The 458,722-nt window shown below is 69.8% G+C and carries 413 protein-coding genes, 6 tRNA genes, 13 pseudogenes and 2 riboswitches (1 of these 434 only partly in view); of the genes and pseudogenes, 296 read left to right on the top strand and 136 right to left on the bottom strand.

Annotated features, from left to right (window positions below):
- From ACQEXA_RS20130 to ACQEXA_RS20115, 4 genes are all read left to right on the top strand, one after another.
- On the top strand, positions 1-91 hold the end of the coding sequence (locus tag ACQEXA_RS20130) for an N-6 DNA methylase (protein ID WP_433130715.1). 1,484 nt of this gene lie to the left of the window's left edge; only the last 91 of its 1,575 coding nucleotides appear in the window; its start codon lies off the left edge, out of view; its stop codon occupies positions 89-91.
- Entirely contained in the window at positions 84-1,310 is a 1,227-nt protein-coding gene (locus ACQEXA_RS20125) for a hypothetical protein (protein WP_433130712.1), read from the top strand. The genes ACQEXA_RS20130 and ACQEXA_RS20125 overlap by 8 nt, the downstream gene beginning before the upstream one ends.
- A 3-nt stretch (positions 1,311-1,313) precedes the next feature.
- Positions 1,314-4,391, top strand: coding sequence for a type I restriction endonuclease subunit R (locus ACQEXA_RS20120; RefSeq protein WP_433130710.1), 3,078 nt, complete (start codon positions 1,314-1,316; stop codon positions 4,389-4,391).
- A 576-nt stretch (positions 4,392-4,967) separates the two neighbouring features.
- Positions 4,968-5,168 carry a hypothetical protein gene (locus ACQEXA_RS20115; RefSeq protein ID WP_433130708.1) on the top strand — a complete coding sequence of 67 codons (201 nt, stop codon included), beginning with the start codon at positions 4,968-4,970 and terminating at the stop codon, positions 5,166-5,168.
- Positions 5,169-5,660: 492 nt separating this feature from the next.
- On the opposite strand, the gene ACQEXA_RS20110 is transcribed toward ACQEXA_RS20115, so the two are convergent.
- Positions 5,661-6,755, bottom strand: coding sequence for a DUF1152 domain-containing protein (locus ACQEXA_RS20110; RefSeq protein WP_432932602.1), 1,095 nt, complete (start codon positions 6,753-6,755; stop codon positions 5,661-5,663).
- Between the two features lie 90 nt (positions 6,756-6,845).
- Between ACQEXA_RS20110 and ACQEXA_RS20105 the strand changes: the two genes are divergently transcribed.
- The 13 genes from ACQEXA_RS20105 to ACQEXA_RS20045 all read left to right on the top strand — a co-directional run bounded on the left by ACQEXA_RS20105 (position 6,846) and on the right by ACQEXA_RS20045 (position 15,547).
- Positions 6,846-7,586, top strand: coding sequence for a GntR family transcriptional regulator (locus ACQEXA_RS20105; protein ID WP_432932603.1), 741 nt, complete (start codon positions 6,846-6,848; stop codon positions 7,584-7,586).
- Positions 7,587-7,864: 278 nt separating this feature from the next.
- Positions 7,865-8,302 carry an ATP-binding protein gene (locus tag ACQEXA_RS20100; protein ID WP_433130706.1) on the top strand — a complete coding sequence of 146 codons (438 nt, stop codon included), beginning with the start codon at positions 7,865-7,867 and terminating at the stop codon, positions 8,300-8,302.
- A gap of 86 nt (positions 8,303-8,388) precedes the next feature.
- The gene (locus ACQEXA_RS20095) at positions 8,389-9,117 is read left to right on the top strand and encodes a GntR family transcriptional regulator (RefSeq protein ID WP_432932607.1); all 729 of its coding nucleotides are present in this window, start codon (positions 8,389-8,391) and stop codon (positions 9,115-9,117) included.
- Positions 9,118-9,243: 126 nt separating this feature from the next.
- Entirely contained in the window at positions 9,244-9,594 is a 351-nt protein-coding gene (locus tag ACQEXA_RS20090) for a hypothetical protein (RefSeq protein WP_384467060.1), read from the top strand.
- Between the two features lie 5 nt (positions 9,595-9,599).
- Entirely contained in the window at positions 9,600-10,973 is a 1,374-nt protein-coding gene (locus tag ACQEXA_RS20085; protein WP_432932609.1) for an FtsK/SpoIIIE domain-containing protein, read from the top strand.
- Positions 10,974-11,056: 83 nt separating this feature from the next.
- Positions 11,057-11,677: a DUF2637 domain-containing protein gene (locus ACQEXA_RS20080; protein WP_432932611.1), complete on the top strand. Its 621-nt coding sequence runs from the start codon at positions 11,057-11,059 to the stop codon at positions 11,675-11,677.
- Between the two features lie 19 nt (positions 11,678-11,696).
- Positions 11,697-11,888 (top strand): hypothetical protein, encoded by a 192-nt coding sequence (locus tag ACQEXA_RS20075; RefSeq protein ID WP_432932613.1) that lies wholly within the window; start codon positions 11,697-11,699, stop codon positions 11,886-11,888.
- Complete coding sequence (locus ACQEXA_RS20070) at positions 11,888-12,079, top strand: mobile element transfer protein (RefSeq protein ID WP_432932615.1); 192 nt, start codon at positions 11,888-11,890, stop codon at positions 12,077-12,079. The genes ACQEXA_RS20075 and ACQEXA_RS20070 overlap by 1 nt, the downstream gene beginning before the upstream one ends.
- Positions 12,080-12,089: 10 nt before the next feature.
- Positions 12,090-12,284, top strand: a complete 195-nt coding sequence (locus ACQEXA_RS20065; protein WP_432932617.1) for a hypothetical protein — start codon at positions 12,090-12,092, stop codon at positions 12,282-12,284.
- Positions 12,285-12,298: 14 nt separating this feature from the next.
- Positions 12,299-12,556, top strand: a complete 258-nt coding sequence (locus ACQEXA_RS20060) for a SpdD protein (protein WP_432932618.1) — start codon at positions 12,299-12,301, stop codon at positions 12,554-12,556.
- Positions 12,557-12,687: 131 nt separating this feature from the next.
- Positions 12,688-14,007, top strand: coding sequence for a replication initiator (locus ACQEXA_RS20055; protein ID WP_432932620.1), 1,320 nt, complete (start codon positions 12,688-12,690; stop codon positions 14,005-14,007).
- Positions 13,983-14,177 carry a helix-turn-helix transcriptional regulator gene (locus ACQEXA_RS20050; protein WP_432932622.1) on the top strand — a complete coding sequence of 65 codons (195 nt, stop codon included), beginning with the start codon at positions 13,983-13,985 and terminating at the stop codon, positions 14,175-14,177. Before ACQEXA_RS20055 ends, ACQEXA_RS20050 begins: the two co-directional genes overlap by 25 nt.
- A complete protein-coding gene (locus ACQEXA_RS20045; RefSeq protein WP_432932624.1) occupies positions 14,174-15,547 on the top strand; it encodes a tyrosine-type recombinase/integrase in 1,374 nt (457 codons plus the stop codon). Before ACQEXA_RS20050 ends, ACQEXA_RS20045 begins: the two co-directional genes overlap by 4 nt.
- 832 nt (positions 15,548-16,379) lie before the next feature.
- On the opposite strand, the gene ACQEXA_RS20040 is transcribed toward ACQEXA_RS20045, so the two are convergent.
- The 3 genes from ACQEXA_RS20040 to ACQEXA_RS20030 form a co-directional block, all read right to left on the bottom strand.
- Positions 16,380-18,482 carry a SpoIIE family protein phosphatase gene (locus tag ACQEXA_RS20040; protein WP_433130704.1) on the bottom strand — a complete coding sequence of 701 codons (2,103 nt, stop codon included), beginning with the start codon at positions 18,480-18,482 and terminating at the stop codon, positions 16,380-16,382.
- A 317-nt stretch (positions 18,483-18,799) separates the two neighbouring features.
- On the bottom strand, positions 18,800-18,931 hold the full coding sequence (locus ACQEXA_RS20035) for a hypothetical protein (RefSeq protein WP_432932628.1): 132 nt from the start codon (positions 18,929-18,931) through the stop codon (positions 18,800-18,802).
- Positions 18,932-19,304: 373 nt separating this feature from the next.
- Positions 19,305-19,376: transfer RNA gene (locus ACQEXA_RS20030), tRNA-Arg, on the bottom strand.
- Positions 19,377-19,612: 236 nt separating this feature from the next.
- On the opposite strand from ACQEXA_RS20030, the gene ACQEXA_RS20025 reads away from it, so the two are divergent.
- The 25 genes from ACQEXA_RS20025 to ACQEXA_RS19905 all read left to right on the top strand — a co-directional run bounded on the left by ACQEXA_RS20025 (position 19,613) and on the right by ACQEXA_RS19905 (position 46,267).
- The gene (locus ACQEXA_RS20025) at positions 19,613-20,107 is read left to right on the top strand and encodes a response regulator (RefSeq protein WP_432932630.1); all 495 of its coding nucleotides are present in this window, start codon (positions 19,613-19,615) and stop codon (positions 20,105-20,107) included.
- 300 nt (positions 20,108-20,407) lie between these two features.
- A complete protein-coding gene (nrtL, locus tag ACQEXA_RS20020; RefSeq protein WP_432932631.1) occupies positions 20,408-21,580 on the top strand; it encodes an ArgS-related anticodon-binding protein NrtL in 1,173 nt (390 codons plus the stop codon).
- An 18-nt stretch (positions 21,581-21,598) separates the two neighbouring features.
- Positions 21,599-22,993, top strand: a complete 1,395-nt coding sequence (gene lysA / locus ACQEXA_RS20015; protein ID WP_432932633.1) for a diaminopimelate decarboxylase — start codon at positions 21,599-21,601, stop codon at positions 22,991-22,993.
- A 166-nt stretch (positions 22,994-23,159) separates the two neighbouring features.
- Entirely contained in the window at positions 23,160-24,506 is a 1,347-nt protein-coding gene (locus ACQEXA_RS20010; protein ID WP_432939558.1) for a homoserine dehydrogenase, read from the top strand.
- 6 nt (positions 24,507-24,512) lie between these two features.
- Entirely contained in the window at positions 24,513-25,571 is a 1,059-nt protein-coding gene (thrC, locus tag ACQEXA_RS20005) for a threonine synthase (protein ID WP_432932635.1), read from the top strand.
- Between the two features lie 262 nt (positions 25,572-25,833).
- Positions 25,834-26,751, top strand: a complete 918-nt coding sequence (gene thrB, locus ACQEXA_RS20000; protein ID WP_432932637.1) for a homoserine kinase — start codon at positions 25,834-25,836, stop codon at positions 26,749-26,751.
- Between the two features lie 406 nt (positions 26,752-27,157).
- On the top strand, positions 27,158-29,098 hold the full coding sequence (gene rho, locus ACQEXA_RS19995; protein WP_432932639.1) for a transcription termination factor Rho: 1,941 nt from the start codon (positions 27,158-27,160) through the stop codon (positions 29,096-29,098).
- 443 nt (positions 29,099-29,541) lie between these two features.
- A complete protein-coding gene (locus ACQEXA_RS19990) occupies positions 29,542-30,681 on the top strand; it encodes an LCP family protein (RefSeq protein ID WP_432932641.1) in 1,140 nt (379 codons plus the stop codon).
- Between the two features lie 227 nt (positions 30,682-30,908).
- A complete protein-coding gene (gene rpmE / locus ACQEXA_RS19985) occupies positions 30,909-31,130 on the top strand; it encodes a 50S ribosomal protein L31 (protein WP_006142443.1) in 222 nt (73 codons plus the stop codon).
- A 146-nt stretch (positions 31,131-31,276) separates the two neighbouring features.
- Positions 31,277-32,344 carry a peptide chain release factor 1 gene (gene prfA / locus ACQEXA_RS19980; RefSeq protein ID WP_359395592.1) on the top strand — a complete coding sequence of 356 codons (1,068 nt, stop codon included), beginning with the start codon at positions 31,277-31,279 and terminating at the stop codon, positions 32,342-32,344.
- A gap of 68 nt (positions 32,345-32,412) precedes the next feature.
- Complete coding sequence (gene prmC, locus ACQEXA_RS19975) at positions 32,413-33,252, top strand: peptide chain release factor N(5)-glutamine methyltransferase (protein WP_432932644.1); 840 nt, start codon at positions 32,413-32,415, stop codon at positions 33,250-33,252.
- Positions 33,253-33,307: 55 nt separating this feature from the next.
- Positions 33,308-33,955, top strand: a complete 648-nt coding sequence (locus ACQEXA_RS19970) for an L-threonylcarbamoyladenylate synthase (protein ID WP_432932646.1) — start codon at positions 33,308-33,310, stop codon at positions 33,953-33,955.
- Positions 33,952-34,629 carry a protein-tyrosine-phosphatase gene (locus tag ACQEXA_RS19965; protein ID WP_432932648.1) on the top strand — a complete coding sequence of 226 codons (678 nt, stop codon included), beginning with the start codon at positions 33,952-33,954 and terminating at the stop codon, positions 34,627-34,629. The genes ACQEXA_RS19970 and ACQEXA_RS19965 overlap by 4 nt, the downstream gene beginning before the upstream one ends.
- A 265-nt stretch (positions 34,630-34,894) precedes the next feature.
- Positions 34,895-36,136 (top strand): serine hydroxymethyltransferase, encoded by a 1,242-nt coding sequence (glyA, locus tag ACQEXA_RS19960; RefSeq protein WP_432932650.1) that lies wholly within the window; start codon positions 34,895-34,897, stop codon positions 36,134-36,136.
- A 127-nt stretch (positions 36,137-36,263) separates the two neighbouring features.
- A complete protein-coding gene (locus ACQEXA_RS19955) occupies positions 36,264-37,604 on the top strand; it encodes an MraY family glycosyltransferase (protein ID WP_432939561.1) in 1,341 nt (446 codons plus the stop codon).
- A gap of 300 nt (positions 37,605-37,904) precedes the next feature.
- Positions 37,905-38,342, top strand: a complete 438-nt coding sequence (locus ACQEXA_RS19950; protein ID WP_432932652.1) for a hypothetical protein — start codon at positions 37,905-37,907, stop codon at positions 38,340-38,342.
- 273 nt (positions 38,343-38,615) lie between these two features.
- Positions 38,616-39,386, top strand: coding sequence for a F0F1 ATP synthase subunit A (atpB, locus tag ACQEXA_RS19945; protein ID WP_432939563.1), 771 nt, complete (start codon positions 38,616-38,618; stop codon positions 39,384-39,386).
- A 73-nt stretch (positions 39,387-39,459) separates the two neighbouring features.
- Positions 39,460-39,699, top strand: coding sequence for an ATP synthase F0 subunit C (atpE, locus tag ACQEXA_RS19940; RefSeq protein WP_432932654.1), 240 nt, complete (start codon positions 39,460-39,462; stop codon positions 39,697-39,699).
- 38 nt (positions 39,700-39,737) lie between these two features.
- Positions 39,738-40,289 (top strand): F0F1 ATP synthase subunit B, encoded by a 552-nt coding sequence (locus tag ACQEXA_RS19935; protein WP_432932656.1) that lies wholly within the window; start codon positions 39,738-39,740, stop codon positions 40,287-40,289.
- Positions 40,286-41,101 carry a F0F1 ATP synthase subunit delta gene (locus ACQEXA_RS19930; protein WP_432932658.1) on the top strand — a complete coding sequence of 272 codons (816 nt, stop codon included), beginning with the start codon at positions 40,286-40,288 and terminating at the stop codon, positions 41,099-41,101. Before ACQEXA_RS19935 ends, ACQEXA_RS19930 begins: the two co-directional genes overlap by 4 nt.
- Before the next feature lie 115 nt (positions 41,102-41,216).
- Complete coding sequence (gene atpA, locus ACQEXA_RS19925) at positions 41,217-42,809, top strand: F0F1 ATP synthase subunit alpha (protein WP_432932660.1); 1,593 nt, start codon at positions 41,217-41,219, stop codon at positions 42,807-42,809.
- 21 nt (positions 42,810-42,830) lie between these two features.
- A complete protein-coding gene (locus tag ACQEXA_RS19920) occupies positions 42,831-43,748 on the top strand; it encodes a F0F1 ATP synthase subunit gamma (protein ID WP_432932662.1) in 918 nt (305 codons plus the stop codon).
- Positions 43,748-45,184 (top strand): F0F1 ATP synthase subunit beta, encoded by a 1,437-nt coding sequence (gene atpD, locus ACQEXA_RS19915; protein WP_432932664.1) that lies wholly within the window; start codon positions 43,748-43,750, stop codon positions 45,182-45,184. The genes ACQEXA_RS19920 and atpD overlap by 1 nt, the downstream gene beginning before the upstream one ends.
- Positions 45,185-45,315: 131 nt before the next feature.
- Positions 45,316-45,690 carry a F0F1 ATP synthase subunit epsilon gene (locus tag ACQEXA_RS19910; protein WP_359395438.1) on the top strand — a complete coding sequence of 125 codons (375 nt, stop codon included), beginning with the start codon at positions 45,316-45,318 and terminating at the stop codon, positions 45,688-45,690.
- A gap of 130 nt (positions 45,691-45,820) precedes the next feature.
- Positions 45,821-46,267 carry a DUF2550 domain-containing protein gene (locus tag ACQEXA_RS19905; protein ID WP_432932667.1) on the top strand — a complete coding sequence of 149 codons (447 nt, stop codon included), beginning with the start codon at positions 45,821-45,823 and terminating at the stop codon, positions 46,265-46,267.
- A 60-nt stretch (positions 46,268-46,327) separates the two neighbouring features.
- Here the strand turns inward: ACQEXA_RS19905 and ACQEXA_RS19900 are convergent, their stop codons facing one another.
- Positions 46,328-48,154, bottom strand: a complete 1,827-nt coding sequence (locus ACQEXA_RS19900; protein WP_433130702.1) for a glycosyl hydrolase family 18 protein — start codon at positions 48,152-48,154, stop codon at positions 46,328-46,330.
- A 201-nt stretch (positions 48,155-48,355) separates the two neighbouring features.
- Here ACQEXA_RS19900 and ACQEXA_RS19895 point away from each other — a divergent pair, with 201 nt between their 5' ends.
- The 4 genes from ACQEXA_RS19895 to ACQEXA_RS19880 are packed head-to-tail and all read left to right on the top strand — an operon-like array spanning position 48,356 to position 51,216.
- Complete coding sequence (locus ACQEXA_RS19895) at positions 48,356-49,075, top strand: response regulator transcription factor (RefSeq protein WP_432932671.1); 720 nt, start codon at positions 48,356-48,358, stop codon at positions 49,073-49,075.
- Positions 49,072-50,535, top strand: coding sequence for a sensor histidine kinase (locus ACQEXA_RS19890; protein WP_432932673.1), 1,464 nt, complete (start codon positions 49,072-49,074; stop codon positions 50,533-50,535). The genes ACQEXA_RS19895 and ACQEXA_RS19890 overlap by 4 nt, the downstream gene beginning before the upstream one ends.
- A gap of 52 nt (positions 50,536-50,587) precedes the next feature.
- Positions 50,588-50,989, top strand: coding sequence for a hypothetical protein (locus tag ACQEXA_RS19885; protein ID WP_432932675.1), 402 nt, complete (start codon positions 50,588-50,590; stop codon positions 50,987-50,989).
- Entirely contained in the window at positions 50,989-51,216 is a 228-nt protein-coding gene (locus ACQEXA_RS19880) for a hypothetical protein (protein ID WP_432932677.1), read from the top strand. The genes ACQEXA_RS19885 and ACQEXA_RS19880 overlap by 1 nt, the downstream gene beginning before the upstream one ends.
- 18 nt (positions 51,217-51,234) lie before the next feature.
- Here ACQEXA_RS19880 and ACQEXA_RS19875 read toward each other — a convergent pair whose 3' ends face one another.
- Positions 51,235-51,807: a cob(I)yrinic acid a,c-diamide adenosyltransferase gene (locus tag ACQEXA_RS19875; protein ID WP_432932679.1), complete on the bottom strand. Its 573-nt coding sequence runs from the start codon at positions 51,805-51,807 to the stop codon at positions 51,235-51,237.
- A 519-nt stretch (positions 51,808-52,326) separates the two neighbouring features.
- On the opposite strand from ACQEXA_RS19875, the gene ACQEXA_RS19870 reads away from it, so the two are divergent.
- From ACQEXA_RS19870 to ACQEXA_RS19860, 3 genes are all read left to right on the top strand, one after another.
- Positions 52,327-53,175 (top strand): 3-hydroxyacyl-CoA dehydrogenase family protein, encoded by an 849-nt coding sequence (locus ACQEXA_RS19870; RefSeq protein WP_359395421.1) that lies wholly within the window; start codon positions 52,327-52,329, stop codon positions 53,173-53,175.
- A 144-nt stretch (positions 53,176-53,319) separates the two neighbouring features.
- Complete coding sequence (locus ACQEXA_RS19865) at positions 53,320-53,643, top strand: STAS domain-containing protein (protein WP_359395419.1); 324 nt, start codon at positions 53,320-53,322, stop codon at positions 53,641-53,643.
- Between the two features lie 251 nt (positions 53,644-53,894).
- On the top strand, positions 53,895-56,465 hold the full coding sequence (locus ACQEXA_RS19860; RefSeq protein WP_432932682.1) for an ATP-binding protein: 2,571 nt from the start codon (positions 53,895-53,897) through the stop codon (positions 56,463-56,465).
- A 78-nt stretch (positions 56,466-56,543) separates the two neighbouring features.
- Here ACQEXA_RS19860 and nucS read toward each other — a convergent pair whose 3' ends face one another.
- Positions 56,544-57,215 carry an endonuclease NucS gene (gene nucS, locus ACQEXA_RS19855; RefSeq protein ID WP_432932685.1) on the bottom strand — a complete coding sequence of 224 codons (672 nt, stop codon included), beginning with the start codon at positions 57,213-57,215 and terminating at the stop codon, positions 56,544-56,546.
- A gap of 510 nt (positions 57,216-57,725) precedes the next feature.
- On the opposite strand from nucS, the gene ACQEXA_RS19850 reads away from it, so the two are divergent.
- A complete protein-coding gene (locus ACQEXA_RS19850) occupies positions 57,726-58,118 on the top strand; it encodes an SCO5389 family protein (RefSeq protein ID WP_359395410.1) in 393 nt (130 codons plus the stop codon).
- Between the two features lie 92 nt (positions 58,119-58,210).
- Here the strand turns inward: ACQEXA_RS19850 and ACQEXA_RS19845 are convergent, their stop codons facing one another.
- A complete protein-coding gene (locus ACQEXA_RS19845; RefSeq protein WP_432932687.1) occupies positions 58,211-59,239 on the bottom strand; it encodes an LLM class flavin-dependent oxidoreductase in 1,029 nt (342 codons plus the stop codon).
- 222 nt (positions 59,240-59,461) lie between these two features.
- Between ACQEXA_RS19845 and ACQEXA_RS19840 the strand changes: the two genes are divergently transcribed.
- On the top strand, positions 59,462-59,791 hold the full coding sequence (locus ACQEXA_RS19840; RefSeq protein WP_432932689.1) for an ATP/GTP-binding protein: 330 nt from the start codon (positions 59,462-59,464) through the stop codon (positions 59,789-59,791).
- Between the two features lie 6 nt (positions 59,792-59,797).
- On the opposite strand, the gene ACQEXA_RS19835 is transcribed toward ACQEXA_RS19840, so the two are convergent.
- From ACQEXA_RS19835 to mce, 7 genes are all read right to left on the bottom strand, one after another.
- Entirely contained in the window at positions 59,798-60,667 is an 870-nt protein-coding gene (locus tag ACQEXA_RS19835; protein ID WP_433130700.1) for an ABC transporter permease, read from the bottom strand.
- Positions 60,664-61,875, bottom strand: a complete 1,212-nt coding sequence (locus ACQEXA_RS19830) for an ABC transporter ATP-binding protein (RefSeq protein ID WP_432932692.1) — start codon at positions 61,873-61,875, stop codon at positions 60,664-60,666. The genes ACQEXA_RS19835 and ACQEXA_RS19830 overlap by 4 nt, the downstream gene beginning before the upstream one ends.
- 171 nt (positions 61,876-62,046) lie before the next feature.
- Positions 62,047-62,817 (bottom strand): ABC transporter permease, encoded by a 771-nt coding sequence (locus ACQEXA_RS19825; protein WP_432932694.1) that lies wholly within the window; start codon positions 62,815-62,817, stop codon positions 62,047-62,049.
- Between the two features lie 3 nt (positions 62,818-62,820).
- Positions 62,821-63,798 (bottom strand): ATP-binding cassette domain-containing protein, encoded by a 978-nt coding sequence (locus ACQEXA_RS19820; RefSeq protein ID WP_432932696.1) that lies wholly within the window; start codon positions 63,796-63,798, stop codon positions 62,821-62,823.
- Between the two features lie 84 nt (positions 63,799-63,882).
- Positions 63,883-64,818: a cellulose-binding protein gene (locus tag ACQEXA_RS19815; protein ID WP_432932698.1), complete on the bottom strand. Its 936-nt coding sequence runs from the start codon at positions 64,816-64,818 to the stop codon at positions 63,883-63,885.
- 184 nt (positions 64,819-65,002) lie between these two features.
- The gene (gene scy, locus ACQEXA_RS19810) at positions 65,003-68,752 is read right to left on the bottom strand and encodes a polarized growth protein Scy (protein WP_432932700.1); all 3,750 of its coding nucleotides are present in this window, start codon (positions 68,750-68,752) and stop codon (positions 65,003-65,005) included.
- Between the two features lie 233 nt (positions 68,753-68,985).
- Positions 68,986-69,426, bottom strand: a complete 441-nt coding sequence (gene mce / locus ACQEXA_RS19805; RefSeq protein ID WP_432932702.1) for a methylmalonyl-CoA epimerase — start codon at positions 69,424-69,426, stop codon at positions 68,986-68,988.
- A 145-nt stretch (positions 69,427-69,571) separates the two neighbouring features.
- Here mce and ACQEXA_RS19800 point away from each other — a divergent pair, with 145 nt between their 5' ends.
- Both ACQEXA_RS19800 and meaB read left to right on the top strand, forming a co-directional pair.
- Positions 69,572-70,774, top strand: coding sequence for an acetyl-CoA C-acetyltransferase (locus tag ACQEXA_RS19800; RefSeq protein ID WP_432932704.1), 1,203 nt, complete (start codon positions 69,572-69,574; stop codon positions 70,772-70,774).
- 45 nt (positions 70,775-70,819) lie between these two features.
- Positions 70,820-71,776, top strand: a complete 957-nt coding sequence (meaB, locus tag ACQEXA_RS19795; RefSeq protein ID WP_359395385.1) for a methylmalonyl Co-A mutase-associated GTPase MeaB — start codon at positions 70,820-70,822, stop codon at positions 71,774-71,776.
- Positions 71,777-72,382: 606 nt separating this feature from the next.
- Here meaB and ACQEXA_RS19790 read toward each other — a convergent pair.
- The 4 genes from ACQEXA_RS19790 to ACQEXA_RS19775 form a co-directional block, all read right to left on the bottom strand.
- On the bottom strand, positions 72,383-72,859 hold the full coding sequence (locus tag ACQEXA_RS19790) for a MarR family winged helix-turn-helix transcriptional regulator (RefSeq protein WP_432932707.1): 477 nt from the start codon (positions 72,857-72,859) through the stop codon (positions 72,383-72,385).
- A gap of 92 nt (positions 72,860-72,951) precedes the next feature.
- Positions 72,952-73,704, bottom strand: coding sequence for an AIM24 family protein (locus ACQEXA_RS19785; RefSeq protein ID WP_432939565.1), 753 nt, complete (start codon positions 73,702-73,704; stop codon positions 72,952-72,954).
- 38 nt (positions 73,705-73,742) lie between these two features.
- Positions 73,743-74,393: an AIM24 family protein gene (locus tag ACQEXA_RS19780; RefSeq protein WP_432932709.1), complete on the bottom strand. Its 651-nt coding sequence runs from the start codon at positions 74,391-74,393 to the stop codon at positions 73,743-73,745.
- A gap of 1 nt (position 74,394) precedes the next feature.
- Positions 74,395-75,027 carry an AIM24 family protein gene (locus ACQEXA_RS19775; protein WP_359395586.1) on the bottom strand — a complete coding sequence of 211 codons (633 nt, stop codon included), beginning with the start codon at positions 75,025-75,027 and terminating at the stop codon, positions 74,395-74,397.
- A gap of 239 nt (positions 75,028-75,266) precedes the next feature.
- Here ACQEXA_RS19775 and ACQEXA_RS19770 point away from each other — a divergent pair, with 239 nt between their 5' ends.
- The 5 genes from ACQEXA_RS19770 (at position 75,267) to ACQEXA_RS19750 (ending at position 78,110) form a co-directional block, all read left to right on the top strand.
- Positions 75,267-75,611 (top strand): DUF3817 domain-containing protein, encoded by a 345-nt coding sequence (locus tag ACQEXA_RS19770; protein WP_432932711.1) that lies wholly within the window; start codon positions 75,267-75,269, stop codon positions 75,609-75,611.
- Positions 75,608-75,904 (top strand): MTH1187 family thiamine-binding protein, encoded by a 297-nt coding sequence (locus tag ACQEXA_RS19765; protein WP_432932713.1) that lies wholly within the window; start codon positions 75,608-75,610, stop codon positions 75,902-75,904. Before ACQEXA_RS19770 ends, ACQEXA_RS19765 begins: the two co-directional genes overlap by 4 nt.
- 147 nt (positions 75,905-76,051) lie before the next feature.
- On the top strand, positions 76,052-76,804 hold the full coding sequence (locus tag ACQEXA_RS19760; RefSeq protein ID WP_432932714.1) for a hypothetical protein: 753 nt from the start codon (positions 76,052-76,054) through the stop codon (positions 76,802-76,804).
- Positions 76,801-77,481, top strand: coding sequence for a DUF4166 domain-containing protein (locus ACQEXA_RS19755; RefSeq protein ID WP_432932716.1), 681 nt, complete (start codon positions 76,801-76,803; stop codon positions 77,479-77,481). Before ACQEXA_RS19760 ends, ACQEXA_RS19755 begins: the two co-directional genes overlap by 4 nt.
- The gene (locus tag ACQEXA_RS19750; RefSeq protein ID WP_359395365.1) at positions 77,478-78,110 is read left to right on the top strand and encodes a TetR/AcrR family transcriptional regulator; all 633 of its coding nucleotides are present in this window, start codon (positions 77,478-77,480) and stop codon (positions 78,108-78,110) included. Before ACQEXA_RS19755 ends, ACQEXA_RS19750 begins: the two co-directional genes overlap by 4 nt.
- Positions 78,111-78,228: 118 nt before the next feature.
- Here the strand turns inward: ACQEXA_RS19750 and ACQEXA_RS19745 are convergent, their stop codons facing one another.
- Positions 78,229-78,660: an SRPBCC family protein gene (locus ACQEXA_RS19745; protein WP_432932718.1), complete on the bottom strand. Its 432-nt coding sequence runs from the start codon at positions 78,658-78,660 to the stop codon at positions 78,229-78,231.
- A gap of 125 nt (positions 78,661-78,785) precedes the next feature.
- Here ACQEXA_RS19745 and ACQEXA_RS19740 point away from each other — a divergent pair, with 125 nt between their 5' ends.
- From ACQEXA_RS19740 to ACQEXA_RS19730, 3 genes are all read left to right on the top strand, one after another.
- The gene (locus ACQEXA_RS19740) at positions 78,786-79,295 is read left to right on the top strand and encodes a MarR family winged helix-turn-helix transcriptional regulator (protein WP_359395360.1); all 510 of its coding nucleotides are present in this window, start codon (positions 78,786-78,788) and stop codon (positions 79,293-79,295) included.
- A 65-nt stretch (positions 79,296-79,360) separates the two neighbouring features.
- Entirely contained in the window at positions 79,361-79,699 is a 339-nt protein-coding gene (locus tag ACQEXA_RS19735) for a DUF3817 domain-containing protein (protein WP_432932720.1), read from the top strand.
- A 126-nt stretch (positions 79,700-79,825) separates the two neighbouring features.
- Positions 79,826-81,526 carry an acyl-CoA mutase large subunit family protein gene (locus ACQEXA_RS19730; protein ID WP_359395355.1) on the top strand — a complete coding sequence of 567 codons (1,701 nt, stop codon included), beginning with the start codon at positions 79,826-79,828 and terminating at the stop codon, positions 81,524-81,526.
- A gap of 72 nt (positions 81,527-81,598) precedes the next feature.
- Here the strand turns inward: ACQEXA_RS19730 and ACQEXA_RS19725 are convergent, their stop codons facing one another.
- Both ACQEXA_RS19725 and ACQEXA_RS19720 read right to left on the bottom strand, forming a co-directional pair.
- A complete protein-coding gene (locus ACQEXA_RS19725; protein ID WP_432932722.1) occupies positions 81,599-82,774 on the bottom strand; it encodes a DUF3103 family protein in 1,176 nt (391 codons plus the stop codon).
- Between the two features lie 239 nt (positions 82,775-83,013).
- Positions 83,014-83,628, bottom strand: a complete 615-nt coding sequence (locus ACQEXA_RS19720; protein WP_432932724.1) for a TetR/AcrR family transcriptional regulator — start codon at positions 83,626-83,628, stop codon at positions 83,014-83,016.
- 294 nt (positions 83,629-83,922) lie between these two features.
- On the opposite strand from ACQEXA_RS19720, the gene ACQEXA_RS19715 reads away from it, so the two are divergent.
- From ACQEXA_RS19715 to ACQEXA_RS19700, 4 genes are all read left to right on the top strand, one after another.
- On the top strand, positions 83,923-84,897 hold the full coding sequence (locus tag ACQEXA_RS19715; protein WP_359395348.1) for a tetratricopeptide repeat protein: 975 nt from the start codon (positions 83,923-83,925) through the stop codon (positions 84,895-84,897).
- A 622-nt stretch (positions 84,898-85,519) separates the two neighbouring features.
- On the top strand, positions 85,520-86,179 hold the full coding sequence (locus ACQEXA_RS19710; protein ID WP_432932726.1) for a DUF6230 family protein: 660 nt from the start codon (positions 85,520-85,522) through the stop codon (positions 86,177-86,179).
- Positions 86,180-86,309: 130 nt separating this feature from the next.
- The gene (locus ACQEXA_RS19705; RefSeq protein ID WP_432932728.1) at positions 86,310-86,843 is read left to right on the top strand and encodes a DUF6114 domain-containing protein; all 534 of its coding nucleotides are present in this window, start codon (positions 86,310-86,312) and stop codon (positions 86,841-86,843) included.
- A complete protein-coding gene (locus ACQEXA_RS19700) occupies positions 86,833-88,101 on the top strand; it encodes a hypothetical protein (RefSeq protein ID WP_432932730.1) in 1,269 nt (422 codons plus the stop codon). The genes ACQEXA_RS19705 and ACQEXA_RS19700 overlap by 11 nt, the downstream gene beginning before the upstream one ends.
- A 327-nt stretch (positions 88,102-88,428) precedes the next feature.
- On the opposite strand, the gene pyk is transcribed toward ACQEXA_RS19700, so the two are convergent.
- The 3 genes from pyk to pta all read right to left on the bottom strand — a co-directional run bounded on the left by pyk (position 88,429) and on the right by pta (position 93,253).
- Positions 88,429-89,859 carry a pyruvate kinase gene (gene pyk / locus ACQEXA_RS19695; RefSeq protein WP_432932732.1) on the bottom strand — a complete coding sequence of 477 codons (1,431 nt, stop codon included), beginning with the start codon at positions 89,857-89,859 and terminating at the stop codon, positions 88,429-88,431.
- A gap of 98 nt (positions 89,860-89,957) precedes the next feature.
- A complete protein-coding gene (locus ACQEXA_RS19690; protein ID WP_432932734.1) occupies positions 89,958-91,166 on the bottom strand; it encodes an acetate kinase in 1,209 nt (402 codons plus the stop codon).
- A complete protein-coding gene (pta, locus tag ACQEXA_RS19685; protein WP_432932736.1) occupies positions 91,163-93,253 on the bottom strand; it encodes a phosphate acetyltransferase in 2,091 nt (696 codons plus the stop codon). The genes ACQEXA_RS19690 and pta overlap by 4 nt, the downstream gene beginning before the upstream one ends.
- Before the next feature lie 334 nt (positions 93,254-93,587).
- Here pta and ACQEXA_RS19680 point away from each other — a divergent pair, with 334 nt between their 5' ends.
- The gene (locus tag ACQEXA_RS19680; protein ID WP_359409086.1) at positions 93,588-94,613 is read left to right on the top strand and encodes an ATP-dependent 6-phosphofructokinase; all 1,026 of its coding nucleotides are present in this window, start codon (positions 93,588-93,590) and stop codon (positions 94,611-94,613) included.
- 138 nt (positions 94,614-94,751) lie between these two features.
- Here ACQEXA_RS19680 and ACQEXA_RS19675 read toward each other — a convergent pair whose 3' ends face one another.
- From ACQEXA_RS19675 to ACQEXA_RS19655, 5 genes are all read right to left on the bottom strand, one after another.
- Positions 94,752-95,591 carry a carbohydrate ABC transporter permease gene (locus tag ACQEXA_RS19675; protein WP_359409088.1) on the bottom strand — a complete coding sequence of 280 codons (840 nt, stop codon included), beginning with the start codon at positions 95,589-95,591 and terminating at the stop codon, positions 94,752-94,754.
- 1 nt (position 95,592) lies between these two features.
- Complete coding sequence (locus tag ACQEXA_RS19670) at positions 95,593-96,459, bottom strand: carbohydrate ABC transporter permease (RefSeq protein ID WP_433130697.1); 867 nt, start codon at positions 96,457-96,459, stop codon at positions 95,593-95,595.
- Complete coding sequence (locus ACQEXA_RS19665; RefSeq protein WP_432932743.1) at positions 96,456-97,850, bottom strand: extracellular solute-binding protein; 1,395 nt, start codon at positions 97,848-97,850, stop codon at positions 96,456-96,458. Before ACQEXA_RS19665 ends, ACQEXA_RS19670 begins: the two co-directional genes overlap by 4 nt.
- Before the next feature lie 110 nt (positions 97,851-97,960).
- Positions 97,961-98,653, bottom strand: a complete 693-nt coding sequence (locus tag ACQEXA_RS19660; protein ID WP_361003980.1) for a response regulator — start codon at positions 98,651-98,653, stop codon at positions 97,961-97,963.
- Positions 98,650-100,311: an ATP-binding protein gene (locus ACQEXA_RS19655; RefSeq protein WP_433130695.1), complete on the bottom strand. Its 1,662-nt coding sequence runs from the start codon at positions 100,309-100,311 to the stop codon at positions 98,650-98,652. Before ACQEXA_RS19655 ends, ACQEXA_RS19660 begins: the two co-directional genes overlap by 4 nt.
- A 210-nt stretch (positions 100,312-100,521) precedes the next feature.
- Between ACQEXA_RS19655 and ACQEXA_RS19650 the strand changes: the two genes are divergently transcribed.
- Positions 100,522-101,895, top strand: coding sequence for a cation:dicarboxylate symporter family transporter (locus tag ACQEXA_RS19650; RefSeq protein ID WP_433130693.1), 1,374 nt, complete (start codon positions 100,522-100,524; stop codon positions 101,893-101,895).
- Positions 101,896-102,033: 138 nt separating this feature from the next.
- On the opposite strand, the gene ACQEXA_RS19645 is transcribed toward ACQEXA_RS19650, so the two are convergent.
- Positions 102,034-102,651 (bottom strand): TetR/AcrR family transcriptional regulator, encoded by a 618-nt coding sequence (locus ACQEXA_RS19645; protein ID WP_432932750.1) that lies wholly within the window; start codon positions 102,649-102,651, stop codon positions 102,034-102,036.
- A 152-nt stretch (positions 102,652-102,803) separates the two neighbouring features.
- Between ACQEXA_RS19645 and ACQEXA_RS19640 the strand changes: the two genes are divergently transcribed.
- The 6 genes from ACQEXA_RS19640 to ACQEXA_RS19615 all read left to right on the top strand — a co-directional run bounded on the left by ACQEXA_RS19640 (position 102,804) and on the right by ACQEXA_RS19615 (position 109,082).
- Positions 102,804-104,480: an MFS transporter gene (locus tag ACQEXA_RS19640; protein WP_433130691.1), complete on the top strand. Its 1,677-nt coding sequence runs from the start codon at positions 102,804-102,806 to the stop codon at positions 104,478-104,480.
- Positions 104,481-104,584: 104 nt separating this feature from the next.
- The gene (locus tag ACQEXA_RS19635; RefSeq protein WP_432932754.1) at positions 104,585-105,394 is read left to right on the top strand and encodes a DUF2127 domain-containing protein; all 810 of its coding nucleotides are present in this window, start codon (positions 104,585-104,587) and stop codon (positions 105,392-105,394) included.
- A gap of 9 nt (positions 105,395-105,403) precedes the next feature.
- Positions 105,404-105,769, top strand: coding sequence for a hypothetical protein (locus ACQEXA_RS19630; protein WP_433130689.1), 366 nt, complete (start codon positions 105,404-105,406; stop codon positions 105,767-105,769).
- Between the two features lie 141 nt (positions 105,770-105,910).
- Positions 105,911-106,339, top strand: a complete 429-nt coding sequence (locus tag ACQEXA_RS19625; protein WP_432939567.1) for a MerR family transcriptional regulator — start codon at positions 105,911-105,913, stop codon at positions 106,337-106,339.
- A complete protein-coding gene (locus ACQEXA_RS19620; RefSeq protein ID WP_432932758.1) occupies positions 106,336-106,668 on the top strand; it encodes a thioredoxin family protein in 333 nt (110 codons plus the stop codon). Before ACQEXA_RS19625 ends, ACQEXA_RS19620 begins: the two co-directional genes overlap by 4 nt.
- Positions 106,669-106,787: 119 nt before the next feature.
- Entirely contained in the window at positions 106,788-109,082 is a 2,295-nt protein-coding gene (locus ACQEXA_RS19615) for a HelD family protein (protein WP_432939570.1), read from the top strand.
- Between the two features lie 63 nt (positions 109,083-109,145).
- Here ACQEXA_RS19615 and glgB read toward each other — a convergent pair whose 3' ends face one another.
- From glgB to ACQEXA_RS19595, 4 genes are all read right to left on the bottom strand, one after another.
- The gene (gene glgB, locus ACQEXA_RS19610; RefSeq protein ID WP_433130687.1) at positions 109,146-111,881 is read right to left on the bottom strand and encodes a 1,4-alpha-glucan branching enzyme; all 2,736 of its coding nucleotides are present in this window, start codon (positions 111,879-111,881) and stop codon (positions 109,146-109,148) included.
- 31 nt (positions 111,882-111,912) lie between these two features.
- Positions 111,913-113,319: a maltokinase N-terminal cap-like domain-containing protein gene (locus ACQEXA_RS19605; protein ID WP_432932762.1), complete on the bottom strand. Its 1,407-nt coding sequence runs from the start codon at positions 113,317-113,319 to the stop codon at positions 111,913-111,915.
- An 88-nt stretch (positions 113,320-113,407) separates the two neighbouring features.
- Complete coding sequence (gene treS, locus ACQEXA_RS19600; protein WP_432932764.1) at positions 113,408-115,108, bottom strand: maltose alpha-D-glucosyltransferase; 1,701 nt, start codon at positions 115,106-115,108, stop codon at positions 113,408-113,410.
- Positions 115,105-117,222: a maltotransferase domain-containing protein gene (locus tag ACQEXA_RS19595; RefSeq protein WP_432932766.1), complete on the bottom strand. Its 2,118-nt coding sequence runs from the start codon at positions 117,220-117,222 to the stop codon at positions 115,105-115,107. Before ACQEXA_RS19595 ends, treS begins: the two co-directional genes overlap by 4 nt.
- 816 nt (positions 117,223-118,038) lie before the next feature.
- On the opposite strand from ACQEXA_RS19595, the gene ACQEXA_RS19590 reads away from it, so the two are divergent.
- Together ACQEXA_RS19590 and ACQEXA_RS19585 are read left to right on the top strand one after the other, a co-directional pair.
- Positions 118,039-120,663 (top strand): glycosyltransferase family 1 protein, encoded by a 2,625-nt coding sequence (locus ACQEXA_RS19590; RefSeq protein WP_432932768.1) that lies wholly within the window; start codon positions 118,039-118,041, stop codon positions 120,661-120,663.
- A 111-nt stretch (positions 120,664-120,774) separates the two neighbouring features.
- The gene (locus ACQEXA_RS19585) at positions 120,775-121,770 is read left to right on the top strand and encodes a GNAT family N-acetyltransferase (protein ID WP_433130685.1); all 996 of its coding nucleotides are present in this window, start codon (positions 120,775-120,777) and stop codon (positions 121,768-121,770) included.
- Positions 121,771-121,802: 32 nt separating this feature from the next.
- On the opposite strand, the gene ACQEXA_RS19580 is transcribed toward ACQEXA_RS19585, so the two are convergent.
- From ACQEXA_RS19580 to ACQEXA_RS19540, 9 genes and pseudogenes are all read right to left on the bottom strand, one after another.
- The gene (locus ACQEXA_RS19580) at positions 121,803-122,321 is read right to left on the bottom strand and encodes a DUF1990 domain-containing protein (RefSeq protein WP_432932772.1); all 519 of its coding nucleotides are present in this window, start codon (positions 122,319-122,321) and stop codon (positions 121,803-121,805) included.
- A gap of 69 nt (positions 122,322-122,390) precedes the next feature.
- Positions 122,391-124,061, bottom strand: a complete 1,671-nt coding sequence (locus tag ACQEXA_RS19575) for a M4 family metallopeptidase (RefSeq protein WP_432932774.1) — start codon at positions 124,059-124,061, stop codon at positions 122,391-122,393.
- Between the two features lie 243 nt (positions 124,062-124,304).
- Positions 124,305-126,347 (bottom strand): M4 family metallopeptidase, encoded by a 2,043-nt coding sequence (locus tag ACQEXA_RS19570; RefSeq protein ID WP_433130683.1) that lies wholly within the window; start codon positions 126,345-126,347, stop codon positions 124,305-124,307.
- Between the two features lie 274 nt (positions 126,348-126,621).
- Positions 126,622-128,406: a helix-turn-helix domain-containing protein gene (locus ACQEXA_RS19565; RefSeq protein WP_432932778.1), complete on the bottom strand. Its 1,785-nt coding sequence runs from the start codon at positions 128,404-128,406 to the stop codon at positions 126,622-126,624.
- Positions 128,407-128,421: 15 nt separating this feature from the next.
- Complete coding sequence (locus ACQEXA_RS19560) at positions 128,422-129,429, bottom strand: branched-chain amino acid ABC transporter permease (RefSeq protein WP_432932780.1); 1,008 nt, start codon at positions 129,427-129,429, stop codon at positions 128,422-128,424.
- Positions 129,426-130,292, bottom strand: coding sequence for a branched-chain amino acid ABC transporter permease (locus ACQEXA_RS19555; RefSeq protein ID WP_432932782.1), 867 nt, complete (start codon positions 130,290-130,292; stop codon positions 129,426-129,428). The genes ACQEXA_RS19560 and ACQEXA_RS19555 overlap by 4 nt, the downstream gene beginning before the upstream one ends.
- Positions 130,289-131,530, bottom strand: a pseudogene (locus ACQEXA_RS19550) (ABC transporter substrate-binding protein). The gene ACQEXA_RS19555 and the pseudogene ACQEXA_RS19550 overlap by 4 nt, the downstream one beginning before the upstream one ends.
- Positions 131,531-131,583: 53 nt before the next feature.
- Complete coding sequence (locus tag ACQEXA_RS19545) at positions 131,584-132,288, bottom strand: ABC transporter ATP-binding protein (protein ID WP_432932786.1); 705 nt, start codon at positions 132,286-132,288, stop codon at positions 131,584-131,586.
- Positions 132,281-133,069: an ABC transporter ATP-binding protein gene (locus ACQEXA_RS19540; RefSeq protein ID WP_433130681.1), complete on the bottom strand. Its 789-nt coding sequence runs from the start codon at positions 133,067-133,069 to the stop codon at positions 132,281-132,283. The genes ACQEXA_RS19545 and ACQEXA_RS19540 overlap by 8 nt, the downstream gene beginning before the upstream one ends.
- Before the next feature lie 159 nt (positions 133,070-133,228).
- Here ACQEXA_RS19540 and ACQEXA_RS19535 point away from each other — a divergent pair, with 159 nt between their 5' ends.
- From ACQEXA_RS19535 to ACQEXA_RS19525, 3 genes are read left to right on the top strand one after another with little or no spacing between them, the layout of a single operon-like run.
- Positions 133,229-133,372, top strand: coding sequence for a hypothetical protein (locus tag ACQEXA_RS19535; protein WP_432932790.1), 144 nt, complete (start codon positions 133,229-133,231; stop codon positions 133,370-133,372).
- Between the two features lie 23 nt (positions 133,373-133,395).
- Positions 133,396-134,850: a long-chain-fatty-acid--CoA ligase gene (locus ACQEXA_RS19530; RefSeq protein WP_433130679.1), complete on the top strand. Its 1,455-nt coding sequence runs from the start codon at positions 133,396-133,398 to the stop codon at positions 134,848-134,850.
- On the top strand, positions 134,847-135,869 hold the full coding sequence (locus ACQEXA_RS19525) for an extracellular catalytic domain type 2 short-chain-length polyhydroxyalkanoate depolymerase (RefSeq protein WP_433130677.1): 1,023 nt from the start codon (positions 134,847-134,849) through the stop codon (positions 135,867-135,869). The genes ACQEXA_RS19530 and ACQEXA_RS19525 overlap by 4 nt, the downstream gene beginning before the upstream one ends.
- Positions 135,870-135,987: 118 nt before the next feature.
- Here the strand turns inward: ACQEXA_RS19525 and ACQEXA_RS19520 are convergent, their stop codons facing one another.
- The 3 genes from ACQEXA_RS19520 to glgX form a co-directional block, all read right to left on the bottom strand.
- On the bottom strand, positions 135,988-137,913 hold the full coding sequence (locus ACQEXA_RS19520) for an ABC transporter ATP-binding protein (protein WP_433130675.1): 1,926 nt from the start codon (positions 137,911-137,913) through the stop codon (positions 135,988-135,990).
- Entirely contained in the window at positions 137,910-139,703 is a 1,794-nt protein-coding gene (locus tag ACQEXA_RS19515) for an ABC transporter ATP-binding protein (RefSeq protein ID WP_433130673.1), read from the bottom strand. Before ACQEXA_RS19515 ends, ACQEXA_RS19520 begins: the two co-directional genes overlap by 4 nt.
- 151 nt (positions 139,704-139,854) lie before the next feature.
- Positions 139,855-142,116, bottom strand: a complete 2,262-nt coding sequence (gene glgX, locus ACQEXA_RS19510) for a glycogen debranching protein GlgX (protein WP_433130671.1) — start codon at positions 142,114-142,116, stop codon at positions 139,855-139,857.
- 279 nt (positions 142,117-142,395) lie between these two features.
- Between glgX and ACQEXA_RS19505 the strand changes: the two genes are divergently transcribed.
- The 6 genes from ACQEXA_RS19505 (at position 142,396) to ACQEXA_RS19480 (ending at position 149,000) form a co-directional block, all read left to right on the top strand.
- Positions 142,396-143,601: an Ig-like domain-containing protein gene (locus tag ACQEXA_RS19505; protein WP_433130669.1), complete on the top strand. Its 1,206-nt coding sequence runs from the start codon at positions 142,396-142,398 to the stop codon at positions 143,599-143,601.
- A gap of 306 nt (positions 143,602-143,907) precedes the next feature.
- Positions 143,908-145,152, top strand: coding sequence for a L,D-transpeptidase (locus tag ACQEXA_RS19500; RefSeq protein WP_432932804.1), 1,245 nt, complete (start codon positions 143,908-143,910; stop codon positions 145,150-145,152).
- Positions 145,153-145,238: 86 nt separating this feature from the next.
- Positions 145,239-146,006, top strand: coding sequence for an enoyl-CoA hydratase/isomerase family protein (locus ACQEXA_RS19495; protein ID WP_432932806.1), 768 nt, complete (start codon positions 145,239-145,241; stop codon positions 146,004-146,006).
- A gap of 337 nt (positions 146,007-146,343) precedes the next feature.
- Positions 146,344-146,847 carry an ATP-binding protein gene (locus tag ACQEXA_RS19490; protein WP_433130667.1) on the top strand — a complete coding sequence of 168 codons (504 nt, stop codon included), beginning with the start codon at positions 146,344-146,346 and terminating at the stop codon, positions 146,845-146,847.
- Positions 146,848-146,991: 144 nt separating this feature from the next.
- A complete protein-coding gene (locus tag ACQEXA_RS19485; protein WP_432932810.1) occupies positions 146,992-147,825 on the top strand; it encodes a polysaccharide deacetylase family protein in 834 nt (277 codons plus the stop codon).
- The gene (locus ACQEXA_RS19480; RefSeq protein ID WP_432932812.1) at positions 147,825-149,000 is read left to right on the top strand and encodes a hypothetical protein; all 1,176 of its coding nucleotides are present in this window, start codon (positions 147,825-147,827) and stop codon (positions 148,998-149,000) included. The genes ACQEXA_RS19485 and ACQEXA_RS19480 overlap by 1 nt, the downstream gene beginning before the upstream one ends.
- A 56-nt stretch (positions 149,001-149,056) precedes the next feature.
- Here the strand turns inward: ACQEXA_RS19480 and ACQEXA_RS19475 are convergent, their stop codons facing one another.
- Positions 149,057-149,692, bottom strand: coding sequence for an N-acetyltransferase family protein (locus ACQEXA_RS19475; RefSeq protein ID WP_433130665.1), 636 nt, complete (start codon positions 149,690-149,692; stop codon positions 149,057-149,059).
- 55 nt (positions 149,693-149,747) lie between these two features.
- On the opposite strand from ACQEXA_RS19475, the gene ACQEXA_RS19470 reads away from it, so the two are divergent.
- From ACQEXA_RS19470 to ACQEXA_RS19455, 4 genes and pseudogenes are all read left to right on the top strand, one after another.
- Complete coding sequence (locus ACQEXA_RS19470; RefSeq protein ID WP_433130663.1) at positions 149,748-150,659, top strand: MerR family transcriptional regulator; 912 nt, start codon at positions 149,748-149,750, stop codon at positions 150,657-150,659.
- Positions 150,660-150,719: 60 nt separating this feature from the next.
- Entirely contained in the window at positions 150,720-150,932 is a 213-nt protein-coding gene (locus tag ACQEXA_RS19465) for an EF-hand domain-containing protein (RefSeq protein ID WP_360997828.1), read from the top strand.
- A 138-nt stretch (positions 150,933-151,070) separates the two neighbouring features.
- Positions 151,071-151,757 (top strand): annotated as a pseudogene (locus ACQEXA_RS19460) (NADPH-dependent F420 reductase); the annotation flags it as partial.
- 111 nt (positions 151,758-151,868) lie between these two features.
- Positions 151,869-153,227, top strand: coding sequence for an IS4 family transposase (locus ACQEXA_RS19455; RefSeq protein WP_433130661.1), 1,359 nt, complete (start codon positions 151,869-151,871; stop codon positions 153,225-153,227).
- A 116-nt stretch (positions 153,228-153,343) separates the two neighbouring features.
- Here the strand turns inward: ACQEXA_RS19455 and ACQEXA_RS19450 are convergent, their stop codons facing one another.
- From ACQEXA_RS19450 to ACQEXA_RS19430, 5 genes are all read right to left on the bottom strand, one after another.
- Positions 153,344-153,901: a glycoside hydrolase family 25 protein gene (locus ACQEXA_RS19450; protein WP_432932818.1), complete on the bottom strand. Its 558-nt coding sequence runs from the start codon at positions 153,899-153,901 to the stop codon at positions 153,344-153,346.
- Positions 153,902-153,987: 86 nt separating this feature from the next.
- Entirely contained in the window at positions 153,988-155,019 is a 1,032-nt protein-coding gene (locus ACQEXA_RS19445) for a phosphatidylinositol-specific phospholipase C domain-containing protein (protein ID WP_433130659.1), read from the bottom strand.
- Positions 155,020-155,196: 177 nt separating this feature from the next.
- Entirely contained in the window at positions 155,197-155,991 is a 795-nt protein-coding gene (locus ACQEXA_RS19440; RefSeq protein WP_432932822.1) for a ferritin-like domain-containing protein, read from the bottom strand.
- A complete protein-coding gene (locus ACQEXA_RS19435; protein WP_433134582.1) occupies positions 155,991-158,300 on the bottom strand; it encodes an HAD-IB family hydrolase in 2,310 nt (769 codons plus the stop codon). The genes ACQEXA_RS19440 and ACQEXA_RS19435 overlap by 1 nt, the downstream gene beginning before the upstream one ends.
- Positions 158,300-159,127 carry a hypothetical protein gene (locus ACQEXA_RS19430; RefSeq protein ID WP_433130657.1) on the bottom strand — a complete coding sequence of 276 codons (828 nt, stop codon included), beginning with the start codon at positions 159,125-159,127 and terminating at the stop codon, positions 158,300-158,302. The genes ACQEXA_RS19435 and ACQEXA_RS19430 overlap by 1 nt, the downstream gene beginning before the upstream one ends.
- A gap of 500 nt (positions 159,128-159,627) precedes the next feature.
- Here ACQEXA_RS19430 and ACQEXA_RS19425 point away from each other — a divergent pair, with 500 nt between their 5' ends.
- From ACQEXA_RS19425 to ACQEXA_RS19415, 3 genes are read left to right on the top strand one after another with little or no spacing between them, the layout of a single operon-like run.
- The gene (locus tag ACQEXA_RS19425; RefSeq protein WP_433134580.1) at positions 159,628-160,419 is read left to right on the top strand and encodes an SDR family NAD(P)-dependent oxidoreductase; all 792 of its coding nucleotides are present in this window, start codon (positions 159,628-159,630) and stop codon (positions 160,417-160,419) included.
- 39 nt (positions 160,420-160,458) lie between these two features.
- Positions 160,459-161,166, top strand: coding sequence for a lysophospholipid acyltransferase family protein (locus ACQEXA_RS19420; protein WP_433130655.1), 708 nt, complete (start codon positions 160,459-160,461; stop codon positions 161,164-161,166).
- Between the two features lie 12 nt (positions 161,167-161,178).
- Complete coding sequence (locus tag ACQEXA_RS19415) at positions 161,179-162,879, top strand: FAD-binding oxidoreductase (RefSeq protein ID WP_433130653.1); 1,701 nt, start codon at positions 161,179-161,181, stop codon at positions 162,877-162,879.
- Positions 162,880-163,071: 192 nt separating this feature from the next.
- Here ACQEXA_RS19415 and ACQEXA_RS19410 read toward each other — a convergent pair whose 3' ends face one another.
- From ACQEXA_RS19410 to gcvT, 4 genes are all read right to left on the bottom strand, one after another.
- Complete coding sequence (locus ACQEXA_RS19410; RefSeq protein WP_432932831.1) at positions 163,072-164,439, bottom strand: L-serine ammonia-lyase; 1,368 nt, start codon at positions 164,437-164,439, stop codon at positions 163,072-163,074.
- An 84-nt stretch (positions 164,440-164,523) separates the two neighbouring features.
- Positions 164,524-165,786, bottom strand: a complete 1,263-nt coding sequence (gene glyA, locus ACQEXA_RS19405) for a serine hydroxymethyltransferase (RefSeq protein ID WP_432932833.1) — start codon at positions 165,784-165,786, stop codon at positions 164,524-164,526.
- Between the two features lie 16 nt (positions 165,787-165,802).
- Positions 165,803-166,180, bottom strand: a complete 378-nt coding sequence (gene gcvH, locus ACQEXA_RS19400) for a glycine cleavage system protein GcvH (protein WP_359395051.1) — start codon at positions 166,178-166,180, stop codon at positions 165,803-165,805.
- A gap of 108 nt (positions 166,181-166,288) precedes the next feature.
- Complete coding sequence (gene gcvT, locus ACQEXA_RS19395; protein WP_432932835.1) at positions 166,289-167,407, bottom strand: glycine cleavage system aminomethyltransferase GcvT; 1,119 nt, start codon at positions 167,405-167,407, stop codon at positions 166,289-166,291.
- A gap of 71 nt (positions 167,408-167,478) precedes the next feature.
- A riboswitch (glycine riboswitch) is annotated at positions 167,479-167,590 on the bottom strand.
- A riboswitch (glycine riboswitch) is annotated at positions 167,591-167,704 on the bottom strand.
- A gap of 166 nt (positions 167,705-167,870) precedes the next feature.
- On the opposite strand from gcvT, the gene ACQEXA_RS19390 reads away from it, so the two are divergent.
- The 10 genes and pseudogenes from ACQEXA_RS19390 (at position 167,871) to ACQEXA_RS19345 (ending at position 179,805) form a co-directional block, all read left to right on the top strand.
- Entirely contained in the window at positions 167,871-168,545 is a 675-nt protein-coding gene (locus ACQEXA_RS19390) for an AAA family ATPase (protein ID WP_433130651.1), read from the top strand.
- A 66-nt stretch (positions 168,546-168,611) separates the two neighbouring features.
- The gene (locus ACQEXA_RS19385; protein WP_432932839.1) at positions 168,612-169,403 is read left to right on the top strand and encodes an enhanced serine sensitivity protein SseB; all 792 of its coding nucleotides are present in this window, start codon (positions 168,612-168,614) and stop codon (positions 169,401-169,403) included.
- A 272-nt stretch (positions 169,404-169,675) separates the two neighbouring features.
- Positions 169,676-170,476, top strand: a complete 801-nt coding sequence (locus tag ACQEXA_RS19380; protein WP_433130649.1) for an enhanced serine sensitivity protein SseB C-terminal domain-containing protein — start codon at positions 169,676-169,678, stop codon at positions 170,474-170,476.
- Between the two features lie 798 nt (positions 170,477-171,274).
- Positions 171,275-172,273, top strand: coding sequence for an ABC transporter permease (locus ACQEXA_RS19375; RefSeq protein WP_432932843.1), 999 nt, complete (start codon positions 171,275-171,277; stop codon positions 172,271-172,273).
- Between the two features lie 27 nt (positions 172,274-172,300).
- The gene (locus ACQEXA_RS19370) at positions 172,301-174,052 is read left to right on the top strand and encodes an ABC transporter substrate-binding protein (protein ID WP_433130647.1); all 1,752 of its coding nucleotides are present in this window, start codon (positions 172,301-172,303) and stop codon (positions 174,050-174,052) included.
- Between the two features lie 88 nt (positions 174,053-174,140).
- On the top strand, positions 174,141-175,151 hold the full coding sequence (locus ACQEXA_RS19365; protein WP_432932847.1) for an ABC transporter permease: 1,011 nt from the start codon (positions 174,141-174,143) through the stop codon (positions 175,149-175,151).
- The gene (locus ACQEXA_RS19360) at positions 175,148-176,230 is read left to right on the top strand and encodes an ABC transporter ATP-binding protein (RefSeq protein ID WP_432932849.1); all 1,083 of its coding nucleotides are present in this window, start codon (positions 175,148-175,150) and stop codon (positions 176,228-176,230) included. Before ACQEXA_RS19365 ends, ACQEXA_RS19360 begins: the two co-directional genes overlap by 4 nt.
- A gap of 14 nt (positions 176,231-176,244) precedes the next feature.
- Complete coding sequence (locus ACQEXA_RS19355; protein ID WP_432932851.1) at positions 176,245-177,591, top strand: ABC transporter ATP-binding protein; 1,347 nt, start codon at positions 176,245-176,247, stop codon at positions 177,589-177,591.
- Between the two features lie 97 nt (positions 177,592-177,688).
- A pseudogene (locus tag ACQEXA_RS19350) lies at positions 177,689-179,080 on the top strand (M1 family metallopeptidase).
- A gap of 68 nt (positions 179,081-179,148) precedes the next feature.
- The gene (locus ACQEXA_RS19345) at positions 179,149-179,805 is read left to right on the top strand and encodes a trimeric intracellular cation channel family protein (RefSeq protein ID WP_432932853.1); all 657 of its coding nucleotides are present in this window, start codon (positions 179,149-179,151) and stop codon (positions 179,803-179,805) included.
- Here the strand turns inward: ACQEXA_RS19345 and ACQEXA_RS19340 are convergent.
- A complete protein-coding gene (locus tag ACQEXA_RS19340; protein ID WP_433130645.1) occupies positions 179,714-180,940 on the bottom strand; it encodes an alpha/beta hydrolase in 1,227 nt (408 codons plus the stop codon). The genes ACQEXA_RS19345 and ACQEXA_RS19340 overlap by 92 nt on opposite strands.
- A 219-nt stretch (positions 180,941-181,159) precedes the next feature.
- Here ACQEXA_RS19340 and ACQEXA_RS19335 point away from each other — a divergent pair, with 219 nt between their 5' ends.
- Positions 181,160-182,038 (top strand): thioesterase family protein, encoded by an 879-nt coding sequence (locus tag ACQEXA_RS19335; protein ID WP_432932857.1) that lies wholly within the window; start codon positions 181,160-181,162, stop codon positions 182,036-182,038.
- Positions 182,039-182,264: 226 nt separating this feature from the next.
- Here ACQEXA_RS19335 and ACQEXA_RS19330 read toward each other — a convergent pair whose 3' ends face one another.
- From ACQEXA_RS19330 to ACQEXA_RS19320, 3 genes are all read right to left on the bottom strand, one after another.
- Positions 182,265-183,671, bottom strand: a complete 1,407-nt coding sequence (locus ACQEXA_RS19330) for an IS4 family transposase (RefSeq protein ID WP_433130643.1) — start codon at positions 183,669-183,671, stop codon at positions 182,265-182,267.
- Between the two features lie 266 nt (positions 183,672-183,937).
- Positions 183,938-185,335 carry an IS1380 family transposase gene (locus ACQEXA_RS19325; protein WP_433130641.1) on the bottom strand — a complete coding sequence of 466 codons (1,398 nt, stop codon included), beginning with the start codon at positions 185,333-185,335 and terminating at the stop codon, positions 183,938-183,940.
- 409 nt (positions 185,336-185,744) lie between these two features.
- Positions 185,745-186,371: a TetR family transcriptional regulator gene (locus ACQEXA_RS19320; RefSeq protein ID WP_359395022.1), complete on the bottom strand. Its 627-nt coding sequence runs from the start codon at positions 186,369-186,371 to the stop codon at positions 185,745-185,747.
- Positions 186,372-186,505: 134 nt separating this feature from the next.
- On the opposite strand from ACQEXA_RS19320, the gene ACQEXA_RS19315 reads away from it, so the two are divergent.
- From ACQEXA_RS19315 to ACQEXA_RS19305, 3 genes are all read left to right on the top strand, one after another.
- On the top strand, positions 186,506-186,673 hold the full coding sequence (locus tag ACQEXA_RS19315; RefSeq protein ID WP_432932859.1) for a hypothetical protein: 168 nt from the start codon (positions 186,506-186,508) through the stop codon (positions 186,671-186,673).
- A 38-nt stretch (positions 186,674-186,711) separates the two neighbouring features.
- Positions 186,712-187,014 (top strand): DUF4190 domain-containing protein, encoded by a 303-nt coding sequence (locus tag ACQEXA_RS19310; RefSeq protein ID WP_433130639.1) that lies wholly within the window; start codon positions 186,712-186,714, stop codon positions 187,012-187,014.
- Positions 187,015-187,167: 153 nt separating this feature from the next.
- Positions 187,168-188,331, top strand: a complete 1,164-nt coding sequence (locus ACQEXA_RS19305; protein WP_432932863.1) for a cysteine desulfurase family protein — start codon at positions 187,168-187,170, stop codon at positions 188,329-188,331.
- 49 nt (positions 188,332-188,380) lie between these two features.
- Here the strand turns inward: ACQEXA_RS19305 and ACQEXA_RS19300 are convergent, their stop codons facing one another.
- A complete protein-coding gene (locus ACQEXA_RS19300) occupies positions 188,381-189,046 on the bottom strand; it encodes an N-acetylmuramoyl-L-alanine amidase (protein WP_432932865.1) in 666 nt (221 codons plus the stop codon).
- Positions 189,047-189,107: 61 nt separating this feature from the next.
- Between ACQEXA_RS19300 and mnmA the strand changes: the two genes are divergently transcribed.
- On the top strand, positions 189,108-190,232 hold the full coding sequence (mnmA, locus tag ACQEXA_RS19295; RefSeq protein ID WP_433130637.1) for a tRNA 2-thiouridine(34) synthase MnmA: 1,125 nt from the start codon (positions 189,108-189,110) through the stop codon (positions 190,230-190,232).
- Positions 190,233-190,242: 10 nt separating this feature from the next.
- Here mnmA and ACQEXA_RS19290 read toward each other — a convergent pair whose 3' ends face one another.
- Together ACQEXA_RS19290 and ACQEXA_RS19285 are read right to left on the bottom strand one after the other, a co-directional pair.
- A complete protein-coding gene (locus ACQEXA_RS19290) occupies positions 190,243-191,022 on the bottom strand; it encodes an alpha/beta fold hydrolase (RefSeq protein WP_432932869.1) in 780 nt (259 codons plus the stop codon).
- A 56-nt stretch (positions 191,023-191,078) separates the two neighbouring features.
- A complete protein-coding gene (locus ACQEXA_RS19285) occupies positions 191,079-191,402 on the bottom strand; it encodes a DUF427 domain-containing protein (RefSeq protein ID WP_359395009.1) in 324 nt (107 codons plus the stop codon).
- 50 nt (positions 191,403-191,452) lie between these two features.
- Here ACQEXA_RS19285 and ACQEXA_RS19280 point away from each other — a divergent pair, with 50 nt between their 5' ends.
- The 15 genes from ACQEXA_RS19280 to ACQEXA_RS19210 all read left to right on the top strand — a co-directional run bounded on the left by ACQEXA_RS19280 (position 191,453) and on the right by ACQEXA_RS19210 (position 211,120).
- Positions 191,453-191,992 (top strand): TIGR00730 family Rossman fold protein, encoded by a 540-nt coding sequence (locus ACQEXA_RS19280; RefSeq protein ID WP_360997783.1) that lies wholly within the window; start codon positions 191,453-191,455, stop codon positions 191,990-191,992.
- A gap of 24 nt (positions 191,993-192,016) precedes the next feature.
- Positions 192,017-192,706: an SDR family oxidoreductase gene (locus ACQEXA_RS19275; protein ID WP_432932871.1), complete on the top strand. Its 690-nt coding sequence runs from the start codon at positions 192,017-192,019 to the stop codon at positions 192,704-192,706.
- 178 nt (positions 192,707-192,884) lie between these two features.
- On the top strand, positions 192,885-193,892 hold the full coding sequence (locus ACQEXA_RS19270) for a methionine synthase (protein ID WP_432932873.1): 1,008 nt from the start codon (positions 192,885-192,887) through the stop codon (positions 193,890-193,892).
- A 15-nt stretch (positions 193,893-193,907) separates the two neighbouring features.
- Entirely contained in the window at positions 193,908-196,103 is a 2,196-nt protein-coding gene (ligA, locus tag ACQEXA_RS19265) for an NAD-dependent DNA ligase LigA (RefSeq protein ID WP_432932875.1), read from the top strand.
- Positions 196,104-196,330: 227 nt separating this feature from the next.
- On the top strand, positions 196,331-198,658 hold the full coding sequence (locus tag ACQEXA_RS19260; RefSeq protein WP_432932877.1) for a putative bifunctional diguanylate cyclase/phosphodiesterase: 2,328 nt from the start codon (positions 196,331-196,333) through the stop codon (positions 198,656-198,658).
- A 595-nt stretch (positions 198,659-199,253) separates the two neighbouring features.
- A complete protein-coding gene (gene gatC / locus ACQEXA_RS19255; RefSeq protein ID WP_359394993.1) occupies positions 199,254-199,550 on the top strand; it encodes an Asp-tRNA(Asn)/Glu-tRNA(Gln) amidotransferase subunit GatC in 297 nt (98 codons plus the stop codon).
- Positions 199,551-199,556: 6 nt separating this feature from the next.
- Complete coding sequence (gatA, locus tag ACQEXA_RS19250) at positions 199,557-201,059, top strand: Asp-tRNA(Asn)/Glu-tRNA(Gln) amidotransferase subunit GatA (protein ID WP_432932880.1); 1,503 nt, start codon at positions 199,557-199,559, stop codon at positions 201,057-201,059.
- Complete coding sequence (locus ACQEXA_RS19245) at positions 201,056-201,298, top strand: hypothetical protein (RefSeq protein ID WP_359394987.1); 243 nt, start codon at positions 201,056-201,058, stop codon at positions 201,296-201,298. Before gatA ends, ACQEXA_RS19245 begins: the two co-directional genes overlap by 4 nt.
- Positions 201,299-201,313: 15 nt before the next feature.
- On the top strand, positions 201,314-202,828 hold the full coding sequence (gene gatB / locus ACQEXA_RS19240; RefSeq protein WP_432932882.1) for an Asp-tRNA(Asn)/Glu-tRNA(Gln) amidotransferase subunit GatB: 1,515 nt from the start codon (positions 201,314-201,316) through the stop codon (positions 202,826-202,828).
- A gap of 290 nt (positions 202,829-203,118) precedes the next feature.
- Complete coding sequence (locus tag ACQEXA_RS19235; protein WP_432932884.1) at positions 203,119-205,359, top strand: MMPL family transporter; 2,241 nt, start codon at positions 203,119-203,121, stop codon at positions 205,357-205,359.
- Positions 205,337-205,912 (top strand): GNAT family N-acetyltransferase, encoded by a 576-nt coding sequence (locus tag ACQEXA_RS19230; protein WP_432932886.1) that lies wholly within the window; start codon positions 205,337-205,339, stop codon positions 205,910-205,912. Before ACQEXA_RS19235 ends, ACQEXA_RS19230 begins: the two co-directional genes overlap by 23 nt.
- Positions 205,913-205,947: 35 nt before the next feature.
- Positions 205,948-206,502, top strand: a complete 555-nt coding sequence (locus tag ACQEXA_RS19225) for a hypothetical protein (protein WP_359394981.1) — start codon at positions 205,948-205,950, stop codon at positions 206,500-206,502.
- A 217-nt stretch (positions 206,503-206,719) separates the two neighbouring features.
- The gene (locus tag ACQEXA_RS19220) at positions 206,720-206,905 is read left to right on the top strand and encodes a hypothetical protein (protein WP_359394978.1); all 186 of its coding nucleotides are present in this window, start codon (positions 206,720-206,722) and stop codon (positions 206,903-206,905) included.
- Between the two features lie 947 nt (positions 206,906-207,852).
- Entirely contained in the window at positions 207,853-210,897 is a 3,045-nt protein-coding gene (locus ACQEXA_RS19215; protein ID WP_432939574.1) for a helix-turn-helix transcriptional regulator, read from the top strand.
- 46 nt (positions 210,898-210,943) lie between these two features.
- Positions 210,944-211,120 (top strand): DUF6191 domain-containing protein, encoded by a 177-nt coding sequence (locus ACQEXA_RS19210; RefSeq protein WP_432939577.1) that lies wholly within the window; start codon positions 210,944-210,946, stop codon positions 211,118-211,120.
- 15 nt (positions 211,121-211,135) lie between these two features.
- Here the strand turns inward: ACQEXA_RS19210 and ACQEXA_RS19205 are convergent, their stop codons facing one another.
- Positions 211,136-212,320 (bottom strand): PQQ-dependent sugar dehydrogenase, encoded by a 1,185-nt coding sequence (locus ACQEXA_RS19205; protein ID WP_433130635.1) that lies wholly within the window; start codon positions 212,318-212,320, stop codon positions 211,136-211,138.
- Positions 212,321-212,435: 115 nt separating this feature from the next.
- The gene (locus tag ACQEXA_RS19200) at positions 212,436-213,434 is read right to left on the bottom strand and encodes an aldo/keto reductase (RefSeq protein WP_432932890.1); all 999 of its coding nucleotides are present in this window, start codon (positions 213,432-213,434) and stop codon (positions 212,436-212,438) included.
- A 75-nt stretch (positions 213,435-213,509) separates the two neighbouring features.
- On the opposite strand from ACQEXA_RS19200, the gene ACQEXA_RS19195 reads away from it, so the two are divergent.
- From ACQEXA_RS19195 to serA, 6 genes are all read left to right on the top strand, one after another.
- Complete coding sequence (locus ACQEXA_RS19195; RefSeq protein ID WP_433130633.1) at positions 213,510-214,451, top strand: 2-hydroxyacid dehydrogenase; 942 nt, start codon at positions 213,510-213,512, stop codon at positions 214,449-214,451.
- A 520-nt stretch (positions 214,452-214,971) separates the two neighbouring features.
- Positions 214,972-217,998, top strand: coding sequence for a putative bifunctional diguanylate cyclase/phosphodiesterase (locus tag ACQEXA_RS19190; protein WP_432932894.1), 3,027 nt, complete (start codon positions 214,972-214,974; stop codon positions 217,996-217,998).
- A gap of 226 nt (positions 217,999-218,224) precedes the next feature.
- Complete coding sequence (locus tag ACQEXA_RS19185; RefSeq protein ID WP_432932896.1) at positions 218,225-220,105, top strand: acetolactate synthase large subunit; 1,881 nt, start codon at positions 218,225-218,227, stop codon at positions 220,103-220,105.
- A gap of 18 nt (positions 220,106-220,123) precedes the next feature.
- Entirely contained in the window at positions 220,124-220,648 is a 525-nt protein-coding gene (ilvN, locus tag ACQEXA_RS19180; protein ID WP_359394964.1) for an acetolactate synthase small subunit, read from the top strand.
- A gap of 142 nt (positions 220,649-220,790) precedes the next feature.
- Positions 220,791-221,789, top strand: a complete 999-nt coding sequence (gene ilvC / locus ACQEXA_RS19175; RefSeq protein ID WP_432932899.1) for a ketol-acid reductoisomerase — start codon at positions 220,791-220,793, stop codon at positions 221,787-221,789.
- Between the two features lie 267 nt (positions 221,790-222,056).
- Positions 222,057-223,658, top strand: coding sequence for a phosphoglycerate dehydrogenase (serA, locus tag ACQEXA_RS19170; RefSeq protein ID WP_432932901.1), 1,602 nt, complete (start codon positions 222,057-222,059; stop codon positions 223,656-223,658).
- 69 nt (positions 223,659-223,727) lie between these two features.
- Here the strand turns inward: serA and ACQEXA_RS19165 are convergent, their stop codons facing one another.
- Positions 223,728-225,266, bottom strand: coding sequence for an MFS transporter (locus ACQEXA_RS19165; RefSeq protein ID WP_432932903.1), 1,539 nt, complete (start codon positions 225,264-225,266; stop codon positions 223,728-223,730).
- A gap of 95 nt (positions 225,267-225,361) precedes the next feature.
- On the opposite strand from ACQEXA_RS19165, the gene ACQEXA_RS19160 reads away from it, so the two are divergent.
- On the top strand, positions 225,362-225,970 hold the full coding sequence (locus ACQEXA_RS19160; RefSeq protein ID WP_432932905.1) for a TetR/AcrR family transcriptional regulator: 609 nt from the start codon (positions 225,362-225,364) through the stop codon (positions 225,968-225,970).
- On the opposite strand, the gene ACQEXA_RS19155 is transcribed toward ACQEXA_RS19160, so the two are convergent.
- Positions 225,967-227,175, bottom strand: a complete 1,209-nt coding sequence (locus tag ACQEXA_RS19155) for a PucR family transcriptional regulator (RefSeq protein WP_432932907.1) — start codon at positions 227,173-227,175, stop codon at positions 225,967-225,969. The two genes, ACQEXA_RS19160 and ACQEXA_RS19155, sit on opposite strands and share 4 nt — an antisense overlap.
- A gap of 161 nt (positions 227,176-227,336) precedes the next feature.
- Here ACQEXA_RS19155 and ACQEXA_RS19150 point away from each other — a divergent pair, with 161 nt between their 5' ends.
- The 13 genes from ACQEXA_RS19150 (at position 227,337) to cimA (ending at position 241,477) form a co-directional block, all read left to right on the top strand.
- Positions 227,337-228,263 carry a proline dehydrogenase family protein gene (locus ACQEXA_RS19150; protein WP_432932909.1) on the top strand — a complete coding sequence of 309 codons (927 nt, stop codon included), beginning with the start codon at positions 227,337-227,339 and terminating at the stop codon, positions 228,261-228,263.
- A 38-nt stretch (positions 228,264-228,301) separates the two neighbouring features.
- Positions 228,302-229,933, top strand: a complete 1,632-nt coding sequence (gene pruA, locus ACQEXA_RS19145; RefSeq protein ID WP_432932911.1) for an L-glutamate gamma-semialdehyde dehydrogenase — start codon at positions 228,302-228,304, stop codon at positions 229,931-229,933.
- A gap of 152 nt (positions 229,934-230,085) precedes the next feature.
- Positions 230,086-230,394: a hypothetical protein gene (locus ACQEXA_RS19140; protein ID WP_432932913.1), complete on the top strand. Its 309-nt coding sequence runs from the start codon at positions 230,086-230,088 to the stop codon at positions 230,392-230,394.
- 244 nt (positions 230,395-230,638) lie between these two features.
- Positions 230,639-230,770 (top strand): hypothetical protein, encoded by a 132-nt coding sequence (locus tag ACQEXA_RS19135; protein WP_359394943.1) that lies wholly within the window; start codon positions 230,639-230,641, stop codon positions 230,768-230,770.
- Positions 230,771-231,036: 266 nt separating this feature from the next.
- Positions 231,037-232,080: a 3-isopropylmalate dehydrogenase gene (locus tag ACQEXA_RS19130; RefSeq protein ID WP_359394940.1), complete on the top strand. Its 1,044-nt coding sequence runs from the start codon at positions 231,037-231,039 to the stop codon at positions 232,078-232,080.
- Between the two features lie 267 nt (positions 232,081-232,347).
- Positions 232,348-233,436 (top strand): branched-chain amino acid aminotransferase, encoded by a 1,089-nt coding sequence (locus tag ACQEXA_RS19125; protein WP_432932916.1) that lies wholly within the window; start codon positions 232,348-232,350, stop codon positions 233,434-233,436.
- A 393-nt stretch (positions 233,437-233,829) separates the two neighbouring features.
- Positions 233,830-234,510: an urease subunit gamma gene (gene ureA, locus ACQEXA_RS19120; RefSeq protein ID WP_432932918.1), complete on the top strand. Its 681-nt coding sequence runs from the start codon at positions 233,830-233,832 to the stop codon at positions 234,508-234,510.
- The gene (locus ACQEXA_RS19115) at positions 234,507-236,189 is read left to right on the top strand and encodes an urease subunit alpha (RefSeq protein WP_432932920.1); all 1,683 of its coding nucleotides are present in this window, start codon (positions 234,507-234,509) and stop codon (positions 236,187-236,189) included. The genes ureA and ACQEXA_RS19115 overlap by 4 nt, the downstream gene beginning before the upstream one ends.
- Before the next feature lie 11 nt (positions 236,190-236,200).
- On the top strand, positions 236,201-237,250 hold the full coding sequence (locus tag ACQEXA_RS19110; RefSeq protein ID WP_432932922.1) for an agmatine deiminase family protein: 1,050 nt from the start codon (positions 236,201-236,203) through the stop codon (positions 237,248-237,250).
- Between the two features lie 9 nt (positions 237,251-237,259).
- Positions 237,260-237,544, top strand: coding sequence for a hypothetical protein (locus ACQEXA_RS19105; protein WP_433130631.1), 285 nt, complete (start codon positions 237,260-237,262; stop codon positions 237,542-237,544).
- Positions 237,541-238,152 carry a TetR/AcrR family transcriptional regulator gene (locus tag ACQEXA_RS19100; protein WP_432932926.1) on the top strand — a complete coding sequence of 204 codons (612 nt, stop codon included), beginning with the start codon at positions 237,541-237,543 and terminating at the stop codon, positions 238,150-238,152. Before ACQEXA_RS19105 ends, ACQEXA_RS19100 begins: the two co-directional genes overlap by 4 nt.
- A 138-nt stretch (positions 238,153-238,290) precedes the next feature.
- Positions 238,291-239,592 carry an MFS transporter gene (locus tag ACQEXA_RS19095; RefSeq protein ID WP_433130629.1) on the top strand — a complete coding sequence of 434 codons (1,302 nt, stop codon included), beginning with the start codon at positions 238,291-238,293 and terminating at the stop codon, positions 239,590-239,592.
- A gap of 280 nt (positions 239,593-239,872) precedes the next feature.
- Entirely contained in the window at positions 239,873-241,477 is a 1,605-nt protein-coding gene (cimA, locus tag ACQEXA_RS19090) for a citramalate synthase (RefSeq protein ID WP_432932930.1), read from the top strand.
- Positions 241,478-241,672: 195 nt separating this feature from the next.
- On the opposite strand, the pseudogene ACQEXA_RS19085 reads toward cimA, so the two are convergent.
- A pseudogene (locus ACQEXA_RS19085) lies at positions 241,673-241,789 on the bottom strand (RICIN domain-containing protein); the annotation flags it as partial.
- A gap of 593 nt (positions 241,790-242,382) precedes the next feature.
- Here ACQEXA_RS19085 and ACQEXA_RS19080 point away from each other — a divergent pair.
- Positions 242,383-243,615 (top strand): zinc ribbon domain-containing protein, encoded by a 1,233-nt coding sequence (locus tag ACQEXA_RS19080; RefSeq protein WP_433130627.1) that lies wholly within the window; start codon positions 242,383-242,385, stop codon positions 243,613-243,615.
- 35 nt (positions 243,616-243,650) lie between these two features.
- Here the strand turns inward: ACQEXA_RS19080 and ACQEXA_RS19075 are convergent.
- Positions 243,651-245,407, bottom strand: a pseudogene (locus ACQEXA_RS19075) (ricin-type beta-trefoil lectin domain protein); the annotation flags it as partial.
- A gap of 249 nt (positions 245,408-245,656) precedes the next feature.
- On the opposite strand from ACQEXA_RS19075, the gene ACQEXA_RS19070 reads away from it, so the two are divergent.
- Together ACQEXA_RS19070 and ACQEXA_RS19065 are read left to right on the top strand one after the other, a co-directional pair.
- A complete protein-coding gene (locus ACQEXA_RS19070) occupies positions 245,657-248,677 on the top strand; it encodes a glycoside hydrolase family 3 protein (RefSeq protein WP_433130625.1) in 3,021 nt (1,006 codons plus the stop codon).
- A 191-nt stretch (positions 248,678-248,868) separates the two neighbouring features.
- Positions 248,869-250,230, top strand: coding sequence for a hypothetical protein (locus ACQEXA_RS19065; protein WP_432932937.1), 1,362 nt, complete (start codon positions 248,869-248,871; stop codon positions 250,228-250,230).
- Between the two features lie 119 nt (positions 250,231-250,349).
- Here the strand turns inward: ACQEXA_RS19065 and ACQEXA_RS19060 are convergent, their stop codons facing one another.
- The gene (locus ACQEXA_RS19060; protein WP_432932939.1) at positions 250,350-250,943 is read right to left on the bottom strand and encodes a YceI family protein; all 594 of its coding nucleotides are present in this window, start codon (positions 250,941-250,943) and stop codon (positions 250,350-250,352) included.
- Between the two features lie 478 nt (positions 250,944-251,421).
- Between ACQEXA_RS19060 and ACQEXA_RS19055 the strand changes: the two genes are divergently transcribed.
- Positions 251,422-253,014 carry an acyl-CoA carboxylase subunit beta gene (locus ACQEXA_RS19055; protein WP_433130623.1) on the top strand — a complete coding sequence of 531 codons (1,593 nt, stop codon included), beginning with the start codon at positions 251,422-251,424 and terminating at the stop codon, positions 253,012-253,014.
- A gap of 57 nt (positions 253,015-253,071) precedes the next feature.
- Complete coding sequence (locus tag ACQEXA_RS19050; protein WP_432932943.1) at positions 253,072-253,269, top strand: acyl-CoA carboxylase subunit epsilon; 198 nt, start codon at positions 253,072-253,074, stop codon at positions 253,267-253,269.
- Positions 253,270-253,468: 199 nt separating this feature from the next.
- Here the strand turns inward: ACQEXA_RS19050 and ACQEXA_RS19045 are convergent, their stop codons facing one another.
- The 8 genes from ACQEXA_RS19045 to ACQEXA_RS19010 form a co-directional block, all read right to left on the bottom strand.
- The gene (locus ACQEXA_RS19045; RefSeq protein WP_361822801.1) at positions 253,469-254,050 is read right to left on the bottom strand and encodes a GTP-binding protein; all 582 of its coding nucleotides are present in this window, start codon (positions 254,048-254,050) and stop codon (positions 253,469-253,471) included.
- Positions 254,031-254,615 carry a DUF742 domain-containing protein gene (locus ACQEXA_RS19040; RefSeq protein ID WP_359411812.1) on the bottom strand — a complete coding sequence of 195 codons (585 nt, stop codon included), beginning with the start codon at positions 254,613-254,615 and terminating at the stop codon, positions 254,031-254,033. The genes ACQEXA_RS19045 and ACQEXA_RS19040 overlap by 20 nt, the downstream gene beginning before the upstream one ends.
- A 96-nt stretch (positions 254,616-254,711) precedes the next feature.
- Complete coding sequence (locus ACQEXA_RS19035) at positions 254,712-255,125, bottom strand: roadblock/LC7 domain-containing protein (protein WP_005479603.1); 414 nt, start codon at positions 255,123-255,125, stop codon at positions 254,712-254,714.
- Positions 255,126-255,135: 10 nt separating this feature from the next.
- On the bottom strand, positions 255,136-258,360 hold the full coding sequence (locus ACQEXA_RS19030; protein WP_432932947.1) for a nitrate- and nitrite sensing domain-containing protein: 3,225 nt from the start codon (positions 258,358-258,360) through the stop codon (positions 255,136-255,138).
- 366 nt (positions 258,361-258,726) lie between these two features.
- Positions 258,727-259,302, bottom strand: a complete 576-nt coding sequence (locus tag ACQEXA_RS19025) for a GTP-binding protein (RefSeq protein ID WP_043444120.1) — start codon at positions 259,300-259,302, stop codon at positions 258,727-258,729.
- Positions 259,283-259,681, bottom strand: a complete 399-nt coding sequence (locus ACQEXA_RS19020) for a DUF742 domain-containing protein (RefSeq protein WP_432932950.1) — start codon at positions 259,679-259,681, stop codon at positions 259,283-259,285. Before ACQEXA_RS19020 ends, ACQEXA_RS19025 begins: the two co-directional genes overlap by 20 nt.
- A 111-nt stretch (positions 259,682-259,792) precedes the next feature.
- Complete coding sequence (locus tag ACQEXA_RS19015) at positions 259,793-260,206, bottom strand: roadblock/LC7 domain-containing protein (RefSeq protein ID WP_037764993.1); 414 nt, start codon at positions 260,204-260,206, stop codon at positions 259,793-259,795.
- A 9-nt stretch (positions 260,207-260,215) separates the two neighbouring features.
- On the bottom strand, positions 260,216-264,013 hold the full coding sequence (locus ACQEXA_RS19010) for a nitrate- and nitrite sensing domain-containing protein (protein WP_433130621.1): 3,798 nt from the start codon (positions 264,011-264,013) through the stop codon (positions 260,216-260,218).
- A 601-nt stretch (positions 264,014-264,614) separates the two neighbouring features.
- Between ACQEXA_RS19010 and ACQEXA_RS19005 the strand changes: the two genes are divergently transcribed.
- The 9 genes from ACQEXA_RS19005 (at position 264,615) to ACQEXA_RS18965 (ending at position 268,824) form a co-directional block, all read left to right on the top strand.
- Positions 264,615-264,803: a hypothetical protein gene (locus ACQEXA_RS19005; protein ID WP_432932954.1), complete on the top strand. Its 189-nt coding sequence runs from the start codon at positions 264,615-264,617 to the stop codon at positions 264,801-264,803.
- A gap of 297 nt (positions 264,804-265,100) precedes the next feature.
- The gene (locus ACQEXA_RS19000) at positions 265,101-265,877 is read left to right on the top strand and encodes a fumarylacetoacetate hydrolase family protein (RefSeq protein ID WP_432932956.1); all 777 of its coding nucleotides are present in this window, start codon (positions 265,101-265,103) and stop codon (positions 265,875-265,877) included.
- On the top strand, positions 265,870-267,345 hold the full coding sequence (gltX, locus tag ACQEXA_RS18995) for a glutamate--tRNA ligase (protein ID WP_433130619.1): 1,476 nt from the start codon (positions 265,870-265,872) through the stop codon (positions 267,343-267,345). Before ACQEXA_RS19000 ends, gltX begins: the two co-directional genes overlap by 8 nt.
- 121 nt (positions 267,346-267,466) lie before the next feature.
- Complete coding sequence (locus ACQEXA_RS18990; RefSeq protein ID WP_433130617.1) at positions 267,467-268,222, top strand: HAD family hydrolase; 756 nt, start codon at positions 267,467-267,469, stop codon at positions 268,220-268,222.
- A gap of 90 nt (positions 268,223-268,312) precedes the next feature.
- Positions 268,313-268,384, top strand: a tRNA-Gln gene (locus tag ACQEXA_RS18985).
- A gap of 39 nt (positions 268,385-268,423) precedes the next feature.
- Positions 268,424-268,496, top strand: a tRNA-Glu gene (locus tag ACQEXA_RS18980).
- A 62-nt stretch (positions 268,497-268,558) separates the two neighbouring features.
- A tRNA-Glu gene (locus tag ACQEXA_RS18975) sits at positions 268,559-268,631 on the top strand.
- Positions 268,632-268,651: 20 nt separating this feature from the next.
- A tRNA-Gln gene (locus tag ACQEXA_RS18970) sits at positions 268,652-268,723 on the top strand.
- Positions 268,724-268,751: 28 nt separating this feature from the next.
- Positions 268,752-268,824: transfer RNA gene (locus ACQEXA_RS18965), tRNA-Glu, on the top strand.
- Positions 268,825-268,895: 71 nt separating this feature from the next.
- Here the strand turns inward: ACQEXA_RS18965 and ACQEXA_RS18960 are convergent.
- Positions 268,896-269,540, bottom strand: a complete 645-nt coding sequence (locus ACQEXA_RS18960) for a MerR family transcriptional regulator (protein WP_360998368.1) — start codon at positions 269,538-269,540, stop codon at positions 268,896-268,898.
- Positions 269,541-269,629: 89 nt separating this feature from the next.
- On the opposite strand from ACQEXA_RS18960, the gene ACQEXA_RS18955 reads away from it, so the two are divergent.
- Entirely contained in the window at positions 269,630-270,163 is a 534-nt protein-coding gene (locus tag ACQEXA_RS18955) for a DUF4188 domain-containing protein (protein WP_433130615.1), read from the top strand.
- Positions 270,164-270,354: 191 nt separating this feature from the next.
- Here the strand turns inward: ACQEXA_RS18955 and ndgR are convergent, their stop codons facing one another.
- A complete protein-coding gene (ndgR, locus tag ACQEXA_RS18950) occupies positions 270,355-271,071 on the bottom strand; it encodes an IclR family transcriptional regulator NdgR (protein WP_039656563.1) in 717 nt (238 codons plus the stop codon).
- 188 nt (positions 271,072-271,259) lie between these two features.
- On the opposite strand from ndgR, the gene leuC reads away from it, so the two are divergent.
- The 4 genes from leuC to ACQEXA_RS18930 all read left to right on the top strand — a co-directional run bounded on the left by leuC (position 271,260) and on the right by ACQEXA_RS18930 (position 274,541).
- A complete protein-coding gene (gene leuC / locus ACQEXA_RS18945; RefSeq protein WP_360998369.1) occupies positions 271,260-272,684 on the top strand; it encodes a 3-isopropylmalate dehydratase large subunit in 1,425 nt (474 codons plus the stop codon).
- A 5-nt stretch (positions 272,685-272,689) separates the two neighbouring features.
- Positions 272,690-273,283: a 3-isopropylmalate dehydratase small subunit gene (gene leuD / locus ACQEXA_RS18940; RefSeq protein WP_432932965.1), complete on the top strand. Its 594-nt coding sequence runs from the start codon at positions 272,690-272,692 to the stop codon at positions 273,281-273,283.
- Positions 273,284-273,548: 265 nt separating this feature from the next.
- Entirely contained in the window at positions 273,549-273,779 is a 231-nt protein-coding gene (locus ACQEXA_RS18935) for a hypothetical protein (RefSeq protein ID WP_359397093.1), read from the top strand.
- Between the two features lie 126 nt (positions 273,780-273,905).
- The gene (locus ACQEXA_RS18930; protein WP_433130613.1) at positions 273,906-274,541 is read left to right on the top strand and encodes an HU family DNA-binding protein; all 636 of its coding nucleotides are present in this window, start codon (positions 273,906-273,908) and stop codon (positions 274,539-274,541) included.
- A 76-nt stretch (positions 274,542-274,617) separates the two neighbouring features.
- Here ACQEXA_RS18930 and ACQEXA_RS18925 read toward each other — a convergent pair whose 3' ends face one another.
- Positions 274,618-274,821 (bottom strand): hypothetical protein, encoded by a 204-nt coding sequence (locus ACQEXA_RS18925; protein WP_360998371.1) that lies wholly within the window; start codon positions 274,819-274,821, stop codon positions 274,618-274,620.
- A gap of 64 nt (positions 274,822-274,885) precedes the next feature.
- A complete protein-coding gene (gene cofC, locus ACQEXA_RS18920; protein WP_433130611.1) occupies positions 274,886-275,533 on the bottom strand; it encodes a 2-phospho-L-lactate guanylyltransferase in 648 nt (215 codons plus the stop codon).
- Between the two features lie 233 nt (positions 275,534-275,766).
- Between cofC and ACQEXA_RS18915 the strand changes: the two genes are divergently transcribed.
- From ACQEXA_RS18915 to ACQEXA_RS18905, 3 genes are read left to right on the top strand one after another with little or no spacing between them, the layout of a single operon-like run.
- Positions 275,767-276,537, top strand: a complete 771-nt coding sequence (locus ACQEXA_RS18915) for a lysophospholipid acyltransferase family protein (RefSeq protein ID WP_432932980.1) — start codon at positions 275,767-275,769, stop codon at positions 276,535-276,537.
- A complete protein-coding gene (locus ACQEXA_RS18910; protein WP_359397105.1) occupies positions 276,534-277,544 on the top strand; it encodes an NAD(P)H-dependent glycerol-3-phosphate dehydrogenase in 1,011 nt (336 codons plus the stop codon). The genes ACQEXA_RS18915 and ACQEXA_RS18910 overlap by 4 nt, the downstream gene beginning before the upstream one ends.
- Positions 277,545-277,603: 59 nt before the next feature.
- Positions 277,604-278,761 (top strand): D-alanine--D-alanine ligase family protein, encoded by a 1,158-nt coding sequence (locus tag ACQEXA_RS18905; RefSeq protein WP_359397108.1) that lies wholly within the window; start codon positions 277,604-277,606, stop codon positions 278,759-278,761.
- Positions 278,762-278,828: 67 nt separating this feature from the next.
- Here ACQEXA_RS18905 and ACQEXA_RS18900 read toward each other — a convergent pair whose 3' ends face one another.
- Together ACQEXA_RS18900 and ACQEXA_RS18895 are read right to left on the bottom strand one after the other, a co-directional pair.
- Positions 278,829-279,311, bottom strand: coding sequence for a DUF3515 domain-containing protein (locus tag ACQEXA_RS18900; protein WP_359397111.1), 483 nt, complete (start codon positions 279,309-279,311; stop codon positions 278,829-278,831).
- Between the two features lie 20 nt (positions 279,312-279,331).
- A complete protein-coding gene (locus ACQEXA_RS18895) occupies positions 279,332-279,565 on the bottom strand; it encodes an Lrp/AsnC family transcriptional regulator (protein ID WP_017947604.1) in 234 nt (77 codons plus the stop codon).
- A gap of 206 nt (positions 279,566-279,771) precedes the next feature.
- Here ACQEXA_RS18895 and ACQEXA_RS18890 point away from each other — a divergent pair, with 206 nt between their 5' ends.
- Complete coding sequence (locus ACQEXA_RS18890) at positions 279,772-280,737, top strand: thiamine-phosphate kinase (RefSeq protein ID WP_432932983.1); 966 nt, start codon at positions 279,772-279,774, stop codon at positions 280,735-280,737.
- 194 nt (positions 280,738-280,931) lie between these two features.
- Here ACQEXA_RS18890 and rpmB read toward each other — a convergent pair whose 3' ends face one another.
- Complete coding sequence (gene rpmB, locus ACQEXA_RS18885; protein ID WP_003993230.1) at positions 280,932-281,117, bottom strand: 50S ribosomal protein L28; 186 nt, start codon at positions 281,115-281,117, stop codon at positions 280,932-280,934.
- 282 nt (positions 281,118-281,399) lie between these two features.
- Between rpmB and ACQEXA_RS18880 the strand changes: the two genes are divergently transcribed.
- Positions 281,400-283,076: a DAK2 domain-containing protein gene (locus ACQEXA_RS18880; RefSeq protein WP_432932985.1), complete on the top strand. Its 1,677-nt coding sequence runs from the start codon at positions 281,400-281,402 to the stop codon at positions 283,074-283,076.
- 84 nt (positions 283,077-283,160) lie between these two features.
- Here ACQEXA_RS18880 and ACQEXA_RS18875 read toward each other — a convergent pair whose 3' ends face one another.
- Both ACQEXA_RS18875 and ACQEXA_RS18870 read right to left on the bottom strand, forming a co-directional pair.
- The gene (locus ACQEXA_RS18875) at positions 283,161-286,058 is read right to left on the bottom strand and encodes a tetratricopeptide repeat protein (protein WP_433130609.1); all 2,898 of its coding nucleotides are present in this window, start codon (positions 286,056-286,058) and stop codon (positions 283,161-283,163) included.
- Positions 286,055-287,902, bottom strand: coding sequence for an HSP90 family protein (locus ACQEXA_RS18870; RefSeq protein ID WP_432939580.1), 1,848 nt, complete (start codon positions 287,900-287,902; stop codon positions 286,055-286,057). The genes ACQEXA_RS18875 and ACQEXA_RS18870 overlap by 4 nt, the downstream gene beginning before the upstream one ends.
- Positions 287,903-288,069: 167 nt before the next feature.
- Between ACQEXA_RS18870 and recG the strand changes: the two genes are divergently transcribed.
- The 8 genes from recG to mutM all read left to right on the top strand — a co-directional run bounded on the left by recG (position 288,070) and on the right by mutM (position 295,534).
- The gene (gene recG / locus ACQEXA_RS18865; RefSeq protein WP_432932989.1) at positions 288,070-290,268 is read left to right on the top strand and encodes an ATP-dependent DNA helicase RecG; all 2,199 of its coding nucleotides are present in this window, start codon (positions 288,070-288,072) and stop codon (positions 290,266-290,268) included.
- A gap of 90 nt (positions 290,269-290,358) precedes the next feature.
- Entirely contained in the window at positions 290,359-290,946 is a 588-nt protein-coding gene (rsmD, locus tag ACQEXA_RS18860) for a 16S rRNA (guanine(966)-N(2))-methyltransferase RsmD (protein ID WP_359397125.1), read from the top strand.
- Between the two features lie 26 nt (positions 290,947-290,972).
- A complete protein-coding gene (coaD, locus tag ACQEXA_RS18855; protein WP_359397239.1) occupies positions 290,973-291,452 on the top strand; it encodes a pantetheine-phosphate adenylyltransferase in 480 nt (159 codons plus the stop codon).
- A gap of 122 nt (positions 291,453-291,574) precedes the next feature.
- On the top strand, positions 291,575-292,651 hold the full coding sequence (locus ACQEXA_RS18850) for a cell division initiation protein (protein ID WP_432932991.1): 1,077 nt from the start codon (positions 291,575-291,577) through the stop codon (positions 292,649-292,651).
- 169 nt (positions 292,652-292,820) lie between these two features.
- On the top strand, positions 292,821-293,465 hold the full coding sequence (locus ACQEXA_RS18845) for a YceD family protein (protein ID WP_432932993.1): 645 nt from the start codon (positions 292,821-292,823) through the stop codon (positions 293,463-293,465).
- Positions 293,466-293,467: 2 nt separating this feature from the next.
- On the top strand, positions 293,468-293,641 hold the full coding sequence (gene rpmF, locus ACQEXA_RS18840) for a 50S ribosomal protein L32 (protein WP_003951102.1): 174 nt from the start codon (positions 293,468-293,470) through the stop codon (positions 293,639-293,641).
- A gap of 19 nt (positions 293,642-293,660) precedes the next feature.
- Positions 293,661-294,476 (top strand): ribonuclease III, encoded by an 816-nt coding sequence (rnc, locus tag ACQEXA_RS18835; protein ID WP_432932995.1) that lies wholly within the window; start codon positions 293,661-293,663, stop codon positions 294,474-294,476.
- 173 nt (positions 294,477-294,649) lie between these two features.
- A complete protein-coding gene (gene mutM, locus ACQEXA_RS18830; RefSeq protein WP_432932997.1) occupies positions 294,650-295,534 on the top strand; it encodes a bifunctional DNA-formamidopyrimidine glycosylase/DNA-(apurinic or apyrimidinic site) lyase in 885 nt (294 codons plus the stop codon).
- Here the strand turns inward: mutM and ACQEXA_RS18825 are convergent.
- Positions 295,531-295,917, bottom strand: a complete 387-nt coding sequence (locus tag ACQEXA_RS18825; protein ID WP_432932999.1) for a winged helix-turn-helix transcriptional regulator — start codon at positions 295,915-295,917, stop codon at positions 295,531-295,533. The genes mutM and ACQEXA_RS18825 overlap by 4 nt on opposite strands.
- Positions 295,918-296,076: 159 nt before the next feature.
- Between ACQEXA_RS18825 and ACQEXA_RS18820 the strand changes: the two genes are divergently transcribed.
- A complete protein-coding gene (locus tag ACQEXA_RS18820) occupies positions 296,077-296,661 on the top strand; it encodes an N-acetyltransferase family protein (RefSeq protein WP_432939584.1) in 585 nt (194 codons plus the stop codon).
- Positions 296,662-296,682: 21 nt separating this feature from the next.
- Here the strand turns inward: ACQEXA_RS18820 and ACQEXA_RS18815 are convergent, their stop codons facing one another.
- Together ACQEXA_RS18815 and ACQEXA_RS18810 are read right to left on the bottom strand one after the other, a co-directional pair.
- On the bottom strand, positions 296,683-296,982 hold the full coding sequence (locus tag ACQEXA_RS18815; protein ID WP_432933001.1) for an antibiotic biosynthesis monooxygenase: 300 nt from the start codon (positions 296,980-296,982) through the stop codon (positions 296,683-296,685).
- Positions 296,983-297,372: 390 nt separating this feature from the next.
- A complete protein-coding gene (locus ACQEXA_RS18810) occupies positions 297,373-298,347 on the bottom strand; it encodes a CAP domain-containing protein (RefSeq protein WP_433130607.1) in 975 nt (324 codons plus the stop codon).
- A 142-nt stretch (positions 298,348-298,489) separates the two neighbouring features.
- Between ACQEXA_RS18810 and ACQEXA_RS18805 the strand changes: the two genes are divergently transcribed.
- The 4 genes from ACQEXA_RS18805 (at position 298,490) to ACQEXA_RS18790 (ending at position 304,995) form a co-directional block, all read left to right on the top strand.
- Complete coding sequence (locus tag ACQEXA_RS18805; protein ID WP_432933005.1) at positions 298,490-298,771, top strand: acylphosphatase; 282 nt, start codon at positions 298,490-298,492, stop codon at positions 298,769-298,771.
- Positions 298,772-299,150: 379 nt separating this feature from the next.
- Positions 299,151-299,354: a hypothetical protein gene (locus tag ACQEXA_RS18800; RefSeq protein WP_043444185.1), complete on the top strand. Its 204-nt coding sequence runs from the start codon at positions 299,151-299,153 to the stop codon at positions 299,352-299,354.
- Between the two features lie 226 nt (positions 299,355-299,580).
- Entirely contained in the window at positions 299,581-303,312 is a 3,732-nt protein-coding gene (locus tag ACQEXA_RS18795; protein ID WP_432933007.1) for an AAA family ATPase, read from the top strand.
- Positions 303,313-303,576: 264 nt separating this feature from the next.
- Positions 303,577-304,995, top strand: a complete 1,419-nt coding sequence (locus tag ACQEXA_RS18790) for a sugar porter family MFS transporter (RefSeq protein ID WP_433130605.1) — start codon at positions 303,577-303,579, stop codon at positions 304,993-304,995.
- A gap of 147 nt (positions 304,996-305,142) precedes the next feature.
- Here the strand turns inward: ACQEXA_RS18790 and ACQEXA_RS18785 are convergent, their stop codons facing one another.
- On the bottom strand, positions 305,143-306,114 hold the full coding sequence (locus ACQEXA_RS18785) for an LLM class flavin-dependent oxidoreductase (protein WP_432933011.1): 972 nt from the start codon (positions 306,112-306,114) through the stop codon (positions 305,143-305,145).
- Positions 306,115-306,252: 138 nt separating this feature from the next.
- On the opposite strand from ACQEXA_RS18785, the gene ftsY reads away from it, so the two are divergent.
- Positions 306,253-307,455: a signal recognition particle-docking protein FtsY gene (gene ftsY, locus ACQEXA_RS18780; protein WP_359397152.1), complete on the top strand. Its 1,203-nt coding sequence runs from the start codon at positions 306,253-306,255 to the stop codon at positions 307,453-307,455.
- A gap of 104 nt (positions 307,456-307,559) precedes the next feature.
- Here the strand turns inward: ftsY and ACQEXA_RS18775 are convergent, their stop codons facing one another.
- On the bottom strand, positions 307,560-308,222 hold the full coding sequence (locus ACQEXA_RS18775) for a bifunctional DNA primase/polymerase (protein ID WP_432933014.1): 663 nt from the start codon (positions 308,220-308,222) through the stop codon (positions 307,560-307,562).
- Positions 308,223-308,671: 449 nt separating this feature from the next.
- On the opposite strand from ACQEXA_RS18775, the gene nsdA reads away from it, so the two are divergent.
- The 6 genes from nsdA to ftsH all read left to right on the top strand — a co-directional run bounded on the left by nsdA (position 308,672) and on the right by ftsH (position 318,432).
- Positions 308,672-310,147 (top strand): transcriptional repressor NsdA, encoded by a 1,476-nt coding sequence (gene nsdA, locus ACQEXA_RS18770; protein ID WP_432933016.1) that lies wholly within the window; start codon positions 308,672-308,674, stop codon positions 310,145-310,147.
- Between the two features lie 424 nt (positions 310,148-310,571).
- Complete coding sequence (locus ACQEXA_RS18765; RefSeq protein ID WP_359397161.1) at positions 310,572-311,909, top strand: ammonium transporter; 1,338 nt, start codon at positions 310,572-310,574, stop codon at positions 311,907-311,909.
- Complete coding sequence (locus ACQEXA_RS18760; protein ID WP_359397163.1) at positions 311,906-312,244, top strand: P-II family nitrogen regulator; 339 nt, start codon at positions 311,906-311,908, stop codon at positions 312,242-312,244. Before ACQEXA_RS18765 ends, ACQEXA_RS18760 begins: the two co-directional genes overlap by 4 nt.
- Positions 312,245-312,269: 25 nt before the next feature.
- Positions 312,270-314,717: a [protein-PII] uridylyltransferase gene (locus tag ACQEXA_RS18755; RefSeq protein WP_432933019.1), complete on the top strand. Its 2,448-nt coding sequence runs from the start codon at positions 312,270-312,272 to the stop codon at positions 314,715-314,717.
- Between the two features lie 134 nt (positions 314,718-314,851).
- On the top strand, positions 314,852-316,399 hold the full coding sequence (gene ffh, locus ACQEXA_RS18750) for a signal recognition particle protein (protein WP_360998383.1): 1,548 nt from the start codon (positions 314,852-314,854) through the stop codon (positions 316,397-316,399).
- A gap of 104 nt (positions 316,400-316,503) precedes the next feature.
- A complete protein-coding gene (gene ftsH / locus ACQEXA_RS18745; RefSeq protein WP_433130603.1) occupies positions 316,504-318,432 on the top strand; it encodes an ATP-dependent zinc metalloprotease FtsH in 1,929 nt (642 codons plus the stop codon).
- Positions 318,433-318,464: 32 nt separating this feature from the next.
- Here the strand turns inward: ftsH and ACQEXA_RS18740 are convergent, their stop codons facing one another.
- Positions 318,465-319,325: an SAM-dependent methyltransferase gene (locus ACQEXA_RS18740; RefSeq protein ID WP_433130601.1), complete on the bottom strand. Its 861-nt coding sequence runs from the start codon at positions 319,323-319,325 to the stop codon at positions 318,465-318,467.
- Positions 319,326-319,551: 226 nt separating this feature from the next.
- Between ACQEXA_RS18740 and proS the strand changes: the two genes are divergently transcribed.
- From proS to ACQEXA_RS18670, 14 genes and pseudogenes are all read left to right on the top strand, one after another.
- Positions 319,552-320,967, top strand: coding sequence for a proline--tRNA ligase (gene proS, locus ACQEXA_RS18735; protein WP_432933025.1), 1,416 nt, complete (start codon positions 319,552-319,554; stop codon positions 320,965-320,967).
- Positions 320,968-321,210: 243 nt separating this feature from the next.
- Entirely contained in the window at positions 321,211-321,807 is a 597-nt protein-coding gene (locus ACQEXA_RS18730; protein WP_360998386.1) for a hypothetical protein, read from the top strand.
- A gap of 341 nt (positions 321,808-322,148) precedes the next feature.
- A complete protein-coding gene (gene rpsP / locus ACQEXA_RS18725) occupies positions 322,149-322,577 on the top strand; it encodes a 30S ribosomal protein S16 (protein ID WP_359397178.1) in 429 nt (142 codons plus the stop codon).
- 2 nt (positions 322,578-322,579) lie between these two features.
- Positions 322,580-322,819: an RNA-binding protein gene (locus ACQEXA_RS18720; protein WP_003973401.1), complete on the top strand. Its 240-nt coding sequence runs from the start codon at positions 322,580-322,582 to the stop codon at positions 322,817-322,819.
- 82 nt (positions 322,820-322,901) lie between these two features.
- Positions 322,902-323,477 (top strand): ribosome maturation factor RimM, encoded by a 576-nt coding sequence (gene rimM, locus ACQEXA_RS18715; RefSeq protein ID WP_432933028.1) that lies wholly within the window; start codon positions 322,902-322,904, stop codon positions 323,475-323,477.
- Positions 323,477-324,310 carry a tRNA (guanosine(37)-N1)-methyltransferase TrmD gene (gene trmD / locus ACQEXA_RS18710; protein ID WP_433130599.1) on the top strand — a complete coding sequence of 278 codons (834 nt, stop codon included), beginning with the start codon at positions 323,477-323,479 and terminating at the stop codon, positions 324,308-324,310. Before rimM ends, trmD begins: the two co-directional genes overlap by 1 nt.
- A gap of 134 nt (positions 324,311-324,444) precedes the next feature.
- Positions 324,445-324,795 (top strand): 50S ribosomal protein L19, encoded by a 351-nt coding sequence (gene rplS / locus ACQEXA_RS18705; RefSeq protein ID WP_128380949.1) that lies wholly within the window; start codon positions 324,445-324,447, stop codon positions 324,793-324,795.
- A 165-nt stretch (positions 324,796-324,960) separates the two neighbouring features.
- Positions 324,961-325,680 (top strand): signal peptidase I, encoded by a 720-nt coding sequence (lepB, locus tag ACQEXA_RS18700; RefSeq protein WP_432933033.1) that lies wholly within the window; start codon positions 324,961-324,963, stop codon positions 325,678-325,680.
- Positions 325,673-326,761 carry a signal peptidase I gene (gene lepB / locus ACQEXA_RS18695; protein ID WP_433130597.1) on the top strand — a complete coding sequence of 363 codons (1,089 nt, stop codon included), beginning with the start codon at positions 325,673-325,675 and terminating at the stop codon, positions 326,759-326,761. The genes lepB (ACQEXA_RS18700) and lepB (ACQEXA_RS18695) overlap by 8 nt, the downstream gene beginning before the upstream one ends.
- On the top strand, positions 326,646-327,605 hold the full coding sequence (gene lepB / locus ACQEXA_RS18690) for a signal peptidase I (RefSeq protein WP_432933037.1): 960 nt from the start codon (positions 326,646-326,648) through the stop codon (positions 327,603-327,605). Before lepB (ACQEXA_RS18695) ends, lepB (ACQEXA_RS18690) begins: the two co-directional genes overlap by 116 nt.
- Before the next feature lie 78 nt (positions 327,606-327,683).
- The gene (gene lepB, locus ACQEXA_RS18685) at positions 327,684-328,427 is read left to right on the top strand and encodes a signal peptidase I (protein WP_433130595.1); all 744 of its coding nucleotides are present in this window, start codon (positions 327,684-327,686) and stop codon (positions 328,425-328,427) included.
- The gene (locus tag ACQEXA_RS18680; protein WP_432933041.1) at positions 328,417-328,926 is read left to right on the top strand and encodes an NUDIX hydrolase; all 510 of its coding nucleotides are present in this window, start codon (positions 328,417-328,419) and stop codon (positions 328,924-328,926) included. Before lepB (ACQEXA_RS18685) ends, ACQEXA_RS18680 begins: the two co-directional genes overlap by 11 nt.
- Positions 328,927-328,982: 56 nt before the next feature.
- Complete coding sequence (locus ACQEXA_RS18675; protein WP_003965949.1) at positions 328,983-329,291, top strand: DUF2469 domain-containing protein; 309 nt, start codon at positions 328,983-328,985, stop codon at positions 329,289-329,291.
- Between the two features lie 241 nt (positions 329,292-329,532).
- Positions 329,533-329,901: pseudogene (locus ACQEXA_RS18670) on the top strand (YraN family protein); the annotation flags it as partial.
- Between the two features lie 195 nt (positions 329,902-330,096).
- On the opposite strand, the gene ACQEXA_RS18665 reads toward ACQEXA_RS18670, so the two are convergent.
- On the bottom strand, positions 330,097-331,320 hold the full coding sequence (locus ACQEXA_RS18665) for an IS110 family transposase (protein ID WP_433128595.1): 1,224 nt from the start codon (positions 331,318-331,320) through the stop codon (positions 330,097-330,099).
- Between the two features lie 274 nt (positions 331,321-331,594).
- Here ACQEXA_RS18665 and ACQEXA_RS18660 point away from each other — a divergent pair.
- Positions 331,595-332,848: pseudogene (locus tag ACQEXA_RS18660) on the top strand (recombinase family protein); the annotation flags it as partial.
- Between the two features lie 922 nt (positions 332,849-333,770).
- Here the strand turns inward: ACQEXA_RS18660 and ACQEXA_RS18655 are convergent.
- From ACQEXA_RS18655 to ACQEXA_RS18645, 3 genes and pseudogenes are all read right to left on the bottom strand, one after another.
- Positions 333,771-334,316: a site-specific integrase gene (locus tag ACQEXA_RS18655; protein ID WP_432933045.1), complete on the bottom strand. Its 546-nt coding sequence runs from the start codon at positions 334,314-334,316 to the stop codon at positions 333,771-333,773.
- A gap of 79 nt (positions 334,317-334,395) precedes the next feature.
- Positions 334,396-334,629, bottom strand: coding sequence for a hypothetical protein (locus tag ACQEXA_RS18650; protein ID WP_433130593.1), 234 nt, complete (start codon positions 334,627-334,629; stop codon positions 334,396-334,398).
- A gap of 241 nt (positions 334,630-334,870) precedes the next feature.
- Positions 334,871-335,237, bottom strand: a pseudogene (locus tag ACQEXA_RS18645) (single-stranded DNA-binding protein); the annotation flags it as partial.
- A 137-nt stretch (positions 335,238-335,374) separates the two neighbouring features.
- Between ACQEXA_RS18645 and ACQEXA_RS18640 the strand changes: the two are divergent.
- From ACQEXA_RS18640 to ACQEXA_RS18630, 3 genes are all read left to right on the top strand, one after another.
- The gene (locus ACQEXA_RS18640) at positions 335,375-335,602 is read left to right on the top strand and encodes a helix-turn-helix domain-containing protein (protein ID WP_432933049.1); all 228 of its coding nucleotides are present in this window, start codon (positions 335,375-335,377) and stop codon (positions 335,600-335,602) included.
- Positions 335,603-335,711: 109 nt separating this feature from the next.
- On the top strand, positions 335,712-336,053 hold the full coding sequence (locus ACQEXA_RS18635; RefSeq protein ID WP_432933051.1) for a hypothetical protein: 342 nt from the start codon (positions 335,712-335,714) through the stop codon (positions 336,051-336,053).
- Positions 336,054-336,132: 79 nt separating this feature from the next.
- Complete coding sequence (locus tag ACQEXA_RS18630; protein ID WP_433130591.1) at positions 336,133-336,609, top strand: hypothetical protein; 477 nt, start codon at positions 336,133-336,135, stop codon at positions 336,607-336,609.
- A 72-nt stretch (positions 336,610-336,681) separates the two neighbouring features.
- Here ACQEXA_RS18630 and mihF read toward each other — a convergent pair whose 3' ends face one another.
- The 3 genes from mihF to ACQEXA_RS18615 form a co-directional block, all read right to left on the bottom strand.
- The gene (gene mihF / locus ACQEXA_RS18625; protein ID WP_432933055.1) at positions 336,682-336,996 is read right to left on the bottom strand and encodes an integration host factor, actinobacterial type; all 315 of its coding nucleotides are present in this window, start codon (positions 336,994-336,996) and stop codon (positions 336,682-336,684) included.
- A gap of 424 nt (positions 336,997-337,420) precedes the next feature.
- Entirely contained in the window at positions 337,421-337,693 is a 273-nt protein-coding gene (locus tag ACQEXA_RS18620) for a hypothetical protein (protein WP_432933057.1), read from the bottom strand.
- On the bottom strand, positions 337,690-338,271 hold the full coding sequence (locus tag ACQEXA_RS18615; RefSeq protein WP_433130589.1) for a hypothetical protein: 582 nt from the start codon (positions 338,269-338,271) through the stop codon (positions 337,690-337,692). The genes ACQEXA_RS18620 and ACQEXA_RS18615 overlap by 4 nt, the downstream gene beginning before the upstream one ends.
- Positions 338,272-338,575: 304 nt before the next feature.
- Between ACQEXA_RS18615 and ACQEXA_RS18610 the strand changes: the two genes are divergently transcribed.
- From ACQEXA_RS18610 to ACQEXA_RS18585, 6 genes are all read left to right on the top strand, one after another.
- On the top strand, positions 338,576-339,643 hold the full coding sequence (locus tag ACQEXA_RS18610) for a tyrosine-type recombinase/integrase (protein ID WP_432933061.1): 1,068 nt from the start codon (positions 338,576-338,578) through the stop codon (positions 339,641-339,643).
- Between the two features lie 315 nt (positions 339,644-339,958).
- On the top strand, positions 339,959-340,162 hold the full coding sequence (locus ACQEXA_RS18605; protein ID WP_359400079.1) for a cold-shock protein: 204 nt from the start codon (positions 339,959-339,961) through the stop codon (positions 340,160-340,162).
- Positions 340,163-340,522: 360 nt separating this feature from the next.
- Positions 340,523-340,753, top strand: coding sequence for a hypothetical protein (locus tag ACQEXA_RS18600; protein ID WP_432933063.1), 231 nt, complete (start codon positions 340,523-340,525; stop codon positions 340,751-340,753).
- A 4-nt stretch (positions 340,754-340,757) separates the two neighbouring features.
- The gene (locus tag ACQEXA_RS18595) at positions 340,758-340,889 is read left to right on the top strand and encodes a hypothetical protein (protein WP_432933065.1); all 132 of its coding nucleotides are present in this window, start codon (positions 340,758-340,760) and stop codon (positions 340,887-340,889) included.
- A gap of 41 nt (positions 340,890-340,930) precedes the next feature.
- On the top strand, positions 340,931-341,197 hold the full coding sequence (locus ACQEXA_RS18590) for a hypothetical protein (RefSeq protein ID WP_432933067.1): 267 nt from the start codon (positions 340,931-340,933) through the stop codon (positions 341,195-341,197).
- Between the two features lie 118 nt (positions 341,198-341,315).
- Positions 341,316-344,372, top strand: coding sequence for a Tn3 family transposase (locus tag ACQEXA_RS18585; protein WP_432933069.1), 3,057 nt, complete (start codon positions 341,316-341,318; stop codon positions 344,370-344,372).
- Positions 344,373-344,443: 71 nt separating this feature from the next.
- Here the strand turns inward: ACQEXA_RS18585 and ACQEXA_RS18580 are convergent, their stop codons facing one another.
- Complete coding sequence (locus ACQEXA_RS18580; RefSeq protein WP_432939586.1) at positions 344,444-345,895, bottom strand: SulP family inorganic anion transporter; 1,452 nt, start codon at positions 345,893-345,895, stop codon at positions 344,444-344,446.
- A 445-nt stretch (positions 345,896-346,340) separates the two neighbouring features.
- Between ACQEXA_RS18580 and ACQEXA_RS18575 the strand changes: the two genes are divergently transcribed.
- A complete protein-coding gene (locus ACQEXA_RS18575) occupies positions 346,341-346,754 on the top strand; it encodes a MerR family transcriptional regulator (protein WP_433130586.1) in 414 nt (137 codons plus the stop codon).
- Between the two features lie 9 nt (positions 346,755-346,763).
- Here the strand turns inward: ACQEXA_RS18575 and ACQEXA_RS18570 are convergent, their stop codons facing one another.
- Positions 346,764-347,738, bottom strand: coding sequence for a tyrosine-type recombinase/integrase (locus ACQEXA_RS18570; RefSeq protein WP_432933073.1), 975 nt, complete (start codon positions 347,736-347,738; stop codon positions 346,764-346,766).
- A gap of 565 nt (positions 347,739-348,303) precedes the next feature.
- Here ACQEXA_RS18570 and ACQEXA_RS18565 point away from each other — a divergent pair.
- Positions 348,304-349,656: an NADH-quinone oxidoreductase subunit D gene (locus ACQEXA_RS18565; protein ID WP_432933075.1), complete on the top strand. Its 1,353-nt coding sequence runs from the start codon at positions 348,304-348,306 to the stop codon at positions 349,654-349,656.
- Between the two features lie 145 nt (positions 349,657-349,801).
- On the opposite strand, the gene ACQEXA_RS18560 is transcribed toward ACQEXA_RS18565, so the two are convergent.
- The gene (locus tag ACQEXA_RS18560; RefSeq protein ID WP_432933077.1) at positions 349,802-350,050 is read right to left on the bottom strand and encodes a hypothetical protein; all 249 of its coding nucleotides are present in this window, start codon (positions 350,048-350,050) and stop codon (positions 349,802-349,804) included.
- Positions 350,051-350,100: 50 nt separating this feature from the next.
- Here ACQEXA_RS18560 and ACQEXA_RS18555 point away from each other — a divergent pair, with 50 nt between their 5' ends.
- From ACQEXA_RS18555 to ACQEXA_RS18515, 9 genes are all read left to right on the top strand, one after another.
- A complete protein-coding gene (locus ACQEXA_RS18555) occupies positions 350,101-350,349 on the top strand; it encodes a helix-turn-helix domain-containing protein (RefSeq protein WP_432939589.1) in 249 nt (82 codons plus the stop codon).
- A 138-nt stretch (positions 350,350-350,487) separates the two neighbouring features.
- A complete protein-coding gene (locus tag ACQEXA_RS18550) occupies positions 350,488-350,943 on the top strand; it encodes a transposase (RefSeq protein ID WP_433130584.1) in 456 nt (151 codons plus the stop codon).
- Positions 350,943-351,761, top strand: coding sequence for an IS701 family transposase (locus ACQEXA_RS18545; RefSeq protein ID WP_433130583.1), 819 nt, complete (start codon positions 350,943-350,945; stop codon positions 351,759-351,761). Before ACQEXA_RS18550 ends, ACQEXA_RS18545 begins: the two co-directional genes overlap by 1 nt.
- Before the next feature lie 535 nt (positions 351,762-352,296).
- Positions 352,297-352,881 (top strand): RNA polymerase sigma factor, encoded by a 585-nt coding sequence (locus ACQEXA_RS18540; RefSeq protein WP_432933081.1) that lies wholly within the window; start codon positions 352,297-352,299, stop codon positions 352,879-352,881.
- Positions 352,881-353,609, top strand: a complete 729-nt coding sequence (locus ACQEXA_RS18535; RefSeq protein WP_432933083.1) for a hypothetical protein — start codon at positions 352,881-352,883, stop codon at positions 353,607-353,609. The genes ACQEXA_RS18540 and ACQEXA_RS18535 overlap by 1 nt, the downstream gene beginning before the upstream one ends.
- Positions 353,606-354,349 (top strand): ABC transporter ATP-binding protein, encoded by a 744-nt coding sequence (locus ACQEXA_RS18530; RefSeq protein ID WP_432933085.1) that lies wholly within the window; start codon positions 353,606-353,608, stop codon positions 354,347-354,349. Before ACQEXA_RS18535 ends, ACQEXA_RS18530 begins: the two co-directional genes overlap by 4 nt.
- A 59-nt stretch (positions 354,350-354,408) precedes the next feature.
- Positions 354,409-355,905, top strand: coding sequence for a hypothetical protein (locus tag ACQEXA_RS18525; protein ID WP_432933087.1), 1,497 nt, complete (start codon positions 354,409-354,411; stop codon positions 355,903-355,905).
- Positions 355,902-356,546, top strand: a complete 645-nt coding sequence (locus tag ACQEXA_RS18520; protein WP_432933089.1) for a hypothetical protein — start codon at positions 355,902-355,904, stop codon at positions 356,544-356,546. Before ACQEXA_RS18525 ends, ACQEXA_RS18520 begins: the two co-directional genes overlap by 4 nt.
- A 96-nt stretch (positions 356,547-356,642) precedes the next feature.
- Entirely contained in the window at positions 356,643-357,983 is a 1,341-nt protein-coding gene (locus ACQEXA_RS18515; protein ID WP_432933091.1) for an IS701 family transposase, read from the top strand.
- A 23-nt stretch (positions 357,984-358,006) separates the two neighbouring features.
- Here ACQEXA_RS18515 and ACQEXA_RS18510 read toward each other — a convergent pair whose 3' ends face one another.
- Positions 358,007-359,368, bottom strand: coding sequence for an IS701 family transposase (locus tag ACQEXA_RS18510; protein WP_432933093.1), 1,362 nt, complete (start codon positions 359,366-359,368; stop codon positions 358,007-358,009).
- Positions 359,369-359,602: 234 nt separating this feature from the next.
- Here ACQEXA_RS18510 and ACQEXA_RS18505 point away from each other — a divergent pair, with 234 nt between their 5' ends.
- The 9 genes and pseudogenes from ACQEXA_RS18505 to ACQEXA_RS18465 form a co-directional block, all read left to right on the top strand.
- Complete coding sequence (locus ACQEXA_RS18505; protein WP_432921201.1) at positions 359,603-360,931, top strand: IS701 family transposase; 1,329 nt, start codon at positions 359,603-359,605, stop codon at positions 360,929-360,931.
- Positions 360,932-361,500: 569 nt separating this feature from the next.
- Positions 361,501-361,947, top strand: a complete 447-nt coding sequence (locus tag ACQEXA_RS18500; RefSeq protein ID WP_433130581.1) for a hypothetical protein — start codon at positions 361,501-361,503, stop codon at positions 361,945-361,947.
- A gap of 393 nt (positions 361,948-362,340) precedes the next feature.
- The gene (locus ACQEXA_RS18495; RefSeq protein ID WP_433130579.1) at positions 362,341-362,556 is read left to right on the top strand and encodes a hypothetical protein; all 216 of its coding nucleotides are present in this window, start codon (positions 362,341-362,343) and stop codon (positions 362,554-362,556) included.
- A 364-nt stretch (positions 362,557-362,920) separates the two neighbouring features.
- Positions 362,921-363,130: a ClpX C4-type zinc finger protein gene (locus ACQEXA_RS18490; RefSeq protein ID WP_432933104.1), complete on the top strand. Its 210-nt coding sequence runs from the start codon at positions 362,921-362,923 to the stop codon at positions 363,128-363,130.
- Complete coding sequence (locus ACQEXA_RS18485; RefSeq protein WP_432933106.1) at positions 363,117-363,611, top strand: protein NO VEIN domain-containing protein; 495 nt, start codon at positions 363,117-363,119, stop codon at positions 363,609-363,611. Before ACQEXA_RS18490 ends, ACQEXA_RS18485 begins: the two co-directional genes overlap by 14 nt.
- 300 nt (positions 363,612-363,911) lie before the next feature.
- Positions 363,912-364,115, top strand: a complete 204-nt coding sequence (locus tag ACQEXA_RS18480) for a cold-shock protein (RefSeq protein ID WP_432933108.1) — start codon at positions 363,912-363,914, stop codon at positions 364,113-364,115.
- A 225-nt stretch (positions 364,116-364,340) separates the two neighbouring features.
- On the top strand, positions 364,341-364,781 hold the full coding sequence (locus ACQEXA_RS18475; protein ID WP_432933110.1) for a hypothetical protein: 441 nt from the start codon (positions 364,341-364,343) through the stop codon (positions 364,779-364,781).
- A gap of 377 nt (positions 364,782-365,158) precedes the next feature.
- Positions 365,159-365,332: a hypothetical protein gene (locus tag ACQEXA_RS18470; RefSeq protein WP_433130577.1), complete on the top strand. Its 174-nt coding sequence runs from the start codon at positions 365,159-365,161 to the stop codon at positions 365,330-365,332.
- Positions 365,333-365,338: 6 nt separating this feature from the next.
- Positions 365,339-366,008: pseudogene (locus ACQEXA_RS18465) on the top strand (DNA-processing protein DprA); the annotation flags it as partial.
- A gap of 102 nt (positions 366,009-366,110) precedes the next feature.
- Here ACQEXA_RS18465 and ACQEXA_RS18460 read toward each other — a convergent pair.
- Positions 366,111-366,338 carry a hypothetical protein gene (locus ACQEXA_RS18460; RefSeq protein WP_432933114.1) on the bottom strand — a complete coding sequence of 76 codons (228 nt, stop codon included), beginning with the start codon at positions 366,336-366,338 and terminating at the stop codon, positions 366,111-366,113.
- Positions 366,335-366,556 carry a hypothetical protein gene (locus tag ACQEXA_RS18455; RefSeq protein WP_432933116.1) on the bottom strand — a complete coding sequence of 74 codons (222 nt, stop codon included), beginning with the start codon at positions 366,554-366,556 and terminating at the stop codon, positions 366,335-366,337. Before ACQEXA_RS18455 ends, ACQEXA_RS18460 begins: the two co-directional genes overlap by 4 nt.
- 130 nt (positions 366,557-366,686) lie before the next feature.
- Here ACQEXA_RS18455 and ACQEXA_RS18450 point away from each other — a divergent pair, with 130 nt between their 5' ends.
- On the top strand, positions 366,687-366,938 hold the full coding sequence (locus tag ACQEXA_RS18450; protein ID WP_432933118.1) for a GntR family transcriptional regulator: 252 nt from the start codon (positions 366,687-366,689) through the stop codon (positions 366,936-366,938).
- Positions 366,939-367,209: 271 nt separating this feature from the next.
- Complete coding sequence (locus ACQEXA_RS18445; RefSeq protein ID WP_432933120.1) at positions 367,210-367,875, top strand: TRADD-N-associated membrane domain-containing protein; 666 nt, start codon at positions 367,210-367,212, stop codon at positions 367,873-367,875.
- A gap of 62 nt (positions 367,876-367,937) precedes the next feature.
- Here the strand turns inward: ACQEXA_RS18445 and ACQEXA_RS18440 are convergent, their stop codons facing one another.
- Positions 367,938-368,219, bottom strand: coding sequence for a hypothetical protein (locus tag ACQEXA_RS18440; RefSeq protein ID WP_432933122.1), 282 nt, complete (start codon positions 368,217-368,219; stop codon positions 367,938-367,940).
- Between the two features lie 146 nt (positions 368,220-368,365).
- Between ACQEXA_RS18440 and ACQEXA_RS18435 the strand changes: the two genes are divergently transcribed.
- From ACQEXA_RS18435 to ACQEXA_RS18415, 5 genes are all read left to right on the top strand, one after another.
- Positions 368,366-369,661 carry an ISAs1 family transposase gene (locus ACQEXA_RS18435; RefSeq protein ID WP_433130575.1) on the top strand — a complete coding sequence of 432 codons (1,296 nt, stop codon included), beginning with the start codon at positions 368,366-368,368 and terminating at the stop codon, positions 369,659-369,661.
- Between the two features lie 185 nt (positions 369,662-369,846).
- On the top strand, positions 369,847-370,077 hold the full coding sequence (locus ACQEXA_RS18430) for a hypothetical protein (RefSeq protein WP_432933126.1): 231 nt from the start codon (positions 369,847-369,849) through the stop codon (positions 370,075-370,077).
- Positions 370,074-372,389 carry a recombinase family protein gene (locus ACQEXA_RS18425; RefSeq protein ID WP_433130573.1) on the top strand — a complete coding sequence of 772 codons (2,316 nt, stop codon included), beginning with the start codon at positions 370,074-370,076 and terminating at the stop codon, positions 372,387-372,389. The genes ACQEXA_RS18430 and ACQEXA_RS18425 overlap by 4 nt, the downstream gene beginning before the upstream one ends.
- A 271-nt stretch (positions 372,390-372,660) precedes the next feature.
- Complete coding sequence (gene whiG / locus ACQEXA_RS18420) at positions 372,661-373,503, top strand: RNA polymerase sigma factor WhiG (protein ID WP_359397202.1); 843 nt, start codon at positions 372,661-372,663, stop codon at positions 373,501-373,503.
- A gap of 177 nt (positions 373,504-373,680) precedes the next feature.
- Positions 373,681-374,238 carry a TetR/AcrR family transcriptional regulator gene (locus tag ACQEXA_RS18415; protein ID WP_432939591.1) on the top strand — a complete coding sequence of 186 codons (558 nt, stop codon included), beginning with the start codon at positions 373,681-373,683 and terminating at the stop codon, positions 374,236-374,238.
- A gap of 219 nt (positions 374,239-374,457) precedes the next feature.
- Here ACQEXA_RS18415 and ACQEXA_RS18410 read toward each other — a convergent pair whose 3' ends face one another.
- Positions 374,458-375,057 carry a peptidoglycan DD-metalloendopeptidase family protein gene (locus ACQEXA_RS18410; protein ID WP_432933130.1) on the bottom strand — a complete coding sequence of 200 codons (600 nt, stop codon included), beginning with the start codon at positions 375,055-375,057 and terminating at the stop codon, positions 374,458-374,460.
- A 273-nt stretch (positions 375,058-375,330) separates the two neighbouring features.
- On the opposite strand from ACQEXA_RS18410, the gene rpsB reads away from it, so the two are divergent.
- From rpsB to ACQEXA_RS18385, 5 genes are all read left to right on the top strand, one after another.
- Positions 375,331-376,299, top strand: coding sequence for a 30S ribosomal protein S2 (rpsB, locus tag ACQEXA_RS18405; RefSeq protein WP_433130571.1), 969 nt, complete (start codon positions 375,331-375,333; stop codon positions 376,297-376,299).
- A 169-nt stretch (positions 376,300-376,468) separates the two neighbouring features.
- The gene (tsf, locus tag ACQEXA_RS18400; protein WP_432933134.1) at positions 376,469-377,305 is read left to right on the top strand and encodes a translation elongation factor Ts; all 837 of its coding nucleotides are present in this window, start codon (positions 376,469-376,471) and stop codon (positions 377,303-377,305) included.
- Between the two features lie 188 nt (positions 377,306-377,493).
- Positions 377,494-378,252, top strand: coding sequence for a UMP kinase (gene pyrH, locus ACQEXA_RS18395; RefSeq protein ID WP_359397211.1), 759 nt, complete (start codon positions 377,494-377,496; stop codon positions 378,250-378,252).
- Between the two features lie 160 nt (positions 378,253-378,412).
- A complete protein-coding gene (frr, locus tag ACQEXA_RS18390) occupies positions 378,413-378,970 on the top strand; it encodes a ribosome recycling factor (RefSeq protein WP_014675285.1) in 558 nt (185 codons plus the stop codon).
- Entirely contained in the window at positions 378,970-380,094 is a 1,125-nt protein-coding gene (locus ACQEXA_RS18385) for a phosphatidate cytidylyltransferase (protein ID WP_432933137.1), read from the top strand. Before frr ends, ACQEXA_RS18385 begins: the two co-directional genes overlap by 1 nt.
- Before the next feature lie 98 nt (positions 380,095-380,192).
- Here the strand turns inward: ACQEXA_RS18385 and ACQEXA_RS18380 are convergent, their stop codons facing one another.
- Positions 380,193-380,399, bottom strand: coding sequence for a hypothetical protein (locus ACQEXA_RS18380; protein WP_432933139.1), 207 nt, complete (start codon positions 380,397-380,399; stop codon positions 380,193-380,195).
- A gap of 47 nt (positions 380,400-380,446) precedes the next feature.
- Positions 380,447-381,319 carry a DNA ligase gene (locus ACQEXA_RS18375; RefSeq protein WP_432933141.1) on the bottom strand — a complete coding sequence of 291 codons (873 nt, stop codon included), beginning with the start codon at positions 381,317-381,319 and terminating at the stop codon, positions 380,447-380,449.
- Between the two features lie 329 nt (positions 381,320-381,648).
- Between ACQEXA_RS18375 and ACQEXA_RS18370 the strand changes: the two genes are divergently transcribed.
- Positions 381,649-383,337, top strand: coding sequence for a SpoIIE family protein phosphatase (locus ACQEXA_RS18370; protein WP_432933143.1), 1,689 nt, complete (start codon positions 381,649-381,651; stop codon positions 383,335-383,337).
- Between the two features lie 154 nt (positions 383,338-383,491).
- Here ACQEXA_RS18370 and ACQEXA_RS18365 read toward each other — a convergent pair whose 3' ends face one another.
- From ACQEXA_RS18365 to ACQEXA_RS18335, 7 genes are all read right to left on the bottom strand, one after another.
- Positions 383,492-383,794, bottom strand: coding sequence for a hypothetical protein (locus ACQEXA_RS18365; protein WP_432933145.1), 303 nt, complete (start codon positions 383,792-383,794; stop codon positions 383,492-383,494).
- Positions 383,795-384,139: 345 nt separating this feature from the next.
- Positions 384,140-384,496 (bottom strand): hypothetical protein, encoded by a 357-nt coding sequence (locus ACQEXA_RS18360; RefSeq protein ID WP_432933147.1) that lies wholly within the window; start codon positions 384,494-384,496, stop codon positions 384,140-384,142.
- A 744-nt stretch (positions 384,497-385,240) separates the two neighbouring features.
- Positions 385,241-386,236 (bottom strand): DUF1259 domain-containing protein, encoded by a 996-nt coding sequence (locus ACQEXA_RS18355; RefSeq protein ID WP_432933149.1) that lies wholly within the window; start codon positions 386,234-386,236, stop codon positions 385,241-385,243.
- 456 nt (positions 386,237-386,692) lie between these two features.
- On the bottom strand, positions 386,693-387,289 hold the full coding sequence (locus ACQEXA_RS18350) for a cadmium resistance transporter (protein WP_432933150.1): 597 nt from the start codon (positions 387,287-387,289) through the stop codon (positions 386,693-386,695).
- A gap of 226 nt (positions 387,290-387,515) precedes the next feature.
- Positions 387,516-388,493 (bottom strand): transposase family protein, encoded by a 978-nt coding sequence (locus ACQEXA_RS18345; RefSeq protein ID WP_432933152.1) that lies wholly within the window; start codon positions 388,491-388,493, stop codon positions 387,516-387,518.
- Positions 388,494-388,530: 37 nt separating this feature from the next.
- A complete protein-coding gene (locus ACQEXA_RS18340) occupies positions 388,531-389,373 on the bottom strand; it encodes a GNAT family N-acetyltransferase (RefSeq protein ID WP_432933153.1) in 843 nt (280 codons plus the stop codon).
- Between the two features lie 132 nt (positions 389,374-389,505).
- Positions 389,506-391,212, bottom strand: coding sequence for an ISAzo13 family transposase (locus ACQEXA_RS18335; protein ID WP_433128026.1), 1,707 nt, complete (start codon positions 391,210-391,212; stop codon positions 389,506-389,508).
- Between the two features lie 481 nt (positions 391,213-391,693).
- Between ACQEXA_RS18335 and ACQEXA_RS18330 the strand changes: the two genes are divergently transcribed.
- Complete coding sequence (locus ACQEXA_RS18330; protein ID WP_432933155.1) at positions 391,694-392,362, top strand: DUF6461 domain-containing protein; 669 nt, start codon at positions 391,694-391,696, stop codon at positions 392,360-392,362.
- 18 nt (positions 392,363-392,380) lie between these two features.
- Complete coding sequence (locus tag ACQEXA_RS18325; protein WP_433130569.1) at positions 392,381-393,343, top strand: IS701 family transposase; 963 nt, start codon at positions 392,381-392,383, stop codon at positions 393,341-393,343.
- Positions 393,344-393,372: 29 nt separating this feature from the next.
- Here ACQEXA_RS18325 and ACQEXA_RS18320 read toward each other — a convergent pair.
- A pseudogene (locus tag ACQEXA_RS18320) lies at positions 393,373-393,978 on the bottom strand (IS701 family transposase); the annotation flags it as partial.
- 234 nt (positions 393,979-394,212) lie between these two features.
- Between ACQEXA_RS18320 and ACQEXA_RS18315 the strand changes: the two are divergent.
- Together ACQEXA_RS18315 and ACQEXA_RS18310 are read left to right on the top strand one after the other, a co-directional pair.
- Positions 394,213-395,541, top strand: coding sequence for an IS701 family transposase (locus tag ACQEXA_RS18315; RefSeq protein WP_433130567.1), 1,329 nt, complete (start codon positions 394,213-394,215; stop codon positions 395,539-395,541).
- Between the two features lie 326 nt (positions 395,542-395,867).
- Positions 395,868-396,338, top strand: coding sequence for a DUF5959 family protein (locus ACQEXA_RS18310; RefSeq protein ID WP_432933159.1), 471 nt, complete (start codon positions 395,868-395,870; stop codon positions 396,336-396,338).
- A gap of 395 nt (positions 396,339-396,733) precedes the next feature.
- Here ACQEXA_RS18310 and ACQEXA_RS18305 read toward each other — a convergent pair whose 3' ends face one another.
- On the bottom strand, positions 396,734-397,288 hold the full coding sequence (locus ACQEXA_RS18305; RefSeq protein ID WP_433130565.1) for an SMI1/KNR4 family protein: 555 nt from the start codon (positions 397,286-397,288) through the stop codon (positions 396,734-396,736).
- Positions 397,289-397,599: 311 nt separating this feature from the next.
- On the opposite strand from ACQEXA_RS18305, the gene ACQEXA_RS18300 reads away from it, so the two are divergent.
- Both ACQEXA_RS18300 and ACQEXA_RS18295 read left to right on the top strand, forming a co-directional pair.
- Positions 397,600-398,019: a hypothetical protein gene (locus tag ACQEXA_RS18300; RefSeq protein ID WP_433130563.1), complete on the top strand. Its 420-nt coding sequence runs from the start codon at positions 397,600-397,602 to the stop codon at positions 398,017-398,019.
- Positions 398,020-398,289: 270 nt separating this feature from the next.
- Positions 398,290-398,919, top strand: a complete 630-nt coding sequence (locus tag ACQEXA_RS18295) for an SMI1/KNR4 family protein (RefSeq protein WP_432933165.1) — start codon at positions 398,290-398,292, stop codon at positions 398,917-398,919.
- Positions 398,920-399,393: 474 nt separating this feature from the next.
- Here the strand turns inward: ACQEXA_RS18295 and ACQEXA_RS18290 are convergent, their stop codons facing one another.
- The 3 genes from ACQEXA_RS18290 to ACQEXA_RS18280 all read right to left on the bottom strand — a co-directional run bounded on the left by ACQEXA_RS18290 (position 399,394) and on the right by ACQEXA_RS18280 (position 403,534).
- The gene (locus ACQEXA_RS18290) at positions 399,394-400,401 is read right to left on the bottom strand and encodes an IS110 family transposase (RefSeq protein WP_432933167.1); all 1,008 of its coding nucleotides are present in this window, start codon (positions 400,399-400,401) and stop codon (positions 399,394-399,396) included.
- 412 nt (positions 400,402-400,813) lie between these two features.
- The gene (locus ACQEXA_RS18285; RefSeq protein WP_432933169.1) at positions 400,814-401,716 is read right to left on the bottom strand and encodes an NmrA family NAD(P)-binding protein; all 903 of its coding nucleotides are present in this window, start codon (positions 401,714-401,716) and stop codon (positions 400,814-400,816) included.
- Positions 401,717-401,956: 240 nt separating this feature from the next.
- Entirely contained in the window at positions 401,957-403,534 is a 1,578-nt protein-coding gene (locus tag ACQEXA_RS18280; protein WP_432939593.1) for an MFS transporter, read from the bottom strand.
- A 244-nt stretch (positions 403,535-403,778) separates the two neighbouring features.
- Between ACQEXA_RS18280 and ACQEXA_RS18275 the strand changes: the two genes are divergently transcribed.
- The 5 genes from ACQEXA_RS18275 to ACQEXA_RS18255 all read left to right on the top strand — a co-directional run bounded on the left by ACQEXA_RS18275 (position 403,779) and on the right by ACQEXA_RS18255 (position 409,798).
- Complete coding sequence (locus ACQEXA_RS18275; RefSeq protein WP_433130561.1) at positions 403,779-404,375, top strand: TetR/AcrR family transcriptional regulator; 597 nt, start codon at positions 403,779-403,781, stop codon at positions 404,373-404,375.
- Between the two features lie 270 nt (positions 404,376-404,645).
- Complete coding sequence (gene rlmN / locus ACQEXA_RS18270; protein ID WP_432933173.1) at positions 404,646-405,752, top strand: 23S rRNA (adenine(2503)-C(2))-methyltransferase RlmN; 1,107 nt, start codon at positions 404,646-404,648, stop codon at positions 405,750-405,752.
- A gap of 265 nt (positions 405,753-406,017) precedes the next feature.
- Positions 406,018-407,064, top strand: coding sequence for a thiamine ABC transporter substrate-binding protein (locus tag ACQEXA_RS18265; protein ID WP_432939595.1), 1,047 nt, complete (start codon positions 406,018-406,020; stop codon positions 407,062-407,064).
- Positions 407,040-408,755: an ABC transporter permease gene (locus tag ACQEXA_RS18260; protein WP_432933175.1), complete on the top strand. Its 1,716-nt coding sequence runs from the start codon at positions 407,040-407,042 to the stop codon at positions 408,753-408,755. Before ACQEXA_RS18265 ends, ACQEXA_RS18260 begins: the two co-directional genes overlap by 25 nt.
- Positions 408,756-408,757: 2 nt before the next feature.
- Positions 408,758-409,798: an ABC transporter ATP-binding protein gene (locus tag ACQEXA_RS18255; RefSeq protein WP_433130559.1), complete on the top strand. Its 1,041-nt coding sequence runs from the start codon at positions 408,758-408,760 to the stop codon at positions 409,796-409,798.
- A 101-nt stretch (positions 409,799-409,899) separates the two neighbouring features.
- On the opposite strand, the gene ACQEXA_RS18250 is transcribed toward ACQEXA_RS18255, so the two are convergent.
- The 6 genes from ACQEXA_RS18250 to ACQEXA_RS18225 form a co-directional block, all read right to left on the bottom strand.
- A complete protein-coding gene (locus tag ACQEXA_RS18250) occupies positions 409,900-410,574 on the bottom strand; it encodes an LAETG motif-containing sortase-dependent surface protein (protein ID WP_432933179.1) in 675 nt (224 codons plus the stop codon).
- 223 nt (positions 410,575-410,797) lie between these two features.
- Positions 410,798-411,205: a VOC family protein gene (locus ACQEXA_RS18245; protein ID WP_432933181.1), complete on the bottom strand. Its 408-nt coding sequence runs from the start codon at positions 411,203-411,205 to the stop codon at positions 410,798-410,800.
- A gap of 303 nt (positions 411,206-411,508) precedes the next feature.
- The gene (locus ACQEXA_RS18240) at positions 411,509-412,756 is read right to left on the bottom strand and encodes a hypothetical protein (protein WP_432933183.1); all 1,248 of its coding nucleotides are present in this window, start codon (positions 412,754-412,756) and stop codon (positions 411,509-411,511) included.
- A complete protein-coding gene (locus tag ACQEXA_RS18235; protein ID WP_432933185.1) occupies positions 412,738-413,472 on the bottom strand; it encodes an ABC transporter ATP-binding protein in 735 nt (244 codons plus the stop codon). The genes ACQEXA_RS18240 and ACQEXA_RS18235 overlap by 19 nt, the downstream gene beginning before the upstream one ends.
- 219 nt (positions 413,473-413,691) lie before the next feature.
- A complete protein-coding gene (locus ACQEXA_RS18230; protein WP_432933187.1) occupies positions 413,692-415,074 on the bottom strand; it encodes an aspartate aminotransferase family protein in 1,383 nt (460 codons plus the stop codon).
- Positions 415,059-415,574, bottom strand: a complete 516-nt coding sequence (locus tag ACQEXA_RS18225; protein WP_359402794.1) for an Lrp/AsnC family transcriptional regulator — start codon at positions 415,572-415,574, stop codon at positions 415,059-415,061. Before ACQEXA_RS18225 ends, ACQEXA_RS18230 begins: the two co-directional genes overlap by 16 nt.
- A gap of 165 nt (positions 415,575-415,739) precedes the next feature.
- Here ACQEXA_RS18225 and ACQEXA_RS18220 point away from each other — a divergent pair, with 165 nt between their 5' ends.
- Positions 415,740-417,179: a gamma-aminobutyraldehyde dehydrogenase gene (locus tag ACQEXA_RS18220; RefSeq protein WP_433130557.1), complete on the top strand. Its 1,440-nt coding sequence runs from the start codon at positions 415,740-415,742 to the stop codon at positions 417,177-417,179.
- A gap of 199 nt (positions 417,180-417,378) precedes the next feature.
- On the opposite strand, the gene ACQEXA_RS18215 is transcribed toward ACQEXA_RS18220, so the two are convergent.
- On the bottom strand, positions 417,379-418,803 hold the full coding sequence (locus ACQEXA_RS18215; protein ID WP_432933191.1) for an MFS transporter: 1,425 nt from the start codon (positions 418,801-418,803) through the stop codon (positions 417,379-417,381).
- Between the two features lie 233 nt (positions 418,804-419,036).
- On the opposite strand from ACQEXA_RS18215, the gene ACQEXA_RS18210 reads away from it, so the two are divergent.
- From ACQEXA_RS18210 to ACQEXA_RS18170, 9 genes are all read left to right on the top strand, one after another.
- Complete coding sequence (locus ACQEXA_RS18210; protein ID WP_432933193.1) at positions 419,037-419,231, top strand: hypothetical protein; 195 nt, start codon at positions 419,037-419,039, stop codon at positions 419,229-419,231.
- A gap of 389 nt (positions 419,232-419,620) precedes the next feature.
- A complete protein-coding gene (locus tag ACQEXA_RS18205; protein WP_432933195.1) occupies positions 419,621-419,986 on the top strand; it encodes a sortase-dependent protein in 366 nt (121 codons plus the stop codon).
- Positions 419,983-420,594, top strand: coding sequence for a class F sortase (locus ACQEXA_RS18200; RefSeq protein WP_432933197.1), 612 nt, complete (start codon positions 419,983-419,985; stop codon positions 420,592-420,594). The genes ACQEXA_RS18205 and ACQEXA_RS18200 overlap by 4 nt, the downstream gene beginning before the upstream one ends.
- Before the next feature lie 161 nt (positions 420,595-420,755).
- Positions 420,756-421,247, top strand: coding sequence for an RNA polymerase sigma factor (locus tag ACQEXA_RS18195; RefSeq protein WP_432933199.1), 492 nt, complete (start codon positions 420,756-420,758; stop codon positions 421,245-421,247).
- Entirely contained in the window at positions 421,231-421,743 is a 513-nt protein-coding gene (locus ACQEXA_RS18190; RefSeq protein WP_432933201.1) for a hypothetical protein, read from the top strand. The genes ACQEXA_RS18195 and ACQEXA_RS18190 overlap by 17 nt, the downstream gene beginning before the upstream one ends.
- 114 nt (positions 421,744-421,857) lie before the next feature.
- On the top strand, positions 421,858-422,139 hold the full coding sequence (locus ACQEXA_RS18185; protein ID WP_432933203.1) for an SHOCT domain-containing protein: 282 nt from the start codon (positions 421,858-421,860) through the stop codon (positions 422,137-422,139).
- A gap of 69 nt (positions 422,140-422,208) precedes the next feature.
- Positions 422,209-422,688: a general stress protein gene (locus ACQEXA_RS18180; RefSeq protein WP_432933205.1), complete on the top strand. Its 480-nt coding sequence runs from the start codon at positions 422,209-422,211 to the stop codon at positions 422,686-422,688.
- 171 nt (positions 422,689-422,859) lie between these two features.
- Positions 422,860-423,879, top strand: a complete 1,020-nt coding sequence (locus ACQEXA_RS18175; RefSeq protein WP_432933207.1) for an alcohol dehydrogenase — start codon at positions 422,860-422,862, stop codon at positions 423,877-423,879.
- A gap of 117 nt (positions 423,880-423,996) precedes the next feature.
- Entirely contained in the window at positions 423,997-425,877 is a 1,881-nt protein-coding gene (locus ACQEXA_RS18170; protein WP_432933209.1) for a Na+/H+ antiporter NhaA, read from the top strand.
- Positions 425,878-425,965: 88 nt separating this feature from the next.
- On the opposite strand, the gene ACQEXA_RS18165 is transcribed toward ACQEXA_RS18170, so the two are convergent.
- Both ACQEXA_RS18165 and ACQEXA_RS18160 read right to left on the bottom strand, forming a co-directional pair.
- Positions 425,966-426,649, bottom strand: coding sequence for a glycerophosphodiester phosphodiesterase (locus tag ACQEXA_RS18165; RefSeq protein WP_433130555.1), 684 nt, complete (start codon positions 426,647-426,649; stop codon positions 425,966-425,968).
- A 63-nt stretch (positions 426,650-426,712) separates the two neighbouring features.
- Positions 426,713-427,895 (bottom strand): annotated as a pseudogene (locus ACQEXA_RS18160) (adenosine deaminase).
- A 33-nt stretch (positions 427,896-427,928) separates the two neighbouring features.
- On the opposite strand from ACQEXA_RS18160, the gene ACQEXA_RS18155 reads away from it, so the two are divergent.
- Positions 427,929-428,909 carry a DUF4190 domain-containing protein gene (locus ACQEXA_RS18155; RefSeq protein ID WP_432933213.1) on the top strand — a complete coding sequence of 327 codons (981 nt, stop codon included), beginning with the start codon at positions 427,929-427,931 and terminating at the stop codon, positions 428,907-428,909.
- 129 nt (positions 428,910-429,038) lie between these two features.
- Here ACQEXA_RS18155 and ACQEXA_RS18150 read toward each other — a convergent pair whose 3' ends face one another.
- On the bottom strand, positions 429,039-429,593 hold the full coding sequence (locus ACQEXA_RS18150) for an NADAR family protein (protein ID WP_432939597.1): 555 nt from the start codon (positions 429,591-429,593) through the stop codon (positions 429,039-429,041).
- Positions 429,594-430,484: 891 nt separating this feature from the next.
- Here ACQEXA_RS18150 and ACQEXA_RS18145 point away from each other — a divergent pair.
- Both ACQEXA_RS18145 and ACQEXA_RS18140 read left to right on the top strand, forming a co-directional pair.
- A complete protein-coding gene (locus ACQEXA_RS18145; protein WP_432933217.1) occupies positions 430,485-431,423 on the top strand; it encodes a hypothetical protein in 939 nt (312 codons plus the stop codon).
- Between the two features lie 98 nt (positions 431,424-431,521).
- A complete protein-coding gene (locus ACQEXA_RS18140; RefSeq protein ID WP_432933219.1) occupies positions 431,522-432,223 on the top strand; it encodes a class F sortase in 702 nt (233 codons plus the stop codon).
- Between the two features lie 1,407 nt (positions 432,224-433,630).
- Here ACQEXA_RS18140 and ACQEXA_RS18135 read toward each other — a convergent pair.
- Both ACQEXA_RS18135 and ACQEXA_RS18130 read right to left on the bottom strand, forming a co-directional pair.
- Positions 433,631-434,194 (bottom strand): GNAT family N-acetyltransferase, encoded by a 564-nt coding sequence (locus tag ACQEXA_RS18135; RefSeq protein ID WP_432933221.1) that lies wholly within the window; start codon positions 434,192-434,194, stop codon positions 433,631-433,633.
- Positions 434,191-434,964 carry a GntR family transcriptional regulator gene (locus ACQEXA_RS18130; protein WP_432933223.1) on the bottom strand — a complete coding sequence of 258 codons (774 nt, stop codon included), beginning with the start codon at positions 434,962-434,964 and terminating at the stop codon, positions 434,191-434,193. The genes ACQEXA_RS18135 and ACQEXA_RS18130 overlap by 4 nt, the downstream gene beginning before the upstream one ends.
- A gap of 161 nt (positions 434,965-435,125) precedes the next feature.
- Here ACQEXA_RS18130 and ACQEXA_RS18125 point away from each other — a divergent pair, with 161 nt between their 5' ends.
- The 22 genes and pseudogenes from ACQEXA_RS18125 (at position 435,126) to ACQEXA_RS18020 (ending at position 452,646) form a co-directional block, all read left to right on the top strand.
- Positions 435,126-435,455: a hypothetical protein gene (locus ACQEXA_RS18125; protein WP_432928769.1), complete on the top strand. Its 330-nt coding sequence runs from the start codon at positions 435,126-435,128 to the stop codon at positions 435,453-435,455.
- Between the two features lie 2 nt (positions 435,456-435,457).
- A complete protein-coding gene (locus ACQEXA_RS18120) occupies positions 435,458-436,789 on the top strand; it encodes an FtsK/SpoIIIE domain-containing protein (RefSeq protein ID WP_433130553.1) in 1,332 nt (443 codons plus the stop codon).
- An 81-nt stretch (positions 436,790-436,870) separates the two neighbouring features.
- Positions 436,871-437,059, top strand: a complete 189-nt coding sequence (locus ACQEXA_RS18115; RefSeq protein WP_432933228.1) for a hypothetical protein — start codon at positions 436,871-436,873, stop codon at positions 437,057-437,059.
- 84 nt (positions 437,060-437,143) lie between these two features.
- On the top strand, positions 437,144-437,797 hold the full coding sequence (locus tag ACQEXA_RS18110; RefSeq protein WP_432933230.1) for a DUF2637 domain-containing protein: 654 nt from the start codon (positions 437,144-437,146) through the stop codon (positions 437,795-437,797).
- A 19-nt stretch (positions 437,798-437,816) separates the two neighbouring features.
- Positions 437,817-438,005, top strand: a complete 189-nt coding sequence (locus tag ACQEXA_RS18105; RefSeq protein WP_359405007.1) for a mobile element transfer protein — start codon at positions 437,817-437,819, stop codon at positions 438,003-438,005.
- A gap of 14 nt (positions 438,006-438,019) precedes the next feature.
- Positions 438,020-438,175, top strand: a complete 156-nt coding sequence (locus ACQEXA_RS18100) for a hypothetical protein (RefSeq protein ID WP_432933232.1) — start codon at positions 438,020-438,022, stop codon at positions 438,173-438,175.
- Positions 438,176-438,200: 25 nt separating this feature from the next.
- Complete coding sequence (locus tag ACQEXA_RS18095; protein ID WP_432933234.1) at positions 438,201-438,506, top strand: SpdD protein; 306 nt, start codon at positions 438,201-438,203, stop codon at positions 438,504-438,506.
- 94 nt (positions 438,507-438,600) lie between these two features.
- Complete coding sequence (locus ACQEXA_RS18090) at positions 438,601-438,783, top strand: hypothetical protein (protein WP_432933236.1); 183 nt, start codon at positions 438,601-438,603, stop codon at positions 438,781-438,783.
- A gap of 4 nt (positions 438,784-438,787) precedes the next feature.
- Complete coding sequence (locus tag ACQEXA_RS18085; RefSeq protein WP_432933238.1) at positions 438,788-439,024, top strand: hypothetical protein; 237 nt, start codon at positions 438,788-438,790, stop codon at positions 439,022-439,024.
- Positions 439,021-439,512 (top strand): annotated as a pseudogene (locus tag ACQEXA_RS18080) (replication initiator); the annotation flags it as partial. The gene ACQEXA_RS18085 and the pseudogene ACQEXA_RS18080, both read left to right, overlap by 4 nt.
- Positions 439,513-439,584: 72 nt before the next feature.
- Complete coding sequence (locus tag ACQEXA_RS18075; RefSeq protein WP_433134835.1) at positions 439,585-439,938, top strand: transposase; 354 nt, start codon at positions 439,585-439,587, stop codon at positions 439,936-439,938.
- A 68-nt stretch (positions 439,939-440,006) separates the two neighbouring features.
- The gene (locus ACQEXA_RS18070; RefSeq protein ID WP_433134834.1) at positions 440,007-440,828 is read left to right on the top strand and encodes an IS3 family transposase; all 822 of its coding nucleotides are present in this window, start codon (positions 440,007-440,009) and stop codon (positions 440,826-440,828) included.
- Positions 440,785-441,774: pseudogene (locus ACQEXA_RS18065) on the top strand (replication initiator); the annotation flags it as partial. The gene ACQEXA_RS18070 and the pseudogene ACQEXA_RS18065, both read left to right, overlap by 44 nt.
- 2 nt (positions 441,775-441,776) lie before the next feature.
- Entirely contained in the window at positions 441,777-441,971 is a 195-nt protein-coding gene (locus tag ACQEXA_RS18060) for a helix-turn-helix domain-containing protein (protein WP_432939599.1), read from the top strand.
- Positions 441,971-443,209: a tyrosine-type recombinase/integrase gene (locus ACQEXA_RS18055; RefSeq protein ID WP_432933242.1), complete on the top strand. Its 1,239-nt coding sequence runs from the start codon at positions 441,971-441,973 to the stop codon at positions 443,207-443,209. Before ACQEXA_RS18060 ends, ACQEXA_RS18055 begins: the two co-directional genes overlap by 1 nt.
- Before the next feature lie 307 nt (positions 443,210-443,516).
- On the top strand, positions 443,517-445,070 hold the full coding sequence (locus ACQEXA_RS18050) for a gamma-aminobutyraldehyde dehydrogenase (protein WP_432939601.1): 1,554 nt from the start codon (positions 443,517-443,519) through the stop codon (positions 445,068-445,070).
- A gap of 54 nt (positions 445,071-445,124) precedes the next feature.
- The gene (locus ACQEXA_RS18045; RefSeq protein ID WP_359402746.1) at positions 445,125-446,372 is read left to right on the top strand and encodes a polyamine ABC transporter substrate-binding protein; all 1,248 of its coding nucleotides are present in this window, start codon (positions 445,125-445,127) and stop codon (positions 446,370-446,372) included.
- Positions 446,373-446,377: 5 nt separating this feature from the next.
- Entirely contained in the window at positions 446,378-447,529 is a 1,152-nt protein-coding gene (locus tag ACQEXA_RS18040; protein ID WP_432933244.1) for an ABC transporter ATP-binding protein, read from the top strand.
- Complete coding sequence (locus tag ACQEXA_RS18035) at positions 447,529-448,458, top strand: ABC transporter permease (protein WP_359402740.1); 930 nt, start codon at positions 447,529-447,531, stop codon at positions 448,456-448,458. Before ACQEXA_RS18040 ends, ACQEXA_RS18035 begins: the two co-directional genes overlap by 1 nt.
- Positions 448,459-449,259, top strand: a complete 801-nt coding sequence (locus tag ACQEXA_RS18030) for an ABC transporter permease (RefSeq protein ID WP_432933246.1) — start codon at positions 448,459-448,461, stop codon at positions 449,257-449,259.
- Between the two features lie 23 nt (positions 449,260-449,282).
- A complete protein-coding gene (locus ACQEXA_RS18025) occupies positions 449,283-450,701 on the top strand; it encodes an NAD(P)/FAD-dependent oxidoreductase (RefSeq protein ID WP_432933248.1) in 1,419 nt (472 codons plus the stop codon).
- Positions 450,702-450,837: 136 nt separating this feature from the next.
- Positions 450,838-452,646, top strand: coding sequence for a chitinase (locus ACQEXA_RS18020; RefSeq protein WP_432933250.1), 1,809 nt, complete (start codon positions 450,838-450,840; stop codon positions 452,644-452,646).
- Here the strand turns inward: ACQEXA_RS18020 and ACQEXA_RS18015 are convergent.
- On the bottom strand, positions 452,585-453,310 hold the full coding sequence (locus ACQEXA_RS18015) for a phosphatase PAP2 family protein (protein ID WP_432933252.1): 726 nt from the start codon (positions 453,308-453,310) through the stop codon (positions 452,585-452,587). The two genes, ACQEXA_RS18020 and ACQEXA_RS18015, sit on opposite strands and share 62 nt — an antisense overlap.
- 19 nt (positions 453,311-453,329) lie before the next feature.
- Here ACQEXA_RS18015 and ACQEXA_RS18010 point away from each other — a divergent pair, with 19 nt between their 5' ends.
- From ACQEXA_RS18010 to ACQEXA_RS17975, 8 genes are all read left to right on the top strand, one after another.
- Positions 453,330-453,476 (top strand): hypothetical protein, encoded by a 147-nt coding sequence (locus ACQEXA_RS18010; RefSeq protein ID WP_432933253.1) that lies wholly within the window; start codon positions 453,330-453,332, stop codon positions 453,474-453,476.
- A gap of 255 nt (positions 453,477-453,731) precedes the next feature.
- Complete coding sequence (locus ACQEXA_RS18005; RefSeq protein ID WP_432933255.1) at positions 453,732-454,115, top strand: DUF6221 family protein; 384 nt, start codon at positions 453,732-453,734, stop codon at positions 454,113-454,115.
- Positions 454,112-454,321, top strand: coding sequence for a hypothetical protein (locus tag ACQEXA_RS18000; RefSeq protein ID WP_432933257.1), 210 nt, complete (start codon positions 454,112-454,114; stop codon positions 454,319-454,321). The genes ACQEXA_RS18005 and ACQEXA_RS18000 overlap by 4 nt, the downstream gene beginning before the upstream one ends.
- A 204-nt stretch (positions 454,322-454,525) precedes the next feature.
- Complete coding sequence (locus ACQEXA_RS17995) at positions 454,526-454,876, top strand: DUF6221 family protein (RefSeq protein ID WP_433130551.1); 351 nt, start codon at positions 454,526-454,528, stop codon at positions 454,874-454,876.
- A complete protein-coding gene (locus ACQEXA_RS17990) occupies positions 454,866-455,078 on the top strand; it encodes a hypothetical protein (protein WP_432933260.1) in 213 nt (70 codons plus the stop codon). Before ACQEXA_RS17995 ends, ACQEXA_RS17990 begins: the two co-directional genes overlap by 11 nt.
- A 269-nt stretch (positions 455,079-455,347) precedes the next feature.
- Entirely contained in the window at positions 455,348-456,238 is an 891-nt protein-coding gene (locus tag ACQEXA_RS17985; protein ID WP_432933262.1) for a hypothetical protein, read from the top strand.
- A gap of 205 nt (positions 456,239-456,443) precedes the next feature.
- Positions 456,444-457,256 (top strand): hypothetical protein, encoded by an 813-nt coding sequence (locus ACQEXA_RS17980; protein ID WP_432933264.1) that lies wholly within the window; start codon positions 456,444-456,446, stop codon positions 457,254-457,256.
- A 232-nt stretch (positions 457,257-457,488) separates the two neighbouring features.
- Positions 457,489-458,622, top strand: a complete 1,134-nt coding sequence (locus ACQEXA_RS17975) for an IS1380 family transposase (protein WP_432933266.1) — start codon at positions 457,489-457,491, stop codon at positions 458,620-458,622.
- The last annotated feature ends 100 nt before the right edge of the window (positions 458,623-458,722 follow it).

The following is a 458,722-nucleotide window of genomic DNA, read 5'->3' as shown; positions in this document are numbered from 1 at the left end:
CTACAACCTCGCCCGCGCCGAACGTCAGAAGGCAGAGGCTCACATGCTTGCTGTGCTCGCCGACGCCGGGATCGAGGGCTTTGATGAGTGACCCGACGAGCAATGCCGCCCGGGTGCAGGACGGTTGGGTCCGGGCGCCTCTGGCACGATTCCTCACGCCGAATGTGGAATCCGTGGACGTGGACCCGGATCAGACGTACCCAACCGTGGGGGTGCTGAACAGGGGGCGAGGGCTGCTCTACCGCGATCCCGTCGCCGGGAGCTCAACCTCCTACAAGAAGCTCAACCGGATCGGCCCAGGCGTGCTTATCTACAGTCGGCTCAAGGCGTTCGAGGGCGCGATCACCGTCACGCCCGACGACCTGCCGGAATCGTTCGCTTCACAGGAGTTCCCCACCTTCGCCTTCGCGTCCGACGTGGACCCCGACTTCTTTCGCATTCTGACCAGAACTCAGCGCATGTGGGATGCCCTTCAGGGGGCCTCCAAGGGGATGGGGGGCAGGCGTGAGCGGGTGAAGCCTGCTGACTTCCTCAACATCGTCATGGACATTCCGCCACTGCCGGTGCAGAAGCGGATCGTCGAGGTCATTAGCGCGGTTGATGACCAGATCACTGCACTCGACACCGAGGCGGATGCGATCCGAGACGTTCTTCGTCGCCTTCGCGCCGACTCGATGACAGACGGTTCCGCCGATGAAGTCCGCGCGGACCAGGCGTTCTGCATCACGATGGGACGCCAGCGCTCACCGCAACGCGCCACCGGTCCGCACATGACTCCCTACCTTCGGTCTGCCAATGTCGGCTACGGAACCCTTGACCTCTCCGACGTACTTGAGATGGACTTCAACCCGACCGAGCGCGAGAACTTCGGGCTCCGTTACGGGGACGTCCTCGTCTCTGAGGGGAGCGCGAGCGAGACCGCAGTCGGAATGCCTGCCATGTGGCGGGAAGAGATCCCCGCCCCGATCTGCTTCCAGAACACTCTGCTTCGCTACCGTGCCGTCGAAGGCGTCAGCATTCCGGCGTTCGTCAAGCACTGGTGCCTTTGGGCGTACGAGTCCGGGCAATTCCGTGAGGTTGCAGGCGGAACCAATATCAAGCACATCGGGTCCAAGCGGGCGGTCTGCATGCAAGTGCGTCTCCCGAGCGTCGTCGACCAGGAGCGCATCACGGCGGAACTCGACACGATGAGCGATGTCGTCGCGGCGACTCGCGTTGAGGCTGACCGTCTCCGCGAGGTCCGGGCTGGGCTGCTGACGGGGCTGCTGGACCACACCATCAAGATTGAGTCCGCCAGGCTGGAGGTCTAACAGATGCCTAAGGGCATCCGGGAGCGCGAGTTCCAGAACCTAATGATCCAGTGGTCTCTCCCAATGGGGTGGCACTTCACGGCGGGGCTGGCGTTGCCGCGTGAGACCACACAGACTGTGATGGTCCCGGCCCTGCGGGAAGGGCTTGTCCGGCTCAACCCGGAGGTGATCGGCGGGTTCGACGTGGACGCAGTGGTCGAGGAGATCGTGGCCACGGTCAACGCCGTCGAAGGTGGGCTGGTGCGGGCCAACGAGCAGGTTCTACACCTGCTGTGCGGACGTAAGGAGTTCCGGGACGCCGACGGCGTGTGGCATGCCCTGAAGGTCATCGACTTCGAGCACCTGACTGCCAACACGCTGGTCGTCTCGGACGAGGTGACCATCACCGTCCCCGGCAAGACGTCCCGCCGATTCGACCTCGTTTACTGGGTCAACGGCCTGCCCCTGGTGGTGGTCGAGGTGAAGTCGCCGACCGCCAAGTCCAGTTGGGCGGATGCCGCCCGCGAGATCAACGACGTGTATGCCACCGAGTACCCGTGGTTCTTCACCCCCAACGTCTTCGCCGTCGCCTCCGATGGGCTGAAACTGCGATTCGGTGCCGCCGGCGCGCCCACGAATCTGTGGCAGCCGTTCCGCTCCACCGCCGACGATGAGAACCTGTCCGGTCAGGCCGACGTGAAGCGCTCCGTCGAGCTGCTACTCAACCCGGCCACGATCCTGGACATGCTCGCCAACTTCGCCCTCTTCGACACCTCCGGGGGTGGGGTGGACAAGAAATACCTGCCTCGCTACCCGCAGATGGAGGCGGCGCACCTGATCCACGAGCGGGTCTTGGCGGGCGGGGCGAAGGGGCTGATCTGGCACCACCAGGGGTCCGGGAAGACGCTGCTGATGGTGTTCGCCGCCTCGCTGCTGCTGGCCGATACCCGCACTGAGTCGCCCACGATCATTCTGCTGTCCGACCGCACCCAGCTCGTCCGGCAGACCTCCGGGGTGTTCACCTCAGCGATGGGGGACGCCTACTTCCACCAGCCAGCCACCAGCGCCGAGCTGCGGGCGCTGCTGGCCGACGACGTGCGCGGCGTCATCTCCACGACCGTCCACAAGTTCGCCGACGCCGGCAAGAACCAGTCGTCCCGTGGCAACATAATCGTGCTGGTCGACGAGGCACATCGCACCCAGTCCGCCAAGTCGAAGTCCCTGGCCGGACAGATGCGCGCAGCGTTGCCGCACGCGAAATTCTTCGGCATGACCGGCACCCCCGTCAGGAACCTCGCCACCGACACCTTCGCCCTCTTCGGTGAGGAGACCGACCCGGGTAGGGTGCTGCACAGGTACTCGGTGTCCCGCTCTCTGTTGGACGAGGCGACCGTCCCGGTCATGCTGGACCCACACCCGGTCGCCTTCGAGATAAACGATCAGGAGTTGCAGGCTGAGTTCGACCAGTTCGCTGACGACTTCGACCTCGACGACCCCGACCGTGAGACCCTGTCCCGCAAGTTCGGGCGCCTCACCTCGGTGTTCGCCAACCCCGACCGCATCCACACGGTCTGCCAGCACATCGTGGACCACTACCTGGCTGGCGCCTACCGCAACGGCCTCAAGGCCCAGGTCGTGGCTTATAACCGTGAGCTGGCCGTGGCGTACACGGACAAGATTAACGAGCTGCTGGTCGGCTTCGAGGCGTCACATGTGCTCGCCGAGGTCGGGAAGCATGACCGGATCACCGCCGAGGTGAACATCTCCGTCTCGGACTCCAAGGACGAAGACCCCGCCATGCGGGCGTTCCGGCTCTCGGAGGCCGAGGAGGAGGAACAGAAGCGGCGGTTCCTCACCCCGTACGACCCGCTGTGCCTCCTTGTGGTGACCGCGAAGCTGATGACTGGGTTCGATGCTCCCAACGAGGGCGTCCTCTACCTGGACAAGCCGCTGAAAGCCCACACCTTGTTCCAGACGATCACCCGTCCGAACCGCACCTGGGTGTCCCCGACCGGGTTCGTGAAGACCTCCGGCGTGATCGTGGACTACATCGGCCTGGCCGAAGAGGTCCAGCGGGCCGTCGTCGACCCCACCTCGGGAAGGGCCAGCAAGGGTGGCGGGTTCGTCACCGACCTGTCCGAGCTGGTCGGCGAGTTCCGCACCACCTTCGCCCGGATCGAAGACCTCCTCGCCGACGTGGACGGCCTGGACCTCACGGTCCACGGATACGAGTCCGTGCGAGCCATTAACGCCTTCCTGGACGCCAACCCTGATGCCGCCGAGGTATTCACCAAGGACTACCGGCTCCTGGCTCGCCTGTACCCGCTCATCAACACCGACAAGCGGGTCGCCAAGTACCAGGATGGCTTCGGGCTGTTCGGGTCCGTGTACACGACCCTGCTCAAGAAGTCCTCCGACGAGGAGAGGAAGGAACGGCTGGGCGAGCTGGGGCCGATGGTCCTGGAGATCATCAATGCCCATGTCCACTCCTTCTCCGTGGTCGCCTCCCAGGAGGAAGCCCTCGTCCTGGACGCCTCGGGCATCGCCATACTCAAGGAGCTGCTGGCCCTCGTCCGCCCCAAGCCCGACAAGGACGACGGTGAGGACAAGACGCCGCCGTCCGCGGCAGAGATCCTGGACCACATCAAGGCCGCCCTCGAAAAGGGCGTCGAACCGGAGTCCGCGAAGTACACCGCCCTCGCGGAGCGGATCAAGCTGCTGCGGGACCGGATCATCCAGAATGCCCAGGACGCTCTGGAGTTCTTGTCCGAAGCACTCCGGGTTGCCCGCGCCATCGTGGACGCAGAGAAGCACCCCGACGAAGCCGTCGTCGTGCTGGACGACGACCACGTGGGCGTCCTGTCGCGGATAATCCACGACCACGCACCGTCCGGCCTTACGGTCACGGAGAAGAACCTGGCCGAGGAAATCGACCAGGTGGTCACCCGCACCCTCGCAGGCTCCTGGGACAATGCAGACGCTCGCAACCGCGGCGTCCGCCGCGCTACCGCCGCGGTCTTCCGCCGGTACTCGTTGAAGCCGGTGGGGGAACCGTATGACTCCACCGTCGCCTACATCGAAGCCCACTACCTCGTTGATTGACGAACGCACGGAGGCCCGGCAACCTGTGGCGGTTGCCGGGCTTCGTCGCGCTGCTCGGGCCCTGATCTCCGGGGCTCAGTTCAGCCACAACTGACACCCAATCGCACTGGCCTGCGGCTGAGGTCGCGACCAACGTGCTGACCTGCGGCCAAGCCGTCACCAGTTGTCAACGCTGGGTCACCAACGAGTGCCCTCCCGCGGCCCCGACACAGCCCGGGGGACGCTCGTGTATGGGTGGAGATCGTCGGGTGGGCCTTTATCACAAACCCAATATGGATGTCGGCTCTATTCGTTGATCCGCTCTGTGGGTGAATCTTGCTGATAACGTACGAGTCGCAGGCCATTCCAGTGCGAGCCGACATGTCGCATTGGAACTGGATGATCCGTGAACCACGACCCGGACTCCTGCCTCCGCCGTCCGTCTGTGGCGCCCATTGGGCACGCCACCTGACAACTCCCTCTTGCACGACCCTGAGTTTTACTGTCGGCGTGGATCTCAGTTCTGACCGTATTAAGTTGCGGTCGAACTGAGTGGATTCACCCGAGTTCGACCGCTGATCAGAAGGTGTCGACCGGGTGGATTCTCAGATCATTGTCTCTTTGCTGGCTGCTTCCGGCGTGGTGACCTTCCTGTTGTTTGTTGTACGGGGATTGCTTGACCAGCTCCCGGATGTGTTTGCGGCATGGCAGCGCGTGAAGAAGGCCTATAGGGCGGATGCGTCGCCAGCAGATGAGGGTCGGGACGTGGAGGGTCGTGAGACGGACATGCGGGAGTGATGAGCACGCGATCAGTCGAGCAGCTTGGGGGCGAGTGATCTTGGAGGCTGCCCCCAGCCACGGCCGGCCCCCTGCTGTCATCCCGTCTGCCGTCGACCCACATGGAGTGATAGCGGGGCAGGCTTCTGGGGCCCAGGTGGAGCGCCCTGCTGGACGAACGACCTGGGCCCCAGAAGCCTGGTCTGCTATGGCTTGCCTGGGTCGACGGCAGACGGGATGACAGCTCCCCACCCGAACTACGAACCGGCCCGCGGTCGCAGAACTGGCCCCGCTCATCCCGGAGCCTGAGCGCCCCCGCCGGAGGCATACGTTCTAAGCGACAGCCGACAGATCAGATCGGGTCCACCCCATCGAGCCCTCAGCCCGTGGCGCGCGGCTGGCGGTCCGGGCTGGAGCGGGGCGGAGACAGGAGCGCAGGCCCGGGGCGACGGGCGCGCGACGCCGCGCCGTGCGCGGCGGAAGCGCCCTTGAACCCGTGAAGAAAGTTGTTACTCAGGTTGAGGCTGGGATGCGCCACAGGGGCGCGTCGTACTGCTCCGGCCGGCTGCTGATGAGGAGTTGCCGCAAGTCATTGCGCTGCAAGCCGCTGAGGTTTAGTGCCTCGGTGATGCGGCGGAACGTCGTGTGGGTGACTCCGCGGGCTCGGGCTTCGCTCTCGAACTGGTCGAGCTGGGCCCAGATCGTGGCCGGGTCCAGCTTGGCCGGCTGCTGCTCCTTCAGCCACAGAGCCTTGTTGCGCTCGTAGTCGATCTCCGAGTAGCCGCAGATTTCGCGGCTGTAGGCCTCGACCTCGTCCAGGTGCGCGGTTGCCATGATGGCTCGGGCCAACTGGTTGCGGCTGAGAGCGTCGTCCAGGTCGACCTCGTGCACCGTCGGGCTCTCGTCCGTGAGCAGTACGGGGAGTCCTGCGTCTCGGATCTCGCACGTGCCTCGCACGCCCTTGGCCGCTGCCGCGAGGAGCCCGGTCGCTTCGGACGGGTGCCACTCCATGACTGAGCTGATCGCCTCTACATCCCTCGCGGTGAAGGTGTGGACGACGGTGCCGAGCGTGTCGGTCAGGTCTCCCGGCAGGAGTTCGCCGTCCAGACCCGGTCCCGCGACGAGCAGTCGCACCGGAGCGTTCACTTGGCAGCACGCGGCCAGTGAGAGGGCGTCGGCGAGTGGGCTCTTCAGTGTCGGCTCATCGCCTCGCGCGAGGATGTCTCCGCCCACGTCCAAGAGGTCGATCGACTCGGGCTGCAAGTGGTTGACGAGGTCTTCGAGTTGGTGGGTGAGGCCTTCGGCTCCCCGGTAGGGGTCGAGCAGAGCGTAGGTGTGCGGGAGCTCTGCTGTGAGCCGGGGGAGTGTGGAGTCGGCGGGTGCGATCGGACGGGCCTGCGCCGGCACTGCCCAGGTGAACGGGGTGAGGCGTTCCAGGCCGGTGAAGTCAGCAGGTCGCCGAGGGCCCGGTAGCGGGTCGATCAAGAGGCGGTCCCAGGCGTAGGTGAGGACCACCGCCTGGTCTTCGTCGCCGTAGAGGGCGGCGTGAAGCATGGCGGCGGCGACTGCGTCGCCTCCTCCTCCTGCTGCGACGATTAACCGCGTCATGCGTTCAGACTACGGGTTTACAGGTTGGCCACTCCGCCTATAGTGGCTAGAGGCCAAAGCCAGTTGCCTGTTCAACTAGGAGGAGGGGAGATGCCTCAGATCGAAGAGGCTCAACCGAAGTATCTCCAGATTGCCCACCACATCCGTGATCAGATTCTCCGGGGCGACCTGCGCCCGGGGGACGAGGTGCCCTCGGAACGGCAGCTCGCCATGGACTGGAAGGTGTCCCGGCCCACGGCCGCGCGGTCATTGGAAGCGCTGAGTCATCAGGGCTTGGTCGAGAAGCGCCAGGGTTCAGGAACCTACGTGCGCAGCCTCGAAGTGAACCGGCGTGCAAGGGAGTTGTACGGGCGTGCTCGGCAGACGGGGAAGATCTACACGCCCGGAGAGTACGCGGTGATCACGTCGGCCGGTTGGCTGGAGGCGCCGGACTACGTGGCTGAGGCCTTGGGTTTGGCGAAGGATCGTCGAGCCGTGCACCGCCGGCGCGTGACGAACAACCAGGACGGTCCGATCACGCTTTCCACCTCGTGGTTCGCTCCAGACGTCGGTCAGCGCGCGCCCAAGCTCATGGACCCTGAGCGGATCCAAGAAGGGACGCTGATGTATGTCGAGAGGATGACAGGGCGTCAAGGGAGCTACGCGGAAGACCGGATGTGCGCTCGGCCTGCCACGGAAGAGGAGGCGGCCGACCTTCGGTTGGAGCCAGGATCGGCGGTCCTCATCGTTCATCACGTGGTCTTCGACCTGCAGGACCGGCCTCTGGAGTTCGCCGAAGCCACCTATCCGCCGCACCGCTGGGCGTTCGAGCAGGGCTATCCGCTCACCTGACGACGCGCCAGTTGCGGCGAACCGCTTGCACTCCTGAAGTGGCTAATGCCACTATCCAGGAAGTGGCTAAGGCCACCTGGGTGAGAAGGAGGCACGACGTGACGAGTCGGCGGCCGGAGCAGGACGCGCGGTTAGCTTGCCGGGGGTGTCGGGGGCGTGGGTGGAAGCGCGTCGACTCCCGAACGGCGCTGGCGCTAGCCACGGCCAATGACCGCAACCGTGCCACGTCGAAGCGGCGCTGCCTCGACTGCGACGGCAGCGGCAAGGAGTGAGCACGCATGACCTACACGATCGATCGATACCCCTGCCAGGACTCGCCGCGGCTCGGAGCGATGACCTTGCACCCTGTACCGGAGTCTGTGCCTCGGGCCCGGCGCTGGTTCCGGAAGTTCATCGTTCCGTACAACCCGGCCTGCTCGGTCGATGACTGTACGTTGATGATCTCGGAGCTGGTGACCAACGCCATCTGCTACGGGAAGTCGGATGACCCCTGGCTGGTGCGAGTCGAGTGGTTCCGTGAGGGAACCTCGCTCCGTGTCGAGGTGCACAACCCGGGTTTTCCGGCGAACGTGCGGCTGCGCCATCCGGAAGCGAACGATGCTCACGGACGGGGGCTGCTCCTCGTTGACTCCATCGCCGACTCATGGCACTCCGGGCCCAGTCACTTCGGCGGAACAGTCGTCTCCTTCGTGGTGGCTGATGCCTGGCCGGCGTGATGGGATAGCCGACCTCTTCTGCCGCCTTGAATCTGCCGGTAGTCTGGTTGACCAGTTGACTTGGCCAATCTCGACAGGCGGCGTTCATGGCGTATGAAGTGGAGCCACCGAAGTACGTGCGCCTCGCGCGGACGCTTCAGCGTCGTATCGAGGATGGCACCTACGCGCCGGGCAGTCGTGTACCGAGTGAAAACCAACTGGTGCAGACCTTCGGGATGTCCCGCCCAACCGTCGTGCGGGCACTGGAGCTGCTGAAGCGGGACGGTTGGTTGGAGTCCCGTCAGGGTTACGGCACGATCGTCCGGGGCCGTCCGGAGGTCGTCGAACGGAAGGATCGGCGGGGGCGTGAGGCGCTGGAGCGCGACGAATCGCAGGGTGTGGGTCGACTGATCGAAGTCGCACACGTGCCTGTGCCTGCTCGAATCGCCTCGGCGCTTGGCCTGCCGAAGAGGACCGAGGTTCTCGTGCGCCGCTTCCTGGTCACAGAGGATGGCGAAGCTGTTGAGCTGGTCTCGTCGTACTTCCCCGCCGGCGTGGTCGAGGGCACTGAGCTGGGGTCCGGTCAACCTTTGAGCGGTAGTACCCGTGAACATCTCGAAGCACGGAAAAAGGTCCGCTTCGACCATGTGATCGAGCGCGTGTCGGCTCGGCTGCCCGAGGCGCGCGAAGCCGAGCTGTTGGAGCTGCCGGACGGCATGCCTGTGCTGAGTGTCCTGGTCGTCGCCTGTGACGCCTCCGGCCGGTCCTTGCAGGTCTCTGAAGTGCTTCTCCCGGCCGACCGGCAGGAACTTGAAGACACCTACCGCTTGAGCTGATGCCACCCTTCGGACGAGTCTCCCACGATCGCGACTTGACAAGTCAACCTGTCATCTCTAGCTTTGAACTTGCTAAGTCAACCTGTCAGGTCGGCAGGTTGATCGATCCCAGAAGGAGCAATCCCTGTGCGTGTGATCCGAGTTGACGCCTCGACCGCCACGATCCTGCTCACCGAGGCCCCGGCGCCGAAGGTGCGCGACCGGCAGACCGGGGAGATCGCCAAGGATGCGGTGACCGGTGAGGCGCTGATGACCGTCGGTGTCGTCTACATCGACGAGGGCGAGTCATCGCTGATTCAGGTCACTGTCCCGGAAAGCGGAGTGACCGAGGGCCTGACGGTCGGTGCTCCGGTGTCGCTTCCGGGTCTGGTGGCGCGGCCGTGGCAGAGCGTGTTCAACGGTCAGGAGCGGCACGGCATCGCCTACCGGGCGACCGCTGTGGCTCCGGGTGCCTTCTCGATGGCTCAGGCGGGCTGATCGCCGTGACGGACCTGGTGACGTTGGCCGAGCTGGGCGGTCCGCTCGCTGCGATGGGTGGCGCCGCCTACGCCCGGCGCGCCTACCCGGCGGCGTACTGGTCCACGGTCGGGCTGCCGCTCTCGGTGGCCCGGCTGCTGGCCTCGTACTCCTCGACCATGGAGGCCTGCGGACTGACCGTGCAGCCGTCCCGGTGGCGAGCGCTGGCCGTTCGGGCGGCCACCCGCCGTGAGGTCCGGCCGGTGCCTCCTCGACGGGGCGTCATCCGACCCACCACGACCGGTCTGCGCATGCGGCTGCGGCTGGCCCCGGGCCAGGAGCCGGCGGACGTGGCGGCCTCCGCCGAACGCCTCCGGCATGCCTGGGGCGTCCACGCCGTCCACGTGCGGGACATCAAGCCCGGCGTCGTCGAGTTGCGGCTTGTCGGCTTCGATGTGCTGCGGAAGGTGCGGATGCCCCGTCGGCTCAACGGTGGCCCGCTTCAGGTCCCGGTGGCGTTACGGGAAGACGCGATCGCGTTCGTGCGGGACTACCGGACTGTTCCGCATGAACTGGTGCTCGGAGCCACGCTCTCGGGCAAGTCCATGTATCTGCGGAACCTGCTGACCGGGCTTGCCGTCCAGCCGGTGGTCCTGGTCGGAATCGACTGCAAGCGCGGGGTTGAGCTGGCACCCTTCGGGCCCCGGCTCTCCGCCCTGGCGACCGACCCGGACCAGGCGGCCGAACTGCTTCCCCTGCTCGTGAAAGAAATGGAGGACCGATACGACCTAATCAAGGCCCGGCAGGGCATCGCCCCCGGCACTTCCGAAGAGCTGATCACCTCGGACATCTGGGGACTTCCCGAGGACGCACGTCCCGCTCCGATCGTCCTCTTCATCGACGAGGTGGCCGAGCTCTTCCTCGTCGCCACGCGGAAGGAGGAGGAACGGCGGGACGAAATGGTCACCCAGCTCATTCGGCTCGCCCAACTCGGCCGGGCCGCCGGGATCTACCTCGAAGTCTGCGGGCAGCGCTTCGGCGCCGAACTCGGCAAGGGCGCGACCATGCTCCGCGCTCAGCTCACCGGCCGTGTCTGCCACCGCGTGAACGACGAAGCCTCGGCAAAGATGGCGCTCGGCGACATCGCCCCTGAGGCCGTCCTCGCAGCTTGCGCCATCGCCCCCGAACTGCCGGGTCTGGCCGTCATCGGCGACACCTCCGGCGGCTGGTCACGCATCCGTACCCCGTACCTCTCCCTCGCCGACGCTGCGGCAACTTGCCGTGCGACGGCTCACCACGCCCCCGACGTACCGGCGCTCGACCCCTTCCGGCCCTACGTCCCGCCGATGCCGGTTGAGGCGTCCGGGCCTGTGGCAACGGCTCGCCCGGTCACCGAGTAACCACACCCGCTCCCACGGCTGGCACGGCCGTCCCGTGCCAAGTCCCTACCCCCTTCATGCCTGGAACCGGAAGGAGTCTCGCCGTGCGTGCCTTACCCGTCCGCGTCGACGCTGTGCTCGTCCAAGCGATGATCGCCGCCGCGCTGTCCTTTGCCCACCTGCACGACCTGGCGTCGGCTGCCGGACAGCACGGATGGAAGGCATGGGCCTACCCGGTCTCCGTCGACCTGCTGTTGGTGGCGGCCTGGCGGCGGCTCCGCTCCGGCGGGATGAAAGCGGCTGGGTGGTGCTGGTTCCTCGTCGCCTTGACCGCATCGCTCGGCGCCAACGTCTCCACGGCTGGGCTCCTCGACCTGGGCGCCGTACCGGCCTGGCTGCGCATTCTCGTCGCCGGATGGCCCGCGGTCGCCTTCTTGGGCGGGACGCTGCTCGCCCACGGAGCAACCGCAGCAGCGGGGCGTGAGTCCGTCCCAGAATCCATGGCCTCGGAAGCCCCTGCCCCTGCACCTGAATTGCCCGCTGCCGAGCCGAAACCGGCTCCACCCTCCACACCCCCGGTTCCGCCGGCGCTCGTCACGCTCGCGCGCAAGGTCGCCGACGAACACCGCGCCAGGACCGGAACGCCCATCGACACCGCGACCCTTCGAGCCCGGCTCGGCGTTCCGCTGCCGCTGGCCGAAGTCATCGCCGCTCGACTCACCTGACACCGGAGGACTTGCAACCGTGCGTCCGTCCACGCTCCGCGTGCTGCAACGCGCCGCCGAGCTGACCCGACAGAACCGCCTCACCGAAGCCGTGCTCATCGCGGAGCCCGTGATCCTCACCGCCGACAGCTATGAGGGCGACGAGATCTTGCGCTGGCTGGCCGAGCACGCCACCGACTTCACCGGCGAAGACCCGAAGGAGACGCGTTGATGCCCGCCAACCGCCGCTTCCGCAACGTCACCCGCATCGGGCCCGTCCAGGTCGCCACCTACTACGACGGCCGGGGCCGCGAGAAGCACACCGCCGCCTGCACGGCTCCGCGCTGCGGCTTCGCCACGGACTACGACAGCCGCGCCGCCGCCGAGCTGGCCGCCCGTACCCACCGCTGCGCCGCCCGCTGAGGGAGCTCCCGTGACCATCTCGTTGCCGCTCGTCTTCGTCCTGGGCGCCATCGCCTGGGCCGCGATCAAGTTCCTCGGCGTCCGGCTCTGGGTCGCCGTCGTGATCGCGCTGTTCGGCTTCTGGCTCTCGCACACCTTCCTCGCCCCCGCCATCGAGTCCGGCACCCGTTCCGGGGTCGGCGTCGTCAACGGCACCCACCAGTGACAAGGAGGTCCGCCGTGCTCCGCCCCAAGCTGCCCGACATCCCCACTCTGCCGACGACAACCCTCACGCCTCAGCAGACACAGACTCCGGCCTCCTTGGCCGGCCGCCCGGTCGCCCCGTACGTGGGCGTCGGTGTCGGCGCGGTCGCCGCCGTGGTCGTCGTCGGAATCGTGCTCACCGCGCTTCTGGCGGCGGTCGCCGTCTCGGCCGTGTCCGTGGCCATCGCCGCCGTGGTCCTGCGCTCCCTCGTCAACAGCGCCAACAAGCGCTGACCGGCCGCCGGGGCGGCAACAAGCCGCCAAGCATCCCGCCGCCCCGGGGCCGTCCCTCCCAACCGTCGCAACAGCCGAAAGGAAGTCCCATCATCACCCGGCAGACTCCGCCCCCGCTGGCGGAACTCTCCATGCTGGCCTCACTCGGCACCATGCCCGAGCTGGCCCACCAACTGTCCGGCCTGGGCGGCTGCACCCACCCCGTCCGCCTCGGCGGCCACCGCACCGAATACGTGGTGGACCAGACGACCGGCGAGATCGGCCGCGTCCTGCACCACCTGGACTCATCGGCCCTGCCCGCCGGTCAGCTCCTCGTCCGCTGCAACAACCGCCGCGCCACCCGGTGCGCGGCCTGCGCCGAGACCTACCGCCGCGACACCTACCACCTGATCACCACCGGACTCCGCGGCGGCAAGGGCACGCCCGAACGGGTCGCCACACACCCGCGCGTCTTCGCCACCTTCACCGCCCCCAGCTTCGGCCCGGTCCACAACCGCCCCTCCGGCGGCCGGAACTGCCGTTGCGGCGTGCGGCACGAGGAAGGCGACGCCGTCCTGGGGACGCCCCTCGACCCCGACACCTACGACTACGAAGCGGCCGTGCTGTGGAACGCGCACGCGGGGGAGCTGTGGCGACGCTTCTCGATCTACCTCCGCCGGGAGGTCGCCAAGCGGGCCGGCCTCACTCAGCGAGCATTCCGGCACCACGCCCGGATCTCCTTCGCCAAGGTGGCCGAGTACCAGAAGCGGGGCGCCGTCCACTTCCACGCCGTGATCCGCCTCGACGGCCCGGAGGGCGGCGACTCCGCTCCTCCAGCCTGGGCCACGGCCGAGCTGCTGACCGATGCCGTACGGGCCGCTGCCCCTGCCGCGCGCGTCGCCGGGCCGGTGATCGACGACCGGGCTCATACCTTCGTCTTCGGTCGTCAGCTCGACGTCCGCACGATCCGCTCCGCCGACTTCGACGACGGCCAGGAGCTGACCGAGCGGGCCGTAGCGGCGTACATCGCCAAGTACGCCACCAAGGGAGCAGAGACCGCGACGGGCACCCTGGACCGTCCGATCCGCTTCCTCGCCGAGTTGGCCCAAGTCCGGATCACCGAACACGCCCGGCGCATGATCCGCACCGCCTGGGTCCTGGGAGCCCGTCCCGAGCTGGCGGACCTCCGCCTGCGGGCCTGGGCCCACATGCTCGGTTTCCGCGGTCACTTCTCCACCAAGTCCCGCCGCTACTCCACCACCCTCGGAGCCCTCCGCGACGCGCGTGCCGACTGGCGCCGGGCTCAAGCTGCCCCGCCCGTACCGCAGGACGGCGAAACCACGCTCGTCCTCGCTCACTGGGTCTTCGCCGGTACCGGCCTGTCCCGCGCCGAAGCCTGGCTTGCCGCATCCCTCGAACCCGCCCCCGGAACGGAAGGAGAGCCGACATGGAAACCCGCCGCGACGAGCTGATGACCGTGCACCAAGTCCTGGACGAACTGGGCGGCGTCTCTCGACGGACGTTCTACCGCTGGCGCGAACTCGGACAGGGGCCAGCCGCATTCAAGCTCCCCAACGGTGAGCTTCGGGTCTGGCGCAGTGATTTCACCTCGTGGCTCCGACAGTTGGAGGAGGCCGCGTGAAGTCTCTCGACGTCAAGGTCTGGGGCGTACGCAAGCGGGACACCAAGACGCCCTCGTACGGCGTCCGCTGGTCCGTCGCCGGTAACGTCTTCTCGGACTCGTTCCGTACCAAGGCGCTCGCTGATCACTACCGAACGAAGCTCATGCGCGCCATGCGGGACGGCGAAGAGTTCGACAAGGAGACTGGTCTTCCAGCTTCGATGGAACAGAAGAAGTCGCCGTTGTCCTGGTACGACTTCGCCCTCAGGTATCTCGCGATGAAGTGGCCCCACGCTGCGCCCAATACGCGAGACGGCATCAATGAATCCCTTACCAGCGTGACCATGGAACTGCTCGGGGAGCGGGCAGGACGGCCGTCCGACGAGGAGATCCGTAAGGCATTACGCAACTGGGCCTTCGTGCTGCCAGGGCCGAGCGACCGGGAAATCCCGGATAACGTCCGTAATATTCTGCACTGGGTGGCAAAGGCTTCCCGGCCGCTTGCGGATCTCACTGAACCGGCAACGGCCCGTGCGGTGCTCGATGGGCTGAAGCTGAAGCTCGACGGCACCGCGGCAGCGGCTGAGACCGTGCGGCGGAAGCGGCGGACCCTCGTCAATGCTGCGAACTACGCGGTCGATCTGGGGGAGCTGCGTGAGAATCCGATCACGGCGGTTCGCTGGCAGAAGCCCAAGGTCTCGAACCAGGTAGATCCGCGCGTTGTCGCCAACCCGGAGCAGGCCCGCAATCTCCTGGCGGCAGTGTCCTACGTGGGCGGCTACCGGCGTGCTCGCGGCCGGCGTCTCGTCGGGCTGTTCGCGGCCATGTACTTCGGTGGCCTCCGTCCTGCCGAGGCGGTGGGCCTGGTGGAGACTGACCTCATCCTCCCCGAGCAGGGCTGGGGGTCTGCGCTGCTCCACCGGACTCGTCCTTCGGTCGGCAAGCAGTGGACCGACTCGGGGGAGACCCACGACGACCGCGGACTCAAGAATCGGCCGACTGAGGACGTTCGGCGTGTGCCCATTCCGCCTCAGCTCGTCGTCGTGCTGCAGGATCATCTCGCCACGTTTGGCACGGCGGAAGACGGGCGGCTCTTCTTCAGCGAGAGGGGCTCGGTCGTCCCGTCCTCGACCTACTACCGGGTGTGGCAGGAGGCTCGGCTTCTGGGGCTCCCGCCGGCCGTCGGGGCCTCGCCGCTCGCGAGTAGGCCTTACGATCTTCGGCACTCGGCGCTGTCGACGTGGCTGAACGCGGGTGTCGACCCGACCGAGGTCGCCGAGCGCGCCGGCAACAGTGTCGAAGTCCTGCTGACCCGCTACGCGAAGTGCCTTGATGGACGGCAGGAGGTCGCCAACCGGCGTATCGAGGACCTGCTTCGCGAGTATGAGTGACAGCCCTTGCCTGTGTCCGAGGCCTCTGGCATCCCGTCCAGGGGCCTCGCCGTTTCTGGGCTGCCCCAGGGTTCGGTATTGGTGAAAGTGGTTGGCAGGTGCGGTCATGAGCCCCAACGGGCGATGACGGCTTCCGCGACGCTAAAGATCGCATCGCATTGCGCGCACTGCGCTTTGCCGAAGACGTAGGTCAACTTATGTGCGACGTCGGGTTGACCGTCAGCGAGCGCGCGGGCGTGGAGCCTTCGGGCCAGCCCCTCCAGAGCTGAGGAGGGCTGCGGCTGCAGCGGTACCTTCCTCGCTCTCGTCTCTTTCATGTACATGCCGTGCGTGGTCGAAAAGAAGCCGTACTCGCCGAAGGCTATGAAGTTCGTTGCACCAGGTCGGACGTCTCCGAGGCGTAAGCGACGTGGGGATCTTGATCGCCGTACGGCTGGTCAGTGCTGGCTACGATGGCGCCTGCCAGGCAGAGCGCCATCTGTCGGTCTGAGGGCGACCACTGGCGCCATGTCTCGGAGGACAGGCAAGGTCGCGTAGCTTGCTGAGTAGACGGTGCCCTGATGGCACAGCCGGGACCAAAGTTCGGTCCAGCCTGCGTCGTGTGGGGCCGGGCTCACTGCGTCGAGCAGGCCGGGAATGTCTTCTGCTCTGCCGTAAGCGTGGTGGAGCTGGGACCAATCCGTCATACCGGTGATCTAAGCAGTCGGGTGCCGCAGCCATCACGGTCGGCCGGATGCGGCCGGGGTTCTGCGGGGCACGACGACCGCGGGCTCGAAAACGAGCCAAGCGAGGACGCCCGGCGCGTGCCCCATCCTGCCGCATCCATCCTGCCTCACGCGCTGGACGATTTGGGTTGGAGAGTCTGCTCGGCCCAGACCGTTTTGCCGTCGGGGGAGTAGCGGACGCCCCAGTTCTGGGCGAGTTGGGCGACGATGAAAAGGCCGCGCCCGCCTTCGTCGACCGTCTTGGCGTGGCGCAGCCGCGGCGCGAGGGGATTGCCGTCGTGGATCTCGCAGGTGAGGGTACGGTCCCTGATGAGCTGCAACCGCAGAGGCGGGGTGCCGTAGCGGACGGCGTTGGTGACCAGTTCGCTGACGATCGTTTCGGTGGTGTAGACGGTTTCCTCATCCACTCCCCAATGGGCGAGCTGGTGTTGGGTGTGGGCGCGCGCCGTGGCGACGGCTTTGGGGTGGTGGTCGATGTCCCACGTGGCGATCTGGTCGGCGGGGAATGCGTGGGTGCGGGCGAGGAGGAGGACGACGTCGCAGTGGCGGGTGTCGTCCTTCAGCCGGTAGAGCACGTCATCGCATAGATCCTGCAGTGGCCGGTCAGGGTGGGCGAGCACCTGTTGGAGGGCGTCAGGGGACGGGGAGGCGTGCAGGAGGGACGCCGTGTAGAAGGCGATGACACTGCCGTCGGCTACGGAGATCGTGGTGGCGGCGAAGGGGGGCCCCTCGACACTGCCCAAGGGAGGTCCGCTCGGCAGATCGAGGACATCGGTCCTCCCGTCAGGATGGGTGATGACGGGTGAGGGGTGGCCGGCCAGGGCGATGCTGCAGGTCCGGGCTAGCGGGTCGTAGACCGCGTACACGCAGCTTCCCGTGAGTGGCTGCCGGCGCAGGGGGTCGCTGGTCGGCAGAGCCGCGCGTTCCTGGGCCAGGTTTATGGCGGTGTCGTTGAGGCGTGCGAGGAGCTCGTCGGGCTCCAGGTCGAGTGCGGCCAGGGAGTGCATGGCGGTCCGTAGCTGACCCATCGCGGTGGCCGCGGGGATGCCCTGGCCGGCGCTTTCGCCGACCACCAGTGCGGTACGGGCGCCGGACAGGGCGAAGGTGTCGTACCAGCCGCCTCCGCCCACTTCGGAGGGCAGGTGCAGGTGCGCGGTTTCAAGGGCGGTCTGCGTCGCAGGGCAGGGAGGCAACAGATGGCGCTGAATTGTCAAGGCGATGCAGTGTTCCCGGGTGTAGCGGCGGGCGTTGTCGATGCACGGCGCGGTGTGAGCGGCGACTGCGTTGGCGAGGGTGACATCGTCCTCGTCGTAGACGTCCGCCTGGCCGGTGCGGTACAGGCTCAACAGGCCGAGCACGGTTCCGCGCAGCGTCAGGGGTGTAGTGATCAGGCTGTGGGCACCGGATGCGCGGATCGCCTCGGCACGCGGCGGGCAGGTTGCCAGCCAGGGCGTGTCAGGCCCCAGGGCGACAAGGCGGGGCTTGAGGTCGGCCAGCGTCTGGGCGTGAGGCGTCGGCATAGGCACAGCGCGCACGTCACCCACCGGATGTGCCTGAATCTGCTCCTCGCCGCCGCGGTGGTCGAAGGCGACACGGCGCAGCGGCACCTCCCGTCCCAGAGGGCTCAGCGGTGGGTCCTCGCCACGTACGACTGCGTCTACCACTTCCGCCACGGCGATGTCGGCGAGGTCCGGCACCACGGCCTGTACCAGTTCCTCGCAGGTGGCCATAACGTCGAGGGTCTGTCCCACGTGCTTGCGCACCGAGCCGAGGACGCGCAGGCGGGCGCGTACCTTTTCGCGTTCGGTGACATCGAGCATCTCCGCCAGCACCCCCAAGATCCTCCCCTGCGAGTCCTGCAGGCGAGATGCCGAGACGGAGAACAGGTACTCCGGCCCCGGCGCGCTCTTCGGACGCACCCCCACCAGTTGCCCCTGTGCGGGCGCGCCGCTCGCCAGCACGCCGCCCAGCATCGCCTCCACCTCACCGGGTGCGGAAAGGTCATACACGTCCGTGAGGTGCCGGCCCAGGATCTGTTCAGGGGGCGCTTCGTGCAGAACCGGCCTGGTGAGGTTGATCCGCAGGATTCGCAGCTCCGTGTCCAAGATCAACAGGCCTTTAGGCGACTGGCGGAACAGAGTTTCCAGTACTGCAGCATCCTCAACGGGTGAGATGGCTCCGTTCTGCGCCACAGCAATCACCTCCACCATCCAGCCTGCCCCCTGGCTCCCACGCGCCGCTCCCTCACTTCGCGAGACGTGTGGGGCGTCGGGGGTCCAGATGTGGGTCTGGGTGGCCGGCCTGCTCGGCTTGGGTCGTCATCTGAGTGTGTCGGAGGTGTGTCGCGAACACCGAGAGACACGAGAGAGTGGGACCCAGTGGGACCGGCCTCCGCCCTCTCGTGTCGGCATCCACCCTGGTCAGCTACCGAATTCGGTACGTGCTCGGGCGAGTGCCCCGGCAGGCCGGGCCGGACTGAAGCCGCGAGGCGTGATCAGTACACCTAGACGGCCCTGGGCGTGCCGCGTCAGTTCGGTGCCAGGGTGGGCAGCGCGATCAGGAGCAGGGTCAGCAGCGCCCAGCCGAGCACCCCGATCTTCTGGCGCTGCGGGTTACGCCCCTGGCGCCATGCGCCGGCCTCGGGCGAAGCGTCTCCCATAGCGGTGCGGCATACGAACGGGCCGCCCTGATCGAGCAGGGACCGGGGTTTGAGACTGGTGGCAGCTGCGATCGGCGGCCCATCCCTTGTGGTGCCCGATCGCAGGTCGGTGCCGGTCTGACTGAGGGATCAAACCGAGCAACTCTGAGGCCAACCGGAGCACCCGGTAGGGAGATTCAGATAGTGCCGTCACTGTCCAGAAGTCTCGCCCGTTTCCGGACTTCACCTGCGGCGATAGACCAAGATCCCGTCCACAGCTCGTCCACAGGCCCCGACATAGGGTCGCTTCCGGCGGCATACGCCTGCACAAGCACGAAGACCCCGGCCTCAGCGTTTCCGCTGGTGACGGGGTCTTTGGGCACCTCATACAGGGTGCCCCCGGCAGGATTCGAACCTGCGCACACGGCTCCGGAGGCCGTTGCTCTATCCCCTGAGCTACGGGGGCGTGTCGACCGTTCTCTGCGGCGACGGGTAGAACCCTACCAGCTCTTTCGGGGTCGTCATGAACAGGTTTCCCGGGCTGTGCGTCGAGCGCGGCTCCCCTGGAGAAGCGCCCTGAACCAGGCTGTGCCGGTCGCTGCTGCCGAATGGCGGAGCCCGCGTTGCGCGCGGCTCGCCCGGACGGGGTGGAAGTCGGGGAAAACCCGGACGCGGCCCCCTGTGTCCACCTACTCTCGAGTTGTGCCAGGCGTGTCCGGCCGGGTGCTTGTTGTAGACGACAACAAGGTCATCCGGCAGCTGATCAGGGTCAACCTCGAGCTGGAGGGTCTCGAGGTCGTGACCGCGGCCGACGGTGCCGAGTGTTTGGACGTCGTCCATCAGGTGCGGCCCGATGTGGTCACCCTGGATGTCGTCATGCCACGGCTGGACGGACTGCGGACCGCCGCCCGCCTTCGTGCCGATCCCCGCACCCGGAACCTCCCCCTCGCCATCATCAGCGCGTGCACTCAGTACGAGGTCGAGAGCGGCCTCGACGTGGGCGTCGACGCGTTTCTCGCCAAGCCCTTCGAGCCGTCCGAACTCATCGAGCTCGTGAAGGAACTGATGAAGCGTCGCGGGCGCGTCGACTCCGGTGCCGAGGTCGCAGGCTCCTTCGGTGGTGTGCTCGGCCCAGAGGACACCCAGCACACCGAGCACGCCGTCCATCCCGATCCCGCGGGGCGCCCAGGAGCCTGAGCAGCTCCCTATTTCGGGGCTAGGGGCAGAGGCCGAAGGTTCGACTGGCAACGGTGGCCCCGCCGGCATCAAATCGCCGCACTCGCCTCAGCGGCCGCTTCGGCTTTCAGTGGTCTCAGCTGCCTCAGCCGCCTCAAGTCCGTCTCTACGAGCCCCCATCGACATCGAGACCGGAGTGGGACCACGGCGCACATAAGCCCCAAGCCCCCGCCGAACCCGCCCGGCGCCCCCGTCCACATCCCGGACGCTCGACCCAAACCAGCTCGCATACCCACCCCCCTCCTCCCATACCCTTGTCCCGTGACCCCCGTCGAGCTCTCCCGTACCGTGCTGCGCGCGGTGCGTTGCGCTGTGGACGACGGGGAACTCAGCGTCGCCGTGCCTGAACGTGCCGTCGTCACAGTGCCCGGTCCCGGAGGCCGTGGCGATTACGCCACCAACATCGCCCTGCAGCTCGCCCGTCCCGCCGGCTGTCCGCCCCTGCAGGTGGCCGAGATCCTCTGTCCTCGGCTCCGTGACGCGGCCGGAGTCGCCGACGTCGAGATCACCGGGCCCGGTTTTCTCAACATCCACCTCGAACCGGACACCGCCACCGCCGCCCTCGTCGGGGAGATCCTCGACCGCGCGCGCCCCGTCGGCGCTGACTGCCCCAACGGCCCCATCCGCCTCAACAGGGCCAGCCGCCCCGACGGCCCCACCGCCACCGGCCACAGCCCCACCGCCACCAGCCACAGCCACGCCGCCGCCGGCCCCAGGCACACGGCCACCACCACCGGCCACAGCCGCCCCACCCCCGACCACACCCCCCCTACCCCCTACGGCCACACCCCCACCCTCGCCCAAACCGTCGTCCCCCTCCGTATCCCCTTCGAAGTACGCGCCGAAGTCGTCGCCGACACCCTTGTGCGTGTCATCGCCACTCAGGGCGGCCGTGCCGAGGTCGATCACGTTCGTCCTGGGGAGACCGTCGATCTGCGGCCCGTGCCGGCGCCCGAGGATCCCGCTCCTCTCGGGCCCGACGCCGCCCGCTGGGCGCTGCTGTATCCCGCCGGCCACGACCGGCCCCGGATCACCGCCGATCATCTGCTGCAGCGTGAGAGCAACCCTCTCTTCCGCGTCCGCTACGCCCACGCGCGCGCCCGTGCGCTCGGGCGTAACGCCGCCCGGCTGGGCTTCACCCCCGTACCCGGTGATGTGACGGACGTGCCGAGCGCCGCCCCTCTCGTCCGTGCCCTCGCGGAGTATCCGAACGCCCTCACCCAGGCGGCCGCCCACCGCGCGCCCGACCGGCTCGCCCGGCATCTCGTGGCCGTCGCCGATGCCCTGCTCGCCTTTCAGCACACGGTGCTCCCGCTCGGCGACGAGAAACCCTCGGCCGCCCACCGGGCCCGGCTCGCTCTCGCCGAAGCAGCCGGGACGGTGCTGGCCGGCGGCCTGTCCCTGCTCGGCATCAGCGCACCCGACTATCTCTGAGAGAGCTCCGATCACACCATGAGCCGTTCCGCACATCCCGCCGGGCCCCGCTACGCCGACGTCCTGCCCGAGGGCCACTACTCCGCCCCGCCCACCGACCTCAACTCCCTGGACCCGAAGGTGTGGGCCCAGACCGTCACCCGGGACGAGCAGGACGGCGTCGTCCGCGTCGGTGGTGTCGATGTGAAGTCCCTCGCCGAGCAGTTCGGCACCCCGGCCTACTTCATGGACGAGGCCGACTTCCGGGCCCGCGCCCGGGCCTGGCGCACCGCCTTCGGTGACGACGCCGATGTCTTCTACGCGGGAAAGGCGTTCCTGTCCCGTGCCGTCGTGCGCTGGCTGAACGAGGAGGGGCTGAACCTCGACGTGTGCTCCGGTGGTGAGCTCACCACCGCGCTCGCCGGGGGCATGCCCGCCGAGCGAATCGCCTTCCACGGCAACAACAAGTCCGTCGAGGAGATCACCCGGGCCGTCGAGGCCGGCGTCGGGCGGATCGTGCTCGACTCCTTCCAGGAGATCGTGCGGGTCGCGCACATCGCCCAGTCCCTCGGCAGGCGGCAGCGCGTCCAGATCCGGATCACCGTCGGCGTCGAGGCGCACACCCACGAGTTCATCGCCACCGCCCACGAGGACCAGAAGTTCGGCATCCCGCTCGCCGACGGGCAGGCCGCCGAGGCCGTGCGACGCGCCCTTCAGCTGGACGGGCTCGAGCTCATCGGCATCCACAGCCACATCGGGTCGCAGATCTTCGACACGTCGGGTTTCGAGGTCGCCGCCCACCGGGTCGTGGGGCTTCTCAAGGTCATCCGGGACGAGCACGGCGTCGAGCTTCCCGAGATCGACCTCGGGGGCGGGCTCGGGATCGCGTACACCAGTGACGACGATCCCCGTGAGCCGCACGAGATCGCCAAGGCGCTGACGGAGATCGTCACGCGTGAATGTGAGGCCGCCCGTCTGCGCACTCCGCGGATCTCCGTCGAGCCCGGGCGCGCCATCGTCGGGCCGACCGCCTTCACGCTGTACGAGGTCGGGACCATCAAGCCGCTGGAGGGCCTGCGTACGTACGTCTCGGTCGACGGCGGCATGTCCGACAACATCCGTACCGCTCTCTACGACGCCGAGTACAGCGTCGCCCTGGTCTCCCGGGCGTCCGACGCCGAGCCCATGCTGGTCCGTGTGGTCGGCAAGCACTGCGAGAGCGGCGACATCGTCGTACGGGACGCCTTCCTGCCCGCCGACCTCGCGCCCGGCGACCTGATCGCCGTGCCCGCCACCGGCGCCTACTGCCGCTCGATGGCCAGCAACTACAACCACGTGCTCCGCCCGCCGGTGGTCGCCGTGAGCGACGGCGAGGCCCGGGTGATCGTCCGGCGGGAGACGGAGGAGGACCTGCTGCGTCTCGACGTCGGCTGACCGCGCGCACGGCCCTCGGGGGCCCCTGGGACCCGGCGGAAGATCTTGCGGTCCTCCGCCGCTGACAAAATGAAATGCTCGTCTCACGATCCGGACAAAGGGCAGAAAGTACCGTCCGGTGAGTGAGACTGGTCGAACCGTGGACCGCATGAGGAAACGAGGTCGGATGATGCGTACGCGTCCGCTGAAGGTGGCGCTGCTGGGCTGTGGGGTTGTCGGCTCAGAGGTGGCGCGCATCATGACGACGCACGCCGCCGACCTCGCCGCCCGCATCGGAGCCCCCGTCGAACTGGCGGGAGTCGCCGTACGGCGGCCTTCCAAGGTGCGGGAGGGCATCGACCCCGGCCTCGTCACCACCGATGCCACCGCCTTGGTCAAACGCGGGGACATCGACGTTGTCGTCGAGGTCATCGGCGGTATCGAGCCTGCCCGCACCCTCATCACCACCGCCTTCGAGTACGGCGCGTCGGTCGTGTCGGCCAACAAGGCCCTGCTCGCCCAGGACGGGGCGGCCCTGCACGCGGCGGCCGAGGAGAACGGCGAGGACCTCTACTACGAGGCGGCCGTCGCCGGGGCCATCCCGCTGATCCGGCCGCTGCGCGAGTCGCTCGCCGGTGACAAGGTCAACCGGGTGCTCGGGATCGTCAACGGCACCACCAATTTCATCCTCGACAAGATGGACTCCACCGGGGCGGGCTACCAGGAGGCCCTGGACGAGGCGACCGCCCTGGGATACGCGGAGGCCGACCCCACTGCCGATGTCGAGGGGTTCGACGCGGCCGCCAAGGCCGCCATCCTCGCCGGGATCGCCTTCCACACGCGGGTGCGCCTCGACGACGTCTACCGCGAGGGCATGACCGAGGTGACCGCCGCCGACTTCGCCTCCGCCAAGAAGATGGGCTGCACCATCAAGCTGCTCGCCATCTGCGAGCGTGCCGCCGACGGGGGCTCGGTCACCGCGCGCGTGCACCCCGCCATGATTCCGCTGACCCACCCGCTCGCCTCGGTGCGCGCCGCGTACAACGCCGTCTTCGTGGAGTCGGACGCCGCCGGTCAGCTGATGTTCTACGGGCCCGGAGCCGGGGGTGCGCCGACCGCCTCCGCCGTGCTCGGCGATCTGGTCGCCGTGTGCCGCAACCGGCTCAACGGTGCCAAGGGGCCCGGCGAGTCCGCGTACGCCGCCCTGCCGGTGTCCCCGATGGGCGATGTCGTCACGCGGTACCACATCAGCCTCGACGTCGCCGACAAACCGGGTGTTCTCGCTCAGGTCGCGACCGTCTTCGCCGAGCACGACGTCTCGATCGATACGGTTCGCCAGCAGGGCAGGAATCAGAGCGGCGGCGACGCGGTGGTCATCGAACAGGGTGGTGAGCGACGGGACGGCGGCGAGGCGTCCCTCGTCGTCGTCACCCACCGTGCGTCCGACGCGTCCCTGGCCGGGACCGTCGAGGCGCTGCGCAGCCTCGACACCGTGCGGGGTGTCGCCAGCATCATGCGGGTTGAAGGAGAGTAGCCAGCAATGACCCACCAGTGGCGCGGAATCATCGAGGAGTACCGGGACCGGCTGCCGGTGTCTGACAGCACGCCGGTTGTCACGCTCCGTGAGGGCGGTACGCCGCTCGTGCCCGCGCAGGTGCTCTCCGAGCGCACCGGGTGTGACGTTCATCTCAAGGTGGAGGGCGCCAACCCCACCGGGTCCTTCAAGGACCGCGGCATGACCATGGCCATTTCCAAGGCCAAGGAGGAGGGCGCGAAGGCCGTCATCTGCGCCTCCACCGGCAATACGTCCGCCTCCGCGGCCGCCTATGCCGTACGCGCCGGCATGGTCTCGGCCGTGCTCGTCCCGCAGGGCAAGATCGCGCTGGGCAAGATGGGCCAGGCGCTGGTGCACGGGGCGAAGATCCTCCAGGTCGACGGCAACTTCGACGACTGCCTCACCCTCGCGCGCGCCCTGTCCGAGAACTACCCGGTGGCGCTGGTCAATTCGGTCAACCCGGTGCGTATCGAGGGCCAGAAGACGGCGTCCTTCGAGATCGTGGACATGCTCGGCGATGCTCCCGACATCCACGTCCTGCCGGTGGGCAACGCGGGCAACATCACCGCCTACTGGAAGGGCTACCAGGACTACGCCGCGGACGGCGTCGCCACGCGGACCCCGCGCATGTGGGGTTTCCAGGCATCTGGTTCCGCCCCGATCGTGCGCGGTGAGGTCGTCAAGGACCCGTCGACCATCGCCACCGCGATCCGCATCGGCAATCCGGCGTCGTGGAAGTTCGCCCTGGCGGCGAGGGATGAATCGGGCGGCTTCATCGATGAGGTGACGGATCGTGAAATCCTGCGTGCCTACCGGCTGTTGGCCGCGCAGGAGGGCGTCTTCGTGGAGCCCGCCTCGGCCGCGTCGGTCGCCGGCCTGCTGAAGGCCGCCGAACAGGGCAAGGTCGACCCGGGGCAGCGGATCGTGTGCACCGTCACCGGCAACGGGCTCAAGGACCCCGACTGGGCCGTCGCGGGCGCCCCGCAGCCGGTCACGGTCCCGGTCGACGCGGCCACGGCGGCCGAGCGGCTCGGGCTGGCGTGACGCGGCGACTCGCGCGACGCGGCCGCCGCCGAGGGATAACCCTGTAGGCATCCGGCTGCGGGGGTACAGGGGGCATACGACACGCATCGTGCGCCTCCTGTGCGCCCTATGTCGCCACAGAACCTTCCTTCGATAAGCTGTACCGAACCCGCCCGCCGCATATGCCGCGGTACACCGCCGTCCCTGCGTCCCGGCCCTCGGGTTTTCCGCACGTATCGCATGTCATTCGACCATCACGCAGCTCAAGGAGAGTCATCGAGCGATGGCCGGTCCAGCCTTCCGCGCCGCCGCCGTCAGGGTGCGCGTCCCCGCCACCAGCGCCAACCTCGGCCCGGGCTTCGACGCCCTCGGCCTCGCGCTGGGGCTGTACGACGACGTGGTCGTCCGGGTGGCCGACTCCGGGCTGCACATCGACATCGCCGGTGAGGGCAGCGAGACGCTCCCGCGCGACGAGAGCCATCTCCTCGTACGGTCCCTGCGTGCCGCCTTCGATTCCCTGGGCGGGCAGCCGCGCGGCCTGGAGATCGTCTGCGCCAACCGCATTCCGCACGGTCGGGGCCTCGGTTCCTCCTCGGCCGCGATCTGCGCCGGCATAGTGGCCGCCCGCGCCGTCACCATAGGCGGCGACAGCCGGCTCGACGACGCCGCGCTGCTGGAGCTCGCCACCGAGATCGAGGGCCACCCGGACAACGTCGCGGCCTGTCTCCTCGGCGGGTTCACGCTCTCCTGGATGGAACGCGGCGGCGCTCGCGCGATCCGCATGGACCCCGCCGATTCCATCGTTCCGGTGGTTTTCGTCCCCGGAAAGCCGGTGCTGACCGAGACGGCGCGCGGACTGCTGCCCCGCTTCGTACCGCACGTCGACGCCGCCGCCAACGCGGGCCGCGCCGCTCTGCTCGTCGAGGCGTTGACGAGGCGTCCCGAGCTGCTGCTGCCCGCCACCGAGGACCGCCTTCACCAGGAGTACCGCGCCCCGGCTATGCCGGAGAGCACTGCGCTGGTGGAGCGGCTGCGGGCCGACGGAATCCCCGCGGTGATCTCCGGCGCCGGACCCACCGTCCTGGCGCTGGCCGACGGCGCGAGCGCCGACAAGGTGGCCGACCTGGCGGGCGAGGGCTGGGCCGCCAATCGGCTGGACCTCGACATGCAGGGAGCGAGCGTGCTGCCGCTTGCGTCCTGACACACGGTTGCCGGATTTGGAGAGGGGGAATGTTTGTTGGATCCGGTAGTGTTAACCTCAAGTCTGCACCGGGCCCAGCCATGGCGAGGTGCTTCGTGTCCCAGTCCGGGACAACCATTCTTCCGGGAGCCTCCCAAACCGCACTGTGTTCCGTATCACGTACGTGAGTACGTCGTACGCGGACACTGAACGGGTTGCAGAGCACGCTCCGGAATCGGCGTGAACGAGCCGCGTGACACAAAACCGGGTGTCACTGCTTCGGGAAGCGCCAATCACCAGATATTTCCTCCGCCGCTTTTGGCGGACCACCGCCCCGGCACGGTCCACACAGCAGGGACTCAAGCCGGACAGCACAACCGGTCGCCGAGCCAGACAGGCCGACGTCCGCTCCAGGGAAGGACCCTTCGTGAGCGACACCACCGATCTGATGGGCGCACGTGTCGAGGAGACCGCTGCCGCGCCCGCCACGGACGCCTCCGCGCCTGCCACCGGTGCCGGCTCCCGGCGGCGCCGCGGTACCGGCCTCGAAGGCATGGTGCTGGCCGAGCTGCAGCAGGTCGCATCGGGCCTCGGCATCAGGGGCACGGCGCGCATGCGCAAGAGCCAGCTGATCGAGGTCATCAAGGAGGCGCAGGCGGGAGGCGGTGCCCCGGCCAAGGCCGAGGACGCCACCGAGACCAAGCCCAAGCGCCGGTCCACCTCCAGGACCCGCACCGGCGACGAGGCCGCAGCGGCCGAGCCCAAGGCCGAGAAGCCGGCCGAGCAGGCCGTGGCCGCGCAGCAGATCGAGATCCCCGGCCAGGGAGCCGGTGACGACACCACGGCCGAGCGCAGCCGCCGCCGCGTCACCGCCGAGGCCGGCAGCCCCGAGACGGTCGCCGCCGAGGCGAAGACCGAGGCGCCGGGCCAGCAGGCGCAGCCGCAGGGCGACGCCGGTGACGGCGACGGCCGCCGCCGCGACCGCCGTGAGCGCGGCCGTGACCGAGACCGCCGGGGCAAGGGCGACGAGCAGCAGGGTGGCCAGGGCGGCCAGCAGCGTCAGCAGCAGGGCCAGCAGCAGGGCCAGCAGCAGGGCGGCGGCCGCCAGGACCGGCAGCAGCAGGACGACGACGACTTCGAGGGCGGACGCCGGGGCCGTCGCGGCCGCTACCGCGACCGCCGTGGCCGCCGTGGGCGCGACGACGTCGCCGAGCCGCAGGTCACCGAGGACGACGTCCTGATCCCCGTCGCGGGCATTCTGGACATCCTCGACAACTACGCGTTCATCCGTACCTCGGGCTACCTGCCGGGGCCGAACGACGTGTACGTCTCCCTCGCCCAGGTCCGCAAGAACGGCCTGCGCAAGGGTGACCACGTCACCGGCGCGGTCCGCCAGCCGAAGGAAGGCGAGCGCCGCGAGAAGTTCAACGCGCTCGTCCGCCTGGACTCCGTCAACGGCATGGCGCCCGAACACGGCCGTGGCCGCCCGGAGTTCAACAAGCTGACGCCGCTGTACCCGCAGGACCGGCTCCGCCTGGAGACCGACCCGGGCGTGCTGACTACCCGCATCATCGACCTGGTGTCGCCGATCGGTAAGGGCCAGCGCGGTCTGATCGTGGCCCCGCCGAAGACCGGCAAGACCATGATCATGCAGGCGGTCGCCAACGCGATCACCCACAACAACCCCGAGTGCCACCTGATGGTCGTCCTCGTCGACGAGCGTCCGGAAGAGGTCACCGACATGCAGCGGTCGGTCAAGGGCGAGGTCATCTCCTCGACCTTCGACCGTCCGGCCGAGGACCACACCACGGTCGCCGAACTCGCCATCGAGCGGGCCAAGCGTCTGGTGGAGCTGGGCCACGACGTGGTCGTCCTGCTCGACTCGATCACGCGTCTGGGCCGTGCGTACAACCTCGCCGCGCCGGCCTCCGGCCGCATCCTGTCCGGTGGTGTCGACTCCACGGCTCTGTACCCGCCGAAGCGCTTCTTCGGTGCCGCCCGCAACATCGAGGACGGCGGTTCGCTGACCATCCTCGCCACCGCCCTGGTGGACACCGGGTCCCGCATGGACGAGGTGATCTTCGAGGAGTTCAAGGGCACCGGCAACATGGAGCTCAAGCTCGACCGGAAGCTCGCCGACAAGCGCATCTTCCCGGCGGTGGACGTCGACGCGTCCGGCACCCGCAAGGAAGAGATCCTGCTCGGCGCCGAGGAGCTCAACGTCGTCTGGAAGCTGCGCCGGGTGCTGCACGCGCTCGACCAGCAGCAGGCGATCGAGCTGCTCCTCGACAAGATGAAGCAGACGAAGTCGAACGTCGAGTTCCTGATGCAGATCCAGAAGACGACGCCGACGCCGAACGGCGACTGAGCGCGTCCGGCACCCTGAGGGCCGCCCCCGTCCGACCGGACGGGGGCGGCCCCTTTTCGCCTTCTCGGGGCAGGGCTTCCGGCCCCGTGCGCCCGATCATGCTGTTTGCCATTGCAAGGCGCCAGGAAGGCCGCGGGAGAGACTTTCGCCACAAGGGTCAAGGTCGGTACCGGTTTGCAGCGGTACGACATTTTCGAGTGAAACCCCAGGTGGGAGGGGGTCTGTCCGGCTCGGCGGTCACGGATTGTGCTTGACTTCCCACACGGTGGGCACCGTGCATTGTGCAACCCTGTCCCGGGTTTCTCCGTCTGACGTACGGAGTGACCATGGAGCGACAGGGGTCCCCCGTCCGGGGGACACCGAGATCGTCCGACAGGGTCACGCTCGACCAGGACTGGCCCTGAAAACAGGGGGTACGCGACCGGACGAGGACTGAGGAGCACATGCCTGCGGACACCACACCGGAGGACGGCATAGCCGACGAGGCGGCACTGTCAGGCCCGCGCAGCCGGGCCAAGGGCCGCCGCCGCAAGCCCCGCGGCAAGGGACGCAGGGCGCTCCTCGTCACTGCCTGGACCGCCGCCGGCATCGTCGTGCTCGGCGGCACCGGTCTCGGCTACGTCTACTTCAAGCTCAACGGCAACATCAAGAGCGTCGACATCAACCAGGCCCTCGGCACCGACCGGCCCACCAAGGTCGACAACGGCTCCGAGAACATCCTGGTCCTCGGTTCGGACAGCCGCTCCGGCAGCAACAAGAAGCTGGGCGGCGGCACCGACGACGGCAGCGCACGCTCCGACACGGCGATGATCGTGCATCTCTACAAGGGCCACAAGCGGGCGAGCGTCGTCTCCGTCCCGCGCGACACGCTCGTCGACCGCCCCCGGTGCACGGGCACCAACGGCACCGCGTACCCCGCGGCCTCGGCCGTGATGTTCAACTCCGCGTACTCGACGGGCGGCGCCGCCTGCGCGGTGAAGACGGTGGAGTCGCTGACCGGCGTCCGTATGGACCACTACGTCGAGGTGGACTTCTCCGGCTTCCAGAAGCTGATCGACGACCTCGGCGGCGTCCAGGTGACCACCACCAAGAACATCGACGACAAGAACAGTCACCTCGATCTGCAGGCGGGCACGCACACCCTCGATGGTCAGCAGGCGCTCGGCCTGGTGCGCACCCGGCACGGCGTGGGCGACGGCTCCGATCTCGGCCGCATCCAGCTCCAGCAGGCCTTCATCAAGGCCCTGGTGGAGCAGGTCGACCACATCGGCGTGCTGAGCAGCCCGACCAAGCTGCTGGACCTGGCCGACACCGCGACGAAGTCCATCACCACCGACTCCGACCTGGCCTCCGTCAAGGCACTGGCGTCCTTCGCCGACGGGCTGAAGGGCATCGGCTCCTCGCACATGGACATGGTGACGACGCCGGTCGAGTACGACCCGTCGGACCCCAACCGGGTCCTGGTGGAGAAGAGCAAGGCCAAGCTGGTGTGGGACGCCTTGAAGAACGACAAGCCGATCCCGGCGAGCGCGACGAAGGGAACGGCGACGGGCGAGGCCAAGGGCGTCGTGGCGTCGTCCTGACCAGGGTCTCCGCACACCGGCCGCCGGCCCGCCCCCGGGCCCCTGGGAGCCTCTGCCGGCGCACCGGGCAGGCACCCCGGGGCTCCGGGCGGTAGTGGGAATAGATCACTTGTGCCCCCGGTTTTGGGGGATGCGGCCAGTCCTGGCAGACTGGTACGTCGGCTCCGGTTCACGCTCCCGTATCCCGCGGCAGCGACCCGGCGCCCTCCATGAACCTAGGAGACACCTTGAAGCGCGACATCCACCCCGAGTACGTCGAGACGCAGGTCAGCTGCACCTGCGGCGCGTCGTTCACCACTCGCAGCACCATCCAGTCCGGCACCATCCGGGCCGAGGTCTGCTCCGAGTGCCACCCGTTCTACACGGGTAAGCAGAAGATCCTCGACACCGGTGGCCGTGTGGCCCGCTTCGAGGCCCGCTTTGGCAAGGCTGCCGCTGCCAAGAAGTAGCGAGCCCACAGCGCCGGTCTCCGGCGCCCCCTTTTCGCACGCCGAAGCGGGGGCGCCGGGACCGGCGCTTTGCGGTGCAGCCACTGTTCGTCGTACGTACGTCCCCATGTCCAGGCCGGACGGGGGACATCCCATGGGAGCTGGAGATGTTCGAGGCGGTCGAGGAACTGGTCGGTGAACACGCCGACCTGGAGAAGAAGCTCGCCGATCCGTCGGTCCACGCCGACCAGGCCAACGCGCGCAAGCTCAACAAGCGCTATGCCGAGCTGAGCCCGATCGTCGCCACGTACCACTCCTGGAAGCAGGTCGGCGACGACATCGAGACCGCGCGCGAACTGGCCGCCGACGACCCGGACTTCGCAGCCGAGGTCCGGGACCTGGAGAAGCAGCGCGAGGGGCTGACCGAGAAGCTGCGCCTCCTGCTCGTCCCGCGGGACCCCAGCGACGACAAGGACGTGATCCTCGAGATCAAGGCGGGCGCGGGCGGCGACGAGTCCGCCCTGTTCGCCGGCGACCTGCTGCGCATGTACCTGCGCTACGCCGAGCGCGTCGGCTGGAAGACCGAGATCATCGACTCCACCGACTCCGAGCTCGGCGGCTACAAGGACGTCCAGGTCGCCGTGAAGACCCGCGGTCAGCTGGAGCCCGGCCAGGGCGTGTGGGCCCGCCTGAAGTACGAGGGCGGGGTGCACCGTGTGCAGCGCGTGCCCGCGACGGAGTCGCAGGGCCGTATCCACACCTCTGCGGCCGGTGTGCTGGTCACGCCGGAGGCGGAGGAGGTCGACGTCGAGATCAACCCGAACGACCTCCGTATCGACGTCTACCGCTCCTCGGGTCCCGGCGGTCAGTCCGTCAACACGACCGACTCCGCGGTGCGCATCACGCACGTTCCCACCGGGGTCGTCGCCTCCTGCCAGAACGAGAAGAGCCAGCTGCAGAACAAGCAGCAGGCGATGCGTATCCTGCGCTCCAGGCTGCTGGCCATGGCGCAGGAGGAAGCGGAGAAGGAGGCCGCGGACGCCCGCCGCAGCCAGGTCCGCACCGTCGACCGCTCCGAGAAGATCCGCACCTACAACTTCCCGGAGAACCGCATCTCGGACCACCGTGTCGGCTTCAAGGCGTACAACCTGGACCAGGTCCTGGACGGCGACCTCGATGCGGTGATCCAGGCTTGCGTCGACGCGGACTCGGCCGCCAAGCTCGCGGCCGCGTAAGGCACGTACACAATCGGAGGACCAGCGTGCAGCAAGATTTTGGGGGGCGACCCTCAAGCCCCCGCAGTGTGCTGCTCGCGGAGGTGGCCCAGGCCACCCAGCGGCTGGCCGACGCCGGCGTGCCCTCGCCGCGCAACGACGCGGAGGAGCTCGCCGCGTTCGTGCACGGCGTCAGGCGGGGCCAGCTGCACACCGTGAAGGACTCGGACTTCGACGCCCGCTACTGGGAGGTCATCGCCCGCCGCGAGGCCCGCGAGCCGCTCCAGCACATCACCGGACGCGCCTACTTCCGGTACCTGGAACTCCAGGTCGGGCCCGGGGTGTTCGTCCCGCGCCCGGAGACCGAGTCGGTCGTCGGCTGGGCCATAGACGCGGTGCGCGCGATGGACGTCGTCGAGCCGCTGATCGTGGACTTGTGCACCGGCTCGGGAGCCATCGCGCTCGCCCTGGCCCAGGAGGTGCCGCGGTCCCGTGTCCACGCCGTGGAGCTGTCCGAGGAAGCCCTCCAGTGGACACGCAAGAACATGGAAGGCTCCCGGGTCGACCTGCGCCAGGGGGACGCCCTTGGGGCCTTCCACGACCTGGACGGCCAGGTCGACCTCGTGATCTCCAACCCGCCGTACATCCCGCTGACCGAATGGGAGTACGTCGCTCCCGAGGCCCGCGACCACGACCCGGAGATGGCCCTCTTCTCCGGCGAGGACGGCCTCGACCTCATCCGCGGCCTGGAGCGCACAGCGCACCGGCTGCTGCGCCCCGGCGGTGTCGTCGTCATCGAGCACGCCGACACCCAGGGCGGCCAGGTGCCGTGGATCTTCACCGAGGAGCGGGGCTGGGCCGACGCGGCCGATCACCCCGACCTCAACAACCGCCCCCGCTTCGCGACCGCCCGCAGGGCGCTGCCGTGAGCACCCCGAAGACTCTCTTTCCGCAGCAGTACGTGTACGAGGAGGCCAGCTGAAGATGGCACGGCGATACGACACCAACGACGCGACCGACCGCACGACCGGTCTGCGCGAAGCCGCGTCCGCCGTCCGCCGTGGCGAACTCGTGGTGCTGCCGACCGACACCGTGTACGGCATCGGCGCCGACGCGTTCTCCTCGGAGGCCGTGAGCGACCTGCTCCAGGCCAAGGGGCGGGGCCGCAACATGCCCACGCCCGTCCTCATCGGCTCCCCGAACACCCTGCACGGCCTCGTCACGGACTTCTCGGAGATGGCCTGGGAGCTGGTCGACGCGTTCTGGCCGGGGGCCCTCACGCTCGTCGCCAGGCACCAGCCGTCCCTGCAGTGGGACCTGGGGGACACCCGTGGCACCGTCGCCGTGCGCATGCCGCTGCACCCGGTCGCCATCGAGCTGCTGACGGAGGTCGGCCCCATGGCCGTCTCCTCCGCGAACCTGACCGGCCATTCCGCGCCGGAGACCTGCGACGCCGCGCAGGAGATGCTCGGCGACTCGGTCTCCGTCTACCTCGACGGCGGCCCGACGCCCGGCAACGTGCCGTCGTCCATCGTCGACGTCACGGGCAAGGTGCCGGTCCTGCTGCGCCAGGGCGCGCTGTCGGCCGAGGAGCTGCGCAAGGTGGTCCCCGACCTCGAGGTGGCGAATTGACAGCCCCTGACGCGGGGCGTGGCATAGGCAACGGGGACGAGACGGGAAGCCCGGTACAGGTGGGGCTTCACCGTGACACCTTCCGCATCCTCCACGTCAGCACCGGCAACGTGTGCCGCTCGCCGATCACCGAGCGGCTGACCCGGCATGCCCTGGCGGACCGGCTCGGCGACCCCTTGTGGGGCGGGCTGATCGTGGAGAGCGCGGGCACCTGGGGCCACGAGGGCGCGCCCATGGAGGCGAACGCGGAGACGGTCCTCGCCGATTTCGGCGCGGACCCCTCCGGCTTCGTCGGCCGGGAACTCCTGGACGAGCACGTGATCCGCGCTGACCTGGTCCTGACCGCGACCCGCGACCATCGCGCCCAGGTCATCTCCATGGGCCACTCGGCGGGCCTGCGCACCTTCACGCTGAAGGAGTTCACCCGCCTCGTACGCGCGATAGACCCTGCCACGCTGCCTCCGCTGGAGGACGGCGTGGTCGCCCGTGCCCGCGCCCTGGTCAGGGCCGCTGCGGCGCTGCGCGGCTGGCTCCTCGCCCCGACGGTCGAGGCGGACGAGGTCTTCGACCCGTATGGGGCACCGCTGCCGTTCTTCCGTTCGATCGGGGACGAGATCCACCAGGCGCTGGACCCGGTGGTGACGGCCCTGACGGGCGTCCGGGCCCGGGTCTGATCAGGGCCCAGGACCGATCCGCGATCCACGGCTTCTTCGCAGGCAACGCCCGTGCCCGTCGGGACGGCCGTGCGCCGCAGCCCCGGTGCGCGTGGGAGGGGGCCCGCCCGTGCCCGGCGGTACGGCCAAGGCGCCGCAGCCCTCTGTGCGTGCGGACGGGGGACCCCGTCAGGGCTCATCGGGGTACCCGCGCGGACGCGGTGACCGGCGGGCCCGGGGTGCCGGGCCTACATTGGACGTACGTTCCCGACGCCCGGAGCCCACCATGGCGGTCATGCACACCCTCGAGGCCGACGTCCTGCAGCGGCAGGACCCCGAGCTGGCCGAGATCCTTCTCGGGGAACTCGACAGGCAGTCGACGACGCTGCAGCTCATCGCGGCGGAGAACTTCACCTCGCCGGCGGTGCTCGCCGCCCTCGGCTCCCCGCTCGCCAACAAGTACGCCGAGGGCTACCCCGGCGCCCGCTACCACGCCGGGTGCGAGATCGTCGACATGGCCGAGCGCATCGCCGTGGAGCGGGCGAAGGCGCTGTTCGGGGCCGAGCACGCCAATGTGCAGTCGCACTCGGGATCGTCCGCGGTGCTCGCCGCGTACGCCGCGCTGCTCAGGCCCGGCGACACCGTGCTCGCCCTGGGGCTGCCGTACGGCGGCCATCTCACGCACGGCTCGCCCGCCAACTTCTCGGGCCGCTGGTTCGACTTCGTCGGCTACGGGGTGGAGGCGGACTCCGGGCTCATCGACCACGAGCAGGTGCGCACCCTCGCCCGTACCCACCGGCCCAAGGCCATCGTCTGCGGGTCCATCGCCTATCCGCGGCACATCGACTACGCGTTCTTCCGGGAGGTCGCCGACGAGGTGGGCGCCTACCTCATCGCCGACGCCGCCCACCCGATCGGCCTGGTCGCCGGTGGCGCGGCGCCCAGTCCGGTGCCGTATGCCGACGTCGTCTGCGCCACCACGCACAAGGTGCTGCGCGGCCCGCGCGGCGGCATGATCCTGTGCGGGAGCGAACTCGCCGAGCGCGTGGACCGGGCCGTCTTCCCCTTCACGCAGGGGGGAGCGCAGATGCACGCCATCGCCGCCAAGGCCGTCGCGTTCCGGGAGGCGGCGACGGAGTCGTTCGCCGTGTACGCGCACCAGGTGGTGATCAACGCCCGTTGTCTCGCGGCGGCCCTCGGTGCCGAGGGGCTGGCGATCATCACCGGCGGCACCGACACTCATCTGCTGACGGTGGACCCGGCCCCGCTGGGCGTGGACGGCCGTACCGCGCGGGGGCGGCTCACGGCGGCCGGCGTGATCCTGGACACGTGTGCGCTTCCTCACGGCGACGCCCGCGGCCTGCGCCTGGGCACCGCCGCTCTGACGACGCAGGGCATGGGCGAGGCCGAGATGACGTACGTCGCGGAATTGTTCGCGGCCGTGCTGCGGGACGAGGCGGACAGCAAGAAGGTGCGTGAAGAAGTGCGGGAGCTCACCGGAAGATTTCCGCCGTATCCCGGCCGGTAGTGGGTAGGCGGAGCGGAGTGCACAGCCACCCGTGCAACCATCGTCGCTACCCGTTAGTCCTCAACCATATGCACGCGAAGCTAGGCTGTGGGGCTGAGGATGTTCAGCGAGATCTGTGGGGATGCCCGTGCGTGAATACCTGCTGACGCTCTGCATCACGGCCGCGGTGACGTATCTGCTGACAGGGCCGGTACGCAAGTTCGCGATCGTGGCCGGAGCCATGCCGGAGATCCGGGCCCGTGACGTGCATCGGGAACCGACCCCCCGGCTCGGCGGTATCGCCATGTTCTTCGGCCTGTGCGCGGGCCTGCTGGTGGCCGACCACCTCAAGGGCCTCAACGAGGTCTTCGCGAAGTCGAACGAGCCGCGGGCGCTGCTGTCGGGCGCCGCGCTCATCTGGCTCATCGGTGTCCTGGACGACAAGTTCGAGATCGACGCCCTGATCAAGCTGGGCGGCCAGATGATCGCCGCGGGCGTGATGGTCATGCAGGGTCTGACGATCCTGTGGCTGCCCGTACCGGGCGTCGGCCTGGTCGCGCTCACGCAGTGGCAGGGCACCCTGCTGACGGTGGCGCTGGTCGTCATCACGATCAACGCGGTCAACTTCGTCGACGGCCTCGACGGCCTCGCCGCCGGCATGGTGTGCATCGCGGCCGCCGCGTTCTTCATGTACGCGTACCGCATCTGGTACGGCTACGGTCTGGAGGCCGCCGCCCCGGCGACGCTGTTCGCGGCTGTCCTGATGGGCATGTGCCTGGGCTTCCTGCCGCACAACATGCACCCGGCGCGGATCTTCATGGGCGACTCGGGCTCGATGCTGATCGGCCTGGTGCTCGCTGCCGGGGCCATCTCGATCACTGGCCAGGTGGACCCGGACGCGATGAACCTCTTCTCCGGTTCCGAGCGGGCGACGGTCCACCAGACCGTCCCGGTCTACATCCCGCTGCTGCTCCCGCTGACGATCATCGCCGTCCCGGCCGCCGACCTCGTCCTCGCGATCGTGCGCCGCACCTGGCGGGGTCAGTCGCCGTTCACGGCCGACCGCGGGCATCTGCACCACCGGCTCCTGGAGATCGGCCACTCGCACAGCCGGGCCGTGCTGATCATGTACTTCTGGTCGGCGCTGATCGCCTTCGGCGCCCTGGGGTACTCCGTGAACTCGGCGTCGCTGTGGATCGTGCTCGGGATCGTGGCGCTGAGCGCGGTCGGCCTGGTCCTGCTTCTGTTGCCGCGGTTCACGCCGCGTGCGCCCCGCTGGGCGGAGGCATTCGTTCCGCCGCGGTACCGCCGCCGGGCCCCCGCCGTCCTGGGTCCCCTGGACGCCGAAGCGTTCGGGGCGGAGGAGCGGACGGAGCGCCAGCAGGAGCACCGTACCCCGGTCGCCGCGAGTGTCTCCGGGCTCAACGGCGCCACCGCCCTCAGTACCCGGACCCGGCTGGAACGGCACGACGCCGAGCCTTCGCGTTGACCGCGTCCAAGGTAAGAATCTGACTAACGCGTTGCCAAAACGTGGGGGTCCAAAGGCTCCCAATATCAGACAAGACGCCCCGGCGCTCGCGCAGACGCGCGGGTTCGCTCTCATGTGTGACCGCATGCACAGCACCTAGGTAAAGACCGCATCAAATAGTTTGTGATACGGTTCACGAGAACCCGGGATAGAGCCGAAGGACCCAAGCAAGGGACCCCTCGGTGTGTGGACCCCACTCGGCCCGGGACTACGCTCGTCCATGACGACACCCCTGCCCCCTGAGTAAGCGGAGTTGCCGCCATGCCGTCCAATGACGCCCGGAACCTTCTGCGGATCGCCGTGCCCACCGCGGCCGTCGGCGTGATCACTGTCGCCGTGAGCGGCGTGGTCGCGGGGGGCGGCGGGGCGCTCGGCGCGGCCGTCGGTACGGCGCTCGCCATCCTGTTCATGGGGCTCGGCCTGTACGTCCTGCAGTGGACGGCAAAAACGCTCCCGCACCTGTTTCAGGCCATGGGGCTGATGCTCTACGTCGCTCAGCTCCTGCTGCTGCTGATCTTCGTCGGCCTGTTCAAGCACACGTCTCTCTTCGACCCGAAGACGTTCGCTCTGTCGCTCGTCGTCGCGACCGTGGTGTGGATGGCCGCGCAGGCTCGTGCGCACCTGAAGACCAAGATGTTCTACGTCGAACCGGACGCCCAGAAGAGCGAGAAGTCCCAGAACGCGGGCTCTCCGTCGTGAGGGGTAGGGCCGGGATAAAGACGTGTGAGAGATCCTGCTATCGTCCGGTGCCAACTGCGGCATCGCGGGCGCGGGCATCCGAGCTGACGCCTGCTTATTCGCGAGGCTCTATGCCCCCCAGCCGCCCCCACATCCGTAACACCAGTCCGGTGCCGATCCGCGGCTGCGCGCCGCGCCGACACAACGAGGTTGCCGTACCCATGCGTCACGCCGAAGGAGCCCGCGGTGAGTGCTGACCAGACCCAGCTCGCCTTTGACTGGAGTTGTCGGATCCTGTCCGACAACGGGTGTGGCTTTCCGGCTCCGGGCCTGAACTCCTTCCTCTTCAAGCCGCTCGCCACGGTCGGCGGGTTCGAGTTCAACAAGGTGATGCTGCTCGCGCTGATCACCACCGCGCTCGTCGTCGCCTTCTTCTGGGCCGCCTTCAGCAAGGCCAAGGTCGTCCCGGGCAAGCTCCAGATGGTGGGCGAGGCCGGCTACGACTTCGTGCGCCGCGGCATCGTCTACGAGACGCTCGGCAAGCGAGAGGGCGAGAAGTTCGTCCCGCTGATGGTCTCGTTGTTCTTCTTCATCTGGATCATGAATATCTGGTCCGTAATCCCGCTCGCGCAGTTCCCGGTGTCGTCGATCATCGCGTACCCGGCGGTGCTCGCGGCCGTCGTCTACGTGACCTGGATGGTGGTGACGTTCAAGCGCCACGGCTTCGCCGGCGGATTCAAGAACCTCACCGGCTACGACAAGTCGCTCGGCCCGGTGCTGCCACTCGTCGTGGTCATCGAGTTCTTCTCGAACGTCCTCGTCCGGCCGTTCACGCACGCGGTCCGACTCTTCGCCAACATGTTCGCCGGTCACCTGCTGCTCGCGATGTTCACCGTCGCCAGCTGGTACCTGCTGAACAGCTACATGATCCCCGGTGCGGGCGTCTCCTTCGTGATGACCGTCGTGATGATCATGTTCGAACTCTTCATCCAGGCCATCCAGGCGTATGTGTTCGTCCTCCTGGCCTGTTCCTACGTTCAGGGCGCTCTCGCCGAGCACCACTGACCGCCACCCGCTCCACCCCCCAGTCGTCCGGTGACCAACCCCCACCGGTCCGTAAAGAGAAGGAAGATTCAGCATGGCTGCCACTGAGACCCTTGCCGCTGTCTCCGGTTCCATCGGTTCCGTTGGTTACGGCCTCGCCGCCATTGGCCCGGGCATCGGCATCGGCATCATCTTCGGCAACGGCACCCAGGCCCTCGCCCGTCAGCCCGAGGCGGCCGGTCTGATCCGCGCCAACCAGATCCTCGGCTTCGCCTTCTGTGAGGCGCTCGCCCTCATCGGCATCGTTATGCCGTTCGTGTTCGGTACCAAGTAACACCTCCGTACCGACGCGAATCGACGAAAGGCACTGATGTGATCGCCACCCTGGTTCAGCTGGCGGCCGAGGAAAAGCCTCAGAATCCCCTCGTCCCGCCGGGTCCCGAGCTGCTCGTCGGCACCATCGCCTTCGCCATTGTGTTCTTCTTCTTCTGGAAGAAGCTGCTTCCGAACATCAACAAGGTTCTGGAAGAGCGCCGCACGGCGATCGAAGGCGGTATCGAAGAGGCCGAGGCCATGAAGGTCGAGGCCCAGAGCGTCCTTGAGCAGTACAAGGCTCAGCTCGCCGAGGCCCGGCACGAGGCCGCGCGTCTGCGCCAGGAGGCGCAGGAGCAGGGTGCCACCCTCATCGCCGAGATGCGTGCCGAGGGCCAGCGGCAGCGTGAAGAGATCGTCACCGCTGGTCACACGCAGATCGAGGCCGACCGTAAGGCCGCCGCTCAGGCACTGCGTCAGGACGTCGGCAGGCTCGCCACCGAGCTGGCCGGCAAGCTGATCGGTGAGTCCCTCGACGACCACGCCCGCCAGAGCCGCGTCATCGACCGGTTCCTCGACGAGCTCGAGGAGAAGGCCGAGGCCGCGCGATGAACGGAGCGAGCCGCGAGGCCCTGGCAGCCGCACGGGAGCGTCTGGACGCGCTGACGGACTCGACGTCCGTGGACGCGGCACAGCTCGCCGACGAGCTGGCGGCCGTCACCGCGCTGCTCGACCGCGAGGCGTCGCTGCGTCGGGTCCTGACCGACCCGGCGCAGCCCGGCGAGGCCAAGGCCGAACTGGTCCGGCGCCTGCTCGGCGCCCAGGTCACCGGGCCGACCCTGGACCTGGTGTCCGGCACGGTGCGCTCGCGTTGGTCGCAGCCGCGCGACCTGGTGGACGCGGTCGAGGAACTGGCGAATGTCGCCGACCTCACCGCCGCCGAGAAGGCGGACGCGCTCGACGACGTCGAGGACGAGCTGTTCCGGTTCAGCCGGATCGTCTCCTCCAACACCGGGCTGCGTGCCGCGCTGACCGACCGGTCCGTTGGCGCCTCGGCCAAGATCGAGCTGCTGCACCGGCTGCTCGGCGGCCGTGCCAACGTGACGACCGAGCGTCTGGTGACGCGCCTTGTGACCGCGCCGCGGGGACGTAGCCTGGAAGCGGGACTCGAGTCCCTGTCCAAGCTCGCGGCCGCGCGCCGTGACCGCATGGTCGCCGTCGTCACCTCGGCGGTGCCGCTGAGCGACGCACAGAAGCGGCGCCTCGGTGCTGCGCTGGCCAAGGTCTACGGCCGCCAGATGCACCTGAACCTCGACGTGGACCCCGAGGTCCTCGGCGGGATCCAGGTGAAGGTCGGTGACGAGATCATCAACGGTTCGATCGCGGACCGGCTCGAGGACGCGCGCCGTCGCATGGCGGGCTAGCAGCAACTCCATACGCAGTACTACGGCCCGAGTTGGGCCGTGCAGAGGATTCCTGGGGGTCGCCCCCAGACCCCCACAGAAACTTCGGGCCCAACAAGGAGAGCAGGGAACCCAGATGGCGGAGCTCACGATCCGGCCGGAGGAGATCCGGGACGCGCTGGAGAATTTCGTCCAGTCGTACAAGCCGGACGCGGCCTCGCGCGAGGAGGTCGGTACGGTCACCCTTGCCGGCGACGGCATCGCGAAGGTTGAGGGTCTGCCCTCGGCCATGGCCAACGAGCTGCTGAAGTTCGAGGACGGCACCCTCGGCCTCGCCCTCAACCTCGAGGAGCGCGAGATCGGTGCCATCGTCCTCGGTGAGTTCAGCGGCATCGAGGAGGGCCAGCCGGTGCAGCGCACCGGTGAGGTGCTCTCGGTCGCGGTCGGCGAGGGCTACCTCGGCCGTGTCGTCGACCCGCTCGGCAACCCGATCGACGGTCTCGGTGAGATCGAGACCGAAGGCCGCCGGGCCCTCGAGCTGCAGGCCCCCACGGTCATGCAGCGTAAGTCGGTGCACGAGCCGATGGAGACCGGCTACAAGGCCGTCGACGCGATGACCCCGGTCGGCCGTGGTCAGCGCCAGCTGATCATCGGTGACCGTCAGACCGGTAAGACCGCCCTGGCCGTCGACACGATCATCAACCAGCGCGACAACTGGCGTACCGGCGACCCGAAGAAGCAGGTCCGCTGCATCTACGTCGCCATCGGCCAGAAGGGCTCCACCATCGCGTCGGTCCGCCGCGCGCTGGAGGAGAACGGCGCGCTGGAGTACACGACCATCGTCGCCGCCCCGGCGTCCGACCCGGCCGGCTTCAAGTACCTGGCGCCGTACACCGGTTCGGCCATCGGTCAGCACTGGATGTACCAGGGCAAGCACGTCCTGATCATCTTCGACGACCTCTCGAAGCAGGCCGATGCCTACCGCGCCGTGTCGCTGCTGCTGCGCCGCCCGCCGGGCCGCGAGGCCTACCCCGGTGACGTCTTCTACCTGCACTCCCGCCTGCTGGAGCGCTGCGCCAAGCTCTCCGACGACATGGGTGCCGGTTCGATGACCGGTCTGCCGATCGTCGAGACCAAGGCCAACGACGTCTCTGCGTTCATCCCGACCAACGTCATCTCCATCACCGACGGCCAGTGCTTCCTGGAGTCCGACCTGTTCAACGCCGGTCAGCGTCCGGCTCTGAACGTCGGTATCTCGGTCTCCCGCGTCGGTGGCTCCGCCCAGCACAAGGCCATGAAGCAGGTCTCCGGCCGTCTGCGCGTCGACCTCGCCCAGTTCCGTGAGCTGGAGGCGTTTGCCGCCTTCGGTTCCGACCTGGACGCCGCGTCGAAGGCCCAGCTGGAGCGCGGTCAGCGCATGGTCGAGCTGCTGAAGCAGAACCAGTACGAGCCGATGGCCACCGAGGACCAGGTCGTCTCGGTCTGGGCCGGCACCAACGGCCGTATGGACGACGTCCCGGTCGCCGACATCCGCCGCTTCGAGCGGGAGCTCCTGGACTTCCTGCACCGCAAGCACCAGGGCCTCATGACCTCCATCAAGGAGGGCGGCAAGATGTCGGACGACACGATCCAGGCGATCGACGACGCCGTCGCGGAGTTCAAGAAGCAGTTCGAGACCTCGGACGGCAAGCTGCTCGGCGAGGACGTTCCTGCCGCTGCCGCCAAGTGACGTAAGGAAGGGACCTGACTCATGGGAGCCCAGCTCCGGGTCTACAAGCGTCGCATCCGATCCGTCAGCGCGACCAAGAAGATCACGAAGGCGATGGAGATGATCGCCGCCTCGCGCGTCGTCAAGGCGCAGCGCAAGGTGGCGGCCTCCACGCCGTACGCGACCGAGCTGACTCGCGCGGTCACGGCGGTCGGCACCGGCTCGAACACCAAGCACCCGCTGACCACCCAGGCCGAGACGGTGACGCGGTCCGCGGTGCTGCTCCTGACGAGCGACCGCGGTCTGGCCGGCGCCTTCAACTCCAACGCGATCAAGGCGGCGGAGCAGCTGACCGCGCGGCTGGAGCGCGAGGGCCAGCAGGTCGACACGTACATCGTCGGCCGTCGCGGTGTCGCCCACTACAACTTCCGTGAGCGCAAGATCGCGGATTCGTGGACGGGCTTCACCGACGACCCGACGTACGCGGACGCCAAGCAGGTCGCGGCTCCGCTCATCGAGGCCATCGAGAAGGAGACGGCGGACGGCGGCGTGGACGAACTCCACATCGTCTACACCGAGTTCGTCTCGATGATGACGCAGACGGCGCTCGGCGACCGGTTGCTGCCGCTCAGCCTCGAGGAAGTGGCCGAAGAGTCGCCCAGCAAGGACGAGATCCTTCCGCTGTACGACTTCGAGCCCTCGGCGGAGGACGTCCTCGACGCCCTGCTGCCGCGCTACGTGGAGAGCCGTATCTACAACGCGCTGCTCCAGTCGGCCGCTTCGAAGCACGCCGCCACGCGGCGCGCGATGAAGTCGGCCACCGACAACGCCGGAGACCTCATCGAGAATCTCACCCGGCTTGCCAACGCGGCCCGCCAGGCCGAAATCACCCAGGAAATCAGCGAGATCGTCGGTGGCGCGAGCGCCCTGGCCGACGCGACCGCGGGGAGTGACTACTAATGACCACCACTGTTGAGACGGCCACGGCGACGGGCCGCGTCGCGCGGGTCATCGGCCCGGTCGTCGACGTGGAGTTCCCCGTCGACGCGATCCCGGACATGTACAACGCCCTCCACGTCGAGGTCCTGGACCCGGCGAAGGAGGGGGAGAAGCGGACGCTGACCCTGGAGGTCGCCCAGCACCTGGGTGACGGCCTGGTACGCACCATCTCCATGCAGCCCACCGACGGTCTGGTCCGCCAGGCCCCGGTGGTCGACACCGGCGACGGCATCACCGTCCCGGTCGGTGACTTCACCAAGGGTAAGGTGTTCAACACCCTCGGTGAGGTGCTGAACGTCGACGAGACGTACGACGGCGAGCGCTGGTCCATCCACCGCAAGGCCCCGAACTTCGACGAGCTCGAGTCGAAGACCGAGATGTTCGAGACCGGCGTCAAGGTCATCGATCTGCTGACCCCGTACGTCAAGGGCGGCAAGATCGGTCTGTTCGGCGGCGCCGGCGTCGGCAAGACGGTGCTCATCCAGGAGATGATCTACCGTGTGGCCAACAACCACGACGGTGTCTCCGTGTTCGCCGGTGTCGGTGAGCGCACTCGTGAGGGCAACGACCTCATCGAGGAAATGAGCGACTCGGGCGTCATCGACAAGACCGCTTTGGTCTTCGGCCAGATGGACGAGCCCCCGGGCACCCGTCTGCGCGTCGCGCTGGCCGGCCTCACCATGGCCGAGTACTTCCGCGACGTCCAGAAGCAGGACGTGCTGTTCTTCATCGACAACATCTTCCGCTTCACGCAGGCCGGTTCCGAGGTCTCCACGCTGCTCGGCCGTATGCCGTCCGCGGTGGGTTACCAGCCGAACCTGGCCGACGAGATGGGCCTCCTCCAGGAGCGCATCACCTCGACCCGCGGTCACTCGATCACCTCGATGCAGGCGATCTACGTCCCGGCCGACGACCTGACCGACCCGGCCCCGGCCACCACGTTCGCCCACCTCGACGCGACGACGGTTCTGTCCCGTCCGATCTCGGAGAAGGGCATCTACCCGGCCGTGGACCCGCTGGACTCCACGTCCCGGATCCTGGACCCGCGGTACATCGCAAAGGACCACTACGACGCCGCCATGCGCGTCAAGACGATCCTGCAGAAGTACAAGGACCTCCAGGACATCATCGCGATCCTCGGTATCGACGAGCTCGGCGAGGAGGACAAGCTCGTCGTCCACCGGGCCCGCCGTGTGGAGCGCTTCCTGTCCCAGAACACCCACGTCGCCAAGCAGTTCACCGGCGTCGACGGGTCGGACGTCCCGCTGGAGGAGTCGATCGCGGCCTTCAACGCGATCATCGACGGCGAGTACGACCACTTCCCGGAGCAGGCGTTCTTCATGTGCGGTGGTATCGAGGACCTGAAGAAGAACGCGAAGGAGCTGGGCGTCTCCTGACGCTGTGCTCGTGACGGAGAGGGACGAGGCCGCGCCCTGCCATGGCCCGCGTCCCGTCCCTCTCTGTACGCCTACTAGAATTCATCCCAACACCCGGCAGACCCGCCGGGTGGTGATCCGAGGAGCCACCCTTGGCTGCTGAGCTGCACGTCGAGCTGGTCGCCGCCGACCGCCAGGTCTGGTCCGGCGAGGCCACCCTGGTCGTCGCGCGCACCACGTCCGGCGACATCGGCGTCATGCCCGGTCACCAGCCGTTGCTCGGTGTGCTGGAGTCGGGCCCGGTGACCATCCGTATGAGTGATGGTGGAACGGTCGTCGCCGCGGTGCACGGCGGTTTCATCTCGTTCGCGGACAACAAGCTGTCGTTGCTGGCCGAGATCGCCGAACTGTCGGACGAGATCGACGTCCAGCGCGCGGAGCGGGCGCTCGAGCGCGCGAAGTCGGAGGCTGACGCCTCCGCGGAGCGCCGTGCGGACGTCCGGCTGCGTGCGGCGGCGGCGAGCTGACCACAGCGCGTATGCAATGACGTGACACTCAGCCGCGGCTGGACCGGAGCAATCCGGAACCAGCCGCGGCTGAGGCAAATGCGGATGTTTTTTCCGTTCCGTTACCTAGGAGACGAGGAGGTCGGTGCCGATGGTCCTCGCTCTGACTGTGTGCGGAATTGTCGTCGCTCTCGTGGTGGTGGGGCTGTTCGTCTTCGGTCTGCGGCGCCGGCTCATCCAGCGCTCGGGCGGCACGTTCGACTGCAGCCTGCGCTGGGACGTGCCGGAGCAGACCGACACCAGCGGCAAGGGCTGGAGCTACGGAGTCGCCCGCTACAACGGCGACCGGGTCGAGTGGTACCGGGTCTTCTCCTACGCCCCGCGCCCCCGCCGTGTCCTGGAGCGTTCGGCGATCGAGGTGGCCGGTCGGCGCAGCCCCGAGGGCGAGGAGGAGCTGGCGCTGCTCTCCGACGCGCTGATCCTCGCCTGTCAGCACCGGGGCATCCGTCTGGAGCTCGCGATGAGCGAGGACGCGCTGACCGGGTTTCTCGCGTGGCTGGAGGCGGCTCCGCCCGGACAGCGGGTCAATGTGGCGTAGACACGCCGACTCCCCCGGCGGACCGAGGGGAGTCGATGTGGTCTCGAGCCGGAAACCGCCCTATGACAGACCGCTGTTGATGGCGCTCACCAGCTCGCCGTTGCTGGTGTCACCGCTGAACTCCCAGAAGAAGGCGCCGCCCAGACCCTGGCTCTTGGCCCACGCCATCTTCGTGCCGATGGTGGCCGGGGTGTCGTACGACCACCAGTTGCTGCCGCAGTGCGCGTACGCCGTGCCCGCGATGGTGCCGGTGACCGGGCAGGACGTCTTGAGCACCTTGTAGTCCTCGATGCCCTGTTCGTAGGTGCCCGGGGCGGGTCCGGTGGCTGTGCCGCCGGGGGCGTCCTGGGTGACACCCGTCCAGCCTCGCCCGTACAAGCCGATGCCGATCAGCAGCTTGTTCGCGGGCATTCCCTGCGCCTTGTACTTGGCGATCGCGTCCGCCGTGGTGAATCCGGCGGTCGGGATGCCGCTGTACGAGGTGAGGGGGGAGTGCGGGGCCGTGGGGCCCTGCGGGGCGAAGGCGCCGAAGAAGTCGTACGTCATCACGTTGTACCAGTTGACGTACTGCGAGGCGCCCGCGTAGTCGGAGGCGTCGATCTTGCCGCCGGAGGAGCCGTCGGCCGTGGTGGCGGCGGTGACCAGGTAGTTCGCGCCGAACTTGGCGCGCAGTGCGGACATCAGGTTCTTGAAGGCCGCCGGCCCGCTGCTGTCGCAGGACAGACCGCAGGCGTTTGGGTACTCCCAGTCCATGTCGATGCCGTCGAACACGTCCGCCCAGCGCGGGTCCTCGACCAGGTCGTAGCAGGACCGGGCGAAGGCGGCCGGGTTCTTCGCGGCCTCGCCGAATCCGCCGGACCAGGTCCAGCCGCCGAAGGACCACAGCACCTTGATGTTCGGGTACTTGGCCTTGAGCTCGCGCAGCTGGTTGAAGTTGCCGCGCAGCGGCTGGTCCCAGGTGTCGGCGACGCCGCTGACGGACTGGTCGGCGGTGAACGCCTTGTCGTAGTCGGCGTAGGAGTCGCCGATCGCGCACTTGCCGCCGGTCACGTTGCCGAAGGCGTAGTTGATGTGCGTGATCTTCGCCGCGGAGCCGGACGTCACCAGGTTCTTGACGTTGTAGTTGCGGCCGTAGATGCCCCACTCGGTGAAGTACCCGAGCCTGACGGCGGATCCGGGGGGCGGCGGGTTCGTGGTGCCGCCGGTGGTGTGCACCTTGACCGCGCCGCTGACGGGCCCGGTCTGGTCGGCGGTGTCACGGGCCTGGACGGTGTACGAGTAGTCGGAGCCGGCGTTCAGACCGGAGTCCGTGTAGGACGTCGTCGTCACCGTGGCGACCTTGGTGCCGTCCCGCAGGACGTCGTAGTTCTTGACGCCCTTGTCGTCGCTCGCCGCGCTCCAGGACAGGTTCACCGAGGTGTCCGTGATGCCGGACGCCGTGGGGGTGCCCGGAGCGGAGGGCGGGTTGTCGCCGGGGACGGTGGTGCCGCCGTCACAACTGCCGCCGTTCAGCGAGCAGTTGCTCGGTGCGCCCGGGCCTGCGCCGTTGAAGCCGAAGGAGACGGAGGCCCCGGGGGCGAGGGTGCCGTTGTAGGACTTGTTCTTGGCGGTCCAGTGGGTGCCGGAGTTCGTCACGTCCGCGTCCCACGCCGAGGTGACGGAGGTACCGGAGGGGAAGTCCCACTCGATCGTCCAGGAACTGAGGGACGTGGTGGCGGTGTTCTTGACGGTCCACTTGCCCTCGAAGCCGGTGCCCCAGTCCTGGGTCTTGGCGTAGGTGGCGGTGGCCGATGTCGCTGCCTGTGCGGGACCGGCGAGGCCGACCAGGCCGGCGAGTGGGAGCAGCAGGGTCGCCAGACCTGCCGCGGCTCGGTGTCTGAAGCGCATGCAGCGCCTCCTCTTGTCGAAATGAGCCGGGGTGTCATGGGCATGACTGAGCCTTCACGCCCACAGTGCCGCGAGAATAGAAAGGTCTGGACCATCGGTCAATAGGTCTGGACCACGGTGCAGTTGGTGAACCGGTCGCCCCAACTCCCGCACCTTCGCCCGGCTGTCACGCGTCCACCGGAGGGACGTACGCTGCCCGGCGTGACAGTGGACCCTGGAGGGCGGACGAGCGGCACCACGCGCCCCGGCGCGGTGCTCGTCGTCGACGACGACGCGGCCATCCGGCGCTCCCTGGAGCGGGGGCTGCGGCTCAGCGGCTTCGCCGTCCGCACCGCGGACAGCGGGCCCGAGGCGCTGAGCGTGATCCGGGACGCCCCGCCCGACGTGCTCGTCCTCGATGTGTCGATGCCCGGCATGAGCGGCATCGAGGTCTGCGCACGGCTCCGGGACGAGGGACAGGACCTGCCCGTCCTCATGCTGTCCGCACTCGACGAGACCGCCGACCGCATAGCCGGGTTCCAGGCGGGCGGCGACGACTACCTGGTCAAACCGTTCGCGCTGCAGGAACTCGTGCTGCGGCTGCGCGCCCTGCTGCGCCGCAGGCCGCCCGACGACCGGCAGGAGCTGCGGGTGGCGGACCTGGTGATCGACCCGGCGGCCCGCACGGTCCACCGCGCCGGCCGGCGCCTGGAACTGACCCGGCGCGAGTTCGAACTCCTGGAGGTGCTGGCCCGCAACGCCGGGCTCGTCCTCACCCGCGACCAGCTCCTGGACCGGGTCTGGGGCTACGACTTCGACGTGCGCACCGACGCCGTCGACACCTTCGTCAGCTATCTGCGGCGCAAGCTGGAAGCGGGCGGCGCCCGACGGCTCGTCCACACCGTGCGCGGCGTGGGCTTCGTGCTGCGGGACGAGCCGTGAGACTGTCGACACGCATCGGGCTCGCGGTGGGCTGCACCGTCCCGCTTCTCGTGCTGGCCTCCGGCTGGCTGCTGCTGAACCTGGTCGCCCGCGATCTGCACAGCGCCGAGGACGACCATCTGCGGGAGCGGGCCGCCGCCGTCGCCCCGGACGCCCGCGCCCTGCTGCATGCCGCCGCGGCCGGCCGGCCCAAGGCGGCCGACACCCGGGAGCGCGCGCTCTACGGCGCGGCGCTCGACGTCGGCATACGCCTCGTCGCACCGGACGCGACCTTTCAGGCCGGCCCGCAGCCCGCCTCCTCGGTACGGCTGCCCGCCCGCGCCGCCGGGCCGGTCACCGTCCGCGCCGGCGGCACAGGCTGGCGGACGCTGTCCCGGCCGGTCCGCACCGCCCGGGCCTCGGGCACCCTCTGGGTCTTCGCGCCGGACACCGCCGACCGCACCCAGCTCCGGCTCGTCCGGCGCCGCGTCCTGGTGACCACCGTGCTGGCGGCCCCCCTGTCGGGCCTGCTGGCCTGGGGCATAGCCGCGGGCGCCGCCGCCCCCCTGCGCCGCCTCACCCGCCGTACCGCCGGACTGGACCCGCGTACCAGCAGTGTCCGGCCGCCCCACGAGGCGACCGGGATCACGGACGTCGACGAACTGGCCGCCACCGTGCGCACGGTGCTCGCCCGCTACGACGAACAGGCCGCCCGCACCGCCCAGGCCCTGGACACCGCACGTTCCTTCTCGGCGGCGGCCGCGCACGAACTGCGCACCCCCATGATGAGCATGGGCACCAACCTCGACATCCTCGCCCAGCACCCCGACCTGCCCGATCCGGACCGGACCGAGGTCCTGGAGGACCTTCGCCACGAGCACGCCCGGCTGCTCGGCCTGCTGGTGATGCTGCGCGAGCTGGGGCGCGGGGATCTGGTGGAGGCGGAGGCGTTCCGCACGGTGGACGTGGCGGAGACCGCGGACGCCGCCGTCGCCGAGGCCCGGCGCCGTGCTCCGGACGCACGGATCGCTCTGAGCGCACAGCCGGGACTGACCGCGCACTGCTGGGAACCGGGGCTGCGGCTGCTGCTCGACAACCTGATCGCCAACGCGCTGGCCCACGGGCGGGATGCGGCGGGGCAGGCGGATGTGGCCGTCGGTGTGCGGGGGACCGACGCCGAGGTCGTGATCACGGTGGACGACCGCGGTCCGGGCATCCCGGCCGAGGCGCGCGGCCGGATCTTCGAGCGGTACCGGCGGGGGCCGCACAGCACGGGCTCGGGTCTCGGCCTGACCCTGGTCGCCCAGCAGGCGGCCCTGCACCGGGGGAGCGTCACGGTGGCGGACGGCGCGGGCGGTGTCGGCACACGCTTCGAGGTGCGGCTGCCCCGGGCCGGCGGGGCCCTGCCCGACCGCCGGGACTGGTTGATCGGGACAGCCAGGTCAAACCGGTCACAAGGTTCCCACAAAGAGGGTTCCTAGCCTCCGGAGGCATCGGACGGACGTCGGGGCCGTTCGGGGAACGGAGGCGAAGATGAACGCACGACGACGACGGCGCACCCTGCTCGCGGGGCTGGCCGCGGCCGCGCTGCTGGCGACCGGGACGGGGGCGGCCGCGGCCGACAGCACCCCGGCGCCCGCGCCGACCGGTGACGGCGCGCACGCGCTGTGCAAGCGGCTGCCGAAGCTCGACCGGCGGATCGACCGGGCCTTGAGGCGGCTGGACGCCGGCGTGGGCACGCGCGGCTCGGTGGCGCGGCTGGAGCGGCGTGTGGAGAACGCGAAGAACGCGGGCCACACCGAGATCGCGACGTACCTCCAGGACCGGCTCACCTTCCGCAAGTCCCTGGTGCCGACGCTTCAGCAGCGGCAGAAGGACCTGGCGGGCGTCAAGACGTGGTGCGCCGCGCACGACAACGGCAAGGCGGCGAGCTGATGCGGGCTCGGCGAGCCGTGCGCTGGGCGGCGCCCGCGGTGGTCCTCCTGGTGGGGCTCACCGCGGGCTGCGCGCGGAACGACGGCGCGGCGGCCACGCCCTCCTCGTCCGTGGCCCCCTCGGCGCAACCCTCCGGTTTCGCCGACGTGCAGAAGGCGCTGTCCGCCGCCGAATCCGCGCTCACGCAGGCGGACCGGGACGCCGCGCAGGACGACAGCGACCGCTGACCGGCCGGGGAGTGCGGCTCAGCGCTCCCCGCCCGGCACCCACAGCACGTCACCGGTCTCCTTGTTGGCGTACCGGGCCAGGATGAACAGGAGGTCGGACAGGCGGTTGAGGTAGGTCGCGGTGAGGGGGTTCATGACCTCGCCGTGGACCTCCAGTGCGGCCCAGGTGGAGCGCTCGGCCCGCCGTACGACCGTGCACGCCTGGTGCAGCAGGGCCGCGCCGGGCGTACCGCCGGGGAGGATGAACGAGCGCAGCTTCTCCAACTCGGCCAGGAAGCGGTCGCAGTCCGCCTCCAGCTTGTCGACGTAGAACTGCTCGACCCGCAGCGGCGGGAACTCCGGGTTCTCCACCACCGGCGTCGACAGGTCCGCACCCACGTCGAACAGGTCGTTCTGGACGCGGGTGAGGACCTTGACGACCTCCTCGTCGAGACCGCCCAGCGCGATCGCCGTGCCGATCACCGCGTTCGCCTCGTTGGCGTCCGCGTAGGCGGCGATCCGCAGGTCGGTTTTCGGCACCCGGCGCATGTCCCCGAGGTGCGTCGTGCCCTTGTCGCCGGTCCGCGTGTAGATGCGCGTCAGATTGACCATGCGACCAGCGTAGTTACGTCAAGGCCGGGCGGAACACCCGAGTGGCCGCCGTCACGGGCCCGGCGCGTCGCAGCGGGGCCCCGTCCGGGTGGGGCGGAGAACGTATTCGGCCGTTCCGGGGCGAACGCCCTCCAGCATCGAGTCCGGGGGAAGCACCGACGGCACGGACGGCGGGTACGAGCGAGTCCGGCGGCGCGACGCACGGCGGCCTTCCGCCGCGTCTGAGCCTCGGTCAGACGGGCCGGATCGCGGCGCTTCACGGCGGTCGCCGGCCGTGCGAACGCCATGGGGCGCAATCCGTGCGAAGCGTCACCGAAGGTGCTGTCACTCCTCGGGGACATGCGGCACCTGTTGGGTGAGAAGGGGCCCAACTGCGCCGCCGGGACGCCGGAATGACACGGGCCGGTGTGATGTCCGTCATTTGAGACGTGACGCGCATTACTTACCGGTCACACAGCCCCCCACGAGCGCTATGGTCCGGCCGAGAGGCATTACGAAGCGCGTCAGGGGAGTCGCACAGTGGCACGGAAGCTTGCCGTCATCGGAGCCGGACTGATGGGTTCCGGTATTGCCCAGGTATCCGCTCAGGCCGGCTGGGACGTCGTCCTGCGGGATGTCACCGAGGAGGCGCTGACGCGTGGCACCGACGCCATCAAGGCCTCGTACGACAAGTTCGTGAGCAAGGGGAAGCTCGAGGCCCACGACGCCGACGCGGCGCTCGCCCGTATCACCTCCACCACCGACCTCGACGCCGTCGCCGACGCGGACGTCGTCGTCGAGGCGGTCTTCGAGAAGCTCGAGGTCAAGCACGAGATCTTCCGTGCGCTCGACAAGCTCGTCCGTGAGGACGCGGTGCTCGCGTCCAACACCTCCGCCATCCCGATCACCAAGATCGCGGCAGCGACCGAGCGGCCGGAGCGGGTCGTCGGCGTGCACTTCTTCTCGCCCGTGCCGATGATGCAACTGGTCGAACTCGTCCGGGGGTACAAGACGAGCGACGAGGCCCTCGCCACCGCCCGCGAGTTCGCCGAGTCGGTCGGCAAGACCTGCATCGTCGTCAACCGCGACGTCGCCGGCTTTGTGACGACCCGTCTGATCTCGGCGCTCGTCGTCGAGGCGACCAAGCTGTACGAGTCGGGTGTGGCCACCGCCGAGGACATCGACCTGGCCTGCAAGCTGGGTTTCGGCCACGCCATGGGGCCGCTGGCCACCGCCGACCTCACCGGCGTCGACATCCTGCTGCACGCCACCAGCAACATCTACACCGAGTCGCAGGACGAGAAGTTCGCTCCGCCGGAGCTGATGCGCCGGATGGTTGACGCCGGTGACTTCGGTCGCAAGAGCGGGCAGGGTTTCTACACGTACTGAAACCGCACGCACCCATGGGGGATCACCCCATTGGGTGAATTCGGTATCGGTTCGCTTACAGACGGCAACCAGACTGTCGCCAGGACAGTCAGAGGTTGCACAACCACATCGCGGAGTACGACGACGCACTCTCGGGGAGCGGATATGCACATCAGGGGCGACCACGCCGGGCTGGTCGTCGGGGGCCGCCTCGACCTGCGCAGCGCGGCGGACGCCCGTACGGTCCTGCATGCGGCCGTCGACGACGGCGTCGGCGACCTCGTACTCGACCTGTCCGAGCTGGACTCCTGGGACGCCACCGGACTCGGGGTGATCATGGGAGCCCACCGCCGGGCGGGGCGGTGCGGTCGGCGGCTGGTGCTGCGTGGTGTACCGACGCAGATGCAGCGCCTGCTGGTGGCCACCCGGCTGCACCGGATCCTGGCCATCGAGGGCGGCATCGGAGTGGAGTCGCTGCCCCGGGTGTGATCGGGGGGTGTGGGGCGCGTCGCGGGAGTGAACGACCGCCAAAGGCGCGTCAGGCGCAATCCTCACGAGACCGTGACGTCTCGGGCGGCGCGGTACCCCGGCTTGCCAAGGACGGTATGCGAAGGTTTAGGGTTCGGCTGCCCGCCGCCCTATGACCCTAGAAGCGGGCACCGGACCAGAAGCGACGCGGCAGTGTGCAGCAAGGCCGGGAGGGGCTCAGGCACGCGACGCTTTTTGGGGGGCTGGGACCTATGGACCCGAACAACACGGGACCCGAGGAGTACGGCCACGACGGCCCCGGCGACCTGCCGCGTCAGCGCGCGCCGCGGGACCCCATCGCCCAGGACTTCGTACAGCCGGCGTCGTCGCCCGCCCGCACCGTCGAGATCGTGTCCGGTGACTACCTGCTCACCGTGAACCCCGTCGACGGCAGCGAGATCGAGCTCTGCCCGCCCGGCGAACGTCCCGCCCCGCCGGTGAAGTACACCGCCGACGAACGGGCCGAGCGCGCCCCCGCCGCCCGGCCGCCCGTCCCGGCCGGTCCCACACCGCCGCAGATGCCGCTGCTGGAGCGCCAGGAGGAGCGCGAGCAGCTGGTGCGGCTCCTGGCCCGTGGCCGCACCGTCCGGCTCACCGGCCCGGCCGGCTCGGGCCGCAGCGCGCTCCTGGACGTCGTCGCCGAGGACTGCTCCGACCTCGCACCCGACGGCGTCGTCCGCCTCTCCGGCTACCGCCGCACCGCGAGCGACCTCCTGTACGTCCTCTTCGCCGCCGTTTACAAAGCTCCGCTGTACCGCCCGGAGCACGAGGAGCTCCTCCGGCACGTCCGCGAGATCGGTGCCGTCGTCGTCCTCGACGACCTGGAGATCGGCGGCAGCGCGCTCGACGAGCTGCTCGACGCCACACCCGAGTGCGCCTTCCTGCTCTCCGTCACGTCCGACGTACCCGCGCCCTCCGCCGACGCGCAGGTCGAAGAGGTCCTCCTCCGCGGGCTCGACCGCGCGGGCGGCCTGGAGCTGCTGGAGAGCGCCGTCGACCGCGACCTCACCGAGGACGAGGTCACCTGGGCAGGCGACCTGTGGTTCGAGTCCGAGGGTCTGCCCCTGCGCTTCGTCCAGGCGGGTGCGCTGCTGCGGCAGCGCGACCGGCGGGCGGCCGACGAGAGCGCCGTCGACGAGTTCGGCGTCTTCGAGAACGCCCCTGTGGAGGCGTCCGTCGACGCCGGGGACGGCCATGAGGTCCCGCTGCCCTCGCTCGCGGAGGCCGCCGCGCCCGCCCCGCTGCTCGCCTCCCGGCTGAGCGTGTCGGCGCGCGAGACCCTCAAGTTCGCGGTCGCGCTCGGCGGCGAGGTGCCCCACCAGACGCATCTGCCGGCCCTGGTCGACGACACCCACGCGGACGCGGCGCTCGCCGAACTCGTCGGCTGCGCGCTGGTCTCCCCGGTCGGCGCCCACTACCGGCTGGCGGCCGGGGTGCTCGCCCAGCTGGAGGCGGCCGGGTACGCGACCGGCGCGGAGGAGTACGCGCTGAAGGCCGCCCAGCACTACGCCTGGTGGGCCGGTCACCCCTCGGTCACGGCGGAACGTGTCTCGGCGGAGGCCGACGCCGTACTGGCCGCGCTGGCCGTTCTGGTGCCGCTCAGCTCCGCCGGGCTCCCGGTCGCCCCCGACGAGGGCGACTCCCCCGAGCAGACGGAGTCCCCGGCGTCCGAGGATCAGGAGAACCTCGCCATACGACTGGCCCGGCAGGCCGCGCCCGCGTTCGCCGGGGGGCTGCACTGGGGCGCCTGGGAGCGAACCCTGCGGTCCGGCGCCGAGGCGTCCCGGCTCTCCGGCGAGGTCGGCGAACAGGCCTACTTCCACCACGAGTTGGGCATCCTCGCGCTCTGCGGCGGACAGCTCGACCGGGCCCGCGCCGAACTGGAGGCCTCCAACGGGCTGCGCGGCGCCCTCGCCGACAAGCGCGGCACGGTCTCCGGGCGGCGCGCCCTCGCCCTGGTCGCCGACCGCTCCGGCACGACGTCGCCCGGCGGGCTCACGGCGGACGAGGAGATGCCGGAGGCGCGGCACGAGGAGCCGGCGACGCCGCCCGGCGGTGTACCCGCCCGCTTCACCCTGTCCGCCCCGGCCGCAGACACGGCCACCCTGATCACACACCGGGCCGCGGCCACGCCCCCGCCCGCGCGTGGGGGCGTGCGCGGCGCGGTGAATGGCACCCGGCGCAATCTGGTGGCCGCGGGCGCCGGTGCGGTGCTGGTCGCCGTGCTCGGCACGGTCGTGGCGCTCGGCATGACCTCGAACAACGACACCAACACCCCGTCCGGGAACGTCCGCGTGGATCCCCCGGCGAGCCAGGGCACGGACGACGGCGGCGTCGGTGCGGACCAGCCGAACAGCGACGGCAGCGGAGGCGGCAAGGGCGCTTCCCACAGTCCTTCGCCGACGTCGACGGACCCGGGGCCCGACGGCACCTACGGCACGTCCGACGACCCCACGCCGCGGAGCACCGGCGGGTATCCGTCGGACGCCCCGACGGGTACGAAGGGCCCGACTCCGTCGAAGTCCCCGTCGAAGTCCCCGACCAAGTCGCCCACGTCGAAGCCGTCGACGCCGGTGACCCCGCCGTCCACGTCGCAGTCGGCTACCTCGTCGCCCTCGCAGACGCAGGACCCCTCGCCGACGGAATCCACGAGTCCGGGCACCACCGACTCGGCCGGCGGCCCCGCGTCCTCCAGCGTCCCGGCCACCTCGATCAGCTCGGCAGGCGCACCGTCGGGCAGCACCGGCTCGGGAACGCCGAGCGGTTCGGGCCCGGTGATCTGAAGTCCCCGCCGCTGCCCGGCAACACAAAAGGCCGGGTCCGCTCTCCGGACCCGGCCCTCGCCGTCGTGGTGACGCCCGTCAGAACAGCCGCAGTTTGTCGTCCTCGATGCCGCGCAGCGCGTCGTAGTCCAGGACCGTGCAGCCGATGCCGCGGTCCGTGGCCAGCACGCGGGCCTGCGGCTTGATCTCCTGTGCCGCGAAGATGCCGCGGACCGGGGCGAGGAGCGGGTCGCGGTTCAGGAGTTCCAGGTAGCGCGTGAGCTGTTCCACACCGTCGATCTCGCCCCGCCGCTTGATCTCCACGGCCACGGTCCCGCCGTCGGCGTCCCGGCACAGGATGTCCACCGGGCCGATCGCCGTCATGTACTCACGCCGGATGAGCGTGTAGCCCTCGCCGAGCGTCTCGATGCGGTCCGCGAGCAACTCTTGAAGGTGCGCCTCGACGCCGTCCTTGATCAGGCCCGGGTCCACGCCGAGTTCGTGCGTGGAGTCGTGGAGGACCTCCTCCATCGTGATGATCAGCTTCTCGCCCGTTTTGTTGACGACCGTCCACACGCCGGCCTCGTCGCCCGCGCCCTCCTTCAGCGTGCAGGGCGGCGACATCCAGTTGAGGGGCTTGTAGGCCCGGTCGTCCGCGTGGATCGAGACGCTGCCGTCCGCCTTCACCAGGATCAGACGGGGCGCGGAGGGGAGATGAGCGGTGAGACGGCCCGCGTAGTCGACGGAGCACCGGGCGATGACGAGACGCATGGTCGGCAACGCTACTCGACCCCGCGGCCCGGGCGCGATTCGCCCTCGTCAGCCGAGCCGGCGGCCCCGGTCGAGCCACCGGTTTTCCCCGTGATCAATCGGCCGTTCCCGCGCACCCTCGCCGACCGCCGTTCCTCGGGCGTCCGTGCGCCCACGGCGGCCGTTCTTCGCGTCCCCGCGCGCAGACCGGTCGCCCGTCTTCCAGCGCTTCCCCAAGCCTCTGCGGCCCCTTCCGCGCGGACTCGGCCGGGCGCCCACGCGGGGCCTCCCGGGGCCCTTTCCGGCGGATTTCCGTGTTCCGCGCTTTCACCCGGGATGCCCCCGTTCGTCAATGGCTTGTTGTGTGCCTAATGGGGCGTCGCTGTGTGCGCATTCTCCTGGTGCGGCCCCCCGCCGTTGCTTAACGTAGTAAACGGGAGGTCGCGCAGTGTGTACTGAGAGTGTTCGACAGTGCGAACTCCCTTCCCTGTCCGTCAACCCCTGTTGTCTTGGGGTGCGAGAGGAGTACCCATGTCGCTCGACGTCTCACCGGCCCTACTGGAACAGGCCGAGCGAGGCGAGGTCAACGAAGCCGATTTCGTCGACTGCGTCCGGACCTCCCTGCCCTATGCGTGGGAGATGATCAGCTCCCTGGTGGCCCAGCTGAAGGTGGACGGCGGAGACTTCGCCGACAACCAGACGCCCCCGCCGGACGAGCAGGCACGTGGACAACTGCTGCGTGCGCTCGCGAGTGACGCGATACGCGGCGCCCTGCAGCGGCACTTCGGAGTGCGCCTGGCCTTCCAGAACTGCCACCGGGTGGCGGTGTTCCCGCTGGACTCCTCGGTGGACGACACACTGGCGCGCTTCACCTCGGTCCGCAGTCAACTGCTCAACCAGTCGCCGGAACTGCGCGACTGCTGAGCCACGCGACGACCATGGCTTGCCGCTCCGTACGCGGGAGGTGCATCAGTACCGGAGCGGCAAGCTCCCGCCGGTGGACGGCACCGGCGGAGTCAGCGGAGGTGGGGGAGTACCTCGGCACCCAGCCTCCGTACGTTCTCCTCCGTCGCCGCGAGGTCTCCGGAGCCTTCGACGAGCAGGGCGAAGCGGCTGACGCCGGTCCGCTCCGCCGTGGCCGCGAGCCGGTCGACGCACAACCGGGGTGTGCCCACCGGATGCAGCGCGCAGAGCAGCTCGGTGTACGCCAGCGGGTCCCGCATCGCGCGGGCCCGGCCGTCGACCGTGACATGCGCGTCGAGGCCTTGTTTCAGCCAGCCCGGCATCGCCTTCGTGAGCGTCTCCACCGCGTCGGTGCGCCGGTCGGCGATCTGGCAGACGCCGGCCGAGACATGACGGGCGCCGGCGATCACATCGCCGTCGACCCCGGCCGCACGTGCGTACTGCCGCCACAGCGCGATCATCTCCGCCTTCTCCTCGTCCCCCACGTGCATGCCCAGAAGCATGGGGAGTCCGCGCTCTGCCGCCAGCCGCACGCTCGCGGACGAGGTGCAGGCGACGACGACCTCGGGCCCCTCGGCGTCGGTGAGCGACTCGGAGGGCCGTGGCACGACCGGGACTTCACGGAAGCTGAATCGTTCCCCCGTGGCTGCGACGGACGGTTCACGCAGCCAGCGCATCAGCAGATCGAGTGAATCGGGGAACCCGGTCTCGTAGGCCTCCAGGCCCGCGCCGAAGACCTCCAGATCCACCCAGGGCCCGCCGCGCCCCACCCCGAGCGAGAAGCGCCCGCCCGAGATCAGGTGCAGCAGAGCGGCCTGCTCGCCGAGTGCCACCGGGTGGACGGTGGGCAGGACGCTCACCGCCGTGCCGACCCGGATCCGGCGGGTGCGGCCCAGCAGATGGGAGGCCAGCGTGATCGCCGACGGGCACGTCCCGTACGGTACGAAGTGGTGCTCTGCCAGCCACACCGTGTCCAGACCCGCCTCTTCGGCGGCTTCGGCCGACCGCACCGCGCGGTGCAGGGCCTCCCCCTGGCCCTGTCCCGGAAACTGGGCCGCCAGTACAAAACTTCCTACGCGCATCGCTCTTCCTGCTTTCCTGGCTCCGACGCGGAGCTCCCCCACCCGGCATAACTCCCTGACATGTGCCGAAGTCACGGCTTGACGGAGAGATTTGCGGATTGTCTGCAGAACAGGGCCGGAGGTAAGGGTTTCTGCCGAAGTTGGTGACGACCGTGTACCCCTGCGTGCGCCGCGTAGGCTGGAAAAGGCCCGTGCTCCCTGTATAGCCCCGTGAGGTGTTCTGTGTCCCCGCGTCGCAACCGACCGAAGGGCTCCGGCTGGTCCGACCCGAGCGCGGACGACGACAGGTCGCGCTACGGCGGCTGGCAGTCCACCGAGAGCTGGCAGGGCGAGGAGTGGAGCGTGCGCCATGTCGCGGGCGCCGGCGCGGAGGGCAAGACGTACCGCTGCCCCGGGTGCGACCAGGTGATCCCCTCCGGTGTCCCGCACCTGGTGGCCTGGCCCGAGCACGCGGGCGTGGACGACCGCCGGCACTGGCACAAGGCCTGCTGGAACGCGAAGGACCGCCGCACCACGCGGGTGCAGCGGTCCCGTAACGCGCCGAAGTACTGAACCGGGCTACACGTCCCGTTTCTCCAGCAGCAGCCAGGCGCCGGCGAACGCGGCGGCGGTCACACCCAGGATGATCCACAGCGGGTCCCATCCCGAAGGACCCGATGTGGTCAGGGAGTTGGAGTAGAAGACGCTGAGCTGGTTCGGGATCGAGTACTCCAGCAGCCCCGTGCGCACCTTGGCGAGGGACTCGGCGAACATGAACAGCGCGATGACCAGTGGGGCGAGCAACGCCCCGATCATGATGGTGATGGCGCCCGCCGAGTGCCGCACGATCGAGCCGACGATGAGTGCGAGCAGCCCGAGCAACGCGATGTAGAGCGAGATGCCGACCGTCGCCTTGAACCACTCGCCGCCGGACGGGGTCCTCGCACCGTGGCCGTCCAACATGGCCACCTGCGCGAAGGCGACGAAGGACGAGGCGACCAGCGACACCGTGAAGGCGACGAGGAAGAAGACGATCGCCTTCGCGGCCAGCACCCGGCTGCGGCTGGGGCAGGCGGTCATCGTGGTGCGGATCATGCCGGTGCCGTACTCCGACGCGGTGGTCAGGACTCCGAGCGTGATGATGCACATGCTGCCGAGGAGCAGCCCGAAGAAGCCGAGGCCGAGCGGGTTCTCGCCCCCGAGCTCCGAGGACGAGTTGGCGACCACCGCACCGGCGGCCACGCCGATGCCGATCACCAGCAGGACGAACACTCCGAGCGTCCACATCGTGGAACGCACCGACCTGATCTTCGTCCACTCGGAGGCGATGGCATGCCCGAGGTGGGTCCGTACCACCGGGATCGGCGAGGTGTACGTGGGGTACGCGGAACCGGGCGCCGCCTGCCAGGCGGGCGCGGCCTGCGGCATCGGGTGCTGGGGCGTGCTCATCGGGCGTCCTCGGACTTGGTCAGGTCGGGTGCGGGGGAGGGGACGGGCTGAGCGGGCGGCTGCTGGGCCGCCGGCTGCGCGTACGGGTTCGGGCCCGTGCCGGGGACGGTAGGCACGGCAGGAGCGCCGTACGGGCCCGCGGGCGGCTGCCCCGGCAGCGCGAAGGGCTGCCCACCGTGCTGGGGCGGCGGCGGGGCGTACCAGCCCGGCTGGCCCTGCCCCGGTACCGGGATCGCGACCGGCGGCTGCATGCCCGGCGGCAGCGGCTGCATCAGCCCCGCCTTCTGGTCGATGGTGGAGCGGTAGTCGACCGCGCCCTGCGTCATCCGCATGTACGCCTCCTCGAGCGAGGCCTGGTGCGGCGACAACTCCCACAGGCGCACATCGGCGTCGTGCGCGATGTCGCTGATGCGGGGCAGCGGCAGCCCCGTGATGCGCAGCGCGCCGTCCTGCTCGGGCAGCACATGGCCGCCCGCCTCGGTGAGCGCGGAGATGAGCTTCTCCCGCTGCTGGGTCTCGGTGTCGGGGGTGCGGACGCGCGCGAAGTCCGCAGAGTTGGCGGAGATGAAGTCCTTCACACTCATGTCGGCCAGCAGCTGACCGCGTCCGATCACGATCAAGTGATCGGCGGTGAGCGCCATCTCGCTCATGAGGTGGGAGGAGACGAAGACCGTGCGGCCCTCCGCCGCGAGGGACTTCATCAGATTGCGCACCCAGAGGATGCCCTCGGGGTCGAGACCGTTGACCGGTTCGTCGAACAGCAGCACCTGGGGGTCGCCGAGGAGGGCAGCGGCGATGCCGAGCCGCTGGCCCATACCGAGCGAGAACCCCTTGGACCGCTTCTTCGCCACCTCCTGGAGGCCCACCACACCGAGCACCTCGTCGACGCGGCGGGCCGGGATGCCGGAGAGCTGGGCGAGGCACAGCAGGTGGCTGCGGGCGGACCGGCCGCCGTGCACGGCCTTGGCGTCGAGCAGTGCGCCGACCTGGCGGGGGGCGTTGGGCAGCTTGCGGTACGGGTAGCCGCCGATCGTCACCTGCCCCGAGGTGGGGTTGTCAAGGCCGAGGATCATCCGCATGGTCGTCGACTTGCCCGAGCCGTTGGGCCCGAGAAAGCCGGTGACGGTACCCGGCCTCACCTGGAAGGAAAGGTTGTACACGGCCGTCTTGTCGCCGTAGCGCTTCGTCAGGCCGACTGCCTCGATCATGCTCCGCACCCATCGAAAGGTTCAGGACGTCGGGGCCGACACTGCCCCCGTAAGGGTAAGGAGGATATCCGGCCGCTGACGGTTCCACTCAAGAGAAAGCAAAGGCCCGCAGGTCACCGGCGTGACAGTGGTCATCCGGGCGGGCCGTAGGGGCCGCCTGACCAGCGGGGTTCAGGCGTCCCGCCGCTTCACCAGGACGTATCCGCCGATCAGGGCCGCGATCACCCACAGCACCATGATGCCCAGGCCGCCCCACGGACCGTACGGGGTGTCGTCCCCGGCCGGTGCCACGACCTGCATGATCCTGCTCCCGGCCTGGTCGGGGAGGAAGCGGCCGATCTTCTTGGTGGCGGAGACGTTCCCCAGGATGTTGGAGATCAGGAAGAAGAACGGCATCAGGACGCCGAGGGACAGCATCGGCGAGCGCAGCATCGCGGCGACCCCCATGGAGAACACCGCGATGAGCGTCATGTAGAGCCCGCCGCCGACGACCGCGCGCAGCACACCGGGGTCGCCGAGGTACGCCCGGTGCGGGCCCAGCATCGCCTGGCCGAGGAAGAAGGCGACGAAGCTGGTGACCATGCCCACCGCGAGGGCGAGCGCGGTGGCGACCGTGATCTTCCCGAACAGGAGGGACCCGCGCCGGGGGACCGCGGCGAGCGAGGTGCGGATCATGCCGGTGCTGTACTCGTTCGACACGACGAGCACCCCGAACACGATCATCGCCAACTGCCCGAGGCTCATCCCGGCGAAGCTGATGAAGGTCGGGTCGAGCGTGACCCGCTCCCGCGTGCTCATGCCGTCGAACTCCCGCCTGGTCAGGGCGGAGATCAGCATGCCGAGCGCGACGGTGACCACGAGCGCGACGGAGAGCGTCCAGACCGTGGACGCCACCGACCGGATCTTGGTCCACTCCGACCTGATGACCTGGGTCGCCGCCATGGCTCAGGCTCCCTTCTTCCAGTCGGCACCCCACTTGAGGCGCCGGGCGGGACGGGCCCAGGCGTCGCCGGGGACGTCGGTGTGCGCGTGGTACTCCACCGACTGTGCGGTCAGTCGCATGAACGCCTCCTCGAGCGAGGCCTGTTGGGTACTGAGCTCGTGCAGCACGATCTGGTGCCGGGCGGCCAGTTCACCGATCAGTTCGGCCTTGCCCCCGTCCACCTCCAGCGCCCCGCTGCCGGACTCGACGACCGTGATGCCCGCCTCGTGCAGCACGTCGAGCAGCCGCTCGCGCTGAGGGGAGCGGATGCGCACGTACGACCGGGAGTTGCGCGCGATGAAGTCGGCCATCGAGGTGTCGGCCAGCAGCCGGCCCTGGCCGATGACCACGAGATGCTCGGCGGTGAGCGCCATCTCGCTCATCAGATGGCTGGAGACGAACACGGTACGGCCCTGCGCGGCGAGGGATCTCATCAGCGTGCGGATCCAGTGGATGCCCTCGGGGTCCAGTCCGTTGACCGGTTCGTCGAACATCAGGATGCGCGGATCGCCGAGGAGCGCGCCGGCGATACCGAGACGCTGGCCCATACCGAGCGAGAAGCCCTTGGCCTTCTTCCGCGCGACGGGGGTCAGACCGACCGTGTCGAGGACCTCGTGGACGCGGGAGGCCGGGATGCCGTTGCTCTGCGCGAGGCACAGCAGGTGGTTGAAGGCGCTGCGGCCGCCGTGCACGGACTTGGCGTCGAGCAGGGCGCCGATGTGCTTCAGCGGGTCCTTGAGCTGGTCGTAGCGCTTGCCGTCGATACGGACGCTGCCGGCGGTGGGGTGGTCGAGCCCGAGGACCATGCGCATCGTGGTGGACTTCCCGGCGCCGTTCGGACCGAGGAAGCCCGTGACGACACCCGGTCTCACGGTGAAGGTGAGGTCGTTGACCGCCAGCTTCTCGTCGTACCGCTTGGTCAGCCCCTCCAGCTCGATCATGCGGCCACGTTAGATGCGCGCGAAGCCCTCCGCCACCGCAGTGACAGAGGGCTTCGCGGATGTTCGGATGCCGTATGCCCCGTGTTATCGGGACTGCTGCGCGGGGACCCCGCGGGAGATCGGCTCGTCCTCGGTCGGCGAGCCCGCGGCGGCGACAGCGGCGCCGGTGAGCGTCGCGAGCATCTCGCGGACGTTCGTCAGCTGGGCGTTGATGGAGTCGCGACGGTTCGTCAGCGCGGCCAGCTCGCGCTCGGATTCCGAGCGGATGCGGTCGGCCTTGGCGTTCGCGTCGGCCACGATGTCCTCGGCCTGGCGCTGGGCCGTCTCCACCGTCTGGCGGGCGCGGCGCTCGGCGTCCGTGCGCAGCTTCTCGGCCTCGAGGCGGAGCTGCTCGGCGCGGTGCTCGATCTCGGCGAGGCGCTTCTCGGCCTTCGCCTGACGCGAGGCCAGGTCGCGCTCGGACTGCTCGCGCCGCTTGGCGAGGTTCGTCTCGAAGTCGGCGGCGGCCTGCGCGGCCTTGGCGCGGGTCTCCTCGAAGAGGGCGTCCGCCTCCTCTCGCTTGGACTGCGCGTCCTTCTGCGCGTCGGCACGCAGCTGGGAGGCGTCGCTCTTGGCCTTCTCGACGATCCGGACGCCCTCGTCCTCGGCCTTGGCCTTGCGCTCGGAAGCGAACGACTCGGCGTCGTTGCGCACCTGCTGGGCGGCCGACTCGGCGAGCTCGCGGTGCTGCTCGGCGGCGCGGCGGGCCTCATCGCGCAGGTCCTTGGCCTCTTCCTCGGCGAGGCGGAGGATCTTCTCGACGCGCGCGCCGAGACCCGCGTACGACGGCTCCGCGTCGTTTACCTGTGCCTGGGCGTTCTGCGTCTCGAGGTGGAGCTCCTCGATGCGCTTTTCCAGGGCGGTGATGCGGGTGAGAGCGCTGTCACGGTCGGAGACGAGCTTGGAGATTCGTTCGTCCACCTGAGCGCGGTCGTACCCACGCCGCACAAGCTCGAAGCCGTAGGGGGAAGTGTCGCTCATGGGGTTCCTGTCGAATGAGACCGGTGAGGTGATAGAGGGAATCCTAGGGCTCGAAGCGGCGTGTCATCGAGCGGATGGGTGTTTGGTCTGGAGGATGACACTCCTTTTGGGTGGCTGACCGCCCGGGGGCTTGCCAGGACCTGTCTGGAACGCCCGTGGCGCAAGCACAGAATCGGCCTTTCGGCTACCCCTCCGACGCCTTGCCACCCGAACGTGGAGCACCCACGGTGGCGCCCGCCTTGACGCCGCCGTCCTTGCCTCCCGACGGGGTCTCGAAGGACTCCAACGCTTCCAGGACGTCCTGGACACGGGAGATCTCCGCGTTGATGTCCTCGCGGCGGCGCACCAGGATCTCCAGCTCGCGCTTGCCTTCATCGACGGCATCCCGGGCCTCGCGGATCGCCTCGGCCTTGATCTTCTCCGCCTCGGCGACCAGCGTGGCCTTCTTCTGCTCGGCCTCCTTGAGTAGCCCCTCGGCCTTCCTGACCGCGGCGATACGGACCTTGCCCGCCTCGGAGTTGGCCTCCGAGACGGTGTCCTTCGCCTGCGTCTTGGCCTTCGCCAGCTGCTCCTCGGCGGCCTTGATGAGCGCGTCGCACCGCTCGCCCGCCGACTTCATCGCCTCGGCCGACTCGCGCCGCGCCCGCTCGTGCAGCTCCTCGACCTCCGCCGTGATGCGCTCGCGCAGCTCCTCCGTCCGTTCCCGGATCGCGGTCGCGTCCTGGCGCGCGCCGACGAGCAGCTCGTCCGCGTCCGCACGGGACCGCTCCACCAGCGAGTTGCCCTCCACCGTCGCTTCCGAGACCAGGCGTTCGGCCTCCGCGCGGGCGGCGCCCACCATGGTGTCGGCCTGCGACTCGGCGTCCGCGGTCGTCTTGTGCGCGCTCTGCTGAGCCTCCGCGAGGAGCTTGTCGGCCTCGGCGGCGGTCTCGGTGATGAGCGTGTCGACCTGCTCGGCCGCTTCGGAGCGCCGCTTGTTGGCGTCCTTGCGGGCCTCGTCCAGGGTGTGCTCGGCCTCCTTGCGGGCGGCCGCGGTCACCCGCTCGGCCTCCGTCCGTGCCTCGGCCCTGATCCGCTCCGCCTCGGCGCGCATCCGCTCGGCGTGCTGCCGCGCGGTCCCGATCGTCTCGGCGGCCTCGGCGCGCAGCCGCTCCGCCTCCGACCCCGCCTCGGTGATGAGGGTGTCCACCTGCGCGGCCGCGTCCGACCGGATCCGGTTGGCGTCCTCGCGGGCCTCCGCACGGGTGCGCGCCGCGTCCTGCTCGGCGGTGGCGATGGAGTCCGAAGCCTCGGTCCGCACCCGCTGGGCGTGTGCGGCGGCGTCCGAACGGAGCTGCTCGGCCTCGGCGATCGCCTCCGAAACCGTCCGCTCGGCGAGGGTCTTGGCAGCCTCCGACTCCTCGGCGGCCTCCCGCCGGATGCGCCCCGCGTCGTCGCCGGCGCGCTCGCGCTCCGCGTAGGCGTCGGCGCGGACCCGGTCCGCCTCCTCCTCCGCCTCGACGCGGGTGCGCTCCGCCGCGTGCTCGGCGGCCGAGCGCAGGCCGGTGATCTCCTCCTGCGCCTGCTCGTGCAGCCCGATGACGGAGTCCCGCACCTGCTGGGCGTGCTGCTCAGCGGCCGAGACCATCTCGGTGGCCCGTCGGTTGGCCTCCTCCACCAGCCGTACGGCCTCGGTCTGGGCCTCCTCGACCCGGGCCCGCGCCACGGCGAGCAGCTCCTCGCTCTGCTCGCGGGCCCGCTCGCGCTCCTGGTCGGCGTCCTGACGCGCGGCGCCGAGGAACTCCTCGGCCTCGCGACGGCGCCGCGATGCCTCCTCCTGCGCGGCGGCGAGCGTCTCGGTGGCCTCGGTGCCCAGCCGCTCGGCGGCGGCCTGGGCCTCGGACCGCACCCGGTCTGCGGTGTCCTGCGCCTCTGTCCTGAGTCGCTCGGCCTCCGTCGCCGCCTCCGTACGCAGACGCACGGCGACGGCCTCGCCCTCCGCCCGGGAGGCGGAGGCGTCGGCAGCGGCCTCGGTGCGCAGCCGGTCCGCCTCGGCGTCGGCCTGCGCCTGGAGCGTACGGATGCGCTCGGCGGCCTCGGAACGCAGCCGCTCGGTCTCCTCGGCGGCCTCGCGGCGGATCCGCTCGGCCTCCGCCCGGGCGTCGGTGAGCGCCTGCTCGGCGGAGACCAGCCGCTGCTCGGTCTCGGTCTGGAGGCGGGTCAGGTCCTCGGCGGCGTCCGCCCGGCGTGCCTCGACCGCCCGCTCGGTCTCCTCGCGCAGGTCGCGCGCGGCCCGCTCGGCCTCTTCCTTGATCGCGTCCGCGAGCTCGACGGCCTCGGCGCGCTGCGTCTCGGCCTCGTTGCGGGTGCGCTCGAGGGTTTCCTCGGCCTGGCGGCGCAGCATCGAGGCCCGCTCGATGGCCTCGGTGCGCACCTTCTCGCTGTCGGTGGCGACGCTCTGGCGCAGGTCGTCCGCGTCGGCCTTCGCCTTGGCGAGCAGTTCCTCGGCGGTCTTGGCCGCCTCCTCGATCTGCTGGACGGCCTCGCGGCGGGCCTCGGAGCGGATCTTCTCGCCCTCGGCGACCGCCTCGGCGCGCAGCTGCTCCGCCTCGCCGCGCAGCCGGCGCGCCTCCTCCTGCAGCTCGACCGTCTTGGCGCGGTACTCCTTGGTGTCGTCCTTCGCCGCGCCCTTGAGCTGCTCGGAGATGTCGTGCGCCTCGGCGCGCAGCCGGTCCGCCTCGGCCTCGGCCTCCCTGCGGATCCGCTCGGCCTCCTCGGCGGCGGCCTTGGTGGTCGCCTTGGCGTCGTCCGACGCCTTGTTGAGGACGTCCTCGGCCGTACGGGCCGTCTTGGCGAGCTGGGAGGCGGTCTCCTCGGCCGTGACACTGCGGGCCTTGTCCGAGGCCTCCGCGAGGATCTTCTCGGCCTCGGCCTTGGCGTCCGCGACCACCTGCTCGGCCTCGGCCTTGGTGGCCTCCGCGTCCGTGGTGGCCTCGCTGACCAGCCGGGCGACCTGCTCCTTGGCCGTGCGGGTGCGCTGCTCGTTGGTCGACTCGGCGCTGGCGAGGGCCTTGGCGGCGGCGTCCTTCGCCTCGGCGACGACCTTGTCGGCCTCGGCGCGCGCCTCGCGCAGCGCCGCCTCCGCCTCCGCCATCCGCTGCTCGGCGGCGCGGCTCAGCTCGGCGGAATGCCGGCGGGCCGTGTCCGACTCGTTCGCGGAGGAGGTGCGCAGCTGCTCGGCGTGGTCGGTGGCCTCCTGGGCCTGGGTGGACGCGGCGTTCAGCAGCCGCTCGGCGTCCGTGCGGGCCCGGCGCAGGATCTGGTCGGCCTCGGCGCGGGCGGCCTCCGCGTCGCTCTGCAGCCGGTGCCGGGCCTCGGCGGTGACCCGCTCGGCCTCGGCGCGGGCGCCGGCGAGCGCCTGCTCCGCCTCGGCGCGCGACTCCTCGACCAGCCGGCGGGCCTGGGACTCGGAACGGGCGCGCAGCTGCTCGGCCCACGCCACGTTCTCGTTGACGTGCGACTCGACGTTCTGCCGGCGCTCGGCCAGCTCCTGGTCGAGCTGCTGGCGGCGGGCGACGGCCTCGGCGTGCAGCTCGGCCTGGAGGCGGGCGGCCTGCTCGGCGTGCTCCTGGAGGATGCGCTGCGTCTGCGCGCGGGCCTGGCTCAGCTCGCGCTCGGCGTCCGCCCGCAGCTGGTCCGCCTGCATCTGGGCAGTGCGAAGCATCTGCTCGGCCTGGTAGCCGATGTCGGCCCCGTCATAGGCGGGACGGGTCATGAGGGTGCGGCGCGCCTCGTGCAGCTTGGCGCGCAGCACCTCGACCTGGTAGCCGAGGTCCTCGGCGTGCTGGATCGCCTTTTCCCGCTCGGTCTTCAGCCGCTCCATCTCGGCCTCGAACCGAGAGAGGTGGTCGACGTCAGCCGCCGGCTCTCGCTCCTGGCGTTCGTAGCCCCGCACTGCGCGGTCCCATCCGTCCCCTGGTCGCAAGCTTCTCCGATCGAGCTCCGTCCATCCGCCGAACGGGGCCCCCGGGGAATGGTGTCAGATCAACAGCGGAGCATGGGCTGCTGCCCCGTCGCTCGTCCCCCGAAACCCGGACCCCGGACTCGTGTCCCACCGCCCAGGCGGGACCCGGTCGCCCTGGTGGAGCGGCGACCGCCCCCAACCCTACCGGCCCATATGTACGGGAGTCAGTGCTCAGCCGACTCAACAGCCGCGGAAGTGACCAGTTCTGTCAGCACACCGTGGCAATCCTTGGGGTGCAGGAAGGTGATCCGCGACCCCATGGAACCGCGCCGTGGCTGCTCATACAGCACGCGTACGCCCTTGTCCTTGATGTCGGCGGCGTCCGCGTCGACATCCGCCGTTCCGAAGGCAATGTGATGAACGCCCTCGCCGTTCTTCGCCAGCCACTTCGCGACGGTGGAGTCCTCGCGGATGGGTTCGAGCAGCTGGAGGTAGGAGGCGCCGCCGTCGTCGGTGTTGTTGATCTTCAACATGGCCTCACGTACACCCTGTTCCTCGTTGACCTCGGTGTGGAACACGGAGAAGCCGTAGGTCGAGGTGTAGAACTCGACGGTCTTCTCGAGGTCGAAACAGGCGATCCCGATGTGGTCGATTCGCGTCAGCATGTTGTTAGTGCAGCGCTCCCGGAGTGGTTACGCAACGTGCGCGCGATCACACTGACGGCTTGATGACGGGGCGGACTACCGCTCAGTACATTCGAAGTAAACCCTCGTTCACTCCTCGGCTCCGGCCGGAAGGGGATCGCAGCTCATGTCTGGAACGAACAGCACGACCTCCGTCATCGTCGCGGGTGCCCGCACCCCTATGGGACGGCTGCTCGGCTCGCTGAAGTCCTTCTCCGGAGCCGACCTCGGCGGCTTCGCGATCAAGGCCGCCCTCGACCGTGCGGGGATCGGTGGCGACCAGGTGCAGTACGTGATCATGGGGCAGGTGCTGCAGGCCGGGGCCGGGCAGATCCCGGCACGTCAGGCCGCGGTCAAGGCCGGCATCCCGATGAGCGTCCCGGCCCTGACGATCAACAAGGTGTGCCTGTCGGGCCTCGACGCGATCGCGCTCGCCGACCAGCTGATCCGTGCGGGTGAATTCGACGTGATCGTCGCGGGCGGCCAGGAGTCCATGACCAACGCTCCCCACCTGCTGCCGAAGTCCCGCGAGGGCTTCAAGTACGGCTCCGTCCAGATGCTCGACGCGATGGCCTACGACGGCCTGACCGACTCCTTCGAGGGCGTCGCCATGGGCGAGTCCACCGAGAAGCACAACACGCGCCTCGGCATCGGCCGCGAGGAGCAGGACGCGATCGCGGCCCTGTCCCACCAGCGCGCCGCCGCCGCCCAGAAGAACGGCCTCTACGAGGCCGAGATCACCCCGGTCGAGGTGCCGCAGCGCAAGGGCGAGCCGGTGGTCTTCAGCAAGGACGAGGGGATCCGCGGCGAGACGACGGTGGAGTCGCTCGCCAAGCTGCGCCCGGCGTTCAGCAAGGACGGCACCATCACGGCCGGCTCCTCCTCGCAGATCTCGGACGGTGCGGCGGCCGTGGTCGTCATGAGCAAGGCCAAGGCTCAGGAGCTGGGCCTGGAGTGGATCGCGGAGATCGGTGCGCACGGGAACGTGGCCGGTCCGGACAACTCCCTGCAGTCGCAGCCCTCGAACGCGATCATGCACGCCCTGAAGAAGGAGGGTCTGGAGGTCTCGGACCTGGACCTGATCGAGATCAACGAGGCGTTCGCCGCCGTCGCGGTGCAGTCAATGAAGGACCTTGGGGTTTCCACCGAAAAGGTGAACGTCAATGGTGGCGCCATCGCCCTGGGGCACCCGATCGGCATGTCCGGTGCCCGGCTCGTACTCCACCTGGCCCTGGAGCTGAAGCGGCGCGGCGGCGGTGTCGGCGCGGCCGCGCTGTGCGGTGGCGGCGGCCAGGGTGACGCGCTCATCGTGCGGGTACCCAAGGCCTGAGCACCCCGTACGCCGTACGTCATCTTGAATCTGAACGGAGCTGTGATGCAGGACGTCCCCTCGCTGGTCGCCCAGGCCAGGGAAGGCAGGCCGCGGGCCGTGGCCCGGCTGATCTCCCTGGTCGAGGGGGCGTCCCCGCAGCTCAGGGAGGTCATGGCCGCCCTGGCCCCGCTGACCGGCGGGGCGTACGTGGTGGGCCTGACCGGTTCGCCGGGGGTCGGCAAGTCGACGACCACCTCGGCGCTGGTGACGGCGTACCGCAAGCAGGGCAAGCGGGTCGGCGTCCTGGCCGTCGATCCCTCCTCGCCCTTCTCCGGCGGCGCGCTGCTGGGCGACCGCGTGCGGATGTCGGAGCACGCCTCGGACCCCGGTGTGTACATCCGCTCGATGGCCACCCGCGGCCATCTGGGCGGCCTCGCCTGGGCGGCCCCGCAGGCCATCCGGGTGCTGGACGCGGCGGGCTGCGAGGTGATCCTGGTGGAGACCGTCGGGGTCGGCCAGTCGGAGGTAGAGATCGCCTCCCAGGCCGACACCTCGGTCGTGCTGCTGGCACCCGGGATGGGTGACGGCATCCAGGCCGCGAAGGCGGGAATCCTGGAGATCGGCGACGTGTACGTCGTCAACAAGGCGGACCGCGACGGCGCGGACGCCACCGCCCGCGAGCTGAACCACATGCTCGGGCTCGGCGAGTCACGAGCCCCGGGCGACTGGCGCCCGCCGATCGTGAAGACCGTCGCCGCCCGAAGCGAGGGCGTCGACGAGGTCGTGGAGGCGCTGGAGAAGCACCGGGCGTGGATGGAGGAGCACGGGGTACTGACGGAACGCCGGCTGGCCCGCGCCTCCCGCGAGGTCGAGACGATCGCGGTGACGGCCCTGCGGGAGCGCATCGGCGACCTGCACGGCGACCGCCGCCTGGGCGCCCTGGCGGAGCGGATCGTGGCCGGCGACCTCGACCCCTACCGGGCGGCCGACGAACTGGTAGCGGGCCTGACGAACAGCTGACGGCCGCGCCGGGGTGCCCGGTGGTGGGCTGACCGGCCGGCTGTCGAGTTGTGCCCGGGTGCTGGTGGTGGGGCCGACGACCAGCCGGTGCGCCGTGCCTGACCGCTGGTTGGCGGATCGTGTCCGGTGACGGTCGTTGCCGTGGCACGGGCCGTGTGCGGCCCGCCCTGGCCCCACCGTCCTGGCGGGGGCCGCGCGGCTTGCGCGGGCCCTGACGGTCAGTAGTCGTGCCCGGCCGCGGCCCTTGTGGGCCTGTCCTCGACCTCGCAGTCCTGAACAGGCCCGCGCGGCCCGTCAGGACCGTTCATCGCTCTGGCCCTCGGCCTTACCTATCCGATCGCGGACCAGTCGCCCCAGGCGCCGGGCCTGCGTCTCCAGGCCCGGCGCCCAGGCCGACACGGCGGTCGGTGCCGATGGTTCGGCCGCTCCACGCCGGTGGGCCGGCGTCTGCCCCTCAGGGCGCGCTCCGGGGTCTCCGGGGCGCCCGGTGGCACGACGGGCACGGTACGCGGCGACCGTCGTGGGTCTCCGCGGGCGTGCCCGGGGCGAGGGACTCGCGTCCGGGGCGGGGCGGGGTGCGCGGTGGCACCCCGCCCCGCCGTGGCGCTACGGCTTGCCCCGCTGGCCCCGCAGATGCTCGGCGATCGGGCCCAGGGACTTGTGCAGGTGCTCCAGGTCGTCGGGGGGCAGCAGATCCATGAAGTGCCGCCGCACCGACGCCACGTGGTAGGGCGCGACCTTCTTCATCGTCTCCAGGCCGTGGTCCGTGAGGACGGCGAACAGCCCCCTTCGGTCGGACTCGCAGTTCTCGCGGCGTACCAGGTCCGCGTTCTCCATACGAGTGATCTGGTGCGAGAGGCGGCTCTTGGACTGGAGGGTGGCGGCGGCGAGGTCGCTCATTCGCATCCGCATATCCTCCGACTCCGAGAGATTCACCAGAATCTCGTAGTCGTTCATCGTCAGGCCGAACGGCTGGAGGTCCCTTTCGAGCTGGTACGTCAACAGCCTGTTGACCTCCAGGTGGGTGCGCCAAGCGCACTGCTCCGCATCGGTCAGCCAGCGCGTGGCCGTCTCGGTCTCCATGAGTGAAGTCTACCTAAAAGGTTGAAAGGCGAACTAGTGAGGGTGGTGTGACTGTGCGCACGCGTTCGACGTCACACTCCGCAGACTACCGCTCACAGCCCGAAGCGACGCTGGACGTCCCCCAGCTGTCCGGGAAGGCGCGGTGTCCCCGGTGCCCCCTGGTGACCGGGTACCCCGCCGCCACCCGGCACCCCGGGCTCGTGCGGGACCGCTCCTGTCGCCTGCTCGGCCATCAGTGTCTCCGAGGACTGGAGCAGGACTGTGCCCGCCCCGACGAACTCGAACTGGTGCTCCTCCCCGGAGGCCCCGCCCAGCCCTGTCATCGCACGTAGACCGCCCCATACGCCCGTCAGATACCCGTGGTCGTAGTGATGGCACGGAGACGGGCAGTCGGCCCAGCCGACCAGGGCCTGCGGGTCCACCCGGATCGGGGGTTCCATGAACACCACCGGACCGTTGGACGCGGCCACGAACTTTCCGGTTCCGATCAGCGTCAGGAAGCCCGGGATGATCGACTGCTTGAGGGACAGAGTTGGCTGAAAAGCGAGCAGGTTGCCCGAGCGAATGGTCAGATTGCCGTCGTCCAAGTCATACGAATTCACGTCGAACGCCCGGTCGGCGAGGAGCATCTTGCCCGAGCCCTCCGCCACGACCCAGTCGCTCGCGTGCAGTGGCGAATGAAAGGACGTACGGACAATACGGTCGAGTCGTCCGTGCCCGATCCCGTTGAACTCGATGGAGCCGTAGTAGGCGATCATCTTGCCCTTCTGCAGGAACCACTGGCTCCCCTTGAGCTCCACGCAGAAGGTGTACTTGTTCACGTTGTCGTCGGCCGGCAGCGTCATCGGGTCGTGGACGACGGGGCCGGCGCCCGGGTAGGTGGTCACAGCTTCTCCTCCGACGCCTGGACGTAGACCACACCGTTGCCGCTCAGCTCCAGCTGGAACGCCTCGCCGGAGCCGCGCCCCACCATGTCGCGCCAGCCGAGCGCGGTGGAGAGCTTGTTGCGTACGTCGCCGTGGTGGGCCACGTACGCCTGGGGGTCGACGTGCACCGGGCGCTGTGGGGTGATCGGCACCTCGAAGACGCCGCCGTGCGCCATCACGGCGACCGCACCGTGCCCCTTGAGCGTGGTGGTGAACAGGCCCTGGCCCGTGACCTGGCCGCGCACCAGGCCCATGACGCCGCCCTGGGAGCCCATGAACATCGTGCCCTGCTGGAGAGTGCCCTCGAAGGCGAGCAGGCGGTCCGCCTCGACGTACAGGGTGTCGCCCGTGAGCTGGATCACCTGGATGTGGTGGCCGCCGTGCCCGAACAGCACCGTGCCGCTGCCCTCGACCGTCATCAGCGGCGTCGCCTCGTTCGCGATGCGACGGCCGATCATCGACATGACCCCGCCCTGGCCGCCCTGGATGTTCGGGGTGAAGGAGACGTCGCCCTTGTAGGCGAGCATCGCGCCGCGCTGGCTGAACAGCCGCTGCCCCGGTACGACCGTCGCCTCGACGACCTTCGAGTTCAGTTCGTGGAAGGCCATGTCAGACGTCCCCCGCGATCGTTTTGCGCTCGCTGGGCTGGACGTACACCAGTCCGTCCCCCTCGAAGCGGATCTGGAAGGCCTCGCCGCCACCCTCGCCGAAGAATGTGCGGAACGTCACGCCCGACTGGAACGACTGACGCAGGTTCCCCTGGTGCGCCACATAGGCGCCGGGGTCGACGGTCAGCGGGTACTGGGCGCTCACCCGCAGTACCACCGCCGGACCGTCTGACATGATCGCCGCCTGGCCGTGGCCCTCGACGGTCGTGGTGAACAGGCCGTTGCCCTGGGAGGCGCCGCGCAGGCCGGTGAACGTCGTGCCGGTGCGCAGACCGGCGTCCGTCGCGAGCAGGTTGCTCGATTCGACGTACAGCTTGTCCCCCTGGAGGGTCACGAGGTTGATCTCGGTGGCCTGGTCCGCGAACCAGCACGTCCCATGCCCCTTCACCTCCATCACGGTCATCTGCTCGCCGGTGAGTCTGCGGGTCACCATTCCCCGGAGCCCCTCACCGCCGCCGGTGAGCTTCTTGAAGGCCATCTGCCCGTCGTACGCCACCATGGAGCCGTTCTTGGCCTTCACGGCGTCCCCGGCCATGTCGACGGCCAGCACCTTGCTTCCTTGAAGTCGGAACATCGCCACGTGGCGAAGGTAGCGGTCGGGCGGGCGGAGCGGACAGAGTCGCGCGGTGGATCCGGACCCTGACGCGTCCCTGAGAGGTCGGGCCCGGCGACGGCACTCCGCGGCAGTCGGGCGCCGACACCCCGCACCCCCGGTTCCGGATCCACCGGTTCCCGGATGTCACAATGGGCGGGCTTGTGCACACGTTCACAAAGCGACTGCGTCGTCAGCGAATCTCCCACCGAAGGTGACCCGTGGACATAAAGACCGCCACCGCACTCCGCCGGCTCCGCCTGGTCTCGGCCCCCGAGGCCGTCTCCTTCCTGCTGCTGCTCGTCTGCTCGGTGCTGAAGCGCACCACCGACTTCAATGCGGTGCCCGTCATGGGCGCGATCCACGGGATCCTGTTCATCCTGTACGTGATCTTCTGGGCGGACGCCTGGAACCGTGCCCGGTGGTCCGCCGGGACCGCCGCCGTCTACTTCGTCCTTTCCGTGCTGCCGACCGGCGGCTTCTTCGCCGAGCGCAAGCTGCGCCGCGAGGCCGAGAACGCCGTCATCGCCGCCCGCGCACGCAAGGAAGGGATCGTGAACGCGTGATCGTCGCCTTCTCCGTGACGCCCCTGGGCGTCGGCGAGGACGTGGGGGAGTACGTCGCCGACGCCGTCCGGGTGGTTCGGGAATCGGGTCTGCCGAACCGTACCGACGCCATGTTCACGTCGATCGAGGGCGGGTGGGACGAGGTGATGGACGTGGTGAAGCGCGCCGTCGCCGCGGTCGAGGAGCGGGCGCCACGGGTCTCCGTGGTGCTGAAGGCGGACATCCGTCCGGGCGTGACCGACGGCCTCACCTCGAAGGTGGAGACGGTGGAGCGGCATCTGTCCGGCAAGTAACTCCCCGCCCGCGAACGGAAAACCCCGGTCCCGAGGGCCGGGGTTTTTCCGAACCCGGGGTTTGAGCGTTCGCTCAAACCTGCTGTAGTGTCAGGCCAGTTGTTTGAGCGGTCGCTCAAACGGGGCCATTGACCTGGGGGATTCGGGATGGGGCTCTACGTAGAGGCGCACATACGCGCCGGCCTCGACGAGCTGTGGGAACGCACGCAGGACCCCGCCCTGCACCAGCGGTGGGACCTGCGGTTCACCGAGATCGACTGTCTGCCGCGCGCGGAGGGCGAGCCGCAGCGCTTCCGGTACGCGACGCGTGTGCTGCCCTTCCTGAAGATCTCCGGGACCGGCGTGTCGGCGGGGGAGAGGACGCGACCGGACGGCACACGCACCTCCGCGCTGCGGTTCTCCTCACCGCATCCGCTGTCGCTGATCGCCGAGGGCAGCGGCTACTGGCGCTACGTGCCCGACGGCGACGGCGTGCGCTTCCTGACCGGGTACGACTACCGGCCACGCTGGGGCGCCTTCGGCTCCCTCGCCGACCGGCTGGTCCTGCGGCCGCTCATGGGCTGGGCGACCGCCTGGTCCTTCGACCGCCTCCGCCTGTGGCTGGAGCGGGGGATCACCCCGGAGCGCGCCCTGGCGAACTGGCTGCTGGAACTGGCCGTCCGCGCCCTGGTCCTCACCGTCTCCTGCACCGGTCTCGGCCTGGATCCGTTCCTGCGCCTGTTCGGCCCGTTCGCCGCGACGATGGCGTATCTGTATCCGCTGCTGCTGGCCGTCGCCATCTGCGTCGCCCTGTTCAAGTCGCCCCTGTCCCGCACCCCGGCCGCCCGCCGGTGTCTGCGCACCCCGCCCACGCGGGTGACCGCGCCGCGGCTGCTCGCCACCCTGGAGCACCCCTCATGACCTCGATCTTCCGTACGGTGATGGGCGCGGACTTCGAGCGGCTGCACCCGGAGCTGCGGCGCCGCTTCTCCGTGGGGCTCGCGAGCGGCGAGGCCTGCACCGGACACGGGGTGATGGACCGTGTCTGGCACGGCAGGGGGTTCGTCAAGCCGTTCCTCGCGCTCGGCGCGACCCGTCACATCCTCGTCCCGCGTCAGGGGCGGAACGTCCCCTTCACCATCGAGAACGTGCCCTACACCGACACCTTCGGCCGCGAGACGGTGACGTTCGTGCGCACCTTCCGGCTTCCCGGGCGCGCTCGCCGCTTCGACGCGCAGATGGTCCTGAGCCCCAAAGGCGACCGGGTCCTGGACTACCTGGGCACGCACCAGCATCTGGCGAGCGATCTGTACTTCCGCGCGGAGCCGGACGGGTCGCTGCTCATCCGCTCCGGCGAACACCGTTTCCGGGAGGGGCCGGTGGACGTGCGGGTGCCGGAGCTCATCGGCGCCGAGGCGGAGGTACGGGAGTCGTTCGACGAGTCGGCGGGACGCTTCCGGATCAGGGTGCGCGTGGTGAACCGGCACTTCGGGCCGCTGTTCGGCTACAAGGGGTCCTTCACCACGACCTACGCGGACGCGCGGGAGCACGGGGTGCGCCCCGGGCTGCGGCCGGTGCGCGAGGAGGCGCGGGCGTGAGCGAGGCGACCAGGGTGAAGCTGCTGGAGGGAGCGCTGCGAACCCTGACCGAGCAGGGGATCGCCAAGACGTCGGCCCGGACGATCGCGGCGACCGCCGGGGTCAATCAGGCACTCGTCTTCTACCACTTCGGCTCGGTGGACGAGTTGCTCGCGGCGGCCTGCCGGTACGGGACGGAGCAGCGGGTGGCCCGCTACCGGGACCGGCTGGACGCGATCGGCACCCTCGGGGAACTGCTCGCGTTCGGGCGCGAGATGCACGAGGAGGAGAAGGCGGCGGGGCATGTCGCGGTGCTCGGCCAGCTGCTGGCCGGCGCGCAGACCCACCCCCGGCTCGCCCCGGCCACGGCGGCGGGGCTCGAACTGTGGATCACCGAGATCGAACGGGTGCTGGCCCGGGTGCTGGCCACGACGCCGCTCGGGGAGTTCGCCGACGCAGGCGGACTCGCGCGCGCGGTGTCGGCTTCCTTCGTCGGGATCGAACTCTACGAGGGAGTGGACGCACCGGGGGCGGGCGCGGCGCTGGCCGCCCTGGACCAGCTGGCGTCCCTGGTGGCGGCACTCGACGACCTGGGCCCGGTGGCGCAGCGAGCGGTGCGGCACGCACTGCGCCGGGCGTCGCGTCCCTAGCGGCGGTCCCCGCGGTTCGCTTCCGGCGCGCGACCTCCTGCCGGACGCCACCGGGATCCTGCCGGCCCGGCGGGCGCCCGGGGACCCGGGGCCATGGTGCCCAGCGGTCTGCTGCCGCTCACTTCTCCGCTTCGACGTACTCCTTGAAGTGCTCCAGGTCGCTGCGGACGAGCCGCTCGATCGCAGTGGCCTGGGCGAAGCCCTTGGGCCCGCCGAACGTCTCATGGACGGTGGCGGGGTCGTATTCGATCCGTATCTGGACCCGGGTGCGGTCCCCTTCGATCGGCTGCAACGAGAAGGAGCCCGCCAGTTCGGGACCTTCCGTGGTGTGCCACTCCATCACGCGTTCCCCGCCGCGGTCGGAGACCTCGGCCTCGAACTCCCGGGACCGGCCGCCCGCCTCGACGTCCAGATGCGCCCGGCCACCCGCCTCCGACCGGGCGTCGCGCACTCCGTCCACGAAGCGCGGATAGTTCTCCACCCGGTGGATGGTGTTCCAGGCCTTGTCGACCGGGACTCCGACGTCGACGTGTTCTTCGAGGGTGCTCATGGCCCACCTCCAGGTTCCCGCTCGTGGCGCTTGGCCTTCCGCTTCCAGTGTGCGCCCGGGCGGCCAGCTGACCGAAAAGCGAGACAGGGCTGACCAGCATATGACCGGCGGGTAAGGTCGATGCCGTGCCGAAGCCCCTCAGCCTCTCCTTCGATCCCATCGCCCGCGCCGACGAGCACTGGCAGCAGCGGTGGGGGAACGTGCCGTCCATGACCGCGATCACCTCGATCATGCGGGCGCAGCAGATTCTGCTGGCCGAGGTCGACGCGGTCGTCAAACCGTACGGACTGACCTTCGCGCGGTACGAGGCGCTGGTGCTGCTCACCTTCTCCAAGGCAGGCGAACTGCCCATGTCGAAGATCGGCGAGCGCCTGATGGTGCACCCGACCTCGGTCACCAACACCGTCGACCGCCTGGTGAAGTCCGGTCTCGTCGCCAAGCGGCCCAATCCCAACGACGGCCGCGGCACCCTCGCCTCCATCACCGACAAGGGCCGTGAGGTGTGCGACGCGGCCACCCGCGACCTGATGGCGATGGACTTCGGGCTCGGTGCGTACGACGCGGAGGAGTGCGGCGAGATCTTCGCGATGCTGCGCCCTCTGCGCGTCGCCGCGGGCGACTTCAAAGCCGACTGACAGGCTCGGGTACCGGCCCGGGGGTGCCCGAAGATCGCCCGAAACCGGCGGTTACCCTCGTCCCCATGAAAAAGAGCGTGCTGACCCGCTACCGCGTGATGGCCTACGTCACCGGTGTGCTGCTGGTCCTGCTGACCCTCGGTGTGATCGCCAAGTACGTGCTGGACGTGAACGGCGCCGCGGACTTCACCCGCGTCGTCGGCATCGCGCACGGCTGGCTGTACGTGGTGTACCTGGTCTTCGCCTTCGACCTGGGCTCCAAGGCGAAGTGGCCGGTCGGCAAGCAGCTGTGGGTCCTGCTGGCGGGAACCATCCCGACGGCCGCGTTCTTCGTCGAGCGCAAGGTCAGCCACGAGCTCGAGGCGAAGCTCGCGGACGGGACGCCGGCGGTCGCCAAGGCCTGAGGCCCGGCTGCCACCGCCGTACGACGGCTTCGTGCGGCGGTTTTCTGCCCGCGTTCATCGGCTTCTCATCAGCACGCCGGCTTGAGCGGTCGACATTTACTTGGACGTCCTAGTAAATTCGACGGTATGGACGCAGACGCCATCGAGGAGGGCCGCCGACGCTGGCAGGCCCGCTATGACGCCGCACGCAAGCGCGAGGCGGACTTCACCACGCTCTCCGGCGATCCCGTCGAGCCGGTGTACGGTCCGCGGCCCCAGGACACGTACGAGGGCTTCGAGCGGATCGGCTGGCCGGGTGAGTATCCGTTCACCCGCGGCCTGTACCCGACCGGCTACCGGGGACGGACGTGGACGATCCGGCAGTTCGCCGGCTTCGGCAACGCCGAGCAGACCAACGAGCGCTACAAGATGATCCTCGAGGCCGGCGGCGGGGGCCTGAGCGTGGCCTTCGACATGCCGACCCTCATGGGCCGCGACTCCGACGACCCCCGTTCCATGGGCGAGGTCGGGCACTGCGGGGTGGCGATCGACTCGGCGGCGGACATGGAGGTCCTGTTCAAGGACATTCCGCTCGGCGATGTCACGACCTCGATGACGATCAGCGGTCCGGCCGTCCCGGTCTTCTGCATGTACCTGGTCGCCGCCGAGCGGCAGGGCGTGGATCCCGCCGTGCTCAACGGCACGCTGCAGACCGACATCTTCAAGGAGTACATCGCCCAGAAGGAGTGGCTCTTCCAGCCCGAGCCGCATCTGCGCCTCATCGGCGACCTGATGGAGCACTGCGCTGCCGGCATCCCCGCCTACAAGCCGCTGTCCGTCTCCGGGTACCACATCCGGGAGGCCGGAGCGACGGCCGCGCAGGAGCTCGCGTACACGCTGGCGGACGGCTTCGGGTACGTGGAACTGGGACTCAGCCGCGGCCTGGACGTGAACGTGTTCGCCCCCGGCCTGTCCTTCTTCTTCGACGCGCACGTCGACTTCTTCGAGGAGATCGCCAAGTTCCGGGCGGCGCGCCGGATCTGGGCGCGGTGGATGCGCGACGTGTACGGGGCGACCAGTGAGAAGGCCCAGTGGCTGCGCTTCCACACGCAGACCGCCGGTGTATCGCTGACCGCGCAGCAGCCGTACAACAACGTGGTGCGGACGGCGGTGGAGGCGCTCGCCGCCGTGCTGGGCGGGACGAACTCGCTGCACACCAACGCCCTGGACGAGACCCTGGCGCTGCCCAGCCAGCAGGCCGCGGAGATCGCGCTGCGCACACAGCAGGTGCTGATGGAGGAGACCGGCGTCGCCAACGTCGCCGACCCGCTGGGCGGTTCCTGGTACGTCGAGCAGCTGACGGACCGGATCGAGGCGGACGCCGAGAAGATCTTCGACCAGATCAAGGAGCGGGGTCTGCGGGCGCATCCCGACGGTCAGCACCCCATCGGGCCGGTGACCTCCGGGATACTGCGGGGCATCGAGGACGGCTGGTTCACGGGCGAGATCGCGGAGTCCGCGTTCCGCTACCAGCAGTCGCTGGAGAAGGGCGAGAAGAGGGTGGTGGGCGTGAACGTCCACACCGGCTCGGTCACCGGCGATCTGGAGATCCTGCGGGTCAGCCACGAGGTGGAGCGCGAGCAGGTCCGGGTCCTGCGCGAGCGCAAGGCCGGGCGGGACGAGAACGCGGTGCGTACCGCACTCGACGGCATGCTGGCCGCCGCGCGGTCCGGGGCCAACATGATCGAGCCGATGCTGGACGCCATCCGGGCGGAGGCCACGCTCGGGGAGATCTGCGGGGCGCTGCGGGACGAGTGGGGCACGTACACCGAGCCCGTGCAGTTCTGAGGGCCGGATGCGAAAGGGCCGACGGGAACCAGGTTCCCGCCGGCCCGTTTGTGTGGTCGACCGCCGGCGTTCTTAGAACTCCTGCACGAAGTACGGCTGTACCGTCATCCAGCCGTTGCCGCGGGCGCCGTAGCGGGTGCCGTTGTCGCTCTGGGCCAGGGTGTACCAGGAGTCGACGTAGTCCGGGTCGTCCGTCCACCAGTCGTTCGGCATGGCGTCCAGGACCGCGTTCACCAGCGGGATGTAGGTGCCCTGGTCGGTGATGGTGAGCAGCGCCGTGGCGATCGCCTTGGCGAGGTCGCGGTAGTTGGTGCTGCCGTCGTCCTCCATCATCACGGCGTCGGCGAGGTTGTACTTGTAGTTCGACCAGTTCACCAGGATCTGGTTGGGGTAGTACGTGGTGTTGTCGTTGTCCAGGTACGGCATGTCGACGGGGTCGACCCGGGCCGTGCCGTCCTGGCCGAAGCCGGTGACGAGGGTGTAGATCTCGGCGTCGCCCTTGATCCAGGGCTCCTCGTCGTCCGCGAGCCGGACCGAGGTGATGCGGGTGGTCCAGAAGCCCCCGGTGGCCGCCTGGGCCCGCGGAGCGGCCGTGGGGGCCTGCTGCGGAGCGGCCGTGGGGGCCTGCTGCGGGGCCGACGCGGCGGAGGCCACGCCGTAGCGGGTGAGTTCCTCGTTCAGGACACCCAGACCGGCGGACAGCGCCTTGGCGCCGTCGATGTCCACGACGTACACCGGGTGCGAGGGCACCTTGCGGGCGTCGATCGTGTGGGCCCGGCCCCGGCTGTCGTAGGCGGTGACGGTGGCGGCGTCGTCGTCCGCGGTGGCGGCGGCCACCCAGGGCGTGACCCCGGCGGCCAGCGCCGCGCGCATGGAGCTGTCCCCGAGCCGCAGCCGGAGCAGCGAACCGACTCCGGAGTGCAGGCCCTTGGCGGCGGCGATACGGCGGTCGGCCGCGGCGAGGGTGGACATGAGGCTGCCGCCTGCCTTGCCGGCGAGGGGGGTGACGGTCACCTCGTCGGACGTGAGCGCCGCGCTCCGGACGCGGGCGCGCCACGCGGAGTCGGTGAGCGAGCCGGCTATCGCCTGTGCGGCGTGGTCCTCGGCCGCGACGACGGCGGAGGCGGGGGCGGGGGCCTTCGGGGCGGCCGTCGCGGGCAGGGCGCTCAGGGTCTGGCCGGCGCAGAGCGCGACCAGGGACGCCGCGACGGCAGCGAGGCCGCGTCGGCGGGGGACACTGGGTCTCACGTGGATCGATCCTCCTGGGGAGAGTGGTCGATGTCTCACTGACGGATGGAGCCGTGTCTCACTGTTCAGTTGGAGCCGTGACAGCGGATCTATGCGGGTAGATTCGCCGCGGACAAGCATGACGATGACATGACAGCCAGGCAAGAGGTGTGCGCCGCACGATGGTGAACATCCGGGCTCGCAGGCCGAAAGACTTCCCTCGGCGTAGGCCTTACCGCCGGTAATCCTGTGGCGCGCCGTCAGTCGGCGTCCGTCGCCAGCCCGCCGAGCAGCACCGAGGTGAAGCGCGACGCCCAGTCGGCGTCGATGGGTTCGCAGGAGACGAGCGTGCGGTGCACGACGGCGCCCGCGATCATGTCGAAGATCAGGTCGACCTGCGGGGCGGGATCGCCGTCGTCGGCGGGGATCTCGCCGCGGCTCTGGGCCCGTCGGCGGCCCTCGATCACCAGCCGCTTCTGCCGGTCGACGATCGCCTCCCGGATCCGCTGCCGCAGCGCCTCGTCATGTGTGGCCTCGGCGACGACCGCCATCAGCGCCGTCTTGGTCGCCGGCTGTTCGAGGAGGGCGGCGAACTGGAGGACGACCCCCTCCACGTCCGCCTGCAGACTGCCGCGGTCGGGGAGCTCCAGCTCGTCGAAGAGCTCCGCCACCGCGTCCACCACGAGTTCCTTCTTGCCCGCCCAGCGGCGGTACAGGGTCGTCTTCGCGACCCCCGCCCGGGTCGCCACGTCCCCCAGGGTCAGCTTCGACCAGCCCAGTTCGACCAGCGCCTGTCGGGTCGCCCGGAGGATCGCGGCGTCCGCGGCGGCGTTGCGCGGGCGTCCGGTGCGGGCGGCGGAGGTGCTGCTTTGCATGCCTGTGACCATATCCGGCCGGGTCCACCGTCATTTCCGGACGTCATGTGAAGTGGTGAGGGAGATCACCGGTGGAGTGGCCCCGGGGACCCCCGGGGACAGTTACGCTACGGTTCGTAGCGAAAGCGTGTGCGTCCCGATGTGACGCGTGCGCGCGAGCGACGACCACCGGCGCCGAGTGGGGACCCGGCGCAGAGCATCACAGGACCGACGTCAACACCGGACCGGCACCGCCGGGCACAGCTTTTCACAGGGCTTTTCACAGCGGCGTTTCGAAGGGGGGAGGATGTACTCATGCAGCCACGGAACATGTCCATGAGCGGAGTCGTCGACCTCGCCGCGGTGAAAGCAGCCCAGGATGCCAAGGCGAAGGCGGAGCAGGCGCGCGCCGAAGCGGCCCGGCAGGGCGGGGGAGGGGCGGTCTCCCCGGCCGACCTCGTCATCGACGTCGATGAGGCGGGGTTCGAGCGCGACGTCCTGCAGCGGTCCACCGAGGTCCCGGTCGTCATCGACTTCTGGGCCGAGTGGTGTCAGCCCTGCAAGCAGCTGAGCCCGGTCCTGGAGCGGCTGGCCCATGAGTACAGCGGCCGGTTCGTGCTCGCCAAGATCGATGTCGACGCCAACCAGATGCTGATGCAGCAGTTCGGCATCCAGGGGATCCCGGCCGTCTTCGCCGTAGTCGCCGGGCAGGCGCTGCCCCTCTTCCAGGGTGCCGCCCCCGAGCAGCAGATCCGCGCGACCCTGGACCAGCTCGTCCAGGTCGCCGAGGAGCGCTTCGGACTGACCGGCCTGACCGTCGACCCCGATGCCGAGCCGGGCGGCGCCGAGACGCCCGTCCAGGCCCCCGCAGGGCCCTATGACGCGTTGCTCGAGGCGGCCGTACAGGCCCTGGACGCGGGCGACTTGGGCGGGGCGGTCCAGGCCTACAGGAACGTCCTGAGTGACGACCCGGGCAACACCGAGGCCAAGCTGGGCCTCGCGCAGGCCGAGTTGCTGCAGCGGGTGCAGGACCTCGACCCGCAGCAGGTGCGCAAGAACGCCGCGGAGAAGCCGGGTGACGTGGCGGCACAGATCGCCGCGTCGGACCTGGATCTGGTGGGCGGTCATGTGGAGGACGCGTTCGGGCGGCTCGTCGAGACGGTGCAGCGCACGGCCGGGGAGGACCGGGACACCGCACGGTTGCGACTGCTGGAACTCTTCGAGGTGGTCGGCGCCGAGGACCCGCGTGTGACCGCGGCGCGCAGGGCGCTCGCGCGGGCGCTGTTCTGACCAGTCGCTAAACGGACGGGCATGTGATGCCCGAGTGAAAGATTCGCCGACGGAGGCACACAGCGGCCGTGTTTTACCAAATCTTGGTAATCGCGGCCGCTGTTACTTGGAGTAAGTCGGGACCCTGGTTCTGTCGGCTTCTGTCCCTTCTTCAACCGTTTCGTCATCTCCCTTTGGGCCACGAAGAGTTGCGGTTTGATGCCGCCGTGTCGCGGCGTGGTTATCCGGCCGTTACTAGCCAGTAACGAACCCCCTTGCGGGGGCGGCGAGAATGCACCACGATCGGCGACGCTCGGTCCATCGCCGTACCCGCCTGCCAGCCGGGTCAACGGGTTTTCGGTGGGTCCCCACCGGGCAGGAGCCGGCGGCAGTGGCGTCGGGTCCTGGACAGGGGGGTCTCCGCTGTTGCGGAGCCTGTCCGGCAGGTTGTGCGTGATGCGTGTCAGGCGCGACCAGTGGTTGTCGCTCGGGGGTGATCGCCGGTGATTCGGGCGCAGTTCGCGCCTCCGAGTGCGGGCGCTCTCCTTCCCGAGGACGTAGCACTTCTCCCATCCCTGCCCGGCTGAGCCGCCGACCGGTAGCGAGCTGGGGTCAGGAGATGTACGTCCGAGAAGGAGGAAACATGGAGTCCCAAGTGCGTGGCGGGACCAGATGGAAGCGGTTCGCTGTGGTCATGGTGCCCAGCGTCGCCGCGACAGCAGCGATAGGCGTGGCCCTCGCGCAGGGCGCACTCGCCGCCTCGTTCAGTGTTTCGGGGCAGGAGTTCAAGGTGAGTGCCGGCCAGCTGGTCGGCACCGGCTTCACGCAGTACGGCGCGGTCGACTCGGGCAAGAGCCTCGACGGCAGCACGGACCAGGCGCACCCGGTGGCGGTCTCGGCGTTCGACCACGCCAGCATCACCAACATGTGCCAGTCCGTGGTCACCCCGATCCCGTTCCTGGGCAAGTCGGTCACTCTCAAGCTGACTGCGGGTGACAAGGGCACGGACGTCCAGGCGGACCAGCTCTTCATCGACGTCTCGAACCTCGACTCAGACCAGGCGGTCTTCAAGGGGATCGACATCGGCGTCGCGGCCGGTAGCGTCACCAAGGGCCCGAAGCCCAAGGCCGACGAGATCCAGCAGAAGAAGACCAACCCCTTCGGGTTCGCTCAGCAGGCCGACTCGGCCACGCTGACCGGCGTGAAGCAGACGGCGTGGGCGACCACCGCCGGCACCTTCAAGCTCGCGAACCTGCACATGGGTCTGCAGTGGGGCAGCGGCCAGGGCGTCGAGTGCTACTAAGCACTCGCTGACGGGCGGGGGAGCCACTGGCCTTCCCCGCCCGTTCCCTCTCTACCCCCATCTTCACTACTTGCACATCACTGCCGCACAACCCCCTCACCTCAGCAATACCGCTCCAGGGAGCTATTCGATGAACGCCGAGTCGCCCGCGCAGAACGAGCACTATCTCCGCGTCTACCGGCGGCGCTTCCGCGACTGGCGGGGCACCCGCCCATTCTGGGCCGGACTCTTCGTCCTGCTCAGCGGCTTTCCGATCATGTACTTCCCGTATGCGCACCTCAAGATCGGTCAGCTCACGGTGGCGATGGCGACCACTGCGGGAGCCGGGTCCCTGATCATCGGCGTGCTCCTCGTCGTCCTGGGCCTGACCCTGTGGTTCCAGCAGCACGTACGGGTCTTCGCGGGTGTCGCGGCGATCCTGCTGGCCCTGGTGTCCCTGCCTGTCTCCAACTTCGGTGGCTTCGTGGTCGGCTTCCTCTTCGCCTTGATCGGCGGTGCCATGGCCGTGTCGTGGGCCCCGGGTGTACCGAAGCCGCAGGCGCAGGAGGCCGGAACGGCTGATGAGGACAGCCCTCTTGAGGCTGCGGACGGGGTGAGCGCGCAGGACGACCTGTCAGGAACGATCCCGCTCAACGGGACGAACGGGAGGCACAGTGCCGGCTGACGAGGTGACCCACGGGACGGACGTGGACGCGTCCCGTGTGAGAACCGGGCCGCGCCACGCGGCACCCAAGAAGCCACTGTTCACCAGGTTCCACATGCCGGCGGGCAAGGCGATAGCCATGGCCGCGATGCCGACCGCCGTCTTCATGGGAGTCGGGCTCAACGCCACGTTCGCCCGTGCCGACGACCACCCGGCCAAGAGCATGTCGGTCGACGAGTACCAGAAGTGCGTGGAGGCGGTGGACGGCTCCAAGGACTCCTCGTCCTCGCCGTCGGCCTCCGCGAGTGCGTCCGAGTCCGCCGGTACGGCTCAGCCGACGCCCTCGGCCTCGCCGGGCAAGACGGACAGCTCGCCGGGCAAGACCTCTTCGTCGGATTCAGGTTCCGACGACAAGGGCACGCCGAAGCCGTCCGCCTCCTCGACGGGCACGTCCGGCAAGCCGTCGGGCGGCGGCACGCCGACGCCGACTCCCTCGGCCTCCCAGGGCGGCGGCCTGCTGGGGACCCTCGGAGACGCGATCGGAGGTGTCCTCACGGGCGGTTCGAGTACGTCCACGAGCGCCACCCCCACGCCCTCCGCCTCCTCGGCGTCCTCGACGAAGGAGACGGCGTCCAGCACCGTCAAGGACACGACCAAGCAGCTCACCGACACGGTCAACAAGACCGTGAAGGACACCACGGACACGGCGACGAAGACGGTCTCCGAGGCCACCAAGGCGGCCGGTGACGCCGTGAAGTCGGTCGAGTCCGCCGTCCCGAGCGTCTCCGCGAGCCCGAGCGTGCCGGACGACTGCGTCGCAGCCACCGACGACGCGGGCGGCGTGGAGAAGATCGTGGCTCTGCCCGACGCCCCCTGGCACCTTCAGGCCAGCTCGCTGACGCTCAGGGGCGCGGACTACCAGGGCGTCGTCAAGGTGCGCACCGCCAACGGCACCGTGAAGAAGGTCCTGAAGTACGTGATCTCCGATGGCACCGACATCGGCGATCTGCACCAGCTCGTCGACGGCGACAACGGCAAGACGTACCACGTCCAGGCAGGCAAGGGCACGACGTCCACCATCCGTGACGGCAAGACGGTGATGTACACCGAGAGCATTTCGGGCAATCTGCTCGGTCTGATCCCGATCACCTTCAGCCCGGACAGCCCGCCGCCGCTGAACATCCCCTTCATCTACTTCACGAACGTGAAGGTCACCCAGGCCGGGCAGTTCGGCGGGACCCTGACGGTGCCCGGCATGCAGCAGTACGTCACCGGTTGAAGCTGACCACCCTCCAGACCATTCAAGAGCCGCACAAAGAGCAGTGGCCCAGTCCCTTTAGGGGACTGGGCCACTGCTCTTTGTGCGGCTCTGGTCGGGAGCCCGGTGCGGTGAGCCAGTGGATCGCTGCGGCGCGGCAGTTCGCCGCCCGCGTCCAGCGGGATCCGGACCGGCTCACCGACGAGCAGTGGCATGCGGTCACGCATCCATGGCCTGGGAGCGAACGGCCGGCGATCTGCCGCAGCCGGCAGGAGACCGTGCGACACGAGGGCGCCCCCTGCCATGGGCAGGGGGCGCCCTCCTCGTCGCGGAGCCGTGGGCACGGCGTCAGCTGCGGTGACCCTCGCCCAGGTGGTGGACGCGGACCATGTTCGTGGTGCCGGGGACCCCGGGCGGGGAGCCGGCGGTGATGACCACGATGTCGCCGTCGTTGAACCGCTTGAGCCGCGTCAGCTCCTGGTCCACCAGCTCGACCATCTCGTCGGTGCTGTTCACGAACGGCACGACGTGCGACTCCACGCCCCAGCTCAGCGCCAGCTGGTTGCGGGTGGACTCGTCCGTGGTGAACGCCAGGATCGGCTGGCAGGCCCGGTAGCGGGACAGCCGGCGGGCGGTGTCACCGGACTTGGTGAAGGCGACCAGGCCCTTGCCGCCCAGGAAGTCGGCGATCTCCGCGGCGGCGCGCGCCATCGAACCGCCCTGTGTGCGCGGCTTCTTACCCGGGACGAGCGGCTGCAGGCCCTTGGACAGCAGCTCCTCCTCGGCCGCCTGGACGATCTTCGACATCGTCTTGACCGTCTCGATCGGGTACGCGCCCACGCTCGACTCGGCGGACAGCATGACCGCGTCGGTGCCGTCCAGGATGGCGTTGGCCACGTCGGAGGCCTCGGCGCGGGTCGGACGGGAGTTGGTGATCATCGACTCCATCATCTGGGTCGCCACGATCACCGGCTTGGCGTTGCGGCGGCACAGCTCGATGAGCCGCTTCTGCACCATCGGGACCTTCTCGAGCGGGTACTCGACGGCCAGGTCGCCGCGGGCGACCATCACGCCGTCGAACGCCATCACGACGTCCTCCATGTTCGCCACCGCCTGCGGCTTCTCCACCTTGGCGATGACCGGGACGCGCCGGCCCTCCTCGTCCATGATGCGGTGGACGTCCTTGACGTCGTTGGCGTCCCGCACGAACGACAGCGCGACCATGTCGCAGCCCATGCGCAGCGCGAACCGCAGGTCGTCGATGTCCTTCTCCGACAGCGCCGGGACGTTCACCGCCGCGCCGGGGAGGTTGATGCCCTTGTGGTCGGAGATGACGCCGCCCTCGATGACGATCGTCTTCACCCGGGGGCCCTCGACGTCCGTGACCTTCAGCTCGACGTTGCCGTCGTTGATGAGGATCGGGTCGCCCTTGGAGACGTCGCCCGGGAGTCCCTTGTACGTCGTACCGCAGATGTGCTTGTCGCCCGGGACGTCCTCGACGGTGACCGTGAACGCGTCACCGCGCACCAGCTCGACCGGACCCTCCGCGAAGGTCTCCAGACGGATCTTCGGGCCCTGCAGGTCGGCGAGGACACCGATGGCCTTGCCCGCCTCGGCGGCGGCGGCGCGCAGGCGTACGTACCGTGCCTCGTGCTCTTCGTGCGAGCCGTGGCTGAAATTGAAGCGGGCCACGTTCATGCCGGCTTCGATCAGCGAGACGAGCATTTCGTGGGAGTCGACCGCTGGGCCGAGAGTGCAGACGATTTTCGAACGGCGCATGGGGCGATCCTATCGGTTTGTTTCGCTGCGGAATATTCCGTCTGGCGGAAAGTACAAACGGGCGGGCCGGTGCTCAGGCGAGAGCCGATCGAAATGGTTCAGTTGCCCTTTCCGACCAGTGCGTAGGTCTGTGTGGCGATCTCCAATTCCTCGTCCGTGGGCACCACGGCGACCGCCACCCGCGCTCCGGCGGGCGAGATCAGCCGCGGCTCGTCGCCGCCTGCGGCGTTCAGGGCGCCGTCCACCGCCAGGCCCATTTCCTCGAGGCCCGCGACGGCAGCCTCCCGCACCGGGGCCGCGTTCTCGCCCACCCCGGCCGTGAAGGCGATCGCGTCCACCCTGCCGAGTACCGCGTAGTAGGCGCCGATGTACTTCTTCAGCCGATGGATGTAGATGTCGAAAGCGAGCCGCGCCTGCGCGTCGCCCTCGTCGATCCTGCGCTGAATTTCCCGCATGTCGTTGTCGCCGCACAGACCGAACAGGCCGCTCCTCTTGTTGAGGAGAGTGTCGATCTCGTCCATGGACATTCCGCCAACACGCTCCAAATGGAAGATGACGGCGGGATCCAGGTCCCCGGAGCGCGTCCCCATCACCAGCCCCTCCAGCGGGGTGAGCCCCATGGAGGTGTCCACGCACCGGCCGCCCCTGACCGCGGAGGCGGACGCGCCGTTGCCCAGATGCAGCACGATGACGTTGACGTCTTCCGGCGCCTGGCCCAGCAGCTTCGCGGTCTTCCGGGACACATACGCGTGCGAGGTCCCGTGGAACCCGTAGCGCCGGACCCGGTGCCGGTCCGCGAGCTTCACGTCGATCGCGTAGCGGGCCGCGTACTCTGGCATCGTCGCGTGGAACGCCGTGTCGAAGACGGCGACCTGGGGCAGGTCGGGGCGCAGTGCCATGGCCGTACGGATGCCGGTGAGATTGGCCGGGTTGTGCAGCGGCGCGACGGGGATCAGCCGCTCGATCTCCGTGAGCACTTCGTCGTCGACGACGGTGGGCTCGGTGAAGAACATGCCGCCGTGCACCACGCGGTGGCCGACGGCCGCCAGCTCGGGCGAGTCGAGCCCGAGGCCGTCCTTGTCCAGCTCCTCGGCGACCGCCTTGAGGGCCGCCTGGTGGTCGGCGATCGGCCCGTTCTGCTCCCGGGTGCCGCCCGTGGCGAGCGCGGTGTGCTTGATCCGCGACGTCTGCTCGCCGATGCGCTCGACGATGCCCACGGCGAGCCGGCTGTTGTCGCGCATGTCCAGCAGCTGGTACTTCACCGACGAGGAGCCGGAGTTGAGGACGAGGACGCGGGTCTTGCTCACAGGGCTGCTGCCTTCTCGGTGGGGATCTGGGCCTGGATCGCCGTGATGGCGACCGTGTTGACGATGTCCTGGACGAGAGCGCCCCGGGAGAGGTCGTTGACGGGCTTGCGCAGGCCCTGCAGAACGGGGCCCACGGCGATCGCACCGGCCGAGCGCTGTACGGCCTTGTAGGTGTTGTTGCCGGTGTTGAGGTCCGGGAAGACGAGCACGGACGCCTGCCCGGCGACCTGCGAGCCCGGGAGCTTGGTCGCCGCGACACTGGGCTCGACCGCGGCGTCGTACTGGATGGGGCCCTCGATCATCAGGTCGCCGTCGCGCAGCCGCACCAGCTCGGTGGCCTCGCGCACCTTGTCGACGTCGGCGCCCGAGCCGGAGGTGCCGGTCGAGTACGACAGCATCGCGATCCGCGGCTCCACCCCGAACTGCCGGGCGGTGGTGGCCGACTGGAGGGCGATGTCGGCGAGCTGCTCGGCGTCGGGGTCGGGGTTCACGGCGCAGTCGCCGTAGACCAGCACCTTGTCGGCGAGGCACATGAAGAAGACCGAGCTGACGATCTTCGCGTCGGGCCTGGTCTTGATGATCTCGAAGGCCGGCCGGATGGTGGCGGCCGTGGAGTGCACGGCCCCGGACACCATGCCGTCGGCGAGGCCCTCCTCGACCATGAGGGTGCCGAAGTAGTTCACGTCGGCGACGATGTCGTACGCCAGCTCCATCGTGACGCCCCTGTGGGCGCGCAGCCGGGCGTACTTCTCGGCGAAGGTCTCGCGCAGCCCTGAGGTGGCCGGGTCGATCAGCTGGGAGTCGCCGAGGTCGATGCCGAGGTCGGCGGCCTTCTTGCGGATCCCGTCCAGGGGACCGAGCAGCGTCAGGTCGCAGACGCCGCGGCGCAGCAGCACTTCGGCGGCGTGAAGCACGCGCTCCTCGGTGCCCTCCGGGAGCACCACCCGGCGCTTGTCGGCGCGGGCCCGCTCCAGCAGCTTGTGCTCGAACATCATCGGCGTGACCCGGTCGCTGCTCGGGGCGGACACCCGGTCCAGCAGGCCGGCGGTGTCGATGTACCGCTCGAAGAGCCCGAGCGCACGCTCCGCCTTGCGCGGAGTGGCCGCGTTCAGCTTCCCCTCCAGGGAGAACAGCCGGGCCGCGGTGGGGAAGCTGTTGCCGGGCACCGAGAGGACCGGGGTGCCCGGGGCGAGGCGGTCGGCGAGGGAGAGGATCTCGGTGCCGGGGACCTCGTTCAGGGTGAGCAGGACACCGGCGATCGGCGGGTTGCCCGCGCTGTGGGCGGCCAGCGAGCCGACGACGAGGTCGGCGCGGTCGCCCGGGGTCACCACCAGGCATCCCGGGGTGAGGGCACCCAGCAGGTTCGGCAGCATGGCGCCGCCGAAGACGAAGTCGAGGGCGTCCCGCGCGAGCCCCGCGTCATCACCGAGGACGACGCGGGCGTCGAGGGCCTGGGCTATCTGCGCGACCGTGGGCGCGGACAGGGCCGGGTCGTCGGGAAGGACGTAACAGGGGACGGGAAGCAGGGAGTCGAGCCGCCCGGCGATCTCGTCCCGGTCCTCGGCCGCGACCCGGTTCGCGACCATGGCGAGCACATCGCAGCCGAGCGTGTGGTAGGCGCGATAGGCATTGCGCACCTCGGCCCGCACGGAATCGTGGGCCTGCTTGCGCCCGCCCACGACCGGGATCACCGACGCCCCGAACTCGTTGGCGAGCCGGGCGTTGAGGGACAGCTCGTCGGGGAGCTGGGTGTCGGCGAAGTCGGAGCCGAGGACGAGGACGACCTCGTAGTCGCGGGCCACCGCGTGGAAGCGGTCGACGAGGGTGGACACCAGCTCGTCGGTGCCGCGCTCGGCCTGGAGCGCGGACGCCTCGTGGTAGTCCATCCCGTGCGCGGTCGCCGGGTCCTGCGACAGCCGGTACCGGGTGTGCAGCAGCTCGAAGAGACGGTCGGGGCCGTCGTGGACGAGGGGGCGGAAGACGCCGACCCGGTCGACCTGCCGGGTCAGGAGCTCCATGACTCCCAGCTCGACGACCTGGCGGCCGTCGCCGCGGTCGATCCCGGTCACGTACACGCTGCGCGTCACGCGTGCTCTCCGTTCCGTCTCTCGGGTGGGGTGGCGGGCAGGGGCTCGGGCGGCCCGCGGGTCGCTCTGCGCCCTCTCGTGCGTCGAGGGATGGCACGGGCGCCTTCGACCGATTCAAGATGTTTTTATGGGGGTTCCGTGGCTCGCGAAATCCCCCCACGAGGGTGAACAGAACCCCCTTGACAATACCTCTGGCGCTGGATAAGGCGCCCGTCAGGCCCCCCAGGGCCGGGGTGGGTCGGCAGGGGGTGGTGCGGGAGCGGCACCCGTCTGTGGGCCGTGAAACAATCGGATTGGCTCACCGGTATCTACAGCGAGCAGGAGACACAGCACGATGCGCATCGGAGTACTCACCGCAGGCGGCGACTGCCCGGGCCTGAACGCAGTGATCCGGTCGGTCGTGCACCGCGCGGTGGCGCAGTACGGCGACGAGGTGATCGGCTTCGAGGACGGCTACCGGGGTCTGCTCGACGGCCACTACCGCACCCTTGACCTGGACGCCGTCAGCGGCATCCTGGCCCTCGGCGGCACCATTCTCGGCTCTTCCCGCCTGGAGCGCGACCGGCTGCGCGAGGCCTGTGAGAACGCCTCGGACATGATCCGCGACTTCGGCATCGACGCCCTGATCCCGATCGGCGGCGAGGGCACGCTGACGGCCGCCCGGATGCTGTCGGACGCGGGCCTGCCCGTGGTCGGCGTCCCCAAGACGATCGACAACGACATCTCCTCCACGGACCGCACCTTCGGCTTCGACACGGCGGTGACGGTGGCCACCGAGGCGATGGACCGCCTGAAGACGACGGCCGAGTCCCATCAGCGCGTGATGGTCGTGGAGGTCATGGGCCGCCACGCCGGCTGGATCGCGCTGGAGTCCGGCATGGCGGCCGGCGCCCACGGCATCTGCCTCCCCGAGCGCCCCTTCGACCCGGCCGACCTGGTCAAGATGGTCGAGGAGCGCTTCGCCCGCGGCAAGAAGTTCGCGGTGGTCTGCGTCGCCGAGGGCGCGCACCCCGCCGAGGGCACCATGGACTACGGCAAGGGAGAGATCGACCAGTACGGCCACGAGCGGTTCCAGGGCATCGGTACGGCGCTGGCGTACGAGCTGGAGCGGCGGCTCGGCAAGGAGGCCAAGCCGGTCATCCTCGGCCACGTCCAGCGCGGCGGCACCCCGACCGCGTACGACCGGGTGCTCGCGACCCGCTTCGGCTGGCACGCGGTCGAGGCGGCGCACCGCGGGGAGTTCGGCAAGATGACGGCGCTGCGGGGCACGGACGTGCTGATGGTGCCGCTGGCCGAGGCGGTCACCGAGCTGAAGACGGTGCCGAAGGACCGGATGGACGAGGCCGAGTCGGTGTTCTGACGGAGCCGCCGGTCCCCGGGCGGCAGCGGCCGCCGGTGGGGGACCGGCCGGCGATCGTCGGCCGCGCGGTGCCTGGGGGAGCGGGGGGCGACCCGCGAGGTGAGCGGGCTCCCTGCGCACCTCGCGGGTCGCCCGCCGTCACCCCTTGACCGCCCCGCCCAGCGCGAACCCGCCACCCAGCCGGCGCGCGACGAGCACATACAGCAGGATCACCGGCGTCGAGTAGATGATCGAGAACGCCGCCAGCTGCCCGTACGCCACCATGCCGCGGTTGCCGAAGAACTCGTTGATGCTCACCGACGCCGGCATCTGGTCCGGGGTGAGCAGCAGCATGAACGGCACGAAGAAGTTGCCCCACATCACCACGAACGAGAACACCGTCACCACCGCGACCCCCGGCCCCATCAGCGGCAGCACGATGCGGACCAGGGACTGGAACCAGTTCGCGCCGTCCGTCCACGCCGCCTCTTCCAACTCCTTCGGGACGCCGTCCATGAAGTTCTTCATCAGCCAGATGGCGAAGGGGAGTTGAGAGGCGGCGAAGAACAGGATCGTGCCCTGCACCGTGTCGATCAGGTTCACCTGAACGAACAGCGCGTACACCGGCACCATGATCGCCGTGATCGGCAGGCTCGTCGCGAACAGGATCGTCAGCAGGAACGGCCGGTTCAGCCGGGACCTGAAGCGCGACAGCGGATACGCGGCGAGCGCCGCGCAGACCACGGTCAGCAGTGTCCCCCCGCCGCACAGGATCAGGCTGTTGAGCAACGGGGTGAATGTGATGTCGGGTTTCAGGACCGCGTCGAAGTTGTCCAGGGTGACGCCGTCCGGGGCCTTCACCCGCAGATCCGCGTGCGGGTCCACCGAGGACAGGACCACCCACACGAGCGGCAGGGCGAACGCCGCGGCCGCCACGAGCAGGCCGGCGTCGGCCGCCAGACGCCGGCCCGTTCGGCGGGAGACGAGCGTGGACGCCACGTCAGACCTCCGTCCGCAGCAGCCGCATGTACACGACCGAGAACACCGAACCGACCAGCAGCAGCAACAGTGCCACCGCCGTCCCGTACCCGATCATGCTGTTCTGGAAGGCCTGTTCGTACATGAACAGGGGCAGGGTCTGGCTCTTGTTCCCCGGCCCGCCCCTCGTCATCACCCAGATCAGCCCGAAGACCGACAGCGTCTGGAGCGTGTTCAGCATCAGGTTCGTGCCGATGGAGCGACGGATCATCGGCAGCGTGATGTGCCACATTCGGCGTGCGCCGCCCGCCCCGTCCACCTGCGCCGCCTCCGTGATCTCCTTCGGGATCTCGTTCAGCGCCGCCGAGTAGACCAGCATGGAGAACGCCGTCCCCCGCCACACGTTCGCGAACGACACGGCCAGGATCGGAAGCGTGTAGAGCCAGTTCTGGGACGGCAGCCGGAGCCAGTCGAGGATCGCGTTCAGCGTGCCTTCCTTGCGGAAGAAGGCGTAGAGCAGAAAGCCCGCCACCACCTCCGGCAGCACCCACGCCGTGACCACGATCCCGCCCGTCAGGGTGCGGACCGGCTTCGAGGCCCGCTGCATGAGCGACGCCAGGGCGAGCCCCAGCGTGTTCTGGCCGACCAGTGAGGACAGCACGGTGAACACGAGTGTCAGCCAGACGGCGTTGAGGAAGGCCTCGTCCCCGAACGCCGTACGGAAGTTGGCGAAGCCGACGAACGACGAGTGGGCCTGGCCCGTGAGTTGCAGGTCCGTGAAGGCGATGTACGCGCAGTAGGCGATCGGGCCCGCCAGGAAGAGCAGCAGCAGGACCACGGCGGGGACCACCGGCAGCGCACGGGCCAGCGAGCGGTGCGGATCGCTCACTTCTGGACCACTTGGTCGTTCGTCGCCGCCTTGAGCGCCTCGTCGTAGCCGCTCGCGGCCTTCTCCACGGATGCGTCACCCGTGGTCACACTCTCCATGGCCTCCTGGATGGCGGTCGACACCTTGGGGTACGCCGGATACGCCGGCCGGTAGTGCGTACTGCTCACCAGGTCGGTGAAGAACTTGATGCCGGGCTGTGCCTTCACGTACGACGGGTCCGACGCCACGTCCTTGCGCACCGCGATGCCGGAGTTGGCGATGTACCACTTCTGCGCGTTCGCCTTGGTCTGCATCGTCTGGATGAACTTGAAGGCCAGGTCCGGGTTGCCCGCCTTGGCGGGGACCGACCAGGTCCAGCCGCCCGACATGCTCACCTTGCCCGGCGCCTGGCCGTGCTGGGTGGGCATGGGGGCGAGGCCCAGCTGCTGCGACCACTCGGGCCATTCGTGACCGCTGCCCGGCAGCCAGTCCTGCGGGAGCCAGGAGCCGTCGAGGTCGATGCCCAGCTTGCCCTTGGGGAGCAACTCACCGCGGACGATGGTCTGGATGTTGGGGTCGAGGGCCTGGGAGACGTCCGTACCCAGCTTCTCCTTGTACACGGTCTCGACGAACCCGAGCGCGTCCTTGAAGGCCTGGCTCCCGGCGATCCACTTCTTGGTGCCCTTGTCGTACAGCGGGTCGGACGTGCCGTCGCCCGTCCCGTACAGGAGCATCTCGAAGCCCTGCATCGTCGCCGCCTCGCCGGCCGGTTTGCCGGTGTAGACGTTGAGGGGCGTGACGTCGGGGACCTTCTGCTTGATCGTGCGGGCGGCGGCGAGGACGTCGTCCCAGGTCTTCGGCTGCCAGTTCGTGGGCAGGCCCGCCTTCTTGAAGATGCCCTTGTCGAACCAGAGGCCCCGGGTGTCGGTGCCGTCCGGGACGCCGTACGTCTTTCCGTCCTCGGCCCGGGCCGCGGCCTTCGCCGTGTCGATGAACTGGTCCCAGTCCTTCCACTTGGCGAGGTAGGGGTCGAGCGGCTTGAGATAGCCGCTGGTGATGTCCGAGTTGATGAGGAAGGTGTCCTCGTAGACCAGGTCGGGGGCGGTCTTGGGGGAGCGGAGCATCTGCTGGAGCTTGGTGTAGTACTCCGAGTCGGGGGCCTTGATGGGGACGAGTTCGACCTTCTTGCCGGGGTTCTCCTTCTCGAACTGCTTCTTGATACCGGCGAGGTAGTCGTCCATGACATGGATCGAGTTGTCGGTCGACTGTTTGAAGGAGACCTTCACCGTGTCCGGGTCGCTGCCGGAGCCGCTGCCGCACGCGGTGAGAGTGGTCGCGGCGAGGGCAAGAGCAACGAGGGCGGTGAGCGGGGCAGTTGAGCGGGGGCGGACGGCGGTGGGGCGCACGGGCACGACCTCCTACGGGCTCACTTCGCTGTGGCCTGGATGACTGCCCGGTGAACGTAAGTGGAGTGGTCTAGTCAGGTCAATGCGTCTGCAAGGGATTGGATACGGAGCTCCGCCTACCGGCCCTTCTCGGCGGTCCGGATCCACCGGTAGACCAACTCCGGCCGCCCCACCTGCCCGTAGAGCGGACTCCGTCCGGCGCGCCCCGCCTCCACGAGGTGCTCGAGGTACCGCCGCGCCGTGATCCTGGAGATCCCCACCGCCTCGGCGGCCCCCGCCGCGGTGAGCCCCTCCTCGCAGTCGCGCAGCGCCCCGGTCACCCGCTGAAGCGTCGGCGCGCTCAGCCCCTTCGGCAGGGCCGGGGGGCCCGGCGCCCGCAGTGTGGCCAGCGCCCGGTCCACCTCCTCCTGGCCGCTCGCCTCACCCGCCGTCTCGCGGAACTCCGCGTAGCGCACCAGACGGTCCCTCAGCGTCGCGAAAGTGAACGGCTTCAGTACATACTGGACGACCCCCAGCGAGACCCCCTCGCGCACCACCGCCAGGTCGCGCGCGGACGTCACGGCTATCACGTCCGCGTGGTAGCCGGCCGCCCGCAGCGTGCGCGCCAGTTGCAGCCCGTGCCCGTCCGGCAGGTGCAGATCGAGGAGCAGCAGATCCACCGGCGTACGGTCCAGCAGGCGCCGCGCCTCCGCGCCCGTGTGCGCCTTGCCCACCGCCGTGAAACCCGGGACCCGGCCGACGTACATGACGTGCGCGTCGGCGGCCACCGGGTCGTCCTCCACGACCAGGACGCGGATGGGTTCGGTCATGCTTCACCTCCGGACAAAGCGGCCTCCGGCGACGCCGGTTCCGCCGGGGCGGCCGCCTTCATGCTGGGCAACGGCACCCGCGCTTCGAACTCCGCCCCGCCCCCGGCCGACTCGGACACCGTCAGGGTGCCCTCGTGGCGGCGCGCCGTCTGGCGGACCAGGGCGAGGCCGAGACCGCGGCCACCGGTGGCCGTCGCGGGTTTGGTCGACCAGCCGCGTTCGAACACCGCCTCGGTGTGGGCAGGGTGAACCCCGGCGCCCGTGTCCGCGACCCGCAGGACCAGGCCCGACTCGTCCGTGTACGCCGTCACCGTCACCCGGGCCCCGGTGGAACCCTGCGCCGCGTCCATCGCGTTGTCGATCAGGTTGCCGAGGATCGTCACCAGGTCCCGGGCGGGCAGCGACGGTGGCAGCAGTCCGTCGTCGATGCGGCTGTCCCGCGACACCACCAGCTCCACACCCCGCTCGTTGGCCTGCGCGGCTTTGCCCAGGAGCAGGGCCGCGAGGACCGGTTCGTTGACCGCCGCGACCACCTGGTCCGTCAGGGCCTGCGCCAGTTCCAGCTCGGCCGTGGCGAAGTCGACGGCCTCCTCGGCGCGGCCGAGTTCGATCAGCGAGACGACCGTGTGCAGCCTGTTCGCCGCCTCGTGCGCCTGCGAGCGCAGTGCCTGGGTGAAACCCCGCTCCGAGTCCAACTCGCCCATCACGGACTGGAGCTCGGTCACATCGCGCAAGGTGACCACCGTGCCGCGGCGTTCGCCGCCGGAGACCGGGGAGGTGTTGACGACCAGGACGCGGGTGCTCGTCAGGTGGACCTCGTCCACCCGCGGTGCGGAGGACAGCAGGGCGCCGGTCAGCGGGGCGGGCAGTCCCAGGTCCGCCACCGAGCGGCCCACCACCTCGTCGGTCGCCCCCAGCAGCTCCCGGCCGCCGTCATTGATCAGCGCCACCCGGAACTGGCCGTCCAGCATCAGCAGGCCCTCGCGCACGGCGTGCAGCGCGGCCTGGTGGTAGTCGTGCATACGGCTCAGCTCGGTCGCGTTCAGGCCGTGGGTGGAGCGGCGCAGCCGGGCGTTGATCACATAGGTGCCGATGGCGCCCAGGACCAGGGCGCCTCCTGCGACCCCGATCAGGGCCGTCGCCTGGTCCTGGACCCGCGCGCTGATCGACTCGACCTTGATGCCCGCGCTGACCAGGCCGATGATGCGGCCGTCGTCCTCGATGGGGGTGACCGCGCGGACGGACGTGCCGAGCGTGCCGGTGTACGTCTCGGTGAAGGGCTGGCCGTGCTGGGCGGGGGCGATGTGGCCGAGGAAGCGTTTTCCGATCTGGTTCCGGTCGGGGTGGGCCCAGCGGATGCCCTGCGGGTTCATGATCGTGATGAAGTCGACCCCGGTGTCGTCCTGGACCTCGAGCGAGTACGGCTCCAGACGGGAGGTCGGATCGGGGGTCCCGATCGCTTCCCGCACCGAAGGCACATCGGCGACCGAGCGTGCGACCGCCATGGCCTGACGGCCGGCCGCCTCACGCGCCTGACTGCGATCGCTGACGTAGGTGAACAGCGCGTACCCGGCGACGAGCACCGCGATCAGCACGGCCTGCATCGCGAAGAGCTGGCCAGCCAGGCTGCGGGGTCTCGGGAGGCGGGGCGTGAACATGCGTTCAGTCTGCCTCGCGGTTCCGGCTCCCCGTATAAGCGTGAACTAAATGAACGGAAGGGTGACGCCCCTCACACGGCGGGAGATAGTCACCGCATCCCGGGACGCACTCCCCGGCTCCCCCGAGCCCGGTGATCCGACCCCGAGCCCCCGAATCCCGGACGTGAGCCGCACGCCGGTGATGCCGACGAAGACGTCAAGGAGGCAGCCGTGACGACGACGGCACCTGCCGCACCCGCCGCGAGGCGGGATCGCACCCACTATCTCTACATAGCCGTGATCATCGCGGTGGCGCTCGGCATCGCCGTGGGCCTGATCTGGCCCGACTTCGGAGTGGAGCTCAAACCCCTCGGCACGGGCTTCGTGAACCTGATCAAGATGATGATCTCGCCGATCATCTTCTGCACGATCGTGCTGGGCATCGGCTCGGTGCGCAAGGCCGCCAAGGTCGGTGCCGTCGGCGGTATCGCACTCGGCTACTTCCTGGTGATGTCCCTGGTCGCGCTGGCCATCGGGCTGGTCGTCGGAAACGTCCTGCACCCCGGTGAGGGCCTCCATCTGACGAACGCGATCAAGGACGTGGGCCACGCCCAGGTGTCACCGGACGCGCTGCCGCCGGTCGACTTCGTGCTCTCGATCATCCCGACGACCTTCGTCTCCGCCTTCACCGAGGGCCAGGTCCTGCAGACCCTTCTCGTCGCACTCCTCGCCGGCTTCGCGCTGCAGGCGATGGGTTCGGCGGGCGTCCCCGTGCTGCGCGGCGTCGAGCACATCCAGCGGCTGGTCTTCCGCATCCTCGCCATGGTGATGTGGGTCGCCCCGATCGGTGCCTTCGGAGCGATCGCCGCCGTCGTGGGCTCGGCCGGCCTGGACGCGCTCAAGAGCCTCGCCGTACTGATGCTCGGCTTCTACGTCACCTGCGTCCTGTTCGTCTTCGTCGTCCTCGGTGCCCTGCTGCGCCTCGTCGCGGGCCTGAACATCTTCACGCTCTGCAAGTACCTGGGCCGTGAGTTCCTGCTGATCCTGTCCACCTCCTCCTCCGAGTCCGCACTGCCGCGGCTGATCGCGAAGATGGAGCACCTCGGTGTCGGCAAGCCGGTCGTCGGCATCACCGTCCCGACCGGCTACTCCTTCAACCTCGACGGCACCATGATCTACATGACCATGGCGTCGCTCTACATCGCCGATGCGCTGGGCACGCCGATGTCCGTCGGTGAGCAGATCCCGCTGCTGCTGTTCCTGCTCATCGCCTCGAAGGGCGCGGCGGGCGTCAGCGGCGCCGGTCTCGCCACGCTGGCCGGTGGTCTGCAGTCGCACAAGCCCGCGCTGGTCGACGGCGTCGGCCTGATCGTCGGCATCGACCGCTTCATGAGCGAGGCCCGCGCCCTGACCAACTTCGCGGGCAACGCCGTGGCCACCGTTTTGATCGGCACCTGGACGAAGGAGATCGACAACGAGCGCGTACAGCAGGTGCTCACGGGCCGGCTGCCCTTCGACGAGACGACGCTGCTCGACGAGGGCCGGACGACTGTCCCGGCCGAGACGCCCGAGCAGGGCGGCGACAAGGAACTGGCCAAGGCCTGAGCCCGCACACCTCGCCATCCGGGCGGCCGGGACGCTCCCCGCGTCTTTCTGCCGCCCGGACCGGACCTCCTCAGCCGTCGAGCGGCCGGGCCCGTACCTCTCGGGCCCGGCCGCTCGGTCGTGTTCCCGGGCGGTCGTTCAGTCGCTCAGCTTGGCCACGAGCTCGGCGGCCCGGGAGGCCGGCACGCCCGCCGCGGTCAGCACGGTGACCGCGGCGGAGCGGCCCGCCTCCCGGGCCGACAGCACGCCCTCGTTCACCGCCTCCATCAGCGCGAACAACATCTGCTCGTGCACGTACGCGAGCGCCCGCGGCGGCAGCGGTGAGGTGAACACACCTTGCTCCAAGCCCTGCGCCAGGACCTTGGCGCACGCCTCGCGCACCGGCGCCAGACGGTCGCGGATGCCCTGCACGCTGACGCTGCGCTGGGCCAGCGCGACCAGGATCCGGTAGCGGTCGGCGACCTCCCACACCGCCAGCGTCGAACGGGCCACCGCCTCCGCCGGGTCCACCACACCCTCGCGGCCGGCCGCGTGCGCCGCCGCGACCGCGTCCACCGCTCCGTCGACGAGTGTGCCGATCAGCGCCTCCCGGCTCGGGAAGTGCCCGTACACCGTGCGCCGTACGACGCCCGCGGCCCGCGCGATCTGGTCCATGGACGCGTCGGGGTCGCGCAGCAGTTCGGCGAGCGCGACCTCCAGGATGCGGCGGCGGTTGGCGTCGGCGCGGCTGGTGTTACCCGTGGTCATGGCTGCCATTCTGCACCGCCGGCCAGTGCCTCCGGGTGCCTCCGGGTGCCTTCACCTTCTTGATTTGCACAGTGCTGTGCAACACCGTACATTGCACACGGCTGTGCAAATACACATCGCTGTGCAAGTCGAGGGCGCTGAGACAGAGGAAGGCCCCAACCATGCGATTCGTCATGAACGAACCGGTCGAGAGGATGGACCGGCCCTACGCCCGGCGCTGGTGGGCGCTGCTCGTGCTCTGCCTGAGCCTGCTGATCATCGTGATGGCGAACACCGCCCTCACCGTCGCCGCCCCGGACATGACCCAGGACCTCGGACTGTCCAGCGCCGACCTGCAGTGGGTCATCGACGGCTACACCGTGCCCTACGCGGCGCTGATGCTCCTGCTCGGCGCGATCGGCGACAAGTACAGCCGGCGCGGCGCGCTCGTCCTCGGGCTGGTGGTCTTCGGCGGCGGGGCCGTCTACGGCTACCTCGCGGACAGCGCCGCCACGGTCATCGCGGCCCGCGCCGTCATGGGCACGGGAGCCGCGCTCATCATGCCCGCCACGCTCTCGCTCCTCGCCGCCACCTTCCCCCGCGCCGAGCGCGCCAAGGCGATCACCCTGTGGACCGCCACCGCCGGTCTGGCCATCGCCGCCGGTCCGCTGGTCGCCGGTGCGCTCCTGGAGGACCACGGCTGGTCGTCCACGTTCCTGATCAACGTGCCGATCGCCGCCGTCGCCCTCGTCGCCGCCCTCGTCCTCGTACCGCCGTCCAGGGCCGCCCACCACGAGCGGATCGACTACGTCGGCGGGCTGCTGTCGGTGGTCTGGGTCGGCTCGCTCGTCTACATGATCATCGAGGGCCCGCACTTCGGCTGGGGCGTCAAGGCGGTCACGGCCGCCGCGATCGCGGGCGCCGGTCTCGTCCTGTTCGTCGTCTGGGAGCTGCGCCACCCGCGCCCCGTCCTCGACGTACGCCGCTTCGCGCACCGTCGCTTCGCGGGGTCCAACCTCGCCGTGGCCCTGTTCTTCCTGGCGGTCTTCGGCGCCTTCTACTACCTCACCCAGCACCTCCAGTTCGTCCTCGGATACGACGCCCTGCAGACCGGTGTCCGGATGCTGCCGCTGGCCGGAGCGGTGTTCGTGGGCTCGGCGCTGACCGGCTACCTCACCCCGCGGATCGGCATGCGGATCACGGTGACCGCGGGCATGGCCGGTGGCACCGCGGCGCTGGCGCTGCTCACCCGGGTCGACTCGGGATCCACCTACGGCGACTTCGTGCTGCCGCTGGTGATCCTGGGCCTCGCGATCGGCCTCGCGCTCTCGCCCTGCACCGACGTGATCATGGGCGCGTTCCCGGAGTCCGAGCTGGGCGTCGGCGGCGCGGTGAACGACACCTCCCTGGAACTGGGCGGCTCGCTCGGCATCGCCATCCTCGGTTCGGTGCTGGCGGGCTCGTACTCCTCGCACCTGGCGGACGCCACGGCGGGCAGCGGGCTGCCGGCGAGCGCGCTGTCCACCGCGCAGGACTCGGTCGGCGCGGGCTACGCGGTGGCTCAGGGCATCGGCGACCGGGCCAGGCACCTCGCCGAGCAGGCGGCGCATGCCCAGAGCGCCCAGCAGGCCGGTCGGCTGAAGGCGCAGGCCGACCAGCTCGCGCACGGCGCACGCCAGATGGCCGACGCGGTCGGCTCGTCCTTCGCGGACGCCGTCGCCCACACCAGCCTGGTCGGCGCGGTGATCCTCGGAGCCGGCACCGTACTGGTCGCGGCGCTGCTGCCGCGCAGGGGGCGCCCGGCCCCGGCCGAGCAGCACAGCGAGGAGCGGGAGCCCGCGACCGCCGGAACCCGCTGACGGCCTCCCGGAACCCCGTCCTGCGCACCCACGTCTCGTAGTACATGCACCATGGTGCCGTGCCGGACCGACCGGCACGGCACTTCGGCGGGAGGCACGGGGGCATGAAGATCGACTGGGACCGGCGCCACTGCGCGCGTCGCGGGCATGTGACCTACGCACCCGACGACCCCCGGCTGCGGACGCGGCTGCACGCCCGGACGGGCGTCGGGGATGCCTGGCGGTGCCTGCGCTGCGGCGACTTCGTGCTGGGCGAGCCGCACGGCTCGGGTCCCGCCGACGAGGCGCCGCTCGTACCGCGCGGCAAGGTGCTGCGCGATCTGTTCATCCTGCGCTTCCTGGCGATCGAACGGGCGGTGCGCGGTGTGTTCATCGCGCTGGTCGCGGTGGCCGTCTGGCGGTTCAGCAACAGCCAGGACGCGGTGCGGCGCCTCTTCAACGAGAACCTGGACGTGTTCCGGCCCGTCTTCCGGCACTTCCACTACGACCTCGACCACTCACCCGTGGTCGGCACCATCCAGAAGTCCTTCGGCTACAAGCACTCCACGCTGCTCCTGGTCGCCGGGCTGCTGCTGGCCTATGCGCTGATCGAGCTGATCGAGGCGGTCGGACTCTGGAACGCCAGGCGCTGGGCGGAGTACCTGACGGTCGTCGCCACCGCGGCCTTCCTCCCGCTGGAGGTCTACGAACTGACCGAGCACATCAGCGCTCTGAAGATCGCCACCTTGGTCCTCAACATCCTCGCGGTCCTCTATATCGCCCTCGCCAAACGGCTGTTCGGCCTGCGCGGCGGCCGTAAGGCGTTCGACGAGGAGCGGCGGAGCGCGTCGCTGCTCGAGGTGGAGGAGTCGGCGGGCTTCCCGGTCACCGTCCGACCCGCGCCTACGTCGGACCCAGCGGGCCCGCGGCCCTGAGTGCGGCTGGTGCCGGCGTACGGGACGCGGTTCCCGCACGCCGGGCTCGGAGTGCTGCTCGCCGGGGTCCTGGCCGCCGTCGCCGTGTACGCCGTCGCCCCGGCCGGCCGCTACGCGTGGGCGCTGCTGCCCGTGCTCGCCGTGTGCGGACTGGGGCAGGGGCTGTTCGCGGTGCCGTTCTTCACCACGGCGCTGTACCGGGTACGCCCGCACGGGACAGGCTCCGCGGCCGGGCTGCTCAACGCCGCGCGGCGGTTCGGCTCGACGCCCGGGTCGCCCAGCTCGGCAGTGTGTTCTTCGCCCGGGGCTCCGGGCCGCGTTCGGTACGGCGGGCCGGGCTGCTGGTGGCCACCGGGATGGCCGGCACCCTCATGACGTCCGGGCGCGGCGCCCGGACGACGGCGCGCGGCCCGGCGGACGCTGCTGCCACCCGGCTGATCGGACCGCCCCGCGCGGCTGCCGCCGCCCGGTCGGCGCGTTGCCCTGACGCCAGGGTCAAGGATTACGGTCGTGCGCATGCGAATCGGCGAGCTGGCGGCGCGGGCCGGGACCACCACACGCACCTTGCGGTACTACGAGTCGCGGGGACTGCTGCCCGCGCGGCGCACGGGCAACGGATACCGCACCTACGACGAGCACGATCTGAAGCTGCTGCGGCAGATCCGCACGCTGCAGGACTTCGGGTTCGACCTGGAGGAGACGCGGCCCTTCGTGGAGTGCCTGCGCGCCGGGCATCCGGAGGGCGACTCCTGCCCGGCGTCGCTCGCGGTCTACCGGCGCAAGCTGGACGAGCTCGACGCGCTGATCGGCGAGTTGCGGGCGGTGCGGGTGAAGGTCGGCGATCAGCTTTCGAGGGCGGAGCAGGCGCAGGCGGCGCTGGCGGCCGAGGCTGCGGTTCCGGGCGGTCCGGAGCCGGTGTGCGAGCTGGGAGGGCAGGAGCGGTGATCAAGGCTGAAGGCGTGACCGAGGTGACGGACGCGGACTTCGAGACGGAGGTGATCGGGGCGCAGCTGCCCGTGCTGGTGGAGTTCACCGCCGACTGGTGCCCGCCGTGCCGGCAGATGGGCCCGGTGCTCAGTGCCCTCGCCGCCGAGGAGAGGGACCGGCTCAAGGTGGTGCAGCTGGATGTGGACACCAATCCGGCGACCACGAACGCGTACAAGGTGCTGTCGATGCCGACGTTCATGGTCTTCCGCGACGGCGAGCCGGTGAAGGCGATGGTCGGGGCGCGGCCCAAGCGGCGGCTGCTGGAGGAACTGTCCGACCTGCTCTGACCGTCGCGGTCACAAAGAAATCCCCCGAGCAATTGCGCTCGGGGGATTTCTTTGCGTATATTCAATGGTTCGCGACTTCAAAAGGGTTGGGCCGCGAAGAAGTTCAGTGGCCTCAGTATATCCGAGCGGGAGCGGAATTGTCAAACACCGAATTTCCGGACGATGAATTGCGTCGGGAGCAGGAATTCATCGACGGGCTGTACGCGCGCGTGGACGCCCTGCGCGGTGACACCGAGGACTCCGTGGCGGACGCGCTGGCACAGGGCGACAAGCCCATGCAGGCCCGGCTGGAGCGGGACATCCTGGTCGCCGAACGCTCGGGGCTGCTGGCGGCGCTGAACGCGGTGGACGGGTCGCTCTGCTTCGGCCGTATCGACCTCACCTCCGGTCGGAGCCACCACATCGGGCGCATCGGGCTGCGCAGCGACGACGCGGAGCGCACCCCGGTCCTCATCGACTGGCGCGCCGACGTCGCCCGGCCCTTCTACCTGGCCACCGGTCACACTCCGATGGGCCTGCGCCGGCGCCGGCACATCGGCACCGAGGGGCGCCGGGTGACCTCCCTGCACGACGAGATCCTGGACCTGAGCGACCGCGAGCGCACCGGCCACGAGGACCCGTCCGGGGACGCCGTGCTGCTCGCCGCGCTCAACGCCGCCCGCACCGGCCGGATGAGCGACATCGTGCAGACCATCCAGGCCGACCAGGACCGCATCATCCGCGCGCCGTACCGCGACGTGCTGGTGGTGGAGGGCGGTCCCGGCACCGGCAAGACGGCCGTCGCCCTGCACCGGGCGGCGTACCTGCTCTACGAGCACCGGGAACTGCTCGCCCGCCGCGCCGTCCTCATCGTCGGCCCGAACCCGGCGTTCCTCGGCTACATCGGCGAGGTGCTGCCCTCGCTGGGCGAGACCGGCGTCCTGCTGGCGACCGTCGGCGAACTCTTCCCCGGCGTGCGGGCGACCGCCACCGACACGCCCGCGGCGGCCGCCGTGAAGGGGCGCGCCGAGATGGCCGACGTCCTCGCCGCCGTGGTACGCGACCGGCAGGCGCTGCCCGACCCGGTGATCGCCATCAAGCACGACCGCGAGGTCCTGATGCTCGACGACGGCCTGGTGAACGTCGCCCGCGAGCGCACCCGTGCGGCGCAACTGCCGCACAACGTGGCCCGCGAGCACTTCGAGGGGCACATCCTCAACACGCTCACCGACATGGTCGCCGAGCGCATCGGCACGGACCCGTACGACGGCAGCAACCTCCTCGACGCCAGCGATGTCACCCAGATCCGCGACGAACTGGCCGAGAACCGCGAAGTTTGGTCCGCCATCGACCAGTTGTGGCCGCGACTGACGCCGCAGCGGCTGGTCGCGGACTTCCTCACGGACCCGGCGGGGTATGTGTCCGACGAGGACGCGGCCGCCATCCGCCGCCGGGTCACGCGTGCCTGGACCACGGCCGACGTACCGCTGCTCGACGAGGCCGCCGAACTGCTCGGCGAGGACGACCGGGTGGCGAGGGCGCGCGCCGAGCGCGAGCGGGAGAGCCAGGTCGCGTACGCGCAGGGCGTGCTGGACGTGTCGTTCGCGTCCCGGACGTACGAGTTCGAGGACAAGGAGGACAGCGACCCCGACGGGTCCGAGGTGCTGTCCGCGCACGACATCATCGACGCGGAGCGGTTCGCCGAGCGGCAGGAGGAGGCGGACCACCGCAGCGCGGCCGAACGCGCTGCGGCCGACCGCACCTGGGCGTTCGGGCACATCATCGTCGACGAGGCGCAGGAGCTGTCGCCGATGGCGTGGCGGCTGCTGATGCGGCGCAGCCCGACCCGTTCGATGACGCTGGTCGGGGACCCGGCGCAGACGGCCGAGGCCGGCGGGGTCGGCTCGTGGTCCGAGATCCTCGCGCCGTATGTCGAGGACCGCTGGGAGCACACCCGGCTCGGCGTGAACTACCGCACCCCGTCCGAGATCATGGACGTGGCGGCGGATGTGGTCCGCGCGGAGAACCCCGGGTTCGAACCGCCGAGTTCGGTACGGTCCACGGGCGTACGGCCCTGGGTGCGGGCCACCGGCGATCTGCCCGCCGCCGTGGCCGAGGCGGTCGGGGAGCTGAACCCCGCCGAGGGCCGGCTCGCGGTGATCGCGCCGCGCGAACTGCACCGGTCGCTCGCAGCACGGCTCGACGGGGTCACGGCGGGCGCGGAACCGGACCTGACCCGGGCCGTCGTGCTGCTCGACCCGCGCCAGTCCAAGGGCCTGGAGTTCGACTCGGTGCTGGTGGTCGAGCCCGCACGCTACGGCACGAGCGATCTCTATGTGGCGCTGACGCGGGCCACACAGCGGCTGGGCGTGCTGCACACCGGGGAGCTGCCGAAGGCGCTGGAGACGGCGCTGGACGTCGCCGCCACCGCCTGAACGGCCTTCTCGTCGAGGGCCGGGGCCGGGGAAGCCGGCCCCGGCCCTCGACGAGGGAAGACCTCAGGCCGGGCGGAGCCAGACCGTCGACAGCGGGGGCAGGGTCAGACGGATGCTCGCCGCACGGCTGTGCCAGGGCGTGGGTTCCGGCTTCAGCGGGTCGGGGTTGTGGACGTCGCTGCCGCCGTACCTGACCAGGTCGGTGTTGAGCACCTCGTACCAGGCCGGGACGTCGTCGGGGACGCCCAGGCGGTACTCGTGGCGCACGACGGGGGAGAAGTGGGAGACGGCCAGCAGTGGTGTGCCCTCGGCGTCGTAGCGCAGGAACGCGAACACGTTGTCGTCGGCGGCGTCGCCCACCACCCACTGGAAGCCGGACGGCTCGGTGTCGCGCTGCCACAGTGCCGGCGTGTGGCGGTAGCCCGAGTTGAGGTCGCGGACCAGGTCACGCACGCCCCGGTGGTCGGCCTCCGCCCCGTACGCCGGGTCCAGCAGCCACCAGTCAGGTCCATGGGCCTCGGACCACTCGGCTCCCTGGGCGAACTCCTGTCCCATGAACAGGAGCTGCTTGCCGGGGTGGGCCCACATGAAGCCCAGATAGGCCCGGTGGTTGGCGCGCTGCTGCCACCAGTCGCCCGGCATCTTCGACACCAGCGACCGCTTGCCGTGCACGACCTCGTCATGGGAGATCGGCAGCACGTAGTTCTCGCTGTAGGCGTACACCATCGAGAACGTCATCTCGTGGTGGTGGTACTTGCGATGGATCGGCTCGTGGCTCATGTACTGGAGCGAGTCGTGCATCCAGCCCATGTTCCATTTCAGGCCGAACCCCAGACCGCCGAAGCCGCTGGGCCCCCTGTGGTCGGTGGCGCGGGTGACGCCGTCCCAGGCGGTGGACTCCTCGGCGATGGTGACCGCGCCGGGGCAGCGGCGGTAGACGGTGGCGTTCATCTCCTGCAGGAAGGCCACGGCGTCCAGGTTCTCGCGGCCGCCGTGCTCGTTGGGCCTCCACTGGCCGGGCTCGCGTGAGTAGTCCAGGTAGAGCATGGAGGCCACCGCGTCCACGCGCAGCCCGTCGATGTGGAACTCCTCGCACCAGTACACCGCGTTGGCGACCAGGAAGTTGCGTACCTCGCGCCGTCCGTAGTCGAACTCCAGGGTGCCCCAGTCCGGGTGCGCCGCGCGCAGCGGGTCCTCGTGCTCGTACAGGGGGCGGCCGTCGAACTCGGCCAGTGCCCAGTCGTCCCGCGGGAAGTGCGCCGGCACCCAGTCCATCAGGACCCCGATGCCCGCCCGGTGCAGGGCGTCCACCAGGTACTTGAAGTCGTCGGGGGAGCCCAGGCGGGCGGTGGGCGCGTAGAAGCCGGTGACCTGGTAGCCCCAGGAGCCGCCGAAGGGGTGCTCGGCGATCGGCATCAGCTCGACATGGGTGAAGCCCAGGTCCTTCACGTAACCGGGCAGTTGCTCGGCCAGCTGCCGGTAGGTCAGGCCCGGCCGCCAGGACCCCAGATGCATCTCGTACACCGAGAACGGCGCCTCGTGCACCGGAGTGTCCGCACGCTGTGCCAGCCACTCCTCGTCCCCCCACACGTAGTGGGAGGCGGTGACGATCGAGGACGTGTTCGGCGGTGCCTCGGTTCGGCGCGCCAGCGGGTCGGCACGCAGGGTCCTGGAGCCGTCCGGGCGGGTGATCTCGAACTTGTACAGTTCGCCCTCGCCGATGCCCGGCACGAACAGTTCCCAGACGCCGCTCGAGCCGAGCGAGCGCATCGGGTGGCCGCTGCCGTCCCAGAAGTTGAAGCTTCCGGCCACGCGCACGCCCCTCGCGTTCGGCGCCCACACCGAGAACCGGGTGCCGGTCACGCCCTCGTGGGTCATCGGGTGCGCGCCGAGCGCCGTCCAGAGCTCCTCGTGGCGCCCCTCGCCGATCAGATGCAGGTCGAACTCGCCGAGGGTGGGCAGGAAGCCGTACGCGTCCTCCGTGTCCTGGACCGCCCCCTCGTAGGCCACGACGAGCCGGTAGGCGGGGACGTCGCTCAGCGGCAGCAGCCCCGAGAAGAACCCGTCGCCGTCGTCGTGCAGCTCGGCCCGCAGCGGCCCGGCGACGACCGTGACGGACAGCGCGTACGGCCGGAAGGCCCGGACGGCGACACCACCGGGCACCCGGTGGGCGCCGAGCACCGAGTGCGGGTCGTGGTGCATGCCGCCGAGCAGCCGCTCGCGGTCACCGGCATCGACGGCCGGGGAGACGGCCACCTCCACCGTCTCGGCGGCGAGCGGTTCCGCGACCGTTCCGGTCGCGGCCGCCTGTGCGGCCACCTCGGCTCCCTCCGCGGCGACTTCGGCCGCCTCCGCGGCGATCTGCTCCGGGACAGTCCCGCGTACGGCCACCTTCTTCGCGGCGGCCTTCCGGGAAACGGGTTCGGCAGCGGTCTTCTGGGCGGCGATGTTCTTCGCCGGAACCTTCTTGGCGGCGGTCTTCTTGGCGGCGGTCTTCTTGGCCGTGGTCTTCTTCGCGGCGGATTTCTTGGCCGGAGCCCTCTTCGCCGCCGTCGTGCCGGCCGTGAGTTCCTCCGCCTCGGCAGCCGCCTTCCCGGCCGCGGCCTTCTTCAGCCCTGCCGTCGCCCTCGGCGTCACGGCCGCCGCTTTCTTCGCCACCGCCTTCTTCTTGCCGGCCGTCGACTTTTCCGCCGCGGTCGCAGTCTTCTTCGCGGCGGTCGCCTTCTTCACACCGGTCTTCTTCGGACCGTCGCCGTTCTTGTTCATGATGTCGTCGTCGGACGGAGGACGGGGGGTCACGGACGGGGCCTCCTCGGCACGGAGTGGTAGGTCATGTGGTTGCGTCGGCGCCGGCGGACAGGCGGCGTATCGCCGCCATCGGCACGGGCAGCCAGTCGGGGCGGTGCCGGGCCTCGTACAGCACCTCGTAGACCGCCTTGTCCGTCTCGTACGCGCGCAGCAGCACGGGGTCGGTGCGCGGGTCGCGTCCGGTGACCTCCGCGTATCCGGAGCAGTACGCGGCCCGGCACGCGGCGGCCCACTGCGGTGCCGGCGGCGCGGCCGAGTGCGCGGCGTAGTCGAAGGAGCGGAACATGCCCGCGACGTCCCGTACCGCCGGCTGCGGCATCCGGCGTTCCGCCAGCGGTTTCGACGGTTCGCCCTCGAAGTCGATCAGCGACCAGTCTCCGGACGGCGAGCGCAGGCACTGGCCCAGGTGAAGATCGCCGTGGATGCGCTGAGCGGTCCAGGTGTGCCCCTCGGCGGCGAGGTCGGCGAGCGCTTCGAACGCGGACCGCAGCCCGGGCACGTACGGCCGCAGCACGGGCACCGCCTGCGCCGCCGCCTCCAGATGCTGGATCATGCCGTCGGCGAGCAGCCGTATCCGCTGATGTCCCAGGGTGACCGTGGGCAGCGCGCGGGCCAGTGCCGTGTGCACCTCCGCCGTCGCCCGGCCGAGCGCCCGCGCCTCCGGTGCGAAGTCCGCGCCCTTGGCCAGCTCGTGCAGCGCCAGTTCCCAGCCGTCCGTCGCACCCCGGACAAACGGCTGCAGCACGCCGAGGACGTACGAGTCGTCGTGGCCGTCGAGGTCGGCCAGCAGCCAGCCGGCGGGCGCGGGCACCCGGGCGCAGCCCTCGTGCGCCAGCGCCAGCGGCAGCTCGAGGTCGGGGTTGGTGCCCGGTACGACACGCCGCAGAACCTTGAGGATGAACGTATCTCCGTAAACGACGGAGGAGTTGGACTGCTCGGCGGTCACCAGCCGCGGGACGAGTCCTTCCCTTATCCGCTGGCGGGCGTCCCCCTCGAAGCGGAGCCGGCCGATGCGGGCCCTGGTGCGGAGCGCCTCCAGGAGGACGGCGGTGGCCCGGGGGTCGTACAGCGCCTCGTACACCGTCCGCCCGGCCAGGGGCCCTTCGCCGGGATGTCCGATCAACGCGGGCGCCAAGCGGGGCGGGAGTGCCTCGCGCACGCCGATGAGCAGCTGGTAGCAGTCGCCGGGGTGGGGTACGGCGCTCTGGGCGGGGACGTCCGGCTGATGGGCCCGTACGAGCAGGTGAAGCAGGCCGAGCGGACCGCCGGAGGGCAGCAGTTCGGTGGCCGCCACCAGGGAGAACCCGGTGACCGGCCGTCCCTTGCCCGCGAACCAGCGCTGCCGTGGCAGCCACTCCCGCAGGAGCGGGTCGAGGGACGCGAGGAGACCGGGCTGGGTAGCGGTGGGGTGGGTGACGGCTTCCGACATGGCGTGCGTCCTTTCCCCGGGGGGCGGTCGGGGTACTACTGCCTGCGTGCCCCGGGCGGGACGGTGAAAACCGCCCCGCCCGGGACCACTACGCGACGTCCTTCCGGAGTCGGAACCAGTAGAAGCCGTGGCCTGCGAGGGTGAGCAGGTAGGGGAGTTCGCCGATGGCGGGGAAGCGGACTCCGCCGATCAGTTCCACGGGATGGCGGCCGTTGAAGCGGCGCAGGTCCAGTTCGGTGGGCTGGGCGAACCGGGAGAAGTTGTGCACGCACAGCACCAGGTCGTCCTTGTACTCCCGCAGGAACGCCAGCACCGCCGGGTTGGAGGAGGGCAACTCCGTGTAGGAGCCCAGCCCGAAGGCCGGGTTCTGCTTGCGGATCTCGATCATCCGCCGGGTCCAGTGCAGCAGCGAGGACGGCGAGGACATCGACGCCTCGACATTGGTGACCTGGTAGCCGTAGACCGGATCCATGATCGTCGGCAGATACAGGCGGCCCGGATCACACGAGGAGAAGCCCGCGTTGCGGTCCGGGGTCCACTGCATCGGCGTACGCACCGCGTCCCGGTCACCGAGCCAGATGTTGTCGCCCATACCGATCTCGTCGCCGTAGTACAGGATCGGCGAACCGGGCAGCGACAGCAGCAGCGCGGTGAACAACTCGATCTGGTTGCGGTCGTTGTCCAGCAGCGGAGCCAGCCGGCGCCGGATCCCGATGTTGGCGCGCATACGGGGGTCCTTGGCGTACTCCGCCCACATGTAGTCGCGTTCCTCGTCGGTGACCATCTCCAAGGTCAGCTCGTCGTGGTTGCGCAGGAAGATCCCCCACTGGCAGTTCGAGGGGATCGCCGGGGTCTTGGCCAGGATCTCCGAGACCGGGTAGCGCGACTCGCGGCGCACCGCCATGAAGATCCGCGGCATCACCGGGAAGTGGAAGGCCATGTGGCACTCGTCGCCGCCGCTTTCGAAGTCGCCGAAGTAGTCGACCACGTCCTCGGGCCACTGGTTGGCCTCCGCCAGCACCACCGTGTCCGGGTACTGCGCGTCGATCTCCTTGCGGACCCGCTTGAGGAACTCGTGCGTGGCGGGAAGGTTCTCGCAGTTGGTGCCCTCCTCCTGGTAGAGGTAGGGCACCGCGTCCAGCCGGAACCCGTCGATGCCCAGATCCAGCCAGAACCGCAGCGCGGAGATCATCTCCTCCTGCACGGCCGGGTTCTCGTAGTTCAGATCCGGCTGGTGGGAGAAGAACCGGTGCCAGTAGTACTGCTTACGGACCGGGTCGAAGGTCCAGTTGGAGGCCTCGGTGTCGACGAAGATGATCCGCGCGTCCTGGAACTGCTTGTCGTCATCGGCCCACACGTAGTAGTCCCCGTAGGGGCCCTCCGGATGCGCGCGGGACTCCTGGAACCACGGATGCTGGTCGCTGGTGTGGTTCATCACGAAATCGATGATCACCCGCATGCCCCGCTGATGCGCGGCGTCCACGAACTCCACGAAGTCCGCCAGATCCCCGAACTCCGGCAGCACCGCCGTGTAGTCGGACACGTCATAGCCGCCATCGCGCAGCGGGGACTTGAAGAACGGCGGCAGCCACAGGCAGTCCACCCCCAGCCACTGCAGATAGTCCAGCTTCGCGGTCAGCCCCTTCAGATCACCCACACCGTCGCCGTTGCTGTCCTGGAAGGAGCGGACCAGGACCTCGTAGAAGACGGCACGCTTGAACCACTGCGGATCACGCTCGGCGGCCGGAGTGTCCTCGAAAGTGTCCGGGACGGGCTCGTTGACGATCATCGTGTGGGTGACCCCCCGATCTGCGGTGAGGACGGTCGCAGAACACTGAGCACATGCGCCGGACTCTCACCCGGCACAAGCCGCACATAATTGGTCCTGCCCCAGTGGTAGGTGGCACCGGTGAGCTCATCACGCACCGGCACGCTCTCGTGCCAGTCCAGGCCGAGTCGCGGCATGTCCAACGAAACCGTCGCCTCCTGGGTGTGGTGCGGATCCAGGTTGACCACCACCACAACCGTGTTCGAACCCGCACGCTTCGAGTAGACGATCACCTCGTCCTTGTCCGCATGATGAAAGTGCAGGTCGCGCAGCTGCCGCAGCGCCGGATGAGCCCGCCTCACCCGGTTCAGCCGCGTGATCAGCGGCGTGATGGTGCGGCCCTCGCGCTCGGCCGCCTCCCAGTCCCTGGGCCGCAACTGGTACTTCTCCGAGTCCAGATACTCCTCGCTGCCCTCGCGCAGCGGCACGTTCTCACACAGCTCGAACCCCGAGTACATCCCCCACGTCGGCGACAGGGTCGCCGCCAGCACCGCCCGCACCTCGAACGCCGGCCGCCCCCCGTGCTGCAGATACGCGTGCAGAATGTCCGGAGTGTTCACGAACAGGTTCGGCCGCATGTACGCCGCCGCCTCACCCGACAACTCGCTCAGATACTCCGTCAGTTCCTGCTTCGTGTTCCGCCAGGTGAAATACGTGTACGACTGCTGGAAACCGGCCCTGGCCAGCGTGTGCATCATCGCCGGCCGCGTGAACGCCTCCGCCAGGAAGATCACATCCGGATCCGTGCCGTTGACCTCCCCGATCACCCGCTCCCAGAACACCACCGGCTTGGTATGCGGATTGTCCACCCGGAAGATCCGCACCCCCAGCCCCATCCAGAACCGCAGGACCCGCAGCGTCTCCGCCACCAGACCTTCAAGATCCCCATCGAAATAGACCGGATAGATGTCCTGATACTTCTTCGGCGGGTTCTCCGCATACGCGATCGACCCGTCCACCCGCTGCCGGAACCACTCCGGATGCTTGCCCACCCACGGATGATCCGGCGAACACTGCAACGCGAAATCCAGCGCCACCTCAAGCCCCAGGGACCGCGCCCGCTCAACGAACCACGCGAAGTCCTCCACCGTCCCCAGCTCCGGGTGCACCGCATCGTGCCCGCCCTCCGGCAACCCGATCGCCCACGGCACCCCCACATCCTCCGCACCCGCCGACAACGTGTTGTTCGGCCCCTTGCGAAACGTCGTCCCGATCGGATGCACCGGCGGCAGATACACCACGTCGAAGCCCATGTCCGCGATCACCGGCAACCGCCGCGCCGCCGACCGGAACGTGCCGTGCGCACACTCCGCCGTCCCCTCCGACCGCGGGAAGAACTCGTACCACGACCCGAACAACGCCCGCTCCCGCTCCACCACCAACGGCAACGCCTCCGAGGACGTCACCAACTCCCGCAACGGAAGCCGGCCCAACACCCCCTCGACCTCAGGCGTCAACGCCGCCGCCAGACGGGACGAGGCAGGACGTCCGGTGTCGCGCAGGGCGTCCACCGCGGCGAGGAGCACGTCCCGCCCGGCCTCGCCGTCCGGGACGCCGGCGGCCGCGCGCTCGTAGTGCCGTGCGCCTTCCTCCAGGACCAGTTCGGTGTCGATCCCGGCCGGGATCTTGATCTCCGCGTGGTGCCGCCAGGTGGCGACCGGATCGCCCCATCCCTCCACGGCGTAGGCCCAACGCCCCTCGCTCGCCACGGAGACGGTGGCGCCCCAGCGGTCGGTGCCGGGGGCGAGCTCACGCATCGGCGTCCAGGGACCGGGGCGCCCCTGCGGGTCCGTGAGCACGACATTGGCGGCGACGGCGTCGTGGCCCTCGCGGAAGACCGTCGCGGAGATCTCGAACTCCTCGCCCACCACCGCCTTCGCCGGGCGGCGGCCCTGGAGGACGAGGGGGCGTACGTCCAGCACGGGGATCCGTCCCACAGCGGGACCGGCTTGCGGGGTCGGGGTGGGACTCGGGCCCGCGGAGGGTGTCCGCGGAGCGGGGGGCACGGTGTCGGTCTGCTGTGTCGAGGATGAGCCGGTTGCCGGGGCTGCCGGCGAGTGGTGCGTCGGGGGCATGACCGCTCCTGTCCGCGTCAACGTCGGTGGCGGATGAGGGTGTCGGAAGGCGAGGTACCGGAGGAGCCTTCCACCCTGCGGGGGTGGGCATTCCGGCACTTTCTTAACTACTCACGCGTATGTCTACCTTCAAGACCGGCCGCATCCGTAACAGCGAGAAAATGTCCGGTCCCGCCTGCTGGAGGGGCGAGGCCGGCAACGTTACGCGTGTCCGGTTAATTCTTGTTTACGCGTGCCCGGTCGGTCGCGGTCAAGGATTGTCCACTTGCGTCGGCCTGTTCGGTGATCGGGCGCCTGTGCCCTTGACCGTGCCGGAGACCGCACGTTCACGAGCGCCCGGCTCACCAGCGCCGGGGGAACCCGGTGGCGGCCGGCGGGACGGAGCGCGAAGGCGCCCGCGACGTGCGCAGTCGCCATCGACGACTCGGCACCGGCGGGCAGAAGTTCACCCGGATCGGGGCTTCCCGCCGCGGCCGGTACGCCCGTGGGAGGGCTTTCGTGTGAGGTGAGACCGCCCGTCGACCGGGAGGGCGGAACCGGTCATATCAGCCCTCCTCGGCATGTAAAGGTTGCGTTGTTTTTTTGGACTGCTCGCGCAGGAGCCGGCGAGGGGGAGCGGCCGGGCGATCGCGGCCCGTCCGGCGCGTGAGGACCGGGCCGTTCGGGCCCGAGCGGGGCTCCGGAGCGCCGCTTCCGGGGTCCGTTCACCGCGACCGCGGCTGCCTGCGAACCCCTCGGGAAGCGAAACGCGCCCTTGCCGCGCGGCGTACCGTCGGGGGTGACACTCCGCGTACGTCCCCCGTGAAGGTGGAACTCGTGAAGGCCATCCGCAGGTTCACCGTACGTCCCGTCCTCCCCGAAGCCCTTCACCCGCTGAGCGATCTGGCGCGCAATCTGCGCTGGTCGTGGCATGCGGAGACCCGTGACCTCTTCCAGTCCGTCGACCCCGAGCGATGGGCGTCCTCCGGCGGCGACCCGGTGCGGCTGCTGGGGAGCGTGCCTCCCGCCCGGCTCGCGGTGCTCGCCGAGGACCGTCGCTTCCTGCGCCGTCTCGCCGCGGCCACCGACGATCTGGCCGACTATGTGACCGGCGACCGCTGGTACCAGACCCGCGCGTCCGGCTCCGATCTCCCCGCCGCCGTCGCCTACTTCTCGCCCGAGTTCGGCATCACGGCGGCGCTGCCCCAGTACTCCGGCGGCCTCGGCATCCTCGCCGGCGACCATCTGAAGGCGGCCAGCGACCTCGGCGTCCCGCTGATCGGCGTCGGACTGCTGTACCGGCACGGCTACTTCCGGCAGACCCTCTCGCGGGACGGCTGGCAGCAGGAGCACTATCCGGTGCTCGACCCGAACGAACTGCCCGTGGTGCCCCTGCGCGAGCCGGACGGCACCCCCGCCCAGGTCTCCCTCGGCCTGCCCGGCGGCCGACGGCTGCAGGCCCGTATCTGGCTCGCACAGGTGGGCCGGGTACCGCTGCTGATGCTCGACTCGGACGTGGAGGAGAACGCCCTCGGCGAGCGGGGCGTCACCGACCGGCTGTACGGCGGCGGCAGCGAGCACCGGCTGCTCCAGGAGATGCTGCTGGGCATCGGCGGGGTACGCGCGGTGCGCACGTACTGCCGGCTGACCGGGCACCCCGAGCCCGAGGTGTTCCACACCAACGAGGGCCACGCCGGCTTCCTCGGCCTGGAGCGGATCGCCGAGCTGTCCGACGCCGGCCTCGACTTCGACTCGGCCCTGGAGGCGGTGCGGGCAGGAACGGTCTTCACCACCCACACACCCGTCCCGGCCGGCATCGACCGCTTCGACCGGGAACTGGTCGCCCGGCACTTCGGACCCGGCGCGGAACTCGAGCGGATCGAGGTGGGGCGGATCCTGCGGCTCGGGATGGAGACGTACCCGGGCGGCGAGCCGAACCTGTTCAACATGGCCGTGATGGGCCTGAGGCTGGGCCAGCGCGCCAACGGCGTCTCCCTGCTACACGGCAATGTCAGCCGGCAGATGTTCTCGGGCCTCTGGCCGGGATTCGACGCGGACGAGGTGCCGATCACGTCCGTGACCAACGGTGTGCACGCGCCGACCTGGGTGGCGCCGGAGGTGTTCCGGCTCGGGGCGCGGCAGATCGGCGCCGAACGCACCGAGGACGCCATGACGGTGGGCGGTTCCGAACGCTGGGACGCGATCGCGGAGATCGCCGGCCAGGAGATCTGGGACCTGCGCCGGGTGCTGCGCGAGCAGCTGGTGCTGGAAGTGCGGGAGCGGCTGTACGCCTCCTGGCGGCAGCGCGGCGCCGGGACGGCCGAACTCGGCTGGATCGACGGAGTCCTGGACCCCGACGTGCTGACGATCGGCTTCGCCCGCCGGGTGCCGTCGTACAAGCGCCTGACACTGATGCTGCGCGACCGGGACCGGCTGATGGAGCTGCTGCTGCATCCGGAGCGCCCTGTCCAGATCGTGGTGGCCGGCAAGGCGCACCCGGCGGACGACGGCGGGAAGCGGCTGATCCAGGAGCTGGTCCGGTTCGCGGACGACCCCCGTGTGCGCCACCGCATCGTCTTCCTGCCCGACTACGGTATGGCGATGGCGCAGAAGCTCTACCCCGGCTGCGACGTCTGGCTGAACAACCCTCTGCGCCCGCTGGAGGCGTGCGGGACGAGCGGTATGAAGGCGGCGCTCAACGGCTGCCTCAACCTCTCCGTCCTGGACGGCTGGTGGGACGAGTGGTACCAGCCGGACTTCGGCTGGGCGATCCCCACCGCGGACGGCGTGGGGACGGACGAGGACCGGCGCGACGACCTGGAGGCGGCGGCGCTATACGACCTGCTGGAGCAGCGGGTGGCGCCGCGCTTCTACGAGCGGGGCCGGGGCGGGCTGCCGGACCGCTGGATCGAGATGGTCCGCCAGACCCTCATGAACCTGGGGCCGAAGGTGCTCGCCGGGCGGATGGTGCGCGAGTACGTGGAGCGCCTGTACACCCCGGCGGCCCATGCGCACCGGGCGATGACGGCGGACGCGGCCCGGGAGCTGGCGGGCTGGAAGGCGCGGGTCCGGGCGGCCTGGCCGGGTGTGACGGTCGACCATGTGGAGACGTCGGCCGCGACGGCGACGGCGGAACTGGGCACGACGCTCTCGCTGCGGGTCCGGGTCGGTCTCGGCGACCTGGGGCCCGACGACGTGGAGGTCCAGGCGGTATCGGGGCGCGTCGACACGGACGACCGCCTCGAGGACGCGACGGCGACGGCGCTGAAACCGGCGGACGCCCCGGACGCGGACGGCCGCTGGGTGTACGAGGGCCCGCTGTCACTGGATCGGACGGGTCCATTCGGCTGTACGGTCCGGATCCTTCCGGCCCACCGGTTGCTCGCGTCGGGCGCGGAGCTGGGCCTGGTGGCGGTACCGGCAGAGGAGCTGGCCGAGGCCGCAGGGGTTCTGATGCGGTGAGGACGCGTGCCGGCCGCCGCCTGTAAATGGCGTGGACAAGTCCCCCAACTCCTCATACGGAACAGATAAGTTGTGTCCAAAATCCACAGTGGACAACATGGGGGCGTGGGCATGAGCACGGCAGTGGCCGGCAGCACCGAGATCGTGCGGGCGCGGGAGGAGCATCTTGAGGAGATCCTCGCGTTGGCCGAGTCCTGGCGTCTGGACGCTACCGACCCCGGACGCGTAGGACGCGACGGCTTCCTGGTGTCCCGCTACACCATCGATGACTATCGGAACCGGCTCACCACGGCCGAGCACTTCTGGGTGGCCGTGAAGGGCGGCCAAGTGCTCGGTTTCGTGCTGGCCTACAGCGACGAGCGCATCGAGCCCGACGAATGGCTCAACCACCGGATCAAATGCACGCTCGGTGCGTTCCTCGTCATCAAGCAGGTGTGCGTCGCCCGCTCCGTGGCCCGCTCTGGCATCGCCTCCGGGCTCTACCACCATGTACTGGAGCAGTGGACGACGAGCCCGGTGATCGCGGCGGTCGTCTGTGTGCCCTGCAACGAGGCGTCCGTCGGATTCCACCGCAAACTCGGTTTCGACGAGCTGACCCGGCTCACCCCGCCCGACGGCATTCAGCGGATGGTGTGGGTGGCGCGCAAGCCGAAGGAGGCACTGCTGCAGGCCCAGTACGCGGTCGCCGTGGACTTGTACAAACACGAGGACAACACCAACTGGCAGAAGCTGAACAACTTCTTCTACATCACCGCCGGTCTCGCCGCGGCGCTCGGGTTCACGTTCGGCGCCGACAAAGACTCCGGATTGGCGCAGGACGTACGAAGCCTCGCGGTGGTCATCTGCGTCATCGGCCTCGGCTCCGCAATCGCCTTCGCGCAGATGCTGCGATTCGGCCGACGCTACCTCAGCGCCCGCAAGCACTCCGCGATGGAGCTGGAGGAGGTGCTGGCTTGGCACGGGGGGCAGCGGATCGTAGGAAGGGAAGCCGAGGCCGCGGGCAACGAGTGGCTCAAACAGTCGCCGACCGGGTTGGTGATGGTTCTGCTGCCGGCTCTGGTCGCGGCGTCCTGGACGGCGATGCTCATCGTGACGCTCCTGCACTGAGCGCTTCGGTGAAACGGGCGGTGCAGGATGCCTCAGACGGGGGAGTGCGGCTCGCACAGTCGGCGCATTGCCGCTCCGCAGCGTCGCGCGTATGCCTGCTGGAATCCGCGGGCCGCCGGGCCGCCTGCCTTCGCGTACCACTTGGCCGGGCGGCTGAAGCCCATGACCGTCAGCCAGACCGTGCCGTCTCCGGTGCGGTCCACGACGAACGCCTCCTCGCCGCACTCGGGGTGGCCCGGCAGGGTGCCGTAGGCCCAGCCCGTGCGGCGGTGTTCCTCCACCGTCCAGACCACCCGGCACGGGGCCTTGATCACACCGGCCAGGGTGACGGTGACGTCCACGCCCGGGGCCGCCCGCTCCGCGTCGACCTGGACGCCGACGCCCAGCGCCCGGTGCATCTCCCAGCCGAGGAGCGCCTCGGACGCCCGGTCGAAGACCTCCTGGCCCTCCCCGATCCGCGTGCGGACGTGCAGGGCGCGGAAGCCGTCGGGGCAGTGACCGGGCTCGCGGGTCGCGCCGACATCCTCATAGGTGAAGTCCGCCAGTGACATGAGACCCCAGCGTAGGGCGGCCCCCTGCGCTGCCTTCGCGCCGGGGGCCGCTGTGTCGCTCTGTGCGTACTAGCTCACGTTGACCGCGGACCAGGCCGCCGCCACCGCGTTGTACTCCGCGCTGCCGGAGCCGTAGAGGGCGGCCGCCGCGGAGAGGGTGCCCGTGCGGGCGGACTTGTAGTTGGTCGTCGACGTGAAGTACGTCGTCAGTGCCTTGTACCAGATCTGCAGCGCCTTGGCGCGGCCGATGCCGGTGACGGTGGAGCCGTTGGACGTCGGGGAGTTGTAGCTGACCCCGTTGATGGTCTTCGCGCCGCTGCCCTCCGAGAGGAGGTAGAAGAAGTGGTTCGCGACACCGGACGAGTAGTGCACGTCGAGGTTGCCGACGGACGAGGACCAGTAGTCGGCGGAGCCGCCGTCCTTGCTGGGCTTGTCCATGTAGCGCAGCGGGGTGCCGTTCCCGTTGATGTTGATCTTCTCGCCGATGAGGTAGTCACCGGGGTCGGAGGCGTTGTTGGCGTAGAACTCCACGCCGGTGCCGAAGATGTCCGAGGTGGCCTCGTTCAGGCCGCCGGACTCGCCGGAGTAGTTCAGGCCCGCGGTGTTGGAGGTGACACCGTGGCTCATCTCGTGGCCGGCCACGTCCAGCGAGGTCAGCGGGTGCGTGTTCCCGGACCCGTCGCCGTAGGTCATGCAGAAGCAGCTGTCGTCCCAGAACGCGTTGACGTACTGGTTGCCGTAGTGCACCCGGGAGTACGCGGCCTTGCCGTCGTTCTTGATGCCGCTGCGGCCGAAGGTGTTCTTGTAGAAGTCCCAGGTCACCTGGGCGCCGTAGGCGGCGTCGACGGCCGCGGTCTGGTCGGTGGTGGAGCTGGAGGCCGAACCGGTGCCCCAGGTGTCGTCGGCGTCGGTGAACAGGGTGCCCGGGGAGGAGCTGGTGCTGTGCGCCTTGTTGTACGTCTTGTGGCCGCCGCGCGTGGTGTCGTTCAGCTGGTAGGACGAGCCCGACAGGGTGGTGTTCAGGGTGACCGTGCCCGAGTACAGGCTCTTGCCGGTGCCGGTCTCGATGCCCTGGTACTCGAACAGCTTCTTGCCGGTGGCGGCGTCCGTGATGACGTGCAGCTGGTTCGGGGTGCCGTCGTCCTGCAGTCCGCCGACGACCGTCTCGTACGCGAGGACCGGAGTGCCCGAGCCGGCCCAGACGACCTTGCGCGGCGCGGTGTCGGCGGCCGTCCTCGCCGAGCCCACCGACCGCGCGGCCGTCACGGCCTGCTTCTCGGCCCTGGCCGCGGTGATCTGCGGTTTGAGCGAGGCCACCTTGATGGCCGCCTTGTTCGCCCGGGTCACACCCTCGGTCCTGCCGGACCCGGACTCGTGGACGACGAGGTCGCCGCCGAGCACCGGCAGACCCGCGTAGGTGCGCTCGTAGCGGGTGTGGACGGTTCCGTCGGCGTCCTTCACGACGTCCTTGACGACCAGCTGCTCCTTGACGCCCAGGCCTATCTTCCGGGCCGTCTCGGACGCGCCGGCCTGGGCCTCCTTGATGAGGGAGGTACGCGCGGCCGCGGACAGCGCCAGCGGGGCGGCGGCGAGCGGCTTGGCGCTTGTGCCGGCCGGGGAGGCGGGGACCTGGGCGGAGGCGGCACCCGTGCTCAGACCGGTGGTGAGCAGGGCCCCGGCGGCGACGGCGGTGGCGACGGCGAGAGTGGTGCGCTTGTGACGCGCGTAGAGGGGAGTCACGCAAGCTCCTTCTGTGGGGGCGCCCATGCGGCGTGGGGTGGCCGTACGGACGGAATGAAGTTGCGGTGCGGGTGAGCCGTGCGGTGGAAGAGTGACACTCAAGTCGCGTACATGTCAGAACTCCGACATGATGTTGGCTGAAAAAAGACAGCCGAGTGAACATTGCGGGAACGTGAACGGGCGCCGCCCCTGGGTGTCGTGACCCCGGGACGGCGCCCTGTCCATGTCGCTTCCCCGTGCGGTCTACGGGAAGGTGAGCTTCCAGCTGTTCAGCTTGCCGGTGTCCAGCCTGGCCTGGTCCTGGACCTTCAACTTCCAGGTCCCGTTGGCCGTTTCGGACGAGGCGTTGACGGTGTAGGTGGCGTTCACGTTGTCCGCCGAGTCGGAGGAGCTGAAGTTCTTCAGGCGGTACGAGGCGCCCGAGGGACCCACCAGATCGATCACCAGGTCACCCCGCCAGGTGTGGGTGATGTCCACGGTCACCTGGAGGTTGCTCGGCGCGTTTCCGGTCCTGCCGGACACGGCGATCGACGAGGTGACCGCGGGCCCGTTGTCCGGAATGGACAGCGGGGTCGTGTTCTCGTACGAGGTCCCGCCACCGCTGCCCCCGCCGGAGCGGGAGCCGACCGCGACGGCCGCCCACGCGTCCTGCACCGCCTTGTACTCGGCGCTGGTGGTGCCGTACAGCTCGCCCGCCGCCGCAAGCGTGCCGGTGCGCGCCGCCGCGTAGTTGGTGGTCGAGGTGAACTTGGTGGTGAGCGCCCGGTACCAGATCTGCAGCGCCTTGTCGCGGCCGATACCGGTGACCGGGAGGCCGTCCGCCGTCGGCGAGTTGTAGCTGACGCCGTTGATGACCTTGGCGCCGCTGCCCTCGCTGAGCAGGTAGAAGAAGTGGTTCGCGGGGCCCGACGAGTAGTGGACGTCGATCGACCCGATCCCCGAGTACCAGCTGTCCTTGGACGCGCCGTCCTTGCTGGGCTTGTCCATGTAGCGCAGCGGGGTGCCGTTCCCGTTGATGTCGATCTTCTCGCCGATGAGGTAGTCACCGGGGTCGGAGGCGTTGTTGGCGTAGAACTCCACGCCGGTGCCGAAGATGTCCGAGGTGGCCTCGTTCAGGCCGCCGGACTCGCCGGAGTAGTTCAGGCCCGCGGTGTTGGAGGTTACGCCGTGGCTCATCTCGTGGCCCGCCACGTCCAGTGCCGTCAGCGGGTCCGCGTTGGCCGAGCCGTCGCCGTAGGTCATGCAGAAGCAACTGTCGTCCCAGAACGCGTTCACGTACGAGTTGCCGTAGTGGACGCGGGAGTACGCGGCCTTGCCGTCGTTCCTGATGCCGCTGCGGCCGAAGGTGCTCTTGTAGAAGTCCCAGGTGGTCGCGGCACCGTAGTGCGCGTCTGCGCCCGTGGTCGCGGCGTTCGACGTGGTGCCGTTGCCCCAGGTGTCGTTCGACTGCGAGAACAGCGTGCCGGTGCCGGACGTGCCGCGGTTGAGGTTGTACGTCTTGTGGCCGCCGCGCGAGCCGTCGTTCAGCGTGTACGTCGAACCCGACTGCGTGGTGGTCAGGGTGACCTGGCCGCTGTACTGGGTGTTGCCGATGCCGTTCTTGATCCCCTGGTACCGGAAGAGCTCCTTGCCGGTGGCCGCGTCGCTGATGACGTGCAGTTCGTTCGGGCTCCCGTCGTCCTGGAACCCGCCGATCACCGTCTCGTACGCCAGGACCGGCTTGCCGCTCGCCGCCCAGATCACCTTGCGGGGCGCGTGGTCGGCCTCCGTCTTCGCCGAGCCCGCCGCCCGTGCGGCGGACAGCGCCTGCTTCTCGGCCTTGGCGACGCTGACGGCCGGCGTGAGCGAGGCGACCTTGATGGTGGCCGTCGTGGCCTTGACGACCCGCTCGGTCGCGCCGGACTTGGCCGTGTCCACGACCAGGTCGCCGCCGAGGACCGCAAGGCCCGCGTAGGTGCGCTCGTAGCGCGTGTGCAGGGTGCCGTCGCCGTCCTTGACCACGTCACGGACGGTCAGCTTCTCCTGCGCCCCGAGGCCTATCGCCCGGGCGGTGTCCGTCTTCGCCGCGTCGGCGTCGCGGATCAGCTCGGCGCGCTGCGAGGGGGAGAGCTTCAGGGCCACGTGCGCGGGGTCGGCCTTGCCGGCGGCGGGGCCGGTCGGGGCGGCGTGCGCGGCGCCCGACTGGACGGCGGCGGCCAGCAGGGCGGACACGCCGACGAGGGCGACGGCTGCGGCGCGCCGCGCGGGGGTGTGGGAGGTGCGTCTGCGAGAGGAACTGCTGCTCACACTGACTCCTTCTGCATGGCCGCGGATCGCGCGGCCAGGGGAGACCGGACGGAAGTCAGCCGTCCGGGCAGAACAGGCGGAACGCGGAACCAGGTGCATGAAGGTGACGGGCCACCGCACAGCGGGAGAACTGTGGGGTTGCTGTGAAGCGGCCGTGGGAAGCGTGCCAGAGGACGCAGCTTCCTGTCAGGATCGCGTCAAGAACTTGTCCGGAATCGTTCGTTGGCCGGGAGGTCGTGTTCGGTATACGAACTGTTCGTGTTGCAGGGCCGGTTCAGGCGGAGGCCAGGTGGGTCTTCAGGGCCAGATGCACCTGCAGGGCCCGGTCGCCGTGGCGCCATTGCGGGCCGAGCAGTGCCGAGATCCGGTCGATGCGCTGGTAGAGGGTGTTGACGTGGATGTAGAGCGCCGTGGCGGTACGGGCGAGGCTGCCGTCGCAGGCGAAGTATGTGAGCCCGGTGCGCACCAGGTCGCTGCCGCGGGTTTCGTCGTGGTCGAGCAGCGGGCCGATGGTGCGGCGGACGAAACGGGCGAGTTCCTCACGCCCCGCCTGACCGAGCAGGATGCCGTGGATGCCGAGGTCGTCGCGGCATGCTCCCTCGCCGGCCCGGTCGAGGGCGAGCAGGACGTCGACGCAGCGGACCGCGTCGCGGTGCGCCTCGACGATCGCCGCCGCCCCGGGCGCCGCGGACTCCCCGCCCACGGTGACCGGACGCCCGGACCCGGCGGCCAGAGCCCCCGCCAGGGCGCGGGCGGCGCCACCCGGCTCCCCGGCGCCGGGCAGGACGACGACGGTGCTGCCGCCGTACTCGCCCGCGACGCCACCGAGCCGGGTGGCGTAGGCACCGGCCGCGTCCGTGACCCGGCGCCGCCCGCCGCGGTCCTCGCCGCGGGCCACCAGGACCACGTGCTCGCGCTCCAGATCCAGTCCCACCAGCAAGGCCCGGCGGCGCAGTCCCTCCAGGTCGCGGTGCGGCGCGCCCAGCAGGTCGTCGAGGATCTCCCCGCGCAGCCGCTGTTCGGCTTCGGCGACGGTGCGTTCACCGAGCAGCATCAGCGCGGCGGCCTGGGCGGCGCGTTCCATCGCGTGCACGTCGGAGGCGTCGAGCCCGCCGCGTACGAGGAGGAGCGAGCCCAGGTGCTCGTCGGCGGCGACGATCGGGGTGACGCAGGACGTGCCGCGCACGGCGGAGGCGCGGCGCGCCCGCGCCTCCGCCATCTCCCGTACCAGGCCCGCGGGTTCGGGCGGGTTGTCGCCTGCGGCGGCCAGCGGCCGGTCGGCCGCGTCGAGGACGCTGACACTGCCGCGCAGGATCTCGGCGAGCGCCTCGGCCAGTCCGGTCGTGCCGCCGCCCTCCAGGGCGACGGCGGTGAGGCGTTCGTGGACGGCGGCGGCCTTGTGGACCTCCTCGAAGAGGGTCGCGTTCTCGATGGCGAGGGCGGCGTGGTTGGCGAGCGAGATCAGCAGGTCGACCTCGTCGGCCGAGAAGGGCCGCAGCCGGCGGTTGGCGGCGAAGAGGACGCCGTACACCTGGTCGCCGAACTTCAGCGGCACGCCCTGGATGGCGACCAGGCCCTCGGCGCGGATGACGCCGTCGACGTAGTCGGAGTGCGCGAAGCGGGTGTCGTTGGGGTAGTCGGCGGTGTGGTACGGCTGCGCGGTCTTCGCCACCAGTCCGCCGAGGCCGGTGCCCACGGCGAGCCGTCCGGTCTTGAACGGCTCGGTGGTGATGCCGTCGGTGACCCTCACATAGGTGTCGCCCTGCTCGGGGTCGTAGAGCAGCAGATAGGCGACGTCGGTGCCGACCAGGGCGCGGGCGCGGCGGACGATGGCCTGCAGCACCTCCTCCAGATCGCGCAGGGAGGCGAGGTCACCCGCCGTCTCGTAGAGCGCGCCGAGCGCGGCCTCGCGCCGCCGGTGGGCGGCCAGCCGGGCGCGTATCTCCAACGCGTCCTCGACCAGGGTCCGGTCGGCGCCGACGGCGTGGAAGGCCGCTTCCTCCGCCTCCTCTCTCAGGAGCCGGAGCAGGTCACCGGTGGCCGTGTGCGTCGTCGTCACACGGCCAGAGATACCTCACGCCCGCAGCCTCCTGGGTATGGATGTGTCATCCACCACTTCCGCCTGCGGGGTGGAGGTCTTCTCCATGACCCTGCGCATCAGGGCGGCTGCCGTGCCCCACAGACCGCGCCGGACCAGCAGGACGGCGGCGATGAAGACCGCTCCCGTCACCACCTGGGTCTGCTCGAAGCCCGCCGTGGCCAGCCAGTCCTCCAGCCGGACCAGTGCCGCCGCGCCGACCACCGCGCCCCACAAGGTGCCGATCCCGCCGAGCAGCACCATCACCACCGCCTTGCCCGAAGTCGTCCAGTAGACCTCCTGGAGCGAGGCGAAGCCGTGGTTGACCGCGTAGAGGCCGCCGGCCACACCGGTGAGGAACGCGGAGCCGGTGAAGGCGGCGAGCCGGTAGCGGTCGGCGGAATAGCCGAGCGCACGGGTGCGGTCGGGGTTGTCGCGCACCGCGGTGACGACCCGGCCGAACGGGGAGCGCACCGTGCGCCAGGCGGCGAACAGGGCGGCCAGCACGAGGGGCAGCGCGGCGTAGTAGAAGGTGAACGCGTCGTCCAGGTCGAGACCGGGCAGTTTCCGGGGGATGGCCTGGAGGCCGTTCTCGCCGCCGGTCACGTCCTTCCACTGGTTGGCCGTGAAGTACACGAGCTGGGCGAAGGCGAGGGTGACCATGGCGAAGTAGATGCCGCTACGGCGTACCGCGAGGAAGCCGATCGGCAGCGCCAGTACGGCCGCGAGCGCCGCGCCGCCGAGCACCGCGATGGGGAAGGGCAGCCCGGTGTGGATCGCGATGAGCCCGGTGGCGTAGGCGGAGGAGCCCCAGAAGGCGGCGTGCCCGAAGGACAGCAGGCCGGCGTATCCGATGAGCAGATCGAGCGCGACCGCGAACAGCGCCCAGCACAGGATGTCGGTCGCGACCGGCGGATAGAGCAGCCACGGAAGGGCGAGGGCGAAGCCGAGCGCGAGCACCAGCAGCGGGGCGCCGCCCGCCCCCATGAGCCGTTTGACGATCATGCTTGCCCTTCCTTGCCGAGGAGCCCGGCCGGGCGCACCAGCAGGACGACGGCCATGAGCAGGAAAACCGAGGTCTGGGAGAGCACAGGGACGTAGAGGTTGCCCAGCGCCTGGAGCATGCCGATGGCGAAGCCGGCGACCACGGCGCCCGGCACGGAGCCGAGGCCGCCGATCACGACCACCGCGAAGACGGTGATGATCAGGTCGGCGCCCATCTGCGAGTTCACCGCCCGCATGGGGGCCGCGAGCACCCCGGCGAAGGCGGCGAGGCCCACCCCGAAGCCGAAGACCGGGGTGACCCAGCGGCCGGTGTCGATGCCCAGCGCCCGGGTCAGCTCCGGGCGTTCGGTGGCGGCCCGGACGATCGTGCCGACCGGGGTACGGGCCAGCAGCAGCCATACGGCGGAGCAGGTTACGGCCGACACGGCGAGCGCGAACACCTGGTAGGCCGGGAAGGTGAACAGGCCGAGGTCCAGGGAGCCGGGGAAGGGGCCGTGCTCATAGGGCTGGGACTGGGACCCGTACGCGGTCCGCAGCAGGTCCTGGCAGACCAGCGCGATGCCGAAGGTCAGCAGGAAGCCGTGGAGGGGGTCGAGTTCCGCGATCCGCCGCACCAGCAGCCGCTCCACCACGATTCCCGCGAGGCCCAGCGCGACCGGGACGAGCAGCAGCGCCCACCAGAAGCCCAGGCCCGCCCGGTCGGCGAGCAGGACCGCGCCGAAGGCGCCGAGGGTGTAGACGGCGCCATGGGCGAAGTTGATCACGCGCAGCATGCCGAAGATGACGGCGAGGCCGAGGGCCAGCAGGGCGTAGAAGCCGCCGCTGACCAGCCCGTTGAACGCCTGCTGAAGGAACCCGGTCACGACAGCTTGCACGCCGGGTCGGCGGGACCGAAGGCTTCCGCGGCCGGGATCTTCCGGACCAGCTCGGTGGTGTCGGCCGGGTCGGCACCGGGCGCCTTCACCCGGGCCAGGTACGCGTCGTGGGTGACGCGGTGGTCGGCGGCGCGGACGGTCGCGGAGCGCGCGAAGACGTCGTCGAACCTCCTGCCGTCGAGTTCCTTGCGCACGGCGGCGGGGTCGTCGGTGCCGGCGCGCTGGATCGCCTCCAGGTACTGGGTGGCGGCGGAGTAGTTGCCCGCGTGGTCGAAGCTGGGGATCTTGCCGGTGCCCTCCTTGAACCTCATTGACCAGACCTTTGCCTTGTTGTCCATGTTTCACCACCAGGCGCTGGTGAACTGGGCGCCGGCCAGCTTGTCCGCGCCGATCGCCTGGATGTCGCTGTCGGAGATCAGCCCGACCGCGAGCCCGATGCCCTTTTGCCTCAGCTTGAACTGGTTGTACTGCTTGACCACATTGACCAGGTCGCCGCCCGCCTGCAGGACCCCGAGGATCTGCGGCTTGGGCTTGAGGGTGGGCGCCTTGAGTAGGAAGGTGGAGAAGTTGTCGTTGGGGAAGGGGGTCGGGTCCTTCTTCACGACCGTGCCGCCCGCCGCCTTGACCGACGCCTCGAAGCCCGCGCTCATTGCCTCGCCGAAGGCGTAGTCCGGGTAGAGCAGGTACCAGTTCTTGCCGCCCTCGGCGGTGACGGTCGCGCCGGTGCCGTGGGCGAGCATGTAGGCGTCGTACGCCCAGGCGTAGGTGTACGGATTGCAGGTCTTGCCGACCAGTTCGGGGGTGGCGGCGCCGACGTTGAAGTACATCTTTTTCGACTGGCCCGCGACCGTCTCGACGGCGAGCGCGGCGGACGACGTCGGGACGTCGAACAGGGCGTCCGCGCCCTTGCGCTCGTACAGCTCGCGCGCCTTCGTCGCGGCCGTCTCCGGCTTGTTCTGGTGGTCGGCGGACAGGACCTCGATGTCCTTGGCGACGGCCTTGTCCCCGTACTTCTTCTTGTAGTCGTCGACCGCCATCTTCACCGCCTCGACCGCGCCCTGCCCGGTCAGCGAGGCGTACACCCCGGACAGGTCGGTGACCACGCCGAGGGTCACCTTCCCGCCGCTGATCTTTCCGCCGGAAGCGGACGGGCCGCCGCCCCCGCAACCGGTGAGGGCGGTGAGCAGGGCCGAGACCGTGGCCGTGGCCAGCACGGTACGCCGCATGTGGTTCATCGGGATCTCCAAAGGATGAGCTGCAGATGAGGTGCGAGGGGGAGCTACAGGCCCAGGCGGTCGAGGAGTTCACGCTCCCTGTCCCGTACGGCCGAGTTGTCCAGACATTCCACGACCCGCCCGCGGTCGAGGAGGTAGTGCCGGTCCGCGACGGTGGCCGCGAAGCGGAGGTTCTGCTCGACGAGGAGGACCGCGACGCCGTGCCGTTTGGCCTGCCGCAGTACCTCGCCGACGCGCTGGACCATCACCGGGGCGAGGCCCTCGGTGGGCTCGTCGCAGAGCATCACGCGGGAGCCCATCCGCAGCACCCGGGCCAGGGCCAGGAGTTGCTGCTCGCCGCCGGAGAGCTTGGCGGCCGGGGTACGGCGGCGGTCGGCGAGCGCGGGGAAGGTGTCGTGGATCCGCTCCGGTGTCCAGCCGTTCGCCCGGTCGTGGTGCGGGAACGCCAGGTGCTCGGCGACGCTCAGCCCGGCGTAGATCCCCCGGTCGTCGGGGACATGGCCGATGCCGAGGCGGGCCCGGCGGTGTGCGGGCAGCGTGCCGATGTCACGCCCGGCCAGGGTGACCTCGCCCGCCGTCGCGGTGTGCAGGCCCATGACGCAGCGCAGCAGGGTGGTCTTGCCCGCGCCGTTGCGGCCGACGAGGGTGGCGATCTCCCCCGGGGTGACGTGCAGGGACACCCGGCGCAGTGCCTGGGCCCCGCCGTAGTGGGCGTCCAGGTCCCGGACCCGTAGCAGTGGCTCAGCCATGGCCCGTCCCCAGATAGGCCTCGACGACCCGTTCGTCGGCGCGGACTTCGTCGTACGGCCCCTCGGCGAGGATCCGTCCGCGCTGCAGAACGGTGACCCGGTCGGCGAGGGAGGCGACGACCGACATGTTGTGCTCGACGAGGACGACGGTCCGGCCGTGCCGTATCCGCCGGATCAACTCGATCGTGCGCTCCACGTCCTCGACCCCCATGCCGGCGGTCGGCTCGTCGAGCAGCAGCAGCTTCGGGTCGAGAGCGAGGGCCAGGGCGAGTTCGAGCGCGCGGCCCCGCCCGTACGGCAGCCGGCCGGCGGGCTCGTCCGCCCAGTCGGCCAGTCCCACCCGGTCCAGCAGTTGCAGGGCGTGTGACCGGTGGCGGGCCACATGCCGGTCGGAGCGCCAGAAGGCGCGGCCGAGCGAACTGCCCGACATCAGCGCCAACTCGACGTGCTCGACCGCACTGACGGTCTGGAACAGGCTGGTGACCTGGAAGGAGCGCGCGACGCCGAGGCGGGCGATGCGCTCGGGCGGACGGCCGGTGACATCCCGCCCGGCCAGGGCGATCCGGCCCGCGGTGGGCCGCAGATAACCGGTGAGCAGGTGAAAGAGGGTCGTCTTGCCGGCACCGTTGGGGCCCACCAGGGCGTGCACGGTGCCCTCGGCGACGCGCAGGTCCACCGGGCCGAGCGCGGTGAACCCGCCGAAGGACTTGATGAGCGAGTCGGTCGTGAGCAGGGGGCTCGGTGTCCCGGGCGGCCCGTTGGCCGGCGTGCTGCTGGTCATGGCTGCAGACCGTAAGGACCGGTCACCGTTCGCCGCGATGGAGAGAAGGTCCGCTCCTCGCGTCGCGACGACGTGGATCGGCTCCATGGCCGGATCGAGCCGGGCAGCGAACCATGGCGGATGTTACCCACCCGTCAATCCCATGCTCCGGGAGGTCCCGTGCGGCCCTACCGCGGAACGCGCCGGCCCGCCGTGGTGTTCGCGCTGCCGGCCTCCGCCGTGACCGCGACCGACGCGCCGTCCGCCGGGGGCGACCGGGGCACGGACTGGCCGGGGGCGCCCGGCGCCGCGTACCTCCGCTGAACCCCACGCCAAGGAGTCCACTCGTGAATCTCGCCCGACTGCTGTCGGACACCGCCGTCCGCCATCCGGAGCGCCCCGCTCTACGTCTCGATGGCGACGTCGTGACCTTCGCCCGGCTGGAGCGGGACTGCGCGCGCGCCGCCGCGTATCTGCGCTCGCTCGGTGTGCAGCCCGGCGACCGGGTGGGCCTGTGCCTGCCCAACGTGCCCGAGTTCGCGGTCCTCTACTACGGCATCCTGCGCGCGGGCGGCGTCGTCGTGCCCATGAACCCGCTGCTCAAGGAGCGCGAGGTCGAGCACTGCATGGCGGACTCGGGAGCGCGGCTGCTGGTGGGCGCCGGGACGGCCGTGGACGGGTACGAGCCGCTCGCGGAGATCACCGAACGCGATCCCGGGGACACCGCCGTCATCATCTACACCTCCGGCACGACCGGCCGTCCCAAGGGCGCCGAACTCACCCACCGCAATCTGCTGCGCAATGTCGAGGCGACCAACTCGACGCTGCTGCGGCTGACTCCGGACGACGTCGTCTTCGGCGGGCTTCCGCTTTTCCACTCCTTCGGCCAGACCTGCGCCCTCAACTGCGCGGTGGCGGCCGGGGCCTGCCTGACCCTGCTGCCGCGCTTCGACGCGGGCCGGGCGCTCGAGATGCTGCTGCGGGACGGTGTGACGGTCTTCGAGGGCGTGCCCACCATGTTCGGGGCGCTGCTGGCCCACCCGGCATTGACCGACGGGCACCGGGGGACGCTGCGGCTCGCCACGTCCGGCGGCGCGGCGCTGCCCGTGGAGATCCTGCACGCCTTCGAGGAGGCCTTCGGCTGCCCGCTGCTGGAGGGCTACGGCCTGTCCGAGACCTCCCTGGTCGCCTGCTTCAACCGACCGGAGGGCCCGCGCCGCCCCGGAACCGTCGGTCTGCCGATCGACGGCGTGCAGGCCCGTGTGCAGGACGACGAGTGGCGGGAGCTGCCGGGCGGGACGGCCGGCGAGATCGCCGTCAGCGGCCACAACGTCATGAAGGGCTACTGGCAGCGGCCCGAGGCGACCGAGGACGCCCTGCGGGACGGCTGGTTCCGCACCGGTGACCTCGGGGTGCGCGACCTGGACGGGCTGCTGCGGATCGTCGGCCGCAAGAAGGAACTGATCATCCGCGGCGGCTTCAACGTCTACCCGCGCGAGATCGAGGAGGTGCTGTACGAGCACCCGGCGGTCGCCGAGGCCGCCGTGCTCGGCACTCCCCATCCGGACCTGGGCGAGGAGGTCACGGCCGTGGTCGTCCTCAGGTCCGGCCACGAGGGCGCCGTGGGTCCGGGCGAGCTGCGGGAGTTCGTCCGGGCCAGGGTCGCCCCGTACAAGTACCCGCGTCTGGTGCGGATCACCGACGCGCTGCCCAAGGGGCCCACCGGCAAGATCCTCAAGCGCGAGATCACGCCGCCGGCCCTGCGGGAGATTCCCCCACCAGTGAAGGAGAGCGCACAATGAGGTTCCGCTCCCTGAGAGCCGCCGCCGTCACTCTGGCAGTCGCCCTGGCCGCCGCACTCGGCGTCACCTCGCCCGCCCAGGCCTGGGGCGAGCCGGGCCTGCCCAGCCTCAACATCAGCGGCACCTATGTCACCGGGATATCGTCGGGCGGCTTCATGGCCTCCCAGCTGCAGGTGGCCTACTCCGGTACGTTCAAGGGCTCGGGCATCGTCGCCGCGGGTCCGTACTACTGCGGCAAGGGCGGCATCGTGACCGGCCTGATCGCCTGCGGGACCGGGCTGATCTCCACCGACCCGGAGGACATCGAGCAGATCGCCCGCCGCTGGTCGGCCGAGGGGAAGATCGACCCCGTGTCCAACCTCGCGGGCAAGCCCGTGTGGACGTACCACGGCACCAAGGACCCGCTGGTGCAGGACCGGGTCAGCGACGAAGGGGTCCAGTTCTACCGGGACTTCGGGGCGCGGACCGCGTACCACAACACCGACCCGGCGGGGCACGGCTGGCCCACACCCGACGCCCCGCTCCCGTGCGGGTGGACCTTCTACCCGTTCCTCATCAACTGCGGGGACGACCCGCAGGGCGAGATGCTCCGGCACTGGCTCGGCGACCGCAACGTCAACCCGCCCGCCGCCACCCAGACCGGCACGCTCAGCGAGTACGACCAGGACCGCTACACCCCCGGCGGCTGGGCCCAGTGGTACAGCCTGGCGAGCTCGGGCTACCTCTACACGCCCGCCTCCTGCGCGGCGGGCGAGGCGTGCAAGCTGGTCGTCGCCCTGCACGGCTGCCTCAGCGACAACACGTTCGTCGGCGACCGCTTCGCCCGTGAGTCCCACCTCAACGAGTACGCGGACACCAACCACCTGGTGATCCTCTACCCGCAGACCGACATCAGCCTGCTGCGCCTCAACCCCCAGGGCTGCTGGGACTGGTGGGGATACACCGGCGGTGACTACGCCCAGAAGTCGGCACCGCAGATGCGCACGATCATGAACGAGGTCCACGCCCTCGGCGGCTGACCGGGCCCGCGGTGAGCGAAGCGAAGACCGAGGACCCGCCCGTGCTCCGTACCGCCCCATGCCGGACGGTACGGAGCACGTCTGCACGGCCCTGTCCGCACGACCGCACCGCGTCCGCTCAGGCCAGACTGTCCCGCCACGCCCGGTGCAGATCCGCGAACCGGCCGGTGCCCGCGATCAGTTCGGCCGGGCTGCCGTCCTCGACGATGCGGCCGCCCTCCATGACCAGGACGCGGTCCGCGATCTCCACCGTCGAGAGCCGGTGGGCGATCACGACGGCCGTGCGGCCGCGCAGCACCGTCTCCATCGCCCGCTGCACGGCCCGTTCCCCGGGGATGTCCAGGGAGCTGGTCGCCTCGTCGAGGATCAGGACGGCCGGGTCCGCGAGCAATGCCCGGGCGAACGCGACGAGTTGCCGCTGTCCCGCCGAGATCCGGCCGCCGCGCTTGCGTACGTCGGTGTCGTAGCCCTCGGGCAGCGCGCTGATGAAATCGTGCGCGCCGATCGCCTTCGCCGCCTGCTCGATCTCCTCGCGGCTCGCGTCGGGACGGCCGATCGCGATGTTGTCGGCGACCGTGCCGGAGAACAGGAACGCCTCCTGGGTCACCATCACGACACCGCGCCGCAGCTCGGACAGGGCGAGGTCGCGCAGGTCCACTCCGTCCAGCAGGACCCGGCCGTCGGTGGGGTCGTAGAAGCGGGCGAGCAGTTTGGCGAGCGTCGACTTGCCGGCGCCCGTCGCGCCGACCACCGCGACCGTCTGCCCGGCGGGCAGGGTCAGCGAGAACCTCGGCAGCACCTCGCCACCCGTGCGGTACGCGAAGCGGACGTCCTCGAAGACGACCGTGCGGCCCGGGTGCTCGCCCTCCCGTGCGGGCAGCCGCACCGGGGTGGACGGCTCGGGCACCGAAGGGGTCTGCGCCAGCAGCCCCGCGATCTTCTCCAGTGAGGCCGCCGCCGACTGATAGGCGTTGAGGAACATCCCGAGCCGGTCGATCGGGTCGTACAGGCGCCGCAGGTAGAGCATCGCGGCCGCCAGCACGCCCAGCGCCAGCGAGCCCTCCGCCACCCGGTACGCGCCCCACAGCACGATTCCGGCCACCGCGGTGTTGGCCACCAGCCGGGAGCCGACGACATACCGGGCCATCTCCAGGAGCGCGTCGCCGTTGGTCCGCGCGTGCCGCTCGTTGAGGACGGCGAAGTCGGCTTCGTTGGCCGCCTCGCGGCGGAACGCGCGCACCGGCCGGATGCCGTTCATCGTCTCCGCGAACTTCACGATGACCGCGGCGATCGCGGTGGACCGGCGACGGAAGATGCGGCCCGACCGGCGCTGGTAGATCCGCACCAGCTCGTACAGCGGCACGAAAGACGCCACCGCGACCGCTCCGAGGCCGAGGTCCAGCCACAGCAGCATCGCCGAGATGTAGACGAACGACAGGATCACCGTGACCAGTTCCTGCAGGCCCTCGGCGAGCAGTTCGCGCAGCGACTCGACGTCCGTCGTGGAGCGGGAGATCAGCCGGCCCGAGGTGTAGCGCTCGTGGAAGTCGACGCTCAGTGCCTGGGCGTGCTTGAAGATCCGGCCGCGCAGCTCGAGCAGCACATCCTGGTTGACGCGGGCGGAGGCGCGGATGAACACGTACTGGAGCCCGCCGCCGGCCAGGGCGGACAGCAGATAGGCCACGGCCACCGCGATGAGCGGGCCGTGATCGTGGTTCCGGAAGGCCGGTACGGCGCGGTCGATGGCGTACGCCACCAGCAGCGGGCCCACCTGCACCGCGGCCTGCTGGAGCAGGAGCAGCAGGCAGGTCACCACGACCCGGGCCCTCAGCGGGGCGAGCAGCGAGCGCAGCAGCGCGGCCGTGGCGCCGGGGAGCGTGGGCAGGGCGTCCCGGTCGAAGGGGTCGTCGGAGACCGAGGGCGGCAGGTCGGGCCGTTTGCCGGTCGCGTCCTCGCTGTCCCCGTTCTCCTCGCCGTTCGGCGCGGTCGACCGGGGTCTCCGCTGCTCGGACGAAGGTGAGAGCTTGGGGAAGGGCGCCGTCATCTGGCCTCCTCGCTGTTCCCGGAGTCTCCGGACATCAGATGGGCGTACTCGGCGTTCGTGCGGAGCAGTTCCTGGTGGGTGCCGACGGCGGCGATGCGGCCGCCGGAGAGCAGGGCGACGCGGTCGGCGAGCAGGACCGTGGACGGGCGGTGCGCCACGACGAGGGCGGTCGTCCCGCTCAGCACCTGGCGCAGAGCCGCCTCCACCGCGGCCTCCGTGTGCACGTCCAGGGCGGACAGGGGGTCGTCGAGGACCAGGAAGCGGGGGCTGCCGACGACCGCGCGGGCGAGCGCGAGACGCTGCCGCTGGCCGCCGGAGAGGCTGAGGCCCTGCTCGCCGACCTGGGTGCGGGCGCCCAGCGGAAGGGCGTACGCGAAGTCGGCCTGGGCGATGCCGAGGGCACGCTCGAGCTCCTGCTCGCCGGCCGTGCCCGGGGCGCCCATGAGAACGTTGTCGCCGACGGTGGCGGAGAAGAGCGTGGGCTCCTCGAAGGCGACGGCCACTCTCGTCCGCAGGTCGTCGCGGGACATGGCCGTGATGTCCTCGCCGTCCAGCGTGATACGGCCCGAGGTCAGCTCGTGCAGCCGGGGGATGAGCGCGGTGAGCGTGGTCTTCCCGCTGCCGGTGGCACCGACGAGTGCCATGGTCTCGCCGGGGCGGATGTGGAGGTCGATGCGGTCGAGAACGGGGAGCGAGTCGGCGGCGGCGTCGGGGTACCGGAACCGGACGCCGTGGAACCGGAGCCCGCTGTCCCCGGATTCCGGCGGCAGGCTGTCCTGGGCCGCGGGCCGTGCCGACTCGGGCGTCTCGTCCATGACTTCGAAGAACCGTTCCGTCGCCGTCGCCGCCTCCTGGCTCATCGCCAGCAGGAACCCGATCGAGTCGACGGGCCAGCGCAGCGCGAGCGCCGTGGACAGGAACGCCACCAAGGTCCCCGCGGAGAGCGCGTCGTTGGCCACCTGGATGATGCCCAGCACCAGCGCGGCCCCGATCGCCACCTCCGGCAGGGTGACGATGACCGCCCAGATCGAGGCGAGCAGCCGCGCCTTCTCCAGCTCCGTGCCGCGCAGGGTCCGCGACAGTTCACCGAACGCCCGCGCCTGGCTGCGGTGGCGGCCGAACCCCTTGATGATCCGGATGCCGAGCACGCTCTCCTCGACGACCGTCGTCAGATCGCCCACCTGGTCCTGCGCCCGCCGCGCCACCAGCGCGTACCGCCGCTCGAAGATCGCGCACATGACCACGACCGGGATGCCCGGTCCCAGGATGACCAGTCCGAGCGTCCAGTCCTGGACCAGCATGATGATCACGCCGATCAGGATCGTCACCCCGTTGACCAGCAAGAAGGTCAGCGGGAAGGCAAGGAACATACGCACCAGCATCAGATCCGTCGTGCCCCGCGACAGGAGCTGGCCCGAGGCCCAGCGATCGTGGAAGGCGACCGGGAGCCGCTGCAGATGCCGGTACAGATCCGCCCGCATGTCCGCCTCGACCCGGGACAGCGGCCGCGCCACCAGCCACCGCCGTATCCCGAACAGCACCGCCTCGGCGATCCCGAGCAGCAGCAGGTACAGCGCCCCGAGCCATACGCCCGCGGGGTCCCGGTCGGCCACCGGTCCGTCCACGAGCCACTTCAGGACGAGGGGGATCACCAGGCCGACGCAGGACGCGACGATCGCGATGAACGCGGCCGTGAAGAGCCGCGTCCGCACCGGCCGCACGTACGGCCACAGGCGGAGCAGCGTCCGTACGGCGGAACGGTCCTTGGGTGTTACACGTTGTGTGGGCATCAGGGGCGAGCCTACGGTTCGGCACTGACAGTGCCCACCGAGTTTTGGCCGGACCCTGGTCCGCCTGAGGACCTACGACCTGGGCCTTCGACGGGCCGTAAGGCCGTGGCCGCCTGCCGGCCGGTGCTCCTGCGCATGCGTCCCCCTCCGCTCAGTCCACCACCCGGAGCAGCAGGACCGCCCGCGCCGGCACCGTCACCGTGGCGCCCGCCCGGTGCACCGTCCCCGGCGCCTGCGTCTGCTCCTCGCGGGAGGTGTCCACCACCAGTTCGTACCGCCGTGCCCACGGCGGACCGGGCAGCACGAAACTCGCCTGGCGGTCCCCGGCGTGCAGGACGGCGAGGAAGCTGTCGTCCACCACCGGCGCGCCCCGCGCGTCGCGGCCCGGAATGTCACGGCCGGAGAGATACATGCCCAGCGTCGCCGCGGGCGCATACCAGTCGCGTTCCGTCATCTCGGCCCCGCGTTCCGTGAACCACGCCAGGTCCCGCAGGCCGTCCGCCGAATGGGCCCGCCCGGAGAAGAACGCCCGGCGGCGCAGCACGGGATGGCGGTGGCGCAGTTCGATCAGCCGTGAGGTGAGCTCGAACAGCGCGCGCCAGCCGGGCTCCTCCTTCAGGCTCCAGTCCACCCAGCCGATCTCGTTGTCCTGGCAGTAGGCGTTGTTGTTCCCGCGCTGGGTGCGGCCCATCTCGTCGCCCGCCACCAGCATCGGCACCCCTGTCGACAGCAGCAGCGTGGTCAGCAGGTTGCGCAACTGCCGTCGTCTGAGGGCCCGTACGCGCTCGTCGTCCGTCTCGCCCTCGGTGCCGCAGTTCCAGGAGCGGTTGTCGTCGGAGCCGTCCCGGTTGCCCTCGCCGTTGGCCTCGTTGTGCTTGCGCTCGTACGACACCAGGTCGCGCAGTGTGAAACCGTCGTGCGCCGTGACGAAGTTGACCGACGCGTAGGGCCGCCGGCCGCCCCACGCGTACAGGTCGCTCGACCCCGACAGGCGGTACCCGAGGTCCCGTACGTCCGGCAGCGCACCGCGCCAGAAGTCCCGCACGGCGTTGCGGTAGCGGTCGTTCCACTCCGTCCACAGTGGTGGGAAGGCCCCGACCTGGTAACCGCCCGAGCCCACGTCCCACGGTTCCGCGATCAACTTCACCCGGTGCAGCACCGGGTCCTGGGCGATGACCGCCAGGAACGGGGACAGCATGTCGACGTCGTGCATCGACCGCGCCAGCGCCGCCGCCAGGTCGAAGCGGAAGCCGTCCACGCCCATCTCGGTCACCCAGTAGCGCAGGGAGTCCGTGATCAGCCGCAGGACGTGCGGCTGCACCACGTGCAGCGTGTTGCCGCAGCCGGTGTAGTCCGCGTACCGGCGGGCGTCGGACTGCAGCCGGTAGTAGCCGCGGTTGTCGATGCCCTTCAGGGACAGCATCGGGCCCAGTTCGCCCGCCTCCGCCGTGTGGTTGTAGACCACGTCGAGGATGACCTCGATGCCGGCCGAGTGCAGCGCCCGCACCATCCGCTTGAACTCGCCGACCTGCTGGCCCGTAGTGCCGGAGGCCGCGTACGCCGCGTGCGGGGCGAAGTAGCCGATCGAGTTGTAGCCCCAGTAGTTCTTCAGGCCCCTTCTCAGCAGATGGTCCTCGTGCGCGAACTGGTGCACAGGCAGCAGCTCCACGGCCGTCACGCCCAGCTTCACCAGATGGTCGACGGCCGCCGGGTGCGCCAGACCGGCGTAGGTGCCGCGCAGCTCCTCGGGGATGTCCGGGTGCAGCCGGGTGAAACCGCGGACGTGCAGCTCGTAGATGACCGAGTCCGACCACGGGGTCTTCGGGCGCCGGTCGTCCGCCCAGTCGTCGTCATCGTGCACGACCACGCCCTTGGGGACGTGCGGCGCCGAGTCCCGTTCGTCGCGCACGGTGTCCGCGACGTTCTGCTGCGGCCAGTCCCGCACATGGCCGTACACCTCCGGCGGCAGGCCGAAGTCGCCGTCCACCGCGCGCGCGTACGGGTCGAGGAGCAGTTTCGCCGGGTTCCAGCGCGCTCCGGTCCACGGGTCCCAGCGTCCGTGCACCCGGTAGCCGTACCGCTGCCCGGGCATCACTCCGGGCACGAAACCGTGCCAGATCTCGTGCGTCAGCTCGGTGAGCCGCACCCGGGTCTCCCGGCTGTCGGCGCCCCGGCCGTCGAACAGGCACAGCTCCACCGCCTCGGCACCGCCCGCCCACAGCGCGAAGTTGGTGCCCACGACCCCGTCCGGGCCCGCGCGGAAGCGCGCCCCGAGAGGTGTGGGCGCGCCCGGCCACAACGGCACGGCCGGCACCTTCTGCCGACTGCCGTCGAGCACGGCGGCCGGGCGCGCGGACCGTTCCTCTTCCGCCCGCTCCCCCTGCACTGCCTCCTGCTCGGCTGCGCTGGACACCTCTCAGCCTCCCGCGGCTCGGTGGGGCGACACGGAAAGAGGGCGCACGGTGCCCCGCCCTCTTCCTGGCTTGCTCGCCTCCGGGGCGCCGGAGCCGGTGCCGGGAGGCCGGCTGTGCTCAGCCCCATGGGCGTTCGCACGCTCGGCCTCTCGGTTCCGGCACGCCCCTGCGGCTCACGGGCGCGGCTCCCCATCACGTCGTCCTCCCCACTGTTCTGCCCAGAGCGTGGCTCGCACTCACGTTTCCCCAGCAGGGGCTGGGTCGTTGGGATCGTCGTGATGCACGTACAGACGCGCGCGCGGCGCGCAGGGGCCGCACTGGCCGCGGCACTGATCTGGGCTGCTCTCCTGACGGGCTGCACTTCGCACGGGGTCGACGACCTGCTCGGGAAGGCGCACGCTCCCGACGAGGTCATCCGCGTCTCTCCCGACAACGGCAGCAAGGACGTTCGTGCCGGCCGGCGGCTGCGGGTCCGGGTGCCGAGCGGCCGCCTGGAGTCGGTGACCGTCGTCAGGTCCCTGGACGGTCAGGACACACCGGTGCCCGGCCATCTCTCCGGTGACGGCCTCGTCTGGGAGCCGGACGACCCCCGACTCACCCTCGCCGCCAAATACACGGTCGACGCGGTGGCCCACGACGGCGACGGTCATCGTGCCGCCCGCCACGCCACCTTCACCACCTTCGTCCCCGACGAGCGCTTCATCGGGTACCTGATGCCGGAGAACCGAGCCGTCGTGGGGACCGGAATGATCGTTTCCGTGCAGTTCAACCGGAAGATCGAGAACCGTGCCGCCGTCGAGCGCGCGATCCGGGTGACCTCAAGACCCGCTGTCGAGATCCGCCCGCACTGGTTCGGCGAGGACCGCGTCGACTTCCGGCCCGCGACGTACTGGACCCCCGGCACCCGGGTCACGGTCGCTCTGCGGCTGCGCGACGTCGAGGGTGCGCCCGGCGTGTACGGACGGCAGTACAAGGACGTCCACTTCACCATCGGCCGCAGCCAGGTCTCGCTCGTCGATGCGGCGGCGCACACCATGCAGGTCCGACGCGGCGGCGTGCTGGTGGCCACCGTGCCGATCAGCGCGGGTGCCCCCGAGAGCACCACGTATAACGGGAAGATGGTGGTCATGGAGATGCTCGAGGTCACGCGCATGGACGGCCGCACGGTCGGCTTCGGCGGCGAGTACGACATCCCCGACGTCCCGTACGCCCTGCGCCTGACCGACTCCGGCACCTTCGTGCACGGCAACTACTGGGCCCCGAACGCCCCTGGGCACATCAACGTCAGCCATGGCTGCGTCGGTCTGAAGGACGTCAAGGGCGGCGGTGCCGAGACCCCCGCGCGCTGGTTCTTCGACCGCAGTCTCGTCGGCGACGTCATCGAGGTCGTGCACAGCGATGACAAGAAGGTCGCTCCCGACAACGGGCTGGGCGGATGGAACATGACCTGGAGCGAGTGGACGTCGGGCAGCGCGATCCGGTAGCCGGGCCGGGGGCGCGCGGGGGGTGCGCACCCATTGGCCCCAATGCGCCTGAGCACGCCGCTGATTTGGGACTGAACAGTGACAATCGCGGGGAGTCATCGGGGCAGGGGGTGTGATTAATTTGCGCAGTGCACGCGGGTGTCGCGAGCTGTAGCCGCAGGGACGCGCCGGTGCCGGAAGACCAAGCGAGCAGAGAGCCCCGAGGGCCGAGCACGATCGGTGTTGCGGCACCGGCTCGGCCGGTTCTGGGGCGGGGAAAACTGGCGGGGTGCGGGCCTGAACAGGCCGTGCGAGGGGAGAAAGAACGTGAACGGGCGACCGATATCGGGGGCGTCGGTTGGTACGCGGATGCGTACGGGACGGAAAGGACTGTCGGCGCTGATATTCGGCGCCCTTCTGGTCACCGCCACCGCGTGCGGCGGGGGCGGGCACTCGGGAGCGACCACCGCCGACGGCAAGGGCCATGAGTCGGCCAAGGCCGCGAGCAAGCAGTCGCAGGCCGTGGTCACGATAGCCCCGAAGGACAGGGCCAAGGCCGTGGACACGAGCGGTGCCCTGAAGGTGACGGCGGCCAAGGGCAAGCTGACCGAGGTCAAGGTCGAGGACTCCAAGGGCCACGAGGTCACCGGGGCGATATCCGGCGGGGGTGCGACCTGGACGCCCTCCACGCACCTCGCAGCGGCCACCACGTACAAGGTGCACGCGGTGGCCAAGGACTCCGCGGGACTGACCTCCGCCGAGGAGTCCTCCTTCACCACGCTGACTCCGCAGAACACCTTCATCGGCAACTTCACCCCCGAGGACGGTTCCACGGTCGGTGTCGGGATGCCGTTCTCGATCCGGTTCACCCGGGGCATCACCCACCCGGACGACGTGGAGAAGGCCATCTCCATCAAGACCGAGCCGGCCGTCGACGTCCGCGGCCACTGGTTCGGCAACGACCGGCTCGACTTCCGGCCCGAGAAGTACTGGAAGGCCGGCACCAAGGTCACCGTCAGCCTCAACCTCGACGGCGTCGAGGGCCGGCCCGGTGTCTACGGCAAGCAGGCCAAGACGATGCACTTCACCATCGGCCGCAGCCAGGTCTCCACCGTCGACGCCAAGACCCACAAGATGGTCGTCAAGCGCGACGGCAAGGTCTTCAAGACCCTCTCCGTGACCACCGGCAAGCCGGGCTACGACACCTGGAACGGCCAGATGGTCATCAGCGAGCGCCTGGTCGTGACCCGGATGAACGGCGAGACCGTCGGCTACGGCGGCGAGTACGACATCAAGGACGTACCGCACGCCCAGCGCCTGACCGACTCCGGCACCTTCATCCACGGCAACTACTGGGGCGGCGGAGCCTTCGGCAACTACAACGCGAGCCACGGCTGCGTCGGTCTGCGCGATGTGCGCGGCGGCTACGACAAGTCGGTGCCGGCCGCCTGGTTCTACAACAACTCGATGATCGGTGACGTCGTGGTCGTGCAGCACTCCAACGACAGGACGGTCTCCCCGGACAACGGGCTCAACGGCTGGAACATGCCCTGGAGCGAGTGGATCAAGTAGGCCCGATCCGGTGACCCCGGGCCCGGTGTGCCGCTGTGAGCGAGCACACCGGGCCCGGGGTCGTTAGTGCCCGTTAACCTTCCTGCATGACTGTGCATCTGGAAGTCGCCGAGGGCGTGGGCACCATCCGTTTGGACCGCCCGCCCATGAACGCGCTGGACGTCGCCACCCAGGACCGGCTCAGGGAACTCGCCGAGGAGGTCACGCGCCGCGAGGACGTGCGCGCCGTGGTCATCCACGGCGGGGAGAAGGTGTTCGCGGCGGGCGCGGACATCAAGGAGATGCAGGGCATGGACCACGCCGCGATGGTCCTGCGCTCCCGCGCTCTGCAGGAATCCTTCACCGCCATCGCCCGTATCCCCAAGCCGGTCGTCGCCGCCGTCACGGGCTACGCCCTGGGCGGAGGCTGCGAGCTGGCGCTGTGCGCCGACTACCGCATCGCCGCCGAGAACGCGAAGCTGGGGCAGCCGGAGATCCTGCTCGGCCTGATCCCCGGTGCGGGCGGCACTCAGCGCCTTGCGCGGCTCATCGGCCCGTCCAAGGCCAAGGACCTGATCTTCACGGGCCGGATGGTGAAGGCGGACGAGGCGTTGACGCTGGGTCTGGTCGACCGGGTGGTGCCGGCCGGGGAGGTGTACACCGAGGCGCACGCCTGGGCCGCCAGACTCGCCCAGGGCCCGGCGATCGCCCTGCGCGCCGCCAAGGAGGCCGTCGACACGGGTCTGGAGACGGACATCGAAACGGGCCTCGCGGTGGAACGGACCTGGTTCGCGGGCCTGTTCGCCACCGAGGATCGTGAGCGCGGTATGCGCAGCTTCGTGGAAGAGGGGCCGGGCAAGGCGAAGTTCGTCTGAGCGATCGGTCACCGACCGTGCCTGGCAGCCGACTTCACAACTGGACATGAGAAATGTTCAGGAAGTCGCCCTGACCATCTTGCAGTTGACGCGACGTCTCACTCGGTGTCCCTCGATGGAGCGGTTTATCGCAGCCTTAAGACAACCTTAAGGCTGTCAACCCGAAGACGCTTGGCGATTGCCTCCCACTGGCCTGTTCGCGCAGGTCAGTGGGGGTGTTCGCGACCCACCGTTGCACCTGGCATATGCCGAACGAATGGTGTGGAAAGTGTGCTTGCAGGGGTCGCGTTGCGCCGTAACGCCTCCGAACAGCCCCTTGGGCCGCCATCATGGGTGCATGGCGGGGCTGGAGGGCATTGAACAGCCGCGGCGGCACGGAAGTGCGACCGCGGCGCGCTGGTCGCCTGCGGTCGAGGACGAACGGGCGCTCAAGGCACTGGAGTTGTTCGGCAATCCCACGGAGGCGGAGGTATCGCTGCCGTCCCGGCCCGAATCCGCGGCCACCGCCCGCCGGCTCGCCCAGGTCGTGATTCTGCGTCACTGGGGGCTGGCCTCGAGGATGACCGAGGACGCGGTCCTGCTCGTCTCCGAGCTCGTGGGCAACGCCGTTCGGCACACCGGGGCGCGCTCCTTCGGGTTACGGATGCGCCGGCGCCGGGGGTGGATCCGTATCGAGGTCCGCGATCCCTCCCGCGGCCTGCCCTGTCTGATACCGGTTCAGGAACTGGACGTGAGCGGCCGCGGACTCTTCCTCGTGGACAAGCTCGCCGACCGGTGGGGCGTCGACCTGCTGCCGCGCGGCAAGACGACCTGGTTCGAGATGCGGGTCGCCGACCGCTGACGGCGGCCGCGCCGCCCGGCGCGCCCGCGGTACCCGTCCGCGTACCGCTCCGGACGCCACGATCGACGGGCCGTCAGGACCCCCTGCGACCCGCCCGACCTTCCTTGGGTCAAATCGCCCGATTTTCCGTCACCTTGTCCTTAAATGGGGAGAGTGACTACGCCCGTCCCTCCCACCCCACCGGACCGTGAGACGGGCACCGCGCGCACGGTGCCCGGCCGCCGGTCGGCACTGCGCGCGGGCGCGGGGCTCGCCGCAGGTACGTTCGCCACAGCCTGTTCCCCCGGTGGCCACATCCTCCACCGGCCCGTCGAGTCTCCCGCCTCCGCCGCTCCGCGCTCCCCGACCCCAGCACCCGAGCCCCGCGCCTATGCGCAGCAGCCCGGCCAGATCGACCACGGCCCGCGGGACCGCCCCCGGGTCGCCCTCACCTTCCACGGCCAGGGCGATCCCCGTTTCGCCAGGTCCATCCTGGACACGGCGGAGAAGGCGGGCGCGAAGATCACCGTGCTCGCGGTCGGCACCTGGCTCGACCAGCATCCCGAGGCCGCCCGCCGCATCCTCGACGGCGGTCACGACCTCGGCAACCACACCCTGCGCCACCTCGGCATCAACACCATGTCCGAGACGGACGCGTACGCCGAGATCCAGGGGTGTGCGCAGCGGCTGCGGCGGCTGACCGGATCCATCGGCACCTGGTTCCGGCCCTCCCGCGCCCCGCGTGCCACCCCGCTCGTCGAACGCCTGGCCCGTCTCTCCGGCTATCCGCACGTCCTGTCGTATGACGTCGACTCGCTCGACTACACCTCGCCGGGCGCCTCCGCCATCACCCGCAAGGTGGTCGGCGAGGTGCGCAACGGGTCCGTGGTGAGCCTGCATTTCGGGTACGCGGACACGGTCGCCGCTTTTCCCGCCCTGCTGAAAGAACTCGAACGCCGCGGCCTCACCGCGGTGACCACCACGGAGCTGCTGAGCTGATGCCCTCCACGACCGTCACGCGTGTACTGATCGCCGGCGCCGCCCTCGCCGTGCTCGCCGGATGCAGCAGCGGATCCGCCCACAAGGACAAGGGCCTCCCGTCCAAGAGCCCGGGCAGGACCGCACAGCGGCAGATGACCGTCCAGACCCTGCCGGGCATGCCGCCCGTGCTCGACCCGAAGGACGTCTACGCGGCCGACCGCCCGAACCAGCTGTCCCCGGTGGTCAAGGGCTTCCCGTCCCGCATCTACGTCCCCAACACCAACTCCAACACCGTGTCCGTCATCGACCCCGGCACCTACAAGGTCATCGACACGCTCCGGGTCGGCCGCCAGCCGCAGCACGTCGTGCCGTCCTGGGACCTGAAGACGCTGTGGGTCAACAACGACCTGGGCAACTCCCTCACCCCCATCGACCCGAGGACCGGCCACGCCGGCAAGCCGGTCGACGTGCACGATCCGTACAACCTGTACTTCACGCCGAACGGCAAGTACGCGGTGGTCATGGCATCCAGGGACCGCCGGCTGGTCTTCCGCGACGCGCACACCATGAAGGTGGCGAAGTCCGTGCCCGTGGACTGCGCCGGCGTCAACCACGCCGACTTCTCGCTCGACGGCCGCTACTTCATCGTCTCCTGCGAGTTCAGCGGCGAACTGCTCAAGGTCGACACCGAGAAGATGGAGGTGCTCGACCGGCAGAAGCTGCCGGTCCGCGGTTCCATGCCGCAGGACGTCAAGGTCGCGCCGGACGGCAGGACGTTCTACGTCGCCGACATGGTGGCCGACGGAATGTGGATCCTCGACGGCGACACCTTCGGCAAGCCGACCTTCCTGTACACCGGGAAGGGCGCACACGGCCTGTACGTCAGCCGCGACTCCCGCGAGATGTACATCTCCAACCGGGGCGAGGGCACCATCTCCGTCTTCGACTTCACGACGAACCGCCTGACCAAGAAGTGGCGTCTGCCCGGCGGCGGCAGCCCGGACATGGGCGGCGTCTCGACGGACGGCACGGTGCTGTGGCTCTCCGGCCGCTACAACTCCGAGGTCTACGCGATCGACACCCGCACCGGCCGGCAGCTCGCCCGGATCAAGGTGGGCAGCGGCCCGCACGGCCTCGCGGTCTACCCGCAGCCCGGCCGCTACTCGCTGGGGCACACGGGTGTCTACCGATGAGGCGCACACGGCCGTGACGGCGGCTCCGGACCGCCCTGGCAACGGCGAGTCCCGCCTCACGCGATGAGCAATGCCTCCGACGCCACCGGACGGTAACCGGCCGCCTGGAACGCCCGCAGACTGCGGGCGTTCCCCGCCGAGACCTGGGCCCACACCGGCTCGCCTCCGGCCAGCTGCCGCGCCGCCGAGACGAGCGCCCGCCCCAGTCCCCGGTGCCGTACGTCCGCGTCCACCTCGACGGCGACCTCCAGGCGCCCCGCGACCCCGCGTCCCAGCACGAGGACACCGCCCTGCGTGGACCACACCCGCACCTCGTCCCGCCGTCTGAGGGAACTGACGACCCGAGGATGGGCGGGATCGTCGATCTCCTTCAGCGTGAGCGGCGGCTCGCCGGGCAGCGGGGAGCCGACCATGAGCACGTCGATCGTGTCGCTCCGGCGCCCCGTCCGTTCCATGAACGCCGCCAGGAACCGTGCGTTCATCGTGGCGGCCAGCGCGTCGCAGTCCGTGCGCTCCAGCGTCTCGCGCACCCACTGCGGATCCCCGTCCGTGAACACGACGGAGTGCGCGGTGAAGGCGATGACCCCCGCGTCCCGGGGGGAGTGCTGGCGTACGACGCTGGTGGCGCCGTCCGCCGGAGGGAAGACGCCCCGTGCCGCCGCCTCCAGAATGTCCCGCAGACTCTCGGACATGGGTCCGTCCCTCCGGCTTGAGTCTCCACCCACTGGAAGGCCCAGACTCGCAGACATGATCGAAAACGGCACCGGCCTGTTCACCATCGGCGAACTGGCCCGGGCCACCGGACTGACCGTCCGCACCATCCGCTACTGGTCGGACGAGGGCGCCCTGCCCCCGGTGGCCCGGTCCCAGGGGGGCTACCGCCTGTACGACGCGGCGTCCGTGGCCCGCCTCGAACTGATCCGCACCCTGCGCGAACTGGGCCTCGGCCTGGACGACGTCCGCCGGGTGCTGGGCGGCGAGACGACCGTCGCCGAGGTGGCGGCGACGCATGTGGCGGCCCTGGACGCGCAGATCCGCGCCCTCAGGGTGACCCGGGCGGTGCTGTCGACCGTGGCGCGACGTGGCTCGAGTACGGAGGAGATGACCCTGATGAACAAACTTGCACGGCTTTCGGCGGCCGAGCGGAAACGGATCATGGAGGAGTTCGTGGAGGAGATGCTCCACGGGCTCGACACCGTCGACCCGGAGATCCGGGAGCGGATGCGGAACACCGCGGCGGACCTGCCGGAGGACCCGACGCCCGAGCAGGTCGACGCCTGGGTCGAGCTGGCCGAGATGATGCAGGACCCCGGGTTCCGGGCCCGGATGCGCAAGGCGGCCGAGTTCAACGCGGCCGACCGGGGGCCCGACGTGCCCGCCGGGGCGTCGATGTGGTTCGCGAGGCGCCTCGTCGACCTGGTGGGGCCGGCGTGCGAGCGCGGGGTGGCGCCCGAGGCGCCCGAGGCCGACGCGGTGCTGCGCGAGCTGCTGGGGGACGCCGACCGGACCGGCGTGCTCGAGCGCATGGAGACGGCCTTCGACGAGCGGGCCGCCCGCTACCGCGAACTGCTGTCCGTCGTGAAAGGACAGCCGGCACCGCCGCACAGGGAGGAGTTCGCCTGGGTGGTCGCGGCACTGAGGGCCCGGGCGGGCGGCTAATCTGACCTCCGTCAGTAGGACGGCCGTACGACGGCCAATGCACCAAGAAGGGGCGGATCGGTGGCGGACATCGAGGAAGCACGCATGCAGTTCGAGCGGATCGATGCGGACGGTGACGGGTTCATCACCGCCGCCGAGTTCAAGTCCGCCCTGGCCCAGGGCGGCGACTGGAACGTCACCGACACGGTGGCCGAGAGCATCATCAAGACCCGTGACCTCAACGGTGACAAGGTGCTGTCGTTCGACGAGTTCTGGACGTATCTGAGCAAGTGAGCAGGAGCCGAGGGGGCGCCCGCCCGGCAGGGAATGGGCGCCCCCTCGGCGTGCCGCCGTCAGCCGTTCGGCGTATATCCGGAATAGGCCGTCCGGCCCGGGGGTTGGTGCTGCCCGCACACACCGTACGAGCACACGACCCCCGGAAGGACGAGGCCAGTCATGAAGATCGGCATCATCGGCGCGGGAAACATCGGCGGCAATCTCACCCGGCGGCTCACCGCCCTCGGCCATGAGGTCTTCGTCGCCAACTCCCGCGGTCCGCACACGCTCACCGCGCTCGCCGAGGAGACGGGCGCGACCCCCGTCCCGGTCGAGGAGGCCGCCCGCGGTGCCGAGGTCGTCGTGATCACGGTCCCGGTGAAGGCGGTCCCGCACCTGCCGTCCGGAGTGCTGGACGGGGCGGCGGAGGGCGTCGCCGTGATCGACACCGGCAATTACTACCCCAGGGAGCGGGACGGACGGATCCCGGGCATCGAGGACGAGGGCGTCACCGAGAGCCGCTGGACCGAACAGCAGATCGGCCATCCCGTCGTCAAGGCCTTCAACGGCACCTACGCCCAGGACATCCTGGATGGCCCCCGCCCCGCCGGCGACCCCGACCGCATGGCGCTCCCGGTCGCGGGCGACGACGCGGCGGCCAAGCGCCGGGTGCGGGACCTCATCGACGAACTCGGCTTCGACACGGTCGACGCCGGCGGTATCGACGACTCCTGGCGTCAGCAGCCGGGCACCCCGGTCTACGGCCTGCGGGCCGGGACCGACGGGGTCACCAAGGCACTGACGGAGGCGGCGCCCGAACGCACGCCGGAGTTCCGCGGCTAGATCCAATCCCGTGTAGATAGCGCGTGGGGCCTGTGTGCCAAGTGGCCTGAAACGGGACGGAGCTCCTGCTAGAACCGTGTCGACCAAGATCACTGTTCGGCGGGAGCTCCGTTGGGTACCCAGTCTGTCATTTCTCGTGAAGTTGTTGTTGCCGCCGGGGCGTTCACGCCCGGCCATCTGGGCGAGTTGACCCGGATCATCCCGTTCGAGATGGTCGACGAGGCGTTGACGCAGACGGGCAGGGTGCAGGAGCGGGTGCGGGACCTGCCGTCCCGGGTGGTGGTGTATCTGCTGCTGGCAGGGTGCCTGTTCCCCGGGCTGGGCTGGCGGCAGGTGTGGCAGCGGTTGACGGCGGGACTGGAAGGGCTGACGGTCGCGGACCCGACCGGTGGTGCGCTGGCACAGGCCCGCAGGCGGGTGGGGGCCGAGCCGCTGCGATGGCTGTTCGACCTGCTGCGTGGACCGGCCGCCGGCATCGCCACCACCGGCGTGTGGTGGCGCGGGCTGCTGGTCTGCGCGATCGACGGCACCACCATGGCGGTGCCCGACAGCCCGGCGAATCTGACCGAATACACCAAACACCGCTGCAACAACGGTGGTGCGGGATATCCAGCGTTGCGACTCCTGGTGCTGGTGTCCTGCGGCACCCGCACGGTCATCGACGCGGTGTTCGGACCAACCACTGACGGCGAGACGACGTACGCGCCGCGCCTGCTCCGCAGCCTGCGCAAGGGCATGATCGTGCTGCTGGACCGGAACTTCGCCGCCCAAGCGCTGGTGACCGCCATGGCCAGAACCGGCGCGCACGTGCTGACCCGTGTGAAGAACGGCCGTCGGCTGCCCGTCCTGGGCCGCTGCGGTGACGGCTCCTACCTTTCGGCAATCGGCGCCGTCCCCGTGCGGGTCATCGACTGCGAGATCACCATCACCACGGCCACGGGACGCAGCACCGGCCTCTACCGCCTCGTCACCACACTGACCGACCACAGGACCCACCCCGCCGCCGAACTGATCACCCTGTACCACCAGCGCTGGGAGATCGAGACCGCGTATCTGGAGATCAAGTCCACCACCCTGGGCGGCCGTGTCCTGCGCGCCCGCACCCCGGACGGTGTCTCCCAAGAGCTCTACGCCCTGCTGGTCACCTACCAGGCCCTGCGCCTGGCCATGGCCGACGCCACCGCCGCCCGGCCCGGCATCGACCCCGACCGGGCCAGCTTCACCACCGCCCTGAACACCGCCCGCGACCTGGTCATCCAGGCCGCGGGCGTCATCGCCGACACGGTCGTCGACCTCGTCGGGGCCATCGGCCGCCGCGTCCTGGCCGACCTCATGCCCGACCGACGCATCCGCACCCGGCCCCGCGTCGTCAAACGCGCGATCTCCAAGTACAACGCCAAAGGCACCATCGACCGGACCAGCTACAAGGCCACCATCAGCATCGACATCCTGACCGCACCAGGACCTTGACACCCAGCCCAGCCGCCTATCTACACGGCATTGCGGCTAGATCCGGACCGCCTCGGGGGACCGGTGCGGCCCGTCCGGCAGCCGCACGCGCCGCACCGGCCCCGCGACACGTGCGCTCAGGCGCTCCCGGCCCACTCGCGCAGCGCCGCCTTGGTGGTGAAGTTGGCGACGTCCTTGTCGATGGGGTCGGAGGAGTACTGGTGGAAACGCCATGCCGCCTGGATGCGAGGCTTGCCCGCGGTGACGTAGTCGGCGATCCACAGGCCGTCGCCCGCGTACGACGTGGTGTCGACGGTCAGCCAGAAGTTCCGGCTCGTGTACAGGACGACCCGGTTGTCCGGCCGGAGCTGTTTGACCTTGCGGATGAACAGGTCCTTCTCGGCGTTGCTCGCGTGCGTGCCGTCGCCGGTCGTCTCCCAGTCGACGGCCAGCAGGTCGCCGGCCTTCTCCGGGGTCTTGCCGACGAAGTACTCCGCCTGGGCCGTGAGGTTGCCGGGCCACAGGAAGTGGTAGAAGCCGACGACGCAACCGGCGTCCCGGGCGGTCTTCGTCTGGGCGGTGAGTTTCGGGTTCACGTACGAACGCCCCTCCGTCGCCTTGATGAAGACGAAGGAGAGGCCGCTCGTGTCGTATGAGGATGACTGGTATGCGCTGACGTCGACGCCTCGCAGCATGGGGGCTCCCTGAGTGTGCTGGTGGGGGTACAGGGATGGTTGCCTGTTTCACCTGGCACGGGTGATATGCCCCAAAAGCACGAAGGTCAGCCCCGATCGGCCACCGAACCGAGGACGGAGGGCGATGCGGCGGCCCAGTCGGAGGTGATCACGCTGGCGTGGTCGGACGCCAGCAGCCCGAGCCGTGCCGCCACTTCGGCGTCCGTGGGGTTCGTGGACGAGATCGCGGGGGACACGTTCGCCGCGTCCGTCATGATCAGGAAATAGTGCCTGGTGTCGTACCAGGAGGTGTCGTAGCCGTTGTTGACGTACGTCGAGGCGTCCCCGTCGAAGAACACGAACCACGGGCGGATGGACGCGTCGTAGCGGCTGGTGCGCGGGTCGCCCGAGGCGGCGCCGAGCACGGCGGGGAAGGCCTGGGCCTTCGAGATGTTCCCCGCGGCGTACAGGTCGCGCAGGTAGTCGCCGTACTCCCGGTCCGTCCAGTAGTGGTCGAACGGGTTGTTCATCTCGACCGTGCCGGGGATGAGTTCGAAGAGGACCTTGCCCTTGAGGTCGTCCCGGGAGGGCCAGGCGTTCGCCTTCGCGGCCGCGTCGAGCGTCGAGTACGTGGAGCCCAGCAGGTCGGACGGCTTGTAGACGATGCCGCCGAGCTTGGCGGACACCAGTGCGTCGAACTCGTCGGGTCCGAGGCCGCCGTTGTTGTTGAAGCCGTTCTTCATCTCCACCTTGAAGACGATCGGCCGGTGGTCGGGGTGCAGCTGATGCCAGGCGGCGATGTTGTCCAGGCAGCCGCCGAGGTCCTGGTTGCGGCTCTTGCTGTACAGCTCGCCCGGCGTCTTCGCCGCCTCGCAGTTGTTGTCGTTGCCGAACGGATTGCTGTGGCTGACCCGCCAGCGCTTGGTGATGCTGTCGGTGTAGACGTCGAGTTCGAGCAGCGAGGCACCGGAGTCGAGGGCCTGGGCGAAGTAGGTGTACTTGGCCTTGTCGTAGGCGTTGTGCGTTCCGATGGTGGTCGCGTCGGAGAACTTGGGGGCGGCCGCCTGGGCGTTGCCCCCTGCTGTCATCAGCATCGCGGCGGCACCCAGCAGCACCGCCAGCCGTCTTGTCGTCCGCACGTGTCAACTCCCCTTCGAAGGCGCCGAGTTGACGGCAGCCTAGGGAGAGCGGATTACCGTGCGGTAGCCCCGGGGGGAACATCGGCCTCGGGGGTCGCGGCGACCTGCGACCACCCCGGAGTCATGGGTGTGGGAGCCTGCGCGGCCGGATGCCGATCGTGCGGACGCACAGCTGCATCAGGAGGCGATGCCGCGCTTGTCCATGGAGTCCTCGACTATGCGCAGCCCTTCCATGCCCGGCAGCTTCGCGATGTGCGAGTCGATGTCCCGGATGAGTCTGCGGCCCTCGGGGCCTGCGAAGAGGTGGGTCATGACGTGCGTGACCTCGCTCTCGGACATGACGCCCGAGCCGACCGGGCCCCAGGCCTTCTCGAGCGCGAACCGGGCGAACACACGGGCCTTCTTGCTCGCCGCGAGCCGTTCACGCGCCTGCGACGCGTAGAACGCGACGTGCTTCGTCTCCTGCTGCGCGATCCGCTTCAGCAGCGGCACCAGCACCGGGTGGCTCTCCAGCGCGGCAAGCCGGTGGTACGCCGCGGTCGCCGACCACTCGTTCGCCGCACCCCATGCCATGTGCACGGCGACGAAGTCATGTCCGACGATCCGGCTCATCGCCGTCTGCTTCACCGTCCCCAAGCGGTCCCTCCAACCGAGCTTCAGACGCGTCGCCTTGAGCTCGTCGAAGTCGATCCGGACGTCGTGGCGCTCGAGCACGGCCGCGAGCGCTTCGCCATGCCAGAACTCCTCGCGGTTCCACATCGTCATGAAGGCGCCCACCGCGGGCTCGTTGTGGGACGGGGTCGTCAGCAGATCCCGCATGTAGCAGACCGTGTGGTATTCGATGTCGCACATGTAGCGCAGCGTGCGCAGCGTCCCCTCGGGCAGCGGGTTGCGCTCGAACTCGTCGAAGTCGAGGTCGGCCCACTGCACCCCGGTGGAGTTCTTCGTGTACTTGTCTATGTCGAAAGCCATCAGTCACTCCTCTCGTCGGTGCGCGCCGGAGTCGTCACCCGTGCAGCGATGACCTCGCTGCGTACGCCCGAACCGCCCCTCTTCCAGCGGTGGATGTCCCAGTTCCTCTGGTGCGACTCGCGCGCCAGTTCGGCGTCGGGGTTGATCGCCGAGGGCTTGCCCAGCAGCGACAGCCACGGCAGGTCGGAGTGGCTGTCGCCGTAGCCGTAGGAGGCCGCGAGGTCGTAGCCGCCCTCCTCGGCGTACCGCCGAAGCCACGCGGCCCTCGCCTCGTCGACGAGCGGCGGCTTGGCGAGGTAGCCGGTGAGCACACCGTCCTTCACATGCATGGAGCTCCCGACGACCTCGTCGAACAGGCTGGCGAGCGGAGCGGCGAGCAGGCCGATGGAGCCGGTGACCAGGACGGTGCGGTGACCCGCCGCACGGTGCGCGCGGATGCGCGCCAGGGCCTCCGCGCTCGTGTGCCGCAGCATCGTGTCGGCGTAGCCGCGCCGCACGACCTCCTCGAGACGAGCGACGGGCATGCCGTGGTAGCGGCGCAGGAACGCACGGATGAACTCGCCTCGGTCCCGCTTCTCGGCGCGGAGGTAGCCGGGCAGCGACGTGAGCAGGTCCGCGACCTCCTTCGGCCAAGCCGCCTTGCGGAAGCCCGAGGTACGTACCCAGAGGTACTGCTCGACGATGTTGGAGTCGACGACGGTTCGTTCGAGGTCGAAGACGGCGAGCACGTCGGTACGCTGCGGCAGCTCGGGTTTCGGGCGGTTCGCCGGCCGGACGGCCGTGGCCTTCCGGCGACGGTGGGCCGCTGTCAGCTCGCTCATCGCGGGGAGGTGCACCTTCTGCAGGTACTCCTCCCAGTCGATCCGCTCCACATCGAAGCCACGGTCCTCGCGCGCCTCTGCCGGAAGGGCGTTGTTCAGCGCGCGGGCGTTGCGGTCGTCGAAGATGATCTCGGTCCGCACATACGCGCGGTAGAGGTCGGTGAAGTTGCTGAGGGTGGCGATGCCGGCGCGCAGCTTGGCGTTCTCGGCCGCGAGAGCGCGCTTGCGCTCGTCGTTCGGCATCAGCCGCAGACCGGCGTCCCACAGGTCGGCCTTCTTCTTCGCCAGCAGAAGCCGTCGGTTGAACTTGCGCTCGCCCGCGAACTTCCAGGTCGGTACCTTGACGAAACCGTCGTCCTTGGGCAGCGGGTACTGCGTGTAGTAGTCGCGTACGTTCTCGTACATGCGGTGGAACGGCAGCGGATTCGACGCGCCCGAGGCGATGTGGAAGTACTCCGGCTCGTCGACAGGGGCCCGGTTGGCCGCCGCGGCGAGGATGGCGTTGACGACGAAGTCGACGGGGATGACATCGAGGATCGAGTCGGGCAGCCCCGGGAAGTCCGGCAGCTGGCCGCGGCCGTAGGCGAAGATCAGCGGATCGGCGACCTTGAAGCCGTCGATCCAGCCGGGGAACGGATGCTGGAGGGCGCTCTCGATGATCGAGGGCCGGACCACCGAAAGCCGGTGCCCGGCCTCGCCCCAGAGGTCTTCCGCGGCACGTTCCGCGAGTGCCTTCGTCAGTGTGTAGACGTCGGTCCATCCCAGGCTCTGGGCGCGCCGCCGACCGGCGTCGACGAGATGGGAACGCACCCACTCGCGCCGCGCGTTCTCGCTCGCGCGGGCCACCGCGATCGGGCCCTCCTTGCCGTGGTTGCCGCGGGCGCGGGACATGAACCGCTCGAGCTGCGCCGGTTCCCGCGAGGTGAGCTCGGTGCGCTCGTGGGCCTGTGTCGCCGAGGTCCACTCGGCGCGCCAGTCGACGTCGTGCTCGAGCTTGGCCTCGGGCACCACACCGCGACGGAGTCCCCCGACGTAGCAGGTCGACACGTGGACGACGTGCGGGTCCGATCCGGAGGCGAGCAGGGCCTGGTAGAGGCTTACGGCGCCGTTGACGTTCGTGTCGAACGCCTCGTGGATGGGCGGGTCGAACGAGACGGTCGACGCCGAGTGGATGACGACGTCAAGGTGGGAGGGCAGCTCAGGAATGCCGGTCATGCTGCCGTCGAGCACCGTGATCCGCTCACGGACGATGCGCTCGGCCTCCTCGGCCCCCACAGCATCCCGCCAGCGCTCGAACACGGGTTTGCGTAGAAGCCTCCGGAGCCGGTCCTGCCCGGTCTGTCTGCCCTTCCCGCGCACGAGGAGCGAGATGTGGGTGGCGGGGTGATCGGTGAGCAGCCGCTCGAGCACGGCCTGCCCGACGAAGCCGGTCGCGCCGGTGAGCAGGACATGCGCGCTGCCGAGTTCGGTCTTCGCACTGTGCGGCATCACGGAAGGAGCCTCGATTCCACGGTGGATGCGACACCGGGACCGATGCCGGGGAGCGCGGCGACCATCGCGCGGATACGGCCCGCCTCGGCCCGTCCGCTCTGGTCGCCGAAGACATGGCGTTCGAAGAAGGTGCGCTCGTGCTTGGAGCGATCGACCGAGCCGAGCGGCCAGGCGGAGTGCCGGAGGGCGCGGCGGGTGATGCGCTGGGCGCGGACCGAGTGCCCGAGCCGCCGCTGCGACTCCTCGGCGAGGAAACGGATGTGGCGCTGCTTGATCTCCACCACGGGGTTGATGATCGACGCCACGTCGGGGGACACCCCGGCCAGACGCCGGTAGGCCGCCTGTGTGATCCATTCGTCCACGAGGCTCGTCGTCACGTGTGCGGCGACGATCTGCGTACCGGTGACGGTGGCGATGAGGGAGCGACGGATCGGGCCACGGCGCTCGCGGCGCTCCGCCAGTACCCACCGTGCCGGGCCGACGCTCGAAGGGAGGCCGCGGGCGGCGGGAGAAGCATCCAGGACGGCATCGAGGGCGTCGGCGATCCAGAATCTCTCGAACATCCACGTGGTGAGGAACGCGGTGACCCGGGCGTCCTTGTGTGTCGCCGTCACGAGGAGGTCGCGCACGCGGTGCAGCGTCGCACGTTCCATGTCACGCAGCGCGCGAACGAGCCGGACGGATTCGGCGTCGAGCGGCTCTTCGTCGAGCGACCCGAGGTCGAGCGTTCCGCGGTGGCTGCCGTGTGCCGTACGGGCGAACTCACGCACGTCGAAGCCCGCTGTATCGGGCGGCGCGGTCGTTGCTTCGTCGTTTGAGTTCATGCACGGACTTTCTGGGGCCGGAGCCGGGGTGGGCAACTCTGCGGAGGCCCCGGAACGTGCGAAAAGCCGTCGGGGCTGTCACGTGAGACCGGGCAACCGGCGCATGTGTGACACGCGGCCTGGTTTTGCATTCGGCACAGCGCGCGATGAGGGCCTGTGGTCATAGGCCGGTTCCTGAGTCCGCATGAGCATGTGCGGAAGCTCGTGTCACAGGTTCGATGCGTGCCCGGTCTAAGGGGACGAGCCGAGAAAAGAAGGGTGTGTCATGCGCGAGGAGTCAGCCATCGGCCGCTGTACGACCGTAGCAATTCACCTGGGTCGGCTCGCCGGACATCGACCACGGAAGCTTTCTGGGATCTTCACGTTCCCGCGCAGAAGCGGGCTGTCAACCAGGTGGCTCGGAAGGGCGGTGTCGGGCTCGACGGCGTGGACCCGCTCGTCACCCCATGTAATAGCTAAGAGCGGGGAGTTCGGATGTCGAGCAGATGCCGTATGAAACTATGCTGAGCCGTCCGGGAGTCGCAGTTGTCACCGGTGCTACGTCGGGTATCGGAGCAGCGTTCGCGCACGCTCTGGCAGACCATGGATGGGACCTTGTCCTGGTGGCGCGCGACAGGGAGCGGCTCGGCCGGACGGCGGTCGAGCTGGAAGCCCGGGGCCGTGCCGTCGAGGTACTGCCCGCCGACCTGTCCGATCGCGCCGATGTCGAGCGTGTCGCCGCCCGGCTGGAGGACCCCGCCCGTCCGGTGGACATGCTCGTGAACAACGCCGGTTTCGGCGTGCACGCACCGATCACCTCGGCCGACACCGCTCCGCATGACCGGGCGATCGAGGTCATGGGGCGCGCGGTGCTGGTGCTTGCCGGCGCCGCTGGGCGGGCCATGCGCGAACGCGGGCACGGCGCGATCGTCAATGTGTCGAGCACGGCTGGGTTCGTCACGATGGGGAGCTATTCGGCCGTCAAGGCGTTCGTCACCTCGCTTACCGAGGGACTGGCGAACGAGCTGCATGGAACGGGCGTCACCGTGACGGCACTTTGTCCGGGCTGGGTCCGTACGGAATTCCACGAGCGGGCCGGAATTCGGTCGTCGAGCATTCCGAACTTCCTCTGGCTCGACCCCGAGCGACTCGTCGAAACGAGTCTGCGCGACGTGCGGCGCGGACGGGTGATCTCCATGCCGAGCTTCCGGTACCGGTTGCTCATCTGGTTCACGCGGCACCTTCCGCGCCACACGGTGCGGTGGATCTCGCGACGGATCTCGGCCGGCCGTAACGACAGTCTCACTCACTGAAAGAATCAGTGCGGGCAAGCCCGCACCGGAAGGAAGCGGATGCCTGCGACGACGCGTGACCGTTTCACCTCACGGTCTAACGCCGCGGCGCGTTTCGTCGCGCAGCGGGGGCTACTGAAGCCCATTGTCTGGAGCGTGACCAGCGTCACGGTACTTGGGCGCGAGCGCTTGGAGAACGTCGAGCAGGCGTATGTCCTCGTCGCCAATCACACCTCGCACCTCGACACGCCCCTCATCATGGGCGCGCTGCCCCGCCGATTGGCGCGTTACCTCGCGGTGGGAGCCGCCGCCGACTACTTCTTCGACGTGTGGCGGCGGCGCGGCCTCACGGCTCTCTTCTTCAACGCCTTCCCGGTCGACCGCACCGGAGTGAACGCGCGCAGAGTGAGCGCCAAGGCTTTGCTGAACCGAGGAGTGCCGCTCCTGGTCTTTCCCGAAGGAACCCGCTCGCGCGACGGATCACTCGGGGAGTTCAAGCCGGGGGCGGCGGCGCTCGCCTCGTCAGCCCAGGTGCCGGTGCTCCCCGTCGCGGTCATAGGCGCGCATGCGGCGCATCCTCACGGATCGAATTGGCCCAAACCGGGCCGCCTGCCAGTCGGGGTTGTCTTCGGCGAACCACTCACTGCCTTTCCCGGAGAGCTGGTGAGCGAGTTCACCGAACGTATCCGCTCGGCGATCGTCGCTCTGGCCGAGGAGAACTCCGACCGCATCCTCGGCGCGCATGCCACCTCACGTCGTCATACCTGAAGGAGACCGTCCGTGACCGAACCCACCAGCCGCACCGACGCGATGCGCACCGGTGATGTGAAACACATGAAGTGGTGGGGCTGGGGCGTGGAAGGCGTCGGCTTCCATCACGAGGACAAGCCCGGTTTCGCGCAGTTCGTCCAGAAGGCCGTCGGTCTCGATCTCTGGGGGATCGAGCCCACCGAACGGCCCGACTTCTCGGAGTTGAAAGTTCCTGCTTCGACAGCATCGGAGGAGTTCGTCAGGGTCCTGAGCGGCATCGTCGGAGCCGGGAACATCGTCGTCGACGACCTGTCCCGGGTCGTCCACACGTACGGCAAGAGCCTGCGTGACCTGGTCCGCATACGATCCGGCGAGATCGCGCGCAGTCCCGATGTGATCGTCTACCCGGCCGACGAGGCGGAGGTGCAAAGCGTCGTCGAGGCGGCCGTCGAGGCGGACGCCGTGATCATCCCCTTTGGGGGCGGCAGCAATATCGCGGGCAGCCTCGAGCCGCACCCGGACGAGTCGCGGGTGGTCGTTTCACTCGACCTCGGCCGCCTGGGCCGGGTGCTGGAGATCGACACCGACGCCGGACTGGCGCGCATCCAGGCCGGGGCGCTGGGCCCTGATCTTGAGGCTCAACTCAACCGGGACGGCTGGACGATGGGGCACTTCCCCGACTCGTTCACCCACTCGACGCTCGGCGGATGGGTCGCCACGCGCTCGTCCGGCATGCAGTCGGACAAGTACGGCGACATCGCGGACATCGTCAAGGGGCTGCGTGTCGTGCGGGCCGGCGGCGTCCTCGTGATCCGTGCTGTTCCGAGCGCGTCGACCGGGCCGAGCGTGCGGGAGATGGTGGTGGGCTCGGAGGGGCGGCTCGGCGTCATCACCGAGGTCACGGTGCAGGTGCACCGGCTCCCCGAGAGGCGTGGCATCTACGCCTACTTCTTCAAGAACCTCGACCACGGCCTCGCCGCGATGCAGGAGCTCGCCGAGAGCGACGTATCGCCCTCGGTCACCCGTGTTTCGGACGCGCACGAGACGGGCTTCTCCCTGGCGACGAGCAAGGAGTCGAAGGGCATCCAGAAGATGGCACAGGCCGGCCTCATGGCGTATCTCAAGAGGCGTGGCTGGGACCTCGACGAGATGTGCCTCTCCTTCATCGGTTTCGAGGGCGGCGAGGCGTACGCGAAGCGGCAGAAGTCGCTCGCCGACCGGATCGTGCGCAAGCATCACGGCATCGGCGTCGGCAAGGGACCCGGTGCGCTCTACGACCAGAAGAAGTTCGACACGCCCTACATCCGCGACTTCCTGCTCGACCGCGGTGCCGCAGGCGACGTGAGCGAGACCGCCGGTCCGTGGTCGAAGCTGCGTGGCATCCACGCGGCGGTCTACGAGGCGGCCGACCGCGCCTACGAGAAGATCGGCCGCAAAGGCTGGACGATGTCGCACATGTCGCACTCGTACCACTCTGGAGCCTGTCTCTACTTCACTTTCGCCTTCGTGTTCGGTGACGACCCTCTCGGCGAGTACGACACGGTCAAGCGCGCGATCCAGCAGGCGTTCGTCGATGCCGGCGGCACCATCTCGCACCACCACGGGGTGGGCCTGGAGCACGTGCCGTGGCTGGAGGAGGACATCTCGCCTCAGGGCGTCGCGGTCATGTCGGGCCTCTTCGGTGCCGCCGACCCGGGCGGCAACTTCAACCCGCGCAAGATCGTGGTCTGAGCGCGGCGTTCCATGGCCCGCGCGCATGGGCGGTGCGCGGGCATCGGCGCGGGCACGCCGCGACCGCGGCGCCGAGATACTCGTCCTCCTCGCGGATGGGGACGGTCTCGGGCGTCGGCGGACCACTGAGTGGCGCCGTAGAGGCCCGGTCGAACCGCCGCCCGGGAGGCCGCCGAATCAGGGCCCGTCCCCTCAGCACTCGATGATGTTGACCGCCAGCCCCCCGCGCGCCGTCTCCTTGTACTTCACGCTCATGTCCGCGCCGGTCTCCTTCATGGTCTTGATGACCTTGTCCAGGGAGACCTTGTGGGTGCCATCGCCGCGCATCGCCATACGGGCCGCCGTGACGGCCTTGACCGCCGCCATGCCGTTGCGTTCGATGCACGGGATCTGGACCAGACCGCCGACCGGGTCGCAGGTCAGGCCGAGGTTGTGCTCCATGCCGATCTCGGCCGCGTTCTCCACCTGCTCGGGGGTGCCGCCCAGCACCTCCGCCAGCGCGCCCGCCGCCATCGAGCAGGCCGAGCCGACCTCGCCCTGGCAGCCGACCTCCGCGCCCGAGATCGAGGCGTTCTCCTTGAAGAGCATGCCGATGGCGCCGGCCGCGAGCAGGAAGCGCACGACCCCCTCCTCGTCGGCGCCCGGCACGAAGTTGATGTAGTAGTGCAGGACCGCCGGGATGATCCCCGCCGCGCCGTTCGTCGGGGCGGTCACGACCCTTCCGCCGGCCGCGTTCTCCTCGTTCACCGCCATCGCGTAGAGGGTGATCCACTCCATCGCGCGGGACACCGGGTCGCCCTCGGCGCGCAGCTGGCGCGCGGTGACGGCGGCGCGGCGGCGCACCCTGAGGCCGCCGGGCAGGATGCCCTCGCGGGACATGCCGCGCGACACGCACGCCTGCATGACCCGCCAGATGTCGAGCAGCCCCGACCGGATCTCCTCCTCGGTGCGCCAGGCCCGCTCGTTCTCCAGCATCAGCGAGGAGATGGACAGGCCCGTCTCCTTGGTCAGGCGCAGCAGCTCGTCGCCGGTGCGGAAGGGGTACTTCAGCACCGTGTCGTCCAGCTTGATGCGGTCCGCGCCCACCGCGTCCTCGTCGACGACGAAGCCGCCGCCCACCGAGTAGTACGTCTTCGCCAGCAGCTCGGCCCCGGAGGCGTCGTACGCCCACAGCGTCATGCCGTTCGCGTGGTACGGGAGCGTCTCGCGCCGGTGCAGGATCAGGTCGTCGTCGAAGGAGAACGCGATCTCGTGCTCGCCGAGCAGCCGGATCCGGCCGGAGGTCTTGATGTCCTCCACCCGCTGGTCGGCGGTCTCCACGTCCACGGTGCGCGGCGAGGCGTCCTCCAGGCCGAGCAACACCGCCTTCGGCGTGCCGTGGCCGTGGCCGGTGGCGCCGAGGGAGCCGTACAGCTCCGCGCGTATGGACGCGGCCGAGTCCAGGAGGTCCTCATTGCGCAGCCGGTGGGCGAACATGCGCGCCGCGCGCATCGGACCGACCGTGTGGGAGCTCGACGGGCCGATGCCGATCGAAAACAGGTCGAAGACCGAGATGGCCACGGTGTCTCCTCAGTACGGGGGTGGTGCGGGGGCCGGCCGGGCACCAGGCACACTCCAGTGTGCGCGGTGCCCGACCGAAGTGACTTACTTGGTGAGACCCGGGTACAGCGGGTGCTGTTCGGCCAGGGCCTTCACCCGGGCCTTGAGCGCCTCGGCGTCGTAGGACGGCTTCAGCGTCTCGGCGATGACATCAGCGACCTCGGCGAAGTCCTCGGCCGTGAAGCCGCGGGTCGCCAGGGCGGGCGTGCCGATGCGCAGACCCGAGGTGACCATCGGCGGGCGCGGGTCGTTCGGGACCGCGTTGCGGTTGACCGTGATGCCGACCTCGTGGAGACGGTCCTCGGCCTGCTGCCCGTCCAGCTCGGAGTCGCGCAGATCGACCAGGACGAGATGCACGTCCGTGCCGCCGGACAGAACGGAGACACCGTGCTCCCGGACGTCGTCCCTGACCAGGCGCTCAGCGAGGATCCGCGCGCCGTCGAGGGTGCGCCGCTGCCGCTCCTTGAAGTCCTCGGAGGCCGCGACCTTGAAGGCGACCGCCTTGGCCGCGACGACGTGCTCCAGCGGACCGCCCTGCTGACCCGGGAAGACCGCGGAGTTGATCTTCTTGGCGAGCTCGGCCGTCGACAGGATCACGCCACCGCGCGGACCGCCCAGCGTCTTGTGGGTCGTGGTGGTGACCACATGGGCGTGCGGCACCGGGTTCGGGTGCAGCCCCGCCGCCACCAGACCGGCGAAGTGCGCCATGTCGACCATGAGGTACGCGCCGACCTCGTCCGCGATCCGCCGGAACGCGGCGAAGTCCAGCTGACGCGGGTAGGCGGACCAGCCCGCCACGATCAGCTTCGGCCGGGTCTCCTTGGCCAGCCGCTCCACCTCGTCCATGTCGACGAGACCGTCGGCGCCGACGTGGTAGGGGACCACGTTGTAGAGCTTGCCGGAGAAGTTGATCTTCATTCCGTGGGTCAGGTGCCCGCCGTGCGCGAGGTTCAGACCCATGATCGTGTCGCCGGGCTGCAGCAGCGCGAACATCGCGGCCGCGTTGGCCTGCGCGCCCGAGTGCGGCTGCACATTGGCGTGCTCGGCGCCGAAGAGTTCCTTGACGCGGTCGATGGCGATCTGCTCGACCACGTCGACGTGCTCACAGCCGCCGTAGTAGCGGCGGCCCGGGTAGCCCTCGGCGTACTTGTTGGTGAGGACCGAGCCCTGCGCCTCCATGACCGCCACCGGGGCGAAGTTCTCGGAGGCGATCATCTCGAGGGTGGACTGCTGGCGGTGCAGTTCGGCGTCGACGGCGGCCGCGACGTCCGGGTCGAGCTCGTGCAGCGGGGTGTTCAGAACAGACATGTGTGCGGGTGACTCCTCAGCCGGCGATGTGGGTGTCGTACTCATCGGCGGAGAGCAGGTCGGCCGGCTCCTCCGTGACGCGCACCTTGAACAGCCAGCCGCCCTCGAAGGGGGCGGAGTTCACCAGCGACGGGTCGTTCACCACGTCCTCGTTGACCTCCGTCACCTCGCCGCTGACCGGCGAGTAGAGGTCGCTCACCGACTTGGTCGACTCCAGCTCACCGCAGGTGTCACCCGCGGTCACCGAGTCTCCGACCTCCGGGAGCTGGACGAACACGACATCGCCGAGCGCGTTGGCGGCATGCTCCGTGATGCCGATCGTCGAGACGCCGTCCTCGGCGGCCGACAGCCACTCGTGCTCCTTGCTGTAACGCAGCTGCTGGGGGTTGCTCATGGCCTGAATTCTCCTGTACGCGGGGAGTGGTGGTGAAAGGGGGACTGCTGGAGACGTGTGTGACCAGGGTCTACGGGTGGGATGCCACGCCCGCCCCCGGCCCAGTCTCTACTTCTGGCGCTTGTAGAACGGCAGCGCCACGACCTCGTACGGTTCATGGCTGCCCCGGATGTCCACCCCGACCCCGGGCGTGCCCGGCGCGGAGTGCGCGGCGTCGACGTAGGCGATCGCGATCGGCTTGCCCAGCGTGGGGGAGGGCGCGCCGGAGGTGACCTCACCGATCACCTCGCCGCCGGAGACGACCGCGTACCCGGCGCGCGGGACGCGACGGCCCTCGGCGACCAGCCCGACGAGGACCCGCGGCGGGTTCTGCTCCGCGCGCTCCGCGGCCTCGAGCAGCGCGGCGCGCCCCACGAAGTCGCCCTCCTTCTCGAACTTCACCACGCGGCCGAGACCGGCGTCGAAGGGGGTCAGGGAGGTGGTCAGCTCGTGCCCGTACAGCGGCATGCCCGCCTCCAGGCGCAGCGTGTCCCGGCAGGACAGCCCGCAGGGGATGAGGCCTACGGACGCGCCCGCCTCGGTCAGCGCCTGCCACAACTTCTCGGCGTGTTCGGGGGCGACGAACAGCTCGAAGCCGTCCTCGCCGGTGTAGCCGGTGCGCGCGATCAGCGCCGGGACGCCGGCGACCGTGCCGGGCAGACCCGCGTAGTACTTGAGGCCGTCGAGGTCGGCGTCGGTGAGGGACTTCAGGATGCCGGGCGACTCGGGGCCCTGGACGGCGAGCAGCGCGTAGGCGTCGCGGTCGTCGCGCACCTCGGCGTCGAAGCCGGCGGCGCGCTCCACGAGCGCGTCCAGCACCACCTGGGCGTTGGAGGCGTTGGCGACGACCATGTACTCCTGCTCACCGAGCCGGTACACGATCAGGTCGTCGAGGATGCCGCCGTTCTCCTGGCAGATCATCGTGTAGCGGGCCCGGCCGACGCCGACGGAGGAGATGTTGCCGACCAGGGCGTGGTCGAGGAGCCGGTTGGCCTGGGGCCCGGTCACGGTGATCTCGCCCATGTGCGAGAGGTCGAAGAGGCCCGCCTTCGTCCGGACGGCGATGTGCTCGTCGCGCTCGGATCCGTACCGCAGGGGCATGTCCCAGCCGGCGAAGTCGGTCATCGTCGCGCCGAGCTCACGATGCCGGGCATCGAGGGCGGTGCGGCGCAGGGGGCTGCTGCTCATCGGTTGTGCTCCCAAAGCGATGGGGGTCCCCCGGCGCGAGCGAAGCCGAGCGTGGGGGAGGGCGAGGTCGTTCCTCCCCATCTGTCATCGGAACCTGAGAGGTTCGCCATGACTCCCGCGGCGGGTCGTCACGGCTTGCACCTTGGGTGGAGCCGTCCGAAGCGGCTCGCTTTCCAGATGTGCCTCGCCCGCGCGGTATCGGGGCCTGAGAGATTCAAGGGAGGGACTTGCTCCTTCGGCGCCCGGACGGACGTACGGCGGACGTACGCGTACCCGGGACTCTCCCGCGCGGATTCAAGCGGCCGGTATGCAGTTGGCGCGCACATCATTGCACGCATCGCCCGATGGTGGCAGGGCCGCATCCGGAACCGGCCTGTGGCGGTACGCGAACGAAATCGCGAGACGCGCACATTACCTTCTCTTTACACTCGGTGGGGAGTGACTTCCTGACCAAGGGAGGGCGATGACAGTGGACAGGACCACGGCGTATGCCGCGACCTCGGGCATCGCGGTGCCCGGGCAGCCCGGCACCCCGGCGCGGGAGGCCCGCGGACCCCGGCGGAAGGCCGTGATCCGGGATCTGCGCGCCCGCGCGGGGCGCAGCCCGCACGGGCTCACCTTCTCGGCGGGCGACCTCGTCGCCGTCACCGGTCTGCCCGGCAGCGGCAAGTCCACGCTGATGCGGCGCGCCGTGCGGGGTGTGCGTGTGGACTCCCAGGACACCCGCGACCGCTGGGACACGCGCGTGGCCCGCTTCCTGCCGTACGGGGTCTACCGTCCCCTGGTCCGTCTCGCCCACTACGCGGGTCTGCGCCGCGCCCTGCGCGCGGGCACCGGGGTCGTCGTGCACGACTGCGGCACCCAGGCCTGGGTGCGCGGCTGGCTGGCCCGGGAGGCCCGGCGCCGCGGCGGCACACTCCATCTGCTCCTGCTCGACGTCCCCCCGGACACGGCCCTTGCGGGACAGTACGAGCGCGGCCGAAGTGTCTCGCGGTACGCGTTCGTCAAGCACCGCCGGGCCACCCGCCGCCTGCTGCGCGCCGTCGAGCAGGGCCGGCTGCCCGAGGGCTGCGGCTCGGTGGTGCTGCTCGACCGGGACGCGGCGGACGTCCTGCGCCGCATCGACTTCGCGGCCTGACCGCCCCCGTAGCCCTGACGCTAGCCTTTGGGGCCACAGCAGTGGTTCTGAGCAGGCGGTAGGCAGATGGACTTCCCGGCGGATCTTCCCGCGGACTTTCCCCCACAGGCGCACCCCCATCCGCACGGCGGATGGCCGGGCAACGAACTGGAGGAGGTGCTCTCCGCCGCGCTCGGCGTCCCCTCGGCAGGCGCCCGGATCGTCGAGGTCCTCGCCCGCAGTTTCGTCTGGGTGCCGCTGCCGGGCGGCGGCGGCCCGCACAGCGGCCCCCTCGACCTGCCCACGATGGAGATCGCGGGCCAGGTGTACGTACCGGTGTTCAGCTCGGAGGAGCAGTTCCGCCAGGTCGTCGGCAACCACATGTCGTACACGATCGCGCCCGCCGTCGAGTTCGCGCGCGGGCTGCCCCCGCAGGCCGGCATCGCGATCAACCCGGACGGTGTGGTCGGCGTGCCGCTGCCGCCGGAGGCCGTGGCCGAGCTGTGCCGCGTCGGGCGCACGGAGCTGGACGGGCCCGTGAGCGGTGGTCGTGTCCGTCTCTTCGAGCCCGACTGGCAGGACGACCCGGTGGACTTCCTCGCCGCCGCCTCGGCCGAGTTCGCGGCGACCGGCGTGGTGCTCAGCGCGCGCCGCTGCCTGGCCGCGATCGAGACCGCCGAGCCGGTGATGTTCATAGGCGTCGAGCTCGCCTCCTGGGAGGCCGACGCGCGCACTCTTCCGCTGGACGCGCTCGGCCGGGCCCTCGGCAAGTCGCCGGTGACGATGCCCGTGAACATGGTGTTCCTGGATGTGGCCCAGGACCCGGTGGGGGAATGGCTGCGGGAGCGGGTGCGGCCCTTCTACCAGCACGGTTACTGAACCGCCCGCCGGTGCGGCCCGCGACGCCGGGGTGATGTGGGGTGGCGCGCGTCAAGTTGCTGTCAGGATGGCGCCTTAACCTGGTTTCATGGGCCGGAGCGGGACAACCTCGCGTCCGGCCGGGGGCCCGGACCGCGGCGAAGCCGCGAGGGGACACGGTGTCTCCGGACAGGGGAGAATGGCTCGGTCGGGGTGGTGCGGCTGGAATCCGCCCGCAACGCACCGGAGACATCCGTCGGGTTGTCAGGTTCGTCGTGAAGGGGCGGTAGAGGGTGAGCGCGTCGGGCACGGCCGCGACCGGGCAGGTCGAGCACATGCTGCGCCAGGTGACGCCCGGGCGTTACGACGCCTACGAGGTGCTCCTTCGCGCGCTCGCGACCCCGTCGTCCGGCCAGGTCTGGATGCTCCTGTGGCACGGCCAGGCCGGCTCGCCCGACGCCCAGTACGGAAACATGGAGGTGGGCGGCTACGGCTACGCGCCGTGTGTCACCTCCGCCCAGGAACTGTCGGCCAGCGGCTGGAACCGTTCGTACGAGGTGGTCGACGGTCTCGACGTCGCCCGCACCCTCTACCCGGACCGTTACGGCCTGTGGCTGAACCCGCATGCGCCGGGCGGCGGCGTCGGCATCCCCTGGCTCGACCTGCGCCGCATCGCGACCGGACTCGAGCGGCAGCCCGCCGGACCGCTGCGGCTGTCGGAACCGGCCATCGAGATCCCGCAGTTCTACGCCCTCCTCACCCAGAACGCGCACCGTACGCCCGCCGTGCGCTCGCTGCGCAGGGCCTGGGTGCAGCCCGCCCTCGGTGCGCCGTACCTCGCGATTGGTCTGGACGTATACGACACCTCGCCGCCCGCCGTCGACTCGGTGCGCGCGATGATGCAGCAGTCCATCGGCGCCGTGCCCGAGGGGCTGCCCGTGTCGACCGTCGCGATGTCCGACGAGTACGACCCGGTCGCGATGTGGCTCCGCGCTCAGGCGCGCCCCTTCTACGACCGCGAGGCCCACGCGGCCCCGGCCCAGGCCCCCGCCGTCGGCGGCTACGGCTATCCACCGGTCCCGGGCGGATACTGATTTTCCATAATACCGAGAATGACGGGCCGGGTCCGCTCCGGGAAATAGGGAGCGGGCCCGGTTTTCCATTTACGGCCGGCGATCGAGGTGAATTCCCCGGCATACCCTCTCCCGTCACAGGGGGAGCGCGACAGGTGCGGTGCGGCGGGTCAGCGTCGCGTCAACTCGGCATGTCAGAAGGGGTGTTGACCGCCGACGGCGCTCGCCGGGCCCCCGGTCGTGCGCCTGTGCCGGCGGGGTATACGCCCATTCCTCAAGCAAAGCTCAAATCGCTGTACCGCGCGGGCTTGCCCTGCTACTTGATTGTGGCGATTGTCCATCCTGTGAAGCCCGAAGAACCGGGATTTATTGCCATGACCCGGACGTCTCGGTTCGGGGGGTGGGGGCCGTGTCGGAGGGGTGCTTCCGAGGGGGGCGACGTCCGGCGGTGACCGGCGCGACGGGCGTATGAGACCCGGTCTTCGCGCGTAGATGTCGGGTGGTTGGTCCGCAACCGCGACCAAATGCCCCAACTGACCCGCGTCCGCACCCCGTCACCGCCCGTCCGGATAACGGAACCCCCCAGCCCGCATCACGTTTACGCATCCTTTCCTCGTCACATCTGGCGGGTGATCGTGACGGCGTTGAAGACTCGCCTCCCAGACGCGAGGCCATCGATCCTGTGATTGATCCAATCGAGGATCAGTGGCCCGTTGGGCCGTAACCATCTGCGGCCGCCGCGCAGCAGATTAGTGAACCAAGCCGCCCACCGCGGCGGACAAAGGCCGGTCACCACCGGCGAGAGGGGTCAGGTCAACTGTGACCGCACCGATCGAGACCACCGGGGCGGAGGCCGGAGCGCCGCCCGAGTCCGTACTCGCCGGGGTCAAGAAAAGTCAGATCGAAGGGCGTTCACTCACGCAGATCGCCTGGACCCGGTTCAAGCGGGACAAGGTGGCCGTGGCGGGTGGCGTCGTCGTCATCCTGCTCGTTCTGATGGCGGTGCTCGCCAAGCCGATCGAGTGGATCTTCGGGCTCGACCCCGACAAGTTCAACCAGAACCTCATCGACCCGGCGCTGCTGGCGCCCAAGGGCGGCTGGGGCGGCATAAGTTGGGCGCACCCGCTCGGCATCGAGCCGCAGTACGGCCGCGACATGCTCGCCCGCATCATCGACGGCTCCTGGGTGTCGCTCCTGGTCGCCGGCGGTGCCACCCTCCTCTCGGTGGTGATCGGCACCGTGCTGGGCGTCGTCGCGGGCTACTACGGCGGCTGGGTCGACAGCATCATCAGCAGGCTCATGGACACGTTCCTTGCGTTCCCGCTGCTGCTGTTCGCCATCGCCATCTCGGCCTCGGTACAGGACGGCTTCTTCGGGCTCAACGGCCTGTCACTGCGCATCTGCGTGCTGATCTTCGTGATCGGCTTCTTCAGCTGGCCCTATATCGGCCGTATCGTGCGTGCCCAGACGATGAGCCTGCGGCGGCGCGAGTTCGTGGAGGCGGCCCACAGCCTGGGTGCCCGCGGACCGTACGTCCTGTTCCGGGAGCTGCTCCCCAACCTCGTCGCGCCGGTCATCGTCTACTCGACGCTGATCATCCCGACGAACATCCTCTTCGAGGCCGCGCTGAGCTTCCTCGGGGTCGGTATCGCACCGCCGCAGGCTTCCTGGGGCGGAATGCTCAGCAACGCCGTGGATCTCTACACCGCAGATCCGCAGTTCATGTTCGTGCCCGGTCTGGCGATCTTCATCACCGTCCTGGCATTCAACCTGCTGGGTGACGGGCTGCGTGATGCGCTCGACCCTCGCAGCAAGTGATCCATCGATAGAGGGGGCTTTCCTCAGGTGAAGACGAGAAGGGTTACCGCCGCCGCGGCGACGGTCCTGGCGCTCTCGCTCGGCGCAGCTGCGTGCAGCGGCGGCGGTGGCGGTTCCAGCAACAACAACGGTGGCGGCAACGCCAAGAAGGACGCGGCGCTGGACTCCATCGTCAACGCGTCCTCCAAGAAGGGGGGGACGGTTAACCTCGAGGACTCCGACGTTCCGGACTCCCTGGACCCTGGTAACACGTACTACGGCTTCGTGCAGAACTTCTCGCGTCTCTACGCGCGTACGCTCGTCACGTTCAAGCCGGCCGCCGGCCACGACGGCCTCACCGTCGTTCCGGACCTCGCGGACTCCCTCGGCAAGTCGAGCCCCGACGCCAAGACCTGGACGTACCACCTGCGCTCCGGTCTGAAGTTCGAGGACGGCACGCCGATCACGTCCAAGGACGTCAAGTACGCGATCGAGCGCTCCAACTTCGCGCCCGAGGCCCTGTCCAACGGCCCCACGTACTTCAAGGCGTACCTGCAGGGCGGCGACAAGTACCAGGGCCCGTACAAGGACAAGAACGGCCTGGCCTCCATCGAGACGCCGGACGACCAGACGATCGTCTTCAAGCTGGCCCAGCCCTTCGCGGACTTCGACTACCTGGCGACCTTCTCCCAGACGGCCCCCGTACCGCAGGCGAAGGACGACGGCGCCAAGTACGTCCAGCACATGGTGTCCTCCGGCCCCTACAAGTTCGCCTCGTACGAGGAGGGCGCCAGCGCCACCCTCGTCCGCAACCCGAACTGGGACCCGAAGACGGACCCGATCCGCAAGGCGCTGCCGGACAAGATCAACGTCAAGTTCAAGGTCAACCCGGTCTCGATCGACAACGACCTGCTCGCTGACAAGATCACGGCCGACATCACCGGCGCCGGTGTGCAGCCGCAGACCCAGCCGCGCATCCTGTCGGGCAAGTACGCCAAGCAGACGGACGACTCGTACGCGGGTGCCACGTCCTACATGGCGCTGAACGTGCACGTCGCGCCGTTCGACAACGAGCACTGCCGCAAGGCCGTCCAGTGGGCCGTCGACAAGCAGTCCGTCCTCGACGCCATCGGTGGTGCGCCGAAGGGTGACGTGGCCAGCACGCTGCTGCCGCCGTCGGTCAACGGCTACACCAAGTTCGACACCTACGCGACCCCGGGCAGCAAGGGCGACGCGGCCAAGGCCAAGGAAGAGCTGAAGGCGTGCGGCAAGCCGAACGGCTTCTCCACCACGCTGACGGCCCGCTCCGACCGCCCCGCCGAGATCGCGGCCGCCACGGCCATCCAGAACTCGCTGAAGGCCGCCGGTATCACCGTCGACATCAAGCAGTTCCCCTCCGGCAAGTACTTCGCCAACTTCGCCGGTGTCCCGAGCTACGTCCACCAGCACAAGCTCGGCATGATGATGATGGCGTGGGGCGCCGACTGGCCGACCGGCTACGGCTTCCTGGACCAGATCATCGACGGTTCGGCCATCAAGCCCTCGGGTGGCAACAACCTGATGGAGCTGAACGACCCGAAGATCAACAAGGCCCTCGCGGACGCCATCGCCAACACCGACGCCGCGGCACGCACCACGGCCTGGGGCGACATCGACAAGATGGTCATGGACAACGGCTCGGTCGTCCCGCTCGTCTACCGCAAGAACCTGCTGATCAGGCCTGACTCCGCGACCAACGTCACGGTGACGCAGGCGTACCTCGGCATGTACGACTACACGCTGCTGGGCTCCTCGAAGTAACAGCAGGCCGGATACCCTGAAAGGCAGGTGAAGGCACCGGGGGGCCGGGACGGACACACTCCGTCCCGGCCCCCGGAGCCGCACAGCTGTGGCTGCGTACATCATCCGACGCGTCTTCGGCGCCGTGGTACTGCTGCTGGTGGTCAGCGCAGTCACCTTCGCAATCTTCTTCCTGGTCCCCCGCTTGGGCGGCCAGACAGCCACTCAGCTGGCCACCCAGTACGTCGGCAAGGACGCCAACCCCGAGTCCGTCGCCGCGATCAAGCGAAACCTGGGTTTCGACCAGCCCATCTACATTCAGTACTGGGACTACATCAAGGGCCTGTTCGTAGGCGCCGACTACAAGTTCGGCCCTGATGCGTCGCACTGCAGCGCCCCCTGCTTCGGGTACTCGTTCAAGAGTCACGTCGAGGTGTGGCCGCAGCTGACGAAGCGCATCCCGGTCTCCTTCTCGCTGGCCGTCGGTGCCGCGGTGATCTGGGTGATCTTCGGTGTCACCACCGGTGTCATCTCGGCGCTGCGCAAGGGCAAGCCCGTCGACCGCATCTCGATGTTCATCGCGCTCGCCGGCGTCTCGCTCCCGATCTTCTTCACCGGCCAGGTGATCAACGCGCTGTTCGTCTACCAGTGGCCCATCTGGGACAGCACGGACTACGTGCCGTTCACCCAGAACCCGGCCGACTGGGCCTGGCACCTGCTGCTGCCCTGGATCAGCCTCGCGTTCCTCTTCTCCGCCACCTATGCCCGGCTCACCCGGGCGAGCATGCTGGAGACGATGAGCGAGGACTACATCAGGACCGCCAGGGCCAAGGGCCTCAAGGAGAGCACGGTCGTGGCGAAGCACGGTCTGCGTGCCAGCCTGACCCCGATCGTCACCATCTTCGGCATGGACTTCGGCACCCTCGTCGGTACCGCGGTGCTCACCGAGACGGTCTTCTCCCTGCAAGGCATCGGCGCCTACTCGATCCAGGCCATCAAGGACAACGACCTGCCCATTGTGATGGCCGTGACCCTGGTCGCCGCGTTCTTCATCGTCTTCTGCAATCTGGTCGTCGACCTGGTGTACGCAGCCATCGACCCCCGCGTGAGGTACTCGTGAGCAAGCTCGAAAAGGCGGCGCTGGGCGAACCGGCCACCGTCGCCCCCTCCGACGCCGACGACGCGTTCCTCACCGTTCGCGATCTGCGCATCCACTTCAACACCGACGACGGTCTGGTCAAGTCCGTGGACGGCCTCAGCTTCGACGTCCGGCGCGGTCAGACGCTGGGCATCGTGGGTGAGTCGGGTTCCGGCAAGTCCGTGACGTCGCTCGGCGTGATGGGTCTGCACCGGTCGGCGAACGCCAAGGTCTCCGGCGAGGTGTGGCTGGATGGCCAGGAACTGATCGGCGCCGACCCGAACGAGGTGCGCCGGCTGCGCGGCCGGAAGATGGCGATGATCTTCCAGGACCCGCTGTCGGCCATGCACCCCTACTACACGGTCGGGGCGCAGATCGTCGAGGCGTACCGCGTCCACCACAAGGTGAACAAGAAGGTCGCCAAGCAGCGCGCGATCGAGATGCTGGACCGGGTGGGCATCCCCGAGCCGGCCAAGCGTGCCGACAGCTACCCGCACGAGTTCTCCGGCGGTATGCGCCAGCGCGCGATGATCGCGATGGCGCTGGTGAACAACCCCGAGCTGCTCATCGCGGACGAGCCGACCACCGCCCTGGACGTCACCGTCCAGGCGCAGATCCTCGACCTGATCCGGGATCTGCAGAAGGAGTTCGGCTCCGCGGTCATCATGATCACGCACGACCTCGGCGTCGTCGCCGAGATGGCCGACGACCTGCTGGTCATGTACGGCGGTCGCTGCGTGGAGCGCGGACCGGCCGAGAGCGTGTTCTCCGAGCCCCGCCACCCCTACACCTGGGGTCTGCTCGGCTCGATGCCGCGCCTCGACCGCGAGGACACCGACCGGCTCATCCCGATCAAGGGCTCCCCGCCCTCCCTGATCAACGTCCCGTCCGGCTGCGCCTTCAACCCGCGCTGCCCGTACGCGGACATCCCGAAGGACAACGTCACCCGCACGGTCCGCCCCGAGCTGGCCGAGGTCGGCAGTCGGCACTGGGCCGCCTGCCACATGACGCAGGAGCAGCGGGAGCGTATCTGGACCGAAGAGATTGCGCCGAAGCTGTGAGCGACGAAAAAGCAGTGAGCATCCCTGCTCAGAGTGACGGACCCACCCTCACCAAGGACGCCTCCGCAGGCGAGACCCTGTTGAAGGTGACCGGGCTCCAGAAGCACTTCCCGATCCGCAAGGGCCTGCTCTCGCGGCAGACGGGTGCGGTGCGTGCCGTCGACGGCATCGACTTCGAGGTGCGCAAGGGCGAGACCCTGGGCGTCGTGGGCGAGTCGGGCTGCGGCAAGTCGACGATGGGCCGGCTGATCACGCGGCTGCTGGAACCGACCGCGGGCAAGGTCGAGTTCGAGGGCAAGGACATCACACACCTCGGCGTCGGCGGGATGCGTCCCCTGCGCCGCGATGTGCAGATGATCTTCCAGGACCCGTACTCCTCGCTGAACCCGCGCCACACCATCGGCACCATCGTCGGCGCTCCCTTCAAGCTCCAGGGCGTCACGCCCGAGGGCGGCATCAAGAAGGAAGTCCAGCGGCTGCTGTCGGTCGTGGGTCTCAACCCCGAGCACTACAACCGCTACCCGCACGAGTTCTCCGGCGGTCAGCGCCAGCGCATCGGCATCGCCCGCGCGCTCGCGCTCAACCCGAAGCTGGTCGTGGCGGACGAGCCGGTCTCCGCGCTGGACGTGTCGATCCAGGCGCAGGTCGTGAACCTGCTGGACGACCTCCAGGAGGAGCTCGGCCTGACGTACGTGATCATCGCGCACGACCTCTCGGTCGTCCGGCACGTCTCGGACCGGATCGCGGTGATGTACCTCGGCAAGATCGTGGAGCTGGCCGACCGCGACTCGCTGTACAAGGCGCCGATGCACCCGTACACCAAGGCGCTGATGTCGGCGGTGCCGATCCCGGACCCGAAGCGCAAGGCGACGAAGAGCGAGCGCATCCTGCTCAAGGGCGATGTCCCCTCGCCGATCGCGCCGCCGAGCGGCTGCCGCTTCCACACGCGGTGCTGGAAGGCGACGGAGATCTGCCGGACGACCGAGCCGCCGCTGCTCCAGCTGAAGCCGGGACAGCAGGTGGCCTGCCACCACCCGGAGAACTTCGAGGACCAGGCCCCGCAGGACACCGTGCTTCTGTCCGTCGCCAAGGCGGCGGCCGAGCTGGTGCCGGACGCGGTGCTGGAGGAGTCGGCGGAGACCTCGGCGGCGGTTGCCGCCGAGGTGGCGGCCGAGAACTCCGCGCAGGAACCGGCTTCGACCGAGGAGTCCGCCGAGGAAGCGGCTTCGGCCGAGAAGTCGTCCGAGGAGGCGGCTTCCACGGAGGAGTCCGCCGAGGAGCCCACGGCCACCGAGGCCTCCTCGGAGACGGCCGCTTCGGAGGAGGCGGCAGCCGACCGTCAGGAGTCAACTGACAAGTAACACATGACAAGTTGGCAAAGTCATGTGCATGCCCGAACGGGAGAGCGCAGAGTTTGGCGTGTCCGTCTGATCGACAGCACGCTCGAAGGGACGACTCATGGCACTCTCCCGTTCGGCACGCTTAGGGATCCTCGTCACCGCGGCGGCCTCCTTCTTCTCCGTCGCCGCCTCCTCCGCCCCGTCGCCCGGCGCCCCCGGCATCGGTGACTCCTACTTCCCGCAGCTCGGCAACGGCGGCATCGACGCCCGTCACTACGCGCTCGACGTGGCGTACAACCCGGACACAGCGCGCCTCGACGGCCGTACGACGCTCACGGCCCGCGCAACCCAGAGCCTGACCTCCTTCGACCTCGACCTGCAGAAACTCGAGGTCGCGAAGATCGAAGTCAACGGCAGACGCGCCTCGTTCGCGCGTGAGGGCGACGAGATCCGCATCAACCCGCGCGGCGTCCTGCCCAAGGGCAAGGACTTCACGGTCACGGTCACCTACGGCGGCATCCCCGAACCCCTCGGCGGCCCCATCGTCTTCGGCTCCAAGTACGGGTGGATGAAGACCGCCGACGGAGTGTTCGTCGCCTGCGAGCCCAACGCGGCCTCCACCTGGTTCCCGTCCAGCGACCACCCCTCGGACAAGGCTACCTACGACATACGGATCAAGGCCCCCAAGGGCCTGACCGCCGTCTCCAACGGCCGCCTGATCTCGACGTACGACAAGGGCGGCTAGACCGTGACCCACTGGCGTGAGTCCAGGCCGATGGCGACCTACCTGGCGACGGCGACCATCGGCAAGTTCGACGTGAAGACCGGGAAGACCCCGTCGGGGATACCGATCTACGTCGCCATCGACCCGGTGCTGGCGAACAGCAACAGCGTCGACGTGTACGCGGTGACCGCCGAGGCCACCGACTACTGGTCGAAGCTCTTCGGGCCGTATCCCTTCGAGGAGACCGGCGCCATCGTCGACGACATGCCGGAGGCCGGCTTCTCGCTCGAGGTCCAGTCGAAGCCCGCGTACTCGGCCGTCCGCAACGAGTCGACCATCGTGCACGAGCTGGCGCACCAGTGGTTCGGCGACTCGGTCTCGGTGGAGCGCTGGAAGGACATCTGGCTCAACGAGGGCTTCGCGACCTACGCCCAGTGGCTGTGGGCCGAGCACAGGGGCACCGCCTCGGCGCACGACTCCTTCATGGCGGGGTACAACGCCCGCCCCGCCGACAGTGCGTTCTGGCAGGTCAAGGTGGCCGACCCGCAGCGCGACACCATGTTCGCCTCCGCGGTCTACCAGCGAGGCGCGATGACGCTCCAGGCGCTGCGCGAGCGCATCGGCGACACCGCGTTCTTCAACCTCCTGCTGGCCTGGGCCAAGCTCCACCGGTACGGCAACGCGAACACCGCCGATTTCATGCGGCTCGCGGAGAAGATCTCGGGGCAGCGGCTCGACGACCTGTTCCAGAAGTGGCTCTTCACGACCGGGAAGCCCGCCCTGTAACCTCGGCGTTTTGACGTCTGGACCTTGCTTTGTAAGGCGCACCCTGTTCTGTGGGTAAGAATATAAGGGTGTTCCAGCAATTGTTCAGCCCTTCGGTCCAGCACACGCTGGACCTCGTCGGCATCTTCGTCTTCGCGATCTCCGGCGCGCTGCTGGCCGTCCGCAAGAACTTCGACGTCTTCGGTATCGCGGTGCTCGCCGAGGTCACCGCGCTGGGCGGAGGGCTGTTCCGTGACCTGATCATCGGGGCCGTGCCGCCGGCCGCGTTCACGGACCGGGGGTACTTCCTGACCCCGCTGCTCGCCGCCCTGCTGGTCTTCTTCCTCCACCCTCAGGTGGAGCGGATCCAGGTGGCCGTCAACGTCTTCGACGCGGCCGGTCTCGGTCTGTTCTGCGTGGCCGGGACGACGAAGGCGTACGAGTACGGGCTCGGCGTCACCTCGTCGGCCGCCCTGGGCCTGGCCACCGCCGTGGGCGGCGGCGTCCTGCGTGACGTCCTCGCCAACGAGGTGCCCTCGCTGCTGCGCTGGGACCGCGACCTGTACGCGGTGCCCGCGATCGTCGGCGCCACGATGGCCGCGCTGTGCATCCGCTACGACGCCCTGACGCCCTTGACCACCGGGCTCGCGGTGGTCACCGCTTTCGCACTACGCCTGCTGGCGATGCGGTTCCACTGGCGAGCGCCGCGCGCCTGGAACCGGCGCTCCACGGTTGCCGAGGAGTAGCCGCGCCATCGGCCCCGCCGGTCATCTGCTGGGTCAGCCAGGTGAACGCGTACGGGATCTGCGGCCGCCACAGGGCCATGCTGTGGCCGCCCGCGCTGCGCGGGATCAGCACCGCGCGGACCGTGGTCGGCGGTTTGGCGATCTGCTGCAGCGCCGCGGCCGCCTGGTAGCCGTCGCCCAGCTGGCCGGACAGGTACAGGGAGACGCGAGGCGGGATGCGGTTGTCCTTGAGCAGGTAGTAGGGGTTGTTCTGGCGGCGCAGCTCGAGGCTCTGGGCGGCGAGCGAGCGGCGTTCGCCGATCGGGTCGTTGTAGCCGGACAGGCTGATCGCCGCCCGGTAGCGGTCCGGGTGTGCCACCACGAGTTTCGTCGCGCAGTGCGCACCGGCCGAGTAGCCGGCGGCCGCCCAGCCGTTCGGCGCGGACCGGGCGCGGAAGTTGTCCGTGACCATCTTGGGCACGTCGATGCTCAGCCATGTGTCGGCGTTGACGGTGCCCGGGATGTTCGCGCAGCCGGTGTCGACCTTGGCGATGAGGTTGGTGCGCGGGGCCACGAGGATGAACGGCGCCACCTGACCGCTGCGCATCAGCGGCAGCAGCTGCTCGTGCACCTTCAGCGATCCGAACCAGGCCTTCGCCGAGCCCGGGTAGCCCGAGAGCAGCTCCACGACGGGGAACTTCTTGTTCCGGTAGGCGGGCTCGTAGTACTGCGGCGGCAGCCATACATAGACCTCGGCGTCGACGCCGGACACCCGGCCCTTGAGCTGGGTGACGCGCACGCCGCCGGCCGCGTGCATGGCGGGTCCGTCGGCCCGGGTGAAGGTCTGGCGGACTCTCGGCAGGGCCTTGATCTGGATGCCTCCGGTGCCGTCCTTGCCGAGGTCGGCGGCCTGTTGCACGTGGTTTCCGGTGCCGAGCAGGTCGGCCCAGTTGTCGTACAGGTTGTTGGCGTTGTTCACCAGTACGAAGACCAGGGTGACCGCTGTGGCCTGGGCGAACAGCAGCATCAGCATCCGGGCGGCATGGCGCAGCACCACCGGGCCGCGGATCCGGGACCACAGGAGAAGGGGCAGGATGATGGCGACGGCCACGAGGGCGATCGACGTGAAGAGGAACGGCGTCCCGGTCAGGCTCATCGGCGTATCCGGCTCTTCCTGTGAACGGGCGGAACTGGCTGTACGTCTTCTCAGAGGGAAGCCGGGGGGTGCCGGTCACGGACGAGTGTGGATACTTACCTAAAAATTGCCAAAACCACACCCGTGGGTGGCTGGGTCCATGCGGGGGTTCAGGCGATCGTCATGTGACGACAACAACCAAAGCTACTGCTTAGTAATTTCCTGTTGTACCGTTCAGGTATGTCAGAAGCAGCCACCGCACAGGCCGTGCGAGCCACGATCGGCGACAGCGAGTTCGACCGCGACACCGCCGTCACCCTCCGGGAACCCGGCGTCTACGACATCGACCTCTCCGCCGGCTGGACGATCATCAAGGCCGTCAACGGCGGCTATCTGCTGGCCGTCCTGGGCCGGGCCCTCGCGGACGCCCTTCCGCACCGGGACCCGTTCACGATCTCCGCGCACTACCTCACCGCGTCCACCCCCGGTCCCGCGGTGATCCGCACGGAGGCCGTTCGTACCGGCCGCACCCTCTCCACCGGTCAGGCGTCCCTCTTCCAGTACGACGGCGAGGGCCGCGAGGTCGAGCGGATCCGCGTCCTCGCCTCCTACGGCGACCTCGACTCCTTGCCCGACGACGTCCGGACGAGCGCCGAGCCGCCCGCCATTCCGCCCATGGCCCAGTGCTTCGGCCCCGAGGACGGTCCCGCACCGGTCTCCGGCAGCTCGGCCATCACCGAGCGGCTGATGCTCAAGCTCGACCCCGCCACGCTGGGCTGGGCCCTCGGCTCGCCCTCCGGCAAGGGCGAGATGAGGGCGTGGTTCGGGCTGGCCGACGGCCGCGACCAGGATCCGCTCTCGCTGCTGCTCGCGGTGGACGCGCTGCCGCCCACCGCCTTCGAGCTCGGGATCTCCGGCTGGGTGCCGACCGTCGAGCTGACCGTGCACGTGCGGTCCCGCCCGGCGCCGGGACCGCTGCGTGTCTCGATCACCACGCGCAACCTCGCCGGCGGCTTCCTGGAGGAGGACGCCGAGGTCTGGGACAGCAAGGACCGTCTGGTCGCCCAGTCCCGGCAGCTGGCACGGGTCAGGCTCACCAGTTGGATTAGCGAAGCGTAGTGAACCTGTGGCAGAGTGCTACGTGCACGCCCGGCGCCCAGGCGACGTCGGGCACCCTCCTCGGTCGGGTCTTGTGGCCCGGTCGACCAGCGTCCGGAGGGACGTGCCACGCGGGCTGGCGGCTCCTGTCGTTCAGTACCAGGGCACGAAGGCGATTGGCTCCCAAGGCTGAGCAACGCTCAGGCTCGCTAAGCCTCGATCCACCGACATGGTCAACACTGTTGCGTTAGCGCTGTGAGCGGCTATTGAGGCCGTGGTCGAAGAACGCGATTGTGGTGCGAACGGTGTAGTTCTGGGCCTTCTGAGGGTGCTGTCCGGCGTTCGGTCCGTACTTGCTGGTGGGGTTCTTCCGGGTACGGGCCTTCACTCGTTGCCGTCGATGGGCGGGCAGGAGATTGCCCAGGGCGGCGTGGCCGATCGTGCCGACCAGGTCGACGAGGGTGCCGGGGAAGATTCCATGGCCGGCGGTGACTGTGTCGGTTGCGGCGGCCAGCAGGACGGTGAAACTGATCCGTTCCATGGGTACTTCCGGCCGTCCGGTCAGGGCGTCGTCGCCGGCGCGGATCAGAGCCTGGTAGACGGTGAGCAAAGCGTAGACCTCCTGATCGAGGCCATCGATGCTGCGGGAGCGTAGGACGCGGCCGTCGAGCATCGTGGCCTTGATCGAAAAATACGTGGTTTCCGCCTGCCACCTGCGGTGATAGAGCTCAACGAGCTCGATGGCCGGATAACGGACGGGGTCCAGCAGGTTTGTGATCAGCCGCCATTGCTCGGTGCGGACGGTGCCATCGGCCAAGGTGACGGTGAGGGTCGCCTCGATCACACGTACCGGCAGCAGTACCCGCAGGACGCCGTAGCCGATGCGGGCGATGTAGGAGCCGTCGCCCAGGTGCTCGGCGGGGGTGGGGACGCGGCGGGCCCCGGAGCGCACCAGGAACCGCGCCCCGCTCTGATGGACCGCGTCAAGGAACTCGTTGCCGTCGAAGGCCGCGTCGGCCAGCAGGAGCATCGTCTTGTCCAGGGCGGTCAGAAGCCGCTTGGCATAGGGGAGTTCACCCTCGGACTCTGGTCCGAAGGCGGCTGCTATGAGCGCGCGGGTGCCGCACTCGACCAGGGCCAGCAGCCGCAGGAGCGGATAGCCGAACTCCAGCCCCTCCCCGGCCCGCTTGGGGAAGCGCCAGGTGAGCGTCTCGTCGTCGGGAGTGTGCAGCAGGGTCCCGTCGACGGCCACGGTGCGCAGGCCCCGGTAGAAGGACCCGGCCTGCCCGCGGCGGGCGACGGGCCCGGCAAGCGTCTCGAACAGACGCCGCACAGGTGCAGCCCCCACCCTGCGCCTGGCCCGCGTCAGGGAGGAGACCGCAGGACGCACCAGGGCCAGCGGAGTCAGGGCCGCGGTCAGCTTGGACCACACCGTGCGGTAAGAGCAGTGCTCGAACAACGCGAGAGCGAGCACGAAATACACCGCCACCCGCGAAGGCAGCAGTCGCAGACGCTTCTCGCGCCGGCCGGTCTCCTCCAGCACCGCGTCCACCAGCGCGAAGTCCACGACCTGGGTCAACTCCCCCAGATGACCAGGCGCGAATACACCCCGGGCTGTCTCGATCGTAGACGTGATGACAGACTTCTCCTGCAACGGGACCCCTGACCTTGATCGACTTTCTTCGCCGATCGTTGATCTATCAGGTGGTCCCGTTGCGCTGTTCAGCAGGACTTGACGTACAGCGCAGGGGCCAAACGCAACGGTGTTGCCGACATGGTTGATGGGTGATCTTCTGAGTGGTGTGTGAGCCGGATTCGGAGCGGTGGTCGTGGTTGGGTAGGCGGTAGCCGCTGGTTTGCCCAGCTTTTCCACGTTTCGGTTCCGGTCGTGCCCTGGCGGGCGGGGGTGGTCAGAGGCTGTCAAGCGGGTTCGGGCGGCGCGTGGACGGTGTCGAACAGCTGCGTCCAGGCATGCCGCCAGGGCCAGTTGCGGGGCAGGTGCAGGGTGAGGCGCCGGGCGGAGCGGGCGATCCTGGCGGGGACGTGGACGAGGTGGGCGCGCAGGGTGGCGGTGGTGGCTTTGGCGTGGAAGGCGGAGGTCAGGGCGCCGGTGGCCCGCAGCAGGTTGTAGGCCATCGCCCACAGGGTGAGCCAGGCGGCGTTGGCGTGGAAGTGCCCGGACGGCAGGTGGGCCAGGGCGGAGTTCTTGCTGTCCGCGATGACCTGCTCGATGACGGCGTGGTGGCGGTGTTCCCGCTCGGCCTGGAGGGTGGGGGCGGGGTTGTCGGTGAAGAACGGGTGGTAGCGCCAGGCGGGGAAGAGTTCGCCCTGCTCGCCGATGGTGTTGGGTTTGGCCAGGTCACGGACCCGGCGCACGATCAGCCGGGCGGTGACCCGGTCTGCTTTCTTCCGGCTGGCGAACGCGGTGTAGGCGGGTATCTCGGCGACTTCGGCGTCCGAGATGAGCTCGCCGGTGTCGGGGTCGGGCACGGCGGTGGGGTAGGTGATCTGCTGCCAGGCGGTGTCGTCGATGGCGGCGATGGCCCGTTTGATGGAGGGGTTCATGCCGCAGGTGAGGGAGAAGCGGGCGCCGGCCCGGCGGCAGGCGGCGATGACGCCGGCGTTGTAGAACTGCGAGTCGGCGCGCAGGATGCGCAGGCCTGTGCAGCCGGCCTCACGGGCGGTGGCCAGTGCCTCGCTGACGAGTTTCGGGGCGCCGCGGGAGTCGGCCGCTTTGCCGCGGCGCATCCGCACGGTGGCGATCACCGGCCGGGAGGTGGGGGTGCAGATCGTGGCGAGCAGGGGGTGCAGAGTGCGGATCCCCTTGAACCGGCCGTACTCGCCACCCTGCTTGGTGCGGCCGTAGACGCGTTTGTGAGTGGAGTCGACATCGATGAACGCCTTCTCGCCCGCGCTGGGCAGCAGCGGGGTGTTCGCGGCCAGCGCGATCAGGAACTGGCGGTGCACCGCGTGGAGTTGGAGGGCATGACCGTGGGTGAACGCGCGCAGGAACGTGCCGAGCGTGGAGGGGGCGCGGATCCCGCCGAACAGGGCCGGCATCGCACCGTGCCGCAGGACGTCCAGGTCGTCGATGCTGTCCGCACCCGCCGCCATCCCGGCCACGATGCTTGCGACCTTGGCGTCCGCTGCGGCGCCCGCGCTGTTCTTCGCCCCGCTCAGCTTCACCTTCTGCGCCGTCAGACGGGCGAGCCCGCATCGCTCAGCCAACCGCATCACCGGGACCAGCCCGGCATGCGCGATCAGATTCGCGTCGTCGAACGCAGCGGAGACCGCCGCCGGCGTATGGGAAACTTGCATCTCGGAAGTGCCTTGCTGATTGTGCGTGCTGGAAGCCTCAAGAACTCCCATCATCGCAGGTCACAAGGCACTTCCTCGTTTTCTTGAGACTTGTCCACAGGTACTACGTCGGTGGATCAAGGCTAAGCCAATCAGAGACGCTGGCCTGAGCCGCGCCGAGGACCCCCTGGGCGCGCCTTCCTGCGCCCCGACGCGGCTCGGCCGGCAGGAGGCCGGCCGGGGTGCCTCCCGGGCTGCTCGGAGGTGCCGTCCGGCGGTCCTGGCGGTGGCCAGGGCGGCTGCGGTGGTGTGAGGGGCGGCCCGGCGGCCGCCTGTAGGGACGCCACGGGCACACGCGCTGGTATGTCGGCGGCGCACCCGGTGAACGGGTGCGCCGCCGAAGGCCGTTATAGGCGCGGTGCCCGTCGGGTCATGACTTCCAGTGGTGGCGCCCGATGCTGATGAGCCGCAGCCGCTGCACCGCCACCCGGGACACCCGGTCCCGCTCCTCGGCGGGACCCTCCATCGCCTCGAGGAACTGCGAGGCCGTCATCAGCATCTGGTCGACGTAGAGACCGGCGAGCATCAGCAGATCCGCGTCACTCCACCCGGCGGACTCGGAGTGTTCGGCCAGGGCGACCTTCACCTCCTCGGCGAACCGCGCCAGTTGCCGCCGGATCGCCTCCCGCACGGGCTGGACGCCGCCGTGCCGTTCGCGTGCGATGAAGCGGACGTGCGCCGGATACGCGTCGACATGGCGCGCGATCAGGGCGACGGCGCGGACGATGCGTTCGTCGCTGTCACCGGACGTGGCGACCGTGGACTCGATCATCGGGTGCAGGCTGCCGAGCGCCTCCTCGACCAGCTCCACGCCGAGGTCCGCGGTCGAGCGGAAGTGCCGGTAGAAGGCGGTCGGGGCGACGCCGACCGCGCGGGTGACCTCGCGCAGGCCCAGGCTGCTCAGGCTCTGCTCCTCCAGCAGCACGAGCGCCGCGTCCAGGAGCGCCTGCCGTGTCTTCTGCTTCTGGGCCTGCCGGATTCCGAGGGTGTGACTCATGCCATGCAGTTAACAACTGTTCTCTGGAATTGCAAAGCCGCCGGACGCGTTAGACTTGGAAGTCAGTGAACAACTGTTACCACAACCGTTCACCGAAATGTAACGAGAGGTATCTCGGAGGGGGATCTCATCCCATGCTGTTCCTCGTCGCCGCGCTTCTGCTGCTGGGCGCCGCCCTCGGCACCGTGGCCCACGCCCCGCTCCCCGTCACCCTTGTCGTCGCGGCCGTGATCGCCGTATGGCTCGTGATCTTCGCCATCCGTGAGCGGCACGGGCGCCGGCGGCAGACATCCGTCCACTGATCCGCGTACCCGAACCCACTGCCGGGAGCTGACGCAGCATGCAACTGACCGCCGCACGAACCGAACGACCCGCACGAGCCGAGGCCGGCACCGCGCCGGCCCGTACCGGTGGGCGCGACGCGGACGGCATGGCCGTCGCGTCCTTCATCCTGGGCCTGCTCGGCCTCCTCGTCCTGAACGTCTTCCTGGGTCCCGTCGCCATCGTCCTGGCGGCCGTGGCCATGTGGCGCGGCACTCGCCGCCGGGGCCGTGCACTTCTGGGGCTCGGCCTCGGCGTCGCGGACCTGGTGGTTCTGGTGACGCTCATCCAGCTGGACCACACGGTGTCCTGGAACCTGTGACGCGAGCGGCGAGCCGCACGCACCTCGTGAGCCGCGAGCCGTGAACCGGGGGCCGGCGACGGGCCCATGGACGACGGGCCGACCGCCGGTGCCGCCGCCAGGGCCCGCCTGGGCGGAGGCCGTACACCTACGGCCCGTAGAATCGGGCACACCATGGCTTACCTCGACCACGCCGCGACCACCCCGATGCTTCCCGAGGCGGCAGAGGCACTGACCGCGCAACTCGGCATCACCGGAAACGCCTCCGCGCTGCACGCATCGGGTCGCCGTGCCAGGCGCACCGTGGAAGAGGCCCGCGAGACCCTCGCCGAGGCGCTGGGCGCCCGCCCCAGCGAGGTCGTCTTCACCGCCGGCGGTACCGAGGCCGACAACCTCGCGGTGAAGGGCCTGTACTGGGCCCGCCGCGACGCCGACCCCGCCCGCACCCGCGTCCTCTCCAGCCCCGTCGAACACCACGCCGTGCTCGACGCCGTCCACTGGCTCGGCGAACACGAGGGCGCCACGGTCGAGTACCTGCCGGTCGACTCCTACGGCCGCGTCCACCCGGAGACCCTGCGCGAGGCCATCGCCCGCAACCCCGACGACGTGGCCCTCGCCACCGTCATGTGGGCCAACAACGAGATCGGCACGGTCCTGCCGGTCCGTGAACTGGCCGATGTGGCGGCGGAGTTCGACGTTCCGCTGCACTCCGACGCGGTGCAGGCCTTCGGCCAGGTCCCGGTCGACTTCGAGGCATCGGGACTCGCCGCGATGACGGTCTCCGGCCACAAGATCGGCGGACCGTACGGCATCGGCGCACTGATCCTCGGCCGCCAGTACAGCCCCGTCCCGGTACTGCACGGCGGCGGGCAGGAACGCCACGTACGCTCCGGCACCCTCGACGTACCGGCCGTCGCCTCCTTCGCCGTGGCCGGACAGCTGGCCGCCGAGCAGCGCGAGTGGTTCGCGCCCGAGATCGGCGCGCTGCGCGACGACCTGATCGCCGCCGTCCGTGCGGCCGTGCCGGACGCGATCCTCGGCGGGGACCCGGTGAACCGGCTCCCCGCCAACGCGCACTTCACGTTCCCCGGCTGCGAGGGCGACTCCCTGCTCCTGCTGCTGGACGCGCAGGGCATCGAGTGCTCCACGGGCTCCGCCTGCACCGCCGGTGTGGCCCAGCCGAGCCATGTCCTGCTCGCCACGGGCGCCGATCCGGACCTCGCCCGCGGCACCCTCCGCTTCTCCCTGGGCCACACGTCCACGGAGGCCGACGTGGAGGCGGTCGCCAAGGCCATCGGCCCCGCGGTGGAGCGTGCTCGCAGCGCAGGGCTGACCTGACCGACGGCCGCTCTCGCCGCCCGGCCGTCGGCGCCCATGCGGGCGGTCGTCATGCCCGGGTCCGGGCCGCCCGCCGTACGAGGCCCACGTAACGGCCCCAGTTCCAGTACGGGCCCGGGTCCGTGTGGTCCGTACCCGGCACCTGGACGTGCCCGATGATGTGCTCGCGGTCCACGGGGATGCCGTACCGCCCGCATATCGCTGCCGCGAGCCGCGCCGACGCCTCGTACATCGCGTCCGTGAACGTGGAGGCGTACTCGACGAAGCCCTCGTGCTCGATGCCGACGCTGCGCTCGTTGTACTCCCGGTTGCCCGCGTGGAACGCCACGTCCAGTTCGCGGACCATCTGTGTGATGCGGCCGTCCCTGCGCACGATGTAGTGCGCCGCCGCAGCGTGCTCCGGGTCCTGGAACGCCTTGACCGCGCTGCGGTAGCCGCCCTGGGTGACATGGATGATCACGCGGTCGATGCCGTAGTCGTCGGGGCGGTCCGCGTGCCGCAGATTCGCCGGCGAGGCCGCCACCCACCGTGCGCCCCGGAAGTCGACCGCGCCCGGGACCCGTGGCTTCTCCACGCCGGGCAGCCGCCACCACAGGCGCGCCAGCTCGTCCCGTGCGAGCGCGACCGTGCCCACGGCGGCCGCCGTGCCTCCGACGAGCAACGCCCGCCGCCCGAGCCGCCGGTCACCGTCGTTCGTGGCCCCACCGTCCCCCATGTGATCGACAACGGATACTCACGGGCCCCGGTTCCCGTCCGCCCCGTACTCTTGAAGGGCTATGACTGACACCCCGCGCCGCCCCCTCCGCGTCCTCGCCGCCATGTCCGGCGGGGTCGACTCCGCAGTCGCCGCCGCCCGCGCCGCCGAAGCCGGCCACGACGTGACCGGCGTCCACCTCGCGCTGTCCGCGAACCCGCAGTCCTTCCGTACGGGCGCGCGCGGCTGCTGCACCATCGAGGACTCACGGGACGCCCGCCGCGCCGCGGACGTCATCGGCATCCCCTTCTACGTCTGGGACCTCGCCGAGCGGTTCCGCGAGGACGTGGTCGAGGACTTCATCGCCGAGTACGAGGCCGGGCGCACCCCCAACCCGTGCCTGCGCTGCAACGAGAAGATCAAGTTCGCGGCGCTGCTGGACAAGGCCCTCGCCCTCGGTTTCGACGCGGTCTGCACGGGCCACTACGCCAAGGTCGTCACCCTCGAGGACGGCACGCGCGAGCTGCACCGCGCCTCCGACATGGCGAAGGACCAGTCGTACGTCCTCGGGGTCCTCGACGAGAGGCAGCTGGCGCACGCGATGTTCCCGCTCGGGGACACGGTCACCACCAAGGACGAGATCCGGCAGGAGGCCGAGCGCCGGGGCCTCGCGGTCGCCAAGAAGCCCGACTCGCACGACATCTGCTTCATCGCGGACGGGGACACCCAGGGCTTCCTCGCCCGGCGTCTCGGCCGTACGGAGGGCGACATCGTCGACGAGTCCGGCACCAGGCTGGGCACGCACGACGGCGCCTACGGCTTCACGATCGGCCAGCGCAAGGGCCTGCGGATCGGCACCCCGGCGCCCGACGGCAAGCCGCGCTACGTGCTCGACATCTCGCCGGTGGACAACACGGTGACGGTCGGCCCGGCGGCCTCTCTGGACGTGAGCGGGCTGACGGCGATCACGCCGCGCTGGTGCGGTGCCGTCCCGACCGCCCCCGGCACCTACACGGCCCAGCTGCGCGCCCATGGCGGCGAGTGCGAGGTCACCGCGGAACCCGTCGACGGCGAGCTCCGGGTGACCTTCACCGAGCCGGTCCGCGGCGTCGCCCCCGGCCAGGCGATCGTGCTGTACGACGGCACGCGCGTGCTGGGCTCCGCGACGATCGCGACGACCACGCGCGCGACGACCGCCGTGGCGTGACCGCCCGACGCTAACCGGCGAAGAAGTCCGCGAGCAACGGCGCCAGCACCTCGGGGTCCACGACGTGGGTCTGGTCCTCCAGTGCGCGGTACGTGCCCTCCTGTGCCGCGTCCGCCACCGCCCTGGTCGCCCTGCGCATCCACTCGGGGCTCGCGGCACCCGCCACGGCCAGGACGGGCACTCCGATCGCGGCCAGCCGCTCCCGGGGCACCAGCCCACCGTCCATCACCGCGTCGTCGTACGCGAGGGTCGGCGCGATCGCCTCCATGTCGGCCCACATGGGGGACTGGCGGGCGCTCGCGATCACCTCGGGGGCCAGGCCGGTGAGCCGGAGGAACAGCTCCACCGCGTCCCCGGGGCGGCCCTGCCCGAGCGCTTCGCCGAGCCGGGCGGTGTACTCGGCACGTTCCCGTACGCCGCCCCCGAAGTCGGCGTACGGCGGCTCGTAGAGGGCGACCCGGGGGACGGGCAGCCCGCTCTCGGCCGCGTGCAGCACCAGCGCGCCGCCCGACGAGATGCCGTACAGCGCCGCCTCGCCGCCCGCCGCCTCGATGAGCGCGGCGAGGTCCTCGACCTCGCGTGCCACCGAGTACGGCTGGGTGTCGCCGCTGGCGCCGCGGCCCCGGCGGTCGTACACGATGACACTGAAGCGGCCGGAGAGGTGCGCGGCCAGGGGCGTCACCGTGGCGCCCGTGGACATCGCGCCGCTCACCAGGACGACCGCCGGGCCCTGTCCGGTGCGTTCGTACGCGATGGGGGTCCCGTCGCGCGAGATCGTCTGCTTGTCCATGTCTGTGAGACTGCCGCAGAGCGACGGCGTTAATCGCTCACGACACTGCTACTCGGTCATGACACTTCCACGTCGTAGAAGCAGAGGTGGTCCTTGATCCGGGCGACGTCCTCCTTGGGTTCCGGATACGCCCAGACGAGGTCCGGGGCGCCCGGCAGGGACCAGTACGACGCCGTCCCCTTGAAGGGGCAGACGGTGTGGGTCTCCGAGGGCGTCAGTAGGTCGAGGCGCACGTCCTCGGCCGGGATGTAGTAGCGCGTGGGTGAACCGGTCTCGTGCAGCACGAGGGGCCGGTCGCTCTCCGCCAGTACCTGTCCGTCGTGCACCACGCGGACATGCTGGTCGGCTTGCTCGATGGTGATCGTGTGTCCTTGGGTCATATCCGAAAAGCGTTTGCGGGCCGCCGCTTCTTCCCGCCTACGGTTGCCGCATGAACATCTGTGTCTTTCTCTCGGCCGCCGACCTCGCCGACACCTACACCCGTCCTGCCCGTCAGTTCGCCGAACTGCTCGGCAAGGGCGGTCACACCTTGGTGTGGGGCGGCTCCGACGTGGGCCTCATGAAGGTCGTCGCCGACGGTGTGCAGGAGACGGGCGGCAGACTGGTGGGGGTCTCCGTCGGGTTCCTGGCGGCCAAGGCGCGGGCGGGAGCCGACGAGATGGTGATCGCGAAGGATCTCGCGGAGCGCAAGAGGCTGCTGCTGGAGAAGGCCGACGCGATCGTGATCATGGTCGGTGGGACCGGGACGCTCGACGAGGCGACGGAGATCCTGGAGCTGAAGAAGCACAGGCACACCGACAAGCCGGTGGTCCTGCTGAACACGGCCGGCTTCTACGACGGCCTGAAGGAGCAGTTCCGCCGCATGGACGACGAGGGGTTCCTGCCGCGGCCGCTCACCGACCTGGTGTTCTTCGCCGAGGAGCCGGTGGGGGCGCTCGCCTATCTCGAGGAGTCGCTCGGCGTTCGCTAGCACCGTGGTGCGAGCATGGCGGACATGGCAACTCATGTGATCACCGGAGCTGGCTCCGGCATCGGTGCGGCCGTGGCGCACCGCCTGCACGCGCGCGGGGACGACCTCGTGCTGCACGCGCGGGACGCCGGGCGGGCCAAGGAACTGGCGGCCGAATTCCCCGGGGCGCGCACCCTGGTCGGCGACCTGTCCGATCCCGACAGGCTGTCCTGGGCGTTCTCCCACCAGACCCTCCCGGACCAGGTGGACTCCCTCCTGCACATCGCGGGGGTGGTCGACCTCGGCCGGGTGGGCGAGCTGACCCCGAAGTCCTGGCGCCACCAGCTCAACGTCAACCTGATCGCCCCCGCCGAGCTGACCCGCCACTTCCTGCCCCAGCTGCGCACGTCCCGCGGCCATGTCGTCTTCGTCAACTCGGGCGCGGGGCTGAACGCCCACGCGGAATGGTCGGCGTACGCGGCCTCCAAGCACGGACTCAAGGCCCTCGCGGACTCCCTGCGCCACGAGGAGCACGGGAACGGCATCCGGGTCACCTCGGTCTACCCCGGCCGCACGGCGAGCCCCATGCAGGCCAAGGTCCACCAGCAGGAGGGCAGGACGTACGACCCGTCCCAGTGGACCGCCCCCGAGTCGGTGGCGACGACGATCCTGATGTGCCTGGACCTGCCGCGGGACGCGGAGGTCAACGACCTGACGGTCCGGCCGGGCGCATAGCAGCGCGACCGGAGCACCATCGGGACGGGGCGGTACGGGGGTGTCCGAATCCAGGCCCGGCCGGCCCGGCATGGCGACGGGGTCCCGGGCCGAACCACCGGACGGCGTCCCCGCCTCCGGCACCGTCCCGAGGACGGCCCCGGGCAGGCCGCGCCGGCGGAGGGCCTACGCTGCCGGGGTGAGCGAAAACAGCCAGTTCAGGTTCGGTGGCGCCACCGGGGTGGGATCCATGCCCGGACAGGACGCGCGGGAGGCCGCCAAGACCGTCACGGGAAGCTTCGAGGACTTCCCGTTCCTCGCCGAACTGCCCACCCGGGGACCCGGCGCGGACATGATCGGGCGCAGTGCCGGGATGCTCGTGGACCTGTACGCGCGCGTGGAGCCCAGCGGCTGGCGGTTCGGTGACCGGCCGGGCCGGGACACCAGGCGGGCCCGCTCCTGGCTCGGTGAGGACCTCGACGCCCTGGAGGAGTTCACGCAAGGCTACGAGGGGCCGCTGAAGGTGCAGGCGGCAGGCCCCTGGACCCTCGCTGCCGCCCTGGAGCTGAAGAACGGTGAGGCGGCGCTCTCCGACGCCGGCGCCTGCCGCGATCTCGCTGGTTCCCTCGCCGAGGGCCTGCGCCTCCACCTCGAGGAGGTCCGGCGGCGGGTGCCGGGCGCCCGGCTCGTGCTCCAACTCGACGAGCCGTCGCTGACCGCGGTCCTGCGCGGCCAGGTGAAGACCGCCAGCGGCTACCGGACCCACCGGGCCGCGGACCGGCAGATCGTCGAGGCCACGCTGCGGGACGTCGCCGGGGTGCACACGGACGGCCCGGTCGTGGTCCACTCGTGCGCGCCGGACGTCCCGTTCGCCCTCCTGCGCAGGGCGGGCGCGGCAGCGGTCTCCTTCGACTTCTCGCTGCTCACCGAGCGTGACGACGACGCGATCGGGGAGGCGGTGGAGGCCGGGACCCGGCTCTTCGCCGGGATCGTCCCGGGGACGGACGGCCCCTTGTCAGACCCTGCCGGTAGCGTCATGGGTGTCAGGACGCTGTGGCGCAGGCTGGGGCTGCATCCGGGGCTTCTCGCGGAGGCGGTCACCCTCACGCCGACCTGCGGCCTCGCGGGCGCCTCCCCGGACTACGCCCGCAGGGCACTGGCCCACTGCGTCCGGGCGGCGAGATCCCTCGCGGACAACCCTGAGTAACGGGAGGACAACACGGTGGCCGGCGACAAGCAAGCGGAGACGACGGTACCCGCCGAGGCGCGGGAGCAGCATGCGCAGCTCGCTGAGCAGATCGAGGAGCACCGCTTCCGGTACTACGTGAAGGACGCTCCCGTCGTCAGCGACGCGGAGTTCGACCGGCTCCTGCGCTCCCTGGAGGCGCTGGAGGAGGAATATCCGGAGCTGCGCACACCCGACTCGCCGACTCAGAAGGTGTCGGGGGCCTACGAGACGGAGTTCACGGCCGTCGAGCACCGCGAGCGCATGCTCTCCCTCGACAACGCGTTCGACGACGAGGAACTCGCCGCCTGGGCCGACCGCGTCGCCAAGGAGGTCGGCACCTCCGCGTACCACTTCCTGTGCGAGCTGAAGGTCGACGGCCTCGCGGTCAACCTGACCTATGAGAACGGCCGCCTCACGCGCGCGGCAACCCGGGGCGACGGCCGCATGGGCGAGGACATCACTCCCAATGTCCGTACGATCGCGGAGATTCCGGACCGCCTCAAGGGCGACCGCGTACCCGATCTCGTGGAGATCCGGGGCGAGGTCTACTTCCCGATGGAGAAGTTCCTGGAGCTGAACGCCCGCCTGGTGGAAGGCGGCGACAAGCCCTTCGCCAACCCCCGTAACGCGGCGGCGGGTTCCCTGCGCCAGAAGGACCCGCGCATCACCGCCGGCCGCCCCCTGCACATGGTGGTCCACGGCATCGGCGCTCTGGAGGGCTTCGAGGGCGGCCTCGCCCGGCTGTCCGAGGCCTACGACATGCTGCACACCTGGGGACTGCCCACCGCGAAGTACAACAAAGTGGTCGACGACCTCGACGGCGTACGTGAGTTCATCGCGTACTTCGGGGAGAACCGCCACTCGGTGGAGCACGAGATCGACGGTGTCGTGGTCAAACTCGACGAGATCCGCCTCCAGGGACGTCTCGGTTCCACGGCGCGTGCGCCGCGTTGGGCGATCGCCTACAAGTACGCCCCGGAAGAGGTCAACACCAAGCTCATCGACATCAAGGTGGGTGTCGGGCGCACCGGTCGCGTCACACCGTACGCGCAGGTCGAGCCGGTCACGGTGGCCGGTTCAGAGGTCGAGTTCGCCACCCTGCACAACCAGGAGGTGGTCAAGGCCAAGGGCGTCCTGATCGGCGACACGGTGGTGCTCCGCAAGGCCGGCGACGTGATCCCGGAGATCCTCGGACCGGTCGTGGACCTGCGGGACGGCACCGAGCGCGAGTTCGTGATGCCGGCCGAGTGCCCGGAGTGCGGCACGCTCCTGCGGGCCATGAAGGAAGGCGACATCGACCTGCGCTGCCCCAACGGCCGAACCTGCCCGGCGCAGTTGAGGGAGCGCGTCTCCTACCTGGCCGGCCGGGAGTGCCTCGACATCGAGCACTTCGGCGATGTGGCGGCGGCGGCGCTCACCCGCCCGCTGGAGCCGGCCGATCCGCCGCTCGCGGACGAGGGCGACCTCTTCGACCTGACCGTGGAGAGGCTGCTGCCCATCACGGCGTACGTCCTCGACCCGGACAGCGGCCTGCCCAAACGCGACCCCAAGACGGGCCAGGAGAAGATCGTCACGGTCTTCGCCAATCAGAAGGGCGAACCGAAGAAGAACACCCTGGCTCTCCTCCAGAACATCGAGGAGGCCAAGAGCCGCCCGCTCGCCCGTTTCATCAACGGTCTTTCCATCCGGCACGTCGGGCCGGTGGCGGCACAGGCACTCGCCCGTGAATTCCGCTCCATCGACCGCATCGAGCAGGCCACCGAGGCGGAGCTGGCGAGCACGGACGGCGTGGGCCCGATCATCGCCGCCTCGCTCAAGCAGTGGTTCACCGAGGACTGGCACCGCGAAATCATCCGGAAGTGGAAAGCGGCGGGCGTCCGACTGGAGGAGGAGGGCTCCGCGGAGGACGAGGGGCCGCGCCCGCTGGAAGGTCTCACGGTCGTCGTCACCGGCACCCTCGAACGCTTCACCCGCGACGGCGCCAAGGACGCGCTGCAGAGCCGGGGCGCGAAAGTGACCGGTTCGGTTTCCAAGAAGACCTCTTTCGTGGTCGTGGGCGAGAATCCTGGATCGAAGTACGACAAGGCCATGCAGTTGAAGGTCCCTGTTCTCAATGAGGACGGTTTCTCCGTCCTGTTGGAGCAAGGACCGGAAGCGGCCGCAGAAGTCGCGCTTCCGACCGGGGAGTAGCGGTTGAAGGTCACCCGTTTGGCGCATACCAGATGCATACGGGTGGCCGGGGCGCATTCGGGCAACCGCCGACGACCGCTGCCCGTGGAAGGCTTCTGCGGCCTACTGTTGAGGTGTGCGCCTGCCGTGCCCGGTCGCGTGGCGGGTATTCAGACGCGGTGGCGTTGACGGTTCGTCGGGCAGCGGGCCGCGTGGCGTGGGCACTGCCGGCTGTGAGAGGGACGGGAATGGAACCGACCGAGAGCGCCGCCCCGGACTCACGGCTACCGCTGCGCCGAATATCCGGCGCCTGGCGATTGTGCCGCCGGACAGCACGGCCGTCGGACCGTACGCGCGTGGAGGTGCACGGCGCCGTACCGGGGTTGCTGCCCGGAGCGGCTTCCGCACCGGGAGCTTCCTTCGGCGCCGGATTCCCTCCAAATGGTGCGCCGGGCCTGTCCGCCATAGTGGCGCCCGCCGCCGCCGGTCCGCTCGCGGTCCGGCGGGCGCTCGTACTGCCCGGCCGGGACGGCGAGCGGCACATGCCCCGGCCTGTGTTGCCCATGGCGGTCGTCACGGCCGCCGCGTTCGTCCTCGGGGCCGGCTTCGTCCGGGCGTTCGGCGAACACCACGCACTGTTCCCCTCCGGCACCGTCGGCTGGTCCCTGGCCGTGCTCACCGGCGTCATCGTCGGTCATCTGGTCGCACTCGGCCGGGTGCGCTGGTGGGGCGGCACGGGCTCGGGCGCCGCCCTGACTCTCGCCGTGCTGCTGCTGTACGGCTGGGTACCGGCCGGGATGGTCAGCCTCATCGTGGTCGTCCTGGTCGGCGCGGCCCGGCTCGGCCACTGGCGGCAGGGCGTCCTGCACGGCGCGGTCGACATCCTCGGCATCGGTGCCGCGGCGCTCGTCCTGGCGCTCTTCGGCAGCGTCCCGACCGTCGAATCGCCCTGGGACCCGCAGAGCTGGACCGTCTACACCGCGCCCGAGGTCGTCCTGGTCGCCACCGCCTATCTGGCGGTGACCCGGCTGCTGCTGTGGTACCTGGGCGCGCCGGGCGCCGACGGGGTGCCCACCGTCGCCCGTTCCGCGCTGGTCAGGCATGGACTCGTCGCGGTCGCCCTGATCGGCATCGCACCGCTGGTCTGCGTGGTGGCCGTCGCGCAGCCGCTCCTGCTGCCCCTGTTCTCCATCCCGCTCATCGCCCTCGACTCCACGCTGTGGATAGCCCGCGCCCGGGCCGAGGAGCAGTTGCGCGACCCGCTGACCGGGCTGCCGAACCGGCAGTGGCTGCTGGAACGCACCTGGACGGCACTGGACGACGCCGAGCGGATCGGGGCACGGGCCGCTCTGATGTTGATAGACCTCGACCGTTTCCGGTCGGTGAACGACACACTCGGCCATCTCGCAGGCGACCGGCTGCTCCTGCAGATAGCGGAGCGGCTGCGGCTCGCACTGCCGCGCGGGGCGGAGGCCGCGCGGCTCGGAGGCGACGAGTTCGCGGTGCTGCTCCCGGTTGCGGACTCCACGACGTCGGCGTCGAGGACGGCCCGCAATCTCGTCGCGGCGCTCGGCTCGCCGCTCGATCTGGACGGGCTCACGCTCGTCCTGGAGGCCAGCGCCGGGGTCGCCGTCTTCCCCGACCACGCAGTGGACGCGGAGGGCCTGCTGCGCCGGGCCGACGTCGCGATGTACCAGGCGAAGCGGGACCGTACGGGAGTGGAGGTGTACGAGTCCAAGCGGGACTCGAACACCCCGGACCGGCTCGGACTGCTCGGCGATCTGCGGCGTGCGCTGGACGCACACGAGGTGGCGCTGCACTACCAGCCGAAGGTCCGCTTCGACGGGCAGGTCGCCGGCCTGGAGGCGCTCGTACGGTGGGTGCATCCCGAGCGCGGGAACGTGCCGCCGGACGAGTTCATAGCGATCGCGGAGTCCTCCGGGCTGATGCCCCACCTGACCGAGTACGTCCTGGAGACCGCGCTCGGCCAGGTGGCGCGGTGGCGCAGGCAGGGCCTGCGGGTGCCGGTGGCGGTGAACGTGTCGCCGCGGGACGTCCACACCCCGGGCTTCGCCGGGTCGGTGGCCGCCCGGCTGGCGCGGCACGGGGTGCCCGCCGGGGCGCTGCAGCTGGAGATCACGGAGCATGTGCTCCTGGAGGACCCCCAGCGGGCCGCGGACACACTGGCGGCGCTCTCCGGGCACGGGGTGAAGATGTCGCTGGACGACTTCGGCACCGGATACTCCTCGCTCGTGCATCTGCGGCGGCTGCCGGTGAGCGAGCTGAAGATCGACCGGTCGTTCGTGGTGCGGCTGGCGGTGGACGCGGAGGACGCGGAGATCGTGCGCTGCACGGTGGACCTCGCGCACTCGCTGGGCCTGCTCGTCGTCGCGGAGGGCGTCGAGGACGACAAGACCTGGGAGCGGCTGCGGGACCTGGGCTGCGACGCGGTGCAGGGCTGGCTGGTCGCCGCCGCGATGCCCGCCGAGGAGATCACGGCCTGGCTGCGCGCCCGGGGGCCTCAGGGCTGGCGCCGCCCCCGCGCGGCACTGCCTGCGGCGGCGACGGACGAGTAGCCCGCGGGCCGCTCGTCGGTCCGTGGGTTCGAGCGCCCGCTCGTCGTCCGCTGCCCGTAGGCCTCTGGGCTTGTGGGCCCGTCGTCCATCTGTCTGTGGGCCCTGTGTGCTCGTAGGGCCGTCTGTCTGTCTGTGTGCCTGCGGGCACGAGGTGCCGTCCGTCTGTGGGCCCGTGCGTGGGTTTGGCCGTCTGTCTGTGTGCCTGCGGGCACGTGGTGCCGTCTGTCTGTGTGTCTGTAGGACCGTGAGGCCGTCTGTCCCCGTGCCCGCGGGCACGGGGACAGACGGCCTCACGGTCCGAGGTACCGAACGGCCCCCGAACACAAGCCCGCCCGCTCACCCCGTCCACAGGCCCGCAAGCCCGCCCTTCAGCCCCGGCCACAGGCCTGCAAGCCCGCGCAGCCACCGCGCCCACAGGCCCACACGCCCGCACCGTCACCCCGGCTGGCGGCCGTGTGCCCGAGGGTTCACCGGCCCGTACGTCCACTCGCCCGGCCGTGGGGTGCCGGGCCCGGGCAAACCCATGCGCGGGCATCGGGGCTCGCGCCATAGGATTGGGCCCAAACCACACACACTCACCCCAGAGGATCGCTGCATGCCTGGCATCACGCGCGAGGAGGTCGCCCACCTCGCACGGCTGGCGCGTCTGGAGCTGAAGCCCGAAGAGCTCGACCACTTCGCAGGCCAGCTCGGCGACATCATCGGCGCGGTCGCCCGCGTCGCCGAGGTCGCCGACCAAGACGTACCGCCGACCTCCCACCCGCTGCCGCTGACCAATGTCATGCGAGCGGACGAGGTCCGTCCGTCGCTCACCCCCGAGCAGGCGCTGTCCGGTGCCCCGGCCCAGGAACAGCAGCGTTTCAAGGTGCCGCAGATCCTGGGGGAGGAGTAGCCCGTCATGACGGACAAGAACAGCATCATCCGGCTCACAGCCGCCGAGACCGCCGAGAAGATCGCCTCCGGTGAGCTCACCGCCGTAGAGGTCACCGAGGCCCACCTGGCCCGTATCGACGCCGTGGACGAGAAGGTGCACGCCTTCCTGTACGTCGACCGCGAGGGCGCGCTGGCGCAGGCCCGCGCCGTCGACGAGAAGCGGGAGCGCGGTGAGAAGCTCGGCCCGCTCGCGGGTGTGCCGCTCGCGCTCAAGGACATCTTCACCACCAAGGGCGTGCCCACCACCGTCGGGTCCAAGATCCTCGAGGGCTGGATCCCGCCGTACGACGCGACGCTCACCAAGCGCCTCAAGGACGCCGACGTCGTCATCCTCGGCAAGACCAACATGGACGAGTTCGCCATGGGGTCGTCGACGGAGAACAGCGCTTACGGGCCCACCGGCAACCCCTGGGACCTCACGCGTATCCCCGGCGGCTCCGGCGGTGGGTCGAGCGCCGCGCTCGCCTCCTTCCAGGCCCCGCTCGCCATCGGCACGGACACCGGCGGCTCGATCCGCCAGCCTGCCTCCGTCACCGGCACGGTCGGCGTCAAGCCGACCTACGGCGGGGTGTCCCGTTACGGCATGGTCGCTTTCTCCAGCTCCCTCGACCAGGGCGGGCCCTGCGCCCGTACGGTCCTGGACGCGGCGCTGCTGCACGAGGTGATCGCCGGGCACGACCCGCTCGACTCCACGTCGATCGACGCGCCCGTCCCGCCGGTGGTCGAGGCCGCCCGCAACGGCAGCGTCGCCGGCATGCGCGTCGGCGTCGTCAAGCAGTTCCGCGGCGAGGGCTACCAGGCCGGTGTCATCCAGCGGTTCGACGAGTCCGTCGAGCTGCTGAAGGAGCTGGGCGCCGAGATCGTCGAGCTGGACTGCCCGTCCTTCGACCTTGCGCTGTCGGCGTACTACCTGATCGCGCCGTCCGAGTGCTCGTCCAACCTCGCCCGCTTCGACGGCCTGCGCTACGGCCTGCGGACCGGCGACGACGGCACGCGCTCCGCCGAGGACGTCACCTCCCTCACCCGTGAGGCGGGCTTCGGCGCCGAGGTGAAGCGCCGCGTCATGCTCGGCACGTACGCCCTGTCGAGCGGCTACTACGACGCGTACTACGGCTCCGCCCAGAAGGTCCGCACGCTCATCACCCGGGACTTCGAGAAGGCTTTCGAGCAGGTCGACGTGATCGTCTCCCCGACGACCCCGACGACCGCCTTCGCGATCGGCGAGCGCGCCGACGACCCGATGGCGATGTACCTGGCGGACCTGTGCACCATCCCGACCAACCTGGCGGGCAACGCCGCCATGTCGCTGCCCTGCGGTCTCGCGCCGGAGGACAACCTCCCGGTGGGCCTGCAGATCATCGCCCCGGCGATGAAGGACGAACGCCTCTACAAGGTCGGCGCCGCCGTCGAGGCCGCCTTCGTGGAAAAGTGGGGGCACCCGCTTCTCGAGGAGGCTCCGTCGCTGTGAGTAAGGCACTGTCCAAGGCCAAGGGCTTCAAGAAGTCCAAGTCCGGTATGTACCTGTCCATGGCCACCACCGCGTTCGGCGCGTTCGGTGTCGCGAAGCAGGCCAAGAAGGCCCGCCTCGAGCACGACACGCTGCGCCTGATCGACGCGGCCGTGTCCGCCGCCGCCATCGTCACCGGCCTCGCGATCCTCTACCGCGAGCTGAAGCGGCTGGGCGACGACGACGTCCTGCTGGGCTGAGAGGGAAGTTTCACCGTGACCACCACGATCGACCTGGTGTCGTACGAGGACGCGCTGGCGTCGTACGACCCCGTCATGGGCCTCGAGGTCCATGTCGAACTCGGCACCAAGACCAAGATGTTCTGCGGCTGCTCCACGGCGCTCGGCGCCGAGCCGAACTCGCAGACCTGCCCCACCTGCCTCGGCCTGCCCGGCGCGCTCCCCGTCGTCAACACGATCGGCGTGGAGTCCGCGATCCGGATCGGTCTCGCGCTGAAATGCGAGATCGCCGAGTGGTGCCGCTTCGCCCGGAAGAACTACTTCTATCCGGACATGCCCAAGAACTTCCAGACCTCCCAGTACGACGAGCCCATCGCCTTCAACGGCTACCTCGACGTGCAGCTGGAGGACGGCGAGACCTTCCGCGTGGAGATCGAGCGCGCCCACATGGAGGAGGACACCGGCAAGTCGACGCACGTCGGCGGTGCCACCGGCCGCATCCACGGCGCGTCCCACTCCCTGCTGGACTACAACCGGGCCGGCATCCCGCTGATCGAGATCGTCACCAAGCCGATCGTCGGCGCCGGCGAGCGCGCCCCCGAGGTGGCGAAGGCGTACGTCCGCGAGCTGCGCGAACTCATCCGGGCGCTCGGCGTGTCCGAGGCCCGTATGGAGATGGGCCAGATGCGCTGCGACGTGAACCTGTCGCTGATGCCCAAGGACGCCGACAAGTTCGGCACCCGCTCGGAGACGAAGAACGTCAACTCGCTGCGATCCGTGGAGCGCGCGGCCCGCTTCGAGATCCAGCGCCACGCCGCCGTCCTCAACAGTGGCGGCACGGTGATCCAGGAGACCCGCCACTTCCACGAGGACACCGGTTCGACGACCTCGGGCCGCACCAAGGAAGAGGCCGAGGACTACCGCTACTTCCCCGAGCCGGATCTGGTGCCCGTCGCACCTCCGCGCGAGTGGGTGGAGGAGCTGCGCGCCGCGCTGCCGGAGCTGCCGCTGGTGCGCCGCACCCGGCTGCTCGAGGAGTGGGGGATCTCCGCCACCGACATGCAGGCGATCCTGAACGCGGGTGCGCTGGACCCGATCGTCGCCACCATCGAGGCGGGCGCCGACTCGGCCTCCGCCCGCAAGTGGTGGATGGGCGAGCTCGCCCGGCACGCCAACGAGTCGGGCAAGGGCCTGGATGAGCTGTCCATCACACCGGAGCAGGTGGCCCGCGTCACCAAGCTCGTCTCCTCCGGTGACCTCAACGACAAGCTGGCCCGCCAGGTCATCGAGGGCGTCCTCGCGGGCGAGGGCACGCCGGACGAGGTCGTCGACAAGCGCGGTCTGAAGGTCGTCTCCGACGAGGGCGCCCTGACCACCGCCGTCGAGGAGGCCATCGCGGGCAACCCGGCCATCGCGGACAAGATCCGCGGCGGCAAGGTGGCCGCGGCCGGTGCGCTGGTCGGCGCGGTGATGAAGGCCACCCGTGGCCAGGCCGACGCCGCTCGCGTCAAGGAGCTGATCCTCGAGAAGCTGGGTGTCAGCGAGGGCTGAGAAACAGCCGCAGAACAATTGTCAGGGGCGGTCCATCGGGAGATGGGCCGCCTTTGTGCTGTTCAGCGAAATGAGCCGTTTAGCAAAACCTTATATAGCAACAGAATGGAAGAGTTTGTTCCTGTGAATTGGGTCGCACTCATGTGACTAAACCCACGAAACCGGCAAACGATCTTTTCCGGCTGCGACAGTGGGGTTGTTGGTCATTCGTTCTTTGCGGGCTGTTCAGTTCCCTTAGCGGCTGTTCCCGATCAAAGATCCACGAAACACCCCTCTCAGGGAGCTTGTCTGTGGCAGCCCTTGCCCGCTGGTGTGTGCGCAACCGTCTCGTCACCGTTCTGCTCTGGCTGATCGCCTTCTGCGGTGTCACCGCGGCCGCCGCCGCCACGGGTTCCGCGTACTCGAACGACTACGGCGTCCCCGGCACGGAGTCCAATCGCGCCGCCCGGCTGCTCGACCAGGGCTTCCCCGGTCTCAGCGGCGACAGCGACACCGTGGTCTGGCAGACCGGACCCGGCGGCGTACGCGCCGCCGACGTCGAGCAGACGATGACCCGCACCCTGGACAAGATCGCCGGCCTCCCCGGAGTCGTGGCCGTGACCAGCCCCTACCAGGGCGGCCACGACGGCCAGATCAGCCGCGACGGCCGCATCGCCTACGCCGGCATCACCTTCGACAAGGCGGCCGAGGACATCGGCAAGGGCGAGGCCAAGGCCGTGGTGGACACGGCGCAATCCGCCGAGACCGACGGCCTGAAGGTCGTGCTCGGCGGCACCGCCGTCGGGTCCGCCGAGTCGCAGGGCGGGCACCTCGCCGAGATCGTCGGCGTGGCAGTCGCCGCCGTGGTCCTGTTCCTCGCCTTCGGTTCGCTGGCCGCGTCCCTGCTGCCCATCGCGACCGCGCTGATCGGCGTCGGTACCGCGTACTCCGGCATCGGACTGCTCGGGCACGCGATGACCGTCGCCGACTTCGCGCCCATGCTCGGCATGCTCATCGGGCTCGGTGTCGGCATCGACTACGCGCTGTTCATCGTCACCCGGCACCGCCGCAGCCTGAAACGCGGCATCCCGGTGGCCGAGGCCGCCGAGGGTGCCGTCGCCACCACCGGACGGGCAGTGGTCTTCGCGGGCGCGACCGTGTGCATCGCGCTGCTCGGCATGCTGATCCTGCGGCTCGGCTTCCTCAACGGTGTCGCCGTCGCCGCCTGTCTGACCGTCCTGCTCACCGTGGCCGCATCGGTCACCCTGCTGCCCGCCCTGCTCTCCTTCATCGGCCCGCGCGCACTCAGCAGGCGCGAGCGGCGCAGGCTGTCCGAGCACGGGCCGGAACCCGAGGTGCCGACCGGGCTCTCCGCCCGTTGGTCCGCGTTCGTCGAACGCCACCCCAAGAAGCTCGGTGCCATCGCCCTGGCCGTGATGGCCCTGCTCGCGATACCCACGCTCTCCCTCCACCTGGGCACCTCCGACCAGGGCAACGACCCGAAGACGTCGACCACCCGGCAGGCGTACGACCTCATGGCCGAGGGCTTCGGGCCCGGCGTCAACGGTCCGCTCACCCTGGTGACCCACGTGAACGGCGGCGAGGACAAACTCGCGCTCGACAACCTCGGCAGCACGCTCGCCTCCACCCGCGGCGTCGCCTCGGTGACCCCGGTGACCTACAACACCGGCGGGGACACGGCCTACCTCACCGTCGTACCGGACTCCGCCCCGCAGTCGCAGCAGACCAGTGACCTGGTGGAGCGGCTCCGCTCCGACGTGCTGCCGCGTGCGGAGCAGGGCACGACGCTCGATGTGCACGTCGGCGGGATCACGGCCGCCTACGACGACTTCGCGAACGTGATCGTCGGCAAGCTGCCGCTGTTCGTGGGAGTGGTGATCGGCTTGGGCTGCGTGCTGCTCCTGCTGGCCTTCCGCTCCTTCGCCATCCCGCTGAAGGCCGCCGCGATGAACCTGGCCGCCGTCGCCGCCGCGTTCGGCGTGGTCGTCGCGATGTTCCAGTGGGGCTGGGGGAGCGAACTGATCGGCCTCGGCCGGGCCGGCCCGATCGAGCCCTTCCTTCCCGTGATCATGGTCTCCGTGCTCTTCGGGCTCTCCATGGACTACCAGGTGTTCCTGGTCAGCCGTATGCATGAGGAGTGGCTGGAGACCGGCGACAACCGGCGGGCGGTGCGCGTCGGCCTCGCCGAGACCAGCCGGGTGATCAACTCGGCGGCCGTCATCATGATCTCCGTCTTCCTCGCCTTCGTGCTCAGCGGCGACCGTGTGATCGCGATGTTCGGCATCGCGCTCGCCTCTGCCGTCGCCCTCGACGCCTTCGTCCTGCGCACGCTCCTCGTCCCCGCCCTGATGCACCTCCTGGGCAGCGCCAACTGGTGGCTGCCGTCCTGGCTGGAGCGCAGGCTGCCGCGCATCTGCATCGAGCCGGCTCAGTGCCGTGAAACGATCCCGGGGCAGCGTGGCGACGAGGACGCACTGGTGGACGTACTGGTGAAGGAGCGGCAGCGGGATGTACGCGATATCCCTGGATGACGACGGGACCGAACTGCGCCCGCTGGAGCCGTGGCACGCCGAGGAGTTCCTGGCGCATCTGGACCGGGGGCGGGACTTCATCACCGCGCACATCCCGTTCGGGGCGAACGCCACGGACGTCGGCTCCGCCCGGGAGATCCTGCAGACGTACGCCGACAAGCGCGCCGCGGACAACGGAAGCCTGCACGGGCTGTGGCTGGACGGAAAGCTGGTCGGCGGCGTGCTCTTCCGCGTCTTCGACGCGGCGGGCGGGAACTGCGAGATCGGCTGCTGGCTGGAGCCCGCCGGGACCGGGCGGGGACTGATCACGCGCGCGGTGCGGGTGCTCATCGACTGGGCGGTTGACGAGCGCGGCATCCACCGTGTGGAGTGGTACGCGTCGTCCGCCAACACACCGAGCATCAATGTGGCGCGGCGGCTGGGCATGAGCCGCGACGGCGTGCTGCGGGAGAGCTACCTCTACCGCGGCGTACGTCAGGACACCGAGCTGTGGTCGGTGCTCGCGCCCGAGTGGCGGGCGGCACGCGCGAGCGGCGCCCGCGACGATCATTAAGAGACCTCTCAGACAGCGTCCGTACGGTGCGAGGCATGGGAACCAAGACAGTTGACGAGGCCGGGGCCGTAAGCGGCGCCGAGGCGACGAAGGACGAGGAAAAGGTGCAGGTCACCGAGGCAGGCGAGACGGCCGGGGAGACGGTCGAGGAGCCCCAGGCCGAGCAGACGTCCGGCGGGAGCGCACCGCAGGCAGCCACCGGCGCGGGCCAGGGAGCGGGCGCGGTGGTCTCCGTCGCACTCGGCATAGTCTCCCTCACCGGCAGCTGGGTCGGCACCGTGGCGGCAGCCCGCGAGACCCTCGTGGGCCAGCTCGGGACGTCGTCCCAGGCGACCGTCGCCAAGCAGATCAAGGAGGTGTACGGCGACGCCTGGCACGCCACCGCTCTGTGGGGCGGCCTGTTCGCGCTCGTCGCGCTCCTCGTGGGCGTCGCCGTCCTGGCCCGCCCGGCGTTCGGAGTGCCGGGGAAGCCGCAGGCCGTCTGGATCAAGTCGGTCGCCTGGGGCGGCGTCGCCCTCGGCGTCATCGGGCTGCTCCTGGCCGTCCTCAAGTACACCGATCTTCTTTTCGGACTGCCGTCCGCCGGCTGAGCCGGCCGCAGTTCTTCGGGGTCCTAGGCCTTCCGTCCGATCCTTACGGAGGGCCTGGGACCCCCTCCCGTTTCTAAGGCCCCGCGCTTACCGCTTCTGAGGCCCCACGAGTGCGGAAGATGCGGCAGCCTCCCGATGTGGCGATCTCCCCTGTGACAGCAAGGTTGAGGTGTCGCGGCGATCGACGCCGCACACCGGTATCTCCAGGGGAAAGCTCATGTTCGAGTACGAGATCCACAAGATGCGCTCCGCCCAGCTGATCCGTCAGGCGGCCGACCACCGGCTCGGCCTCGAGGCCCGGCGCGCGCGCCGGGCCGCCCGCCGAGTTCACCGGGAACAGGCGCGGGAGGGTCAGAACCACAGTCAGGACCAGCGCCGGTCCCGCATGACCTTCGCCGCGTGAGCGCGCGGCAGCGGGGGCACGGCGACGCGCTCCCTGAGGACGGCCGCACGGGGGTCGGCCGACCACAGCCGAGCCCGGCGACGACGAAGGCCACCGTCCCGGCGGCCGCCCCGCGACGAGCCGGAGCGGCCACGCCCGCGCGGTCCGCGGCGCCCCACGCCTCCGATGAGCCGACCGACCCCGCCCGGGCCCAGAGCCCAGCGGGGTCGGCCGTCTTCCGGCCTGCGGTGGAGGGGCCGGTGGGGTCTGCGGACCCGATGCCGCAGACGAACGGCCTCCGGCCTCCCGTGCAGCGACTGGTCGGGCCCGCGGCATCGCGGACGGCCGGGATCGGGTCCGCGGCGTCGGCGTCGGCGTCGCAGGCGACCGACTTCCGGCCTCCGGCGCAGCGGCCCGTCGGGCCTGCGGCTCCGGCGCCGCAGGCGAATGGCCTCCAGCCTCCGATGCAGCGGCCGGTCGGGCCCGCGGCGTCGCGGACGGCCGGCTTCGGGCCTGCGGTGCAGCGGCCCGTCGGGCCTGATGCCCCGGCATCGCAGTCGGCCGGGATCGGGTCCGCGGGGCAGCGGCCGGTCGCGTCCGTGGCCTCGGCGTCGCAGTCGGCCGACTTCCGGCCTCCGGCGCAGCCGCCCGTCGGGCCTGTGGCCTCGGCGTCGCGGGCGGCCGACTTCCGGCCTCCGGTGCAGCGGCCCGTCGGGTCCGACGCCTCGGCGTCGCGGGCGGCCGACTTCCGGCCTCCGGTGCAGCGGCCCGTCGGGTCCGACGCCCCGGCGTCGCGGGCGGCCGGCATCCGGCCTCCGGTGCAGCCGCCCGGCGGCCCCGACGCCGCGTCCGGCGCCGCGCACGCGCGCCGAGGTCCGGAGAGCGCCGGCAGCGTTCCGGTGTCGCGCTCCGGCGTGCACGATTCACAACCCGCGATAATCGGTGCCGCGTTGTCACCGGCCCGTGTCATCCTCGGGAGCGTGGAGACCAGGTCCGTCAGCCCCGTGTTCGTCGGCCGCGCCGACGAGTTGGGGATATTGCACGACGCGCTCGCCCGCGCGGCCGCCGGCGAGCCGAAGGCGCTGCTCGTCGCCGGCGAGGCAGGCGTCGGAAAGACCAGGCTGATAGAAGAGTTCGCGGCCGCGGCGATCCGCGCGGACGCGGTGGTGGCGCTCGGCGGCTGCGTAGAGATCGGTGCCGAAGGTCTGCCCTTCGCCCCGTTCTCCACCGCCCTGCGCTCCCTGCGGCGGCAGCTGCCCGAGGAACTCGCTGCGGCGGTCCATGGGCAGGAGGAGGAACTGGCCCGGCTGCTGCCCGAGTTGGGCGAGGCGCGTCGTGCGTCCCGGGACGACGAGGAGGGCATGGCCCGCCTCTTCGAGCTCACCGCGCGCCTTCTCGAGCGGGTCGCCGCCCGCCGTACGGTCGTGCTCGCGCTCGAGGACCTGCACTGGGCCGACGCCTCCACCCGCCACCTGCTCGCCTATCTGGTCCGGACCCTGCGCAGCGGCCGTCTGGTCGTCGTCGCCAGCTACCGCTCCGACGACATCCACCGCCGCCACCCCCTGCGCCCCCTCCTCGCCGAACTCGACCGCCTGCGCACGGTCCGCCGTATCGAGCTCGGCCGCTTCAACCGCGCCGAGGTCGAACGCCAGATCGCCGGCATCCTGGCCGCCGAGCCCGACCCCGGCCAGGTCGACGAGATCTTCGCCCGCTCCGACGGCAACGCCTTCTTCGTGGAGGAACTGGCGGTGGCCGCCTGCGAGGGCTGCTGCACCGGCCTGACCGACTCCCTGCGCGACCTCCTCCTCGTCCGCGTCGAGAAGCTGCCCGAGGCCGCGCAGCGCGTGGCCCGGATCGTCGCCGAAGGCGGCTCCACCGTGGAGTACCGCCTCCTCGCGGCCGTCGCCCGGCTCGCCGAGGACGACCTCATCGAAGCCCTGCGCGCCGCCGTCGGCGCCAACATCCTGCTCGCCACGCCGGACGGCGACGGCTACCGCTTCCGCCACTCCCTGGTCCGCGAGGCCGTCAGCGACGACCTGCTGCCCGGCGAGCGCTCCCGGCTCAACCGGCGGTACGCCGAGGCCCTCGAGGCCGACCCCACGCTCGTACCGGCCGACCAGCGCGCCCCCCGCCTGGCCAGCTACTGGTACCACGCGCACGACGCGGCCAAGGCCCTGCCCGCCGTCCTCGACGCGGCCGTCGTGGCCCGCCGCAGGCACGCGAACGCCGAGCAACTGGGGCTGCTGGAGCGCGCGATGGAGCTGTGGGACATGGCTCCCGACGCCGTACGGGCCGCTCTGCGCCCCCTCGACCACGCCGAGGTCTACCCACCTTGCGGCTGCGACCCGGCGACCACGCCACTGCGCTATCTCGATCTGATGGCCGAGGCGGCCGTCGCGGGCCGGCTGTGCGGGGAGCGCGAGCGCGCACTGAAGATCACCAGGCGGGCGCTGCGACTGCTGGAGCCGGAGAAGGACCCCCTTCGCACCGCGTGGTTCTGGGTGCAGCGCTCACGGCTGGTACAGAACACGGCCCGGGGCGACGGCCGGGAGGAACTGGCCACCGCCCAGGAACTGGTGCGCGGACTGCCCCCGTCGGAGGTGCACGCCGAGGTGCTCGCCGCGGTGGCCAACTGGTCGATGGTGCACGTCCCCGGCGCGGAGGCGCTCTCGGCCGCCGAACGGGCCGTCGAGTACGCGCACATGGTGGGCGCCCGCGACATCGAGCTGGGCGCCCGCCTCACCCTTGGCGGCCTCCTCGTCGACGCGGGTGACATCGACGCCGGACTCGCGCAGATGTACGAGGTCAAGGAGCAGGTCGCGGACCTCGGCAACACCTCCCTTGCGGGTCGTGTCCATGTGAACCTGCCCTCCCACCTGGAGGGCATCGGCCGCTCCCGGGAGGCCGTCGAGATCCTGCGCGAAGGGCTGGACCTCACCCGGAAGCTGGGACTGACCGATTCCGAGGCCTGGGCGTGGGCCAACCTCGGTGAGTCCCTCTACTCCGTGGGCCGCTGGGACGAGGCCGCCGAAGCCGCCCTCGCCTCGGAGCGCATCGGCCAGAGCGCGATACCCCGCGGCTTCCGCGCCGCCATCCACACGCATCTCGCGGTCGCCCGGGGCGACCTGGCCGAGGCGGAACGCCAACTGTCCGCGGCCCGCGCGTCCTTCGGCAACCGCGACAGACTGCCGCAGCACGAACTGCCGCTGCTGCGCGCCGCCATCGGGATCGCCGCCGGTGAGGGCCGCCTCGACGAAGCCCGTGCCGTACTCGACGACGCCCTGAGAGCCGGCTTCCCTCCGGGCACCCAGCGCCATGCCTGGCCGCTGCTGCTCGCCGCCGCCACCGCCGAGGCCGACGCCCTCGGGCTGCCCTCGGCCGAACCGGGCCGCGCCGCCGTCCTGGCGCGGATCCGCGGCGCCGCCAAGGCGCTCACCACGAACGTGCCGCTGTGGCGTGCCCACGAACGCTGGGTCCGCGCCGAGCTGTTGCGTGCCGAGAGCCGCGCCGAGCCGCATGACTGGTCCGAGGCGGTGACCGCGTTCGAGGCCCTGGGCCGCCCGTACGAACTGGCCCGTGTCCGGCACCGCCTCGCGGAGTCCCTGCTGGCCTCGGGCGACGGCGAGGACGGGCGTGCGCGGGCCGCCGAGCTGCTGCGGCTGGCCGGCGCGGTGGCCGAGCACCTCGGTGCCCGTCCGCTCGCCGAGGAGGTCGCCCTGCTCAGCCGGCGCGCCCGCCTGACCCTGACGGGCGCCGACCGGCCCGCCGCGCTCGATCCGGCCGAGTCCCTGGGGCTCACGAACCGGGAGCGTGATGTGCTCCGGCTGGTCGCGGCCGGCCGCAGCAACCGCCAGATAGCCGAGCAGTTGTTCATCTCTCCGAAGACGGCCAGCGTCCACGTCTCGAACATCCTGGCCAAACTGGGCGTCTCGGGCCGGGGCGAGGCGGCGGCGGTGGCCCACCGGCTGCGGCTGTTCCCGCCCGAGACATCCGCTGTCCAGGCGGCAGGCTGAGGTCTACGCTGTCCGGGACCGGGCCGAGGGAGGCGCCGTGTTCAACATGTTCGAGGAACTGTTCGCGCCGAGCCGCAAGCACACCCACGACGAGCGCCAGCGCCTGGAACTGACCAGGGTGGATGTCACGGACGGCGATCCGGGCCGGGGCCCGATCGATCTGGCGTCGGGCCGGGTGGTCATACGCCTGAGACGCGCCTCCGCGGACGAGGAGACCGACTGAGCGGCGCCGCCCGCCCTACGACACCTCCAGCTCGAGGATCCGGTCGTCGGTCTTCGGGGGCTTCCCGCGGCCGTCCGTGTTGCTCGTCGTCAGCCACAGTTTGTTGCCGCCGGCCGAGACCACCGTGCGCAGGCGGCCGTAGCTGCCCTTCAGGAAGGCCTGCGGCGGCGCGGAGGCCTCCGTGCCCTTCAGCGGGATGCGCCACAGCCGTTGCCCGCGCAGGCCCGCCATCCAGAGCGAGCCCTCGGCGTAGGCGATCCCGCTCGGGGAGGCCTCGTCGGTGTGCCACTGGGCGATCGGGTTGTGGAACCTGGTGTCGGAGGACTTGCCCTCGGCGACCGGCCAGCCGTAGTTGTCGCTCGGCTTGATCGCGTTCACCTCGTCCCAGGTGTCCTGACCGAACTCGGAGGCGAACAGCCGCTGCTTGTCGTCCCAGGCGAGCCCCTGGACGTTGCGGTGGCCGTAGGAGTAGACGACCGAGTTCCCGAAGGGGTTGCCGGGTGCCGGTTCGCCTTCCGGCGTCATGCGCAGGATCTTGCCGCCCAGCGACTTCCGGTCCTGGGACAGGCCCCGGTCGCCCGACTCGCCCGTGCCCGCGTACAGCATCCTGTCCGGGCCGAACGCGATCCGCCCGCCGTTGTGGATCATCCCCTTCGGGATGCCCTTGAAGACCGTGTTCGGCGCCCCCAGTTGCTCACCGGCCGGCTTCTTCGTGTCGTACAGCATGCGTGCGATGCGGTTGTCCGAGTCCGTCGTGAAGTACGCGTAGACCAGGTGGTCGGAGGCGTAGTCGGGGGAGAGGGCGATGCCCAGCAGCCCGCCCTCGCCCGCGGCCGAGACACCGGGCACCGTGCCCAGCAGCGTCTTCCGTCCGGACTTGTCGTCGATCCGCGTGATCGTCCCGCCGTCCCGGTCGGAGACCAGCAGTCCGCCGTCGGGCAGAGGGGCCAGGCCCCAGGGGGACTTGAGGTCCGCGGCCACCGTACGCACGACCCGGACCGATCCGGTGGCCGGCGGGGTCTGCTCGGCTCCTTGCCCCGACGCCGAGGACCCGGGCGCCGAAGCCCCGGGCGCCGAACCGCTCGAGGAGACGCTGTTCCCGCTGCGCGGGGTGTTCCCGCCCCCGGCGGAGCAACCGGCCGCCAGCAGCAGCGCGGACACGGCCGACACGGCCGTCACAGCTCGACGTCGCACGATCAAGGTCCCTTCGACGCGGTGCCCTCGTCCCTTTCCTACACCGCTCGCTCCCGAACGGTTCCCGGTACCGATCGAGAATCCACCGGTCGGTCGCATCCGGGCCGCCTTGGGCTCGGGCTCAGTCCCACGATCCCTGGGCCGGCGGCAGCCCCGCCAGCTCGGTCAGGTCCTCCGTGGTCAGGGTCAGCCCGGGCGCGGCCGCGTTCTGCGCGACCCAGCGCTCCTGCTTGGCGCCGGGCACCGGGACCACATGGCGGCCCTGCGCCAGCACCCAGGCCAGCGCCACCTGTGCGGGGGTGACCTCCTCGCCGTGCCGGTGGGCCACCCGCCTCAGGCCGGCCACGATCGGCTGGTTCTCCGCCATCATCTCGGCCGTGAAACGCGGGTGCCAGGCCCGCAGATCGTCAGATTCGAAGCCCTCGCCCGGCGTCAGCGTGCCGGTCAGGAAGCCGTTGCCGAGGGGCATGGCGGCCAGGAAGCCGACCCCTCGTGTCGCGCACCACGGCAGCAGGGCGTCCAGCGCCTCCGTCGACCACACCGACAGCTCCGCCTCCACCGCGCTCACCGGGAACACCTGCTGCATCCGCTCCAGCTGGCGGACGGTGCCGTCGTACAGCCGCGACCCGCTCTGCCGCCCGCCCCGCACGCCCACCGCACACAGTCCGAGCGCCCGCACCTTGCCCGCCCCCACCAACTCGGCCATGGCGCCCCAGGTCTCCTCGACGGGGACCTCGGGGTCCGCACGGTGCAGCTGGTAGAGGTCGATCACGTCCGTCTGCAACCGCCGCAGCGAGGCGTCGCAGGCACGCTTCACATAGCCCGGGCGGCCGTCGGCGACGATGTGCTGCTCGCCCACCAGCAGGCCCACCTTGGTCGACACGAACGCGTCCGTGCGCCGCTCCTTCAGAACCCGGCCCACCAGCAGCTCGTTGGTGAACGGGCCGTACATGTCGGCCGTGTCGAGCAGCGTCATGCCCAGGTCGAGTGCCCGGTGCACCGTCCGCAGAGACTCCTCGCTGCGTCTGTGCGAGCCGGAGTACGCCCAGCTCATCGGCATGCACCCGAGTCCCACGGCCCCCACTTCGAGCGTTGCCGCGCCGATCGTCCTGCGCTCCACCTGCCCGCGCCCTCCCTTTCCCGCCACCCCAAACTAACCAATGCGGCAAGGGATCCTTCGCATAGCCTCCTGACCATGACTGCCGACGTTTGGCTTCCGTTCCGCACCGAAGAGATAGAGGGGCTCCCCGAGGGCCTCACCTACCGGTTCTGGGACGGCGATCCGGAGTTTCCCTCAGACCCCGCCGAGTGCGCCTTCTACGCCGTGCCCTATATGAAGGGCAGCGAGGTCGCCGTGCGGCCCATGGCGGCGATGAAATCCGTCCGCGTGGTGCAGACGCTGTCCGCAGGCGTCGACCACGTCGAGCCGGGACTCTCCCTGCTGCCCGGGGGAGTGCGGCTGTGCAACGCCCGCGGGGTGCACGACGCCAGTACCGCCGAGCTCGCGCTGACCCTGATCCTCGCCTCGCTGCGCGGGATCCCCGACTTCGTCCGGGGTCAGGACCGGGAGGAGTGGCGTGCCGGGTTCCGCCCGGCGCTCGCCGACAAGTCGGTCCTCATCGTCGGGTACGGGGCCGTGGGTGCCGCCATCGAGGAGCGGCTCGTGCCGTTCGAGGTGGCGCGGGTGGCGCGCGTCGCGCGCCGTGAGCGCACAACGGCGCGCGGCCTCGTGCATCCCTTCACCCGATTGTCGGACCTTCTGCCCGAGGCGGATGTCGTGGTGATCGCCACGCCTCTCACGGAAGAGACGAGACGCCTGGTCGACGCGGACTTCCTGGCCCGGATGAAGGACGGGGCGCTGCTCGTGAACGTGGCGCGCGGAGGCGTGGTCGACACCGAGGACCTGCTTGCCGAGCTGGAGGCCGGCCGCATCACGGCGGCCCTCGATGTCACGGACCCGGAACCGCTGCCGAAGGGGCATCCCCTCTGGCACGCGCCCGGTGTGCTCATCAGCCCTCATGTCGGCGGTCCCACTTCGGCGTTCTGGCCCCGCGTCAAGCGGCTCCTCAGTTCCCAGCTGAACCGTTTCGCACAGGGGGAACCCCTGGAGAACGTCGTCCTGACGACCGGCGCGTAGCGACGCGGGAGGGCGGGCGACGGGGTGGTTCGAGCCGTGCGCGCGGCCCGAACGGCGCATGATTCGAGCCAACTCCGGCGCCCGCGCGCGCGGCGACCAGGGGTCGCACGACCGGCGCACACGTCGCTCTCCGTTCGCTCCCCGTCTGCTTCCGGCACACTCCGCAGTTCTCCGTGCACGCAACGTGCGGTTATTTTCCCTGGTCGTCACGGAGCGTAGAGGCGCTATGTCCCTGAGTGACGATGCTGGTGTATCGTCCCGACAGGGGCAGCGCCGCGCACCGCACGGCGCCGGGGACGGAACTTTCAGACATGCGAGGGGGGCGACAGACGATGCACGGCCTATGGACGAACGATCCGACGCGGCGGGGCCGCGGGCGGCGACCCTGGCGAGCGACGACGCGCAGACGGGGTCACGGTGGTCATCACCACCCGCGCAGGCACGGTGGCCGCAAAAGGCACTCCCATCCAACGCACCGGGCCCAGCGGGATCCGGCGGCGCCCCGGACCTGGAGGACCCGGTGAGCTCCCCCGGAGCACTGCTGGCCCGCCGTCCGGTGTCCGAAGGCCGGACGCGCGTGGTTCCGCAACTCGTCCTGGCCCTGGTCTGCGCGGGATACGCCGTCGGTGCCACGGTCGGCTGGGGCTCCCGGAGCGTCGCACTGTTCATGGGCGACTTCGGGCTGAGCGCCGCGGCCGGCGGCGCGTCGGTCTCCTGCCTCCTCTACGCCCGCCGCAGCCGCAGCAGATTCCGCCCGGCCTGGCTGCTGTTCGCACTCTCCTCCCTCATGGCGGCGCTCGGCAACGGGGTCTGGGGCTGGTACGAGGTCGTCCTCGGCCGTCCCGTCCCCTCGCCGAGCTACGCCGACCTGTTCTTCCTCTGCTTCGCTCCGCCCGCCATCGTTGGACTGCTCGTGCTCGCCAAACGGCCCGTCACCAAGGCGGGTTGGGTATGCCTCGCGCTCGACGCGTGGCTCATCGGCGGCTCGCTGCTCACACTGGCCTGGAGCCTCGCGCTCGCCCAGGCGGCGAAGTTCGACGGGCCGAGCGTCGCGCACACCGCGCTGTCGCTCGCCTACCCGCTGCTGGACATCGCCCTGATCAGCATGGTGGTCGCGCTCCACCTCCGGCGGTCGGCGGTCAACCGCTCCGCGGTCAACACCGCCATCGGCGCACTCGCGCTGACCGTGATGTGCGACGCGCTGTTCACCTCACCGCTGCTGCACAACAGCTACCACTCCGGCCAGCTGCTGGACGCGGGCTGGTTCTCCGGCTCGCTGCTGCTCGCGTACGCGCCCTGGGTCGGTGCCCGGCCCGGACAGCCCGAGGAAGACGGCCACGCGCGCGACGCGCACGAGCACGTACCGCAGCAGCGGCAGCCGGAACAGGCGAGAACGCCCCGCCGGGCGGAGTACACGTACGGGGTCACCGAGGAGCGCCGCCCCTCACTCCCGCAGGACCCCGGGCCCGGCGGGCACCCGGCCGGGCCTCCGCAGGATCCCGACCGCTACCCGGCCACGCGCCCGATCTCCGGATCACTGGCCGCGCTCATGCCGTACCTGGCCGCCGCCGTCTGCACGCTGGGGATCCTCTACAACATCCTCAACGGCCACCGGGTCGACCGCGTGGTGCTCGTCACCGCGGGCGCCGTCGTCCTCGCGCTCGTCGTCCGCCAGGGCATCATGCTGCTGGACAACATCACCCTCGCCCAGGAACTCGCGCAGAAAGAGAACCACTTCCGCTCCCTGGTGCAGGGTTCCAGCGACGTCATCATGATCGCCGCGCCCAGCGGCATCCTCAGGTACGTCTCCCCGGCCGCTGCCGGCGTCTACGGCCGGTCCGCAGACGACCTCGTCGGCACCGAGCTCGCCGCCCTCATCCACCCCGAGGACCTGGGCTGCGTGGTGCACGAAGTGCGCCGCTTCCTCGCCGCCAGCCACATCGAGGAGCCCACCACCCGCATCGAGTGCCGCTTCAGGTCCGGCACCGGCGGCTGGCTCAACGTCGAGTCCACCGTCAACCGCCACGAGGGCGGACTGATCTTCAACAGCCGGGACGTGACCGAGCGAGTCCGCCTCCAGGCGCAGCTGCAGCACAACGCCGAGCACGACCCGCTCACCGACCTGCCCAACCGCGCCCTGTTCACCAAGCGCGTCCAGCAGGCACTGTCCGGCCGCCGCGCCTCCGACCGCGGCCCCGCCCTCCGCAATACGGCGGTTCTCTTCATCGACCTCGACGGCTTCAAGGCCGTCAACGACACGATCGGGCACCAGGCCGGGGACGAGCTGCTCGTCCAGGCCGCCCGCAGGCTCCAGGACGCGGTACGGCAGGGCGACACCGCCGCCCGGCTGGGCGGCGACGAGTTCGCGGCCCTGATTGTCGGCGACGGCAGCCGGGACCGCGCCGCGCGTGAACGCCACATCGTCGAGCTCGCCGACCGGCTCCGGGTCACCCTCTCGCAGCCGTACGACATCGACGGCAACGATGTCCGGGTGGCCGCGTCCATCGGTGTGGCCTTCGCCGAACCAGGCCTCGGCGCGGGCGAGCTGCTGCGCAACGCCGACCTCGCCATGTACCGGGCCAAGGCCGCGGGCAAGGGCCGTGTGCAGCTCTACGCGCCCCAGATGCAGCAGGACGTCGTACGCAAGGCCGAGCTGGCCACCCGGCTGCGGGCCGCGCTGCACGGCGGCGAGTTCACTCTGCTGCACCAGCCGGTGGTGTCGCTCGAGCATGGCCGGATCGCGACGGTCAGTGCCCAGGCACGCTGGCGCTCCTCTCAGGGCGTGCTCTTCACCCCGATGGAGTTCCTGCGGGTCCCCGAGGACAGCGACAAGACCGCCGAGCTGGGCCGCTGGGTGCTGGAGGAGGCCGTCGAGCAGGCCGCCGAGCGCACCGCGGCGGGCCTGGCCGTGCCCGTAGCCGTCCGGGTGAACGCCCGCCGGCTCCTCGACCGCCCGCTGCCACTCGGCTCCGTCGAGGCTCTGCTCACCCGGCACGGACTGGCCTCGGGCTCCCTGGTGATCGAGCTGTCCGACCCCGATCCCCGGGTCTGCCTGGACGAGCTGGAACGCAGACTCGGTGCGCTGCGAAGAATCGGCGTCCGTATCGCCCTCGACGGCTTCGGCAACGGCTACGCGGCCATCACGGCGCTGCGCAGGCTCCCCGTGGACGTACTGAAACTCGACCGCAGCCTGGTCGAGGGGGTCGTCGAGTCCGCGCGGCTGCACAAGATCACCAGCGGGCTGCTGCGCATCGCCACCGACCTGGGTCTGCAGTCGATCGCCGACGGCGTGGACCTGCCCGAGCAGGTCGTCGCGCTGCGCGCGATGGGCTGCACACACGGTCAGGGCATGGCGTTTTCCGGACCGCTGGACGAGTACCGGCTGCGCCGGGCGCTGACTTCCGGCCGCTATCCGGTTCCGCATGGCCCCGCGGAGCCGGCCTTCGCCGGAGGGGCCCCCGAGGTGTACACCAGTGGTGTGCCTGCCGTTTTCGGAGGCGGGACGGGCCTACGCTCACATAATGAGACTCCTGTCCCACCCACTTGACAGTGACGGTGTGCCGGGGGGAGGGTCAGTGCCATGCGCTCCCGAATTCTCGTACTTGGACAGCGCGTCGGCTGAGCTGGGACCCACCGGAAATGAACCGGAACACCCAGCGACCACACCCGGCGCGCTCCCCTCGCTTGCCCAACGGCACGAGGGGTTTTTTGTTGCACACGCACCAGTCGAACAACGCCCAAACCTCGCAAAAACCCTCAGCATCGAGAAGAGAATGCCGATGACCGAGCAGGCCACCGGGGCCCATCACCCGCAGCCCCGGCCCCGATCCGGAGGCCATCCGTCTGCCCCCGAGCACGTCACGGGTGCGCAGTCCCTCATCCGCTCGCTCGAGGAGGTCGGCGCCGAGACGGTATTCGGCATTCCCGGCGGTGCGATCCTTCCGGCGTACGACCCGCTGATGGACTCCAAGCGGGTGCGGCACGTGCTGGTGCGGCACGAGCAGGGCGCCGGCCACGCGGCCACGGGTTACGCGCAGGCCACCGGCAGGGTCGGCGTCTGCATGGCGACCTCGGGACCCGGCGCCACCAACCTGGTCACCCCGATCGCGGACGCGCACATGGACTCGGTGCCGCTGGTCGCGATCACCGGGCAGGTCGCCTCCAAGGCGATCGGCACGGACGCGTTCCAGGAGGCCGACATCGTCGGCATCACGATGCCGATCACCAAGCACAACTTCCTGGTGACCAAGGCCGAGGAGATTCCCCGGACCATCGCGGAGGCCTTCCACATCGCCTCCACCGGCCGCCCGGGACCGGTCCTGGTCGACATCGCCAAGGACGCCCTGCAGGCGCAGACCACCTTCAGCTGGCCGCCCGTCATGGACCTGCCCGGCTACCGCCCGGTCACCAAGCCGCACGCCAAGCAGATCCGCGAGGCCGCCAAGCTGATCACCTCCGCGAAGCGCCCCGTCCTCTACGTCGGCGGCGGCGTCCTCAAAGCCGGGGCCACCGCCGAACTGAAGGTCCTCGCTGAGCTCACCGGAGCGCCCGTCACCACCACCCTGATGGCGCTCGGCGCATTCCCCGACAGCCACCCGCTGCACGTGGGGATGCCGGGCATGCACGGTGCGGTCACCGCCGTCACCGCGCTGCAGAAGGCCGACCTGATCGTCGCCCTCGGAGCCCGTTTCGACGACCGCGTCACCGGCAAGCTGGACAGCTTCGCCCCGCACGCCAAGATCGTCCACGCCGATATCGACCCCGCCGAGATCGGCAAGAACCGTGCCGCGGACGTGCCGATCGTCGGTGACGCCCGCGAGGTCATCGCGGACCTGATCCAGGCCGTGCAGCGGGAGCACAGCGAGGGCCACAAGGGCGACTTCACCGCATGGTGGACCGACCTGGACCGCTGGCGCCGCACGTACCCGCTCGGCTACGACCTGCCCGAGGACGGCTCGCTGTCCCCGCAGCAGGTCATCGAGCGCATCGGACAGCTCGCGCCCGAGGGCACGATCTTCGCGGCGGGCGTCGGCCAGCACCAGATGTGGGCCGCGCACTTCATCCAGTACGAGAAGCCCGCCACCTGGCTGAACTCCGGCGGCGCCGGAACGATGGGCTACGCGGTGCCGGCCGCGATGGGCGCGAAGGCCGGCGCCCCGGGCCGCGCGGTCTGGGCGATCGACGGCGACGGCTGCTTCCAGATGACCAACCAGGAGCTGACCACCTGCGCCCTGAACAACATCCCGATCAAGGTCGCCATCATCAACAACGGCGCCCTCGGGATGGTCCGCCAGTGGCAGACCCTCTTCTACAACCAGCGGTACTCCAACACGGTGCTGCACTCGGGCCCGGCCGGCCTGAACGGCAGCTCCGCCGAGGGCCCTGCCAAGCAGCCGAGCGCGGGCACCCGCGTCCCCGACTTCGTGAAGCTGTCGGAGGCCATGGGCTGCTACGCGATCCGCTGCGAGTCCCCGGCGGACCTCGACAAGGTCATCGAAGAGGCGAACTCCGTCAACGACCGTCCGGTCGTCGTCGACTTCATCGTCCACGAGGACGCGATGGTCTGGCCGATGGTCGCGGCCGGCACCTCCAACGACGAGATCATGGCCGCGCGGGACGTCCGTCCCGACTTCGGCGACAACGAGGACGACTGAGAGAGCTGAGTGAGAACCATGTCCAAGCACACCCTCTCGGTCCTGGTCGAGAACACGCCCGGCATCCTCGCCCGGATCGCCGCCCTGTTCTCCCGTCGCGGCTTCAACATCGACTCGCTCGCGGTCGGCGTGACCGAGCACCCCGACATCTCCCGCATCACCATCGTCGTGAACGTCGAGGACCTGCCGCTCGAACAGGTCACCAAGCAGCTCAACAAGCTCGTCAACGTACTGAAGATCGTCGAACTGGAGCCGACGCAGGCCGTCCAGCGTGAACTCGTTCTGGTGAAGGTGCGCGCCGACAACGAGACACGCTCCCAGATCGTCGAGATCGTCCAGCTGTTCCGCGCCAAGACCGTGGACGTCTCCCCGGAGGCCGTCACCATCGAGGCCACCGGCAGCAGCGACAAGCTGTCCGCCATGCTCAAGATGCTGGAGCCGTACGGCATCAAGGAGCTGGTCCAGTCCGGCACGATCGCGATCGGCCGCGGCGCGCGCTCGATCACGGACCGTTCCCTGCGCGCCCTCGACCGGTCGGCCTAGCGGTCGCGGAGGATTCCCGTACGACCGGATACGGGCGAGCCGGCGACCCGCCGCCCGCCCGTATTCCGAGACCCCGAAACGTCACTTCCCCCCACCGGCATACGGTGGACGCAACACCTGCACACCAAGGAGAGAACCCAAAGTGGCCGAGCTGTTCTACGACGCTGACGCCGACCTGTCCATCATCCAGGGCCGCAAGGTCGCGGTCATCGGCTACGGCAGCCAGGGCCACGCCCACGCGCTGTCGCTGCGTGACTCGGGCGTCGACGTGCGCGTCGGTCTGCACGAGGGCTCCAAGTCCAAGGAGAAGGCCGAGGAGCAGGGCCTGCGCGTGGTGACCCCGTCGGAGGCCGCCGCCGAGGCCGACGTCATCATGATCCTGGTGCCGGACCCGATCCAGGCCCAGGTCTACGAGGAGTCCATCGCCCCGAACCTGAAGGACGACGACGCGCTGTTCTTCGGCCACGGCTTCAACATCCGCTTCGGCTTCATCAAGCCCCCGGCCGGCGTGGACGTGTGCATGGTCGCCCCGAAGGGCCCGGGCCACCTGGTGCGCCGCCAGTACGAGGAGGGCCGCGGCGTGCCCTGCATCGTCGCCGTCGAGCAGGACGCCTCGGGCAACGCCTTCGCGCTGGCCCTGTCGTACGCCAAGGGCATCGGCGGCACCCGTGCCGGCGTCATCAAGACGACCTTCACCGAGGAGACCGAGACCGACCTCTTCGGCGAGCAGGCCGTGCTGTGCGGTGGCACCACCGCGCTGGTCAAGGCGGGCTTCGAGACGCTGACCGAGGCGGGCTACCAGCCGGAGATCGCGTACTTCGAGTGCCTGCACGAGCTGAAGCTGATCGTCGACCTCATGTACGAGGGCGGCCTGGAGAAGATGCGCTGGTCGATCTCCGAGACCGCCGAGTGGGGCGACTACGTCACCGGTCCGCGCATCATCACCGACGCCACCAAGGCCGAGATGAAGAAGGTCCTCGCGGAGATCCAGGACGGCTCGTTCGCCCAGAACTGGATGGACGAGTACCACGGCGGTCTGAAGAAGTACAACGAGTACAAGCAGCAGGACTCCGAGCACCTGCTGGAGACCACCGGCAAGCAGCTGCGCAAGCTGATGAGCTGGGTCGACGAGGAGGCCTGAGCCTCGTGCCCGAGGGGCCGGAGCCGTTCGCTCCGGCCCCTTCGGCGAACCAGGGGTAATCTCTGGAACCAGACGTTGTCCAGCCCGTCCAGCCACGGACGAGTGATCCTTCCGCAGCGGCGCAATATGTCACACCCAGCGCCACTAGACTGCTGCACAACAATCGCGTTCAGGCCCACAGCGTCGTGCGTCTTCCACGCGGCTAGCACCCCTCCACCGCCTGCGGCCGTCGGGACGGCCGTCCGCATTGGACTTGTGAGGACTCACGTGAGCTCGTACCCCAGTCGAAAAGCCACGGTACTCATCGCTGAAGAGCTGTCGCCTGCGACCGTCGATGCCCTTGGCCCTGACTTCGAGATCCGTCACTGCAACGGGGCGGACCGCGCCGAGCTGCTGTCGGCGATCGCCGACGTCGACGCCATCCTGATCCGCTCCGCGACGAAGGTCGATGCCGAGGCCATCGCCGCCGCCGGCAAGCTGAAGGCCGTCGCACGAGCCGGCGTCGGCCTCGACAACGTGGACGTCTCCGCCGCCACCAAGGCCGGCGTGATGGTCGTCAACGCCCCCACCTCGAACATCGTGACCGCCGCGGAACTCGCCTGCGGTCTGATCCTCTCCAGCGCCCGCAACATCCCGCAGGCCAACGCCGCGCTGAAGAACGGCGAGTGGAAGCGCAGCAAGTACACGGGCGTCGAGCTGGCCGAGAAGACGCTGGGCGTGGTCGGCCTCGGCCGGATCGGCGCGCTGGTCGCGCAGCGCATGTCCGCGTTCGGCATGAAGGTCGTCGCCTACGACCCCTACGTCCAGCCGGCCCGGGCCGCGCAGATGGGCGTGAAGGTGCTGTCCCTGGACGAGCTGCTCGAGGTCTCCGACTTCATCACCGTCCACCTGCCGAAGACCCCCGAGACCCTCGGTCTGATCGGCGACGAGGCGCTGCACAAGGTCAAGCCGTCCGTCCGTATCGTCAACGCCGCCCGCGGCGGGATCGTGGACGAGGAGGCGCTGTACTCGGCGCTGAAGGAGGGCCGGGTCGCCGGCGCGGGCCTCGACGTGTACGCGAAGGAGCCGTGCACGGACTCGCCGCTGTTCGAGCTCGACCAGGTCGTCTGCACCCCGCACCTGGGGGCGTCCACCGACGAGGCGCAGGAGAAGGCCGGTATCGCGGTCGCCAAGTCGGTGCGCCTCGCGCTCGCCGGCGAGCTGGTGCCCGACGCGGTGAACGTGCAGGGCGGTGTCATCGCCGAGGACGTCAAGCCGGGTCTGCCGCTCGCCGAGAAGCTCGGCCGTATCTTCACCGCGCTCGCGGGCGAGGTGGCCGTCCGGCTCGACATCGAGGTCTACGGCGAGATCACCCAGCACGATGTGAAGGTGCTCGAACTGTCCGCGATCAAGGGTGTGTTCGAGGACGTGGTGGCCGAGACGGTCTCGTACGTCAACGCGCCGCTGTTCGCCCAGGAGCGCGGTGTCGAGGTGCGCCTGACCACCAGCTCGGAGGCCACCGACCACCGCAACGTGGTGACTGTGCGCGGCACGCTCGCCGACGGCGAGGAGGTCGCGGTGTCCGGCACGCTGACCGGCCCGAAGAACCACCAGAAGATCGTGGCGGTGGGCGACTACGACGTGGACCTGGCGCTCGCGGACCACATGGTCGTGCTCCGCTACTCCGACCGCCCCGGCGTGGTCGGCACCCTGGGCCGCATCCTCGGCGAGGCCGGTATCAACATCGCCGGCATGCAGGTGGCTCGTGACATCGCCGGCGGCGAGGCACTGGCGGTCCTCACGGTCGACTCCGCGGTTCCGCAGAACGTCCTGACGGAGGTCGCGGACGAGATCGGCGCCACGTCGGCGCGCTCGGTGAACCTCGTCTGACGCCCACGCGATCAGCGACGGGGCCCGGGCCACCTGAGGTGGCCCGGGCCCCGTCGTGTCGTCCGTCGTCTACTCCTGGGTGTCCTGCACCCGGATGCCCCGCAGGGTCGCCGTGGCCAGTGCTGCCGCGGCCAGCAGCAGGACGGCTCCGGTGATCGCCGCCGACTGCATACCGCTGGTGAACGCCTCACGCGCCGTGGCCAGCAGTTCGGCTCCCGCCCGGCCCGGCATCGAGCGGGCCGCCGCGAGCGCTCCGCCCAGCGTCTCGTGGGCGGGGGAGGGGGCCGAAGCCGGGATGCGGTGGCGGTAGACCGCGGTGCCGATGGAACCGAGGACCGCCATGCCCAGTGCACCGCCGAACTCGGCGCCCGTCTCCATCAGGGAGGACGCGGCGCCCGCCCGCTCCGCCGGTGCGGCGCCCATGGCCAGGTCCATCATCTGCGAGATCACGGTGACGATTCCGGCGGCCAGCACGCCCGCCCCGGCCAGCACCAGCCACATCGAGTCGGTGCCGGCGAGCGCCAGCATCCCGTAGCCGCAGGCCGCGACGGCGAACCCGGCCGTGACGACATGGGCCCTGTCCACGCCCTTCTGCACCAGCTGGGTGGTCACGGGGGCCGCGAAGCCGATCAGCACGGACGGGAGCAGCGCCCACAGCGCGGCCTCCAGGGCGCTCTTGCCGAGGACCGACTGCAGGTACTGGGTGGTGAAGTACGCCGAGCCCAGCATGGCGAAGGACGAGATCAGGTTGAGGGCGAGGGCGGGAGCGAAGCCGCGCGAGCGGAAGAGGACCGGAGGGACGAGCGGGGACGCCGACGTACGCTGGCGGTGCACGAACAGCGCCGCGAACAGCAGGCCCACCGTCAGCGACAGCACGTACTGGACGTGCCATCCGTTGGCCGGGATCTCTTTGAGGCCGTAGATCAAGGGCAGCACCGCGGCCATCGACAGCGGCACACCGAGCAGGTCGAAGCGGCCGGGCCGGGGGTCCTTCGACTCGGGGAGCAGGACGGGGCCGAGGACCAGGAGCAGGGCCATCGCGGGCAGGTTGACCAGGAAGACCGAACCCCACCAGAAGTACTGGACGAGCACTCCGCTCATCACCGAGCCGAGCGCGATACCGGCCGTCATCACGCCGGACCACAGGCCGATCGCCTTGGCGCGCTGACCGGGGTCGGTGAACATCGTGCGGATCAGCGCCATCGTGGACGGCATCAGGGTGGCGCCGCCGATGCCGAGGACCGCGCGGGCCGCGATCAGGGTCTCGGCGCTGTTCGCGTACGCCGCCACCAGTGAGGCGGTGCCGAAGGCCGCCGCGCCGATCAGCAGCAGCCGGCGCCGGCCGATGCGGTCGCCCAGGGACCCCATCGTCATCAGCAGTCCGGCGAGGACGAAGGCGTAGATGTCGAAGATCCACAGCTGCTGCGTGCTGCTCGGTTCCAGGTCCGCGGTGATCGCCGGGATCGCGAAGTAGAGGACGGAGACGTCCATCGAGACCAGCAGCAGCGGAAGCATCAGGACGCCGAGCGCGGTCCATTCGCGGCGGCCGGCCCGGGCCGGGGCGCTCGGGGCGCGGAGGTTGTTGCTCGTGCTCGTCGAGTTCGTCATGTCGAGGACTGTACGGACGTCTTAAACGCTTGTCTAGTACGAGCGTATAATTCGCTCGTCTAGGACGGTTGTCTGAATCGGAGTAGGGTGACCGCATGGGACACCGTGAGGATCTGCTCGAGGGCGCCAAGCGCTGCCTGCTGGAGAAGGGCTTCATGCGCACGACGGCGCGCGACATCGTCAAGGAGTCGGGGACCAACCTGGCGTCCATCGGCTACCACTACGGCTCCAAGGACGCGCTGCTGGTGAAGGCGTACGTCTCGCTGGTCGAGGGGATGGGCGACCGATTCGACCCCGGCTGGGGCGCGGGCGGCGAGACGAGGACGTCGCCGGGTTCGCTGGAGCGCTTCCAGGAGGTGTGGAGCAACATCATCCGGTCGCTGCCCGAGTCGCGGGCCGTCCTGCTGCTAAGCCTGGAACTCATCCTTCAGGGCGACCGGCTGCCGGAGGTGCGCAAACTGCTGGCCGAGGCGCAGGAGGAAGGCCGCTCAGGACTGCTGCCCCTGTTCCACGACCTGCCCGAGGCGGAGTTCGGCAAGGAGACCGTCGACACCGAGGGCCGGTTCTACCAGACCCTCCTCCAGGGGCTCATGGTGCAGTGGATCTTCGACCCGGACACGGCGACCAGTGGCGATCAGCTCGCCGAGGGCCTGCGCCGGGTGGTCGAGTCGGCCACCGGGGACCGCACGCCCGAAGGCGCCTAGAGCCGCGCCCCCTTCAGCGCCATGTGCAGCAGCAGACGGTCCTCGCCGTCGTCCAGGTCCAGGCCGGTGAGCTGCTCGACGCGGGACAGCCGGTAGTACAGCGTCTGGCGGTGGATGCCCAGTTCGGCGGCGGTGCGTCCGGCCTGGCCCGCACAGTCCAGGAACACCTCGGCCGTGCGGGCGAGTTCGCGGTGGGCGGGGGTGAGCAACGCGCGTACCGCAGGGTCGTGGGCCGTCTCGGGCGGGAGCGCGGTCAGCAGGCGGTAGGGGCCGATGGCCGGCCACTGTGCGACCGGGCCGAGCCGGGACTCCGCCAGTGCCGCGCGGGCCGCCCCCGACGCCTCCTGCCAGGTGGTGCCCAACTCGCCGAGGCCGTGCCGGACTCCGGCGACCCCCGCAGCCGCCCGCCCGGCGCCCGCGCCCTGCGCGTCCCGCAGCAGCCGGGCCGCGGCCGTCAGCGCCGGCGTGAGCACATCGGCCGAACGCAACCGCACCAGCAGGGCCAGACTCTGGCCCGAGTTGCCCCACGGCACCGTGCACAGCGCGGTCGCGGCCGGGATCGTACGGGCCGACGGGGCGTCGTCCGGGTCGGCAGAGGGCCAGGGGGCGACACAGACCAGCGTGTGCAGTCCCTCCGCCCGCGCTCCCAGCGCCGCACGCAGTTCGGCCACCGCCGCCTCCTGCTGCCAGCCGCGCTCCGCGGTGAGCACCGCGCGCAGTTCCCGCGTCAGATCCGCGCCCGCCTGCGCCTCGTCGGCGAGGAGACCCCCGATACGGGCGGCGACCTCCATCGCCGCCGACAGCTGCGCCTCGGACGGGCCCGGTTCGTCGGCGAGCAGCCACACATAGCCGAGGACGACACCCCGATGGCGTACCGGCAGACAGATCCTTCCGCGGTAGACGCCCGCCTCCGGGGTCGGCGGAATGCGGACAGGTCCGGTGGCGTGGGCGATTCCGAAGCCCTCGAACCACCGGCGCACGGCAGCCGTGGAGCGGCGCGTGAGGATCGAGCGGGTGCGGACCGGGTCGAGGGACGCCTCGTCGAACTCGCCGTCGCTGTCGTACGCGGCGAAGGCGATCAGCTCGAAGTCACGGTTCTCCAGGGTCGCGGGGGCACCGAGCAGCGCCGAGATCTCGTCGACGAGCTCCTGGTAGTCGCCACGGCCAGCCTTGAAGACATCCGCCACACGGGTATTCTCCCGCATTTTCCAAGCCGTCTCATACAAACGTCTGAGATCCAGGGCACGGATGCGTGACAGCTGTCGATGGCCGACGATCGGAGGAATCCTTAGGTTTCACGGTGGTTCTCCGTGCCGTACCCGAGTCGTCGGGATTCGGCCTCCTGTTGCCCCTGTGGAGGTGCCCCGTGCTGGGTCCCGTGATTCTCGCCGCGTCGCGCAGCGACCGGATGCGCCGTCTGATCTCGGCGGCCCCGGTGACCAAGCAGGTCGTCGACCGCTTCATTCCCGGCGAGACCGTGGACCAGATCGTCCCCGTCATCGAGGAGCTCACCGGCAGGGGCCTGGAGCTCACCATGGACGTCGTCGGCGAGGACATCACGTCCCCGGCGCAGGCCACGGCCGCGCGGGACGCCTACCTGCGGCTGATCGACCGGCTGAGGGACCTGGAGCTTGGTACGAAGGCCGAGATGTCCGTCAAGCTCTCCATGTTCGGCCAGGCGCTGCCCGGCGGTCACGAGCTGGCCCTGGCCAACGTGCGCCCCGTCGTGGAGGCCGCCGCGGCGATCGGCACCACCGTCACCCTGGACGCCGAGGACCACACCACCCTCGACTCGATGTTCGCCATCCACGAGGAGCTGCGGAAGGATTTCCCGCAGACCGGCTGTGTGATCCAGGCCTACCTCTTCCGCACCGAGGAGGACGCCCGCCGCCTCGCCGCGAGCGGCAGCCGGGTGCGTATCGTGAAGGGGGCGTACAAGGAGCCCGCGTCGGTCGCGTACCAGCAGAAGCACGAGATCGACAAGGCGTACGTCCGCATCCTGAAGACGCTGATGGACGGCGAGGGATACCCGATGATCGGCTCCCACGACCCGCGGATCATCTCCATCGCGCAGGAACTCGCCCGGCGCGCCGGGCGCAAGCTGGACGAGTACGAGTTCCAGATGCTGTACGGCATCCGCAGCGAGGAGCACCTGCGCCTGGCCGCCGAGGGTCACCGTATGCGCGTCTACACCGCGTACGGCACCGACTGGTACGGCTACTTCATGCGCCGTCTCGCCGAGAAGCCCGCGAACCTGCGCTTCTTCGTCCGCTCGATGGTCAGCAAGGGCTGAGCCCGAACACCCGCTCACGTCAAGGAGTTACGGAACCCATGGACGCTGTGACCCAGGTCCCCACCCCCGTCAACGAGCCGGTGCACGGCTACGCCCCCGGCTCTCCCGAGCGCGCCCGGCTGGAGGCCAAGCTCAAGGAGCTGGCCGAGAACCCGGTCGACCTGCCGATGACGATCGGCGGCGAGAAGCGGATGGGCGGCGGCGAGCCGTTCCAGGTCGTGCAGCCGCACAACCACAAGGCGGTCCTCGGCACGCTCCGCAACGCCACCCAGCAGGACGCCAAGGACGCCATCGACGCGGCCCTGGCCGCCGCGCCCGCCTGGCGCGCGATGGCCTTCGACGACCGCGCGGCGATCATCCTGCGTGCCGCCGAGCTGCTCGCCGGCCCCTGGCGCGAGACCATCGCCGCCTCCACCATGCTCGGCCAGTCCAAGACCGCCCAGCAGGCCGAGATCGACAGCCCGTGCGAGCTGGTCGACTTCTGGCGCTTCAACGTCCACTACGCCCGCCAGATCCTGGCCGAGCAGCCCCCGGCCAACTCCCCGGGCGTGTGGAACCGTCTCGACCACCGCCCGCTGGAGGGCTTCGTCTACGCGATTACGCCGTTCAACTTCTCGGCGATCGCGGGCAACCTGCCCACCGCGCCCGCGCTCATGGGCAACGTCGTGGTCTGGAAGCCGTCCCCGACCCAGACCCACGCCGCCGTGCTGCTGATGCAGCTGCTGGAGGAGGCGGGTCTGCCCAAGGGCGTCATCAACCTCGTCACCGGCGACGGCATCGCGGTCTCCGAGGTCGCGCTCGAGCACCGGGACCTGGCGGGCATCCACTTCACCGGCTCGACCAAGACCTTCCAGTACCTGTGGAAGACGATCGGCAACAACATCGAGAAGTACCGTTCGTACCCGCGTCTGGTCGGCGAGACCGGCGGCAAGGACTTCCTGGTCGCGCACCCGAGCGCCGACCGCGCGGTCCTGAAGACGGCGCTGACCCGCGGTTCCTTCGAGTACCAGGGCCAGAAGTGCTCGGCGACCTCCCGCGCGTACGTTCCGGCGTCCATCTGGAACTCCGGCTTCAAGGAGGAGTTCGCGGCCGAGGTCGACCACCTGACCATGGGTGACGTCACCGACCTGTCGAACTTCATCGGCGCCGTGATCGACGAGCGTGCGTTCGCCAAGAACAAGGCCGCCATCGACCGGGCGAAGGAAGACCCGACCTGCACGATCGTCGCGGGCGGCAGCTACGACGACTCGGTCGGCTACTTCGTGCGCCCGACCGTCATCGAGTGCACCGACCCGGAGAACGAGGTCTTCCGCACCGAGTACTTCGGCCCGGTCCTCGCCGTGCACGTCTACGAGGACGAGAAGTACGACGAGATGCTCGCCCAGATGGAGTCGGTCTCCGACTACGCGCTGACGGGTTCGGTCGTCGCCAACGACCGTGCCGCGGCTGCGTACACGATGGAGAAGCTGCGCTACGCGGCCGGCAACTTCTACATCAACGACAAGTCGACCGGCGCCGTCGTCGGCCAGCAGCCCTTCGGCGGCGGCCGCGCCTCCGGCACCAACGACAAGGCCGGCGCCCCGCAGAACCTGCTGCGCTGGACCCTGACCCGCGCCATCAAGGAGGCGTTGGTCCCGCCGACCGACTACACCTACCCGCACATGGGCTGATTGCCCCACTGATCACCGCCCCCGCCCCGGTTGCGAAGAACCCGGGACGGGGGCGGTTCTCATGGCGCGAACGGTCATCCTGGTCCAGTGGCCACCCGATCCCGCACGGCCCACACCGCGGACCTCGCCTCCGGGGCCCCGTCGGAGCCGTCATGGCCGGGCCCGAGCGGATCATCGACGCCGCCTACGACCTCGGGGGGCTCTCCACGAGGGGCGAGGGCACCGGCTTGTACGCGGCCCAGGGCCGGCCGCTCTGGGCCGGCCGCCTCTGCGGCCTCGGCCCCCGCGGCGTGGTGCGGCTGCGCAGCGAGGAGGGCTGCACCTTCGTGCGCCCCGCGGCCGCGGGGCGCACTCGACCGGGAGCACAAGCTGGTCTTCGACCGGCGGGACGGCCACGTGCTCTGACGTCCGTCGCCGGACGGAGGCTGGGCCAGGCAGGGGACCGGCATCCGGGTGGCTGACAGACGTGCAGGTCAGGGGCGTGTGACCCGAGTGGCGTCTCAGATAGTAGGAAGTCCGAGTAATTGTGGAGACAGGCGCGCGCTCCTCGCTTAGCTTTGTAGGAGCCGAACGTCTCGCTCGATCAAGCGAATGGCGGTCGTGAGCCGGGCCCCGTGCAGGCAACCCCTGCGGCACCGCTCCCCGCCCCTCCGGCGTCTCGTTACCCCTTTCCGCACTCCCGGATGTCGAAGGAGTCGATTTCCCATGGCCGAGACGACCGCCCGCCGCCGAGTCCGTCACCTTTCCCGTACGAGCGAGTCCGACCGCAAGAAGGCCGCCGCCGCGCTTCAGCGTGCGCTCGACCGCCGGGACAACGGCGGCGAGACCGGCCACTGAGTCGCGGCCCTCACCCCGAGGACCGCTGATCCCCGGTCGGGCCGGGAGATCACCCACCTGCCGGGAGCCGCACCCGCACGAGGTGCGGCGCGGCCGGGCGCTCCGCGTCATGTGTCGCGCCGCACCTCGAGGTGTTCGCTCCGCATCCGCACGTCACACCGCGCGCGGGTGCCGGCACCAGGAGCAGTGAGCCGCGAGTGGCCGGTACCGTGTCCGTATCCCGGACGCTCCGTGTCATTCCATGGGACAAGGAGTACGGTGCCGTCATGTCTCGCAGCATCAATCTCGCAGTGATTCCCGGTGACGGTATCGGCCAGGAGGTCGTGGCCCAAGGGCTGAGAGTCCTCTCCGCCGTCCTTCCGCAGGATGTGAAGCTGGAGACCAAGGAGTACGACTTCGGCGCCCGGCGCTACCACGCCACCGGTGAGACCCTCACCGACGCCGACCTGGAGCAGCTCAAGCAGCACGACGCGATCCTGCTCGGCGCGATCGGCGACCCGTCGGTGCCGTCCGGGGTCCTGGAGCGCGGCTTCCTGCTCAAGCTCCGCTTCGCCTTCGACCACCACGTCAACCTGCGGCCCTCCAAGCTGCTCCCGGGTGTCGCCACGCCGCTCGCGGGCCAGCCCGAGATCGACTTCGTCGTGGTCCGCGAGGGCACCGAGGGCCCGTACACGGGCAACGGCGGCACGATCCGCACCGGCACCCCGCACGCGGTCGCCACCGAGGTCTCGCTGAACACCGCCTTCGGTATCGAGCGCGTCGTGCGCGACGCCTACGCCCGCGCGCAGGCCCGCCCCCGCAAGAAGCTGGCCCTCGTCCACAAGAACAACGTGCTGGTGCACGCCGGTCATCTGTGGACGGACATCTTCACCCGGGTGGGTGAGGAGTTCCCCGAGGTCACCACCGAGTACATGCACGTGGACGCGGCGACGATCTACCTCGTCACGCAGCCCGAGCGCTTCGACGTGATCGTCACCGACAATCTCTTCGGCGACATCATCACCGACCTGGCCGCCGCCATCTCCGGCGGTATCGGAGTCGCCGCCTCCGGCAACATCAACCCGTCCGGCGAGTTCCCGTCGATGTTCGAGCCCGTGCACGGCTCGGCGCCCGACATCGCGGGCCAGGGCAAGGCAGACCCGTCTGCCACCGTCCTGTCGGTCGCCCTCCTGCTGCGTCACCTCGGCTACGAGTCCGAGGCGGCCCGCATCGAGGAGGCCGTCTCCGCCGACCTCGCGGAGCGCGCGGGCCGGCCCGCCCGCAGCACCGACGAGATCGGCGACGCGCTCGCCGTACGAGTAGCCGGCTGACCCGCCGCGCTTCTCACACCTCTGAGAAAGGCCGTCGGGTCGCCTTTGCGCCCGGCGGCTTTCCCATGCCGTCGCCGGGTGTCACCATCGACGCACCCATGGGCTACCCCTTGGGCCGCATTCACACCGTTTCGGCGGCGACTCTTCGCTTGCGATAATCGAACCAGGAGCCGCGGAATGAGGGAATGCTCGGACGTCCTACGACCGCCAACGGCGGGACGGGCGTGAGCGCGGCCCGTCAACACAACCGGTGAAGGACAACCACACATGACGACGCCCACGATCGAGCTCAAGCCCTCCGCCAGTCCGCTCTCCGACGCGGAGCGGGAGGCGATGCTGGCCAACCCCGGGTTCGGCCGCCACTTCACCGACCACATGGTGACGATCAAGTGGACCGAGGGTCGGGGCTGGCACGACGGTCAGCTCGTCCCGTACGCCCCGATCTCCCTCGACCCCGCCACCAACGTCCTGCACTACGCGCAGGAGATCTTCGAGGGCCTCAAGGCGTACCGCCGGCCCGACGGCTCGGTGGCCACCTTCCGCCCGGAGATGAACGCCCGGCGCTTCCAGCGCTCCGCCCGGCGCCTGGCCATGCCCGAGCTGCCGGTCGAGACGTTCATCGGGGCCTGCGACGCGCTCGTCCAGCAGGACAAGGCGTGGGTGCCCGCGCACGGCGGCGAGGAGTCGCTCTACCTGCGCCCGTTCATGATCGCCACCGAGGTCGGGCTGGGCGTGAAGCCCGCCAACGAGTACCTGTTCCTCGTGATCGCCTCCCCGGCCGGCGCCTACTTCGCCGGCGGCGTCAAGCCGGTCTCCATCTGGGTCTCCGAGGACCGGGTCCGCGCCGTCCCCGGCGGCATGGGTGACGCCAAGACGGGCGGCAACTACGCGGCCTCCCTGCTCGCCCAGGCCGAGGCCGCGGCCAAGGGCTGCGACCAGGTCTGCTACCTCGACGCCGTGGAGCACAAGTGGGTCGAGGAGCTCGGCGGCATGAACCTGTACTTCGTGTACGGGGACAGGATCGTCACCCCCTCGCTGACCGGCTCGATCCTCGAGGGTGTCACCCGCGACTCCCTTCTCACCGTCGCCCGGGACCTCGGCTACGAGGCCGAGGAGGGCCGCGTCTCCATCGACCAGTGGCAGGCCGACTCCGAGAACGGCACCCTCACCGAGGTCTTCGCCTGCGGCACCGCGGCGGTGATCACCCCGGTGGGTACGGTCAAGCGCGCGAGTGCCGAATGGAAGCAGCAGGACGGCGAGCCGGGCAAGGTCACCCTCGCCCTCCGCGATGCCCTGCTGGACCTCCAGCGCGGCACCCGCGAGGACACACACGGCTGGATGCACCAGCTGGGCTGAGCGTCTAAAGAACCGCCGGGCCGCCCATTACATTGCGTCTGGGCGGCCCGGCGGTTCGTTCGAGGCGTAACGGCCTCACCGCGTCACACGCGCCGCGTCGGCCGCAGAGCCTCACGGTGCTCGCGCTGCTCGCCGCATTTAGTCCTCTGCTGCTGTTCGCCACGTCCGCCATGACCCCCCCCGCGTCTCCGGCCTTGCCCGCACCGTGCGCCGTCCGGTGATGTCGCAGGACGAACACGGTGACCCCCGGCTGCGCGTGACTTAGAGCACTGCTCAAAGCTGTGTGATCCGTGTCGGCCATCGCAGCAGTTCCGTTCCCTGATACCAGCGTTTAGAGTGAGGACGCGTTTAGAGCAGCGCTCTAAAATCTGGGAAGCAAGGAGGTGCCGACGCGTGAGACTCACCCCCACGGAACGTGACCGGCTGCTGCTGTTCGGGGCCGCCGAACTCGCTCGTGCGCGGCGGACCCGGGGTCTGAGGCTGAACGTGCCGGAGGCCACCGCGCTGATCGCCGACACCGTCTGCGAGGCCGCCCGGGACGGGAAGCGGCTCGCCGAGGCCATCGAGGCGGCGCGGTCCGTACTCGGTCCGGACGATGTGCTGCCGGGCGTCGCGGACATCGTCACCGAGGTGCACGTCGAGGCGGTCTTCGACGACGGGTCACGGCTCGCCGTGGTCTCCGACCCCATCGGACAAGGGCTTGGGGAACAGGCCCCCGGAGCGCTGCTCCCCGGGCCCGTGCACGCCGAGCCGGAGGCAGTCGTGCGGATGCCCGTGACCAACACCGCCACGGTCCCGGTCTCCGTCACCTCCCACTTCCACTTCTTCGAGGCCAACCCGCGGCTCGACTTCGCCCGTGCCGACGCCTACGGCATGCGGCTCGCCGTGCCCGCCGGGTCGTCCGTCCGGTTCGGGCCGGGGGAGACCGTCGAGGTCGGGCTCGTGCCGATCGGCGGCGGCCGGGTCGCGATCGGTTTCGCGGGTCTCGTCGACGGCCCGCTGGACGCGCCCGGAGCGAAGGAAGAGGCCCTGCGACGGGCCGCCGCCTGCGGATATCTGGGAGCCGGCCGATGAACCCCTACGCCTACGCGGCCACCCACGGCCCCCGGGCCGGCGACCGTGTCCGTCTCGGCGACTCCGGTCTGGTGGTCCGCGTCGAGTCCGACGCGCAGAAGTACGGCGACGAGTTCCTCGCCGGCTTCGGCAAGACCGCCCGCGACGGGCTGCACCTCAAGGCCACGGCCGTACGCGACACCTGTGACATCGTCATCAGCAACGTGCTGGTGATCGACGCGGCGCAGGGGATCCGGAAGGTCTCCATAGGCATCCGGGAGGGCCGGATCCATGCGATCGGGCGGGCCGGGAATCCCGACACTCTCGACGGGGTCGACGTCGTGGTCGGCACGGGTACCTCGATCGTCTCCGGCGAGGGGCTGATCGCCACCGCCGGGGCCATCGACACGCACGTCCACCTGCTGTCGCCGCGCATCATGGAGGCCTCGTTGGCCTCAGGCGTGACCACGATCATCGGGCAGGAGTTCGGCCCGGTGTGGGGCGTCGGCGTCAACTCGCCGTGGGCACTGCGGCACGCGTTCAACGCCTTCGACGCCTGGCCGGTCAACATCGGCTTCCTCGGCCGGGGCTCGTCGTCCGACCCCGCGCCCCTGACCGAGGCGCTGGCCGAGGGCGGCGCCTGCGGTTTCAAGGTGCACGAGGACATGGGCGCCCACACCCGCGCCCTGGACACCGCGCTGCGCGTGGCCGAGGAACACGACGTCCAGGTCGCCCTGCACAGCGACGGCCTCAACGAATGCCTGTCCGTCGAGGACACGCTCAAGGTCCTCGAGGGGCGGACCATCCACGCCTTCCACATAGAGGGCTGCGGCGGCGGTCATGTGCCCAACGTCCTGAAGATGGCGGGTGTCGCGAACGTCATCGGCTCCTCGACCAACCCGACGCTGCCCTTCGGGCGGGACGCCGTCGCCGAGCACTACGGCATGATCGTCTCCGTCCACGACCTCAAGACCGACCTGCCCGGCGACGCGGCCATGGCCCGCGACCGCATCCGTGCCGGAACCATGGGCGCGGAGGACGTGCTGCACGACCTGGGTGCGATCGGCATCACCTCGTCCGACGCGCAGGGCATGGGCCGCGCCGGCGAGACCGTGCGCCGCACCTTCGCCATGGCCGGGAAGATGAAGGCCGAGCTGGGTCCCCTGGAGGGCGACGGCCCGGACGACGACAACGCCCGCGTGCTGCGCTACATCGCGAAGCTGACGATCAACCCCGCGATCGCGCACGGCCTTTCGCACGAGGTGGGCTCGATCGAGGTGGGCAAGCTGGCCGACATCGTGCTGTGGCGACCGGAATACTTCGGGGCCAAACCGCAGCTCGTGCTGAAGGCCGGCTTCCCGGCGTACGGAGTGGTCGGCGACCCCAACGCGGCCACCGACACCTGCGAACCCCTCGTGCTGGGACCCCAGTTCGGGGCGCACGGAGCGACCCCCGCCGACCTCTCCGTGGCCTTCGTCGCCCGGGCGGCCGCCGAGCAGGAGGGCGACCGGATGCCGACCCGAAGGCGGCGGGTCGCCGTCCGGGGCACCCGCGGGATCGGCCCCGCCGACCTGCGCCTCAACGCCCGTACCGGAACGGTCGACGTCGACCAGCGCTCCGGCCTGGTGACCCTCGACGGCGATCCCCTGCACTCCGAGCCCGCCGAGTCCGTCTCCCTCAACCGCCTGTACTTCCTGTGAGGACGTCAGACATGACCACCCCCGCCTCCGACGGCTTCCGCATGCCCGCCGAGTGGACCCCGCACGAGCGCACCTGGATGGCGTGGCCGGGCCCCAACCCGACCTTCGACGACCCCGAGGACCTGGCGGCATCCGAGAGCGCCTGGGCGGCGGTGGCCCGCGCCGTAGGCCGCTTCGAGCCGGTCACCGTGGTCTGCGGTCCGGGCCGCTCGGCCCAGGCCCGTACCCTCCTCAGCCCGGGGATCGACACCGTCGAACGCGACCTCGACGACGCCTGGATGCGTGACATCGGCCCGACCTTCCTCACCGACGGGAAGGGCGGACTGGCCGCGGTGGACTGGACGTTCAACGGCTGGGGCGCCCAGAGCTGGGCCCGCTGGGAGCACGACGCCAAGATCGCCGCGTATGTGTCGGACCTCGCGGGCGCCCGGACGTACGCCTCGAAGCTGGTCAACGAGGGCGGCGCGATCCACGTCGACGGCGAGGGGACGGTCCTGCTCACCGAGACGGTCCAGCTCGGCCCCGAACGCAACCCGCACTGGACGAAGGAACAGGTGGAGGCGGAGATCCACACCCATCTCGGCACCCGCAAGGCGATCTGGCTGCCACGCGGCCTGACCGCCGACTACCCTCCGCACGGCTTCGGCACCCTCGGCCATGTCGACATCGTCGCCGCGTTCGCCCGCCCCGGCGTGGTCGTCGCCCACCACCAGCCGGACCCGGCGCACCCCGACCACGAGGTGACGAAAGAGGTGATCGGGATCCTGAGGTCCGCCACCGACGCCCGGGGCCGCCGTCTGGAGGTCGTCGAGGTCCCCGCCCCCACCGTCCTGGAGGCCGACGGCCACTGGAGCGACTACTCCTACATCAACCACTACCTCTGCAACGGCGGAGTGGTGCTGTGCGGCTTCGACGACCCTCGGGACGAGATCGCCGCCGGGATCTTCCGCCGGCTGTTCCCCGAGCGGACGGTGACGCTCGTCGACGCCCGGACGATCTTCGCGGCCGGGGGCGGCATCCACTGCATCACCCAGCAGCAGCCGAAGACGGCCCTCGGGTAGAACGTTCCGGTGAATGTGATGCTCCGCGCCACCCGCGGAAGACGGCTGACCGCGCCGGTTCGCCGGCCCGACGAGATGCCGGGGCGCCCCGAACGGCCGGGGATCGACGACCTCGACGTCTCCCGCCTCGGCGGCTGCCGCGCCGCCGGCTCCGATCATGGAGTCACCGGCGTCTGTTCCTGCGGGGCAGAGGCCGTAGTCGCGGCCTCCGGCTGCTTGGGCGGGCACGAGACCCGGCTCGTCCCCGACGCCGTCCGCGTGCACGCGGTGCAGGACGTGGAGGCGACCGGATGACCCGCAGCCGGCAGTCCGCCCCGCCCCGCGAGGACGTCCTCGCCGCCGCCATGGAGATGATCGCCGAGCGCGGTCTGGAGAAGCTCACCATGGCCGCGCTCGGGCGCGAGGTCGGGATGAGCAGCGGCCATCTGCTCTACTACTTCCGCTCCAAGGACGAACTGCTGCTGCAGGCCCTCGAGTGGAGCGAGGGCCGGCTCGGCGCCGAGCGCGGACGGCTGCTCAGCCGTGGGGTGACCGCCCGTGAGCGCCTCGACGCCTACGTCGACCTCTACGTCCCGGACGGCCACCGGGACCCGCACTGGACCCTCTGGCTGGAGGTGTGGAACCGCTCGCAGAACGCCGACGACGACGCGCGCGACCGGCAGGCCGCCATCGAGCGCGCCTGGCACCGCGACCTGGTCGCCCTGATCGCGGAGGGCGTCTCGCGCGGCGAGTTCCGGCCCGTCGACGCCGACCGCTTCGCCGCCCGGCTGCGCGCCCTGCTCGACGGCTTCTCCATCCACGTGGCGATCGGCCTGCGCGGCACCGACCGGGAGCAGACCCTCGGCCATGTACGGGAGTTCCTGGACGAGTCCCTGGGGCGGCCGGGAAATCCGGACACCTGAGACGAGTCCCTGGGGCGGCCGGGAAATCCGGACACCTGATCGGCCGCCGGAGGCCGGCACCCCCCGGTGGCGTGAACGCGATGGACACGACCCGGGGCGCTCTTGTCGCATTCGCAAACGACGGGCACGTTACGGACCATGGGACGAGAGCACTGGAAGAGGATCTGGATCGGCTCGGCCGGCAACATGGTGGAGTGGTACGACTGGTTCGTCTACGCGAGCTTCGCCACCTACTTCGCCGGGGCCTTCTTCCCGGACGGGAACCCCACCGCCCAGCTGATGAACACGGCGGGCATCTTCGCGGTCGGTTTCTTCATGCGCCCGGTCGGCGGCTGGCTGCTCGGCCGGGTCGGTGACCGCAGAGGGCGCAAGGCCGCCCTGACTCTCACGGTCACGCTGATGTCCGCCTCGGCGATCCTCATCGCCGTCGCGCCGACCTACGCCGTCGCGGGGTACGGCGGCGCGCTCGTGCTGCTCGTCGCCCGCCTGCTGCAGGGCCTGTCGGTGGGCGGCGAGTACGCGGCCAGCGCCACCTACCTCACCGAGGCGTCCGACCCGGCGCGGCGCGGGTTCGCCTCCAGCTTCCAGTACGTGTCGATGACCGCGGGCCAGATCGTCGGTCTCGGCCTCCAGATCGTCCTCCAGCGCACGATGTCCGACGACGCACTGCACAGCTACGGCTGGCGCATCCCGTTCGTGGTGGGTGCGCTGGGCGCGGCGGTCGTCTTCTATCTGCGCCGGAACATGCTGGAGACCGAGGTCTACCAGGCCGACGAGACCGGCGGCGCGGAGCGCGGCTCGCTGCGCGCGCTGTGGCGGCACCGGCACGAGGCCCTGCTGGTGATCGCTCTGACCATGGGCGGCACGGTCGCGTACTACACGTACACCACTTACCTGACCAAGTACCTGTCCAACTCCGCGGGTCTGTCCAAGGAGGCGGCGACTCTCGTCTCCTTCACCGCGCTGATCGTCTTCGCCTGCCTCCAGCCGCCGGCCGGCCGACTCGCCGACCGGATCGGCCGCCGTCCGCTACTGATCACCTTCGCGGTCGGCTCCACCTTCCTGACGGTCCCGATCATGACGCTGCTGAAGCGCGCGAGCAGCTTCTGGCCGGCGCTGGGTCTGTCCCTGCTCGCCCTGGTCGTGGTCACCGGATACACCTCGATCAACGCCTGTGTGAAGGCGGAACTGTTCCCCACGGGCGTCCGGGCCCTGGGCGTCGCCCTGCCGTACGCCCTCGCCAACGCGCTCTTCGGAGGGACGGCGGAATACGTGGCGCTGTGGTTCAAGGACGCGGGCGCGGAGTCCGGCTTCTCCTGGTACGTGGCGGGCTGTACGGCGGTGTCCCTTGTGGTCTACGTCACCATGAGGGAGACGCGGGACCTGGATCTGACCCGGGTGAGCACCTCCGAGCCGTCCACGTTGACGACCGCATCCTGAGACGGCGGTGAGCGCGAGGGCGGATTGTGCCAAACTGCCCCCGTGCTCTCGTTCGCCATGATTATTGGCAGCAGGCGCGCCGGTCCGCAGTGACCGCTACGTACGACCAGGTACGGGCGGCCACCGTCGTCCTCGACCCGCGCGCAGACCTCTCGCACCCGCGAGAGGTTTTTCGTTTTCCTGGCCCACCTTCAGCCGGGAGGCACGCGCGAGGGACCATGGGGGGACGGTGGAACCGGTCATTCCGGTAGACCGAGATCAAATCAGGAGCCTTGAGACCATGACGGAAACCAGCGAGCTCGACGACTCGTTCCACGTCTTCGACACGACGCTGCGCGACGGTGCGCAACGCGAGGGCATCAACCTCACCGTCGCGGACAAGCTGGCCATCGCACGGCACCTGGACGACTTCGGCGTGGGCTTCATCGAGGGCGGCTGGCCCGGCGCCAACCCGCGGGACACGGAGTTCTTCGCGCGGGCCCAGGAGGAGATCGACTTCCGGCACGCCCAGCTCGTCGCCTTCGGCGCGACGCGCCGGGCCGGCGGCAAGGCGGCACAGGACCCGCAGGTCAAGGCACTGCTGGACTCGGGTGCGCAGGTGATCACCCTGGTCGCGAAGTCCCATGACCGCCATGTCGAACTGGCCCTGCGCACGACGCTCAACGAGAACCTGGAGATGATCCGCGACACGGTCTCCCATCTACGGGCCGAGGGCCGCCGGGTCTTCGTCGACTGCGAGCACTTCTTCGACGGCTACCGGGCCAACCCGGAGTACGCGAAGTCAGTGGTCCGCGCAGCGTCGGAGGCGGGCGCGGACGTGGTGATCCTCTGCGACACCAACGGCGGGATGCTGCCGGCCCAGGTCCAGGCGGTGGTGTCGACGGTCCTCACGGACACGGGCGCCCGGCTCGGCATCCACGCGCAGGACGACACGGGGTGCGCCGTCGCGAACACCCTGGCGGCGGTGGACGCGGGCGCCACGCATGTGCAGTGCACGGCCAACGGCTACGGCGAGCGGGTGGGCAACGCGAACCTCTTCCCGGTGGTGGCGGCCCTGGAACTGAAGTACGGCAAGAAGGTGCTGCCCGAGGGCAGGCTGCGCGAGATGACCCGCATCTCGCACGCGATCGCCGAGGTGGTCAACCTCACGCCGTCCACGCACCAGCCCTATGTGGGTGTCTCCGCCTTCGCCCACAAGGCCGGACTACACGCGTCCGCGATCAAGGTGGACCCCGACCTGTATCAGCACATCGACCCCGAGCTCGTGGGCAACACCATGCGCATGCTGGTCTCCGACATGGCGGGCCGCGCGTCGGTGGAGCTCAAGGGCAAGGAGCTGGGGGTCGACCTGGGCGGCGACCGGGAACTGGTCGGCCGGGTCGTGGAGCGGGTGAAGGAGCGGGAGCTCAAGGGCTACTCGTACGAGGCGGCGGACGCCTCGTTCGAGCTGCTGCTGCGCGAGGAGGTGGCGGGCGCGCCCCTGCGCTACTTCCGCACCGAGTCCTGGCGGGCCATCGTCGAGGACCGCCCCGACGGCACCCACGCCAACGAGGGCACGGTCAAGCTCTGGGCGAAGGGCGAGCGCATCGTCGCGACGGCGGAGGGCAACGGCCCGGTCAACGCACTCGACCGCGCCCTGCGGGTCGCCCTGGAGAAGATCTACCCCCAGCTCGCCGCGTTCGAGCTGGTCGACTACAAGGTCCGCATCCTGGAGGGCAAGCACGGCACGCAGTCCACGACCCGTGTGCTGATCTCCACCTCGGACGGCAAGGGCGAGTGGTCCACGGTCGGCGTCGCGGACAACGTGATCGCGGCCTCCTGGCAGGCTCTGGAGGACGCCTACACCTACGGCCTGCTGCGGGCCGGTGTGGAGCCGGCAGAGTAGCGGCCCGGCGGGCCTCAGCAGAAGTCCGCGGCCAGCTTCTCGAACTCGCCGCGGCTCATGACACGGCCGCCGGCCCAGACCTGACCGGCCCGCGACCGATCGAGACCGGCCCGAAGGAAGGTGACGGCGCCGGACCGTCCGCCGTATGCGCGCCGCCCCCGTCCACGAGGGGCGGCGCGCACCGTCACCCCTCGGCTACTGCAGTCGCCACTTCTGGTTGGCCGCACCCGTGCACGACCAGATCTGCGCCCGGGCCCCGTTCGCCGACGAGTCGTCCGTCACGTCGAGGCACTTGTTCGCCGCCGAATTGACCTTCCTCTTGAGCGCAAGCCCGGGCGTTTACGCCCGGGTTAGCTCATCCTCAGCCCGGAGCCGCGTAGCGGCGGACCACGCTCCACTGCTGCCGCACGGTTGATTGTCAGTCGTATGCCCTAGTCTTCAACTGGCTTGTCAGAAGGGGCAGTCTGCAGGCCGTGGTGTCGGTTGCACCGTGTACGGATGCCGGGACTGTGGGGGGCGGGAATTGATGAGGGGGTGTGGCAATGTCTGGGAACGTAGAGGTTGAGAATAAGGTTGTGTCGCCGGCGGTTGCCGCACGCCTCGCGTCGTTGAAGGCCCGAAAAGACGCGGGTCTCGTCGGCCGTACAGCCATTGTTCCCGTCTGGTTGAACCGCGCGGACCATGTGCGTGCTCACGATGCATGCCACGCAGCGGCGGACCTATGGAATCAGGCCGTTGCATGGCTGCGTGGTCGGTGGGATGCGGGTGAGACTCCAAACAAGGAGGATGTTCGCCGGTACGTCACCTCGCTTCCTGTCGAGGCCCGTCCCTTCCACGCGCACACCGCGCAAGCCATCGCTTACGACTTGTGGGACGCGGTGGCGACCTCAAGAGCCAATCGCGCGTTGGGTTTGAAGGCGCGGGCTCCCTGGCGGGAGAAGAAGTACCGGCCGCTGTCGTTCTCCGCGAAGTTCGGCTGGCGGATCACCCCCGAAGGCCGGCTTGCCCTGTCTCTTGGGCGCGGCCGCGGACGGGTCGTGCTTCCGCTGCCGGAGGTAATCTCACGCGACGGCCAACCGGTTTCACCGAAGGACTGGGGCGAGATACGCCTGTGTTGGGACCGGAACGACAGGTCGTGGTCCCTGCACATCTCCTACACCGCACCGAGCAAGGCCCTTCCAGGGCGGGCTGAGGGCCGGCCGATGGTGACGGTGGCGATCGACGAGGGTGTCATCAACCCGATGACGCTCGCCGCGCCCATGCCGGACGGCGGCATGAAGGTCCTGGTCGTCAACGGCCGCCAGGGCCGTTCCGCGAAGAGGTACCGGAACAAGGTTGTCGCCCGGCTGACCTCTCGCATGTCCAGGTGTAAGAACGGTTCCAGGAAGCATCGGCGTCTCGTGGCGGCGAAGAAGCAGGTCGAAGCAAAGACCGAACGACGTCTGCACGACTTCGACCATCAGGTCTGCGCGAAGGCCGAACAGTTCACGCGTGAGGTCCACGAGACGTGGACCGAGCACCACCAGGAGATATCCGGGCCGGCCACCGTCGTAGGCGTCCGCCTGGTCGCGGGTGACGTGCGTGGGATCGAGCAGAACACGAACAAGAAGCGCCGTGCCTCACGCTCGACGCGGCAGCAGCTGTCGCAGTGGTCTCGCGGCCGGCAGGAAGACTTCCTCCAGTACAAGACCGGCCTGAGGCTCGAGCACATCAGCGAGGCACACTCCTCCCAGACGTGCCCGAGGTGCAACACGCGGACCAAGGTCCGCGGGCGTGAGTACGTCTGCAAGAACGAGAGTTGCGGGTTCCGGTGCCACCGGGACGCCGTGGGCGGCGTCAATATCCACACGCTTGCCGTCAACGACGGGACCTTCGTCCCGGACCCAGACCTAGACATTGAGGTCACGTATCGCCGGTCCCAGACCGGCTGGAGCTCGCTCCAGCGGTCACTGCACGCCTACCATCAGAACGTCGTCGGACGTGCGGGTGCGGCGTGCAGGGAAGAACGGCGTAGCGCCCAGAACCGGGCCACCCGCACAGGCACCACTGCGGCGGGTGTAGCTGTCGACAGTGCTGTCATCTCAGACGACACCACCGCCCATCCGGGTGCTGGTAGGGAACTCGCCCGCGTCGCCTGAAGCGCAAAGGCAGAAGCCCCGGCCAGGCCGGGGAGGTTCACCACATCACCCGTCGACGAGTTGTACGACCACCGCTGGGCTCCGGTTCCATTGCAGTCGTACAACTGCACCTTGGCCCCGTTGGCCGTCGAACCGCCGGACACATCAAGGCACTTCCCGAGCGCCTGGATCGACCCGTCGGCCTTCACCGTCCACTGCTGGGCGCTCGTCCCGTTGCAGTCGTACAGCTGAACGGCCGTGTCATTGGCGCTCGACGCGCCCGCCACGTCCAGGCACTTGCCGGCCAGGCCCACGAACGCCCCCGACTGCTCGCCGCTGCCCGACTGCGTCCCCGACCAGGTGAACGTCGCCGACGTCTTGCCCGGCAGGGAGTACGTCGCGTGCTGCCCACCCCAGTTGATCGTCACCGTCTTCGCCGAGGCGGCGTCATTGTACGCGATCAGCGCCTTGGAACCGTCGGGGTTGCGCCAGGCCACGTTCGGCACCGCCGAGCTCGCCGTCGAGGCGATGCGCTGCGCGCCCGGCCGTACGAACTTCGTCAGGTGGCCCATCGTGTAGTACTCGACCGTGTAGTCGACCGTCCCGCTCGCACCGTCCCCGTTGTGGATCGTGATCAGGCCGGTGCAGGTGCCGCAACCACCGTTGTGCGGGCCCATGTTCGGTCCACCGCGAGCGACCACTTCGTCACCGACTTCGCCCAGTTGCGCGTGTAGTCGACGATGTTGAGCATGTCCTCGCGCTGCTGGTTGGCGATCCAGGTGCCGCCCGAGTGCTCCGTGCCGAACGCGTCCAGCTGCGGGTACTGGTTGTGGACGGTCGTCTGCTTCGTGACGTCACCGCCGTACCCGTGCCAGGCGATGCCGCCGAAGTTCGGGTGCGAGCGGACCGCCGCGTCGTCCACCGTCTGCGCGGCGTACGAGTCGTACACGTCCCAGTTCCAGTCGTGCGCCAGCACCCTCGTGGACAGGCCCGCTGCCTGCAGTTTGGGCAGCAGTTCGCTCTTCGTGAAGTACGCGAGCCCGGACGCGTTCCAGCTCATCGATGGATAGCCCGAGCAGCACGTCGGCTCGTTCTGGGCTGTGACGTAGGAGACGGGAACGCCCTGGTCGCGGTAGGCCTGGAGGTACTTCACGAAGTACGAGGCGTAGGCTCCGTAGTCCTCCGCCTTCAGCCAGCCCCCGTTGAGCTGTCCGCTGTCCTTCATCCAGGCGGGCGCCGTCCACGGCGTGGCCATGACCGTCAGCGAGGGGTTGAGCTGGAGCGCCTGCTTCGTCAGCGGAATCACGTCCGCCAGGTCGTGCGCGATCGAGAACTTGGTGAGGTTCGGGTCCGTCTGCCCGGCCGGCACGTCGTCGTAGGTGTAGCCGAAGCGTGCCAGGTCGGAGGCGCCCATCGGATTGCGCAGGAAGGACAGCCCGATGCCGTCCGTCGGCGAGAACAGCTTCCGCATCGTGGCGTCCCGCGTCGCCTGCGAGAGCGCCTCGCTGCTGTTCATGAGCCAGGCGGCGGTGTCCGTGAAGGACGCCCCGCCGCCGGTGAACGTCTGGTAGCGGGTGTTCTCGTCGACCGTGATGTTCTCGCCGTCGCCACCGGCACCCGACTGGAAGGCGAACGGGGTCTGCGCCTGGAGCCCGCGCACCACATGGCGTCCGCCGGAGTCGTCGGTCGTGGTCAGCCAGGCCGTGATCTGTTCCCCGGCGGCATGCGCGGGGGCGGTGCCCGCCGCGGACAGGCCCGCGGTGGTGAGGAGTCCGGCGAGGAGCAGATGAACCGCGCGCAGCGGTGGTCTCATGGTGCGCCGCCCTTTCGGTGTGGGGGACTGGGGGGCGTGCGAGGCGTGAGTAAATGACGGCGCCGCGGCCGCGTCAAGGGGGTGCGGGTTCAGTTTCCGAAGGAACAACGTCCCTGATTCGGCCGGGACTTAGGTCTGTACCTGTTCTGGCGTGAAGTCTTGACGGTTTCCCGGTGCACCAGTTAACTCACGCCCTGATCTAAGTCGTAAGCTCACGCCTGCGGACTACCAGAGCCAAGGGGAAGGTCCATGCGAAGAACCGCCCTGATCGCCTCCGCCACCCTGCTCACCGCCCTGTTCCCGCTCACCACCGCCGGGCCGGCGTCCGGCGCCGACGACCCGGCCCCCGTTCCCGTCGACCGCTTCGAGGGCGAGGTGCCCTTCGCGAGCCAGCCCGCCGACGGCATCTTCACCTGGGGCAGCGACGCCGACGATCCGCCGGCGCTGCAGTTCGCCGGCCGTACGGACGCCCCCGAGGGCGCCAAGGTCCTCGCCGGCACCTACGACATCAGCGGCTACGGCGGCTTCACCCACGACTTCGCGGCCGATCAACCGGCCCACGACTGGTCCGCCCACAAGGGCATACGCTTCTGGTGGGACGGCCAGAACAACGGCAAGAAGATCGCCTTCGAGATCAAGGACGGCGGTGCGAACGGCGAGGCCTCGGAGCTGTGGACCACCTCGTTCAACGATGACTTCACCGGCTGGAAACAGATCGAGATCCCCTTCACCGCCTTCACTTATCGCACGGACTACCAGCCGGTGGGCGGCATCGACCACGTCCTCGGGCTCACCCAGATGTGGGGCTACGCCCTCACGCTCCCGGTAGGCGTCAAGGGGCAGTTCGCCATGGACGACGTCGAGCTGTACGGCAAGGCCGACCAGTCCTTGCGGGCCTCCGTCACCACGGACTCCGCCGTCTACCCGGTCAGGGCGGGCGGCACGGCACGGGTGACGGTCTCCGTCGGCACCACCGGTACCGCGCCCCTCGACGAGCCCGTCACCGTCGCGTACGAGACGGCCGGTGGGTCCGCCGCGCCGGGCACCGACTACACCCCTGTCGCGGGCACCGTGACCTTCCCGGCCGGGACGGTCTCCGGGACCTCGCGCACCATCGAGGTCGCCACCCGCAAGGACAAGAGCGCCGCGGCCGCCAAGACGATCACGCTCGAGCTGACCGTCACGGGTGCCAAGGCCCCCACCGAGACCCCCCAGGTCGTCATCGACGCCCACGGCCTGCCGTACCTGGACAGCAGGCTGCCGGTGCGCAAGCGGGTCGCGGACCTGGTCTCGCGTATGTCCCTGGAGGAGAAGGCCGGCCAGATGACCCAGGCTGAGCGCGCCGGTCTCACCTCACAGGGCGACATCGCCGCGTACGCCCTGGGCTCGCTGCTGTCCGGCGGCGGCTCGACCCCGACGCCCAACACCCCCGAGGCGTGGGCGAAGATGATCGACTCCTTCCAGCTGAGGGCGCAGGCGACCCGGTTCCAGATCCCGCTGATCTACGGGGTCGACGCGGTCCACGGCCACAACAACCTGGCCGGCGCCACGATCATGCCGCACAACATCGGCATCGGAGCCACGAGGGACCCGAAACTGGCCGAGAAGGCCGGTGCGGTGACGGCCAGTGAGGTACGTGCCACCGGTATCCCCTGGGACTTCGCGCCCTGCCTGTGCGTCACGCGCGACGAGCGCTGGGGCCGCTCCTACGAGTCCTTCGGCGAGGACCCGGCCCTCGTGGAGTCCATGGAGACGGTCATCCAGGGCCTCCAGGGGCGCGCCGACGGCAAGGACCTGAGCCGCGACGACAAGGTCCTGGCCACCGCCAAGCACTTCGTCGGCGACGGCGGCACCGAGTACGGCTCCTCGACGACGGGGTCGTACAAGATCGACCAGGGTGTCACCAAGGTCACCCGCCGGCAGCTGGAGGACATCCACCTGGCGCCCTACCAGACGGCGGTCGACCGCGGCATCGGCTCGGTCATGCCGTCGTACTCCTCGCTGGACATCCTCGGCGACGGCCAGGGCCCGGTGAAGATGCACGCCCGCGGCGACATGATCAACGGCGTGCTCAAGGACCGGATGGGCTTCGACGGCTTCGTCATCAGCGACTGGAACGCCATCGACCAGCTCCCCGGCGACTACGGGTCCCACGTCCGCACCGCGGTCAACGCGGGCGTCGACATGATGATGGTGCCGTACACGTACAAGGACTTCCGTACGGCGCTGATCAGCGAGGTGCAGGCGGGCCGTGTCAGTGAGAAGCGGATCGACGACGCCGTCTCGCGCATCCTGACGCAGAAGTTCAAGCTGGGCCTGTTCGAGCACCCGTACGCCGACACGAGCGGCGCCGCACGGATCGGTTCCGCCGAGCACCGGGCCGTGGCCCGGCAGGCGGCCGCCGAGTCGCAGGTGCTGCTCAAGAACGCGAACGGCGTGCTGCCGCTGAAGCAGAGCCAGAAGGTGTACGTCGCCGGCTCCAACGCCGACGACCTCGGCAACCAGACCGGCGGCTGGACCATCACCTGGCAGGGCGCCTCCGGCAACCACACCCAGGGCACGACCATCCTGCAGGCGATGCGCAAGGCCGGGGGAGACGTCACCTACTCCAAGGACGCCTCGGCACCGCTGAACGGCTACGACGTCGGCGTGGTCGTCGTCGGTGAGACCCCGTACGCCGAGGGCGTCGGCGACGTCGGCAACGGACACTCCCTGCAGCTGTCCGCCGCCGACAAGGCCGCCGTGGACAAGGTGTGCGGCGCCATGAAGTGCGCGGTGCTGGTCGTCTCCGGACGGCCGCAGCTGATCGGCGACCAGCTTGGCAAGATCGACGCGCTGGTGGCCTCCTGGCTGCCGGGCACCGAGGGCGACGGCGTCGCCGACGTGCTCTACGGCAAGCGCCCGTTCACCGGCCGGCTCCCGGTCACCTGGCCGAAGTCCGAGGCACAGCTGCCGATCAACGTCGGCGACTCCTCGTACGACCCGCAGTTCCCCTACGGCTGGGGGCTGACCACGCTCACCAAGGCCCCGGCGGGCGGTACGGCGACTCTGAAGGCGCTGGAACACGCCGCCGCCGTGGCCGAGAAGTCGGGGTCCGCGCGGGCGGGCCAGGAGATCGTGGCCAAGGCGCGGCTGCTCGTCCAGCAGAAGGTCGGATCCGGGATCACGGCGGCGGTCTCCGGGCCGTTCGCGGACGCGGACCATCTGCTGCTGACGGGCAAGTACCGGGCCGCGGTCGCGAAGCTGACGGAGGCATACCGGGCGGCGTGACGGCCCGGTGGCTCCCCCGGCGGGCGGCACAGCGCGCATGTGCCGCCCGCCGGGCACACCGGTCTCCGGGGCCGACGGCGCCGGCCTCCCCGCCACGGGCCGCCGGCCACCGGCTCGCCCCGCACGTGCCGCACCGGGGCACACCCCGGGCCCGGCGTCCGGTTCCGGGTGCCGTCGGGTAGCGTCGAAGTATGAAGACCGCGCTGGTCCGAGGACTCTTCGTCCCCCTGGTCGCCCTGGTCATGGCCGCCCTGACGGTCCTGTCCACCGGAGCCGCCCATGCGTACGCGGCCACCGACATCTCGGCCATCGCCGCCTCGCTGCGCCACGGCCCGGTGTATGTCGATCCGGCGGCCTCCAGGCAGCTGTCCACCGCCGACGCCGACGCGCTCGCGAAGAAGATCGAGGACGCCGGCAAGCCCGTCTTCGTCGTGGTCCTGCCGGCCGGCTACCCCACCCAGAACCTCTTCTCCGATCTGCGCACGGCCACCGGCATCACCGGTGTGTACGCGATCCGGCTCGGCGACCGCTTCGACGCCCGGGCCGACTCCTCGGTGCTGCCCCGCACCGCCGTGCAGAACCTGGTCACCAGCGTCCAGGGCGAGAGTGCCAAGGCCCAGCTGACCGACTTCACCGACCGGGCCCTGGTCAGCGTCCGGGGCCACGCACCGTCGTCCTGGGGCACCTCGAGCGGCCGGAGCGGGGTCTCGTCCACCGCGCTGATCACCGTCGGCGCGGTGCTGGTGGCCGGTGGCGTGGGCGCCTACGCGCTCGTACGGCGCAGCCGGCGCCGCCGGGAGGAGGAGCAGCGGGCCGCGCTGGAGAAGCTGCGGGTCGTGGTCGACGAGGACATCACCGCCTTCGGTGAGGAACTGGACCGTCTCGACTTCCACCCGGCACAGCCCGGCGCGGACGACGCGATGCGCGCCGACTACGAGCGGGCGCTGGACGCCTACGAGCAGGCGAAGTCGTTCATGGCCGCGGCCCAGCGCCCGGAGGACGTGAAGCCGGTGACCGAGGCCCTGGCGGACGGCCGCTTCTCGCTGGCGCTGCTCGCCGCCCGGCGGACCGGCCGTCCCCTGCCCGAGCGCAGGCCGCCGTGCTTCTTCGACCCGCGCCACGGCCCGTCCGTCGCCGACGCGACCTGGACACCCGCCGGCGGCGCACCCCGCGAGGTTCCGGTCTGCGCCGCGGACCAGGCCCGGCTGGCCGACGGCCGCGACCCCGCGGTCCGCGAGGTGGACACCGAGTACGGTCGCCGTCCGTACTGGGACGCGGGCCCCGCCTACGGCCCCTGGGCGGGCGGCTACTTCGGCGGCGGCATCCTGCCGGGGCTGCTGGTGGGCACCCTGCTCGGCAACATGATGGCCACTCCCTCGTACGCGGCCGACTACGGCGCCGGATACGGCGACTTCGGTGGCTACGACGGCGGTTACGAGGGCGGCGACATGTCGGGCGCGAACTTCGACCCCGGCGACTTCGGCGGCGGCTCCGGCGACGGCGGGGGAGGGGACTTCGGCGGGGGCGGCGGCGACTTCGGCGGAGGCTTCTGAACCGGCCGGCCTACCCGTCCCCTCGAACCGCAACATACGGCGCGCCCGCTTTCCACAGACGGGGAGTGGAAGGCGGGCGCGCCGTATGTGCCCGAGTGGGCGCTCGATGGACCTGCGGGTCAGGCCTGCTTGATCGCCGAGAGGTCGAAGACCAGCTTGATCTTGTCGGAGATCAGCACACCGCCCGTCTCCAGGGCCGCGTTCCAGGTCAGGCCCCACTCCGAGCGCAGGATCTCCGCCTTGCCCTCGAAGCCGACGCGCTCGTTGCCGAACGGGTCCTTGGCGGCGCCGTTGAACTCGAGGTCGATGGTGATCTGCTTGGTGGTGCCGAGGATGCTGAGGTCGCCGGTGATCCGGTAGTCGTCGCCACCCAGCGCTTCCGCCTTGGTGGAGCGGAACGTCATCTGCGGGTGGTCTTCGATCTTGAAGAAGTCCGCGCTCTTCAGGTGGTTGTCGCGGTCGGCGGAGCCCGTCTCGATGCTGTCCATCTTGACGTCGATCGAGGCGGTGGACTTCGACGGGTCCGAGCCGTCCAGGTGCAGCGTGCCCTCGAAGTCCTGGAAGCCGCCCTTGACGTTCGTGACCATGGCGTGGCGGGCCACGAAGCCGATCGTGGAGTGGGACGGGTCCAGGGTGTAGGCGCCGGTCAGCGCGGCGAGGTCGGCGTTGCTCTCGGCGGGGGTGGCGGTGCTCTTACGGCCGAAGATGCCCATGACGTGTTGCTCCTTTGGGGGACGGTTCGCGGCTTTGGACGGCCGCGAAGCCAAAGCTGTTTAACGTTCAACGATGCGAACAGACTCGACCGTAGACTTATTCCGTTCAATTTTCAACGTCATCGGTACATGTCGCCGATGACGTTCGTCGTCGGGGGTGGCGGCGCGGCGTACTCCCGGCGGCCGGGTACGGTGGACCGGCCGACGGTCGTGTGCGGCCGCTCCGGCGGTCGGGACGGGTGGTCCCAGGGCGGCCGTTCGGGGTCCCGTGTCACTCCGAGGATGGCATGCGGAAGCCCGCGATGTGAGGTTGCTCTCGGTCGAGCACGTTGTGCGACCCCTACAACGCTCACGCCCTCTGAGCAGTCGGATGGGCTGCATCCGATGGGGATTCTGTTCAGTGCTACCAGGAAAACGGGCCGGAGACTGTACAGAGTGGACGGCTCGCTTTGCTTGGTGGACTTCATAAGGTCGCTACATGACCGTTTTGGAAGAGGCTGTAGGTTCCGGGAGCGAGCCCACGGATGCGCGCGGCCGGGTCGCCGAGCTGCACGACATCCGTGCGCAGGCCGTGGCCGGGCCCAGCGAGAAGGCGACCGAGGCGCAGCACGCCAAGGGCAAGCTGACCGCCCGGGAGCGGATCGAACTGCTCCTGGACGCAGGGTCCTTCCAGGAGGTCGAGCAGCTGCGCCGGCACCGGGCGTCCGGGTTCGGCCTGGAGGCCAAGAAGCCGTACACCGACGGTGTGATCACCGGTTGGGGCACGGTGGAGGGCCGGACGGTGTTCGTCTACGCCCATGACTTCCGTATCTTCGGCGGCGCGCTGGGCGAGGCCCACGCCACGAAGATCCACAAAATCATGGACATGGCCATCGCGGCCGGTGCGCCGCTGGTCTCGCTGAACGACGGCGCGGGCGCCCGTATCCAGGAGGGTGTCAGCGCGCTCGCGGGCTACGGCGGCATCTTCCAGCGCAACACCAAGGCGTCCGGCGTCATCCCGCAGATCTCCGTGATGCTGGGCCCGTGCGCGGGCGGCGCGGCCTACAGCCCCGCCCTGACGGACTTCGTCTTCATGGTCCGTGAGACCTCGCAGATGTTCATCACGGGCCCGGACGTGGTCAAGGCCGTGACCGGCGAGGAGATCTCCCAGAACGGCCTGGGCGGCGCCGACGTGCACGCCGAGACCTCCGGCGTGTGCCACTTCGCCTACGACGACGAGGAGACGTGCATCGCCGAGGTGCGCTACCTCCTGTCGCTGCTGCCGCAGAACAACCGGGAGAACCCGCCGCGGGTGGAGTCCACCGACGCGGTGGAGCGCCGCAGCGACGTCCTGCTGGACCTGGTGCCCGCGGACGGGAACCGGCCGTACGACATGGCGAAGGTCATCGAGGAGATCGTCGACGACGGCGAGTATCTGGAGGTCCACGAGCGGTGGGCGCGCAACATCATCTGCGCGCTGGCCCGGCTGGACGGCCAAGTGGTGGGCATCATCGCCAACCAGCCGCAGAGCCTCGCCGGGGTCCTGGACATCGAGGCATCGGAGAAGGCCGCGCGCTTTGTCCAGATGTGTGACGCCTTCAACATCCCGCTGGTGACCCTGCTGGACGTTCCGGGATTCCTGCCCGGTGTCGACCAGGAGCACGGCGGGATCATCCGCCATGGCGCGAAGCTGCTGTACGCCTACTGCAACGCGACCGTGCCCCGGATCTCGCTGATCCTGCGCAAGGCCTACGGAGGCGCCTACATCGTGATGGACAGCCAGTCCATCGGGGCGGACCTCACCTACGCCTGGCCGACCAACGAGATCGCCGTGATGGGCGCGGAGGGCGCGGCCAATGTGATCTTCCGTCGCCAGATCGCGGGCGCCGAGGACCCGGAGGCCATGCGGGCGCGGATGGTCAAGGAGTACAAGTCCGAGCTGATGCACCCGTACTACGCGGCCGAGCGCGGGCTGGTGGACGACGTCATCGACCCCGCGGAGACGCGCGAGGTCCTCATCAAGTCGCTGGCGATGCTGCAGTCCAAGCACGCGGACCTGCCCTCCCGCAAGCACGGCAACCCCCCGCAGTAACCGAGCGGACCCTCCGCGGCAACCCCGCGGACCTCTCTCTCACGGAGACTGACATCCATGAACACCCCTGACATCCGCGTCGAGAAGGGCTATGCCGAGCCCGAGGAAGTGGCCGCCATCACGGCCATCCTGCTGGCCCGTGCAGCCGCCCAGCCGTCCATGACGACCCCGGCCCACCGCGGCCGCGCGAAGGCCGGCTGGCGCCGCCTGGAGCGCGAGCCCGGCTTCCGGGCGCCGCACAGCTGGCACGGCTAGGCCTTCCCCTCAGCAGTCCGAGAAGGGCCCCTCCGCCACGGAGGGGCCCTTCTTGGTGCACGGCGCACACGGAGGTGCACAGGAAAAAGAAATCCCCGCGCCCCATGAAAGGGGGCGCGGGGATTTAACGCGATCAGCCACGGACAGTCCGCAGGCGTCCTGCGATCCGCCGGGCCGGCCCGGCGGATGCGATCTGCGCCTAGCGCAACCGAGCCATCAGCGCGTGCTCCACGAGAGTGATCAGGGCACTCTTGGCATCCGCGCGATGGCGGGCGTCCGTCGTGATGATCGGGGCGTCCGGGCCGATCTGCAGCGCCTCGCGGACTTCCTCGGGCGCATAGGGCTGATGCCCGTCGAAGCCGTTGAGGGCGACGACGAAGGGCAGGCCCGAGTTCTCGAAGTAGTCGACGGCGGGGAAGCAGTCGGCGAGGCGGCGGGTGTCGACCAGGACGACGGCGCCGATGGCGCCGCGGACCAGGTCGTCCCACATGAACCAGAAGCGGTCCTGGCCGGGTGTACCGAAGAGGTACAGGATCAGGTCCTGGTCCAGGGTGATACGGCCGAAGTCCATGGCCACCGTGGTGGTGGTCTTGTCCCCGGTGTGGGTGAGGTCGTCGATGCCTGCCGAAGCGGACGTCATGACGGCCTCGGTGCGCAGCGGGTTGATCTCCGAGACGGCGCCGACGAACGTGGTCTTGCCCACGCCGAAGCCGCCCGCCACCACGATCTTCGCGGACGTGGTGGAGCGGGAAGGACCGCCGCTAGAGCTTGCGAAGTCCACTGAGCACCCTTTCGAGCAGTGTCACGTCTGGCTGGCCGCCGGCGTTCTCGTCGCCGCCGGGCTGATGAATGGCGACCAGTCCCGCCTCCGCCAAGTCGGCGACGAGAATTCTGGCCACGCCGAGAGGAATCGTCAGGAGCGCCGACACCTCGGCCACCGACTTGATCTCCCGGCACAGGTTGCAGATCCGCTGATGCTCGGGCAGCTGGCCCTGCATCTGGTGCGGAGATGCGGTGGTGTGCACCAGCGCCTCGATGGCGAGCTGGTAGCGCGGCCTGGTACGACCGCCCGTCATGGCGTACGGGCGCACCAGAGGGTTGTTCGACGACCCGGCGGGCGCGGGCTCCGGCGAGCGGCGCTGCGGCTGCACGGGCTGGATGCGCGGTGCCGGCGGCTGGTCGTACGGCGACGGCCCGGGACCCTGTGGGCCCTGGGGCGCGTACGGCTGACGCCGCTGGCTCGGCGCGGAGGGGAAGTTGTACCGATTGTGCTCACCCTGGCCCGGACCCTGACCAGGGCCGTAGGACCAATTGCCCGAGGACGAACCGCCTGGGGGTGTTGCCACTTTCTCTCCTCCTCCGACTGCGCTGTGCACCCATCCTGTGGAAGCCGCGTCCCGAAACCTTACGGCCACGGGACGCGAATACGCACCGTCCGTCTGTTAGTTGAGAAGGCTTCCCTGAAGCTCCGCACGAAGGTCCGGAGTGAGAACCGTGCCGGCACGGTCCACCAGAAGCGCCATCTCGTACCCAATGAGGCCGATGTCCGCCTCCGGGTGTGCAAGAACCGCGAGCGACGAACCGTCGGAGACGGACATGATGAAGAGGAATCCCCGCTCCATCTCCACAACTGTCTGGTTCACACTGCCGCCCTCGAAGATGCGGGAGGCGCCCGCGGTCAGCGAGGTCAGACCGGAAGCGACGGCCGCCAACTGGTCGGCGCGGTCGCGCGGAAAGCCTTCGGACATCGCCAGAAGGAGTCCGTCGGCGGAGACCACCACGGTGTGGGACACCCCAGGGGTGTTGTCCACGAAGTTGGTGATCAACCAGTTCAGGTTCTGTGCCGCCTGGCTCATCGGGCTCACACTAACGCTCCTGGTTGTAGGTGCTGTCAGGACCGAAGCCCTGGCCGTTCGTTTCACTGCCTGCGTTGCGTCCCCGCTGGACGCCTCGACGCAGGTTGCTCAGCCTGCCCCGCACGTCCTCGGGGGCACGGGAGACCTGTGGGCCTCCCTGCGGGGTCGTCTCCGCGGCGCCCTCGATCAGGTTCGCCTTGGGCACCCGTCGGGGCAGACCGGAAGAGGTGACCCCGCCCGCCTTGGGTTTCCGGAGCTGCGTCGCCTGCTGCCACCGCTCGTCGTTCGCGGAGCGCCAGTCGTCGCCCGGCTCCATGGCCGACGGCTCCTGCGTCACGGGCTGCTGTCGGCCGACGGCGCCGTTCGGGGTGGAGCCGCGACGGGGCAGTCCGGCGTCGGTGAGCTCGTGAGCGGCGGAGGAGGCCGGTCCGGGACGGTCGAAGCCTACGCGGTCCCGCTCACTCACGTCAGCGGCCTGCATGGATTCCGTTTCCGGAGCGTAATCAGCGCGGTAGGCGCTCTGGTACCCGTCCTGCTTCGGCCAGTCGTCCCGGTAGCGCGACTCGTCGAAGGCCGAGAACGTCTCCGAAGCGGTGCCCTGGGTCGCCGAGCGGTTGTCCTGCACCGGCTCCGCATAGGCGGGCTCCGGGTAGCCGCCGGTGGACGGGAAGCCGTCACCCTGCGGCAGGCCGCCGGCCGGCTGGTAGTACGTCTCGTCGTACGCAGGCTGCTGCGGATCGCCGTACGCCGTCTGCTGGTCGTAGCCCGGCTGCTGCTCGTCGTACGGGTGCTGTCCGTTGTCGTACGCGCCCTGCAGTGGCTGGAAACCGTCCTGGTAGGCCTCGGCGGGCTCCTGCGCCTCCTCGGGGCGGCCGTGGCCCTGCGCCTGAGCTTCCAGGGCCGCACGGCGCTCCTCGCGCATCAGCGAGCGGCCGACGGGGTCCAGGTCCCTGATGTCGTCGGGGACCTCGGTGTAGCGGCTGTCGTCGAAGCCGAGATCCGCGGCGGTCAGCATCGGCTGTGCGGACCCGAAGTTCTCGCCCCGGAACTGCTGCTCCGGGATGATCTGCGAGACGGTGAACTCGTCGCGGCCCATCGGCTGCTCGCCACCGCCACCGTGGGTGATGGCGTCCGGGAGCATGACCAGCGAGGTGGTGCCGGCCTGCTCGCCCGAGGGGCGCAGCTGGACCCGGATGCCGTGCCGGTCGGACAGCCGGCCGACCACGAAGAGGCCCATGCGCTGGGAGATCGCGGCGTCCACGGTCGGCGGGTTGGCCAGCTTGTGGTTGATGTCCGCGAAGTCCTCGGCCGTGAGGCCGATGCCCTTGTCGTGGATCTCGACCATGATCCGGCCGTCCGGCAGCCGTGTGGCGGTGACCCGGACCTTGGTCTGCGGGGAGGAGAACGTCGTCGCGTTCTCCAGCAGCTCGGCGAGCAGGTGCACGAGGTCGGTCACGGCGCGGCCGTGGATCTCGGCCTCCGGGACGCCGGAGAGCTCGATGCGCTCGTACTGCTCCACCTCGGAGGAGGCGGCGCGCAGCACGTCGACCAGCGGGACCGGCTGGTCCCAGCGTCGGCCGGGCTCCTCGCCCGCGAGGACGAGGAGGTTCTCGCCGTTGCGGCGCATACGGGTCGCGAGGTGGTCCAGGCGGAAGAGGTTCTCCAGCTGGTCCGGTTCGGCCTCGTTGTTCTCCAGGTCGGTGATCAGGGTCAGCTGGCCCTCGATCAGCGACTGGTTGCGGCGCGAGAGGTTGGTGAAGATCGCGTTGATGTTGCCCCGCAGCAGGGCCTGCTCGGCGGCGAGCCGGACGGCCTCGCGGTGGACCTGGTCGAAGGCGCGGGCGACCTCGCCGATCTCGTCCGTGGAGGTGATCGGGATGGGTGCCACACGGGTGTCCACGCGACCGGGGTCCGTGCGCGAGAGCTGGTCGACCAGCATCGGCAGACGCTGCTCGGCGACACCGAAGGCGGCGTTGCGCAGCTGGCGCATGGAGCGGCTCATCTGGCGGGCCATGAGGCTGGCGATGATGAACGCGGCGAGCAGGGCGACGATGACGATGGCACCGGTGATGAACGCGGACTGCTTGGCGTCGTCGGCGATGTTCGAGGCGTCCGCCACGGCCTTGTCGGCGAGGTCCGATTCGATCTGACGGTAGGCGTTGTACTTGAGGGTGTTCACCGCCAACCAGTTCTCGGGGGTGACGCCCTGCTTGGCGAGCGCTGCGACGGCCGTCTGGTTCGGGGCCGACAGGGTGGCGAGCGCGGAGACCATGTTCGTTGCGGGGTCGGACGTGGGTTTGGACGGCGGTGGCACGTACGTCTGGCCCTTGGCCTGCGCGTCCGCGGCCGCCTTCTGGGCCAGAGCCTTGCCGTCCGCCTCCACCTTCGTCTTGGCCTCGTCCAGCTTCCTGGCGTCCGCCGCGGTGCCACCGCCGAGGTACTCCTCGACAGCGATGCCCTCGAGGTAGGCGTACGAGGAGAGGGCGACGCGCTGCTTGGCGAAGCTTTCGGCGTCGGGGCCGGGCTGGATCAGCAGGTGCAGACCGATCGAGCGCTCCAGCGAGAGCGCGGCCTTGGTGAGCGAGATGGCGTAGACGGAACGGCCGTAGCTGGTGATGTTGCCGGTGCCGAGACCGAGCTCGTTGGCGAACTCCATCAGCGGGTGCGCGACCCCGACGTAGTCCTCTTCGGTCTGAACGCCCTTGAGCTTGGTGTACGCACCATCGCGCAGGTCCGGCAGCTTCTTCTCGGCCGTACGGAAGATGCCGAGCCGGCGCTCCAGGCCGGATTTGTGTGGCATGTTCAGGGCGGCCCGGTCGAAGGCGTCGGCAGCCTTGTCGGTGGCGAGCCTGACCTGGACGACGGTCGGGTCCTTCGCGCCCTTGCCTGTCAGCAGGGGTGCCGCGGACGCGTCGCGCTCCTGGTAGAGCGCGTCGGCGTAGCTCAGTGACGCCTGCACCAGCCGGGCGGTGTTCTCGGCGTCCTTGGCCTGGTTCCAGGTGTCGATCGAGCTCTTCACCTGGAAGCCGCCCATGACCAGGCCGACCAGCACGGGTATGAGAAGGATCGCGTTCAGCCTGGTCGGCACACGCCAGTTGCGCGGCGAGATACGACTGCCGCTGGGCGGGAGAGCCGACGGCTCCGGGCCGGACGCTTGTGCGGGTGCCGCTCCGCGCGGCGGCGGGGTGAAGTTGCCCCGTGCCGACGGCTCGGGACCGTTCTTGCTTCGCCTCACTCGACCAACAACCTCTCGGCGACGGCACCTTCGTCGTGCCGCGGTGTCTCCAAGCCCTGTCTCCGACCTGTACGTCTTTGACCAATGGGCAGTTCAGGCATTCCAGCACGTCGGCCTGTGCGATTCCAAACACTCGGAAGCGAGCATTCCACCTGCCGAAAGCACCAGATAAAACGGTCATAAAGAGCGAGCCCCGCCAAAAGGCGGGGCTTTTGTGAGCGCAGTGACACCGGCCGAACGCGACGCGTGGCGATACCACTGGATATCTCTGTCGAAACGTTATGAACACAGAGGCCGGCCGTGTCAAACGCCACAGCCGGCTCCTGTATGTCTACGACAACTGCCGTATTGCACCGATGGCTTGCACTACCGCAGACGTGCCATGAGCGCATGCTCGACCAGCGTGATCAGGGCACTCTTGGCATCCGCGCGATGGCGGGCGTCCGTCGTGATGATCGGGGCGTCCGGGCCGATCTGCAGCGCCTCGCGGACTTCCTCGGGCGCATAGGGCTGATGCCCGTCGAAGCCGTTGAGGGCGACGACGAAGGGCAGGCCCGAGTTCTCGAAGTAGTCGACGGCGGGGAAGCAGTCGGCGAGGCGGCGGGTGTCGACCAGGACGACGGCGCCGATGGCGCCGCGGACCAGGTCGTCCCACATGAACCAGAAGCGGTCCTGGCCGGGTGTACCGAAGAGGTACAGGATCAGGTCCTGGTCCAGGGTGATACGGCCGAAGTCCATGGCCACCGTGGTGGTGGTCTTGTCCCCGGTGTGGGTGAGGTCGTCGATGCCTGCCGAAGCGGACGTCATGACGGCCTCGGTGCGCAGCGGGTTGATCTCCGAGACGGCGCCGACGAACGTGGTCTTGCCCACGCCGAAGCCGCCCGCCACCACGATCTTGGCGGAGGTGGTCGCCCGACCACCGTCAGAGCTTGCGAAGTCCACTGAGCACCCTTTCGAGCAGTGTCACGTCCGGCGCGCCGCCGTTGTTCTCGTCGCCACCCGGCTGGTGAACGGCGACGAGACCGGCCTCCGCGAGGTCCGCGACGAGGATCCGTGCCACACCGAGCGGCATGGCCAGCAGCGCCGACACCTCGGCCACCGACTTGACCTCACGGCACAGGTGGCAGATCCGCTGGTGCTCCGGCAGCAGCCCCATCAGCTGCGCCGGGTCGGCCGTTGTACTGATCAGTGCCTCGATGGCGAGCTGATAGCGCGGCCGGGTCCGGCCGCCAGTCATCGCGTACGGACGGACCAGCGGCTGGTCGCCCTCGTCCCCGTACGGCTCTGCGTACGGATCGTGAGAGGCGGTGGGCGGGGTCATGAATCCTCCGGGCGGGACAGCAAGTCGGTCAGTCGTGCCGTCTGACGGGGCCGGTGGGGGGATTGTGGCGGCCGGACGGTGATTTGGTGAGACGAGTGGTGCCGGGGCCGATCAGTGAAGCAGACTGCCCTGGAGTTCGGCGCGCAGGTCCGGGGTGAGCACCGCACCCGCGCGGTCGACCAGGAGTGCCATCTCGTAGCCGACGAGGCCGATGTCGCACTCGGGGTGTGAGAGTACGGCGAGCGACGAACCGTCCGAGATGGACATGAGGAAGAGAAAGCCGCGTTCCATCTCGACGACCGTCTGCGCCACGGTGCCGCCCTCGAAGATGCGAGAGGCGCCGGCGGTCAGCGAGGTGAGCCCGGAGGCCACGGCCGCGAGCTGGTCCGCGCGATCGCGCGGGAAGCCTTCCGACAGCGCCAGAAGGAGTCCGTCGGCGGACACGACGACGGTGTGGGACACCCCGGGGGTGTTGTCCACGAAGTTGGTGATCAACCAGTTGAGGTTCTGTGCCGCCTGGCTCATCGGGCTCAACTAACGCTCCTGCTGGTGAGTGGGGCTTGGGTAGCTGCCGGTCTGGTGGGGACCGGTGCCGGCCTGGCGACCCTGAGCGATGCCCCGTCGGAGATTGGTCAGCCGGCCGCGTACGTCATCGGGCGCACGCGAGACCTGCGGACCGGTGTGGTGCTGTTGCTGTTGGGCTGTGCCCGGCACGAGGTTCGCGCGCGGGACCCGGCGCGGCAGGCCGGAGGTGGTCACGCCGCCCGCGGCGGGCTGGCGTACTCGCTCGGCCTGGCGGACGAGCTCGTCGTTGGGCGAAGTGCGCCAGGCCGGGGTGGCGGCCGGACGCTGAGGCGGGGCGGCGGGGGGCTGCTGCGGAGCCTGCGGCGCGTAGCCGTTGCTCTGCGGCTGCTGTCCCTGTCCGCCGCGGAACCAGTTGGTCTCGAGCGTGTCGTACAGCGGCGTACGTCCGTCGCCGGGGCCCGGCGCCGGAGGGAGGGCCTCCGGCTCCTGACGGCGCGGCGGCTGCTGCGGCTGCTGGGGACGCTGCGGAGCCGGCGGCCGGGAGGCCCCGTAGCCGTTGGCGCCGGCCTGCGGCCGCTCGAACTGGCCGGTGGAGGACGGGTCCTGCGGATTTCCGTGGCCCGGGGCGGCGAACTGGCCCGTGCCGGCGGCGTCGTAGCCCGGGGCGCTGAACTGGCCCGTGTTGGAGCCGTCGTAGCCCGGGGCGCTGAACTGGCCCGTGTTGGAGCCGTCGTAGCCCGGGGCGCTGAACTGGCCCGTGTTGGAGCCGTCGTAGCCCGGAGCGGCGAACTGACCCGTGCTGGAGCCGTCGTAGCCCTGATTGGCGAACTGGCCGGTGGAGGAGGGACCCTGGGCCCGGCCGGGCGCCTGGTACTGGCCCGTGGGGCTGCCCTGGTCGCGGGTGCCGTAGACGTCCGAGCGGACGAACTGCCCGCCGTTGTTCGGCGAACCCGCCCCGGGACGCGGGGCGTTGAAGTCCGGCCGCGGGAACTCGGAGGTGGAAGCGGGGCCCTGGCGGTCGTCGATGCGGGGCATGGGCGAGGTGGAGGACAGGGCGTCCGGCTCCTCGTGACCGCGCGGGGTGTCCAGCGAGGCCCGCGGCACCGGCGGCTGCGCGTTCTCGTCGCTCCAGCTCGGGGTGCGCTGCTGGTTGCCACCGGGCAGCTCGGCACGCGGACCGCCGCGGCCGGGCAGCTGCGGACGGCGGCGCGGACCGCGTTCCTTGGGCTGCTTCTGCTGCTTCTGCTGCTTCTGCTGGGGCTGCTGAGGCTCGGCAGCCGGGGCGCCGTTGCCGAAGCCGCCCTGGCGCGAGCTCGTGTCCTGCGCGCCCTGGGCCGCCTGGGGACCGCCCTGGCCCTGACCGAAGGCGCCGGCACCCGCGCCCGCCGGGGCGGGCCGGCCCTGCTGCGGGGAGGCGGGGGCCTGCGGGCCGTCGGGACGTCCGCCCGGGGCGCTGCCGGGCAGTGCGGCGCGCGGGCCCTGCCCGGCGCCCACCTGACCGCGCTGCGGGGCGGCACCGAGACCCGCTCCGCCGGAGCCGCCGGTACCGAACGAGGAGCCGCTCTGCTGGGCCTGCCGGCGGGCCGCGGCCACACCGGCGGCGGCCTGCGCGGCGGCCGGGCCGCCGCTCTGCGGGGCGCCCTGGCCCGGCTTGCCGGCCGGCTTCTTGCCGCCCTGGGCGACGTCGACCGGGAGCATGACCAGCGCGGTCGTACCGCCGGAGTCGGAGGGACGCAGCTGGATGCGGATGCCGTGGCGCTGCGACAGACGACCGACCACGAACAGACCCATGCGCCGGGACACCGACACGTCCACGGTGGGCGGCGCGGCGAGCCGCTCGTTGATCTGGGCGAGGTCCTCGGGGGACAGGCCGATACCCGTGTCGTGGATCTCGATCAGCACCCGGCCGTCGGGCAGGGCGTGACCGGTGACCTTGACCTTGGTCTGCGGCGACGAGAACGAGGTCGCGTTCTCGAGCAGCTCGGCGAGCAGGTGCACGAGGTCGTTGACGACCCGGCCGGCGACCTCGGTGGCCGGGACCGCGGCGAGCTCGATGCGCTCGTACTGCTCCACCTCGGACGCGGCGGCACGGAGCACGTCGACCAGCGGGACCGGGCGGGTCCAGCGCCGGCCGGGCTCTTCACCGGCGAGGACGAGGAGGTTCTCACCGTTACGGCGCATACGCGTCGCGAGGTGGTCGAGCTTGAAGAGCGAGGACAGCTGGTCCGGATCGGCCTCGCGGGACTCCAGTTCGGAGATCAGCGACAGCTGCCGCTGGATCAGACCCTGGGAGCGGCGCGAGAGGTTGGTGAACATCGCGTTGACGTTGCCCCGCAGCAGGGCCTGCTCGGCGGCGAGGCGGACCGCCTCGCGGTGCACGTCGTCGAAGGCCGCGGCCACCTGGCCGATCTCGTCCCGGGAGTGCACACCGACCGACTCGACGGAGGTGTCGACGTCCTGCGGGTCGGACTCGGACAGCTGCTTGACCAGCTCGGGCAGTCGGTCCTGGGCGACCTTGGTCGCGGTGTCCTGCAGACGGCGCAGCGAGCGGATCATGGACCGGGCCACGACGAAGGCGCCGACGAGGGAGACACCGAGGACGATGAGGATCAGCGCACCGGAGATCAGCGCCTCGCGCTCGGAGGCGCTGCGCAGCTCGCGGGCCTTCTGCTCCATCTCCTCGAGGAGCGTGCCCTCGATCTTCTTCATCTGCTCGATCTTGGCCGTGTCGTCGTCGATCCAGTCCTTGTACGAGCGCTTGTCCTGGTTGCTCATGCCGGAGGCGCTCTGCAGGACGCGGGTGGCGTAGGTGTCGGCCGACTCGATCGTCGGGCTGCCCTGGTCGATCGGCTTCGTCAGGTCCTCGGCGCCGTCGCCGTAGATGCTGTGGAAGCTGTCCAGCTCGGATTTCTGGCTCTCCAGGGCCGAGAGGGCGTACTGGCGGTCGTTCTCGGAGATGTTGCCGAACGTGGTGGGAATCGCCGGCAGGGCCGCGGCGATGACCGCGCGCTGCTCCGAGGCGTACTCCTTGGCGGTCGAGAAGGCCGCCAGGGCGCGGGTGCGCTGGATCATCTCCGGGTTGCTGGTCGCCTCCGCCATGTCCTGGGACAGACTGAGCAGCTGGGTGATCAGGCGGTGGTACGCCTCGACCGTCTGCGTGGAGTTCTTCGGGTCCTTGTAGGCGGCGGACCGGATGGAGCTGAGGTTGTTCAGCTGACTCGCGATGCCGACGACGCTCTCGCGGACGCCGACGAGCTTGCCGCTGTCGGAGGCGTCGCCGATCTCCTGGGTGCCCTCCAGGAAGGAGGCGCGAGCGCGGTTCGTCTTGTCTTGGGCGCCTTTGACCTGGAAGTCGTCGTTCGCCGTCGCGCCGTGGGCGAGGGGGCCGGCGGACTGGTCGCGCTCCTCCTGGAGCGCGGCGGCCAGCTGTGTCGCCTGCTTGGTCATGTCCGTCAGCAGCTTCATGTTGTCCAGCTGCTGGATCTGGTCCAGGTTGTCGTTGATGCGCAGGGCACCGAGCGACGTGGCGGCGACCACGGGGAGCGCGAGCAGCGAGACCAGACGCGTGGAGATGCGCCAGTTGCGCAGGGCTATGCGCGGGCCGGGGTCGGTCGAGTTGGTGATCTTGGGTGTGGCGGGCGGTATGGGGGCTGCGGTCACGCCGGTGCGCCCAGGCCGCTCGGAGCCGCCGCCGGACGGTGCCGGTCCCGGGTTCTGGGCGTGCTGGGGCGAGGAACCACGGTCGGTCCCGCCGTGCGGCTCCGGCTCCGCCGAAGCGCTGCCATCCCTCTTGAAACGTCCCTGCACTAGCGTCGCAACCTCTGGACCAGGCGCCCCTCCGCGCGAGCGGCGGGGCGGTGTCGGCGTCGTGAGGGGGCGTCCTGAATACGCCCCCCTGGTGGTCGTGAGTGACCGGCGCTGGCTCCCCCTGCCCGCCGCTGCTCGGCGCTGCGTTGCGCCCCCTGAGCGCCGGTGCGATCCCGCGGCGGTCCGTGGAATTCCAGCACAGTGGCGGATCTCCAACAAGGCCAATGGTCCAGCCCGTGACCGCCGTGACGGCTTGTGAGCGCGCTGTCACAAGCCGTAGAAAGTTATCTCCCTCATAAGGGACTTAAGGCTGCGAACCGCTGGTCCATGCCCGGTGTCCCAGTCGCCATGATCAGGAGCGGAATGCGGGCTTCAATGGGTCAATGTCCGTTTCGAGGGGGCGGAATCGCGGCCCATATTGCCCCTTTTGTTCGTCAGGCAGTGAGCAAACTCACACTAAGCTCATGCCCTCTTCCGGCTTCCGGTGGGAATTGCATGTTTAGCCTGACGCTTTACAGGGACGGCGAATCCGACAACCCGCGCCCCGTGGAAGGCCTCAGAGGCCCGCCGGGCGCCCGCAAGGACAAGGTCAACGACAACAGTGAAGACCACGATGATGTTCCGCACGATAGCCAACCCGCGGCGCACGACGTTGGCGCACCTCGCCGACGCCGAAGAGCTGCAGGCACCGGCGACGCCGGAACGGTCCGTCGACCTTCCCGCTCAGACCGCCAACCCCAGGCGCACCGTTCTTATGGAGGTCCCGGTCCAGGCTTCTGCCGCCGAGTAGTACGCGCCGCAGGCGCCGCCCGCTCAACCGCGATTCCGCGGGAGGGGAGCGTGTCGGCCGCGCCGCGGCGCTCATGCGCACCGCGACGCGAGCGATCACGTGGCCCGGGCGATGGCGGCTGACCGATCGCACGGCGGCTCCTGCGACCGGTGGGTGATCGATCGCACGACTCCGGCGACCGCGGGCCAGCGGCCGGCGGGGTCCGGCGGTCCGCCGTAATGCGCGAGGTCCCCGCCCCTTGCCGCGTTAGCCTGGAGCGTCAGACTCCAGCCGGCTCAGTTAGGGGCGCAGGATCCCGTGCGCATCGCCAGATTCTCCATTGACGGGAATGTCGCCTTCGGCGCGGTCGAGGGCGACAAGCCGGACGAACTCGTCCTCGACATCATCAAGGGCATCCCGTTCGCGGACTTCGAGCTCTCCGGCACCAAGGTGCCGCTGAGCAAGGTCAGGTTGCTGCCGCCGGTGCTGCCCAACAAGGTCGTGGCCTTCGGCCGCAACTACGCGGAGCACGCGCGCGAACTGGGGAACGAGGTCCCCGACGCTCCGTTCGCCTTTTTCAAGCCGTCCACCTCCGTGATCGGCCCCGGCGACGAGATCGCCTACCCGCCCTTCTCCGAGGAACTGCACCACGAGGCCGAGCTGGCCGTGGTGATCGGCCGTCTGTGCCGCGAGGTCCCCCGTGAGCGCGTGAAGGACGTGATCCTCGGTTACACCTGCGCCAACGACGTCACCGCCCGCGACGTCCAGCGGCGCGAGAAGCAGTGGGCGCGGGCCAAGGGCTTCGACACCTCCTGCCCGCTGGGCCCCTGGGTGGAGACCGACCTCGATCCCAGCGATCTGACCATCCAGCTCACGGTCAACGGGCAGCAACGCCAGCTCGGCCGTACCAGCGAGATGATCCACTCGATCGAGGATCTGATCGTGAACATCACCGAGGCCATGACGCTGCTCCCCGGCGACGTGATCCTCACGGGCACCCCCGCGGGGGTCGGCCCCCTCAGTGTCGGCGACGAGGTCGCCGTCACCATCGAAGGCATCGGCACTCTCACCAACAAGGTGATCAAGCGTGGCTAACGCGAACGTCCGCGTACGTTTCTGTCCGTCCCCGACCGGCAACCCCCATGTGGGCCTGGTCCGCACCGCCCTGTTCAACTGGGCGTTCGCCCGCCACACCGGCGGCACGTTCGTCTTCCGCATCGAGGACACGGACGCTGCCCGCGACTCCGAGGAGTCGTACGTCCAGCTCCTGGACTCGCTGCGCTGGCTGGGCTTCGACTGGGACGAGGGCCCGGAGATCGGCGGCCCCCACGCGCCGTACCGCCAGTCGGAGCGGATGGACATCTACAAGGACGTCGCGCACAAGCTCCTGGACGGCGGATACGCCTACCACTGCTACTGCACGACGGAGGAGCTGGACGCCCGCCGCGACGCCGCCCGCGCCGCCGGCAAGCCGTCCGGGTACGACGGGCACTGCCGCGATCTGTCCGCCGAGCAGGTGGCGGCGTACGAGGCCGAGGGCCGCACCCCCATCGTCCGCTTCCGGATGCCCGACGAGACGATCACCTTCAGGGACCTGGTCCGCGGCGAGCTGACGTTCACGCCGGAGAACGTGCCCGACTACGGCATCGTGCGGGCGAACGGGATGCCCCTCTACACGCTCGTGAACCCGGTCGACGACGCGCTGATGGACGTCACCCACGTGCTGCGCGGCGAGGACCTGCTCTCCTCCACCCCCCGCCAGATCGCGCTCTACAAGGCACTGATCGAGCTGGGCGTCGCGAAGGCCGTGCCCGATTTCGGTCACCTTCCGTATGTGATGGGCGAGGGCAACAAGAAGCTCTCCAAGCGCGACCCGGAGTCGTCGCTGAACCTCTACCGCGAGCGCGGCTTCCTGCCGGAGGGCCTGCTCAACTACCTCTCCCTGCTGGGCTGGTCGCTCGCGCCGGACCGCGACATCTTCTCGGTCGAGGAGATGGTCGCCGCCTTCGACATCTCGGAGGTGAACCCCAACCCGGCCCGCTTCGACCTGAAGAAGGCCGAGTCGATCAACGCCGACCACATCCGCCTGCTGGATGTGAAGGACTTCACGGAGCGCTGCCGGCCGTGGCTGAAGGCCCCGTTCGCGCCCTGGGCGCCGGAGGACTTCGACGAGGCGAAGTGGCACGCGATCGCCCCGCACGCGCAGACCCGCCTCAAGGTGCTGTCCGAGATCACGGAGAACGTCGACTTCCTGTTCCTGGCGCAGCCGGTGTCCGACGAGGCGTCCTGGGCGAAGGCGATGAAGGAGGGCAGCGACGCGCTGCTGAGCACGGCCCGCGAGAAGCTGGAGAGCGCCGACTGGACCTCCGCCGAGTCGCTGAAGGAGGCCGTCCTGGCCGCCGGTGAGGTCCACGGCCTCAAGCTCGGCAAGGCACAGGCCCCGGTCCGCGTCGCGGTCACCGGCCGCACGGTGGGCCTGCCGCTCTTCGAGTCCCTGGAGGTCCTGGGCAAGGAGAAGACGCTGGGGCGCATCGACGCGGCGCTGGCCAGGCTGGCCGCCTGACCCTTCCGTACCTGAGGGGCGGCACCCGAACGGGTGCCGCCCCTTCTGTGTTTCCGCGGTGGTCCGCCGGGCCGGTGGAAAGGGACGGACAAGGCCGCCGGCCCCGGGATACCGTCGGAGCATGAGCATCAGCGCCGTCGTCTGGGACGTCGACGACACTCTCTTCGACTACACGACGGCCGATCGCGTCGGCATGCGGGGGCACCTGGCCAGCGAGGGGCTGCTCGGCGGGTTCGGGACCGTGGAGGACGCGCTCGTACGGTGGCGGAAGATCACCGACGAGCAGTGGGCGCGGTTCGCGGCGGGGGAGACCTCCTTCGAGAACCAGCGCAGGGACCGGGTCCGGGTCTTCGTGGGCGAGGAACTGACCGACGCGGCGGCCGACGCCTGGTTCGCGCGCTATCTGGGTCACTACGAGGCCGCCTGGGCTCTCTTTCCGGACGTCCTGCCCGTCCTGGACGCCCTCGCCGCGAGTCACCGGCACGCGGTGCTGTCCAACTCGAGCCTGCACGTGCAGGAGCGCAAGCTGCGCACGCTCGGGGTCCGCGACCGCTTCGAGTCCGTTCTGTGCGCCGCCGAGCTGGGCGTGTCCAAACCGGACGCCCGTGCCTTCCGCGCGGCCTGCGACGCCCTGGGCCTCGCTCCGCACCACGTGGCGTACGTCGGGGACCACCCGGAGATCGACGGCCGCGGCGCGGCCGAGGCCGGGCTCATGTCCGTGTGGATCGATCGCAGCGCGGTGAGCGCCGTCCCGGACGGGCGTACCCCGCCGCAGGCGGAAGGGGCCGCCGGCCCGCACCGGATCGCCTCCCTCGCCGAACTCCCCGCGGTCCTCGGCGCGGATACCCGTTTTGGAGCGCCGTCCACCTTCGGGTAATGTTCTTCCTGCGCCGCCGGGGAGCGGGCCGAAAGGCCGGAACCGAGGGCGCAAGCTAGAACAAAACCCCTTTCGGGGCTTGCGTTCCAGTGGCCTATGGTGTAATTGGCAGCACGACTGATTCTGGTTCAGTTAGTCTTGGTTCGAGTCCAGGTAGGCCAGCTCGCAGAGCTCATCTGCACCCGCGGATCTCATTCGCGAGCCCCCGTTGTGTAGCGGCCTAGCACGCTGCCCTCTCAAGGCAGTAGCGCCGGTTCGAATCCGGTCGGGGGTACAGATCCTTCCCGTCGAGGACAGCTGGGTCGCTCCCGCTGGTTTCGATGCAGGATCGCCAGGGCCCCCGTTGTGTAGCGGCCTAGCACGCCGCCCTCTCAAGGCGGTAGCGCCGGTTCGAATCCGGTCGGGGGTACGAACTGGTCTAAACCACATTGGTCTATGGTGTAATTGGCAGCACGACTGATTCTGGTTCAGTTAGTCTTGGTTCGAGTCCAGGTAGACCAGCTCGGATCTGCGGAAACGCAAGATCCTCGCCCCCGTTGTGTAGCGGCCTAGCACGCCGCCCTCTCAAGGCGGTAGCGCCGGTTCGAATCCGGTCGGGGGTACGTGGACGTAGGGCCCTCACTTCGGTGGGGGTCCTACGGCATTTCCCGGTGCCTCTCGGACGTCGGGCGCCTCACTCCAGACCGTAGCGCCGCGCCGACTCCTCCTCCTGTGCCAGTCGGTGCAGCGCACGCAGCACCGGCTCGAAGAGCACGGCCGCCGCGACCGCCGTCTCGACCTTCTCCTCTTCCGAGGTGTGCGTCTCCATGAAGTCGAGGTCGCGCTGTGCGACCTGCCGCATCAACTCCGCGTATGGCGCCATGAGTTCGGCGTCCCAGCGATAACCGAGCCGGATCAGCGTGGCCACCGCCACCACCAGCGAGCGGTGCACGGGCGACAGGGGCGCGAGTTCGCGCGCGGTCTCCCAGCCGAGCCCCCGCAGCAACGTGTCGACCTCCCGGCGGGCGGCCGCCACCGCGGGGTCCTCCTCGTCCGGCTCCGGCCCCTGCGGCAGTGCCCACAGGGCCGCGCCCAGCCGGATCGTACGGCCGAGCGATTCGTCGCCGACGTGCGAGAGGACCTCCTTGGCGGTTGCCACCGGCACCCGGCCCACCTGGATCAGCGCGCGTACCAGTCGCAGTCGGCGCAGATGGCTCTCGTCGTATTCGGCCGTCGTCGTGTTGACCTGGCGGCCCGGTGCCAACAGCCCTTCACGCAGGTAGTACTTGATCGTCGCGGTGGACACACCGCTGCGCTCGCTCAACTCCGACAGCCGCATCCCTTGCGCCTCTCCTCGGGTGGCGCCACTATCCAAGCACGAGACACTCGGATAGTGCTGCTAGCCAATGTCGGGTCGAGGAGGGCGTCATGTTCGGGAAGCCCATGGCCGCGGGCCGCACCACCGCGGCGGCCGAAGGGGACGTCGTCGTCCTGCTGATCGGCATGAGGATCAACCACTTCTGGGCGGTGCACCACTGGCTGCCGGCGTTCCTCGCGATGCCGCGCATGCTGCGCGAGCTGGGGAATGATCCCGTCCGGGGGCTGCTCGGCCATGTCCTGCTGACGGCATCCCCGCGGACCTACTACGTCGTCCAGTACTGGGAGTCCAAGGAGAAGCTCTACGCGTACGCCTCGGCGTCCGACATGTTCCACCACCGGGCGTGGGCGATGATCAACGGCAAGGAGAAGGCAGGGAAGGTCCAAGGCCACGTCGGGATCTGGCACGAGACCTATGTGGTGCCGGAGGGCTCGTACGAGTCGATCTACGCGGACATGCCGGCGTTCGGCCTCGCGGCCGCGCACGGGCAGGTGCCGTTGGAACGGCGGGGACGCCGGGCGGTGGACCGCTTCGCGTACCGGTCCGGGACGAAGCCCGGCCGGGCACCGTCGTCTTCGGCGTAGTGCCCGGCCCGCGACCGGTCTTGATCTCTCTCGCCGCGCCGGCCTGCCGGGCGGCGGGTGTGGATCATGTGTACGTGCGCAGTTGATGGCGTCCATGGTGCGCGCGAGCCGCGCCCCCTTGTGTGACTCGTCCTGGAAGTGGGCCTGCCGCGGCGTTGAGGCCGGCCCACTGCCGGTGACGTGGCGATCGCTCAGCCGGAGCGGCGCAGGGCCTCGGAGAGGCGGGCGGCCGCGTCGATGACGGCCTGGGCGTGCATACGGCCCGGGTGGCGCGTCAGGCGCTCGATGGGGCCGGAGACGGACACCGCGGCCACCACGCGATTCGAGGGGCCGCGTACGGGAGCGGACACGGACGCCACGCCCGGCTCGCGCTCTCCGATGGACTGGGCCCAGCCGCGGCGCCGTACGCCCGACAGGGCCGTCGCCGTGAAGCGGGCGCCTTGCAGGCCCCGGTGCAGGCGCTCCGGCTCCTCCCAGGCGAGCAGGATCTGCGCGGACGAACCCGCCTTCATGGTGAGGGTGGAGCCGACCGGGACGGTGTCCCGAAGGCCGGACAGACGTTCCGCGGCGGCGACGCAGATACGCATGTCTCCCTGGCGGCGGTAGAGCTGGGCGCTCTCGCCCGTGATGTCGCGCAGGTGGGTCAGCACCGGCCCCGCCGTCGCCAGCAGCCGGTCCTCACCCGCCGCCGCGGCCAGCTCGGCCAGCCGGGGGCCGAGAATGAAACGGCCCTGCATGTCACGCGCCACCATGCGGTGGTGCTCCAGTGCCACGGCCAGGCGGTGGGCCGTGGGTCGTGCCAGTCCGGTGGCGCCGACCAGGCCCGCGAGGGTGGCCGGACCGGACTCCAGAGCGCTCAGGACGAGGGCCGCCTTGTCCAGAACGCCGACGCCGCTACTGTTGTCCATGCAACGATACTCGCGTCTCACTCTGTGAAACGCAAGTTCAATTTTCCGTGGAAGGCGCCACCCTGGAAGGCACGGCGGCCCGCGGACCGACGGGCCCGGAGGCACACGCCCGCGAACCAGAGGCTCGGGCGCCGCCACCCCAAGATCTCTAGTTGGGTCGGCCCACCACGCCGGCCGAAGGGAAAGCGATGGGTAGGACACTCGCGGAGAAGGTCTGGGACGACCATGTCGTCCGGCGCGCCGAGGGCGAGCCCGACCTCCTCTACATCGATCTGCACCTGCTGCACGAGGTGACCAGCCCGCAGGCCTTCGACGGCCTGCGCAAGAGCGGCCGCCAGGTGCGCAGGCTCGACCTCACCATCGCGACCGAGGACCACAACACCCCCACCCTCGACATCGACAAGCCCATCGCGGACCCGGTCTCCCGCGCCCAGCTGGAGACGCTGCGCAAGAACTGCGCCGAGTTCGGTGTGCGCCTGCACCCGCTGGGAGACGTCGAGCAGGGCGTCGTACACGTCGTCGGCCCGCAGCTGGGCCTGACCCAGCCGGGCACGACCGTGGTCTGCGGCGACTCGCACACCTCCACGCACGGCGCCTTCGGCGCGCTCGCGTTCGGTATCGGCACCTCCCAGGTCGAGCACGTGCTGGCGACCCAGACGCTGCCGATGGCCCGTCCGAAGACCATGGCCATCACGGTCGACGGCGAGCTGCCCGAAGGGGTCACCGCCAAGGACCTGATCCTGGCGATTATCGCGAAGATCGGTACCGGCGGCGGTCAGGGCTACATCCTGGAGTACCGCGGCTCCGCCATCGAGAAGCTCTCGATGGAGGCCCGGATGACCATCTGCAACATGTCCATCGAGGCCGGCGCCCGTGCGGGCATGATCGCTCCGGACGAGACGACCTTCGCGTACCTCAAGGGCCGTCCGCACGCCCCCGAGGGCGCCGACTGGGACGCCGCGGTGGAGTACTGGAAGACCCTGCGGTCCGACGACGACGCGGAATTCGACGCCGAGGTCCGCATCGACGCCGCCGCCCTCTCGCCGTTCGTCACCTGGGGCACCAACCCGGGCCAGGGCGCGCCGCTTTCGGCGTCCGTCCCCGACCCTGCTTCGTACGAGGACGCTTCGGAGCGCCTGGCCGCGGAAAAGGCCCTGGAGTACATGGGGTTGACGGCCGGACAGCCGCTGAGCTCCATCGACGTGGACACCGTCTTCGTAGGCTCCTGCACCAACGGCCGCATCGAGGACCTGCGCGCCGCGGCCTCCATCCTCAAGGACCGCAAAGTCGCCGACGGCGTACGGATGCTGGTCGTCCCGGGCTCCGCGCGGGTGGGTCTGCAGGCTGTGTCCGAGGGCCTGGACGTGGTCTTCAAGGAGGCCGGCGCCGAATGGCGGCACGCCGGCTGTTCGATGTGCCTCGGCATGAACCCGGACCAGCTGGCCCCGGGCGAGCGCTCCGCGTCCACCTCCAACCGCAACTTCGAGGGCAGGCAGGGCAAGGGCGGCCGTACCCACCTGGTATCGCCGCAGGTCGCCGCCGCCACCGCGGTCCTCGGCCACCTGGCCTCCCCGGCCGACCTGTCCGACGTCCCCGTGCCCGCTGGAGTCTGAGAACCATGGAAGCCTTCACCACCCACACCGGCCGGGCCGTCCCGCTGCGCCGCAGCAATGTCGACACCGACCAGATCATCCCCGCCCACTGGCTCAAGAAGGTGACCCGGGACGGGTTCGAGGACGGGCTGTTCGAGGCCTGGCGCAAGGACCCGGAGTTCGTGCTCAACCGACCGGAGCGCCAGGGCGCCACGGTGCTGGTCGCGGGCCCCGACTTCGGCACCGGCTCCTCCCGCGAGCACGCCGTCTGGGCCCTGCAGAACTACGGCTTCAAGGCCGTGATCTCCTCCCGCTACGCCGACATCTTCCGTGGCAACTCGCTCAAGAACGGCCTGCTCACGGTGGTCCTGGAGCAGAAGATCGTGGACGCCCTGTGGGAGCTCACGGAGAAGGACCCGACGGCTGAGGTCACTGTGGACCTTGAGGCGCGTGAGGTGCGGGCCGAGGGCATCACCGCCCCCTTCGAGCTGGACGAGAACTCCCGCTGGCGGCTGCTGAACGGCCTGGACGACATCTCCATCACGCTGCAGGAGGAGGCCGGCATCGCCGCCTACGAGGCCCGGCGCCCCTCGTACAAGCCGCGGACGCTCCAGGCCTGACGCCCGGCCCCGCAAGGGCTGGTTTCGGCCACCGCAACACCACTCTGTACCCCCAATCGTGGACGGTTGGGGGTACAGCCGTGTCTGCCCCCGAACAGGCCCGGCGCGCCGCCTCGCTCAGCAGTAACTGCCCTGGTTACAAGGGTGATTGCCGGGGTACGCGAACCCCGGAGCGGTGCCGCGCCAGGGCGCTCGAAAAGACTGGCGGAGCCGACAGTTGCCCCCAGCGCGGGCGACAACTCGCCCCAGATGGCACAATCTGTGCATGGACGACGACGGCCAACTCGAGCTCTATACGGCGGTCGCCACCCAACTCAAGGAAGCGCACGCCAGGGTGCGCGCACTGCAAGTCCCGGAGGGCGTACGGATGGCGCTGACCCGGAAGCTGCTGGTCATTACGGCTGCGGCCAAGCACGATCCCGCCGAAGCGACCAGGCGTCTCGAGCGGTTCATGACCGACCTCGACGAGGAGCGAATCCCCGAAGAGGAACTCTGAGACGCCGAGTCTGTTGCGGCACGAGGGTGATTAGCCCGTTTCGTGTTTGATTTGCGGTATATATCTGCCTAACGTGCGAAAAAGCTTGAACACTTTCGTTCTGGCGATGTCTCCGAAGGGGAAGACGTGAACAAGGCGCAGCTCGTAGAAGCGATTGCCGACAAGATGGGCGGCCGCCAGCAGGCCGCCGAGGCTGTCGACGCGGTCCTGGACGCCATCGTCCGCGCGGTTGTCGGAGGCGACCGGGTCTCCGTCACCGGCTTCGGTTCGTTCGAGAAGGTTGAGCGGCCGGCCCGTTACGCCCGCAATCCCCAGACGGGTGAGCGGGTTCGGGTCAGGAAGACCTCTGTGCCGCGCTTCCGCGCGGGTCAGGGCTTCAAGGACCTGGTCAGCGGCACCAAGAAGCTGCCGCGCGGTGGTGAGGTCGCGGTCAAGAAGGCGCCCAAGGGCAGCCTCCAGGCCGGCGGTGCCGCCGCCACGGTCAAGAAGGCCGCTGCCAAGAAGGCCGCTGCCAAGAAGGCGGCGCCCACGAAGAAGGCCGTCGCCAAGAAGGCTCCTGCCAAGAAGACGACTGCCGCCGCGAAGAAGACGGCTGCCAAGAAGACGACCGCGAAGAAGACCAGCGCGGCCGCCAAGAAGACCACTGCGAAGAAGACCACTGCCAAGAAGGCTGCTGCGAAGAAGGCCCCGGCGAAGAAAGCCCCGGCCAAGAAGGTGACGGGACGCAAGACCACCGCCAAGAAGACCACGGCCCGCAGCTGAACGGGCCGCACGGACACTCACGCGACGGGCCGGACTCCCCTGGGGAGCCCGGCCCGCGGTCTGCCCAGGACTGTGCTTAGAACGTGTACAGGGTCACCAGCGTGACGTGCCGGGCCTCGCCCTCGCCCTCGGTCTCGATCCGCACCCGCTGTCCCGGGCGCAGCAGCCTGAGCCCGCCCGCCTCGAAGGCCCGTGCGTCGAAGGGGACGGGAGTGCCGTCGTCGAGCAGCACCTGACCGGTGTGCGTCTCGGGGTCGTAGGTGTACGCCGTCGCCTGCATGACCGCAGCCTATCGACCGCCCCGCGGGCCCACCCCGGCCGCGTCCGCGGCGGGCCCTGCCGCATCACGCGCCGTGCTGCCCGGGGATCAGCAGCCGTGCCGCCGCCGCTGCCGTGCGCGGTCCGACGCCGAGCGCCAGCGCCGCGCGCAGATCGTCGCCGGTGTCCACGTCCTGGCGCACCGAATCCACCGACTCGAGCGCCAGTTCCACCGCGCCCGAGGCCCGGTGCCGTACACGGGAATCCGTGCCGAATGCGGGCAGCAATTCCAGGCCCGGGGCCGCGCTCAACAGCGTCGTACCGATTCCGGCGGCGTCGGGCAGAAATGCGCGGGAGAATTCGGCAGCGGCATCGAGTACCCGGGTCAATTCCACGGTGCGCAGGGCGGGGAGATCGGCGTTGAGGGCCGCCACGGGGCCGCCGGGGCGCAGCTCCCGTACGACGGCCGCCGCGTGGGCGAGCGCGGGGTTCAGACCGCCCGCCGGCTCGTCCCGGACGATGCGGGCGCCGAGGGCGGCCAGTTCCCGCCCGGCCAGCGGATCGTCAGTGACGACCGCCACATCGAGCACCGCGGCACTGGAGAGCGCCGCGGCCACCGTGTCCTGCGCGAACGCGAGCGCGAGCCCCGGACGAAGTCCGTCCCCGGCGGTGTCCGAGAGCCTGCTCTTGGCCCGCGCCAAGGCCTTCAGGGGTACGACCACAGTCCACTGCACGAGCGCTCCGTCCCTGTTTTGTCGGTCCATTCTCACCCCGTCCGACCGGTGACGGGCGACGCCGATTCGGGCGGCGGCACATCGGGAAGGTGTACGAAGCCACATCCATGCGCCGTGGTGGGTGACAGGCGGGCGTACCGTGTTCTCGACAGACGGGCGGCCTGGGGCGACACTTGTGCGGCCCACAGCCCCAGCCCCGGGCCTTCGCCCGGTCCCTAGAGGAAGGTGTCCGCGTGCCCCGCCGCAGAATCGGCTTCTGGTACCGCTTCGCAGCGGTACTCGGCAAACCGCCGCTGTTGGTTCTGCTCAAGCGGGACTGGCGCGGAATGGAGAACATTCCGGCCGACGGTGGCTTTATCACCGTGGTGAACCACAATTCACATGTGGATCCGTTCGCCTACGGACACTTTCAGTACAACACCGGGCGCGTTCCTCGTTTCCTTGCGAAGAGCGGTCTTTTCAAGAAGGGATTCGTCGGCGCCGTGATGCGCGGCACCGGACAGATCCCCGTCTACCGCGAGAGCACGGACGCCCTCAGCGCCTTCCGGGCCGCGATCGACGCCGTCGAGCGGGGCGAGTGCGTCGCCTTCTACCCCGAGGGCACCATCACCCGCGATCCGGACCAGTGGCCGATGACCGGCAAGACCGGTGCCGCCCGCGTCGCGCTCCAGACCAAGTGCCCCGTGATCCCCATCGCCCAGTGGGGCGCGAACGAGCTCCTGCCGCCGTACGCCAAGAAGCCCCAGGTCCTGCCGCGCAAGACCCACCACGTCCTCGCCGGTCCGCCCGTGGACCTCGCGCGCTTCTACGACAAGGACATGTCCCCCGAGCTGCTGAAGGAGGCGACGGAGGTCATCATGGCCGCCATCACCCGCCAGCTGGAGAAGGTCCGCGGCGAGAAGGCGCCCGAGAAGCCGTACGACCCGCGCGACGTGCGCATCGAGCAGCGCCGTCGGAATGCCGAACAGGACAAGGCGCGGCAGAAGGAGGGGCAGGGCCAGTGAGCAAGCCGGTCAAGGCGGCCGTGTTCGGAACGGGATCGTGGGGAACCGCCTTCGGCATGGTGCTCGCCGACGCGGGGTGCGACGTCACCCTGTGGGCACGCCGCGCCGAACTGGTCGAGGCGGTCAACTCCACCCGTACGAACCCGGACTACCTGCCGGGCGTCGAACTCCCCGAGAACCTGCGGGCCACCACGGACCCCGCCGAGGCCGCGCGCGACGCCGATTTCACGATACTCGCGGTCCCGTCGCAGACGCTGCGCGGAAACCTCGCCGAATGGTCGCCGCTGCTCGCGCGCGGCACCGTCCTCGTCTCCCTGATGAAGGGCGTCGAACTCGGCTCCGCCATGCGGATGAGCGAGGTCGTCGAGGACGTCGCCAAGGTCGTACCGGAACGCGTCGCGGTCGTCACGGGCCCCAACCTGGCCCGGGAGATCGCTGCCCGCATGCCGGCCGCCGCCGTGGTCGCCTGCTCCGACGAGGCCGTCGCGCAGCGGCTCCAGGCCGTCTGCCACACCCCGTACTTCCGGCCGTACACGAACACCGACGTCGTCGGCTGCGAACTCGGCGGTGCGGTCAAGAACGTCATCGGGCTGGCCGTCGGCATCGCGGACGGCATGGGGCTCGGCGACAACGCCAAGGGCTCGCTCATCACGCGCGGGCTCGCCGAGACCACCCGGCTCGGACTCGTCATGGGCGCCGACCCGCTGACCTTCTCCGGGCTCGCCGGCCTGGGCGACCTGGTGGCCACCTGCTCCTCGCCGCTGTCCCGCAACCACACCTTCGGCACCAACCTGGGCAAGGGCATGACGCTCGAGGAGACCATCGCGGTCACCAGCCAGACCGCCGAGGGCGTCAAGTCCTGTCAGTCGGTGCTGGATCTGGCCCGCCGGCACGGCGTCGACATGCCGATCACCGAGACGGTCGTCGGCATCGTCCACGAGGGCAAGCCGCCGGTGGTGGCGCTCAAGGAGCTGATGTCGCGCAGCGCGAAGCCCGAGCGACGCTGAGCGAACGCGCCGGGCGGACGCTGTCTCAGGGCCCTACGGGCAGGTAGTCTCATCGCGATATGAGCACCGAGAACCTCCCCCAGAGCCCTGAGCAGCCGTCCCGCAAACCGCGCGTTGCCGTTGTCTTCGGCGGCCGCAGCTCCGAACACGGGATCTCCGTGGTCACCGCCGGTGCCGTGCTGCGCGCCATCGACCGGACGAAGTACGACGTGCTGCCGATCGGCATCACCCGGGACGGCCGTTGGGCGCTCACCGCCGACGAACCCGAGCGGATGGCGATCACCGACCGCCGTACGCCGAGCGTCGAGGAGCTCGCGGAGTCCCACGAGGGTGGCGTCGTGCTGCCCGTCGACCCCGCGAACCGCGAAGTCGTCTACAGCGAGCCCGGTTCGGTGCCCAAGGCGCTCGGCGAGGTCGACGTGGTCTTCCCGGTGCTGCACGGCCCCTACGGCGAGGACGGCACCCTTCAGGGCCTGCTGGAGCTCTCCGGTGTCCCGTACGTGGGCGCGGGCGTGCTCGCCTCCGCCGTCGGCCAGGACAAGGAGTACATGAAGCGGGTGTTCACCTCGTTCGGGCTCAAGGTCGGCCCGTACGTGGTGATCCGGCCGCGCGAGTGGGAGCGCGACGAGGCCGCCGCCCGCAAGAAGATCATCGACTTCGCGGGCGAGCACGGCTGGCCGCTGTTCGTGAAGCCCGCCCGCGCCGGTTCGTCGATCGGCATCACCAAGGTCGAGGACCTCGCGGGTCTTGACGAGGCGATCGCCGAGGCCCAGCGGCACGACCCGAAGATCCTGGTGGAGGCCGCGGTGCGCGGCCGTGAGATCGAGTGCGGTGTCCTGGAGTTCGAGGACGGCCCGCGCGCCTCGGTGCCGGCCGAGATCCCGCCGCCGGACGCGCACGCCTACTACGACTTCGAGGCCAAGTACATCGACTCGACGCCCGGCATCGTGCCCGCGCCGCTGACCGACGAGCAGACCGCCGAGGTCCAGCGGCTCGCGGTGGACGCGTTCGAGGCCGCCTCCTGCGAGGGCCTGGTGCGCGCGGACTTCTTCCTCGCCGAGGACGGGGAGTTCGTGATCAACGAGATCAACACGCTGCCCGGCTTCACCCCGATCTCCATGTACCCGCAGATGTGGCAGGCGAGCGGGATCAGCTACGGCGAGCTGGTGGACCGTCTGATCCAGGCGGCCCTGCGCCGTTCCACCGGACTGCGCTAGAGGGCGTCCGGCCTTTCACGCCGCCCGGCGGGAAGGACCGGACACGCCCGGGCGTCCGGCAGCGAGTTCACGAGGCGATCCCCTTGGGGATCGCCTTTGTGACGGCCGGGGCCAGATCGGCGAGCGGTCCGACACCGTCGCCGGTCCGGTCCTTGGGGAGGCTCACCTCGACATACGCCTGGCGCAGCGTCGTGGTGAAGAGGAACGAACCGTCGTCGCGCTTGTGCAGCAGCCAGCCGACGCCGTTCGCCTCCAGCCCGTCCGCCTCCGGATCGTTCATCTCGGCGGGCCTCTCGACACCGCAGCGCAGTATGATCGCCGGGCTTCCCCAGCCCGCCGTCAGCGCGGACCGGGGCTCGGGATCGTTCCGCTCGAGGCCGTCCACCTTCCGCGGCAGCGCCTGGTCCAGGTTCTGGCACAGCTTCGTGACCTTCGCGTCCGGGCTGGGAACCGCGGCCGAGGGGCTGTCGTCGCTTGAGGAACAGCCCGCCGTGGCGATCAGCAGGGCGAGGGCGGGCAGACCGAGTCGCCGGTGACGGAAGAAATCCACCGGCCAAGCGTAGACGGGGGCTAGAGGTGCACGACCGGGCAGGTCAGGGTGCGGGTGATGCCGTCCACTTGTTGGACCTTCGCGACCACCATCCGGCCGAGTTCGTCGACGGTGTCCGCCTGGGCGCGCACGATGACGTCGTAGGGACCCGTCACGTCCTCGGCCTGGATGACCCCAGGGATCTTGCTGATCGTATCGGCGACGGTCGACGCTTTGCCGACCTCCGTCTGGATCAGGATGTACGCCTGTACCACGGAACCTCCAGGGCGGCCACGAGGATCATGTGGGGAGAAGGGACGCCACGGTATCGCGTCGCCGCTCGTCGCGGGGAGACCCGCGGAGGCTGTGGCGTGAGCGCCGGGGAACTCCGGCGACACAAGTTGACGGTCGACTCGACGGTATCGAGGACCACGAGGGCTCGCGACCGGGCGCAGCAGGGAACAGAAGGGGACGAACGACGATGAAGGGCACCGTGGGCGAGCTGGGCGAGTTCGGGCTCATCAGGGAGCTCACCTCCCGGCTCACCACCACCCCGGCGGTCCGGATCGGCCCCGGCGACGACGCAGCGGTGGTCTCCGCGCCCGACCGCAGGGTGGTGGCGAGCACCGACATCCTCCTGGAGGGGCGGCACTTCCGCCGCGACTGGTCGACGGCCTATGACGTCGGCCGCAAGGCGGCCGCGCAGAACCTCGCGGACATCGCCGCGATGGGCGCCGTGCCGACCGCGCTGCTGCTCGGCCTCGTCGTCCCCGCCGAACTGCCCGTCACCTGGCCCACCGAGCTGATGGACGGCCTGCGCGACGAGTGCCAGGTGGCGGGAGCGGCGGTGGTCGGCGGTGACGTCGTCCGCGGCGACACGATCATGATCTCGATCACCGCGCTCGGCGATCTGCGCAACTACGAGCCGGTCACCCGGGGCGGCGCCCAGCCCGGTGACGTCGTCGCCGTCACCGGCTGGCTCGGCTGGTCCGCGGCCGGCTACGCGGTGCTCTCCCGCGGCTTCCGCTCGCCGCGCGCGTTCGTCGAGGCGCACCGGCGCCCCGAGCCCCCGTACCACGCGGGCCCGGCCGCCGCCGGGCTCGGTGCGACCGCGATGTGCGACGTCAGCGACGGGCTGATCGCCGACCTCGGGCACATCGCGGAGGCGAGCAAGGTACGGATCGACATCCGCTCCGGGACCATCGACATCCCGTCCCAGATGAACGACATCGGGCAGGCCCTGGGCGTCGACCCGATCCAGTGGGTGCTCACGGGCGGCGAGGACCACGCGCTCGTCGCGACCTTCCCGTCGGACGTGAAGCTGCCGGCGCGCTGGAAGGTGATCGGCGAGGTCCTCAACCCGTCGGCACTGCCCCAGGTGACGGTCGACGGTGCGCCGTGGACCAGCAAGGGCGGCTGGGACCACTTCGGGGGCATCGAGTCGTAGGGCGAAGGGCGAAGGACAGACGCAGACGCCGACGACGGCCGCTTCGGCGTCCGTCCGCCCGTCACGGCACCGTTCCCGGGCGCGCCTCGCCGCTCAGGCGCTCCCGTGGGCGTGCGGGCACAGCAAAAAGCCGGTCCACATTCGTGGACCGGCTCCGTGCAGCGAACCAGCTGTGGCCGCGCGCTTAACTGGCGTCAGCGCGAGACCTTGCCGGCCTTGATGCACGAGGTGCAAGCGTTCACGCGCTTCGGCGTCCCGCCCACCACGGTACGTACACGCTGGATGTTCGGGTTCCAGCGGCGGGACGTACGGCGGTGCGAGTGCGAGATGTTGTTGCCGAAGCCCGGCCCCTTGCCGCAGACGTCGCAGTTGGCAGCCACGGGTCACTCCAAAGACTTCAGATGCACTTACGGTTGATCCCGGCATGCCGGGATCAAGATCATAGGATCTGAGTGGCGCTGCCAGGGGGAAGGCCCGATCGGGATCGGGCAACCAGAGCAGCATACAACGCCTGCTCCCGTAGAGCGAAACTACCACGGCTGCCGCGGCCCTGAGGCGCTCGCCCATGGGCCCGGAGCCCGGGATCCGCACAGCCCTCTTCCGGACCCCGACCACTCTGGGTCTACGCTGCGTCCCACGTCCAGCAGCTCAAGGAGGCGCAGGTGGCGCAGGTGCCGCAGCCATTGGATGCTCTCGCGGTGCGCACCTGGTGCGGGCTCGCGCTCCAGGAGCTGGGGCGGACGCGCGAGGAGATCGACGCGATCAACGTCTATCCAGTGGCCGACGGGGACACCGGCACGAACCTCTATCTCACCGTGGAATCGGCCGCCGCCGCCGTCGAGGCGGTCTTCGCCGGATACGAGGCGGGCGGCACGCAGCGCCCGACGCTCGCCAACGCCGTTCGGGCCATGGCGCACGGAGCGCTCATCGGGGCCCGCGGCAACTCCGGGACGATCCTGGCCCAGCTGCTCCGGGGCATGGCCCAGGTGCTGGCCGACGGTGAGACTGCTCACACCGATGCGCAGGGACTGCGGCTCGCGCTCCGACGGGCGGCCGACTCCGCCCGTCAGGCCGTCGCCCACCCGGTGGAGGGCACCGTCCTGACCGTCGCCTTGGCCGCCGCGGACGCGGTGACCGGCACCGAGGGCGACTGCGCGGGCGTCGCACGGGCGGCGTACGAGGGGGCGCGGGCGGCGCTGGCGGCCACGCCCGGGCAGCTGGCGGTCCTGGAGCGCGCCGGTGTGGTCGACGCCGGCGGCCGGGGCTTGGTGGCGGTGCTCGCGGCCCTGGTGGAGACGTTCACCGGCGAGGCGCCGCGGCTGCCGGACAGCACCGGCCGGATCGTCCACGCGCGCGTCGGCGGCGTCACGCCCCTCGTTCCCGGGGAGTGCCCGGACGTCCCGGCCGACGGAGGCGGGCCCGCGTACGAGGTGATCTATCTCCTGGAGGCCGAGGACGCGGCCGTGGCGCGGCTGAGGCGCCGGCTCGACGCCCTCGGGAACTCCCTCGTCGTGGTCGGCGGGGACGGGTTGTGGAACGTCCATGTGCACGCCGACGACGCGGGAGCCGCCGTGGAGGCGGGGGTCGAGGCCGGGCGCCCGTACCGGATCCGGATCACGCACTTCGCCGAGGGCGACGTGCACACCGGGGGCGCCGGACGGCCGCCGCGCGAGCGGGTGCAGCGCGCGGTGGTGGCGGTCGTGCCGGGGGAGGGCCTGGCCGGGCTGTACCAGGAGGCCGGGGCGACCACCGTGCTCGCCCGGGCCGGGGAACCGCCCGCGAGCGGTGAACTGGTGGAGGCGGTGCGCCGGGCGCACGCGCGCGAGGTGGTGCTTCTTCCGAACGACGCGGACCTGCGCCACACCGCGGCCGCCGCGGCCGAGCAGGCGCGCACCGAAGGCGTACGTGTGGCGCTGATCCCGACCCGGTCCGCGGTCCAGGGCATCGCCGCGCTGGCCGTGCACGAACCGGAACGGCGGTTCGACGAGGACGTCGTGGCGATGACGTCGGCGGCGGGGGCGACACGGTACGCCGAAGTCGTGGTCGCGGAGCTGCAGTCCTGGACGACGGCCGGGATCTGCCAGGCCGGCGACGTCCTCGGCCTGATCGACGGAGACGTCGCGGTCATCGGCTCGGACGTCACGGCGACGGCCGAGTCGGTCCTGGACCGGATGCTCGCGGCGGGCGGGGAGCTGGTCACGCTGGTTCTGGGCGACGAGGTCCCGGAGTCGATCTCGGAGCGTCTGGAGTCGCGGGTGCGGGAGTCGTACCTCGCGGTCGACACGGTGGTCTACCGGGGCGGGCGCCAGGGGGCACTGCTGCTGATCGGCGTGGAGTGACGGGGCCCTGCGTGCCGGTGGTGAGGGACACCGTGGCGTGAGCCGCCGGGTGCCCGCCGAAGTCGCGGGCACCCGGCGCGCTCCTCACCGTTCCCGGGGTGCCTGAAGCAGCTCCAGCAGCCGTTCCGCCTCGGCCCGCCGCGTTCCGGCCGCCTCGGACGCGCCGTCCGCTTCCTCGTACGCCGACAGCACCGCACGCGCGCGTGCCGCTGCCGCGTCCTGGCGGCCGAGGTCGGCCTCCAGGCGGGCCGCCGTCAACTCCGCGCCGGTGCGGACGTCGAGGGCGTCCGCGCCGAGGGACGTGAACGTCTCGATCGCCTCCGTGAGGTGCGTCAGCGCCTCCTCGAAGGCAGTGCGCATCGCCTCGTCCTCGTCGTCGGCCGACCGGGCGATCAGTTCGCCGAACTGACGGTGCGAGTGGCCGAGTTCCATGGTCAGCCCGGCCCGCGCCTCGGCGTCCTCGGCGGCCGCCGCGGCGGACCCGCACTCCCGTGCCGCCTGTGCCATCAGCTCCCGGGCCGCCTCCAGGCCGGCGTCGCCGCCGGCCGCCAGCCACGCGCGGGCGCGCAGCGCGCGCACCAGCCCGTGCGTGTTGCCCAGCTCGCGCCACAGGTCGGCGGCACGGGCGTACGCCCGGTCCGCCTCCGCGGGCAGTTCGGCGTGTCCGAGCGCCTCGGCGGCCAGATGGGCCAGCATCGCGTGGTCCCGCTGCTCCGGCCAGTGCCGGGCGATCTCCGCTGCCCGCAGCCACCGTTCCGCCGCGGCGCGGTGCTCGCCGAGTTCGGTGTGGCAGTCGCCGAGCCACCACAGCGTCTGCACGATCGCCCCGTCACCGTGCGTCTCGGCGGTCAGATCGGGCAGCGCGGACTCCAGCACCTCGGCCGCCTCGGCGCAGCGGCCCTGGCGCAGCAGGAATCCGCCCAGCTGGTGCCTCGCCCACGCGCCCAGCGTCGCGGCCTCGTCCGCCTCGTCCGCCCAGTGCGCCGCCTCCAGGGCGTGCTCGGCGGCCTCGGTGAACTGCCCCGAGGCTCCCAGCGCATCCGCCAGCTGAAGGTGCAGCTGCGCCTGGACGACCGGTTCGAGAAGCTCCCGGCCGTGCTCCAGCGCGTCGCGCGCGGCCCGCTGAGCCGTCTCCGCGTCGCCGAGCTGCCGGGCTGTCTGGGAGAGCCGCACCTCGTGCTCGACCGCGAACCACGGCAGGTCCGCCGCTATGTACTCCTCGGCCGCCTGCGCCAGCAGCTCCACCGCGGCCCTGCCGTCCCCGGCGTGCGCCGCGAGCTCCCCGAGCATGGCCTTCGCCTCTGCGGCCCGGTACGCGAGACGCACCTGAGAGGTGTGCGGTCCGGCGAACGCCAGCAGCTCCCGTACGGCCTCTTCCGCGGCCTCGGGCGAGCCCTCGCCCTCGTGCAGCCGGTGCATCAGGATGCGCGCCCGTCCGACCAGCACGGACGCCGCCTGCCGTACACCCGTGCCACCCTCCTCGAAGAGGGCGAGAGCCTGTTCGCACAGCCCGGTGACGGTCTCCAGCGCCTCGTCAGCGTGACCGGTCAGGGCGCGTACGTACGCCCCGCGCGCCCGTGCCGCCAGCGCCTCACCGGGGTCGCCCGCCTCGGCGTACAGACCGGCAGCCCGCTCGAAGGACTCGGCACCCTCCGGACCCCGGCCCAGCGCCTCGTGGTCGACGAGGTCCGCGCGGTCCCTTGCGTCCAGTTCCAGGCCCTCCGCGGCGAGCGCCACCGCCGCCCACGCCTCCACGGCGTCCGGGTGCAGGCGCTCCGACAGCCGCCGGGCCTCGGCCAGCAGATCCGGAAACTCCCGCTCCGTCCGGGCCGGGGCGGCCGGCGGCGTAGCCGCCACGGGTGCCGGCCGGGTCGTGCGCACGCCCAGCGGCAGCCGGTCCACCAGCGGGCGCCGGTCCATCCGCTCCCGGGTGCGCTCGCTGACGTACGAGGTGCCGTTGCGCGCGTCGAAGCGCGCGGCGAGCGCCAGCGCCTCCCCGCGCGCGTGGGCGGCGAGTTCCCGTGCGGTGAACTCCCGGCCCGCCGGTCCCGGCACCGCCTGGTCGCCGAATCCCCGCTCGACCAGCCGGTCCATCAGCAGCGTCACCACGGCCAGGAAGTCCAGTTTGCTGCGCGGCTCCCCGGAGTCCGTGAAGTAGGCGGGCCGCTCGGCCAGCAGTTCCAGACCGCGCGCCTCGTTCCCGGTCAGCGCGCAGAACTCCACGTGGTCCGCGTACGAACCGCGCATGCTCTCCATGGCCCGTACCAGCCGGAAGCCGCGCAGATGGTGCGCCCGCGCCTCGTCCAGGCGGCCCAGACGCACCAGCGACAGCAAGGAGGAGGCGAGCACGGCGTGCGGCTCGTGCGCGCACACGTACTCGCCCTCGAGGACCGGCCGCCACAGCTCCAGCGCACGCTCGTCCTCGCCCTTGCGCGCCTGCCACCACCCCTGGTCGTGCAGCTCGCACGCGTGGCAGTCGGCCATCTCGTCGCGGTCGGCGGCCAGCCATGCCGCGTACGCCCGCTCGGCCCGCTCCAGGTCCCCGGTGTGCGCGGCGACGCTGAACTCGGCGCTGCGCACGGCCCGTTCGGAGTGACCGGCCAGCCGGTAGCGGTGCTCCATCTCGCCGAGCCACTTCTCCATGGAGGCGAGCGGGATGTGCGGCTGGCCCAGCATGCCCGCCGACATCCACTTGAAGACCCAGTACAGCGAGTGGGTCTCGTACGCGTCGAAGTCCTCGGGGCGTTCGTCCCACATGCGCAGCAGACGCGCGAAGGGGACGAACATCTTGTCCTTCTCGGAGCTGTAGTTGTAGACCTTCAGCTGGTGGCCGAGCGCCTCGATCACGGCCAGCGGGATGTCGAGCTTCTCCGCCTCCACCAGCAGCTGCTCCGCACGCGCGTTGCGCGCCGGGCCCTCCGGCTGCTCGTGGTTGTCCGCCATCGCCCGGCGCAGCGAGTCGAAATCCATGACCTCGCTCATCGGGAGCCGTCCTTGGGTGAGTTGGTGTGGGTGGCCCATTCGAGGAGGCCGATGAACGCGCGGTTGAGGAGTGCGGAGTCGGCGGGCCGCAGCGGGCGCTGGGCCATCAGCAGGGCCTGGCCGTAGAGGGACTCGGTGGCGGTGCCGATCAGCTCCGGGTCGTCCACCGAGCTGATCCTGCGGATCAGCGGGTTGAGGTGGTTGAGGACCAGACGCGCGCGGGGCGCGCTGCCCCGCAACGACCCGAGGATCCCCGCCCACAGGTCGTCGGCCTGTTCCTCCTCCTCTGCGCGCGCCTGCTCATGGCGCGCGGCCCGGTCGTCCAGGTGCAGCGCGGGCACGGAGAGCGGGTGGAATGCACGCAGGACCACGTCGCAGCCCAGCGGGTCGAGGGTGGCGCGCGCGGCGGAGAGGAACGCCGACAGGGCCAGCTCCTCGGCCGGGTCCACCGCGTCCAGATGCGCGGTCACGGTCTCCGCGTCCAGCTCCGCGACCACCGTCCCCGGGCGCACCGACGGCAGTGCCTCCACCAGCTCGGCGTCGTAGGTGTAGCCGCCGTTGACCACGCCGACGCCCTGTGCGGACGCGATCGGCGCGACCTGCCGGTACTCCTCCACGGTCCGGGTGAAGTGCACGACGGGGTGCCGCTGCGCGAACTCCTCCAGGGACAGCCGTCCGTCCGTGGTCTCGAAGGGGAGCCACGGCAGCATCGTGCGCAGCATCTCCTTGTCGTGCCGCGCCAGCGACTTCACGCCCAGGTAGTGCACGGACAGGAAGGCCGCCAGGCGCTCGGGGTCGCCGGCCGCCAGGCCCGTCAGCCAGGACCGGATGCGCTCCCCGAGGGCCTCCCGCACGGCCGCGAGGGTCTCGTCCTCGTAGAGGGACTCGCGTGAGGCCGTGGGCCGCAGACTGTCCGTGTCGAGCACACAGCGCACGAAGAACGCCCAGTCGGGCAGCAGCTGTTCGGCCCGCTCGGTGAGCAGCATGCCCTTCAGGTGTACGCGGTGGCTCGCCCGCTGCGCGGGGCTGACCGCGGTCGGCAGCACATAGGCCACACCCCGGATCCCGGCCAGCGGGACGTCCAGGTCGATCGAGTCCAGCGGGGTGAACCCGAACAGGTCGTGGCAGTGGCGCGCCAGGGCCACCCTGCGGGTGGTGGGTGAGGGGTATGCGCGGTCCCAGGGCGCCGGCAGATCCGTGATCGCCTCGTCGCCGACCCGGACGTCGTAGGGCAGCAGCGACCCGAAGTCCCGTGCCAGGAGCCGCACCCGGTCCGCGGAGAGCCACTCGGCGGCGCCGGGACGGGCGACCAGGTGCACGGTGGTGCCGGGTTCGGGCCGGGCGTCCGGCGGCAACGTCCGCACGACATAGGACCCGTCGTCCGTGGCCGTCCACTCCACGGGCGGCGCGTCCGGCGTACGGGCGCTGCGGCTCACCACCCGGATGCGCTCGGCGACCACGAAACAGGCGAGCAATCCGATGCCGAACTGGCCCAGGAAGCCGGACCGCGCCTCCTGGAGCCCCTCGGCCCGCTTGGAGCTGCGCCCGATGGTGGCGAGGAGGTCGTGCACGTCCGACTCGGTGAGCCCGATGCCGGAGTCCTCGACGCGCAGGCTGGCGCCGTCGGCGTACAGCCGGACCCGGGCCGGTGCGTCCGGCTGTTCGGATCGGCGGGCCGTGATCGCGTCGACCGCGTTCTGCATCAGCTCGCGCAGATAGACCTTGGGGCTCGAATAGAGGTGATGGGAGAGCAGGTCCACCAGACCGCGCAGGTCGACCTGGAACGTATGAGGTGGTTGAGGTGACTGAGGTGCCTGGGATGACTGTGAGGTCTGGGAGTCCATCGTCACGGCGCCGTGGGTGGGGGCAGGTCGACGGCGCGGGGGTCGGGCGGTCCCGGTGGGGCGGTGACCGCGGAACGAGCCGGGGCGCGCCATCCTAGGACGGGAGCCACCCCGCTGACCAGCGGATTTGCGAGACGTATACGGCATTGTCAGTCCGGTGGTGTGCAATGGATCTCGTGCCCGCACTGGAAGACCCGCTGAAGAAGGTGCTCGGCCCCGCCACCGCGAAGGTGATGGCCGAGCACCTCGGCCTGCACACCGTCGGAGACCTGCTCCACCACTACCCGCGCAGATACGAGGAGCGCGGTCAGCTCACCCATCTCGCCGACCTCCCCATGGACGAGCACGTCACGGTGGTCGCCCAGGTCGCCGACGCCCGGCTGCACACCTTCGCCTCGGCCAAGGCCCCGCGCGGCAAGGGCCAGCGCCTGGAGGTCACGATCACCGACGGCAGCGGCCGCCTCCAACTGGTCTTCTTCGGCAACGGCGTGCACAAACCCCACAAGGAGCTCCTGCCCGGCACCCGCGCACTGTTCGCGGGCAAGGTCTCGGTCTTCAACCGCAGGATGCAACTGGCACATCCCGCGTACGAGTTGCTGCGCGGCGACGACGTGTCGGAGACGGTCGACAGCTGGGCGGGCGCCCTGATCCCGATGTACCCGGCCACGGCCAAGCTGGAGTCCTGGAAGATCGCCAAGGCGGTGCAGACGGTGCTGCCCGGCGCCCAGGAGGCCCTCGACCCGCTGCCGGACTCCCTGCGCGACGGCAGGAGCCTGGTCTCCCTGCCCGAAGCCCTGCTGAAGATCCACCGCCCGCACACCAAGGCGGACATCGCCGACGCACGCTCCCGGCTGAAGTGGGACGAGGCCTTCGTCCTCCAGGTCGCCCTGGCCCGCCGCCGGCACGCGGACGCCCAACTCCCGGCGGTGGCCCGCGTCCCCGCCCCCGACGGCCTGCTGGCGGCCTTCGACGCCGAGCTCCCCTTCACCCTCACCGAGGGCCAGCGGAAGGTCTCCAAGGAGATCTTCGGCGATCTGGCCACGGAACACCCGATGCACCGGCTGCTCCAGGGAGAGGTCGGTTCCGGAAAGACCCTGGTCGCGCTGCGCGCCATGCTCGCCGTTGTGGACGCGGGCGGTCAGGCCGCCATGCTCGCGCCCACCGAGGTGCTCGCCCAGCAGCACCATCGCTCCGTCGTCGAGATGATGGGGGAGCTGGCCGAGGGCGGCATGCTGGGGGGCGCCGAGCAGGGCACCAAGGTGGTGCTGCTGACCGGGTCCATGGGAGCCGCCGCGCGGCGGCAGGCGCTGCTCGATCTCGTCACCGGGGAAGCCGGAATCGTGATCGGCACCCATGCGCTGATCGAGGACAAGGTGCAGTTCCACGACCTCGGTCTGGTCGTGGTGGACGAACAGCACCGGTTCGGGGTGGAGCAGCGGGACGCGCTGCGCGGCAAGGGCAAGCAGCCGCCGCATCTCCTCGTGATGACCGCGACGCCGATTCCCAGGACCGTCGCCATGACCGTCTTCGGCGATCTGGAGACCTCCGTCCTGGACCAGCTCCCGGCCGGGCGCTCCCCGATCGCCAGCCATGTCGTGCCGGCAGCCGACAAGCCGCACTTCCTGGCGCGCGCCTGGGAGCGGGTGCGCGAGGAGGTGGCCGGCGGTCATCAGGGGTATGTCGTCTGCCCCCGGATCGGGGACGAGGAAGACGCCCCGAAGAAGAAGTCCCCTGAGGACGAGGCCGAGAAGCGGCCGCCGCTCGCCGTGCTCGACATCGCCGGGCGACTGGCCGAAGGGCCGCTCCATGGCCTGAAGGTCGAGGTGCTGCACGGGCGGATGCCGCCCGACGACAAGGACGCGGTGATGCGGCGGTTCGCCGCCGGTGAGACGGACGTGCTGGTCGCGACGACGGTCATCGAGGTCGGCGTCAACGTCCCGAACGCCACCGCGATGGTGATCATGGACGCCGACCGCTTCGGGGTCTCGCAGCTCCACCAGCTGCGTGGCCGCGTCGGCCGCGGCTCGGCGCCCGGGCTCTGCCTGCTGGTCACCGAGATGCCCGAGGCGAGCGCGGCACGTCAGCGGCTGAGCGCCGTGGCGTCCACCCTCGACGGCTTCGAACTCTCGCGCATCGACCTCGAACAGCGGCGCGAGGGCGACGTCCTCGGACAGGCCCAGTCCGGGGCGCGGTCCTCGCTGCGCATGCTGGCGGTCATCGAGGACGAGGAGATCATCGCCCAGGCCCGCGAGGAGGCCGTCGCGGTGGTCGCCGCCGACCCGGACCTCGACCGGCTGCCCGGCCTGCGCACGGCCCTGGAGGCCCTGCTGGACGAGGAGCGGGAGCAGTACCTCGACAAGGGGTGACCGAGCGCGCACGGCGCGCGGCCTGCGAAACTGGAGGAGCACACCCGCCCTGTGGAACCGGGCACCCCGCACACCGACAAGGACCCGAAGATGACCCGCGTGATCGCCGGCCGGGCCGGCGGACGCCGTCTGGCCGTCCCGCCCGGGAACGGCACCCGGCCCACGTCCGACCGGGCGCGCGAGGGCCTCTTCTCCACCTGGCAGGCGCTTCTCGGCGGCCCGCTGCACGGCGAGCGCGTCCTCGACCTGTACGCCGGATCAGGCGCCGTGGGCCTGGAGGCGCTGTCCCGGGGGGCCGGTCACACCCTCCTCGTCGAGGCCGACGCCCGGGCCGTGCGCATCGTCCGCGAGAACGTCAGGACACTCGGCCTCCCCGGAGCCGAGGTCAGGGCAGGTAAAGCGGAACAGATCATCAGGACACCGGCGCCTGAACAGTCGTACGACATCGTGTTCCTGGACCCGCCGTACGCCGTCTCGGACGACGATCTTCGCGAGATTCTGCTCACACTCCGCACCGGGGGCTGGCTCACGGCCGAAGCCCTCGTCACCGTGGAGCGCAGCACCAGAGGCGGAGAATTCCGGTGGCCACAGGGCTTCGACGCGATCCGGTCCCGTCGTTACGGCGAGGGGACGTTTTGGTACGGTCGCGCCGCCTCTACGTGCGAAGACGCACGATGACCGGACCGGAGAGCGAGGGATCACAAGTGCGCCGCGCCGTCTGCCCCGGGTCGTTCGACCCGATCACCAACGGACACCTCGACATCATTGCCCGCGCGTCGAAGCTGTACGACGAGGTCTATGTCGCAGTGATGGTGAACCAGTCCAAGAAGGGCCTCTTCGACGTCGACGAGCGGATCGAGCTGATCCGCGAGGTGACGGCGGAGTTCGAGAACGTCGTCGTGGAGTCCCACCACGGCCTGCTCGTGGACTTCTGCAAGCAGCGCGACATCCCCGCCATCGTCAAGGGGCTGCGCGCCGTCAGCGACTTCGACTACGAGCTGCAGATGGCCCAGATGAACAACGGCCTCTCCGGTGTGGAGACCCTCTTCGTCCCCACCAACCCCACCTACAGTTTCCTGTCCTCCTCGCTGGTCAAGGAGGTCGCGGCCTGGGGCGGTGACGTCTCCCACCTGGTGCCCCCGCAGGTCCTGGAGGCCCTGGGCAAGCGCCTCGGGCAGGGCTGAGCGATCTCCCGGCGGGTTCCTCGGAATCTGACACCTCGTCACCTGGTGTCGGGCGGGGCAGCAGTGGTCGTAGAGTCGAACCGTCCGTCTCCAATACAGCTGTAGAGAGTGGCGAGCACACGGTGGACGTGCAGAACAAGCTCGACGAGATCGTCGCGATGGTCACCAACGCCCGGTCGATGCCCATGTCGGCCTCGTGCGTGGTCAACCGCGCCGAGCTGCTCTCGATGCTGGAAGAGGTGCGCGCGGCGCTGCCCGACTCTCTGGCCCAGGCCCAGGAGCTCATCGGCGGCCGCGAGGAGATGGTCGAGCGGGCCCGCCAGGAGGCCGAGCGGATCATCGAGACCGCGCACGCCGAGCGGGGCTCGCTGATCTCCGACACCGAGGTCGCCCGCCGCTCCCAGAACGAGGCCGACCGCATCCTCGCGGAGGCCCGCCTGGAGGCCGAGGAGCTCCGGGCCGAGGCCGACGACTACGTCGACTCCAAGCTCGCCAACTTCGAGGTCGTCCTCACCAAGACGCTCGGCTCCGTCGGCCGCGGCCGGGAGAAGCTCCTCGGCACCGGCCCGGAATTCGACGAGCAGGGGTACGTGGACCCCGAGGAAGACGACGCCCCCGAGCGCAGCCACGACCCCGAGACGCTGCGCCGCGACGCCGACGCCTACGTGGACGCCAAGCTCGGAGCCTTCGAGGCGGTCCTCGCCAAGACCCTCGATGCCGTCGGCAAGGGCCGCCAGAAGCTGCACGGCCGGATCGCCAGCGACGACCTCGGCGCCCTCGCCGCGGACCCGACGACCGTCCGGCACTCCAGCGACGCCGACTATCTGGCCGATCTCGCGGCCCTGGCCGACAGCCCCGCCGAGGCCCCCGCGGTCCCGGCCCAGAGCCCCCAGATCCCGGCCCAGCAGGCCGAGCCGGTCTACGCCCAGCAGCAGGACCCGTACGGTTATCAGCAGGTCGACCAGTACGGCTACCAGCAGACGTACGCGCAGCAGGACGCCTACGGCTACCAGCAGGCCGACCCGTACGCCGCCTACCCGCAGCAGACGTACGACCAGCAGGGCGTCTACGACCAGGGGCACGGGCAGGCGCACGGATACACCCAGGGCAACGCCCTCGACGAGACCAGCCTCTTCGACACCAGCATGATCAGTGCCGAGCAGCTCCGCGCCTACGAGCAGGGACGCGGCGGTCACTGAGGGCTGCGGACCCAGGGTGCGAGCGCACCGGATTGGGCCGTGAGCGGAAGGTCCAGTATCCTGGCACTTCGGTCGCGCGTAGCCTCCGCGATCGGCGCTGCCCGGAATGCCACGGGACGGCGTCCCTTCCGAGTCTTGAAGACCCAGGACTCGAAGACCGAAAGCAGGAATGGCCCTGAACGCCCGCCTCGACCACCGCAACCCCCTCGTGTTCGACACGCACGAGCTGGGGCGGCGTCCTGGTGCGCTGCAGCGCCTGACCCGCACGGTCGACGCCCCGAAGGACCTGGGTATCCAGGGTGTCATCGGGATGCCCGAAGGGGCCTCGGTGGAGCTCGAACTCCGGCTCGAGTCGGTCATGGAGGGGGTGCTCGTCACAGGCACCGCCCGTGCATCGGCCGAGGGGGAGTGCGTAAGGTGTCTGGAGCCGCTGGAGCTGGAGCTCGAAGCGGAATTCCAGGAGCTGTTCTCGTACCCTGACGCCGACGACCGGGGCCGTGTGATCACGGAACCGGGCGACGACGCCGAGGACGACGAGGACAGGTTCTTCCTCGAGGACGGACTTTTCGACCTCGAACCTCTGCTGCGCGATGCGGTGGTGCTCGCACTGCCGATGCAGCCGGTGTGCCGGGAAGACTGCCCGGGTCTGTGCTCCGAGTGCGGAGCACGGCTCGCGGACGACCCGGACCACCACCACGACGCCGTCGACATCCGTTGGGCGGCACTGCAGGGACTCGCCGGCACCATGAAGGACGGCGAGAAGGACGAGATGAGCGGCGCCGAAGCGGGCGTCGACGAGAAGCAGGAGAAGTAGCCGTGGCTGTTCCGAAGCGGAAGATGTCGCGCAGCAACACGCGCCACCGCCGGTCGCAGTGGAAGGCTGCGGTCCCCACTCTGGTTGCGTGCGAGCGCTGCCACGAGCCCAAGCAGCAGCACATTGCGTGCCCCTCGTGCGGCACCTACAACAAGCGCCAGGTCCTCGAGGTCTGAGCGGCTGGTGAGAGGTCTGATGTCTGACGCCAAGGCGGATCCAAACGCCAGGAAGAAGGCGGACAACACAGCCTCGTCCCACACGCTTCTGGAAGGGCGGCTCGGCTACAAGCTCGAGTCCGCCCTTCTGGTGCGTGCGCTCACCCACCGTTCCTACGCGTACGAGAACGGCGGTCTGCCGACGAACGAGCGCCTGGAGTTCCTCGGGGACTCCGTCCTCGGCCTCGTCGTCACCGACACGCTGTACCGCACCCACCCCGACCTGCCCGAGGGCCAGCTGGCCAAGCTGCGGGCCGCGGTGGTCAACTCGCGTGCGCTGGCGGAGGTGGGCCGCGGGCTCGACCTGGGCTCCTTCATCCGGCTCGGCCGGGGCGAGGAAGGCACGGGCGGCCGGGACAAGGCGTCCATCCTTGCCGACACCCTTGAAGCGGTGATCGGCGCTGTCTATCTCGACCAGGGCCTGGACTCGGCGGCGGAGCTGGTGCACCGCCTGTTCGACCCGCTGATCGAGAAGTCCTCGAATCTCGGCGCCGGCCTGGACTGGAAGACCAGCCTCCAGGAGCTGACCGCGACCGAGGGACTCGGCGTGCCCGAGTACCTGGTCACGGAGACCGGCCCGGACCACGAGAAGACCTTTACTGCTGCCGCCCGCGTCGGAGGCGTCTCGTACGGCACCGGCACCGGCCGCAGCAAGAAGGAGGCGGAACAGCAGGCCGCGGAGTCGGCCTGGCGCTCCATCCGTGCCGCCGCCGACGAACGCGCGAAGGCGGCGGCCGAGGCGGAGTCGTCCCCCGACGGGGGCACCGACACGGCTTCCGCCCAGGCGACGGCCTGAATCCTTCATCACGGAACGCGCCCCGGCACACATGCCGGGGCGCGTTCCGCATCCTGAGGCCCTGCCGAGGCCGCACCGCGTCCGTCTGGGCCCGCCTCAGGAGCCCTCCGGGGGGCCTTGATCACGAGGTACTCTGCGGACGTCGCCCCTGTTCACCCTTTCGGAGGAGCCCCGTGCCCGAGCTGCCCGAGGTCGAAGTCGTGCGGCGTGGGCTGGAGCGCTGGGTCGCCCACCGGACCGTCGCCGACGTCGAGGTGCTGCACCCGCGTGCCGTCCGCCGGCACACCGCGGGCGGCGAGGACTTCGCGCACCGGCTGAAGGGTCAGCTCCTCGGCACGCCCAGCCGTCGCGGCAAGTACCTCTGGGTTCCGGTGGAGACCACCGGCTCGGCGATCCTGGCCCACCTGGGCATGAGCGGCCAGCTCCTCGTCCAGCCGCACGAGGCCCCGGAAGAGAAGCACCTCCGCATCCGGCTCCGGTTCGACGACGCCCTCGGTACCGAACTGCGCTTCGTCGACCAGCGCACCTTCGGCGGTCTCTCGCTGCACGACACCACCGCCGACGGGCTGCCCGACGTCATCGCGCACATCGCCCGCGACCCCCTCGATCCGCTCTTCGACGACGAGGCCTTCCACCAGGCGCTGCGCCGCAAGCGCACGACCATCAAACGGGCCCTGCTCGACCAGTCGCTGATCAGCGGCGTCGGCAACATCTACGCGGACGAGGCCCTGTGGCGCGCCAGCGTCCACTACGAACGCCCCACGGCGAACTTCACCCGGCCCCGCACCGCCGAACTCCTCGGCCACGTAAGGGACGTCATGAACGCCGCGCTCGCCGTGGGCGGCACGAGCTTCGACAGCCTCTACGTCAACGTCAACGGGGAGTCGGGCTACTTCGACCGGTCGCTGGACGCGTACGGCCGCGAGGGGCTGCCCTGCCGGCGCTGCGCCATGCCGATGCGCCGCCGCCCCTGGATGAACCGGTCCAGCTACTTCTGCCCGAAGTGCCAGCGCGCTCCGCGCCTGCCGGCCGCGCCGACGCGGGGCGAGAACGGCTAACCGGCTCGTGTCTCGTCGTACCGGCGGCGGGCCTCGAGCACCTCGTCCATGCGCCCCTCCACGCAGTGGATGAGGCTCAGCAGCTGCTCGGCGACCTCACGGCCCAGCGGGGTCAGTTCGTAGTCCACCCGCGGCGGGTTCGTGGGCTGGGCCTCGCGGTGCACAAGACCGTCGCGCTCCAGTGCGTGCAGGGTCTGGGACAGCATCTTCTCGCTGACGCCGGCGACCCGGCGACGCAGCTCGTTGAACCGGAACGAGCCCTCGTACAGCGCCCCGAGCGTGAGCGCCCCCCAGCGTCCCGTGACGTGCTCAAGCGTGCCGCGAGAGGGGCACGCCTTGGAGAACACGTCGTACGGGAGGTCCTGCTCCGGCGCGGTGGTCATGCCGGAAGCGTACGCGACCACAGCGCTGGCCGACAGGTTGCACTAACCAAGGGAAAGCGCCTCCTGCGTGCGCGGGAGACGTCGCGGCGAAATGCGCGAATGTGGGTCAGTAAGGTGCTCGGCTGACCTCTGGATAGGCTCCTGGCTGTGAATATGCCCATGATCAGCGGTGGAAGGGCCGAGCCGGCCGTCTTGGACGCGACGGAGCTGACCTCCGACCCGGAGCTCGAGGCGCGCTTCGCGGAGTCTGCCCACCGGATCCTTGCGGACCTGGTCGGCCGGGGCGCCGCGCTCGGCTGGGTCGAACCACCCCCACTCCTCGAGGTGGCGGAACTCCTGGACCACGTCGTGAGTGCAGCAAAGACCGGGGACGGGTCCCTGCGTGCCGCATACCTCGACCGTCGGCTGGTCGGACTGGGGTACTGGCTGCGCTATGCCCGACCGACCCACCGGCCCCACGCCGATCTGGAGAAGATCGCGGTGGATGCCGCCGCCCATGGGCGCGGGGTCGGCCGGGCGCTGACCGCCGCCTTGATCGCTGACGCCCGGCGGGCGGATATCGAAGTCCTCACCCTGGACGCCCGTGGCGACAACAGCAATGCCCTGCGCCTCTACCGGTCGCTGGGCTTCACCGAATACGGCCGTCTGCCCGATTTCGTCGCCGTCGGCGAGCGCCGCTACGACAAGGTCTTCTACATGCTGGACCTCCGCCGGGGACGGACTGTCCCGGGCGGAGACTCATAGGGAGCTGACCTGCGGCGTCGGTTAGCCGAGCGGTTCGGCGAGCAGATCGTCGATCACATGGCAGCGAATCTCAGGGAAGGACTCCGCGATCGCCTCACGCATCGATGAAAGGGCTTCTGGATCGACGCCCTGGCACCGCTCGCGGGCTGAGGCGTCCGGCCAGCGTGCGTACGCGACCCAGGTACCGTCATAGGCCTGGTGCAGGCGGGATCCATAGCTGCCGCACTGGTTGTGGATTTCCTCTGTCATCCGGTGCCAACTCGATGCGAACTGCTGCTCTTTGCCTTGACGTAGGCGCCACCGGTAGATGACCGCAAACATGACGCGACCTCTTCTTTCATCCGCCCAGTGATCATTTCCTTGATCGGACCAGCACCGTACCGCGGGCGTTGGCGCCTCTGGCCGGTGGCCTGCCCAGGATGGGATGAACCGAGGTCGGCGGGGCGAAGCGATGACGGGTGCTTGACGATCGGCAGCGGCGTCCTGCACTCCGCGCTGCTGCTGTGGCGACAGGCGGGACAACGGAATGCACGCGCTACGGCACTGTTGCGCGTCCGTACTCCTGGACGCGGGGGAGAGCATCACCTGATGCCGTCCAGCGTGACGTGTACGCGGGCCGCCGTCGATGCCGTCTTCGGTGACGAGAGAGCCACCGATGACGGCCCCGAGGCGGCCCAGGGGACTTCAGAGGGCGCTGACCCTGCGGAGTTCTCAGTACCCGAAGTCCTGTGTCCACCAGGGTCCGCCGGCCCCGTAGTGGACGCCGACGCCCAGGGTCTGGAAGTCGCAGTTCAGTATGTTCGCCCGGTGGCCGGGGCTGTTCATCCAGGCGTCCATCACCTCTTGGGCGGTCGCCTGGCCACGGGCTATGTTCTCGCCGCCGAGGTCGGTTATGCCGAGCGCGGCCGCACGGTCCCAGGGGTCCTGGCCGCTGGGATCGGTGTGGTCGAAGAAGTTCCGCGCGGCCATGTCCTCGCTGAACGTCTGTGCGAGCTTGCGCAGGGTGCCGTTCGGGGTCACGGGGCTGCAGCCCACCTTGGCCCGCTCCTGGTTGACCAGCTTGAGCACTTCGGTCTCGGCCGCGGACTCGGGGGTTGTCGCATGCCCGGGCGGGGTGGCCTTGGGCTCCTTCGTCTTCTCCTTCTGCGCCGGCGGGGCAGCCGGGGCCGTCTGCGTCGCCGTCGGGGACGGAGACTGCGAGGGCTCCTGCGCGGGCGCCGACGCCGCCGGGGAGGCGGGGGCCGAAGGGGCCGTGGTCGGCGTGGTCGTCCGGTCGGCGTCACGGCTCGTGGAGGTGGACTCGCGGCCGCCGTCCGCGGTGCCGTTCGTCCCGCCCTGCTCGGTCGCGAAGCCCGACGGGCTGGTGCCCCCGGCCTGTACGTCGCCGGAGTCCCCGCTCACGGTGAAGTGGTTGCTGCCCGGCAGTACCCCGGCGGCGATCGCCACGGTGCCGAGCGCGACGGCCGCGGAGACGCCGAGGAGGCCCGTACGGACCGGCGTCGCGGCCCTCTTCTTGCGGTGCGATCGGGTCGCAAGTCGCTCCGCCTCCAGAACCGCGGCGAAACCGTAGAGGTTCTCCGGGCCGTACCCCTCCGCGGGGGGCTGGGGCTGGTGCTTCTGCGTGACTTCGGTGGCGCGGCCCCCCGTGGCGGCGCGTCCGGCGGCGGAGCGTCGGTGGCGTCCCATCTGCTGGCCTTCCTGGTCTTCCGGTCAGCGCAACTCACACGATCGAGTGAGTTTCACATGAGATTCATATGAGTGGGGACGCTACCGCATGGCGCAAGGGGAGGAAGTGCCTGGTGTGACATTGGCCGGTTAGCGTGCACCCATGAACGACGAAGCACGGCTCGTCGCGTGGGTGCGCGGACGTGTCCAAGGTGTGGGTTTCCGCTGGTTCACCCGGGCCAAGGCGCTGGAGATCGGCGGCCTGAGCGGTTTCGCCGTCAATCTGGACGACGGTCGGGTCCAAGTGGTCGTCGAGGGTGCGCGGGAAGGCTGCGAGGGTCTGCTGGACTGGCTGCGGGGCGACGACACACCCGGACGTGTGGACGGAGTCACTGAGATTTGGGACACGCCTCGCGGGTGCTACGAGGGCTTCTCCGTCCGCTGAGTCCGGACCCCGGGTCGGGCCCGCGGAAGCGGAAGGGCACGCCCTTGGCACCCACTGTGAGCAGAAAGGGCCTGGTGGTTGCCAAGAATCGCTTGCCGTGGCAGGCTCCGCCGGTAAGGATGATCTCCACGCCCTCAGGGGCCCGCAGGAGCCGCAGCGCAGCCCGTCCAGGGCCGCGCGCCCCCGGGTCGCCCTCCAATGCAGGGCGTGATCGTGTTGACCGTCAAACTTTTTGGTGAGACGCTGAAAGCCCCGCGCACCTTAGCTGTTTGGCATGTAAGAACGGCGCAAAACTCAAGAGTGCCAAGCACCGCGGGTGCGAATTCCCTCACGACCCACACCGCATCGGTCGGTCACTCAGTGTGGAGGACCATCCATCATGGCAAAGGCGCTTCTCGGTTACGTCGGCGGCTCCGACCCTCGACTCCTCGCCGAGATGCGACGGCTCCAGCAGCGCGTCCAGGAGCTCGAGTCCGAGCTCGTACGAATCCAGGCGGAGAACGACGCGCTGACGGCTGCCGCTTCTCACGACAGGATCATGGAGAGCATCGACGCACACCAGGCGGAGCCTGCGCTCACCTGATCACTGCACCGCTCCACCCGACAGCACACGCAGTGGTTCGGCTGCCCGTATCAACCGCTCAGTTGTCAGAGTTGCAAGGGACGCCTCGGCGTCCCTTCTTTCTTTTCTTTCTTTGCCCCCGCGCATCCTTTCCGCTCTCTTTAACGGATGGTGTGCCCTGCACGTTCAGGGGTGAAACCGCGGGTTCATGCAGTGAGACACCGGGCGGAAGGTAGAGTCCAGCGGCGTGCACCTCAAGGCCCTGACCCTCCGTGGGTTCAAGTCGTTCGCCTCGGCGACCACGCTCCGGTTCGAGCCCGGTATCACGTGTGTCGTGGGCCCCAACGGCTCGGGCAAGTCCAATGTCGTGGACGCACTCAGCTGGGTGATGGGCGAGCAGGGGGCCAAGTCGCTGCGCGGCGGCAAGATGGAGGACGTCATCTTCGCCGGCACCACCGGGCGCCCGCCGCTCGGCCGCGCCGAGGTGTCCCTGACCATCGACAACTCCGACGGGGCCCTCCCCATCGAGTACGCCGAGGTCACCATTACGCGGATCATGTTCCGCAACGGCGGCAGCGAGTACCAGATCAACGGCGACACCTGCCGGCTGCTCGACATCCAGGACCTCCTCTCCGACTCCGGCATCGGCCGCGAGATGCACGTGATCGTCGGCCAGGGGCAGCTCGACTCCGTCCTGCACGCCGACCCCATGGGCCGCCGCGCCTTCATCGAAGAGGCGGCAGGCGTCCTCAAGCACCGCAAGCGCAAGGAGAAGGCCCTCAGGAAGCTGGACGCCATGCAGGCGAACCTCGCCCGCGTCCAGGACCTGACCGACGAGCTGCGCCGTCAGCTCAAGCCGCTCGGTCGGCAGGCTGCGGTGGCCCGACGGGCGGCCGTGATACAGGCCGACCTCAGAGACGCCCGGCTGCGCCTGCTCGCCGACGACCTCGTCCGGCTGCGAGAGGCGCTCAAGGCCGAGATCGCCGACGAGGCCGCGCTCAAGGAGCGCAAGGAGGCCGCCGAGGGCGAACTGAAGAAGGCGCTGCAGCGCGAGGGACTCCTGGAGGACGAGGTACGGCGGCTGACGCCCCGTCTGCAGCGCGCCCAGCAGACCTGGTACGAGCTGTCGCAGCTCGCCGAGCGAGTGCGCGGCACGATCTCTCTGGCCGACGCCCGGGTCAAGAGCGCGACCTCCGCGCCGCCGGAGGAGCGGCGGGGCCGCGACCCCGAGGACATGGAACGCGAGGCCGCGCGTATCCGCGAGCAGGAGGCCGAGCTCGAGGCGGCCCTCGATGCGGCGCAGCGCGCGCTGGACGACACCGTCGCGCACCGCGCCGAACTGGAACGCGAACTGGCGATCGAGGAGCGGCGTCTGAAGGACGCGGCCCGCGCCATCGCCGACCGCCGCGAGGGCCTGGCCCGGCTCAACGGCCAGGTCAACGCGGCCCGTTCCCGCGCCGCCTCCGCCCAGGCCGAGATCGACCGTCTGGCCGCCGCCCGCGACGAGGCGCAGGAGCGTGCCGTCGCCGCCCAGGAGGAGTACGAAGCCCTCAAGGCCGAGGTCGACGGTCTCGACGCCGGAGACGCGGACCTGGCCGAGCAGCACGAGGCGGCGAAGAGGACCCTCGCCGAGGCGGAGGCGGCCCTGTCGGCGGCCCGCGAGGCGGCCACCACCGCCGAGCGTCGGCGCGCCGCGGTCGCCGCCCGCCACGAGGCACTCGCGCTGGGCCTGCGCCGCAAGGACGGCTCGGGCGCCCTGCTCGGCGCGAAGGACCGCCTTTCCGGACTTCTCGGACCGGCGGCCGAACTGCTGACGGTGACCCCGGGATACGAGGTGCCGCTCGCGGCCGCCTTCGGTGCCGCCGCTGACGCGATCGCCGTGACGAGCCCGGCCGGGGCGGCCGAGGCGATCAGGATGCTGCGCAAGCAGGACGCGGGGCGGGCGGCGCTGCTGCTGGCGGGTGCACCCGAGGAGCCCCCGTACGAGGCCCAGGGCCCGGGTGCGGGCGCCGCGGAGAACCCGCGGGGGACCGGAGAGACCGACAGGCCGGGCGGCGCCCCCTCGCCGGCGGCCGGTGCCGGATCGTTTGGGCAGCCCACCGTCGGCACCCATGACGACGAGGTTCCCGCAGCGGGGGGCGCCCTGGGCGGCGTGCCCGGGTTCTCCTCCCCGGACGGGCCGCCCTTCGCGGCCGACCTCGTCCGGGGGCCCGCCGCTCTGATGCCCGCCGTGCGGCGGCTGCTGCGTGGCATCGTCGTGGTCGGCACCCTCGAGGACGCCGAGGAACTCGTCTACGCGCGGCCCGGACTGACCGCCGTCACCGCCGAGGGCGACCTGCTCGGGGCGCATTTCGCACAGGGCGGATCGGCCGGGGCGCCGAGCCTGCTGGAGGTGCAGGCCTCCGTCGACGAGGCCGCCGCCGAGCTCGCGGAACTCGCCGTCAGGTGCGAGGAGCTGACCGAGGAGCAGCGGCTCGCGGGGGAGCGCCGCAAGGAGTGCGCCGCCGGTGTGGAGGAGCTGGGGGAGCGGCGGCGTGCGGCCGAGCGCGAGAAGTCGTCCGTCGCCCAGCAGCTGGGACGGCTGGCCGGGCAGGCGCGGGGCGCCGCCGGAGAGGCCGAGCGTTCCACCGCCGCCGCGGCCCGGGCGCAGGAGGCCCTGGAGAGGGCTCTGGGCGAAGTGGAGGAACTCGCCGAGCGGCTCGCCGTCGCCGAGGAGATGCCAGTCGAGGAGGAGCCCGACACCTTTGTACGCGACCGGCTCGCCGCGGACGGGGCGAACGCGCGCCAGACCGAGATGGAGGCCCGGCTCCAGGTCCGTACGCACGAGGAGCGGGTCAAGGGCCTGGCCGGACGGGCTGACTCCCTGGACCGGGGCGCCCGTGCCGAACGCGAGGCACGCGCGCGTGCCGAGCAGCGGCGGGCCCGGCTGCGGCACGAGGCCGCCGTCGCGGAGGCCGTCGCCTTCGGTGCCCGGCAGCTCCTCGCCCATGTCGAGGTGTCCCTCGGCCGGGCCCAGGCCGAGCGCGTCGCCGCGGAGGCCGCGAAAGCCCGCCGCGAGCAGGAGCTCGCCGCGGCGCGCTCCGAGGGCCGCGACCTCAAGGCCGAGCTCGACAAGCTCACGGACTCCGTCCACCGGGGTGAGGTGCTCGGTGCCGAGAAACGGCTGCGTATCGAGCAGCTGGAGGGCAAGGCGCTGGAGGAACTCGGTGTCGAACCGGCGGGTCTGATCGCCGAGTACGGCCCCGACAAACTGGTTCCGCCCTCGCCGCCCGCCGAGGGCGAGGAGCTGCCCGAGGACCCCGAGCACCCGCGCAATCAGCCCCGCCGGTTCGTCCGCGCCGAGCAGGAGAAGCGGCTCAAGGCCGCCGAGCGGGCGTACCAGCAGCTCGGCAAGGTCAACCCGCTGGCCCTGGAGGAGTTCGCGGCGCTGGAGGAGCGTCACAAGTTCCTCAGCGAGCAGCTGGAGGACCTCAAGAAGACCCGGGCCGACCTGCTTCAGGTGGTGAAGGAGGTCGACGAGCGCGTCGAGCAGGTCTTCACCGAGGCGTATCGGGACACTGCACGGGAGTTCGAGGGCGTCTTCAGTCGGCTCTTCCCGGGCGGCGACGGGCGGCTTGTGCTGACCGACCCGGACAACATGCTCACCACGGGCGTCGACGTCGAGGCGCGGCCCCCGGGCAAGAAGGTCAAGCGCCTGTCCCTGCTCTCGGGCGGCGAGCGGTCGCTGACCGCCGTGGCCCTGCTGGTGTCCATCTTCAAGGCGCGGCCGAGCCCGTTCTACGTGATGGACGAGGTCGAGGCTGCCCTCGACGACACCAACCTGCAGCGGCTGATCCGCATCATGCAGGAGCTGCAGGAGGCCTCGCAGCTGATCGTGATCACGCACCAGAAGCGCACGATGGAGGTCGCCGACGCGCTCTACGGCGTCTCCATGCAGGGCGACGGTGTGTCGAAGGTCATCTCCCAGCGGCTGCGATAGATAGATGCGACGTACACCGTTCTGACCTGCATCTTCTCAAGACTTCAACATCTGAACGCAAGTGCAGATCGTTTTCGGGCCTAGCCACAGACTCACCGGCTTTTGACTTCGAAACTTGAACGCATAGTCTCTGCGGCGTTGCTTTTACCTTCAGGTGTGAGCGGCGTGGACAGGTGCTCCCTGGGTACTTGGATGCCACCCATGCCCTGAAAGGGCTCGCCCCCACCCCCGGCGGCGTTGCCGGTGGCCCGAGGAGTTACACACGTGACCAGCACAGCGCAGGCACCTCAGACAGAAGCCAGGACGGCTCACCCCGAACATCTCGGGCACGTCATCTTCATCGCGGCGGCGGCCGCGATGGGCGGCTTTCTCTTCGGCTACGACAGTTCCGTGATCAACGGCGCCGTCGAGGCCATCCGGGGCCGCTACGACATCGGCTCCGCAGCGCTGGCCCAGGTCATCGCCGTCGCCCTGATCGGCTGCGCCATCGGCGCCGCCACCGCGGGCCGGATAGCCGACCGCATCGGCCGCATCCGGTGCATGCAGATCGCCGCGGTCCTCTTCACCATCAGCGCCGTCGGCTCCGCGCTGCCCTTCGCCCTGTGGGACCTCGCCTTCTGGCGCATCATCGGCGGCTTCGCCATCGGCATGGCCTCCGTGATCGGCCCCGCCTACATCGCCGAGGTCGCCCCGCCCGCCTACCGCGGCCGGCTGGGCTCCTTCCAGCAGGCCGCGATCGTCGTCGGTATCGCCATCTCGCAGCTGGTCAACTGGGGCCTGCTGAACGCGGCGGGCGGCGACCAGCGCGGCCGGCTGATGGGTCTCGAGGCCTGGCAGGTCATGCTCGGCGTGATGGTGATCCCGGCGGTCCTCTACGGCATGCTCTCCTTCGCCATCCCCGAGTCCCCGCGCTTCCTGCTCTCCGTCGGCAAGCATGAGCGCGCCCGGGAGATCCTCGCCGAGGTCGAGAGCAAGGACGCCGACCTGGACGCGCGCGTCGCCGAGATCGAGCACGCCATGAAGAGCGAGCACAAGTCCACCTTCAAGGACCTGCTCGGCGGCGGTTTCTTCTTCAAGCCGATCGTCTGGGTCGGCATCGGCCTGTCGGTCTTCCAGCAGTTCGTCGGCATCAACGTCGCGTTCTACTACTCCTCGACGCTGTGGCAGTCGGTCGGCGTCGACCCGAAGGACTCGTTCTTCTACTCGTTCACGACGTCGATCATCAACATCGTCGGCACCGTGATCGCGATGATCTTCGTGGACCGCATCGGCCGCCGGCCCCTCGCCATCATCGGTTCGGTCGGCATGGTGGTCGGCCTCGCCCTGGAGGCCTGGGCGTTCTCGCACCACCTGGTCGACGGAAAGCTGCCGGCCACCCAGGGCTGGGTCGCCCTGATCGCCGCCCATGTGTTCGTGCTCTTCTTCGCCCTGTCCTGGGGTGTGGTCGTCTGGGTCATGCTCGGCGAGATGTTCCCGAACAAGATCCGTGCCGCCGCCCTGGGTGTGGCCGCCGCCGCGCAGTGGATCGCCAACTGGGCCATCACCGCGAGCTTCCCGTCGCTGGCCGACTGGAACCTGTCCGCGACCTACGTGATCTACACGGTCTTCGCCGCGCTCTCCATTCCGTTCGTTCTCAAGTTCGTGAAGGAGACGAAGGGCAAGGCGCTGGAGGAGATGGGCTGACCCGTCGCTTCGAGCTCGAGGAGAAGGGTCAAGTCCCCGCTGCCCCTCTCCTCGGACCCACCGCCGCCCGGCTCGGTCGCCCGAGCCGGGCGGCGGTGTCGGGTGCGGCTCCGCTCGCCCCTGCCCGTCAGCGGTGGCGAACGAGGATCAGTCCGCCAGCCGGGGCAGTACCTGCTCGCAGAACAGATGCAGACTGCGCCAGCCCTCGTCGAGGGGCATCCCGGCGACCAGGGGGTGCAGGACGTGGTTGTCCAGGCCCAGCGCGACGCAGTCGTCGGGCGTCAGGATCCGGTAGACGCCCTCCGCGCGCAGTTCGTCCACCGTCGTGGCGGCCGACTTCACCGCCGAGCGGACGTCTCCGGACTGCCAGGAGGCGTAGGTACGCGCCTCGTGCAGGAAGTGCTCGCCGTAGTGCGCCCACGCCAGCTCCGGGTCCTCGGCGATGTGCAGCAGGGGAGTCTCGGCGGCGGGCATCATGGTCCAGCCCTCGGTGCCGTACTCCACGAGCCGCTCCTTGTAATACGCCTCCAGCTCCGGCAGGTGAGCGCTGGGGAAGAACGGCAGGCCGAGCCGCGCGGCACGGCGCGCCGCCGCCTTCGAGGAGCCGCCGACCAGCAGCAGGGGGTGCGGATTGGTGTACGGGCGCGGGGTGACGCGCACGGTACGGCCGCGGTAGGTGAACTCCTCGCCGGTCCAGGCCCTGAGCAGGGTCTCCAGCAGCTCGTCCTGGAGCTGCCCGCGCCGCGTCCAGTCGACGTCGAAGAGGGCGTACTCCTCGGGCCGGTAGCCGATCCCGGCGACGGTGACCAGCCGGCCGCCGCTGAGCAGATCGAGTACGGCGATGTCCTCGGCCAGCCGCAGCGGATCGTGCAGCGGACCGATGAAGGCGGAGACGGTGACCGCGACACGCCGGGTCGCGCCGAAGACGGCGCCCGCGAAGGCGAGGGGCGAGGGCAGCCAGTTGTTCGCCACCCCGTGGTGTTCCTCCGTCTGCACCGTGGTGATCCCGCGCTCGTCGGCGTACGCGGCCATCTCCACGGCCGCCCGGTAGCGGGCGCCGAGCGAGGCGCGGGTCGCACCGGGCTCGACCAGGTTGAAACGTACGACCGTGACGGGCATGCGAGGAGCCCCCTTCGCGTTCGCCGGGCGGGTGTGCAGGGAGGACCGTATCTGACGAGGCATCAGATAACCAGGTGTGCGCACCCCGGAGCCGCCGCCGAACGGCCCGGTGGCCGGTCGCGCATACTGGGACGCGTTATGGACATCGTCATCCTTGCTGTAGTCATCGCCGTGGTCGTGATCGGCGCGCTCGGCGGGCTCCTCGTCGGCACCCGGCGCAGAAAGCCGCTGCCTCCGGCGCCCCCCAAGACGCCCGACATCACCGCCCCTCCGGCCGAGCCGCACGTCGGCGAAGAGGCCGAGACACCGCGCGACGAGGAGCGCCGGACGATCGAGGAGGTGGACCTTCCGCAAGGTCCGGCTCCCGTGGTCGTCGAGGAGCCGCCCACCGTCGAAGCGCCCCCGATCGAGATCCCCGAGCCCACAGCCGGCCGTCTGGTCCGGCTGCGCGCCCGGCTGTCCCGCTCGCAGAACGCGCTCGGCAAGGGGCTGCTCACGCTCCTGTCCCGGGAGCACCTCGACGACGAGACCTGGGAGGAGATCGAGGACACCCTGCTCACCGCCGACGTCGGTGTGCAGCCCACCCAGGAGCTCGTCGAGCGGCTGCGTGAGCGGGTGCGGGTGCTCGGCACCCGTACGCCCAACGAGCTGCGCGGGCTGCTGCGGGAGGAGCTGCTCACGCTGATCCGCACCGACATGGACCGCACCGTCCGCACCGAGCCCGAGGCCAGCAAGCCCGGCATCGTGATGGTCGTCGGCGTCAACGGCACCGGCAAGACCACCACCACCGGCAAGCTCGCCCGTGTCCTCGTGGCCGACGGCCGCACCGTGGTCCTGGGTGCCGCCGACACCTTCCGCGCCGCCGCCGCCGACCAGTTGCAGACCTGGGGCGAGCGGGTCGGCGCGTACACCGTGCGCGGGCCCGAGGGCGGCGACCCCGCCTCCGTCGCCTTTGACGCGGTCAAGGAAGGCAAGGAGATGGGCTACGACGTCGTGCTCATCGACACCGCGGGCCGCCTGCACACCAAGACCGGCCTCATGGACGAGCTCGGCAAGGTCAAGCGCGTCGTGGAGAAGCACGCCCCGCTCGACGAGGTGCTGCTCGTCCTCGACGCCACGACCGGGCAGAACGGTCTTGTCCAGGCCCGTGTCTTCGGCGAGGTCGTGGACATCACCGGCATCGTGCTCACCAAACTCGACGGCACGGCCAAGGGCGGCATCGTGGTCGCGGTCCAGCGCGAGCTGGGCGTCCCGGTGAAGCTGATCGGCCTCGGCGAGGGTGCCGACGACCTGGCGCCCTTCGACCCGGAAGCGTTCGTGGATGCGCTTATCGGCGACTGACGGTTCCCGCGAGGCGTACGGCCGTCACGAACCCGTGCGCGACGAGGGCCCCACTCCATCGTGCGGATGGAGTGGGGCCCTTCTGTTGTGCCGAGGCCACCGGGTCAGACGCGGGAGCGGTGCGCCAGGTAGGCGAGCGTGCCGATCAGCAGGCGCGCGGCCGGCGGTCGGGTGGCCGAGTCCAGGGCGGGGGAGCGCAGCCAGCGGACCGGCCCGAGGCCGCCGCGGTCCGAGGGCGGAGCGGTGATGTGGGCGCCGGGGCCCAGGGCGTGCAGATCCAGGGCCGTGTCGTCCCACGCCATCCGGTAGAGCAGTTCGGGGAGCTCTGCCGCGGAGCCCGGGGCGACGAAGAAATGGGCCCGGCCGTCGGGAGTGGCCGTCACCGGGCCGAGCGGGAGTCCCATGCGCTCCAGCCGGATGAGCGCACGCCGCCCCGCCGGCTCGGCGACCTCGATCACGTCGAACGCCCGGCCGACGGGCAGCATCACCGCGGCACCGGGCACCTCAGCCCAGGCCTCGGTCGCCTCGTCGAGCGTGGCGCCCGCCCGCACCGCCGGCGCGAAGTCCAGCGGATGCGCGCCGGGCGCGTCGCAGTCCCGCTTGCCGCATGAGCACATTCCCGCGGCCGCCCGGGCGCCGGGCACCACGTCCCAGCCCCACAGGCCCGTGTACTCGGCCACGGCAGTGCACTCCGACGAGCGGCCCCGGCGCCGAGCGCCGGGCCTGATGTCGCGGATCGCCCGCGTGCCGCCGATCGTGAAGCCCATGCCCCCTCCAACGGGTCCGACGCACCGGCGGTTACGTGGTGGAACCAAATCGTGACTCTGTGTCCCGGGTTCGCCGGTGATCGCCGCGTGGTCCGGGCGGCGTCCCGTTGCGTCCCGGGTGGTGCGCCGGGCGGCGCGCGCCCGTGAGTGCACCGCCCCATCCGCTTCCGCCCGTCATGTGTCAAGTGAATCGCGCACAGGCCACGTTGAGTTCATTCGAAGGGGTGGCGAATGGTGGCGATTCTGGAATCGCCATGGCTGGGCGCGTGATCGTAGGATTACTTTGAGTGCACGATTCCTGGAGATGCACGCACTCGTGGGTATGCCGGAGGCAATCCGGTTCCCGTTCGAGAGGTGAGAACTGTCGGACGCGGGGCCGTATTCACCGGCATTCTGGTAGGGCTTTGCGCACACAGCGCACAAGTGGATTGACAGATGGGGGTGTTCCAGTGGGCGACAACGGCGGAAGCGGTGCGAACGCTGACAAGCGCCCCAACGAGCTGCTCGGCTCCTGGTTCGCGCGCAGCGGCTGGTCCAAGGGCGAGCTCGCACGCCAAGTGAACCGCCGGGCCCGCCAGTTGGGTGCCAGTCACATCTCGACGGACACCTCGCGGGTGCGCCGCTGGCTCGACGGGGAGAATCCGCGCGAGCCGATTCCGCGGATCCTGTCGGAGCTGTTCTCGGAGCGCTTCGGCTGTGTGGTCGCGGTCGAGGACCTCGGGCTGCTCACCGCCCACCAGTCACCCTCCGTGTCCGGCATCGACCTGCCCTGGACGGGCCCGCAGACAGTGGCGCTGATCAGCGAGTTCTCGCGCAGCGACCTGATGCTGGCGCGGCGCGGCTTCCTCGGGAGCTCGCTCGCCCTGTCGGCGGGCCCGGCCCTCATCGAGCCCATGCAGCGCTGGCTGGTCCCCGGGCCCACCGCCCCGCGCGAGGAGCCCGAGCCCGTTCCGTCCGCGCGGGGCCGGAGCCGGCTGTCCAAGCCCGAGCTCGACCTCCTCGAGACCACCACGGTGATGTTCCGCAAGTGGGACGCCCAGTGCGGCGGCGGTCTGCGCCGCAAGGCCGTCGTCGGCCAGCTCCACGAGGTGACCGACCTCCTCCAGGAACCCCAGACCGAGGCCACCGCCAGGCGCCTGTTCAAGGTCGCCGCCGAGCTGGCCGAGCTGGCCGGCTGGATGAGCTACGACGTTGGGCTGCAGCCCACGGCGCAAAAGTACTTCGTCCTCGCACTGCACGCCGCCAAGGAAGCGGGCGACAAGCCACTCGGCTCGTACGTCCTCTCCAGCATGAGCCGTCAGATGATCCACCTCGGCCGGCCCGACGACGCTCTGGAGCTCATCCACCTCGCCCAGTACGGGAGCCGGGACTGCGCGAGCCCGCGCACCCAGGCGATGCTGTATGCGATGGAGGCCCGCGCGTACGCGAACATGGGCCAGCCCGGCAAGTGCAAGCGGGCCGTCCGGATGGCCGAGGACACCTTCGCCGACGCGGTCGAGTTCGACGAGCCCGAGCCCGACTGGATCCGTTTCTTCTCCGAGGCCGAGCTCTACGCCGAGAACTCCCACTCGTTCCGCGACCTCGCCCATGTCGCGGGCCGCAGCCCCGCCTACGCCTCCCTCGCCGAGCCCCTGATGCGCAAGGCCGTCGACCTCTTCGCCGATGACTCCGAGCACCAGCGGTCGTACGCACTCAACCTCATCGGCATGGCGACCGTGCACCTCCTGCAGCGCGAGCCCGCGCAGAGCGCGGTGCTGGCAAAGCGGTCGATGGAAATCGCCAAGAACGTGCGGTCCGAACGTGTCAACACGCGGATCCGAAAGACCGTCGACACGGCTGTACGCGATTTCGGTGATCTTTCCGAGATCGTCGAATTGACCGACCACCTCGCCACCCACCTGCCCGAGACCGCCGAGGCGGTCTGACCCCTTCCGGCCCCGTCACTCGAAGGGCCCCATGCGACCCCGGCCGCGGCCGCCATCCCGAACTGCCCGACTCGGCTCCCCCTGCCAGGTCATCGGATGGCTGTCGCGGCCGGCCTGCATTCCGTGATCTACCCGGGCGGAATCACGCGAATGATCAGCCGACGTGCGGCGACGCCGGCGCATGAACCCGGGCGGATGCCATTCCCAGCAGGTTGCGTCACGATAACGATCAACGCGGTCGGCATCCTGCAGTTCATCAACGCGTAACACTCCCGGCGCCTTCGTCACTGCGGTGAAACATCGAGGGGCTTCGACGGAAACGGCGCTGCGCCAATCTCATGGCGCATAACCGGCCCACCCCTCACTGACCGGACCGCTCAGGCTTCGCCCGCACGGGGCCGTACCAACCGACGAGGAGACGCCGATGGCACCAGCCATCATGCTTGCGGCGGACGCACCCAAGCTGTCGTCCGCCAATACAGGCTTCATGCTCATCTGCTCCGCCCTGGTGATGCTCATGACCCCGGGCCTGGCCTTCTTCTACGGAGGCATGGTCCGCGTCAAGAGCACTCTGAACATGCTCATGATGAGCTTCATCAGCCTCGGGATCGTCACCATCCTGTGGGTGCTCTACGGCTTCTCCATGGCCTTCGGTACCGACAGGGGCTCGGTCGTCGGCTGGACCTCCGACTTCGTCGGCTTCAGCGGCATCGGCAAGATGGACCTCTGGCCCGGCTACACCATCCCGGTCTTCGTCTTCGCCGTCTTCCAGCTGATGTTCGCCATCATCACGCCCGCACTGATAAGCGGCGCCCTGGCGGACCGCGTGAAGTTCTCGGCCTGGGCGATCTTCCTGGTGCTGTGGGTCACGATCGTGTACTTCCCGGTCGCCCACTGGGTCTGGGGCACCGGCGGCTGGGCCTTCGACCTCGGCGTGATCGACTTCGCCGGCGGTACGGCGGTCCACATCAACGCCGGTGCGGCGGCGCTCGGCGTGATCCTCGTCATCGGCAAGCGCGTCGGCTTCAAGAAGGACCCGATGCGTCCGCACAGCCTCCCGCTGGTCATGCTCGGCGCCGGTCTCCTGTGGTTCGGCTGGTTCGGCTTCAACGCCGGCTCGTGGCTCGGCAACGACGACGGCGTCGGACCGCTGATGTTCGTCAACACGCAGATCGCCACCGCGGCCGCCATGCTGGCCTGGCTCGCCTACGAGAAGATCCGCCACGGTGCGTTCACCACGCTGGGTGCCGCCTCCGGCGCGGTCGCCGGTCTGGTCGCCATCACCCCGTCCGGCGGTGCGGTCTCCCCGCTCGGCGCGATCGCCGTCGGCGCCATCGCCGGTGTCGCCTGCGCCGCGGCCGTCGGCCTGAAGTTCAAGTTCGGCTTCGACGACTCGCTCGATGTGGTCGGCGTCCACATGGTCGGCGGAATCATCGGGTCCCTGCTCATCGGCTTCTTCGCCAGCGGCAAGGGCCAGTCCGCGGTCAAGGGCCTCTTCTACGGCGGCGGCCTCGACCAGTTCTGGAAGCAGTGCGCCGGCGTCTTCGCGGTCCTCGCCTACTCCCTCGTCGCCTCCGCGATCCTGGCCTTCCTCCTCGACAAGACCATCGGGATGCGGGTCCCCGAGGACGAAGAGGTCTCCGGTATCGACCAGGCCGAGCACGCCGAGACCGCATACGACTTCAGCGGCGCCGGTGGCGGTGTCCTCGGGAGCGTCGCCTCGGCCCTCACCGCCGCGCAGACCAAGAAGGTGGACGCATGAAGCTCATCACCGCCGTCGTGAAGCCGCACCGGCTCGACGAGATCAAAGAGGCCCTCCAGGCCTTCGGAGTACATGGTCTGACGGTCACCGAGGCGAGCGGCTACGGTCGGCAGCGGGGACACACCGAGGTCTACCGGGGTGCCGAGTACACGGTCGACCTTGTCCCCAAGATCCGTATCGAGGTACTGGCCGAGGACGACGACGCCGAACCGCTCATCGATGTCATCGTCAAGGCGGCTCGTACCGGCAAGATCGGAGACGGCAAGGTCTGGTCCCTCCCGGTCGAGACGGCCGTCCGGGTCCGGACCGGCGAGCGCGGCCCCGACGCGCTGTAAGGCACCGAGGAACAGGAGTCGCCGGGTGACGAGTACGGACGTGCGTACGGATGCAGAGGGCTCGGGACCCAGAGGCTACGCGGCGGCCCGGCTGCGCCTCCTCCAGGAGGGGGCGCAGTCCGGGCCGCCGCGCCGTGCGGCCCTGGCCGCACTGACCGACGGCTGGCTGGCCGAGCTGTTCACCGCGGGTGCCGAGGGCCTGCGCGGTGTCTCCCTGGTCGCCGTCGGGGGATACGGCCGCGGCGAACTGTCGCCGCGCAGCGACCTCGATCTGCTTCTGCTGCACGACGGCGGCGACAGCAAGGCGGTCGCCGCCCTCGCGGACCGCATCTGGTACCCCGTCTGGGATCTGGGCCTCGACCTCGACCACTCCGTACGCACCCCGTCCGAGGCCCGCAGGACGGCGGGCGAGGACCTCAAGGTGCAGCTCGGCCTGCTGGACGCACGGCACCTGGCGGGCGACCTCGGGCTGACCGCGGCCCTGCGGACGGCCGTCCTCGCCGACTGGCGCAACCAGGCCCCCAAGCGCCTGCCTGAGCTGCAGGAACTGTGCGCCGAACGGGCCCGGCGCCAGGGTGAGCTGCAATATCTGCTGGAGCCGGACCTCAAGGAGGCCCGGGGCGGGCTGCGCGATGCCACCGCCCTGCGCGCGGTCGCCGCCTCCTGGGTCGCGGACGCCCCGCGCGAGGGTCTGGCGGACGCCCGGCGCCGGCTGCTGGACGTACGGGACGCGCTGCACCTGACCACCGGGCGCGCCACCGACCGGCTGGCGCTGCAGGAGCAGGACCAGGTCGCCGCCGAGCTCGGCCTGCTGGACGCCGACACGCTGCTGCGCCAGGTGTACGAGGCGGCGCGGGTCATCTCGTACGCGAGCGATGTGACATGGCGTGAGGTGAGCCGTGTCCTGCGGTCACGCGCTGTGCGGCCTCGGCTGCGGGCCATGCTGGGCGGTGGCAAGCCCGTCGCGGAGCGGTCCCCGCTGGCCGAAGGCGTGGTGGAACAGGACGGCGAAGTGGTGCTCGCCCGGGCCGCGCGCCCTGAGCGGGATCCCGTGCTGCCCCTGCGCGCCGCCGCTGCCGCCGCTCAGGCCGGCCTCCCGCTCTCCCTGCACGCCGTACGCCGTATGGCCGCCACCGGGCGCCCGCTGCCGACGCCCTGGCCCGCCGAGGCCCGGGAACAGCTCGTCACCCTGCTGGGCTCCGGCCGCCCGACCGTCGAGGTCTGGGAGGCACTGGAGGCCGAGGGGCTGATCAGCCGCCTGCTGCCCGACTGGGAGCGCGTGCGCTGCCGCCCCCAGCGCAACGCCGTGCACATCTGGACCGTCGACCGGCATCTGATCGAGACCGCCGTACGCGCCTCCGAGCTGACGCGCCGGGTCGGCCGCCCCGACCTCCTCCTGATCGCCGCGCTTCTGCACGACATCGGCAAGGGCTGGCCCGGCGACCACTCCGTGGCGGGCGAGATCATCGCGCGGGACGTGGCGACGCGCATCGGCTTCGACCGCGACGACGTCGCCGTGCTCGCCGCGCTCGTACGCCACCACCTGCTGCTCGTCGACACGGCCACCCGGCGCGACCTGGAGGATCCGGCCACGGTGCGCTCGGTCGCCGAGGCAGTCGGCTCGCAGAGCACGCTGGAACTGCTGCATGCGCTGACCGAGGCGGACGCCCTGGCCACCGGGCCCGCCGCCTGGTCGTCCTGGCGGGGCGCGCTCGTGAACGACCTGGTCAAGCGGGTCTCGGCGGTGCTGGCCGGCGACGACCCCGCCGCTCCGGAGGCGGCCGTGCCCACTGTCGAGCAGGAGCGGCTCGCTATCGAGGCGTTCCGTACGGGCGGACCTGTGCTCGCCCTGCGCGCACAGCCCGAGCCGCCGTCCGAGGAGCGCTCCGGCGAACCGGAACCTCTCGGCGTGGAGCTTCTGATCGCCGTACCGGACCAGCCCGGGGTGCTGCCCGCGGTGTCGGGTGTGCTGGCGATGCACCGACTCACCGTCCGCACGGCGGAGCTGCGCGCCCTGGACCTGCCGGACGGTGTCCACGAGGGCTCGGTCCTGCTGCTCGACTGGCGGGTCGCGGCGGAGTACGGCTCGCTGCCGCAGTCCGCCCGGCTGCGCGCCGACCTCGTACGGGCCCTGGACGGTTCCCTGGACATCGGCGCACGCCTCGCCGAGCGGGACGCGGCCTACCCCCGCCGCCGGGGCGTGCTGGCGCCGCCGCCCCGGGTCACGATCGCCCCCACGGCCTCCCGGCACGCCACGGTGATCGAGGTACGCGCCCAGGACGCACCGGGGCTGCTGTTCCGGATCGGGCGGGCGCTGGAGAAGTCGGGTGTACGGGTGCGCAGCGCCCATGTCAGCACCCTGGGCGCGAACGCCGTGGACGCCTTCTATGTGACGACTGCCACGGGTACGCCGCTGCCGGGGGAGGACGCGGCCACGGTGGCGCGGATGCTGGAGGAGACGCTGCGGGCCTGAGGCCTGGCCGGTTCCACCGGCCCGGGAGCGGGCCCCCCGGCCTGCTCTTCCGTCGGCGGGGATGATTTGCCCGCCGGTCCGGATACCCTGGAGGGCAGCCCAAAACGCCCCCGACTCCGAGGACCGACGCCGCCGTGTTCGACACCCTCTCCGACCGCCTCAGCGCGACTTTCAAAAACCTCCGCGGGAAAGGCAGGCTCTCCGAGGCGGACATCGACGCCACAGCGCGCGAGATCCGCATCGCGCTCCTCGAAGCGGACGTGGCGCTGCCGGTCGTCCGGACCTTCATCAAGAACGTCAAGGAGCGCGCCCTCGGCGCCGAGGTCTCCCGGGCCCTGAACCCCGCCCAGCAGGTCCTCAAGATCGTCAACGACGAGCTGGTCACCATCCTCGGCGGGGAGACCCGCCGCCTCCGGTTCGCCAAGCAGCCCCCGACAGTGATCATGCTGGCGGGTCTGCAGGGTGCCGGTAAGACGACCCTCGCGGGCAAGCTCGCCAAGTGGCTCGAGGAGCAGGGCCACTCCCCGCTGCTGGTCGCGGCCGACCTCCAGCGCCCGAACGCCGTGAACCAGCTCAGCGTCGTCGCCGAGCGCGCGGGCGTGGCCGTCTTCGCGCCGGAGCCGGGCAACGGTGTCGGCGACCCGGTCAAGGTCGCCAGGGACTCCATCGACTTCGCCAGGACCAAGGTCCACGACATCGTGATCGTGGACACCGCCGGCCGCCTCGGCATCGACCAGGAGATGATGCAGCAGGCCGCGGACATCCGGGACGCGGTCTCGCCCGACGAGATCCTCTTCGTCGTCGACGCGATGATCGGCCAGGACGCCGTCAACACGGCCGAGGCCTTCCGGGACGGCGTCGGCTTCGATGGTGTGGTGCTCTCCAAGCTCGACGGCGACGCCCGCGGTGGTGCGGCTCTGTCGATCCGCCAGATCACCGGCAAGCCGATCATGTTCGCGTCGAACGGTGAGAAGCTCGAGGACTTCGACGCCTTCCACCCGGACCGGATGGCCTCCCGCATCCTCGACATGGGTGACCTGCTCACCCTGATCGAGCAGGCGGAGAAGACGTTCAGCCAGGAAGAGGCCGAGAAGATGGCCTCCAAGCTGGCGTCCAAGAAGGGCCAGGACTTCACCCTGGACGACTTCCTGGCCCAGATGGAGCAGGTCAGGAAGATGGGCTCCATCTCCAAGCTGCTCGGCATGCTCCCGGGCATGGGCCAGATCAAGGACCAGATCAACAACCTCGACGAGCGGGACGTCGACCGCACGGCCGCGATCATCAAGTCGATGACTCCGGGCGAGCGCCAGGAGCCGACGATCATCAACGGCTCCCGCCGTGCCCGCATCGCCAAGGGTTCGGGTGTCGAGGTCAGCGCGGTCAAGAACCTGGTCGAGCGCTTCTTCGAGGCGCGCAAGATGATGGCGCGCATGGCCCAGGGCGGCGGCATGCCCGGTATGCCGGGGATCCCGGGCATGGGCGGCGGCCCCGGCCGCAGCAAGAAGCAGCCGAAGAAGGCCAAGGGCAAGCAGCGCTCCGGCAACCCGATGAAGCGCAAGCAGCAGGAGCAGGAGGAGGCCGCGCGTCGCGCCGCCGCGGCCGAGGGCGGCGCCTTCGGCCTGCCGCAGCAGAGCGATCAGGAGTTCGAGCTGCCGGACGAGTTCAAGAAGTTCATGGGCTGACTTCCACGGCGGTCCACGGGGCCGTACGAGGCTGAGGGCGCCCCTGTCCGCAGGGGCGCCCTCAGCGCGTGCCGGGGCCTTCTGGGTGCCGTACCGTCCGATATATGACGAATGCCGCGCCACCACGCAAGACCCCGGACAAGCCGTGGCGCACCGAAGGCACTCCGGAGGAGTCATCCCGGCGATCCGGCGGCAGAAGACCCCCGGGCGGCTGGTGGAGTCTGGCCGCCGCCGCAGTGATCGTCTTCGTCGTCGCCTACGCCGCCCTCACCTACTTCACCGCGGCCAATCAGCCGACGATCTCGTACACGGAGTTCAGCAGGCAGCTCGGCAACGGCAACGTCTCCAAGGTCTACTCCAAGGGCGACGCGATCCAGGGACAGCTGAAGACCGCGCAGCCGAACCCGGGCGGCGGGAAGTACACCAAGTTCAAGACGCAGCGCCCCGCCTTCGCCGACGACAAGCTCTGGCAGAACCTGACCAAGCACCATGTCACGGTGACCGCCCAGCCGGTCGTGCAGGAGCGCAGTTTTCTGTCCAACCTGCTCATCTCACTGCTGCCGCTGCTGATCCTGGTGGCGGTGTGGGTCTTCATCGCGCGGCGGGTGCGGACCGGGCTGGGCGGCCCGGGCGGCATGCTGGGCCGCAGGGCGCCCCCCAAGCCCGTCGAACTGCAACCGGGCAAGCTACGCACCACGTTCGCCGACGTGGCCGGGATCGACGAGGTCAAAGGCGAGCTGAGCGATGTCGTCGACTTCCTCAAGAACCCGGACGCCTACCGCAGGATGGGCGCCAAGATGCCGCGCGGCGTGCTGCTGACGGGCCCGCCGGGCACCGGCAAGACTCTGCTGGCACGGGCGGTGGCCGGCGAGGCGGGCGTGCCGTTCTTCTCCGCCTCGGCCTCCGAGTTCATCGAGATGATCGTGGGCGTCGGCGCCTCCCGGGTCCGCGAGCTGTTCGCCGAGGCCCGCAAGGCGGCCCCGTCGATCATCTTCATTGACGAGATCGACACGATCGGGCGGGTGCGAGGCGGCGGGGCGTCGCTGGGCGGCCATGACGAGCGCGAGCAGACGCTGAACCAGATCCTCACGGAGATGGACGGTTTCACCGGTTCGGAAGGCGTGATCGTCATCGCGGCCACGAACCGGGCCGACGTCCTGGACCCGGCACTGACCCGGCCCGGCCGCTTCGACCGGGTGGTCACCGTCTCACCGCCGGACCGCGGCGGCCGCGAGGCGATCCTGGGGATCCACACACGCGAGATGCCTCTGGCCCCGGACGTGGACCTGCCCCAGGTGGCCCGGATGACCCCGGGCATGACGGGTGCCGAACTGGCCAACCTCGCCAACGAGGCGGCGCTGCTGGCGGTCAAGCGGGGCCAGCAGCAGATCATGCAGCAGGATTTCCTGGAAGCCCTGGAGAAGGTGCAGCTCGGTGCCGAACGCGCGCTCCTGCTGCCCGAGGAGGACCGCCGGCGCACCGCGTACCACGAGAGCGGACACGCCCTGCTGGGCATGCTGCAGCCCGGCGCGGACCCGGTGCGCAAGGTCACGATCGTGCCGCGCGGCCGGGCGCTCGGGGTGACGCTGTCGACCCCCGAGGTGGAGAAGTACGCGTACTCCGAGGAGTACCTGCGGGGCCGCATCATCGGCGCCCTCGGCGGCATGGCGGCGGAGGAGGTGGTCTACGGAGTCATCACCACGGGATCCGAGAGCGACCTGGAACAGGTCACCAACATCGCCCGCGGCATGGTCGCCCGCTGGGGCATGAGCGAACGGGTGGGCCGCTTCTCGGCTCTGCCCAGCGACGCCCAGCAGGCGTACGGCCTCTCCGCGGCGCCGCACACGCTGGATGTGATCGAGAGCGAGATGCGCAGCATCGTGGACCAGTGCTACGCCGAAGCGTGCCGCAAGCTCGAGGAGCACAGGGGCCAGCTGGACGCTCTCGCGGAAGCCCTCCTGGCCAACGAGACCCTGGACGAGGCGGAGGCGTACCGCATCGCCGGGGTCCTGCGCCTGGGCAAGGACGACTGAGCGCCCGCGGAGCCGGCAGGGCGCGCGCTCGTCTAGGGGACGCGCACGATCAGGTAGCGGAACACATTCGGCATCCACACCGTGCCGTCGGCCCGCAGGTGCGGGTGCAGCGCCTCGGCCAGCTCCTTGTCCGCCTGTTCCCGGTCCGTGGCGGCGATCGCCGCGTCGAAGAGCCCCGTCGACAGCATCCCGCGTACCGCGCTGTCCAGGTCGGCGTACCCGAAGGGGCAGGCGACCCGCCCCGATCCGTCCGGCCGCAGCCCGCAGCGCTGCGCCGTCTCCTCCAGGTCGTCGCGCCGGGCCGGGTGCCGGCCGCCCGCGCCGTGCTCGGGATCGGCCAGTTTCCTCGCCAGGCCGAGCACCGGCGACGTGCTGCACCGCTCCGGCGGGCCCCAGCCGGTGAGCACCATGGCCGCACCGTGCTCGGCGAGCGGCTTCGCGTCCGCGAGCCGGTCCGCGAGGACCGCACCGTCACCGGCGGCGGCTCCGATCGGCTCGAAGGCGGTCAGCAGGTTGTACGCCGGCGCTCCGGGGGCGGGCGCCGCGTCCCGCGGGGAGCCGTCGACGATCCGGGTGCCGGCACGCGCGCGCGTGCCCGGCGTCCCCGGGAGCAGCCGCTCCCGGGCGAGTGCCAGGCGTTCGCGGGCGCCGCAGTCGACACCGGTGACCGAGGCGCCCCGGGAGGCGGCCATCAGCAGGGCGAGACCGGCACCGCACCCGAGCCCGAGCAGCCGTGTCCCGGAGTCCACTTCGAGCCGTTCGTACACGGCTTCGTAGAGCGGCACCAGCATCCGCTCCTGGATCTCCGCCCAGTCACGCGCGCGTGCACTCCGGTCCACGCGGGGAGTCGCTCCCGCGTGGGGGATGTGCTGTCGCACGAGAGTAGGTGTCATCGAAAGCGCCTCATTCCGCCGAGAGTTGTCGCTGCGTCCGTGTCCTTCAGCCCCCGTGATGCGCGCTTGTGCTCCCCCCGAGTCCCCCCGTATGCCAGGTAACTCCGCGCCCGTCGTGGCGTCCAGGGGGTGCGGAGGACTCCTTGTGAGCCGTCCGTGCGCCCCCCTCCACCCCGGGTGACAAATTCATTCACGGCGCGCGGAGGTGTCCCCGTACCATCGCGCCATGGCAAAGGCACCCGTTCTCACGCCCCGGGCGGACGACTTCCCGCGCTGGTACCAGGACCTGATCAACAAGGCCGAACTGGCCGACAACGGGCCGGTGCGCGGCACCATGGTCATCCGACCGTACGGGTACGGACTGTGGGAGCGGATGCAGGGCGAGATGGACGCCCGCATCAAGGAGACGGGCACCCAGAACGCGTACTTCCCGCTGCTGATCCCGCAGTCGTACCTCACCAGGGAGGCAGACCACGTCGAGGGGTTCGCGCCCGAACTCGCGGTGGTCACCCACGGCGGCGGCAAGGACCTCGAAGAGCCCGCCGTGGTCAGGCCCACCTCCGAGACCATCATCAACGACTACTTCGCCAAGTGGATCCAGAGCTACCGCGACCTGCCGCTGCTGATCAACCAGTGGGCCAACGTGGTGCGTTGGGAGCTGCGGCCTCGCCTGTTCCTGCGCACCTCGGAGTTCCTGTGGCAGGAGGGCCACACCGCGCACGCCACCTATGAGGAGGCCCGCGACTTCGCCGCCCACATCCAGCGGAACGTCTACGGGGACTTCCTGGAGAATGTCCTCGCGATCGACTTCGTGTCCGGCCGCAAGACGGTCAGGGAGCGCTTCGCCGGCGCGATCAACACCTTGACGCTGGAAAGCATGATGGGCGACGGCAAGGCCCTCCAGATGGTCACCAGCCATGAGCTGGGCCAGAACTTCGCCAAGGCGTTCCACACCCGCTACCTGTCGAAGGACGGCACGCAGGAGTACGTCTGGCAGACCTCCTGGGGCTCCACCACCCGCATGATCGGCGCGCTGGTCATGACACACGGCGACGACGACGGACTCCGCGTCCCGCCGCGCCTGGCGCAGATTCAGGCCGTTGTCCTCGCGATCAAGGGCGACGACGCGGTTCTGGCCAAGGTCCGCGAGCTCGGCCACCGGCTCAAGGAGGCCGGGATCCGTGTCCAGGTCGACGACCGCACCGACACCCCCTTCGGTCGCCGCGCCGTCGACTGGGAGCTCAAGGGCGTGCCCGTCCGCATCGAGATCGGCCCCCGCGACCTGGAGAACGGCACAGCGATGCTGGCCCGTCGTATCCCCGGGGGCAAGGAGCCGGTGGCGCTCGAGTCGATTCCGGGGCTGCTTCCGGGGATCCTCGAGGAGGACCAGGCGCTGCTCCTGGCGCAGTCGCGGGAGCGCCGCCTGTCCCGTACGGCGGAGGTCTCGACGATCGACGAGGCCGTCGAGGCGGCGGTCGCCGGCGGCTGGGCCCGCATTCCGTGGTCCGTGCTCGGCGAGGACGGCGAGGCCAAGCTGACCGAACATGCCGTGACCGTACGCTGTCTGGTCACCGAGGACGGGGCGGTTCCCGACGCGGACGACGCACCGGGTAACGTCGCGGTCGTCGCGCGCGCTTATTGAGGTAAGAGACCGAAACACCTCTTGCGCATCGGCAGACCCCAGCTGCTCCGGCGTGCGCGGTTCACCTACGCGTCGGTGCGTAGCGGTCGCTACGCACCGGCTTGGTATGAGCTGTGAGACTTCTCCGCAGATCAGCGCACCCGCCCTCCTCCGGACGCATCAGTGCCAACTGACGGGTAAGTGCAAATTATTTGGGATGCCCCGGAATAGGAACACGGGAGCACTCAGGCTCGTTGTCATTACGTGAGCACGACACCACCTGTTCTCGCCGCAGAGCTGGCGCAGGCGTGGGCCGACATTCAGCGGTACCACCCCGAGCTGCCCGATCTTGCCGCGCCCGAGTCACTGATCGGAGAGTCCTCGTCCGCATGCGGGCACGAACTCTCTTTCGAGCGACTGCTCCATGAGGCAGTCCATGGCATCGCCGCTGCCCGCGGTGTACGCGACACCTCCCGTGCCGGCCGATACCACAACCGCAGATTTCTCGCCATCGCCGAGGAGCTGGGCCTGGACCACCCCGAGGAACCGCACCCGAGCAGCGGTTTCTCCCTGGTCACGCTCAACCCCGAGGCGAAGCGCCGCTACCGGCCGACGATCGAGCGGCTCCAGCGCGCGCTGAAGGCCCACACGGCAGCCACCGCCGCGGACACGGCCCGCTCGTTCCGGGGCCCGGCCGCCCGCCACGGCTCCTCCGGCGGCGGCGTCCGCGTCAAGGCGGTCTGCGACTGCGGCCGCAACGTCCGCGTCGTCCCGTCGGTCCTGGCACAGGCCCCGATCGTGTGCGGCGGCTGCGGAAAGCCCTTCCGCATCCCCGAGCCGGTGGGGGCCGCGGCGAGCTGATCAGACGGCTGCTCGTGGCGGCCGTACGTCAGCTTCGTACGCGGTCGTGATCGGCTGCGGGCCCATGCGGCACGCCGCATGGGCAGGCGTGACAGCACCCAGTGAGCGCCGGGTGGCGCGGCGACGCGCGGGAGTCCCCGGCGCCGGGTGTGTCTCTGTCATGCCCAGGTGCCACGGCCGTGGCCCCCGGCAGTGTGTGGCACAATGGCTAGCTGTACTCGACAGCCGCACAGGACCCCTCTCTCCTCCGGCTGACGCGTCCATCGGGCACTCGGGTACCGCAACCCCACGCGGCAATCTCGCCGTGCCCAACCACGTCAAATCCAGGAGAACCCACTCCCGTGGCAGTCAAGATCAAGCTGAAGCGTCTGGGCAAGATCCGTTCGCCTCACTACCGCATCGTCGTCGCCGACTCCCGTACCCGCCGTGACGGCCGGGCGATCGAGGAGATCGGCAAGTACCACCCGACGTACAACCCGTCGGTGATCGAGGTCGACGCCGAGCGCGCGGCGTACTGGCTCGGTGTCGGCGCCCAGCCGACCGAGCCCGTGCTCGCCATCCTGAAGAAGACCGGCGACTGGCAGAAGTTCAAGGGCGAGCCCGCCCCGGCGCCGCTGCTGGTGGCCGAGCCCAAGGCCACGCGTCCGACGTTCGAGGCTCTCGCCGGTGACGACGAGGGCAAGGGTGAGGCGATCACCCAGAAGAAGAAGGCCGAGAAGAAGGACGAGGCCGCTGCCGAGTCCGCTTCTTCTGAGTCGACCGAGGCCTGAGCATGCTCGAGGAGGCTCTCGAGCACCTCGTGAAGGGCATCGTCGACAACCCTGACGATGTGCAGGTGGCCTCGCGCAACCTGCGCCGCGGACGTGTGCTCGAGGTCAGGGTTCACCCCGACGACCTCGGGAAGGTGATCGGTCGCAACGGCCGCACCGCACGCGCCCTGCGCACCGTCGTGGGTGCCATCGGCGGCCGCGGCGTCCGTGTCGACCTCGTCGACGTGGACCACGTCCGCTGACGCTTTCGCAACCGGCTCGGGCCGGGGAGGGCCAACTGGGCCGTCCCCGGCCCGCGGTCGTTACGACAGGAGATCTTCACAAGTGCAGCTGGTAGTCGCACGGGTCGGCCGCGCCCACGGCATCAAGGGCGAGGTCACCGTGGAAGTACGCACCGACGAGCCCGAGCTCAGGCTCGCACCCGGCGCCGTACTGGCCACCGATCCCGCGTCCGCGGGCCCGCTCACCATCGAAACCGGCCGGGTGCACAGCGGCCGGCTGCTCCTGCGCTTCGCGGGCGTCCAGGACCGGAACGCCGCCGAAGCCCTCCGCAACACCCTGTTGATCGCGGAGGTGGACCCGGACGAGCTGCCCGAGGGCGAGGACGAGTACTACGACCACCAGCTGATCGACCTCGACGTCGTGACGCGGGACGGCGTGGAGGTCGGCCGGATCACCGAGATCTCGCACCTGCCCTCCCAGGACCTGTTCGTGGTGGAGTGCCCGGACGGGAGCGAGGTGCTGATCCCCTTTGTCGAGGAGATCGTCACCGAGATCGATCTCGAGGAGCAGCGTGCCGTCATCGACCCGCCGCCGGGCCTGATCGACGACCGCGCGGAGATCGCGTCCGCCAGGGAGTCCGAGGGCCAGACGGGGGAGTCGTCCGGAGAAGAGGCGTAATGCGGCTCGACGTCGTCACGATCTTCCCCGAGTACCTGGAACCGCTGAACGTCTCCCTGGTCGGCAAGGCACGCGCGCGCGGGCAGCTGAACCTCCAGGTGCACGATCTGCGCTCGTGGACGTACGACCGCCACAACACCGTCGACGACACGCCGTACGGCGGCGGCCCGGGCATGGTCATGAAGACCGAACCCTGGGGTGACGCCCTCGACGACATCCTGGCCGACGGATACGAGACGGGTGCCTCGGCCCCCGCGCTGATCGTCCCCACACCCAGCGGCCGTCCCTTCACCCAGGAACTCGCCGTGGAGCTCTCCGAGCGCCCGTGGCTGGTCTTCACGCCCGCCCGCTACGAGGGCATCGACCGCCGTGTCATCGACGAGTACGCGACCCGGATACCGGTGTACGAGGTGTCCATCGGCGACTACGTCCTGGCCGGCGGCGAGGCTGCGGTCCTGGTCATCACCGAAGCGGTGGCCCGGCTCCTGCCGGGAGTGCTCGGCAACGCCGAGTCGCACCGGGACGACTCCTTCGCGCCCGGCGCGATGGCGAACCTCCTGGAGGGTCCCGTCTACACCAAGCCGCCCGCCTGGCGCGGCCGGGGCATCCCCGAGGTGCTGCTCAGCGGTCATCACGGCAGGATCGCCCGCTGGCGCCGGGACGAGGCACTGAAGCGCACGACGGCCAACCGGCCCGATCTGATCGAACGCTGCGATCCGGCGGCCTTCGACAAGAAGGACCGCGAGATGCTCTCCATCCTGGGCTGGGCGCCCGATCCCGACGGCGCACCGCACGGCCGATTTTGGCGCAGGCCGCAGCACGTGGAAGAATAGGCGGCTGCTGTCCGCGTCCGGCGTGCGCCCCTGCCACAGGGGGACACGACGTCCGCCCCGACCCGGACGGCGATTCTTATCGAGAACCTACGTACCGCCGATGACCTGTGGCATCGGTGAAGAAAGCAGACGAAATGTCTCACCTGCTCGACTCCGTCGACTCCGCTTCGCTGCGCAGCGACGTCCCGGCCTTCCGTCCGGGTGACACGGTCAACGTCCACGTCCGCGTCATCGAGGGCAACCGCTCCCGTGTGCAGCAGTTCAAGGGCGTGGTGATTCGCCGGCAGGGCTCCGGCGTGCGCGAGACCTTCACGGTCCGCAAGGTCTCCTTCTCCGTCGGCGTCGAGCGCACCTTCCCGGTGCACACCCCGATCGTGGAGAAGATCGAGCTCGTCACCCGCGGTGACGTGCGCCGCGCCAAGCTGTACTACCTGCGCGACCTGCGCGGCAAGGCGGCGAAGATCAAGGAGAAGCGCGAGAACTGAGCGCTTCGGCGAGCGAACCGCAGGAGCGCCCCGGCGTCGGGCACGAACGCAGACAGGCCCGCAGGGCTGAGCACGTTCGGCCTCCCGGCACCGGCTTCAGCGCCCCTGAGGTGAGTGAGCCACCACATGGGGGTCCACAGCGAGGCCGGATAGCATCTGGCCCCGATGGACACCCGAGCACAGCACACGGAGCGCGACCGCTCCTCCAGCCCCGCCGGTTCCGAGGCGAACTCGGACACAGCGGGCCAGGAGGGACGGTCGCGCTTCGCGTTGCCGTCGCAGGTGATCGACCGGGTGCCAGGCGGCCGGGTCACCCTGACCGTGCTGATCTGCCTGCTGTTCCTCCTCGCGCTCAGCGCGTTCGTGACCCAGCCGTTCGACATCCCCAGCAGTTCGATGGAGCGCGGATTGAGGGTTGGGGACCGCGTGCTCGTAAATAAGTTGGCGTACCGTTTCGGATCGAAGCCGCAGCGGGGTGACGTCGTCGTCTTCGACGGCACCGGGTATTTCGGGAGCGCCGACTACGTCAAGCGGGTAGTAGGTGTGGGGGGAGACCACGTGGTCTGCTGCGACAAGGAGGGGAGACTCGAGGTGAACGGTCGGCCGGTCGACGAGTCGTCGTTTCTGTACCCCGGCAACAGCCCGTCCGACGTCCCCTTCGACGTCGTGGTGCCGGACGGCACACTCTTCGTGCTGGGTGACCACCGCAGCGACTCCAGTGACTCCCGCGACCACCTGGGCTCGCCCGGCGGCGGAATGGTCCCCGTCGGCGCCGTGATAGGCAGGGCCGACTGGGTCGTGTGGCCCTCCGCGCACTTCAGGCACATCACCCGTCCCGGCGCCTACGCGCGTGTACCGTCCCCGGCGGACGGTGCCCATGGGTAACCGCGGCAAGCCGCGCGGCGTGCCGGCCGACACCGGCCTGCAGAACCTCCTGCCCACCGGTTCACGGCGCGCCTCGGCAGGCACCCCCACCGGGCGCAGCCGGGCCGAGCGGCGCAAGCTCCAGCGCAAGGTCAAGCGCAAGAGGAGGCACTCCGCCGTCAAGGAGATACCTCTCCTGGCCGGTGTCGCCGTCCTCATAGCGCTCGTCCTGAAGACCTTCCTCGTGCAGGCCTTCGTGATCCCGTCCGGATCCATGGAGAACACGATCCAGATCGGCGACCGCGTCCTCGTCGACAAACTGACTCCGTGGTTCGGCTCCAAGCCGCAACGCGGCGACGTGGTGGTCTTCCGTGACCCCGGCGACTGGCTCGCGGGCGAGCAGACGGCCAAGAAGAACGACCCGGTGGGCATCAAGCAGTTCAAGGAGGGGCTCACCTGGATAGGTCTGCTTCCCTCCGACAACGACAAAGATCTGATCAAGCGGGTCGTCGCCGTCGGCGGGGACACGGTCAAGTGCTGTGACGCCCTGGGGCATGTCACCGTCAACGGCGTGCCGCTGAATGAGCCGTACATTCACCCGGGGAACAAACCTTCCGACTTCTCGTTCTCGGTGACCGTTCCCCCGGGTCGGCTGTGGGTCATGGGCGATCACCGCGCCAACTCGGCCGACTCGCGTTACCACCGCACCGAGGCGTTCAGCGGTACTGTTTCGGAGAAGTCCGTCGTCGGCCGCGCCATGGTCATCGCCTGGCCGATCGGGCACTGGACACGCCTGAAAGAGCCGGACACTTACGCGTCGGTCCCGGGCGGGTCGAACACCGCGCTCGGTCTGTCGCATAGGGTGGCCTCCGCGGATCGATACGGATTGATCCCCCTCCCGAGCCCTGCGGAACTCCCGCTCGTTATGGGAGTGGTGGGCCTGCGTCGACTGGGGCGCCGGCGGCGATACGGACTGAGGAGTGGATGTGGGGGATTTGGCGGTCGGCGCACGGTCCGGGCACGAGGGCCCCGAAGAGCGGCCGGAGCGACCCGACGAGACGGCCCCCCCGGCGGCGGAGGACCGCATCGGCTCCGGGAGTGAGTCCTATGACGGCGGCGATACACGGGAGGGCGACGGGCAGCCCCCTCAGCAGCCGAAGAAGCAGCGCTCCTTCTGGAAGGAGCTCCCGCTGCTCATCGGCATCGCGCTGGTTCTCGCGCTGCTGATCAAGACGTTCCTGGTGCAGGCGTTCTCCATCCCCTCCGACTCGATGCAGAACACGCTCCAGCAGGGCGACCGCGTCCTCGTGGACAAGCTGACCCCCTGGTTCGGCTCCCAGCCCTCCCGCGGCGAGGTCGTCGTCTTCCACGACCCGGACAACTGGCTGGCGGGCGAGCCCACCACCAATCCGAACGCCCTGCAGACGGCCCTGAGCTGGATCGGCCTGATGCCGTCGGCGGAGGAGAAGGACCTCATCAAGCGGGTCGTCGGCGTCGCCGGCGACACCATCGAGTGCAAGGGCACCGGCCCGCTGCTGGTCAACGGCAAGGCGCTGAACGAGCCGTATGTGTACCCCGGCAACACCCCGTGCAGCGTCGACGACCAGGGCGGCCAGTTCAAGGTCATGGTTCCGCCGGGCAAAATCTGGGTCATGGGTGACCACCGGCAGAACTCGCTGGACTCCCGCTACCACCAGCAGGACCAGTACCAGGGCTTCGTGCCCGTCGGGAACGTCGTGGGCCGGGCCATCGTGGTCGCCTGGCCGCCCACCCGCTGGGACACGCTGCCGATCCCGGACACCTTCGACCAGGGTCTGAGCGTGGCGGCCCCGGGGGCGCTCGGGCTGACGGGCGCGGTGCCGCTGGTGCTCTGGCGCAGGCGCCGGATCACCGCGAGCCTTACCGCCGGAAACCCCAGGGTTTCTGGCAGCGGTACCGGCCGGTAGGGTGCCGTCCCAGATCGCCGATCTTCCGTGGCCCGGTGCGGGCCACGGGATCGAATCTCCGACTTGGGGAGCACTGGGATGAGCGGGACTGGTCGTACGGAAGAAGGCCGCGGACGGCTCGGCAACACACTGTCGGGGCTGGCCGTGGCCCTCGGCTGTGTGCTCTTCCTCGGCGGATTCGTCTGGGGCGCGTTCGTCTACAAGCCCTACACGGTGCCGACCAACTCCATGACGCCCACCATCGCCGCCGGTGACAGGGTGCTCGCCCAGCGCGTCGACGGGGCCGACGTCAAGCGCGGCGACGTCGTCGTCTTCAAGCAGAAGAGCTGGGGCAACATGCCGTTGGTCAAGCGGGTCGTGGCGATCGGCGGCGACACGGTCGCCTGCTGCACCGACGGCAAGCTGACCGTCAACGGCAAGGAGATCCAGGAGCCGTACCTCCCCAAGGGCTCCGCCGCCGAGTACAAGACCATCCCGTCCATCACGGTCCCCAAGGACCGGCTGTTCCTCCTCGGTGACGAGCGCAGCGGGTCCCTGGACTCCACGGCGCACCTCACGGAGGCCTTCAACGGCACGGTGGCGCGCAGCGGCGTGGACACCCGTGTGGACGCCGTGGTGTGGCCGATGAACGGCATGCTGGTGCGCCCGACCGGCTTCCAGGCACTGGGCCCGATCTCGTCGCCCGGACCGCTGCGGCTGATCGTCGGAGCGATCGTGGCGGGCGCGGTGCTGGTGATGGTGGGTGCCGCCTACGGCCCGATCGCGAAGCTCGCGAGCCGCGGGCGCAGCACCCCCCGGAGGGAGCTGGCCGGTGTCCGCTGAGCCGGCCGCGGGCGGGCTGCGCAAGGTGGCCCGAGTGGTGCTGCTCGATCCCCTGGACCACATTCTGCTGCTGCACGGGCACGAGCCGGACGACCCGGCCGACGACTGGTGGTTCACGCCCGGCGGCGGCCTGGAGGGCGACGAGACGCGCGAGCAGGCTGCCCTGCGTGAGCTGGCCGAGGAGACCGGTATCACGGACGTCGAGCTGGGCCCGGTGCTGTGGCAGCGGATGTGCTCGTTCCCTTTCGCCGGCCGCCGCTGGGACCAGGACGAGTGGTACTACCTCGCCCGTACAACCCGGACGGCCCTGGTCACGGCCGCGACGGGCCTGACGGAGCTGGAAAAGCGCAGTGTGGCCGGTGCACGGTGGTGGTCGTGCGGGGAACTGGCCGAAGCGCATGAGACGGTGTATCCGAAGAGACTCGCCGAGCTGCTGCGCACGCTGCTCGACGAGGGTCCCCCGGCCAGGCCCGAGATCCTCGACACAGAAATCGTCTAGAGGCGCACGGGACTGGCGCACAATGGTGGGATCGCACGGTTGAAGGGGAACATGCCATGAGCGCCGAGGACCTCGAGAAGTACGAGACCGAGATGGAGCTGAAGCTCTACCGGGAGTACCGCGATGTCGTCGGTCTGTTCAAATACGTGATCGAGACCGAGCGGCGCTTCTACCTCACCAATGACTACGAGATGCAGGTGCACTCCGTACAGGGCGAGGTGTTCTTCGAGGTGTCCATGGCGGACGCCTGGGTCTGGGACATGTACCGGCCTGCTCGCTTCGTGAAGCAGGTTCGGGTCCTCACGTTCAAGGACGTGAACATCGAAGAGCTGAACAAGAGCGATCTGGAGCTCCCGGGCGGCTGAAGGCAGCGGTCGCCGTCGGCATAAGGGGGGCCTTCTGTCGCCGTGAGGGTGGGGATCTTGTCCACGGCTGTCACGGTGGCGGTGAAGGCTGCCCCCGCGAGGTGACGAAGTTGCACCCGCGAGGTGACGGAGATGTCGCACCCGCGAGGGTGACGGAGTTTTCCACAACCTGTGACTCGTCCACCAAGATCCACTTCGTGGCGACGGATGCGGCACGGTTGGCGCCGGAGGTGGTGCCGACATGAACACGCATCAGTCACGCAGTGCACTCGGCAGGTACGGCGAGGAGCTCGCCGCCCGGCGGCTGACGGCGGCCGGGATGACGGTCCTGGAGCGCAACTGGCGCAGCGGCAGGAGCGGCGAGATCGACATCGTGGCCAGTGACGGCGACGTCCTGGTCGTGTGCGAGGTCAAGACGCGCAGGGGCGGCCGCTTCGCGCATCCGATGGCCGCCGTCACACCGGTGAAGGCCGAGCGGCTGCGCGACCTCGCCGAGCGCTGGATCCAGACGCACGGAGGGGCACCGCCTGGCGGGGTGCGGATCGACGTGGTCGGTGTCGTTCTGCCCGAGCGTGGCGCCCCCCTGGTCGAGCACGTGCGGGGGGGTGCCCCTATCTGTTTCGTCAACCCCGGTGGGGTCGGTTCGCAGGGGTTGATCCTGGTTTTCGGGAACGTCCCGCGAAGCGGGATCGGGACGTTCCCGGTGGATCGGGTGGCTGATGGGCAGCCCGGTGGCCGGCGGAGCCGGAGTGGCCATGCCGGTGCGCGGGCGTGATGGGGCCTGGAGGGCGGGGCGGTGGGGTCGTCAGGCGGCGAGGCCGACGTCGCCCGGGGTGCGTGCTTCGTAGAGGGCGCCGGTGCGGATCATCGCGTGGATGACGTTCACGCGCTGGCGGGCCAGGCGGAGGATCGCCTGGGTGTGGGTCTTGCCGCGTGCGCGTTGACGGTCGTAGTAGATCCGGGAGGACGGGTCGGACTTGCAGCCGATCGCGGCGAACGCGGCCTGGAACAGGGCGCGTTTGAGGAGTCGGTTGCCGCGGTGGGGTGCGTGCTCGCCGCGGATGGAGGTGCCCGAGGACTTCGTGGCCGGGGCGAGTCCGGCGTAGGAGGCGAGGTGTCCGGCGGTGGGGAAGGAAGTGCCGTCACCGATCGCGACGATCACGGCGGCTGTGGTCCTGACGCCCAGGCCGGGCAGGGACGTCAGGAGGTGGAAAAGAGGGAGGGCCTCCAGCAGGGCGGCGATCTCCTGCTCGGCCTGGCGGCGCTGGGTGTGGGCGGCGGCGAGCTGGGCGGCGAGTCCCGGCACGATCACGGCGCTGGCCTCGGTGCCCGGAACGACAAGGGTCTGCTCGGCGAGCGCGTCGAAGATCTCTGCGGTCAGGTGGTGGGCCTTGCGTGAGCCGTGGGCCTTGAGCAGGGCCTCGCAGCGGGCACGGCCCAGCTTCTTCAGCCTGGACGGGGATCCGTGCCGTTGAAGGAGAACCTGGATGTAGGGGTAGGCCAGGCGGGGGCCGAGGACGCGTTCAAGGGAAGGATGGATCTGGGAGAGCAGGCCGCGCAGCCGGTTCGTGGTGCGGTTGACCTCGCCGGCCAGGTCGTTGTCGTAGCCGGTGAGCATGGTCAGCTCGGCCAGCGCCTCGTCGTCACGGTCCACCGCGCGCAGGGTGTGCGGCATGCTCCGGGCGGTCTCAGCGATCACGTAGGCGTCACGGGCGTCGGTCTTGGCCTCGCCCGGATGCAGATCGGCGGCCCGGCGCATCGACAAGCCGGGCAGGTAGGCGACCCGGCAGCCTGCCGCGCGGGCCACCGTCAGCGGCAACGCGCCAATGTTGGCGACCTGGTCCACGATCACCAGGACGGTGCCGAACTTCGTCACCAGCCGGCTGAACAGCTCCAGCAGCCTCGGTTCGGTGTTCGGCAGTCTCTTGTCGTGGACGGTCTTCCCTTCGCACGTCAGACCGTGGGCGTGGTGGAACTCCTTGCCCAGGTCCAGGCCGAGGAAGAGATCTATCCCGGCGGTGTCGACCATGTACGCGTGCCCCTCGTCACTCGTGCTCCCCCCGGCCGTCCCTGCGGCACCACACGCCGGCAACCACGTTACGCAGACATCCCCGCCCACAAGCGGTCCGGCGTTGCACCGGGCCAGGCGGTCGTCAGGCCCCTCATCAGCGGTCAAGCGGTGCCCCAAAGCCCGGCGGCAACACCCCCCAGGTCATCACCTCGACAGGGGGCAAACAGCCATACCGGGCCCGGGGGCCAGGCGCCCCATTGCGGGGCCACGGAAAAGGTAACGGGGTGACGTGATGGGCTTCGCGCGTGCGTGCTCCGTGGCCCTGGTCGGCGTGGAGGGCGTGGTGGTCGAGGTCCAGGCCGACCTGGAACCCGGCGTGGCCGCGTTCACCCTGGTCGGTCTGCCCGACAAGAGCCTGACGGAGAGCCGGGACCGGGTGCGGGCCGCGGGCAGCAACTCCGGAGGCGAGTGGCCGCAGAAGAAGCTCACGGTCGGGCTCAGCCCCGCCTCCGTACCGAAGGCGGGCAGCGGTTTCGACCTGTCAAGTGCTGTGGCGGGACGCTTTTATACGGCTACTCTGACCGCTATGAAGACCGAGCCTGCCAGCGGTGTCCGACGCCGCGTCGTGATCTACACCCGCATCTCAGACGACCGCGAAGGCCGCCGGTACGGCGTAAGACGCCAGGAACGCGACTGCCGGAAGCTGGCCGCAGAACTCGGTGTCGACGTCGTCGAGGTCCTCGTGGAAAACGACATCTCTGCCTACTCCGGCAAGCCACGACCAAAGTACGACCGCATGCTCAAGATGCTCCGCAACGGCGAGGCTGACGGTGTCCTGACGCTGACGTCCCGGCGCCTCCAGCGCCGCTACCGCGAGGCGTTCGACTTCCTGGACCTGGTGGAGGAGAAGAACCTGCTCGTCGCCACCGTGAAGGGCGGCACCTACGACCTCACCACGGCGGATGGCCGGCGGGAGGCCCGCCGGAAGGCCGTGGACGACCAGCACGAGGCGGAGGAAATTGCCGAGCGCGTTCGAGACGCCAAGAAGGACAACCTTCGGGAAGGCACTTACCGAGGCGGTCCGCGCCCGTTCGGCTATGAAAGTGACGGCATCACTCCCCGTTCGCTGAAGTGCCCGCAGTGCCCCGCCGCGGAGGGGTTCACCATCGAACGGGAGGACGATGGCGGCGCAGACGACTTCACCGTCACGGCCGCCTGCGGCGAGTGCGGAGCAGAGGCACAGATCGCCGAAGGCTCCGAGGCCTGGTACGTCGGCAGGGCCATCGACGCCATCATCGCGGGCGACTCCCTGCGAGCAATCTGCCGCGAGTGGGCAGAGAAGGGCGTGCGCACGGTGCCCCGCCGCAAGCGGCTGGAAGACGGCAGCCGCACGGAACCGGTGGCGCGCGACTGGCAGGCAACCGAGCTGCGCCGCACACTGCTGCGGCCACGGAACGCCGGCCTGATCGACCACCGCGGCGAGATCATCGGCAAGGCGTCGTGGCCGCCCCTGACAGCCGAGGAAAAGTGGCGCGCCGCCAAGAGCATCCTGGAACAGCCGGAGCGCCGTACGACGCCCGGCAACGCCCGTAAGTGGGTCGGGTCGGGCCTTTACCGCTGCGGGGCCCTCGTGACGCGCTACAGGGCAGCAGACGGGCGTGAATACGTGCACTCCGGCCAGTACACGGACGATGACGAGGCCTGGCCGCTGTACGCCGCTGTGGAGGCTCCCGAGGGGCAACAGTGGGCGCCCCGAGACCTGGAAGACGCCTTCGGGAAGCTGAAGGCGGTCAAGGTCGAACCTGTCCCCGAGGATCGCCGGGGCTGCCGGGACACCATGCGCTGCTCGACTTCAGGGACCGGGGCCAACCGGAAGCACGTCATCGCCTACAGGTGCCGCTCCGCCGTTCACGTCACCCGCACCGCCGAACTGCTCGACGAGTACGTCGAAGCGGTCGCCGTAGAGCGTCTGAGCCGTCCGAATGCCGTGAGCCTGTTTGTCCCGAGCCCGGAGAAAGGCGAGTCGACGGAGCAACTGGCCATGAGGGCCAACATGTTGCGCGTGAAGCTCGACCAGTACGCCGCCGACTACGACGACGACTTGATCACCCGAAAGCAGATGCTTGACGGCACGGCACGCACCCGCGCCAAGCTCGCCGAGATCGAGGCGGAGATGACGCGCCGGGCCACGGTGCCCGTGCTCGCCCGGCTGCCGCTTGGGACTCCAGAGATACGGAAGGCATGGAAGGGATACACCCTCGAGCGCAAGCGGGCGATCATCGACGCCCTCATGGAGGTGACGGTCTTGCCCTCCCGGCGTGGCCGGCCGAAGGGCTTCAAGCCGGGAACCGGTCAGGTGTACTTCGATCCCAGCGCCGTGCGCATCGAGTGGAAGCAGCGGGGGTGACCTGGGGAGCAACCGAGAGCGGCCCGGCCGGGCGACTGTCCCACACCGGGCCGCTGCTGTTTCAGAGGTCGATGCCTCGCATGGGGTTGTCACGACACTTGTCGACGGGACGGATGTACTCCATCACCTGCGGGCTGGTCTTGGACCAGCGGCCGTGATCGGCGATGAACGAGACGGGGTGCCCGGCTTTCGCGGCCTCTGTGGGGCCGCTGGCCCGGAGACCGTGCGCGGTGAAGTCCGGAGCGTTCGGCGGCCCGGCGGCCAACGCGAGGTGGCGCACCCGGTCGTTGATAGCCGCGCCGGACATGCCGCCCGGCTGCAGCTGGTCCCACCGGTTGATTTGACGGAGCAGCGGTCCGGACGTCGAACCGTGCCGGGCGAGGGCTTGCAGCCACGCGCGTACGACACGGACGGGGTCGGTGTCGGGGTGGACTCCGTGCGGGACACGGACTTCGGCGCCCTCTGCGGTCTGGTCGGTCTTGCTCTTGCGGACGAGCGCGGTGAGGCCGTCGTCACCGAAGCGGACGTCCTCGAGCTGGAGCGCGGCTGGCTCGGAGCGGCGCGCCATCATCGCGAAGCCGAGGACGACCAGCGCCCTGTCCCGCAAGCCTGCGAGAGTCTCCGGGGACCGGCCGAGATGCGGCCGAAAAGGGATAGCAGGACCCCTGTCGGCTGCGGCGAGAGCGTCAGTGGCCGTGGCTGGAGAAGATCTCTCGGACCTCGCGGACCGCGTAGTAGACGAGGACGTAGCCGGCCAGCGGGTCGGCCCACCACCAGCCCAGCGCGGCGTTGAGGACCAGGCCGAGCAGGACGGCGGCGGCCAGGAGCCCGTCGATCAGGGTGACCCGGCCCTCCGTCTTGAGCACCGGGTTGTCCAGTGCCCTGCCGGTGCGGGCCTTGCCTGCGGCCAGCGCGAACATCACTGCTGCGGCTGGACGAGGTCCCGCTGCCGCCGAGTGTCCCGGCCGCCTGGCCGCGCTCGTAGCCGTCAGTCCGTACCCCCGCGAGCCGAACCCCGGCACGTGGTCTGGGAGTTCCGGAGTGTGCCGCAATCGTGGCGTGGCGTCTGCGGCGATCAGAACGGGTGGGTCTCGGCGGGGGCCGCCGCCTGAGCCTGACTGCTGTCTGTGGCGGAGCGAGGCGCGGGGGCAGCGCCGTCGGGGCGGTGGGTCTTGGTGACGGACGCCTTGGCGTATGTCAGGGAGGCGGCGACCTCCTCGGCGTCGATCTCGACGACGGTGCGGCGGATGCCTTCCTTGTCGTCGAAGGTGCGCTGCTTGAGACGGCCGGTGACGATGACCCGGGCGCCCTTGACCAGCGACTGGGCGGCGTTCTCGGCGGCCTGGCGCCAGATCGAGCAGCGCAGGAACAGCGGCTCGCCGTCGACGAATTCGTTGCGCTCGCGGTCGAAGGTCCGGGGCGTGGACGCGATGGTGAACCCGGTGACGGGCAGGCCGGAGGCGGTGTGCCGTAGTTCCGGGTCGGCGGTCAGGTTGCCCACCACCGTCACCAGCGTCTCGCCCGCCATGTCCGCCGCCCTCTCCGTGGTCCTGTGCCCACCGTACCGGCCGGGATGGGGCGGGATCGGACGAACCCGTACCGTCGCCGTGCGCCTCACGCGATCATGTCGGGGTCTGCTTGTCCTGCGAGAAGGGGAGCCCGTTGATGTCGAGGAAGAAGCCGGCCCGCAAGCTGATGCCCGGTCCGGAGCGCGACAAGGTCGCCGCAGAGCTCAAGGCCCAGTACGAGGCGGGGGTTTCCATCCGCGCTCTCGCCGAGTCCACCGGCCGCTCCTACGGCGGGGTCCACGGTCTCCTCGCCGATGCCGGCGTGGAGTTCCGCTCGCGCGGCGGGGCTGTGCGGGAGGTTGCTGCTTCGCCGGACGCGGAGTGAGCGGCAGCGATACCGAGCTGGGGCGTGTTCTGGAGAAGCCCAGTTCCCCTGTCCCGGCGCTGGATACCGTGGCGCCCGTTCTCGATGAGCACGACGAAGGGCTGGGGCTATGGCGAAGCGGTGGGTGCGGTACGTGATGCCGGTGATGGTCGAGGTCGACTGTGACGACGACACGGTGACCCGGGTGGTCACACTGCCGGAAGAGGTTCGTGAGGACCGCGATGACATGGGCCACTTCCTCACGTACGACGAGAAGTTCGTGCGCAGGGACAGCGACGAACAGCCGCAGCTTCACGCCTTCACCGTGGGTGAGCCTCGCTGGGAGTCCCAGTTCCGGGCCGGCGGGCCGGTGAACTGGCTGAAGACGGATGAGTGGGAAGAGGGCTTCGACCTGACCGAGGCCGACGACCGGTACGGGGAGAGCAACCCGTATGACCTGCGCGAGCGGTAGCCAGGGCCCGTCGCCCGTACGTGTCGGCCGTGGCGGGTTCCGTGCTCTGGAGGGCTGCGGGTCGCGTACGTTCACCGTCATGGTGTCGTACGCGCAGGACGAGCGGTGTATCGCGCTGGCGAAGGTGCTGGTACCGCTCCTGGAACGCAGCGGTCCCGAGGGGGCCGGCGGTTACGGCGGCACCTTCCAGGTGCGCCTGTCGAGCGAGGAGGCCGCGCAGCTGGGCGGCGTGGACTTGATCCGGGCCACGCTGCGCAAGGCCGCGCGCGAGTTGGGCTGGACATCCCGTACGTACGGCTTCGGGGGCGGCCCGCAGGACGCGACGGCGATGATCGGAATCCACGACACGCGTGAGGCCCCGGAGCCGTACGCGCAGGTGGTGGAGCAACGGATGCAGCAGCAGATGCGGGCCACGGTCGAGCGGGTCTCCATGAGGCTGACGGGGCTGCTGGGCGAGGACAGGCCGGCGCCGGGTACTCCGCCGCTGCGCGGGACTCCGGCCGTGCAAGCGAAGGAGTTCATGGCGGCCCTGGCCCACCACGGCATCCTGGGATGAGCCGCTGCCGCCGCGTGGGCTCCGGCGCCCGAGGCCGGAGCCCTTCCCGCCGTGCATCGCGATCGCTTGGCGTCAGCTGTGCGAGCCGAAGCGCGCGAGGAGAAGGTCCTTCTGGTTGCTGCCGAGACCACGGACGCGACGGCTCTCGGAGATCCCGAGTTCCTTCATGACCTGAAGCGAGCGGATCTTGCCGATACCGGGAAGAGCGGCGAGGAGCGAGTGGACCGGCATCTTGCCGACCGACTCGGAGGGAGCGGCCAACACCTCGGACAGCGACAGCGTGCCGTGCTTGAGGGCGTCCTTCACCTCGGCTCGCTCCTTGCGTGCGACGGCGGCCTTGTCGAGCGCGGCCCGTCGCTGCGCCGGGGAAAGCGGGGGAAGTGCCATGGGAACCATGTCCTCTCGTTGGTACGTCGGGTCGAACAGGCCCATCATGTCCCCGCCTGCGGGGCGGTGACCAGCAGGTTTACGGATTCTCCCCGAACGTCTGTGCCGGATCGGGTTCCGCAGGCCCGGGGGTGTCGGTCCGCCGGCTCGGGTCGGTGGTCGTGCTCGCCTCGTGTCCGCCGTACGGTCCGAAGGCCCATACGTTCCCGGGGAGTTGGCGCCGAGCTGCGGGCCGCCACCCTTGGTCCGGTGCATTCCACGATCACGCGCTCTCCTCGGTGTCGGCGTCGGCCAGGACGCGGTAGACGGTGGCCACCGACGGGTTCTCGCCCTTGTTCTTGCCGGTGGAGATGACGAGCGGGGCCAGCCGAGATGCGGCCGGAAGGGGATAGCAGGGTTTGAGGAGCCGTGACCGTACGGGCGGTCAGGCTGCCTGTAAGCGGCGCTGTGCGGGCAGTTGGATCTTGCGCGGCAAGACGTCGGTGTCCGAGAGCGCGGCCAGGTCGGCGGTCACGCTCAGCTCGGTCCCGGGGAGTTCGCTGCGGCTCAGTCCGGTGGCGGCGGTGATCTCGTCGGTGGCGACGCTCACCGTTATCTGGCCGTGAATCCAGGCCCGGATGGACAGCTGGGAGGTGAGAGGGCCTGCGCGGACGACGAGGGCGCGGGTTCGTTGGCGAGCGGGGTTGGCTCCGGTCACGGGGCGGTGCCCTCGGTGGGGGTCCGGCTGCTGAGGGCGGCGGTGATGGTGGAGCGGGCGTATCCGGTGCGGGTGGCGATCTCGGCGAGGCCGAGTCCGGCTTTCTCCGCCAGGGGCAGGGCCTTGCGCAGGGAGGCGTTCGCGGTGTCGGTGGCGGTGCGGGCGGCCTTGCGGTCCTTGGCTGCGGTGGCCAGGGCCCGGTGGGCGGCGGCGGTGTGCTCGTCGAGGCTGTTCATCACGCCGGGGCGCCAGACGATCTGGCTGTCGGGGAAGCGGCGGGTGAGTTCGGTGTGCAGGCCGACGGCGCCGGCGGGGTTGTCGGTCGGGTACGCGGCCGGATCGATCGGCTTCTCGCCCATCCCGTCGTCGGTGAGGTCGAGCAGGGTGCCGTCGGCGGCGCGGGCTTCGATGCACCACTGGCCGAGGGTGTCGATGCCGAAGTCGACCCGCTGCGGGCGGTTGATGCCGGACGTGTCGATGCCGACCGTGCCGGGCGGGAGGCCGGGGCCATCCGGGCTGTGCACGATGCTGGTGTAGTCGATACCGCCGCCGGCTGTGGCCTGGTCGTGCTCGCTCACTGCTGGTCTCCCCTCCGTCGTGAGGCAGTCAGCCTACGGCGGCATCGGGCGGGCCCGGACCGGAATCGCGTCAGCCGCCACTGTGGGGGTGGTAGCGGCCCGCTGCTGTCGGTACCGGCCGCCTGTGTTCGCCACCGGTCGCGGGCTGTTCGCCACCGTCGTGTGGTGGGCGGGGCTGTCCGCAGTAAATGCCGGATTTACTGCGGAACCTCTACCGTGATCACTGCGACCTGCGGCGGGTTCTCCGGCCGCCGCAGGCGAGGTGTACGCATTTACTGCGGCGGGCGGGAATGGGGTGGGCCGGGTGTCGGTCGAACTGGCGAGCGTGCTGGACGGCGGGGGCGTACTCCCCTCGCCGCGCGCCCGGGTGGTGCCCCTGTCCGCCCCACCCGCCACATACACCGCGGCGGTCGAGCGGTACCTCACCGGCGCCGGGATCGCGAAGTCCTCCGCCCGCATCTACCGGATCTCGCTGACGACGTGGGGGTGGATGGTCGCTGGCGAGCCCGCGCCGACCGGGCCGGCCCGCCGAGGCGCCAAGCCACCCGCCGTGCCGGTCACCGTCATCGACGACCCCGGCCTGCCGGAGGTGCTGGCGGAGCTCGCCGCGGCGCGGGCGGACGAGATGGACGCCGACACCGTCAACCGGGAGCTGTCGATCGCCCGGAAGGCGATCGGCTGGTGGCAGCGCCAGGGCTGGATCACCACCGATCCGACGATCGGCATCGAGCGGCGCCCGGCTCCGCCGGACCGCACCAAGGCCCTCGCCGAGAACCAGGTTGCCGCCCTGTGGCGGCTGGAGGCCGCCCTGAGGGAGAAGACGTTCTGGAAGCTCCTCTACGAAAGCGCGGCTCGGGCGGATGAGGTGCTGTGCCTGAACGTGGAGGACCTCTACCCGCAGGACAAGCGCGGCAAGATCACATCCAAGGGCGGTGCCACGGAGTGGATCCACTGGCAGTCCGGCACCGCCCAGCTGCTGCCCCGCCTGATCGCCGGCCGCACCCGCGGCCCGCTGTTCCTCACCGGCCGCCAGGCCCCGGCCGGGACCGCGACGCTGGACGTGTGCGAGGAGACCGGGAGGGCCCGCCTGTCCTACCGCCGGGCGGAGGAGATGTTCGAGACCTCCACCCGGCTGCTGGCCAACCCGCTCGCCCGTGAGGCGGACATCGCCGATCTGGAGGGCTTCACGCTGCACCGGCTCCGCCACAGTGCTCTGACGCACGACGCCGAGCGCGGCACCTCCACCCCGATGCTGCTGGCCCGCTCCCGCCATGCCTCCGTCCGCTCCTTGGAGCGGTACGCCCGCCCCGGTGTCGATGCGGTCGCAGCCCACGTCGCAGCGTCTGACCCGGCCGCCCGCCGACGGGGCTGACCGCGGTCTACTTCGGCAAGTCCTTGACGGCCTGCCCCCACGAGCCGCGGCTCAGAACGGGGCGTCGCTACGGGCGTCGCCCTCAGCGGGTCACGGCAGTGCCTGCACCGGCGCACGACGGGGCTGGCGGGGTTTCGGCCTGGCGGTGCCCCAGCGAAGGGACTAGCGTGATCCACAGAGCAGTCGTGGTTCCGAAGTCGTTCGCCCGTGGGTCACCTTGCCCGCGGGCGCTTTGCTGTACAGCCCTCTCCGGACCAGGGCGATTACCTCCGGACCCGCACCGCGCGGGCCCGAACCCCCTCGAAGGAGATAGCCATGGCCAAGGGCACTGTGAAGTGGTTCAACGCGGACAAGGGCTTCGGCTTCATCGAGCAGGAGGGCGGCGGCCCCGACGTCTTCGCCCACCACTCCAACATCGCCGCTCAGGGCTACCGCGAACTGCGGGAGGGCCAGCACGTGGAGTTCGACATCACCCAAGGCCAGAAGGGCCCCCAGGCGGAGAACATCCGCGTCGTCTGACCCCAGCGCCCGAACAGGCCCGGCACCGCGGAGGCGTGGAGGGTGCCGGGCCTCCGTGCCTGGCCGCGCCCTTACTCATGTGCGCCGGCTGCCGCTCCCCCCAACACACACAGGTGCCCTTCGCAGGCTGGCCCACACCAGGCCGCCGCAGGGCATCGGCCCAGAGCAGAGGAGCCTCGGGCTCAGCGTTGCTTTCGGCGAGCATGGGAACCCTTGGAGGGCTTCGATGCTGCACCGGCTGCGGCCTCAAATCCCCACTGTTTGGTGACATCATGAGTAATGAATTCCGCATCATGACGGTCGTCCGACCGGGCGACACCTGAGCCTATTCCTGCCTGTCAGTACGGGAAGGCGGCGCTAATGAGCGACACCGGGAAGGAGCCCACTGCGGCCGAAGGGACAGAGGCGGAGACCACCCCCGAGGAGTCACCGGCCACTGCTGAGGCCAGCCCTGCGGAGGGCGAAGAGTCAGCCCCCGAGGCGGCGGAGACGGGAGCTGAAGAACCCGCCCCCACCGCAGCCGAGGAGACCGAGGCTGAAGAGCCCGCGGCCGAGGAGACCGGGGCTGAAGAACCCGCCACGGAGGAGTAGAAAGTTGCTGTGCGCGACGACCGTCGCGCACAGCAGCGACGGCAGCCTCGAAAGCGGGCTCGGGAAGCTCGTCAAGCGGACTCGCTGGCGTCCAGTTCGCTGCCCGTACGCACTGGCCGCGCACCCCGCCGCGTGAGGGACGGAAGTCCGGACGCCTGCAGCACGGCTGGCGCCACTGTGGACGGATCCCCGCTGGCCCCGCTCTGGGCGCCCGAGGGCGAGCTGCTGGCGGACCTGACCGTCATCACCCGTCTCACCCTCGACCAGGGCACGACCGTCATCCTGCTCGGCGGCTGCCTGACCCTTGGCGTCCTCAGCGCCGCCAAATGCCTGCTCAACGGCGAACGCGGCCGACGCAACACCGCCTACCTCAACGATCTGGCGCCGGGCGGCGACCTCATCGCCGTCACCGCCACCCGCAAGATCGGCGGTATCGGGGGCTGAGGAACATCCGTGTCAGATCGTGCGCTAAGCCCTCTTCGGGCTGATTGGCGCTTTGACCTGGGGTGATCTGTCGTCGAAGCCTTCGAGGGTCGTTGTTGTCGACCTTCGGAGAGCTGTTGTGGCGGTTGAGTTCCTGTCGGATGAGCAGGCAGCCCGGTATGGGGTGTTTCACGGGGCTCCGTCTCGTGCGGAGTTGGAGCGGTACTTCTTCCTGGACGATGCAGACAGGGAGGCAGTGCAGGCCAAGCGGCGTTCGCACAATCGGCTTGGGTACGCGGTCCAGCTGTCGAGTGTGCGGTACTTGGGCCGGTTCATGTCGGATCCGCGGCAGGTGCCAGCGGAGGTGGCCGAGTATCTGGCTGAGCAGTTGGAGATCGAGGACCCGTCGTGCCTGAAGCTGTACGGCGAGCGGGACGGTACGGCCCGCTCCCACGCGGGGGAGATCCAGGAGGCCGGGGGCTGGCGGGACTTTGCGGAGGTGCGGGACGAGCTGAGTTCGTGGCTGGACGCGCGGGCCTGGACGACCGGTGACGGGCCGAAGGCGCTGTTCGACGCGGCAGCGGGGTGGCTGCGGGAGCGCCGGGTGCTGCTGCCGCGGGCGAGCCGCCTGGCCCGGCTGGTGGGCAGTGTGCGGGAGGCGGCGAACCAGCGGTTGTGGGACACCCTGTATGGGCTGCTGAATGTCGGTCAGCGGGCGGTGCTGGACTCGCTGCTGACCGTGCCGCCCGGCGAGCGGGTGTCCGAGCTGGACCGGCTGCGGCGCGGGCCGGTACGGGTGTCGGGCCCGCAGATGAAGTGGTCGCTTCAGCGGGCGGAGGAGATCGCCGACCTGGGCATGGCCGACTTGGACGTCTCGGGGATACCGCCGCGGCGGCTGGCGGAGCTGTCCCGGTACGGCGTGGATGGCAAGGCATCGCTGCTGCGCCGGCACGGCGATTCCCGCCGTCTGGCGACGCTGCTGGCCACCACCGTGTACCTGACGACTCGGGCGGTGGACGACGCGCTGGATCTGCTGGAGGTGCTGATCGCGACGAAGCTGCTGGCCAAAGCGGAGCGGGAGACGGTCATGGAGAAGATCAAGACCCTGCCGAGGGTCGAGCGGGCCTCGGCGAGGCTGGCGACCGCGTTCCAGGTCGTGTTCGACACCACGAGCGAGCAGGTCGACACCGACACCGGCGAGGTCAGCGGGCCGAAGGTGGAGTCGTTCGAGGCGATGTGGGAGCGGATCGAGGCGGTGGTGCCGCGCCAGGAGCTGGCCGCCGCGATCGCCGCGCTGTTCGAGCTGACGCCGCCGCTGGACTCGGATGCGGATGAGGCATGGCGGTCCATCCTGGTCACCCGGTTCGGCACCGTACGCCCGTTCCTCAAGCTCCTGGTGAAGGTCGTCGACTTCGGTGCCACCCCGGAAGGGCTGCCGGTGCTGACTGCGCTGAAGTCGCTCCCGGACCTCATGGGGCGCAAGAAGGTCGGCCCGGCCGAGATCGACACCGGCCTGCTGGTGGGTTCGTGGAGGCGCCTGGTGCTCTCGGCCCCGCATCTGGAGCCGGGCACGGTGGACTGGAAGGCGTACGTGTTCTGCGTACTGGAACAGTTCCACCGGATGCTGCGCCGGCGGGAGGTGTTCGCGAAGAACTCCTCCAAGTGGGGCGGCCCTCGGGCGAAGCTGCTGGCCGGGGAGGCATGGGAGCAGGCCAAGCCCACCGTCCTGGCCTCCCTCGGGCTTCCCGCGGGGGCGGGTGAGCACCTGGCGGCGCGGGCCGCGCTGCTTCACGGCACGTATCGCGAGGTCGCCGAGCGGCTGCCGGCGAACTCGCAGATCGTCTTCGACGACGACGGGCGGCTGCACTTCGCCGCGCTGGAGCCGGAACCGGAACCGGCCTCCCTGCTCGACCTGCGGGCGGCGGTGAACGCGATGCTGCCCCGCGTCGACCTCCCGGAGGTGCTGCTGGAGGTGTTCTCCTGGACCGGCGCCGACCAGGCGTTCACCTCGGTCACCGGCGGAGAGGCGAGGCTGAAGGACCTGCACGTGACGATCGCCGCCCTGCTGGTCGCGCACGGCTGCAATGTCGGCTACACCCCGGTCATCGGTGGGATCGACGCGCTGAAGTACGGGCGGCTGAGTCACGTCGACCAGACGTATCTGCGCCTCGCGACGTACTGGGCGGCGAACGCGACACTGATCAACACGCAGGCGTCCATCCTGCTCGCCCAGGCGTGGGGCGGCGGGCTGGTCGCCTCCGTGGACGGGATGCGGTTCGTGGTGCCGGCGCCGAGCGTGTACGCGCGGCCGAACCCCAAGTACTTCGGGCGCCGGGGCGGCGCCACCTGGCTCAACATGATCAACGACCAGGCGGCGGGCCTGGGCGGGAAGGTGGTGGCCGGCACCCCGCGCGACTCCCTGTACGTGCTGGATGTGCTCTACGACCGCGACGGCGGCAAGCGCCCGGAGATGATCGTCACGGATACCGCTTCGTACTCCGACATAGTGTTCGGCCTGCTTACCCTCGCCGGGTTCGCCTACGCGCCGCAGCTGGCGGACCTGCCGGACCAGAAGATGTGGCGTATCGACCGCGCGGCCGACTACGGGGCCTTCCAAGATGCGGCCCGCGGCCGGGTCGGCCTGGTGCGGATCGAGCGGCACTGGGAGGACATCCTGCGGATCATCGGCTCCATCCACACCGGCGCGGTCCGCGCCTACGACGTCATCCGGATGCTGTCCCGCGACGGCCGCCCGACCCCGCTGGGCGACGCCATCGCGCACTACGGGCGGATCGCGAAGACCTTGCACATCCTGCGCCTGGCCGACGAGCCCGGCTACCGCAGGCAGATCAAGGTGCAGGCCAACCTCCAGGAGGGCCGCCACGCGCTGGCCCGGAAGATCTTCCACGGGAAGCAGGGGCAGCTGTACCAGCGCTACCAGGACGGCATGGAGGATCAGATCGGCGCCCTCGGCCTGGTCCTCAACGCGCTCGTGCTCTTCAACACCCGCTACATGGACGCCGCCGTCACCCAGCTCCGCAGCGAGGGGTTCGACGTCCGCGACGAGGATGTGGCCCGCCTCTCCCCGTTCGTCCGGCATCACATCAACATGCTGGGCCGGTACTCCTTCCAGCTCCCGGACCTGCCGGGCGGCCTGCGGCCGTTGCGCGACAAGGACACCACCGACGAGGAGTAAGCCCGCACCCGGGACGCGGCGGCGGCCGCCCCGATTTGCCGGGGCAGCCGCCGTTTGGGTGCGGGGGCGGGTCAGTGGCTGCCGACGAGTTCGCCGCTGAGCTTGCCGTGGAGGTGGGCGCTGGGGTCGTTCAAGCCGGTGATCTCGACGCTCTTGCCGCGCTGGGCGTACTTGGTCTCGATGGCGTCGAGGGCTGCGACGGACGAGGCGTCCCAGATGTGCGCCGCCGTCAGGTCGATGACGACCTTGTCGGGGTCGCCCGCGTAGTCGAACTGGCTGACCAGGTCGTTGGAGGAGGCGAAGAACAGCTCGCCCGTCACGGAGTAGACGACGCTGGTGCCGTCGGGGTCGGTGACGGTGGCGAGGTGGGCGACGCGGCGAGCGAAGATCACCATGGTGGTGACCGTGCCGACGACGACGCCGATGGACAGGTTGCCGGTGGCCACCACCACGATGACGGTGATCACCATGACGGTGGTCTCGCCGAGCGGCATGCGCTTGAGGGTCTTGGGCGCGATGGAGTGCCAGTCGAAGGTGCCCACCGAGACCAGGACCATGACGGCGACCAGCGCGGCCATCGGGATCTTCGAGACGACCGGGCCCAGGGCGATGCACAGGATCAGCAGGAAGAACCCGGCGAGGAAGGTGGACAGGCGGGTCCGGGCGTCGCTCTTGATGTTGATCATTGTCTGGCCGATCATTCCGCAGCCGCCCATGCCGCCGAAGATGCCGGTGACGATGTTGGCGATGCCCTGGCCGATCGACTCCCGGGTCTTGTCGGAGTGGGTGTCGGTGAGGTCGTCCACGAGTTTGGCGGTCATCATCGACTCCATGAGCCCCACCAGCGCCATCGCCAGCGCGTAGGGGGCGATGAGGGTGAGGGTGTGCCAGGTGAAGGGCACGTCCGGCAGGCCGGGGAGGGGCAGGGAGGAGGGCAGCTTGCCCTTGTCGCCCACCGTGGGGACGGCGATCCCGGCAGCCACGGTGATCGCGGTCAGGATCACGATCGACACCAGCGGTGCGGGCACTGCCTTGGTGACCTTGGGGAAGAGCACCATCAGCGTCAGGCCGGCGGCGACCAGCGGGTAGACCGGCCAGGGCACGTCGCGCAGATTGGGGATCTGGGCGGTGAACAGCAAGATGCCCAGCGCGTTGACGAAGCCGACCATGACCGAGCGCGGCACGAACCGCATCAGCTTGGCGACCCCGAGTGAGCCCAGGACGATCTGGAAGACGCCGGCCAGGATGACGGTGGCGATCAGGTAGCCGAGCCCGTGCTGGCGGGCGATGGGGGCGACGACCAGGGCGACCGCGCCGGTGGCGGCGGAGATCATGGCGGGTCGGCCGCCGACGAAGGCGATCGTCATCGCCATCGTGCAGGCGGCGAACAGTCCGACCTTGGGGTCGACACCGGCGATCACGGAGAACGAGATCGCCTCAGGGATCAGGGCCAGACCGACGACCAGGCCGGCCAGGGCCTCGGTGCGGAAGACCTTCGGGGACAGCCAGGAGGGGCGGCCCATGCGCAGGCGCGAGGCCGCAAGCGGTGCTGAGGAAGGCAAGGAAGCAGGTACCTGTCGTGCTCGGGCACACCCTCATCGGAAGGCAAGGGGTGTGCGTGATGGGCGCGGGCGGGCCAGGAGCGGCGCCCACGGATGGCCCGGGTGCGGGCCGAAAGTCGAATGGGGACGAAAGCAGGGGCTGCGCGAAGGCGCGGCCGGGCTCACGTCCCGGGGCGAAGCGTCACGGCGGGCAGGCGGCGGCGCCGGGCGTCATGGGCTCGCGCACGCTTGTCTCCTGCAGGAATCGGATCTTCGCCGGGGGCACCGTCGGCCTCGACGCGGCAGTGGTGGCGCCGACCAGGAGCCGACTTCCACCATCAGAAACCCTGCCCTAACGTTAGAGTAGGAATCGGTGGTGGTCGCACGGGACGCGGCAGCACCGGGGAGACGAAGGGCCAGGAACGGCGTGGACGACAGGCACATGCAGATCGGCGAGGTCGCCGCGCGGACCGAGCTGTCCCTGCGCACCATCCGGCATTACGAGGAGACCGGCCTGGTCGTCCCCTCCGCCCGCTCCCAGGGCGGCTTCCGCCTCTACACCGAGGCCGACGTCGCCCGCCTGATGGTCATCCGGCGCATGAAGCCGCTCGGCTTCACCCTGGAGCAGATGCGCGACCTGCTGGAGGCGACCGACCGGCTCGACGCGGCCGAGGACACCGCTGGCGGCGAAGAGCGGGAGCAGCTGATGGAGCGCGTGCGCGGTTACGAACGGGCCGCGGCCGAGAAGATCGAGGACCTGCGGGTGCAGCTCTCCCGTGCCGAGGAGTTCGCGGCCGCCCTCCGCACCCGCCTGGACCACACGGCCCCCGCGCGGGCCTGAGCCACCCCCTCAGCGCCTGCTGTCGCCCGGCGCGAGCAGGCTCGTCAGTTCGGCGATCGCCTCGGGGGACGGCTTGAAGTAGCGGCGAACGTTCTCCGGCTTCTTGTGCCGCGACTTCGCCATGAGCATCAGCAGACTGGCCCCGGCCTCGCCGAGGTGCGTGAGGGAGGAGTGCCGGTACTCGTGCAGGTCCCAGCCGGTGCCCGGCCCACGCACCGCGGTGTGCTCGTCCAGCAGTGCGCGGGCCTGCCCATAGGAGAGGCGGGCAAAGCCGGTGTCCGGACAGACATCGCGGGAGCTGACGACCTTGCCCGGCCCCGGGCGGCGGTGGGTGACGAACACCGGACCGCGCGTGCGCCCCTTCAGCAGCCGCGGCAGCAGCCGGGCGGTGCCGGCGTCCCAGTAGACGGTCTCCAGCACGAAGTCCTCGCGGACCTGGCCGCGGCGACGGGCCTTGGTCCGGGCACCCTTGGCCTTGACCGGGCAGCGGCGCCCGGCGAAGTCGAGGTCCTCGATGTTCACGCCCAGGATCTCCTCCGCCCGTCCGGCGGTCTCGTACAGCATCCGCCACAGCGTCTTCTCCCGCAGGTGGACCTCACGCCGGACGATCAACCGGTCAATCGCCATCTTCGAGCGGGCCAGGGTCTCGGAGTCCGGCACCGCCAGCCGCTTCGCCCACGCCGGGACCGCCGGGCCGTCGTACCCGCGCTCACAGCACCAGCCCAGCCACGACATCACCGCCGCCCGGCGGGCGTTCCATGTGTTCACCGCCGCGGTGCCCCACAGCAGTTCCAGGGCCTCGCCGATCTCTTCGTCCGCGACCATCGCGATCGGCCGGCCCTCGCCGAGCCGTTCGGCGGTCTTGCCCACCCCGATCCCGTAGTTGCGGACCGTGTTCGGATTGCCGAGTGAGTCGAGAAAGGCATCGGCCGCCGTCCGGACGGTCAGCGCCTTGCCGGTCGGCAGCTGCACGACGGTGGGCACCGCTTCCCCCTTACCACAGATAACAGGGCCGCTTCACGCAGCGGCCGGAGAACATCACCGCAGGTGACGAATCAAGTTACCGCAGATATTAGGGCATTATCCGTGGCGGATCGTCACGGAGCGTACAGGCCCGCGGGGAGGATCGGAACGGTTCATGAACTCGTCCTCCGCCAAGGGGGCGATCGGCTACCCGGGCGGTTACCCCCTCGCAGGCGGAGAACCCGTCCCGGCGTGGGGCAAATCCCGCCGCCCCATGAAGACCCGACTACGGACCCCACGCAGGAAGCAGCGATGAGAACCCACGCCCCTTACGAACTGGTCTTCTCCCCGGACGGCGGTCCTGGTGCATGTCGTCTGGGTGCCCGATCGGAACTCAGGGACCTGGCGGCCCCCCGGTCCACGGCGACGAAAGCGGGAACCTCCAGGCGGAGACCGGTGGTCCGGCCAGGCAGGCGCATGACTGTCCGTTCCTGCCAGAAGGGCGCAATCCTGGATTTAGTGCCCGATTGCGTCGCAGGCGGCACACGCGGACGCGATCGGCGACCACACGGAGGTCCTACAGCCGATGACCAGTCCCGAGCACGGAACAGCAGGCGCCCGCGACACCACCGAGGGCCATATCTACACGATCACCGGCGGCGACTGGGACGAACTTCTGGCCGCGGCGGAGAAGGCGGACGACGAACGGATCATCGTGAACATGGGTCCGCAGCACCCGTCCACGCACGGCGTGCTGCGCCTGGTCCTGGAGATCGACGGCGAGACGGTGCGCGAGGCCCGCTGCGGCATCGGCTACCTGCACACCGGCATCGAGAAGAACATGGAGTTCCGCACGTGGGTGCAGGGCACGACGTTCGTGACCCGCATGGACTACCTGATGCCGCTGTTCAACGAGACGGCCTACTGCCTGGCGGTGGAGAAGCTGCTCGGGATCACCGCCGACGTGCCGGAGCGGGCGAGCGTCATCCGCGTGATGATGATGGAGCTCAACCGGATCTCCTCGCATCTGGTGGCCGTCGCCGCGGGCGGGATGGAGATCGGCTCCACCACGCTGATGGTCTACGGCTTTCGCGACCGGGAGGTCATCCTCGACATCTTCGAGCTGGTCACCGGCCTGCGCATGAACCACGGCTACGTCCGCCCCGGCGGGCTCGCGGAAGATCTTCCCCCGGGCGCGCTGGACCAGATCCGCGAGGGCGTGAGGCTGCTGCGCCAGCGGATGCCCGAGTACGACAAACTGGCGACCGACAACCCGGCCTTCAAGGCCCGCCTGGTCGACGTCGGCTACCTGGACCTTTCCGGCTGCATGGCGCTCGGCGCGACCGGTCCGATCCTGCGGGCCACCGGCCTGCCGCACGACCTGCGCAAAACGCAGCCCTACTGCGGCTACGAGAGTTACGACTTCGAGGTCGAGACCGCCGACACCTGCGACTCCTACGGCCGGTTTCTGATCCGGCTGCACGAGATGGAGCAGTCGCTGCGGATCGTGGAGCAGTGCCTGGAGCAGCTCAAGGGCGACGGGCCGACCGGCGTCGGCGGCAGCGTGATGGTCGCGGACAAGAAGATCGCGTGGCCGGCGCAGCTCTCACTTGGCGCGGACGGGCTGGGCAACTCCCTGGATTACATCCGCAAGATCATGGGGGAGTCCATGGAGGCGCTGATCTACCACTTCAAGCTGGTGACGGAGGGCTTCCACGTCCCGCCGGGGCAGGCCTACGCGGCGGTCGAATCGCCGCGAGGCGAGCTGGGCGTGCACGTCGTCTCCGACGGCGGCACCCGGCCGTACCGGGTGCACTTCCGCGACCCCAGCTTCACCAACCTGCAGGCGATGGCCGCGATGTGCGAGGGCGGGCAGGTCGCGGACGTCATCGTCGCGGTGGCGAGCATCGACCCGGTGATGGGAGGCGTGGACCGGTGAGAGCCACGCAAGTGTGGTCGTCTTGTGCGCGGTTCCCGGCCGTGAGCCGGTAGCCCGGTACAGCAGCTCATCGATCCAGACCCACCGGTCGGCCGAACTGCCCAGCCCGGGCGCGAACCGAGACTTACGACGTGGCGGTGCACCTTCAGCACTGCGAGGGCGGCGGCTGTCTCGGGCTGGCCCTTGTAACCGGCGGTGCGGTGCGGTGGGCGGTGCGGATGGCGGCGATGGCCTGCTCGATGATGGACGGCGCCTTGGCGAGGTCGGCAAGGAGCGACACGTACTCGGCGAGGGGCTGCGCGGTTGCGGGCAGTGGAGTGCGGTCGTGCTCGGCGCACCAGGCGATGAAGTCGCGCCCCTGTCGCTCGTAGGCCCGGCAGGTGTTGGCCGGCATCGAGCGCTGTACGGGAGCGGTGCACTCCTCCCTCGGGATTCGGCGAGGCGCTGCGGCTGGCGCGAGAGCACGCTGGCCTGTCTCAGGGGGAAGTGGCGGCGGCCGTCGGCGTACGGGCCGACTACGTCTCGAAGTTGGAACGAGGTCTCCGCTGCCCGTCAGCGAGAGTCGCGAGCGCCCTGGCACGCGTGTTGCGTCCCAAGGCGCAGGCTGCCGAGCTGCTCGCAGCGGTGGCCGTGAATAACGCCGGCCGAGATCACCGCGCACGTCGTGGTGAAATTCCTTGCGCTGCCGCCTGAATCCCAGAGAGCGGACGAATAGAGGCTGCACGGGCTCAAGTTGACGCCAAGTGCTACTGCTCTTGATCAATCCCTTCAGCTGTAGATCATGGTCGGGGTCGTAGTTCGTCGATCTCGTAGGGCGGGTAACTGGCGTGTATGCAGGTCGAGTTGCTGGACGTTGTGGGCGCGGTGTCGGACCGGGAGTGGGCGGAGGAGTGGGCTGGGCAGTTGGATGACCTGCTGTTGGAGGTCGGCCGGTTCTTCCCCCGGGTGGGCGTGCGGTGTCGGGCTGCGGCGTGTGTGCGGGGCTTGTTGGGGCCGGTCTCGCGGAAGAACGGCTGGCAGTTGGCGGAGTACGCCGGCGACGGTGCGCCGTGGAATCAGCAGCATCTGCTGGACCGTGCGCGTTGGGACGTGGAGGGGATGCGGGACTTTACGCGGCGTCACGTGGTCGCGGCGCTGGCGGATGATGGGGAGGGCGCGGGGCCGGGCGGGGCGGGAGTGCTGGTGGTGGACGAGACCGGGTTCGCCAAGCGCGGCACGGCTTCGGCGGGGGTGGCCAGGCAGTATTCCGGGGCGCTGGGGGTGTCTTCCCCTGCCAGGTCGGGGTGATGGCCGCGTGGGCGACCGGAGCCGGTCAGGCGTTGATCGACCGGGAGTTGTACCTGCCGAAGGAGTGGACAGGCGACCCGGCGCGCTGCCGGGCCGCGCACGTGCCCGAGGACCGCGCTTTCATGACCAAGCCGCGGCTGGCCGAGGCGATGATCGAGCGGGCGCTGCCCGACCTGCCCCAGGGCGAAGGAGCAGTGTGGGTAGCGGCGGACGAGGTCTACGGGCGAGAAAAGGCCTTCCGCTCCTTCCTCGAGGAACATCACTTGCCCTACGTGGTAGCGGTCCAGGCGAACACGCCGGTACTGGCACGCCCGGGATGGAGGCATGCGGGACGGCTGGTGGAGCGCGTCGCCCAGGAGGAGGACTGGGTTCAGCTACCAGCCGGGCCCTCCCAGCTGGACACCCGCGTCTGGCAGTGGTGGGCACGCCGGATCATCGACCCGGGCGAGCCGGTCGGCGACGAGGCCTGGGCACGATGGATCATCGCGCGCCGCCGCCCCGAGGAACCAGCCAAGCGCGACTACTACCTGGGCTGGGGACCACCCGGGACAGCGATGGAAGACCTGGTGCTGGTCCCGGGAGCACGCTGGCGGGTGGAAGAAGCGATCAAGCTGGCGAAATCCGCCTGCGGACTGGCCGACTACGAGGTCCGCTCCTACCACGGCTGGTACCGGCACATCACCCTCGCCCAGCTCGCCGCCGCCTTCCTGGCCGGCTGCGACGCCCAAGCCGCCCGGGAACAGGGCCCACTGGCCTCCACCCGCTTCGGCCAAGACCAGCCCACACTGACCGGCGACCAGAGAGGGGGACCACGATGACCCCACCGGCACCCCGGCCCCCGTCCGCTTCACGGCCTTCGAGATCCAACGCCTGATCATCCTGCTCGCCCCGCAACCCGACCGGGCCGAGCGTATCCGGCACGGCCTGGCCTGGTCCGCCTACCGCCGCCTGCACCAGACCATCGCCCGCGCCTGCCACCGCCGCACCCGCGCACGACGACACATGGACCGGTCCGCATCTCACGCGACGTCAGAAGTACCACAAGGACCATGATCTACAACTGAAGGGTCAATCACGGCAGCTGTAGTTCGTGATCACGTGGCTGCGGTGACCTCGTTCCAGCGGCGGTGACAGGCTGCGGCCCAGTGCTGGTGTCGGCGTCTCCATCTGGACCATCGCAGGATGTACTCGGGGTCGGCTGCGGGCTTTGGCAGGACGAAGGCCCGTAGGAGTCGCAGGAAGTCGGGGCAGCGGCGGGGTCGGGGCTCGATGCTCCGGCCCCGCCGCCGCCGTTTTCCCGAAGGCCCGCGATTCTGGTGAACCGAACCCCGGTTCGCGGCAATAGAGGGAGTGATGGACGACGACGAGCTGATCGCCCGCCTGGCCGGTGGCGACGAGAGTGCGCTCCGCGAGCTGTTCGGCCGGCATGCTCCGTGGCTGGCGGCCCGGCTGCGCACGGCGCTGCCGGCCCAGGACGTCGAGGACGTGCTGCAGGAGACGTTCCTGGCGGTGTGGCGCAGCGCCAAGGGCTACCGCCCTCAGGGATCGGCGGGCGGCTGGCTCTGGGTGATTGCCCGTCGGCAGGCCGCCGGGTGGCTGCGCCGCCACGGTCACGACGCCGGCCCGGTCGACACCGCCGTACTGGACGACGCGGCGTGGGACGACGCACTGGCGTCGGCGGGACGGGCCTGCGCCCGGGACCCGGCGGAGGCCGTGGTGGCTCGGGCCGACCTGGCCGCAGCCCTGGCGGCGCTCGGCCCAGAGGGCAGCCCCGAGCGGCAGGTCTGGCGGCTGCTGTATGTGGAGGATCAGCCGGTCGTTCGGGTGGCGCAGCTGATGGGTGTGCCCCAGGGCACGGTCAAGAGCCGGGCGCACCGGGTGCGGCGGTTGATGCGGACGGCGCTGACCGGGCGTGCGAGGCAGGAGGAGGGACTGTGATGGAGGTGCCACGTGATGCGGACGGTCCGGGCCTGGACGGCGTGGGCCTGCACGACGTGGACCTGGACCGGGTCTGGTTGGGCGTGGCCGCCCGGGTGTGGCGGCGTGAGCCCGGCCGGATGGAGCGTCTGGCCGCCCGGCTGCTGTGCTCGCCCGGCCTGGCCCGGGCGCTGCTGACTACCCCGTCGCTGCTGCTGCCCTGGCTGCTCGCCACGGTCGTGGTGCTCGGTGCCGGGGCCGTGGCCACCGCCGGGACCGGACAGCCGATGGTGGCGCTGGCCGCTCCCGGGCTGGCCGGGGCCGCGGTGGCCTACTCCTACGGACCCGGACTCGACCCGGCCTGGGAGCTGTCGCGCAGCATGGCGGTCAGCGACCGGATGGTGCTGCTGGCCCGGGTCCTCGCGGTGTTCGCCGTCAACTCCCTGCTGGCCCTGGCCGCCTCGGCGGTGTCGCCCACCGTGGCGGGCCTCGCCTTCGGCTGGCTGGTGCCGATGGCGGCGGTGTCCGCGCTCGCCCTGGCCGTGGCCACCGTCTCGGAGTCGGCGAACACCGGAGTGGGCGCGGCGCTGGCCGTCTGGACCATCACCGTGATCGGGGGCCAGTCCGCGACCGGGCAGCTTGCTGCCGCCGTTACCCGGTCCGCCCTCGTCCTCCCCTATCTGGCCGTCGCTGTCTGCAGCGTCGCCGTCGTGCTGCACACCACCAGGACCACGAAGGGAACCCCGTGAACATCGAGATCAGCGAACTCACCAGGCGGTTCGGCCGCACCCGGGCGGTGGACGGCGTGGACCTGAGCACCGGAACCGGCGTGTTCGGCCTGCTGGGCCCCAACGGCGCGGGGAAGACCTCACTGCTGCGGATGCTGGCCACGGTCATCCCGCCGAGCTCAGGCAGCATGCGGCTGCTGGACCGGGACCCCTCCGGACACGGACCGCGCCGGGAGATCCGGCGCAAGCTCGGCTACCTGCCGCAGAACCTGGGCTACTACCCGGGGTTCACCGTGGTGGAGTTCGTCGAGTACTTCGCGCTGCTCAAGGAGATGCCGCCGGGCCGGGTGCCCCGGGCGGTGGCCGGCGCCGTGGAGCGGGTCGGCCTGGGCGACCAGGCCAAGGCGAAGCTGCGCACCCTGTCCGGCGGGATGCTGCGCCGGGCCGGGATCGCCCAGGCGATCGTCAACGAACCCGAGCTGCTGCTCTTCGACGAGCCCACGGCCGGTCTCGACCCTGAGCAGCGGGTCGAGTTCCGCTCCCTGATCCGGGAGTTGGGGCAGCGCTCCACCGTCGTGGTCAGCACCCACCTGGTCGAGGACGTCGGCGCCGCCTGCGCCGACGTCGCCCTGATGCACCAGGGCAGGATTGCCTTCCAGGGCACCCCCGACGAACTCACCGCCCGCGGCGTCGGCCACGGCACCGGCGACGCACCCCTGGAGCGCGGCTACAGCGCGGTCCTCGCGGCGACACGGGCATGAGCGCCGTCACGCTCCCGGCGCGGAGCCCCAGGGGGCCGCGGAGCCCGAGGATCCCGACTGTGCTCAGACTCTCCGCCGGCCGGCTGCTGCGGCTGGAATTGCGTCGCAGCACGATGATGTGGATGGTGCCGCTGGCCCTGGTGGCCTTCTGGCTGGACACCTACCGCAGCAGCATGGCGCTTCCGGCCCTGTGGGGTTCGCGCACGCTGATCCTGCGTCAGGGCATGGCCGTGGACGACTTCGCCCCCTTCGTGGTGGGCGCGGCGGCCTGGGTCGGCGGCCGCGACCGCCGACGCGGCGTCGGCGAGCAGGTGGACATCACCCCGCTGCCGCGCTGGGCGGCACGGTCGGCCACCTGGGCCGCCACCGCCGGCTGGACGCTGGGGACCTATCTGGCCTGCGTGGGATTCCTCTACGGGATGACCGCCTGGCAGGGGGCCGCAGGCAGTCCGCTGTGGTGGCCGGTCGCGGTCGGCGCCGTGGCGCTGGCGGCGTTCAGCGCCCTGGGCTTCGCCCTCGGGGTGCTGGTCCCCAGCCGGTTCACCGCACCGCTGGCGGCGATCGTCACCGCCCTGGTGTTGCGGCAGACGCTGCGCAGCGGCGGCCGGTACGTCCTGCTCTCGCCGATGGCCTCACCCGCGTACTCGCTGGCCCCGCCCAAGGCCGACGCGGGGGTCTTCTATGCGTACCTGCCGGACCTGTCCATCACCCAACTGCTATTCCTCGGCGGTCTGACCGTCGCTGCGCTCGGCCTGCTGGGGGTGCAGGGCGTGTGCGGGGGACGCGTACTGCGTCGGGTGGCCGCGGCCGTCGTCGCGGTCGGGCTGGCCGCGTCCGGGACCGCAATCGCGCTGGTCGGGACCGCGCGGGTGGAGGCGAACGGCGTGGTCGTACCGGCTCTGCATGACGCGGCTGACGACCGGCCCATCGCCTACACCCCGGTGTGCGAGGGGTCCACGCTCCCGGTGTGCCTCAACCCGGTCTACCGGGCCTACCTGCCGACGCTGACCGTGGCCCTGGATCCGTTGGTGCGCGAGGTGGCCGGACTACCGGGGGCGCCGGTGCGGTTCACCCAGGTCAGCCTGTCGAGCCAGCACGCCGCACTCGCGAGGGCGATCGTCGCCGGATCGCCGCCCGTGGTCCAGCTGGCCCTGAACATCGGCTATGGCGGCGCGATGTGGATCGGGTCCGGTCCGCCGCGAGGGCAGGGGCTCTGCTGCACCTCGCAGCAGATGTGGTCCAGTGCCTCCCGGCTCACTGCGGAGGTGCTGCCCCCGGTCGCCGGGACGGTCGTAGACAGTCTGGTCGGCCACGCGGACCAGGCGCAGCAGGCGGTCTCGGTGGGGCTGCTGCGGGCGGTCGGGGTGCCGCTGGACAGCATGGCGGTCTTCGCCCAGCTCGACGGGACCACAGGGGTCGTACCGCAGCCCGGCACTCCGGCCTATGTCGCGGGCGCCCGCTTCGCCGCACTCTCTGCGGCCTACCGGCACGCCTGGCTGACCGACCACCTCGCCGAGCTGCGGGCCGGCCGCATCACGCTGGAGCAGCTGCCGTGACCGCCGTGACGCACCCGGTGGACCTGGCCGGGAGGCCGCGACCGGCCGGCCCCAGGCTGCTCCGGCTTCATCTGGTAAGCCGTCAGGTGCCGAGTGCGCTGGCTGCGTTGACCGCCTGCGCGGTGCTGCTGCGGGTCGCCCTGCAACTGCGCTGGATCCAGGGCGACAGTGCCACAGCCCAGCAGTTGCTGCTGCTGATCGAGTGCGGGGCCGCCTCGGTCGTCGCCGTCTCCGCACGGAACCCGTTCGGCGAGAGCGAGCGGACCACCGGCCACTGGCTGCCGCTGCTGCGTCTCGGCGCGGCCCTGCTGCTGAGTGGAGCCGCGGTCGGCGCCGTGATGCTCGGAGCCGTGGCCGCGCCGTTGCCGGGCGGCGGGCTGGAGGTGCTGCGCAATGTCGCCGGCCTAGCGGGTGTCGGGCTGCTCACCGCCGCGGCGCTCGGCGGCGCACTCGCCTGGGCCGGGCCACTGGCCTACACCGTGGTGGCCGAGTTCGCACTGTTCGAGGGCTGGCGGACCCCGTGGATGTGGGCCGGCCGACCGGCGCACGACACGGGTGGGTGGCTGTGCGCCGGTCTGGTCTTCGCCGCCGGGACGGCGGTGGTCGCGGTCCGCGGGCCACGCGACACCGGAGTCGAGTAGCCGGTGTCGTCGCTGTCGCTACCGCTGCTGGTGGCCCTCAGCGGCCCAGAGGGCTGGTTGCGGGCATGGGTGCGGCCACCGTGATCATGATCTTTTGTGACGACGAATCAGAGCGCGGTGGCCGTGCAGGTCACGGTCGCGCAGGCGGTGTGGCACGAAGGCGTCGGGGCGTTCACGGGGCTGGTGGCGGGATGCTTCCCGCGTCGTGAGACACGGCAGACGCTGCGGGAGGTGACCGAGGCGGTGCTGATGGGGCTGGAGCGGATCAACTGCTGGACGCTGGCCGAGGCGCTGGGGCACTGCGGACCGCACCGGCTGCAGCACTTCCTGTCCAGGGCGGTGTGGGACCACGAGGCCGTCCGCGATCAACTCGCCGTCTTCACGGTGGGCCACCTCGCCGACGACCAGGCAGTGCTGGTGGTGGACGAGACCGGCGACGAGAAGTCGTCCACCGACGCGGTGGGTGCCGCACGGCAGTACTCCGGCGCGCTGGGCAGGATCGGCCTGGCCCAGGTCGCCGGCCACCTCGCCTACGCCGGCCGGACCGGGCACGCGCTGATCGACCGCGCCCTGTACCTGACGAAGGACTGGGCCGCCGACGAGGAGCGGCGCGAGCTGACCGGCGTGCCCGAGGACCTGGCCTTCGCCACCAAGCCCCAACTGGCCGCCGACCTGCTGTCCCGTGTCCGCGCGGCCGGGCTGCCGGCCCGCTGGGTGGCCGCCGACGAGGTCTACGGCGGACACGCCCTGCGACAGCGGATACGCGAGCTCGGCTTCGACTACGCCCTCGCGGTCCCCGCCAGCCACCGCGTCACCACTCCCATCGGCCGCCTGCGCACCGCCGATGTACTGGCCAAGGTGCCCAAGCGGGCCTGGCAGAGGCTGCGGACCGGGCACGGCACCAAGGGCGACCGGCACTACGACTGGGCGGTGATCGAGATCACCGGCGACGACACCCCACCCGGCCACCAGGCCGGACACAGCCTCCTGCTCGTGCGCCGCCACCGCTACACCCGTGAACTGTCCTTCTACCGCTGCCACTCCAGCACCCCCGTCGCGCTGGCCGACCTCGTCCCGGTAGTGTGCTGCCGGTGGCGCGTCAAGGAGGACTTCCAGACCGCGAAGTCCCTGACCGGGCTGGACCAGGGGCAGGTGACCTGCTGGAACTCCTGGCACCGCTGGAGCCTGATCAGCATCATCGCCGCAGCCCTGCTGGCCGTGGGCCTCGCCCTGCACAGCGCCACGCCCTCCAGCGACGACAATCACGACCCCGACAATGAGCCCATGATCGCGCTCACCCGCCCCGAACTCCTGCGACTCCTACGGGCCTTCGTCCTGCCAAAGCCCGCGGCCGACCCCGAGAACATCCTGCGATGGTCCAGGTGGAGACGCCGACACCAGCACCGGGCCGCAGCCTGTCACCCACGGCAGCTGTAGATAGCTGCTGCTGAGCTTTCCGATCATGGTGTGGTGTCGGCGTACGCGTGCCAACGGCGGTGGCAGAGGCGGGCGCGGTGTTGATGGCGGCGGCGCCAGGTGGACCACCACAGCAGGTGTTCGGGGTCTCGTCGGGATGGCGGAAGGATCAAGGCCCGTAGCAGGCGGAGAAGTTCGTGGCTGCTGAGGGGGACGAGGTCGGCCTCGGCAGGATCGTTCCGGCCGGTCTGGGCGGCACGTTCGAGGGCAGCGGCGACGGCCAGGAAGGCGTAGGCGACCAGGGCGATCACGCTCCAGCGGTGCCAGGAGTTCCAGCAGGTGACCTGGCCTTTGTCGAGGTGGCAGACCTCCTTCGCATCCTGGAAGTCGTCCTCTACCCGCCACCTGCGGCACACCAGTGACACCAGTCTTGCCAGCGTCACCGGCCCGGGGGCGAAGCAGCGGTAGTAGGACACGGTGCGGGTATAGCGGTGCCGGCGGACCAGCAATACGGACGTCCCCGCGTCGCGGTCGTGTCCGTCGGGGGTGTCGTCGGCAGTGACCTCGATCATCGCCCAGTCGTAGTCGCGTATGCCCTTCTGCCCCGCGCCGGTCCGCATCCGCTGCCAGGCCCGCTTCGGCAGCCGGCTAGCGGCCTGGGTCACGCTCAGCTTCGCGGCCGGGGTGGTGACCTGGTGGTTGGAGCGCACTGCCACGACGTAGCCCAGGCCCAGCTCGCGGCAGGTGGTACGCAGCTCCCGCCCTCCGTAGACCTCGTCACCCAGGAAGAAGGATGCAGATATGCCCTGCTGACCGGCGGCGCGGAGCATGTGGGCCGCGAGTTGCGGCTTGCTTGCAAAGCACAGCTCGTCGGGAACACCGGTCAGTTCACGACGCTCCTCGTCGCCGGCCCACTCCCTGGTGAAGTACAGGCGCCGGTCGATCAGGCAGTGCCCGGCGGCCGTGGCGAAGGTGAGGTGCACCGCGACCTGGCACAGAGCCACGCCGCCGACCGAGCCGGAGTACTGGCGGGCCGCGGCCACCGCGTCGGTCGAGGACTTCGCGTCCCCCGTCTCATCCGCGATCAGGACCCCGTCGCCGTCGTCGAGCAGGTCCACGGCCCAGTCCGCCGTCCGCTCGAGCACCGCTTGTTCGTCCCATACCGCGCGGGACAGCAGATGGTGCAGGCGGTGCGGGCCCCGCTCACCGATCGCTTCGGCCAGGCTCCAGCAGTTGACGTCCTCGAGCTCCATCAGCATGCCCCTAGTCATCCGCGCGAACGTCTCCCTGCTCTCGGAGCGGGCGAAGCAGTCGGACAACGAGGCCAACAAGGCCCCGAACGCGGCCTCGTGGCCCTCATGGTCTACCGTGGTCGAAGCGGCCGTCTCGTCCTGATGTTGCGTCACACCACGTCATGATCGAGGCGGCCGTCCTCACGCCCACACCCACGCCTGTCACCCCGCTGACCAGCCGCGATGAATACCAGGCAGAGCTATCTACAGCTGCCGTGTCACCGCCGCTGGAACGAGGTCACCGCAGCCACATGATCACGAACTACAGCTGCCGTGACTGCCCCTTCAGTTGGAGATCAGCGGCCCCGCTGTAGTTCCTCGGTCATCGTGTGGGGGTAACTGCCTTGTATGAAGGCGGAGTTACTGGACATTATGCCGGAGATCACCGATCGGGAGCGGGCCGAGGAGTTCTCCGATCAGTTGGAGAACCTGCTGGTGGAGGTTGGCGGGATCTTCCCGCGGGCGGATCTGCGGATGCGGGCCGCGCGGTGCATCCGCGGCCTGCTCTCCCCGGTGTCACGCAAGAATGGCTGGCAGCTTGCCGAGTACGGCGGCGACGCCGAGCCGTGGGGGCAGCAGCATCTGCTGGACCGCTCGGTCTGGGACGTCGATGCGCTGCGGGACTTCACCCGACGCTACGTCATCGATGGCCTGGACGACGGCGGGAGGGGAGCTGGGCCCGGCGGAGCGGGGGTTTTGGTGGTCGACGAGACCGGCTTCGCCAAGAAGGGCCGGGCCTCGGTCGGGGTGGCCAGGCAGTACTCCGGCACGCTCGGCGGGGTCTTCCCGTGCCAGATCGGGGTGATGGCCGCCTGGGCCACCGGACGCGGGCAGGCACTGATCGACCGGGAGATCTACCAGCCCCGGGAATGGACCGAGGACCGGGCCCGCTGCCGCGCCGCACACGTCCCCGACACCGTCGGTTTCGCCACCAAGCCCCGCCTGGCCGAGCAGATGATCGCCCGTACGCTGCCCAACCTTCCCGAGGACCGGGTGTGGGTGGCCGCCGATGAGGTCTATGGACGCGACGGCGCCTTCCGCGTCTTCCTGGAGGAGCACCATCTGCCCTACGCGGTGAACGTGCAGGCCAACCACACGGTGCTGCCCCGTCCCGGCTGGCGGCACGCCGCGAGGCTGGTGGAGCGGCACGCCGCCGAGGACGACTGGGTCACCCTGCCGGCCGGCCCCTCCCAGCTCGACTCCCGCGTCTGGCAGTGGTGGGTACGCCGTATCCCCGACCCTGAGGCGGAGACCGGCGACGGGGCGTGGGCGCGGTGGTTCATCGCCCGGCGACGGCCGCAGACCCCCACCGGGCGCGACTACTACCTGGCCTGGGGCCCGCCCGAGACCACCGTGGAAGAGCTGGTCTGTGTACCCGGGGCCCGCTGGCGAGTGGAGGAAGCGATCAAGCTCGCGAAGTCGGCCGCCGGGATGGCCGATTACGAGGTGCGTTCCTTCCACGGCTGGTACCGGCACATCACCCTGGCCCAGCTGGCCGCGGCCTTCCTGGCTGTCCAGGCCGCGGCCGCCACCCGCGACGAGGAGCCCGCCCCCGGCCCCGACCGCGTCGCGGAGATCCTGCACGCCAGCTTGGACACGCCTCCCGGCCACACAGGGGGACCTCGCCGATCCCACCAGCCCTACCGGCACCGCCGCTATCGCGTTCACGGCGTATGAAATCGCCCGACTGCTGTGGGTGATGGCACCCCAGCCCACCCCGGCCGAGCGGATCCGCCACGGCCTGCACTGGTCCTGGTGGCGACGCTGCCACCAGGCCGTCGCCCGCGCCTGTCACAGGCGGCGCAACCATGCCCGCGAAGCCGAACACCCCACGGCACGGCCGCCACCCACCGGTCCTCAAACTACAGCGGGGCCACTGATCTCCAACTGAAGGGACTGCGCGACTTCATCGAGCAACAGATGCTCCGGCTCGGCATGAGGAACCTGCAGGCGTACTCGCCGTACAAGCGCTGAGGCGGCCTCGGAGCGCTGCGGAACGAGGGGACGGACGCGCTCGTGTTGGCACGTCCCTATTGCTTGGCCAGTTCAGACTTATGGGGCCTTGCGGGTTGCCCCGGAGGACCGCGCTTGCCGTGCCCGGCCGTCACCTTGGTGGCCGGGTGCAGCAGGCCGCGGCTGTGGAGGTACGGTGTCCCGTCTTCACGGTTCGGTCACAACGATGCAGCCTCTCGTGCGCGGCTGCCTCTGTGGTCGCACGCACCTACAGCACTGCCTAGGGGGGCCTCGTGCGCCGCTACATCCTGCCCATCGCCGCCATCCTGCTGGCCGCCGCCTGCGGGACTAGCACCAATCAGGCTGGGCCGGCGCCTTCACACGGCTCGTCCCGGCCGGTCGCGAAGGCGAAGCATTCCGCTGCTCCGGTCGCCAAGCCGAAGCCGAGTTCGGCCAAGCCGAAGCCGAAGTCGTCCCGGTCGCCCAAGACATGCTCGCCCACTCGGGACATCATCGTGTGGACGAAGACACCCGGCGTGCCCGACAGCGCGCAGGAACTGGGGAATTACAACCTGGCGACCTGCGAGTCCACGTTCCAGTGGCTGCAGAAGACGTCACCGACCGAGGCCGGGAACTGCACTGAGGCGGCGTGGGCGTCCGACAACCCGGGCTACAACACGGACGCCGAGCCCGCTCCGCGTCCCAAGAAGGTTCAGGTGAGCATCGGTCCCGCCTGCTGAGGCGGAGATCCAGGGAACGAGCGTCTACGCTGCCGCTGTCCCGCCGTCAGCGTGCTAGGGACCGCCGGGGCCTCCAATGGGCCTCGGCTCCTTCACGTTCTGGCCAACAACGTCGCCGGCCCCCTGCGCTGCTGCCACGCTGTGGGCACGCGTCTACCGCACTACCAGGGGGGAATCGTGCGCCGTACCGCCTCCGCCGCCGTCCTGCTTGCTGTCTGCCTGCCGCTCGCCGCCTGCTCCAGCGGCCGATCCGTGTCCCGGCCGCAGCCGGCAGGGCATGCATCGGCCTCCTCAAGCGCCATGCCGAGCGCCGCCAGCCTGAATGAGGACTCCACGTGCGCGGACTATCTCCACGCCAGTGAAGCCGCACGTGCGAGCCTCATCGAGCACGAGATGCAGATACATCAGCCGCAGACGAACGCACCCATCACCCTGCCGTCCGAGTTCGCCCCGAGCGGCAAGCCGACGACCGTTAACGGCAACACGATCGCGAACAGGATGGGCGCCTCCTTCCTCCTTCCCATCCTCGACAGCGACTGCCCTCACAAGCCTTCCGCCAAGGTGGTCAGCCTGATGGCCCCGGCTTGGACGTCCAGCCCGAGCCCGTGACAGCCCTGTTTCAGGCTCCGTTGGGGTCTAGAAGGCTCATCTCTCGCTTGAGTGCCGCCATCTGCTCGCCGGTGGGGTACTGCGTGCCCGTCCCGCTCTGGGTGCTCGGGACTGTCGGGCCGTCGGGTAGGACCTCAGATCCGCTAGTTTGCTGCTGCTTTCAGACCGGCAAGGGAAGTAGGCCATGACGACTGACGTACTGCCGTTCTCCGGGTGCCTGCACGCCACACCCGGTCAGAAGACCTGGCCCGTGGCAGAGCGCTGCAGCCGCCGACGCACGAACGGAGCGCAGTGCAAGGCGAAGAGGACGATTTGGCCTACTGCTCACATCGCGGCGTCTGACCCTCAGTCGTGCTGGAAGCACATGAGCGAGCAGGAGCAGCGGGACTGCAACCGCGGCCGTGCGCAATGCCTTGGGGTAGAACCCCAGTGCGTGATCTGCGGCAAGGGCTGGGAGCGGATGACACGGCTGATTGTGATGCGGGGCGGCGCACTCATCTGCGATGAGTGCTTCGAGATTGCCACCGAGGAACTCCAAGCTGGCGAGCAGGCGGTGAGTCGTGAACGAGACTGAGCGCGCCGCCGTCGAGTTGGCGATCCGCTACGAACGGTCACAAGGCCGCCAGGTCACCTACGTCGGCGATGCCTGGCCCCCGGGGCTCTACGAAGAAGTCCGCGAGTGGGCCCAGGGGCGCCACCCGGGCGCCCGTAGCTTCACGTGCGACTTGGTGTCGCGCGATCCGGACGGCGACATCGCCCGATTGACCGAGGTGAAGGGCAAGGGAACGTGCCGCTCATCGGTTCCGATCCTCGACCGGCAGCGTGAGGCGATGCTCGACCTCGGGTCGGACTGGTGGTTGTACGTCGTGCTGGACTGCCAGACGGCCCCGGCCCTGGTCGTGGTCCGGGAGCCGCGCCGGCTGCCCTGGAAATTGATCACTCCTGCTCGGGACCTTCCAGAGGGGAAATACCGCGGAGTGCGAGACGAAGGCATATGGCACACGACGCCCACGGACGTGCTCGCCTTGGGGGAGCAGGTCGATGTCCCATCGTGATGCTGCGGTGCCCCCTAACCGCATAGGGGATGCGGTTGCCAGCCACTGAACTGGGCCTTTGTGAGGCGTTGGCACGCATGCGGCACGTCGGGGCAACACGCCGCGATGAGCGGAAGCGTGTGGCCGAGCCTCACCAGCCGGTGTAGCGTCGTGACCAGCAGTCGTGGTTCCGAAGTCTCGTTCGCCCGTGATCGCAATCGCGGGCGTTTTTGCTGTTCAACGCCTCTCCGGACCAGGGCGATCACCTCCGGATCCCGCACGATGCGAGACCCGATACGAGTCCCTTCGAAGGAGACAGGCATGACCAAGGGCACTGTGAAGTGGTTCAACGCGGAAAAGGGCTTCGGCTTCATCGAGCAGGAAGGCGGCGGCCCCGACGTCTTCGTCCACTACTCCGCGATCAACGCGAACGGCTTCCGCTCCCTCGAAGAGAACCAGCAGGTGAGCTTCGACGTGACCCAGGGCCCGAAGGGTCCGCAGGCGGAGAACGTCCAGCCCGCATAACAGCGCATGAGGGAGCCCCGGCTGGTGGATCCACCGGCCGGGTATGCGTCGGCTATCGCCCCGCCCCAGGCCTGTACGGTCCGGACGGCGGGGCGATGTGCATCGCGTAGCAGCCTGTGGCCACCGAGGCACCCGACCCATCCTCACGGTCCGGCAACAACCGCACGCGCTGTGTATACAACTGCCACCGTGGCCGCACGCAACTCCGCACCGCCAAGGGGCCCCGTGCGCCGCACCGTCCTGCCCATCGTCGCCATCCTGCTCACCGCCGCCTGCGGGGCCAGCGCCAATCACACCGGACCGGCGCCTTCACACAGCTCGTCCGGGCCGGCCGCGAAGAAGAAGCATTCCGCTGCTGCGCCCGCAAAGCACAAGCCGAGCTCGGCCAAGCCGAAGCCGTCCCAGTCGTCGAAGACGTGCTCGCCCACCCGCGACATCATCGTCTGGACGAAGACTCCCGGGCTCCCCGATAGCGCGCAGGAGCTGGGGAACTACAACCTGGAGACCTGCGAGTCCACGTTCCAGTGGCTGAAGCACGCGTCACCGACCGGCCCCGGGTATTGCACCGAAGCTGCGTGGGCGAGCGACAACCCGAACTACAACGTCGATGCCGAGCCTGCCAAGCGCCTCAAGAAGGTTCAGGTGACCATCGGCCCTGCCTGTTGAGGCCGTCTGCTTCGCGTCGAGAGAATCGGGGGAGAGCTGATGCGCATAGGTACGAAAATCGGGCCGATCGGCCTGGGCGTACGTGTGGGTGGCCTCCGCAGACGCGGGCGAGTCCCCGGACCGATCGGGGTCGTACTGATCCTGGCGTTCTTGTGGCTCGTGGGCACGGTGCTGAACCACATCTGACCGGACCGATACGGCACGACCGGGGCGCACAACCTAGCTGGCGAGCGTCCCCCGTTCGGCCGACAGCAGTCGCCGCTGGCGGTCAGTCGCGGTGTGCTGACACTGCGCCCGCACTCAAAGCGGATGCGCGGCGGGTGTCGCGACCAGACGGGCGAACCCGCGCTAGTCAGCCTCGGAAGGTGGACACAGCAATGCAGTTCAACAAGGGTGATCGCGTCGAGTACAAGGGCCAGGACGACCAGAAGCACACGGGTGAGATCCGGGGTATCCAGGGCCAGCCGCCCCAGGCGAGGTACACCGTCCGCGACGAGAACACCAACGTGGAAGAGCAGGTCGAAGAGCGGAAGATTGAGCGGCAGCTGTAATACTCGGCGCGGGCCGAGCGGGCGGAGCTGTTGCGGGACTGGGTCGCGGCCCGGGAGGCGGGGGTGAGATTCGTGCACCAGGGAGCGCCCGAGTGGCCCGCCCAGCTCGACGACCTCGGGGACGCCCGGCCGGTCGGGCTCTGGGTGCGTGGACTGCCCAGTCTGCGGATATGGGCCCTGCGGTCCGTCGCCGTCGTGGGTGCCCGGGCCTGCACGGAGTACGGGGCGCACATGGCGGCCGCCCTCGGCGCGGGGCTCGCGGAGCGCGGCTGGGTGGTCGTCTCCGGCTGGCGGAAGAACGTACGGCGTGGACGGGGCTGCTCACCGGGGCACCCTCGCGGCCGGCGGCGCCACCGTCGCGGTGCTGGCCTGCGGAGTGGACCGGCCCTATCCGCGCGGACACACCGAGTTGATCAGCAGGATCGCTCAGCAGGGGCTGGTCATCGGCGAGTTGCCACCCGGGGAGCATCCGACGCCGAGCAGGTTCCTCCTCAGGAACCGCGTGATGGTGCTCACCCGGGGCACCGTGGTGGTCGAGGCGGCCTACCGCAGCGGGGCGCTGGTCACGGCACGGGCGGCGCAGCGGCTCGGCCGGTACACCATGGGCGTGCCCAGCCCTATTGCGGCGGGTACCGCTTCTTCCTCGATCCCCTTCCGCCTGCTGGTGGCCGCCTGACGCACGAGAGGCCCGGGAGTGCCCTCCGTGGGGTCTTCCCGGGCCTCTCGTGTGTCCGCCGGGGCCAGCGACGGCCGCTGCTCTCTCGGCCCTCCCGTGGCCTCACCAGCACAGGGGGAGGAGATCGCCGCCCGCGCAGTCGGGGCACTGCACCTGGCCGGTGTCGTGGCAGATCGCGCACCCTCCGAACCCCCAGCAGGCCGGGCACCAGATTGCGCGGTGGTCGGCGCACATGCCGCACACCTTCGAGATCTGGTGCAGCACCTCAAGCAGGGACGGCGCGCCAGGGTCGAACGGTCGGCGCCCTGCACGAGGCTTGGGGGTGGTCACTTGCGCACCTGGGGGCGCACGAGCAGCACGTCACCAGCGGGGAACCGGGCCTGGCCGCCCTCCTCCCAGGTGACCACGATGGCCAGCCCGCCCATCGGCCCTCGGGCGGTGGTGGTCTCCTTGACCGTTCTCCACTGGTTCTCGTAGCCGATCACGTCGCCGCTGGTGACCAGGGCTGCACACTTGGTCGGGGTTAACGGTTCTTGGTGGTTCAACATCCTGTGACCCCCTGCAGGCCCCTGAACTGGGGTTATCGCGGTTATTGCGCTACACGCAGTACACCACGATAACGAGTGCACGCACTATGATGCGGTAGCGCAGCAGACCGCGTGCTCATACGGTCGGAGGATGGGTGATCTTGAACTCGACCGGAGCCGAGCGATCTGGAAGCAGATCGCGGAGGAGATCAGCCGCCGCATCGCCAGCGGCGCGTACCCCCAGGGCGAACGTCTGCCGGGGCTGGTCGACCTGGCCAGCGAGTTCGGCGTCGCCGTGTCCACGATCCAGAAGGTGTTCGCTCACCTGAAGACGAACGGCGAAGTCCGCACCGAGCTTGGGTTGGGAACCTGGCCGGTCTCGCCCGAGGAACGCCAGGGCTAAGCCTCTTCGTGCGGGCAAACGCCCCCGTCAAGCTGCTTGCCGTCGTCTATCGCCTCGAGCCGGGTCCGGTGTCACTACCCGGCGCTACTCTGAACAGAGTTGGCGGGGCGTTAGCTGGGGAGTGTGGGGGGCCATGGTGGCGACGACATCAGGCGAGGACGACGACGCCACGAAGCCGGACCATGAAGACGACGCCGCCCCGAAGCGGGGCAAAATCCAACCGCCATACAGATTCCGCGACTTCGCGTCGATGTCGGCAGACGACGTGGCTATGGTTCTCGCGCAGGACGAGAAGCTGGCGAGGTGGAGGGATCGCGTAGGGGAGCTGATCCCCCCGGTCGACCACCTGGTTGGTCGTGACCAGATCGTCAACGTCCACGTCGGGACCCACGTTGAGGCCCCGACCAGCGTCGCGCCCCAGCCCGAGATTGCCCCGGCGACCCCTTCCAGCACCCTGGCCGAGCAGCGACAGAAGTTCCACTTCGACTTCCTGAACCACACCATGAAGCAGTCCGAGTGGACGTTCCGTCTGAGCGTGTACTTCATGACCGGCGGGGCGGTGGTCATCCTGGTGGCGGCCGTCCTGGCCCTGGTACACGCGGGCAGCGCCAACCACGGTTACCTGCCGCTCGTGACGGGCCTGTCGGGTGTGCTGATCACTACCGGCGGCGGCGCGCTGGCCCTGCACTCGAAGCGCACCATGACCAACCTGACCAAGGCGGCTGAGGACAACGAGGCCAAGGTCGACCTCGACCAGAAGCTCGAAGTCGCGACGACCTTCATCGACCGTATTCAGGACAAGGACACCAAGGACCGCCTGAACTCGGCCGCTGCGCTCCGGGCTCTCGGCATGCAGCCGAGCCCCGAGACGATGGTCAACCGGCTGCTCCCCGGCCAGCCCACCAAGGAGATCGATCCGGGCGACCCCGCCGAGTGAGGTCACGGCCCCCAGTACACGGGGCGGGGGCGTGGTCGGTTCGTGCCAGGCGTCCTACTGGACTACTGGGGGAGTTCCCGCTTCGTACCCTGGGTCACGCGGCTGACAGCGGGTTCAAAGATCGCCGTCGCACGCATGACCTTGACCAGCTCCTCATAAGCCTCGTCGGCCTTGGCGGAGAGCTTCTCGACGTTCGGCCACCACTTGGCTGTGTTGCGTACGGCGTCGGCGCGTACCTCCTCAGGGTTGCCGGGACCGGTGAGCTTCTGCGATGTCTGCCACTTGAAGAACTCCACGAACCAATCCCGGAACGCCTCGAATGCTGCTTGGTGGGCGTCCTGCATGGCAGCGGTTCCGTACAAGGGCCCCGGCGTTTGCCCGGCTCGTCCGACCTTGGGTCGGTTGACGTCGGCGGCGGGCCCCGGAAGCAGGCGAACACGGCCCCTGTGGATCATGGAGTTCTCTACGCTTCAAGATCCACGAAGGTGCCGTGTTCGTCCCACCATCATCCCCCATCCCTGCTCCTGTCTGCCCCGCACCCCGCCTGCAAGATCTGCGTGAGGGTGCCGCCCGGGATCAAGTCGGCAGCCTGGTCGCGGAGTTCGAGTCACTCACCGATCCGCGCGGAGCCAGCGGTGTGCGTTACCGGCTCTCCTCCCTGCTGGCCCTGGTGGTCTGCGCGATGACGCCCGCGGGCCACGACTCGATCACTGCGGCAGCGGAGTGGTGCCGGCGTGCGGCCCCCGAGGAACTGGCCGCCTTCGGCCTGCCCTACCACCCGCTCCTGGGCCGTTACCGGGTGCCGAGCGAGAAGACCCTGCGCAGCGTGCTGGGGCGCCTTGATCCGGCCGAACTCAGCGCGGCCGGGTTCGCCTACCTGACGTCCCTGCTCTCCGACGAGCGCGCGCATCCCGCGCTGCTGATGCCGGACGGCGGCCCGGAACGCGAACAGCGCCGGGCCCACCAGGCTGCCGCCCAGACCGATCCGGTGCGTCAAAGGCGCCGGGCGATCGCGGTGGACGGCAAATGCCTGCGCGGTGCACGACGCCCTGACGGCAGCCGGGTCTTCGTGCTCTCCGCGGTCCGCCACGGCGACGGCATCACCCTGGCCTCCCGCGAGATCGGCGCGAAGACGAACGAAATCCCCGAGTTCGCACCCCTGCTCGACCAGATCGACGACGTGGAACTCGCCGGCGCGGTCATCACCGCCGATGCTCTCCACGCCCAGCACGCCCACGCCGCCTACCTGCACGAACGCGGCGTCCACTACCTCCTCACGATCAAGAACAACCAGCGCGGTCAGGCCCGCCAACTCCACCGGCTGCCCTGGAAAGAGGTCCCCGTGATCCACCGTGACGACACCCGCGGCCACGGCCGCCACGAGCAGCGCCACGTACAGGTCGTCACCGTCGACGGCCTGCTCTTCCCCAACGCCCGTCAAGTCCTGCGCATTCAGCGCAGGCGCCGCCTCTACGGAGCGAAGAAGTGGTCCAGCGAGACCGTCTACGCCATCACCGATCTGCCCGCTGAGCAGGCATCTGCCGCCGAGATCGCCGCCTGGGCTCGCGGGCACTGGACCGTGGAGAACACCGTCCACTGGGTGCGTGATGTCGTCTTCAGTGAGGACAAGTCCCAGGTCAGGACCCGCAATACGCCAGCCGTGCTCGCCGCCGTCCGCGACCTGATCCGCAGTGCACTCAAACTCGCCGGGTACGTCAACACCGCCGCCGGACGCCGAGCCCACACCGAACGCCACCGCGTCCTCGCCCTCTACGGCATCACATGATCAACCAGACATCCGAGGCAAACGCCGGGGCCCTGACGCTAACCCCACCTACCTGGCGTTCCGGAAGGTGCTGACCGCCAGCGACGCCGACCTCGCCGAGGTTATCGCCCAGGCCTGAAAACGAGCAGGCCCGGTCGGGGACACCACCCCAACCGGGCCTTTTCGCTGAACGAGAGGACCCACCAATGGCTGAATACGCGACGCTCCGAGTCCACGCGACGTCTCGAAAGAGCGTGCAGCAGGCCGCTTACCAACTGACCGGCAATTCCGGCACCAACGTCACGCTGTCCGAGGCGCTCGACGCGCTGTGTCGGCTGGCCGCTGACAACCCCAAGGCCGCCCAGGACGCCCTCCGACTGGTCCGAGCCGACGTCAGCGACCTTGCCGGCTCGGAAAGCCTGGAGGGTCCGCGATGAGGGCGGCTGTACTCAACCCGGAGGAGACGCTCCGGGTAGCGGTGATGGAACGGGTCTCCACTGCCGAGCAGCTCCAGGGCTACGGCCTGGAGGTCCAAGACGAGGCTTGCCGGGAGTACGTCGACCGCAAGGGTTGGCGGCTGCACGACGTTTATAAGGACGAGGGCGAATCAGGGTCGCTGACCAGCCGACCGGGCTTCGACCGGCTGATGGTCGACGCACGTGCCGGTCTGGTTGACGTGGTCGTTGTGCACAAGTGGGACCGGGTAGGCCGTACCGGGCGCGCCTTCTGGCGCTGGATCTGGGAACTCGAAGACCTGGGCGTCGAGATCGTCAGCGTGTCGCAGCAGATCGACACGACGACCACCCAGGGCAAGCTGATGCTTCAGCAGTACGCCGCCTTCGCCGAGTTCGAGTACAACCTGATCCGCGAGAGGACCCAGGCGGGGTTGCAGGCCAAGGCGGTGCGGGGCGGGTGGCCAGGTGGCGAGCTTCCGTACGGGTACCGGATCGAGGGCAAGGGGAAGAAGGGCTCGTACCTCGTCCCGGATGAGCACGAGGTCAAGGTGTTGTGGTTGCTGTGGACGATGGCCGTTGAGGACGGCCTGAACACTCGGGAGATGGCCGCCCGGCTGAACGCCGAGCAGCTCTACACCAGGTCGGGCAAACCTTGGTCGGCGCCCAACGTGCGCGGCAAGCTGCTGTCCGACTCGACCCTCAAGGCCACCACGACCTTCCGTAACCCCGACCGGGCGCACGCCGGTCACGGGGTGAAGCTCACCCGGGACGGCAGCACCAAGCACGGTGAAACGGTCACAATCCGGCTGACCCCGATCTTCACGCCCGAGGAGGCCGCGAGCCTGGGCAGGGCAATGGGGAGGCTCGCAAACGGCAAGCCGAAGTCGAAGCCGCAGGGCTACCCGCTGTCGAAGCGGCTGGTCAACGAGCACAGCGGCTGCGGCCAGCATCACGTCGGGATGAAGCGGACCGGCCGTAACGGTCGCTGGTACCGCTGCACGGGGAAGGCGCAGAAGTACCCGGGCGATCCGATGTGCTCATGCGAGATGGTCGACGCCGACGCGGTTGAGCGCGCGGTCTGGGCCGAAGTGGTGCAGCTCCTGGAGGACCCACAGCGGCTCCAGGCGATGGCCGCCGAGTGGGTCGGGGTCGCCGCCGGGGAAGAGACCAACTTTGAAGACCGGCTTGCCGACCTCGACCGGCAGATCAGTGAGCGGGAGACCGCCCTGACCAGGACTGTCACCGAGTACGCGAAGCTGAACCTTCCGGCGGTCGCCCTCGAAGCGGCCACCCGGGCGCTGACCGAGGAGCTGGGCCAGCTGCGGTCGATGCGGGGCGAGGCCGCCGCGTGGCTCCAGGAGACGGAGGCCGCCGAGCAGCGCGCAAGCGACCTCACCGCCCTGGCCAGCGTCGCCCGTGAGCGGCTGGCCGACATGACCCCGGCTGAGCAGGCCGAGGTTCTGGCGCTGCTGGACGTGAAGGTGACGATCACAGGGCCGGTCCCGAAGCCGAGGCTTGGGCTGGCCTGCTCGCTGGCCGCGTGGTTCAAGGAGAACGGGCGGCTGGTGCCGGACGCGCTGTCCGACGAGGCGTGGGCGCTGGTCGAGCCGATCGTTAAGGCGTGGGAGCCGCCGAATCACCGCCCGCGCCCCGGTCGGGTGATGCTCGAAGCGATGTTCTACAAGGCGCGCACTGGCGTTCTGTGGGAGGAGCTGCCGGAGCGCTTCGGCAAGTGGAAGGGCATCCACAGCCGCTATAAGACGTGGCGCAGCTGCGGGGTGTGGGACGAGATCATGGCCGCCCTGCCCGACGCTGGCCAGCCGGTCTGGTCGCCTCCGCTGGTTCCGTCGCTGAGGGTTGAGGGTCGGGTTGACCCCCGCATGATGGCCCAGGAAGAAGTGGCACCCCTAGAAATGGGCGTGCCCGGACCGGTCACCAGCGCACTCTCGGCCGGTGTCCATGAACTTCTGCGCGCGGACGCCGAGCTCGTCTCCGACGCCGCCGACGTGGTCGAACTGGTCGGCGACATGGGCGAACTGGCACCGGACCGGCGCGGGCCCATACTCCCTCGTGACCTGCTGGAACCTGCCGCCCGGCGGGTTCTGGCGGCGCTACCCGTACGCAGGGCGACATCGGCGTCCGAAATTGCGCGCGACGCACAAACGACCGAGGACGACGCGGTCGCGAGACTGTACGAACTCCGATCACTTGGTTTCGTCGAACGACACGACGACGGCTGGAAGTTGACACGCCAGGCCGTTGAAACCTCCCGACAAGATCGCGGCCGGTGCTGACCGTGCGTGTTCGGCCGTCCGGGCGACCCCCGACAGCCTTGGCAGTTCCCGTAGTTGACCCTTTCCAGCGATCACGCAGGGCGATGCGCTCGGTCGCGGAAGGCACCCCTCCGCGCCCGTTCGCGCACGGGTGATCCCCCATCCTTCGCACACTGCGACGCCGCAGTCACGCTACGCTCACGAGGATCCCGACTCAGACAGGCATCTCGACATCAGACCGACAGCTCACCCAGGCAACCCCAGTTCACTGCAGAACGGCACAAGGCGACGAATGCCCCAGCACACCTCCGGGTCCGACCGGGCGGCGCTTCCCCCAGCCGCCCGTGACGGCGGCAGCGTGCGCCCGCCCGCTCCCTCGACGCTCGACGAGTTGTGGCGGTCGTACAAGGAGACGGGGGACGAGCGGCTGCGGGAGCAGCTGATCCTGCACTACTCGCCGCTGGTCAAGTACGTGGCGGGCCGGGTGAGCGTGGGGCTGCCGGCCAATGTGGAACAGGCTGACTTCGTCTCCTCCGGGGTCTTCGGGCTGATCGACGCGATCGAGAAGTTCGACATCGACAGGGAGATCAAGTTCGAGACGTACGCGATCACGCGGATCCGCGGCGCGATGATCGACGAGCTGCGGGCGCTGGACTGGATCCCGCGGTCGGTGCGGCAGAAGGCGCGCAGCGTGGAGCGGGCGTACGCGACGCTGGAGGCCCGGTTGCGGCGGACGCCGTCCGAGGTCGAGGTGGCCGAGGAGATGGGGATCGGTGTGGAGGAGCTCCATGCCGTCTTCAGCCAGTTGTCGCTGGCGAACGTGGTGGCCCTGGAGGAGTTGCTGCACGTCGGGGCCGAGGGGGGCGAGCGGCTGAGCCTGATGGACACCCTCGAGGACACCGCCGCCGACAACCCGGTGGAGGTGGCCGAGGACCGGGAGCTGCGCCGGTTCCTGGCGCGGGCGATCAACACCCTGCCCGACCGGGAGAAGACTGTGGTCACGCTCTACTACTACGAAGGGCTCACCCTCGCCGAGATCGGCAATGTCCTCGGGGTGACGGAGAGCCGGGTGAGCCAGATCCACACGAAATCGGTGCTGCAGCTGCGGGCCAAGCTGGCGAGCTTCGGGCGCTGAGGCAGCACCCCTCGGCGCGGTGTCCTCCGCGGAGACAGCCCGCCCATGACCTGCGGAATCAGTCCGCGACCGGCCCTGGCAGGCAGAGCCCGGGAGCGGGGTACATGGCGGGTGTGCTCCCGTCGGCGGCGGTCCGTCCGTACAGTGGTTGACGTGCCAAGGATTCGAGCGGCCTCCGTGGCCGAGCACCGGTCGATGCAGCGAGCCGCCCTGCTGGACGCGGCACGGTCCCTGCTGTCCGAGGGGGGTACGGAGGCGCTGACCTTCCCGGCCCTCGCCGAGCGGACGGGCCTGGCGCGGTCCTCGGTCTACGAGTACTTCGGCTCCCGCGCGGCCGTCGTCGAGGAGCTGTGCGCGGTCGACTTCCCCGTCTGGGCGGCCGAGGTCGAGGCGGCGATGGCTGCTGCCGGCGGGCCCGAGGCGAAGATCGAGGCGTATGTGCGGCGGCAGCTGGCGCTCGTGGGGGACCGGCGGCACCGCGCAGTGGTGGCCATCTCCGCGAGCGAACTGGACGCCGGGGCGCGCGACAAGATCCGGGCGGCGCACGGCGGGCTCGTCACGATGATCGGCGACGCACTCGGCGAGATGGGACACCGTGAACCCCGGCTGGTGGCGATGCTGCTCCAGGGCGTGGTCGACGCGGCGGTGCGGCGTATCGAGCTGGGCGCCGCCGAGGATCCGGCCGCCATCACGGAAGCGGCGGTCGCGATGGCCCTGCGGGGCGTCCGGGGCTGAGCGCGGCGCCGCGCACGGCGTCGGCAGCCAGGAGAGCGAACCCGCGGCTACGGGACGGCACCCGAAGGGGTGTGCCCCCGGCTGCGGCACCGACTGCCAGGAGGGCGTGCTCCCGGCTACGAAACAGCACCCGAACGGACGTGCGCCTGGCTGTGGCACCGACTGCCAGGCGAGCGTGTCCGCGGCCACGGAACGGCACCCGAACGGGCGTGCCCCCTGCTAAGGCACCGGCACCTCGTCCACCCGTAGCAGGCGGGACGGTCCGGTCCGCAGTAGCCATGGCGGCAGCAGGGCCAGGGGGTTGAGGTAGGCCTCCCCTCTGCGTAGGCCCCGGTGCAGGCAGGGTCCCGCGCAGTGGGCGGTCGGCGGTTCCAGTACGCCCAGTACCTCACCCGGCTCCACCTCGTCGCCCTCGTGCACCGATGCGCGTACGGGCTCGTAGGTCGTCCGCAGCGGCGGGTGGCCGGTCCCTGCCAGGTCGACGGAGACGACGCCCCGCCCGGCCACCCGCCCGGCGAAGGCGACCCGGCCGCCCGCCACCGCCCGTACCGGATCTCCCGCGGCCGCCGCCAGGTCGACGCCCCGGTGGCCAGGGCCGTACGGATTCGCCGGTGGGTCCCAGCCCCGCAGGACCACGGGGTGGATGCCCACCGGCCAGACCCGGGCGACGGCCGGCACCGGCGCGCCGGGGTCCGGTGCGGGTGCGGTGGCCGGATACCGCGGGCCCGGCTCGTCCGCCCGCGCGGCCGGCGGCCCAGCACACACCGTCATCATCAGCAGTACCGCAGACCAGGTCCGCAGGCATCGTTCCGCTCGCATGCGAATACCGTCCCGCGCACCGCGTGATCATGGCCGAATCTGTGGACAACCGCCCGGTTGGGGACAGCGGCGTCACCCGCCGCTCCGCCGGTCCCTTACACTTCTTGTGGCGATCCGGGTCACCGGGTCGACTTCGCACGCCCCGACACCGGGCCCTCATGCGGCCGGTGTCAGCGCTCCTCGGTCCTTTGCGGCACGGCGCATCGCGGGCGTCAGGCGCGAGTGCCATCCCGGCGCCCGCGGCACAACCGAGATAACTCAAGGAGAACGGTCATGGCCGTCGTCACGATGCGGGAGCTGCTGGAGAGCGGCGTCCACTTCGGTCACCAGACCCGTCGCTGGAACCCGAAGATGAAGCGCTTCATCTTCACCGAGCGCAACGGCATCTACATCATCGACCTGCTCCAGTCGCTGTCGTACATCGACCGCGCCTACGAGTTCGTCAAGGAGACCGTCGCCCACGGCGGCACCGTCATGTTCGTCGGTACGAAGAAGCAGGCGCAGGAGGCCATCGCCGAGCAGGCCACCCGCGTCGGCATGCCGTACGTCAACCAGCGCTGGCTGGGCGGCATGCTCACCAACTTCTCGACCGTCTACAAGCGTCTGCAGCGCCTCAAGGAGCTGGAGCAGATCGACTTCGAGGACGTCGCCTCCTCCGGTCTGACCAAGAAGGAGCTCCTGGTCCTCTCGCGTGAGAAGGCCAAGCTGGAGAAGACCCTGGGCGGTATCCGCGAGATGCAGAAGGTGCCGAGCGCCGTCTGGATCGTGGACACCAAGAAGGAGCACATCGCGGTCGGTGAGGCCCGCAAGCTCAACATCCCGGTCGTCGCCATCCTCGACACCAACTGCGACCCCGACGAGGTCGACTACAAGATCCCGGGCAACGATGACGCGATCCGCTCCGTCACCCTGCTCACCCGTGTGATCGCCGACGCCGTCGCCGAGGGCCTCATCGCCCGCTCCGGTGTCGCCGCCGAGGGCAAGGGTGAGAAGGCCGCGGGCGAGCCGCTCGCCGAGTGGGAGCGCGACCTGCTCGAGGGCGAGAAGAAGGCTGAGACCGAGGAGGCCGCTCCGGCCGCCGAGGCCGCCGAGGCTCCGGCCACCGAGGCGCCCGCCGCCGAGGCTCCGGCCACCGAGGCGCCCGCCGCCGAGGCTCCGGCCACCGAGGCGCCCGCCGCCGAGGCTCCGGCCACCGAGGCGCCCGCCGCCGAGGCTCCGGCCGCCGAGGGCGAGCAGGCCTGACCTCAGGTCCGTTCGGCTGATGTGAGGGCGGGTGGCGCCGACCGCGCCACCCGCCGTTCACCCGCAGCCCTTAGATCTTCGTAGCCCGTAGATCTTTGGCGGCCGCCCGTACGATCCGTGGCGGCCGCCGACTTCGAGACTTCGAACTCCGAGAAGAGATTCACAGATCATGGCGAACTACACCGCCGCCGACGTCAAGAAGCTCCGTGAGCTCACCGGCGCCGGCATGATGGACTGCAAGAAGGCGCTGGACGAGGCCGAGGGCAACGTCGAGAAGGCTGTCGAGGCGCTCCGCATCAAGGGCCAGAAGGGCGTCGCCAAGCGCGAGGGCCGCTCCGCCGAGAACGGCGCCGTGGTCTCCATCATCGCCGACGACAACTCCTCCGGTGTCCTCGTCGAGCTGAAGTGCGAGACGGACTTCGTTGCCAAGGGTGACAAGTTCCAGGCCGTCGCCCAGGCGATCGCCGAGTACGTCGCCAAGACCTCCCCGGCCGACCTCGAGGCCCTGCTCGCCTCCGAGATCGAGCCCGGCAAGACGGTCCAGGCGTTCGTGGACGAGGCCAACGCCAACCTCGGCGAGAAGATCGTCCTGGACCGCTTCGCGCAGTTCGCCGACGGCTTCGTGACCGCGTACATGCACCGCACCATGCCTGACCTGCCGCCGCAGATCGGTGTCCTCGTCGAGCTGGACAAGCCGAACGCCGAGGTCGCCAAGGGCATCGCGCAGCACATCGCCGCCTTCGCGCCGAAGTACCTCTCCAAGGAGGACGTCCCGGCCGAGGTCGTCGAGTCCGAGCGTCGTATCGCCGAGGAGACCACCCGCGCCGAGGGCAAGCCCGAGGCCGCGATCGCCAAGATCGTCGAGGGTCGCCTCAACGGCTTCTTCAAGGACGCCACGCTGCTCGGCCAGCCGTACGCGCTCGACAACAAGAAGTCCGTCCAGAAGGTTCTGGACGAGGCGGGTGTCACCCTGAAGCGCTTCACGCGCATCAAGGTCGGCATCTGAGTCCGTACCGCGATCGACGCGCGACCCCGATAGGGTCGTAAGCAGTCGTCCATGCTGTGCGCATTTGCGGTCCGCGCACCAGTGCGGCGGACGACAGCAGATCTGACGAGGAGGCCATTGCCGCGTATGGGATGCCAAACACCCATCGGCAATGGCCTTCTTCGTATGTGCACCACGAGGAGATCTCCATGACCACCAAGGCCGAGAAGCGCGACGACGGCAAAGTAAGCGGCCGGTTTCTGCTGAAGCTGTCCGGAGAGGCGTTCTCAGGCGGTACCGGACTCGGCGTCGATCCGGACGTGGTGCACGCCATCGCCCGTGAGATCGCGGCCGTGGTGCGCGACGGATCCCAGATCGCCGTCGTCATCGGCGGCGGCAACTTCTTCCGCGGCGCCGAGTTGCAGCAGCGCGGCATGGACCGCGCCCGTTCCGACTACATGGGCATGCTCGGCACGGTCATGAACTGCCTTGCCCTACAGGACTTCCTGGAGAAGGAGGGCATCGACTCGCGCGTGCAGACCGCCATCACCATGGGCCAGGTCGCCGAGCCGTACATCCCGCTCCGTGCCGTGCGACACATGGAGAAGGGCCGCGTGGTCATCTTCGGCGCCGGTATGGGCATGCCGTACTTCTCCACCGACACGACCGCCGCCCAGCGCGCCCTCGAGATCGACGCCGAGGCGCTGCTGATGGGCAAGAACGGTGTCGACGGGGTCTACGACTCGGACCCGAAGACCAACCCCGAGGCCGTCAAGTTCGACTCGCTCAGCTATGGCGAGGTCATCACCCGCGACCTCAAGGTCGCCGACATGACCGCGATCACCCTGTGCCGGGACAACAAGCTGCCCATCCTGGTCTTCGAGCTCCGGGCCGAGGGCAATATCGCGCGGGCCGTCAAGGGTGAGAAGATCGGCACACTCGTGGGTGACCAAGGCGGCCGGGACTGACCAGAGGCAGACCCGTCCGGGGTGAGCCCCGTCCGGGCGACGGACCTGACCGGGGGATGGACAATGTCCTACCGGTCCGGAACCGTGCAGGAAGAAGACGCGACGCAGCCGGCGGCCGCCCACGGATGCCGGGCCTACTCAAGACACGCAGGAGCAAGTGGTGATCGAAGAGACCCTCCTCGAGGCCGAGGAGAAGATGGAGAAGGCCGTCGTGGTCGCCAAGGAGGACTTCGCCGCGATCCGCACCGGCCGTGCGCACCCGGCGATGTTCAACAAGATCGTGGCCGACTACTACGGCGCACCGACGCCGATCAACCAGCTGGCCTCGTTCTCGGTGCCGGAGCCGCGCATGGCCGTGGTGACCCCGTTCGACAAGAGCGCGCTGCGCAACATCGAGCAGGCGATCCGCGATTCCGACCTGGGCGTCAACCCGAGCAATGACGGCAACATCATCCGCGTGGTGTTCCCCGAGCTCACCGAGGAGCGCCGCCGCGAGTACATCAAGGTGGCCAAGGGCAAGGGCGAGGACGCCAAGGTCTCGATCCGCTCCGTGCGCCGCAAGGCGAAGGACGCCATCGACAAGCTGATCAAGGACGGCGAGGTCGGCGAGGACGAGGGCCGCCGTGCGGAGAAGGAGCTCGACGACACCACCGCGAAGTACGTGGCGCAGGTGGACGAGCTTCTGAAGCACAAGGAAGCGGAGCTGCTCGAGGTCTGATGAACGACTCTTCCTGGGGGGCGCCGCCACAGACCGGGTACTGGGGGCCCGCCGACCAGGGGCCGGCCCACGGCCCCGGCCCGGCGGGTCCCGCGTACGATGCGCATGACGCCCAGCAGACTCGCCCCATGCCCATCGTGCCCGAGGTACCCGCACCCGGCGGAGACCAGGATGACGATCCGGGGGTCGCTCGGGTGAGCGGCCCCTTGTTCCGCGACGAGACGCCGCAGGCGCCGGCCCGCTGGGCGGTACCTGAGAATCCGGAGCCCATGCCCGACGCCCCGCAACCGGCGCCCGCACCGCAGAAGAAGAGCGCGGGCCGTGACCTGGGCGCGGCCATAGGGGTCGGCATCGGGCTCGGTGTCGTGATCGTCGCGTCGTTGTTCATCGTCAAGGCCGTCTTCGTCGGCGTTGTCGCGGTCGCCGTCGTGGTGGGCCTGTGGGAGCTGACCAAGAGGCTGGAGGAGCGCAAGGGCATCAAGGCGCCCCTCGTGCCGCTGGCGGTCGGCGGCGCGGCCATGGTCGTCTCGGGGTATGTGCGGGGCGCCGAGGGCGCCTGGGTGGCGGTGGCGCTCACGGCGCTCGCTGTCCTGGTCTGGCGTATGACGGAACCGCCGGACGGCTATCTCAGGGACGTCACGGCAGGTGTCTTCGCCGCCTTCTACGTGCCGTTCCTGGCCACGTTCGTCTCGATGATGCTGACCGCCGAGGACGGTCCGCGACGGGTGCTGACGTTCCTGGTGCTGACGGTCGTCAGCGACACGGGCGCGTACGCGGTCGGCTGGCGCTTCGGCAGTCACAAGCTCGCTCCGCGCATCAGCCCCGGCAAGACGCGAGAAGGTCTGGTCGGCGCGGTCACCTTCGCAATGGCGGCCGGTGCGCTGTGCATGCAGTTCCTGATCGACAACGGCTCGTGGTGGCAGGGCCTTCTGCTCGGCCTCGCGGTCGCGGCCAGCGCCACCCTCGGCGACCTCGGCGAGTCCATGATCAAGCGCGACCTCGGCATCAAGGACATGGGCACCCTGCTGCCAGGACACGGCGGCATCATGGACCGCCTGGACTCGCTCCTGCCCACGGCGCCGGTGGTGTGGCTGCTGCTCGTGCTGTTCGTCGGGAACGGCTGAGGGATCGTTCCGCGCGTCGCCGGTCTTCACTTCTCCGTCGAGGGGCTCGTCGTCCACAGGACACGAGCCCCTCGACGCATACCGCGGTACCGGCTTCGTCATTCAGGCCACACGTCAGGCCCGCCCCCGCGCCACTCGATCAGGTCCGACGTCGAGGCGTCGACGTCCTCGAGTCCTGCCCGCCGCAGGAACTCTTCGACGTCCCGCGGGCCATGTGCCAGACCGAGCGTCGCCGCGTCCGCCGTCACCTTGCGACCGCCGCGCGGCGACGGCGGATGCACCACCACAGGTCGTTCTTTGGACATGCCCACAGAATCGTCCGCCCCTCCCCGGCATGCGTCCTGGCATCGTGTCACCGCAGCCTCGTCACCGTGAAGCCCGTGTGCCGCACCGTCTCCGCCAGGACCTCCACGACCAGCCCGGGCATCGTGACGGTGTAGGACTCACCGGCGTCCGTACGGCCGTACGCGCATCCGGGCGGTGTGGCGACGCATGCCCCGACCTGCCCGGCCAGGGGAGTCGCGAGCGTCTGCGAGAGCACGGCGCGCCCGTCCGGCAGGCGCACAGCGAGCGCGCACGGCCGCTGCGCCGGACCGGTGTAGCCGAGCACCTCGGCGTCGAAGGTCTGGGTGTGCTGGATCTTCCTCCACGACGAGGAGCCGCCCGCCTGGTACGTCGATGCCGCCTGCTTGGCGACGACGCACTCGACTCCGGCGTCCTGGAGCGAGTCGTACCAGGCCTGTGCCACATCCGGGTCGTCCGAGGCCGGCACCGCCCGGATCCGCGACGGCGACGGCAGGCCTTCCAGGACCTCGAGCATGGCCAGGCGCCGCTCCTCATAGGGGTGGTCCCGCATGTCCGTACCCGGCAGGGCCAGGACGTCCCACACGAGGAAGCGCGCCGGATGCGCCTGCGTCACCGTCCGCACCCCTGGCGGTGCGGAGGCCGTACGGGACTGAGCCGCCTCGAGGGAGAAGCGCCCGTCGACCGCGACGACGGCCTGGCCGTCGAGGACGACGCCCCGCGGCAGGTCCATCCCGGCCAGGGCGAGGTCCGTCCACGACGCGGTCACATCCTGCCCGGACCGTGACTGGAGGCGCACTGCGTCCGCCGTGCGCCACATGACCGTCCGGTGGCCGTCCGGCTTGATCTCGTACCACCAGCCCGGCCCGGTCGGCAGCGTCGGCACCGGCCGGGCGAGCGCCACCTGTACCGGAAACTCCACGCGATCATCCTCCGACTGCGGCGGAAGGGCCGCCCGCACACCACGAGCAATCGTTCATGCGTTCGATTCTAGGCCTGCGTGGGCACGAGCACCACGGGCCCCGGCGGCCGAGGCCGCGTGCCCTGTCGCACGACGTGGTCGCCGAGGCGCCGGAGCGGGCACTCAGGGTCCGTGGCAGGCACAGCCCCTCGTGTCCGATGTGGCCGATCGATGGGGTCGACCACCTCCGTGAGCAGGAAGGCGGCTGGTGTGACCGGGGCATCACTCGCTCTCGACGGGGAACACGGAAAACGGCGGACGAGGCGTTTCTCCGGTGAGGGGAGGCGGCCATGACTACTGCAGGCGGTTCTCAGGAGACGGTGGCCAAGGCCCTTGAGACCCTCGGCACGGGTGCCTACCTGACGGACGCGCGTGGCTGCATCGTCGGCGTCAACAGGCGCTGCGAACAACTCCTGGCACGTCCCGCCTCCGGTCTGCTCGGCCATGACGCACACGACCTGCTGCACCGCAGCAGCGGCGGGGAATCCGTGCCGAGGGCCCAGTGCAGGATCTGGGAGTGCATCCTCGCCGGACGCACGGCGCAGGGCGCCGACGAGTGGCTCGAGCGCGGTGACGGCACGCTGCTGCCGGTGTCGTGGCTGGCCACCCCTTGCGACATCGGCGTCCGGCCGTCGATCACCCTCGTCCTCTTCCACTCGGCAGGCCGGGCCGAGGTGCCCGCCCAGCGGCCACCGGCCACCGGGCGGCTCTCCGATCTGCAACGGCTGACGTTGCTCGCCGAGACGACCACCCTGCTCACCTCCACCCTGGACATCGACGAGGCGCTGCACCGCCTGATCGGCCTCGTCGTGCCCCGCCTCGCCGACTGGGCCGTCATCGACCTGATCAGCGAGGAGGACGAGGTGGTCCGCTTCGCTGTCGCCCATGCCGAGAGCGGCACCGTGGAGTTCCGGGAGGATCTCCAGGGCCCCATGCCGCCGGTACCCCAGGACTCCTCGATGCCCCTGTCCCGTGCCCTGCGTGGCATCGCGTCGACCCTCGTCAGCCCCGAGACCTACCAGGGCCAGCCCGATTCCGGCATCGCGGTCGAGCAGCGGCGCCTGTTCGAGGTGACCGGCATGCACTCGGCCGTCGTCGTCCCCATCCGCAGCCTGCGCGACGTACTGGGTGCCCTCACCCTCGGCCGGGCCGACCAGCCCGAGCAGTTCACCTCGACCGACATCGTTTTGCTGGAGGACATCGCCCGCCGCGCCAGCCTCGCCCTCGACAACGCCCGTCTCTACCAGCGCCAGCGCAAGGTCGCGGAGACCATGCAGCGCCATCTGCTGCCGCATCTGCCGCGTGGGCCGGGCCTCGGCATGACCGCCCGCTATCTGCCCGCGCCGGACGCCTCGCAGGTCGGCGGCGACTGGTACGACGCGTTCACACTGACGGACGGCGCCACCGCGCTTGCCATCGGCGACGTCGTCGGCCACGACCTGGACGCGGCGGCCGGCATGGCCCAGTTGCGCAACATGCTCCGCGCGTACGCCCTGTCCCAGCTGGAGCCGCCGAGCAAGATCGTGGAATGGCTGGACAACGCGACCCTGCACATCGCGGAGGTCTCCATGGCCACGCTGGTCTTCGCCCGCATGACGGTGAACGACGCCGGCCAGTGCGAGCTGTCCTGGACCAACGCGGGGCATCCACCGCCGCTGCTGGTGACCCACGAGGGCCTGGCCCACTATCTGACCGACGGCCACGGGATCCTGCTGGGCATCGCGCCCGACCAGGTCCGTCCCGATGCCACGGTGCAACTGCCGCCCGGGGCGACCCTTCTCCTCTACACCGACGGCCTGATCGAGTCCCCGGGGCAGATTCTGGACGAGGGCCTGAACCGCCTGCGCAGACATGCGGCGTCCTTGGCCCACCGTCCCCTGGAGTCCTTCGCGGACCAGGTGCTGGCACGGGCGCGCCCGCCGGACAACGAGGACGACGTGGCCCTGCTGGCGGTGCGGGTGCCCAGCTCGTGCCGTTGAGTCAGCGTCGCCGGGCCGTCTGCCGCGGAGCCAGGGCCTTGACCTGCAAAGACGCCACCTCGGTCCATAGCGGGCCGGGGCCGTCCGAGGAGGACCCGCGCCGGCCGGGAGAAGCACCCGATCCACGGCGTTCCTCACGGGCGGCCGGACTCGGTCAGCCGCCCAGCAGTGTGCCCAGGAACGCGATGATGACGCAGAGCGCCGCACCCAGAAGCAGGATGATCCCTGCCTGACCGAGTCGGAGCCCGGCGCGGCCGACGAGGCCGGCGCGGAGTTCGGGCCGGCCAGTGGAGTTCGCCCGGGAGGCGAGTCCGGCCCCCGCAAAGACGAACAGGGCCATGCCGAACAGCGTCAACGCCGCGTACCCCTCGGCGCGGGCCGGGCTGATCCGCATGTAGGAGTCAGCGCCGACCCGGTCCAGGCGGGTGATCTGCCCTGAGGCCAAGGACGGGTTCACGGTGAAGCGTGCCGCTGGGTCCGTGGAGCGGCCGTCGTCCGACCGGAAGGTGCCGGTGCACCAGATCTCGGGCTTCGGCTGACCGACCCGTGCGCTGGATGCGACCGTGAACGTGCCGGGCTCGCCCAGCAGGCCACGCCGTCGGCCTGCTGGGCGAGCCCGGCACGTTCACGGTCGACCCAGGCAGAGCCGAGCAGACGCGGCCCATGGCGTCCAGGTCGTTCGTACAGTGGCGCGCTCCACCTGGACGCCATGAACCACGCCCGCTCCACGGTGTGTGGGTCGACGGCGGACGGGATGGGAGCTTGGGGTAGGTGGTGGCTTAGGAATGTCTCTTTGGTGGGCCTACGGACGCCACTCGGGCTTGTCCGGCCGATCATGCGCGGAGCCAGATGACCACACGCTGGATACACGCAGCATCCCGCGCACGTCCTCATAGCGGTCCACGAACGCTCGGATCTCCTGTTCGGTGCCACCGGTGAAGATCACCCATGGCCCGTCCACCACCACAGGGTCCCCCCACCACACCTCGACGTCGGGTTCGGAGGGCGGTGGTGGTGTCCAGTCGAAATCCAGCGCGGCAATGGCGGCGAACAGCCGCTCATCGGCAAGACCGTTGAGCAACATGCCTTTGCCGCCAGGCTGGCGGAACACGGTGCCCTCACCCCATACGAACCACGAATTGGCCTCGTCGTCCGACATCCCGTCCCGTTCCTCGTGTCGTTCTGCCTCTATCCGCTCGTTCGAACAGTAGAGGTTGACACCAGCGAGCGTCCCGCCCGTAGTTCGCATCAAGGGGGCGGTAGAGAGACACGCGTGCCCCCTGCGTGCCCGTGACGGGGGGACACGGCGGGGAACCGCAAGGAACGTCGGGCCCAGCCATGCGCCATCCCAGGTCAGGAACTCGGCAGGTCAGCCCCGATCCGCATACGCGATCCTCCAAACTGGTGCTCCAGGTCGGAGAGAAAAGCCTCTTGCCAAGGCTGCGTGCGGTGGCTGACACCAGCGGCTGACACCAACAAGCGCGAACAGCACCGGTCGACGCCGGACCTCCGTGGACGATCGGCCGAGACACAGAGCCGGTTGGCCGACATGGACCGGTTGCGGCACGGCGTGATGGACCGCCTGTTCACCGCTGTGCGGGCCCCCTTCACCCTGGGCAGCGTCCTGCGCGCCTTCACCCACGGACACGTGAAGCCTCGACCTGGCGCTGCCGATCGTTGTGCCACGCCCCCGTACTTCGGCGGACGCTGACCGATCGAACGCGAAGACACGATGACGGTCTTCCAGATCCTCACCGACCAGCTTCACTTGCGGTTGGCGGCCCGGAGCTTCGGACACGATGGCGCAAGTCGGGAGACGGCCAGGCGGACGCGGATAGGCCGGTTGCGGAGCGCGCGCCTGTTGGGTGCCGCGTGGGGTCGTTGCTCCCCCACGGAGCGTCCTTCAGCCTGCCCCCTGGATGGGGACGACGTTTGTGGCGTCCACAGCGGGGCGGAGTCTGCGGGCGAGAGTAACCGCGTCGCCGATGGCCCAGAAGTGGGTGAAGAAGAGGCGGGGCTCGTCGCGGAGTCCATGATTGTGGAGTTCAACGAGTTCGACTCCGGCGTGGCGCAGGGCTTTGAGAACATTCTGGACCTCTGAGGCGACCATTACGCAGTCGCCGCTGATCGCGGCCCGGCCGTGGCCCAGGGGCTGGAAGTTGATGTTGGTGGTCGATCCCAGTGCTGGCGGCAGGACCATGCCGCCTTCGGTGACCGTCTCACGGCGGGCGAAGAAGTTGCGGTAGACACCGTCATAGACGCTGCCTTTGACACCCAGCGCGGTGTCGATCCCGGAGGTGTCCAGATCCAATGGCCGCTGGCGAGCCGGGGGGCGTGCGGGAGGAGTACCGGTGCGGTCGAACGCCGTACGCAGGCCACGGGCGATGGCGACCGGGTCGTCGCCGTGCGCATGGACGTGGATCCCCCAGACGGCGGGGGTCTGTGAAGGCAAATGCTTGTGAATCGCGGTCAGCTCGATCCCGTGTTCCTGCAGCACGTCGATGAACTGCTGAAGCTCTTGCTCGGTGACGACCACATCACCCATGAGGAGCGAACCGCCATCCGAGTAGCGGACGAAGCCGATATGCGAGCTGAGAGCGAGCGCAGGCCTCACGGTGACACCACGCGAGACCACGGTCAGGTCACTCCGCGGGAGAGGTGTGTAGTAGGCCACATTATGTTTCAGCTGCCCCCCGCGGCCCAGCGCCCCGGCCACGCCCGTCCAGTCACTCAGACCAGTCCGCACCGGTCTGATCATTTCGTCTTTGGCTTGCCCAGCTCGCCCCTCTTCGGTGGGCGCGCCGCACGCGGATACCAGTGTCCCGGCGAGCACGGACAGACCGGTCATGGACAGCACACGTCGGCGGACAGGGGCCTGCCATCGGTTCTCAACGGTCATTTTTGCCTCCTGAGCAGATGGAAGCATGGCGGCCCCGTGCAGGCGCGCCCATTGGCCACTGCTTCGGGGCCACATGGTCTAACCTCGCGCTTTCACGAGGCAGTGCGTCCGGTGGGTGATCAGAAAAAGGGCGCAAGCTCGCTGATGCCTCTTACCTACACGCGCACCCAGGTGAGCGCTGGGGGTGGCCCGCAGGGCAGCGGGCGGTGCGCGTTCCGCGGTGAGCCAGCAGGGTGACGACGCCGGCGTGCCGCGAAGCCCCGCGGGAAGTGGTCTCAGTTTTGGTCTCATTCATCTCTGCCCAGAGCCGTTCACGGGCGTACAAGCCTGGCGAGTGGAGCGCGGTGGTGAACGAGCGTGGACAAGGCCGAACGCTGCCCTGACGAGCAGGAACAGAACTCGAAAGCGAGTGCGTCACCTGCCTGAACCGTGCCCCAGCCATACAGCAGCCGTCCATTACAGGCCGAAGGCGCCGCCTTCGATGAGGATCAGCAGGCCGATGGCGATCAGGACGACGGGGAGCAGGATGTGACCCCACCGGCTGAGTGCCTTGGCGACCAGCGGGCGGGTGGCGAAGAACCGGCCCGCGAAGCACCACACGGCCACCAGGATCAGGAAGACCACCGCGTACACGCTCATGCCGCCCAAGCCGGCCGTGGCGAAGACCGGGACGTAGACACCGATGTTGTCGCCACCGTTCGCGAAGGTCACCGCAGCGACCTCCAGCGCCCTCGGGCCGCCTTCCTTCGCCTCCTGTTCGCCGTCCTCGTCACCGCGGTGCTTCCATGCCTGCCAGGCCGCTTTCAGGCCGAGGGCGAGCGGAAGCAGGCCGAGGTAGGGGATCGCCGATTCAGGGAGGAAGGTGGCGCCGAAGGCGGCGGCGACCGAAACGGCAAGGATGGCGGCAAAGCCGAGGTACTGGCCGACGATGATCCGCCGACCGGAACCGGGGTGTCCGGCGCCCTGGGCAAAGAACAACGACAAGATCAGAATGTCATCGATGTTGGTGACGGCGAACAGACCGGCCGCCTGACCGACGATGCCCAGGTTCACGCTGGTTAGCCCCTCCCGACCGGTTGCCCCGCGACATTACACATGGCGCGCCAGTCGAGCGCGAGCCGGCCACAAGCAGTGCTTCAGTCGCTGCCGAAGGCGTACAGCAACGAAGTACAGCAACCACAGCAACCGGCCCCGTCCGACAGCGTCCCTGTACAGCCTTACGACTTGGTCCGCGATTGACGTCGGGATGTGCTGACCTGACCGTTCGGCTGGTGGTTGATCAGCAGGTCGCCTGACGGACAAACACGAGTTCAGTACTCGAATTGAGGCGGGTCGCCCTGCTGGCGCAGCGGTCCGAGACGAGCGAGGCGATTGCGCGGTGGGTCTCGGCATAGTCGTCACGTCGACCGATGTACCGCTGGAGCGGGCGCCACTGCCGGAGTTCGGCGTTGGCATGCTCGACGCAGATCCGGGCCGAGGACTGCCGGCGGCGCATCTCCCTCCAGGCGTGCTGCTCGCCCAGTGGGGCGCCGTCCTTCGGCTTCTTCGGCGGGGCGCTGACCTGCTGAGGGAACTCGTTAGCCAGGCCCCGATAGCCCTCGTCGACCTCGGCGCGCACTTTCGGGCGGTTCCGGAACTGCTCGGCGATGCCCTCGGTGCGCATCGCCGTCTGGTCGTGCATGCGGCCTGGCCGGTCCGCACCGGACCACAGCAGACGGCCCTGACCGTCGCTGATGGTGGTGGTCTTGATGGTGTTCTGTTTCTTCTTCCCGGAGACGAAGGCCCGCCGTCCAGGCCGAAGGGCCTTGGGTCGGCGGACCTGGGTCTCGGCTCCATCGATCCGAAGGGTGATTCCTTCGGTTTCGGCGTAGGCGAACACGTCCGCCAGCGTGCGCAGTCGAACGCCGAGATGGTCAGGGACCGCGAAGCCGCGCGTGGCCAGCAGCGGGCGGATCTCGCCGATGGCGCGGGAGACCGTGGAGCGGGCCGTGCCGTACAGCTTGGCCAGTGCGGCGTGCGGGAGGCCGGTGCGCAGGTGCACCAGGGTGACCAGCAATCGGTCAGTGAAGACCAGGTCGTGCTTTGGACCGGCGCCAGCCTCCCGCCGTCGCGCGCCGCCACGCCGCTCGCGCAGAGACGACTCGCACCGAGCCAGCCATGGGTCTGCCAGCTCCTCGATCAAGTCGCCGAGATGTACGCGGGAGAGACCGCAGAAGGCTCGATGGGTCAAGGCCGCACGGGCCCACGCCGATGTCACACCCAGCCCAACCCGCGGCGAACCCTTCGCATCACGGCTATTCGGCGGGCTCGGCAATCAGGGCGGTGCCCACCCGGCGAAAGCCGAGCCGGGAGTAGATCCGAGCGACGTCGTCGTCGCTCGCGGACAAGAACACGGTCCCGACTCCGCGAGAGCGTGCATCGGCCACCAAAGACGCAGTGACCGCGAGCGCAAGGCCACGCCGGCGTGCAGTCGGCAAGGTCCCCATCCCGACAATCTCACTGACCGTTCCGACGGGTTGGTGTCGACCGGCACACAGGGCTCTTCCACCCTCGACCGCCGCGGCAACGCGCGTCAGGCCATCCCGGATGCGGGACGCCATGCGTTCCACGGATCCGTCAGCGGCCCGGCTCTCCACGGCCTCGTCCAGTTCCGCCACGCCAGCCGATCCAACGCGAGTGCCTGGTTCACCGAAAGCCAAGTAGAGCAGGGCCAGCGCGCTAGGCAAAGCGGGATCGTCCGGTCCGAGGGAGCGCGAAACAACGCCGTCGGACCGCTCCGGCAAAGCCGGGATCGGTTCGTGCCTGCTCAGCACCATCAAAGGGTGCTCGTGCACAACGAGGCCCGTCTGCTCGACGGCCGTCCGCAGCCCAGGCGTGGTCTCAGCGACCCATTCGAAACTCTCCGGGAGGCCCAACTCCCGCTGCCGGGCGCGCACACCCGCCACCTCCGCGGCGCTCACCGCTCCGGACCAACCCACAGACGGGCGCGCATAGAAGGGAAAACCGTCTCCGTTGCGGACGAACAGGGTCAGCGGTCCCAAGTCCTCGACGCGAGCGGCAGACCGGGGTACCGCGTCGTAATAGTGCTCAAGGCCGTCCAGCAGCTCACGGCGATCATCAAGATCCACAGCAGTCACGGCGGACATCCAAGCAGTAGCCCGCGCATCGTTGCTACCGAATTGCGGCACCCATATCGAACTCCCGGGCAGTCATCCTGCTCAGCCACGACCTGAGCTATCGCGGACCGAGTCGTTAGGGCGCGCAGAGAATCAACATGCTGGTTTGATCTTCGTTGGTGGCTGGTTGCCGTACCTGTCGAGGTGGGTAGCCAGGTCCGTTGGGGTGCGGAATCTGGCTGTCGACGGCGGGATCGTGTGGCCGGCCTCGGCCAGGAGGGGTCGCACTTCCTGGACAGCGCGGGTGAGGGTGCTTCTGGTGACGCCGAAGAGCTGGGCAAGCAAGTCATGGGTGCCGATCTTGCGCTGGTAGAGCACGGTGGCCAGGATCCGGTCGGCGTCGGAGAGCTTGTCCTTGGCCCCTGCGCCGCGTGTTCGGTGTCGTTCGCCGCCCCGTCGCTCGTGGCGGAGCCGCTCGCGCTGTTCGGCCAGGGCAGGGATCAGATCGTTGAGCAGGGTGTCCAGTTCGACGAAGGTCATGCCGGTCAGCTCAGGGTCCCAGAGCATGGAGCCGTCGATGCGAGCCGGTGCTGCAGCCGGCCGGGCGACGGTCGCGGGATCCGTCCTCGGGCCGGGAGTGGGCGGGGCATCGGCGGGGTGGAGCGTGTAGTTCCAGTCTCCGTGGAAGCGGTGCCTGCTCATCGCCAGGGCGTCGATCTCGGCGTCGGTGACTTTGATGCCGGTGTCGTAGGTGTTGGTGTCGAGTGCGGCCTCGACCCGGAGCCCGGTGCCGGTGGTGGTGGCTGCGATGGTATTCACGATGACGTCGTGGCTGGTCAGCGGTCTGCCGCGCCAGTTCATGGAGATGTGGGAGAACAGCCGGTGCTCCACTCTGTTCCATTTCGATGTGCCGGGCGGCATGTGGCAGACCGTGATCTGCAGGCCGGTCTCGGCCGCGAGGGCTGCGAGTTCGGTCTTCCATGCGCGGGTGCGGTAGCCATTGGAGCCGCCGGCGTCCGCGGTGATCAGCAGCCGTGCGGCATGCGGGTAGTCGTGCCGGCCACGGGCATGCCACCAGCGGCCAATCGAAGCGACCGCGAAGGCCGCGGTGTCGTGGTCGCACCCGACGTTGACCCAGCCGGTGTTCGCCGTGATGTCGTAGATCCCGTAGGGGATCGCCTTGCCCGGCCCCTGCCGGTCGAGGAAGTCGTGCGTCTTGACCTGCACCGGCTCGCCCTGAGGCTGCCACTCACGCCCAGCGTTCTTGTACTCGCCGACCAGCTCTTTCTTCTTCGTGTCCACGCTGATCACCGGATCCCCGGCGTCTCGGTGATCGCGGGCCTGTTCGTTGATGTAGCGGAACTGCGCGTCGCGGTCGGGATGCTGGCTGCCCTCGATCGTCTTGGCGTTGGCCTGCAGACTGAAGCCCTCCTCGCGCAGCAGGTCACCGACGGTGTCCGCCGAAACGCGATGGCCCTGCCGAGTGAGTTCACCGGCGAGTTTGCGCGTCGACTTCGTCGTCCAGCGCAGCGGCGACATCGGATCCCCACGCATATCCGGCTCGACCAGCGCCAACAGCGCAGGACGCAACCCCTCGTCCACCTCGGCCGCCCTCTTACGCCCGCCGCCGGGGCGGCGGACCCGTCCCGAAGGCTCCGCACCCGCCTCCAGCTCGTCGACGCCCTTGCGGACGGTGGTCTCGCTGACCCCGGCCGCCTGCGCGACCGCCCGGATCCCGCCGTGTCCCAGGATCCGGGCCTCGGTTCCCATCAGCAGACGGCGCTGACGCTCGTCCAGGTGCGGAACCAACACCGCTAATCTCACAAAGAGTTGATCACGAGTCTCCTGCGATATGGCCATATCACATCAACGAGCCAGATCCACGGAAGCAACGCCTTGATTCTCTGCGCGCCCTTAGCCCGACCGGTATGACCTCCAGTGACCGGTCCACATAGAGCTACGGATCAGAAGGTGCCCGTGCCCCACGCCATCCCTGGCCATCGGCCCCTGACGGCAGTCTGACGGCAACGACAACGGACGTCAGCGTACGCAGCGGTATGTCACGAGGTGCCGACGTCTGTCGTTCTCGGGCCGGATCATGATCCTGGCCGCACAATCAACTCGCCTGAAAAGCAGAGGGTCGGCTGTGCCCCCGTGCCCGTTGCGTGCCCGTTCGGAGGGGACGCAGCGGGGACTCACGGGGAACGACGGCGCCAACCTCGCTCCGGACCAGGTCAAGGAGTCGCCAGGTCAGCGGTCACCCGTATACGGCGTCTTCCAAACTAGTGCTCCAAGCCTCGGTCAAAGTCGCTACGCCGATCGCTCTGTAGGGTGCGGCACCATGACTCCTGACGTGCCTCGGGGCCCGGAGCGCAGCGACGCTGCGAGGTGGGAAGACCTCGTCGCCCGATACGCGTGGGCCGATGCCGACGAGCTCGATGCGTACACCTTCTCCGTGATTGCAGGAAAAACGGAGACCGAGGTGATCCGGGCGTTCGGTGGCGATCCTGGAGCGTCGCGGCTGATGACCTTCGCCGAGACCGTCGACGAACAGGCATCCCACCTCTATGAGGACTACGGGCTGCTCCGTGTGGTCAGTGCCGATCGGCATGTCATTGCTATCGAGTGGGGCTTCCGCGGCAGCATCGCTGAGATCGCCCGGCGAGCGTCCGCTGACGGAGGCGAGTTCTTCAGCGTCTACCGGAGTGTGAATGCCAGGTACCAGGTCATGCACGCCCTTGATGGCCACGTAGACGGCATGTTCGACCCCTTCGAGCTCGAGGACGCGGCCTGGATGGACCCGGAACCGGAGGTCCCCGCCTGGGCAGAAGGGGTCGCCTTCCACATGGGGACCCTGTGCGCCGAGTCCTTCGCGCTCATGGAACGCACCATGGGCGTGGCCATCGATCCCGGGTGGATGGACACGGCGTTTCGCACCGTGCTGCTCGCCTCACCCTCTGACCCTTCAGCTGTAGATCATGGTCGGGGTCGTAGTTCGTCGATCTCGTAGGGCGGGTAACTGGCGTGTATGCAGGTCGAGTTGCTGGACGTTGTGGGCGCGGTGTCGGACCGGGAGTGGGCGGAGGAGTGGGCTGGGCAGTTGGATGACCTGCTGTTGGAGGTCGGCCGGTTCTTCCCCCGGGTGGGCGTGCGGTGTCGGGCTGCGGCGTGTGTGCGGGGCTTGTTGGGGCCGGTCTCGCGGAAGAACGGCTGGCAGTTGGCGGAGTACGCCGGCGACGGTGCGCCGTGGAATCAGCAGCATCTGCTGGACCGTGCGCGTTGGGACGTGGAGGGGATGCGGGACTTTACGCGGCGTCACGTGGTCGCGGCGCTGGCGGATGATGGGGAGGGCGCGGGGCCGGGCGGGGCGGGAGTGCTGGTGGTGGACGAGACCGGGTTCGCCAAGCGCGGCACGGCCTCGGCCGGGGTGGCCAGGCAGTATTCCGGGGCGCTGGGGGGTGTCTTCCCCTGCCAGGTCGGGGTGATGGCCGCGTGGGCGACCGGAGCCGGTCAGGCGTTGATCGACCGGGAGTTGTACCTGCCGAAGGAGTGGACAGGCGACCCGGCGCGCTGCCGGGCCGCGCACGTGCCCGAGGACCGCGCTTTCATGACCAAGCCGCGGCTGGCCGAGGCGATGATCGAGCGGGCGCTGCCCGACCTGCCCCAGGGCGAAGGAGCAGTGTGGGTAGCGGCGGACGAGGTCTACGGGCGAGAAAAGGCCTTCCGCTCCTTCCTCGAGGAACATCACTTGCCCTACGTGGTAGCGGTCCAGGCGAACACGCCGGTACTGGCACGCCCGGGATGGAGGCATGCGGGACGGCTGGTGGAGCGCGTCGCCCAGGAGGAGGACTGGGTTCAGCTACCAGCCGGGCCCTCCCAGCTGGACACCCGCGTCTGGCAGTGGTGGGCACGCCGGATCATCGACCCGGGCGAGCCGGTCGGGGACGAGGCCTGGGCACGATGGATCATCGCGCGCCGCCGCCCTCCGTAGACCTCGTCACCCAGGAAGAAGGATGCAGATATGCCCTGCTGACCGGCGGCGCGGAGCATGTGGGCCGCGAGTTGCGGCTTGCTTGCAAAGCACAGCTCGTCGGGAACACCGGTCAGTTCACGACGCTCCTCGTCGCCGGCCCACTCCCTGGTGAAGTACAGGCGCCGGTCGATCAGGCAGTGCCCGGCGGCCGTGGCGAAGGTGAGGTGCACCGCGACCTGGCACAGAGCCACGCCGCCGACCGAGCCGGAGTACTGGCGGGCCGCGGCCACCGCGTCGGTCGAGGACTTCGCGTCCCCCGTCTCATCCGCGATCAGGACCCCGTCGCCGTCGTCGAGCAGGTCCACGGCCCAGTCCGCCGTCCGCTCGAGCACCGCTTGTTCGTCCCATACCGCGCGGGACAGCAGATGGTGCAGGCGGTGCGGGCCCCGCTCACCGATCGCTTCGGCCAGGCTCCAGCAGTTGACGTCCTCGAGCTCCATCAGCATGCCCCTAGTCATCCGCGCGAACGTCTCCCTGCTCTCGGAGCGGGCGAAGCAGTCGGACAACGAGGCCAACAAGGCCCCGAACGCGGCCTCGTGGCCCTCATGGTCTACCGTGGTCGAAGCGGCCGTCTCGTCCTGATGTTGCGTCACACCACGTCATGATCGAGGCGGCCGTCCTCACGCCCACACCCACGCCTGTCACCCCGCTGACCAGCCGCGATGAATACCAGGCAGAGCTATCTACAGCTGCCGTGTCACCGCCGCTGGAACGAGGTCACCGCAGCCACATGATCACGAACTACAGCTGCCGTGACTGCCCCTTCAGTTGGAGATCAGCGGCCCCGCTGTAGTTCCTCGGTCATCGTGTGGGGGTAACTGCCTTGTATGAAGGCGGAGTTACTGGACATTATGCCGGAGATCACCGATCGGGAGCGGGCCGAGGAGTTCTCCGATCAGTTGGAGAACCTGCTGGTGGAGGTTGGCGGGATCTTCCCGCGGGCGGATCTGCGGATGCGGGCCGCGCGGTGCATCCGCGGCCTGCTCTCCCCGGTGTCACGCAAGAATGGCTGGCAGCTTGCCGAGTACGGCGGCGACGCCGAGCCGTGGGGGCAGCAGCATCTGCTGGACCGCTCGGTCTGGGACGTCGATGCGCTGCGGGACTTCACCCGACGCTACGTCATCGATGGCCTGGACGACGGCGGGAGGGGAGCTGGGCCCGGCGGAGCGGGGGTTTTGGTGGTCGACGAGACCGGCTTCGCCAAGAAGGGCCGGGCCTCGGTCGGGGTGGCCAGGCAGTACTCCGGCACGCTCGGCGGGGTCTTCCCGTGCCAGATCGGGGTGATGGCCGCCTGGGCCACCGGACGCGGGCAGGCACTGATCGACCGGGAGATCTACCAGCCCCGGGAATGGACCGAGGACCGGGCCCGCTGCCGCGCCGCACACGTCCCCGACACCGTCGGTTTCGCCACCAAGCCCCGCCTGGCCGAGCAGATGATCGCCCGTACGCTGCCCAACCTTCCCGAGGACCGGGTGTGGGTGGCCGCCGATGAGGTCTATGGACGCGACGGCGCCTTCCGCGTCTTCCTGGAGGAGCACCATCTGCCCTACGCGGTGAACGTGCAGGCCAACCACACGGTGCTGCCCCGTCCCGGCTGGCGGCACGCCGCGAGGCTGGTGGAGCGGCACGCCGCCGAGGACGACTGGGTCACCCTGCCGGCCGGCCCCTGCCAGCTCGACTCCCGCGTCTGGCAGTGGTGGGTACGCCGTATCCCCGACCCTGAGGCGGAGACCGGCGACGGGGCGTGGGCGCGGTGGTTCATCGCCCGGCGACGGCCGCAGACCCCCACCGGGCGCGACTACTACCTGGCCTGGGGCCCGCCCGAGACCACCGTGGAAGAGCTGGTCTGTGTACCCGGGGCCCGCTGGCGAGTGGAGGAAGCGATCAAGCTCGCGAAGTCGGCCGCCGGGATGGCCGATTACGAGGTGCGTTCCTTCCACGGCTGGTACCGGCACATCACCCTGGCCCAGCTGGCCGCGGCCTTCCTGGCTGTCCAGGCCGCGGCCGCCACCCGCGACGAGGAGCCCGCCCCCGGCCCCGACCGCGTCGCGGAGATCCTGCACGCCAGCTTGGACACGCCTCCCGGCCACACAGGGGGACCTCGCCGATCCCACCAGCCCTACCGGCACCGCCGCTATCGCGTTCACGGCGTATGAAATCGCCCGACTGCTGTGGGTGATGGCACCCCAGCCCACCCCGGCCGAGCGGATCCGCCACGGCCTGCACTGGTCCTGGTGGCGACGCTGCCACCAGGCCGTCGCCCGCGCCTGTCACAGGCGGCGCAACCATGCCCGCGAAGCCGAACACCCCACGGCACGGCCGCCACCCACCGGTCCTCAAACTACAGCGGGGCCGCTGATCTCCAACTGAAGGGTCTGAGCTCTTCGGGCAGTCGGAGGCAGCGTGGCTCCCATGAGTACATCGCGCGTCCTCCTGAGAGGATGCACGCTACTCGTAACGCCAGTTCGAGCGGAGGCGCACTGTGGGAGAGCCGGAACCAGTCGACCTGATTCACCTGGCAGACGCAGACGGCGACCGGTGCATCGTTCGCGTCACTGGGCGTTATCAGCCGGGCATTCTGACCGGCCATGACACCCTGCGTGCCGATGTCTTGGTGTTCACCAGCTTCCTCGACGCACGCCTCGAGCTCTACCTCTCGCAGCGGGATCTCTCCGCCTGGGAACACGAGCTTGAAGGGCTGGAGACCAGTGGGAACGCAGGAATCGGCGGCGGCCGGGGTCTGGAGCTTGGCATTCGTCTCAACGAGGATCAGTCCGTATGTGTGACGATCCACGACCCCGACCGAGTCTCCACATTCTTCTGGATCCGGCCACAAGGCGACTGGATCCAGGATCACCGAGTCCAACTGGACCGACTTCGACAGGTCTGGCCAAGCGAGGTCATCGAGACCGCCCCCATGGTCTACGAGTGGAGTCCAGACCGTAAGAACTGAACATCTTCAGGCACGGCCAGGGGGTTCGTCACCAACCGGTGACAGCCCGGCCTCAGAACGCAACGGAAGAGCCGCCCCGGACCGTTCGCGCTGATCAGCAAAGCCACACCACGCAGCAACGAGCGCCACCCGCAGCCGACTACGCCCATCGGAGGAGCGGCCTCGCCCCGTGCCCAGTCATGCCCGCTGCGTGCCCGATCCGGCGGGACGCAGCAGGGACTCACGGGGAACAGCGGTGCCGATCGCGCTCCGACCCAGGTCAGGGAGTTGCCAGGTCAGCCGTCATCCGCATACGGCGTCTTCCAAACTAGTGCTCCAAGCCCCAGGCTGGGGCGCTTGACTGGGTCATCGAGGACCCCGCCGAGGTTGCCGCGAGACCCATCGTGGCAGTGGGCTCAGTGGCCGCCGGTCTCAGGCCAGTACCAAGACTCGTCGTCCTCCAGCGCGAGGTCGCCCGGGATGCCGTGCTCAAGCTTCCCTTCGAGCCACATGCTCAGCCATTCACGGAGCGTCAGGTCGCACTTGTGCCGCTCTCCCTGGTCCCACCACCACATCTGCCCCTCCGGGCGTCGGCAGTCGAGCAGGGACCACATGGCACAGCCGTGGTCACAAAACAACAGCACCCCGTGAGGCGGAGAAGGTGGCGCTTGCTCTTCTGGATACGGATCGGGCTCGTCGCACTGGAGACACATCTCCAGCATGCTTGGCCCCTCGCTTGTGTATCCGTCGCGGAGGCCTTCGATGCCGCCGAAGGGACCGAATCCGCCGTTTGCCACCTCCATGTAGAGGCGGCGGAGCAGTGGCGGGAGTGGGTAACCGATGATGCGCTCTGCCTCCGCAAACGCCTCCGCAGATGCGGGTGCCGGCGTGAGCAGACTGTCGCGCAGGTCCGTTGGGCGCCCGGCCTGAACGCGGGCCTCGACCGCCGCCAGCACCTCGTCATCGGTCACGCTGATGATGATCGCAGATGCCTGTGCGGTGCAGCAGCGAAGTACAGCAACCATGTCGACCGGGGCCAACCGCACATGCCCCCAGTAGCCCGTCTGACCAGCCCGCCAGACCTCAGCGGCCCCGCACCCACGGACCATGGCAGCTCCCGCCCAAAGTCCATGCCGACCTTCGCTGCCAGGCGCACGGACCGTAATCGCGAAGCGCACCCCGGCCCCATTGACACCAGGATTTGAACACGTTCAAGATGATGTTGGCCGCTTCCTTGAGGCGTCGCTACCGGGCATGTGCGAGACGCGAGAGGCAGGGCCATATGGCTGGCAACCAGCATCAGCGGATACGACGTGCATTCATGGGCGCTGCGTTGGGATGTGCGGTGACATTCCTGTTGGCCTCCTGTTCCGACTACCCAGTCGAGGTCAACACCGCTGATCAGCTGACGGGCGTGTGGTCGGACTGGACCGGGGCGACAGTTGAGTTCAAGGACGACGGCACCTTCACGGCCAAAGGCTTGGACAAGGTCTCGGACGTCGTCGACTCTGGGTGCTCCGGGTTCACCGAACGGCTACATGGATCCTGGTCTCCCACGTATGGCACGGTCACCTTCGACGGCGTGGACTGCAAGGACATGAAATTGGCCTTCTACGGCTCCCCGGATTCCTTCGTCGCCTGCTTCACTCGGGACATGACTTCCGGGGGGTGCGCGAACGAATTCAACCGGAAGGAAGGCTGATCCGAGTGGTCCTGGCCGCGCACCGACTACGTGATCGCCACGCCTCGGAAGAAGCGCAAGATTCGCAAGAAGCGCTAGCTCCAGCTGACATCCACGGGTGACATCAACAGCGCCGGACGCGGGCGCCCATGCACGGCCTGGCGCGTCCGCCCCAACCATGCGCTGACGCCGCCGGGCTGGGCTTGGACCGAACTCCTAAAGCGGATGTCAGCCCACCTGGATGACAGTGACCGTGCGAGGCCTGCCGCCACCTGCCTCTAATCTGCTGCTGTGAGCGACATACGCCAAAACGGTGAGCAGTCCTACGCGTGGCGGGAGTTGCTACAGCGCTGGAGTGATGAGTGGCTCGATTCGGTGTTGCACGAGCAGGAACGGGCCGAGCCGTTTTCCGAGAATGTGCGCCGGGCCCGTTGGCTGGGTCGGGCGGGTGCCAGCGTCGAGGACGTCGGCGCGCTGGAGGACCGTCTGGGCACCGTACTGCCGGCGAGTTACCGGCAGTTCTTGCTGACGAGCGATGGCTGGCTCAACACGACCTCCGACATCGAGCGGATCCTGTCGGCCCATGAAGTCGGATGGACCCGGGACCTTGACCCCGACCTCGTGACGGTCTGGATCGAGGCGTACGGGGCTGCTGGCGCACGGGTAGCTGACGAGGAGTACTTCATTTACGGCGAGGCCCAGGACCCCGTCTCGATACGCCCCGAGTACGTGCCGCATACCCTGAAGATCAGCCACACGCCAGAGGCCACCGAGGTCTACCTCCTCAACCCGTGCGTGGTCACGGCAGAAGGCGAGTGGGAAGCCTGGTTCGTTGCCCATTGGCTGCCCGGCGCAGTCCGATACCAGTCCTTCTGGGACCTGATGAACGACGAGTATCGGCGTTTCCGAGGCGACTGGTGACGCCCATGGTGCTGCAAGGCAGGTAGGCCAGGGCGCTCGTCGAATGCGTGTCGACGTTCCCAGCGGCACCATGCCAACCACACTCTTTGCCCACCCATGAGGGCCGGGCTTGTCAAGCGTAGAAGTGCCCCCGACCTGCGGCTTTTTGTTGTTCGCCGAGGTGCTTTCCTTTGTGGGTCTTCCTCGTGCTCGTCTGGCAGGGCTGCCGTGCAGGGCCCTGGACCGGGAGCGAGGAAGCGTCACCAATGTTCAGGGGTTTGGTCGTTGACGTCCCCGATGCGCTGATGGCCTTGGCGGAGTGAGCTCACATCCACCCATTCGGCGTCTGGCCGGGCGGGCCGGCGCCATGACCGTAGTTCGGGGGATCCGGGCTGCTCAGTCAGGTCATCGAGCACGGGCGACAGCCCGTCTCATGGGCAAATGCGAGCTCACCCGGGGTCTGCGACCGCCCCTGGCGGTTGTCGTCGGCTGGTGTCATCGAGTCCTCTGCCGGTCGGGTGGGGCCTGGACTGCGCGCAGCAGATGGTAGGCGCGGGCCAACAGGCGGCGGGCGATCGCGGTAGTGGCGATCTTCTTGCCCCGGCGCCGGGCGAGGCGCTGGTAGGAGGCGGCGAACTCCGGAGACCGCTTGGCGGTCTGGGCGGCTTCACACAAGATCCACCGCAGCCAGTCCGAACCCTGTTTGGAGATGTGGCCGTGCCGGACAGTCATGTCCGAGCCGCGGACCGTCGGGGTGAGCCCCGCCCACGCGGTGAGCTTGCGGGCGGAGGGGAAACGGCTGATGTCACCGATCTCGGCAACGATGATCAGGGCGGTGAGCGTACCCACCCCCGGCAGCTGGGTGAGGGATTTGACCCGCGGATCACCACGGGCGTGCGCGACCAGCTGCTGGTCCAGGGCGTCGATCGGCTCTTTGAGCGCGTCCATCAGGACCAGAAGATCGTCGACCACGCGGTGCGAGGCGTCCGGCAGGTCCAAGCCGTCGAGCCAGACCCGTCCCGGAGCGGTGAAGTAGCCGCCCGGCCGGTCGCAGCCGTAGTCCGCCAGGACGGCATGGACACGGTTGCGTAGCAGCGTGCGCAGACGCACCAGCTGGCAGCGGTGACGCAGCAGAGCCCGTTGCTGGCGCACATCCAGCGGGGCGATCCACGCCTCCGGCAGCAGATCCGCACGGAGCAGTTGGGCAAGGGTCGCCGCGTCGACCTTGTCGTTCTTCAGCCGCGCGGAGGCGATGGCCTTGCACCGCAGCGGGTGCACCAGGTGCGGCTCGAAGCCGTAGTCCTCCAGCAGTTCCACCAGCCAGCCCCAGCCGTAAGCGGCCTCGAAGGCCACCGGGGCTCCGATCGGAAGATCACCGATCACCGAGAGCACCGTCTCGACCCCGTTGGGCACGTTCCGATTCACCTGCACCGCGCCATCGTGATCAACGACCGCGATCTGTGAGCGCTTGCGGTGCACGTCGATGCCGACGTAGACCGACATTGAGGGCCTCCTTCCCGAGCACGTATGGGACCCGGAACCAGAATCCACCGGGCTGTGCAGGGAAGGGGGCCCGGCCCTCATAGAGTCAGGTCAGGGGCCGATTACCCGTCGAGGAACTCAGCGCCTTCTAAACGCTCGGTCGCTCGAAACGTGCCACAGTCGTGCCACATCGTGCGGTCAATCACGGTCAACGGCGGTTCGCCACAGTGGAGATGTGTGAGTGACCTGGGCTGCTGTTAGAGCTCGTATGACCTGGGCGCCAGGGCCACCGTACCCCCGCCCTTACAAGGCGGCGGTCACGAGCGTCCCAGAAACCCGTCGGCTGATCGGCCATGTCGTCGCCCCGCCACAGTAGCAACGATCACCATCTGAACTGGAGACGACATGGCCGAGAGGGCTGGGTCGGGGCGGTTCAGCCCAGGTAGAAGTCCTTTCGGGCGGTTACAAACGCCTCGATGGACTGGGCGGGGATGCCGGTCACGCGCTCGACGCCGTCGGCGGTGCGGTTGTAACGGTCGTTCCGGTGCAGCTGGGCCATGGTGGCGACGTGCTGTTCGAGGTGCTGGGGCATCCCCAGCTTCGGGAGGTGGGCCTCCCACCGCTTCGGGGGCATGTCCACATAGGACACCGGCCTGCCCAGCGCCCGAGAGAATTCCGCGGCCAGCTCCGTCATGTCGACCGAGCGCGGCCCGGTCAGCTCGTAGACCTGCCCGCTGTGGGGAGCCGGGTCGCGGAGCACGGTGGCGATGACGCGGGCGACGTCGTCCACGGCGACCGGCGAGGTGCGTCCGGTGCCGAACGGAACCGCGATCGTGCCGTTCTCCTGAATCGACCGCGCCGCCATCGTGGTGAACAGCGGAGTGTCCAGGAACGCCGTCGGCCGGACGTGCACCACCGGCAGACCCGACCAGTCGAACACCTGCTCCGCCAGCCAGTGCAGCCGCTGCTGGTGCGACTCCTCCGTGCTGGTGGCGGTCATCTGCGACACCGTCATCTGCGACAGGTCGACCAGGGCCTCCAGCTTCCCGTACTCCTTCGCAACGGAAGCCACCACGGTCGCCGCCAGCAGATGGTCCGGCGACACGCGCATCCCGAAGTACATCCGCGCCACGCCCTGCAGCGCGGCCGCTACCGTCTCAGGCCGGGTCAGGTCACCGATGACGACCTCTGCGCCCAGTGCCCGCAGCTCAGAGGCCCGCTCGTCATCGCGGCGGACCATGAAACGCACCGGCACATCCTGAGCACGCAAGTGCTCGAAGACCGTGCGGCCCACGCCGCCGGCACCGGGGATAAGAACAAGGTTGTTGGCAACCATCGGGCGATCTCCTTCGAAATTAATGGAAAATATCTGATTTGAGCTGTGATCAGAGCGTCAGCGGAACCGTCAGCAAGGCGTTGGCCCCGCGATGTCACCGCGGGTCCGTGTGGCGATTTCACACGTCGTGACGGCCTCTTCGAGCAGCCGCAGTACGGTCTCGAAGACGGCGGATTCGGCGACGACACTGCGGGGACGTCTCCGGTGTCTCGCGGGGATGGTTCGTGATCACCGTCGGGCTCAGAGAGTCTGGCGTTGGGACTTAGCACCGCTGGCGGCCGCGGCGGCGGCCTTGCCCGGCAGGAAGACCAGCACGACGACCGCGCCGACCAGAGCGACGGCCGCGGACCCCACCGCGGTGATGTGCATGGCGTGGATGAAGGCGTCGTGCGCGGGCTGCACCAGGGCCCTGCCGGCCGGTCCCAGCTTCTCGGCGACGGTCAGGGTCGCCTGGACGGATTCACCTGCGGCGTGCCGGTCGGAGGCAGGCAGTACGTCCAGGTGGCCATCGATGCCGCTGCGGTAGGTGGTGGACAGCAGCGACCCCAGCACGGCGACGCCCATGGCCCCGCCGACCTGCCGGAAGGTGTTGTTGACCGCGGATCCGGAGCCGGCCTTCTCCCGCGGCAGCGACGACATGATCATGACGGTGGCGGGCGGCATCACATGGGCCATCCCCGTGCCCATCAGGAAGAACAGCACCTCCAGCACCCAGATGGGGGTGTCCTGGCCGAGCAGCAGGAAGCCGGCGAAGGCCACGGCGGTCAGGACGAGGCCGGCGGCGCACACGGCCCGGGCGCCGAAGCGGTTCACGACCAGCCGGGCCCGCGGGGCGAAGAACATCTGGGAGGCGGCCAGCGGCAGCACGAGCAGACCGGACTGCAGGACGCTATAACCGCGCACGCTCTGGTTGTAGAAGACGCTGAAGAACGTGACGCCCATGAGGGCGAAGAAGACCAGGCCGATGGCGGCGACGGAGGCGGAGAACCGCCGGTTGCGGAAGTAGGTGACGTCGAGGGCCGGATGGTCGCTGCGGGCCTCGTACACCACGAAACCGGCAAGGACCGCCAGGCCGCCCAGGATCGTCGCCCACGCCTCGGGCCGGGTGAAGTCGCCCAGCTGGCCGCCCTTGATGATGCCGTAGACCAGCACCGCCAGACCGACGATCGACAGCAGTACGCCGATGGGGTCGAGCCTGCCGGGCCTGGGGTCCTTGGAGTCGGGGACGATCGCCACCATCGCGACCATCGCAGCTACCACGATCGGCACATTGACCAGGAAGACCGAGCCCCACCAGAAGTGCTGCAGCAGGATGCCGCCGGTGATGGGACCGGCGGCGATGGCGAAACCGACCACACCGGTCCAGATGCCGATGGCCTTGGGCTGCTCCTCGGGCTCGAAGACGTTCATGATGATCGCGAGGGTGGCGGGCAGGATGAAGGCCCCGCCGAAGCCCATCACGGCGCGGAAGGTGATGAGCTGCCCGGAGGAGTCCGACAGCGCGGACAGCACGGATCCCGCACCGAACACGGCCATGCCGAAGAGCAGCACCTTCTTGCGGCCGAGCCGGTCACCCAGCAGACCCGCGGTGAAGAGCAATCCGGCGAAGACCAGCGTGTAGGAGTTGACCGCCCACTCCAGCTGGCTCTGGGTGGAGCCGAGTCCGGTGGGAGCAGGCTGGGCGATGGTCTTCATCGCCACGTTGAGGATCGAATTGTCCAGCATCACCACCAGGAGGCTGAACGCGAGCACGGTCAGGATGGCCCAGCGCCGACGGTGGACCACCTCGGAAACCCTTCGCCGCTGGGCGGGCGGCACGGGTGGCGTGGACGGCGCGGGCGTCGAGGACTCGGCGGGAGTGGGTGGTGATGCCACGGGGGTCTCCAGTGCTGTCGATGGTTCTGCGATTGCCGGGCGGAGGTCGTCGGCCTCGGACGGCGGGAGGCAGCGCAAGGCCCTGCCTGACCTGCGGGTGGCCTCGCCGACAAAATAGATGTCGCAATCAGACTAAACGCGGGCTAGAATAGATTGCAAGCAACAGTTATTTGAGGAGAGTGATCCCGTGGGCCGCGTGTCCAAGGCGCAAGCGCAGGAGAACCGGCAGTACGTCGTGGCCACTGCCTCCCGGCTGTTCCGTGAGAAGGGCACCGCGGTCAGCATCGCCGACCTGATGAAGGCCTCCGGGCTCACGCACGGCGCGTTCTACAAGCAGTTCGCCTCCAAGGAGGACCTGGTCGACAAGGCCATCGCCCACGCCTTCGAGGATCCGGCGGCACACGCGCCGGCTGGGCTAGAGGAGCCCGCCGGGGACCACGAGGTCGCCCGCCGGACGCTGATCGAGCAATATCTCTCGGTCTGGCACCGCGATCACGCCGGGGACGGCTGCCCTGTCTCCGGATTCGCCGCCGACCTGGGGCGCGAACCCGACCAGGCCGCCCGCTCCCAGGACGTCTACATCAACGGGGTACGGAACCGGGCCGCCCAGCTGGCCACTGGCGACGACGACGGCATGGTCCAGCTCTGCACCATGGTCGGTGCCCTCGTCCTTGCCCGCGCCACCCGGGGCAATCCGATCTCCGAAGAACTGCTGCAGGCCGCGCGCACGGCTCTCACCAAGAGCGGCACTGGACAGTCCGAACCGCAGCAACGCACGGACTGACTGGCGGTCGGCTGACGGTGTCGGCCGCCGCCCGGACTCGCAAGTCGGCTTCAGGCCGGACCCGGGTAGGAGACCCGCCTTGACCACCTCGGCGTGGAGGTCGAGTCCACGGAGCAGGTCAACGCAGCCACTGACGGGGTAGTGATCGTTCCTGGGCCGTCTCTGGGCCGTCCGACGCCACTCAGTGACGACTCGTGACGACTACTAACGACAGCCGTAGCAAGCGAGAGCTGCAGGTCACCCGATTGGATCTGCGACACTGATAAAGCCATGCCTAAGCCCGGAGAACTCACTTTCGTCGCGCCGCGCGGAGCCAAGACGCCGCCGCGGCACCTTGCCGATCTCACGCCCGCCGAGCGCAAGGAGGCGGTCGCCGCGATCGGTGAGAAGCCGTTCCGTGCCAAGCAGCTCTCACAGCACTACTTCACCCGGTATGCGCACGACCCGGAGCAGTGGACCGACATCCCCGCCTCCTCCCGCGCCCGGCTCCAGGAGGCGCTGCTCCCGGAGCTGATGACGGTCGTACGGCATCTGTCGACCGACGAGGACACGACCCGCAAGACGCTGTGGCGGCTGTTCGACGGGACCCTCGTCGAGTCCGTGCTCATGCGGTATCCCGACCGGGTCACCATGTGCATCAGCTCCCAGGCGGGCTGCGGCATGAACTGCCCCTTCTGCGCCACCGGCCAGGCGGGCCTCGACCGCAACCTGTCCACCGCCGAGATCGTGCACCAGATCGTCGACGGTATGCGGGCGCTGCGCGACGGCGAGATCCCCGGCGGCCCGACACGGCTGTCGAACATCGTCTTCATGGGCATGGGCGAGCCCCTCGCCAACTACAAGCGTGTCATGACGGCCATCCGCGCCCTCACGGACCCCGCTCCGGACGGGCTCGGGCTCTCTCAGCGCGGCATCACCGTGTCGACCGTCGGACTCGTGCCGGCCATCCACCGCTTCGCCGACGAGGGCTTCAAGTGCCGCCTTGCCGTCTCGCTGCACGCGCCGGACGACGAGCTGCGCGACACCCTCGTCCCCGTCAACACCCGGTGGAAGGTCCGTGAGGTCCTCGACGCCGGTTTCGAGTACGTCGAGAAGTCGGGGCGCCGGCTCTCCATCGAGTACGCCCTCATCCGGGACATCAACGACCAGGCGTGGCGCGGTGATCTGCTGGGCCGGCTGCTCAAGGGCAAGCCCGTGCACGTGAACCTGATCCCACTCAACCCGACCCCCGGCTCCAAGTGGACCGCGTCGCGGCCCGAGGACGAGAAGGCGTTCGTCGAGGCGATCGCCGCCCACGGAGTGCCGGTGACGATCCGGGACACCCGTGGCCAGGAGATCGACGGGGCGTGCGGGCAGCTGGCGGCCAGCGAACGTTAGGGCTGTAGTCTGAGCCCGGTCATTACATCTTCATATTCCGACAGGGGAGCGCCACAGCGCTGAGAGTGCGGGAGAGCCCGCAGACCCTCTGAACCTCGCCCAGGTCATTCTGGGTAGGGAGTTCGGTCTTCACTCGAGCTGTTGCGCCCTGCCCGGGAACCCTTCGAGGCTCCCGGGCAGGGCCGCGTCTCTTCCTGGTCACCCCAGGAGGAATTCAGTGAGCATCACCGGCAAGCGGTTCGCGGCCGTGGTCGTCGGGCTGGGCATGGTCACGCTGTCCGCGTGCGGATCGTCCGGCTCGGCGAACGGGAGCGGCGGCGACTCCAAGACCGTGACCCTCGTCAGCCATGACTCGTGGGCCGCCTCGAAGAGCGTCGTCTCGGCCTTCGAGAAGGAGTCCGGATACACCGTCAAGGTCCTCAAGGACGGCGACGCCGGCCAGGCCGTCAACAAGGCGATCCTGACCAAGGACAACCCGCAGGGCGACGTCTTCTTCGGCGTCGACAACACGCTGCTGTCCCGGGCCGTCGACAACGGGCTGTTCCAGCCCTACGAGGCCAAGGGTCTCGACCAGGTCGGCGCGCAGTACCAGCTCGACAAGGGCGAGCACCGGGTCACGCCGATCGACTACGGCGACATCTGCGTCAACTACGACAAGAAGTACTTCGCCGACCACCGGCTCTCGCCGCCGGCCACCTTCGACGACCTCACCAAGCCCGCGTACAAGAACCTGCTCGTCACCGAGAACGCCGCCACGTCCTCGCCGGGGCTCGGCTTCCTGCTCGGCACCGCCGCGAAATACGGCGATGGGGACACCGCCGGCTGGCAGGGCTACTGGAAGAAGCTCAAGGACAACGGAGTGAAGGTGGTCGACGGCTGGGAGCAGGCGTACGACCAGGAGTTCTCCGGTTCCGCCGGAGGCCGCAAGGCGGGCGGCGACCGGCCGCTCGTCGTCTCGTACGCATCGTCGCCGCCCGCCGAGGTCGTCTACGCCCAGCCGCGGCCCAAGACCGCGCCGACCGGTGTCGCGACGGGCACCTGCTTCCGTCAGATCGAGTTCGCGGGCCTGCTGAGCAACGCGCACAACACCAAGGGCGCGAAGGCGTTCATCGACTTCCTGATCAGCAGGCGGTTCCAGGAGGACATGCCGCTCAACATGTTCGTCTACCCGGTGGTCCAGGGCGCGAAGGTGCCCGCCGAGTTCACCGAGTACGGCCCCGCGGCCAAGAGCGCCGAGACCATGGCCCCGGGCAGGATCGCCGCCAACCGCGACCAGTGGGTCAAGTCGTGGACCTCGCTCATACTGAAGTAGCCCGGGAGGCTGACGCGGAAGCAGGCGCGTCGGCCGCAGGGGCTCGGCGGAGGCGCGGGAGGCGGGGGAGCGTGGCGCGGCTCGGGCTGATGGCCCTGCCCGTCGCGTTCTTCGCGGTCTTCTTCGCCTACCCCGTCGCCGCGATCGTCGCCCGCGGTCTGCGCGTCGACGGGGTGTGGCAGCTGGGACGCCTCGTGGACGTGCTCGCCCAGCCCGACATCCGGCACGTCCTGTGGTTCACGACCTGGCAGGCGCTCGCCTCCACCGCCCTCACGCTGCTGGTCGCGCTCCCCGGCGCATATGTCTTCGCGCGCTACGACTTCCCGGGCAAGCAGGTGCTGCGCGCGGTCGTCACCGTCCCGTTCGTGCTGCCGACCGTCGTCGTCGGTACGGCCTTCCTGGCGCTCGTCGGCCGCGGCGGTCTGCTCGACGATCTGTGGGGGCTGCGGTTCGACACGACCGTGTGGGCCATCCTGCTCGCCCACGTCTTCTTCAACTACGCGGTGGTGGTCCGGACCGTCGGCGCGCTGTGGGCACAGCTGGACCCGCGGCAGGAGGAGGCGGCGCGCATGCTCGGCGCCTCCCGTCTCGCGGCGTGGCGAAAGGTGACACTGCCCGCGCTGGGCCCGGCCGTCGCGGCCGCCGCACTGATGGTGTTCCTGTTCACCTTCACCTCGTTCGGCGTGGTGCAGATCCTCGGCGGCCCCACGTTCTCCACGCTGGAGGTCGAGATCTACCGGCAGACCTCGGAGATCTTCGATCTGTCGACGGCCGCCGTGCTGACGCTCGTCCAGTTCCTGGCGGTGGGGGCGATCCTCGTCCTGCATGCCTGGACCGTGCGCCGCCGGGAGAGCGCGCTGCGCCTGGTCGACGCGTCCGGCACGGCGCGCAGACCGCGCGGGGCAGGGGAGTGGGCGCTGCTCGGCTCGGTCCTCGCCACGGTCGCCGTCCTGCTCGTGCTGCCGCTCGCCGTCCTCGTCGGGCGGTCCCTGGACGCGCCGGGGTTCGCGTACTACGAGGCGCTGACCCACGACGACGGCGGCACCTTCCTGGTGGCGCCGATCCACGCGATCGGCACCTCGCTCCAGTACGCCGTCGCGGCCACCGGCATCGCCGTGCTGATCGGCTCACTCGCCGCCGCGGCCCTCGCCCGCAGGGACGCCGGCCGGCTCGTACGGGGATTCGACGCGCTGCTGATGCTGCCGCTCGGCGTGTCCGCCGTGACCGTCGGCTTCGGTTTCCTGATAGCCCTGGACAAGCCACCGCTGGACCTGCGCGGTTCCTGGATCCTCGTGCCGCTCGCCCAGGCGCTGGTGGGTGCCCCCTTCGTCGTGCGGACCATGCTGCCGGTGCTGCGGGCCGTGGACGCACGGCTGCGAGAGGCGGCCGCCGTGCTCGGGGCGTCGCCGTGGCGGGTGTGGCGGGAGGTCGACCTGCCGATCGTGCGGCGCGCACTGCTGGTCGCGGCCGGGTTCGCGTTCGCCGTGTCGCTGGGCGAGTTCGGGGCGACGGTGTTCATCGCCCGGCCGGACAACCCGACGCTGCCGGTCGCGGTGGCGCGGCTGCTAGGACGGCCCGGCGACCTCAACTACGGCCAGGCAATGGCTCTTTCGACGATTCTGATGGTGGTGTGCGCGGTGGCGCTGCTGGTCCTGGAGAGGCTGCGGACCGATCGGACGGGGGAGTTCTGACCATGCTCAGACTCGAGACGGCGACCGTGCGCTTCGCGGGACGCGCCGCGCTCGACGCGGTAGGCCTGGATGTCGCCGAGCACGAGATCGTGTGCGTGCTCGGGCCGAGCGGCAGCGGCAAGTCGACGCTGCTGCGGACCGTGGCGGGTCTGCAGCCCCTCGACTCCGGACGGGTGTTCCTCGACGGCCGGAATCTGGACGGGGTTCCCGCTCACCGGCGCGGCGTCGGCCTGATGTTCCAGGACCACCAGCTCTTCCCGCAGCGGGACGTCGGCGGCAACGTCGCCTTCGGGCTCCGGATGCACGGGGCGGCACGCTCCGAACAGCAGGCCCGCGTACGGGAGCTGCTCGATCTCGTCGGACTGCCCGGGGCCGCGCGCCGAGCCGTCGGCTCGCTCTCCGGCGGCGAGCAGCAGCGTGTCGCGCTCGCCCGGGCGCTCGCCCCTCGGCCCCGGCTGCTGATGCTGGACGAACCGCTGGGCCAGCTCGACCGGTCGCTGCGCGAGCGCCTGGTCGTGGAACTCCGTGAGCTGTTCGGCCGGTTGGGCACGACCGTGCTCGCCGTCACCCACGACCAGGGGGAGGCCTTCGCGCTCGCCGACCGGGTCGTCGTGATGCGCGACGGAAGGATCGCCCAGTCGGGTACGCCACTTGAGGTGTGGCAGCGGCCCGCGGACGAGTTCGTGGCACGTTTCCTCGGCTTCGACAACGTGGTGGAGGCGACGGTCGCCCAGGACGCCGCGGACACTCCCTGGGGCAAGGTGCCCGTCCCGAAGGGCTCCCCGCAGGGGCGCGGCACTCTGCTCGTGCGGCCCGCGGGCGTACGGCTCGTGGACGTGTCCGAAGGCCTGCGCTGCACCGTGGCCGCACGCACCTTCCGCGGCACCCATGTTGCGGTGCGACTACGGCCCACGGAGGGCCCCGCGCTGGAGGCGGCGTGCCCGCTGCGGGCGGCGCCGGACCCCGGGGACGAGGTCGGGGTCGTGTTCGACGCCGCCGAGGTCGTGGTGCTGGGCGGCGCTTCCGGCGCACAGCCGGGCTGAAATCCCGCCCCGGTGGGCGCGACGGCTCGCCCCGCTACGCACGACGGCCCGCCCCGGGAAGGGGCGGGCCGTCCTGCTTACGGGTTACGGGCCTGAAGGCGTCAGCCGGCCTTCGACGCGCCGCGACGGCGCATGCCGAAGAACACCGCGCCACCGCCTATGACGACCAGGCCGCCGGCGATACCGGCGATCATGGGCGTGCTGGAGCTGGCGCCGGTCTCGGCGAGGTTCGACGTGCCGGCCGCGGGCGAGGGCGAGTTGTCCCCGGTGGTGGTGGGGGCCGTGCTCTCCGACGCCGACGCCGACGGGCTGTCGGACGGGGACGGAGTGGTGGAGGGCTGCGGGGTCTCCGAGGCCGGCGGCGTCGTCTCGGAGGTCTTGCAGGCGGTGGACGGGGTGGTCAGGTTCGGCTTGATGTCCTCGTCGACCAGGTTCTTCCCGGCGGTGACGTGGATGCGGTAGGTGGCGTTCGGCTTCCAGTCCTCGGCGAAGGCGATGGTGGTGCCTTCGCGGGAGCCCTTGACCTCCTGCGAGCCGACCTGGTGGTCGTCGGCGCCGTTGTTCTCGAGGAACACGGTCACGGTCGCCGGGGTGCCGGAGAAGTCCTTGTCGGTGACGACGATGACGCCCTTGTCGCCGTCGCACTTCGCATCGGCGGAGAACTCACTGATGTTGCAGGCGAGCGCGTTGCCGGCTGCGCCGAGCGCGAGCACAGCGGTTGCGGAGGCGACGCCAAGAATGCGCACCGTACGCGCGGTGCGGGAGGATTTGGACACGATTGCCCTTCACGAGATGCGCAACTGCGGGGGGTTTGAGGGGCGTTGCAGCAACAACAACGCCCCCAAGAGGCTCACCTGTTTATAAGCGGCGACTAAGTGCTGTCAACGGCGATGTCCGGCATGCCGGTCGACTTTGCCGGGTCGTTAACCATTGGCGTGTTTGAAACCCGCTCAGAGAGCTCAACCCCCCGCCGCGGCGACCCCGTTCAGGGGTGGCGGTTCAGCCCTGAACGGCCGCCGGGTCCATCCACATGACCTCCCAGGTGTGGCCGTCCGGGTCGTCGAAGGCACGGCCGTACATGTAGCCGTGGTCGATCGCCTCCCGGCTGCCCGTGCCACCGGCCGCGAGGGCCCGGTCGACGAGCTCGTCGACCTTCTCGCGGCTTTCGGCGCTCAGACAGAGCAGCACCTCGCTGGTCTTGGTGGCGTCCGCGATCTCCTTCTCGGTGAAGTCGGCGTAGCGCTGCCGGCCCAGCAGCATCGCGATGATGGTGTCGCTGATGACGACGCAGGCGCAGTCGTCCGTGGTGAACCGCGGATTGATCGTGTAGCCGAGCTCCGTGAAGAACTTCTTCGACGCGTCGACGTCGGCGACGGGCAGGTTCACGAAGATCATCTGCTGGTACATGAGCGGCGTCTCCCGGCGGTGAGGTGGTCCGTATGCAGAGATGGACTGCGGACCGAGGAAGAACTCATCGGTGGCACAGGAGGAACTTCACGGCTTTTTCCAAGCGGCCGGCGGCCGCCCCTCGAGGGTCCCGCGCCGGTCTTCCGAGCGGCGCGTATTTCCCGAGCGGACCGGCGCCCGTCTCGCGAGCGGGTCGGGGCGTATTTCCCAGGCGAGCCGAGGTCGCAGCTCCCAGGCGGCGACCTTCCAGCAGGGTCCGCGGCGTCCTTCTCAGCAGGCCGGCGGCGTCCTTCTCATCAGCTCTCAGCGCGCCAGCGGCATCGCCGCGATCTCCGCCACCGCCCAGGTCACCGGCACGAACACCGCGACCAGAGTGCCCGTGCGCAGTAGTGCCGCGGTGCGCAGCACCCTGGCCGGAGCGCCCAGCCGCACCAGCGCCGCGACCGTGTCGGCGCGATCCTGCTTGGCCTGCATCGCGGCCATCGCCAGCGTCGCGAGCGCGCAGCCGACCACGAGCACGGCGCCCAGCGTGGTGAGCGGCCCGAACGCGGGGCGTGCGCCGGCGTACATCGCCACCATCGCGTACGCCCCTGATGCCACCGCGCACACCACCCCGAGCGGCCGCCCGATCCGACGGGCCTCCTCCTGCAGACCGCGCCCGGCGAGCAGCCGCATGGCACCAGGGCGCGCGGACTGCAGCATCCAGCCGCAGAGATGAGCGAGGGCAGGCCCGGCCAGGGCCAGCCCCAGCGCCGTCAGCGCCCAGCCGGCCAGCACCCCGGCGGGCCCGTCCGCGAGACCGCCGGGCAGGTGGAGCCCCGGTGCAGGGTCGGTGCCGCCGGCGCGGGTCTCCACGGCGAGTCCCGCGGCGAGCGCGGCCACCCCCCAGGGGAGGCCGCCCGGGGCGGGCCGGGGAGGGGGCGGCAATACGGGCGCGGCTGCCTCGTCAGGAAGGCCGGGTGACTGCGTGTCCGGAGTGTTCTCGGCCTCGTCGGCGCTCGGTGTGCCGCGGCCCGCCCGCTTCTTGCGCTGCGGCCGTCCGCCCCGAGGGCGCAGGGCGAGTGCGCTCGCCAGGGACGCTGTGATCGGGACCACCGAGAGGAGCGTGAGCACAGCGGGCACCGGCAGGGACTGATCGGCGGCGAGGAACCCGGAGGCCGTGCCGTCGAACGGCATCCCCGTCAGATCGCCGCGCAGATGCAGGAAGACCAGCAGTGCCAGCAGCGAGCCGAACACGGTCGACAGTGCCGTGGTCGCCATGGAGAGGCCCATCAGCCGCACCGGTCCCAGGCCGATGGCGGCGAGACCCGAGCGCGGCTGGGTCCCCGGGTCCGTGCGGGCGACGGCGACCGCGAAGTACGCCGTGGCGGCCATCGGCACGAGGCACCAGATGAGCCGCAGCACGGAAACGGCCGACGCCTCCGGGTGCCCCATGGCGTACCCCAGCGTGCACAGCAGCAGGAAGCCGGTGCCCGCCGACGCCGCCGCGACCAGGAACCGGCGCAGCAGGATCAGCGGGTGCGTCCCGCGGGCTAGACGGAGAGTGAGCACGGCGCCCGGCCTTCCTCGGGCACAGGGGGCAGATGAACGGTTTTCACTTGCCGTCCGTCCAGCAGGGGCACTGTGCGGTCGGCGACGACCGCGGCGTCCGCCGGGTGCGCGGCAAGGATGATCGTGATGCCGTGCGAGCGGGCCGCGGCGGTGAGCGTGCGCAGGACCTGGACGCCGTCGGCCTGGTGCAGGGAGGCGGTCGGTTCGTCCGCGAAGAGCACCGTCGGGCACGCGGCGAGCGCCCGTGCGACGGCGATCCGCTGCCGCTCGGCCTGGACCAGCTCGCACGGGCGCTTACGGGCGCAGTCCCCGACGTCGAGGCGCTCCAGCCACTCCAGGGCGGTGGTCTTGGCCCGGCGACGGCTGGTGCCGCGGAGCATCAGGGGGAGGGCCGCGTTCTCCCATGCGTTCAGTTCGGGCAGCAGCAGCGGCGCCGGATCGATCCAGCCGAACCGGTCGCGGCGCAGCCGTTCCCGCTTCATCGCTCGCATGGTGTGCACAGGTGTGCTGTTGAACCACACCTCGCCCCGCTGGACGGGGAGCAACCCCGCCAGGCACTGGAGCAGGGTCGTCTTGCCGCTGCCGCGCGGGCCCGTGACGGCGAGGACCTCGCCCTCGCGTACGCCCAGGGAGACACCGCAGAGCGCGGGTGAGCCGTTGTGCTGGAAGTACAGGGATTGTGCCCAGAGCACGTCGTTGTCCGGCGGGGCCACCATCGCGTACACCTCGGTTCAGATCCGTTGTCCCGTGCCGATCCCCGTCCGGGGGACCCGTTCGGGGGAACGAAGGCAGAAGCGATCGGTCACATCGCACGCTAGGCAGACTGCGCCGGGAGCTGCGGACAGCAACGGCCCCGGACCGCCGTTTCTCACTCCAACGGGCGGCACGGGGCCGTTGTTTGATCATCCAGAAGGATGATCGGAATCTCGGGCGACTCAGAGCTTGGTCCACGCCTCCGACAGCGTCGCACGCAGGATCTGCTCGATCTCGTCGAACGTCTCCTGGTTGGAGATCAGCGGCGGGGCGAGCTGGACGACCGGGTCACCGCGGTCGTCGGCACGGCAGTACAGACCGTTGTCGAACAGCGCCTTGGAGAGGAAGCCGTACAGGACGCGCTCGGTCTCCTCCTCGTTGAAGGACTCCTTGGTCGCCTTGTCCTTGACCAGTTCGATGCCGTAGAAGAAGCCGTTGCCGCGGACGTCGCCGACGATCGGCAGGTCGTGCAGCTTCTGCAGGGTCGACAGGAACGCGGACTCGTTGTCGAGCACGTGCTGGTTGAGGCCCTCGCGCTCGAACAGGTCGAGGTTGGCGAGGCCCACGGCCGCGGAGACCGGGTGGCCGCCGAAGGTGTAGCCGTGCAGGAAGGTGTTGTCGCCCTTGTAGAACGGCTCGGCCAGGCGGTCGGAGATGATGCAGGCGCCTATCGGGGAGTAGCCCGAGGTCATGCCCTTGGCGCAGGTGATCATGTCCGGGACGTAGTCGAACTTGTCGCAGGCGAACATCGTGCCGAGGCGGCCGAAGGCGCAGATGACCTCGTCCGACACGAGCAGCACGTCGTACTGGTCGCAGATCTCGCGGACCCGCTGGAAGTACCCGGGCGGCGGCGGGAAGCAGCCGCCGGCGTTCTGCACCGGCTCCAGGAAGACCGCGGCGACCGTGTCCGGGCCCTCGAAGAGGATCTGCTGCTCGATCTGGTCGGCGGCCCAGCGGCCGAAGGCCTCGGGGTCGTCACCGAAGATCGGGGCGCGGTAGATGTTGGTGTTCGGGACCTTGTGCGCGCCGGGGACCAGCGGCTCGAAGGGGGCCTTCAGGCCCGGCAGACCGGTGATGGACAGGGCGCCCTGCGGGGTGCCGTGGTAGGCGACCGCGCGCGAGATGACCTTGTACTTGGTGGGCTTGCCGACCAGCTTGAAGTACTGCTTGGCGAGCTTCCAGGCGGTCTCGACGGCCTCGCCGCCGCCGGTGGTGAAGAAGACCTTGTTCAGGTCCCCGGGCGCGTGGTCGGCGAGACGTTCCGCCAGCTCCACGGCTTTCGGGTGGGCGTACGACCACACGGGGAAGAACGCCAGTTCCTGCGCCTGCTTGAACGCCGTCTCCGCCAGCTCGGTGCGACCGTGGCCCGCCTGGACCACGAACAGACCGGCGAGACCGTCGAGGTAACGCTTGCCCTTGTCGTCGTAGATGTAGGTGCCCTCACCCCGGACGATGGTGGGGACGGGCGCGTTCTCGTACGAGGACATGCGGGTGAAGTGCATCCACAGGTGGTCGTACGCGGTCTTGCTGAGGTCCTTGCTGCTCACGGCTATCGGGTTCCCCACATGTAGGTCTGCTTCTTGAGCTTGAGGTAGACGAAGCTCTCGGTGGAGCGCACTCCGGGGAGAGCCCGGATGCGTTTGTTGATGACGTTCAGAAGGTGGTCGTCGTCCTCGCAGACGACCTCCACCATCAGGTCGAAGGAGCCTGCCGTCATCACGACGTACTCGCATTCGGACATGGCGGTCAGCGCATCGGCGACGGACTCCAAGTCGCCCTCGACGTTGATCCCGACCATCGCCTGCCGCCGGAAGCCCACGGTGAGCGGGTCCGTGACAGCGACGATCTGCATCACGCCCTGGTCGAGCAGCTTCTGGACGCGCTGGCGTACGGCCGCCTCGGACAGGCCGACGGCCTTGCCGATCGCGGCGTACGGCCGGCGGCCGTCCTCCTGCAGCTGCTCGATGATGGCGAGGGAGACGGCATCCAGCTGGGTGCCGCCGTTCCTGGACTCGCGGGAGTCCCTCTGGTCTGCGCTTCGACTGGCCACGACTTCACTGTGCACGACGTCTCGATAGTTCCGCAAGGCTGGATCGATGAAATTCGTTGTTTCCGTGATGGAACCCTGCGGATTTCGCAGCCACGGCGGGATCGGGGCTGTTGAAAACGTGGGTGCACGGACTAGGGTGGGTGTCTCAGCGATTGGACACCCGAACTTGGAGGGCCGGCAGTGAGCACCGAGCTGCGTCGTCTGCGCAATTACATCGACGGCGAATTCCGTGACGCCGCCGACGGACGGACCACCGAGGTGGTCAATCCTGCGACCGGCGAGGCGTACGCGACCGCCCCGCTGTCGGGTCAGGCGGACGTCGACGCCGCGATGGCGGCCGCCGCCGCTGCCTTCCCGGCCTGGCGCGACACGACCCCAGCGGAGCGCCAGAAGGCCCTGCTCAAGATCGCCGACGCGTTCGAGGAGCGCGCCGAGGAGCTGATCGCGGCGGAGGTGGAGAACACGGGCAAGCCGATCGGCCTGACCCGCTCCGAGGAGATCCCGCCGATGGTCGACCAGATCCGCTTCTTCGCGGGTGCCGCCCGCATGCTCGAGGGCCGCTCGGCCGGCGAGTACATGGAGGGGATGACCTCGATCGTGCGCCGCGAGCCGGTCGGTGTCTGCGCCCAGGTGGCGCCGTGGAACTACCCGATGATGATGGCCGTGTGGAAGTTCGCCCCGGCGATCGCGGCGGGCAACACGGTCGTCCTGAAGCCGTCGGACACCACCCCGGCCTCCACGGTGCTGATCGCCGACATCATCGGCTCGGTCCTGCCCAAGGGCGTCTTCAACGTCATCACCGGCGACCGCGAGACCGGCCGCATGATGGTCGAGCACCCGACCCCGGCGATGGCGTCCATCACCGGCTCGGTCCGCGCGGGCATGCAGGTCGCCGAGTCCGCCTCCAAGGACGTCAAGCGCGTCCACCTCGAGCTCGGCGGCAAGGCGCCGGTCGTCGTCTTCGAGGACACCGACATCGCCAAGGCCGTCGAGGACATCTCGGTGGCCGGCTTCTTCAACGCCGGCCAGGACTGCACGGCCGCCACCCGCGTCCTCGTCCACGAGTCCATCCACGACGAGTTCGTGGCCGCGCTCGCCAAGGCCGCGTCCGAGACGAAGACGGGCCGGCCGGACGACGAGGACGTGCTGTACGGGCCGCTGAACAACCCGAACCAGCTCAAGCAGGTCTCCGGCTTCATCGAGCGCCTGCCCGCGCACGCCAAGGTCCAGGCCGGTGGCCACCGGGTCGGCGACCAGGGCTACTTCTACGCGCCGACCGTCGTCTCGGGCCTTCAGCAGGACGACGAGATCATCCAGAACGAGGTCTTCGGCCCGGTCATCACCGTCCAGTCCTTCACGGACGAGGACCAGGCGATCGAGTACGCAAACGGCGTCGAGTACGCCCTCGCGTCCTCGGTGTGGACCAAGGACCACGCGCGCGCCATGCGTATGTCCAAGGCCCTCGACTTCGGCTGCGTGTGGATCAACACGCACATCCCGCTGGTCGCCGAGATGCCGCACGGCGGCTTCAAGAAGTCCGGTTACGGCAAGGACCTGTCGGCCTACGGCTTCGACGACTACACGCGGATCAAGCACGTGATGACGTCGCTGGACGCGTAACAGGCGACGCCGACCGAGCGGCCCCGGACGGGAGTTGTCCCGTCCGGGGCCGCGGCGTTTCTCCGGCCGCGGGACAACTGGCCTCCCGAGCCAGCCGATTGACGTCCGGTTCCGCGAAGGCGGCTCCCGGCGGCCACGGGCCCTCGAGGAACGCCTCCTCCCGTCGGAGGCGAAGACCGCTCGAACCTGCTCGACTGTCTCAAGCGCCCTGCGGATGACCGGACTTCGCCGGCACGCACCGCCACGCGAGGCCCCCGGCAGTCAGATAGGCGAGCGCGCCGATGGCCATGCTGATGCGCAGTCCCGCGCCATAGTCGGCGCCCGTGGCTAGCAGGCTGCCCCCGAGGGCCACACCGGTGGCGCTGCCGATCTGGCGGGTGGTGTTGAACAGGCCCGAGGCGGCCCCCGAGTACGCCGCGGGCGCCGCACCCATCACGGTGGTGGTCGAGCCGGTGAGGGCGAAGGAGGTACCGAACCCCACGGCCATCATCGGAGCCACCAGCAGCGGATAGGCGGGAGTGGCTCCCGCCGCGACCCAGCCGGCGAGTCCCAGGGCGGCGAGCAGCATGCCGCAGACCACCAGCGGACGGTCACCGGTACGGCGGGCGAGCCGCCCGGACAGGACCGATGCGAACATGGTCATCGCCACCGCCGGGAACAGTGCGGCCCCCGTTTCGAGGGCGCTGAAACCGCGCCGGCGCTGGAAGTCGAGGCTGGCGGTGAACACCATGCCGTAGAAGCCGAAGTTGAACAGCAGGCCGATGACGGCTCCGCCGCTCATCGCACGCGAGCGCAGCAGGCCCGGCGGCAGGGCGGGAGCCCTGGCCAGCCGCTCGCGCACCGCGAATGCCGCGGCGGCCGCGACGGCCAGGCCCAGCCCGGCGAGAACGGCGGGATCGGTCCAGCCGCGCCGCCCGGCCTCGTTGAGCGCGGCGGTCAGCAGCGCCACCGCCGCCACGACCGCGCACTGCGCGGGCCAGTCCGGAGCCCGGGTGGTGCGCCGGGGCGAGGGCGTCACATGGCGCAGCGTCAGCAGCAGACACGCGACGCCGACAGGCAAGTTGATGAGGAAGACCCACCGCCAGCCCACGGTGGAGACAAGCAGCCCGCCCAGCAGCGGCCCGGCAGAGGCCGCGATGCCCGCCATCGACCCCCACAGTCCGAAGGCGCGCGAGCGTGCGGCCGGGGCGGGGTAGGCCTGCTGGAGCAGGGCCAGGGAACCGGGCACGATCAGCGCGGCGCCGAGCCCCTCCACCAGCCGGGCCCCTACCAGGAAGGAAGCGCTCGGCGCGAACGCGCACGCGGCCGAGGCGACGGTGAACACCACCACGCCCCAGCAGAAGACCCGACGGTTGCCGAGCCGGTCGCCCAGCGCACCACCGGTCATCAGCAATCCGGCGAAGACCATGGTGTACCCGTCCGTGATCCACTGGATGCCGGTGAGCGAGGCCGACAGTTCCCGGCCGACCACCGGAACGGCGACGTTGATGATCGTCACGTCGAGGATCACCATGAAGTAGCCGGCGCACACCGCCAGCAGCGGTGCCAGGGACCGTTGTCCGGACTCCGGGGCCGACTTGGGAAGGGCCAGGGGCTCGCCGCCGGCCGACTCCGCGAACGCCACGTCCCCCACCCCATCCCGTCCGCGCAGGACTCTACGCAAAAGCCACAGTAAGGAACATATGGTTCATGTCGTGGCACGGAGTTGATTCACGCCGCCGCCGCGGAGGGCCGAAAGTGTTCGAGCGGCAGCCGTAAGAGCCTTCACACTTTCGTGGCACGGCCGTTGATGGTCGGTGGGGTACCCCATTCGGCGGTATTGCGGTGACGGGTGGTGCGCTGGACCGTTGAACCAGTATGAGCAGAAGTCGCAGGTTGCGGGATCTGTCGGGGGAGTTGGCATTCGACCAGTTGAGGGCCGAGTTGGCCAGAGCGGCCATGTCGGTGACCGGGCCGAAGTCGCCGCGGAAGAAGGCTGAGGAAACGCTTCGCCTGATGAGCGCGGAGCCGGACGACGGCCTCGGTGAGGCGGCGCCGCCCGGCTCGGACTGAAGTCGTTCACCGGCCTTCTCGGGTTTTCCTCGGCGCTCGTCGGCGTTGTCTCGGCGACGGCCGGCCCGCCGTCGTCGGCGGGCGGCTGGACGACCACGGGTGGCTGCTCCATGCCGCACACCCGGCCGTCGGCCGTCTCGGCGCGGACGGTGCCGGCGCAGGCGTATGAGCGCAGGCGTATGGGCGCATGCGTGCGCACGAGGTGTGCGCGGTAGGCGAGTTGGGCTTCCCGGCGTCCCTGCCGCAGCCGATCGTCGTGGTGAGCACGCGAGTGACGCTCCGGGCTTTGCCATCCCTTTACAACCCGCTCCGTCGCTGCCTCGTCTCTTCGCTCGACCCGTGACCCAGCCCACCGAGTACCGGGCGGGCCGACGAAAGAGAGCGATTCCATGCGCCGAACTGTCCTCAGCTCCATGGCACTTGCGTGCACCGCAGTGCTGGCGGGCACCGTGCCCGCGTTCGCCGACGGGGCGACCGCGACCCCCAGCCCCGTCCCGACCCGGGCGTCGAGCGCCGCCCCCAGCGCCGAACCCACCCGGGCCCCCAGCGCCGTACCCAGCCGCGCGTCGAGCCCGGCACCGGCCCGAGGCCAGGTCTCCGTCGTGCCGTCGGGCGCACCCGACACCGGCGTGGTGGCCGACTCCTCGCCGTCCGGGGCCACGGACGGCCTGATCGGCGGCGGCGCTGCCGCGGTGCTCGTCGCCGGGGGTGCGGCGGTCTTCGTCGTACGCCGCCGGCGGGCGTCCGGGGCATGACCCCGCTCTCCAGGCGCGCATTCGCCACTGCGGCGCTGGCCTCGCTGCTCATGGGCTGCGGTGGCCACCCGGCTCACCAGGCCACGGCCGCACGCCCCGGAAGCAGGCCGCCGTCCTCGCCGGCATCCGCGAAAGCCGTGCAGCCCCTGGGCCGTTCGGTCCCGGTCAGGCTGCGGATCCCGGCCATCGGGGTCGACTCCTCCGTCATGCCCCTGGGGCTGGCGCCGGACGGCACCGTGCAGGTGCCCCCCGTCACGGCACACGACCGGGCGGGCTGGTACCAGCACTCGCCGACGCCGGGTGAGGTGGGACCGTCGGTCATCCTCGGCCATGTCACGGTCGGCGCCTACGGGGACGGGGTCTTCCGCCGGCTCGCGCGGCTGCGCCGGGACGACCGGATCGTGGTGCGCCTGGAGAACGGCACGGCGGCGGTGTTCACCGTCAGTGCCGTACGGACGGTCGCCAAGGCGGACTTCCCGGCGAACGACGTCTACGGGGACGTGGACCGTCCGGAGCTGCGGCTGATCACGTGCGGCGGACCCCGCACCGGCGACGGATACCTAGACAACGTGATCGTCTTCGCCGCGCTGACCTCCTCGACCCCCTGACCCTCCCGGCGCCCTCCGGGCTCATCCCTCACCCTCGGCTTCGCTCGAGCGGAGGGACCCCATGAGCAGGCAGGACCGCCATCCGGGATGCCGGGCCCACGGAACGTACGCCGACGGCCCGGCATCCTTCTCTACGAGTGCCCTCACGACCATGGAGAGCGTTGAAACGGTCCCGTGACAAGGCGGCGTCCGAGCTGTTCGCCGTCCTCTATCCACGCCTCGCCGGCTGGTGCCGCCGTCTCGTCGACGACGACGAGACGGCCCACGAGATCGCCTCGGAGGCGTTCACCCGGCTCTGGGCCCGCTGGACGTCCGTGGAGGAGCCCCGCGGTTTCCTCTACGTCACTGCGGCCAACCTCGTCCGGGACCACTGGCGCAAAATGGAGCGCGAGCGCAGAGCCATGCGCCGCGCCACCTCGGAAGCCGCCGTCCGCCCTCACAGCGAACAGGCGGACCCTTCGGTGCGGCTGCTCGTGCAGTCGCTGCCCGAACGACTGCGGGTCCCGATCCTGCTGCACTACTACGCCGACATGCCGATCCGGGAGGTGTCCGTGCTGACCGGGCGCAAGGAAGGAACCGTCAAGGCCGATCTCCACGCGGCCCGCGAACTGCTCCGCGTCCACCTGAGGAGAAGCCTTGACCACACGCTTTGACGACGGCCCGGAGCGCGGATCCGAGGACCCCCTCGCGGTGATCCTGCGCCCCGCTCCCGAGCACCTCGGCCCGCCCCCCGGCCGGTACGAGGCGATCCGCCGCGCCGCAGCGCGCCGGCGACTGTTCCGCGCCGCGGCCGGGGCGGGCGCGTCCGTGGTCGTCGCCGTCCTCGTCGCGCTGCCGCTCCGCCTGACGGCATCCGAGGCACCCGCGTCCCCGACGGTGCCCCTGGCCCCGCCGCCCGCGAGCGGCCCCGCGCAGCGTCACACCCCGTCGGAGCCGCCCGCCACGTCGGCGAACCCCACTCCGTCGGCGTCGCCCCCGCGCGTCAGCCCCACTCCGACCGGCGGGCCGCAGGACGGCGGCTCCCGCCACCCGAGCAGCTCGGCGGTCCCGACCCGCGAGCCGTCGGCGACGCGGACGTCGGTGCGATCCGAGCCGTCGGGGGGAAGGACCGGTGCCCCCGCCTCCCCCGACGGCCGTACCCCGCGGTAGGCGGCGGGCCGTGCCCGGTGCCGCGGGTGCCATCACCGGCCTGCCTCGCCGCGCCTGAATCGCTGTATCTGGGTACGGTTTGACCACAGGGTCCGGATGAGGGAGTGAACATCCGTGGTGTTCTGGTATGGCCACAACCTCGGCGGATGGGGCTGGTTCGCCATCTCGGCGGCCGCGATCCTCTTCTGGGCGCTGATCACCAGCGCCGGTGCCCTGTTCTTCCGGGCCCTGCTGCGATCCGAGGGCAGCGGGGCGCCGGATGCCACCGCGCCGGACGGGCCCGCTCCCGAGCGGCTGCTCGCCGAGCGCTTCGCGCGCGGAGAGATCGGCGAGGACGAGTACCGCCGCGGTCTGGACGTTCTGCGCAACGACGGACGACCGCTCGATCAGAGGTGACCCGGGCGCTGCGGCGGCTACCGGTCGCAGCGGACCGCCGACCGGGACGGCGACGAAGGAGGTCCTTCGATGGCGCAGCAACCGCCCATGGCACCGGTCGACCGGCCGGTGGTCGCCTCGTATCCGACCTATCAGCAGGCCCAGCGCGCGGTCGACTTCCTCTCCGACAGCAAGTTTCCGGTGGAGCACACCGCGATCATCGGTTCGGACCTGCGGATGGTGGAGACGGTGCTCGGCCGTCTCACCCGCGGCCGGGCGGCTCTGGCGGGCGCGGGCTCGGGTGCCTGGTTCGGACTGCTCATCGGTCTGCTTCTGTCGCTGTTCGCCGCGGGCCACCATGACGTACTGCTGCTGATGGTGAGCGGATTGTTCTGGGGCGCGATCTTCGGCGCCCTCTTCGGTTTCGTCGGCCACGCCTTGACCGGAGGCCGCCACGACTTCGCCTCCCGCAGCCAGATCGTGGCCGCTCGCTATGGCGTGGTCGCCGAGGCGGCCGTCGTGGAGGAGGCGAAGAACCTGCTCATCAAGCTGGGCTGGCGCGAAGGCTGAGCCAAAGGAGCGGCCGCGTCGAGCGGACCGCTGTCGCGGGCACGACCGGACCGGGTGCCTGCTTCCGGGGCGGTCACCGTGCCGCGCGTCTGCTGAGCCGCCCGGTGCGACAACGGAATGATTCATCAGCGAATGTCTGGTTCGCGCCCTACAGCAAGGAGCCGAGAAGCCATGTCCGTGATGCGAGTCGCCCAGGTGGCCGAGCCCCGGGGGAGTTTCGAGATCGTCGAGCGGGAACTGCCGGAGCCGGGGCCGGGGCACGTGCGTATCGCCGTGGAGGCCGTCGGTGTCTGCCACACGGATGCGGTGTTCGTGCAGACCCCCTCTCCGGCCATTCACTTCCCGCTCGTGCCCGGGCACGAGGTGGCGGGCAGGATCGACGCGGTGGGTGAGCGGGTGGTCGGCTGGGGAGTCGGCGCCCGGGTGGAGGTGGGCTGGTTCGGCGGTCAGTGCGGCCACTGCCGCCCCTGCCGCCAGGGCGACTTCATCAGCTGCGTCAATCTGAAGGTGCCGGGCTTGTCCTACGACGGCGGATATGCCACCCACATCGTGGTGCCCGTCGAGGCGCTGGCGCGCATCCCCGAGGGTCTCTCCGCGGTCGACGCCGCCCCACTCGGGTGCGCGGGCGTCACCTCCTTCATGGGGCTGCGCAGCAGCGTGGCCCGTGCCGGGGACCTCGTCGCCGTCCTCGGCGTGGGCGGCCTCGGGCATCTGGGCATCCAGTACGCCACCAGGATGGGCTTCGAGACCGTGGCGATCGCCCGCGGCCGGGACAAGGAGGATCTGGCCCGGCATCTGGGCGCGGACCACTACATCGACAGCTTGGCCTCCGATCCCGCCCAGGCGCTGAAGGACCTCGGGGGCGCCAAGGTCGTCCTCGGCACCGCGGCGAACTCCGACGCCATGTCGGCGACGATCGACGGGCTCGCCCCGCGCGGGCAACTGGTCGTGATCGGGGTGACGAACGAGTTGCTCAAGGTGACGCCGACGCAGCTCATCGGGGGCAGCAAGTCCCTGAGCGGGCATCCGTCGGGCACGGCGCAGGAGGTCGAGGAGACCATGGCCTTCAGTGCGCGCACCGGGGTACGGCCGATGGTCGAGACGATGCCGCTCGAGGAGGTCAACGACGCCTTCGCACGCATGCTGTCCGGGGCTGCGCGCTTCCGCGTGGTGCTGACCACCGGTGGATGACGATGCCACCGCGCGGTCTCACGAGAGGCGGGGTGGTCACCCCGGCCGTCCGGTGCGGCCGGGGGAGGTCTCGGATCCGTCCGTGCCCGGTGCCGACGGTCGAGTGAGTGTCCGAGTATGTCCTTCCAAGCCGGCGACTACACGTTGCAGAGCGCCTGTGGCAAGAACCAGCACTCTCCGCTGCGCGACTTCCTGCACACCGAGACCGGCAGCGCGGCCGTCCTGGTGGCGGCGGCGCTCGCGGCACTTGTCTGGGCCAATGCGGCCTTCCCGGACTACGAGGAGTTCTGGCGGACTCATCTGTCCCTCCGAGTGGGCCCGTTCGGGGTGTCGCTTCCGCTGCGCGAGTGGGTGAACAGCGGACTGATGGCGCTGTTCTTCTTCGTCGTCGGCCTGGAGGCGCGCCGCGAGTTCGACATGGGCGAGCTGCGTGACCGCACACGTCTGGCGCTGTCGCTCGCGGCGGGCGTGGGCGGCATGCTCGTACCGATCGGTGTCTACCTCGCGTTCAACGCCGGCCACGCGACGGCGCAGGGCTGGGGCACCGCGATGTCCACCGACACCGCCTTCGCCCTCGGCATGCTCGCCGTCGTCGGTCGCCACATGCCCCCCGGGCTGCGGGTCTTCATCTTGACCCTCACCGTGGTCGACGACTTCCTGGCCCTCGGTGTCATCGTCATCGCCTACAGCGGTCGCCTCAACATGCCGTCGCTGCTGGTGGCCGCCGGCACCTTCGCCGTCGTTCTGCTCGTCCGGTGGCTCGGCGTCCGCCACTTCGCCGTGTACGCGCTGCTGGCGCTGATCGCATGGGTCGCCCTGCTGGAGTCGGGCGTGGACCCCGTGGTCATCGGACTGGCCATGGGCCTGCTGACATACGCGTACCCGGCGGCGCGCACCGAACTGGAACGCATCACCGGGCTGTTCCGGCTGTTCCGCGAGCAGCCGACGCCGGAACTGGAACGCACCGTGCGCGCCGGTATCGCCGCGGCCATCTCCCCGAACGAGCGGCTTCAGCGCATGTTCCACCCATGGACCAGCTACGTCGTCGTACCGCTCTTCGCCCTGGCCAACGTCGGCATGCCGATCGGTCTCGACCAGCTGGGACGGGCGTTCACCTCACCGGTCACCCTGGGCATCCTCCTCGGCTACCTCCTCGGCAAACCGATCGGCATCGTGGGGGCCGCGGCGCTGGTGACGGCGGTGAGCCGCGGACGGATCCGGGTTCCGGTCGGCTGGGGCGCCGTCCTCACGGGCGGGACCCTGGCGGGAGTGGGGTTCACCGTCTCCCTGCTCATCGCCACCCGCGCCTTCGCCGGCCTGCGACTCGAAGACGCGAAGATCGGCATCCTGAGCGTCGTCCTCGGCTCCTTCGTGGTCAGCCGGCTCGTCACCGCAGCCGTACAGATGCTGCCGCGCCCCCTTCGGATGCGGGCGCTGCTCGGGAAGTCGGAGACGATCGTCGATCTGGCGGTGCCCGTCGACCCCTACCGCGACCACGTCCGTGGCCCGCGCGACGCGCCGGTGACCGTTGTCGAGTACGGCGACTACGAGTGCCCGTACTGCGGGCAGGCGGAAAGCGTGGTGCGCGAGCTGCTCGGGGACTTCGGGGACGTGCGGTACGTGTGGCGGCACCTCCCGCTGACCGACGTCCACGGGCACGCCCAGCTCGCCTCAGAGGCCGCTGAAGTGGCCGCTCTGCAGGGGCGGTTCTGGGAGATGAACGATCTGCTGCTCGCTCATCAGGGGGCCCTGGACTTCGACGACCTGTCGCGCTACGCCACGGACATCGGGCTCGACGCGGTCCGCTTCGAACGGGACATGCGTGCTCACGCAGGCGCGGTACGTGTGGCCGAGGACGTCGAGTCGGCGGACCTCAGCGATGTGGCGGGGACGCCCACCTTCTTCGTCAACGGGCGCAGACACCAGGGCGCGTACGACATCGCCAGTCTGTCCGAGGCCGTACGCGTGGCTCGTGAGCGCGCTGCCCTGGCCGCCTGACGCCGCACCGAGGTACTTCTTCCGTACGAACGGCGCGCCGGGCCATCCCGGCGGCTCGCCCGGCGTCAGTCGTGATCCGGTGTGCGCCTCAGAGCCCGCGCAGTGCGCACAGCTCGTCGACGCGGTTCGTGGTGATCGAGTCGACGCCCAGGTCGAGCAGGCGCCGCATCGAGCGACGGGTGTCGGGAGTCCACACGGACAGCAGATGGCCGCCCCGGTGGACTCGGGCCGCGAGAGCGCGATCGATCAGGCTGAAGCGGTAGTTGAGCCAGCGCGGACGCACCGCGTCGAGCAGGCCGGGACGCGGCGGAGCCAGGGTCGTCCAGGTCAGCGCGATCTCCGCGGAGGGGTCGGCGGCACGGACCGCGAGCATGGTCTGCGCTCCCGCGGAGTAGTACACCCGCTCCTCGGCGCCGCACTGCCGGACGACGTCCACGATCCGGTGCACCTCCCTCAGCGAGGGGTGGCCCGGCACATCGATCATGACCCGGGTGCCGTCGGTGGCCGCCAGCGCGTCCGCCAGTGTCGGCACCCCGCCCGCCGTCAGTCCCCGGACCTCGTCCGAGGAGAGCGCGGCGAGCGGGCGGTCCTGCTCCCACAGCCGTTTCAGTGTTCCGTCGTGCAGCAGCACCGGGACGCCGTCCCGGGTCAGCCGTACATCGATCTCCACCGCGTCCGCGCCCCGCCGGATGGCGGAGCGCAGCGATGCCAGCGTGTTCTCGCGATGACGGTAGGGGTCGCCGCGGTGGGCGACGGCAGTCACGGTGCGCATGGGGCCATTGTGAAGGTGGAGAGCCGCGAGCCGGGTTCCCGGGGGTCCGGACGGCTGGTGGTGTCAGGGGGCGAGCCACGCCGTGGTGTAGGCGTCGATCTCGGCGGCCAGCTTCGCCTTGCCGGCTTCGTCCAGGAAGGACGCCTCCACCGCGTTCTGGGCGATGCCGGCCAGACCCCGCTCGTCGAGGTCCAGCAGCCGCGCGGCGACCGCGTACTCGTTGTTGAGGTCGGTACCGAACATCGGCGGGTCGTCCGAGTTGACGGTGACGAGGACACCCGCGTTCATGAACTCCTTTATGGGGTGCTCGTCCAGCGTGCGGACCGCCCGCGTCGCGATGTTGGAGGTCGGGCAGACCTCCAGCGCGATGCGGTGCTCGGCGAGGTGGGCGAGCAGTTTCGGGTCGCGGGCGGAACTCGTGCCGTGTCCGATCCGCTCGGCACGCAGCTCGTTCAGCGCGTCCCAGACCGTCTCGGGGCCGGTCGTCTCGCCCGCGTGCGGCACGGACCGCAGTCCGGCGGCGATGGCCCGGTCGAAGTACGGCTTGAACTGCGGCCGCGGGACACCGATCTCGGGTCCGCCGAGCCCGAAGGAGACCAGCCCCTCGGGACGCAGCCGGTCGTCGGTGGCGAGTCGGGCCGTCTCCTCCGCGGATTCCAGTCCCGCCTCGCCGGGGATGTCGAAACACCAGCGCAGCACGGTGCCGAACTCGGCCTCCGCCGCCTTGCGGGCGTCCTCGATCGCCTCCATGAAGGCGCGCTCGTCGATGCCGCGGCGGGTGGACGAGAAGGGGGTGATGGTGAGCTCCGCGTAGCGCACCTGCTGCCGGGCCATGTCGCGGGCGACCTCGTACGTCAGCAGGCGGACGTCCTCGGGGGTCCGGATCAGGTCGACGACGGACAGATAGACCTCGATGAAGTGCGCGAAGTCGGTGAAGGTGAAGTAGTCGGCGAGGGCCTCGGGGTCCGTGGGCACCTTGGAGTCGGGGTGGCGGGCCGCCAGTTCCGAGACGATGCGGGGGGAGGCGGAGCCGACGTGGTGCACATGCAGTTCGGCCTTCGGCAGTCCGGCGATGAAGGCGTGCAGATCCCGCACGGCGGGCGCGTCGTGGTAGGCGCTCAAGGGTTCCTCCCCGGGAACGGCGTCCCGGCCACGGGCTCGGGCGGGACGCGGATGATCGGCTGATCGATGACTCAGGGATCATCGTAGGGCGCGGGTCACGCCGGGCAGGCGCGGGCCGTAGCATGACGGAACGTACGACAGAGGGGGGACCTCACGCATGTCCGACGACGCGCAGGCGCCGGGAACGCCGCAGGACGCCGTCCCGGGTCCATGGGATCGGCCGGGCGACGGGACGGACGGGTCACCGGGCACGCCGGCCGCCGGGGGCGTCCCGGCCGCGCAGGCGCCCGGCGCCGAGTCCGGCGGGCGAATACCGCCGGGTGCCGCCGCCGTCCAGGCGCCCAAGGTCCCGCTCGACAAGCCCGCCGCAGGCCCGGAGTCCGGACCCTGGACGTCGCCCGCCGACCGGGCGCCCTTCGCGAGCCCCGCCGATCCGGCCGCCGGAACCCCCGCCGCCCCCCGGGACACCGTTGTCTCCGGCGGCCCCTCTGTGCACAACCAGCCCACGGTCGTCTCCCCTCCCGGCTCCGGAACACCGGGCGCTCCCGCTCACCCGGCCTGGAGCAACCCGTTCGCCCCGCCGAGCCCCGGCCCCACGCCTGCGGCCCCGTCCGCGGGCAACCCGTTCGCTCCTCCGTCTCCCGGTGCCGCCGGAAACCCCTTCGCGCCGCCCGCCGCCCAGGCCGTGCCGCCACCGCCCATGGGACCCGAGGGACCCGGGCAGCTGTCGTACGGCTACCCCCAGTACCCCGGCTACCCGGGGTACGGCATGCCGTACGGACCCCAGGGCCCCGGCTACGGCTGGCCCGGACTGGTGCCCGTACCGAGCAACGGCATGGGCACCGCCTCGCTCGTGCTGGGCATCATCTCGGTGGTCGTGTTCTGCCTCGGACCGGTGGCCGCCGTCATCGGTGTGCTCGCCGTGATCTTCGGCATCGTCGGCCGCCGCAAGGCACGCCGCGGGGAGGCGACGAACGGTGGGATGTCCCTTGCCGGGCTCATCTGCGGAGCGGTCGGAGTCGTCCTCGGCATCCTGATGCTCATCGTCTACATCACCGCTCCGGACAGCGGCGACGACCCCTGGAGCAGCACGGACGACGGCTACTCGACGTCCTTCGTGACGCACGGGCTTCCGTAGCGGCACCGACGGCCGTACCCGGCTCCATCCCCGCCCATATTTGGGTGGATCGGACGAATCATATCCGGACGGCGTCCCCGCCCGGGCGTCCCGGAGTCGACGGCCCGTGGACCCGGCGGCCCGGCGCCGTCAGGACGCGCCGAGCCGCTCCCGGGCCTCCATCAGCGCGAAACCCAGCAGATTGAGTCCCCGCCAGCGCTCCGGGTCCGCCGCCCGTTCGTCGTCCGCCGCGAGTCCGATGCCCCAGATCCGGTCCACCGGACTCGCCTCGACGAGCACCCGGTTGCCCGTGCCCAGCAGAAAGGCCCGTAGACCGGCGTCCGTGGCGAACTTGTGGACGCTGCCCTCGACCACGATCCCGAACCGCTCGCGCTCCCAAGTCGTCCCGTCGAAGCCGCGCACCAGCCGCCCCGCCTTCTTGGCGAGCGCCGGGTTCCGTGCCTCGACGGCCATCCGCTCGGCCTCCGCGTCACCGAACAGCCGCGCCTTCGACGCCATCATCCAGTGCTCTGCCGTCGCGTACCGCACGCCGTCCACGGTGAACGGGGACGGCCACCACTGGCTCAGGCAGCCGGCCCCGAGCTGTCCGTCGGGGCGCGGGCGATGACCCCAGAAGTGCAGGTACTGATCAGCCGACCGGCTGACCAGCGAGGCAGAACAGGCCCACGGCTCTGACCAGTTCAGGTGCTGTGGGCTTCTGTCATTGTTGGTGGACCTCGGGCACCCTCGCACGGCCCAGCGACGGCCCAGCGATCGCGGCATGCGGCCAAGCGCTTAGAAGTTGCGGGCACGCCTTGATGGGACGGCCCGCCGGCACTCTGCCGCTACCGTGCCGGGCTGCCCAGCGCCGCTGCCGTCCGCTGTCGTTGCCGTCAACGTTGCCGTCACTGCCACCGGTACCGTGGTGGCAAAGAGGTGACCGGACAGCCGTGGCGCCAGTACGGCTACCTCTTGCAGCGCTGGCAGGCTGTGAGCCCCTGTTTCCTTGGCCTGGGCCTCGGACATCGACTCCTGCCCCATGTAGGTGTCTTGCTTGCCGTTCAGCGACGGACAGTCCGCGTCCGTGTGGTACTTGGTCCGGTGCTCTCCGATGCGTACGTGGACAGTGCTCATGGGACCTCTCGGGACGAAGCGGTTGCTCCGTTAGGGTGCTCCGCATGACCAGCGGCGTCCCGGCTTGTCCCGCGGCCAGCTTTTGAAGCCTGGTGGCTTCGTCCTCTCCAGCTTGGGCAGGCTGTTGACCCTGGGCCAGTGCTCATCTGACCTGCTGTGATTGATCAAGCCGACTCCCCGGTTGAGCGACGGCGGGCGCGTCATCCAGCCCGGCTCAAGGCGCCTGCCAGGCTGCCGGAGAACGGCGGGGCGGCCTGTCGGCCTGGCGGCGGCCGGAGAGGTGAGCCGTCGCGCTGTTGCACGTCCGTGACGGTTCCCGCATCAATCATGGTTATGTGATCAGTCACACTGAGCGCATCGCACACCGCGAGGGCCGAAACCGGGGGGCCGGACGGAAAACCGCGCGGCGCGATCTCCTTGCTACACCACTCTTGTCATCCCTGGGGGATCACCATGTCTGCCGTGCTCGCGCGCCACCGCCTCACCCTCCGCGCCGCCGTCGCCACCGCCGCCCTCGCCGGCGCCCTGCTCACGCCGGCCGTCGCCTTTGCCGCCGACGGCCCGTCCGGCGCCGACACGCACTGCACCGCGACGCAGACCATCCCCTCCGCCTTCGGCGGCTGGACGGTCGACCTGACCAATAGCCTCTCGGCCGGCCCCAAGGCCGTGCTGAAGGACGACAAGGGCAAGACGGTGTCCACCGTGGACCGCGCCCACCCCGAGGACCTCGCCAACGGCCTCAAGATCAAGAACGCGGACACCACCTCCCCGCTCTTCCTCGACCGCTCCCAGGGCGACCCGGCGCCGTGGCGCACGACGCCTTTCCCTGCCCTGCCGAAGGACTGCCTGAACACGGGCACGGGCAGCGGTTCCGGTACGGGGTCCGGGTCGGGCGCCGGTACCGGCACCGTCACCGTCATCGGCAAGTGCACCGTGCTGCAGACCATCCCCTCCCGCTTCGGCGGCTGGACGGTCGACCTGACCAACAGCCTCCGTAAGGGCCCGAAGGCCGTGCTGAGGGACGGCAAGGGCAAGGCGGTGTCCACCGTGGACCGCAACCACCCGGAGGACACCGTCAACGGCCTGAAGATCGAGAAGGCATACAGCACCGCCCCGCTCTTCCTCGACAACAACCAGGGCGGCGACTCCCCCTGGCGCACGACGCCCTTCCCGAAGCTCCCCAAGGGCTGCCTGAACACGGGCAGCGGCACGGGTACCTCGAAGCACACCGGCACCGTCACCACCCAGACCAAGGTCGTTCCCACCGGCGCTGTCGCCGCGGGCGCCGAAGGCACCGGCAGCTCGCAGAACACCGCGCTCCTGGCGGGCGGCGCGGCCCTGGCCGCGGGCGGTGCGATCGGCCTCGGTTACGTGGTGCGCCGCCGCCGCGCGGGCGTCTGAACCCCCGACACCACCGCACCTGGCGGGCCACCGGTCGTCACCGGCGGCCCGCCTTCCGCGTCTCCCGCAGCGCGCCCAGGAAGCCCCGAGGAACCCCGATGAAGGCGCCCCCAGCCCAGGACACCCCGCCCCCGTCCCCGCCCTCCCACAGCCGCCTGCGCTGGATCGCGGCTACGGCGGCGGCAGCACTGGCCGTCGGCGGCTGGATGACGGTCATCGCCCTACACGCCGGCACCCCGGCACCCGCCGCACACGGCCCGGCAGCGAACATCACTACCTCCGCCCCACCGCCGTCGCCCGCATCCGCGTCCTCGCCCGCGTCCCCACCGGCTCCGCTGCCCGCATCCGTGCCCGTGCGGGTCCGCATCCCGGCCGCCGGCGTCGACACCTCCCCCGTCCTCCAACTCGGCCTGGCAGCCGACGGAACCGTCCAGGTGCCCTCCGTCGCCCAGGCCGACCGCATCGGCTGGTACCGGGAGGGCGTCACCCCCGGCCAGACGGGCCCGGCCGTACTCATCGGCCACTTCGACACCGTCAACGGGCCCGCCGTCCTGCGGAACGTGGCACGCGTGCGTCCGGGCGACACCATCACCGTCGACCGCGCCGACGGCTCCACCGCCGTCTTCGCCGTACGCACCCTGCAGCAGGTGGACAAGAAACACTTCCCCACCCAGCGGGTGTACGGCGACACCCCCCGCCCCGAACTGCGCGTCATCACCTGCGGCGGCGACCTGCGTGCGGGCCACCGTCCGGACAACATCATCCTGTACGCCGACCTGGTACGAACCTCCGCGAGCTGATCCTCACGGTGTGCGGAGCCGGTGATACGAACACGTCAGAGGCCCCGGATCTCTCGGGGGCATCTGATCTGAGCGCACTCGGCAGGATTCGAACCTGCAGCCTTCTGATCCGTAGCTCTACAGAGATCGGGCATCAACGGTCATACAGGCCGCCTGACGGGTGCTGATGGGCACTGCCGGCTGCAGGCGGTTGCTGTACTTCGCTGCTGTACGACCGGGGTCCGGTGGGGACTACGCAGGACGCCGATCGCGCGCCACGCTCGTGCAGCCACCCCGTGAGCCGCCTCTTACTCCCACCAGTTCGGCATCCGCCTCGGGCGCCCCCGGGGCACCTGTTGTCGGGACCACTCGACTCTACGGGGCATCGCGATCGACGAGCCTCATCTTTATCAGGTCGATCACGGCGCCTTCGGAAGCCTGCATATCGCCGATAGAGCGACTCGACACCGGCCCGCTGAAGTGCTTCGGAATCCGTCCGTGTTCGCGGCTGTTGGTGTCAGCCACTGGTGTCAGACATCGGTGGCCCACTCGACGGTTGCCCTGGCCGGGGAGTACAGGCGCCGCTCATTTTGCGTCGCCAGCATGACGAGCCTTGGCGAACACTTCAGCCTGGAGCTGAAGCACCGCACCGAGCACGATGATCCCCAGGGCAATGGTGGAAACAACCATCCCCGCTCCGGAAGAGAAGTCGAGAAGTCTAGCTCCGCCGTCCAGGACGAAGCCGCCACCCATCGCTATCCGACCCCAACCAGCCCTAGGCGACCGCGCGTACTCTGCGATTCCCCGGCTGCCGGTCAAGGTCAACACGCCCAGGACTACGACAAAGCAGCCGGAACCCAACATGATCCACGCAGACATGGCACCCCTCCGCGGGAAGGCTATTGCACGGGCAGGGCCTGCAGCCTTGCGGTGCGGTAAAACACACCGGTACAGGGCGTGCCAAGCCGCACCCGCTTCCCTCCTCGACCCACCGTCCGCCCCAGCTCCCATCCCGTCCGCCGTCGACCCACACACCGTGGAGCGGGCGTGGTTCATGGCGTCCAGGTGGAGCGCGCCACTGTACGAACGACCTGGACGCCATGGGCCGCGTCTGCTCGGCTCTGCCTGGGTCGATGGCGGACGGGATGGGAGCACCCCACGCACACCACTACGTGCCCGCGGTCGGCGACGGCGCCCCTCCATCCCGGTGCCGGCCGATCCCCCGCCGGAGGCATCGTCTTGACCGTGGGCCGTGCTCTGCGGTGATCGACTCATGGCTACCGGCCCTATCCACATGTGGGCGCGCGTCGGCGCAGCGCGGGCGGAGCGGGCCGGAGGCAGGAGCGGCGCCCGCAGCGGAGCCGGGAAGCGCGCCCGGCGGAGCGGAGCGCAGCCGGGGCTTGATGAGGTAGGGAAACCTGTAACAGCTCAGGCGCGCAGCGGTTGAGGGCCCGGCACCTCGTCGGTGAATCGGTGCTGCGCCAGTCGGGTAGGACGTTGGGCAAGCCAGCCTGAGACTCGTGGTCCGCCGTTGACGGCAGTGCCTTCGAGTACCGTCCTCACGTACTGGAACCCTTGCTCGAGGTAGTACCGCTGGAGCCGTTCATTCGTGGTCCATGCATCGAGTCGTAGCCACTTGGCTGACGCTCGGTACGCTCGATCGCCGGCCCAATCCAAAAGCCTGCCTCCGAGGTTCTGCCCGGCGTAGTCGCGGGAGACGGTCAGCTTGTTGATGAACATCGACGGCTCGGCGAGTTCCTCATCCGACCACAACCCCTCCTCTGCCTCCGAGGTAAGGGTGATCGTGGCAGCGGTCCGCTCTCCGTCTCTCAGCATGAAGACCGTTCCTGCTTCGATGGTGGCCAACAGGCGGTCCGCGGGGTAAGGCCGGCGCCACTGGTCGTTGCCTAGCTTGCCGATCCACGTCGCTGCTTCCTTCCGGAAGTCCAGCAGCCGATCGAGGTCAGCAGGGGTCGCGGTCGTGATGTTCACTTGGCTTCGTTCTCATTCCGGGCGGATAGGTTGCCGATCTCGTAGTTCATGCGGTTCAGGTCGCCTCGGAAGGTCGTGATCGTGCAGCGCACGGGGCGGTCCGTGGTGTAGCCCGTACGTGTCCAGAGAAGGACGGGGACTCCCGGGCCGATCTCCAAGAGACGTGCCTCTTCCGGCGTGGGCATCCGGGTAGCGATCTCATCGGCGTACCCCACCTGCTCGATCCCCAGACTGGTGAGGTATCGAGTGGTTCCTTCATCGATGTCGCCGGGCTCGGCAAGCCGGGGTGCTTCTTGGAGCAGCCAATCCGGGTAATGCGTCGCCTGCGTGGACCATGGCACGTCATCGACGAAGCGGTGGCAAAACCGCAGTACAGACCGGGAGCCTGGCTCCACCCGCAACCGCTGGGCGATGTCTTCAGAGGTGGTCGTCAGCTCCACCCGGAATCTCTGGTGCGGTCGCCGGCCTGCGTTCGTGACGTCGGTCGAGTACGCGTCGCCGTTCTGAGGGAAGTTCAGGTTCTCGAAGCGGGAGGCGTTCAGCTCGAAGATCTCGTGCTTCCGCACCTCGTAACCCAGGCCTTGGCTCGACGTGATCAGCCCCTGGCTGACCAGCAAGCTCAGCCCTGAACGGATGGTGTTCCGCGAAGCATCGAAGCGGGCTGCTAGATCGGCCTCCGAGGGGAGCCGTGCGCCAGGCCCGTAGGTGCCGTTGTCGATCTCGCGACGCAGCGCGTCGGCCACCTGCTGATACTTCGGCTGCTTGCTCATGCACCCCATCATGACGCACTCGCTCAACTTGTTGGTACATGTACGCCAGAAGTGCTTGACGACTCACGCTGAGTGCTGCAACCTTCTAGGTACGAGCTTGTACCAACAAGTTGCGCAAGAGGTCCAAGGGGCCTAACTCTGATCTGTTCAAGGAGATGGCTATGCCGTCGTTCAAGATCGACCTTTCGACCGCTGTGGTGTTCGTGGCGACCGCGCCGACGCCGAAGCTGGCCAACGCGAAAACCGGTGAGCGGGCGATGGATCGGGAGACCGGTGCCGCGCTGTCGACCGTGGGTCTGCTGGTCTCGGATGAGGGGGAGGGGAGCCTGTACCAGGTGACCATCCCGGAGACGGGCTACCAGGAGGGTCTGGTCCCGGGTATGCCGGTCAAGGTCATCGGGCTGAAGGCCCGTGACTGGGAGAACGAGTTCAACGGGCAGAAGCGGCACGGGATCTCGTTCCGCGCGGTCGCGATCACTCCGGCGGCCTGACCATGGACCTGTCGATGTGGCTGGAGGCCACGGGAGCCTTAGCGGGGGCTGGCGGGCTCGGCTACGCGAAGATACGCGCTCCGCGCGTGTATTGGTCGTTGGTCGGACTGCCGGTCACCTGGGGCCGCTTCACCGTGACCTATCGCTCCACGATGGACGTGTGCGGACTGACGGTGCAGCCGTCCCGCCTGCGGGCGTTCATGGCGCGCAACGTCGCCCGCCGCGAGGTCCAGCCGGTTCCGCCGAAGATCCGCCGGGTCTGGGGCACCTCGACCGGACTGCGGGTCACCCTGCGGCTTCCCGCCGGCCTGGAGCCCGCCGACCTGGCCGCCTCCTCCGAACGCCTGCGGCACGCCTGGGGCGTCCACTCGGTCACCGTGACCGAGACCAAGCCCGGATTCGTCGAGCTGCGCATGACCGGCCATGACGTGCTCCACCGGGTACGGATGCCCCGCAAGGCCAGCCCCCGCGACATGGTCGTGCCGGTCGCCCTGCGGGAGGACGGGACCGCGTTCGAGCGGGACTACCGCAAGGCACCGATGGCGCTCACCCTGGGTGCCAACGGGTCCGGGAAGTCGATGTACCAGCGCAACCTGATCAAGGGCCTTGCGCAACTGCCCGTGGCGCTGGTCGGCATCGACTGCAAGCGCGGGGTGGAACAGTCCGCGTATGCGCCGCGCCTGTCGGCGCTCGTGACTACCCCGGATGATGCCGCCTCGCTGCTGGATGTCCTGGTCGCCGAGATGGAAGACCGCTTCGACCTGTTGAGCCGACACGGCGTCTCCGACCTGTGGGAACTGCCCGACGAGATCCGGCCCGTGCCGGTCGTCGTCCTGGTCGACGAAGTCGCGGAACTGTTCCTGATCTCCTCCCGTAAGGACGAGGAACGCCGCGAGCGTCTCGTCACCGCGCTGATCCGGCTCGCGCAGATGGCCCGCGCGGTCGGCATCCACCTGGAGATCTGCGGGCAGCGTTTCGGCTCCGAGCTCGGCAAGGGCGCCACCATGCTCCGTGCCCAGCTCACCGGCCGCGTCGTGCACCGTGTCAACGACAAGCAGACCGCCGAAATGGGCCTGGCCGACGTGGCGCCGGACGCTGTGACTGTCGCCAGCCTGATCCCGATGGAACGCCCGGGTACCGCGGTGGCGGCGGATTCCTCCGGAGGCTGGTCCAAGATCCGCACCCCGGAAACCTCTCGCGATGAAGTCGCCGGGGTCTGCCGGGAGTTCGCCCACATGGTGCCGGACCTGCCGTTCCTCGAACCCTTCCGACCGCAACTGCCCGTGTCGACCCCCGGCGCGTCGCTGACCAAGCCCGTTCCGGTTGTCGACTAGCCGGCTTGCTCCACTCCGGTCGGCGCGACCGCCTTCGCGCCAGGTCCCTACCCGAGCCATGCCCGAAGAGAGAGGCCGCTCATGTACTCGCCCGAAGAGGACTATGACCGAACCCTCGCCCTGCTCGGCGATCTGAGTGCCTACGCCACGGTCCCGGGGGCTGATCAGGGCTTCATCGACGTGATCGGCCGTGCGCTCGCCGCGTCCCTGCCCACGCTGCCGCCCGGCTTCGACCCCAACGCGGGCCCCCAGTATCCCGGCCAGGAGTGATCACCGTGGCTACCGCCAACAAGCCCGCCTGCCGACCGGCCCCCGCGAAGTGCCCCGGCTGACCCCGGAAGGGAGGTGCCCCGCATGTCTCGCTCGATCCGCCCGGATGCCGTCCTGATCCAAGCCGTCATCGCCGGCGCGTTGTCCTTCGCCCACCTGCACGATGTGGCCGCAGCCGCCGGGCAATCCGGCTGGAAGGCCTGGGCCTACCCGATCTCCGTCGACCTGCTGCTGGTCGCCGCCTGGCGTCGGCTCCGCACGGCTCGTCGTGACCGAGCCGCCTGGACCTGGTTCGTGATCGCGCTGTGCGCCTCGCTCGGCGCCAACGTCGCCACCGCCGGACTCCTCGACCTGGCTCACGTTCCCGCCTGGCTGTGCATCCTCGTCGCCGGGTGGCCCGCCCTGGCCTTCCTCGGCGGAACCCTCCTCGTCCACTCCACCACCGACCCGGCTGACCCTCCACAGGCTGTGGACAACGAACCGGCGACCCCGGAAGTCGAGATGCACCGCACCGACGAACCGGATCCCGCCCCAGCCCCGGCGCCAGAACTGACTCCGACCCCGCCTGCGGCCGATACACCGGCCGTTCCCGCAGCGCTGCTGGACCACGCCCGAAAGATCGCCGACGCCCACCAGGCCTCCACCGGCTCGCCGATGCCCGCCAACGCGCTATCCGCCCGGCTCCAACTGCCCGGACCGATGGCCGACGCGATCGCCGCACACCTCCAACTCACCTGACCAGGAAGGAGCACCACCCGTGACCGTCTACCGCCGCTTCCGCGATCGGATCCGCATCGGCCCTGTGCAGGTCGGCACCTACTACGACGGGCGTGGCCGCGAGATGCACACGGCCGCCTGCACCGCCCCCGGCTGCGGCTTCTCCGCCGACTACCCCGACCGGTCCGGCGCCGAACTCGCCGCCCGCACCCACCGCTGCAAGGCCTAGGAGGACATCCCGCCATGGACGTCCCCCTCTGGCTCGCCGTGATCGTCGTCGGATGGCTCGGCGTCAAGCTCGTCCGCCCGCCGTGGTGGCTGGTGGCCGTGCTCCTCCTCGGCGGCTACCTCATCGCCCACAGCGTCCTCGGCCCCGCCGTCGGTGCGGTCGTCAAGTAACCGATCTTCAGAAGGGACAAGCCTCGTGTTCACCCCGAAGTACCCGGCCCCGGACACCGCACCGCCCCCGGTCATCACGGCCCATACCGCCCACGCTCCGGTGCCCACCGCACCGGCCCCCGCCCCTGCTGCCCCGATCTCGAACCGGCCGGTGGTGCAGCTCACCCCGGGCAGCGCGCTCGCCCTCGCGGCCGGCGGTGGCGCCGTGGTCCTGGTCGTCGGCGCGGTCCTGGTCTCCCTGCTGCTCGCTGTGGCCATCACCGCCACCTCGGTGGCCGTGGTCGCGGTCGTTCTCCGCTCCCTGCTCAAGGACATCGACAAGCACCGCTGAACGGCCCCCGGAGCGGCCTCCGTCGCCAAACTTTCGCCGCTCCGGGCGCCTGCACCTCTTCCAGATCCAACGGACCCGAAAGGGAAGCCCCATCATGCCCCAGCACGCCCCGAACACGCCCGTCTGCCGCGACTGCGACGGCTTCGCCACCGCCGCAATCACCACCGGCACCCGCCACCGCGACGGCACCCGCGCCACCCTCCACGTCACCTGCCCGGCCTGCAAGGGCACCGGCCACACCACTCCCGCCCCCGCGCTCACCCGCGCCGGGAGGTGACCACGTGAAGAGCCTCACCACTTCGGCCCACATCGAGCCGGACAGCCGCTTCCGCGTCACCGCCTTCGCCGATAGCGCCGCCCCCTTTGTCAGCCTCCGTATCGGGGGCGACCTCGTCGAAATCGCGCTGATTGCCTCCCCCGGTACCTCAGAGGCACTACGCAACCTGGCTGCCGCAGTACTCGAAGCCGCCGACGCTCTGGACGCCATGAACACCAACGCGCCGGAGGTGTCCGCGTGACCGACACCGCCACCGCGGCGGGCCTGGATACGGCCACCCTCGCCGACGTGCTCAGGGTGGCCGCATCCGGCGACTTCGACCGCTGGCAAGACCAGATCAAACGCACCGGCGGCTGCGCCGACCCCATCCGCCTGGTCGGCGCGACCAAGACGATCGACCCCACCACCGGCACGGTCCTGCACCACTACACGACCGAGCACGAACCGGGCGGCATGCTCCGTGTCGCGTGCGGCAACCGGCGGGCCTCCCGATGCCCGGCCTGCGCCTGGACCTACGCCGGCGACACCTACCACCTCATCCGCGCCGGACTGACGGGCGACCCCGACAAGGGCACCCCGCACACGATCCGGGATCACCCCCGGGTCTTCGCCACCCTCACCGCCCCCTCCTTCGGCCCCGTCCACAACCGCCCCGGCACCCGGCCCTGCGCCTGCGGCACCCACCACCCGAAAGACGCACCCGAACTCGGCACCCCGCTCGACACGGAGACCGGAGCCTCCCCCTGAGTGGTGGACACCCTGACCTCGACCCCGGTGGGGGTCGGGAGAGGGTGACCGATTATGGTGATGAAGGTCTATTCGCTCGAGTTCAAGGCCGACGCCGTGGCCCTGTTCCACTCGGATGCTGATCTCACGATCGCGCAAGCCGCGCGTGACCTGGGACTCAACGCGGAGACCCTGCGGAACTGGATCCGCGCCGACCGCGCCCGCGGCGGCAGCACCACCGGCTTGACCAGGAAGAACGTGACCAGCACCACCCCGGCCGTCGAGGCCACCCGCGAGGAGCTCGCAGCCCGCATCCAGGCCCTGGAGGCCGAGCTGAAGGCCGCCCGCAAGGAGAACGCCACGCTCGCCACCGAGCGGGACATTCTGCGCAAGGCGACGAAGTTTTTCGCCTCGGAGATGACCTGGTAGGCCGCTGCCAGTTCATCGAGGACCACTGCGAGACCTACCCGGTCAAGCGGCTGTGCCAGGTGCTCGACGTGCACCGCTCCAGCTTCTACAAGTGGCGGGCGGGTCGCGAGGCCCGCGCCGCGCGGGAGCGGACCGAGGCGGCCCTGGCGACGAAGATCAAGGCCGTGCACGACGACTCCGACGGCACCTACGGCTCCCCGCGCGTCACCGCCGAGCTGCGGGACACGCACGGCATGGAGATCAACGAGAAGAAGGTGGCCCGCGTCATGCGCAAGTTCAACATCGTCGGGGTGCACCTGCGCAAGAAAGTCCGCACCACCGTGCCCGAGCCGGCGAACCAGGTGGTGCCGGACCTGTTCGGCCGGGACTTCACCGCCGCCGAGCCGGGTGCGAAGTACATGGGCGACATAACCTATCTGCCCGTCGGCGACGGCGAGTTCCTCTATCTCGCCACCGTGCTGGATTGCTTCAGCCGCCGGGTGGTCGGCTACTCCATCGCCGACCACATGCGCACCGAACTGGTCGCCGACGCGCTGCGGATGGCCGCCACGACCCGCGGCAGCCTGGACGGGGCGATCTTCCACAGCGATCACGGAGCCCAGTACACGTCGAAGGAATTCGCCGACCTGTGCAAGGAGTTGGGCATCACCCAGTCCATGGGCGCCGTCGGCACCAGCGCGGACAACGCCGCCTGCGAGAGCTTCCACGCATCCCTGAAACGCGAAACACTGCAAGGCGCCCGCCGCTGGGACGGCGCCCGCGCCTGCCGGCTGTCCGTGTTCCGCTGGCTCACGCGCTACAACACCCGCCGCAGACACAAGAAGAACGGCCAGCTCAGCCCCGTCGCCTACGAGGCCCGACACTCAGCTACACTCACACTTGCCGCATAAGCATACAAACCGGTGTCTACTTCTCGGGGGGACCCCCCCCTACGACTACGCGGGCGCCGTGCTGTGGAACAACCACGCCTCCGACCTGTGGCGCTACTTCGCGATCTACCTGCGCCGCGAGATCGCCCGACGTGCCGGCCTCACCCAGACAGCCGCCCACGAACAATCCCGCGTCTCCTTCGGCAAGGTCGCCGAGTACCAAAAACGCGGAGCCGTCCACTTCCACGCCGTGATCCGCTTCGACGGACCCGAAGGACCCGAAGGACCCGACAGCCCGCCCCCGGCCTGGGCCACCCTCGATCTCCTCACCGACGCCATCCACGCCGCAGCCGCCCGCGTCTCCGTCGACGTCCCGCCCGCCGGTGACCAGCCCGCCCGCACCCTGCGCTGGGGCACCCAGCTCGACGTCCAGCCGATCGGCGCCTTCGGAGACGGCGAAGACATCACCGAACAGGCCGTCGCCTCCTACGTCGCCAAGTACGCCACCAAAGCAGCCGAGACCACCGGCACCGTCGACCGCCGCGTCGGCAACAAGGAAGCCCTCACCCTGCTCGGCGTGAGCGACCACCCGCGCCGGCTGATCGAGGCCTGCCTCGACCTGCACCCGCTCTACCCCGACCGGAAGTTACGGGACTGGGCTCACATGCTCGGCTTCCGCGGCCACTTCTCCACCAAGTCCCGCCGCTACTCCACCACCCTCGGCGCCCTGCGCCAGGTACGCGCCGACTACCGCGCAGAACAACAACGCGCCGCCCTCGGCCTGCCCGACCCCGACGACGACCCGGAGGCAACCACGCTCACCCTCGCCCATTGGACATACGCCGGCCACGGCCACACCGCCGGCGAATCCTGGCTCGCCGCCACCATCTACCGCGACATCCAACTCAACCGCGAAACCGCCCGCGAAGAACTCGCCGCCCTCGACACCCAGGAAGGGAGGTGGTGACTGTGGCTCGTCCGCTTCCCGCCCGTTACCTCACCCCGGTGGACCTGGCTGATCTGCTCGGCGTGCCGTTGGAGACCGTCTATCAATGGCGCCGCAAGCGCACCGGCCCTCGTGGCTTCCGTGTAGGGAGGCACCTGCGCTACGACCCCGAAGACGTCCGCCACTGGATTGCCGACTTGATGAAGGGGGCTGCCTGATGGCCGGGCACATCCAAGACCGCTGGTATAAGTCGACTGATGGCCCGGACGGCAAGCCCATGAAGATCAAGACCGAGCGCCACGGCGTCGGCCTGCGCTATCGCGCCCGGTATGTCGGCCCGGACGGTACGGAGAAGTCCAAGAGCTTCCCGGACAAGCAGAAGCGCCAGGCGGAAGCATGGCTCTCGAACATTGCGGCTGACATGTCCCGGGGCGACTACATCGAATCGGCCGCAGGCAAAGTGACCTTCGCGCAGTACGTCTCCCGTTGGCTGACGACGCAGACCACGGACCTGTCTACCCGACAGGTCGTGGAAATGCGCCTCCGGCTTCATGCCGTTCCTTACATGGGCACGAGGCCGCTGGCCTCGTTCCAGCCGTCGCACATCAGGTTGTGGATGCGTGCTCTGGAGGACACGGGCCTGTCGGCGGCGTATCGGCGGGGCATCTTCGCGCACGTCTCGACCGTCTTCACGTCTGCCGTGGAGGATCGGATCATTCGAGACAATCCGTGCCGATCGCGTTCGGTCAAAGCGCCGCGCCTCGATCCGCACAAGATCAAGCCCTGGACCGTTCACCGCCTAGAGACTGTCCGCTCCGCATTGCCGGATCGTTACCGCGCGGTGATCGCGCCGACCGCTGGGTGCGGCCTGCGACAAGGGGAGGTCTTCGGCCTGGCTCTGGAGGAGGTCGACTTCGTCGGTGGTGTCGTGCATGTGGTCCGTCAGGTGAAGGTGGTCAAGAACCGACCGGTTTTTGCTCCACCCAAGGGGGGCAAGGTCCGTGACGTCCCGTTGCCGGAGTCGGTTGCGTTCGCATTGGCGGCGCACCTCACCCGGTACCCAGCTGTCGAGGTCACGTTGCCGTGGAAGACGCCTGAAGGGGTGCCGGTCACGGCTCCGTTGATCTTCACGAGCCCGACTGGCAGGGCACTAAATGGTAATCACTTCAACAAGCGCGTCTGGCGGCCGACTTTGCGCGCCGCCGGCGTGCCGATCGGGCGTGAGAACGGCATGCACGCGCTGCGGCACCTTTACGCGTCCGTTCTGCTCGATGCGGGAGAGAGTATCAAGGCCCTGAGCGAGTACCTGGGGCACCATGACCCGGGGTTCACGCTCCGCACGTACACGCACCTGATGCCTGCGAGTGACGCAAGGACTCGGGTCGCCGTGGATCGCCTGTTCGGGCACGAGGCCGTTACCGGTGACGGCCCGGGGACGGCCCAGACCCTCGGGTAGGTGGCTGACCTGCGGGTGCCCCAGAAGTGCAGGTATTTGACCCTCGCCCCGGTCCGGACCTCGCTGACCAGGGCCTCCAAAGTATTGATCCTCCCCATGCACGTGAGTCTGGCAGCCACCACTGACACTCCGTCCTCCCGTTATCGGGCGGAGTCGACACCCTGGTCGACAGATTCCGTCGCGTAACCAAAAGGCAACAACGGAATCACTTGTTGGAGTGCACTTGCTCTGTCAGGATCGGCACTCAAATCGAGCCGAAGCTACGCCAGACCCCGTGGGACGCGGGCCGGCGGCGGAGGAGAGCGACATGTACAACCCGGGCAACGCCGGCGACGGCGACATCCACACCCGGACACAGGCGGCCGTACAGGAGCGCTTCGCGGACGGCGCGCAGTACATCGCGGGCAGTGCGGCCAAGGGCACGTCGGGCAACCGGCACGCGGTCGTCGACCCGTCGACGGGCGCCGAGGTCTACCGATACGAGACGGCCGGCCCGCAGGACGTCGACCGCGCCGTCGCCGCCGCCCGCGCCGCCTTTCCCGGCTGGTCGGCCGCCACGCCGGGCGAGCGCTCCGACGCGCTGCACCGCTTCGCCGCCGTTCTCGCCGACCGCGCGGTGGAGTTCGCCCGCTTCGAGTCCCTCCAGTGCGGCAAGCCCCTGAAGCTGACGCGGGAGTTCGACGTGCCCGGCACGATCGACAACACCGCCTTCTTCGCCGGCGCCGCCCGGCACCTCCAGGGGCAGTCGGCAGGCGAGTACTCCGGCGACCACACCTCCTATGTACGCCGCGAGCCCATCGGCGTCATCGGCTCCATCGCGCCCTGGAACTACCCGCTCCAGATGGCCGCCTGGAAGATCCTCCCGGCGATCGCCGCGGGCAACACCATCGTGCTGAAGCCCGCCGAGCTCACCCCGCTGACCTCGCTGCTGTTCGCCGAGGCCGCCACCGCGGCCGGGATCCCGGACGGTGTGATCAACATCGTCACGGGCACCGGAAAGGAGGCGGGCGAGCGCCTCGTCGGTCATCCCGATGTGGCCATGACCTCCTTCACCGGCTCCACCGCCGTCGGCAAGCGCGTCGCCGAGATCGCCACCGCCACCGTCAAACGGCTCCATCTGGAACTCGGCGGCAAGGCGCCCTTCCTCGTCTTCGACGACGCGGACCTCGAGGCCGCCGTCCAGGGCGCGGTCGCGGGATCGCTCATCAACACCGGCCAGGACTGCACGGCCGCCACGCGCGCGTACGTGCAACGTCCCCTCTATGAGGAGTTCGTGCGGCGGACCGCCGCCCTCATGGAGACCGTCCGGCTCGGCGACCCGTTCGCCCCGGGCACCGATCTCGGCCCCCTGATCTCGCACGTCCAGCGCGACCGCGTCGCCGGTTTCGTCGACCGGGCGCGTGCCTACGCGCGCGTGGTCACCGGCGGCGAGGTCCCCGACGGGGACCTCAAGGACGGCGCCTACTACCGGCCCACCCTTGTCACGGACGCAGCGCAGGACAGCGAGATCGTCCAGTCCGAGATCTTCGGGCCCGTCCTCGTCGTCCTGCCCTTCGACAGCGACGACGACGGCATCCGGCTCGCGAACGACACCCCATACGGCCTCGCCGCGTCCGCCTGGAGCCGGGACGTGTACCGGGCGAACCGCGCCACCCGCGAGATCAAGGCCGGGTGCGTGTGGGTCAACGACCACATCCCGATCATCAGCGAGATGCCCCACGGGGGCTACCGCGCATCGGGCTTCGGAAAGGACATGTCCATGTACTCCTTCGAGGAGTACACCCAGATCAAGCACGTCATGTTCGACAACACCGCGGTGGCCGAGAAGGACTGGCACCGCACGATCTTCGGGGACCGCTAGCACACAGGCCGCCCGACCCGCGGCCGTTCACCCTCCCGAAAGGGCACCACGCGCATGGAGCAGTACGAGCCCGACCGCCTGACCCCGGTCCAACTGGCCGCTATGCGGCGCAGCTTCCGCAATGGCAGGGCCTCCCTGACCCGCCGTTCGCTGCTGCGCGCCTCCGCGGGCGGCGCGCTCGCACTGGGCGGCCTCGGGGCGCTGAGCGGCTGCGGTATCCCCGCGGCCGGCAAGACGCAGGGCGGCACCACGACCGAGGACCACTCGGCGAAGGAGAAGGTCGTCAACTTCTCCAACTGGCCGGAGTACATCGACGTCGACGACAGCGGCAAGAACCACCCGACGCTCGAGGCCTTCGCCAAGCAGACCGGCATCCAGGTCAAGTACACCGAGGACATCAACGACAACAACGAGTTCTTCGGCAAGATCAAGCCGCAGCTCGCCGCGGGCCAGGACACCGGCCGCGATCTCATTGTCCTCACCGACTGGCTGGCCGCCCGGCTGATCCGCCTGGGGTGGGTGCAGAAACTGGACGCGGAGAACCTTCCGCACGCCTTCGCCAACCTGTCGAGCCAGTTCCGCACCCCCGACTGGGACCCGGGCCGCGCCTACTCCTATCCCTGGCAGGGCATCTCGACCGTCATCGCGTTCAACAAGAAGGCGCTCGACGGTGTCGAGGTCAAGTCGATCTCCGATCTGCTCGACAACCCGAAACTCCGGGGCCGGGTCGGCTTCCTGTCGGAGATGCGCGACAGCATCGGCATGACCCTGCTCGACATGGGCAAGGACCCGGCGAAGTTCACCGACGACGACTTCGACGCGGTGATCGCCCGTCTGCAGAAGGCCATCGACAAGGGCCAGATACGCCGGTTCACCGGCAACGACTACACGTCCGACCTCACCAAGGGCGACCTGGCAGCCTGTGTGGCCTGGGGCGGTGACATCGTCCAGCTCCAGGCGGACAGCCCGGACATCGACTACATCATCCCGGCAAGCGGGTACATGACGTCGACCGACAACATGCTGGTCCCGAACAGGGCCCGTCACAAGGCGAACGCCGAGCGGCTGATCGACTTCTACTACCAGCCCGACCAGGCCGCCGCCCTCGCCGGCTACGTGAACTACGTGAGCCCGGTCGACGGGGTGAAGCCCTATCTCGAGAAGATCGACGAGAATGCGGCGCACAATCCGCTGATCCTTCCCGACAAGGCCATGGCCGCGAAGTCGCACCCCTTCCGCTCGCTGACGCAGAAGGAAGAGACGGCCTATGAAGAGAAGTTCGCGAAGCTGACAGGGGCGTAACCACGATGACGACAGACAACAGCGGCGACGTCCGCCTCTCCGGGATCAGCAAGACGTACGGCTCCTTCACGGCCGTCCACCCGCTGGACCTGACCGTGCCGCAGGGCTCCTTCTTCGCCCTGCTCGGCGCCTCCGGGTGCGGCAAGACCACCACCCTGCGCATGATCGCCGGTCTGGAGGAACCTTCCTCCGGTACGGTCCGCCTCGGCGAACAGGAGGTCACGCATCTGCCGCCGTACAAGCGGCCGGTGAACACCGTCTTCCAGTCCTACGCCCTCTTCCCGCATCTCGACATCTTCGAGAACGTCGCCTTCGGCCTGCGCCGGCGCGGCATCAAGTCGGTGAAGAAGCAGGTCGAGGACATGCTGGAGCTGGTGCAGCTGGGCGAGCAGGCGCGCAAGAAGCCGCACCAGCTCTCCGGCGGCCAGCAGCAGCGCGTCGCGGTGGCCCGCGCGCTCATCAACCACCCCAAGGTGCTGCTCCTCGACGAGCCGCTCGGCGCCCTCGACCTCAAGCTGCGCCGGCAGATGCAGCTCGAACTCAAGCGCATCCAGACCGAGGTGGGCATCACCTTCATCCATGTCACGCACGACCAGGAGGAGGCCATGACGATGGCCGACACCGTCGCCGTGATGAACGCGGGCAGCGTCGAGCAACTCGGCTCACCCAGCGACCTGTACGAGAACCCGCAGACCACGTTCGTCGCCAACTTCCTGGGCACGTCGAACCTGATCGAGGCCGAGGTCGACTCCCGGAACGGCGCGGAGATCGTCCTCAAGGCCGGCGGCGGCAAGCTCACCCTTCCCGAGGCGCGCTGTTCCGCGCCGGCGACGGCGGGCGGCAAGGTGCTGGTCGGCGTGCGCCCGGAGAAGATATCCCTGACCCACGCCGACGACGCGGGCGAAGTCCCCGACGGCCGCAACCGCATCACCGGCAAGATCGCCGATTCCAGCTTCATCGGCGTCTCCACGCAGTACGTGATCGACAGCCCCGTCTGCCCCGAGTTCGAGGTGTACGTCCAGAACATCGACCGCGATCCCCGTCTGGTGCCCGGCGCCGAGGTCGTCCTGCACTGGAACCCGGCGCACACCTTCGGGCTGGACGCGGCGCAGGACATCGACGCCGGTGTGGAGTCCGTCGAGGAGGAGGCCGCCTGATGGCCGCTGTCACCGAGGCGCCGCCACCTCTCGCGCCCACCGCCCTGGAGGCGAAGCCCCCGCGCAAGCGAGGCCGCTTGACGCCGTACTGGCTGCTGCTGCCCGGCATCCTGTGGCTGCTGGTCTTCTTCGCACTGCCGATGGTCTACCAGGCCTCGACATCCGTGCAGACGGGCTCCCTGGAGCAGGGCTACAAGGTCACCTGGCACTTCGCGACCTACTGGGACGCGCTGTCCACGTACTGGCCGCAGTTCCTGCGCTCGGTCCTCTACGCCGCCGCCGCGACCCTGCTGTGCCTCGTGCTCGGCTACCCGCTCGCGTACCTCATCGCGTTCCGCGCGGGCCGCTGGCGGAACCTGATCATGATCCTGGTGATCGCGCCGTTCTTCACCAGCTTCCTGATCCGCACGCTCGCCTGGAAGACCATCCTGGCCGACAACGGGCCGGTGGTCGGCGCGCTCGGCACGCTGCACGTGCTCGACGTCACCAACTGGCTCGGCTGGACCCAGGGCGACCGGGTCCTGGCGACGCCACTCGCCGTGGTCTGCGGTCTGACGTACAACTTCCTGCCGTTCATGATCCTGCCGCTGTACACCTCGCTGGAGCGCATCGACGGACGCCTCCACGAGGCCGCGGGGGATCTGTACGCCAAGCCGTTCACGACGTTCCGGAAGGTCACCTTCCCGCTGTCGATGCCGGGCGTGGTCTCCGGCACGCTGCTGACCTTCATCCCGGCGGCCGGCGACTTCGTCAACGCCGACCTGCTCGGCTCCACCGACACCCGCATGGTCGGCAACGTCATCCAGACACAGTTCCTGCGGATCCTCGACTATCCGACGGCCGCGGCGCTCTCGTTCATCCTGATGGCCGCGATCCTCGTCATGGTCACGGTCTACATCCGCAGGTCCGGCACGGAGGATCTGGTTTAAATGGCCTTCGTCAACTGGCTCAAGCGCAATCTCGTCATCCTCGCGGGACTGCTGACACTCGGATATCTCCTGCTGCCGAACGTCATCGTCACGGTGTTCTCCTTCAACAAACCGAAGGGGCGCTTCAATTACGAATGGCAGCAGTTCTCGCTGGACGCCTGGAAGGACCCCTGCGGCGTCGCCGACATGTGCGGCTCGCTGTCGGTCAGCCTCCAGATCGCGGTCTGGGCGACGATCGGCGCCACGATCCTCGGCACGATGATCGCCTTCGCGCTGGTCCGCTACCGGTTCCGCGCCCGCGGCAGCGTGAACTCGCTGATCTTCCTGCCCATGGCGATGCCCGAGGTCGTCATGGCGGCCTCACTCCTCACCCTGTTCCTCAACCTGGGTGCGCAGCTCGGCTTCTGGACGATCCTGATCGCGCACATCATGTTCTGCCTCAGCTTCGTCGTGACGGCCGTCAAGGCGCGTGTCATGTCGATGGACCCGAGGCTGGAGCAGGCCGCACAGGACCTGTACGCGGGCCCGTTCCAGACCTTCCTGCGGGTCACCCTGCCGATCGCGGCACCCGGAATCGCCGCGGGCGCGCTGCTGGCCTTCGCGCTCTCCTTCGACGATTTCATCATCACCAATTTCAACGCGGGCTCGACCGTCACCTTCCCCATGTTCGTGTGGGGCTCGGCGCAGCGCGGAACGCCCGTCCAGATCAATGTGATCGGCACGACCATGTTCATCATCGCCGTGCTGTTCGTCCTGTCCTCCATGGTCATCGGCAATCGCCGGAATCGCCAGAAGGCGTAATGCACGCGTAGGGAGTTGACATCATGGCCCCAAGCGCCATGACCCGTTGGACCAAGTCTCTTTCCGAAGCCCAGCCGGTTCCCTACTGGCTGGACGACCCCGGCAAGCCCCACCCCGAGCCCGCCCTGACCGGCACCGAGACCTGCGATCTGCTGGTCGTCGGCGGCGGCTACAGCGGACTGTGGACCGCGCTCATCGCCAAGGAGCGCGACCCGCGGCGGGACGTGGTGCTGCTGGAAGGCCGCGAGGTGGGCTGGGCCGCCTCGGGCCGCAACGGCGGCTTCTGCGCTGCCTCCCTCACCCACGGCCTGGCCAACGGTCTCACCCGCTGGCCCGACGAGATCCACCGACTCCAGGAGCTGGGCGCCCGCAATCTCGACGAGATCGAGAAGGCGGTCGCCCGGCACTCCCTGGACTGCGAGTTCGAGCGCACCGGCGAGATCGACGTGGCGACCGAGACGTACCAGGCGTGGGAACTGCGCGACTGGTACGAGGAGATGGAACGCCGTGGCCTTGCCGGGGGCACGGAGTTCCTGGACGCGGAGGCGGTAAGGGAACAAGTCGACTCGCCGACCTTCCTCGCCGGTCTGCACGACCGCCGGGGCGTGGCCCTGGTCCACCCGGCCAAGCTCGTCTGGGGCCTCAAGCGGGCCTGCCTCGCGCTCGGCGTCCGTGTCTACGAGCACACGCCCGCGCTCACCCTGAAGCCGTACGGCGCCGGTATGGCCGTCCGGACCCCGTACGGCCGGGTACGCGCCCGCAAGGTGGCGCTCGGCACGAACATCTTTCCGAACCTGGTGCGGCGTGTGCGGTCCTACACCGTCCCGGTCTACGACTACGCCCTGATGACCGAGCCGCTCAGCGACGAGCAGCTCGCGTCGATCGGCTGGAAGAACCGTCAGGGACTCGGAGACTCGGCGAACCAGTTCCACTACTTCCGGCTCTCGGCCGACAACCGCATCCTGTGGGGCGGCTACGACGCGGTCTACCCCTACGGCAAGCGGGTGCGGGCCGAGTACGACGACCGCCCGGAGACGTACGCCAAGCTCGCGGAGCACTTCTTCACCTGCTTCCCGCAGCTGGAGGGCGTCCGCTTCACCCATGCGTGGGGCGGCGCCATCGACACCTGCTCGCGCTTCTCGGCGTTCTTCGGGACGGCGCACCAGGGGAAGGTGGCCTACGCGGCCGGCTTCACCGGCCTGGGCGTCGGCGCCACCCGCTTCGGCGCGGACGTGATGCTGGACCTGCTGGCGGGGGAGCGCACGGAGCGCACCGAGCTGGAGATGGTCCGGAAGAAGCCGCTGCCGTTCCCGCCCGAGCCGTTCGCCTGGACGGGCATCGCGCTCACCAAGTGGTCGCTGGCCCGCGCCGATGCGCAGGGCGGACGGCGCAACCTCTGGCTGAAGACGATGGACAGGCTGGGCCTCGGCTTCGACAGCTGAGGCCGGACCCCCTCCTCGCGGACCCCAGGGGCCCCAGGGCGGCAGCGGGTACATGCCAAGCCCCTTGACAACCGAATTGGTCTGGACCAAGTTGGGCGCGCTCCACCCTCCAATTCCCCCATGCCCGGAGGCACTTGTGGATCGCACCAGACCTTTCGTCCGCCATCGCCTGCTCGCCGTGGGTACGGCCGTCGCCCTGGCCGTACCCGGCCTGACCGCGCTCGCGACCGATGCCGGCGCCGCCGACGCGGATCTCGCGCGCAACGGCGGTTTCGAGGCGGGCCTCGACGGCTGGACCTGCACCGCCGGCACCACGGTCGGCTCCCCGGTGCACGGCGGCGGTTCGGCGCTGCAGGCGACCCCGGCCGGCAGCGACAACGCCCAGTGCACCCAGACGGTGACGGTCCAGCCGGACTCCCAGTACACGCTCAGCGGCTACGTCCGGGGCTCCTACGTCTACCTCGGTGCGAGTGGCACAGGCACCACCGACGTCTCCACCTGGACCCCGTCGGCGGCCGACTGGCAGCAGCTGACGACCACCTTCCGCACCGGCGCGTCCACGACGAAGGTCACGATCTACACACACGGCTGGTACGGCACCGGCGCCTACTACGCCGACGACATCTCGCTGGTCGGACCGGGCACCGCTGCCGGGCAGCCGCCCGCCGCGCCGACCGGTCTGCGGACCGGCACCGTCACGTCCTCCAGCGTGGCCCTGTCCTGGTCGGCGGTGACCGGCGCGACGGGTTATGCCGTCTACCGCGACGGCGCCGAAGTCCAGACAGTGAGCGGCACCTCGGCCACGGTCACCGGACTGTCGCCCTCCACCGCCTACAGCTTCCAGGTGGCGGCCGTGAACGACGCGGGCGAGTCCGCGAAGTCGGCCGCGGTGAGCGCGACGACCTCCGCCGGATCGGGCGGCTCCACGGACCTCGCGGCGCACGCCCTGATCGGCTACCTCCACGCGAGCTTCGCCAACGGATCCGGGTACACGCGCCTCGCGGACGTCCCCGACAGCTGGGACGTCATCGACCTCGCCTTCGGGGAGCCGACCTCGGCCACCTCGGGCGACGTCCGGTTCACCCGCTGCCCGGTGACCGAGTGCCCGAACGTGGAGAGCGACGCCGACTTCAAGGCGGCCGTCAAGGCCAAGCAGGCGGCCGGCAAGAAGGTGCTGATCTCGATCGGCGGGCAGAACGGCCAGGTGCAGCTGACGACCACGGCGGCCCGGGACACCTTCGTCTCCTCGGTCTCGAAGATCATCGACACCTACGGCCTCGACGGCGTGGACATCGACTTCGAGGGCCACTCGCTGTCCCTGGACGCCAACGACACCGACTTCAGGAACCCGACGACACCGGTGATCGTCAACCTCATCTCCGCCCTGAAGAGTCTGAAGGCCAGATACGGATCGAAGTTCGTCCTCTCGATGGCCCCGGAGACCTTCTTCGTGCAGATGGGCTACCAGTACTACGGCACGGGCAAGTGGGGCGGCCAGGACCCGAGGTGCGGGGCCTACCTCCCGGTCATCAACGCCCTGCGGGACGACCTCACCCTGCTCCACGTCCAGGACTACAACTCGGGCCCGATCATGGGCCTCGACAACCAGTACCACTCCATGGGCGGGGCGGACTTCCACATCGCGATGACCGACATGCTGCTCACCGGCTTCCCGGTGGCGGGGGACACGAGCAAGGTCTTCCCGCCGCTGCGGCCCGACCAGGTGGCGATCGGCATGCCAGCGTCCACGAACGCGGGCAACGGCTACGTCGCCCCGTCGGAGGTCACCAAGGCGCTGGACTGCCTGACGAAGAAGACCAACTGCGGCTCGTACCCGACCCACGGCACCTGGCCCGTCCTGCGCGGCCTGATGACGTGGTCTGTCAACTGGGACCGCTTCGGGAGCTGGGAGTTCCAGCGGACGTTCGACGGCTACTTCGGCTGAGCACGCCCCACAGCAAGGAGAGCAGCACCGTGCACAGGCACCAGCTGGCCAGCACGTCCAGCGGCCAGTGGTAGCCACGGCGCACCAGGCCGAAGGCCACGCCGAGATTCAGGCAGAGGCAGACGCCGAGGAGTCCGCGGCGGGCCTGCGGTGTGCGCAGCCGGGGCCACAGCAGCAGGGTGGCCGAGCCGTAGGCGATGGCCGCCGTGGCCGTGTGCCCCGAGGGGTAGAAGCCCGTGGCCGGGCCCATGACCGGTGGGCCCGGCCGCGCGATCAGCGCCTTGAGCGGGACGACGAGTGCCGGGACGGCCGCCATCGTGCCGGCCGCCGCCGCGGGCGGCAGCCACCACCGGTCCGTGCCTTCCAGCCGGTCGTGCCAGGCGATGCCGATCAGGACGCCCGCGAGCACGGGCAGGGCGATGGAGACGTCGCCCAGGGCGGAGAGGAACTCGGAGAGCCGGCCGGGGTGGGTCAGGGTCCCGCTCAGCCGCGCGTCCAGCCGCAGGAGCGGGCCGTGGACGGAGACCTGCCAGGTGATCAGCAGGAAGAGGAGAGCCGCGAGGGCGGAGAGAGCTGGAAGGCCGGCCGGCCGCCCCGGAACAGGGGGCCTTCTACCTTGCCCGGCACGTGCATACTCGAGGTCTGATTCTGGGGAGGGCGACACGGTGCACAGCTTGGCAGGGATGACCGGTCGCGAGTACTTGCGGGTCTCGGCGAGAGGCGAACGGAGTATCCCGGAGCAGCGTGACGACAACACCCGCGCCGCTGAACGCGAAGGCGTCGCCCTTGCCCTGGCCGCCCTCGCCGTACGAGGCCGCATCAAACGCTGATCACCACACGAGAGGATGACCCCACGACCACCGAGCGCGTTACCGCCCTTGTTCTGCTGCCCCTCGACGCGCCCGGCCGCTGGTGCGAGCGCCACGGCTACCGGTGCATCGCCACCTGCGGGACCGTCGGCGTCATCGCCCAGCGGGGTGAAGAGCTCCCCCTCGGCGCCCGGCTCGGCGACACCCTCGTGTGGGACGGTGAGCGGATCACCGTGCTGGAGCGGCCGCGCCCCAACGCGCGCGAGAGGAGGAGCCATGACCGCTGACCTGGTGGCGTTCCTGCGCGCCCGGCTCGACGAGGACGACCGGGCGGCGCGCGCTGCAACGCCGGGCCCGTGGACGACACGGAATCTGGGCAGTCACGACGGCTCGTCGATCGTGGCGGACACGGGCAAGCGCACGCGGATAGGGCTTCCGGTCGGTCCGGTGCTGGGCGCCATGCATGGCCCGTGCGGTGCGGCGGACGGCTCACACGCCGCCCGCCACGACCTGGCGCGCGTCCTTCGGCAGACCGCCATTCTTCGCGACCGGGTCGATCTCTGGTCGAAGATGCTCGGTTCCCACGCGCCGGCCTGCCTTCGAGCCGTGGCGGCTATCTGGGCCGACCACCCCGACTACCGAGAGGAATGGACGCTATGAGCGAGCGCATGACGGCTCGTGTGGGTCTGCTGTTCGGCGGCCAGGCGCTCATCAGGACGGAGCACACGGGCGACGACGAGCCGGAGCGGGTACCGGTCGACCGCCTCGTCGCCGACACCGGCATTCCCCGGGAGCAGCTCCCCGGCGCCGAAGTGGTGGCCGTGGTGGGTGATGACGGTCAGCTGGAGCGTTTCGAGCGGGCGTGATGGGGGCGGGGCGACTGTCCAACGAGGCTCCCAGGAGTGCCACATGGCTTCACAGGTACTTCACAGGCCTGCACACTGGCACCCTGCCCCCCACGCAGGCCACGACCTAGGGACCACCATGCCCCAGAACGATCCGCTCGCCTGGGTGCGGGCCCTCACTCTCGTCATCGCCTTCGCAGCACTCGCCACCTCCAGGAGAGCCCGGTGAAAGATGCCCTGTTGGCGTTCCTGCGCGCCCGACTCGACGAGGACGACGAGACCGCCCGTAAGGCCATCGTCCGCCGGACAGGTGGAGAGGCCTGGTCGTACGAGGGATCCGCCGTGCTCGCGCAGGGCGGCATGGTCATTGCCGAGCGCATCGTGCCGGTTCTCGGCGAGCACATCGCCCGCTACGACCCGGCCCGCGTCCGGCGGCAGACTGCTGTGCTTCGCGACAGGGTCGATCTGTGGTCCCGGATGGTCGGCAGCCACGCGCGGGTCTGCCTTCGCGCCGTCGCTGCCATCTGGGCCGACCACCCTGACTACCGAGAGGAATGGAAACCATATGACCAGTGAACGCATGAGGGCTCGTGTCGGGGTCCTGTTCGGCGACCAGGCGCTCATCAGGACAGAGTACACCGGCGGCGGCGAGCCGGAGCGCGTACCGGTGGACCGCCTCGTCGCCGACACCGGCATTCCGCGTGAGCAGCTCCCCGGTGCCGAAGTGATCGCCGTGGTGGGTGATGACGGCCAGCTGGAGCGTTTCGAGCGGGCGTGATGGGGACGGGGCGGCTGTCCGGCTGGCAGTTGGCCTGAGCTCTGCGAACGCACGGCGGACAGTATGGGCTCGACCCAGCTCGGCGCGTCGAGCCCGTCGTCCAACTGCCGGGCACTGATGTACAGGTCGCGGATGCCGACGGCCAAGTGACACCGGGGACGTCCGGGGCGCGCCGAACGCAACCCGGTCCCGGTGCGTCATAGGAGCGGTACTGCCGGGAGCCCACACCGCGAAGCCTGTGCTCGTCACCGTCGGACCCTGGGGGACCCATGTCCGCACGCACCGCCCAACTGCTCCTCGTCCTCGCCCTGTTCTCCGCAGCGGGCGGGGCCGTCACCGGCTGCGGCAGCGATCAGGGCAGCGGTCGTGGTGCTCAGGCCCGCGCCCCCGGCCACAGCCCGGTGGCGGAGGCTCGCGCTCGCCAGGTCGCCGACGCCTGGGACGGCTCCGAGGCCGCCCGGGCATGGCGGAAGGGCTATTACCCGATCGGCGAGGGGGTCCAGCTGCCCGAGGACGCCTTCCATGACGAAGACGACAAGCAGGCCTACGAGAGGCAGAACTTCGTCCTGCGCGGCCAACTCCCTGCCGTTTCGCGGAAGAACGGTCAGGTGAAGTGGGAGAACGGGGGCTCGCTCACGCTGCCACTGGTGGAGGCGCGGCAGGCGTACGAGGCGGTGGCCGGCGGCGGAGACGGACCGCACCTGACCGTGAGCGGGGCGAAGCTGGGTGAGATGACCCTGGCCACGAGCCGCGGCCCGGCGACCGTCCCGGCCTGGCTTTTCACCCTGGACGGCTACGACACTCCGCTCAAGCGGGCCGCCCTGCGTCCCTCGAAGCCTCCCACGCCGCCGGTCGAGCCGGTCGCGGAGGGGCCCAGCGACACGTTGTGGCCGCTTCAGGGACTGGTCGGGACGGCGGGGGACGGCCGGTCCGTCACGGTGATGGCCGGCCACGGGGCCTGCGACGACGGTCCTGCCGTGGACGTACTGGAGACGGGCGGGAGCGTGGTGCTGTCCGCGTCCATCGTCGGGACGAACGACGGTCCCTGCACCAAACAGCTGCTCGGTGAGAAGGTGACGGTGAAGCTGGGCCGGCCGCTCGGCGACCGTGTGCTTCTGGACGCGTTCACCGGTCGGCCGGTGTCGTATGGAGGGCGGTAGGGGGACTCCCGAGCTGGAGCCAGGCAGGCGAGCTCCGGTCGGGAAAGGTCACAGTGCCCGTGGTGGGTGCGTCGGAAGCCGCCGTGAGCGGCCCCGTGTGGTGTGTGAAGAAGAAAGAGCCACCGTCCGAACGTTCACTCGAATAGTGATCATGCTGTGACCTAGTTGTATACACCTCAGAAGCCGTGATCAATACGGTCTCACTGTGTCTAGCAACGAGAATCCACTTCTGAACCACCACAGACCCGACGGCGACCAGTGGAACGCGGCGCGCAACGACGACTTCGTGCACTGGGCCAGCATCAAGGAAGGCCCGGTTCCCGCCCGGAAGCGTGCGTGGCCCCGAAATACCGCGCTGGCCGTAGCGGCGGTCACCGTGGTCACCGCGGCCCTCCTTGCCGTGAGTTACAGGACCTCGTCATCCCCCGAACGCGAAGCTGCCGCACCCGCGACGACAACGGCCGCACCCACACCGCGTGCCTCAGCGACGACCGCTCGTGCGGCAGAACGGCCAATAATCCCCCTGGCCGAGGCGTTTCCGGTCCATGTGGCGGACGGTAACGGTGGCACCTTCACCAGGCTGGGCCGGGCCGCGCTGAAGTCCTGCACCGAGCCCGACTCGGTCGGGTCGGCACTGGCCGCCGAGATCGCCGCCGGCAGAGGGTGTCTCGGCGAGGAGATCGCCCTATACAAGGACACGCACAACAACCAGTTCAACCTGGCCATCTTCACAATGAAGGACCCCCAGGAGACGGTGAAGCTGGTGACCCAACTGACCATGAACTTCAACGACTACGAGGTGGCCGCGCAAGCTCCACCGCCCGGATCCGGCCTGCCGACCCTGCCGGCTGACAGCGGAATGGTGCAGGCCTTCACCGGGCAGGGCCGCGCCATGGTGGCGGGACTTGGCCAGTGGTCGGACGGCCGGACGAGCGAGTACCAGAAGCTGGCAGATCGCTTGGAACCGCTGCTCAAAGCAGTCTCGAAGAACGTCGCTCGCTACGAGACCGCAAATTGAGCCATTCGACGCATCACATCCCTCACACCTCGAACCGTGTCTCCCTCAGGAACCATGGGGCGGGGGTGCCTTTTTAAGCCCGGATCCACCGTCGTGAAGCGCTGGTAGTTGTAGCGTTCGGACGCGCAGATGCCCTCTGACTTGGGATGATCTCGGTTGCTGAGGCCGAATCGTTCCGCGTCGAGAGGGCATCTGACGAGTGCGAGCTTCTCATGATCTGAGCCGTGTCCGAGTGGGTTTCGACGAACCGAACATCGTGCCGTGCGCGGGACTGCTGGCGCCCGCCCTGCTCGCGCAGCGCACGGGACTTGCCGAGCTGGTCGATGAACGAGTGCATCTGCAGGCCCACGGTGCTCATGGTGGGTCGAAGGCACTGACGGTCATCGGATCGATGCTGGCCGGGGGCGACTCGATCGACGACACCAGCGTGCTGAGGGCCGGCGCGACGGGAGAGCTGTTCAACGCCACTCGTGCTCCCTCGACGGTGGGTACCTGGTTGAGGTCGTTCCGCTGGCACAACATCCGCCAACTCGACGCGGTGTCCCGGGAACTGCTCGCCCGATTGTGGGCAGCCGGCGGCGGGCCGAAGGACCTTGCCGGTCCATTGACCATCGATCTGGACTCGACCATCGTCCCGGTCTACGGACGCGGCAAGCAGGGTGCGGCCTTCGGCTACACCAAGGTCCGCGGCTATCACCCGCAGTTGGCCACCTGCCCCGAGACTGGCCAGGTTCTGTTCTGCCGTCTGCGCGGCGGCAACGCCGGGGCAGCCCGCGGCGCCAAGTCCTTCCTGACCGAGACCGTCAGCCGAGTCCGACACGCCGGAGCAACGGGCCCTCTCACCGTCCGTGCCGACTCCGCGTTCTACTCCCAAGCGGTGCTGCTGACCGCCCGCACGCTGGATGTCCGCTTCTCGATCACCGTCCGGCAGGACCCCAAGATCAAGGCAGCCATCGCCGCGATACCCGAGGACGCCTGGAGGCCGATCCCGTACTGGTTGTCCACCCCGGAGGTCTCCGGCGCAGATGTCGCCGAGACCACCTACACCTGCTTCGCGCACACCAAGACCCCACTCACGGTCCGGCTGATCGTCCGCCGGGTCCGCCCCACTCCCGGCTCACAACTGGCCCTGTTCACCAGCTACAACCACCATGCGTTCGTCACCGACCGCCAAGGCGACGTGCTCGAGACGGAGGCCGACCACCGGCGGCATGCGGTGGTCGAGCAGACCATCGCCGAACTCAAATCCGCCGGTCTGGCCCACCTGCCCTCGGGGCGCTTCACGGCCAATGCCGCCTGGCTCGCGCTCGCCGTCATGGCCACAACCTCGGACACGCCATCGGCATCCTCGCAGGTCACGAGCTGACCCGAGCCACAGCCACCACCCTGAAACGGACCCTGTTCACCGTCCCAGGCCGCCTGGTCCACACCGCTCGGCGACTGCGGCTACGACTTCCCGAGCGATG

This window comes from Streptomyces sp. CA-106110 (genome assembly GCF_050936285.1).
Lineage (GTDB): Bacteria > Actinomycetota > Actinomycetes > Streptomycetales > Streptomycetaceae > Streptomyces.
This window is presented reverse-complemented; position numbering and strand designations above follow the sequence as displayed.

Coding starts and splice junctions, on each gene's coding strand:
- ACQEXA_RS19865 (WP_359395419.1), top strand. CDS start 53,320: ATGCACATCAGGGGCGACCACGCCGGGCTGGTCGTCGGGGGCCGCCTC.
- ACQEXA_RS19230 (WP_432932886.1), top strand. CDS start 205,337: ATGTACGCGATATCCCTGGATGACGACGGGACCGAACTGCGCCCGCTG.
- gcvT (WP_432932835.1), bottom strand. CDS start 167,407: ATGAGCAGCAGCCCCCTGCGCCGCACCGCCCTCGATGCCCGGCATCGT.
- ACQEXA_RS19225 (WP_359394981.1), top strand. CDS start 205,948: ATGGGAACCAAGACAGTTGACGAGGCCGGGGCCGTAAGCGGCGCCGAG.
- ACQEXA_RS19520 (WP_433130675.1), bottom strand. CDS start 137,913: ATGACGGCGCCCTTCCCCAAGCTCTCACCTTCGTCCGAGCAGCGGAGA.
- ACQEXA_RS19335 (WP_432932857.1), top strand. CDS start 181,160: ATGTCAGAAGCAGCCACCGCACAGGCCGTGCGAGCCACGATCGGCGAC.
- ACQEXA_RS18360 (WP_432933147.1), bottom strand. CDS start 384,496: ATGTCGGACGACGAGGCCAATTCGTGGTTCGTATGGGGTGAGGGCACC.
- ACQEXA_RS18580 (WP_432939586.1), bottom strand. CDS start 345,895: ATGGGCCGCCCCTCCTGGCTGTCCCCGAAGGTCTTCCGCACCGAGGCC.
- gatA (WP_432932880.1), top strand. CDS start 199,557: ATGACGGACAAGAACAGCATCATCCGGCTCACAGCCGCCGAGACCGCC.
- ACQEXA_RS18040 (WP_432933244.1), top strand. CDS start 446,378: ATGACGACAGACAACAGCGGCGACGTCCGCCTCTCCGGGATCAGCAAG.
- ACQEXA_RS19875 (WP_432932679.1), bottom strand. CDS start 51,807: ATGGTCAATCTGACGCGCATCTACACGCGGACCGGCGACAAGGGCACG.
- ACQEXA_RS19885 (WP_432932675.1), top strand. CDS start 50,588: ATGAACGCACGACGACGACGGCGCACCCTGCTCGCGGGGCTGGCCGCG.
- ACQEXA_RS19300 (WP_432932865.1), bottom strand. CDS start 189,046: ATGGGGGACGGTGGGGCCACGAACGACGGTGACCGGCGGCTCGGGCGG.
- tsf (WP_432933134.1), top strand. CDS start 376,469: ATGGCGAACTACACCGCCGCCGACGTCAAGAAGCTCCGTGAGCTCACC.
- ACQEXA_RS18090 (WP_432933236.1), top strand. CDS start 438,601: ATGCCCCAGCACGCCCCGAACACGCCCGTCTGCCGCGACTGCGACGGC.
- ACQEXA_RS19720 (WP_432932724.1), bottom strand. CDS start 83,628: ATGCAAAGCAGCACCTCCGCCGCCCGCACCGGACGCCCGCGCAACGCC.
- ACQEXA_RS19820 (WP_432932696.1), bottom strand. CDS start 63,798: ATGATCGAGCTGGAGGGGCTGACCAAGCGGTACGACGAGAAGCTGGCG.
- ACQEXA_RS18075 (WP_433134835.1), top strand. CDS start 439,585: ATGGTGATGAAGGTCTATTCGCTCGAGTTCAAGGCCGACGCCGTGGCC.
- ACQEXA_RS18110 (WP_432933230.1), top strand. CDS start 437,144: ATGTCTCGCTCGATCCGCCCGGATGCCGTCCTGATCCAAGCCGTCATC.
- ACQEXA_RS18445 (WP_432933120.1), top strand. CDS start 367,210: ATGGTTCTCGCGCAGGACGAGAAGCTGGCGAGGTGGAGGGATCGCGTA.
- ACQEXA_RS18385 (WP_432933137.1), top strand. CDS start 378,970: ATGAACGACTCTTCCTGGGGGGCGCCGCCACAGACCGGGTACTGGGGG.
- ACQEXA_RS18325 (WP_433130569.1), top strand. CDS start 392,381: ATGCAGGTCGAGTTGCTGGACGTTGTGGGCGCGGTGTCGGACCGGGAG.
- ACQEXA_RS20035 (WP_432932628.1), bottom strand. CDS start 18,931: ATGGGAGACGCTTCGCCCGAGGCCGGCGCATGGCGCCAGGGGCGTAAC.
- lepB (WP_432933033.1), top strand. CDS start 324,961: ATGGACACCCGAGCACAGCACACGGAGCGCGACCGCTCCTCCAGCCCC.
- ACQEXA_RS19315 (WP_432932859.1), top strand. CDS start 186,506: ATGCTGTTCCTCGTCGCCGCGCTTCTGCTGCTGGGCGCCGCCCTCGGC.
- ACQEXA_RS18890 (WP_432932983.1), top strand. CDS start 279,772: ATGAAGGGCACCGTGGGCGAGCTGGGCGAGTTCGGGCTCATCAGGGAG.
- ACQEXA_RS18785 (WP_432933011.1), bottom strand. CDS start 306,114: ATGCCCGTCACGGTCGTACGTTTCAACCTGGTCGAGCCCGGTGCGACC.
- atpA (WP_432932660.1), top strand. CDS start 41,217: ATGGCGGAGCTCACGATCCGGCCGGAGGAGATCCGGGACGCGCTGGAG.
- gcvH (WP_359395051.1), bottom strand. CDS start 166,180: ATGAGCAACCCCCAGCAGCTGCGTTACAGCAAGGAGCACGAGTGGCTG.
- ACQEXA_RS20050 (WP_432932622.1), top strand. CDS start 13,983: ATGGAAACCCGCCGCGACGAGCTGATGACCGTGCACCAAGTCCTGGAC.
- ACQEXA_RS19115 (WP_432932920.1), top strand. CDS start 234,507: ATGAACCCCTACGCCTACGCGGCCACCCACGGCCCCCGGGCCGGCGAC.
- proS (WP_432933025.1), top strand. CDS start 319,552: ATGGCAAAGGCACCCGTTCTCACGCCCCGGGCGGACGACTTCCCGCGC.
- ACQEXA_RS17990 (WP_432933260.1), top strand. CDS start 454,866: ATGACCAGTGAACGCATGAGGGCTCGTGTCGGGGTCCTGTTCGGCGAC.
- nucS (WP_432932685.1), bottom strand. CDS start 57,215: ATGCGTCTCGTCATCGCCCGGTGCTCCGTCGACTACGCGGGCCGTCTC.
- ACQEXA_RS19790 (WP_432932707.1), bottom strand. CDS start 72,859: ATGGAGACCGAGACGGCCACGCGCTGGCTGACCGATGCGGAGCAGTGC.
- ACQEXA_RS19785 (WP_432939565.1), bottom strand. CDS start 73,704: ATGACGCTGCCGGCCGACGACAACGTGAACAAGTACACCTTCTGCGTG.
- ACQEXA_RS18010 (WP_432933253.1), top strand. CDS start 453,330: ATGACCGGTCGCGAGTACTTGCGGGTCTCGGCGAGAGGCGAACGGAGT.
- rlmN (WP_432933173.1), top strand. CDS start 404,646: ATGCCTAAGCCCGGAGAACTCACTTTCGTCGCGCCGCGCGGAGCCAAG.
- ACQEXA_RS18030 (WP_432933246.1), top strand. CDS start 448,459: ATGGCCTTCGTCAACTGGCTCAAGCGCAATCTCGTCATCCTCGCGGGA.
- ACQEXA_RS18050 (WP_432939601.1), top strand. CDS start 443,517: ATGTACAACCCGGGCAACGCCGGCGACGGCGACATCCACACCCGGACA.
- ACQEXA_RS18820 (WP_432939584.1), top strand. CDS start 296,077: ATGATCAGCGGTGGAAGGGCCGAGCCGGCCGTCTTGGACGCGACGGAG.
- ACQEXA_RS18905 (WP_359397108.1), top strand. CDS start 277,604: ATGAGCACCGAGAACCTCCCCCAGAGCCCTGAGCAGCCGTCCCGCAAA.
- ACQEXA_RS18335 (WP_433128026.1), bottom strand. CDS start 391,212: ATGGCCATATCGCAGGAGACTCGTGATCAACTCTTTGTGAGATTAGCG.
- ACQEXA_RS19815 (WP_432932698.1), bottom strand. CDS start 64,818: ATGAGCGACACTTCCCCCTACGGCTTCGAGCTTGTGCGGCGTGGGTAC.
- ACQEXA_RS19195 (WP_433130633.1), top strand. CDS start 213,510: ATGACTGCCGACGTTTGGCTTCCGTTCCGCACCGAAGAGATAGAGGGG.
- ACQEXA_RS19125 (WP_432932916.1), top strand. CDS start 232,348: ATGACGACGCCCACGATCGAGCTCAAGCCCTCCGCCAGTCCGCTCTCC.
- ACQEXA_RS19015 (WP_037764993.1), bottom strand. CDS start 260,206: ATGAGCCAGGCGGCACAGAACCTCAACTGGTTGATCACCAACTTCGTG.
- ndgR (WP_039656563.1), bottom strand. CDS start 271,071: ATGGACAACAGTAGCGGCGTCGGCGTTCTGGACAAGGCGGCCCTCGTC.
- ACQEXA_RS18640 (WP_432933049.1), top strand. CDS start 335,375: ATGTCGAGGAAGAAGCCGGCCCGCAAGCTGATGCCCGGTCCGGAGCGC.
- ACQEXA_RS19680 (WP_359409086.1), top strand. CDS start 93,588: ATGCGCATCGGAGTACTCACCGCAGGCGGCGACTGCCCGGGCCTGAAC.
- ACQEXA_RS18035 (WP_359402740.1), top strand. CDS start 447,529: ATGGCCGCTGTCACCGAGGCGCCGCCACCTCTCGCGCCCACCGCCCTG.
- ACQEXA_RS18380 (WP_432933139.1), bottom strand. CDS start 380,399: ATGTCCAAAGAACGACCTGTGGTGGTGCATCCGCCGTCGCCGCGCGGC.
- ACQEXA_RS19505 (WP_433130669.1), top strand. CDS start 142,396: ATGCACGTACAGACGCGCGCGCGGCGCGCAGGGGCCGCACTGGCCGCG.
- ACQEXA_RS18245 (WP_432933181.1), bottom strand. CDS start 411,205: ATGTACCAGCAGATGATCTTCGTGAACCTGCCCGTCGCCGACGTCGAC.
- ACQEXA_RS18675 (WP_003965949.1), top strand. CDS start 328,983: ATGAGCGCCGAGGACCTCGAGAAGTACGAGACCGAGATGGAGCTGAAG.
- ACQEXA_RS19545 (WP_432932786.1), bottom strand. CDS start 132,288: ATGGCTGAGCCACTGCTACGGGTCCGGGACCTGGACGCCCACTACGGC.
- ACQEXA_RS18825 (WP_432932999.1), bottom strand. CDS start 295,917: ATGACCACCGCGCCGGAGCAGGACCTCCCGTACGACGTGTTCTCCAAG.
- ACQEXA_RS18055 (WP_432933242.1), top strand. CDS start 441,971: ATGGCCGGGCACATCCAAGACCGCTGGTATAAGTCGACTGATGGCCCG.
- ACQEXA_RS18290 (WP_432933167.1), bottom strand. CDS start 400,401: ATGTCGGTCTACGTCGGCATCGACGTGCACCGCAAGCGCTCACAGATC.
- ACQEXA_RS19275 (WP_432932871.1), top strand. CDS start 192,017: ATGGCAACTCATGTGATCACCGGAGCTGGCTCCGGCATCGGTGCGGCC.
- ACQEXA_RS18665 (WP_433128595.1), bottom strand. CDS start 331,320: ATGGTCGACACCGCCGGGATAGATCTCTTCCTCGGCCTGGACCTGGGC.
- prfA (WP_359395592.1), top strand. CDS start 31,277: ATGTTCGAGGCGGTCGAGGAACTGGTCGGTGAACACGCCGACCTGGAG.
- ACQEXA_RS19220 (WP_359394978.1), top strand. CDS start 206,720: ATGTTCGAGTACGAGATCCACAAGATGCGCTCCGCCCAGCTGATCCGT.
- pyk (WP_432932732.1), bottom strand. CDS start 89,859: ATGCGCCGTTCGAAAATCGTCTGCACTCTCGGCCCAGCGGTCGACTCC.
- ACQEXA_RS19705 (WP_432932728.1), top strand. CDS start 86,310: ATGAACGCCGAGTCGCCCGCGCAGAACGAGCACTATCTCCGCGTCTAC.
- ACQEXA_RS18125 (WP_432928769.1), top strand. CDS start 435,126: ATGCCGTCGTTCAAGATCGACCTTTCGACCGCTGTGGTGTTCGTGGCG.
- ACQEXA_RS18370 (WP_432933143.1), top strand. CDS start 381,649: ATGACTACTGCAGGCGGTTCTCAGGAGACGGTGGCCAAGGCCCTTGAG.
- ACQEXA_RS19065 (WP_432932937.1), top strand. CDS start 248,869: ATGAAGACCGCGCTGGTCCGAGGACTCTTCGTCCCCCTGGTCGCCCTG.
- gatC (WP_359394993.1), top strand. CDS start 199,254: ATGCCTGGCATCACGCGCGAGGAGGTCGCCCACCTCGCACGGCTGGCG.
- ACQEXA_RS19140 (WP_432932913.1), top strand. CDS start 230,086: ATGGCCGGGCCCGAGCGGATCATCGACGCCGCCTACGACCTCGGGGGG.
- ACQEXA_RS19305 (WP_432932863.1), top strand. CDS start 187,168: ATGGCTTACCTCGACCACGCCGCGACCACCCCGATGCTTCCCGAGGCG.
- ACQEXA_RS19095 (WP_433130629.1), top strand. CDS start 238,291: ATGGGACGAGAGCACTGGAAGAGGATCTGGATCGGCTCGGCCGGCAAC.
- ilvN (WP_359394964.1), top strand. CDS start 220,124: ATGTCCAAGCACACCCTCTCGGTCCTGGTCGAGAACACGCCCGGCATC.
- ACQEXA_RS18165 (WP_433130555.1), bottom strand. CDS start 426,649: ATGCGCACCGTGACTGCCGTCGCCCACCGCGGCGACCCCTACCGTCAT.
- ACQEXA_RS18720 (WP_003973401.1), top strand. CDS start 322,580: ATGCTCGAGGAGGCTCTCGAGCACCTCGTGAAGGGCATCGTCGACAAC.
- ACQEXA_RS18960 (WP_360998368.1), bottom strand. CDS start 269,540: ATGCGGCTGTCGGAGTTGAGCGAGCGCAGCGGTGTGTCCACCGCGACG.
- ACQEXA_RS19760 (WP_432932714.1), top strand. CDS start 76,052: ATGGGGCTCTACGTAGAGGCGCACATACGCGCCGGCCTCGACGAGCTG.
- ACQEXA_RS19930 (WP_432932658.1), top strand. CDS start 40,286: ATGAACGGAGCGAGCCGCGAGGCCCTGGCAGCCGCACGGGAGCGTCTG.
- ACQEXA_RS18565 (WP_432933075.1), top strand. CDS start 348,304: ATGACCAGTCCCGAGCACGGAACAGCAGGCGCCCGCGACACCACCGAG.
- ACQEXA_RS18505 (WP_432921201.1), top strand. CDS start 359,603: ATGAAGGCGGAGTTACTGGACATTATGCCGGAGATCACCGATCGGGAG.
- ACQEXA_RS18025 (WP_432933248.1), top strand. CDS start 449,283: ATGGCCCCAAGCGCCATGACCCGTTGGACCAAGTCTCTTTCCGAAGCC.
- ACQEXA_RS18955 (WP_433130615.1), top strand. CDS start 269,630: ATGTTCGGGAAGCCCATGGCCGCGGGCCGCACCACCGCGGCGGCCGAA.
- ACQEXA_RS18605 (WP_359400079.1), top strand. CDS start 339,959: ATGGCCAAGGGCACTGTGAAGTGGTTCAACGCGGACAAGGGCTTCGGC.
- whiG (WP_359397202.1), top strand. CDS start 372,661: ATGCCCCAGCACACCTCCGGGTCCGACCGGGCGGCGCTTCCCCCAGCC.
- ACQEXA_RS19440 (WP_432932822.1), bottom strand. CDS start 155,991: ATGGCTTTCGACATAGACAAGTACACGAAGAACTCCACCGGGGTGCAG.
- ACQEXA_RS18045 (WP_359402746.1), top strand. CDS start 445,125: ATGGAGCAGTACGAGCCCGACCGCCTGACCCCGGTCCAACTGGCCGCT.
- ACQEXA_RS18535 (WP_432933083.1), top strand. CDS start 352,881: ATGGAGGTGCCACGTGATGCGGACGGTCCGGGCCTGGACGGCGTGGGC.
- ACQEXA_RS18935 (WP_359397093.1), top strand. CDS start 273,549: ATGGACGACGACGGCCAACTCGAGCTCTATACGGCGGTCGCCACCCAA.
- ACQEXA_RS18815 (WP_432933001.1), bottom strand. CDS start 296,982: ATGTTTGCGGTCATCTACCGGTGGCGCCTACGTCAAGGCAAAGAGCAG.
- ACQEXA_RS18410 (WP_432933130.1), bottom strand. CDS start 375,057: ATGCGAGCGGAACGATGCCTGCGGACCTGGTCTGCGGTACTGCTGATG.
- ACQEXA_RS18265 (WP_432939595.1), top strand. CDS start 406,018: ATGGTCACGCTGTCCGCGTGCGGATCGTCCGGCTCGGCGAACGGGAGC.
- treS (WP_432932764.1), bottom strand. CDS start 115,108: ATGATCGTCAACGAGCCCGTCCCGGACACTTTCGAGGACACTCCGGCC.
- rsmD (WP_359397125.1), top strand. CDS start 290,359: ATGACCCGCGTGATCGCCGGCCGGGCCGGCGGACGCCGTCTGGCCGTC.
- thrC (WP_432932635.1), top strand. CDS start 24,513: ATGACCCACCAGTGGCGCGGAATCATCGAGGAGTACCGGGACCGGCTG.
- ACQEXA_RS19490 (WP_433130667.1), top strand. CDS start 146,344: ATGGCGGGGCTGGAGGGCATTGAACAGCCGCGGCGGCACGGAAGTGCG.
- ACQEXA_RS18740 (WP_433130601.1), bottom strand. CDS start 319,325: ATGACACCTACTCTCGTGCGACAGCACATCCCCCACGCGGGAGCGACT.
- ACQEXA_RS19905 (WP_432932667.1), top strand. CDS start 45,821: ATGGTCCTCGCTCTGACTGTGTGCGGAATTGTCGTCGCTCTCGTGGTG.
- atpE (WP_432932654.1), top strand. CDS start 39,460: ATGGCTGCCACTGAGACCCTTGCCGCTGTCTCCGGTTCCATCGGTTCC.
- ACQEXA_RS19645 (WP_432932750.1), bottom strand. CDS start 102,651: ATGGCAGCCATGACCACGGGTAACACCAGCCGCGCCGACGCCAACCGC.
- ACQEXA_RS20095 (WP_432932607.1), top strand. CDS start 8,389: ATGGCGTATGAAGTGGAGCCACCGAAGTACGTGCGCCTCGCGCGGACG.
- ACQEXA_RS18425 (WP_433130573.1), top strand. CDS start 370,074: ATGAGGGCGGCTGTACTCAACCCGGAGGAGACGCTCCGGGTAGCGGTG.
- ACQEXA_RS18235 (WP_432933185.1), bottom strand. CDS start 413,472: ATGGTGGCCCCGCCGGACAACGACGTGCTCTGGGCACAATCCCTGTAC.
- ACQEXA_RS18170 (WP_432933209.1), top strand. CDS start 423,997: ATGTCCTTCCAAGCCGGCGACTACACGTTGCAGAGCGCCTGTGGCAAG.
- ACQEXA_RS20055 (WP_432932620.1), top strand. CDS start 12,688: ATGCTGGCCTCACTCGGCACCATGCCCGAGCTGGCCCACCAACTGTCC.
- ACQEXA_RS19745 (WP_432932718.1), bottom strand. CDS start 78,660: ATGAGCACCCTCGAAGAACACGTCGACGTCGGAGTCCCGGTCGACAAG.
- ACQEXA_RS18205 (WP_432933195.1), top strand. CDS start 419,621: ATGCGCCGAACTGTCCTCAGCTCCATGGCACTTGCGTGCACCGCAGTG.
- ACQEXA_RS18430 (WP_432933126.1), top strand. CDS start 369,847: ATGGCTGAATACGCGACGCTCCGAGTCCACGCGACGTCTCGAAAGAGC.
- ACQEXA_RS18810 (WP_433130607.1), bottom strand. CDS start 298,347: ATGGGACGCCACCGACGCTCCGCCGCCGGACGCGCCGCCACGGGGGGC.
- ACQEXA_RS18490 (WP_432933104.1), top strand. CDS start 362,921: ATGAGCGAGCAGGAGCAGCGGGACTGCAACCGCGGCCGTGCGCAATGC.
- ACQEXA_RS18180 (WP_432933205.1), top strand. CDS start 422,209: ATGGCGCAGCAACCGCCCATGGCACCGGTCGACCGGCCGGTGGTCGCC.
- ACQEXA_RS19735 (WP_432932720.1), top strand. CDS start 79,361: ATGAAAAAGAGCGTGCTGACCCGCTACCGCGTGATGGCCTACGTCACC.
- ACQEXA_RS19585 (WP_433130685.1), top strand. CDS start 120,775: ATGAGCACGGCAGTGGCCGGCAGCACCGAGATCGTGCGGGCGCGGGAG.
- recG (WP_432932989.1), top strand. CDS start 288,070: ATGGATCTCGTGCCCGCACTGGAAGACCCGCTGAAGAAGGTGCTCGGC.
- ACQEXA_RS19880 (WP_432932677.1), top strand. CDS start 50,989: ATGCGGGCTCGGCGAGCCGTGCGCTGGGCGGCGCCCGCGGTGGTCCTC.
- ACQEXA_RS19640 (WP_433130691.1), top strand. CDS start 102,804: ATGCGATTCGTCATGAACGAACCGGTCGAGAGGATGGACCGGCCCTAC.
- ACQEXA_RS19515 (WP_433130673.1), bottom strand. CDS start 139,703: ATGCCCACACAACGTGTAACACCCAAGGACCGTTCCGCCGTACGGACG.
- ACQEXA_RS18775 (WP_432933014.1), bottom strand. CDS start 308,222: ATGGGCTTCACGATCGGCGGCACGCGGGCGATCCGCGACATCAGGCCC.
- ACQEXA_RS19655 (WP_433130695.1), bottom strand. CDS start 100,311: ATGTTCACGCCCCGCCTCCCGAGACCCCGCAGCCTGGCTGGCCAGCTC.
- ACQEXA_RS19860 (WP_432932682.1), top strand. CDS start 53,895: ATGGACCCGAACAACACGGGACCCGAGGAGTACGGCCACGACGGCCCC.
- ACQEXA_RS18470 (WP_433130577.1), top strand. CDS start 365,159: ATGCAGTTCAACAAGGGTGATCGCGTCGAGTACAAGGGCCAGGACGAC.
- ACQEXA_RS18130 (WP_432933223.1), bottom strand. CDS start 434,964: ATGAGCAAGCAGCCGAAGTATCAGCAGGTGGCCGACGCGCTGCGTCGC.
- ACQEXA_RS19715 (WP_359395348.1), top strand. CDS start 83,923: ATGCAGCCACGGAACATGTCCATGAGCGGAGTCGTCGACCTCGCCGCG.
- ACQEXA_RS20110 (WP_432932602.1), bottom strand. CDS start 6,755: ATGACGCGGTTAATCGTCGCAGCAGGAGGAGGAGGCGACGCAGTCGCC.
- ACQEXA_RS18115 (WP_432933228.1), top strand. CDS start 436,871: ATGTACTCGCCCGAAGAGGACTATGACCGAACCCTCGCCCTGCTCGGC.
- ACQEXA_RS19420 (WP_433130655.1), top strand. CDS start 160,459: ATGCCTGCGACGACGCGTGACCGTTTCACCTCACGGTCTAACGCCGCG.
- ACQEXA_RS19775 (WP_359395586.1), bottom strand. CDS start 75,027: ATGTTCCGACTTCAAGGAAGCAAGGTGCTGGCCGTCGACATGGCCGGG.
- ACQEXA_RS19800 (WP_432932704.1), top strand. CDS start 69,572: ATGTCTGGAACGAACAGCACGACCTCCGTCATCGTCGCGGGTGCCCGC.
- ACQEXA_RS18760 (WP_359397163.1), top strand. CDS start 311,906: ATGAAGCTCATCACCGCCGTCGTGAAGCCGCACCGGCTCGACGAGATC.
- ACQEXA_RS19260 (WP_432932877.1), top strand. CDS start 196,331: ATGGAACCGACCGAGAGCGCCGCCCCGGACTCACGGCTACCGCTGCGC.
- ACQEXA_RS19625 (WP_432939567.1), top strand. CDS start 105,911: ATGCGAATCGGCGAGCTGGCGGCGCGGGCCGGGACCACCACACGCACC.
- ACQEXA_RS19830 (WP_432932692.1), bottom strand. CDS start 61,875: ATGATCGAGGCAGTCGGCCTGACGAAGCGCTACGGCGACAAGACGGCC.
- ACQEXA_RS18990 (WP_433130617.1), top strand. CDS start 267,467: ATGAGCATCAGCGCCGTCGTCTGGGACGTCGACGACACTCTCTTCGAC.
- ACQEXA_RS19850 (WP_359395410.1), top strand. CDS start 57,726: ATGTCGCTCGACGTCTCACCGGCCCTACTGGAACAGGCCGAGCGAGGC.
- ACQEXA_RS18155 (WP_432933213.1), top strand. CDS start 427,929: ATGTCCGACGACGCGCAGGCGCCGGGAACGCCGCAGGACGCCGTCCCG.
- ACQEXA_RS19280 (WP_360997783.1), top strand. CDS start 191,453: ATGAACATCTGTGTCTTTCTCTCGGCCGCCGACCTCGCCGACACCTAC.
- ACQEXA_RS19540 (WP_433130681.1), bottom strand. CDS start 133,069: ATGACCAGCAGCACGCCGGCCAACGGGCCGCCCGGGACACCGAGCCCC.
- ACQEXA_RS19730 (WP_359395355.1), top strand. CDS start 79,826: ATGGACGCAGACGCCATCGAGGAGGGCCGCCGACGCTGGCAGGCCCGC.
- ACQEXA_RS19480 (WP_432932812.1), top strand. CDS start 147,825: ATGCCCTCCACGACCGTCACGCGTGTACTGATCGCCGGCGCCGCCCTC.
- ftsH (WP_433130603.1), top strand. CDS start 316,504: ATGACGAATGCCGCGCCACCACGCAAGACCCCGGACAAGCCGTGGCGC.
- ACQEXA_RS19845 (WP_432932687.1), bottom strand. CDS start 59,239: ATGCGCGTAGGAAGTTTTGTACTGGCGGCCCAGTTTCCGGGACAGGGC.
- ACQEXA_RS19285 (WP_359395009.1), bottom strand. CDS start 191,402: ATGACCCAAGGACACACGATCACCATCGAGCAAGCCGACCAGCATGTC.
- ACQEXA_RS20105 (WP_432932603.1), top strand. CDS start 6,846: ATGCCTCAGATCGAAGAGGCTCAACCGAAGTATCTCCAGATTGCCCAC.
- ACQEXA_RS20010 (WP_432939558.1), top strand. CDS start 23,160: ATGATGCGTACGCGTCCGCTGAAGGTGGCGCTGCTGGGCTGTGGGGTT.
- ACQEXA_RS19035 (WP_005479603.1), bottom strand. CDS start 255,125: ATGAGCCAGGCGGCACAGAACCTGAACTGGTTGATCACCAACTTCGTG.
- ACQEXA_RS19450 (WP_432932818.1), bottom strand. CDS start 153,901: ATGCTGCGAGGCGTCGACGTCAGCGCATACCAGTCATCCTCATACGAC.
- ACQEXA_RS18875 (WP_433130609.1), bottom strand. CDS start 286,058: ATGAGCGAGGTCATGGATTTCGACTCGCTGCGCCGGGCGATGGCGGAC.
- ACQEXA_RS18800 (WP_043444185.1), top strand. CDS start 299,151: ATGGCAAAGGCGCTTCTCGGTTACGTCGGCGGCTCCGACCCTCGACTC.
- ACQEXA_RS19070 (WP_433130625.1), top strand. CDS start 245,657: ATGCGAAGAACCGCCCTGATCGCCTCCGCCACCCTGCTCACCGCCCTG.
- ACQEXA_RS19390 (WP_433130651.1), top strand. CDS start 167,871: ATGACAGTGGACAGGACCACGGCGTATGCCGCGACCTCGGGCATCGCG.
- ACQEXA_RS19635 (WP_432932754.1), top strand. CDS start 104,585: ATGAAGATCGACTGGGACCGGCGCCACTGCGCGCGTCGCGGGCATGTG.
- meaB (WP_359395385.1), top strand. CDS start 70,820: ATGCAGGACGTCCCCTCGCTGGTCGCCCAGGCCAGGGAAGGCAGGCCG.
- ACQEXA_RS19130 (WP_359394940.1), top strand. CDS start 231,037: ATGTCTCGCAGCATCAATCTCGCAGTGATTCCCGGTGACGGTATCGGC.
- mnmA (WP_433130637.1), top strand. CDS start 189,108: ATGACTGACACCCCGCGCCGCCCCCTCCGCGTCCTCGCCGCCATGTCC.
- ACQEXA_RS19950 (WP_432932652.1), top strand. CDS start 37,905: ATGCCGTCCAATGACGCCCGGAACCTTCTGCGGATCGCCGTGCCCACC.
- thrB (WP_432932637.1), top strand. CDS start 25,834: ATGGCCGGTCCAGCCTTCCGCGCCGCCGCCGTCAGGGTGCGCGTCCCC.
- ACQEXA_RS18210 (WP_432933193.1), top strand. CDS start 419,037: ATGAGCAGAAGTCGCAGGTTGCGGGATCTGTCGGGGGAGTTGGCATTC.
- ACQEXA_RS19430 (WP_433130657.1), bottom strand. CDS start 159,127: ATGAACTCAAACGACGAAGCAACGACCGCGCCGCCCGATACAGCGGGC.
- ACQEXA_RS18440 (WP_432933122.1), bottom strand. CDS start 368,219: ATGCAGGACGCCCACCAAGCAGCATTCGAGGCGTTCCGGGATTGGTTC.
- ACQEXA_RS19100 (WP_432932926.1), top strand. CDS start 237,541: ATGACCCGCAGCCGGCAGTCCGCCCCGCCCCGCGAGGACGTCCTCGCC.
- lysA (WP_432932633.1), top strand. CDS start 21,599: ATGAGCCGTTCCGCACATCCCGCCGGGCCCCGCTACGCCGACGTCCTG.
- ACQEXA_RS18200 (WP_432933197.1), top strand. CDS start 419,983: ATGACCCCGCTCTCCAGGCGCGCATTCGCCACTGCGGCGCTGGCCTCG.
- ACQEXA_RS19310 (WP_433130639.1), top strand. CDS start 186,712: ATGCAACTGACCGCCGCACGAACCGAACGACCCGCACGAGCCGAGGCC.
- ACQEXA_RS18255 (WP_433130559.1), top strand. CDS start 408,758: ATGCTCAGACTCGAGACGGCGACCGTGCGCTTCGCGGGACGCGCCGCG.
- lepB (WP_433130597.1), top strand. CDS start 325,673: ATGGGTAACCGCGGCAAGCCGCGCGGCGTGCCGGCCGACACCGGCCTG.
- ACQEXA_RS19835 (WP_433130700.1), bottom strand. CDS start 60,667: ATGAGCACGCCCCAGCACCCGATGCCGCAGGCCGCGCCCGCCTGGCAG.
- ACQEXA_RS18285 (WP_432933169.1), bottom strand. CDS start 401,716: ATGGTTGCCAACAACCTTGTTCTTATCCCCGGTGCCGGCGGCGTGGGC.
- ACQEXA_RS18300 (WP_433130563.1), top strand. CDS start 397,600: ATGGCTGGCAACCAGCATCAGCGGATACGACGTGCATTCATGGGCGCT.
- ACQEXA_RS19320 (WP_359395022.1), bottom strand. CDS start 186,371: ATGAGTCACACCCTCGGAATCCGGCAGGCCCAGAAGCAGAAGACACGG.
- ACQEXA_RS18175 (WP_432933207.1), top strand. CDS start 422,860: ATGTCCGTGATGCGAGTCGCCCAGGTGGCCGAGCCCCGGGGGAGTTTC.
- ACQEXA_RS19185 (WP_432932896.1), top strand. CDS start 218,225: ATGCCGATGACCGAGCAGGCCACCGGGGCCCATCACCCGCAGCCCCGG.
- rpsB (WP_433130571.1), top strand. CDS start 375,331: ATGGCCGTCGTCACGATGCGGGAGCTGCTGGAGAGCGGCGTCCACTTC.
- ACQEXA_RS19425 (WP_433134580.1), top strand. CDS start 159,628: ATGCTGAGCCGTCCGGGAGTCGCAGTTGTCACCGGTGCTACGTCGGGT.
- ACQEXA_RS19525 (WP_433130677.1), top strand. CDS start 134,847: ATGAGGTTCCGCTCCCTGAGAGCCGCCGCCGTCACTCTGGCAGTCGCC.
- ACQEXA_RS18100 (WP_432933232.1), top strand. CDS start 438,020: ATGGACGTCCCCCTCTGGCTCGCCGTGATCGTCGTCGGATGGCTCGGC.
- ACQEXA_RS18450 (WP_432933118.1), top strand. CDS start 366,687: ATGGGTGATCTTGAACTCGACCGGAGCCGAGCGATCTGGAAGCAGATC.
- ACQEXA_RS18630 (WP_433130591.1), top strand. CDS start 336,133: ATGGTGTCGTACGCGCAGGACGAGCGGTGTATCGCGCTGGCGAAGGTG.
- ACQEXA_RS18355 (WP_432933149.1), bottom strand. CDS start 386,236: ATGACCGTTGAGAACCGATGGCAGGCCCCTGTCCGCCGACGTGTGCTG.
- pruA (WP_432932911.1), top strand. CDS start 228,302: ATGGACGCTGTGACCCAGGTCCCCACCCCCGTCAACGAGCCGGTGCAC.
- ACQEXA_RS20100 (WP_433130706.1), top strand. CDS start 7,865: ATGACCTACACGATCGATCGATACCCCTGCCAGGACTCGCCGCGGCTC.
- rnc (WP_432932995.1), top strand. CDS start 293,661: ATGTCTGACGCCAAGGCGGATCCAAACGCCAGGAAGAAGGCGGACAAC.
- ACQEXA_RS18005 (WP_432933255.1), top strand. CDS start 453,732: ATGACCGCTGACCTGGTGGCGTTCCTGCGCGCCCGGCTCGACGAGGAC.
- ACQEXA_RS19825 (WP_432932694.1), bottom strand. CDS start 62,817: ATGGCGGCGACCCAGGTCATCAGGTCGGAGTGGACCAAGATCCGGTCG.
- ACQEXA_RS17985 (WP_432933262.1), top strand. CDS start 455,348: ATGTCCGCACGCACCGCCCAACTGCTCCTCGTCCTCGCCCTGTTCTCC.
- ACQEXA_RS19325 (WP_433130641.1), bottom strand. CDS start 185,335: ATGCAAGTTTCCCATACGCCGGCGGCGGTCTCCGCTGCGTTCGACGAC.
- ACQEXA_RS19900 (WP_433130702.1), bottom strand. CDS start 48,154: ATGCGCTTCAGACACCGAGCCGCGGCAGGTCTGGCGACCCTGCTGCTC.
- ACQEXA_RS19595 (WP_432932766.1), bottom strand. CDS start 117,222: ATGCCCCCGACGCACCACTCGCCGGCAGCCCCGGCAACCGGCTCATCC.
- ACQEXA_RS18480 (WP_432933108.1), top strand. CDS start 363,912: ATGACCAAGGGCACTGTGAAGTGGTTCAACGCGGAAAAGGGCTTCGGC.
- ACQEXA_RS19755 (WP_432932716.1), top strand. CDS start 76,801: ATGACCTCGATCTTCCGTACGGTGATGGGCGCGGACTTCGAGCGGCTG.
- cimA (WP_432932930.1), top strand. CDS start 239,873: ATGACGGAAACCAGCGAGCTCGACGACTCGTTCCACGTCTTCGACACG.
- glyA (WP_432932650.1), top strand. CDS start 34,895: ATGGCGGTCATGCACACCCTCGAGGCCGACGTCCTGCAGCGGCAGGAC.
- ACQEXA_RS19060 (WP_432932939.1), bottom strand. CDS start 250,943: ATGGGCATCTTCGGCCGTAAGAGCACCGCCACCCCCGCCGAGAGCAAC.
- ACQEXA_RS19780 (WP_432932709.1), bottom strand. CDS start 74,393: ATGGCCTTCCACGAACTGAACTCGAAGGTCGTCGAGGCGACGGTCGTA.
- pyrH (WP_359397211.1), top strand. CDS start 377,494: ATGACCACCAAGGCCGAGAAGCGCGACGACGGCAAAGTAAGCGGCCGG.
- leuD (WP_432932965.1), top strand. CDS start 272,690: ATGGAAGCCTTCACCACCCACACCGGCCGGGCCGTCCCGCTGCGCCGC.
- ACQEXA_RS20070 (WP_432932615.1), top strand. CDS start 11,888: ATGCCCGCCAACCGCCGCTTCCGCAACGTCACCCGCATCGGGCCCGTC.
- ACQEXA_RS19290 (WP_432932869.1), bottom strand. CDS start 191,022: ATGGACAAGCAGACGATCTCGCGCGACGGGACCCCCATCGCGTACGAA.
- ACQEXA_RS19165 (WP_432932903.1), bottom strand. CDS start 225,266: ATGACGAACTCGACGAGCACGAGCAACAACCTCCGCGCCCCGAGCGCC.
- ACQEXA_RS19605 (WP_432932762.1), bottom strand. CDS start 113,319: ATGTCGGAAGCCGTCACCCACCCCACCGCTACCCAGCCCGGTCTCCTC.
- ACQEXA_RS19020 (WP_432932950.1), bottom strand. CDS start 259,681: ATGACCCCGCCCACCGCCTCTCACGATCCGTACGCAGAGCCGTACGGG.
- ftsY (WP_359397152.1), top strand. CDS start 306,253: ATGGACATCGTCATCCTTGCTGTAGTCATCGCCGTGGTCGTGATCGGC.
- ACQEXA_RS18495 (WP_433130579.1), top strand. CDS start 362,341: ATGCAGATACATCAGCCGCAGACGAACGCACCCATCACCCTGCCGTCC.
- ACQEXA_RS19920 (WP_432932662.1), top strand. CDS start 42,831: ATGGGAGCCCAGCTCCGGGTCTACAAGCGTCGCATCCGATCCGTCAGC.
- ACQEXA_RS19110 (WP_432932922.1), top strand. CDS start 236,201: ATGACCACCCCCGCCTCCGACGGCTTCCGCATGCCCGCCGAGTGGACC.
- ACQEXA_RS19055 (WP_433130623.1), top strand. CDS start 251,422: ATGACCGTTTTGGAAGAGGCTGTAGGTTCCGGGAGCGAGCCCACGGAT.
- ACQEXA_RS18600 (WP_432933063.1), top strand. CDS start 340,523: ATGAGCGACACCGGGAAGGAGCCCACTGCGGCCGAAGGGACAGAGGCG.
- mihF (WP_432933055.1), bottom strand. CDS start 336,996: ATGGCACTTCCCCCGCTTTCCCCGGCGCAGCGACGGGCCGCGCTCGAC.
- ACQEXA_RS19135 (WP_359394943.1), top strand. CDS start 230,639: ATGGCCGAGACGACCGCCCGCCGCCGAGTCCGTCACCTTTCCCGTACG.
- ACQEXA_RS19495 (WP_432932806.1), top strand. CDS start 145,239: ATGACTGTGCATCTGGAAGTCGCCGAGGGCGTGGGCACCATCCGTTTG.
- ACQEXA_RS18765 (WP_359397161.1), top strand. CDS start 310,572: ATGGCACCAGCCATCATGCTTGCGGCGGACGCACCCAAGCTGTCGTCC.
- ACQEXA_RS18845 (WP_432932993.1), top strand. CDS start 292,821: ATGGCCCTGAACGCCCGCCTCGACCACCGCAACCCCCTCGTGTTCGAC.
- mce (WP_432932702.1), bottom strand. CDS start 69,426: ATGCTGACGCGAATCGACCACATCGGGATCGCCTGTTTCGACCTCGAG.
- ACQEXA_RS18560 (WP_432933077.1), bottom strand. CDS start 350,050: ATGCCGGCCAACACCTGCCGGGCCTACGAGCGACAGGGGCGCGACTTC.
- ACQEXA_RS18805 (WP_432933005.1), top strand. CDS start 298,490: ATGAACGACGAAGCACGGCTCGTCGCGTGGGTGCGCGGACGTGTCCAA.
- ACQEXA_RS18330 (WP_432933155.1), top strand. CDS start 391,694: ATGACTCCTGACGTGCCTCGGGGCCCGGAGCGCAGCGACGCTGCGAGG.
- ACQEXA_RS19990 (WP_432932641.1), top strand. CDS start 29,542: ATGCCTGCGGACACCACACCGGAGGACGGCATAGCCGACGAGGCGGCA.
- rplS (WP_128380949.1), top strand. CDS start 324,445: ATGTCTCACCTGCTCGACTCCGTCGACTCCGCTTCGCTGCGCAGCGAC.
- ACQEXA_RS19710 (WP_432932726.1), top strand. CDS start 85,520: ATGGAGTCCCAAGTGCGTGGCGGGACCAGATGGAAGCGGTTCGCTGTG.
- ACQEXA_RS19210 (WP_432939577.1), top strand. CDS start 210,944: ATGTTCGAGGAACTGTTCGCGCCGAGCCGCAAGCACACCCACGACGAG.
- ACQEXA_RS18925 (WP_360998371.1), bottom strand. CDS start 274,821: ATGCAGGCGACGGCGTACACCTACGACCCCGAGACGCACACCGGTCAG.
- ACQEXA_RS19160 (WP_432932905.1), top strand. CDS start 225,362: ATGGGACACCGTGAGGATCTGCTCGAGGGCGCCAAGCGCTGCCTGCTG.
- ACQEXA_RS19485 (WP_432932810.1), top strand. CDS start 146,992: ATGGGGAGAGTGACTACGCCCGTCCCTCCCACCCCACCGGACCGTGAG.
- ACQEXA_RS18120 (WP_433130553.1), top strand. CDS start 435,458: ATGGACCTGTCGATGTGGCTGGAGGCCACGGGAGCCTTAGCGGGGGCT.
- ACQEXA_RS19475 (WP_433130665.1), bottom strand. CDS start 149,692: ATGTCCGAGAGTCTGCGGGACATTCTGGAGGCGGCGGCACGGGGCGTC.
- ACQEXA_RS19435 (WP_433134582.1), bottom strand. CDS start 158,300: ATGCCGCACAGTGCGAAGACCGAACTCGGCAGCGCGCATGTCCTGCTC.
- ACQEXA_RS19050 (WP_432932943.1), top strand. CDS start 253,072: ATGAACACCCCTGACATCCGCGTCGAGAAGGGCTATGCCGAGCCCGAG.
- atpD (WP_432932664.1), top strand. CDS start 43,748: ATGACCACCACTGTTGAGACGGCCACGGCGACGGGCCGCGTCGCGCGG.
- trmD (WP_433130599.1), top strand. CDS start 323,477: ATGCGGCTCGACGTCGTCACGATCTTCCCCGAGTACCTGGAACCGCTG.
- lepB (WP_433130595.1), top strand. CDS start 327,684: ATGAGCGGGACTGGTCGTACGGAAGAAGGCCGCGGACGGCTCGGCAAC.
- ACQEXA_RS18550 (WP_433130584.1), top strand. CDS start 350,488: ATGCAGGTCGAGTTGCTGGACGTTGTGGGCGCGGTGTCGGACCGGGAG.
- ACQEXA_RS19340 (WP_433130645.1), bottom strand. CDS start 180,940: ATGAGCCTGACCGGGACGCCGTTCCTCTTCACGTCGATCGCCCTCGTG.
- leuC (WP_360998369.1), top strand. CDS start 271,260: ATGGGTAGGACACTCGCGGAGAAGGTCTGGGACGACCATGTCGTCCGG.
- ACQEXA_RS18870 (WP_432939580.1), bottom strand. CDS start 287,902: ATGGACTCCCAGACCTCACAGTCATCCCAGGCACCTCAGTCACCTCAA.
- ACQEXA_RS18455 (WP_432933116.1), bottom strand. CDS start 366,556: ATGTTGAACCACCAAGAACCGTTAACCCCGACCAAGTGTGCAGCCCTG.
- ACQEXA_RS20120 (WP_433130710.1), top strand. CDS start 1,314: ATGCCTAAGGGCATCCGGGAGCGCGAGTTCCAGAACCTAATGATCCAG.
- ACQEXA_RS18315 (WP_433130567.1), top strand. CDS start 394,213: ATGAAGGCGGAGTTACTGGACATTATGCCGGAGATCACCGATCGGGAG.
- ACQEXA_RS18140 (WP_432933219.1), top strand. CDS start 431,522: ATGAAGGCGCCCCCAGCCCAGGACACCCCGCCCCCGTCCCCGCCCTCC.
- ACQEXA_RS20040 (WP_433130704.1), bottom strand. CDS start 18,482: ATGGTGGAGGTGATTGCTGTGGCGCAGAACGGAGCCATCTCACCCGTT.
- ACQEXA_RS20125 (WP_433130712.1), top strand. CDS start 84: ATGAGTGACCCGACGAGCAATGCCGCCCGGGTGCAGGACGGTTGGGTC.
- ACQEXA_RS19155 (WP_432932907.1), bottom strand. CDS start 227,175: ATGCGGGAGAATACCCGTGTGGCGGATGTCTTCAAGGCTGGCCGTGGC.
- ACQEXA_RS18545 (WP_433130583.1), top strand. CDS start 350,943: ATGGCCGCGTGGGCGACCGGAGCCGGTCAGGCGTTGATCGACCGGGAG.
- ACQEXA_RS19470 (WP_433130663.1), top strand. CDS start 149,748: ATGATCGAAAACGGCACCGGCCTGTTCACCATCGGCGAACTGGCCCGG.
- ACQEXA_RS19970 (WP_432932646.1), top strand. CDS start 33,308: ATGGCACGGCGATACGACACCAACGACGCGACCGACCGCACGACCGGT.
- ACQEXA_RS18540 (WP_432933081.1), top strand. CDS start 352,297: ATGGACGACGACGAGCTGATCGCCCGCCTGGCCGGTGGCGACGAGAGT.
- ACQEXA_RS18650 (WP_433130593.1), bottom strand. CDS start 334,629: ATGTTCGCGCTGGCCGCAGGCAAGGCCCGCACCGGCAGGGCACTGGAC.
- ACQEXA_RS18635 (WP_432933051.1), top strand. CDS start 335,712: ATGGCGAAGCGGTGGGTGCGGTACGTGATGCCGGTGATGGTCGAGGTC.
- glyA (WP_432932833.1), bottom strand. CDS start 165,786: ATGTCTGTTCTGAACACCCCGCTGCACGAGCTCGACCCGGACGTCGCG.
- ACQEXA_RS18000 (WP_432933257.1), top strand. CDS start 454,112: ATGAGCGAGCGCATGACGGCTCGTGTGGGTCTGCTGTTCGGCGGCCAG.
- ACQEXA_RS19580 (WP_432932772.1), bottom strand. CDS start 122,321: ATGTCACTGGCGGACTTCACCTATGAGGATGTCGGCGCGACCCGCGAG.
- ACQEXA_RS19560 (WP_432932780.1), bottom strand. CDS start 129,429: ATGATCGTCAAACGGCTCATGGGGGCGGGCGGCGCCCCGCTGCTGGTG.
- ACQEXA_RS19660 (WP_361003980.1), bottom strand. CDS start 98,653: ATGACCGAACCCATCCGCGTCCTGGTCGTGGAGGACGACCCGGTGGCC.
- ACQEXA_RS19385 (WP_432932839.1), top strand. CDS start 168,612: ATGGACTTCCCGGCGGATCTTCCCGCGGACTTTCCCCCACAGGCGCAC.